This window comes from Methanocaldococcus vulcanius M7, assembly GCF_000024625.1.
Lineage (GTDB): Archaea > AGJL01 > Methanococci > Methanococcales > Methanocaldococcaceae > Methanocaldococcus > Methanocaldococcus vulcanius.
Window position 1 is genome coordinate 1 of record NC_013407.1, and the last position, 461373, is coordinate 461373.

Sequence of the window (461373 nt, forward strand, 5' to 3'; positions counted from 1 at the left end):
CTATTAAAATCAGCACGGATCGTGATGGAAACTATTGAGATAACAGTTTTAAAATCAATTTATCTTTAATTAAAATCAGCACGGATCGTGATGGAAACATATACTCCCTTGTGTTATTCAAATTAAAAGGTTTAATTAAAATCAGCACGGATCGTGATGGAAACGTATTCTAATATCTTATTTATTATCTCTTTATTACATTAAATTAAAATCAGCACGGATCGTGATGGAAACGCATTTAACGCAAAAGGAGTGCAGCTATATTGCAAATTAAAATCAGCACGGATCGTGATGGAAACATGCTATCATCTAAAAATGTTTCTAATATTTCTCTAATTAAAATCAGCACGGATCGTGATGGAAACTTAATGAGATTATCAATATTAATCTCTGATTTTTTAATTAAAATCAGCACGGGTCGTGATGGAAACAGTGTTGATATCCAATTTAAGTTTAAGCCTCCAAAATATTAAAATCAGCACGGGTCGTGATGGAAACCTAACTGGCTTCAAAACCAAAATATTCTCTTTATTAGCTAATTAAAATCAGCACGGGTCGTGATGGAAACTGAATAACTTCTGCTGTTTCATACAAATTTTATAATAATTAAAATCAGACATCTTCGAGGATGGAAACAATATATCTCTTAAATTATTTACAGACGTTCTATTTTTTCCACAAGAAACAGAATAAATATATATTCAATTACTACAAATTAAGTTTTTAGAAATTCATCAGATGGGACTATGTATGTTATTATCGTTTATGATGTGAATGTTGCGAGAGTGAATAAAGTAAAAAGCTTTTTGAGGAAGCATTTAAATTGGGTTCAAAATAGCGTTTTCGAAGGGGAAATAACAAAAGCAGAGTTTGAAAGAATAAAAGATGGAATCTTGAGAATTATTGATGAAGATGAGGACTCAGTGATTATCTATAAATTTCCATTGGATTTTATGCCAAAAAGAGAGATTTTGGGTTTAGAAAAGAACCCAATTGATGATATTATCTAAAATTAACTAAAATAAATTAAAATAAAAATAATTATTAAAACCATGCAACTAACGGCTCATATTTCTTCTGCCCAACTAAGTGTTTAACCAACTTATATGCCTCTAATCTTATCAATCTTCTCTTTGAAACATTCTTTTTTAATTTTGGATGTTGAACGGTTTTATCCATCTCTCTGTTTAGGTGTTCTAAAACCAACTTCATTCCATCTTCATTTAGTAAAACACCATTTAACTCCTCCCTAAAATGCTTTTTCTGGATAATTCCTTGCTTAACTAATCTGTTAGCCAACCTATCGGCAATCATTGGTTTAAATATCTCACTTAAATCTAATGCCAAGGAAAACCTCCTCTCATGTGGCTCGTGTAAATAACTAACAGTTGGCGTTAGTTGAGTATTATAGAGTTCAGTTATTATAGCAGGATACAAACGGGAGTTTAAAAAGCTTATTAATGCATTCATTTCATTTTTTGGTGGCTTTCTTGTTCTTTTAATTATTTTAAATCCATCTGGCAAGGTTTCATCCCATAGATTATAATACTCTGCCCTAACTCTCCCCTCTACGTTCATAACTTCTGTTATTTTATTGCAGTTGTTTAACTCTTCAATATAATTTTTAAATTTTGTCTTATTTTTGAATTTTAATAAATTCCACTCCATATTTTTTATTCCTCCAATGACAAACAACTTTGCCAACTCTAATCTCTTATTCTTATCTAAATAATGTTCAACCTGATTGACTACTAAATAACCAGAGTGTAATGACTCCCTTGGATAAAAACTTCCATCATAATAGCCATAGTGGTTAAAGAAATGCACAGCAATGCCTTTCTGAGCTAAATAATGGAGAGCTTGGGAGCTGATGCTAACCTTTCCATATATGTAAATATCATAAATTCCCTCAATAGCTAAGGGCTTTTTACCTCTTGCATTTTCAAAGTAGATTGTATTTTCTTTTCTAAATAAGTAGCCGTCTGATAATAAAGTTAAGGATTTTTTCCTCATAATTTCACCTTAAATAAAACATAATTCATAATAAGCACAATTTTTGCAAATTTTCTGATACCATAGGGCTTCGCCCTATTGGCACAGGGTTTTCACAGCTTTTATATTATATTGTAAGGAATTTTGATGCCAAAGGCATCCTTATAACCATAAAAAGTTTTATTCCTGTGAAAGCCCTGTGATACTCAGGATGCACTGCCTCGCTTTGCTCGGCAGTGCCTCTTAGATTACTTCATAACAATCGCTTAAATAAAACATAATTCATAATACGCACAATTCTTACAGATTTTCTGATAAATTGGCTCTGGAGGTTCTTTTAGTGATTTTATATGCTCAATTTCTCTTATTGCTCTATTTATCTCTTCTTTATCACTTTCTTTTAACTCAATCTCTTTAATTTCTTTAAGTTTTGGATAATGCAAGATTGCTTTTGCTTTTATTCCCAAATTGTTTAAATAATAGATGTAATACAATGCCTGCATGATATGGGCTTTCTCCATCTGTTTGCCTCTCTTTACTTCATGAACCTCAATAATATCGCTCTTTTTGATAAAATCAATCTTTATACTGCCTATCTGAATTTCTTTCTCCTCTCCAAAATAACTTTTTTCATGTAAAAACTTCCCCAAATCAACAAAATCACTCTCTTGCTCCATAGTTATGCCTCTTACAAAATACCAAAGCTTTGTCTTGCATACATAGAGGTAGTTTATCTCAATGCCTTTGATTAAAAGTTCTTTTTCAAGGTATTCTTCACCCATATTAAACACCAATTAAAAAACTTTAAAGAATGTCATCACACCAAACTTCACCATAATCTACAACTAAATCAAAGATTTCAATTCTCTTTTTTGAGTATATTGGAGCAAGTAATTCAATATCTTTAACAAGCTCTTCAAAGAGAGTTTCATCTTCAAAGTATTTTTCTTTGTATATCTTCCAACTCTCAAATTTTTGCAGAAATATGTCTCCAATGTAATCAGAATATAAAAATTTGAACCATTCTCCTTTGTCGATTCCTCCAATGGTTGAAGGGTAATCTTTATCGAGTAAAGAAAACGTTATAATCCCCCTAACAACACATTCTCTCTTCTCCCTAAAATCCCTAATAATAACAGTTCTATTCTCTTTATTAACTTCAACAAAGGCATTATCTAAAATCCACAATAAGTCATATTCTGTTTCTTTTCCATCTTCATAGATAACTTTCCAAATAACGCTATCTCCTCTAAACCTTATAAATGAATTTTTAAAACTTCTCCACCACTTTAGCAGTTCTTCCCTAACATCCTCATCAACAATTTCTTCATCCTCATCTTCTTCAATTCTCTTTATTTTTTCGTTTAGATGGTAGAAAACCCAATAATATGGAAATTTATCTCTCAAAGTTTCGAGTTTTTCTTTTCTCTGATATGTTAATTTTTTATCGTATTCTTCCATTGAGTTAAGAACACTCCAAAGAACTGCACCGCAAAATTTAGGAACTTTATCTTTTTTGAATTCTCTATCCTCAAATGCCTTTTTCATTAAATCTACAAATTCGTAATAGTTTAATTTTTCTTTTTTGATTTTGTTAAAATGTTTCTCCAAGTTATTGAAGATTTTTGTTATTACTGTGCAGTATATTTTGCATTTTTCCATTCCCCTTCCAACTCTTCCAATTCTTTGCATAAAATTCCTCAAATACAATCCTGAATCCATAAAACATAAAGAAACCGGATAATTAACCCCCACTTCTGCTTTTGATGTTGTTATTATGATATCTGTTTTGCTTAGAATTTCATCTAAATTGTTGTTATTTTCTTCTCGTGTCTGCAACCCTGTATTAACCCAAACCTCTGCATCAATCTCATTCTCAATAATATATTTCATTCTCATAGCATCTCTCAAAGAATTAAAAATAATTAAAATCTTCTCATTGTTAGAGATTGCTTTCTCTATAATATCCTTAATATTTTCCTTTAATCTTCCATCCTCAATCAAATGACCAAATAAACTCCTTTCTATACGTTTTGAGATTTTTATAAACTCAATTTCCATTTCTCCTTGAATAACCCTTCCTTCATTACTTAATGGTTGCTCAATGATTTCTGGAGTAATTCCATTCTCATTTAAGAACTCAATTAAATTCTCTTCTGGTGTTGCAGAAACAAAAAACCATTTTATCTTCCCAAATAACTCTTTTGTCATTAAAAACCAAATTAAAATGTTTGCTATTTGCTCTTCATCATACAAATGATATTCATCGAAAATAACATAATCCAACGCATTAAAGAAGGCAGACCAATCTGGAAAACCTTTTAAATGTCTAAATTTCTCATTTTTTCTTGGTAAATGATAACCGCTGTTTATCATATAATTTAGAATATCTGGATTTGTTACTGCAATTTCACAGTTTTTTAATTTTTCTATTAGCTCTTCTCCTCTTTCTTTTCCCTTTTTTGTTAATGTTTTTCCAGTTATTGTCTCAACCTTAATTCCCTGCTCTTTTAATGTTTTTTCAATATCTTCTGCTAATGCATTTGTTGGAACTACAATCAACCCTCTTCTGGAAGTTAGATAATTGTTATCTTTTGCATATAGGATAGGAAATGCAAAAGAAAATGTCTTCCCTGCACCAGTTGGAGCGACAATAAAATAAACATCCTTCTCCAACTCAGCAACATCTGAATAAAATATCTCTTGAAATTTATGCAACCTAAATCCTTGTTTAATAACCTTATCTCCAAAAGGTAAACATTTCTTTGAAACCCTAAATTTTAAAGATTCCATAAGAATCCCCTCAAAAAAAAAGAATTAGTTAGAGAAAATCTTTTCCAAATCCTCAACTTTGAATCCCGTTCCAATAATGTAGTGAGATAGAACAAATCTTAACATCTGAGATTCCTTTAACTTCACATCTTTACCAAATATCTTCTTAATTGTGTAGAGATTTAGCCAGATTTCCTCTGGTTTTTCCTCTTTTTCTTCAAATAATAAGAGGCACTCCCTACCAACTCCTATCCTCAAAGTAAATGTTTTTGGAAGCTTGATGTCTTCAAATGTCAATAAAGATGCCTCAAAAACCGAACCTTCCTTTATTCCCTGAATGTGGAAATAATTTTTAAACAGCCCTTTTCCCATTTGCTCAATTATATCTCTTCTAACCATATAATCAGAAATTTCCGATGTTTTTCTCGCAAATATTGGAGTTTTTTCATAGTATATTGGTCTTCCAATAGTCCAAACAAATCCAAACTCCTTAATCTCTTCATAGTTAGGTTTATCTTTTATTTGATAAGTGTATTCTCTCTTCTTTGCCAATACAAAATTTAATGCATAATCCAATGCAATATCACCAATAAATGGCTCTGTTGATGCAACCCCTCCCTCTGTTTTATTATAACAAAATAAAGGAGAGAGAAGAGTTATTTTATAATACCTGAGCATATTAGACACCCATTTCTTCTAATAATTTTTTAATAACATCTTCTTTTTTGATGATTTTACATTCAACTAAGTAATTTATACAATCATTTAAATGCTTCAAATAAAGTTGTCTCAATTTTTCTTCATCTTTCAGATATTCATCAATTAACTTTAAGAGTCCCTTTAACTCTTCATTTTCAATTAATTTGGATGAATTTTCTCTTAGTTTATTTTTAACAAACTCTTTTACGTTCTCAAAATTTACTTCTTCATTAAACTCTTTTGAAATTAGATAGGATGACACTGGTGGTTCAAAGGTATCCAATGCTATTGCTATAATCTCATTTTTCATATTTGCATCCATAACATTTGATTGAGATCCATATCTTGTTGTTTTTAAATGAGATATTAGAGCATGGATAAACCCTTCTGGTGTTATGTCATAGAACGTTATAAACTGTGGGAAATAAACTCCTGGTTTGATATATTGAATTCCATACAAACTCTGCCTTTGGGAACCTTCTTCTTTATCCCACATTGTTCCTTCTTCACTTAATGCGTTATGAGTTAGTTCCTCTGTTATCTCATCTTTATCTCTAATTGAATATGCCCATTCATAAATAACTCTTGAAGGCAATCCAATAGCATCATTTGATTGTGTTACACTATCTCCAAACACTATGGAGTTTGGATTTGCTAAATGTTCTTGCTTATCAATAAAGTTATATTCAATCTCTGGATGAACTACTTTAAATTTTCTACATAAAACTAATCCTGTTAATTTTTCCCTTGATTTCAATTTTCTTGATGGGATGACAACCACATCTTTATTACCAATTGTTGTGCTTATAACTTCATCTGGCTCTGTTGAACGATTAATTAAATAACCAGTTGTAGTTCTTATTGTTGCTACTTTTATCACATTTGGAGTTCTTTTTGTGTATGTCTCTTGGAAATATTCTTTTGGGATTATTGAATAGAGTTTTTCTCTAAACTCCTTAACAACATTCTCATCATACTCAACATATTTTTTGTATCCAGTTTCAACTAACTTCTTTTGCTTTGCCATTGTCATCACCTCATTTATTGAGTTTCTTCTTGATTAGTTCTTGCACTTCTTTTTTCTCTTGATTTTGCATCATAATGGAATGCAAATGCGTATATCCAATATCTAAGCTCTTTTTTTGATGGTAATTTGTCGTTCCACAACCCTTTAAACAATTCATCATACACTACTTTACAAAATTCCTCGATTTTCTCTTTCTTGCTTGGATATGGATACTTCCTATAAAGCATTCCAGCCATCATGGATTTTATCTCTTCATCACCATATCCCCTCTTTACCCCAGTTTTTAAAACCTCCAAAGATTCTCTAATCATTGATGTCTTTGATGATGCACTACCCTTAGCCCACTCTATATCTGAAGCAATATCTGCCAATTTTTCAATAATGTTCATTTTTTCCACCCCAATTCTTTGATTTATAAGATTTAAGTTGTATTTTTCAGCAAATGAGTGTGGGTAGTCCAATTTAAACAAATAGAAGTAAAATGCCATAGGATTATCAGCATAATCATTGAATAATGAAATCATATAATTGTCTGATTTTGAACCTCCTTTTAATGTATAACCCAATCTCCAAAGCAATTCAAACTCATCTCTAATTTTTTCAATTTCATCTATCCTAACTTTATCCCATTCTAATTTTTTGAATGATTTTGGAGCATAATCAAATATTATTGTCTCTCTTTTTGCCTTGTCTGGATTAAATGGATATGTTAGATAAATCTTAAAACCTGTTTCATAGACAAAATCCAAAATTCTCTTATAGAATCGTATAAACTCGATTTGTTTAGATATATCCACAAAACCCATTAGGAATGGGGATAATTGTTCTTCTTTTTTCACATTAAACCCATAAACTGCACTTATAAACGATTTAGCATCATTCATTAGATTCCCTAATTTTTCTCCAACACTTTCAACATATTTTGTTAAATTTTCTTCCATCAATGGGACAAAGTAGTCATAAGCATCAATATAAACTGCCTGAACATTTTCTTTTTTACCAAAAATTAGTTTTCTAAATGTTATTTCAGTTAAACATACTGAGCAGATATTCTTTTGAGTATTACCTAAAGATACAACGGTTCTATTTGTGAATCCTCTTGGTTTAAATCCAAAGCATAAGTTTGCTATTGCAACTGTTTTTGTTTCCCTCCCGCACAATGAACACATATTCTTTTTTGAACCAATATCCTCAAATTTTATATCTTTAATCTTTTTTCCGTTTAAATAGGCATATCCAAGTAATTCATTAATAATTTCTTTCAAATTAGCCCTCTCAGAACCGCCATAATTCTCATTTAACAATGTTATTAAATCAGCCAGCATTTCTTTTTCATCAAATCCTTTTTTTGTAGCAATGTAAAGATGTAAATACTTTTTTAATGCGTTATCTTTGCTACTGTTTATTTTTTCAACTATTTTCCTGTCTAAACCAAATGTTTCATCGTTTGTTTTGAAGTATTTATCGTTAAACTTTGATTTTAGTTTATTAACTTCCTTTTTTCTACTTTCATTTCCTGTAAGTTTGTATAGAAAGGTTAATATTGCAAATCTTTTCTTCTCTTCATCATCAAAACCTTCAAACTCTTTGGTTAAAGCATCTCTTATTTCCTCATCAGAACTAATTCCTCTATAAAAATATTCAAATCCAAAATTACTGATAATCTTTTCAATTAACTTTAAAACATTTTCTTCACTAATGTCGATAAACCTAAATATATCCAGTTGTGCTTTGTCCCTATTAACTTCGACCATTTTTTCAATGTTTCTGTATAAGAACTCTTCAAATGATTTTATCAAATAATCTTCATCTATTTCCAAATTTCCTTCGTAAATAAATCCTCTTGGAGAAATAACATGGCAATCTACACTTTCTCTTAATCTTTCAACAATAAACCTTGCTAAAACCTCATAAGGAATTTCATCAAAGTAGAATACATTTACATCCACATAATTTCTCAATTTTCTCCAAATTTTTAATAAATCATTATACTCTCCAATCGGAATAGAAATACTATCAGCTAAATGAATAATTTCAATTAAATCATCTTTTATTAATCTGTTAAGCCCTCTCCTTGTTGGTAATTTGTCATCTGGAATAATAAATCTTGTTCTCTCCTCTGTTGCCAATACAAGATACTTCACAATCTCTTTTTCTTCTTCATTTAGTTCAATTTCTAAATCTTTCAAATCTTCCTCAAAATATTTTTCAACAGATGTTTTTAAATCAATTTCATTGTGCAGTTTATTTATATCATGAAATGTAAATGCGATTAATAGACATTTTAAGAGCATTTTTATGTCTTCATCTTCGTTATTTTCATTTATTAAACCTTTATTTAGCCATTTGTTCTCTAAAACTTTTAAAGAAGGAATTATTCCATTTAAAATATGCATTGGATAACTCATGTCTGGTAAATCCTCCCCTCTAATTTCCCCGCTTCTAACCTTTTCTTCAAATATTCTGCCCCCTTTTGCTGGCTTTAATCGATATTTTTTAAATAAATTAATAAATGCTTTACTAAAATATACTTTTGTTTCATTTTGAAATAGTTTAGTTTTAAATATCTTTTTTGGTTTCACTTTTATTTCCATAATGCCACCATTTTTTGCATCCTCAGTGGTTTAAAATATAAAGTTTGAGATATATAAGTTTAACTATTAACTTTTTTGGTTAAGTTTTTATACGCAACTATAATAAGACATAACTTAACAGGCACTATTAGAACAGATATTTTGGGATACCCATGAAAACACATATAATAAACATAGGATTCCATATAGAGCATATTTACAAACCAATAGCAGAGTATGGAGCGAAAAAAGTAATTCTTGTATATTCAAAGGATAAAGAAGAATATGTAAAAGAAGACGACTTAAAAAAAGTTGATGAATCATTAAAAAAGGCAGAAGAGTTATGTAGTATGTTGGGAATTGAATGTGAGAAAGTTAAAATAAAAGGTATTGAGTTTGAAAAAAATGTTGAAGTTTTGAGAGAAATTATAAAAAAAGAAGATAAAGTAATTGTAAATATCACTGGTGGAAGGAAAATTACATCTCTTGCTCTTCTATATGCTTCACTCTACGAATTTGATAAAGTTTATAAAATTGTTTATGTACATAAAAAGAGAATTATTGAGTTTCCGAAAATAGCTCATCCATTTAAATTAACAAATTTTGAAAGAAAAATTTTAGTATCATTAAATGAAAGAGAAAAAACAATCTCTGAATTGGCAGAAGAATTTAATGTTTCTTTACCAGCAATAATTAAATATGTAAATTCTTTAGAAAATAAAAATCTAATAAAAACGGAAAAAATTGGCAGAAAGCGAATAGTAAGGTTAAATTAATTAGAATGTATTTTAAGCCAACTAAATTTTTGTTTTGAGTTTTTTGTTTTTTAAATTTTTATCTTCAATATTTACAACCATTCCAAATCCCATACTGTTTTTTTCTCCGAAACCGCACTCATAACCGAATTTTATTAAATCATAGTCCCCCCAGATCTTAAATACCATTTCAGAGCACCTACAATAGACCCCCTCTTTAAGCTTCATTCTTTTTGGCTTGTATTTCAAAATTTCGAATTCGAAATCAAGATCACATTTATTGTTGTGGAATAACTCATATTTCTTTTTTAGATTGTTCTTTAAGTTTTCATAAAATTTAGAGTTGTTGGGTAATAAATCATAAGTTTTTAGACCCTCTTCTGTTTCTAACATTGTTTTTAAGTAAATGGGAGATATGGTCTTTAATATATCAAATTTTTTAGGGGGAGAGAGTATTTTTGCTTTGTTTATCAAAAATTCGATAGTTCCGACTCTTAATTTTCCATCTTCCAATAAACCCTCAACAAAATTTTCGATAAACTCACTATTTGGAGATGAAACATATAAATAAGCTTTTCCATCGATGGTCTCTATACCCTCAGGTCTTATAACTCTCCTTTTAACTTGTAATAAAGAGAATGTAAAAAATTTGAAGTTTTGGAAATTGTGTAATCGGTTTGCATAGGTTGGATTTACTGATCTGATTTTATCATATATTGCCGAAGCTAAATAATACTGGTGGTTGTAGGGAATTACTTTAAAGTTTTCAGTTTTTAATTCCAATTCAATCCTCATAATGCCCCTCTATTCCTTTTTAATTTTTTAATTTTTTTAGATTTATTTTTTAGATTTTAGATATTTATTCATGCTATCATGATCCATACTTAACATTTTATCGTAGAGATTTTTTTAACATATTTTTAAATATATTTTTAACAATTTTTATAGTTAAATTCTATAAATAACCATTGGGAAAAATTTTAAATACAGTTTAAATATATATGTTTTGAAATTTTTTAAGTTTTTATCAGTTTTTAATTTTAGGACTTAAACTCTGTTAAGGGATAAATTCCCTTTTTCATAATTCCTATTTCTTTCCATTATTTAGGATCTAAAACATGTTTGGTGTTAAAGATGACAACAGTAATGAAATTTGGTGGAACTTCCGTTGGATCTGGAGAAAGGATTAGAAACGTGGCAAAAATTGTAAAAAATCGAAAGAAAGATGATGAAAATGTGGTAGTGGTTGTTTCAGCGATGAGTGAAGTAACCAACGCACTGGTAAATATATCTCAACAGGCATTAGATGTTAGAGATATTGCAAAAGTAAACACATTTATAAAATTTATAAAAGAGAAACACTTTGAAGCAATAGAAAACGCAATAAAATCAGAAAAAATTAGAGAAGAAGTCAAAAAAATAATAAATGGAAGGATAGACGAGTTAGAAAAGGTTTTGATAGGAGTTGCTTACTTAGGAGAGTTAACCCCAAAATCAAGAGATTATATTTTGTCGTTTGGAGAGCGGTTATCTGCTCCAATATTAAGCGGAGCATTGATAGATTTAGGGGAAAAATCCATTTCGTTAGAAGGAGGAGAAGCAGGTATCATAACTGATAATAATTTTGGAAACGCGCGAGTTAAAAGATTGGAGGTTAAAGAAAGATTATCTCCATTATTAAAAGAAGGAATCATCCCAGTGATAACAGGGTTTATTGGAAATACTGAAGAGGGATATATAACAACATTAGGTAGAGGAGGAAGTGATTACTCCGCCTCTTTAATTGGTTATGGACTTGATGCGGATATTATAGAGATATGGACAGATGTTAGTGGAGTTTACACAACTGATCCAAGATTGGTTCCAACTGCTAAGAGGATTCCAAAAATAAGTTATATTGAAGCAATGGAGTTGGCATACTTTGGGGCAAAAGTTTTACATCCAAGAACAATTGAGCCAGCGATGGAGAAAAATATCCCAATATTGGTAAAAAATACATTTGATCCAGAGAATGAAGGGACATTGATAACGAACGATATGGAGATGAGCGATAGCATAGTTAAGGCAGTATCTGCAATAAAAAATGTTGCTTTAATAAATATTTTCGGAGCAGGAATGGTCGGAGTTAGTGGAACAGCAGCAAGAATATTTAAGGCATTGGGAGAGGAAGATGTTAACGTTATATTAATAAGCCAGGGATCTTCTGAAACAAACATTTCACTTGTGGTTGGAGAAGATGACGTTGAAAAAGCATTAAAAGCATTAAAAAGAGAGTTTGGGGATTTTGGTAAAAAAACATTTTTGAATAATAATCTCATAAGAGATGTAAGCGTCGATAAGGATGTTTGTGTTATTTCAGTTGTAGGGGCAGGAATGAGAGGAGCAAAGGGCATAGCAGGGAAGATATTTACTACGGTCTCAGAGAGTGGAGCAAATATAAAGATGATCGCTCAGGGATCTTCGGAAGTGAACATATCGTTTGTTATAGATGAAGAAAACTTATTAAACTGTGTTAAAAAGTTGCATGAAAAATTTATTGACAACCAATAAAAAACTTGGGATTAAATTTGTTTTGATTAATTAACAGGGTGAAGATATTGAACAACAAAGAAAAGGCAAGAGAGATCTACAAGAAAGGCGTAGAAATTGGAAACGCTGGAGATGTCGAAAAGGCCTTGGAGTATTTTAGCAAAGCAATTGAGTTAGATCCTCTCTACAAAGATGCATACTTTAACAAGGCATTAGCACTTAGAATGTTAGGTAGGTTGGATGAAGCAAGGGACTGGTTTCTTAAAGGATTAGCAATTCAAGAAAAATTAGATTTAAAAAGTTTAAAAAAAGAAAAAAGTAATCATCTTAAATGAAAACAAATTCCAGAAGGAATTTTTTCAACACCTCTTTCAGTTCCCAAGATTATTCCATCAAGATCTATATCATAAACTTTTCCAGACACGTATCTGTTATTTGGGAGCATTATCTTAACAAATTTTCCAATTGTTAAAGAATAACGCCTATAAATAGAAAGAATTTCATTTTCATCTAAATCTCTATTTTTAATTTTTGAGATATAATCTTCTAAAAGTTTTAAAATTTCATTGAGAAGTTCCATTTTGTCAATTTCTTTACCACAAATATCCTTTAAAGAAACTGCAATTTCTTCGATCTCCTTTCTTATTGTGTTGTTGACATCTACGCCAACTCCAACGATCACTCTATCTCCACATCTTTCAGTTAGAATTCCACAGATCTTTTTATATTTTCCATTTACACAAACCATTATATCGTTTGGAAATTTTATTCCGATCTTATCTTTGTTATTATTTGGAAGATATTTTTTTAGAGTTTCTAATACACAAATTGGTGCTAAAATGTTAATAATCTTTGGATCGCAGGTTTTTACATCCAATATTAAAGAAAAATACAGCCCCCCTTCGTCAGAATACCAAACTCTACCCCATCTCCCTCTACCGCTACTCTGCCTCTCGGCCACTATAACTACTCCACTTTCCCCTTCTTTTGCAAGTTTTTTAGCATAATTGTTTGTTGAGTCAAGTTCTTTAAATGAAACAACCTTCATATCTCTCACTTGATTGATAATTCTTTTACTTTGTTTTTTATATCTTCACTTTCCATTATTGAAGATCCTATTAAAACGGCATCAGTAAATTTTAGAATGTAATTTAATTGATCTTTTGTGTAAACTCCACTTTCCCCAATTTTTAATTTATTTTTTGGGATAAGAGGGGAGAGTTTTTCAGTTGTCGAGAGATCTATCTTTAATGTTTTTAAATTTCTATTATTTATCCCTATAATCTCAGCTCCTGCTTCCAAGGCAGTATCTAATTCCTCCTCATTGTGTATCTCAACCAAGCATTCAAGGTCATTTTCTTTTGCATAATCTAAAAACTCTCCAAGTCGATCTTTTAGTGTAGAAACAATTAACAAAACCGCATTTGCCCCTATCTCTCTCGCTACTTCTATCTGGTAGAAATCAATAATAAAATCCTTCATTAAAATTGGCACATTAACCTTTCTTGCAATAATTAAATTCTTATAACTTCCTTTAAAGTATTTTGGCTCAGTAAGAACTGAAAGGGCTGTTGCTCCTCCTTCTACCATCTCATTGGCTATTTTTTCAACATCTTCATGTGATATTTCTCTAATATCTCCCTTAGATGGAGATGATGGTTTTATTTCGGTAATTAATGGGTTTTTATATTTTTTTGCATTTTTTATTTCCTTTGACAATTTCAATTTACGCTTTTCTTCCAACTCTAAATTTAATTCATTAATAAAATCTTTTAAAATCCTGATTGTGTTATTTCTCTTCTCAATTTCGACTATTTTTTTTCTATTTTCTACGATTTCATCCAATACTGACATAACTCTCAACCACTTTTATTATTTAAGTCAATAAGGTAAAAAATAGCAAAATCGGGAATACCAAATTTAGAATCGAAAAATTAATAAAAAATAAATAAATAAAACAAATTATTCCTCTGGTTTTTCTTCTTTTTCTTCCTCTTTTTCTGTCAACATGCTTTTAAGTGGAGGAGTTTTAGTTTCTTTCTTCTCCTTTATAAGTTTCTCAATAATAACATTTTTTGGAGTTATTAAAAGATGCTCATCTCCCAAAGCCAAAAGCATTCCTCCAAACTTAGCGACTTCATTTCTCATCTTTCTTATTATTTCCACAAATTCATCGTCTATCTCTTTTTCTAAGTTTGGAGTTTTAGCTATAACAATGTAGCCAGCTTCTGCTAAAACTATCGCGTTTATTGCATCTTTTTCATCCTCTATACTACATACCTTTATCGTGATTTTTTCCTCTTCCACAGTAGATATTGGAATCTCTTCTATCTCTTCTAAATAGTCATCTATTGATACAGGGCTTGGTGTTGATATATTTTCTCCTCTTCCCTTATTTAATAACTGCTTTAATTTTTTTAACATTGATCCTCACCTTTTTAAGTATTTAACTATTGCATTTATGAGATCTGGAATTCCTTCGAGAGTTTTTGCAGATACAAATATTGGCGAGTTGTTTAATCTCCTCTCAACATACTCTCTCAACTGTTCTTTCTCCTCTGCATTTAATAAATCACATTTATTAATTACAACTATAATAGGTTTTTGGTATCTGAATTTTAAGATGTGGTGTAATTTCTCAGAACTTCTCAGCAACCCAACCGTACCATCAATTATATGCAAGATCATATCTGCTTCATTTATCTCTTTAAAGGTCTTTTCTAATATTTTAGGAGTCATAATTGGAGATTGGCTATCACTTTTTGCATAGAGCCCTCCAAGATCTACAAAAATTAATTTCGCGAATTCTGGCTCTTCCTTTACTCTACCAATTTTAAACTTTCCCCAATATTTTTTTATAGGCATTTTAGTAGTCCCTGCAACTTCGGAAACCATAGAAACATGTTTTCCAAACAGAGCATTCATTATGGATGATTTTCCTACATTTTCCGCCCCTACAATTGCTATTTTAAACTCTTGCATAGTCCCACAAGATTTTTATACCTATTAATTAACCTAATTAATTAATATCAATATTCTCTAATTTTTCATAATTTTTTACATAATTTAAGATATTTTCCAACTTTAAGCTTTTTAATAATAAGTATTTGATACGTTAGGTAAAAACCCAAAACAAAATTTAAAGAATATCAATGTCCTCACACAATTTTGGAGCCAATGAATGATGCTCTGCCAACCCCAATGCCGAAACTGCACCGATAATTCCCCCTTCTCCCTTAACTGGGACTATTTTAATATTATTTCTTAGAGCTATTGATTTTGCCTCTTCCAATTTTACCATTTCCTTTTTTGCCTTTAACGCAAAGAGTTTCATGCTCTTAGATGGAAATAATCCATAATAAACTGCCATTGCTGTTTCATCAGATAAACTCTTTTTTTCCAATATTTTTTTAATAAACCTATCTAACTTATATTTGTATTCCGGATAAACAGCAAAACTTAAAGCAATAGAGACACAATTTTGTGTTTTATTTGGATTTCCAGGATATAATTGGACGATAGTATGATCTAAATAGTATCCGAGATTTTTTCTCTCAACCTCCAGCCCAATTTCATGAGCCAAAACCCAGGTTGCTCCTTCTTCTTTTGTATCAGTATCATCAATTCCAACAATGACCTTTTCCATCTTTGGCGTTATTACCTCAGCCCTTCCTAATTTTGATCCTCCACCCCTTTCAAGCACTTTAACTTCAAGAACATTTTCAGCCCCTTTTCTCAGTTCAGTGCCAACACCGCCCCCTGCCAACCCAGCATAAACAATATGAACCTTATTATCTTCAACATACACCTCCTCTATTCCAGCCGCTGACAGTGAAGGGACTAAATTTAACTTTTCTTTTCCTATCTTACTTACAAAATGATGCTTATTCCCCTCTCTCCAAGCTGATAAAATTAGTGGAGAGGTTCTTTTATATTGATAAATAACCCATTCGCTTCCATTGGGACAAGGATGTTCTTCAACCAACTCCACGAGATTTAAGGCATCATCTACCATTGCAATGATCCTTTTATAGTGTATTGACATATGATCACCAAAAAGTTTTTTATTAACTCTCTTAAATAACTAATTTGGCCTATAAACAAAATTATGACAGAATCCACATTATTACAACAATAATTTTATAATCTTTATCAAATTATTTCATAAAACTAATTATGTAAGCAGTATATATAACTTAAGGATAATTAAACTTTTCACAATAAACAAAATCAAAATCATGAAAAAGTGTGGAAATATGAACATTCTAAGACGAGGAAGATTAGGAAATTCAATAAAAGAAGATGTAGCAAGATATACAACAAGTTTAAGCTTTGATAAAGAAATTTTTGAGGCAGACATTTTGTGTGATATAGCCCACGTGATAATGCTCTATGAACAGGGGATAATAAAAAAAGAAGACGCAAAAAAGATTATTGATGGTTTAAAAGAAATCTATAAAAAAGGAATGGAAAATCTAAACTTAGATCCCTCTCTGGACGATATACACATGGTTATTGAAAGTGAGTTAATTAAAAAACTTGGAGAAGATGTAGCTGGAAGAATGCATACTGGAAGAAGTAGGAACGATGAAGTAGCAACAGATCTACGGCTTGCTTTGAGAGAGAAGGTTCTAATAATTACTAAATCATTAATAGATATGTTAAAGAATATTTTAAATTTAGCTGAGGAACATAAAGAGACATTAACAATTGGATACACACATTTACAGCACGCTCAGCCAACAACTTTCGCTCATCATCTATTAAGCTATATTTCAGCAATTGAAAGGGATATTTTAAGGTTGTTAGATACCTACAAAAGAATAAATATCTCTCCATTAGGTTGTGGGGCAATGGCAACGACTGGATTTAAAATAGATAGAGAGAGAACTAAGGACTTGTTGGGCTTTGATGCTTTAATAGAAAACTCAATGGACGGTGTTTCAGCAAGGGACTTTATATTGGAAGTTATGGCTGACTTATCAATATTAGGAACAAACTTATCAAAAATTTGTGAGGAGTTAGTTCTCTTCTCAACTTACGAGTTTGGAACTATTGAAATTGCTAATGAGTTCTGTTCAACCTCTTCCATAATGCCTCAAAAGAAAAACCCTGATGTGGCAGAGATAGCAAGGGCTAAGCTATCCACGTTAAATGGGAATTTGATAACTGCTCTGACCATTTTAAAAGCCCTTCCTAACACTTACAACAGAGATCTGCAAGAGATAAGTCCACATTTATGGAATAGTGTTTATACAACAATAGACACAATAAAAATGATAAACGGGATGATAAAAACAATAAAAGTTAATGAGGAGAGAATGAAAGAATTATCTAACGCAAATTACTCAACAGCAACAGAGTTAGCTGATACATTAGTTAGAGAAACAGGAATTCCATTTAGAACAGCACACGGCATCGTTGGAGAAGTTGTTAGAAGAAGTATAGAAGAAAAAAAGGATATGATTGAAGTTATCTATGATGTTTTAGAGAAATATAATTTAAAAGTTGATGAGGAAAAAATAAGAAAGGCATTAGATCCTTATGAAAACGTTAAAATGAGGGATGTTGTTGGAGGACCTGCTCCGAAGGAAGTAGAGAAAAGGATAAAGGCATTTAAAGAGAGGTTAGACAGATATGAAAAAGAGGTTGATGAGAAATTGCAGAAAATAAATAAGGTTAAAGAAACACTCTTAAATTATGAGATCTAATTTAACTAACCTAATTTTTATTTTCTGCCCATTGAATATACAACAATAATCAATATTGTTAACAACACTGCAATCACAATCCCCCCATATTCTATAACAATCTTTTCTTCTCCATTATCTCGCATTTCAGGAGAGAAATTTTCTATACATTTTTGATTATCAAATAGATAGAGCTTTTTATAAGATAAAGCAACAACATACCTTCCATCAGAAGATATTTCTACCTCCCCACTAAAATATTTAGATGGATACTCCCATAAAACCTTTCCATTGCTACCATTTATCATATAAAGTCCTACTTTTTCAGATATGTAGGAACAACTCGTATCGTCATCATAAAAAGCAATATACTTGCCATCAGGAGTTATTGCAATATCCATTCCTTCGTATGCATCAATTTCATATCTCCACAGAGGAGTTAAATTTTTATTCAAACAAAGCAAAATCTCCCCACATTCAACGATTACATTACCACTATTCGTTAATTTCACATATAGGGGGATATATTTTAAATGTTTCTTTTTTATTAAATTTCCTGAGTAATTTAATAAATATAATTCCCAATCATCCCCTCCAGCACATATAAATCCCATGTTTGAGTTTATCGACACCGATTCAACACATCCATCTGTTTGATACTTCCACAGCAAACCAGATCTATTGAAAAAGTAAATATTTCCATCTCTACTACCAACAACAAAATATCTTCCATTTTTTGCAGTATCAACAGAACTTATAGTGTCCTCTGCTTCATAGTTCCATAAAACGCCTTTATTTCTATCTAATAAACATGCATGCCTTCCAACGCCAACAAGGATGTATTTTCCACCAGAAGATATAGAGAGTTTTGCATTTCCTATATCAATTCTATATTTTTTCAAAAGATCTCCTTTATTATTGAAAACACAAACATATTCTCTCCTTATCCCAAATTTATATGTGGATTTAACTGCTGTAATGATATATTTTCCATCACTCGATATTTTTAGATCGTCAATATGTCCAAAATTGGAAAAATTATAATACCCCATCAATGTTCCATTTCTGTTATAAAAGTAGATTCCCCAACAATCAGAAATCCCCTCATTTGAACCGACAACAATACAACTCAAATCAGGAGTTGCAGATAAAACTCCTCCATAGTAATTACAATCAACCAACCATTCAGGCGTTATTTTTGCAGAAACAACCAACAATACTAACAAAATTAAAAAAATTTTTATAGAATTCTTGAAAATAAACTCCATGATCTCACATATTGCTTTATTAACAAAATATTTAAGTTATTTAACAAATTTAAATAATAGATAAAATCATCCCCCTCCAAAAATACAACACAGCCAAAATCCAAAGGATTAAAATTAAATAACCCTCTTTCTTTTTCATTTTGTAATTCGATACTGGATAAAAAGCCCTGACTCCTGCAGGTGTCATGGTATCTCCAAATATATGAGATAAATATCCAAAAGCAACAGGTAAAATATAGTGATAAAGTCCAGAAACTCCAAGTTTTAAGTTTAAAATATCTAAAACAGCCCAAGCAAAAATTGCATACATCATAATCCTTCCAAGAAGTGCTTCATTTGTAACCATCAATAAAGAAATAAGTCCAGCAAAAACTGATGAGATAAATGAGAGTTTGTAAGATAAATATCCTAAAATAGATGATACAAATATCAGAGACCAAAACGTATGAGTTAAACCCCTATGCTCCGAAAAATATGGAATTAGATATATCAAAAAAACTGAAACTCCTAAAATAAACAATTCTATATTAAACAACTTTTTATCAAAAAAATAAAGTAAAATGTTTATAAAAACAATTCCTCCAGATATTAAAAGCCCTCTTTTAACAATATCCTCTTTAACATCATGATCTAAATCAGGATACAAAGCTCCAGCTAAAACTAAAAATATCTGTTCTGGAGAAGAGATGAACGGCAATCCGAATATTATCCCTAAGATTGTATGTCCCTTCCAATTCATAAAAATCCCTTATAATTTTATCCTATTACAACCTCTCCCTCTTTTAATCCAATGGTATTTAATCCTTAATAACTGATTCTCTAATAATTTCTTTTTTCTTTCTCAATAGACATAGTTTTATGTTTAAAGTTATCAAATCCTTAGTAATTTTAACAACTGCCTCAAATTTAATAAGATTTTTAAGCAAATCATACTTATCAACGTTAAATAGTTTCGAAGCATTAAGAATTTCAATTCCTACAACATCTTCATTTTCATCAAAATCAATTAAAATATCATCCAAATCCAAATTCCTTATAAACTAACATATTATCATTTTCATAATCGTAATCTATTTTAACTTTCATATTTTCATTCCTTTCAACCAAACTTTTAAAAATAAAATTTTAAATTAAAAGCTCAACCTTACCATCTCTAAGCTTATTTAATATTTTCAAAGCAATGTTTGGAATAAAGGTTGTTATATAAGCCTTATCTGCTTCTAATGCCTTTCTATCATCTCCGTTGCATGGATATGCATTGATATCAGCATCATTTAAAATCTTAATAGTGGCTTTTTCTACCCAGCTATCAGCATCTGAAATATAAACCTCCTCCGCCTTTTCAGCAATTGCCCAACTTATATACCTTCCTCCAATCAATCCAACCTTTTCAGCTGAAATATCATCAATTGTCTTATTTACTTTTAATTTTCTACATAGATTACTCTCCTTTATAGCTGCCCAGTGTGCATCTCCCAAATAAAACCCTCCAACGTTATGAGGATAAATATTTCCTTTTAAAAACTTGTTTCCTAAGGCAATTGCTTTAATTATATCCTTATCTACAAAACTTGCATTAACATTTCCTGCTCTTATTTCCTCTTTAATTATTCTCATAACTCTTCTTAAACCAAAGTTTCCCCTCTTTGCAGTTTTTGGAGAGTAGCCACACATATACCCATGATGATTCAATGGAAAGCCCGTTAGTATTGTATTTAGCCCACTCCTTAAACCAACTCTACATTCATCCTCATAAGCTCCGTTTGTTGCCACAACCCCTCCATTAACTAAAATCCTTGAGACAGCTATTGATTTAGCAAATGCCTTCAACCTATCCTTAGCCCTATTAAATGGAGCCCCTTCAACAACGAACACATCAACATCTAAGTCAATGCATGCTTTAATGCCTGATATTAAGTCATCATGTCCATCTCCAATATGAAAAATTCCTTCTAAACCCTTGCCATATTTTTTGGCTGTCTCTGCAACAATCTTCATCTCCTCTAATGGAGCTGCATGCTCCTCTCCACCCTGCTCTTCAACAACATTTACACAGACAGTTGAAGCCAATTTTATCCAGTCCTCAAATTCATCTTCATGTTCTTTCTCCTTCTCTATCAACCTTTTATGAATCCTATCTCTTGGACAGCCCTTAAACGGTGGTCCTTTAAAATAACAATCCCCATAGCAGTGAGTTATTTCCTTTGGAAACCTCATAGCCCCATACATACCAAAGTGGTCTATATCTATCGGAACATCTACCTCATTTAAAACCATCTTTAAAACTTCTATTGGCTTTAATCCCTCTCTTTCAGCAATATCTGCCACTGCATAACTGCATATATGAATTGGAAATCCCATATAATCGGTTAATATACAGTTTTCAATAAACTGAGTTAAAGTTAAAGATGATGAACACGGCCCCACAGCAATCTCAACCAAATCACAGCCCATTGGGAATGTTCTTAAATTACTTCCCAACTTTTGAATTTCTTCCAAGGGTAAATCATCAACTGCATCAACAACCTCGATTATATCGCTCTCTTTTAATTTCCCTTCATTTAATTTTTTTATAATCAGTTTTCTTAATTCTAATGCTGAATCTAAGCTATTAACCGCCTCTTTTATCAAATCCCTCATAATTTCACCAAATTTAAATTATGGCAATTCCCTCCCTAATTCCCTTTCCAACTATACTTATCTCATCCTTTCTTCTCCCATATTCTTCTTTTGTTAGGGGAATTATATCAACATTAACATCCAAATCATATAGCTCATAAATCTCCTTAGACCTTTAAAAATGGCATACCTTTGAAGTAATCACTAACTATAATCAAATCATAATCACTTTCTTCTAAATAATCTCCTCTTGCTCTTGAACCAAATAAAATTATTTTATATGGTTTAAATTTCTCTTTTAATCTATTGATGAACTCTCTAATTTTTTCATCTCCTCTAAAATCCAATTTATCACCTTTTTTGCATTTCCAATTTATTTATAATCTGTAAATACCTATCCTCAATCCTCTCAACCAATCCTAAATCATAGTTGTGTGTTTTTAGGATTATAACGTTTTCTATATTTTTCCCATCAAATAAATAATCTGGAATTATTAAAATGCCATCCTTTGAGATTTTTAAGCCCAAATCTTCAACAACTTTTTTAATAAATTCGGTCTTTGGATTAATCTTTATATTTAACTTTTTAATATTTTCAGATAATTTTTTTATCTCTATCCCTTTATGTTTTAAAAATTCAATTGAGTTATTTATTTTTTCTTCATCTCCAATGCCTAATTTTTTTAATTCTTCTAAACTCTTAATTAAGTCAGTAAAAGTTGCTGATTTAACTTCAAAAATCTCTGCCTCTGGATTTAACTTTTTTACTCTCTCTTTATATCCCTTAGATATAATTAAAAAATCACAATCAACCTTGCTGTTGTAAGGATCAACTATTTTAAAATCCTTTAAACCAATTAAATCAGCAATCTCCTTATACATCTTTGTTATTCCAATCTTCATAGTTCCACTTATTAGATGTTTTATCTAAAACTATCTCTTTTGGAATGCCTTTTATTTTTAATATTGGTTTGTTATCTGTCTCCTCTTTCTTAACATCTCTCCAATCATAAAATGCAAATCCATCAACAACAACAACTCCATTCTCATAAACAGAGATGTTGTGAGTTTGTTTAAGATTTGAAATTATAAAACCTAAGAATAGTATAAAAGATGTCAAAATATGAATTAAAATAAAATCATTAATAAAATAACAAACATAATAATAAACAATATACGCCCCTACGGCTATAAAAACCAATCCTGAAAGTGTATAAATCCAACTACCTATCTTTGCTTTTGTTCTGAAAATAAATCTTCCTTTATCTATTTTTTTGGTTTTTTTATAGGAGTAATATACAGGAACGGTATAAAGTATAAAAATCCCAGTAATAATTCCCAATAAACAGGCAAAATTTAACTTCTCAATAAATCCTAAAAGACAGTATATAACCGCAAATATTATGCTATTTCCAAGTATGTATGCATAATAGGGATTCAACTTCATAAAAATCACTAAAATGACTTTTACTCTATAACGTCCCTTATGGCATACCACTTCTTTATAGAAGTTGGTTTAATAATCCCATTAACAACATCATAAAACAGTATCTCATTTTTTATCAAAAACTTAACCTCTTCAAAAATCTCATCTTCAAAATCATCAATACCTACTCTTATCTTATCTTCAAATTTGCTTAAAACTTTTAATAAACTCTCTTTCCTATCTTTATTTGATTTTAATAGATAAATTAACCTATCTTTCTCAATATTTATCCACTGTCTTATAGTTTGTTCGACAGACAAGCCAAGTTTTTTATTATTTATTAATTGAGAAATTTCATAAGATGACGGCTCTCCGCCCTAAAGGGCGGAGTTTCGGGAGAGCAGAGGTTTAAACCTCACCCTCCCTGGCTCCGCCAAAGCCACTACCCCTATCCCTTAACGGGACTCGGGGCTACCTCCTCTCAACCGTTAGCCCCCAGCGGTGGGATTTTCGATACCGAAGCGAAGCTTCGGGTAGCAAAATCGAAGATTTTGCCTGAATCCCACCCATAATAACGTGGACTGGGGGCAATAATTATTATATCAAATCGGATATATAAGATTTCCCCGCCCGCCTCCCCTATCTCCGAGCGTAGCGAGGAGAGTAATGAAATCCGAAGGATTTCATCTGAATTCATCACCGCCCTAAGCAGAGTTTCTTAGCGACAACTAATGGTAAATATTTTTCAACTTTTGCAACTCATCTATAATCAAAATTGGTTTCTTCCCATCTTTTATAACCTCACCAAAATGATTATACTCTATAACTTCCTTTATAGCCCATTATTTCTTTAATTTATAAACCTCTAAATATCTTTTATACCTTTCCCAGTCCAACTTTGGATTTAAGCCCAAATCAGTAATCATCTTAACAACTTCCTCTAAATTTCCTGTCTTTGGATTTCCTACTCCTTTTATATTCAAAGGATGATTTTTAGGAATAACCGTTGCTACATTACTCGCTCCTCCCAACAAAGCAAACTGCATCAACTCAGCTCCAATCGTTGGTGTTGGTGATGTAATCCGTATATTTGGAAATATTAGTCGAGTTATAGCGATTGTTTTTGCCTGCTCTAAGGCAGAGCATTTTGGATGATCTCCCATTGGTGTTCCTTTGTAAGGATTAAATCCCATTATTGGAATTTCCCCAACATTTAGCTCATTTTTTAAATAAAATAGGTGATTAACTCTATCCTCATAACTCTCTCCAATACCAATCAATAAGCCAGTAGATAACTCAATATCATATTTATTAACCAACTTACAGACATTTATTCTATCTTCCAACTCCTCTCCCGGCTTAACTTTTTTAAAAAGATTTTCATTTATTGTTTCTAAATTACAGCATATTGTATCAATTCCATATTTTTTAAGCTCTTTTATTGAGTCCTCTGTTAAATCAGCCCCGGCATTAACTAAAACTTCCAAGTTTGTGTATTTTTTAACTATCTTTAAAGCTCTTATCACTTCTTTTCCTTGATAACCATGTGCAGAAGAGCAACTAACTCTTTTTATCCCACTCTCTTCAATGGCTATTGCTGATTTTTTTATCGCTTCATCTGTTAATCTAAACGGCTCATAATAACCTTCTTTTGAAGTTCCAGCAGCAAAACCACAATATAAGCATTTAGGATTTACATGGCAGATGTTGGTTATGTGAATTGTTGATGTGATCTCAATCTCTCTTTTAAAATAATCCCTAACTTTTGAGGCAATGTCAAATAATTTTAAATAGTCCCTCCAATTATCTATTTTAAATAATCTTAATGCTTCATCCTCATCTATAAGTCCATTTTTTATAAATTCATTATATTTTCTTCTATTTTCTAAAAATTCTTTAAACTCTTCTTCAATTTTTCCAAATACCATTAAATCACCAAATATTTTTATTTCCTTATTTTATAAACATGTTTCACACTTTTATATTTTTATTTCACATTGACATTAATAATCTTTAATATTTTTCTCGACTTTAATATTTGTGATGTATTTTTTGCAAAAAAGAAGCAATTTTCCTGTAAATTTTTAATGAATCTTTTAATAGAAAAAATGAAAAATTACCCTATAAAAAATAAAACTAAAAAATTAGAAATAAATTGAATGGGTTATGATTTACTTTGATTTATTCCTTTTGAGACATTACTTCACATTTTGTTTTTCCTTCTTCTTCAACTACTTTGTGTTTTTCTAAGACCTTTAAAGCGGTTGGTAAGATCTCTGCCAATGGACCGAAGCACATACTATCAGCAGTTCCTAATAAAGCAGCTGGATCTAATGCTTCTTCCATATTTGCAATTCCTTTCTCCTTCATTAAGTTGTGTATCTGAGTTAATGCCTCATCAGCCATCATTTGAGCGAAGTCAGCTGGAGCTCCTAAGATCTTTGTAACTGCATCTCTGTAAGCTAATAAACCAGCATAGACAGTTGCTGTAACAGCTGAACACATATCACAGACAGGACCAATCAAGTTAGCTGGCATTTTAAATGCTTTTCCTCTTGCCATTTTTCCAATTTCATATAATTTATTAACTGCCTCTTCACTTGCATAACCTTCTGCAATATAAACCTGCCCCTTCATCTCTGGAACGCATCCTGGGTGGTAGGAGGTTATGTTTAAGTCATCTCTTCCTAAGTCCTTAAAGATCTTAGCGAATTTTGTTGTTGGAATTGTGCATGCGTGTGTAACAATAGCCCCTTCTGGAATTGCATCTGCAAATTTCTTAATAATGTCTGGCTGTTTGTTTCCTTTTGGTAACCATGTTATAACAATATCTGCCCCCTCAACTGCCTCTTTATCGTCAGCAGTTATCTTTAATCCAACATCTTCTGGATGAACTAAGTGTATGTTTGCTTTTGGTGGTTTTGGCAACTCTTTTGCTTTTGCTTTAACAACTTCTCTGATTTTTGGCATTATACTTTCTGGGTTTCCACTTAAATGAGCTTCCATAACTTCTTTTGGATCAAATTCATCGATAACAACTAATCCCGGCTCCTCAGCAAAGCATGGATCTGCAACTACAACCTCTTTAACTTCTGGAACTAAGTGTAAAAGCTCTGCTCCATAGGTTATGGAGGAGTGTGTTAAAGCAATTTCTGGCTTTCCTACTTCTTTAGCAACTTCACATGCTCTCATAAAGTTGGTTATTCCTGCTGCTGCGTGAGTTCTATAACATCCTGCACCTAATATTGCTATTTTCACTCTATCACCTTTTTAATTTTGAGAACGATATGTAATATTATTGTTATCTTTGGTAATATATAAAATTATCTATTTGACTTCAAATCTTAAATAGCCATAAAAAAGTATTATTGACGGTATTAATTTTTCTAATGATAAATATAAAAAATCAAGATTAAGATTAAAAACAAAAATATGCTAATCAAAACACTTAAATCAGGTTTATATGTGTTAGAAACGTAATAAAAAAACTAAATAAAAAACTAAGTTTAAATTCGATTATTTCATTACCTCTTATATTCCCTATCTTCTTAATTTTTATAGAATAGCAACACACCTTATTGGAGATGCATCAATATCATAAATTTTTAAAGGCAATCCTAAAAAATAAAACCTCTTTCCAACTAAATTTTCCAAATTTTCATTTAGATTTTCGATGATCAAAATATTATTCGATAAAAGTTTTTTATGCTCCTCAAATCCACCAATTGTGCATGCATCTATGCCAACACATTTTATATTACTTTTTATAATGTTATTTAAAAATGGTATCTCTGGAATCTTTTTGAAATATTCCTCTTTTCCCCAGTATTTAGAAGCTCCCGTATATATAAGTAAAATATCGCAATTTTTTGGAATTTTTTCTTCAAAGTTGTTTAAAGATATACAACAACAACTTCCTTTAATAATTCCATCTTTAAAAATATTGAGAATATTCTTATTTTCCAATCCTACGTGTTTTGGATAGTCCACATGAGTAGAGAGATGAGATCCTATCCTTATTTCAGATACGATAAATCCATTCATCTCCTTTTCATTAATTCTCAGTTCTGGATCTCCAGGATACGGAAAATTTGTTAGAGTTTGAGTTAGATCTAAAATCTTCACGATCTCACGCATGGTTATTTTTAATTTTGATTTTTTATATATTTTTATGTTTAATCACTTTTAAACATAGCATTCGTAGTATTATTTATGAGAATATATATGTCTATGACGATTAATTATAAATAACCCAAATAACCACATATATATAAAGTTTTCGAAAATTATATATAGAAGTTATAGGTAAAGGTATATCAGCATATATAGAGGGAGTAATTTGAAAGCAAAGATTCTACACAAAACTCCAAAAGGATTCCTTATAGGAAGAGGATGTAGAGACGTAAAAATTGGATCAGTTGTTGTTTTTAAAAATAAAGATATTGGGAAAGTTATTGACATTTTTGGACCTGTCAATTCACCATATATAAAGATCTTGCCATTCAGAAAGAACGATGAAATATATGGAACAGTTGAAATCCAATATCGTCCTCAGAAAAATAGGAAAAATAAAATTAAAAAACATCTAAAAGCAAAAAAAGAAAGTAAAAGATAAAAATTGATTACATTATTTGTCATTAACAACTTTAACAACAAAACAACCTAATACTTATCTAATTAATATTTCTACTTATATTTCTAATTGATTTACCTCTCATTGCATTAAAATCAACCTCAAAATGGTGTGATACATGGAAGCTCTCAAAACAAAAGAAGTTGATAAAAAAGAGAAAAAAATTATAACCAAAGAGCCGGAAAAAAAAGATGAAAATATAAAAGATGAAGAAATCGTTTGTCCAATCTGTGGAAGTAGAGAAGTTGTTAAAGATTATGAAAGGGCTGAAATTGTTTGTGCAAAATGTGGATGTGTTATTAAAGAAAAATTATTTGATATTGGGCCAGAGTGGAGAGCATTTGACCATGAGCAGAAGATTAAAAGGTGTAGAGTCGGAGCCCCAATGACTTACAGTGTTGATTATAGCGAACCCATCATTATTAAAGAAAAAGGAGAAATAAAGGTTGTTAAAATTGGAGAACTTATAGATGAAATTATTAAAAACTCAAAAAACGTTAGGAAAGATGGTATTTTAGAGATAGCAAGATGTAAAGACGTTGAAGTTATTGCCTTTGATAGTAATTATAAATTTAAATTTATGCCTGTTTCAGAGGTCTCAAGGCATCCAGTCAGTGAGATGTTTGAGATCGTTGTTGAGGGAAATAAGAAGGTTAGAGTTACTGGAAGCCATAGCGTTTTCACTGTAAAAGATAATGAAGTAGTTCCAATAAGAGTCGATGATCTAAGGGTTGGAGATATACTGGTTTTAGCAAAAGAATTGCCGAATATTGAAGAAGAGAATGCAATAGATAAAAAATTCGCTAAAATACTGGCTTATATAGTTTCTGAGGGTTATTATAATGAAGAAAAACTTATATTTTCATTTAATTGCAATAAAAGAGAGGTTATAGATGAAGTAATCTCCTATTTTAAATCATTAAAGTCCGAAATAAGTATCTATAATAAAAACTCAGATATACAAATTGAAGTGAAAGATAAAGAAATTATCAATATATTGAAAAAATTAGGAATTGAGAATAAAAGAGTTCCTTCTATAATCTTTAAATCTCCTTATGGGATAAAAAAATCATTCATAGATGGATTATTCAACGGTAAGGATACGAAAATATTTACATCAAAAGAGTTAGCCGAAGATGCAATATTTTTACTTTTACAGATAAAAGAAAACGCCATCCTTAATAAAAAAATCATAAAAGGCATTAGCGTTTATGAAGTAAAGAGAATACCCAATATATATAACAATAGAAAACTCGAAAAACTTATCAACTCTGATTTCATATTCTTAAAAATTAAAAAAATTAATAAGGTAGAGCCAACCAATGGATATGCTTATGATTTAACCGTTCCAAATGCAGAAAACTTCATTGCTGGATTTGGAGGATTTGTTTTACACAACACCATCCACGATAAAGGTTTATCAACAGTTATTGATTGGAGAAACAAAGATAGTTATGGAAAAGATCTGTCTGCAAATAAAAGAGCTCAACTCTATCGACTAAGAAAATGGCAGAGGAGAATTAGAGTTAGTGATGCTGCTGAGAGGAATTTGGCATTTGCTTTATCAGAATTGGATAGAATCACATCAAAACTCGGACTCCCAAGACATGTTAGGGAAAATGCAGCAATAATTTACAGAAATGCAGTGGAAAAAGGATTGATAAGGGGAAGAAGTATTGAAGGTGTTGTTGCAGCTGCTATTTACGCCGCTTGTAGAAGATGTAGAGTTCCGAGAACATTAGATGAGATTGCAGAGGCATCAAGAGTTGATAGGAAAGAAATCGGTAGAACTTACAGATTTTTAGCAAGAGAGTTAAATATTAAATTAACTCCAACAAATCCAATTGATTACGTGCCAAGATTTGCTTCGGAACTTGGATTGCCCGGAGAGGTTGAATCAAAGGCAATACAGATATTACAACAAGCCACTGAAAAAGGGTTAACAAGTGGAAGAGGCCCTACAGGAGTAGCTGCTGCTGCAATATATATTGCAAGTGTTCTTTTAGGTTGCAGAAGAACCCAACGAGAGGTTGCAGAAGTTGCTGGAGTAACTGAGGTAACGATAAGAAACAGATACAAAGAGTTGACAGAACACTTAGATATTGACGTAACCTTATAATCAAATCTATCAAATTTTTTAACAATAAATCTTTTTAATAATTTTAAGATCAGCACATATAAATGAGATAAAAACATAATATTAATTACATAGGTAAATAACTTTACATCATCACTTAATTTACAATTTTGTCTATTTGGATTTATAAATCATACTATAAAATATAAAAACCCATAAATAAAACTTTTAAGAATATTAATTAAATAATGTAATGAAAAAACAGCAATATAAAAATAAAAAATTAAAAGGTTCTGAACAATATTTCCAGCAAGGTGGTATGTTGTGGGACTATTTGACAAAATTCAGAAAAAAAGTGAAAGAAGCATAAAAGAAACAACCACTCTTCCAAAAAAAGAAAACTTTGCAAGTGTAATATCTTCAAAAGAAACATCTCCTTCTCTAATTCCAAAAACCGAGACATCATATAGTGGAGGAATATTAGACAGATATTCAGTTAACGTTGATGAAATAAGTTTGGAAGTTGTAATAAAAAAAGATGAAGGGTATACTTACTATCTAATTCCAGAAATAGAGAAGATAAATACTGCATTATCTAAATTATCTAAAGAAAATATAAATCTTATAAAAATGCAAATAGGAGACCTTGGAATAATGGAATATGACCAAATAAAAAACTACTTAGTTGATTTTTCTACAAGGTATAATTTAAACATCCCATATATTGACTCTCTTGCTAAATTCTTTTACCTAATTTCTGGACGACTTGGACTATTAGAAGTGCCGATAAACGACGATAGGTTAGAAGAAGTGATGGTAAACGGATACAACCTTCCTGCTTTTGTGTTTCATCGAAAGTATCAAATGTGTGAAACAAATATTGTTTTAGATAGAAATGAAGTTGACAGAATCATCGAGAGTATTGCAAACTTAGTTAACAGGCCGATCGATTCCAGGGTTCCAATGCTTGATGCCTTCCTCCCAGATGGAAGTAGAGTTAACGCAACAACGGCAGATATAACTATGAATGGAGCCACTTTAACAATAAGAAAATTCTCAAAAAATCCTCTAACTGTTATCGATTTAATACACTTCGGAACATTAGACATAGATACTGCATCATTTTTATGGCAGGCAGTTGAGGGCTATTTTGGAGCTAAGCCAGCAAACACGCTTATTGTTGGAGGAACAGGATCTGGAAAAACAACCTTGCTGAATGTTCTATCACTATTCTCTATGTATAATGAAAGAATAATAACAATAGAAGATACGCCAGAACTACAAATTCCACATAAACATGTTATAAAAATGGTTACAAGGCCTGCAAGGCCGGGAATGCCCGACTATGAAGTTACCATGGATGATCTAATTAAAAACGCTCTAAGAATGAGACCTGATAGAATCTTTGTAGGAGAGGTTAGAGGGGAAGAGGCACACTCTCTATTAGTGGCTATGAACACAGGACACGATGGAGCTTTAACTTATGATGAACCAATATACCTATCCAGTGAAGATAATATAGAGATTGGAAAATTTGTAGATGAAGTTTTTAAAAACTTTAAAGAAGATGTTGTTGTAGAAAGAAACGGATTTTTTAGAATTGACATATCCAATAAGGATAACTATAATGACATCTTTATAAAAAGTTTTAATAAAAATACTCTAAAAATAGAAAATAAAAGAATCTCAATGGTTTGGAGGAAAGAATATATTGGAAAATTAATAAAAATAGAGACAGAAGAGGGAAGAGAGATAACATTAACTCATGACCATCCTATTTATATATGTAAAGGCAAAAATATATTTGAGATCAATGCAGAACTCGCACAGCAAGGAGACAACATCTATGTTCCAAAAAACTCAAATATATGTTTAGATAAAATAACAAAAATAGACATAGTTGAATATAAAGGATACATATACGATCTTACCGTTGAAGATAATCACACATATCTTGCTGGAAAGAACGGTGGCTTTGCTGTTTCTAACTGCTCAGGAACCTTACACGCAAACAGTGCGGATGAAGCAATACTCAGATTAACAAGCCCTCCAATGAACGTGCCGAAGATCATGTTAACTGCACTGGACTTTATTATAAACCAGCAAAGGATAAGAAGAGGAGGAAAAACTTTAAGAAGAATATTGGGAATCGTAGAACTGGTAAAAGGAGGAGGTGAAGGCCACGAATTTGCAAAAACTACACTTTATGAATATAACGGTTTAAAAGATCAACTTGAAAGAAGAGGAATCTGCATGTGGGAAGAAGAGGTCTGCGAAATCGCTGGAATAACCAGAGAAGAGTTGATAAGGGACAGAGAAAATAGAAAAAAGGTATTAACATACCTCTATAACAAAAACATAAGAAAATTAGAAGATGTCGCAAAATATATAATGTCATATCAAACAAATCCTGAAAAACTTCTGAAAAACATCTCATAAAACAAATATCACGAAGTTTACATTTTTATATTTTAAACAAACTCCTATTCGGGGATTTAAATGAGCGAAGATTTCAAAGAAAAACTGAAAAAACTAAAAATAAAAATAGACATCCTCCTTTACAAATGGGGTCTAAAAGCATTTGATGCTAAACTGATGGTAGAACTCAGAAAAATGGGAGAAGACCTTGGAATGAAGCCATCTGAGTTTTATGATGTATATATTGAGCCAGAACTTATAATGGGGCTTGAAAAATACAAACAATATGAATTTCTACTATATGAAGAAGAGTTCATTAAAAAACCAGCTGAATCTTTATTCAATCTCTTAAAAAACGTAAAAATACTATCAAAAAACCAACTAAAATATTTAGGATTTGAAAACGAAATTGACTACTTCAAAAAAGTAGTAATTTATATGTTTATTGCATTTATCGCACTGTTCTTCTTTAACGTGCTTAGTGGAGACGTAATCGGTGGAATAATAAACGGAATAATAGGATCTATCGTTATTCTTATACTCTCTATCTTTTATCCAAAAATAAAATTAGTTCTGTTTAGAGGAGAAGTAAAACTGCAAGTTTTGTTTGCACTGTTGTATATGGTATCGATATTAAGAGCGGGAGCATCTCTCCCCGAAGTTCTCGAGAGTATTTCAAAAAGCGAAGAGTATGGAATCGTATCTTTTGAAGTAAGATCTATCATTAGAGATGTAAATATAGCGGGGTATAGTTTAGTGGAGGCATTGGAAAGAGCAAAACTAAGAACCGAAATTCCTTTACTAAAAAAACTTTACGATCAGATGATAATCGGATACAACAAAGGAAATCTCCCAATGTTATTGGAAAAACTCTATGAAGATATTGTTAGGCAATCAATGATGAAATTAGACACCTCAAAATTCCTAATACAAAACTTAGGAAACTTAGCGTTTGGAGTAGGGTTGATACTACCATTCAGCGGAATGATCCTCTCAACAATGATTGCAAATCAGGGTTTTCCTGGAATCTTAAATACATTAAATTTATTACTAACAAAAATAGGCCCATTGCTAACCCTCATCTTTGGAATATTTGTTAAAATGAAGATAGAATAAAAAAATTTTAGAATAAAACATGCACAAACCAGTCAGATGTGATGGTTATGAACAGATATTTGGAGTTAATATACTACCACACGATAAAGAAAAATGTCATAGTTCTAAAAAAACTCGGACGAAATATTGACGAAAAAAAATTTCTTGCATTTATAGGTGTGTTAATTATACTATCTATGATAATATTCCACGTAATAAACTTAACAATAAAAGGAATGATCATTGCAATTGCTCTATATGTTGGAGCTTTAATATCTCTTCCCTCAATTCTCTATGAAAATAAAATGGAAACACTCGAAAATAACATTCCTCAAGCCCTATACATTATGATACTAACATTAGAATCTGGAAGATCGATAAACGAAGCCCTCGAAGAAGTTGTTAAAAATAACATAAAAGAGGTTAGTAATGTATTTAAGAAAGTTCTCTACTTAATGGAAAAGCAAAAGATAAGTTTTGAAGAAGCGATGACGATAGTTTCAAATCTATACGATTCAAAAGTTCTAAAAATGCTTGCAAGGATAATGATCGAAAACAGAAAATACGGAGGAAACTTAGCAGATTCCCTCAGAGTTTTAGCAAAAACTTTGGAGGACTTTCGTCTATACAAAAGACAGTTATTGAGTGTTACTGCAAGTGGATTGGCTGTTGGATTTATCATATTATGTGGAGTTATTCCCGCTGTTGCTGCACTTTTAGGGGCTTATCTTATAACAATATCCAAAATGATGGGAGGAGTAGCTCCTGTTCCTCCTGTAAAACCATCAGAAATATCAAAAGGTCTGGAGATAATTCAAATAGGAACTGCAATGGTTGGAGCTTTGTTTTCTATTCCAATATTTGGAATAAAAATAGGTAGAATGTTTCTTATCTCATCGATAACAATGACAGTAGGTGTCTTTGCATATTATGTAATCCTAAAAATCGCTCCAACAATGTTTACATAAGACATTCCTAAAAATAAAAACCCAAAAATAAAAAACGCCAAAGACAATAAGAAATTATTTCCTTCATCCATTTCTTTTATTTTTATCGTTTATTTTTAATATTTTAAATTTTTATCTTTTTAAAAGAGCATTTATCTCATCATTTAACTGCAAAATCCTTATAACAGAAGGATGACCTCTACCCAACCTTCTCTCAAACTTTTTTATAACATCATCTATCTCAACCCTCTTAGTTCCAAATATCAAATTGTCAGCATGAGCCACGATCTTCTCCTCCAATGATACCGGAAGATAATCCTTTGGAGGTAGGCCAAGTTCAATCGCCTCCTCTTTTGTTATCCCCGCTCCAATGTGCCTCTCAGCAATTAAAGCAAGTTTTTCATCAAATCCCAGTGTTCTTAAGATCTCAGCCCCTACAACACCATGCTCTATTCCATGTGTTTTACTCCTTCCAATATCGTGTAGTAATCCACCCAACTTCACAAGTTCTACATCGACATCATAACCTCTATTTTTTATAGCCAAAGATAACTCATAAGCATACCTTGAAACTGCTAAACAATGTTCTACAACATCAGGAGAGCAGATCCTCTTTAAAAGAGTTAAACCCGTCTCGTAGTCCATGATATCACTTAAAAAAGTTATTTTAAAAAGGGATTGTTTTTTAATTCTTCTTTTAAAAATTTCAACTGCTCTTCCAGATCCTTAATTAGTTCAGAGTTGTCAAACTCTTTTAACATACCTCCACAACCAGGACATGCGAACCCATAATCCATCGCCTCTTCAAACGTAAACCTTACATTACATCTTGGACAGAAGAAAAACATATTATTTTTTTCAAATTCCAACTTTTCCTCAAGATCTTTAACAAGTTCTTTTATCTTCTTTTTTACAACATATGGAAGTTTTTCAAGAGTTGGTAGCCAAGTATAGGAATACCAATTTGTTTCCTCATCTTTCCATCTCTTATAATCAACTAATCTTGCATCATATAACTTATACAATAATTTTCTGACTACATTAAGCTTCAATCCCAATTCTTTGGCAATTTCTTCCTCTGTCGTTTCTCCTTTCTCTAAAAGCACTTCTATAACTTCAAAGCCCTTTTCATCTCCCTCAAATATATTAAAAAGGACTTCTTGAACCAACGGATCGTTCAACATCTCATATATCATCTCTACGTTCTTTTCTCCCATACTCTGCACACTCCTTATAAACACTGTTTATTATTGATCTAATGTTTTTCTTTGCAATTACTGTGGCAATTGGTTCTCCTTTTTCAATTATTGCATTCTTTCTTGGAATGTCGTATAAAAAGCTTCTTTTTGAAATATTAGCGATTATTTTATTTTTTGCAAAGATTATTCTTTTTATATATCTTTCTTTTAGCTTAAACTCAATATTTTTTGTTAATAAAGCACGAGCCAAATTTTTAGACGCACTCATCTCTATGGTCTCATAAGTCCCTAAAATACGAGGATTTATATCGACAATATATTCCTTTCCATCTTTAACTAAAAAATCAATACCATTCATTCCTTCCAATTCAAAAACTTCGATAACTTCACTAAAAACTTTAATAAACTTATCTGGTAAATTGTTATAGGGAGTTAGATTTCCAGCATATGTTCCCTTAACTATAATTTGTTTGTTAAAGGTTATAAAAGTATTGCCTACGAAGTTAGCACTAAAACTCTTCCCACCAATATATTCCTGTGCAAGAACTGGAAATTTAAGATTTTTGATATTATCATTCTTTTTTATTTTTAAAATACGTCCTCCACTTCCATAATTAGATTTTAAAACGCAAACCTTAAATTCATCTAAAAATTTAATTAGTTGATTTTTGTTTTTTATTTTTTTTGATTCAGGAATATTAAATCCTAAATTTTTTAATTTTTTATATGTTTTATACTTATTACTCATCTCATTTATCTTTTTTGGAGGGTTTCCTACAACGTTATCCCACTTAGGGATTTTCGAATTTTCGGATTCAAAAACCCCTGAAGTTATAAATATATGATCAACATCATCAACCAACTCCTCAGCCCTCTCAACCAACTTTTTTTCATCATAGTTGTCTCTTAACCTACCATGATTAAGAGGATCTATTTGGCAATATTTTTCATCTGCTTTCAGATCCTCAGGAGCATAATAAGAGACAGAATAAACATAAAATCCTAAATTTTTAAGAGAATTTACTACTGGACGGGTATTAACTCCTAAAACTAAGGCCCTCAAACTCATCCCTCCCTGATCTCTTAACAAAAATAGACAGACAATTGAAAAATGAAAATCAACATTTCCAAATAAAAAAATAATTCTACAATTCTTCAAGTTTTATTTTAACATTAAAAGCTCTTCTCTCAACTCTCCCAAAGTAGCAACCTTCTCAGCATACGCATCATGCCTATGAATACTCTCCATATTTATCTGTCTAATTAAAACTCTCGTTTCATCTGGAAGATGTTTAAACTTCTCTACGATATTTTTAGCCATCTCTCTAACACAGTCCTCAACAAACATCGGTTTTTTGTGGCTCTGCTCAACAACATACGCCTCATCTGCCCTCTTCAAAATACCATAGATCTCTGCACTCATCGACTTTTTAATGATCTCTATAATATCCATTATCTCAATCTCATACCCAGTAGGAACTTCTAATATAATTCTACCAATCCCTCTCTGATTGTGTGTTGCAAAAATTACCGATCTTGTTATTTTTTCTATTTCTTCATCTGAAAAACCTTCTTCCTTTAATTTTTTTATAGACATCTCTTTTATTAAGTTTTGAGCACATGGGCATGCAGTAATACCAACAACCTCAGCCCCAACGATCTTGGTTATCTCTACCTTATTATCCTTTTTAACACCCTTCGCTCCTCCCATAATCTTATGTATCTCCTGAGAGTACTTTCCAGATATTGGACTCTTTTCCTTTGTCATAAAATCACTAACCATAAAAACCTCTGCCTCTGTTGCATATTCATGCTTTTTAAATAATCTCTTCACGATCTCTTCACATATCGTCTCCATTTCATAACTCTCAATTTCTAACGCCTCATCTATAATTCCCTCAATAACCTCAGGATTTCTTGACATGTGAATTCCTTTCTGTGAGCTTGGCAGATTAACAAAGACCTCAAATGTAGAAAGCAATATAATAGGACGCTTATTTGCTCTTTTTAATCGAACAAGTTTTTTTAAATTCGTAACTCCAACTCTTGTTAGTGAAATCTTAACATCTGGCTCAAAATTTTGAACATCACATCTCCAATTCATCTTCTTCACCTATCAAAACATCTCTAAGTTCTTTTGATAAACGGTAGTATACATTATTACCATCTCTCTCCTTATTAATATACCCCATCTCGTAAATATCTGAAAGATGTGTTCCGATCGTGCTTGGTGATTTTTTTAAATATTCTGCCAACTGTGTTACAGTTGCAGATCCTCCAAGTTCTGACATTGCTCTAACGATCTCCGACTGAGCGGGCGTTAGGTGGTTTAAAATCTGATGCCCTACACTAATACCAAGAGAATGCATTGCCTCTTTTACAACTTTTTCATCGATCTTTGTTAAACCATTTCTTATAGCAATTGATATTGACTCAGAGCATGTCATTATTATCTTCCTTGGAATTCCATCACACTCCTCAACGATCTTATGTATAGCAGTTTCAGTAAATGGCTCAAACTCCTCAGCTCCATCAATGTGAGCATCTTCAAGCCGTCTTCTAATCAGATCGTAGGATTCATCCTTTGACAAAGGAGGCATGTTTATTATTTTTGGTATTCTATCCTTTATTGGTGGAGATATTTTTGTTAAATCATCCATTAAGGTTGGAGAACCTGCCATAAAGGTTAATATTCCTTCTTCATATAAGAAAGAGTGGAAAAATTGTAATAAAGATAAACAACTCTTTTTTGCAAACTGATCGGCTTCATCAATCAATATTATGCAAAGTTTATCATGACTTTTAACCTCATTTATAAGATACTCTAAATCCCTCTCGATCCTCTCTCTTGGATAATGAATAGGAACTTTATCTCCGTAGTTGTTTAATTTTCTATACATATCCAAGATTCTGTTAGAATGTTCCATATAATCAGATTTTATAGTTCCACTTACTGTGATAAGATTCTCAGTTAAGATGTTATATAGTAGTTGAATTAGAAACTGTCTCGGCGTTACTTGAGAGGCAGTCATCTCAACAACCCAATGTCCCTGCTTTTTTGTTGCATAATAAATGATATTTAACATTGAACTTTTTCCAATACCTTTAGTTCCAACGATTGCGGCGTTAACCACACTACCATGTTGTGCAGATCCTAATATTTCCCCAATCTCCCTTAACTCACTAACCCTTCCAACAAAAAATTTTGTATTTCCCCTTATTGGTTTTTCAGAGAATGGATTATATTTTAGTTTTAATTTGTGCATTGTGCTTGCTATTGAGTTGGCAGATTTTTGAATAAACTCTATGGGATCCATGTTTCCACCTGCATATAATATCTATTCCTATTATTAATTTGAATTTATTATCACCAATTGATCTCTATTCGAAGTTTGTTTTTTATACATATATAGATTTCGAAAGATCGAAAGTGAGTTTTCTAATCGATTAACTTAAATAAATCGTTAATAAAAAAATAAATTAAAAAAACGTGAATTTAATATTATTTCTTACAAAATATCATGAACCTAAGTATATTTATGATTAAAGAAGGCACCAAGATCCCCAGAAACAAACTTTAATAAAAATTAAAATTATATATATACTATTTCTATGAAATAAAGTTAATTTTAATTCTTCTCTTGAGAATACTCAAAAACTCCCAAAATCAAAAAACCGTGAATTTAAAGAAAAAAGATATAAAAAACTATGAATCAAAAGATATTATATATTTAACAAAAACACACAGTAGAAACATATATATAGAAAAAACATAAAATTAACCCAATATTGAAAAAATCATAATACATACTCGCTCTTAGAAAATAAACATTAAATAATGCTTAAAATATTAGTAATACTTTCACGTAGAATCGAGGCGAAAATCCGAGTCGTGAATCATAAAATATATAAATGTAAAATAACATAACAATTGAGTAATTATAGTCAACTGAATACAAAATCAACATACACTATTAAAAAGGTGAAAATCATGGAAAAACTTCCATATGAAATCACATCAACGATTTTCAGAAAAGCAATTTTACATTATGTGTTAATACGTGGCACAACCTATCCTCAATCACTGGCAAAAAATTTAAATATATCGAAAGGTCTTGCTTGCTCTTTTTTGAGGTTATGCTCAGCTCTCAACGTAATGAAGAGGGAAAGGGCAGGTCATAAGGTTATATACTCGTTTACCTCCAAGGGTCTTGCAGTTTTAAAAAGATTGGCACCAGAAATATTCGATTTGAGTTTTTCGAGTGTTTTCGAAAAATTACCAAAAAAGAAAATATCTACTAAGCACTACCCACTTACAAAGATCGGGTTTGAAATCAAGTGGAAGGAGGATAAATTCGGAGGAATCGTGTTTTCGTTCTTTGATGCTGATGGGGAGCATTTAGGAGACGTTTTTAGAAGTAATATTGGCAGATGGTGGTGCGTTATCTGTCAGAGTGATTCATGTAAACATATCGATTACTTGAAACGGCTTTACAAGACATTGAAAAATCAAGATTAATAAATTTCGAACTTTCGAGTCGCATGTATGTATATGACCTAAAGGGTGAGCAATTTTTTTGACATAATGAATTATCGCAAAATATTGTTAGAGTGGGATCTATCTTTTTTTAATGAACAAATCAGTTAAATGTAGTGTTTTTCAGTAATAGTAAATCTCCAACAATGTTTTTTTATAATATTAACATTTTAATGATATTTTTTTGTTATATAGTATATTATATTTATAGTAGATACAATAATAAAATATATTTTTGTTTTTTCTTTATATAGTGAAAAAAAGTATAATAATATAATAGTTGTGTTTGTGATAATCACAACCATTTTTTTAGGGGTATACCCTTCTTTTCCCTATACATACATGCAACTCGAAAACTCGAAAATCTTTTAAGAAATGTATTTTTAAATTTGATTTCTTATTTTATAATTTCGAAGTCAAAAAAGATAAAATGTTAGTGTTTATTTATGACCTAACATATCACAACCAAAGATTTGATATAGTTTTTCATGTTTTGAATTTTTAATTTTTAAAAGAAGATTATCCTCCATCGAAATTACGTTTTAATAGTATAGATGCTGGGATATTGTCTACTAAAAATATTGTTATCCAATGTTTATAATTCTCTCGGTAGTTTTTTAATAAATGTAGTAAGTTATTTCTGTTAAGTTTTATTTTAAACCTTATTTTATTTCTATGCTTTATTTTTACAAGTATTCCAAGGTCTACTAATTCATCTAAGTATCTATACAGCGTTGGGAGTTTGTAGTTGACTTTATATTCTATGTCTTCGATTTTAAATTTTTTTAGTTCAATGATCTTTTCAACTAACTTTCGATATTTCGAGTTAACTATGTAGGGAAGGATTTTGAGCCATGGGATTTTAAGTTCCCTTAGGGTTTTTATCTCTCTTTTTGAGTGTTTTAGGATGAGATATATCGTTTCTAAGTTTCCGTTGGTTAATTTTAGTAGATGTTCTGCAACTTTATCACTTAATAGATAGTTGTGAACTTTTGCAAAGTATTTTATGGATGCTTTTACATTTAAGATTCCTTCTGGAAAGAGGAGTTTCATTTCATCGTAGCATTCATGTGGAAATCTGATTACAACACTTATTTTATTTTTTCTTAGTTCTTTAATAAATCTAACAAAGCTTTTTTTGTAATGCCATTTTCTAATATCGTGAATATCAAAAACAATTATTGGATTTAATATTTTTAGTAGGGTTATGGTTTTCCCAATTGCTTTTTCGAAATTCCATGTTTTTATGTCGTAAAATAGGTCTTTTATTCCCCTATACCATGCTTTTTTTGCTCGATAGTATTTATCAAAGTATATTTTTTCATTTATATATTTTAATAAGTTTTTTAACCATTTGGCATTTTCGTAATTTTTAAAGAGGACATATTTATCTTTTATAAGGTAGATTATTCTTCCAATTGTTTTTTTTAGATTTGGGGTAGCTAGTACTCTGATTATTGGTATTTTATTGACTATTTCAAACTCTCCTTTTTCATCTAATTCTAAGATGTTTCCTCTAAATGTGGGGATAAAATACAATCCGTTGAGGAAATCCTCTGGAGTTGTTTTTATTAGGTTCATTTTATCCTCTTAATTATTGCTAATGAGAGATAATCGCTGAATTCATCGAAATTTATCTCTTCAAATCTTCCAAATGCTGTTTTTTCATCTTTAAATGTGGCTTTTTTTACTAATCCGATCATATAGTTATCTTTATCTTTTATTTTTTCAAGTTTTTCTTTTAAATTTTTGGTTTTCATAATTATTATGGTGTCAAATTCATTTATATATTTTTCAATGTCTTTTCCTTGTGGTAGTATGCAAAGTTTTTCGTCCCCTTCTACTAATGGAATGCCAAGGGCTGATGCTGATGCGAATATTGAGGATATTCCATTGACTATTTCTACATCTATATTTTTTTCTTTTAAAATTTTCCAAAGATAGGAGAATGTGCTATATAGCGTTGGATCTCCGATTGTTATTACTGCCACTTCTCCTTTTTCGTTTATTACTTTATTTACAGCGGTCTCCCAGTATTTTTTTAGTTTTTCTTTGTCTTTTATCATTGGAAACAACAACTCTTCAACATCTTTCTCGTCTATATGGTTTTTGATAATTTCATAAGCAATGGATCTTTTTCCTTTTTTCGATATTGGAATGAAAATTTTATCAACTTTTTTTAAAACTTCTAACGCTTTTAGTGTAATCAGTTTTTCATCACCAACTCCAACTCCTACTCCGTAAACCTTTTTTACCAAGGTTGACACCTTTTATATTTTTTATTTCTTTTTCCTTTTTTCTTTATTTATTTTTATATTTATTTATATTTTGTTCATTATTTGTTTACTACTTTTTCTACGTATTGATATGCTTCCTCTATTATTTTATCAACGTCATCTTTTGATAATCCATAAGTTTCTTGGATATATCTTGCTCTCTCTTTTAGTGAGGGATGAGTCATTAAAACATTTAAGATACCTTCTTTTGGCATGTAGGATGAGAAGTGTATTTTTGCAAGGGCTTTTATGTAGGTTTTTGGATCTATGATTTTTGTAGCGAGGAGATCTGCATCTTTTTCGATCTTTCGAGATATATATCTACACAATAAATAATCGATTATGTATGCTGTGAAGAATACTGCTGTAAACACCCACTCTCCCTCAATATTTATATATTTCAGTATATATATTGCTATCGAATATATGATTGCACCAATAATTATAAAACTTATAAATCCTAATTTTATGTGTAGTTTTTTTCTATGTGCTAATTCGTGAGCAATAATTGCTTTTAATTCTTCTTCAGATAAAATATCTAATAGTTTAGACGTTATTACTAATTTTTCTTTGAATAATCCTTCTACCATTGCGTTTGCTACATCACTTTTTATGATTTCTATTTTTTTAAATGGTTTAACGTTTAATTTTTTAGAAATATCGTTTACAATGTTTTTTATCTTGTTTATCGTTTCCTCGTCGTTTATTCTCTTCATAATCTTTGTGTATTTTAAAAGTTGTGTTGAGGTTTTTGAAAATAAAACTGCAATGGAGTAATAGAATGTGATCCAGAATGCAGTTCGCAATGGGAGGGGGAGGTCATAAAATTGTGTTTTTATTGGGGAGATGAGCATGTTCGGAATGCCATATATGATGATAAGAAACATAATCCCGAGTGGTGCAAATAATAATATAAATGAAAGAGCAACCATTAGGGGAGATTTTTTTATTTCATTTTCATTTCTATCTTTGGATTTTTGAGATGAGAAACATCTAACCATGTCTTTTGCTGCAAGAACTGGGGGTAGGAGCATAAATACAAATAGCATTAGCATCCAGATGATTATTGCTGTATCTAATCCAACATTGAAGGTGTATGATATGAGATCTGGTAGATCGAAGATGAGTAATTGGGTTATTAAGATCACAGTTATAGATATGGCATATAATGTAAAATGAATAGTATATTTTTTCAATACTTCTGATTTTTCTCTTATTGTGGCGGATTTTTTTCTAAACAACTTTTTTAAGTGATGAGTGAAGTATAGTGTAAGGATGAATATAAATAAGTATTCGAGGAGAAGTATTGCAATAGTGGTAAAGTTATAGGAGTAATTTACGATTATTTCTCCGTTTTCTACTTTATAATCATTTATTTTAAAGAATTTCTCAGTGCTAACTTTGTTTATATGGAATTTTCCTATAGGTGAGAGGTTATATATAAGTTGAGATTTATTTTTATTTAGTGGAACTTTTAATTGGAAAATATATATGTTTCCATTTTTAGAGCTCCATAATTGAAGATATTTTAAATTTTCAAGATTTTTTGAAATGTTTTTCTCAGATGTGATCGTGATCCATCCATAACTGTCTATATCAACACTTACATTTACTCCAAATGACAGTTGAAAAAGTGTGAGGAGGATAAGGATTATAACAAATTTTTTCATAATAACTCACCTTTGGGTATTTTAAGGATTCCTTCAATATTTAATTTTATATTAACTGGTATTAGATAAATTAAAATTAAATGGATGGGTTATTTATAGGTTATGCAAATATTGGAAACGGTAATAATTAATAAAATAAAAAATAGAAAGTAAAAGATTATACATTAAAAACAAAAAATAAAGGGGGAAAAGGGTTAAAAACGCTAAAAAGAGTTGATGTTATTTTTGTTGAGTAAGTGGTTATAATGTATTACTTATAAATGTATTTGAAAACTATAAAGAAAAATTAGACATAATTTAGATATAATTAAACAAATTCTCTAAAAATAAAATAAAAACAACAAATTTAATGACAAATTTTTAGCATTTGTGGGATAATGAGGGCGTTAATTGTTGACTGTTTAGCATATGGAGATGGTAAAAAACTGTTAACGAGGGATGTGATCGGAGCGGGACCAAGAACTGTTAAGGGTATTTTACAGAACGAGGGTGTTGATGCTAAAATAATTCCAGTGGAGAATTTTTCTAAAATAGGAGATTATGATGTAATATTTATAAGTGGAATGTCATCTGACTTTAAGTGTGTTAAACGTTTAGTGGAGAGGGTAAAATTAAAGTGTGATAGCAAAATAGTGATAGGTGGGCCAATATCTAACGATCTCTACTTACTTGAAAAGATAGAGGCGGATATAAGTGTTGTTGGAGAAGGGGAGATAACGATAAGAGAACTGCTAAAAAAGGACTTTAATGCTGAAAATGTTAAAGGAACGACATATTGGGATTATGATAATGATAAGTTGGTTATAAATCCTTTGAGAGAGATTTTAACTAATCTAAAATTAATAACGCCCTCAACTGAAATAAAGGACTATAAAAACTACTTCTCTGCAAGGGTTTATGTTGAGGTTGTTAGGGGTTGTAGTAATTTTAAAAGACCTCTTCTCTTATGCTCTAATAAAAAATGCAACTTATGTAAAAATGGAACATTAAAATGTCCTTTAAATATAAATCCGGGTTGTGGTTTCTGCTCTGTCCCTTCTGTCTTTGGATATGCGAGGAGTAGGAATGAAGAAGATGTATTAAAAGAGATTGAGGCATTATTAGAGGAGGGTGTTAAAAGGATTGTTCTATCTGCTCCGGACTTTTTAGATTATAAAAGAGGAGAGAAATTAATAAATCCTTATTTTCCAGAACCAAATTATGAAGTAATAGAGACGTTATTGTCAAATTGCAGAGATTTAGCTGATAAATATAACGCAAACATATTGATTGAAAATATAAAGGCAAATTTGTTTAATGAGAAAGTGGCAGAGATTTTTAGTAAATATTTAAGGACGCCGATATATATTGGTTGTGAGAGTGGAGATGAAAATCACTGTAAACTTTTAGGTAGGCCCACATCTCCAAGTGATGTTTTAAGAGCGGTTAAGATAGCAAAAAAATACAATTTAAAAGCACAGGTTTATTTTATCTATGGACTGCCAGGAGAAACTGAGGAAACAGCAAAAAATACGGTAAGATTTATGCATAAAATTAAAAATTATATTGATAAAATAACTGTTTATAAATTTAGGCCTCTCCCAATGTCCGCATTTCAAAACTTTAAACCGAATATTACCAAATATTCTTTATTAATTAGAGAAACAGCCAATAAGATAAATTTGGAGATAAAAAAGAGGTATATTGGGAGAGTTTTAGAGGTTATAATATCTGAGAGGCATTTTAGAAATAGGAGAGATGCTATTGGTTATCTTCCGGATAGTGGGTTGATGATTGTTGTCAAGGATGGAGCCAAATTTATTGGAAAAACAAAGAAAGTTAAAATAGTTAAGGCATATGAAAAGTATTTGGAAGGAAAACTTTTGGAGAATTAACATTATCATTATTTCTTTAAGTATATTTTCTAAAATAATTTTCTTATCTGGGAGTTGTTTAAAAATAGAATGGGAAAGATCTAAAACCTTCCAAAATGCTACAAATTCGGTTATTGTATCTTATCTGTTGTTGTGATAATATTGAATATCTCATCCAATATTTTTGATGCAATCGTTTTATCTTTTTCAATAATAACGCAATAACTTATTATCAATTCTCTTAAACGTTCAACTTTTTTATTAAATTCTCATCATTAGCAATTACTTTATCCAATATGTAGTATTTATCCACAACTGGCTCAGGATGTTTTAGAGAGATATTCCAGTAATATAAGTTGTCTTTTAGAGCCATTGTTCCAAACCTCTACTATTCTTCTTTTTTACAAATTCAATTAGGTCATCGACTTTTTTGCTATTAACTAACTCTTTTAATTTTTGAAGGTCTTCGTTTTTTAGATCTAATAATGGAAAAGTATGGATTAGTTTTTTTACTTGTGTTAATCCCAAATATTTCCTTACATATTCACTATTTGAATACTTATAAGTAGTTAGAAATTCACTATCGGTTATTTCTCTAAAATGCTCAAGGATTAAATTAAAATAATCTTTTAATAAAGTTTGATCTTCTTCTGAGAGTTTTGGCTCTATAAATATTTGAATTGGGTGTGTTCTGTATTTTTTATTAGTAACTAAGATTCCATCAACTCCAAAAACATCTTTTATAGTATATAAACCTACCCTTCCTTCCATTTTTCCAGTATCTACTGTTCTAACAAATAGTATGTTTGATTTGATTTTGTTATACATTTTCTCATTTACATAAATTTTCTTTTTTTCATATTCTTTTCCATTAAAAGCATTTGCATCTATCACCGTTATTTCAAAATTTCCTGAATTCTTTTTAACATCATCAATAGTTAGATAAAACTTTATATTTAATGGATTTTTCGCTTTAGAGTTATCTACGAATTCGTCAAACTCGCTACCTGCTCTATGACACTCTCCGCCCTAAAGGGTGGAGTTTCTTTAGGAGAGCAGAGCTTTAAAGCTCACCCTCCTTGGGTTGCCAAGCCCACTATCCCTACCCCTTTCGGGGTTCGGGACTACCTTAAACAAAATATTCCTTGCACCATTAACGTCAGCATTAATTACAGCTCCACAATTTGAACAAATATAAAGCCCTCTATACTTCCTATTCGACTTCTTTATCACTCCACAAACACTACACTTCTGAGAAGTATAACTCTCATCGATTTGCTCTACTTTAATTCCCAATTCTTCTGCTTTATACTCTATCATTTTTACTAACTTTCCATAAGGAATCCTATGCAATTGCTGATTAACCCTATCCCCAATATCGATTTTAGTTATATTCTTGTTTAACTCTCCGATAATAATCCTCGAAACTCCCTTTCTCTTTGCTAAATCGATAATCCAACTGCTAATCTTATGAACATAGTCCTTAACATAATTCCTTTCTTTAACCGTTAATCTTGCCAATCGCTTACAGGTTTTTAAGCCCTGCTCTGCAATTATCGATTTAATTCTCGCTGTCTCCTTAGCAAACCATCTCAACTTAGAAACTAATATTTTCCCATCGAATATTAACGGCTGTTTTTCTCCCTCGATAACAACAGTTGCTAAATTCCTTACTCCTAAATCGATTGCCATTATTACTTTATCTTCCTTTGACATCTCTGGATTAACTTCTTTTTTATAAATCAAATGCAGAACATAAAACCTCTCTCCATAAATATCGTGTGGAACTATTTCAACCTCTTTAACCTGCATGGCATCGAGCGGTAGAGCTTTCGATAACTCTACCCATAGGAACTTGGACTCGATGCCATGCCTCTCTTTTAAATACTGTCTCGTCTGCTTTGATAAAGATAATCTCAACTTATTGGCGATGATTTTGAAACCGTCCTTCTTCCATTTAACTGGAAAGTGTCCATCTTTTGGTTGGAATCTTGGACGTTTAGTGTGTTGTTTGAAAAAATTATCCCATGCGACTTTTAGCTTTTGTAGAACTGCTTGTGCTGATTGCGAATGAAGATTTTTATACCAGAAGTTGTCCTTTAACTTCTTTTCTAATTCGGATAATTTGATATTATCTTGTATAATTTCGTAGTTAGCAACATTCCATAATTTCGATGCGGAGTAGGTTAAATGGTTGAGGATAATCCTTTGTTCGTCAGTTAATTTCCTCGTTAGGTTTATTGTTAGGACTCTCGTTACCTCCAACTTAGACACCTTTTTGACTGTCTATGTATTGTCTAATAACATCGAGAGTTACTGTTCCGACAGTTGATATAAATCTACCCCGAGTCCATAACGTTAGAAGCTTTCTTCTAAGCTCTGGGAATTCTTTTCTTAACCTATTTGAAGTGTATCCTTTTAATCTGTACAACGATTTTGTTAATTCCAATTGTGGGGTCTGCATCTAACAACAAATGAACGTGGTCTGGAGCTATAACCATGTCTAAAACTTCGGTATAAGTTCTTTGCATTTTTCGATGATTAATTCTTCCAGCCGTTCTTTTATTTTTCCTGTTAAAACTGGTCTTCGATATTTCGGGCAGAATACTACTGGGAGGTTTGATTCCAATAAAAATTTTGGATAGTTTTTTTAGGGTATCTCTTTTTATAATATTATTTTTTGCAATATTTTTGGGAATTCCGTATTTCTCAGCGTTTTTTATTGCTTCATATATCATTTTTTCCTGAATATCAAAAAGGAATATGTGTTCTTTAAAAAAATCTATTCTTTCTTCTTGTGGAATTAATTCTAAAATAGGCAGTATTAAATTCCCTTTGCCAGCAAATAAGTCCACCCAGATAAAATTATATAATTTATCTTTAATTTCGGGTAGTATAAATTCTTTAAATATTTCAGTTGATGTTAAATGCTCTCCATATACTCGTGTTTTATTTATCATGTTTTTTCACCATCCTATCAAAAATCATTAATTTTTTACGTCTTTTGAGTATCTTTATCAACGATTTTAAAATAGGATATTGTCAATTTATGTGTATATAATTATTTCTAAGTATGATTATAACTTAATATAAAAAATAAATCGAAAAGTATATATATTAGAAGTGTGGATATTTGTTCATAGATAAAACACAACCACGAAGTTCTGATCACAATTCAACTAATCTTGTCTAAGTGGCCCTTTATCTTTAAGATCTTGCAAGTTTATAAAATTTTATGTGCACGTTTGTGTATAAAAATGACACAGGTGGTAATATGGTAAGAAAGTTTTCTGTAAAGGGATTGAGAAGTCCGTCTTTACTTATAGATATGATATTAAGCGATGCAAAAGATGATATTTTGATAGTGGAGACAGATGGAGAAGAGCAGATAAAAGATATTGAAAATTTATTGAAAAAATACAATCTAAAATATGAAGTTGAAGGAAATGTGGTGAAAATACACGTTGGAGAGATAAAAGCAGACAAGAGTATAAATGTTGTTGGTGCCACATGTCCTGGGCCGATAATGATGGTTTCTGACATGCTTTCAAAAATGAAAAATGGAGAGATTTTAGAGATAATTTGTGGAAAAAATGCTCTAACTGATTTAACTGAAGGATTAAAAGGGATGGGTAATGAAATTATAAGTGTAGAAGAAAAGGAAGATGGAACTTATAGGATACTGGTTAAAAAGGGAGAGAAAAAAGAGGAAGAAAAAGCAACTGTTAAGATAGATGAGTTATTTATTATAAATACCACTGGAACTGGAAATGCTGAAAAGGCCTATTCAACGTTTATGATGGCAGATGTTGCTTTAAAGATGAATTTAAAGCCAACGATATTTTTAATGATGGACGGAGCAAGTTTGGCTTTAAAAGGAGAGTGTGATAAGGTTAAACATCCTGCATTTCCAAAGTTGGGAGATCTTGTTAGGGATATTCTAAAAAAAGGTGTTAAGGTTTATGTGTGTGAGTTAAGTGCAGAATTTAGGGGAATAAATGAGAAAAACTTAGAAGAGGGGTTTGAGATTGCAGGAGCACCAACATTTTTAAATTACCTTTCAAAACCCAATGTTAGACCAGTATGGCTTTAAATAGGAGGTGAAAAAATGGGACAAGTAATTACATTAGTATCTCTCTCAGTTATATTTGGAGCAATGCTTTCCGGCTTTGCTACATTTAGATTGACTGGAATGAGATTAATGCCTCATTTTATTTCTTTAATATTGGCATTTTTATTAACTCTTGCGTCTTTAATCATTCCTAATAGTATAGTTTTCTATTTGGCAGTAATTTTCCAAATATTAAGTGCATTAACTATTTGTCCGACGATATGCAACATTTTAAAAACCCAATTTCAAAATACAGGGATTTATTCTGCACACTTGGCTTTAATGGGAATGTTGCTTGTTCTTGCCATTGGAAACGCTTTGGGAATTAGGTAAATTTCTAATTATTTAATTTTTTCATTTATTTTGGTTTTAAGCTTTTTTAGATTTATTATAATTAATCTTATTTTAATTTAATTTTTAATTTAATCTTAATTATAACTGAAATATATTTTCTGTTAATTTTTAACTTGCCTTTTCTTCTTGGATCTTATGTTTCCATCTCCATAATCCTTTTTTTATCCAATCTTCTCCCAATCCATGTTTTTCTGCATATTCTCTTAAAACACTTTCCCACTTATCCCATAAATCCTTAAATTCTTTTTTTATTTTATTTATCTCCCCCATCTCCATAGCTGGACATATAAAACATCCTATCCTATCAAAGCCCTTCTCATAGAGTTTGTTGTAGGGAGCTTTTTCTCTAAGTAGATAGATCCAAACGTGTAGCGAACTCCAATGGAATATCGGGAGAGCATTTATCTGCCTCTTTATGTACGTGTTTCTATAAACAACTTTTTTATGTGCTCGGTTAAAGCTTTCATACTTTCTAATTCCAACAAACGATAGAACATCTTCTTTATATTTTTCTTCAATAAATGTTTTTAAGGGATTTAACTTGCACACATCAGAACACCACCTGTAATCTCTTGCTGGAATTCCATATTCTTTAATTTTTTCCCAGAAGTTTTCTCCTTTTAATCTTGTTATTTTTATACCATACTCCTTTTCCACTTCTTCAACATTTTTTAATGTTTCTTCAAATTCTAAGCCAGTATCAACAAATACTACGTCAAAATTTTTTTCTAACGCTTTAATAGCTAATATTAATGTTGTTAAACTATCTTTTCCTCCGGAGAATGCTACTATGACGGGTTTATTTAACTTTTGAGAAATATTTCTTATAAATCCAATGGAATTCCTCTCATATGTTGAAATAACACCCTCATTGGCCTCTACCATTACTTTAAATGCTTCATTTAAACTTTTGTATGATCTTTTTGGAGAAAATATTTTATTATCTTTTCCAATAAATGATCTTACTTTAATCACTTTCCCTTTACTGATTTCATCGATTTTTTTAGAAGAAATTATTGCTAATCCAACTCCAACAACATTTTCGTTTTCATCAACTATTATCACATCGTCTTTTTCATTTATATCGTCAGTATACTCTATAATACCTGGTCTTAATATACATCCTTTCTTATTTTTTAAAATATCTACAACATCTTGTTTTATTTTTATAATTTTTTTTCTTGCTCCTTTTTCCATTAGATCAAATGCTCCACTTAATTTTAGTTTTGGTTTCCATTTTTCTTCGTTTTCATCAAAGTATATTATGTATTTAACTTCTCCATCTAAAATAACCTCATAACTCTCTTCATTTCCTGGAAGTTTATTAAGTAGGATGATTTTTCCGCCAATAATGTTTTTTACTCCAAAGGTCTCTTCTAATATGCTGTTTACAAATTTTATGTCATATTCAAATCCCAATCTCGGATCTCCGGGGGGTGTTATTTTCACTTTCTCTGCCTTTGAACCACAAACTTCGCATTTATTTCCCAATAATGGAACATTGCAATTTTTGCACCATTTTAAGTGGATCTTTCCTAAGTATGTTTTCATAATCTCCCTTAGAAAGTTTTATATATAATAATTAAGGAAAATAATATTAACTTTTGCCTAAAATTTGTTTAAAAAACCAAGGTTATTTAAATTATTTAAAACTTTTTAGTAAATTAATATGATAATTGATATGATTAATAGAATTTCAAAAATAAAATAAACTTAAAAATTAAAAACTCTTGATTAAAGATGGTGATAAATATCCTAATAATGCATGAAATTTACTTTTGAGGTGATTTTTATGGATTTTACACAGTTTATACCTGACATTGGTAGTGGATTTGTTATAGGGTTTGTTATTGGGTGGGCTGCAAAAAAAGCCATTAAAATAGTTGCCTTTTTGATAGGAATCTATATATTGTCCTTGCTATATTTGGCTAAAATAGGAGTTATTAGTATAAATAAAGAGGCATTTTCAGCATTACTTGGAAATCTTGAGAACTCACTATTGGTTTTTGGAGATAAAATTGTTGGACTTGTCCATTCGCTTTCATTTGGAACATCTTTCCTTGTTGGTTTTGGGTTGGGATTCAAAAAAGGATAGTTTTGTTAAAATATGGTCTTTTACTATTAAAAAAATTTATTTTGATAATTTATTCTTTTTATTAATTGTAATATTAATAAACTTCTTGGTAGTTTATTCTTCTTCTAATTCAACGACATCTACGGGTTCTAATGGAATGTTTCTTAGGACTTTTCCAACAGTGGCTTTTGCTATTCTAATGGCATGTTCTGGACTTTCTGCATTAAACACCTTCATAGATAGTAGAACACCAACCAAGGCCGTTCTTGCCACAACTAAAACGCAATCTACAAGTTCTCCACATTTCGGACATATCGTAAGCCCTATATCAATGTCAACGTAATTTAACCCCTCTTTATTAAGCATTTTTCCAATTTGAGAGATCGTTACGCTTATTGCATCTTCTACATCGTCAACATTTCTCACAATATATGCTGCTTGCAATGTCACATGATAATTTGGCATTTCTTCTCACCAACAACTAAAATCTCGTTATTTTTATATAATTTTGCTTTAAGATTATTTTAAATTAATGATTTTTTATTTACTTTACTTTTAACTATTTAGTTTTTTATTTAATTGTTTATTTAATTTTTGCTCATTTATTGGATTATCCTCTTTTTTATGCTTTTTTAATATTATTTCTGCTTTATTATCTTATGGGCTATTACCAAATGTATAAATTCTTTTCTTAATATTATTTAAACTTATTGTTTAAAGTTTTATTACTTTATGGATTATAAATAATTTTTGAGATAACCTGATTAGGAATATAAGAAACAAAAAAATAAACTGACTATAAAAGTATAATAATTTTCTATTAAATATTTTTATAACATTTAACGATATAATCTTAATGGAGGAGATTTACATGATTAAAAGAATAGAAAAAGCGGAAGTTTTGATGGAGGCCTTGCCATTTATTCAAAAATTCCATGGAAAAGTATTTGTAGTAAAGTATGGTGGACATGCAATGATAGATGAAAAAGCGAAGAATTGGACAGCTCAGGATGTGGTTCTCTTAAAGTATGTTGGTATAAACCCAGTGGTAGTTCATGGAGGAGGACCTGAGATAAATAAAGCAATGGAAAAAATGGGAAAAAAACCAGAGTTTGTTCATGGGTTAAGGATCACTGATGAGGAGACATTGGATATTGTTGAAATGGTATTAGCCGGGAAAATAAATGGAGATATTGTATCAAAACTATCCAAATTCGGAGGAAAAGCAGTTGGGTTATCTGGAAAATCTGGAAGAATAATTTTGGCTAAGAAAAAACTAAAAAAAATAAAAACTGATAAAGGGGAGGAGATAGAAGTTGATCTTGGAAGAGTGGGAGAGACAGTTGAAGTAAATACAGATCTACTTGAAATATTGATAAATAATAACTACATCCCTGTTGTTTCTCCAATAGGGCTGGATGAAAGGGGGGAGGCATATAATTTAAATGCCGATACAGTGGCAGGAGATATAGCTGGAGCTTTGAAGGCGGAAAAATTGATATTGATAACCGATGTTGATGGAATAATGGATGATATAAACGATCCAAATACAATTCATAAAAGATTAACCGTATCAGAAGTAAAAAAGATGATTGAGGATGGAAGAATAAAGGGAGGTATGATCCCAAAAGTAGAAAGTGCGTTATATGCGTTAGATCATGGAGTTAAAAGTGTCCATATTATAAATGGAAAGATACCTCATGCCTTGTTGTTGGAGATATTTACAGAAGAGGGAATTGGGACTATGATAACAAAGGATTAAAAAATGTAATATTAATGACATGCAAAGTTTATTATAATATGATATATTTAATATCAAAAATAATGCAATAATTCTAAAGAGGGATCAGCAATGAAAAAGTATTTCGAGGAAAGTGCAAATGTGAAACTAAAATTCATCGAAGAAAATGAGGAAAAGTTAAAAAAAGCTATTGAAGTTATATATAATGCATTAAAAAATGGAAATAAAATTTTAATTTGTGGAAATGGGGGGAGTGCAGCTGACTCTCAGCATTTTGCCGCTGAGATTGTAGGAAGGTTTAAGTTAGAAAGGAAGGGGCTACCTGCAATTGCATTAACAACTGATACCTCGATTTTAACAGCTATAGGAAATGATTATGGTTTTGATAAGATTTTTGAGAGGCAAGTTGAGGCATTAGGAAAAGAAGGAGATGTTTTGGTCGGTATATCAACAAGTGGGAACTCAGAGAATGTTATAAAGGCAGTTAATAAAGCAAAGGAAATGGGGATTTATACAATTGGCTTATTAGGGAAAGGTGGAGGAAAGTTAAAGGATATTGTTGATTTGGCCTTAATAGTTCCTTCTAATAACACAGCAAGGATACAAGAGTGTCATCTAACAATTTATCATGTAATATGTGAGGAGGTTGAGAAGAGGTTATTTGGTTAATATATGGTGAGATTATATACATATGCTACTGAAATCGTTGGAAAACTTGCTATTTAAATAAAACATAACATTTTTAGAAATATGGGGAACTATGATAATTGAGGATAGAAAATTATTGGAAAATATAGTTAAAGAACTAAAAAACCAGAATTTAAAGATTGTCTTTACTAACGGATGTTTTGATATAATCCATAGAGGGCATGTAGAGTATTTAAATAAGGCAAAAAAGCTGGGGGATATTTTAATAGTTGGGATAAATTCAGATAAATCCATAAAAAAGATAAAAGGGAATAAAAGACCTATAATTCCTCTATATTCAAGGGTTTATGTTTTAGATAACTTAAAGGCAGTTGATTTTGTAGTTCCTTTTGATGAAGAGACACCAATAAACTTGATAAAAATTATCAAACCAGATGTTCATGTAAAAGGAGGGGATTATAGAGAGGAGGATTTACCAGAAGCAGAGATTGTTAAAAGTTATGGTGGAGAAATAAAAATAATTCCTTTAATTGAAGGGTTCTCAACAACAAAAATAATTAACTGGATTTTAGAAAAATACAAATAAGAGGGGGAAGAATGATAATTGTTTTAGGAGAAGTTATGCTTGACAAATACACATATGGAAAAGTTGAGAGGATAAATCCTGAAGCTCCAGTTCCGATATTAAACGTGGTTGAGGAAAGATATACATTAGGAGGAGCTGGAAACGTTGCAAACAATATTGCCTCTTTAAAGCATGATGTATTTTTGATAAGTATTTCTAACAACGATGAATTTGGAAAATGTATTGAAGAGTTATGCAATGAAAATAATATCAGATACTGCTTTGTTTCTGATGGAAGACCAACGATAGTAAAGCATAGATTTGTTGCTATGGGTTATAATCAGCAATTGCTCAGGGTTGATTATGAAAAAATTTGTCCAATAGATAATAACTTAGCTAAAAAAATTTTGGAAGTTGTTAAAAATCTCAATGGAAAATCAGATATATTAATAATCTCTGATTATGCGAAAGGATTAATTACAAAAGAGCTTATTGATGGCATAAAAAAAGAATTTAATGGAAAAATATTGGTTGATCCAAAACCAAAAAACATCGGCTTTTATAAGGATGTTTATTTAATAAAACCAAATCTAAAAGAGGCATCTCAAATTTTAGGAAGGGAAATAGAAAATAGAGACGATGAGTTGGAAAAAGCTGGATTGGAATTGGTCGATAAATACAATTCAAACTTTGTTATAACAAGGAGTGAAAAAGGAGCTACCTTAATAACTCTTAATGGAGAAATCTTCCATATTCCGACAGAAGTCAAAGAGGTTCATGATGTTTCTGGAGCTGGGGATACATTTATTGCTGTCTTGGGATATGCATTAGAGAAGGGTTATGATTTAGTTGATGCGGTTAAATTGGCAAATAAGGCAAGTTCAATTGTTGTTGGAAAAGTTGGAACTGCAACAGTTAGTTTGGAAGAGTTGTTTGATTAAATTTAAAATTTTTAGAGGGAGATAAATGTTAAATGACCATATACTAAGAGAAGAGATTAAATATCAAATTCCCATTATGAAAAATGAAGTTAGAGATGAATTAAGGAAAGAATTGGCTACAAAAGAAGATATTTTATTAGTAGAAGAAAGATTAGAAAAAAATTGAATTATTAAATCAAAAAATTGATTTTTGGATAAAGATTTTATATAATATTAATCATAATATCTCCGTTCATACCAGAAGTGTTAAGGAGTATTGGATTAATATTAAAATAATTTTTGTTGGGATATTATGAATATCAGACAAAATCCTTCGGATTTTGTAACTCAAAGCTCCGCTTCGAGAGCAATTTTTTTGGATAGAGATGGAGTTATCAATAAACGACTAATTGATGACTATGTTAAAAAAATAGAGGAATTTGAATTACTGCCAAAAGTTAGAGAGGCGTTAATTGAATTTAAAAAAATGGGTTATTTATTGATAGTTGTAACCAATCAGCAGGGAATTGCCAAAGGAATTATGACAGAAGAAGATTTAAAGGTTATTCATGACTATATGCTTAAATTATTGCCTGAGATTGACGATATTTTTTACTGCCCACATTTGGAGGGAACATGTAATTGTAGAAAGCCAAGAAATGGTATGCTTTTAAAAGCAAAGGAAAAGTGGAATATCGATTTTAAAAAAAGTTGGATGATTGGAGATAGTGAGAGAGATATAATTTGTGGAAAGAGTGTTGGTTGTAAGACAATAAGAATTCTCTATGATGATGAAGAAACAACAGAAGCAGATTTTATTGCTAAAAGTTTATATGATTGTGTTGAAATTATAAAAAAGAAGATTTCAAGACTTTAGAAATTTATAAAAGAGATTAAATTATCTGAAGAAGAATTATCTTCTGCATATCTACTTTTTGAAAACAGAGATATAGTTGTTGATGCTTCAACAAAGATATGGAAAATATTTATTGAAGGCATATGAATTAAGAACTTTTGTCTAATTTTGTCTAATGATGTATTTTATTCTCCAAAAAAGAAAACATTATAAATGCTTTAAAATTGTTTAAAGATAATTATAAGGTTAGTAAAAAAGAGATTTCGGTATCAGTTTATCTCTATTTAGTTAGGAAGAATATTTTATTTATATCAGCAAAGTATGATTTTAAAACCACAATCATTTTTAGTTTGTAAGGATATAAAGAGAGTGTTATAAAATAAATGGTGAATAAAGTTGAGTTATAAAGAGAGGGCAATAAAAGGAATTGGCTGGAATTTTTTACTTTTAATCTTAGCAGCTCCAATTGGATATTTGGTTAGAATGCTCTATGCCAACGAAATTCCAAAGTTAGAGGTTGGTCTATTCTATGCTGTTTTGGACTTTTGTTGTATGGTTGCTATTTTTAAGGATTTGGGGCTAAGTGCTGCATTAGTGAGGTTTATTCCAAAATTTTTACATGAGAATAAGAGAAATTTAGTTAAATCAGCAATAATTAGCGTAGGGATTTTACAAAGTTCTGTTTCTTTAATTATAACAATTTTAATAGTTTTATTAGCTCCGTTTATTGCCGAATTTTATATAAATAATAAAGGGCAATTTACTGGACATCTGAGCTTAGTTATTGATGTTTTGATTATTTTGAGTATTGGATATTGGTTTCAGAGTATTATGGACGTTATCTCCAATTCTATACAAGGTTTTCAAAATCAAAAGTATTATGGAACAATAAATTTTGTTAGAATTTTTTTAATTTTGATATTATCACTCATATTTATTTACGTTTTTGGAATGCATAGTGTTTTTGCTCCAACTTATGCTTATACATTAGTTCCAATTTTAATGATTTTTATATATGGCTACATATTTATTAAAAAGATTTTTCCAGAATTTTTTAAAGAGGAATTTTTATTTTCAAAGAAATTAATTAAGGAGTTATTTTCCTATGGGTTGCCTGTTATGATAGGCGGTGCTGGAAGTTTAGTTTTAGGGTATGTTGATGGAATTTGTTTAACTTATTTTACTGGCTTAAATGCTGTTGCTGATTATAGAAATGTTGCTATGCCGACTGTCTCTATATTAGGTTATTTTGCCTCTGCTGTTGGTGCTGTTCTATTTCCTATGAGTTCTGAGTTGTGGGAGAAGGGCTATAAAGAGGCGTTAGGTTATGGAGTTGAGAGAATTTGTCTATATTCTTTTGTTTTAGTTCTACCAATGGCAATATTGATGGCTTACTTTCCAGAGGTTATTATAAATTTGTTCTTTAATCCGCAATATTTATCAGCTGTTCCAGCTATAAGAATTTTAAGTTTGGGAACAATTTTTATGACACTAAATAGGATTGGATTCACAGTTTTGAATGGTATTGGAAAGCCAAATTTTTCAACTAAGATTTTATATTTTGGAGCTACTTTTAATTTAATATTTAATATTTTATTGATCCCCAAGTTAGGAATTGTTGGGGCGTCCATAACTACTGTTTTTGGATATTTTTTAATGTGGATTTTACAGACGTGGTATTTAAGTAAATTTTTAAATTATTCATTTTTAACTAAAAAGTGGATTTTGGTCGTTTTAGTTGGGATTTTTAGTTTGATTCCTTTGGTGTTAATGACGAAAATTATAAATAATGTTGTTTTACAATTGATTGTTGGTAGTGTTGTGTATTTTGGAATTTATTTAATTGGGATTTTAGGGTTAAGAATAATTGATTTGAAAGAAATCTATAATATAATATACAAAATAATAAATAAACTTAGGGGATTTAAATGAAAAAGATTTCAGTTATTGGAACGGGTTATGTGGGTTTAATACAGGCGGTTGGTTTGGCTGAGTTTGGTTTTGATGTTGTTGGAATTGATATTGATGAATCAAAAGTTAGAGCGTTAAATAGGGGAGAGTGTCCGTTATTTGAAGAGGGCTTAGAAGAGTTATTAAAAAAGCATGTAAATAAAAAATTAACTTTTACCACTTCCTATGAACCGATAAAAGATTCAGATGTTATTTTTTTGTGTGTTGGAACTCCGCAAGATAAAGATGGAAATGCCGATTTAAGGTTTTTATTTTCAGCAGTAGAAAAAATAAAAGAAACAATTGATAAAGATGACTATAAAGTTATTGTTATAAAATCAACTGTTCCAGTGGGGACAAATAGGAAAGTTAAAGAGCTTTTAAAGGAGTATAATGTTGATGTTGTCTCAAATCCTGAATTTTTGAGAGAGGGGATTGCTGTCTATGATTTCTTTAATCCAGAAAGGATTGTTTTAGGATTTGAAAATTTAGAGAATAAAAAGCCAATAAGGACTATGGAGGATGTTTATAAATACTTTAAAGAGAAAAATATTCCATTTGTTATAACCAATTGGGAAACAGCAGAGTTGATAAAATATGCTTCAAACGCTTTCTTAGCCACAAAAATATCATTTGTTAATGAGTTGGCAAAGTTAGCTGATAAGGTTAAAGCTAATATAAAAACAATAAGCTATGCTATGGGATTAGATCCAAGAATTGGGAATAAGTTCTTAAATGCTGGAATTGGTTATGGAGGGAGTTGCTTCCACCCAGATGAAGTTTTATTTATAGATAGAGGTAGAGGTTTAGAATGCATAACATTCAAAGAATTATTTGAATTAGAGGATAAAGATGATATAAAGGTTCTATCCTTTGATGGAGAAAAATTATCTTTAAAAAAGCTAAAATTAGCATCAAAAAGATATTATAACGATGATTTAATTACTTTGAGATTCAATTTAGGTAGAGAAATAAAGATAACAAAAGATCATCCAGTTGTGATTTTAGAAGATAGAAACTTAAAAGTTAAATTAGCAGAGGATGTTAAAGAAGGGGATAAGGTAATTTTACCTTATGGAAACTTTGGAGAAGAACAGGAAATAGAGATAGATATCTTAGAAGAACTCAGTAAGACAGACCTTATTGAAAAAGTTTGGATACACAATAAGGATTTGGTAATTAATGAATTTAACATTATAAAACTATACTTATCAAACAAATATCCTCATGATGTTAAAAGAAATGGAACAATAAGATCTAAGGATATACTACTAATAAAAGAAATCTTAGATAAATATGGTTCAAAAAATAGGTTATTCACTGCAAGAAGCAAATCAACAACAATTCCATATAAAATAAAAATAGATAAAGATTTTGCACGACTGATGGGTTATTATCTATCAGAAGGTTGGATATCTAAGGATTATGGAAGAAATGGAGTCGTAAGGAAGAGAATTGGATTATGTTTTGGTATTCATGAAGAGGAATATATCAACGATGTTAAAAACATATTAAACAAATTAGGTATAAAATACATAGAAAAAATAAAAGACGGTTCTCATTCAATCATCATCTCCTCAAAAATATTGGCTTATGTGTTTGAAAATATCTTAAACTGCGGAATTAACTGTTATAATAAAAATATTCCTCCACAGATATTTAATTCAAAGGAAGAAATAAAATGGGAGTTCTTAAAAGGTCTTTTTAGAGGAGATGGCGGAATTGTAAGGTTAAATAATGACAAAAATCTAAATATTGAATTTGCAACTGTCAGTAAAAAAATGGCTCATTCCTTGTTGATATTACTGCAATCGTTGGGTATTGTAGCATCCGTGAAAAAATGCTATAACAACAAATCAACAACTATGGCTTATATTATAAGAATTAATGGATTAGAACAAGTCAAGAAAATCGGAGAGTTATTTGGTAGAAAATGGGAGAATTATAAAGATATCGTAGAGAACTACAAAAGAAACATAAAACCATTAGGTTATAGTAAATCAGATAACTTCGCTATATTAGAGGTTAAAGAAATTATAAAAGAGCATTATAGCGGTTATGTGTATAGCGTAGAAACAGAAAATTCTCTACTCATAACATCTTATGGAATATTAATCCATAATTGCTTCCCAAAAGATGTCAAAGCATTGATAAAACAATTTGAAAATAACAACATAGAGCCGATATTAATAAAAGCTACCGATATAGTTAATGAAGAGCAAATAAAATGGTTCTTTGAAAAGATTAAGAATTATTATGGAAATTTAAATGGAAAAACCTTTGCTGTATTGGGCTTGGCATTTAAACCAAATACTGATGATTTGAGGGAAAGTAGAGCAATAAAATTGATTGATATGCTTTTAGAGAGTGGGGCTATTGTTAAGGGCTTTGATTATGTTGAAAAGGCAAGAGAAAACACTGCTAACATGTATAAGTTAGATAAATCAAAAGGATTTTATGGCTACAACTTGTATGTATTGGATGATTTATATGAGACAGTTAAAGATGTGGATGGAATAATAATAACTGTTGAATATAACAAGTTCAATGAAGAGGATTGGAAAAAGATTGGAAATTTAGTTAAAGAAAAAATCATATTTGATGGAAGAAATATCTTAGATGTTGAAAAAGTTAAAAAACTTGGATTTAAATATTATGGAGTTGGTTATGATATTTAACAATTTTTATTTATTTTGATTTTTAAAATTCAATAGGTATCTAACAATTTAAACAAAAAAGATATGGGGTAAAGATTATGGTATCAAAACCGCATGGAGGGAAATTAATAAAGAGATTGTTATCTGAAAGAGATAAAAAAAGAATTTTAGAAGAAAAGGAGGAATATCCAAAAGTTCGAATTAGAGAAGGGCTGGCAGTAGATTTAGAAAATATCGCTCATGGAGTTTATTCTCCTCTTGAAGGATTTTTGATCGAAGAAGAATTTCAGTCAGTTTTAAATAATATGAGATTGCTGAATGATTTACCGTGGAGTGTTCCTATTGTTTTAGATGTTAATAAAAAAGAGCTTAATTTCGGAGTGGATGATACGATTTTACTCTTTTACAAAGATATGCCAATAGCAGAAATGCATGTTGATGACATCTACAAATACGATAAAAAAGAATTTGCTCAAAAGGTTTTTAAAACAACTGATTTAAACCATCCTGGTGTTGCTAAACTTATGAATATGGGGGAATATTTAATCGGAGGAGAGATTTATCTTTTAAATGAACTACCAAATCCCTTTAAAAAATATACTTTAAGACCAACAGAAACAAGGTCTTTATTTAAAGAAAGAAAATTTGAGACCATTGTTGCATTTCAAACAAGAAATGTCCCTCATTTGGGGCATGAGTATTTACAAAAATTTGCTTTAACTTTTGTTGATGGGCTGTTTATAAATCCAGTTCTTGGAAAGAAAAAGAAAGGTGACTATAAAGATGAAGTTATTTTAAAAGCTTATGAGACATTATTTGAACATTACTACCCAAAAGATTCAGCAGTTTTAGCAACAGTTAGGTATGAAATGAGATACGCAGGGCCAAGAGAAGCTATTCATCACGCAATCATGAGGAAGAATTTTGGATGCACACACTTCATTGTTGGAAGAGACCATGCTGGAGTTGGGAATTATTATGGACCTTATGAGGCACAAGAAATATTCAAAAACTTCCCTGATTTGGGAATAACTCCAATGTTCTTTAAAGAATTTTTCTATTGCAGAAAATGTAAGGGTATTGTTAATGAAAAGATCTGTCCTCATCCATTAGAAGATAGAAAATATTTCAGTGGAACAAAAATCAGGAATATGATTGTTAAGGGTGAAGTTCCTCCTGAATATTTTATGAGAAAAGAGGTCTATGAGGTTATAAAAAGTTTTGAAAATCCTTTTGTAGGTGATTAAATGCTAATTATTCATCACTGGGACACTGATGGGATTGTCTCAGCAGTTTTAGCTATTAAAGCTTTAAATTTGGAGGATTTTATAAATATTACTCCACCAATTGGAGAGTTTAGATTTGATAATAGGATTTGGAAAGAGATTGAAAAAGCAGAAAAAATTTATGTTTTGGATTTAAATCTTCCTCAGGAAGTCGAAAATATAGAGAAAGAAACAATATTTATCGATCATCACATACAAAAAAGGATTAAAAACCCTTATGTTAAGCAGATAAATCCAGTTTTAGATGGGAGAGATTTTCCTTCAGCATCTTTTGTAGTTTCAGAATACTTTTCCTTATGGAATTATTTATCAGCACTTGGAGCAGTTGGAGATATTGGAGAAAGAGCATTTAGCATTAAAAAAGTTTTAGAGCTTTTAAATGAAAAAGATATTAGCAAAGAGGAAGCTTTAAAATTAGTTCAGTTAATTGATTCCAACTACATTGTTATGGAAAGAGAGTCAGTAGAGAAATCTGTAAATGTTATTTTAGAATTAGAACCAAAAGAACTCTTAGAATATGAAAAATGGAATAAAAACGTGGAAATGATAAATAATGCAATTGAAGATGCAATATCAAATATTAAAGTAAAAGATAACATTGCCTTTATTGAATTTGAGAGTAAATTTAACATTATCTCAAAAGTTGCAAGGAAGGTTGTCTGGGAAATGAGTTATGATGGAGCAATAGTTGTAAATAAAAACTTTAATGGAAAAGGTCAGATATACTTTAGAATTTCATCTAATTTAGTGGATAAAATAAAAATGAATGAGATCATCAACACATTAAAATCTAAGGGCTTTAATGCTGGGGGAAAGAAGGATGTTTTAGGATGCATCTGTGATAAAAAAGAGATTGATGAGGTTTTAAATGTCATTAAAAAATATAAATGCTAAAAAATAAATATTGGAAAATAGGAGATAATATGGTAGGATTTACAATATGGCTTACTGGTCCAAGTGGAGCGGGAAAGACAACACTCGCAAGGGCATTAAAAAATAGATTTAAAGAGATGGGATATAATGTTGAAATTTTAGATGGGGATGAAATTAGAAACACTTTGTATCCTAATTTAGGATTTAGTAAAGAGGCAAGAGAAATGCATAATAAGATTGTAATACATATGGCTAAATTGCTATCAAGGAATGGAGTAATTGCTATTGTTTCTTTAATTTCCCCTTACAAATCTGTTAGGGACTATGCAAGAAAAGAAATTGAAAGATTTATGGAAGTTTATGTTTATGCTCCTCTTGAAGTTAGAATTAAAAGAGATCCTAAAGGACTTTATGCCAAAGCATTAAAAGGAGAGATTAAAGGACTTACTGGATATGATGGTACATATGAAGAACCAGAAAATCCAGAAGTTAAAGTTGATAGTTCTAAGATGAATGTAGATGAGGAAGTTGAGTTGATAATAAAAAAGGCAAAAGATCTTGGATATTTGTAAAGGTGATTTTTTGCATGAGATAATTTTTGTTATTTTAGGATTTGTGGTTGGGGTTGTTGTGGGGATTACAGGTATTGGAGGAGGCGTTTTAATGGCTCCCTCTTTAATACTTTTAGGTGTTGAGCCAATAATTGCCATAGGAACTGATTTACTTTATGCTGCAATAACCAAGGGATTAGGTGCCTATTTTCATAATAAAAAAGGTAATGTAGATAAAAATATTGCTTTAAAATTATTTTTTGGTAGTTTTCCAGCTATTATTCTTGGTGCTATAATATTAAGAGTTGTCAATAGAGATGAAATAAACAGTTTATTAACTATAATGCTAAGTATTATACTGATCCTTACATCAATCATAAATTTAAAAAAGGAATTTTTTTACTCTTACAGAAAGAAATGCTCGTCAAAAATCTTACTATTTTTTGGATTTATAGTGGGGTTGGTGGTTCAATTTACATCCATCGGTAGTGGGGTCTTAATTACATTTGCATTGATGAATTTTACAGACCTATCTTCAAGGGAAATTATTGGGACAAGTTTATTTTATGGACTTTTATTGACTTTTTTTAGTAGTTTAAATTATATGAGCTTAGGAAATGTGGATTATATGCTTGCCCTATTACTAATTCTTGGAACTGTACCTGGAGTATATCTCGGATCTATAATTAATTCAAAAATAAAGCCAAAAAATTTAAGAAAGATAATTTCCATTATGATCTTAATTGTTGGGATAATCATTTTAGTTAAACAAATTGTACGCCAACTATAATTATTCAAAAAATGAAAAAACGTATTGGTGAAATCATGAGAACTATTTTAGTTACTGGTGGTGCTGGTTTTATTGGCACTAATTTGATAAAAAGATTATTAGAAGATAATAACAAAGTTATTTGTATTGATAATAATTATACTGGAAGGTTAGAAAATATAAAACAGTTTTTAGACAATCCAAATTTTAAGTTTATTAAGCATGATATAACAAAACCAATTAAAATTGAGGGGGAATTGGATGAAATTTACAACTTAGCCTGTCCTGCTTCTCCTCCACACTATCAAAAAAACCCAATTTTCACATTAAATACATCTATCTTTGGTATAATTAATATCTTAGAGTTGGCAAAAAAACATAATGCAAAAATTTTACATGCTTCAACCTCAGAGGTTTATGGAAATCCATTAGAACATCCACAAAAAGAGAGCTACTGGGGGAATGTTAATCCTATCGGTCCGAGAGCATGTTATGATGAGGGAAAGAGAGTAGCAGAGACATACTGTTATGAATACTGGAAAAACTTTGGATTGGATGTTAGGATTGTTAGGATTTTCAACACTTATGGGCCGTATATGGACCCAAATGATGGAAGGGTTGTAAGTAATTTTATAATTCAAGCGTTAAAAAATGAACCATTAACTGTCTATGGGGACGGGAAACAGACAAGAAGTTTCCAATACATTGATGATTTAATTGAAGGAATGTTGAAATATATGGAGATGGATAAAGAAGGATTAGAAAATAAATTAAAAAGCAAATTTAATTGGGATACCATTCCAGTGCTAAATATGGGCAATCCAGAAGAATTTACCATCTTAGAATTGGCTAATAAGGTTTTAGAACTAATTCCTGAAAGTAAAAGTGAAATTGTATTTAAACCACTGCCAAAAGATGACCCTGTTAGGAGAAGACCAGACATAACAATGGCTAAGGAAGTTTTAAGTTGGAAGCCAAAGATTAGGTTGGAGGAAGGGTTAAAGAAAACTATTGAGTATTTTAGGGAGATTGTTTAATTAACATTTGAAATATTTAATTATATTTATATTATAAGATTACATCATTTTTTAAATTTTTAAAAATTTCTTTATAATTTAAAGAATAATATTTAAAAGGTGAGTAAATACATGGAAAAGACCATAAATTTTATAGGCATTGGAACACCAAAAAGTGGAACTACATGGTTGGCAAAATGTCTTTCTGAACATCCAGAAATATTTATTCCTGAGAAGAAAGAGATACACTTTTTCAACAAATATGATTATTGTGAAAAATTTGAATTTGAAGAAAATTATAAAAAAGGGATAGAATGGTATTTATCTCATTTTAATTCTGAAAAGCCAATTAAGGGGGAGTTTTCACCATCTTACTTTTCTGATCCATTGGCATATAAAAGAATAAAAGAACATTTTCCAAACATTAAGTTAATTGTAATTTTTAGAAATCCCATTGAAAGGTTATATTCAAGCTACTTTTATGTATTGCCTTCATCATTTGTATTAAGAAAGTATTTTGAAGAACTAAAAAATTTAAAATACATAACCTTTGAAGATTATCTAAAAGTGGCTAAGTGGGATATAGATATTGGATTTTATTATAAACATCTTCAAAAATGGCTGTCCGTGTTTGATAGAGAGCAAATTTTTATATGTTTTCATGACGATATTGTAAATAATCCAGAGAAATTATTAAAAGATCTCTATGAATTTTTAGGTGTTAATGAAACAAGCTATATTCCAGAATCATTAAAAAGAAAGGAAAATGTAGGAGTTCTTCCAGATACTTCTTCTAAATGGTATAAATTATTCAATAAATTTGAAATAATGTTCTCAAAAAGTTTATACAAATATCCACAAGTTTATAATGTAGTTAGAAAACTGAACTTGGGAAAAATTTATCAAAATATGTATAAAAAATTAGCATATAAAAGAGACAAAAAGCCAGAAATGAGAAAAGAAACAAAAGAATACTTAATAAATTTATATAGAGATGATATACTCTCACTAAGCGAATTTACGGGAAGGGACTTAAGCCATTGGTTAAAAATTTAGGTGAAAATATGAAGATTTTGTTTTTAAATACTCTTCATTCACATTATCTTAAAAATACACTCTATATTGGATTAAAAAAAATATTGGGAGAAGACCTTGATATTTTCCCATATCCTAATATTGATAACGATTCTTTTACAGTGAAATATGATGAGAAAAGTTTTTTAGATTGGAAAGGAATTAAAGAAAAAATAGATAGCGATTATTATGATTATATAATTTTAGAATGTATAAACCAACATACTGCTAAATATGTTAAATATGTGTTAAAAAATAATCATAAGAGAAAAAATATAATTGTTGTAGATTTTGGAGATTTTCCCTATATCAAAAAAATTATACTAAATAAAAAAGTCATTGCATATTTTAAGAGAGAAAAACTTATGGATAATTTGAAAGCCCACATTTATCTCAAAAAACATTTGCCAGGGATTTTGCATTATAATTGTAATATATTATCTAAATGCTTATCAGAACCATTTATTTTAAATGAGTTATATATTTCTCCATCCAATATTTTTAAAAGCAAAAAACTACGACCTATTCCATTAGGTGTTATAAATTTAGAAGAATATTGCCCTTGGTTAAGAAATATTAAAAAGAAAGAAAAAGAATACGATGTCTCTTTTATTGCAACTCCAAACACTAAGGAAAGAAAGATTATTTTTGACGTATTAAAAGAATTAGAAAAAGAATATGATGTAAAATGCTACACAAATAAGGGAAGTTTAAAGTTTGAGGAGTATTTAAAAATAATATCTCTATCAAAAATTTCCATAAACACATACGGCTATGGTGTAGATACTTTTAGATATTATGAAGTACCCTACTTAAATACGATGTTATTAACAAAGAAGCCAATAATTGAAATTCCCAACAATTTTATTGATAGAAAATCGGCTGTTTTTTATAACAATGTTAGTGAAGTTAAGAATTTAATTCTTCACTATTTGGAAAACGACAAATGGAAAAAGATAGCAAAAGAAGGAAATACTCATGTAAATAAATATTTTGTAGATGAAAAATTAGCCAAATATCTTTTAAATATAGTTGAGGGTGAATTAAATGAATAATATCCTGTTATCTCTTGTGGTGGTAACAAACAATAGAAAGGAGGATTTAGAAAATTTATTGGACAGTATTTTAAATCAAAAAGACGTTGAGAGGAGTTTGTTTGAAATAGTTATTGTAAATAACGGAGAAGATATAGGAGATTTAATAAAAAAATACGAAAAAAAGTTAAATATAAAATATATAAAAAATAATGGAAATCTTGGGGCTTCAAAAGGTAGAAATATCGGAGTTAAAAATTCAAAGGGCAAATATATTCTATTTTTAGATGATGATAACTACTTACAAGATGAATATATTTTAAAAAATATCATAGAAAAAGACATCGAATTGTTAGAAAAAGATAATAAAATCGGTGCTATAAGGTATGCGACTGAATATCCAATATACAAAAATGGAAAAAGGATAGGTTATGAATATACAGTTTGTGAATTAGATACAAAAACTAAAAAATCATTTGATATTCCAAATAATATAAAACTATTAAAAGAAAATTCAATATATTTTTATTTAAATCATTTTGCAACATGTGGTGTTTTAGTTAGAAAAGAAGCTTTTGAAAAAATAAATGGCTTTGATGAAAATATGTTTGTATATGCAGAAGATATTGATTTGTCCATTAGGCTTTGGATCAATAATTATAAAGTACTTTTAAACCCATGGATAATAATAAGGCATAACGAAACTCCCAAAAAAAGAAATAACTTATGGAGAGAATATCAAATGACGAAAAATCAGATTTTAATGTTGTATAAAAATTTTCCTATGTTTTTATTTTTATTCTATACAATAAATTGGCTAACTATTCAAAGTATTTTATCGTATAAAAATTTAAAACAAAAAGAACCAGATATTACTTTTTTACAAATGTATAGGGAATTTTTAAAAGGGACGAAGGAAGCTTTTAAATTAATATTTATACAAAGAAAAGTAAAAAGAAAACCAATGTCATTTAAAATGTGGAAATATATAAGATTTGGAATTCCAAAGGAAAATATAAAAATATTAAAGGAAAAAGGATTATTATAAAATTGACTTATAAAAATCTACATGTTCTTTTGCTTTCTTTTCAGCATCAAAGTTTAGTGCCCATTTCCTTGCTTTTTTTCCAAATTCATTTCTCAAATCTTCATTTTCTATAAATTCTTTTATTTTACAATATATTTCATAAGAATCTCTTGGTTTTACTAAAAGTCCTGTTTCTCCATTTTTAACAACATTTGGAATCTCCCCCGTTAAGGAAGAAATTACTGGCAAGCCACACATTTGGGACTCAACATAAACAAATCCATACTGCTCAAGCCAGTGGATATTTGGGTTTGGTGTTAAAACAAAAATATCTGCCAAATTATAATAATCAGGAAGGTTAAAATAATCAAGGAATCCCAAAAATTTTATATTTTTCTTAATTCCAAAAGTTTCAGACAATTCTATTAATTTAATTTTTAAGTTTCCAGAACCTAATATTAACCAATAGATATCAATTTTATTGCTATACTCTTCAATTAATTTTTTTACAGCCCAAAACATATCAATATATCCTTTTTCATATTCAATCCTACCAATAGATAATATAAAAAATTTTTTATTATTGTTGTTTATACCTACTTTTTTAGCATATTTTTCTTTTAATTGTTCTTTTTCTTCATCAGAATATGGTTTGAATATCTCTGAATCAACTCCATAATATATAGTTTTAATTTTATTTTTATCCCAACCTTCCAAAATTAACGCATTTTCAACAGTTTTTGATTTTGATAGTATCTTATCACAATTTGCTAATGAATATCTTTTATTTTTTTTGTGGTAGATTCTCTCTATCTTAAATAAAGAAAAAGGAGTTCCAAGGTATGAGAAATATTCCCAATTATATGGCAAATTTTCCCATGTCTCTACAATTGTTTTATAACCATATTTCTTAGAACATCTAACAATATCAACTGTATATGGAGTAAATGGTTCTAAGGTATGGACGATATCAAAATCTCCTTTTTTTAATATTTCTTCAAAATTCATAACTTTATTTCCAATAGAAAAAAAGTAATTTAAAAAATCCAGTGCAAGAGGTATATTAGCAATATCTTTTATTCTTTTAGCATCATAGTGCTTTATTTTATATTTTTCTAAAAAATTTTTTCCTTCTATTGGTAAAACATAAAAATCAATTCCGAATTTATCATAATATTTAAAATTTTGATATAGCCATGGTGCATAATTGCCCACATACAGCACTTTAATTTTTTCCATAATATCCCCACTCATTTTCATTTGTTGCTATGTAAAATGTTTTTATCTTTTTCTTTAATGCTGAAGCTACATGAACCACAAATGTATCAACACTATATATGAAATCTACCAAGTTTATAAAATGAATATACTCTAACAAGTTGAAAAATCCTGCAATATTAAAAACCCTCTTATTATCTATTAAATGTCCTAAATTTTTATCAATTATTGGTTTTTCATTTTTTGCTCCACCAATAAAAATTAAAGTATCTTTTTCTGCTAATAAATTTTTTATTATGGTTTCCCATTCTTCCCAACTAATGTTTTTTTCTTCTCTTCCACTTATCGGATGAATTAACACAATTTTTGTATTATCTCTTTTGTCAGATGTATCTATATTAAAATCTAAATTAAATTCTTCTTTTAATTTTCTTTTTACATTACTAATAATTCTTTCATCTAATTTAATTTCAAGTTCTTTTTTTTCAATATTTAATCCAAGCTCTTCAAGAATATTTAAATATCTATCAACTATATGTTCAACCTTTCCAAAATCCCAAAAAATTTCTTTATCAATTAAAAATCTAAACCCTTTAATACCGTAAGCAATAGTATATTTTCCAACGAATCTTGCAATAACTAAATTTCTTGGGTCAGGATGCAAATCAAAGACCAAATCATATTTTTTATAATTGTTTATTATGAATTTTAAAACATTAAAATATCCTTTAGAATCATTTCTACTTAACCATGGTGTATTTAGAACAAGAACTTCATCAATCCATGGAATCATCTTAAACAAGTTTTTTGTCAATTCCCTACATAATACTGTTATTTTTGCATTAGGATAGTTTCTCTTTAATTCTCTAAAAAATGAAGTGGTTAATATAACATCACCAATATGTTCAAGACGGATTATCAATATATTTCTAACTTCTTTAGGAAATATTCTTTTTTTAAATATTGAGTTTAAAAAAATGTCTAAAAAATAAAATAACAATGCCAAATTTTTATTTACAACTCTATAATAATATTTATTGTTAATTATCCATCCTGCAATATATCTATGTCTAATTTTTTCTATTTTAATCACATAATCACCATTAATTAAGTATTTAGAAGATGGCTTAAATATATTTATTCTCTTTCAACCACTCCATATAATCCTCAACTGCTTCTTCAAAACCCCATTTTGGTTTATAGTCTAAATATTTCTCTGCTTTACTTAAATCTGCCTCAGTGTGTTCTTGATAAAATTCTTTATATGGATTGTCAATATACTCTGGCTCATAGTCAAATCCTAAAACCTTATTCAAAACCTCTATTATATAATTAAAGCTTACAGCCCTTCCACTACCAACATTTACGATACAGCTTTTTTTAGCATCAACCGCTAATAAATTAGCCCCAACAACATCTTTAATATATACTTGGTCTCTCTTTTGCTCACCCCATTTAAAAATCCTTGGTCTTTTTCCATCAACCATTTGCTTTGCTAACTGCCAAATCATTGAAGCCATCTTTCCCTTATACTGTTCTCTCGGTCCAAAGACATTAAAGTACCTCAATCCAACTATATGAGCATCTGGATATTTTTCTATATATTTCTTTGCTATACAGTCACAAATCCACTTTGAAAAACCATAAATATTGTTTGGTTTTCCTGCATCTTCCTCTTTTTGAGGAGCAGGAGCGTTTCCATAAGTTGCAGCTGATGAAGCATAAACAAACTTTATATTATTCTCAACTGCAAAATCTAAAAATCTCCTAAACCCTTCTGTGTTAATCTGCACCATCAACTTCTGGTCTTGAACGGTTGTGTCTGTTATCGCTGCCTGATGAAAAATAACATCCACATCCCTAAACCTACTCAAATCAACATCTAAGATACTCTCAGCTACAACATCACCCTCAAAACCAAGGAGATTCTTAAAATGTCCGGATGAAAAATCATCTAAAACTACAACATCATAACCTTTGTTTTGTAACTCTAATGCCAAATTAGAGCCGATAAAGCCAGCTCCTCCAGTAACCAAAACCTTCATAATCTCACCAAAACTATTTTGTGTTTTTATATCATTTCATTGAACAATAATTAAATATCGTCAGCATTTATGTCTTTCATATATTCCTGTCCTAGATTTAATTGAAATCTATATATTAATTTTGATGAACTTTATACACTTTCTCAATTTCTTCAACAACCCTATCCCATACAAACATTCTTTCAACTTTTTTTCTTCCACATTTTCCCATTTCTTTTGCAATATTTTTATTTTTCAGCAAAAATTTTATTTTTTCACTTAGTTCATAAATATTTCTCTCCTCCATCAAAAAACCATTACAATTATTGTCAATAACTTCAATAACACCTCCTGATTTATATGCAATTACTGGTTTGTAGCAAGCATTAGCTTCCACTAAAACCATACCAAATCCTTCTCGTGTAGATGGAAGAACCAAAACCTCAGATTTTTTTATTTCCCTAATTACATCCTTATAATCGTCTAATTTTCCAAAAAATTTGACATTATTTTCTAATTTTAATTCTTTAACTAAAGTTTCCAATTCACCCCTAACGATACCATCACCTATTATCTTTAATTTTACCTCTGGAATATCTTTAACTATTAAAGATACAGCCTTGATTAAATCATCAACATGTTTATGTGGAATTAATCTTCCAACAAAAATTATTGAATTTGTATCAACGTCCTCAACTTTTATAGAATCTATTAAGTTTAAATCAACACCATTATAAACTACATAGATCTTATTATTTGGAATACCATACTGTTCATTTAGAATATTCTTTATAATATTACTAACAGTAATTATCTTTTTAAATGGTAGTTTATATAAAAATTTTTCAATGAAATATGCAATATTCCCATAATACAACCACTGACTTTTATCTTTTTTCTGACTTACATCATGTATTGTCCCAATAACATTTTTCTGAATTCTAAAAATATAACATAAAGATGCAGGAACTAATGGAATAAATGCTTGAGCATCAACAACATCATATCTATTTTTCATTAACCATTTAAACACTGCTATAATAAATTTCAAAAAATCTAATGGAGACCTATAAGGAGGATTTTTTATTGTTGGGCCTATATGGTAAACATTTATTCCATCAATATTTTCATAATCTGGAACATTCTTAATTTTCATGCACAAAACATCTACATCATGACCTTTTTTAACCATTCTTTTTGCTATTTCATAAAGTCTCCTTTCACCCCCACCCTGATAATGAGGAACGAAAAAATCAATGATATAGCAAATTCTCATTTTCCCACCAAATTTATAATGGCACTATAAACATCCTCTACTTCAATCAAATCCATACACTTCCCATTTAATTTACATTCTTTAAACTCTCCTTTATGAACATTTATACATGGAGAGCAATCTAAACTATCTGCTTTATAAATAGCAATATTTCCCCTACCAAAAGGAGCAAATCTCTCTGGTAAATTCGGACCAAACAAGCCAATCGTCTTAGTTTCCATAGCAGCACTTAGATGCATAGGTCCTGTGTCATTAGAAATAAAAACTTCAAATTTCGTCAATAAATAAGCAAACTCTCTTAAATTTGTCTTACCTGCAAAGTTAAATACTTTATCATTAAATCTATCATCAACTAAATTTAAAACTTTCTCATTTACTTTATAATCTCCCTTACTTCCAGTTAAAATAACATAAAAGCCATCTTCAACTAATTTCTCAATCAATTTAGCAAACTTTTCTTTTTTCCAACTTCTCCATGGGGCTGTTTCAGCAGTTCCACAATGAATGCCAATTAATTTTTTATCTTCTAAGCTATATTCTTTTAACAATTTATCAACATTCTCTCTGTCTTTTTCAGTATATTTTAAAGGAATCAACTTTTCTGGTTTATAATCAATTCCAAACGGCCTTAACATATTACAAAAATTATAGACAGCATGAGTTTTATCGATATATTCAATTTTGAGATCATACAATTTGTCTCTAAAAAGTCCTTTAAATCCTACAACCTTTTTTCCTAAAAACCATCCTAATATGGCAGATATATTAAGATACGGCTCCGTATCAATAACAACATCGTATTTTTTAAATTTTTTAATTATTTTAAAAAAATCTCCCAAATCAATAATTTCATCAACAAAATCAACATTTTCAAAAACTCCTTTACTTCTCTTTGTTACTAAAACAGAAATATCATACCCGTTTTCTTTTAGTTTCTTTATCATTGGAAGAGTTAATAAACTCTCCCCCAAAGTCCATAATCTAATAATTAGTATTTTTGAAGTATTGAGGTTAATTTCACTTCTGGGTTTTTTGGAAGTAGTGGGAGTTAATATTAAAATTATAAAATTACCTAAATACTTGTCTAATTTCCTTAGTATTGAGATTGCCATTTTTTCACCGACTATATCAATATCTTATAAATTATAAATTTAGATGTTATATTCTTCTTGATTTATAAAAGCCGATGATACACATACTCATTAAGATCAAAATGCATAGTTCTAATTTAGTGCTTATTGGTGTTTTGGTTGGTTCATTTATGTAAACATTATTCAAGACGTAGTAATTATGGTTGTTTAGATTTAGAGCATATATTTCCAATATATTTTTTCCATTTTTTAGAGTGTGGGCTATATCTATTGAGATTGTAGGATAGGGTTTGTTATTTATATTTACTTTGTTATTTTTATCTATTTTGTATATTATTTTTCCATTTAGGAGGATGTAAATTACCCCACTTTTGTTCATGATTCCGTAGTGTGTGAATGTAAGCTTGTATGTGAAGTTTTCTACTTTTTTTAATGTAAATTCGTTTGTATAGGTTGGATTCTTTTTAGTTAGAGTTATTTTTCCAATATTATAACAGTGTCCGATATTTATAAAGAGAAATAGCAGGAGGATTAATACATAAGTGTGTTTTTTCATAATGATCCCTTTTCAATTATTTTCCAAAATTTGTCTCTTTCCCAATTTCCAAAATATGTGGTTTTTCCTTTTAATTCTAAATAATTCAGGGATAACCCATGTTTTAGATAGAGAAGTTTTGGAACTCTTGCATAAACTGAGATGTTTTTGTCAATGTCGATAAATATAAAAAATGGCTTTAAGAAATCAATTTTTTTATTAGAGTAGGCGATATTGACTAATGTTGGGTAATATTTAAGTTCAATTCCTTCTCCAAATAAACCCAGGATTTTATCCCACACAGTTTGTTTTATATAAATATATTGGCATTTAAAGTTTTTTCCATTAAAGTTTATGTTAAAGTTTCTTATTTCATAATCGTCCAATTTTTTATTAAAGAGATTTATTCTCTTTGCCAGTATCTTTCTGTATTTTATAACATCCTTTTCTTCTGGAATTTTTCTGTTTATGATTAATTCCATTACTTTTCTTTTATTCCCTATTTTGTAAATCCCATTTAAGGTAGAAACATATTCTTTTAGACAAACGTCTTTAAAATAATGCTCTTTACCAAAAATTAGCTTTGGAACGTGGATAAAATATTCCCTTGGGATTATAGTTTTACTTATGTTTAAAAATTCATTTCTAAGTTTGATTTTTTCTTCATAGGTGAGAGAGTTTAAGGTTTTTGATGGGGGTATTCCAATATCCTTTAGGAATAAGATACTATCTTCTTCTTTCCTAAATACGGGAATTTCATTAAAAAAAGTTAAAGATTTGAAAATGGGGCGGTTTTTTCCATAAAAAAGTAAATCATCTTTTTCTGTTATGTTGTATTTTTTTATGTCCTCCTCTTTAAGATGTTCAAAGTGCCCTAAATAAACGGATTTTAATATTCTGGCAAAATCATCATTAAATCTGTGGATAATTTCATTGCATAGTGTTTCAAATGTCATAGTATGCTCTCTAATTTTAATGTTTATAGCAACACTTTAACAACATTTAATATAAACATTATAATATATTTACAATTTATATTTGATATATTTATACTCTTTTTATATTTTATTTTTTATTTTTTGGTTAACTTAATTTATTAATAGTTAATATTAAAGTTAATATTAATGGTTAATAAGTGTAGTTAAATAGTTAAGGATAATTTAAAAGGTATTTTCACTTTAATCCTAAGCATCTATCTAATTTATCATAGAAACTTTTTCCTTTTACAAAATAGGCATAATCGTCAGATTTCTCGAATATTAAGCAGTCATCTTTTCCGATTTCATATTCTACACTTCCATCTATAACTAATAAGGCGGGTTTTTCTAATTTTAACCTTAATTTTATTTTATTGGATGCAGAAACAACCAAAGGTCTTGAAGATAGTTTAAACGGGCAAATTGGAGATATTATAAAGCAATCAACGCTTGGTTCTACTATTGGCCCTCCTGCACTTAGAGAATAGGCAGTGGATCCTGTTGGGGTAGAGATGATTATTCCATCCGCTCTTACGTTTTCAACAAGTGTATCATTGATGTATACATCAAATTCTAATATTTTAGCTGGATTTTTGGTAATGACTACCATTTCATTTAAAGCAGATGGGGTTTTTATTGTTTCATGGGTTTTATTTGGATTGTATTGACTATTCTTTATTATTTTACATGATAATTTACTTCTTTTTTCAATTTCGTAATTTCCAGATATAACTTGATCTATTACTTTAAAAATCTCATCCTCGTAAAATTCTGCTAAAAATCCGACTTTTCCCATATTTACGGCAATTATTGGTATTGTTTCTCCATCAACGAGTTTGGAAGCTTTTAATATAGTTCCATCTCCTCCGATGGCTATTATGTGAGATATTTCCGAAATGTTTAGTGGATTTCCTCCAACTTTTGCTCTTAGGAAGGGTTCAACATAGTAGGGAATCCCTCTTTTATCCAAGTATTTGCATACTTCAATTGATAAATTGACGGCTTCTTTTTTATCCTCCCTAACGATAATTCCAAATTTTGTGGGCTTTATTGCCCATCTATTTCCAAATAAGGCGATTAATTTTCTGTTTAAATGTTTATTACTGACAATTAGTGATGTTTTTTCCATTAGGTTTAATTTCATATTTAGTGGTTTTCCGTTTTTATTTGTTATCACTGCATTTCCTTCTTTACAAATAACGTATGCTCCTGCAATATCACAGAGCCGAGAGTTTTCATTTATATTTATATAAGCATCTAAGGATCCGCTAACAACATAACACATTTCCAAAGCCATAGATCCAAATAATCTAACTCTTCTTACTTTTCTTTCTTTTAAAAACTCCAATAAATCATTTGATAATCCATAAACAAACAATCCAACAGAGGCCTCTTTTAAGTCATTCTTATTTTCAACTTTAATTTTTATTTTTTCCCCGTCTTTTTCTAAAAAGCTTCCTTCTCCTTTAACGCCGTAGTATAAATCTCCCGTAGCTAAATTTTTCACGACACCAATGTTTAGATCATTTATTGTATAATTACTGGCGATAAAATTTTTTATCCATTCTATATTTTCTAAATGCTCTCTTATTACTTTTTTATCCTTCCCTTTTATCTCTGCAAGTGCTATGGAGGTTGAATATATGGGAATAGATTTTAAAGCGTTGTATGTCCCGTCTATTGGGTCTAATATTACAATATAATCTAAGTTCCTACCAAAAGTCCTTATTCCGATCTCTTCACTTATTAAGATCCCACCACTAAACTTCTCTAATATGTTGATGGCAATGTTTTCAGCAATTAAGTCGATTCTTTTTGTTGGGGTTCCATCTGCACCGATTTTAATTATTTCATCTGCCTTTTCCCACCCAATCAGTGGTTTTATTTTTCTGTCGATTTCATTAACGACTTTTGTAGCAATTTTGAGACCTTCCATATCAACCACACAAAAAGATTTAAATAAACATTAATTGTAAATAAGATTTTTAATTAAAAGTATAAATTAAAAGTTATAAAAAGGTTGCAATAAACTCATTAAAAAGTTATTAAAAATTCAATAAAAGATCTTTAAGGTGAGGTTAATGGCAATTAGGGTTAGTGATATTTTAGATAAGCCGATATATACAACAACCGCAGTTTACGTTGGAAAGGTGTATGATGTGATGCTGGATTTGAATAAAGGCGTTATTGCGGGTTTGATCGTTTCAGATGTTCAAAATGGATGTTTAAAGGACTATGTTGCAGATCCATCAAAAAAGGTAGTTTTGCCATTCAACTTAATAACTGCTATTGGAAACATAATATTGGTAAAACCACCGGCTGAAACAGGATACGGCTTTCTAAAAAAATAAACGATAAATTAACATGAAATTTTTATATAATGATAATTAAACTGCAAAATAGTTATAGATAAAATAAACAACAAAGGAAGATTGCAAATGAGTGCAGTAAAAATAAATATTTGATAAAATCCAATAAACAAAAAATTTAGTATAGGCATGAATGTTGTTATTGTAGGTAATATGTCATTCAACATTTAAATTGGATAATTAAATTAGATAATATTATTTTATTCTTATTTTTACATAAATTGTAATACAAAGTTTTAATTTCATAATTTTAAAGGATGGGTTTTTATTAAGTTTTTAGTAGTTAAGGAGTAGATAATTAGATACTTAATGATTTACGTTTTATTAATAAATTTGGCAAAGTAATAAATTTAATTTATTTTTAGTTATTTTTAAGAGGTGGGTAAAAAATGCTTAAAATTGGAATAGTTGGCTGTGGTGCAATTGGCACTTTTATTTCAAAAAAAGTGGCGGATGGAACTATAAAAAATACGAAAATAGTTGCTCTTTATGATAGAAACATAGAAAAAGCAATATCTCTTTCAAACATCGTTAAAGCAAAAATATGTAGGGATGTTGATGAATTGGTTAGGGGGGATTTAGATCTTGTGATTGAATCCGCTTCCGTTCATGCTGTTGAAGAGGTTGCTGAAAAATCTTTAAAAAATGGAAAAGATGTGTTAATAATGAGTGTAGGTGCCTTAGCAGATAAAGAGTTATTTTTAAAACTTAAAAAATTGGCTAAAAGTGAAAATAGAAAAATTTATCTTCCATCAGGCGCTATTGGAGGATTAGATGCAATAAAAGCGCTAAAATTAGGAGAAATTAAAGAGGTAGTGTTAAAAACTACTAAACCTGTATGTGCATTAAAAGATGCGTTAAAAAATCTCGGATATGAGCCAGAAAAAATAAAAGAAGAAGTTATGGTTTATGAAGGGGATGTTTTTGAGGCAATAAAAAATTTTCCAGCAAACATAAACGTTGCCGTAGTTCTTTCGATAGCAACTGAATATTCTGCAAAGGTGGTTATTGTAGCAGATCCAAAAATAAAATTAAACAGACATGAGATATTTGTAAAAAGCTCTATTGGAACATTAAAAGTTTGTGTAGAGAATGTTCCATTTGAAGAAAACCCAAAAACCTCTGCACTTGCCGCCTACTCTGCTGTTAGGTTGATCATGGATCTGGCAGAGCCCATAAAAGTCGGAACGTAATAAAAATGGGTGGTTAAGTGTGATTCTGTTCTTTGAATATGCATTGGCTGTGGGATTTAAAGACAGATGTATTTTAAAAGAAGGAAAAATGATGTTTAACACCCTAATCTCACAATTTTTAAACGTCGATGATGTTCTCTGCCTAATTAACAAAGAATTTTCACAACTTTTTACTGAAACCGATATTATGCATAAAAATAATGATAAAACTAAAAAAAATAAAAACAATCTAAATATCTTAGAAATCAATAACAATTTAGAGAAACAATTAGAAAATGCCTTGAATAATGAGAATATTGATTATGCATTAATAATCGCTCCAGAAGAAGAGGGAATTTTGAAAAATTTGACTAAAATTTTAGAAAGATATAACAATGTTAAAAACCTTGGATCGTCATCAAAGGCCATTGAAATTGCAGGAAATAAGTATTTAACTTATAAAAAAATAAAAAATTATGTAAAAACTCCAAAGACCTTTCCCCCAAGGAGATATGTTATAAAAAAAATAGACGGATGTGGAGGGAAATATGAACTTGTTAATGAAGGATCTATAATTCAAGAATATATAGAAGGAGAAACATTATCCGTCTCTTTAATAGTTGGAAAGAATATATATCCAATCTCTTTAAATAGGCAATATATTAATGAAAAGGGATTTGTTGGGGCAGATGTTAATATAGAACATGAGTTAAAAGAAGAGATCTTTTCAGAATCAATTAAAGCAGTTAACTGCATAGATGGACTTAATGGATATGTCGGAGTTGATATTATAGTAAATGAAGATGAAGTTTATGTTGTGGAGATAAATCCAAGAATAACCACGAGTATATGTGGAATAGATACAGATCCAAGTTTAGCAGAGTTATTAATAAAAAATGCAAATGGAGAGGAATTAAATTTTAAAGTCCGAGGTAGATGTTTTAAAGTGGAAAAATAAAAAAGGTGATCTTTATGTCAAACCCTAAAGATATAGTTCTAAAAGAGAGTGAGGATATAGGGGGTTTAGAGATCGAGGGGCCGTGGTTAGAGGATGATATAACCTTAGATAAAATTATAAAAAACTACTATCTAAAAATTGGGTTTCAAGCATCACATATTGGAAAAGCAATTGAAATATGGAAAAAAATTGAAGAAAAGAGGAAAAAAGGAGAAGAAATAACAGTATTTTTTGGATACACATCAAATATTGTATCCTCTGGTCTTAGAGAGATTATTGCCTATCTTGCAAAATATAAAAAGATAGATGTTATAGTTACAACAGCAGGAGGCGTTGAAGAGGACTTTATAAAATGTTTAAAACCGTTTATATTGGGGGATTGGAAAGCAAACGGAAAGTTATTAAGGGAAAAGGGAATAAATAGAATAGGGAATATTTTTGTTCCAAACGATAGATATATAGCGTTTGAAGAGTATATGATGGAATTCTTCGAAAGTTTATTAAAATCCCAACGTGAAAGTGGAGAAATTATAACTACAAGTGAATTTTGCTATAAATTAGGAGAATTTTTAGATAAAAAATTAAACACCAAAGAAAAAGAGAAATCAATCCTATACTGGGCATATAAAAACAATATTCCAATATTCTGTCCAGCAATAACTGACGGTTCAATTGGGGATATGCTCTACTTTTTTAAAAAGTATAATAAAGATAAGGAGTTGAAAATCGATATTGCCAACGATATAGTAAAGTTAAACGATCTTGCTATAAACTCCAAAGAGACAGCGTGTATAGTTTTAGGTGGTTCTCTTCCAAAGCATAGTATTATAAATGCAAACCTATTTAGAGAAGGGACGGATTATGCAATATATATAACCACAGCTCTTCCTTGGGATGGTTCTTTAAGCGGAGCTCCTCCAGAAGAGGGAGTATCTTGGGGAAAAATTGGAGCTGAGGCGGATTATGTAGAAATTTGGGCAGATGCAACGATCGTATTTCCATTATTAGTTTACTGTGTAATGAAGTGATATTATGCTGTATGTTGTAGGTATAGGAAGCGGTAATGAAAAGCATTTCACAAAAGAGGCAGAGGAGCTTTTAAATAGAGTGGATTTAATTGTGTGCTATAAAAATTATAAGAAATTCGTTGAAAGATTTAACAAGCCAATATACACAACTGGAATGACGAAAGAGATTGATAGGGTTGATTATGCTTTAAAAGAGGCAAAAGATAAAGATGTTGCATTAGTTTCAAGTGGAGATGCGACAATTTACGGTTTAGCTTCATTAGCTTATGAAATAAATGCTGTTAAAAATTATGGGATAGAGATAAAAGTTATTCCTGGAATAACTGCATGTTCCTTGGCTTCTGCAATTTTAGGAAGTCCATTAAATCACGACTTTGTGGTTATTAGTTTTAGCGATCTATTAACTCCGTTGGAGATCATATTAAAAAGATTTAGATATGCGTTAGAAGGGGACTTTGTTATATGCATATACAACCCTTTAAGCAAAAGGAGAAAAGAGCCCTTCTTAAAAGCCATGGAGATTTTGTCTGAATTTGCAAAAGATAATAACTATGTAGTCGGAATAGTTAAAAACGCCGGTAGAGACAACGAAAAATACTTAATAACAACTTTTAAAGAACTTTATAAAGACATAGAAAGATATTTGGAGTTTATAGATATGAATACAATATTAATCATTGGAAATTCTTCAACAAAAATTGTCAATGGCAAGATGATAACGCCAAGGGGCTATTTAAACAAATATAAAATTTAGGTGAAAATCATGCTTGAAAAAATTAGATGGGAGTTGAATTCTTATTTTTTGGAGAGGAGGGAGGAGGTTGATGTTGCTTTGACTTCGATTTTGGCTAATGAGCATGTTGTGTTTTTGGGAAATCCGGGGGTTGCTAAATCTCAGTTGATTAGGGCGGTTGCTTCTCATGTTAATGCTGATTATTTTGAGAAGCTTATAACAAGATTTACTACAGAGGATGAGTTGTTTGGGCCTTTAAGCATTAAGGAGTTGAAGGATAATGATAGGTTTGTTAGAAAAACCTCTGGATATTTGCCAACTGCTGAGATTGCCTTTTTGGATGAGGTTTTTAAGGCAAACAGTTCAATATTAAATGCTTTATTATCAATAATTAACGAGCGACTTTATCACAATGGAGACAGGATTGAAAAAGTTCCATTAATAAGCTTATTTGGAGCATCAAACGAACTCCCAGAAGAAAACGAATTACTCGCCTTCTACGACAGATTCCTATTCAGAAAAACAATAAAAGGAATAAAAAACTACGAAAATCTTTCAAAATTAATCGATTTAGATGAAGAGTATAAACCTAAGACCATAATCAATATTGAAGACGTTAAAGAAATGCAAAAAGAAGCGTTAAAAGTAGATATTTCAGATATAAAAGAGGATTTAATTAAAATAAAGCTATCTTTGGAAAGTGAAGGAATAAATATCTCGGACAGGAGATTTAAAAAGTCAGTTAAAGCAGTTAAATGCTTTGCCTATTTAAACGGCAAGGAAAAAGCAGATATTAATGATTTAGACATATTAAGGCACGTTTACTGGAATGAGCCAGATGAGTTCTTTAAGGTCTCAGTGGAGATTTTTAAAATATCAAATCATTTTGCTGGCTTTGCATTAGAGCAAAGAGAAATTTTAGAGAGTTTGATGAACGAGATAAAGAAACTAAACAAGGATAAAATACCATTTGGAGGAATAGAGTATAGAAAATGTCTTGAAATTTTGGGTAAGTTAAATAGCATGTCAATAACTTTAAAAGACGTTAAAAATAAAGCAATCGAGGCAAATAAACCTTACGAGCTTGTTGAAGATGTTTTGAGGGAAGTTGAGGGATTTAAAAAGTATGTTGAAGGGTTGTTAAAGAGTAGATAGTGTATAATTTAAATCAGTGGGATTATGAAAAACGTTATAAAGCACGATGCATATGACAAAAAGGCATATGAAAAATTTTTGAGAAATAGTAGATATTTACAAAAGCTTCTTAACTACTACTCTCAGTTCAGCCCTATCCATGAAAAATTAGCAGAGGATATTTTTTATGCATTTTTTAAGTATGTTGTTGAATTTAACGACGTTATTGAAGAGAAATTCGAAATAAATAAAAAGATCTTAGAAGGTGCTATAAAAAATATTGAGTATGAGAAGAGCAAACTTTTAACTGAGCTTGATGAAGTGAATGCTGGAACTGCTACAATAATGTTCTGTGAGAAGTTCTTTGAAAACCTAAAACTTGCAAAGTTAAATAAGGAGTTAAAAAAGTTTGCAATCGATGGGAAGAAAAATAAAGATCTTGAAGAAAAACTTAAAGAAATTGGAAAAAATGCAATGAAAGAAGTATCAGATGAGATCTCAGAAATTGTCCAAGGATTTAATGCAATTAATGGTCTTGGGAAAGGGCAGGGAGATAAAAAGAGATTATCTTCTGATGAAAGGATAAAGTTAGCAGACAAGATTTTAAGCAATGGTAAAGTCAGATCTATCGTAAAAAAACTTGGAAGATTAAGATTACTCGCTATAAGTGAGTATAGATCTAAAATAAAGCATTATTCTGGGGAAATATACTCTATAAAGGTGGGTAGGGACTTAAAATACCTTTTAACAAGGGAAATTGTAAATTTCTCGGATGAAATTTTATATTATGATTTTTTAAGAAGATTTATGGATAAAAAACTTTTAGTTTATGATATAAATGAAAAGTTAGATAAGCAGAAAGGTCCAATAGTTGTTCTACTGGATCACAGTGGTTCTATGTATGGAGAAAGGGAAATATGGGGAAAAGCCGTGGCTTTATCTATTTTAGAAATTGCAAAAAGAGAAAAGAGAGATATATATTATATTGCCTTTGATGATGGAGTTAGATTTGAAAAGCGAATAGATCCTAAAAATATAACTGTTGAGGAGATTATTGAGATTGCATCACTCTACTTTGGAGGAGGAACTAACTTTATTTTACCATTAAATAGGGCAATGGAAGTTATAAAAACCAGTGAGTTTAAAAATGCGGATATTTTACTTATAACGGATGGATACGCTGAGATAAATGATGAATTTTTAAAAAGATTTGATAAGTTTATAAAAGAAAATTCTGTTCGCGTGATCTCGGTATTTGTTGAGACATTTCCAACTGAAACATTAAAAAAGATTTCAACTGAGATAATAAAGGTTTATGATTTGGCAGATGAAGAGACAAGGAAAATATATAGGTCAATATCTTAATCTTCAATATTTTAATATATATGTTAATGTTAAACAAGCTTTTTCTCAATAACCTCTCCTCTTGGCTCAACTTCCTCAAATATCTGTGCTTCAAACCTATAAATTTTAACTCCCTCAGCCAGCCACATATCTGGGGGCAAACCAGCTTTTAAGCATAAGTGTGCTAAATACTCTTCAACATCCCATCCATACTCCACTGGCACCTGTGGCAATAAAAGCCCTCTATAAAATCCATATTCGATAATTAACCCATCTCTACCAATTTTTATTTTTTCTAAATACTCTCTTGGATGTTTAACTCTTATGAGTTCTGGAGGGGTTAGGATACTAACTTCTATTACAATACTATCCATTTCTTCCAACGTTACTGGAGGAAATCTTGGATCTTTTGTTGCAGCACTTATCGCTGCTTCTTCCAAGGCCTTTATAAGCGGCATTATCGGTTCTGGAATCCCTATACAGCCCCTAAGTTCTTTATCTGGATATGTGTGGAGAGTGCAAAAGCATCCTCTCTTCTCGTTGAACACTTCAGGGTAGTTTTCTACTATAACTTCTCTTCCTTCTAAATAGTTTTCAATAACTGCTCTTGCATATTTAACTGCAAAGGTTCCTTCTTCCAATGTTAACAATCTCATAATTCCACCAAATTTTTAATTTTAAATATTTTTAATTTCAACTAATAATAAATGATGTAAAAATAATTGAGATATTTAAATAAATGATAACGCTCAGATGTCCCAGGTTTCATCATAGTTCAGCGAAGTCGGCACTCATCATCGCGTTGAATTTCAATCGATAAAAGTTTATCTTTAATTTCCCATTTCTGTAAATATTGTTATTATCTTTCTCAGACCCTTATTTTCCACTAATTGCTATTTTTTTATTTTTAAGTTTTAATAATCATCATTGTTTACAATAAATTATTTTTATGTTGATTATAGTTATATTTTTTGGTTGATTTATTTCAGGAACCTATCTAACGTTAATTGAGTTCCTTCTTTCTTTAACTCGTTTTTTGAAACCCCAACTGCCTCCATGATCCTCAAAACGGGAGGAAGGATCTGGTTATCAATATAGTAGTTAACATCGATCTCCTCAATACTAACTTCTTCTGGTAGTTTTGCTCTTTCACTTATTGATTTAGAACCTTTAACTATTATATATCCGATAACATCTCCAATTTTTATTTTTTTTCCCTCTCTCATCATCTTTTTTGCAATTTCTACGTGAGGGGCTGTGGTTTTATATTCGTTTGGGTTTTTAGTAAGTTGGGTGTAAATAATAAGGTCCTCTTTTTTTATTTTTTTCTCTCTTAGATCTTTTATAACGTCTTGTATAGCTTTTTTAGCTTTATTTATATCTCCTTCTAATAATAATGCCTCTAACACTCTTCTTTGTGTAATTCTTGCAAGATTTGACCAATCTCTTCTAACGAATTCTAATCCTTTAACTATAACTCTTCCATTTTCATCGATCAACGCATATCTTTTTTTGGTGATAAAGATTCCTCTTTTGAAATAACCTTCAAATTCTAACTCCATCGTTCCGGGAAGTTTTGAATTTATATACTTTACAAACTCCAATGCTTTTTTTATTAAATCATCTTTGCTAATCTTTTCTTTCCAAACTGCATAAAATCCATCAGTATTATGAACTAAAATTCCGTTTGCAAAAAATCTGTGCGTGTTTTCGACCTCAATATCGTAAACATAATCAGAATATTTTATACAGTTTATTTCCTCAACACTCGCAAAATTATATGATTTTAGATCTTTATTTAAAATTATTAATTTAGTTTCATCATCTTTTATCTCAGTTGGTTTCAATTCAACCAATTTATTATTTTTAACTCCAATGATTGAATGATCTTCTGTAATATCAACATATCTATCTTTTACTTTAACTCTATAAATCTTTTTATTTGTTCTGTGCCTCATTATGTAAGGAACTTTCCTCCACACCAACTTAGTATCCTCAATGGTTAATGTCTCCACATTATTTAAAATGCAGTATTCTTTATCTCCTATCGTATAATCAACTTTTTTAAACAGATCCTCGATTTTTATCTCTTTTATTTTACCGTCTTCTTTAATAATAACTTTGGCATCTTTAACAACACTATCTGCATAAATTACTTTAAATCCGAATTTTTCTGCCTCTTCTATCGTCTCTAAAATATATTTTCTTCCTAAATATGTAATAACTTCTGCACATTCTCGGCTGTAAAATCTTGCTCTTGGAAATGCTAAATAACCATATACACTATTATGGGCGTAGATATTATTTACTAAGAAGTTTTCATTATCCTCAACACTTAAATCATAAACATAGCCATTGTAATTAAATTCCTCAATTTCTTTAACTTCATCAAGCATTAGATCGTTGATCAGTTTATAATTTGGATTTAGAGTTAGTTTGTATCCTTTATTTTTAACCGGTGTGAATCTTGTTGGAATTCCCACTAAATTAAATAGTATCATTAACTGGTTTAGATAGTCCTCATCCTTGGCCATAAATGTCGTAGTTCCCTTATGAGAGTTTTTCTTTGCCTTTAAGAATCCGTCTAAGAAACTTTTTATAACTTTCTCATCTGCTAAAAATATCTCTTCTGGAATATGCTTTTTATTTTTATTTCCACACTTAAAGATGTATTTTAGTATCAAATATACAATCTTATTATCCATTATAACTTTATCCTTAGAAATACAACCTGCTCCAAAAGTTTTTTTGAATATCTTAACGATCTCTTTTTGATAGTCAGGTAGGGACTTGAAGATAGCAACTTCATGGGTTGTGCCCTCTTTTGCTTTATATTTATTTAGTCCACCTCTTGTTACGAAGTATCCTAAAAATTTGGCCAAATTTTCATCTAATTTTAAAAGAGCGTTTATTTTCCCACATAATGCTCCTATTTCACAATCCTCGAACTCTTCATCTGGAATATCATTTATAAGATCCTTAATTTTCAAGTATTGAATATTAGATCGACCTCTTGCAAAATTGCCATGTTCTATGATTGTATCTATATATTTTTTGTATATCTTAAACTTCTTTTTATCTAATATCTTTATCTCTACCTTATTTATTGCTTTGATGATGTTATAATCAATTAATCCAAGTTTTTTCAAATATAAAATGCAATCATCAAAAATAACGTTAAATTTATTTCTCTCAATATCTTCAAGCGTCTTTTTTAATTTAATGAAGTGTATCTTATCTTTATGTTTTGTAATCACAAGGTTTTTTATGTCCTCTTCATCAGCATCAACTAACCTCTTCGGAATATTTATGACAATTTTTTTATTAATATGGGCGATCTTTCGTGGGACGACTATTAAGTCGTTAATTTTTATTTCATTTCCTTTAACTTCTACAATTTCTCCATTTTCATACTTGAATAAACTATGTCCCTCTGTTACTCTTATTGTCCTTCCAGATCTTAGTTTTATTTTATATGCTTTACCTTCATACTTATGCCTAATTAATCCCTTAACTTTTTTTATCTCACATTTTTTGGTTAGTTTATTAAATGAGAATGTCTTCAAATTTTTAACTTCCAATACTTCACTGAGTTTAATTTTATTAGGATATTTTTCCATTAATCTGTTAATATATTCCCCAATTTTTACTATTTTTACCCCATCATCTTCAATAACTGTTAAATATTCATCAGGTAAAATACTATTGGCTAAAATCTTTAATGATCTCTGTTCGTAATCTAAGAGGTTGTATTCCTCATTTATTTCTTTTTCACTTTCCATTTTTTTCATCTTATTTTTAATGTTTATTCTTCTTTCTATAAGTCCTCTTAACGTTTTTGGAATTAACCCTTCCCGTTTTTTACAGAACCAATGTCCGAGTATCTTTTCACTAATGTCTTTACAACACTCGCAATCCAACGTCTCTGGACTGATGTTGTAGGCAATAATTATGGAAGGATAAAGAGAGTTATGCGTTAAAATTCCATTTGCGAAATAATAAGGTCTCCCTTCAAGAGTTAGATCATAAACATATCCTTCGTATTCTTCAATTGAGATTTTTATGTCTTCTAATTCTTTAAATTCAAGAAAACTCTTTTCTTTTATTATTTCTTTTATTTTTTCTTCATTTTTATCGTTAAATCCTATTGTTACTATATATTTTAGAAGTCCATCTATCGAGTCGATTATTATCGTTTTTTCATCTACCTGTTTGTAGAGTATGTTTAATTCTTTGAGAATGGGTATAACTGTCTTAAATATATCCTCCTTTTCATTTTTAACTTTAATTACAAGCCCTTCTCTTGGATCTATATAAGCAATCTTTTCTAATAGTCCTTTTACTTTTTTTATTTTGGTGTCTTTTTTGAATATTTTCCCAAACATTCCAATACTTTCAAAATTTTTGATCTTCAATATTTTACAACCTTTTAAGTTTAAAAGGTAAATACTACTTACATCGATTACTCTATCTTTCCCATTTTCTTTTTTTATTACAGGGATCTTGTGATTAGGTGTAGATTTTAACCCATTTACATTTACTAAAAAGCCATTATATGGATATTTCCAAACCCTTTTTACTTTCTGCCAGCCATCTATTCCTAAAACATAGTCCCCCACTTTTACGTTTTCAATATCTGTTAAGCCGTTATTCTTTACAATAACTTTCGTTCCTCTTGGATGACATCGAAAGTCCATGCTTATTATATCTTCAAACATTCCTTTTTCTGGTTCTTTAACATAACCCCCTTCATAACTCGTTAGTAATCTTTTTCTGTATTCTTTTTCATCTGGTTTGTTTGGAACTATCATGTTTTCTTTGAAGGCGTTTTTCATTAGCAAGTATTCAACCATCTGTCCAGAACTCATTCTTGTAATTTCAAAAGGTGTCTGATTAACAATTCTTGAGAACATTACTTCCAATGGAAAGAAGTATTTTCCGATTTTGTGTGTGTATTTTGCATCTTGTAATGAATACTCTATCAAAATCTTATCATTATTTGCCCAGTAATCTACGATCTTTGTATGCGGAATTTTTAATTTTTCAATTCCAAATAGATTATAAACAACATCTTCCAACGTATATTTTGTTAGTTTTAGTAATCTTCTTGATATTGGGTATAGATCTATATGCACTCTTCCGGGAATGTAGCTTCTAAATTCCATTCCTCCTCTTTTTATTTTTAATTCTTCTCCGTCTCTTCCTAATTTTATATCAATTCCGTAAATTTTTGCTCTTGCTTTTAAGTAAGGAAAGTCGAAGTTATCTCCGTTATAGGTGAATATGACATCATACTGCCTTAACATCTCTACGATTTTCTTGATCAGGTCTTTTTCACTATTTACAACTTCTATATTTGAATGATCAAAGTGTTTATAGGTTATTACCTTCCCTCCATTATCGTCCCAAAAACTTGCCATTAAAATTGGATCTTTTTCAGGATCTGGTTCTGTATCTCTATTATAAACTTCCATATCAAATGAAACTGTTTTTAATTTTGGGATCTCTATACTAACTTGTTTTCTGTTTTCAAAATCCCAGTATGTCATTGGAACTATATCGCTGTCTATTAAGTATCTCTTTGCAAATGGAATGTCATGTTCGTATATCTCTTTGACAATATCGCATTCTTTAATTTTTCTTAGTTTTGGCACTCTTTGAGGGTGTGTGGCGATAATTTTAACAATTTCTTTCTCTTTTTTTAGTATTGTTTTATTGACAACTTCTAAATTTTCAACAAATTTTAGTAGATCTTCTTTTAATAGAAATTCCTTTATTTTATCGATGTCTTCTTTTTCTATTCTATCTTTTAACATTTCTACATAAAAATAAGGGGAAAATTCACGGTCTTTTAAAATATTTTCTAAAAGGTAGAGGTAGATAACTGCTCTATTATCTTCTGTTTTGTAGGTGCAATCGATTAGTGCATCTATTTTTGGAGCTTTTTCTTTCATAGTAATCACATTAAAATTTTTGTTGTCAAAAGATGTAAAAAAGTATAAATGTTGAGGGATAACTTATTCAATGATTATTTTATATCTAATTATTTTCTTCTATATTTTAATTTTTATTTTATTTTTTAATTTTTACCCTATTTTGATTATTTTCGATTAAATATGTTAACCTTCCCAAATAACCTCTCCACAATCTTTTGGCTTTTTAAATGGAAGTTTTACAATTTTTAGAGTTTTAATGAATGTTTGGACATCTTCATCATTAAATCTATCTTTTCTAATCAAAAAATCGTAGTATTCATCTGCCAATGGAATAAATCCTAATCCATATTGATCCGCTACTGTTTTAATTCCTAATCCAATATCTGCCTTTTTCATTACTATTGCAGTTGCAACTGCTGAGTGTGTCTTTGCTTCTATTGTATATCCTTTTATTTTGCTTGGAGATAATTTATAATCTTTCAAAAATTTGTCAAACAGTATTCTTGTTCCTGAACCACGATTTCTATTTATAAATTCTAAATTATATATGTTTTCCAGTATATCTTTAATGGTCTTAAATCCAAGTTCTTTTCTGAAAATAAATCCCTGCTCTCTTATATACCCTCTAACTAACACTGCATCCTCGACTTTATACCTCTCTAAAAATGGAATGTTATATGTTCCAGTTTTCTCATCTAAAAGATGAGTTCCTGCAATATCTGCTTCTCCTCTTTTTATAGAAATTAAACCCCCTAAAGAACCAACATTTATGGTTTTTGCAAATAAACCTCCCTCTTTTAGAATTATATCTACCCCTATGCAATGGCTTCCAATAATATTTAGTCCTATTTTAACATCACCAAAAACATGCACATTAACTTCTTCATCTTCTAATATCTCTTTATTTTCATCTATAACAATATACCCATCCGCCTCTGATAAAGAGGTTATTGCTCCGCTTCCCTTTGTTATTGGGTAGGCAGAAAATCCGTCTTTATACTTAACCAATATCACGGGAAGGTATTCTGTTCTTCCTCTTGCTGAAATATACCTCTGTGGAAATCTTGCTTTTATAACGTTTTTTTCATTTCCAAATAGCACATCAAATATTGTTAGGCATGATGTTGGATAGCCAGGAAGCCCTACTATTAATTTTTCTTCAATTTTTCCAATTATGGTGGGTTTTCCGGGCTTTATTTTTATACCATGGACTAATATTTCTCCTCCAAGCTCTTTTATTTCTGTTTCAGTTAGATCTCCAACTCCTGCTGATGTTCCTCCACTTAATAGGATAATATCACATTTTAATGCCTTTTTGATTTTTTCTTTGAGATCCTCTTTATCATCTTTCGCTATTCCAAAAAATTCAAAATCATATCCAAGCTCTTTTATGTAAGAGGCAAGTGTATATGAATTTATATCGTATATCTTTCCAAAGTCCAATTTTTCTTCAGGACTTGTAAGTTCGTTGCCTGTCGATATAATTCCAAATTTTAGTTTTTTGTAGACCTTGATTTTTTTTCTACCAATGGCTGATAAGACCCCAATATCTCTCGGAGTTAAAGGGGTGTTTTTTCTTAGAATAAGTTCTCCTGCCATTATATCCGATCCAGCAAATTGTATATTTTCCATTGGAGGCACTGCTCTATATATCTTCACTTTTCCATTTTCTTTCTTTTCTGTGTATTCTACCATAACCACGGCATTAGCTCCTTTTGGAATCACTGCTCCTGTGGCTATTTCTACACATTCTCCACTATTTATTTTTAAATCTTTTAATTCTCCCGCTTTTAAAGATCCAATAACTTTTAATTCCACTGGATTATCTTCCTCTGCCTCATAGGTATCTTCTGCTTTAACTGCATAACCGTCCATCTTTGCTCGATCATAGGGGGGAACATCTATATTTGAAATTATATCTTCTGCAAGTGTTCTTCCAACTGCATTAAAGAGATCTACTTCTTCAATATCTTTTAATGTCTCTAAAAATTCTTTTACAAGATTTTTTGCCATTTCTATACTACAAAGGGTTAAATATCTCATCATCAATCCCTCCTTTTAACTACAAACCTTCCAGCCGATGAGTGCTTTGGCTCAACATAAATTCCTAAACTTTTTAAGTATTCTTTTGTATGAGTTTTTTCTCCGTGAATGAATATCTCTCCGAGGTCTTCTGGGGTGTTTATGTCCACAGAGACCAGAAAGGAATCATATATATAGTATTTTAAATTTTTATTTTCTGCTTCTTTCAGATGCTTTAAAAAACTAAATCCTTCATATTTCAAATCTATTAAGTTTTTCGACTTTAAATATAGCAAATTTGTTCCTCCTCCTCTTGATGGAGCGATTATCATATCATAATGATTTGAAAGATTGATAATATCTTCAATATGATGTTTTTTTATTAAAGGAATATCCGCGGGAATTATTAATATTTCCTCTTGATTTATTTCTTCGAATGCCTGTTTTATTGCGTTGTTTAATCCCTTTTCCCTTTCTTTTATTGTCTTTGCGTTTAGTTCTTTTTTTGCAAAGTTCAGAATCTCTTCATCCCTACTTACAACCACAGTATCAAGGTTGATTAAAGCTGATTTAATATCTTTTAGCATATTTAATAAAAGATACTTTCTCTCTTCTTCACTTAAAAATTCGGATAATCTGGTTTTTAAAGAGTTTATTGGAGATACTGGAATTATTACTATCATCCTATCACTTAATTTTCGATTTTTCGATGTCAAAATAAAGTAGCGATTAATAATAAAAAATTAAAAATATATTAAAAATTTTTATAAAAACAACTTTGCGTAATTAAAGGCCATCTTATCTCCGATCTCTCCATGTCCGGGGTATATTTTATTTATATTTCTTTCATTGGCAACGTTCTCTAACAATGATATTGATTTTCTTAAATCTATCAAACTTCCAGTTGGCAGATCCCATCGTCCAACACCATAAGCGAATAGTGTATCTCCCGTTATTAATCCATCTTCATAGATTATAGATATGGAGCCGTAAGTGTGTCCGGGCGTTCTTAAAATCTCTAAACCGTAATTTTTTAGTTCTTCTTCAATTTCTGATAAAGGGATTATTTCTTCTGGAGGAATGAGGTTTGCCCCAAATAATGATGATACAGTAACTTTATCCCCACTTTTTAGATGTTTAACTTCTTTATCCTCAATAATTGTGGGGCAATTAAATTCTTCCTCGATTAAATGATCTGCCGATGAATGATCAAAATGACAGTGTGTATTTATTATAAAATCAATATTTTTTATTCCATTCTTTTTTAACTCTTCTAAAATTAAGTGATTAGCTCCAGGATCGACTAAAATTGTCTTTTTTCCAACTAATAAATAAGAATTTGAACTATAACCGTATCCATTGAGTTTTATTATCACACTTTCACCATTTGTATTGGTTATTTATTTTTATTTATGTTTGTCTATATTACCTTATTGCGTCTATTACTCTATTGATCAAGGGATTAGTTTTATTCTGACTTTTATTTTTTGTTTTTGATTAAGACCCTTATGGATAAATTGGCGGTTATGAGACGCTAACAATAAAATATAATAAATAAATAAAAATAAATAAGATAACAACAAATAAGATAAATCAAAAAATTAAATAAAAGCAAATTAATAAATGTAGAAAATAAAATAAATATTGAATAATTTTTGGTGGGTTTTATGATTGCCCTTTCTATTTCCAGCGGATATTTGATAGATAATAATTATAGCGAACACTCACATTATATTTTAGATAGTGAAGAAAATTTTCTTGTTTTTATTATATGTGATGAGACAGAGGATAGTTCTTTTAGTGTTGCTGAAATAGTGTCAAGAGAGTTTTGTAAATCAGTATATAACAACAGATATATTACAAATCTAAAAAATTTAATCGAAGTTGGAATACATGATGCAGTTGGGGCTGTTGAGAAATTCATTAATCATAAAAACATTGATAAAGAGAAAGTCAATCTCTCAATCTCCGGGGGTGTATTTAGAAATGGATCGTTAATGCTATTCTCTATAGGAAACTCTCCAGTTTTTGTTATTGATAATGAGTATAAGTTATCTTGTCCGTTTGAATTATCAGAAAAATTTTCTTTATTTAATTGGAGATCTTCAATAAAATTCAAAGAGGTTAAAAATCCAATAAGTGCAATTGCTTGTAGTTGTAAATTAAATGGGAAATTATTTAAATTTAAGAATAAAAATGGAAAATTAATTGCTGAGCCGTTTAAGTATAGAATTGTCAAATTGTTAAATATGATCATCCAAAATAAAGACAAACTTAACGAAATAAAAGAAGAAATAAAGGAACAATTAAACTTAAATGATAAAATACCTCTTTTTGTGTCGTGTTTTAAAGAGGAACCAATAGAAGAAGACCTTGTTAAGGTTGGGTTATCATCAACATCAGTAGATAAAAAAACCGATCTAACTTTAAACACTGGGAAAAATCCCTCTAATAACAATTTAAGCCGAACATATTTAAATTATATAAATCATATAAACAATAAGAGCATGTTAGTCGTTATATTATTAATTGTTTTGCTATTTGGAGCGGGATTACTTATCTTTGAAACGCTTCATAATGGAGATAAAGGAGATCTAACACCTCACACAGCTAATTTAAGTAATATTTCTCAAAATGATTGTGGATTCAATAATAGTGGAGATGAAGGGAACTTTTCAGAAGTAGATGCCTTAAAAGATGGATGTACTGAGGTTAATAAAAATAACAATAAAAACAATGAAAATAATGAAAATGAAAATAACGAAGGAAATAAAGCAGATGAAACAAAAGACCTCCCTCGTATTACAATTTATGCAAAATTTGACATTAAAGAACTTAAAAAAGGAAGGAATATTCTTCCAATCTCTATATCGTTCCCAGAAAGAGGAGTTTACTATATTGCTATAAACTCAAAAACCAGAAAAATAAATCTCCTCAATGTAGATGGTGGAAATGTAATATTTAAAAACGATTCCTCGATAATATTGTTAGAAGAAATCACAAATCTTAAAAGTACCTATAATTTAATAGTAAACAGTGATTTAACCGCATCTCCAAATGATGTTTTAACTATAACCATCTCAGAAATAAAAATAGACGAGAAATAGAGTCAAGATCGATCAAACCTAAAAAATGAAAAATAAAATAAAAAATGAACTGGCCATTAATTTTTTGAATTTGAGAGTTTTTCTTTTATTTTAATTAAAACAGATAGGGCTTCTGCTATTTCTTTTATCCTAATAACTTCCTCTTCGTCCTCTAACTTTTTAGATAAATAGGATATTTTAGAGATAATTACCTTATCCAAGTTCAGCTCATCTTTAAAGTGCAGATTTTCTTCATTTTTGTTTTCTTTTTTATATCTTTTAGTATTTAATGATTTTTCACATATTGGGCAGTAGATTTTACCGTTTTTTTCTAATAGTGGAGATCCACATTTTGAACAATGGGTTGATAGCATTTTAGCCCCTTTTAGCAACTCAACTGAGAGCGTTTTTATTATTTCATCATTGTCCATAACATCACCTAATGCTAACATACATTTATATATAATTATATTTACAAATAACTCTTATAATCTTAGTTAAATATATAATATTACATATTAACATATTTCGTTATAACTATAATAAATCTACATATATATACTTCCATATTCGCATATATGCTTATTTTGTGTCGGATAAAATTTATACAAATGACGAATTTTTTACAAATTTTACGTTAATTGTCTATTTAAGGTTCGTTTATCCCCCACCTACACAAACCGCTACACATACACCGATAAAATTGGCTACCAAACGAATTACGCAAAAAGAATATATTTTAAAAGAATTACAGTATATACTGAACTGGATTGAGGGAAGTAAGGGGAAATTGTGTGGGGGAGGATACGTGAATACATTTTTTAGGTAAGGTAAGATGAGATGATAAGGTGATAGGGAATGAGAGTTTTTGAGTTTTTGAGGGGTAAGAAGGGGGCTATGGGTATTGGAACCCTGATAATATTCATAGCCATGGTGTTAGTGGCTGCGGTTGCAGCAGCTGTCTTAATTAACACAAGCGGATTCTTACAACAGAAAGCAATGGCAACAGGTAAAGAAAGCACAGAACAAGTAGCAAGCGGATTAATGTGTTTGGGGGTTACAGGACACAATAATGGATCTGGAATAGACCAACTTGCAATCTATATAACTCCAAACGCTGGAAGTGCACCAATCGACTTAAAGAATACAAAGTTGTTCTTAACTTATGATGGTCAATCTCATGTATTAACTTATGGAGGCTACACTGAAAATACATCAAATGCAACAAATATATTCGACTACTCTGTTGGTTGGAGTGCTGCAAACAGTAAGAGCTATGTTGTGGGGATCATCCAAGATGCAGATACTTCTTTAAAGAATGGAGTTATTAACAAAGGAGATATTGCTGTCTTACTCGTAAATGCAAGTGCAGTATTCAACACCACAATCCCAACAAGAGCTGAGGTTTCAGGAGAAGTTCAGCCAGAGTTCGGAGCTCCTGCAGTTATTGACTTTACAACACCACCAGCATTCACTCAAACTATAATAGAGCTACAATAAATTGTCCTAACCTAATTCCTAACTAATATATCTTGTGATATTTAAAACTATCTGTAAGGTGATAGGGAATGAGAGTTTTTGAGTTTTTGAGGGGTAAGAAGGGGGCTATGGGTATTGGAACCCTGATAATATTCATAGCCATGGTGTTAGTGGCTGCGGTTGCAGCAGCTGTCTTAATTAACACAAGCGGATTCTTACAACAGAAAGCAATGGCAACAGGTAAAGAAAGCACAGAACAAGTAGCAAGCGGATTATCAGCCCTTAGAGTCATCGGAATCCACGATGGATCACAAATAAACTATCTTGCAATCTACATTTCTCCAAACGCTGGAAGTGCACCAATCGACTTAAACCAAACCAAGATATTAATAACTGACGGTAAAGAAAAGGCAGTATTGAAATATGGAGGATCAGATAAGTATTATAATTTATCCGCTGGAGGAGAAGTTACTAACCTCTCACTTGCAGCATGGAATTTAAGTGCAGGACAGTTCGGAATCATTGTATTGCAAGATGCAGATCACTCATGTCAGCCATCAACCCCAGTTATTGACAAGGGAGACATCGTTGCTTTAACAATAAACGCATCAGCAGTTGGACTCGACTTAGCTCCAAGAACCACAGTAACTGGTTCAGTAATCCCAGAGTTCGGAGCTCCTGCAGTTATTGAATTCACAACACCAGCTTCCTACTTAGATACTCAGAAGATAATACAACTACAATAAGCCCCTAACTTAATTTTTTTTATCGAACAATTTGACAAAGTATGTTGTTCTATAAATATTTACTTTAGAAATATTTTCACAATTCTGAGGTGGCAGAATATGCTAATGAAATACGTTGGAAGTCGCCGAGGGGCAATTGGAATAGGGACTTTAATAATATTCATTGCATTGGTTTTAGTAGCTGCCGTGGCAGCTGCTGTAATTATAAATACCGCAGCCAACCTTCAGCACAAAGCTGCAAGGGTTGGTGAGGAGAGTACAAAACAGGTAGCAAGTGGAATACAGGTTTTGAAAATTACAGGTTATGCACCAAATAGCAATAATATAACAAAACTTGCAATACTTGTATCTCCAAATATTGGGGATGAGATCGATCTATCTTCAACAATAATTACCATATCGAATGGTCAACAGAAAGCTTCTCTGGTTTATGGAGGTGTCTTAAATCATGCTGAAACAAATGGAACCAAAGATATATTTAATGAATCATGGCCAAAGGTAAATGATACCTCCACAGAATTTGGAATTATCGTATTGCAAGATGCAGATGGCTCAATGAACAATACAGAACATCCAACCATGAACTTTGGAGATAAAGTTTTACTTACCGTAGACGTGGGGGATGTATTTGGAGGAATTGCTCCAAGAGAGAAGGTTTATGGAGAAGTTATTCCAGAATTTGGATCACCCGGAATTATAGAGTTCATAGCACCATCTACATTTACTCAACACGTGGTTCCATTACAATAAGAATTTAGGATATGGGAGGGTTTTAACCTAATAAATTTATTTTTTGAAAGGTGGGTCCTTATGGGGGTAAAAGATATAATTGAATCTATAAAAAATAAACTATCTAATTTAAAATTAAAAAAAAACAAGTAGATACTGATGAACTTTCTATTGATGAAGAGGCCCTTGAAGATTTTGAGGATGTGGATAGATATGAGGAGCTTGAGAGAACTGTTAAGGACTTAATGGAAACAACAGAGGGGTTAATGGCTAAGGTTAGTGATATTGAGTCAAAATTACCAAGATTTGAGTCATCCTTAAATAATCTGAGAAAAGAAAATGAAATGTTAAGGATAGAACTCAATAAAATTAATGAGAACTTACAGGATATAATGGCTCTTTATGAAGTGGTTTCAAATCAGATAAACCCGTTCATTGGGGTCTCAAAAATAACAGCAACAAGTTTGGAAAAACTTGAAAGATTGGAAACAAGTTATAAACGACTTAAAAAAACAGTTGAAGAGCTAACAAACGATTTGATAATACTTGGATCACTTTATCTATCACAACTTGACATCGATCTCAATGAGATAATTGAAGATGTATTGGAGGAAGAGATTATAAAGTCAGTGTCCGGGGAGGATACCCATGATACAAAAAACAATGAATGAGATGTCATCACTGTCTATACTTTCTGATGAAGAAATATTAACTGAAGATGAAATTGAAGAATATCTGGAAAATTTAAAGTCCAAACTGCCGTCCTTTGTTATAATCCTCTTAAAGAATAATCTAAGAGGAAAAAGAGTTACTAAACGTCAGTTGGATAAAATTATAGAGAGAATTAGCGAGGTCTTATCTAAGGGGAGGGGCGACAAAACGGAGGAACTTAATAAAAAGCTTCATACACTTGAACAAAAACTTGACACTATTATGAAGCTTACTACAATGGCAGCATCAACCAAACTTTCAGAAGAATTAGAAAAAGAAAAACCTCCTAATATAACAATAGAAAACACGGAAGAAAAAGAAGATCATAAACAGAAAGGTATCGATACTTTGAAAAAGGAAAATGTAGAAGATATAAAATTTGAAGAAGATAAAGATAAAGAAGACAACAAAAAAATTGAAGAGGAACGTGAAAATGTAGGAGGGGTTAAGAGTGAGGAATCTCCAGAGGAGGGAAGTATTATGAAACCTGTTGAAGAAGAAACCCAGTATCGGTTAAGTGATATTCCTGAAGATGCTGTTTCCATGACATTGGTGTTTAAATGGCTGGAATTTTTGGTTAGTAGGGTTGGAGTGTCTAATCTTCCAGACATACTGGACTACTACAATAAAATTGGATGGATTTCAAATAAAGTAATACTAAAAGTTTTGAGATTTGCCAAAAATATGAAAATTGCGTTTGATGATGAAGCTTTAAGGCCAAGAGATAAACTTTCTCCAAGTGATCATATTGTATCACTTCTGTATATTGAAAAACTTGCAGGTAGGCCAGTCGATCCTGAAGTGCTCGAAATGCTTGAAATCGAAATTAGAAGAATAAAAAAATGGGCATTAGAGTTGCAAATGCTTTAAAGTCCCTATATTACAATTAAGAAACAGAATAAAAGAATAAAGATTATAGAAAGATATATCAATTCAAAATTAACACAGTTAAAATTGACTAAAAAACTTATAAAGACCTTATAGTTAAGGGGGGAGGTGCTTAAAATGGATGCACTCGCTTCGACAATATTAGAAGTTCATAAACCTGCGAAATTAGATAACATTCCTGACGATCCTATTGCAGTAATTTTAGCTTTAAAATGGCTTGAATATCTATGTGAGAGAGTGGGACCTGAAAACGTCCCGGATGTTTTAGAGTTTTATTACATGCTCGGATGGTTAGGAGATAAAGCACTTGCAAAATTATTAAAGTTCTTAAAAGGAATAAAAGTTGATGAGGAAAATGTAGTAGAAGGTTCAGGAAAACTTAACATCACAGATCATATAATTTCACTACTGTTCATAGAAAGATTAAACGGAAAAAAGATCTCTCCAGAATTACTGGATAAGATAGAATGGGAACTTAGAAAAATAAAGAAGGGGGCTGAACAGTTCTATGGGATTTAGTTCAGTTGTGGGAACGACGGTTATGGTAGTTGCATTGCTCATATGTGGAGCTTACCTCTACACTACAATGGATAACTACTATGAGGATGTTAATCATGCTTACTCCGTATATTATGAACACATGCATAACAAATTAGATGAAAAACTAATAATAACAAACGTAATTGCTACTGCAACTCAGACCAATATAACGATCTATAATAACGGTTCAGTAGTGGTAGAGCCAGATAAATTTACAATACTGTTTGATGGAACAGTGGTTCCTGAAGAGAACATATCATACTACCCACAAAAAAAGTATCTTGTTCCGTTAGATAGTATTACAATAGTGGTTAATTGGACAAGACCATTTAGAATATGTGTTGTTTCAGATAATGGAAACAAATACTTCTACTCAGTTCCATAAACTTGGCGACCCCTGCATGATTTATTATAAAAAATAAAAAATGATGCTGGAATATTGAAATATTAAAATGATGTATTGTAGGATATTGGGATAGATATATGGCATAGATATTCATGTATTTGAGATATGAACTGGAAATCTTTACGAACGCTCCTCTATTAAAATTTATACAAATTTTAAAGATTTTAGAGGGCTTTGATTTAAGTTTTAGAGAAGGTGATGTGTTTTGGCATCAAGTGCAATGTCTGAGATAATTATGTTCGTTGCGGTATTGTTGATTGCTGCATTTGTAGCAGGGATCTTAACAACATCAACGTATAAAATTTCCCTAAATATCGATAAGAAAAGTGATGCATTATCTACAAAACTATCTCAGGACTTTGAGATCATAAACGATCCCGGAGAGATAATCAGAAATCCCTCCGCAGGGGTTATATACCTCTATATAAAAAACACTGGAAAAGATCCTATTGTCTTTACAAACACATCCTTTACAGTTATAGTGGACGGTAATATAGTGGGGATTAATAACACTTACGATTTGACAGATCCGGGAGATAATGTTCTCTCTCCGGGAGATGTGGGGGAGATAGTGGCAAAATATAATGAGACAGGATACCATAGAATAAGGGTTGTTTCTGAATCAGGAATATCTCGAACCATTAAAGGATATATTTCCTAATCTCATTGTAGGTGGGGGTTATGGAATTAGCAAAAATCGAACTTAGTAGAGATGATCTGGATAAAAGAATTGGGGGAGGTGTTCCACATGGGAGTTTGATAGTAATTGAGGGAGAGGAGAGTACAGGAAAATCGGTCTTGTGTCAAAGATTGGCTTATGGGTTTCTGCAAAATAGACATTCTGTAACTTATGTTTCTACCCAACTTACTACTTTGGAATTTATAAAGCAGATGAACTCTTTAAATTACACAATTAATAAGAAATTGTTGTCTGGGGCTTTGTTATACATTCCTGTTTATCCTCTGATTGCTGATAATAAAAAAAAGGATGGGTTTTTAAAAAAAGTTATGGAAACACGAGCTTTTTATGAGAAAGATGTTATTATCTTTGATTCTCTATCCGCATTGATAGCTAATGATGCGAGTGAAGTTAATGTTAATGATTTAATGGCTTTTTTTAAGAGAATAACTGCTTTAAAGAAGATTATAATTTGCACCATAAATCCAAAGGAGTTATCTGAGCCAACACTCACTATTATAAGGACTTCTGCGACTATGTTGATTAGAACAGAACTCTTTACGTTTGGGGGAGATCTGAAAAACTTGGCTAAAATATTGAAATATAATATGGCTCCGGGACCATATCAAAAGAACATTGTCTTCAGAGTAGAGCCAAAAATTGGAATCGCTGTTGAGATTGCTTCCGTTGCATAATTTGATCTTGGTGATAATATGAGTGAAGCGGAACTAAAAGAAGCAATGAATAGAAATCCGCATTTACGAAAATATATTGAGAACTTTAAAAGGGCATACATGCGACTTCCTGATTTTATGGCGGCACTATCCCGAGAATTAAAAGAACTTAAATATCCAAATATACTATATCCAATTGGAGATCCAATCTTCATTCACATCTTTGGAACTCCAGAGACAAGAACTAAATACATCGTTATAGAGCCAAAATTAGAAACACCCGAAGAAAAAATGAAATATAAAATTATATTAAATAGAATATTGGAATTAGCTCCCTACGAGGAGACACCAAAAAGCGTGGAAGAATTTGAAGAGGTCTTAACAAGATTATTCAATGCTTGCACGAGAGTTACTGAGGATACAAAAAATGAAGGATTTTTACAAAGAATCTTTAAATTTGCAGACAATAAAGTGAACATTACACCCGAAGAGAAAAATAAATTTTTATATCTATTAAAGAGGGACTTAATTGGATTGGGAAATTTAGAACCTATCGCAAGAGATCCATATTTAGAAGATATACACGTTATAGGCCCAAAAAACTGCCATATTGTTCATAAAATATTTGGAATGTTGCCAACGAACATAACTTGGGAAGATGAATTAGAACTTGCAGATTATTTAAAAAATATTGGAGAACGAATGGGAAGACCTGTTTCAGACGCTAACCCCATAGTTGACGGTGCACTACCAGACGGATCAAGGATCAACATTGTCTACTCAACAGATGTTTCTCCAAAAGGGCCATCATTTACTATAAGGAAATTTACAGATGTTCCAATAAGTGTAACTCAACTTATCAGCTGGGGAACCTTTTCAACACAGGTGGCAGCATACTTGTGGTTATGTTTAGAGTATGGTATGAGTATCTTCATCTGTGGAGAGACAGCATCAGGTAAAACAACAACATTAAACGCAATTCTTCCATTTATAAAGCCAGAATCGAAAATATTTTCATGTGAAGACACTCCAGAGGTCAAACCCCCACATCCTGTTTGGCAGCAATTGATTACAAGAGAAAGGGGGCCAGAAGAGAGTAGAGTTACATTGTTTGATCTGTTAAGGGCAGCACTGAGATCAAGACCTAACTATATTATTGTTGGAGAGATTAGGAGTGTTGAAGCAGCAGTTGCATTCCAAGCTATGCAGACAGGACACCCTGTTCTCTCAACATTCCACGCAGCTAATGTTAGAAAGATGATACAGAGATTAAATGGAGATCCAATCAACGTCCCTTTAACATTCATGGATAACTTAAACGTTGCTCTCTTCCAGCTGGCTGTCTATCAAAGAGGTAAGGTGTTAAGGAGGGTAGTTTCGATAGAAGAAATCGAGGGGTATTATAAAGAGGTTGATGGGGTTGTTACAAGGGCAGTTTTCCAATGGGAGCCAGATAAAGATAGACATGTGTTTACTGGAAGAAATAATAGTTATGTTTTGGAAGAGAAGATTGCAAAAGCAGCAGGTTATGAAGATCCAAGAGACATTTATAACGAGTTAGAGTTAAGAGCAAGAATTTTGGAGGAGATGATTGCAAGGGAAATTTTCGACTATTATCAAGTTAGGGATATTATATGGTCATTTTACGAAAAAGGTTTGGAGGGGCTTCCATTCCCGATCTGAGGTGGTTATTGTGGTATTTAATTTACTGCTTAGAATTGGTTTAAAACCAAGGGACTATTTCTTAAAAATTGTATTGCCTGCATTTATTGTGTCGATTTTATTAATGATAGTGGGATCTATCTTATTTAAAGGAATAGTTCTTTATATCTTCCTACTTCTACCCATTGTAATAATAGTTAGTGCGATCTGCTATCCCTACATAGTTTTGGATTCTCAGAAAAATAAGATAAATGAGCGACTGCATATTTTTATAACAAAATTTGGAACACTATCCATCACAGATTTAAACAGAAAAGATCTGTTAAAGATTCTCTCAGAAGAAAGGGAAGAACTTGGAGAGTTGGCAAAACAGGCAGAGAAGTTGTATGTTTTAACAGACAAGTGGGGAAGATCGTTAGCAGAAGCATGTAGATTTTTAGCTCAGAGAACACCAAGTAGTGAGTTTGCAGATTTTTTAGATAGATTGGCTTATGCATTAGATAGTGGAGAGGAACTTAAAGAATTTTTAATGAAAGAGCAAGATATTGTAATGGATGACTATGCTGCGTTTTATAAGAGGATGCTATATTCTCTTGATCTATATAAAGAGTTATATGTCAGTGCAATGACTTCTGTTGCGTTTTTCTTAGCGTTTTCCATATTGGTGCCATTCTTACTACCTTTCAACTTCGTATTTATGGCAACAATAGCATTGTTTGCATTTTTTGCAATAGAAATTTTGATAGTTATTGTTATAAGAAATCGATTGCCTTTTGATAGATTATGGCATACTGGTAAAAATCCAACTGAAACCGATAAAAAACTGAAAAAATGGACGATAATCTCTTTTATTCTTACAGCAATTTTACTGGCCTTTTTACTTGTAGCTAAGTATGTTTTAAGTATATCTCCATTTGCAGATATTCCCTATATGATACTAATAGCCATAGGTTTCAGTCCTCTCGCCATTGGAGGATTGATTTCATTAAGAGAAGAAGAGAGAGTTAAAAGAAAGGAATTTGTATTTCCAGAGTTTTTAAGATCTCTTGGGGACTCTGTCAGTGCCAAAGGGGGAGGAATGGTTAGTTCGTTGGAATATTTATCAAATCATGATTTTGGTCCACTAACTAATGATATTAAACGACTCTATAAAAGATTAGCATTGGGGATAGATTCAAATAAATCTTGGAGATTTTTTGGATTTGATTCTTGTAGTTATCTGATACAGTTATTCTCAGATATATTTTCAAGATGCATATACTTTGGAGGAGATCCAAAAACAGCAGCTGAGATCATTAGTAAAAACTTTCGTAAGATAGTTCAACTAAGAAAATCAAAATATCAAAATATACAACAATTTGTTGGTGTGGTTTATGGCCTTGGAGGGGGTTTAAGTTTGGCATTATTTGCTTCACTTGGAGTTGCTAAGATGATAAACGATCTCTACTCTTCTTTAAATATTCCAGAGACAGTTATACACATCTTGAATATTGCTCCAATCACAAACGTGGATGTTGTGGAATATATTATCTTTGGATCGCTGATTGTTTATTCTGCAATTTCAGCTGTCTTAATAAAAATTATGGATGGGGGACATAAGTTTGTTTCCTTGTTTCACTTTGTAGTTATACTGTGGATCTGCTCAATAGTTGCATATGCAACAAAACTTCTCGTATCCCAGATACTTGGGCTTTCAGTTCCTTTATACTAAAAATTATTTCAAAATTAGAATCAAGTAAAAGGGGTTAAACAATGGAGATAAACTATTTAATCGGATTAGTGGGGCTTATAATTGCATCAATCTGCGATCTGAAAGATAGAGAGATTAATGATTGTATCTGGATCTTTATAACAATCTTCGGTTTTTTGTATTGGGGGTATTTTTCCTTTTTAATGCATAATTTTATCTATATTGGTTATTCAGTAGTAGGTTTTTTAATATGTTTTGCAATAGGATATATAATGTTTTTATTTGGTGTAGGAGGAGGAGATGGAAAGCTTTTGATGGGATTGGGAGCTTTAATCCCTAAATATAAAATGCCAATATTTACACCATTTGGGAATTTGTTAAATATCTCCCTTATTCCATCTTTTCCATTAATGGTTTTGATAAATGCGATATTCTTATCAATATTTTTACCAATAATCATATTTCTAAAAAATGTAGCAAAGGGTGTTAAACCAGAAACAAAAAAAGAATTTATATGCATGTTTATTGGAGAGAAAATGAAAGTTGCTACTGCAAAAGAAAAGGAGCGGTTAATTATGGGAACTCAAGATAATATAAACTTTCTACCCAGTGCAGAAGATGCATGCAATTTTTTAAAGTTTGATGATAATGAAGAGGTCTGGGCAACGCCTGCAATACCTTTTGCAATTCCTCTTCTCGTCTCTTATATTTTAACACCATATATTGGTGATAAAATTATATATATGTTTCTATCGATGTTAGGATTATCTCTTTAAAAAAGCGTTTCGATAACTGTTGAAATTATTTCGGGCTGAATATTTTATATAATGAGAAAATAAACCTTAATTATTGATCATAATCTTTAAAATAGATGTGGGTATAAAAGATCATAATTGGGTCTTACTGCCATCACAAATCCAAAATTACAAATCATAACAACAACTTATAATCAGGGGGGAGGGTTTTAATGAAAAAGATCACAATAATTATCTTAATGATGATGCTATCCATAGCAGTTGGGGAGGGCGTTAGTGTATACAAAATATGGTCTCCATATGATAGCCCAAACTCTCCAATCATGCACGTTGATTTAAGTGAACAAGTTCTCTACATCGGAATTGTAAATAAAGACAGTTATGAACATGATGTTATTGTAGAAGCGAATTGTGATGGAAAAACATGGAAAACGGGAGTAATATCTCTACCACCCAATAGCCATATAGAGAAGATAGTAGAAGTTAGAGTTCCAATAAGTGATGATAAAGAACATGACGTAAAAATATCATTAATAGAAAATGGAAAAACAATCGCCTCAACAACAGTTAAAGTTAGGCAGTATTTTCCAATAGATGTGAAAAATATAACATGCGAAACATCCTACAAAACAGGAGATTCAGAAGTATGTTATTCAAACTGGTTTGATATAACTTTAAAAAGCAATCCAACAGCAAAAAGCGATTATATTGCCAACGTTTGGATAGTTGCAAAAGATGGAAATAACATTTTATACGATGGAAAAAACGATAACAAGACAGTTTATATTCCATTAGGGGGAGAAGTAAAGATTCCATTTAAAATTCCAAAGATCGTTTTAGATAAAGATCGATTTACGATAGAGACCCACGTTGAAGTGATGAACGTTAGTCATTCCGTTGAGGGGATTGAAGAAACAACACAAAAACGAGATAATAATGGAGAGATCTATTACGAATACAAGAGTAGCCCAAAATACTACTATCTTCCAGTCATCGTAAAGAACGTCGAACTCTACAATAAAATCGATGAAAATACATCAAAAATGATAAGGGACTTTTATAGATCTGCTCAAATAGAAGATGAAGACATAGAAACTGCACTTTCAGACCCATATTTTCAAAAAACTACATCTTTCCCAAGATATTACGTAAAAGATGATCCGATTTTGGCAGTTTTAAAAATAACACTTGAAAACAAATACAACAGAGATGTTAATGCAGATCTAACAGTGAAATATAAAAACACCACAATCAGACGAGTGGTTGGGATAGATAAAGAGGATGAAAAAGTTATATACCTCCCAATATACGTGAAAAAAGGATCCTATCCTATAAACGTTAGTGTTTACCCATCCGACTTAACAACATTGGAGTTTAACAAAATCTATACCGTGAATGTTGATCCTCAGCCGATCTCTCCGATAACTGTTAAAAAAATAATTCTTCCAAAAGATAAAAACATTGAAAGTTTAAATAAACTTGGAGGATGTGTGATAATTGGAAAAACTTATAACATGACCATATGTCTTAAAAATATTTACAACAAAACACTCCTTGGAGAGGTTATATTAAGCGATAAATTCGGAAAAGGAGTGGTAAACTATACAAGAAAAGTTTCATTTACTGCACCACCTCACAAGATCGTCAATATAACCCTCCCAATAACCTTCCACAAAGAGGTAAATGGAGATATAAAAATTGAAGTAAAATCTAATAATGCAGTTAAGGATTATATAACCTCAGTCCACTTTTATGCAGTGTCTCCGATAAGCATTGTTCGAGTTTACTATAATAACACACTCCTTCTTGGAAGAGTAAATATAATAAATGGAAGTGGAGGGGTTTATACAAACAAACCCGTAGCTGGATTTAACAACACTTGCATTGTGATCTTAAGAAATGATTTAAATTCAAATATAACATGTCAAGTTTGGGTAGAGGTTATAGATAAACATGGAAAAGTTAGGGCTAAAAGTTGTGTTAAGACCATAACATTAAAAAAAGATTCTGAAGGGGAGGTATCATTTCCGATATTCTTTAATGAGGGGTTTGAAGGATATACCATAGTCCACGTTATCCCTTCATACGATCAACATATCGATCTTCTATACACAGAAGGTTACGGAATTCATCCCGTAGAAATTCCTCAGTATTATGAAGTAGGAAGATACTCAGCAGTAGATATTTTAGGAAATGAAATTCCAACAGGCACACATGTAGTTACTGAGGTAATCGCTCCAATAACAATAACTCATTTAACTTATGATAAGGAGAGAAGTGCAATTTTAGCAGAACTTAAAAATGAGAAATTTCCGGTTAATTTGACTGTTTATTATTGGATAATTACTAAAAATAGGAGTAGCCCAATGTATTGCGTAAATTTATATCCAAAAAGCGGTAAAGAAGTTTCGATTCCAATAAATTTGAGTAGTGGAGAGTATAATATAACCCTCTATGCAAAGGTTGATAACTTTGCCCTATACAACAACACACCGATCCCAGTAGTATTAAAAAAGTCAATTGTTGTGAATATAAGTTCTAAAAATATAAATAAAAATAATGAAAATAACACTAAAATAGGAACTACTAAGAGGACTGTGGAGGTAAAAAGTGTAAAACTTGAGAATAATATTAACGAAAAACAAACCAAAAAGGAAGAAAAAAATAACACAATCCTCGAAAAACCAAATACTGAAAGTAAAAAAGAGGGATCAATATTTGACACGATAGGGGATTTCTTTAAAGGAATTGTATCAATAATTACGGGGTTTTTCTAAATTATCATAAAATTAGTCCCTAAATGGGGGGAGGGATTATCATGAGTTTAGCATTTATAGATCCAATGATCATTCGATCGTTAAATAAAAGCAAACTGAGAAAAAAGATTCTCTATCTTCTCTATAAAATGTATCCCCACGGGATCTACCTATCGGAGATCTCGAGAAGGGTAAAATCAGATCCAAGTAACGTTCTCGGATGTTTAAAAGGGATGAACGGGAGATACAATGGGCACTTTTCACTTATAGAACTTGGATTAGTAGAATGTGTTGAAAAAGGGGGAATAAAAATATATAAACTAACAGATTATGGAAAGAAAATTGTCGAAATATTAAAAGATCAAGATAGTGATTTCATCGACTCATTAAGGTGGTAATATGAAGTTTGATTCAACAAACATAGATGTTATTGGGGGAGGGGCGTTTGATATTGGAGATAATGACTCAAAAGTGTTAGAAGAGATAATAAGTGAAGTTATAAACGAGATCATTCCTTCAGAAATCAAATTAAAGAAAAAAATTGAAATGATAGATAATACGATAGAGTATCTAAGTTATGATTTATTATCTAACTTTATAAAGCAAGGAGTAGAGTTTGGTATATTTCCAATCATTGCCAAATATTCTCCAAGAATAGAAGACATACCTGCCCTCGTTAGATACCCTAACAAAAAATTTATTTACGAATATATAAAAACAGCATTAAAGTTGAAGATACTAAAATACGAAGATGAAAAGGTTAAAATAAATGAAGAATTCGAGTTAAACATAAAAATGCCAAAATTTGACAAAATTATCAGCGACTATGTTATGAAATACAACTTTATAACTCACATATCAAGATACGCGTTAATAAGCTACAACCATCCAAAAATTGCAATAAGTTTCAAAAAAGATCCTGACATATGGGACATGATCCTCAGCAGTCCATACTACTCACTATGTAGAGAGATCGCTAACGACTGCTTAAAAATCGATAAAGGAAATTATCTCCTCGACGTTGGATGTGGTTCAAGATCACCAAAATACTTTTTAGAGAAAGTGTTTCCAAAAGGTTATTATATGGGAGTGGATATTTCAAAGGGATTATTACAGATAGCCGAGTGTAGAGTAAAAAAATCCTACTGCGATTCTTACGAGTTAAAAAATATGGATTTCTCAGATATAATTCCAAAAGAAAAATACGATTACGTTATTTGCTCCCATACATTAAAATATGCCCCATCTTTAAAACACTTTCTTGGTAAGATGATGTCGTCCATATACAAAGGAGGAAAGATATTTATAGCCGAGGAGTTCATCTTAGGAAAAAATAAAAACATATGTAAAGAGGTATTTGAATTTTATAACAAACTAAATAAAAGATTTAGAGGATATTATTCAGAAGAAGATGTAAAAAATGCATTAGAGTTATTAGGATATGACTTTAAAATAGAAGGTATCGGAAATGGCATCCTCGTTATAGAGAAATTATAAAAATAATTATCTCTTTTTTATTCTATCACTTTTATTCCACATTGACATTAAAAACTCCCTTGCATAGCATTTATTACACTCAATCTTCGGTAATTTTATCTCCTCACTTACATTACCAACGTAAAAGAAACCCTCTAATGTAGGACATGGATAAATATCCCCATATTCATTGACAAATAACATATCTCCAAAATTTAAATAGCAGTATCCTCTATTAGGTCTTTTTTGTAGATTTTTTATAAATATAGGGTAGTTTTTTAATTCATCTAATATTTTTTTAAATTCTCCAAGATTTGGTAATAATTTTAAGTGATCCTCTTTTTTTGGTTTTAATAGATCGAAACTTACGCTTCTTACACCAACCGCTAATAAATATTCAACAAAATCCTTCAAATAAGGTAAATTATAGGATGTAATTACAGACGTGATTCCAAATTTTATATTATAAGAGTTTAACAAATATATCCCCTTTAAAGTATCTAAGGTTGAAGATTTTCCATCTTTATAAGGCCTTAAATGATCATTTACCTCTAAACCGTCAATGCTTACTCCAACATTTAAATTTAGATCTTTAATCCTTTCAACCAACTTTTTATCCAAAAGTGTTGCATTGGTTTGTATTGCATATGTTATTGTTTTGTTGGGATATGTTTTATTGCAATATTTAACTACCTTCTCTATAAGTTTAAAATTTAATAACGGCTCCCCTCCTGTGAACTGTATTTTTAACTTATCATCTAAATTTAAAAGATAATCAATACTTCTTTTGGCTGTTTTAAAATCCATATCTTTATCATTTTTGTTATTTGCATAGCAGTAAATACAGTTTAAATTACACCTATTGGTTATTTTTAATATTAAATACTTCATAAAATCCCCATGATCTTGCTGTTATCTTTTATTATTTATTCTAAACGTTTTTATTTAGTTATTGCGATCACGTAAATAAAAATAAAAAGCAAGATTTTTATACTTTGGAAATAAAGTTATTATTCATAAAGGTATGTTAAAATAAACTAAAATTAAGTTAAATAATATCAAATACACTGCCCATTTAAATAAATATTTTTCCCCATGCTAATTTTACATATATTCTAATACTTATTATAATAAATCTATGATAATATCATGAGGCAACAACGTACTAAAATTCAATTATTTAAATTAACCGTTTAAGGATTACCGATAATAAACTCTTGAATATATATCTGATGGTGATAAAATGGTAAAGATTGGCTTTGTTTCAACAATAGACAATGATGATTTGGTCTTTGAGGAGGCATATAAAGAAGTTAAAAAATATGGAATAGAATTTAAAATATTGGATTATAAATGCTCTAAAAAGGAGTTTGAGGAGTTTTTAAAATATATTAAAGATGCAAATATTGTCTTCACAAAACTCATGGGAGGAAAGGATGCATTTAAATATTATGATGAGTTGGCAAAATTTTGTAAAGAACATGATATTCCCTTCCTACCTCTTCCAACATTAAACGAATTTCATCCAGATTTAGAGAAAGATAGAACAGTAGAGGATAATATAAAAGAAAAAGTCGTAAAATATTTGGGATATGAGGGAGTTTATAATTATAAAAACCTCCTTATATATTTGGCAAATAAATTTGGAAACTTAGATGTAAGTTATGAAGAACCAAAGCCAATGCCATGGCAAGGAATTTATTACAGAGGAAGATACTTTGAAACTCTCGAAGATTACCTTAAATATTTAAAAAAATTAAATAAAGATTTAAACAAACCAATAATAGGGATTTTATTTTATAGAAACTGGTTTATAGCAAATAATATTGACTATATAAACGATTTAATTGATATGATTGAAAAAAAAGGAGCAATTCCAATAGCTGTTTTTTGCTCTCATCTAAAAAATGAACTTGGTTCAATAGGAACAGTTGAAACATTTAAAAGATTTTTTTATAAAGATGGAAAACCAATCATATCTGCTTTAATAAACACCACAATGTTTACTTTAACAATGGGGACAAAACCAGAACTCTTAAAAGATGAACCTGAGTTTTTAAAACATCTAAATACACCACTTCTTCAGGGAATCATTTCCACAGGATTTATAGAAGAGTGGAAAAACTCAATTGCTGGCTTAAATCCAATTGATTTAATTATCGGAATGGCAATGCCAGAGTTTGATGGGGCTATAATTCACTTTCCAATAGGAGGAAAGGAAAAGGTTAAGGATGGAGAAATAGGCGTTCCAATAATTAAGTATAGAGCAATAAAGGATAGGGCTGAAAAGATCGTCGATTTGTCTATAAAATATGCTAACTTAAAGCTTAAAGAAAATAAAGACAAAAAAATAGCCATAATTTTCCACAACTATCCACCAAGAAACGATAAGATAGCGAGTGCATTTGGTTTGGATAGCCCAGAAAGTGTTATCAACATTTTAAAAGAGATGAAAAAAAGGGGATTTATAGTTGATGAAATCCCAAAGAATGGGACTGAATTAATAAAGAAGATGTTAAATTACGCTACGAACGATAAAAGATTTTTAACAGAAGAGATGATCAAAAAGGCAGTTGGGAAGATAAAAAAAGAGGATTATGAGAAGTGGTTTAACTCTCTGCCCGAAAAAGTTAAAAAAAAGCTGATAAAAAACTGGGGAGAAATTCCAGGAGAGGTTATGAACTTTGATAATAACTTGATCATTCCCGGAATAATCAATGGGAATATATTCATCTCAGTTCAGCCACCAAGGGGCTTCGGAGAAAATCCCTCAGCAATTTATCACTCTCCAGATCTTCCTCCAACTCATTATTACATTGCCTTTTATAAATGGATTAAGGAGGTTTTCAAAGCAGATGTAGTTATGCATATAGGAAAGCATGGAAACTTAGAATGGCTTCCCGGAAAGTGTGTTGGTTTATCTAATGAATGCTATCCAGATGTATGTATGGAATTGCCGAATATCTATCCCTACATAGTAAATAATCCAGGAGAGGGGACACAGGCAAAGAGGAGAAGTTATGCAACAATTATAAGCCATTTAATCCCACCAATGACAACATCCGATCTTTATGGAGAACTTGCAGAATTGGAGAAGGAGATAGATGACTACTATGAAACAGACAACAAGGAAAAGAAAGAGTTTCTAAAAAATGAGATAATTAAAAAAATTAAGGACTTAAAATTAGATGAAGACCTGTTAGATGGAAAAACAGTTGATGAAGGGATAACAAAAGACAACTTTGAAAAACTTCTGAATAAAATTCATGACTACTTAGAAACGTTAAAAAATAGGCAGATAAATGAAGGACTGCATATAATGGGCGTTTCTTTGGAAGGAGAGAAGTTGATAAATATGATTTTTATGATAATAAGATACCAATTTGAATATTTGGAAAACTTGGCTAATGCATTAAACTACAACTGGAAAGAATTAAACGAAGACAAAGGCAAAAACCATAAGATAATAGACGAAATTTATAAAATCGGGTTAGAATTATTGAAGGAGTATATGGAACACAACTTTGATGAGAAAGAAATCAACAACCTAAAAACCATCGATTTAACAAAAAATGAAAAATTGAAAGAAATTTTAAAAATTGTCTCAACAATCTATAAAAATCTTATGAGAGTTGATGAGGAAATAATAAATGCAGTTAATGCCTTAGAGGGCTCTTACATTCCTCCAAGAGTTGCAGGAGCTCCAACTAAGGATATAAATTGCCTTCCAACTGGAAGAAATTTTTACTCGTGTAATCCACAAGAGATTCCAACGAAATCTGCCTATGAGATGGGTAAAAAATTGGCTGAGGACTTAATTAGCAAATATCTAAAAGAAGAAGGGAAATATCCTGAATATATAGGCGTTATCGTCTGGGGATCTCCAACTATGAGAACAAAAGGAGATGATATAGGAGAGATTTTGTATTTATTGGGAGTTAAGCCAGTTTGGAATAAGATGGGAAGAGTGGTTGGTTTAGAAGTTATTCCATTGGAAGAGTTAGGGAGACCAAGGATCGATGTAACTTTGAGAATCTCCGGGCTATTTAGAGACACTTTTCCAAACGTTGTTGAACTTATAGATGAAGCAATAAGAATGGTTGCTAATTTAGATGAGCCAGACGAGATGAATTATATAAAAAAGCACTATAAAAAAGAAATAGAAGAAAAAATAAAAAATGGAATAGATGAAGAAACAGCTAAAAGAACCTCTCTATATAGAATATTCAGCGACAAACCGGGCTGTTATGGAGCTGGTGTTTCTCATTTAATAGATGAGAAGAATTGGAAATCAATAGAGGACTTTGCAAAGGTTTATGTTGAGTGGGGGGGCTATGCCTATGGAAAGGGCTATTATGGAGTTGAAGCAAAAGAAGAGTTTATAAATCGTCTATCAAAGATTGAATTAACGGTTAAAAATGAAGATAGCCAAGAATGGGATATATTTGAGGGAGATGACTTTAACAGTTATCATGGTGGTTTAATTGCCTCTGTAACCTATTACTCTGGCAAAAAACCAGTAAGTTATGTAGGGGATACATCAAATCCAAATGATATAAGAACAAAACATCTAAAAGAAGAAGGAAAAGAAATATTTAGAACAAAAATCATGAATCCAAAATGGATCGAGGGATTAAAAAAACATGGATATAAAGGAGCCGCTGACTTTTCAAAGTATGTTGATCATATGTTTGCATGGGATGCAACCTCTGGCATAATAGATGATTGGATGTATGAGAAGATTGCTGAGAAGTATGTGTTTGATAAAGATATGGAAGAGTTTTTTAAAGAAAATAATCCTTATGCTCTGCTAAATATAACTGAAAGGTTGTTGGAGGCAATAGAGAGAGGAATGTGGAAGGCAGATGAAGAGATGAAAGAGAAGCTGAGAAAGAAGTATTTAGAGATAGAGGGAATGATTGAAGAAAAACTATAAGTTTTTTATATTTTTATTTTGTCAAATAACATTAGTCAAAATTTTGGTGGTTTAAATGTCAGAAATTATTGAGGTTATTTATGAGGATGGTGTTTTAAAGCCATTAAAACCATTAAAAATAAAGGATAAAAAGAGATTAAAAATTAAAATTGTTGATGAGAGTGTTGAAGAGTTCTTAAAATCCATGATAATAAAAAGTGTAAATTATAAAAAATCAAAAGAGGCATGCTACATTAGAAGGTAATTTCTAAGCCCTTACAAATATCTAAGATTTTATCTTTACTCAACTCCTCTATTTTATAATACTTAAATCCAAATCTATTAGCAATCTCTCTCCCAATCCCAATTTTTATAAATGATTGTGGCTCTGTATCAATTAATATAACGTTAATTCCCTTCTCAGCTATCTTCTCACATGCATCGAAAACCTCTTTAACATAATCCTCTTTAACAGCCACATTTGGTTTGAAATCACTAATTACAATCATTATTGGGATAATATTTGGATTTTTTCTAATCTCTCTGTCAAAGACCTCATAACTCTTAATAAAAGCATCAGCTAATGGAGTTTTTCCTCCTGTTGGTAAATCTTTTAATAGTTTTTCTCCAAGCTCTACTGAGGATGTGAATGGCAAGATTAACTCTGCCTTATCCTTTCTAAATGCAATCATTCCAATTTTATTCCTCTTTTGATATGCATCTAAGAGTAGAGAGATTATTGCTCCCTTAGCTGCCTCCATCCTTCTCATTGCTCCCATTGAACCACTTGCATCAACAACAAATAATATATGGGAGGATATCTTCCTCTGTCTAACTTTCTCAACAATATCCTCTTTTTCTAAATATATGGCTAATTTTTTATCTGCCTTTTCTCTTCTCTTTTTTTGATGAATAGCAGATCTTCTAAATGTTGCGTCAAAGGCAATATCGTTGGTTTTATCCTTTGGTAATCTAAATTTTACATATCTTCCTCTTCTACTAAAACTTTTAATATGCCTTCCAGAACTATATCTATGGATATTATCTTTAAGTTTAAACTGTATAAAGTTGGGATTTACTTTAAAACTCTCATCTATACCAAAGGTTTGCTCAAAATCTCCATTTTTATCGTTTTTATTTTGATCATCATTATGATCATTTTGATCATTTGAGTTATTGTCTGATTCTTCCTCAGATCTATTATTTATTTCATCATGTTTTTTTTTACGTCATCATCTTTTTGATCTTCTTTTTCTTTATTCTCATTTTCATTTTTATCATTTTCCTGTTTAAATTCATTAATCATCTGCTCCAACTTCTCCTTATTTAATTGTGGTGGTTCAAACGGCTTTCTTCTCATTCTATGTGGGAGAGCCAACTCCATTGCCTCTTTAACATCCTCTAAAATAACTTCTGTTCTTCCATTATAAGCAGATAACGCCTTAGCTGTTCTAACAACAGTTATATCTGCCCTATTTGTCTGAATTCCTAACTCAATACAAACCTTTGATATAAATTCTAAGAGATCATCACTTATCTCAACATCTTTTAAAAGTTCTCTTGCTTTAATTATTCTATCTCTTAATTTGTTCTGCTCTTCCTCAAATTTCTTATAAAATGCCTCTGGATTTTCGTTGAATTCCTCAACTCTCTTTATAACCTCTACTCTTTCCTTAACATCATTCAGCCCTTCAACATCGACCATTAAACCAAATCTATCTAAGATTTGGGGTCTCAACTCCCCTTCCTCTGGGTTCATAGTCCCTACTAATATAAATCTTGAAGGATGCTTTATCTTAACTCCTTCCCTCTCAATGATATTCCAGCCCATCGCTGCAGCATCCAACAACACATCAATTATATGGTCATCCAGTAAATTAACTTCATCAATGTATAGGATATTTCTATTTGCCTCTGCTAAAATTCCTGGCTCTAATGCTTTAATTCCTTCTTTTATTGCCTTCTCTATATCCAATGTTCCGATAACCCTATCTTCCGTAGCTCCAATTGGGAGATTAACAACTTTCATCTTCTTTTTTATAGTTCTTAGTTCTCCTCTCTCTTTCTTTTCTTTGCAAATATCGCATAGGTCTCCATTTGGATCGCAGTTGAATGGACAGTTTTCAACAACCTCAATCTCTGGCAACAGATCAGCCAAAGCTCTAACAGCGGTGGATTTCGCAGTCCCTTTCTCTCCTCTAATTAAGACACCGCCGATCTTAGGATTTATTGCATTTAAGATTAATGCCTTCTTCATCTTTTCCTGTCCAACTATTGCTGTAAATGGATAAATATACTGCATAATCATCACACTTTTTAATATTAATTTTTTATTTTTATGAGTAGTATAATACTTTTTATGTTATCTTAGGTAGGCATTAACTTATATTTAAAAGTTAATGTTGCTGAGATAAAATTAATTTTAATAATGGTTGAGATGGAAAGATAAATACCTAAAGGTTTGTTAATAAAATTATGTGTCAAATTTATGGTGGAGATAATGATCGCTATAATAAGTGATATACATTCTAATTTAGAGGCATTAAATGCAGTTTTGAATGATATAAAAAATAGAGGCATTAAAAAAATCTTTTGTTTGGGAGATATTGTTGGTTATGGAGCTAATCCAAATGAATGCGTAGAATTAATAAGAGAGATTAACTGCAAAAGTGTAGTTGGAAATCACGATTATGGTGTCTTAGGAAAGGAAAGTTTGGATTACTTTAATAAATATGGAGTTATAGCAATACTATGGACTAAGAAGGTAATAAAAAATGAAAATTTAAAATTCTTAGAGTCCCTTCCTTTAATTATTGAGGAAAAGATAAAAGATAAAAAGGTTATCTTCTCTCATGCAAATCCTAAATCTCCTGAGTTATGGGAATATCTATTTCCAGATTATGTTGATGATGCCTTTGATTGTGGAGATATAATATTTGTTGGACACTCCCACATACCATTTGTAAAGTCCGAAGAAGGCAATTTATTGCTTCATGAAGGTAGGATATACTTAGATGAGGATAAAAAACATCTAATAAATCCGGGAAGTGTGGGACAGCCAAGAGATGGAATAAATAAAGCAAGTTATTGTATATTTGATGAAAAAGATTTTAAAATAGAGATTGTTAGAGTTGAATATGACATTAAAAAGGCATATGAAAAGATCATTAAAAATGGATTACCAGAATGGTTGGGAGAAAGGTTATTTTTAGGAAGATAAGTTAAAAGAATCTTCCATAAGTTAAAATTGCTTCAATAATAATAAACGCAGTTGTAATTCCAATAACATGCTCTGGCTTAACTTTAACTTTTGAGAATGTCTCATCCATATATCTTATTAAACCAGCACTTGTTGCCAAACCTGTCTCTTCTCTTTTACTCATAATTTCACCTAAAATTCTCTAAAAACTTCCTTAATTCATTAAGTTCTTCTGATTCAAAATTCCAATAACCTTTTTCCGCCCCAATTCCAACAGAATTAACGATTTCTGGCATTATGGATAAATAAGCTAATGCTCTTGCCTTTGCGATATTTTTAATTTTACCATTAGAATTTAAAAAATTATTCCTATAAAACCTTCTACTTTTAAAGTAATCATACTTTCCAAAAAATTCTTTTACCTTTCCTTCTTTATATAGTTTGTTAGCACATTCAATTAAATCATCTACACAACTAATTAAGGGATTATCTTTAACCGTTTTTAAACATAAATCTTCTAACATTCCTTCTTTGAAATTACCGGGCATAACATAAATACCAATTTTTGGAATTCCTTCTGAAAAAATATACATCTCTTGTGGTGAGTTTAGCCCTACATTTTTTAAAATATCACAAACACTTTGAAAAGTTGTATAAGGATTATTATCAGCATCAATAATGATTCCAAAAGCAATAATGTTTTTAAAATTAGAATCTCTAATCCAAACTTTCAATTTATTTTTAAGATTGTTTTTTCCATCATATTTTAAAATTTGGACATCATATATGCCTAAAAAAATCAGAAATTCTTTAAAAAATCTTTTTTCATCTTCGCCCTCTACAATTAGTATTTTGTTTTTTGTTAAGGTTTCCATTTACCTCATCTCCCATTCCATATTAATAGCTTCTTTTAATGTTTCTTTATCATAATCAATGGCTTTAAATTCATTGTTGTATCGTTCAATCCTATATAGCATAATATCAATATCTTTACTCTTCATATTTTCATAAACATCTATATATGCTTTTATACATTCCCATGAATGTGTTGTTGCGAATAATTGGACATTAAATTTCTTTGATGCTTCAAAAATTCCTCTCCACAAAATTTCTAATGATGTGTAATGCAAACCATTCTCAATTTCATCTATAAAAACAAATCCATCTTTTGCATTGTATATTGCTGACAAAATAATTAATAATTTTAAAATTCCATCTCCCATAACGTTTATCGGTATGAGTTTTTCAGCTTCTATATCACAATATATAATTCCCTCCGCCCCAATTCTCAGATCTTTTATAGAAGGTTCTATTTTTTGCAATATTTCTATTATTTTGTCAATTTCTTTTGAAATTTGAAGTTTATTTATCCATTCTACCATATTACTTATATCTATCTTTGGTGATAAATATATTGATTTTTGTTCTTTTGCTAACCCCATTATTCGAGAAATTCTAACTCCAGTAGGTAGGGGAACAACAGATTTTATATTGTTATTCTCTTTAATTACAACTTTTTTTAATCTTCCTTCCCATATAGATATTTCATAAACTTTTACATTTTTTATATCTGAAACTTTAAAGGTTGTATAGTTTAAACGCAATCCTCCAATTGGAAATCCCCCAATATTTTCATCATACTTAATCTCACTTCCATCCATGTAATTTATAATAAGTTCTTTCATCTCATGTGAATTTATATAACCGCTAATTTTAATTGGAATGTTGGTATTTATTTTATTAAAAATAGTTAATAATGCGTTATTAAAAACTTCTGAATCTTTATATATTTCCTTAAAGTTTTCAAAATTTCTAATATCAATTAAATTTAAAATAGTAAGTGGATTGCTTAGTAAATAGATTCCTTCAAGAACAGATGTCTTACCACAATTATTTTTTCCAACAAATAAATTAATTCTTTTTAAATCATCAATTTCAAGATTATTTATGCCTCTAAATGAATTAATTATAACTTTTTTAAACATGGCATTTCACCAACTCTTTAACTTTTTCCACGATCTTTTCAGCAACATATTTCTTAGATCCAGAGATTTTCTCAATATCATTTTTTGTTATAATATAAACCTCAATATAATCATCTCCGAAGTAGTGCTCACTTAAATCATTGGCTATAATCATATTTAAATTGTATTTATTTAGTCGCTCCTTAGCCCTATTTATAAGTTCCTTTTCATCTAAATTGTATTCTGCTTTAAATCCAATAATTATCTTGTCCTTATAAATCCTTCTTAACTCTTCTAAAACCTTAGGATTTCTCTTTAACTTTAATATTAGCTCTTCTTCAGAACTCAACTTTCCTTCAAACCTCTCAACTGTAAAATCAGATATAGCTGCTGATGAAATAATTATATCAAAATCCTTAGCCAACTCAATAGCTTTATTTAACATCTCCTTAGCTGTTAAAACCTTATGATTCTTTATATAATAAGGTGGCTCTAATCCCATGGCTGTTATAACCTCGACATAAAAGCCCTCTTTGCAAAAAGCTTCTGCTAAGGCAACTCCCATTTTTCCAGATGATAAATTAGATATAACTCTAACTTTATCTATAAACTCAATAGTCCCTCCGTTTAATATTAAAACTCTATTACCTTCTTTTTTTAAGTTATTTCCTATTTTTTCAATAACTACTTTAACAACATCCTCAATACTTGCAACTTTTGCCTTCCCTTCTTCAAACTTTGGAGATATGATATAAATGTTATCTTTCTCTTTAAGCTCATCTATATGTCTTTTAATTGCCTTAAACATATTTTCATGCATTGCTGGGACAATAAATATTGGTTTATTTCCAATAAACATTAAAGCAGTGGTATTTATAATATTATCTGCAATTCCTAAGTTTATCTTTGAGATTATATTGGCAGTTGCTGGATATATTAAAAGGCAGTCGCATTCATTGTATAAAAGGATATGCTCTATATCTCCAGTTATCTCTTCATAAACCTCATTTCCACATCCAAATTTTAATGCCTCTTTGCCTATAATCTTTTTGGTTTCTTCTGTAATGATGCAATAAACCTCTGCTCCATGCCTTATTAACTCTCTCATCAATTTAGGAGTTTCAATAGCCGCTATTGATGAAGTTACAGCAACTAAAATTTTTTTACCTTCTAAGAGTTTTGATTTTGTTCCTTTTAATAGTTTAGTTGGATGCATAATCTCACTATTTTTCCTTTAAATTTATAATTATTTTACATTTTGGGCAGATAACTCTATCTCCAACACATTTAAATTCATATGAACAATTTGGGCATCTAACTACTTTTATAAAATTATCTAAGCTATTTAAGTCAATAATTGTAAATTTTTCTATCTCTTCCAAGTTTTCACCATTGATAAGATCTCCTCAGTGGCGTCAGTTGGCTCTTTGAATCCAACATACACTTCTTCAACAATCTTTTTTATAAATCTCTCAGAATTTTGTCTAAATTTACAACTTTGAATGCACAGTGGGCAGTAGTTTAGGTATTTCTCATCCTTTCTCATTTTTAGAGGAAATAATTTAAAGAAATTTATTAGTATTCCCTTTTTATGTTTAAAGATTCTACAATTTAAACAACTTGTAAATATGACTCCCTCAAAATCGTCTATTATCTTATCTTTTAAAAATCCATATGGAAAATTTTTTATAATATCAGTAAGTTCTTCTTTAGAAATATTAAGGGATATGAACTCATGATCTATGTTGTTCTCATTTATAAAGGTTGTTATTTTATTTTTTGTCCTCTTTGGAACGAGAGCTGGAAAATCATAGGTTATAGCTTTAACATTAAAGATTTTTGATAATATGGAAAGAGAATAGAGATCGTATTGACATTGAACTATACAAACAACTTTATTATCTGTTTTTAAAACATTATCGGATAAGAAATAATCACAAATTATCTGTATTTCCTTATCACTAAAAAAAGATTTTATAAGTTTAACCCTCTCTCTGAATAATAATATATCGCTATAATCTTCAACCCTTATTATATTAAATTTATCTTTTAACTTTTCTCTTAGTTTACCAACCACCCAACCTCCCGGGCCAATGATTATGGATTTATCGGTTCTATTTTTTGTATATATTGTTAAAATTTTCCCATCAATATTAATATCTACAATCTCAAATTGTGTGGGAGTTAAACCAATCTCCTCCCGAATTTTTAAAATGTCTTTTTTAAGATTGTTAATTATTTTCTCCTTTTTTGATTGCAACAATGCTTTCTCCGGCATATAACTTCTCTCCTACTTTAACTTTTAGATTATAATCTGATGGAATTATTAAAGCAGTTTGAGATCCAAGTTTTATCATGCCTATTCTTTCTCCCATGTCGACATGTTCTCCTTCATGTATTTTAAGCCAACATCTTCTTGCTACAAATCCAGCAATTTGAACAACCCCGACATATTCACTACCGTTCTTTATAATCACAATATTTCTCTCATTTATTTTTTGAACTCCACTTAGAAATGCAGGATAAAATGCCCCATTTATATGTTTTATGTAAACAACATCTCCTCCAATTGGTGCTCTATTTACATGAACATCCAGTGGAGACATAAATATTCCGATAACATAGCATCCATTTGGGAAGTATTTGGATACATTTACAACATAGCAATTTCCATCTTTAAAGACCTCAGGATTTCCTGATTTATAAAAATTTATATACTCAATAGTCCCATCCGCGGGAGATAATATTATATTATTCCCTTTTGTTATTGGTCTGTCGGGATCTCTATAAAAGTAAACAGTAAACAACAATAGAGAGCATACCGTTATCGCAAAAAACTTCTTATGCTTCATATCCATCACCATCTATTAAAGAGAAAATTCAATATTTTCAGAACTTTTTTGATTTTATGTTATAATGGTTATATATTATTTTCCCACTTTAAAAACTTTTTCTTTTTAATTTTCATGTTCTTTGCACCATTTACATTTTTCATAACCAAGTGCTTTCGCATCTTCCTCTGAGTAGAAGTATATAATATTTTCCTTTTTTAATCTTTTCCCATATGGGCAATTATCGAGGGTGTGATACTTTTTACCATAGATAGAGGCGTAAATGCTCGTTGGAGTTGGAGATAAGAAAATATCTCTATCGAAGTTATTCTTTTTAAGTAGTTTAAAATCATCTGCTTTATCTAAAATCACTTCATACAGCCCCCTATAAACGGACACCTTACCTCTGACTTCAACATAGTCCCCTTCCTTTATCATTGGAGTATATTGCAGTATGTAATTTAAAAGTTCTGTTTTTGTTTTACCAAAGGCAACAACGTCTATATTTCCAGTTCCATCGTTTATAACAAGTCGTGAGAGTCCAATAACATGGCGATACTTATCTCTTTTAACATCCATCTCTTGGATGTATCCCTTTATAATAACGTAATCCCCTTCCTTAACATCAGAAACATGCTTTTCTATTGGTTGAATAGGGTTTAAAAATAACCAAACAGTAGAAACAACGATAAAACACGTTAACGCAAATAACATAACATTTTTTTCATTTAGTTTCATTTTAACACCATATTAAATCAATCAAATTTACAAATTAATTTATCTAAAAAAAGAAAAAATAAAAGGATTTTGGGGAATTTATAGGTTTTTGATTAATTCTAAAGCTGCCTCTCTTGTTTTCTCTCTATCTCCACCAGCTACGACTATAACATCGTGTCCGTTTGCTACTCCTGGAATTAATGCAATTGTTGGTGGGCTTGTATTGTTTAATTCTAATTTGCCTTCTTCAACTAATTCTTTTGTTAATTTGTTTGCAACAGGTCCTCCAACTAAGACCAAGTTCTTGTCAGCAGTGTCTAAGCTAACTTCACTGTCTAACTTAGCGATTGGAGCTGTTAATGAGCATGGCTCAACTGCAGTACCTTCTATGTTATTTAGTGTTATTTTTGCATTTAATATTGAAGCGGTTTCTCCTGTTTGAAGCTCCAACGGCTCCTCTTTATCCATTGAGAAATAAACATATAATCTATCCTGCTTATTTTCATCATCAAATTTGAATGAAACGTAATCTGCAATGTTAAGACTATCTCCATCTTCTAAAGAAGTTAGATCATCTCCTTCATACCTTAAAGCAATACCTACTATATTGTCACTGTCTTTTATATCGGATTCTAAGTTTAAGACATCTGAAAATGGATTTCTAACAACGGCGTATGCTTTATAATCTCCAATATATTTCTTACCAAGATCTATTTCCTTAGTGTTTTTTGTGATTAAAAGTTCAGCATATCCCTGGGTTTCACCAATATTCATCCAAGCAGTATGTACGACGACACCAATACCTCCATATACAAACTTCATTGTTTGTCCTGTACTAGTATCTACAGTGTCCGATTTCTCAGCTACTACAGTTCCGTCCTTAATAATGTCTACGGTTACTTTATACTCTCCTGGATTAGTTGATTTTAAAACCTGCTTTACTTTTACAGAATATCCATTTCCGACATCTATTTCGGAACCTTCTTTCATTACCCCTTCGTAGACGGGATCTCCTAAATAAATTGCATCTTTATCAGAATCTATTTTAACTACAGCTTCTTCTTTTCCTAAAAATGGTATTCTATCTCCTGGTTTTATAGGAACAGTATCTTCGATATTACTATCTCCATCTTTATATGCTAAGGACATATATAGTGCTTCTCTTTTCTTAATTGTTATACCGTCGTCAGAATCGTTTTTTACAGAAACTACAAATATCTCTCCGGCATCATCGTCTTTAGTTTCAGTGTACCAATCATCTGGATCTATGTCATCAATTTTCAATGCGGTAGGCAATACTCCCAATGATTTTACTCTTACATCAGTTCCTGAAATTATGTCTGACAAATGATCTCCTGAGAATGCATCTTCAGCTTCTTTCGCTAAGCTATCTGCATAATCGCTATCCGAAGCTGAAATAAATACTATTTTCCCATTTTCAGGTAATGCAGCTTCATTTGTAACCTTTATTTTTTCTATTTCATCACCTACAGCATTGTATATTTTATAACTATCATAAACTACCCCAATACCTACAATTTCAGATACATTTATCAAATCATTTATAGTTTTTGGAACAAACGTACCATTTTCATATGTAATTGCAACGAATTGTTTTCCACCTTGGGGGACTTCAAAAGAAGATAACATTTCACCAAATGTCCTAACTCCAGGATTCTTAATAATGCAAACGATATTTCCTTTTTTGTTAAATATTAGACCAGTGTTACTAGACTCATTATATATATAGTACACGTCAGTTCCTAATGCTTGAAGGTTGGATACTGTAGCATTGATGTAAACTGCACCAGTGCTCTCATCTTTTAAGATAATATTATCTGAGGTCTGGTTATATTCTACATAATAATTATCAATGGTTGTATTATACACACTCGGAACTGTAGTAGGTTCTAGAATACTTTGGCCGATATATTCGTAATAATTGATACCTGCATTATTAATATCGGTAATTATGATTTTTGATCCAGTATATGGATCTTCTATAATATCACCAACATTTAATGTATTAAAACCGGAAGAAGATCCAACTAAAGACATATCAATAATTCTTTTATATTCGGTAGTTATTCCTTCTTTTGTTATATTAATATAGCTAGAAATTGATGTAGGAACATTCACTTCGGAAGATAATGTCACTAAGTTATTGAAAGTACTAATATTGTTATTATTATATGAAATATCATTTGAAGGGATCGAATTGATATTTTTATCTTTAAATGATATTAGATCGATTATTGAGTTATTATTGAAGTATTTTTCATAATTGTCCGATATATTAACTGTGACTTTTGCATTATATTCTCCTAATGTATATGTTGAAGATGTTGAGATTAATGGAATTGCAGTATCCCAATCTCTAGTTAGATCAAAATCGTCTGATTCAGATTTTGCATATACATCTAATAATGCTTTTCCATCTGTAACTGTTCCTTCTTTGTAGCATAAGCTTCCTATTTTTGCAGCGATGTCAGCAGCTGAAACAACGTCCATTGTTGATGGTGCGTTAGCTCCAACAACAACATAACAGTTTGGCTGTCCATCTTTAACTAAGTCAGCTTTTAAGTCCTTGTAATCGCTGAATCCTATTGTTGTAACTTCAGCAGCAACTCCGCTTGCTAAGGCAGTAGCTACCATTGCCCCTCCTATTGCTAAGGTACCTATTTTCTTTAAGCTCATTGCCATATTTTATCACCATATAATTTTTTGTAATATTTTTTGTGTTGTTATTTGATTGACGGTATATACCTTCGACGAACTACTATATAAATCTTACTATATGAAACGGTTGTAACAATAGTTTCATCCTAAGAATGGTTGTAAATATGAATATAATTTTAATCTATTATGTCATTTGTGTTATTTTATTAATAAAAAAGGTTGTAAATGTTTGCAACTTTTTTAAACGATTAAGAATTTATTTTAATTTACTTTAATATTTATATACGTCTCATAAGGATCTCTCAAAAATATTAGAAGGTTTTAATGAGCAGATAGGAAAATTCATATTAGTATAAAAAATTTGGGAGAAAAGATTATTAATATCTTAAAAGTATCCAATACAAATAATAGCGGTTAAACTGATTTGATAAGTTAAGGGCTGAATAAGAAAAATCGAACAAATAAAAATAACGTGATAAAAATGAAAATAGCAATAACTGGAAAAGGAGGAGTAGGAAAAACGTTTATCTCATCAACATTAATGAGATTATTTGAAAAAAATGGATTTAAGGTTATTGGAGTTGACTGTGATCCAAACCCTACGTTAGCGTTAGCATTTGGAATTGAGGAAGATATAGTTCCTTTATCAAAGAGAAATGATATTATAGAAGAAAGAACTGGGGCTAAACCAGGGACTTATGGGAATATTTTTAAGATAAATCCAAAAGTTGATGATTTGGTAGATAAGGTGGGGTATAAAGTAGGAGATAACATAACTCTTCTGGTTATGGGCACTATTGAAGAAGGAGGGGAAGGTTGTGTCTGCCCTGCATCTGTTTTATTAAGAAGATTATTAAGGCATTTAATTTTAAAGAGGGATGAGGTTGTTATTTTAGATATGGAGGCAGGGATTGAGCACTTTGGAAGAAAAACAATAGATACAGTTGATTTAATGCTTATCGTTGTAGAACCAACAAAAAAATCACTGATAACTGCAAAAAGAATGAAAAAATTAGCTAACGATTTAGGAATAAAAAATGTTGGAGTTGTTGTTAACAAAGTAAGAGAAGATGATAAAGAGAGTTTGAAAGAGATTATTAAAGAAGAACTTGGTTTGGAAGTTTTTGGAGTTGTTTCTTATGATGAGGAAGTTATTAAATGTGAATTTTCAGGAAAGCTTATCAACTTAGATTCAAAAGTTGTAAAGGAAATAGAGGAGATATTTAATAACATTTTGAATTTAAATACCTCTGCTTAATTTAAAATACGGCTCTCTTCTCTTTATACATTCGATAAAATATTTTTCTAAATCGTCTCCTTTCCTCAAAGGGGTTAAAATATCGACTAAATTGTCATCTCTTAATAAACATGGTTTTAAATATCCATCATAAGTTAACCTTATTCTTGTGCAGTGTAAACAAAACTCTGTGTTATCCATGGGTCTAACAAATTCTATTTCTAAGCCATCAATAATGTATTTTTTTCTATTTTGCATGAATTTTCTTGTAATTATTTTATCTGCTTTTTCTTTGATTTCGTTCTCTATTGGTGTTATATCAACATAATATTTTTTTAGATCTTTGTTTAATGGAATAAATTCGATTATCTGCAAAATTGCCCCAACATCTTTACAAAATTCCATTATATTTTTTAGATCAGAGATATTTATGCTTGTTGCTAAGAAATTTATTTTTATTGGTGTTAGATCTACATCTACTGCCTTTTTTATTCCACTTATCACACGATTTACATCTCCAAATCTCGTAATTTTTTTATATAAAAAAGGATTTAATGTGTCTAAACTGACGTTTACTCTATCCAATCCAGAATTTTTGAGATTTTCAGCAAGATTTTCCAATAAAATTCCATTAGTTGTTAAAGATATATCTTTTATTCTTTCATCTTTGATATTTTTAATAATATCACAAACGTCTTTTCGTAATAGTGGCTCTCCTCCAGAAATTTTTACTTTTTTTACTCCAAATTTTGTGGATGTTCTTACTATCTTTCCGATCTCTTCAGCAGTCATAGATCGGTTGTTGTTTGATAGATGGCCTTCTTGATGGCAGTAAAAGCATTTTAAATTGCATTTGTTTGTTATTGACACTCTGAGCGATCTTATCTCTCTTCCAAATCTGTCTTTCATATTTTCCACTTATTTTTAATTTTATGATTTAAGTGTGAATATTAACACTTTGTTAATATTTAACATTAAAATATTGAGTTTAATGAAGTTTAACCGCTCTTATATTTAATCTTTTAATTCTCAATGATAAAAATTTCAATGCTAAAAAAGAATTAGTATTGATTAATTATAAAAATAGTTGGTTAATTAGATCTGATTACTAACACTTTATTCTTCTGTCTTTTTTCTTTCAAATGTCTCAACGAAGCTAACTTTCTCAACGTCTTGTAATCTTTTTAGTATTTCATTGGCAATAGCCATTTTAGCCGTTTGGATATTTGGAATAAATGGAGCAAATTCTGGAAGTTCAATTTTAACTGTCCCGTTTCTTATACTCACTTTTACGTTATCTAATCTTGGAACATACATTTTTATTATTTCTTTAACAATATCCTTCTTGTCATCGATAACTTCTTCAATTTTTATTTTATATTTGACTTCCCTACCTGCCAATTCATGGTTAAAGTCAACCAACACTCTCCCGCTGTTAATGCTTACAACCTTTCCAGGAACTCCATCAATCGTTATAACCATGCCCTTAAATGGTTTGATTCCTCTCTTTTTAAACTCAGACATTGGAATTAGTTTTATCTTAGATGGATCCCTTTTACCAAATGCTTTTTCTGGTGGAAGAACAACTTCTCTCTCTTCTCCAACATCCATTTCTAACAATAACTCATCTAATCCGGGAAGAACTTGCCCTTCTCCTACAAATATTGTTGCAGGCCCATATACCATATTAGGACTGTAAATTCCTTCTTTCTTAGCAAGTTCTTCATTTGTTGTATCAAATAATTTCCCATCTACGTATCCTTCATAACTTATTTTTACCATTTTTCCTTTTTCTACCATATTGCTCACCTCGATTAATCGTTTCTTTTTATATTTTTTATAATACTATAATACTTTTTATTAGCTAACGTCGCATTGTTAGTGTTGTGTTATTTTTAATTTCTGTATTGTTAAATCTTATATTTTTCCTCTTTCTCACTTGTTTTATTGAATTTAATGTCTTGGTTATGATGGTAAGTTCGTCAAGATATTTGAATAGGTTATAGTTAAAGCGTTTGATTTTATTTGAGACATTTATTTAACACCTACCACTTATATAAATATAGCGAATAAAACACTATAAAATAGGAAATTTTAAATATAGGGATAAAACTAATTATTATTGACAAATTTTTTAATCAAAATTTTGGACGGGAGGGAGGAATGGAAATTGGCTATGTGTTTATATTGTCAGGATTTTTGATAATCGCATTAGAGGTGGTTATTCCAGGTCTGTATTTTCCTGCCTGGGGTATAGCTTTGGTTGTATATGGTGTTTTCTTATTGTTATTTCCACAGTATGCATTTGTATCTGCAATAGTTGCAGGTTTTTTGACAGTTATATGCCTATATAAGTTTGTATATTCCTCTGGAAAGGATATAAAAGTTGGTGCCGAGCGTTTTATTGGAATGATTGGAAGAGCAATTGAAGATTTTAAAGAGAATGGCTATGGGAGAATAGAAGTGGAGAACCAAGTATGGCAAGCAAAATCAAAGGATAAAATAAAGCGAGGAGATAAAGTTAAGATTGTTGGAGTTGAAGGGGTTTCTTTAATTGTTCAAAAAGTTAGTGAGGGATGATCATGTCTTGGTTTTGGATTATTTTGGGAATAATTGCCCTTTTTATAATAGTAAAAGCTGTCGTTATTGTTAAGCAGTATGAAGGAGGTCTTATATTTAGATTAGGTAAAGTTATAGGAAAGTTAAAGCCAGGAATTAATATTATAATCCCATTTTTAGATGTTCCTGTTAAAGTAGATATGAGAACAAGGGTTACAGATATTCCTCCGCAAGAGATGATTACAAAAGATAATGCAGTGGTTAAGGTAGATGCAGTAGTTTATTATAGGGTTATAGATGTCGAAAAAGCACTTTTGGAGGTCGAAGATTACGAATATGCAATAATAAATTTAGCACAAACAACATTGAGGGCAATAATTGGAAGTATGGAGTTAGATGAAGTTTTAAACAAAAGAGAGTATATAAATTCAAAATTATTGGAGATATTAGATAGAGAGACGGATTCATGGGGAGTTAGGATTGAGAAAGTTGAAGTTAAAGAAATAGATCCTCCGGAGGATATTAAAAATGCAATGGCTCAACAGATGAAAGCAGAAAGATTGAAAAGAGCGGCAATATTGGAAGCAGAGGGAGAAAAGCAAAGTAGGATTTTAAAGGCACAAGGAATCGCTGAGAGTTTGAAAATTGAGGCAGAGGGTCAGGCAAAGGCAATACAGATAGTTGCAGAAGCAGCAAGGCAATACTTTAAAGATGAAGCTCAATTGTATAAAGCATTAGAAGTGGCAAATAATGTTTTAAAAGATAATTCTAAGTATGTAATCTCTGAGAATATTTTGGATGTTGTTAAAAACCTTATTAAAAAAGATAAATAATGATAAACAAAACTGGCAAAATTATATATAAATCATCAATTTAATATCTCTTTTAACAATTTTTTGCGAAAAACAATAAACACAATATTTAATTTTACGATTTTATAAATTTTATAAATAGAACTAAAATTTAAATTAAAATTTAAATCAACAAAACAAAAATATTAGGTGCAAAAATGGTGAGAAACTATGGCATCAAGCGATTCAAAACAGACATATTTATTTAAAAAGATGATAAAAGAATTAAAAACTAAAAAAGGTAAAGGGACTGAACTTATTAGTTTATATATTCCCGCAGGTAGGAGAATATCTGACGTAGCCCAACATTTAAGAGAGGAGATGTCTCAGGCCTCAAATATTAAAAGTAAAAGCACAAGAAAAAATGTCCAATCGGCAATAGAAGCGATATTGCAGAGATTAAAACTATTGAAGGAGCCACTCGAAAAAGGTGTGGTGATCTTTGCAGGAATGATCCCAAGAGGAGGTCCTGGAACTGAAAAAATGGAGACGTATGTTATAGAGCCACCAGAACCAATAAAGACATATGTTTATAGATGTGATTCTGAATTTTATTTAGAGCCATTAGAAAGCTTTTTAGAAGATAAAGATGTTTATGGAATAATATTAGTTGATAGAAATGAAGCAACAATTGCATTAGTTAAAGGAAGAAACATAAACGTATTAAAAAAGTTGACAAGTGGAGTTCCAGGAAAGTTTAAAGCAGGAGGGCAATCAGCGAGAAGATTAGAACGACTTATTGACTTAGCAGCACATGAGTTCCTGCAAAGAGTTGGAGAAAAAGCTAATGAACAGTTTCTTCCTTTATTGCAGGAAAAAAAACTTAGGGGAATTTTAGTTGGAGGCCCGGGTCATACTAAAAACGAGTTTGTTGAAGGGGACTATCTCCATCATGAACTAAAAAAACTTGTTTTAGACACTTACGATCTCTGCTACACTGAGGAATTTGGAATTAGGGAATTACTCGAAAAGGCAGCCCCACTTTTAAAGGATGTAGAGTTGATGAAAGAGAGAGAAGTTGTCCAAAGATTTTTAAAAGAGCTTATAAAAGAGGATGGAGGATTAGCTTGTTATGGGGAAAAAGAGGTGTTAGAAGCGTTAATGATGGGAGCTGTTGATACTTTGATAGTTTCCGAAGAGTTAGAGAAGTATAAAGTAAAAATAGCATGCAACAATTGCGATTATTTAGAAGAAAAAACAGTGGATAAAATTGAGCTTATGAAATTAGAGGAAGAAATAAAAAATGCTCAATGTCCAAAATGTGGAGGGGCTTTAAGTATTGTTGAAGAAAAGGACTATATAGAATACCTCTCAGAGTTGTGTGAGCAGAGTGGGACTAAACTTTTAACTGTTTCTTCAGAGACCGAAGAGGGGGCTATGATTTTAAATGCATTTAAGGGAATAGCTGCTATATTGAGATATAAAATCCATCAATAACTTTTATAACCCTCTAAATTTATACATACTTTTTTAAACCTATAACTTTTAAATTTTCTAATAATTTCTTCTTTTTTATTAATTATATCGTTTAAATCATCTTCAATCTCAATAATAGCCAAATTTTTATAGTCCCTAACTCTTATAGCTCCCTTTACATAATTTCTTAAAAATTCTTCTAATTCCTCAATCTTTTTTAGATCGCTAATTGATATTTTTCTATTATATTCAAATCTTGTTAGCAGACATGTCTCTTTTGGAGGTATGGATATATTTAACTCGTTGGCAATCTTTAAAATCTCTTTTTTTCTTATTTTTAATTCTGCAAATGGAGATCTAATTTTGAATTCATTTTTAGCTTTCAATCCTGGTCTATTGTCAAAGAGATCATCATAATTAGTTCCATCAACAATTAGATCATATTCATTAACATCTTTTTCCCTACTCAATATATTATAAAACATCTTTTTACAATAATAACACCTCTCCTCCCTGTTTTCAACCATCTTATTAACATTTATAATTTTAAGTTTTAAATTAAATTGATTTGCATTTTTAATTGCATTTTTTAAAGCCCAGTTTGAGATGTATGGCGTTTTTATAAAAATACATAATACTTCTGCAACTTCAGATAGAAGAATAGAAAGGAGTAAACTGTCTATCCCTCCAGAATAAGAAATAATAACTCGTTTTTTAAAAAAATGATCTTTTAAATATTTTCTTATCTTTTCAAGGTTTTTTGACATGATCTCCCATGATAATTTTTAATAAAAAATTTAGAGAAAATGAGTATTTATTTCTATTAAAATCCTTCTATATAAAATTCTATGCATCTTACTATGATTGTGATGTAAGAAATAAAAGTATAAAGTATAAAAGATTAGTTGAACATTTATGATAAATCAAGATGTTTAAGGTGGGATGTTATGGTAATGGAGAAACTTAAAGAGATGGAAGAAGTTGTTAAAGCCATAAAGGAGAAAATATTAAACCATAATGGTTATATCAGAGTTATAACTCATCACGATACAGATGGATTAAGTAGTGGGGGAATATTGGTTAAAATGTTATTAAGGACGAACAAATTATTTCATTTAACTGTTGTTGAACATCTATCAAAAGAGGTTATTGAAAAATTGGCTAAGGAAAATGAAGTAAATAAGCCCCTTTTTATATTTGCAGATATGGGAAGTGGACAGATAGAAGAGATAATGAAGAATAATTTTAATGCTATAATTTTGGATCATCATCCTCCAAAGATAAAAGAGAGTTTTTTAGGAGATATTATCCAACTAAATCCTCACATTTTTGGAATTGATGGAGCCAAGGAGATAACTGCAAGCGGGGTCTGTTATTTAGTAGCGAGGGAATTTGGTTATTATGACCTAAGTGTTTTAGCAATAGTTGGGATTATTGGAGATATGCAATACTCTCCTCTTTTAGGTTTAAATAAATTTATAGTGAATGAGGCAAGAGAGTATAGATTTGTAAAGATCGTTAATGATATAGTTTATAATATATATGATGTTGAGATGTATAAAGCGATTGCATATTGCACAAAGCCATATATTCCAGATCTTGCATCAGAAAGCAAAGCATTTAAATTCTTGAAAGAAATTGGAATAGACCCCAATAAGAAGTATTTGGACGAATCTGAAAGAAAAAAATTATTATCTTCAATTCTATTTAGATACCCAAAAATTGATAATTTAACTGTTAATAGGTTTATAATTGAACATAAAGTAAAAGATGCATTTTTAATGTCAGAGATGTTAAATGCCGTTGGTAGAAATGGGCTTTTTGCAGTTGGAATAGGTATTTGTTTGGAAGATGAAGAATGCATAAATATCGGTAAAAATATCTTATGGAAATATAAGAAAAACTTAATTAATGAGTTAAAAAGTGTTAAATTAGAGAGTTTAAAGAACATACTCTATTTTGAAGGAAAAAAGGGAATGATTGGAATAATCGCCTCAATACTGGCAGATGAAAAACCAGTTATTGGTTATCATATCGAGGGAGATATTGCCAAATTTTCTGCAAGAGGGAATAGGGATTTGGTAAATAGAGGTTTAAATCTAAGTGTTGCGATGGCAGTAGCTGAGGAATTTGGCGGAACCGGAGGAGGACATAATGTTGCATCAGGAGCTGTTGTTCCAAAAGATAAAATTATGGATTTTTTGAAAAGAGTAGATGAAATTATAGGAGAGCAATTAAATTCTAAGAAAAATCAATAGTTCTTTTTTTATCCATTTTAAATACTTTCATATTTAAACGTTTTTTGTTCAATATATGTGAAATACTTAATGTAAAGTAATAAATCAATATAAACGACCCTTTAATTTAATAAAGCAATTTTTTAGTATTTATATACCTTATTAAAAGGTTATCGCACCTATTTAAAGTATTTAAGCAGAAATTCATTCCGTTAGGTATATATGCCACTTACGAAATAACTACATAACACTCCGACATGAAAATTAGATTACTAATTAAATAAAATTGAATAAAAATTCAGCGAGATTTTTCTGTATACACGGTGTTTAGGTGGTTGGATGATAAGTGTTAAGAATTTTTCCGAAGAAAAATTAAAACTTCAAATAATAAAAAGAGATGGGCGAGAAGAGAAATTTAATATAAACAAATTAGTGAAATCTCTAATAAACAGCGGAGTAAATTATGGAGATCTGGAAAATATACTATCTGAAATATATACAAAAGTTTACAATGGAATGTCTACTGAAGAGCTAAAAAATATTGTTTATGACATATTAAAAAGAACAGATCCGAAAATAGCTGAAAACTATAAAAATAAAGTAATTTTAAAAGTTAGAACTTCAGAAAAGGAGTTTGAGCCATTTGATAAAGAGAAGATAGTTAAGGCATTAGTAAAAGAGGCAGGAGCAGATAAAAAAATAGCTCAAAAAATAGCTGATGAAGTTGAGTTAGAGTTGAAAAAACTTAATGTGAAATATTTAACTGCTCCAATGATTAGAGAGATTGTTAATGCGAAACTGTTAGAGTATGGGTTTGAAGAGTTAAGGCATAAACACACAAGATTAGGAATGCCTATTTATGATATAACAAAACTGTTAAAAATGGGTTCGAGAGAGAATGCTAACTTAATGTATAATCCAGAATCAATTCATAAGTGGGTTGCTGATGAAACAATGAAGCAATATGCTTTATTAGCAATCTTTCCGAAACATATTGCTGATGCTCATATAAAGGGAGATATACACCTGCATGATTTAGAGTATGCTGCAACAAGGCCTGTTTGTTTGCAACATGATTTAAGACCCTTCTTTATGCATGGGTTGAAAGTGGATGGGACTGGATTGCATACTTGTGTTTCAAAACCAGCTAAGCATCCTGAAGTTGCTATACAGCATGCTGCAAAAGTTATGATGGCAGCACAAACCAACATGAGTGGGGGGCAGAGTATTGATGAGTTTAATGTTTGGTTAGCTCCTTATGTCAGGGGATTGAGTTATGAGAGGATAAAGCAGTTAATGCAGATGTTTATTTATGAGATGAATCAGATGTATGTTAGTAGGGGAGGGCAGTGTGTTTTTAGTAGTATAAACTTGGAGTTGGAAATTCCAGAGTTTTTGAGGGATAAGCCAGCAGTAATAGCTGGAACAACGAGAGGAACTTATGGGGATTATGAGGAGGAGGCAAAGTTGATTTTGGAAGCGTTGGTTGATGTGATGATGGAAGGGGATGCGATGGGTAAACCGTTTATCTTTCCGAATTTTATAATTAAGTTGAGGGATAATGCTTTTAGTAATGAGAATGAGGAGTTAATGGTTAAGATTCATGAGTTGTCTGCTAAGTTTGGTATTCCTTATTTTATAAATATGCTTCCTGATTGGCAGGTTGTTAATACTAACAGTATGGGTTGCAGAACTCGTTTAAGTGGGAATTGGACTGGGGATGCTGAGATAGACACTTTAAGAACTGGAAATATGCAGTGGTATTCTCTAAATTTACCAAGGATCGCTTATGAGGCGAGTGGGGATGATGATAGGTTGTTTGAAATTTTACATGAGAGGTTGGAGTTGGTTAAGGAGGCGTTATTAATAAAGCATGAGGTTACTTTGGAGAGGTTGTATGTTGATAAGATGCTTTCATTCTTAACGCAGGAGTTTGATGATGGGCAGTATTATAGGTATGAGAATACAACCAAAACGTTTGGGTTTGTTGGGTTGAATGAGATGCTTAAATTTCACTTGGGGGAGGAGTTGCATGATTCAAAAGAGGCGGTTAAGTTTGGTGAAAAGGTTATTGGCTACATGAGGGATTATGCTGATAGGTTGAAGGAAGAAACTGGCCTGAGGTGGACTGTCACACAAACACCAGCTGAGAGTTTAGCAGGAAGAATGGCGAAATTGGATTATAAATACTTTAGAGATCAAGCTAAGACCGTTGTTAGGGGAGATTTAAACGATGTAAATACTTTGTATTATACAAACTCATCTCATGTTAGGGTTGATGCTCCAATAACGTTGGGAGAGAAGGTTAGGATTGAGGAGAAGTTTCATCCTTTATGTAATGGTGGGCATATAATGCATGTGTGGAATATGGAGGCGGCGGCAGATCCAGAAGTGTTAATGGACATAACTAAGAAAATAACAAGAACTAACATTGGTTATTGGACGTATACAAAGAATTTGAGTGTTTGTAATAAGTGTGGGTTGAGTGTTGGTGGTTTGAGAGACAAGTGTGTAAACTGCGGTTCTGAAAATGTGGCTAAATTTAGTAGGATTACTGGCTATTTACAAAACGTAGCCAACTGGAACAAAGCAAAACAGAAAGAATTAATCGATAGAAAAATGCTAAGAATTTAACTTCCCTTATTTTTTTATTTCTTATTTATTCAATAAATAAAGGTTAAAAAAAGTTAAAAATAAAAAATAAAATAAAGCCCCAGTTTAAGATATTGTAATATTAACTTGTGAAGAATTTACTTTTTTAACTTCAACAGTTATTATTTTTGCATATGGCACGGTTGCATTTCCAAGAATCTTTAAGTTTATATTACATTTAGCAGTTATATTGTATTTTATTCCACCACTATCCCTATAAAGATAAAGAATATTTCCATTAGCACCCCAAGTTCCAGGAGGAGATTTTATGTAAACTGTCCTTACAGTGCCTTCATCGGCTATCTCTACGAGATCAATGGTCTGTTTCATCTTAGAAACGGCAGCATGTGCTAAACTCATAGATGAAATTTCTACGGTCTTTTTTAAACCGAACATTCCTGGATAACCAACAGCAACTATAAGAGCAACTAACACTCCTAAAAACAGAAGTGAAAATTCTAAGGAAATTTGTCCTCTTTTTCTAAATCTAAACATAAAGATCCCCTAAAAAATGTTATAAAAATTAATGTGTTGCTATTGTTCGTTTCCATCGCTTTCATATTTATAAACGATATAGTAGAAATCTATTGGATGGAATGAAGATGTAGTAAAGGCCATTGCAGGAACATCAAAGATCTTAAAATTGTCTGGGGGTTCGAGCACACCATTGTCTTGTGGAATTAAAGGGTTATCATTATTTGGATTGATCCCCTTTCTTTCTAACTGCTTCTCATACCAACTATTATATGAGGAAATCCAAACATCTGCATCTCCATTTCCAACTATCTTATAGAACTCATCGTAGTTTTTGATAATTATTGGAGCAGGGATTATAATACTTATTGAGTCGGTATCCTCTTTCACAACATATCCATCAACGTACATCTTAAATTTTCCGATCTTAATTCCCTTATCTTCTGCATCTTTAAATAAAGTATTTAGATCTAAAACTTTCACTTTGTCAACGACAGCAGGGCCTACTACATCATAATCGCTTTGACTATTATCTATATTTATATCGTATGTTGTTTTATTATAATTATAGATTCTTATCTTTACAGTTGTAAATGGAGGTATCCAAAATCCCTTTTTTCCATTGAATATATCTGAATAATAAACAACTCCGGATGTCTGATTCACTAAATCAAGAGTTGCTGATAAACAATCTTTTGGTTTTGGAAGTGTTTTCTCTTCAAAACTTATATTGGAGGGGACAGCGACAAATATTGAGTATGGATTGGTGTTTGTTATTTCTCCTGTGATTGTATAGGAGTATCCCATCTTGGCAATAGTTCTTTCTCCAAAATTTAAAGATAGAAGAATTGCACTTATTATAAAGATGATAATTATCTTTTTTATTATGGTTTTTGAAGTTAATTTCACATTCATCACCGTTGAACGGTATTTAACTTTTTATTTCTTTCTTTTATCAAGATCTATAAAAGTTAGGTCTGTTTTTCTATTATTATTCAAAGTTTAGTAAAAAATTAAAGTTAATAATTAAATTTAACTATTCACTTGATTTTATAGCAATAATTATATCTTTTGAGTTAAGTTTTACTAAATCAGGAACTTTGTCGTTTGGAACTGAAATTATTAAAAAGTAGTTTACATTTCCATCAAATATTTGAGTGCTATCTTCGATTCTGTTAAGTTTTATCCCATAATCTCCAAACATCTTTTCTATTTTACTATAATCAAGCTTATCAATAACTGTTGCGTGGAGTATACCTGGAATATTGTTTAAGGAGTAGGAAACACTTGAAGATGATGAGGAGGAGTAGGTTTCTCCAAGTTTATTTACATTATCTGATGTTGATTTACTTTCACTATAACTTATAGATGAGACAATAACGTAGGATGACTCAACGATTCCATACGATACAAAAGATCCGTTTTTATTGTAGATCGATATAATATCTCCCTTGTGAGGTAATTTACCGCACTGTTTTGCAGATATTTCAATAGCCAACTTGTTTAATTCTGAGACGGGTGTAATTTTTAGAGATTTAAGTTCAGGTAGAGTCCATATATTTCTATATTTTAAAATATCTGATCTTGTCATAAACATAGATTTTCCGTTTATCTCTACATAATAATATTTATCTCCAGAAGCGAGAGCATAATCAATCTGCTTTTCAATAATGTTTCTTATATCATTCTGAATATCAGCATTTTTTAATATATTTTCTATTTCTTGAGGAGATTGAGCCATACTTATTTTATGAACAAGTTCCTGAGCATACAAACTTAAAGAGTAATAACTTCCATATATGCTTTTTATTTGGTTAATTGCTTCATTTTTGTAATCTTTAAATGCAATATATCTTTTTGCATCTTCTAATATTTTGTTTATCTCATCTATGCTCTTAGCATTTTGAATTTCGTTGATATATATCAACTTCTGCGGATCGTTTGGATACTTAGAAAACATTTGGTTTATTGATTGGATAGCAAGTTTTTTCTGATTTTCAAGTTCAGCATTTTTTTGAAGAGTTATCTTGCTTAGTTCATTGTAGGTTATAAATGCCAACGCTCCCACGGTCATTATGATCAATACAATCAATACAAACTTTAATGAACCTGATCTTGTCGTTTTTTTACTCTTTTCTTTTAACGCTTTAATTTTTGAGGTATCTACCATATAACCACCCGCACCATATAACTCTACACCTAAATATTAAAACATATATATAATCATTTATTGTCTTATTTATCATCACTCATTTTTATAGTTTTGTCTCACAATAGTTTAGGGATCTACAATTATGACATATTTACTTCTGTTTATGTCTGTTGAGTTATATATATAATCAACAATAAAGTTTCTTATATTTGGAGTAATATATTCTTTTGGAGAGATGTAGATGTATAACTCTCTCTTGTCATCAGACCAAGAAATTCCACCATATATCAAAGTAGCATTAGGATTAATTCCATTATATCCAGAGTTTATCAAAATTACAGCAGTTTTTGCTGAGTTTTCAACTTCATTTATTACCCTATCTTCCTCAGTAAAGTTTTGAGAAAGAAAATGGCTTATACTAATAATACACACCAACATTATTACAAGAAATAAAAATGAGAATTCAAGTGATATTTGTGCTCTTCCAATACTAAATAATGTCCAATTTTTAATTTTTTTAAGTGGCATACACATTCCCCTTGTAATATCCCTTGTGTGATGTGGAAAATTATATTATCGAGAGTTTCATTAGAATTAAAACTACTAAATACCCAAACACCACAAACGGAACAAACGGATATGTCTTTATAACATTTAGTTTGTCGGGAATTTTTCCTTCCATATAGAGTTTTTTTATTTTTTCAATATCCTCATTTGAAAGTCCCTCTCCATCAGTTAATATTATTTCTCTATTTTCACTTCCTTTGATTTCATGTTCCAATAGAAATTTTATTCTTTTCATTATATTTAAGTTTTTTACCTCAACATTATTTCCATCAATTATTATAATGTCTCTAAGAATATCTCCTTCTTTTAATTGCTCAATATGCTTTTTATCTGATATTTCTACACCTGTTAAGGCATAAATAACTATTGAAATTAGGATAATTTCTCCAAGATAAACCAGGGATGTTATTAAAAGGTTATACTTGATAAAATAATTTTTATCAAAAATATAAAATAAAATCAGGTAAATTGGAAATAAATAACCCAGCTTTTTTGTGTATTCTTTATATTTTGGGAGTTTTCTTGATAAGAACACTGAAATAACGATATATGCCCAAATAATAAGAGAAGCATAAGGAATTTCGTAGATATTTATAAAATAATACAATATACCAAGTATCATAGTTAGATAACAGGCAGAAGGGATAATATCTTTCCAATATCTCACTAAAATTTTATACATAGGAAAAACCGCAGCAATAAACATACTGATGGCTATTAAATAAAGTATATACTTTGGAACATAAAATATAAATGAATCGGGATATGCAAAAATTGGAGCTAAGGCAGTAAATAATTTAACATCTCCTCCTCCCATTCCAATGCTCAAAATAAGACACAGTATAAAAGTTGTGAAAAACGCAATAACTGCATTGATACCAAAGTAATGGTATCCAACGATCAAATTCAACACTGCCATGATTATAACATACTTATGAGGAATAATTCTCTCCTTTATATCAGTTATTGATGCTAAAATAAGTAAAATGAAGTTAATGATATAAACTGCATCCAATAAATCCACAATTTCACCTATTTGGGTACTTGGCTTTAATTTTATCTTTTATTTTTAACATCAACTCTCTATCATCCAATAATTGTAATCCCTCATCTATACTGTTATTTTTTGTTAAAGACAGGATCTCTTTTAATATTTCTGTCGCAACTTCTTCTCTATGAACCCAATGGCATTTAACACAACTCCAAATTTTTGTTCCATCTCTTCTCTTTATATACTCCCCTAACTCCTCATCTTCGCATGGATAGAAAGGGCAAAAACACCACAAACAAACTTGTCCATCAAAATGGCAGGGATAGTATTCACAGTTTCTATTAGCTCCACACAACTCTAAGACCTTTTTTAAATGACTTTTAGCAAGCTCGATCATTTATAACACCTTTTTTTAAACTAACTAAAAAATTACTATTCTCAACGCCATATTTAAAACTTTATTTAAAACTTCACGAACTCGCAATATGGGGGTTTTATAGAAATAGAAATGGTAAGAGCAACATCTAATTGTTTATTTCTTCTTTTTTCTTTTTTGCTTTATTTATTCTGTTTATGATGTTAATCTTATCTCATTAATCTATCTCATTATTATGACATTATATATTGATCATTTATATGTTTATATATTTCTCAATTTTTATATTAAAATTATAGGTTATATATTGATTTTATAAATATATAAATTATATATAAACTATGTTCAATATCATTCTTAACGATTAAAGCAATAAAAATTGATGATCAAAACAAACAAAAACGTCAAGGGGGATTTTATGGAAAGATTAATAAAATTAGCGGAGCAAATAAAAGATGAAAAACTGAGAAAAAAGGTTATTGAGTTTTTGAAAAATCCAAAAGCAACACATCCGGAAGTTGTAGATACTGGGATAAGTGTTGAAGAATCCCCAGCAAGCATAAATTGGCACCATAGATATAAGGGAGGGTTGATAGAGCACACTCTATCTGTGGCAAAACTTGCATTAAAAATGGCGGATGTTTTTGAGGATGTTTATGGGGTTAAGATAAATAGGGACTATTTACTTGCAGGGGCACTTTTACACGACATAATGAAACCCTATAACTATGTAAAGAATGAGGATGGAAGTTTTGATCATTATGATATGTTTAACTTAGATCACTTAACTTTGGCAGTTGCTGAACTCTATAAAAGAGATTTTCCAATGGAGGTAATTAAAATCATTGCTTCTCATCATGGGGATCACTCCCCAACAAGGCCTAATTCGATAGAGGCGTATATAGTTCACTATGCAGATGAAGCAGATTCAAAAATTAATGATGTTGCAGTTAGAGTTTGTCAGGCAAGAAGTAGAGACCTTGGAATCTCTGAGCAGGATATTTATAAAGCAATTAATCCATTGAGGGTTTATGAGATAAGGAGTAAGGAAGGAAAATTAAAAACAATAGAATTTTTAAGAGCCATTTTGAGTTCTATTGAAGAGGACTAAGTTCTATTTTTTATTTTCTATCATTTTTTATTATTTCTTTAATTTTTAATACTTTTTATTTAGTTTTATTTTAAACAATTATATGTATTTATATATTTAATATAACCAATTAATAGATCTAATATAAAAAATGATAGCCCGGCGCGGATTCGAACCGCGGTCCCGGGGTCCAAAGCCCCGGATGATAGGCCACTACACCACCGGGCTACAAGCAATTTAGTAAATATCATAAAGGGGTATATATACTTTTCGGCGTAATATTTATATATAAGTGGTAGTAATTTATCTATGCTTATAGTGCCTCGGTAGCTCAGCCTGGCGGAGCGCCTGCTTGGTAAGCAGGAGGTCGCGGGTTCAAACCCCGCCCGAGGCTCTATTTTTTAATATTTTTTAATCTTTTATTTTTTATTTTAAGTTTTATAAGTTTTAATTGTTTGTGATGGTTTATTAATTTATTATGATACGATTTATTTTTATTAATTTTTCTTAATAATTAATTTTTTATCCCATTTTTTCTATTAACCTCTGGTGAAACTGTGAAAATTGCTATACTAACAGATGGGGCATATGGAGATCGAGCACATGAAACAATAAAGAAAAAGTTTCCATGTGATATTATAAAAGTGAAATACTATGGAGATTTTGATGAAATTGTAATTGACAAGGAAATATTAAACAAATTAAATGACTACGATCTCTTTATAACCTATACATTAAATCCAGATCTAACGTATGAGATAGTAAAATCCATTAATCGTAAATCGTTTGTTTTAGTCGGGGCTTGGAAAGGAGAGGGGTTTAAAAAACAACTCGAAAGTTTTGGAAATGTATTCTGCCCAAATCTTATGTGTGAAATTGATGAAGAGAAATTAGATAAATACGTAAATAAATACCCTCAACTAAAAGAGTTTTTAGAGTATTTTGGAAGACCAAAGATTAATGTAATTCTTGATAACAATAAAATTATAAGAAAAATTGAAATTTTGAGAGAAGCTCCCTGTGGCTCTACATCAAAGACCTTAGAAGAATTTATTGGAAAAAAATTTGATGACAATCTTTTATTAAATATCGGTTTAAGAGTTCAGCATTTTTGTAGAGCAGGAAAGATAAGAATATTTGTAGAAAAAGAAGGGAAGAAAACAAAAGCAGGAAAGTTGCTTGTTGAAGGTATTACTCCTCTAATCTGACCTCCTCTCCGCCCTAAAGGGCGGAGGTTCCCACTGGGAACACCCTCTCATCCTCGTCGCCGAGGGGTCATTGGGCAGATTCAGCTCATTGGGCGGGGTCAGACCGCCTCGATAAATAATAAGGCAATTTGAATATATAAACCTTATCTCCGCCCGCCTCCCCTATCTTCGAGCGTAGCGAGGAGAGTAATGAAAACCGTTAGGTTTTCATCTGAATTCCTCTCCACTCTAAAGAGCGGAGCTTCCTTAGCGACAACTAATGGTGAATTTAATATTATGTCCGAATAAGTATAATAAAGCAGATCCGCTAACTTTTCTACTTTTATGATGATATTTTTTCCCTCCAATTTGAATTTCGAATTTTCTATCGTCAAATATATCCACTCGATATTCTATCTCCTCAAAATATTTGAATATTGCATCCTTTAGAGGGTTAAATTTTTTTAATTCATTTAAGTTATTCAACGGCTTAACAATAAATCCCGTATATCCATGTAGGGAATTTATAACCCTCAGTAGTCGAATATCATCTTCCATAACCTTTTCATCCAATTCAATTTTATTCTTAGATTTATCAATTATATTATAAATTTTTTCTTTATTTTTTCTCTTTTCGATGATTTTTTTCCAGTTCTTTTCTTTTTCAAATTGCCTTGTTCCAATATTGTTCTTTTTAAATTCTTTTATTAACCTTCTCCTCCATCCACTACCAATATTATGCAAGTTTAAATTTTTTCCAAGAATATAGTCCATTAAAAATCTTCTATCTTCTTTTGAGTAGTTTTCAATGATCTCAAGAATATCTTTATTTTTTGGTTTTATGTATATATGATAACCCCTATTTCCGCTAAAAACTATTTTTAAATCATCCTCATTTAAACCAAAATCAGGAATTAAAAATTCTTCAATTAAATAAATTGCCTGATTTTTTGCCTCTTCTAAACAATACTTGCATATCCAATCATCTTCATGATTACACTTCCCTGTTTTATGAACATCAATATCAAAAGCCAATTCTCTTCTAAATATTCCCTTATTAGATGCTCCACCAACATTACTCGGATACCTCATATAAGCTAATGATTTGTAGAGATGCATTGGAGCATTTTTTAATATCCAAGATTTATACTCTCTCTCATTTTTAAAAGATAAATTTCTATTATCAACTTTTTTTAAATAGCCATATCCAAATTCCCTATACTCAATACAATCCGGAATTTCTAAGAGATTATTTTTTATTGCAAAGCTGTAATACTCCCTATATAGTTTTTGAACCTCTGCAAATGTGTTCATTTATCTTCACCAGAGATTAACTAATTATTGTTTCTATTGCTTTTTCTTTGATTTTAACATACTATTTACTTTTGATTGGATTATTTTTTCAGTAGTTGGAGATACCTCAACTCCCTCAGCACCTAAGAATTCACGTATATCTACTAATCTAACTTTGTCAAATCCATATTCTAATGCTTTTTTATAGCACAATTTCACATAGTTTGGAATGTTTTCTTTTTCCATTCTATTTTCTTCTGTTTAACCTTTTCTCTTTCTTCATTAACTTTAATTTCTAAAAGTATTTCAGATTTTTTATTTTACTTTTTAGATCACTTGGTAATAGTTCCTTTTGATTCCCAGAATAAGTCAATTACTCGATAAAAGCCAATAATTTTATCTGGACTTTTAAATTCATTAATGAGATATCCGTAGAGATCATTACATATTTCTTCTACTGATTTTGATTTCAATTCTTTTAGTATTTCTTCTTGATTAGCCGTATTATCTGATACTTTAACAACCTGGTTTAAATCTTCTTCATTTTTAGTAATTCCAGTTTTTTCATATAAACCTTTCAAAAACAATAATTGGATAAAACATTTATTGAGTCAATACAATCCACTAATTTACAAGTTTTTATTAGATTTCCATTTTCATCCTCATACTCCTCCCACATTACGCATTCTTTTTTTACAGTTTCCTTTTATTAATGGACAATAAGGTATAATTTTCACGAGGTCAATGTTCTTTATAAATTTATAAGATATAATATCAAAAGGGTTTATGATTATTTAATTTTTGGAATGGTAGTAAAAATTTTTAAAATAAAAATTGGGTGATACTTTGATTTTAGGAATAGATATTGGAGGGGCAAATACAAAAATAACAGAAATTGAAGGAGATAACTATAAAACCCATCATATTTATTTTCCAATGTGGAAGAAAAAAGATGAATTAGAGAAATTACTAAAAAATTACAGTGATAATGTTGATTATGTTGCCTTAGTTATGACCGCAGAATTAGCTGATTGCTACAAAACAAAGAAAGAGGGAGTTGAAGATATAATAAATAAAGTTGAAAATGCTTTTAATTGTCCAATATATATATTTGATGTTAATGGAAACTTTTTAACCCCAGAACAAGCTAAAAAAAATTATTTAGACGTTTCAGCATCAAATTGGAATGCAACTGCTAAATTTGTTTCAGAATTTATAAAAGATAGTTGTATTTTGGTTGATATGGGATCTACTACCACAGACATAATTCCAATAAAAGATAAAAACATTTTGGCTGAAAAAACGGACTTGGATAGGTTGATGAGCAATCAGTTGATCTACGTTGGGACTTTAAGAACTCCTGTGAGTTTCTTAACTAATAAAATAGAGTTTAGAGGAAAATTAACTAATTTATCTTCGGAATATTTTGCCATTACCGCAGATATGGCTGTAATATTGAATAAAATTACAGAAAAGGATTACACTTGTGATACGCCAGATGGATCAGGAAAGGACTATGAAAGTTGTTTAACAAGGTTAGCAAGGGTTTTATGTGCCGATAGAGAATTGATTAACGATGATGAGATAGTAGATATTGCAAATAAATTATATAATAAGCTTTTAGAGTTAATCAGAGAAAATATTAATAATGTTGCAAAAAAATACAACTTAAAAGACGTTGTTATAACCGGTTTAGGAGAGAGTATTTTAAAAGATGCTTTAAATGATCATTATAACCTAATATCTATAAAAGAGATTTATGGTAAGGATGTTTCACTATCAACCCCAAGTTTTGCAGTGGCTAAACTACTACAAAAACAACTAAAATACTAAAATAACTTTAATCATATTAAGTTTATTTGTTAATAGTTTATTTGATATTTATTTTATGATTATCTCTTCTTCATTCCAAAAAAGTTGATCATCCCTATCAGTTCTTCAAATGCCTCAATTTCAAATTTTAACGCTTCTTCTTTTGTATACACTCCACTAACCTCCCCATCTAAGGTTAACTGCTCAACTCCTCGAACAACCATCCGCTCTACCCCATCCCTCCTTAGAAGTTCTTCTGCAACCAAATCATGAACAAACGCTTTCGGAGGAATAAAAACTGTTTCTTTAACATCCTTTAAGTTCAATCTCTCCAAGTCCTTTGCGGTAATTAAGTCCGCAATATCTTTATTTACTTTAACAACATTTACAGATGTCTCATCAAAGATCTTTTTTAAAAATGGATAAGCAATATTTCCTGTTATTATCGTTGCTTCTCCTTCAATCTTATTTTTTAATCGTTCTAAAGTAGATCTGTTTTCCTCCTTGGCCAATGCAAATGGTGTTCCAGTGATTGGATCATGTAAAGGAGTTCCACTAACACGAATTTCTTTACCAAACTCTTTATACATTTTATCTACAATTTTTTTAAACTCATCTATTGAGTGAGGGTTAATTCCTTCAATTATTGGAGCATTTTCTAATATTAAACCCTGCTCTTCTTTGTTAGCAAATCTCATTAATATAACTGCCTTAGCTCCCCAATCAACTAAATCAGAGATTGTTTTTTTTAATTCATCTCCATCATTAACTCCAGGAATAACGATTATTGCACAGTGAACTTCGCAATTTTCACAAAAATATTTTAAACACTTTAAAGCTGTTTCAGCATTCTTGTCGTTCATCCATTCTTTTCTAATCTTCGGATCTGTTGAGAAGACGGAAAATGTTACTTCATCAACTCCAAACTCGACTAAACTTTTAGCCAGATCTAAATTATCAAAACCCTTTCCAGAAGTGTATCCTAAATGAATACGCAATCCAAAATTACTTATTGCCCTACAAAGCTCTCTTAATTGAGGATAACAGCTAACATCTCCGCCTGCTGTTAAATTAACCTTTTTATACCTTTTAAACATTAAACCACTCTGTAATTCCATCAATGCGAAAGGTAATGGAACAAAGTCCCCGTTCATCTCTCTAACTGAATATGTGCAGTAATCACATCCAATCGTAAATTGGCAGTATCTACACCCCAACGGTTTTGGGTTTTTTTTATCAACCTTTCTAAAATAGCAAAATTTACAAAATCCATTACAATTAATTCCTGGCTCTCCTTTAAGATCTACTAATAAACTAACATCCTCCATACTTTCACACTATAACTACAATTTTTATTAAAAAATTTCAAAAAGAAACTTTTATATAGAGACCGTTTCACCACAAATATATTAGGGAGATCTGCTCCTCCACATTTAAAACTTTGTTTGTGAATTTCAAATCCAAGTAGTATATATGTTTTACGATTTTGTTCAAATGAAAAAGTGGATATATATAAAGTGCGAATATTCTATAACGAACCAATATGTGGGAGTGATTCCTATGGTAAAGTATAAAGACACAATAAACCTATACGACGAAAAAGGAAACTTGGTAGAGGAGAACGTTCCATTAGAGGCAGTAAGTCCATTATATAACCCAACAATTCAAAAGTTGGTAAAAGACGTTAAGAGGACAGTAGCAGTTAACTTAGCAGGTATCGAGAACGCTTTAAGAACAGGAGCTGTTGGCGGAAAAGGTTGCATGATCAGAGGAAGAGAGTTGGATTTACCAATCGTAGAGAATGCTGAAACAGTCGCTGAGTATGTTGAAAAAGTTATCAAAGTTTCTGATGATGACGATACATCAATTAAATTAATCAACGATGGAAAACAGATGGCAGTTCAAATTCCATCAAAAAGATTAGATGTTGCAGCAGAATACTCTGTTTCTGTTTTAGTTACAGCTCAGGCATTAAAAGAAGCAATAATAAGAACATTTGACGTTGATTTATTTGACGCTCCAATGGTTCACGCAGCTATTATCGGAGGTTATCCACACGAAGTAGCAATGAAAGGATCAAACATCGCTGCTTTATTAGGTAATCCATTATCATTGGAAGGACCAGGTTATGCATTAAGAAACATTATGGCAAACCACTTCGTTGCTTGTACAAAGAAAAATGTTATGAACGCTGTTGCATTCGCTTCAATTATGGAACAAACAGCAATGTTTGAAATGGGAGATGCTGTCGGATTATTTGAAAGAATGCACTTATTGGGCTTAGCATACCAAGGTTTAAATGCAGACAACTTAGTAATTGACTTAGTTAAAGCAAACGGTAAAAATGGAACAGTAGGGACCGTTGTTGCTTCAACAGTTGAAAGAGCATTAGAAGATGGAGTAATTAAAGAAGATAAAACACTACCATCCGGATTTACCTTATATAAGCCAGTTGACGTTGCTAAGTGGAACGCTTATGCAGCAGCTGGTTTAGTTGCAGCAGCAATTGTAAACTGTGGGGCTGCAAGAGCAGCACAGAACATTGCATCAACAATCTTATACTACAACGACATCTTAGAATACGAAACTGGACTGCCAGGAGTTGACTTCGGTAGATGTGAAGGTACAGCAGTTGGGTTCTCATTCTTCTCACACTCAATCTACGGAGGAGGAGGGCCAGGTATCTTCAACGGAAACCACATCGTTACAAGGCACTCAAAAGGATTCGCTATCCCACCAGTTGCAGCAGCAATGTGTTTAGACGCTGGAACACAGATGTTCTCACCTGAAAAAACATCAGCATTAGTCGGAACCGTTTTCAGTGCAATTGATGAGTTTAGAGAACCATTGAAATATGTTATAAAAGGAGCATTAGAAGTTAAAGATAAAATCTAAAATAATTAAGTGATTACTTATGATTGAAGTTGAGATCTTCCCTCACAGATATTTAAAAGCATCCACAACTGAAAAATTTCTTAATAAAATCTACGATTTAAAGACCGTGGAGAGAGTTGTGATCCACGGTCAACCTCTTCCCAAAGTTGTGAATTACGGGCCTGCAAGAGGAACACCAGTAAATCACACTGAAAGAAAAATAATAAACGTCAAAGGAGTTCCAGTAGAATTAACAGTGATGGCAGGAAGATTTTGGATTACACTAAGTGATGACAGTGAACTGGACAAATTAGATGAAATATGTAAAGAACTCTTCCCATTTGGATACAATCTAAGAGTTGGAAAATTCTTGAAGGATAGACCAACAGTTACTGATTATATAAAATATGGAGAAGATGGGGTATTCCTAATAAATGAAATGGATAGACGATTAATAGGAATGGTTGATCCAAGAAGTAGAATGGCAACCTCAGTTACAGTAGTAGAAAAAGAGGATAAAGAGGAATAATATGCCAGTAGGAAGAAGAGAACAAATCGTGGATTGTAGATCAGTGATGGGTTTAGGAGAGGGAGGAGGATTGGCACAGAGAGGGACATTTGCAGAGGCGTTAAGAAATGATGTCGTGGTTGTAGCAATGTCTCCAGGTAGGAGGCATATAACAAAACCTGTCTGTGAAATAACTTATGGTATAAGAGAAGCAGGAATTCAAACCAGTGTCTTGGTCTTAAATGCAGGATCTGGAATACCACATGATGCTCCAAGAGGAGCTTTAGGTTCAACATTTGGGATCAAGCCAGAAGAAGCAGAGCAGATAAACAGGCACAAACTCTGTGTCGTTCACTTCGGAAACGTTATCAGCCACATCGTCTACAAGGCAGGACTCCTACTTAAATACGTGGAAATTCCTACCATTATTGTCTGTCAAGCCCCCGTAGATATGGAAGATCTCGCAAAGTATGGTGTGAAAACAAGAGATGTCATGCCATTAGAACCAAAAACCAAAGGAACAGTTGTGGATATAGTAACCGGAGTAGTAAGGGGCGAATCATGCCCTCAGACGAAAATAGATGAAGTTATTAAAAAAATAAAACTCCACTTAAACTTAAATTGAGGTGATTATATGGCATACGAGCCACAGTTTTACCCTGGGCAAACAAAAATAGCTCAAAATAGAAGAGATCACATGAATCCAGACGTTCAGTTAGAAAAGTTAAGAGATATTCCAGATGATGATATTGTTAAGATAATGGGACACAGACAACCAGGAGAGGACTATAAAACAGTTCACCCACCATTGGATGAGATGGATTTACCAGAGGACTATGTAAGGGACTTAGTTGAGCCAATAAATGGGGCTAAGGAAGGACACAGAATTAGATACATCCAGTTCGCTGATTCAATGTATTTCGCTCCAGCTCAGCCATACGATAGAGCAAGAACATATATGTGGAGATTTAGAGGAGTAGATACTGGAACATTATCAGGAAGACAAGTTATTGAAATGAGAGAAAGTGATTTAGAAGCATTATCTAAAAACTTCTTAATTGATACTGCTTTCTACGATCCTGCAAGAATTGGTATCAGAGGAGCTACTGTCCACGGACACTCGTTAAGGTTAGATGAAAACGGTTTAATGTTCGATGCTCTCCAAAGATACGTTTATGATGAAAAGACAGGACACGTTTTATATGTTAAAGATCAAGTTGGAAGACCTTTGGATGAACCAGTAGATGTCGGAGAACCATTACCAGAAGAAAAATTAAAAGAAATTACAACCATCTATAGAATTGATGGAGTTCCAATGAGAGATGATGAAGAGTTATTGATAGTTGTTAAGAGAATCCACAGAGCAAGAACCTTAGGAGGATTCATTCCAGTAGAAGATGTCTTTGAAAAACTCTAAAAACTCTTCCTCTATACATAATAACTTTTAACCTTTTAAACTAAATCAAAAAAACTTAATTACAAAAATTATTACAAACAGATTAAAATATTAAAAATTCCTCGCAGAGGTGAGTTAGATGGATGCTGAGAAAAGATTATTCTTAAAGGCATTAAAAGAAAAATTCGAAGAAGATCCAAGAGAAAAATACACTAAATTCTATGTCTTTGGTGGATGGAGACAGTCAGCAAGAAAAAGAGAATTCGTTGAAGCAGCACAAAAATTAATTGAGAAAAGAGGAGGAATTCCATTCTACAACCCAGATATTGGGGTTCCATTAGGGCAGAGAAAATTAATGCCTTACAAGGTCTCAAACACAGATGCAATTGTTGAAGGAGATGATCTACACTTCATGAACAACGCTGCAATGCAGCAGTTCTGGGACGATATAAGAAGAACAGTTATTGTTGGGATGGATACAGCTCACGCTGTTCTTGAAAAGAGGTTGGGAGTAGAGGTTACTCCAGAGACAATTAACGAATACATGGAAACAATAAACCACGCTCTCCCAGGAGGGGCAGTTGTTCAGGAGCACATGGTTGAGGTTCACCCAGCATTGGTTTGGGACTGTTATGCTAAGATCTTTACAGGAGACGATGAGTTAGCTGATGAAATTGACAAGAGATTCTTAATTGACATAAACAAGTTGTTCCCAGAAGAGCAAGCAGAACAAATTAAAAAAGCAATTGGTAAGAGGACATACCAAGTTTCAAGAGTTCCAACATTAGTCGGAAGAGTTTGTGATGGGGGAACAATAGCAAGATGGAGTGCTATGCAGATTGGGATGAGTTTCATTACCGCTTATAAGTTGTGTGCAGGAGAGGCAGCAATTGCTGACTTCTCATACGCTGCAAAACACGCAGATGTCATTCAAATGGCTTCATTCTTACCTGCAAGAAGAGCAAGAGGGCCAAATGAACCAGGAGGAATGTTCTTTGGTATATTGGCAGATGTCGTTCAAACAACAAGGGTCTCAGATGATCCAGTTGAGCAATCATTAGAGGTTGTTGCTTCAGGGGCTATGCTCTATGACCAAATCTGGTTAGGAAGTTATATGTCTGGAGGGGTTGGATTCACTCAGTATGCAACTGCTTCATACACCGATGACATATTGGATGATTTCTCCTACTATGGTTATGACTACATAACTAAAAAATACGGAGGATGCAACAGCGTAAAACCAACAATGGATGTTGTTGAGGATATAGCAACCGAGGTAACACTCTACGCATTAGAGCAGTACGATACCTTCCCTGCATTGTTAGAGGATCACTTTGGAGGGTCTCAAAGAGCTGCGGTTACAGCAGCAGCATCTGGTATCTCAGTAGCATTGGCAACAGGAAACTCAAACGCTGGAGTTAACGGATGGTATTTAAGCCAAATATTACACAAAGAATACCACAGCAGATTAGGATTCTATGGTTATGATTTACAGGATCAGTGTGGAGCTGCAAACTCGCTCTCATTTAGAAACGATGAAGGTTCACCGTTGGAGTTAAGAGGGCCAAACTATCCAAACTATGCAATGAACGTCGGTCACCAAGGAGAGTATGCAGGAATTACACAGGCAGCACACTCAGCAAGAGGAGATGCTTTCGCACTTAACCCATTAATTAAGGTTGCATTTGCAGATCCTTCATTGATCTTTGATTTCAGATACCCAAGAAAAGAGTTTGCAAGAGGTGCTTTAAGAGAGTTCGAGCCAGCTGGAGAAAGAGATCCAATTATTCCTGCACACTAAACTCATAACAATATTATATATTTTTCAAACGTTAATTTTTAATTTTTTATTATAATGTCATTGTTAAGCATATTGAAACATTAACGTTTAACTCAAAAATGGTAATAAAAAGTAGATCAACAAAATTAAGAAAAAAATTAGCGTTATTTTTTATGTCTTTATAGATATCCAATAACTAAAAAAAAGTTAAATAGAAATTAAGTGAATTTTAACAAAATCAAATAGAAAACCTTATATATCTACCTAATAGAAAAGTAAATCTTATGTAGTATGAGGTGATATGATGGACACAACATTAATAGCTCTGGGAGCACTCGCTTTAAGTGGAGCATTGGCAACAGTTGCAGGTTGTGCCGAGGATGCAGAATCAGATGTAGGTTCTCAATCAAACCCAAACTCACAGGTTCAGTTAGCACCGCAGATGGGTAATATCCACAGATACTATAACAAGGCAATATCCGGAGAGCCCGTTTCATATGGATTGTTTGTTGCGGTAGCAGGATCTATTGCATACGCTTTAATACAGGCAGGCATAAACCCAATACTGGCTATAATACTGGGAGCAGGAGCTGCGGCTTTTGTTCATGGTGCATATGCGGTTTCAGCATACTTGGGAAGAATTGTTGGTCAATCAAAAAACTTCGGTCAGCCAGTTTACTGGGACGTTGTAATGAGCCATTTGGGCCCAATTGTTGGACATGGTTTTATTGCTGTTTTTTGTATGGTTTTAATGGCATACTTAGCAAATACATTATTAGGAGATCCGTTCCCGTTACCATTGATAGCATTTATATTTGGTATTACTGTTGGGGCAATTGGTTCCTCAACAGGAGACGTTCACTATGGTGCTGAAAGAGAGTATCAAAAGTATCCATTTGGAGGAGGAGTTCCAGTTGCTAACCATGGAGATATTGATGTTGAAGCGGATTATGGTATAAGAAATAGCATGGATTCTTCATACTTCTGTGTAAGAGTAGGTAGCGTTTTGACAGGATTATGTTTTGGTTTGATCGTTTTCTTAGACGGATGGAGAGGTGTCTTGGGTAATATATTAGGAGGATTAAGCGGAGGAAGTGCAATAAATGCTTCAATAATATCCATAGTTATAGGTTTGATAATCGTTGCTGCAATGGCTATAATAAACAGAAAGATTGAGGTATTTGCAAGAAACAAGTTTGGACCATACACAAAATAAAAAATTAACTCATTTAAAAGTTTGTAAAAAGGTGATGATATGGATGCAATTAGTGCGATTATTCCATTGATTGAAATAACAGCGGCAGGAGCAATAATTAACGCAAGCGTTCACTTCATCCCTGTCGGAGGAGCTCCAGCGGCTATGGCTACATCAACAGGGGTCGGGACAGGAACAACTCAGTTAGCAGCAGGAGCAGGTTTTACTGGATTGTTAGGAGCTGCGGTAATGTCTGCTACTGTTGGTCTTTCTCCGATTGGGATGACGTTAATCATGATCTCTGGAGCAATTAGTTCTATGATCATGCTTGGAGTTACTATGTTGATAGGTCAGTTGATCTATGTGTTTGGAGTTGGAGTAGTTCCTGCAGCAGATAAGTGTGAAATCGATCCAATAACCAAAGATCCACAGAAGCCATATGTTACTCCAGGAACCACTGGGCATGGGATCCCAACTGTTTGTTTTATTAGTGGATTGATAGGAGCTGCATTAGGAGGAATTGGAGGGGCTTTGGCATACATTGCTTTGAGAAAACTTGGTTTAGAACCAGGAGTTGCAGGAATGTTAGCGGTTGGATTTTTCTTTATAAATGCGGTTATTGCATCATATAACATCGGAGGAACTATTGAAGGATTCCACGATCCAAAGTTCAAAAAACTTCCAAATGGAGTTATTGCATCAACAATAGCATCTATATTGTTTGGAATAATATCTGTCTTGATGGTATTATAAAAATAAAAAATTAAAAAATAAAAAATTTGATTCAAGTTTGGAAGGTGATTAATCATGTCACATGGCGGAGGAGGACATGCATCTGAACTTTATCCTGAAGAGCAGATCTTTGCCGTAGGTATTGCATTAGCATTTATTGGTTGTTATTTAGCAAACTTTTTAGCCCCATATGGTTTGGGTATGTTGTTAGGTGGATTATTTGCTTCTGCTGCATGTGTTGCAGGGGCAAACACGGTTAGAAAGGTAGCTGCTTATGGTTTAGGGACAGGGGTTCCATCTATTGGTATGGTCAGTTTAGGTATGGGGACATTAGCAGCGGTTGCTGGAATTTTAATCCCTGACTACTTTAACTTGCCTTATTTAGTAGCTCCTGTAATAACACTCATTGTTTCAGCAGTTATTGGATATGTCGTTGGAAAATTAACTGTAAATCCTGTAGGTATGAAGATTCCAATTATGGTTAGGAGTATGACATTCCTTTCGATAGCAGGAGCAATGGCATTATTGGGCTTCACAATTGCATATGTTGGAAGTATGGAGCCAAGAGCGTATATTGATGGAGCATTGAATAACGGATTAATGGCTTTGGCATTTATTGCAGCAGGTATGGCTATATTACACCCATTTAACGCATGTTTAGGGCCTAATGAAAGCCATAAAAGAACATTAACACTTGCAGTTGCATGTGGTTTATTGACATGGTTTATCTTTTCAGCAGTAAGATTGGATCTCATATCAATGATCGTTTCAATAGTGTTATGGGCAATTGTCTATGTGAAATTCGTTAAGATGTCGTTGAAGGATGCATGTGCAGTTTTACATGTTCCAGAAATTCCTAAGAAGGAAGAAGAATAAGGTGAGAACACATGGCAACTTATGTATTTATTGATCTAAACATACCTCTGGTTTATAATGTTGAGACGGGGGTTATAACGAAAGGATTTGGAGATATTCTTTATGTAGATGTTGCTCCAATTGAGGAACAGATTAAAAAGTTAGAAACACTCGTTGATGCATATGAACACTCGTTAGATCCAAGATACCCTCCATTAAAGTCATTCCCGAATAGAGATGGTGTTTATGCAATGGCAGGGTATTTCAAGAGTGCATTCTTTGGATTTTGGATTGGTCTTGGAATAATGGCATTATTGGCAATAATATTGGGAGTTAAAATATTATTTAAAACTTTGAGTTAAAATATCATTTAAAACTTTTTAGGTGGTTATTATGGTTGAAAAAAGAGAACCAGCACCAGGATGGCCAATTGTCTCTGGAGAGTATGTTGTTGGAAATCCTGAAAGTTGTGTGGGAGTTGTAACATTAGGTTCCCACGGTTTGGAGCAGGCATGTATTGATGCAGGAGCAGCTATTGCAGGACCTTGCCACACTGAAAATTTAGGTATTGAAAAGGTTGTGGCAAACTATATCTCAAATCCAAACATCAGATTTATGATTCTCTGTGGATCAGAGGTTCAGGGACATATAACTGGACAGTGTTTTAAAGCACTGTGGGAGAATGGTATTGGAGATGATGGAGGAATTATCGGAGCTAAGGGAGCAATTCCTTTCCTTGAAAACGTGGGTAAAGATGCGGTTGAGAGATTCCAAAGACAAATTGTTGAGGTTGTTGATCTAATTGATTGTGAGGATGTTGGAAAAATAACACAGGCAATAAAGGAATGTTTAAGCAAAGATCCTGGAGCTATTGATGAAGATCCATTTATTATTCAACTTGAAGGTGGAAAAGGAGGAGAAGAGGAAGAAGAGGGAGTTATAAAACCAATAACCCCAGAGATGGCAATTGTTGAGAGTAGAATAAGATTGATAGGAAATGAGATGGCATATAATGGTCTTTTAGCTAAATGGCAGGCAGGTTATTACAACGGGAAGATTCAGGGAATTGCTACTGGATTGTTTCTAATGCTGTTGATAATGGGAATACTAATGTTCTAATAAAAAATTAAAAATAAAATGGGATGAAATTATATTAATTTTATTTAAAAAGGTGAGAAAATGGGTGTTGAGGTCTCTAACAAGCCAAACATCTCTTCAATACAGAGTTATATAGATGATTTAGAGTATAAAGTTGGATTAATAACAAGAAACAGGGGTCTTGAAAGCGGAGTAGAGTCGGCTGGAACTAAGGGGCTGATAATAGGAGCAGTTTCAGCAGTGGTTATGATGGGAATTCCACTTGCTTTATACTTCTTAATGAAATAAACCAAGATAATAAAACGAAAAGTGAAAAATAAAATGACTCATGTCTTGAGGTGAATTTAAATGGCAGATGATGAAAAATTGCCACAGGTAATAATGGATCCTGCTGATTACGAAGCATTAAAAAAGAGATTAGATGAATTAGAAAGAAAGGTTGAAAACACAAATGCTGAACTCTTCCAGATGGCGGGGAAGAAAGTTGGAAGAGATGTCGGTATCTTGTATGGTTTGGTTATTGGGATCATTTTATCGTCTATCCTTCCAGCATTGGTAAAGATAATTCAAATACTCACTTTAAAAATAACTATTCAGCACTAAATACCAAAACAATAAAAACCGAAACTTAAAAAACAAAAAATCAAATAAAAATAAAAAATAAAAAATTATAAATGCTGAGGTGAGAAGTTATGTTTAAATTTGACAGAGAGCAGCACGTATTCGAAATTGCAGGAAGAAAAATTGGAGGTCAGCCAGGAGAGTATCCAACAGCTTTAGCAGGAACTATATTCTATGCAAGACACAAGATCGTTGAGGATGAAAGGAAGGGAATTTTCGATAAGGCAGCTGCTGAGGATCTAATAAACAAGCAGGCAGAGATGGAAGATATAACTGGAAACCCTGCATTGGTTCAGGTATTTGGGGGAACCCCAGAGGCTTTAGTTAATTATATTGACTTTGTTGCTGAAGTTTGGGATGGGCCAATGTTATTGGACTCTACATCAGGAGAAGCAAGGATGGCTGCTGCAAAGAGAGCAACTGAAGCAGGGTATGCTAATCAATGCATTTACAATTCTATTAACGTTTCCATTGATGAGCAAGAATATCAGGTTTTAGTTGAGAGCGATTTAGAAGCATCAATCGTTTTATGTTTCGATCCAATGGATCCAACTGTTGAAGGTAAGATAAACGTTTTGACAAATGGTGGAAAGACAGCAGATAAGGGAATGTTGGAATTAGCTGAAAAAGCAGGTATTAAATATCCTTTAATCGATACTGCGGTTACTCCATTAGGTAATGGTGCAGGAGCCGCTGTCAGGGCATCATTTGCCGTTAAAGCGTTATTTGGATATCCAGTAGGTAGCGGTATTCATAATATCCCCTCAGCTTGGGATTGGTTAAGGGAGTTTAGAAAGCAGTTAAGAGAAGCAGGAGAGAAACAAAAGGCAAAAGATATTCACCACGTTTGTGATATTGGAGCAAACTTGGTTCAAGTTATGGCTTCAGGAGACTTTGTCCTTTATGGACCAATTGACAATTCATATATGACATTTCCAGCAGTTGCAATGGTTGATGCAATTATTGCAGAGGCAGCGAAAGAATTAGGAATCGAGCCAATTGACGAACATCCATTCAAGAAGTTAGTATAAATTATTTTTCTTTTTTCTTTTTTATTTTTTTCTGGTTCTATATATGTAAATATTGGTATAATATACCTTCAAAAATAATATATATTTATGAATTTGATAAACATAATAAATATAAATAATATGAAAATAAAAACTTGTGGTTTTTATGAGGGTTGCTTACTCTCGAATAAACAGCCCTATTATTGTGGGATCTATTTTAATGATAGAAGGAGTTATATTTTTAATTGTTTCATTGGTTGTTTGTAATTTCTATTTAGATTATGGTCTAATTTCTATTAAAAGAGATTTTTAATATTTTGCTTGTTTTATTTGGTGTTGGAGTATTATTTGGAATTTATTTGTCTAAACGTTTATTAGAAAAAGGAGAGATTAATGATTATGTAATATTTGAAAAAAAGTGTTTGGAAAATTTTTTGAAGTATTTTTTATTCTCTTTTCCTTTAATAATTATGCTTTCAGCAGTATTGATTAAATATGTTATTGTGTCCTCTACATCTTACACTGAGATAGAGAGCATATTTTTACTATCTATATGGAGTTATGGAGGAGGAGTTTGTTTTTCGTTGGGTTGGAGGATATTGAAGGAAAAAAATAAAAAATAGTTATTCACTGTTTGAAAGTGGAATATCATAAACTATATCTTCGATTTTGAAGTCCAATCTCAAATTACTTATATTATTTGGTGGATTAAATAACCAGTATCCATTAATTTCTTGATATATGCCAAGATCTACATCATCTAAACCGCCGATTTTCCAATATTTGGTGTTGTTGTGGATTAAACACACTGCCATAGGGGAGAATTCATAGTCATCTTGATTTAAGTTTTTAACTATAAAATCTACCCTAAACGCTTTTTTTATTTTTCCTGTGGTGTTATCATAAATTCTACAATAACCATACTCTTTTACAGTAAATTTGATTCCTGTTTCGTTTCTATACTGCTCTATATTTGTTTTAATAGAATGTTCGTGATATTCATTTTCAAGAATATGCTGTATCTCTTCGGGAGAGTATTTTTCGATAGTTCCATAGATTGTTTTAGAGATTGAAATGTTTCCTGATTTGAATGTTAAGACAAACTTTGCAGTGTCGTAGAAACCCTTAATTTGTGGTAGTTTAATTTCATAGAATTTGGAAGTTGTTTGAAGTTCGTTTATGTTGTATGTTCTGTTATACAATAAACCGCTGTCATCATATATTGTTAATATAACTTCTCCATTTTTGGGTTTTGCGATACTTCCATTTTCATAAATTAAATTAAACTGAATTTTTGTAGCATTTCCCTCCCTAACTAAATACATGCAGTTTATTTCTTTTATTTTTGGAGTTTGAATTTCTACGGGTTTGGACATCTGTTCATTTTTTACAACATTTTTATTTTCAGAGATGTTTGTGTTGTTCATTTGGTTTTGGCTTGTTGTGCATCCACAAAATACAAGGGAGAAGGTAATAACTGCCAAAATAAAAAGTATCTTTTTCATATTCTCACCTATCTTTAAGTGTAGTATTTTGTATTAACATTAATTTTTTGTGTTGCTATATTTTTATATTTTGTTGTCCTTAGATATATTAACAAGAATAACAGTGAATAATAATGAATGAATAATGAAGAATAAAAAGGACGATGAGGTTATGAAATTAAATAAAAAAATTAAATAAAATAGTAATCAATTTAATAATAGTAATAAATATATTGATAAACAAAATTAATAAACAAAAGCAAAAAATAAGAAAAAAAGAAAAAAATGGTTGTATTTTAATCACTTTTATTCTTTTAAGGCAGGAATAACTTTCTTACCTATTAATTTGATTGCTGTTTCCTTGTTTGGTCCAATTGGAGAACCAGCAACGATTTGAGTAACTCCCATTTCAGCTAATTTTTTACATTTTTCAACAACTTCTTCAGGAGTTCCATAGATTGAAAATGCCTCTAACATCTTGTCATCAACGTTCTTGAATGCTTCTGGGAAGTTTCCTGATTTTAAAGCATTTCTTATTGCTTCAACTTTCTCCATGTCAATTCCATGTCTCTCTAAGACAACTGGAGGAGAACCAGCTGCAATGAAAGCAACAACTGGAATTGCTGCCTGTTTTGCTTTATCTGCCTTTTTATCTACTGACATACATGCGTAGGCAGCAACATCGATCTCATCCATACTTCTTCCAGCTGCCTCAGCTCCCTTCTTAATTAATGGAATTGCAACTTCGAAGTCCTTTGGATTTGATGCGTTGATTAAGACCCCATCAGCAATCATTCCAGCTGTTTCTAACATCTTTGGTCCTTGAGCACCCATGTAGATTGGAACTTTTTCTTGGATTGGTTTTACAGCTAAGGAAGCTCCAGCTATTTTAACAACTTTTCCTTCGAAAGAGACCCTTTCTCCTGCCAATAATTTTCTCATAACTTCTATTGATTCTTTTAAGGTTGTAACTGGTTTAACCCATTCAATTCCTAAAGCGTCAAATGTTGCTTTATCTCCAGGACCAATTCCTAAGACGGCTCTTCCTCCTGATAGTTCATCTAAGGTTGCAATTGCTGAAGCAGTTATTGCTGGACTTCTAACGTATGGGTTGGTAACTCCTGGACCTAATTTTATTTTGTTAGTGTTCATTGAAATTGCAGTTAAAGCCATGTAAACGTTTCTGTTGTTGTAGTGATCTGTTATCCAACAGTATTCAAATCCATTGTCCTCTGCTAACTTAACATAATAACAGAGTTTTTGTATTGGTTCATTTGGAACAAATTCAATACCGAATTTCACGATCTCACCTTTTGTTTTTTGTTATTAACCACAATTATTATATTATCGTTTTATGGTAGTAATTAAGTTTTCTATTTACCGCAAATCGAAAAATATTTATAGGGGTAAAAATTTTTGATTGGGGCATTAACTTATCTAAACAAAATCAAATAAAATTAAAAATTTAAAAATATCCATCAACAAGGTAAGTGATAAAGTAAATAAAACAAATAATAAAACAAATCATTAGAATTATTAAAAATAAAAAATAATACTAAAATAAACAGGTAATAAAATGATAACAATTACGAGGTGGTTAGAAATTGAGGAAATGATATTCAAAAAAATTCCGAAGTGTATAGTTAATAAAAAAATACTTGAAAAATTGAAAGATAGGGGGGTTGAAATAACAGATGTTTTAGGTAAGGGGCATAGGGGAATTGTATTTAAAGGTAGATTTAAAGATAAAGATGTAGCAATAAAAATTCCAAGAGTCGATAGTCCAAAAAATACTATAATTCACGAAGCAGAAGTTTTAAGAAGGATTGAGAGTTATCAAATTTCTCCACAGGTGTATGATTATGATAGCGACTACTTGATAATGGATTATATAGATGGAGAGGAGTTAAAGTCCGCAATTTCCAAATTAGATGATAAAAGTTTATTAAAAGTGGTCGAAGATATTTTAAAGATCTCTATAAAACTTGATACTCTTGGGATTGAACATGGAGAAATACAAGGCGGTAGGCATTTTTTAATAGAAGGAAAAAGAACATATATAATTGATTTTGACAAAGCACGAATTAAAAAAACGACAAAAAACTTTACTGAGGCAGTTTCTCTGTTATTTGGAGGAGGGAGGATTGCTTCTATTGTTAGGGAGAAGTTAAACTTGACATCTGAGGATATTGAGTTTTTGATGTCTATTGCAAAAATATATAAAAAGTATAGATAACATTTTAAATATTAATAAAGGAGGGATATTCATGATCAAGATTATCACAAGAACATTAAAGGAGATTGAGCCATTGGATAATGCCCTTCTAATTGAAGGATTGCCTGGAATTGGCCATGTTGGAAGGTTGGCAGCTGAACATTTGGTTCACGAGTTTAAAGGAGAGAAGTTTTTAGAACTTTTTTGTTATGATTTTCCACCGCAAGTGCTGGTAAAGGATGATGGGACTATTGAATATATGTCTGCTGAGTTTTATGTTATTGAAGATCCAAAACCAATGATTGTAGTTTTAGGTAATACTCAGGCCTTATCTCCAGTTGGACAGTATTATCTTTCTGAAAATATTGTAGATATAGGAATTAAATATGGGGCCAATTTTGTTTATACGTTGGGAGGTTTTGGTGTAGGAAAGTTATGTGAAGAAGTAAAGGTTTATGGAGCAACTACATCAAAGAAGTTAGCTGAAAAATTAAAGGAGAATGGAATACTTTTCAGGACTGATGGTGGTGGAATTGTAGGAGCTGCTGGATTAATGCTAATGTTTGCAGATTTGAGGGGAATTGATGGAGTATGCTTGATGGGAGAAACTCCGGGGTATTTAATTGATCCAAATGCTGCAAAAGCGGTTTTAGAAAAGTTCTGTAAGCTTGAAAATATAGAGATTAATATGGAAGAGTTGGAGAAAAGAGCTAAGGGAATGGAGCAATTCATTGAGAAAATAAAGAAATTTGAAGAAGAAATGATGAAGGCCGCTCAGGCAAAGCCACCAAATGAGGAGGATTTAAGATATATAGGTTAAAATTTTCTAATTTCTAAACTCTTTATACTATACATATTTTACCATATTTTACTAATGGCATAATTTACCTATTCTAATAATATCAAATTGCAAATGTATATGTAAATATACAATTACAACAATTGAGGAATTTAAGATATAAAATCATTTTCAGTAGATAAGAGATATTTTTAAATAATTTTATTGGGTTTTTATATATTTTAGTTTCGTATTTTTTAGTATATCGGCAAATTAATCTGTGATGGTGAAAGAATGTGTAAAAATGCTGAGTTGATAAAAATGCTAAAAGAGGTTGGATGTATAAAATTTGGGGATTTTGTTTTATCTTCTGGTAAGAGAAGTGATTATTATATTGATATTAAGAAGGCAACAACAAATCCAAAGGTTTTAAAATTAGTTGGAGAGATGATAGCGGATAGGATTAAAGATGAAAATGTTAAAGTTGCAGGTGTTGAACTTGGGTCTGTTCCAATAGCAACTGCTGTTTCTATAATATCCCAAAAACCTCTATTAATTGTAAGAAAAAAAGCGAAAGATTACGGAACTAAAAATAAGATTGAGGGAGAATTAAATAAAGGAGATAGAGTTGTTATTGTTGAAGATGTCACTACAACAGGAGGAAGTGTTTTAAAGGCAGTAAAAGAAATTAGAGAGAATGGCGGAATTGTTGATAGGGTTTTTGTAGTTGTTGACAGAATGGAAGGGGCAAGAGAAAATCTGAAAAAAGAGGGCGTGGAGTTGATACCTCTTGTAAGTGTTAAGGAGTTAAGAGAAAATCTTTAATTCATATCTTATTTCAATTCATTTTAATTTATTATTTTATTTTTTAAAAGATCTAAAAACTCGTTAATTTTCTTTTTTGAATATCCAAATTTTTTGGCAACTTTGTATACAATCTTCTCCCCTCCACTTCCATACTGAGCAGCTTTTTTGGGTCTAAATGCGATATAGTCAGGAAGATATTTGGAAGCAACATCTCTTAAGATCTTCTTTCTTAGTTCTGAGATTTTATATTCCACTGGAATAGATAACGCAATCTCTACAACTTCTTCATCTAAAAACGGAACTCTTAACTCAACACCGTTTGCCATTGTGCAGTGATCGTCTCTCTCTAAATTTACTGAGTGAAGGTTTTTTATATCTTTTAGTAATTCTTCTTTTAACATTTCAGCTCCTTTCTCTCTAAAAATTCGTTCATACCTTGCATATCCACCAAATAACTCATCAGCTCCCTGACCCGATAACACAACTTTCAATCCGTCTTCACTTGCCATTTCGGAAGCTACATATATTGGAATTCCAACACCTATTTTCATTAGATCGACTTCGTCTATTGCCTTGGCTACTTTAAACACGTATTTTTCATATTCATCTTCGGATATTATTTTTTTTCTTATTGGGAGGTTTAAGTCCTTGGCTAATCTTTCCGCATAAATTATATCCTCGCTATTTTCAATTCCAACTGCGTAAAGTATGACATCACAATATAATGATGATAATTTAGCAATTAATGAGCTATCGACCCCTCCGGAGCATATAATCCCTACTCTATCTAAACCTCTAACTCTTTTTAAAACTGCTCTTTTTAATGCTTTATCTAAGTATTCTTTTGCTGTGCTATAATCATGCTGAGACATATAATTAGATTTTATTTTTTTAAACTCTTCTATAATCTCAAACCTATCATCATCAAGGTAGTATATTAATTGAGAATTTGGTTTTATTCGTTTTATTTCTTTATTTAGCAGATCTAAGTCCTTATCTAATCCATCAATGTTTATAAGCAAATGCCACAGTGCTTTTCTTTCAGAAGCAAATGCAAAGTATTCCTTCCTATCTACATAGAAGAGGGGTTTAACTCCAAATGTATCTCTTGCCAATATAACAATATTTTTAGATTTGTCATACAGGGCAAATGCATAGTCCCCATCAATCTCATTTAGTTTTTCTTCTTCATATAAGTGAATGATAACTTCATTATCACTGTCAGTCCTAAATTCATGATTTTGTTTTAGATAGTCCCTTAATTCGATATAATTATATATTTCTCCATTACACACTATCCATGCACTTTCATCTTCGTTCGGTATTGGCTGAACTCCATATCTACCTACGATTGCTAATCTATTGTGCCCTAAGGTTATGTTTTTTATCTCTTCTTTTTCTATATCTTTAATATCATCGAATTTTTCAAAATATATAACGTCTTCATCAATTAGTAGGCCTGAATTATCTCTCCCCCTATGTTTTAAAATTCTCATCATGTCTATTGAGTATTTGCTTGATATTGGATTTTCTTTTACAATTATTCCACTTATGGAACACATGATTCCCACATTGCCTTATTTTCATTGTTTATTAATTTTGCCGGTTAATGTTTTGTCTTGTAGATTTTTTGATTTTTTTGTTAGGATGTATTTTAAGATTACTACGGTTTATAAAATTTCAGTAAAAGTAAAATAAAAAGATTTAAATAGTGCATCTTAGATCAATATTAATATGGGCAGATATTAATTGATTTGGTAAATATAGGAGGTGATAGGAATGATTCCATTGATACCAACATCAAGGACAGAGATTGATAAGTTGGAGCATATTTTGATACTTGGAACATTGTTTAGACCAGAGATTTTGGAATTAATAAAGGATCCGATAGAGAAGGTTACGTGGGTGGATTCGTTAGCCATAGCAGCGGGAGCTTTGGCAAGGGAAAAGGCGGGTTATACAATTAGAGAGATTGCTGAAGAACTTGGAAGGACAGAACAAACTATAAGAAAACATTTGAAAGGGGAAACAAAGGCAGGAAAGTTGGTTAGGGAGACGTATGAGATGCTGAAAAGAGGAGAATTGAATATTGAGGAAGTTGAGAAATTCTTAGAAGCGGTTGTTAGAAAAGAGGAATTAGAGAAACTATCTGATTTAAAGAAATTGGAAGAAGAAATAGAAAGATTAAAGAAAGAAAGAGATGAATTACTTAAAAAAATACAAAGAACTAAGGAGTTGCTAAAAACTGCCTTGGAAGCGTTGGAGTAGGTTAGATAATTTCTCCTTTTTATCGTAATTTATTTTTATAATTAAGTATTTTTTAATTATTTTGGCTTTAATATTCATTTTATCTTTTAACTTTTTGTTCTAACTCTAAAATTTTTAATATTAAATTTTTAACGTTCTTGGAGGAGATACTATGAGAAAAGTTGTGGCTGAGGTATCAATAATTCCAATGGGTAAAGGAGCGAGCGTTTCAAGATATATAAAAAAGGCAATTGAGGTTTTTAAGAAATATGATCTTAAGGTAGAATCAGGAGCAATGAGCACTGTTTTGGAAGGGGATTTAGATGAGATATTAAAAGCGTTTAAAGAGGCGCATTCAGCTGTTTTAGAGGATGTAGATAGAGTAGTTAGTAGTTTGAAAATAGATGAGAGGAAAGATAAGGAAAACTCAATAGAAAGGAAGTTAAAAGCGATTGGAGAGTTGTAGTATTATAATTTGATTTTAATCTTTTATTCTATTTTTTTAATGTTTTCACTCCTCTTTTTGTTCCCACTAAAACCTTATCAACTTTCGTAAATATTCCGTTCTCCACAACACCTGGGATGTTATTTATCTCTTTTTCAAGTTCTACGGCATCTTCTATATTCATAAATGTATCTAAGATCATATTGCCGTTGTCGGTTATAACGGGCCCCCTCTTTCTTTCTCCTAACCTTATAACTGCATCTCCTCCCATTTCTGATAATGCCCTCATAACAACTCTATAGGAGAGAGGAATCACCTCTACTGGAATCGGAAATTTCTCTCCTAATTTTTTTACAAGTTTTCCTTCATCAACTAATACAACGAACTCTCCTGCATTATAGTCAACGATCTTTTCCTGAGTGTGGCATCCTCCTCCGCCCTTTATTAAGAATAGCGTTTTTTCTTCCACTTCATCAGCTCCATCGAAAGCAATATCAATATCATACTCGTCTAAGCTAACAAGAGGTATTTCATATTGCATTGCCAACATTTTAGCTTCGAAAGACGTTGGAATACCAAAGACCGTTAATTCTTCTTCTTTTATCCTATTTCCAAGTTCTCGAATAAATAGAGCGGATGTTGAACCGGTTCCTAAACCTATAACCATTCCATCTTTAACTAATTTTACCGCTTCTTTCGCTACTTTCAGTTTTAGATCTTCGCTTGACACGTTTATCCCTCATGGTCTTTAATATGATTTCAAATAAAAATTCAGATGAGTTGTAAGATCACAGTGTATCTTAAACACATAGACAAATACAAATATAAAAATGTAATTAGTAAATATAGAAAATATATTTGGAGTATATTCACTTGATATGATAAGTATAAAAAGTTTTTGATGATTATGAGATGATCCTATCTATCATATTTAACTGCAAGGCCATTTTAATTTCCCTTGCTATCCTTTGTCCCATACTCAATGGCTCACCATTGTATAGGAAGGAGTAAGCACTACCATTCATAAAGCTGTTTGTTCCTCCGTCAACTCTTGCACTCATCTCAAATACAACTAATTCAAGGTTTTCATTACATAAACTCTGCAAACAGAAAGGTCCAATCATTCCCGGTGGGATGAGTTCTTTTGCCTTGGCAACTAACTTATCTCCCATTTCAAAGACCTGAGGCAGTAAACTTTCCCTAATAACCACAGGAATGTTTCCAGTAATAACGTAGCTCGGGTTTATATTCATTTCTAACTGATCTTTTGCAGGAATTCTAACCAAACCATCTATATTACTTTCATATCTTCTATCCATTCCTAATAATTCAACTTCATCCTTTAATGGAGAGTAGAAGTAATGTATACAGAAGTTGGTTCCAACAACATACTCCTCGATATGAGCGTTCTTTATATCTTCATCATCTAATATACCTCTATTTTTTAAATCTTCCGCTTTTTTATAAAATTCCTCTGTTGACGAGGCAATGAAATATCCTCTCCCTCCTCTTGCTCCTGGGAATTTAACTATAACTGTTCCATCAATATCCTCGGGACTTTTATATTTTTTAGGGACTCTTAGTCCTGCTTCTCGTAATAATTTACCTTCTAAATTTCTTTCTGACTCCCATCTTAATATTTTTCTATTTCCAAACATCGGAACTAAAAAATTGTTTTCTACGTTGTCTAAACCACAGTAGGCAATAAAAGAGCCATGTGGGACTACAATAGCATTTAATTCTCTCAACTTTTCCTGAATTTCTTCATTTTTTATATCAGAAAAGTTATCCACATATATAAATTTATCCGCAACTTTAAACCTTTTGTATGGAACATCCCTACCTTTCATAGTTATGCAAACAGTTGAAAATCCTTCTAACTTTGCTCCTTTTAAAATATGTAAAGAGGTATGGCTTCCCAATGTTGCTATTGTAATCTCATCTTTATTATATCTTTTAAATATCTCTAAAATTTCCTCTTTTTTTATCATTAACTTTCACCCATCGATTTTTTTATCACTTTCATATTTTTAAAAAAGCGTATATAAAACGCTTACTTCTAAGAGTAAGTAGAAACTAATAAATATGAGGAGCTATCGTGCTTCACTTTAAAGGTGATGTGTTTGATAATTGTAGGAGTCGATGAAGCAGGAAGGGGGCCTGTTCTTGGGCCTATGGTTGTTTGTGCTTTTGCAATCGAGAAAGATAGAGAGGATTTACTAAGAGATCTTGGAGTTAAAGATAGTAAGTTGTTGAGTAAAAGTAAGAGATCTCAATTGAAAAAACAACTTGAACGTATTGGATATGTTAAGAAAAAAATACTGACGGCAAATGAGATAAATACCTTAATGAATAAAATAAATTTAAATGAAATAGAGATCAATGCATTTTCAGAGGTTATTATGGGATTAATAAATGATCTAAATTTAAAGGACGAATATTTAGAAATATATGTGGATGCATGTAGCACAAATGCAAAAAAATTTGAAAATGAACTTAAAAACAGAATAAAAGATATAGAAAATCAGAAAAATTTAAAAATAAAAGTTATTGCTGAACATAAAGCTGACTTAAAGTATCCTATTGTTTCTTCCGCTTCTATAATTGCAAAGGCGGATAGGGATGAGATAATAGAGCAGTATAAGAAAAAATACGGAGAAATTGGAAGTGGTTATCCCTCAGATCCAAAAACAATAAAATTTCTTGAAAAATATTTTGAAGAGTATGGATCTCTCCCAAATATTGCAAGAGTTCACTGGAAAACGTGTAAAAGAATCTTAGATAGATCGAAACAAACAACTCTTAAATTGGACTTGTGAGAGGAATATATTTTTATTAAATTATTTTTAATATCCCAAATATTTAATAAAAAGGTTGAGGAGATAGGAATGTTTGCTTATAAATTATTAGTTGATGAGCGAGGAAAGAGATACTTATTAAAACGAAATGTTGAAAAATTCGGAACGGATCTTGGAGTAGTAGATATGAAAGGCGTTGAAGAGGGCGTTGAATTAATATCTCACAAAGGCCATAAATTCTACTTAGTTGAGCCAACAATGTTTGATATATTAAAAAGGATGAAAAGAACAGTTACGACATTATTACCTAAGGATATAGGATTTATAATTGCAAGAGCAGGAATTCGAGAAGGAGAAACCGTAGTTGAAGCAGGAACGGGCTCGGGAGCTTTAACTATGTATTTGTCCAATGCTGTTGGAAAAACTGGAAAGGTTATAACCTATGATATAAGACCTGAATTTGCCAAGGTTGCGAGAAAAAATCTCCTTAAAGTTGGGGCAATTAAGAAAGGACAGAGAATTATAGGTTTAGATGAGGAATTTGACGATGAAGGAGAAATTGAAATAGAGAATGGATTATTTAATGTCATTCAAAAAATTGGAGATGTTAGAGAGAAAATAGACGAGGAAAATGTGGATGTTATTGTCCTTGATTTGCCTGATCCTTGGAATGTTGTTGAGAATGCAAAAAAAGCTTTGAATAGTAAAAGAGGCCGAATAGTTACTTATCTCCCATATATTGAACAAGTAAAAAAAACCGTTGAAAAACTTAAAGAAGAAGGGTTTTGGGACATCCATACATATGAATTGATAGAAAGAGAAATCGAGATCTCAGAGAAAGGAGTCCGCCCATCTACACGAATGATTGGACACACTGGATACATAACCGTTGCAAGAGTTCCTCCTAAACAAATTTAACTTGTTGTTTGTTTTTATTTTTTTGTGTTTTGAGTTTTTAGTTTAGATTTTTGTTTTTTATTTGTTTTTAGTTGGTTTCTGAGGGTTGGTTTGTTTAATTGTTTCTTATATTTAGATGTGTTTGATTATGGAGTTTTTTTAGAGTTTTTAATTGTTTATAGTTGTTTTTAGAAATCCACGGTTAATTAAGTGTGTTTTTTGTTTTTGTTAATTATTTATTGTTGTTTTTTAAATAAAAGTTTGAATTGTTTTGTTAAAAGGTTTATAAAGAAAAGGGGTTATCTATGGGTAGAAATCTTATAGTGTAGAAAAATATAAATATTAGTAAAAACATTATAATGAAATAAGAAAGATTGTCCTATTAAAATCAGCACGGATCGTGATGGAAACTGGAAAATCGGAGTAGTTTAGTGCGGTTAAGTAATATATTAAAATCAGCACGGATCGTGATGGAAACACAATTTTAGTTGCTGTTTAATACTATGTTTTTATAATAATTAAAATCAGCACGGATCGTGATGGAAACTGGAAAATCGGAGTAGTTTAGTGCGGTTAAGTAATATATTAAAATCAGCACGGATCGTGATGGAAACACAATTTTAGTTGCTGTTTAATACTATGTTTTTATAATAATTAAAATCAGCACGGATCGTGATGGAAACTGTTTTAGAAATGCTTCTTTTGCTTCTAACCTACACATTAAAATCAGCACGGATCGTGATGGAAACATATTTGTTCTATTTTTTCTAAATAATCTTCTGTTATTGTATTAAAATCAGCACGATTCGTGATGGAAATTTCTTCTTTTCTTCTAATATTTTATCTGCTTCTTCTTTATTAATTAAAATAAGCACGATTCGTGATGAAAACTCATCTCTTTTTGTATCTCCTACTATGTAATATTTATATTAAAATCAGGATGTAAAAAGATATTAAAATCATTTTTTATTGAGCAGTAATCGATCATAAAAGAGCCCTAACTTACTAAGTTGACATAAATAGGACGATCTCTATATATGGTCCTTTTTTGATGTGTGTTTTATCAATAATAGTTTTTTAGACATGCATACTATTCATTGGCAATAGTATATATTTGCATAAATAAAACAATAGAAAATTAATAAAAAATTTAAAAGAGTAATGTCAATAGGAAATAGATATTGGCTAAAATCAACAGAGGTGAAATTTTGGATTTTTCAGAGTGGTATTCTGATATTTTAGAAAAGGCAGGAATTTATGATGTAAGATACCCAATAAAAGGGTGTGGTGTTTATCTTCCATACGGGTTTAAAATCAGAAGATATGCGTTTGAACTAATAAGGAAATTGTTAGATGAAACAGGGCACGATGAAACATTATTTCCAATGTTAATTCCAGAAGATCTATTGGCAAAAGAGGCAGAACATATAAAGGGATTTGAAGATGAAGTTTACTGGGTGACTCACGGTGGAAAAACCCCGTTAGATGTTAAATTGGCACTAAGACCAACATCAGAAACACCAATATATTATATGATGAGATTATGGGTTAAAGTCCATACAGATCTTCCGATAAAAGTATATCAAATAGTTAATACGTTTAGATATGAAACGAAACACACCAGACCTTTAATTAGATTAAGAGAGATAATGACATTTAAAGAGGCACACACAGCACATTCAACAAAAGAAGAAGCGGAAAAACAAGTTGAAGAGGCAATATCTATTTATAAAAAATTCTTTGATGTATTGGGAATCCCCCATTTAGTGTCAAAAAGACCAGAATGGGATAAATTTCCAGGAGCAGAGTATACGATGGCATTTGATACAATATTTCCAGATGGAAGGGTTATGCAAATAGCAACTGTCCATAATTTAGGTCAGAATTTCTCTAAAACATTTGAAATTATATTTGAGACCCCAACAGGAGATAAAGATTTTGCATATCAAACATGTTATGGAATATCGGATAGAGTTATTGCTTCAATTATCGCAATTCATGGAGATGAAAAAGGATTAATTCTCCCTCCAGTAGTTGCTCCTCTGCAAATAGTTATTGTTCCACTGATCTTTAAAGGGAAGAAAGAAATAGTTATGGAGAAATCAAAAGAGATATATGAACGATTAAAAGATAAATACAGAGTTTATATTGATGATAGAGATATAAGGCCTGGAAAGAAGTTTTACGATTGGGAAATAAAAGGAGTTCCTTTAAGAATCGAAGTAGGGCCGAAAGATATAGAAAGTGGAAAGATAACAATATTTAGAAGAGACACCATGGAAAAATTTCAAGTTGAGGATGAGCAATTAGAGGATGAGATAGAAAAAACTTTAAATAATATTATGGAAAATATAAAAAATAAAGCTTACAGAAAATTTGAAGAATATATAACAATGCTTGAAGATGTAGATTTAGAAAAAATTAGAAAGATTTTATCTGAAAAAAGAGGAGTTGTGTTAATTCCATATAAAAAAGAGATATACAATGAGGATCTTGAGGAGAAAGTGGATGCAACTATTTTGGGAGAGACGAACTATAAAGGAAAAAAATATATTGCAATAGCAAAAACATATTAAGTAATTTTTAATTTTTTTCAATATTAATCACAAAAAAATAATTCGTATCAGATAACCTTATTAGACAAATTCAATTTTAAATATCTTAAATTAAAACAAACTAACGTAAATAATCAATAACTAAAATGTAAGTTTAATGTAATTTAGGGTTTAATGCAGGATGATGATATAAAAAATAAGCAATAGCATAATAATCCCAAATACGTTCATATAATAAAATCAAAACTATCTATTGACGCTACCACTTATAAAAGATAGGTAAAATAGTTTAGGAAGGTCATAAGTAAAACATAAAACAAAAAATAACTAAAAGATAACTATCAAATATTTAAATGTGATAATCTTATAGTCAAGGTGAAAAAATGGATACAATGAAAGGAACAACCACTGTCGGTTTAATTTGTGATGATGCGGTAATCTTAGCAACAGATAAGAGAGCATCAATGGGAAACTTGATAGCAGATAAGGAAGCAAAAAAATTATATAAGATAGATGATTACATTGCAATGACTATTGCAGGAAGTGTGGGTGATGCCCAGGCAATAGTTAGGGCATTAATCGCAGAGGCAAGATTGTATAAAATGAGAACTGGTAAAAACATCTCTCCAAGAGCTTGTGCTACTTTATTAAGTAATATCCTACATTCAAGCAGGATGTTTCCTTTTTTAACTCAGATAATTATAGGGGGCTATGATCTTACAGATGGGCCTAAATTATTTTCCTTAGATCCACTTGGAGGAATGAATGAAGAAAAAACCTTTACATCGACAGGTTCTGGTTCTCCAATTGCCTACGGGGTTTTAGAGGCAGAGTATGATAGGGACATGTCAATAGAAGAAGGACTAAAATTAGCGTTAAAGGCATTAAAATCAGCAATGGAAAGAGATACGTATTCTGGAAATGGAGTTTCTGTAGCAGTTATTACAAAGGAGGGGGTTAAATTATTAAGTGATGAAGAGATAACTAAGTTATTAGGAAATGATAAATCAAAAACTAAGAAAAAATCTACAAGAAGAAGAAAGAAAAGTAAATAATTCAAATAAATGAAGATCAATCAATAAAAATTTTGATAAAATGAAAAAATATAAAAATGAGTATGAATAATTATTTAAGTATTTTTTAGAACTACTATTTATGTTTATAAATATAAATGGGATCATATAAAAACAATATTAACTAATATGAATAATAAAATAAATTATTACATCCTTTAAAATAATAAAAAGTTCGTAATTCCGTTTAATAAATCATTAATTAAAAATTATTAATCAGACATTAAATAAAATAATTAAAAAATTAAAATTTCAGAAGGGTTTCTATTTTAACATTCAAACTACACAATTTTCATTTTTTAACTTAACAATGTGTGTAATTTTCAATTTAAAACCATCTAAAAAGCACGGAGGAGGATTATTTTGTCAGCAGAAGAGGTTTTAGAAAATATAAGAAAAGAGATAATAAAAAAATCACCAAAAGAGGCAAAAATTGTAGATGTTCAATTTGAGGGGCCCGAAGTGGTTGTCTATGTTAAAAACCCGGAAATATTTACAAACGAAATAATAAAAAATCTTGCAAAAGACCTCAGAAAAAGAATATCCATAAGACCAGATCCGTCTGTTTTAGTAGAGCCAGAAATAGCAAAAAAGAAGATATTTGAAATTGTTCCAGAAGAGGCAGAGATAACAAACTTTGTTTTTGATGCAAACACGGGAGAGGTTATAATAGAATCAAAAAAACCAGGTCTCGTTATTGGGAAAGAAGGGAAAACACTGGAAATGATAAAAAAAGCAATAAGATGGGCACCTAAACCAGTAAGATCTCCTCCAATACAATCTGAAACAATAAAAGCAATTAGGGCAACACTTTATAGGGAGCGAGATGAAGTTAAAGAGATTCTTAGGAGAATAGGTAGAAGAATACACCGAGATATTGTTGTTAGAGGGGATTATTGGATAAGGGTCTCTTTTTTAGGAGGGGCGAGAGAAGTCGGTAGATCTTGCCTATACGTGCAAACACCAGATACAAGAGTTTTAATCGATTGTGGAATTAACGTTGCCTGCGAAGATAAGGCATTTCCACACTTCGATGCCCCAGAATTTTCAATTGAGGACTTAGATGCAGTGATTATAACTCATGCTCACTTAGATCACTGTGGTTTTGTTCCCGGGTTGTTTAGATATGGTTATGATGGGCCTGTCTATTGCACAAGACCCACAAGAGATCTTATGACATTATTACAAAAAGATTATTTGGAAATCGCTAAAAAAGAAGGAAAAGAAGTTCCTTATTCTTCAAAAGACATAAAAACGTGCGTTAAACATACAATACCAATTGACTACGGAGTTACGACCGATATAAGCCCAACAATAAAACTAACCCTACATAATGCAGGGCACGTGCTTGGATCAGCCATTGCTCACCTCCACATTGGAGAGGGGTTGTATAATTTAGCTTACACAGGAGACATAAAATTTGAAACTTCTCGACTTTTAGAGCCAGCTGTTTGCCAGTTTCCAAGATTGGAAACATTAATCATAGAATCAACTTACGGAGCTTATGATGATGTTCTACCAGAGAGAGAAGAAGCAGAGAGGGAGCTTTTGAAGGTAGTTAGTGAAACAACAGATAAGGGAGGAAAGGTTTTAATTCCTGTCTTTGGTGTTGGAAGAGCTCAGGAATTGATGCTCGTGTTAGAGGAGGGATATAATCAAGGTATATTTAATGCTCCCGTTTACTTGGATGGAATGATCTGGGAAGCAACTGCAATACACACTGCATATCCAGAATATCTATCAAAAGAGATGAGGCAGAAGATATTCCACGAAGGGGATAATCCTTTCCTATCGGAGGTATTTAAAAGAGTTGGAAGCACGAATGAGAGAAGAAAAGTTATTGATAGCGATGAACCGTGTGTTATTTTAGCAACATCTGGAATGTTAACAGGAGGACCAAGTGTTGAATATTTAAAACACTTAGCTCCTGATGAGAAAAATGCCATAATATTTGTAGGTTATCAGGCGGAGGGAACGTTGGGAAGAAAAGTGCAAAGAGGTTGGAAAGAGATTCCAATAGTTACAAGAAATGGAAAAACCAAGTCCATACCGATAAATTTACAGGTTTATACAATTGAAGGATTCTCTGGACATAGTGATAGAAAGCAATTAATTAAATATGTTAGAAGGTTAAAACCGTCTCCTGAAAAGATAATAATGGTTCATGGAGAGGAGAGTAAGTGTTTGGATTTTGCAGATACGGTTAGAAGGTTATTTAAAAAACAAACCTGTGTTCCTATGAATTTAGATGCAGTTAGGATAAAATAATAAAATAATTAAAATATAATTAAATTAAAATATTAGAATAGTATTGATAAATGCAATATTACACAATTATGTATGCTAATATTCTATATTACGATTACAAGTGAGATTTTTTAATTTTTTAAATTTTTTATGTGATTAGATTTAAGGTTTTTATATAACAGAATAAATCATGCCAAAATAGTATATAAAATAAAAAATAAAATTAAAATTTATCATTAATTATTAAATTCAAAATCTAAAAAATTGTCAATCCAAACAGATCCACAGCATTTTTATGGCTAACTTTATAGATCACTTCTCGATCTATATTTGAGAGTTTCATTTTTAAGACAGTCCTTGGAACTGCTAAAACATCTGAGGCATTAGAGGAAGAATCACTATTTAAAAGTATCTTATTTGAAAAATCCTTGTATTCTTTAATTATTTCAACCGCCTCTTGAGGTGTTAACTTCCCTGGCTGAACCGTCAATCCAACGTAAAGCTCTTCATCAATAACCATTTTTGTCGTTTGTTTATTGCAGTGTTCTATCACAATATCTTTATTTTTTAAGTTCAGAGTTGAGATCTCTTCTAAGATCTCCTTGGTTATTTCCTCCTTATTCCTTCTTGGTGTATGTATCACAACTGGCAAATTCAACTCCTCAGCTAAGGTTAACTGCTTAATAAATGCATTTTTTTCTTCTTTTGTTGCTTTTTCTAAGCCAATCTCCCCAATTCCAACAACCTTATTGTGGGTTATATATTCCTTTATTTTTAAAATTGCCTCATCGAGATCTGGTGGAATTGCTCTTGGATGAACCCCTACGCAGATAAATAGATTTAATCCCACCTTGTTAGCCCTATCTACTTCTGATTTTAAAAGTTTTTCAACGTGCGATTCCCAGACCTCTAAACTCTTCATTTCATAAGGGTCATGGGCTAATGTTATAACTCCATCTAAACACATTGCCATTAACTCGAGGTCTTCAAGTCCTCTTGTATCAGAATGTATGTGGGTATCTATCATCTTATACCACCTCTCTTCTTCCAATAGGCATTATTAACAGAGGATCTTCTTTAATATTTAGTAAATTTTTAATTTCTTCATCTAAAAAGGCCCCTACTGAAACAGTTCCAAGACCCAGTGATGTTGCAGTTAGGTAGATATTCTGAGCAACATGCCCTACTTCCATATGGACATACCTAACGCCTCTTTCTCCATAAACGCCCGTGGTTCTTTGATATTCTGCGGTTATTATTAAAACTATCGGAGCTTCCGCAATGAACATCTGATTTAATGAATAGAGAGCAAGTTCATAACCTATTTCTTCTTCAAGAATTTTTATTATTGAATGCCTTTCAGGATTATATTTATAAACTCCACTTTCAATATCTATAACATCTTTAACACTAACATATATCTCTAAGGGATACGTCGCTCCTGCGGAGGGAACGGTTCTAAAACCCAACTCGTTAGTTATCCCATAGGCAGAAAATAGGATATGTGAGAGTTCTTCTACTGTTAAGGGAGATGGGGAATATCTTCGAATAGACCTTCTTTTTATTAAAATATTTTCTAAATTAGTGGGCTTTATTGTCGGTAGAATAATTTCCATATATATCCTCTCGTTTAATTTATTTTTATAGTTTTAATTTTTGTAATATTTTACGTTTTCGTTTCTAATAATTCTTTTCGTGTTTTATCAATTTGTTATTATTTGTTTATTATCACTGTTTTTTTGTCATTTGAAGGAACTATTTTTATTTTTGCATCTTTAAAGTCCCTATATAGTGTTTTTCCCTCAAATAGTCGATCCAAAAATATTGCCAACGCTGCAACTTCTGAGTGTGGCTGGTTTCCTATTGATATGTTATAATCCGCGAGTTCATAAATATCTTTTGGAACTTTTTCAGCTCCAATAACAACCAAAATGTCCTTTCCATTCTTTAATTCATCTTTTATTTCATTTATTGATTCGTTTACATTTGCACCATACATTGTTAAATGCACTACTACACCTCTCTCCTTAAAATTTTTTACATACTGCCTCCATTTTTTCTCAACAGAAAATTCAAAATTTCCTCCCCAATTATTAACAATTTTTTCCACACTATTTTTAACGTGCTCATCTTCGGTTGTAAATATGATCTTATCTGCCCCAAGTGCTCTCGCAGTTAAAGCCACGTGAGTGGATATTCTTTTATCTCTTTCTCCTCTATGTCCTAATCTTAAAACTTCAACAGTCATCATTTCCCTCATTTACAATTATTGATTATTTATAATTCTAACAATTTAAAATAATAATGAAAAATAAATAAACTAAATATTATTAAAATTATTTAGAATTTAATTTTATAATAAAATAATAAAATTATAATCATAAGATATATGAGGTAGTATCGAACAATCCACTAAAATCTTTACATAACGTTATATAATTACGTTCGCTTTTTGAGGGAGAAAATGAACGATGGAGGTCATTTAATAAAGAAAATTAAAAGACGAATAATTAGTGGATTTACCATTTTAGGACTTGGTATTGGAATGATCTTTGGAAAACCAGTTGCAGGTTGTTTAATTGGATTAGGAATAGGGTTGTTGGTAAGTTCTTTTGTATATTGCATAGATATTAAGTTAAATAAATCTCTATCGTAAGTTTGAAATGCTGTTAGAAGGTTTTTAATTTTAATTTTATTTTTATATTGATATTTCCTTATAGTTCAGATGTATTCCATTTAATAATTAATATTAATAAGTTAATAATTCTTATATTATAACATTATTAATGTGGTTATATGTCTATTAATCGGACTTCATATCCTTTCCTATTCCTCCTCTCACTTTAACAGCCAGTCCATAATTAAATTCCATTAATTCGATCCCATTTAACAGTGTAGTTCCGTATGCTAAGAGTTCATCATCCTCATTGACAACTAAGACCTCCTCATAAGGTCTTAACTCCTCATCACAATCTATGACAAACTTTGCAAATACATTTCTTCCCTCTTTTGCAAAGTTCTCAACTTCTCTATCAACTACAACTCTATACTTTGGAAATGGGATCCTTTCCCATAGCAGTTTAGCACCTTTTTCAGATGGAATTAAAATGTTATCATTACTTCTAATTGAAAATAATAGATCTCCATTTTTATCCAATACTTGCCTCAATCTTCCTGTGTTTTTACTTCTAACTACTTTAACGTCTTCATCTTCTAACACATCATATCCGTATTGATATTGTAGCATTTTTCTTACCCTTAAACTATCGGGATCTATTTTTCTCTTTTTAGAGAAGTAGTTTATATAGTAGTTATAAGTTAAAATGTCTAAAATGTTGTCTTCTCCAATTTTCCTTTTTAACCATTGAATAAATTCATTTTGAAATTTTTTATTTACTTCTTTTTCATATTCATATAGTTCTGGAACTTCATTTTGAGATAGAGGATAGACAGTGTCAATATAGTAAGGAATGAATCCAAAAACAGGATCTTTTATTAAAATATCAACATCTGTCTCTAAAACATTTAAATTTTCATGATATGGCTTTTGTATTGTGTTTGATACGTTTGTTATATAGACCTTTTCGTATTTTATTCTTTTTAATCTTTTTTTATGTCTGAAAACCTCTGGTCTGAACATGGATTCTATTCCACTATAAAAAAATGCGGTTTTTTTAGATATTGGATCGAATTTTTCAATATATGGGAGGTATTTTTCCACAATTCGGTATCCTTCTAAAAGTTTGGGATGGCATCTAACTCTCTCTTCCACCAATTCCCACAAACTACCTTCTTTTATGGCATGTTTTATCCTACTGATCTCTTCAAATGTGATGTATAGGTTATGCTCAGCCAGTAATTTTTCTCTATCTTTTTTATCTAAACTTGCCAGTTCTTTTGGTGTATATCTTGAACATACTGGGCATGAACAAGGAAATGTCTTTAAATCTTTTAACTCAGATAAATGCAAGGTTCCTCTTTCTGTTAAGTATCTGTCATCCTTTGCATATAAAGCATAGGCAGCTGAGTCAAACAGATCACAGCCCAAGGCAACGGCCAAAGCAAAGAACATGGGATGTCCACACCCAAAGAGATGAACTGGCTTGTTTGTTGGGAGGTTCATTTTGGAGTTTATAATTATCTCAACAACATCCTTGTATCGATACTGCTCCATAAGGGGAACAACAGCCCCAATCGGATAGATGTCAAAGTTTAATTTTGCCATCTCTCTTGCTGATTTCTGTCTAAGATCCAGATAAGTGGATCCTTGAATAGTTCCATTTAATAGCAGTTTAAAATTCTTTTCTTCTTTTAAGTTCATTGAACGTTTGGCTCGGTTTATTGTTTCTTCAAGGTCTTTTTCGGCTTTTTCTCTATCTACGTCTGGCGGTGTTGGAATATCTAAAATCGTTCCAACGTCTACGCCAATTTTTTCTTGAAATTCAATGATCTCTAAGGGATCTATATCTATATCGCCGTAAACTCCAAGTTGGAACGAACCACTATCCGTTACTACAACCTTGTCAAATCCAATTAATTTATGAATTCCCTCTTTCTCAGCAATCTCTTTTAAATTAGGGGTTTTATAGGTTATATATGAGTTTGTTATTACAACATCTGCCAATTTTTTTATTAGATCCATTGGAACAGTTTGTTTTTTTGGATTAGGATGAACTACTGGCATTATTGTTGGTGTTTCTATTTTTTTCCCATTTATGTTTAAAATCCCTATTCTTCCCATTGCATCTCTGTGTTTTATTTCAAAAGTCATCATCTTATTACCTCCTAAGTTAAAAATTAAATATTAATCTTTTAAATATTTTGACTTGTTATTCTCTGTTAACAATAATAATCTAAAATAGATTTTATAAAGTTTTATAAGACATATAAGATGATTTTTATAATTATGGCAATGTGATTTTATAATTTTGTAATATTTAATGTTTAATACCTCTCAAGAGATATGAGGAAGATAAAAGGAAAAGAGAATGATTAATATCAAAAGGTAAAAGTAATTATTCATCTATCCTCTGAGTTCTTCTAACAGTAAATGCGAATAGTGCTGGTAAAACTGCCCCTCCAAGTATTGCTTCTGTTAACGCAACATCAGGGGCTAATAGTGCATAATAAAGATATGCCATACATAAACCTGCAAAACCTGATAGTATGATGCATTTAATCAGATCTTTTTGAAGTAGAGAAGCTAAACTTGATAGTAGTGCCATTATTATAACCATATAATGAATTATCTCCATTAATGATCACCCACACAACTATTTAACTATTTTACTCTATCTAATCTTTATTAATTATTTTAAATCATAATTTTAATTTAATAACTAATTTAATAACACCTTATATTAAAATGTTTTTAAAATGTTGTTATGCTAAAAATATTAAGAATTATATTGAGGGATTTTTATGGATTACTATTCAACGTTGTCTCCAGGGCTTGAAAAGGTATCTCAACGGGAAATAGAAACTTTGGGAGGAAAAATTAGAGAGATAAGAAATAATAAAGGTAGAATATTTTTTAAAGGAGATTTAGAAGTAATTCCTAAAATTAATTACTTATCAAGAACTATTGAAAGGTTGAATATCTTACTACATAGAGAAGAAATTCCTAACATTTCATTAGAGGATATATATGAGAGGGTTTATAGTATTGATTGGTCTGAGTGGATAAAAGAGGATCAGGCCTTTGCTATTAGGCCTTTAAGAGTTGGCACTCATAATTTCACATCCATTGATATTGGAAGAGTGGCTGGTGAAGCATTAATAAACTCCTATAAGCGAGATAAAAATGTTAGATTGAAAGTTAACTTAAATGAGCCCGATATAATTGTTAGAGTGGAAGTTATATTTGATGAAGTTATTGTTGGATTAGACACTACCGGAGATATTGCTCTTGACAAAAGAGGATACAGGGTTTTTAATCATCCTGCTCATCTAAATGCAACTATTGCATCATCTTTAATCTATTTAAGTGATTGGAAGGATGAAGAAACCTTGCTTGACCCCATGTGCGGATCTGGAACTATTCCAATAGAGGGGGCTTTAATTAAAAGAAATATTCCTCCAGGCAAGTTTAGGGAGAAAAAATATGGATTTAAGTTTGTAAATATATTTGGATATGGCCTTTTAGAAGAAATAAAAAAGAGTATTTTAGAAAATGAGGAGTTGTATAGTATATACGGAATTGATAAAAATGAGAAATATATTTTAGGAGCAGTTGAAAACGCGAGAAGTGCAGGAGTTTTTGATACTATTAGTTTATCTATCGGAGATGCTACAAAAATGGAGGAGAACTTTAAAGATATTGATGTTATTATTGCAAATCCACCGTATGGGATAAGGATGGGTAGTAAAAGAGGAGTTAAAAAACTGTATGAAAAATTTCTGCTGTCTGCAAAGAAGATAATGCATGATTCATCGCGAATGGTTGTTATAACTGCTGAAGATAAACTATTTAGAGAGGCGGTTGTAAGACAAAACTTTAACATAATGGATGAGTTCGCGGTAATGTTTGGAGGATTGTTAACAAAAGTGTTTATCATCTCACTTTAACATACGAATATAAGATGAGTATATAAAAGAGACAATTAAAGGTTGAAATAAGATAAAATTAAAATTTAAAATTAAGCATATCCACATCAATATCATATTTGTGGACTACATTGGTTTATCAATTAACCGAGGGAAAAAATGATACAAGAAATAAAGGATGTGATTTATGAATTCATATATAAATACTACATTGAACCCGCCAAATTGGGGACTGGGTATAATATTATTCAGGAAATCACTTATGGAACTATCTTAGCTGTTTTTTTATACTTATTTTATAAAGCGCTAAGAAAATTGAATATAAAAATAGATGAAAAATTTGCAATTCCTGGAATTGTGTTTTCGGTTTTAATTGCATTGATAAGAGCATTAGTTGATCTTGGATATATTGAAAGAAGTTTTCTAACCATAACTCCAGGAATAATATTTCTAATTGGAGGATTTTTTATATTGACTATTTTAACATCTGCAATAATATTCAAAGAAAACTACTACAAAGTTTCTGCAATAATCGGAGCAATCCCTCTACTTTATTTTTTAAGCATATTCTTTAAACACATACATCATCCAGAAGCGTTATTGTATGTTGGAATTTTGGTTGGGGGTGTGTATTTTGTTATTAGGTTTTTAGATGAAAAACTCAATCTAAATATTTTAAGTTCAAAAATAGATCACTATGTTATTATTGGTCAGTTAATCGATGCTTCCTCTACAACAGTGGGAATTGGAATATATGGCTATTGGGAACAACACCCTATTCCAAGGTTTTTAATGGAGCACTTTGGTGTTTATGCGTTTATTCCCTTTAAGATTTTGGTTATACTTTTAGCACTCTATATTCTAAATAGAGAAGTGGAGGATGAAAATATTAGAAATATTATAAAACTTTGTATAATGGCACTTGGATTAGCTCCGGGACTTAGAGATCTGTTTAGAACGGTTATGGGAGTTTAATATAGGGTATGTAATACCCAAGGTTATTAATTTTAATTATTAATTTTCATTAAATTTTATTAAATTAAATCAAAAATAACTAAAAACAGTAGAACAAACGTTTAATAATATGTTTAATAAATATTTTCGTAAATATTGATCACCACATCAGAGAGTTGCTTAGATTATGATAAACTATTTGGTGGACTTGATGAATTTTTTATTATTTGTTCCGATTTTAGTGATAATAGGATTTATTATAGGAATTTTTGGAAGCTTGCTTGGAATTGGTGGAGGTTTTTTAGTAGCTCCTGTTTTAACATTTATCTTTGATTATTTTGGAATTCCTGATGGTATAAAGTTCGCAGTTGGAACATCTTTGTTAGTAGTTTTTATAAATTCTATAATATCAATATTCAGGCATTCGAGAATTAGAAATATAAATTGGAAAGCATCTTTAATCGTTGGATTAACAAGTTTGATATTTTCATATTTAAGTGGTATGTTAGTTGTTCATTTTATTGCATCTAATATTTTAAAAAAGATATTTGGGGTTTTTTTAATAGTAAACTCGATATATTTAGCAAAATCCCAACATATTGATAAAATTAAAGAGAGAGAAGAAAAAATAGTTCATTTTATTTTTTGTGGAGTTGTAGCAGGGTTCTTATCTGGGCTTTTTGGTATTGGTGGAGGTATTGTGATAATTCCTTTATTAACATTAATCAAGTATCCAATAAAAAGAGCCACTTTAATATCAATAAGTGCAGTTCCTATAACATCCCTTGGAGGGCTCATCTCCTATTTAACTGCAAATACGAATGAGTATATATATAATATTGGATATGTTTCTGTTCCAATAGCTTTGATAATAGCGGTTCCTATCCTCTATTCCTCAAAGTTAGGAATAAAAATAAGCCAAGTTATTGAACCAAAGCATTTAAGATCAGTTTTAAGTGCAATACTTGGAGTTATTGGGGTTGTGATGCTTCTTTAATGCTCTTTTCAATAAAGTCCAAGACCTCATCAAATCCCTCCATCGTTTTTAAACTTAGTAAAACAACCTTTGCATTAGGATTTATCTTTTTAGCATCTTCTTTCATTTTATTTACATCAGCTCCAACTGCCTCAGCCAGATCAACTTTATTTATGATAATTAGATCTGCCGTTCTCATTATTTCAGGATGTTTTTCTATTGTATCATCCCCCTCGGTTGTTGAAACTACAACAATTCTTTTATGAGTTCCTAAGTCAAAATCAGCAGGACAGATTAAATTCCCAACATTCTCAATGAATAAAAGATCTATTTCATCCAAATTTAGATCCTCTAACGCATGCCCTACTAAGTGAGCATCTAAGTGGCATTCTTTTCCAGTGTTTAGGGGAATCACTTTTGCCCCATGTTTTTCCATTCTCTCAGCATCAAACTTTGCTATAACATCTCCAGCAATGCAGGCAATTTTATACTTATCTTTTAAGTTATCGATTAATTTTTCAATCAACAAGGTTTTTCCGCTACCGATAGCTCCCATAAAGTCGAAGGCAACTACTCCATGTTTATTTAAAAGTTTTCTGTTTTTATCTGCCAATCTTTTATTTGCCTTTAATATGTCTTTTGCAACTTCTAAAACACCAACTAAATGCATTTTATCACCCTAAAACTTAATTTTCTTCTTCATTTTCCATATCATCATAATTTGGGTTCATCTTCTCATATAACTCATCAACTTCATTCTTTTTCTTCCAAAGCTCAAAATTGGCTCTTTTAATTTTTTGTCGCTCTCTTTCTAAGAATTTGTATGTTTTTGCATGAGAAGCCCCTCTTAGAAGCATTTCTACCGCTTCTTTGGCCACTTGAACCGGTTCATGCTCCCCAACTATTGCGACGGTTTTTCCATAAACCGAAACATTTGCTCCGGTTAAACCTTCAATATACCTTCTTGATTTTCCCTCTTTACCGATAACTCTCCCTTTTAATCTTCTTAAACTATTTTCAGAGCTCGCATAGTCCTCAATGTCTATAATTTCTAAAACATAATCATCGCTAACTAATCTTAAAGCGATTTCTGGATTAAATCCCCTTCCAATAGCTCTAACTATATCCTTCGCTTTCCAAACTGCCAGTTGGTCTTTCTGCTTATCTGTTCCATATATGGTTACAGTTCCATCTTCGTCAATTTCCAATTTAACACCTAACTCTTCCTCAATAGCTTTTTTAACACTTCCTTTTTTACCAATTAGAACTCCTATTCTATCTTTTGGAATTTTTAAAATCTCTATATTTTTGTCCTGTCCAACGTTTCCAAAGACCATAATTATCACCGAAGATTTAATTTTTAATATATGTCAATATAAATTTAAGATTTAAGGAGATTATTTAAATTTTAATTTTAATTTTTAATTTGATTTCTGGATTTTAATGTTAATTTAAAGATTTTAAATTATAGTTGTTTAATCATTGCCTCATCTATTGGATTTATGTCTTTTCCGGTTATATAGGTGTATAAATTTTTATAATTGCAATTAACTTTCTTTCTTTTAAAGAAATTACACACATTTATACAGTCCCTAATTAGTAGCGGTTGGGATAGAGGATGTTGAGTTATAACACTTTGAGAAAAATCTATAAAGATCGGCTCGTTGTCTTTAATTAATATATTATATTCGCTTAAATCTCCATGGATCAGCTCTCCTTCTTCGTAGAGTTTTTTCATACTTTCTTTAATTGTTTTAAAGCATTTTTCCCAATCTAAATTCTGCACATCTTTAAGTTTTGGAGCAGGAACTCCTCTATGCCCCACAAAATCCATAACTAATATATTTTCTCTTCTTAATCTTGCCTTTGGAGCGTTTATTATCTCAGACGCTCTTTTTAGATTTCTAAATTCTTTTTCAACCCACGCGTGGATGATCTGTCTTCTACTGCTCTTTCTTAAATGGAATCTTGGGTCTCCTTGTATATACTTGCTCATTGTTTTGAAATCACATGTAGCAACTCTGTAAACTTTAACTGCTCTGTAAAATTTTCCTTTTCTTGCTTTAAAAACAACTGCTTCTTTCCCAGAGTTAACTATTCCTACAAATTCAGTTATATGCTTTCCTACAAGTAATCTAAACAAGTTCATCAATGTTCTTTTATCAAAAACCTCATTAGCTGTTTTCAATTCCTCTAAAAATTTTTTTTCTTTTTCCAAAATTTCTTTTTGATACTGTTTGTCAAGTTTTATCTCTTCTTCCTCGCTGATCAATTCGTAAAATTCATTATTAGATGATTTAGCTATGACAATCACCCAGATTTTAATTTTACTGGATTTTTGTTTACGACCTATTACTTTAAAATAACATGAAAATTTAAAAATTTAATTTAATATTTTTATATGCCTAATTAGGCATATTTAATATTATGACGACAAATATTAACTAAATAATTAACCAATTAACTGACATTAAGTAATCATTCAAATATATTGTAATATATTGTAATTCATACTTAAAATTATTATATTAAAAATTATATTTATAATTAAATATTAACAGATATTTAAAGATCTTAAAAGACCTTATTAAAAGGCCTTAAAGTATATCATTTAAGAATCCTTTTCTTTTGAGCCATTCAACTTGTGTTTTCGTGTATCTCCAAATAATATCGCACTTCTGGTCTCCTTGCACATCCCATGGCTTTACAATAACGACATCTCCTTCTCTTATCCAGATCCTATTTTTCAACCTTCCTGGAATTCTGCCCATTCTTGTTTTTCCATCTAAACATCTAACTCTAACCCTACTTGCTCCTAACATTTGCTCTATTATTCCTAAAATCTCATTTTCATCTTTTCTTGGAATTCTTACCCTAACCTGTTGTTCTTGTTGTTGTCCTACCATTTTTTCACCGATAAATAAGTGTTTTTATTATTTTTATTTTAATATTTATTTTATAATTGCAAATGTTTTGATCATCTGTTTTTGACAGTTAGTTATACCTCAAATTGTGTTTCGATCGATAAATGTTTCTAACGTTTCTTCAACATTTATTTTATATTTTCCTTTCTATATATTCTTTGTGTTAAAGGTTTTTGAATATTTTTTAGGGTGAGAGTATGATAACTAAAAAAGAAGCGGTAGATTTTCTAAACTCATCATCAACTGAGAATATCTTGGATATGTTGTCTAAAATAAGCAAAAAAGGAACACATGAAAAAGATAGAAGGAGATGCATAACCTATTCAAAAAATGTATTTATTCCTCTTTCAAAATGGTGTAGAAATAAGTGTGGCTATTGTATTTTTAGAGAGGATAAACCAAAATTGATGAAACCATCTGAGGTTAAAGAGATCATTTTGAGAGGAGATAAACTTGGATGTAGGGAAGCGTTATTTACATTTGGAGAAAATGTGGATGAAAACGAAAAAATTAAAGAACAATTAAGATCTATGGGTTTTGATAACATTTTAGAGTATCTATACTACTTAGAGGATTGGACGTTAAATAACTCCTCCCTATTACCACATACGAATTGTGGAATTTTAAGTTATGAAGAGTTAAAGATGTTAAAAGAGGTTAACGCGTCTATGGGTTTAATGTTAGAAAATGTTTCGGAGAGGTTGATGAATACAATAGCTCACAAATACAGTCCAGGAAAAGATCCAAGATTAAGAATAGAGATGATAGAAAATGCAGGGAAGTTAAAGATCCCTTTCACAACTGGATTGTTGATTGGAATAGGGGAGACAAATGAGGAGATCGTTGAGTCGTTATTTGCGATAAGAAAAATATATAAAAAGTATGGCCATATCCAAGAAGTGATAATTCAGAATTTTAGGGCTAAGAAAGGCATTCCAATGGAAAATTTTAAGGAACCATCTCCTGTAAAGATGTTAAAGGTCATTATTTTGGCAAAACTTATACTTGATGATATTTCCATTCAAATTCCTCCAAACTTAAATAGGGAAACGGGACAGTTATTTTTATTGGCAGGAGTTGATGATTGGGGAGGGATTTCTCCACTAACAAAGGACTATGTAAATCCAGAGGCAGAGTGGCCAGAAGTTGAAGAATTGAGAAGATGGACTGAGGAGTTGGGTTTAGAGTTGAAGATGCGACTTCCAGTTTATGATAAGTATATAAGTAGAGAATGGCTCAGTGAAAAAGTTTATGAAAAGATTAAAATAGACATTTTAAAAGATCAGAGATAGATGTAGTTCCACACTGCAATAACAATAAACGAAAGCACTGTTGTAATGAATATGGAAGAGGCGATCATTTTAATATCCAACTCATAGAGCGTCCCTAAAACAAGAGTCATCATGGCTGAGGGCATTGAACTCTCAACTAAAACAACGTTTCTGTCTAATCCATACACATTAAGTATGTTTGAAAGTGTAAACGCAATACTTGGAGAAACAAGAAAACGGAATATTGAAGCCACAATACCCCAAAAAACTCCGAATTTTAATGCTCTTGGGGATAAAGATAGTCCAAGGGACATCATAATAAGAGGAACTGTTGCAGATGATAAATAATTTAATGATTTTAATATGAAATTTGGGAGATAACTCAATTTAAATCCAAGAAATACTAATATTACAGTAGATATTCCAGTTATAAGTGGAGGGAACTTTATCATCTCTTTTAATACGTTTTTTCCCTTTCCTTTTCCAAATTTTATCCCAATATAGGTTCCCAATAACATGGTTGCAAAAACCCCTCCTAAATCGCAAAATATTGCTCTTGCTAAGCCAGTATAGCCAAACATTCCTAAGATCACAGGATAACCTAAAAAACCAGTATTTCCAAGCATAGACACCAATATCAAAGATCCGAGTTTATTGTTTTCTAATTTAAAAATGTATTTTCCAGTTATAAATGCCAAGATTCCTACAATAAAACAGCAGACAAAAATTATAATCGGTAATTTTAAAAATTCAAATATTTGTGAAGGAGCAACGTTCTTTAAAATTGTTAAAAAGATAGTTGAAGGCATAGTTGCGTAGATAACGATATTATTTAAGATTTTTGCATCCTCTTCTTTTAAAATATTAAAAATTTTTAAAATATATCCAGTTAGAATCAAAACTAAAACGATCAAAACCACATCCATACTAACCACTTAACGTTCTCTTTAAATTTCCTTCTTCATCAATCTCTCCCGACCTTATTCTCGTAGTTGAAATTGGTTTTCCATTTTTTGCCAACACCCTATTGAATACTACTATATCAATTGGTTTTAAACCTTTTTTTATCCTTAATTTATTTATTTTTTCTGCATTTTTTACTGTCTCTTCTGTAACAACTATAATATCATAATCCTCCTCTACGGCATCACCATATGCATTATCTATTATTTTTATTTCATAATCTGCATTGACCTCATCTAAAAACTTTTTTAAATTGCTTATCCTTGTTTTTAGATCGTTTATTTGATGTTTTTTATATTTTTTTGCAAATTCATCGCTTGTTATTCCAACAGTGAGCTTTCCTAATGATGATGAAAACTTTAACAACTCCTTATGCCCTCTATGCAGTATATCAAACGTTCCTCCGACCACAACTTTTAATTTTTTCTTTTTCATAGAAAGCATCTCTCATTTTATTTTTTTATTCTCTACTTATCATTTATCATCATGTAAATGCAGAAATCGGTAGAGTTCATTTGACAGAAATACAAACTCTCCAACAGATAGTTTAAAAACTTTATTTTCAATTAAAGAACCAATTTTTTCTTTTTCAGAAAATTTTATTAATATCTTTTTCATCTCTTCCTTTGAATAGCCAAGTTCTTTCGAAGAATCGATCAGTGCCTTTCTAACAGATTTATTCCTATGTTGAAATACAGCCCTTAAAAAATTATCGAAGAAGATTTCATTTTCTATTTGATATTTATTCTTATTGAGTTTTATTTTTATAAGGGCAGAGTGAATCTTTGGTTTTGGATGAAAAGCAGTTGGGGGGACTTTTGTTATAAATTCAACATCTGCTCTTGATTGCACCGCCACACTTAACCTTCCATAATCCTTCGTTCCTTCCTTAGCTACCATTCTCTTAGCAAACTCATACTGATACATCAAAACAGCCAAATCAAAGCCCTTTTTTATTAGTTTAAAAGTTATAGGAGAAGATATTTGATATGGAAGATTAGCAATAACCTTATTGAAATCTAACGTGTTTAAATCAACTTTCAATGCATCATTCCAGATAATTTCTATATTGTTATAGTTTTCTTTTAATTTGTTAGCATAGGACTCTAAACTCTTATCTATCTCAATAACATAAACCTTTTTAGCATGTTTAGCTAACTCCTCTGTTAAAATTCCTTTTCCTAAGCCAATCTCTAAGACAATATCATCCTTTGTTAAATTTGCGGATTCCACTGCCTTATTAACAAAATTTTTGTCTATTAAAAAACACTGCCCTAATTTTTTCTTTGGTTTAAACATTATTTCACTCTGCAAATCAATATACAAAAATTAAATAGATATTATTCAAAATTATTTAAATTTATAAATAAGATCCTCTTAGCACAATCTTAAAAACTCTTTTATAGCGTTTCTCATAACCTCAACATTTGGCTCCACTCCCGTCCATATCTTAAAAGCTACTGCACCTTGATGAATTAGCATTCCCAACCCGTTTATGGCCTTTGCATTTGCTTTTTTTGCTTCTTTTAATAAAACGGTCTCTAAAGGGTTATATACCAGATCCATAACTACCATATCCTCTCTTAACTTATCTGCTTTAACTATTGGTTCAACATCCACATTTGGATACATCCCTATTGGTGTAGCGTTAATAACTATATCAACATCACTCAGATCTACATTTAAGTCGCTAAATTTTACCTCCTCACCAAATTTTTTATTTAATTTTTCTGCAATTTCCTTTGCTAAATTTTTAGCTTTTTCTATGGTTCTGTTTGCGATTATTATCCTGTTGTTTTTTGCTAATTCAAACGCCACGGCTCTTCCAGCCCCTCCTGCACCATAAACTACAATATTTTTTCCTTTAACCTCTCCGATCTCTTCCTCAAGTGCCCTTCTTGCTCCTATACCATCAGTATTATATCCAATTGCTTTACCATTATCTATCTTTACTGTATTTACTGCTCCGATTAATTTTGCATCTTTATCAATTTCATCTAAATATTTCATAACTTCAATCTTATGCGGAATTGTTATATTAAATCCAACAATTCCAAGAGATTTGGCTCCTTTTATTGCATCTCCTAAGTGCTCGGGAAGAACATCAAACGCAACATAAACATAATTTAGTTTTTTGTCTTTAAAAGCAGTATTATGCATTATTGGAGAGAAAGAATGTTCAACCGGATGACCTATCAACCCTACAACTTTTGTTTTAGCATTTATCATACTTTCCCTCGCAAAACTTTTTTATGTTTTTTCTTTTTTATTATCTATCTTTTCAATAGTTTACCTCTGTTGTAATTAAAAAGTGAAATTATCAAAAATTAGAATTAATTAATTCTGATAAAGGTAATATTATATTCATAAAATAAACACTATAAATGTGGCAAATAAGATAAAACAAAAAGTTGAGATTTTTCTACCAATATATTTTTATATTTTATTTTCATTATTTTTTATTGATCAACTTCACAACCTCAGCAACCTTTTTACCTAAATTTCTTGCAGTTTCTAATCCAATTGTATCGTTTTTACAGTCCTCTGGGGACTTTCCAACGCCAGTTCCTCCATAGTGAGCTGTTGGATCGCTGTCTCCAACAACTATACTTGCATGTATTAAGAAAAAGTTATGTATCTGTTGAATAGTTGTTTCTTGACCTCCATTTCTACTGGCTCCGACTGCTATTGCTCCACCAACTTTATTTTTTAGTTGGAATCCGATCCTTAAAGGTCTTGATCTATCCATTAGCATTTTTAACTGAGCGGAGACACCCCCAAAGTAAACGGGGGATCCTAATATGATTCCATCTGCTTCTTTCATTTTTTCCAATATTTCTTCAACATCATCGATTATTGGACATTTTCCTTCTTCTTTACATAGATTACATCCGATACATGGATTTAGTTCTTTATTTGCGAGGGAGATGAACTCAACATCAATTCCTTCATTTTCAATTACTTTTAGAGCTTCCTTGACGAGTAAGGTGGTATTTCCTTCTGGTCTTGGACTTCCGCTTATTCCAATTACTTTCATAATCCTCACCACGAATTGTTCATATTATAAATTTTCCGATTTTTAAGGTGTTCAATTTGCAACTAATTTTTGTATTTTTATATTATTTTGATATTATTTTAACGTTAACATTCCCATAGTATTATTGTAATTTTTTATGTATTAAGTGTAATTTTATTCCAATAACAATATAACGCTTCATATTTGACTATTATTGCACCTATTCTCTTTGAAATAATTTAACCATTTTTTAACATTACTATACCACTCATCCAGCAGTTCTTCCATAATCTCTCCTACTTTATCTAACTCAACCGCACTATATATATATTTATAACCAACTGTCTCAGTTATTTTTTTTCTGTTTACTAATCCACAGTTCATTAAACTCCTCAAAGCTTTTTGAACAGTGGTTCTATCCCTATTAACTCTCTCAGCAACATCTAACACACTACCTTCTCCATTTTCCAGTAGGTCGAAATATATCCTTATTTCAATTTCTTGTAATCCTAAAATACACCTCATCAAATCTTCAATAGTAAACTTCTTTAATCTATCAAGAATAAACTCATTCATTATACCACAATTTCTCTTTATTTTATTATTTTAAATATTGCAATACATAATATCATAAAAATTACAAAAGTGTTAATGTAGAGACGCTAATTATTAACTGTTTATTAATTACATATTACTTATCTTCCAAAATTTTTATATAAATAGTTCTATTTCTTGGACCGTCAAATTCTGCAAAGAATATGCCCTGCCAAGTGCCTAATAAAGGTTTTCCATCTTCAATAATAACTGTTTCTGAACAGCCAATTAGTGAACTTTTTATATGTGCATCGGAATTTCCCTCTAAGTGCGTAAAATCCCAATTTCTTGGAATTTTTGATGATAAGAATTTAATCATATCATATTTTACCGAAGGATCTGCATTTTCGTTGATGGTTATTCCCGCAGTTGTGTGAGGAGTGTAGATAACCGCTATTCCACTTTTGACTCCTGATTTTGAAATTGCGGAGATCACAACCTCAGTTATATCTACGAACTCTTCTCTATTTTTTGTTATTATTTTTTGGACAAATAACATGATCATCACCACAAAAGGTTTTAAATGTTTTTAAAATTACTTAAATGTTTTTTGAAATAGTTTTTAAAATTTACGCGTTTGATAAATTAACGAAAAATAGAGGGTAAAAAACAACCTAATTGATATTCAATAACCTAATATTTATATTAATTATAAATGATTGTATTATATAATCATTATATTATATATTTTTATATTTTGAATAAAAGAAAGATAACGCAAAAGATATTTATAGAATGCACTAAAATTTTAACAAATGAATAAATAACAAAATATAAGATTACACGATTAATAGGAAACTAAGGGAAATACAAAAAACTAAAAATGAGAGGGAAATTATGAAATTAGATTATAGATTACCCTTATTACTGCTTGCAATATATATAATTCTTGGTGCATTTATTCAATATAGTGGAATCTCCGACTTCAAATCTCTTCCATCTCCACTTTATGGAGGAGATTACTACTACCAAATGGGAGAAATATGGCACATAAGAGATGGTGGAAATCCATTAGATAGTTCTTCAATGCTTGGAGGAGTTCCTGGCTATCTTCCAGTTTATGGTTACCTCTGTGCTAAGTTTTGTGATCTATTTAATTTAGATACAATGAAAGGAATGCTATATTTTTCAATAGTGTTATTTGTTGTAGCAAGTGTTATATGGTTCTGTCTATTTAGAGTTCTATTTAAAGATGATTGGATTGCATTAATTGGGGTTATCTTAGCGAATGGGATAAATGTCTATCCAATATTGAAATATACAAACTTTACTCATCAAGTTATGATTCCACTGTTTATATTATTCCTTTATCTCTCATTCAAAGAGAGAAGATCCATATATTACGCATTATTGGGATTGATCTATGGTTTATTAACATTATCACACATGATTGCGTTTGTTGGAGCGACTTTGATAATAGCAACTTTTGTTATTTATGAGATTTATAAAAATAAAAATAACATTTTGGAATATTTAAAAGAAAATATAAAAAATTGGGTAGTTTTTGGAATTGTTGCATTTCCTGTATTAATGCTCTATTGGTATAAGCCGATATTTGTTTACCACCTACATAGACCCTATGACAGATTTCACATGGATATTATGGATTTTGGAAGATTAGACGTGCAAATAAAGTTTTTATTCAACACAATAAAAAGTTATTTATTTAATTTTAGTTCAATTGGTGGAGCGATAACAACACTGTTACTATGGATCGGAATTTATGGGTATTTTAAACTGGAGAAAAATGATTTAAAAGAATTTTTAAAGGTCTTTGCTATTGGATCTCTTATCTCTACTTTTAGCTACTTCATAACTGAACCCCTATTTCACATAAACTTCATTCCGAACTATATGTCCTACTTTTATCTCTGGGCAACGACAATATTATTCGCTACATTTGGATTAAACTATTTAAAAATAAACTTACAACTAACTGAAACTCTGAACAAAAAAATTGCCGTGTTTGGGATTGTATTTGTGATATTATTTGCAAACTCTGCATATGCATTTATCAATTATATAGAAAATGACAAATGGGCTAATGTTGGAAAAGAGCCAATGCCTGAGATGTATATATCTTTACAACACTATCTTCTGACTCATACAAGTGTAAACGATGTTATACTCTCAACCAAAGAGTTAAGTTTTGTAATAAACGCGATAAGTGGAAGAAAAGTTATGGTTGACAGATGGGCTCAACAGAACGATCCATATATAAACCTTCCTCAGCGAGACATGGATGCTGCGGTAATACTATACGGCAATGACACAAAGAAAAAATTGGAACTAATAAAAAAATATCATATAAAATATTTGTATTGGGATTATAACTGGATAAATACCGAGTTCCAAATAGATAAATATGGAAGGATAGTTGGTATATTTGATCCACTAATGACTTATGATACAGAAAAAAATAGGGAATATCTGAATGAATATGATGTTAAATACATTCCAATGTATTTCTGGATCGATCCTTCTTGTAGAAGTAAAGATATTAGAAAGTTCCATCTCCTTATAATATCTCCTCAAAACTACTATAACTTTACAAATCCATGGAAGCCCGACTTAAACAAATATTTGGTTGAGGTCTGGAATTATACAAAAGATGGGAAGACATTAGCAGTGTTGTATAAGATTAAGGTGAATTAAAATGAGCCATGAGATAAAAAAAGTGTCAATTGTGATCCCTGCATATAACGAGGAGAAAGCAATTGGAAAAACTCTCGAATTAATAAAAAATACTATAGAAAAAATTAAAGGGTATGATTTCGAAATAATAGTGGTAGACAATAATTCCTCGGATAGTACTGGAAAAATCGCTAAGAGCTTAGGAGCGAAAGTTGTATTTGAGCGTAATAAAGGATATGGCAACGCATATAAAAAAGGTTTGAAAGAAGCAGGAGGAGATATAATAATTACAGGAGATGCAGATGGAACTTATCCTTTTGAGGATATTCCAAAATTTTTACAAATTATTGAAAAAAATAATGTTGATTTTATAAATACGGATAGATTTGCAAATTTAGAAAAAAATTCAATGCCTTTTATAAATTATATCGGGAACAAGGTCTTAACCTTTTTGATAAATATGATCTATAATGTAAATATAAAAGATTCCCAATCCGGAATGTGGATATTTAAAAGAGAGGTTATTGAAAAAATGAATTTTGATATTATGAGTGAAGGAATGCCATTTTCCCAAGAAATAAAGTTATATGCCATATATTTGGGATTCAAATTTTTAGAAATTCCAATTACTTATAGAAAAAGGATAGGTAAGAAAAAACTAGATCCCGTAAAAGATGGTATTGATAATTTTATTAACTTATTAAAGTTTAGAAAAAAACTTAAATCAGTAAAACAGTAATAAAAAACATTATCACTTTTTATTTTAATTTTAATATGGTGATAAAATATATAGATTCAAAATGAGAAACATAACGCACAAGTTATAATCAAAATTAGCAAAATATGGTTTATTTTTAAATTAACTCTTTGAATTTTTAGAGCTCCCAAGCGAAAAATTATTTCTTTATTTTTATTTTTTGTAAATTCCACAATTATCTTTAAAATTAATATAGCAATTAAAGGAAAAAGATAATATATTTTATACATTGGAAATCCTATAAACGATAATATATAAGAAAAACTAATGATATAAAATACTGAGAGAAAAGGACTCATAATAATTTTTTCCTCACTACTATTTATTGGATTTATTAAATACATTAACATTAAGATAGTTAAAAACAATAAAATACTCATAACTATCCCATAAACTAAATTTCGGTGAAATTGTGAATTTTATATATAAGATCCCCTATCTATCCTTAGGAATAATATGTGGAACTATAACTGGTTTGTTTCCTGGTATTCATCCAAATAATATCGTTGCTTTATCTTTTTTAATTTTACCATATTTTGGGGTGGACAATTATATACTATTTTTAATCGGATTGGTTATTACCCACTACTTTATAAATTTTATTCCTTCCGCTTTTTTAGGAGTTCCAGATGATGAGACCGCTGTCTCTGCTCTACCAATGCACAAATTAACTTTAAATGGAAGAGGATATGAGGCAATTGTATTAGCTGGATTTGGAAGTTATTTGGGTGTTGTTTTTTCAATACTTATTAGTTTATTTGTTATTTCAATTTTACATTTTGATGTAAAAGTGTTTTATCATCATATAAAGATATTTATTCCTTTTATTCTAATTGCTTTTATCCTCTATCAAATTTTTACAGCAAAATCTATCTGGGAAATTTTAGTTATATTCTTATCAGGAATTTTTGGAATTGCGGTTTTGTATTGTAGTGAAGCATTTAGCATAACATTAACAGCCATATTTACTGGAATGTTTGGAATTCCACTGTTAATAAACAACTTAAAAACCTATAAAATAAAAAATCAGATAATAACATTTCCAAATTTTGATTTAAAATTTTTAAAATCATCACTTTTTGCTTCAATATTTGGATTTTTTAGAATATTTTTGCCAGGAATTAGCGGATCTCAGTTGAACTATATTTTAAGTAAAATATTAAAAGAAAAGGATTTAAAAAACTTTATCGTTTCTCAGGGGAGTATTATTTTATCCAACGAGATTTTTTCTATATTAGCAGTTATCTTTATTGGAATTGGGAGAAGTGGTGTTGCAAGAGCAATACAACTTTTAAACGTGGATCTTAGTATGAATACTGCAATTTTTTCAATATTAATAACTGCCACAGTAGCAGTAATTATATTATTAAATCTATCGAAATATATTTTATTGTTTATCCAAAAAGTGAACTTTAAAATTTTATCCCTGTTTTTTATTGCTTTTTGCTCACTTGTAGTGGTTGTTGGAAGTTATAATCTCTACTTAATACATCATATTGTTGTCTACCTAACTGCTGTTTGTATTGGCCTTTTAGCAGTAAAAAGCAACTCAAAATTATCCAATATGATGAATGTGTTAATATTTCCAACGATAATTATGTTTTTGAGGGGTTAGGATGGATTTAAAAAAGCAGATATTAAATAAAAGGACAGTTGCTTCCTTTGTATTGTCTTTTATCATAATATTATACATTATCTCCAAAATCGACCTTGATAAAGTATTGATTATTTTAAAAAATTTGAATATTATTTATTATCTCCTTGCAATAGCAATGTTCTATTTATCAATAGTGATTAAAAGCTATCGTTGGAAACTCTTCTTAAAAAATGCAAAAATTGATCTGAATTTGAAAGATGCATTTTTGATCTATTATCTTTCAATGTTTGTAAATTCATTGGTTCCTGCTAAGTTGGGAGATGTTTATAGAGGGTATTTACTAAAAAAGAAGACAGAGAAATCAATATCTTTAGGATTTGGAACTGTCTTTATTGAGAGAATTTTTGACCTTGTGGCAATGATTTCGATTTTATTTATTTCTGCTTATTTATCTTTTGAGGCAAATATTCCAAATGAAATTTTATATTCAATAAAATGGGGAGTTATTATCATACTTTTACTAATTTTGTTTATTATTGGATTTTTAGTAATAAATAGCAGATTAAATTTAAAAAATAGGAGGATAGAAGGAATTTTAATGAATTTTGAAAAGGGTCTAAAAGCCGTGAAATTGGAAACATTACCTATTATAACGACTTTATCTTTTCTCGGATGGCTAATTGAAGGATTGACTATTTATTTTATATTTTTAGCACTAAACCTTAAATTGAGCATAATCTTTGGAATTTTTTCAGATCTTGCATCTTCTCTACTAACTGCGATTCCATTAACTCCTTCAGGTTTGGGAATTGTGGACTATGCATTAATATATATATTAAAATTAAAAAATTTAGGATATAGTGAAAGTTTCGCAGTCCTTATACTCTATCGGTTAATATCTTATTTTTCTATTGTGTTTTTTGGAGCGATCTTATTTTCTATCAATGATATGAAAAAATAAATAAAATAAATTACTGAATTTAATAAATAATAAAATTTTAAGAATAAAAATATAAGATAAAAACTATTAATATTGAAATTAATCATTCGGATATTATGATTTTTTATGTGGGTATTTATTTAAGGAACAGTTTATTAATCAATATATATACAAATCTATTGATTTCGATTGTTAAACCACAACTGGTTTAAAATTTTCTTAAATAAACTTTAAATAAATTAAAATTATTTTAATTATGTAAGAGGATGCACAACCTTTAAATATTCTGAGGATACATCTTTTTTATGAGAAATGGTGATAATAATGAGAGTAATTGGTATCATTGGCTACAAAGATTCAGGCAAAACAACACTGATTGAAAATATTTTAAAGAACTCTGACAAAAAGATAGCAGTGATAAAACATAGCAGTGATAGAGTAGAGGTAGATAAAGAAGGAAGCGACACACATCGACTCTCAAATGCTGGGGCAGAGGTTACAATCTTAGCGACTGATGAGAGAACGGTTTTCTTCACCGACAGGATGGATTTAGAGACAATATTATCGCTTTTAATAAACTATGACATTGATTTTGTAATCATTGAAGGATTTAAAGAGGCATTAAAGCGACTAAATATTCCAAAGATCGTGATGTTGAAAAATAAAGAAGGAAGCGAGTTAATAGATGACCACACTGCCCTTATAATTGAGGACTACAATTACAACATTGAAGAAATTTTAAATGTTATTTACGAAAAGGCAGTAGTTCCAACAATGAACCTAAACTGTGGACACTGTGGATACAATTGTAAATCTTTTGTAAAGGCGGTTGTGGAAGATGAGGCAAAGTGGAGTGATTGTGTCTTAGCGAAAGGTATAAAAATAATTGTTGATGGTAAAATAATTCCTGCCGTTCCTTTTGTATCGAAGATCGTCGGCAACACAATAAAAGCGATGATTGAAACACTCAAGGGAGTCGAAAATCCGAAAAATATTAAAGTGGAAATCGACATATCAAAATTAAAGTGATTTGGTATAAACGAATCAATATAAATAAATAGTCAAAACCAAAATATTTAAATAATAGTAGTATATTATAGTAAAGTTGTGGCGTAATTTAAACATCAATATGGAAAAATATGCCTTCGAAAATATACTCAAACATTTTACGGAAAAATCAAAAAAATTCGAGGGGGATAGAAATGGAAAAGTACGAAAAAGCAGCAGAAATATTTAAGGCATTTGGAGATCCAACAAGATTAATGATATTAAAGCTGTTGGCGGAGAATGGAAGCATGTGCGTCTGCAAAATCATAGACGAGCTGAAAAAGCCACAGCCAACAATCTCACACCACTTAAACATACTAAAAAAAGCAGGAATAGTCAAAGCAAGAAAAGAAGGAACTTGGAACTTCTATTACATAGTAGATGATAGAGTTAAAGAGATCATAAAGTTAGTCGATGAATTATAAACATCTAAATATTAAAATTAAATTATAGACGTTTGAAGAAACCTTAAAAAGGTTTAAAGTTTAAGTGAAAAAAGAAAATGAGGATATGGTGACAAAGAAATTCCTAAAATTTTTATATTAAATTTTATATTAAAAGTTTTAAAACGAAATAGAAAGATTTACAGCATAACTTTCATAATTTTTACTTTTTAGATTTAAATTTTTAAACTATATAGAATTACTTTTTTATTATTTTTATTATTTTAAAAAATTTTTTCAGTAAATTTAAAGTATAAGTGCTTTTATACAAATACACCTATTTTCGCAATTAAAAACAATGAAAAATAAAAAAATAATAAAAAAATAAATAGATATGCAAATTCTATATATCTCATATAACCTAAATAAAAAATAAACTAAAACAACAATTATTTTCGGTGATCTCGGTGGGAATTGAAGAAGAAATTAAGAGAATAGAAGAAGAACTCAAAAATACCCCCTACAACAAAGCAACTCAAAAACACATAGGAAGATTAAAAGCAAAATTAGCCAGGTTGAGAGAACAGTCCCAAAGTAGAGGAGGGGGTGGTGGAAAAGGATATGCAGTTAAAAAAAGTGGAGATGCCACTGCTGCATTTGTTGGATTCCCATCAGTTGGAAAATCCACACTCTTAAACAAACTTACAAATGCAAACTCAGAAGTAGGAGCATATGCATTCACAACACTAACAATAGTTCCAGGAGTTTTAAATTACAAAGGTGCAAAAATACAACTTTTAGACGCTCCGGGTATTATTGTAGGAGCTTCTTCTGGAAAGGGAAGAGGGACAGAGGTACTATCAGCAGTAAGAAGTGCAGATCTAATACTATTGACAGTAGATATTTACACACTTGATCACCTCCCTGTCTTGGAAAAAGAACTATACAATGTAGGAATTAGGTTAGACCAGAAGCCACCAGATGTTAAAATAAAAGTTAAAGAAAGAGGCGGGATAAATGTTAGCTCAACAGTTCCTTTAACCCATATTGACGAAGATACCGTAGAGGCAATCTTAAACGAATATAGAATACATAATGCAGATGTAGTTATAAGAGAGGATATAACATTAGAGCAGTTTATAGACGTTGTCTCTGGAAATAGGGTTTATATTCCTTCTCTTGTTGTGGTTAACAAGATCGACCTGGCAGATGAGAACTATTTAAAATATATAAAGCAGAAGTTAGAAGAATTTGGAAAGGATTATATTCTTGTATCTGGAAATAAAAACATAAATTTAGATCTTTTAAAAGAAAAAATTTATGAAAAATTAGGATTTATAAAGATATACTTAAAACCGCAAGGTAAAAAACCTGATTTTGATGAGCCGTTAATAATGAGAAAAGGATCTACTGTAAAAGATGTATGTGAAAAACTTCACAAGGACTTTGTTAAGAATTTCAGATATGCACAGGTCTGGGGAAAATCAGCAAAACATCCGGGGCAGAGAGTTGGATTAGATCATAGGTTAGAAGATGAGGATATATTAACTATCGTGATAAAGAGGTAAGGTGAAGTATTTGTTTGATTTAGAAACAGAACGAGTTATAAAAACCATAGAAGAAATATTAAATAAAAAGAAAACAGAAAAAAATAATGAGTCAGTAAAAGTAGTATTTCAAGCACCTGAGGGTTTAAAACTCGCGGTTGAAAAAGAGATTGAAAAGATGGAAGAATATTTTAAAGGAGAGGATGTTGAGTTCTATCTGTGGGGCAATTCATGCTTTGGAGCATGTGATTTAATAGACGATCATGTAGAGAAATTAAATATTGATCTTATAGTTCACTATGGCCATGAGAGATTAAGTTATGCAATACCAAAACTAAAAACGCTTTTTATTCCAGCATATCATATATTTAGCAGAGAAGAGAAAAAAGATATATTAGACAAACTAAATGAATTTATAAAAAATTTAGAAAAAGAAGGAAGACATGTCTCAATAGCCACAACCATACAATATAAAGAACTACTAAAAGACCTCAATCCAAGTATAATTTTAGGATGCAGAGGAAATATTAAAGAGGGAACAGTAATTTTATACGTAGGAACTGGAAGATTTCATCCTTTAATGCTTTCATACAAGTATCAAAAAGAGGTTTTTATATTCAACCCAGTATCAAAATGTTTTGATAAAATTGTAGAGGAGGAAATAAAAAGATTTATAAAAAAGAGGATTGCTTCAATATCCAAACTAATGCTTAAACATCCAAAAAAAGTGGGAGTTGTTCTCTCCACGAAAAAAGGACAGTGTAGAAAAAAAGTGTTTAAAGAAATCATAACCCTACTTAAAGATAACAATATTCCTTATTTACCGATACTCATGGACAATATCTCTCCTGAATTATTGTTTTATGATGTTGACTGCTATATAATCGTTGCATGTCCGAGAATCGTTTTAGATGATCATATATTATATAAAAAGCCAATTTACACCCCAGAAGAGTTTAAACTATTTCTCCAAAATCGATTAGAATATCAATTTGATGAGATTAAAGAGAGCGATTTTTATTAACAAAATGTCCTGTTCGTTGCGGGAAGAGCCAGTATCTTACCACAGTGAGGACAGTTAATAACTACCTCCTCATTTTTATAGTATGCTTTAAATGGTTTTTCACAGTAAGGGCAGAGATATATCCTCCCCCCGGTTTCTTTACACTCTCCAACTTCTCCAACAGTAGGATACCTTTCAAAGGTAATCTCACTATCTTTATTTTGATATTTAAAAAATTTCTTTACCATTCTTAAATACATATTCACTGCTTCTTCGTTTATACAATCCTTTCCGCAGTAGGGACAAGAGTGCATATGATCACCTCTCAGTGGGCATATATTTTATACTATCAAAACCAAACTATTAAATTACTACGCTTTGCTATTATAAATATATTCTGTTTCGAAGAGTAGTGTTTGTTAATTATTTTCCATTAATAGTGTTTGGTGAAATTATGTGGAAAAAATTGGAGAATTTAACAAGTAAAATTTATGAAAAGGCGGTTAGGAGGAAGGGGGAACATAGGATTGCACTGTTAATAGATGGACCTAATATGCTAAGAAAAGAGTTTAATATTGATTTGGATAAAATAAGAGAAGTGTTAAATGAATTTGGAGATATTGTAATTGGAAGAGTTTATTTAAATCAATATGCCTCAGACAAGTTGATAGAGGCAGTGATTAATCAAGGTTTTGAGCCGAAAATATCTGCTGGAGATGTGGATGTTGAGATGGCTGTCGATGCAACAGAGTTGGTTTTTAACCCCAATATTGATACCATTGCCTACGTAACGAGAGATGCTGATTTTCTACCTGCAATAAGGAAGGCAAAAGAAAGGGGAAAGAAGGTTATAGTTATTGGGGCTGAGCCGGGATTTTCAACCGCTCTACAAAATATTGCCGACTATGTTATAAAAATAGGAGAAGAATTCCAATTAGACAAGGAAAAATTAGAAAAAAAGAAAAAGAACAAATTTTTAAAAGTAGAGGAGAAGCATAAAGATAACAATGGAAAAAATGAAAAAGAAAATGAAAATAATAAAGAAAGAACTAATACAACTTAATAAACCCTATAATAGCACAAAAAATTAAAGATATTAAAGATAAAAGAATACACAAAAATTTACTAAAACTACTTTGACATGATATATGATATATTATATGATGTTCGTTTATTTTTATCTTTTATGTTCTTTTATATTTTTATATTATATTTTTATTTTTTATTATTTTATACCCAAAACCTTTCTAAGCACTGTTGATGTTGCAAATGAACAGAGAATATACCAACCAAGCCATCCCAGTGCAGAATTTGAGACAATTTTGAATCCTCCTTTGTATATAAGAGATCCAAGCCAATGCCAGAAGTTTATAAACAGGATTTTTGAGAGTATCGTCGGTAAATACACCACTACTCCATTCCATCCGGGATTTAACTCCTGATAGATACCTCCAAATCCATAAACATGTCTCAAATAAATGAATATCAATATTATCGGCACCCATGTATAGACCATAGGTTTTAAACTCATTTTCATCAATTCTGCATTCAACTGCATCATTTTTTGCTGTTCCTCTTGGAGTTTTTGCATCATTTCTGGATTTTTAGACATTTTTTTGAATTTTACCTGATACTCTTGAATCTCTCTTTTTAATTCAGCAACCCTTTCCTGATCAACAAGTAATTTTGTAGCAAGGTTTATGATCAATGAGACGATTATTGCAATAACTAAAATCGCTAACGCAGGATGCATAACCTTAATGATCGGCATAAAAATTGCATCAAGCGTTTTGTAATACAGATCAAAGATCGAGCCAAACATCTACTCACCTTTAAATAAAAATTTTTAAATTTGCATAAACGCTAATTATAAAAGTTTATAGATATTAAAAGGTTATTAAACTTAATTTAATAAAAATTAATATTTATTAATGTTTTATTAGTTATTTTATAATTTTTACTTTAAAACTTCTACGAGTTCCTTCACTGCCTTATCAAGTAAGAAGTCATTGTTTTTAATGATCTTTACTGTTGCACCAGTTAAGACAGCATAAGTCATTGCAGCACATCTATTCATAAACATATGTTCTGCAATATCCTCCGTTGATTCAAAGTCCCTCTGTCTTGTTTCATCTTTTAACCTTCTCATTAATATTTCATCATTATCTGCTTCAACTAAGACAATAATATCCGGCTTTAATTCCTCCAATACCCATGCAGGAAGTCCAGGAAGATAACCTTTTGGTGTTTTTATCGTACTGTGTGTATCAACAACAATATTGGAAGTTTTTGCCATTTCAGCAATTCTTCTTCCAGCTAATCTCTGTATTCTCTTCTGCTCTTCTGGAGGTAGTTTTCTCAACTGATCTCTATGCTCTACTAAACCCTCCTCCTTAGCGATCTCAAACATTACTGTTCCAAAATTTACTATTTCATAATTTATTCCTTCTTTTTTTAATTCCTCAATGGCCTTGTTTGTCACTGTTGTAGATCCAACACCCGGAACTCCTACAATGACTACAACCTTGTTTTTCATATATCATCACCCCAAAATCTTTGATTCTCTTTTTAAATAAAATTTTTAATACTTTTTTAACCTTGTTTAATCATTCTTAAACTATTTCTATCTTAATTATTTTTATTTTTTTTATATTCTTTTTACTTATTTAATAGTTTTGCTATGGTTGGGTGCAACTCACTTACTTTTTCTTTTAATAGTTGCTCATACATTCTATAAACGATAGAAACCGTTAATAAGACCCCAGTTCCTCCTCCTAATGCACCTATAAAGTTCGCGATGGTTGCCAAGAAACCGACGAAGGCAGAGCTCATTACAGTTAAAGGAGGGATGTATCTTTTTAATCTATGCTCTATTGCTTTTTCACTTTTTCTAAATCCTTTAATTGCCATATTTAAAGATCCTATCCTCTTAGCCATACTCTTTGGATCCAGCCCCGTTGTTTCTACCCAGAACATCCCAAACACTACACACGTAATAATCATTGCAATCATGTAAATGATCGCATGTATTGGATCTGAGACAATACTTGACAACCCATACGGTGTGGAGAGATAGTATGCGATCCCGTCTATTGGTCTCCCACCTTCATAGTGTCCCAGTATTGGAACTCCTGCCCTATAAAGGGCTAATCCCCAAAGTTGAACGTTAGCAAATAATGCAGATGCCAATATAACAGGGATGTTTGATGTGTAAACAAATTTTATAGGATATTTTCCTACCGCTCCCTTAATCCTTCCATGGGCTAATGGAATTTCAACTCTCATACACTCTGCATATACAACCATTAGGAAGACAATTATTGTTCCGATTATAGGGGCGATGTACTCTATATTAGGTGCTCCTTCAATTAGAGATCCTAAGAACTTCCATAGATAACCTTCTGGACCAAAAGCCCCCACGAATATGGTTTGAGAGACACCTGCGGCAATAAACAATCCAATTCCTGAACCAATTCCATATTTTGAAACAATTTCATCCAAGTAGATCAGTATTATAGATCCAAATGCTATTTGTAGAACTACTAAAAGTGCTAACAGTGGTGTTAATGCTCCAAAGGCACCTGCTCCAACGAATAGAACTGCTTCTACAAAACACATTATTATTGAGAGGAGTTTTTGACATCCTTGGAACAGTGCCCTATTTTCAGGAATGGAAAGATCCATCTGTATTAATCCAGATCCCACCAACAACTGCATTATTATTCCAGCAGTGACTATTGGCCCAATACCGAGCGTTATCAGTGTTCCGATTCTTGATGCGGTTATTGTTTGCCAAAATTCGAATATTGCAGGAATTTGCGCCCCTGCTGTATATACATCAATACATCCCATAATAAAATAAAGGATCAGAACTATACCCGTCCATTTTAGTCGCTCTTTGAATGGGATCTCTCTAACAGGCAACTCAACTTCCGGAATTTTTTCCAGTATTGGAATTAATTTTCTCATAAAATTTTCCAAGGTATCACCTTTTTATGTTTGGGCATTTGATCGGGATAATTTTTTAAGTTAGTAGTTTGTAGTATAAATTTTTAGTGAATTAAGATCACAAAATAAAAACAACATATTTACAAATTTGACATTTATAAATTTGAGAGTATTGTATAAAAAATATGATTGTAAATTGTTCTTTAAATTCTCTATATTTAGATAATCTAATAAAATAGTTCTTTCTATATTTTCATAAAACGTGCCAAGATCAAATTCAAAAATTAAAAATAAAAAAAGAATAATTAATAAATTAGAGCTCAACAACCTCTCCACCTACTTCCTCGATCTTCATTCTGGCTTTTTCTGAAACTTCAACTGCTTTAACGATCATTGGGATGGTTATTTTACCTTTTCCTAAGACCTTTTCATAACCTAACTCTACCACATCGACCACAAACTTGTCTCCTTCTTTTTCGAACATCTCTGGGTTTTTCAATATCATCTCTTCAAGATCTCCTACGTTTATTGTTTCTAACTCTTTTACTAACTTTGGATGTCTCTTAAACCCATATTTTCCAAAGTAGTCGGGGCAATTTTTAATAATCCATGTCCATTTATGTTTTAATCCACCAGCCATTCCTCTTCCTCCCTTATTTCCAGCTCCTCTCCTTTTTTTATGACTTCCTCCTCCGCAAGTTCTTGATCCTCTAATCTTTTTTACTTTTCTTTTCTTTCTAATCATATTTGATCACCTTCCTTACATCATTTTTTCTAATAATTCGTTGATTTTTTCTCCTCTATATCCTAAAGCTCCTCCTATACTAAATGGTTTTTTAATACCTCCTCTTTCGAATCCTTTCTTAGGAGGATGTAATCTAAACACTGGCTTTAATGGTGTTTCTTTTAATTTTATTTCTCCATTTATAATTTTTTCAGCTAAGTCCTCAACGTTCATTCCTGTTAACTCTTTTATTAATTCTTCATTTACTCTTTTGTTTCCTGGTAATCTTCCTCTCTTTAAAATAAGTTTGATTAGAGTATCTTTATCAATTTCTCCATAGGTTACGTAGTCCTTAACTTTTTGTATCATTCCTTTAAATGTTTCTGTTTCGGGGACAATTACACAGTGATTTACTTTATTTAATCTTAGCATTTTTAATGTGTCTGCAATATCTCTCCTTACTCCGATTCTCCCTCTTATCCTAACAACAGCATACGCCATGTTGATCACCTTAAATATTATAATACGTATATAATGTTAAAATAACATTCAACGAAAAATCCTCTTTTTCATGAAAAACAAAATATTAATTGTAGAATTATAAAACCCTTCCTTCAAGAACCCCTAATTTCTCCTTGTGTTTTTCCATAACTCTCGTAAAGTTCAAACTCTTTAATGCCTCAAATGTAGCCATTGCGAAGTTGTAAGTGGTTCTTGTTTCTCCAAATGTTTTCGTCCACACATCTTTAATTCCAGCTAAACTAAGAACCGCCTTAGCGACATCTCCAGCAACTAAACCAACTCCCTTAGGAGCGGGTAGTATCTCTATTGCAGTACTTCCACACTTTCCATAACCCTTATATGGAATTGAGTGGGGTGTTCCACAACCACACTCCCAAGAACCACAACCTCTTTTAACTCTTATAATATTTTTCTTTGCTTGGGCTATTGCCTTTCTTATTGCTGGCCCAACTTCTTTCGCTTTACCTTTTCCAACTCCAACGTATCCGTTCTTGTTTCCAACAACAACAGTAGCTCTAAATCTTGCTCTTCTACCTGATTTGTGCATTCTTTGGACTAATTTAACGTCTAAAACTTTCTCTTCTAAGTCGGGTAATAAAGCATCTACTATTTCCGGTTCTAAAATTGGCAAGTTGTTATCTAATATATAATCAATATCTGTTATTTGCCCTTCTTTAACCATTCTTCCAACGGTAGTTTTTGGTTCCCACTCTTCTATGTTGAATCTCATTGTCTCACCTTAAAACATACTATCAATTTTTGCCTTTATTTCATCGAAGTGTTCTGGCAATTTTTCTGGCTCTAATCCTTTTTCTAAATACTTTGAAAATTGTTTTTTGTATCTTTCTTCATCTTCCTCTTTTAACATTTCAGCATAGGCCTTTATGTGTTCTCCTCTTATCCTATCTTCTGGTGGTAGGGATTCATCTCCATGAGGAATTTCTAATCCTGCATCTATGGCTCCTTTTAATATTGCAAAGATTGCATTTCCTTTCGTAGCCCTATGTAATCCAATATCTAAAACTGCCTCAGTGTATCCATTTGCTAATGCCTTTTTTCCAAGTAAGTACCCGGTTAGATAAGCAGAAGGTAAGTTTCCAGTGTGTCCTTTGTATCCGAGTTTTATAAGTTCTCTTGAGTGGGCGGAGACAACAGTTTTATCTCCTTTTTCATCATACAATACAATTTGAGCTATACAGTGATTTAATGATTTTCTCGCCACTAATCTTGGTTTTTTTGATAGGAGTAATCTTAATCTTCTTCTATAATCGGTTTTTGCTTCTCTTCTTCTCCTAAATTTGACCCTATATATTGGACCTTTTGCCATGTTTCCTCACCTTTTAATAAAATTTTGATAATTTAAATCAATTTTATTTAAAATTTATTTTAAAAGTTCGTGTTCTTTCATGTATAGGAAGAGGTGGCCTCTGCTTCTGAATGCTCCTCCTTTTGCCATTCTGTAAAGTTTTCTATAAACACTTCTATCAATCTTTCCTTCATCTCTTAATTGTTTTAATGTTTTTCTTAATGCCCTAATTGTTGACATCCATTTTTCTTTTGGTGGAGTTCTTGCACCAGCAGCTCCTCTTCTTGAACCTGGTCCTCTTCTTCTACCTTTTTTCCTTTGCTCTTTCAATTTTTTAACTCTCGCACTACTAATTCCTTTCTTTTGTTTCTTCTTAATAACGCCCTCTTTTATTAAGACCCTTATATCGTCCTTTGACATGGCCATTTTTACTCTATCCAACTGTTCAGGATCAATCCATACTCTCTCAATTCCACATTTTAGGAGTTCAGATGCCATTCTCCTCTGAACAGATACATCCATAATATCACCTTGTTATTGTAAAAACTGATTAAGGATTTAAGCTCATCTCAAATAAAATGTGTTATTCTTCCTTTTCTAATGATTTTAAAAGTTCTTCCTGTTTTTCTTGTGAGATGTTTAATATTTTTATCCCGAGTTCTCTTGCTCTTTTAATTATCTCAATTTTCTTCCTTTTACCAACAGTTGAAGCAATTCTTGCCCCCTGTGTTTCAGGATTTAATTTTTCTATATCTTTTACATTGTAAACTAATACATCCTCTAAACCGCAAGGGTGTAAGCCCCTAACTGCCTTTGGACTTCTGTATCCAACCTCTACAATAGCAGGTTTTTCCTTCCACTTTAATCTCATCTTGCTGTGTCTTCCTTTTGGTTTTCTCCATTTTTCCCCTAATCTTTTATGTCTGTGTGCCTCTTGTCTTATGAAGTCAGGTTTTTTCATTTTTAATTTGAACCTTAACCTTAACAATCTGTTCATGGTTCTCCCTCAGCATTTTTTCTATTTATTTATCAATTTTCTAATTTTAAATGTTTAAATTATTTTTCCTGCTTTCTCTACAATGTAAATTCCGTCTTGGAAGACCCTTGGATCTCTTCCTTTGATTCTTGTTGCCTGTTCTATGTTAGCAGCGGTCTGTCCAACTTTTTCTTTGTCTATTCCGCTAACAATAACATCTTCTCCACTAACTTTAACTTTAACTCCTTCCATTATTTTTGCTCTTCTTGGGTGTTTTTCTCCTAAGAAGTTCTCAATAATAACTTCGTTTCCTTTAACACTAACTTTCATTGGGAAGTGGGCATATCTAATTTTTAATTTATAGGTAAAGCCCTCTGTAACTCCTTTTATCATATTGTTAATGTGTGCCCTTATTGTTCCAATCATTGCTTTGTCTTTTCTTCTTGGGTATTCACAGAAGATAATTACTTCATCCCCTTCTTTTTTAATTTTCACATTGGAATGTTCAAATCTTCTTCTTAATTCATTTCCTCCGCTTTTTACTATAACTTCATTATTGTCGTTTACTTCGATTTGAACATTTTCGGGGATCTTTATTCTTTCTTCAATATAGGCGGCAACTGGCATAAACTCACCTCAAAGATTTAAGTTTTCTAACCGTGTTTTGGTTTATATTTATTATTGTCTATGTTTGGATTTAAGTAAGTAGTTTAGGATTAATAAGTCGGATCGACCAGATTAGTACACGTAAGCTAATAATCTTCCTCCTAATCCCTTCTTTTTTGCATCTTCATGACTCATAACTCCTTGTGTTGTAGAAACAATCAATAAACCAAAATCTCTCGCTGGTAGGTATCTTTTTTCAAACTTCTCATAACCAAATTTTTTAACTGGAAATCTTGGTTTTATAGCTCCACACTTGTTTATCTTTCCTACTAATTCAACTTTAAAAATTCCTGCTCTTCCGTCTTCTATAAATTCAAACTCTCCTATGTAGCCGTTATCTTGCATAACTTTTAAAACTCTTCCGATTAATTTAGAGGCAGGTTTTATATAAACAACTTTCTTACCCACTCTCTCACAGTTAGAGATATGGTTTAACGCGTTTGCCAGTGGGTCCATTAAACTCATGTTTTCCCTCCATTAAGAATTTTTAATACTTTAATATTTGCATTGGTGTTTAGTTTATAGATTGAATAAAAGTTTTTAGTGTTTAGTCCAATTTTTTAAATCCTAACTTGTGAGCTATTTCTCTAAAACACTGTCTACACAAGTTTAATCCATATTTTCTAATTAATCCTGGCCCAACATGTCCGCATCTCTGACATGGCCTAATCCCATACCCATACTTCTTTTTCCAAGGTTTTTTTGCCATCATATCACCTTTTTTATTGTGTTTCTTCCTCTTCCTCTAATAGTAATCTTTCAACTTTGATTCCATAGTTCTTCTCTATAAATTCAATTGCCTCTTCTCTTGTTAATCGATGTCTTCTTGGAATCTTTGACCTACATCTTTTCTTTCTGAAAACTCTAAATCCTGGCCTTTCTAAGGTAACACAAACGTCCATACCAAAAATACCGATCATAGGATCATACTTTTGTCCTGGGAAGTCAATATGCTCGTGGATTCCAAATGAAAAGTTCCCATAGTCGTCAAATGAATAATCATAAAGTGTTTTACCTTCTTTTTGAAATGCCTCAAATGCTTTTTTCAAAAAGTCCTCTGCTTTTTTTCCTCTTAGAGTAACTTTCAACCCTATTGGTAATTTTTTTCTAATTCCAAATGATGGATTTGTTTGTTTAGCCCTTGTTCTTATTGGCTTTTGCCCTGTCAGCTCTTCAATAACCTGGGCTCCTTTTGTTAATCGATCTCCACTTTCTCCAACTCCAAAATTAACAACAACTTTTCCAATTCTCGGCTTTAACATTGGATTTTTCTCCCACATTTCTTCAAAGCTCATGTTTCTCCCTCATAAATTTGATGATTTTAATTATAATTTAATTATTGGTTCTTCATCTCCAACAACGAAGACGTAGTCCTTAACTGTTTTGAATTTCTCTCCTTCCATGTTTTCTAAGGTAACTATATCTGGGTATATTCCTCTTCTCTCAATCTCAACGATTTTAGCAAAATCACCGACGTGTTTTCCTCCAGTGATATAAGCTAATTTACCCACTTCAAATGGGATATGTGCTTTAATTTCTTGTTCTGGAATTGAAATCAGCAAGGTATCTCCTGTTTTATAAACATCCTCTTCTGCCTTTGTAGGATCTGAAACTTTAATAACAACATTCCTCCCATCGTGTAAATTGAGTTGGATATGTCCTCCTTTAACAACTGTTTTGTTTTTAATTTTACATAATTTTACATCTGGATTTTCTGTTGGTTTTAACTTAACTCTTCCCTTTCTATCAAACAAAACTCTATAATTCTCATCTGCCTCAGGTAAAGAAACAACGTCCATCAATCCAACTGGAAGCTTTTCTTCTTTTCTAACTCTTCCATCAACAAAGACCTTTCCCATTTTAATGATTTTCTTTGCTTCTCTTCCGTTATCAGCGTATTTTAACAGATCTCTTACAACTATTAGAAGTGGTAGTGATTCACTCATTGGGTGTGCTCCGGGTAAAGGTCTAACTGTAAATTTATGAACCTTTCTTGGTAATTCCCATCTAACTGGAGCTGCTAATCTTTTTAGATGTCTTTTTGGACCTTTTTTTGCCATCCTTTCACCTTACTCGTTTTTGATGTGTTTAAATCTTTTTTCATCTTTGTCATATAATTTGATGATCATGACGTTTGAAGGGTGTATTGGGTATGGGACTTCTTTTCCGTCCTGTTTTTTATTATTTGCACCTTCTACATGGATTCTGTATCTTTTTAAGTCAACTTTCACAACTTCCCCTTCTAAACCTTTGAAGTTTCCTCTCATTATTCTAACAACATCTCCCTTTCTAACTGGAATAGCGTTTTTACCTAACTTTTCTTTCAACTCTTTTGATAACATTGCTGACATTACTTTTTTTCTTAAATGTAGTGGAGCGTTAAATAACGCTTTTCTCTGCTTTCTTGGTTGTTTTGACTTGGTAAAGGCCATTATTTCACCTATTAACGTTTTTCTTATAATTCGTAATTATATTTTATATAAAGATTATACGATGATTTTAGCTATTCTTGCAATACCTGGCCATCTCTCAGCTGCTTCTTTTGCCACTGGCCCTTTAATATCTGAACCTTTTGGGTTTCCATCTGGGGTTACTATAACAACTGCATTATCTGCAAACTTAACTCTTGTTCCGTCAGGTCTTTTGATTTCTTTTCTCTGTCTAATAACAACTGCTGGTAGAACTTGCTTTCTCATTTCTGGAGTTCCTTTTTTAACTGTTACTATAACCATATCTCCAACTCTTGCTGTTGGTAATCTTCTTGCAACTCCCTTGTAGTTTCTTACTGCGATGATTTCAACTTCCTTAGCTCCTGTGTTATCGGCACAGATACATCTTGCTCCAACAGGTAAAGCCCTAACTGGTTTTGAACTAATTGCTTTCATTGTTTTTCACCTTTTGGATTATTTTTCATTTACTCTTCTCCTTTAACTTCATCTGCTCTTCCTAATTTCTCAACTACAACAAATGCCTTTGTTTTACTTATTGGTCTACATTCCATGACCCTTACAATATCTCCAACTCTTGCGTGTATACATGGTGGGTTATGAGCTGCTAATTTTGCACTTCTTCTTTCGTATCTTTCATATTTTTTTAGGTATTTTACAACTTCTCTTTTTATAATGACTGTGTTGTGTGGTTTGTCGCTAACTACTACTCCAACGAAACTTTGCCCTCTTACTGGCAAGTTTCCGTGAAATGGACAGTTTTTGTCGTTGCATTCCACTTCTGGAGTTTTAACTTTTATTCCTATGTTTTTTGCAACCATGTTTTTACCTCCGGATTAATTTTATTGTCTTAGAGTGGCTTCAATATTTAGCAAAACATGTATTTATATTTTACATGTTTTAGTGATTGTTGATTAATGACTGTCTTTTCGGTTGGGGCAAAAATAGAGACAAGATTTTAAAGGTTAATATGGATAAAGGATTTTTATCTTTTTCTTTTTTAGACGATCTTCAGGCCTTCCAACCAATAATCTACCATCAACTTTAACTTTACAGTTTTTTAAGAGGAATACAAATATTGCAATGTCTTTTGGAATTATAACCTCTCTTCCATCTTTTTTTTCAATTTTTAATGTATTTCGCGTTTCATCAATGACTTTCCCTTTGATCCCTATCATTGATTTATTTTTAGCATCAATGATCTCTACATCTAAACCAATTAGTTCATGTCTTAGAATGTTATTAGGAGTTATCATACTGCCCCAACCGATTTAAGCGGGGACGGGGTGTGCCGATTTAAGGCATCCGCGTCCCCTTTTTCTAAGATTAAAATAAGAAGTTATTTTTATTATTTTTTGTTTTTTGTGAGATTTATTTTAAAAATGCCAGTATTCCTGATCTACCTTATTTCGATAGAATCTCGCGAGAATCCCATTTTAACAAGCTCTTCTGCAACTCTCTTTCTGTGATCTCCCTGAAGTTCTATCGTATCTCCTTTAACAGTTCCTCCACAGGCACAGATGTCCTTTAATTTTTTAGCGAGTTCCTTTAAATCAATAACACTTGTGTCGAATCCTTCTACTATCGTCATTAATTTACCAAATCTTCTTTTTGTAACGTATATTTTTATCTTCTGTTCTTCTTTTGCAATTTCTTCACAAACGCATAGTTCTTTTGGTAATCCACATCTTGGACAGATTTCTGGCATTACTGCACCTCTGTATTTTATGTGCCTTTCGTGTAATTATTTAGTATTTAGACAAGGTATTTAAATTTTTCTTTTAGGCAGTGTTTCTTTTCTTTTCATTCATTATTGTCAATATTCTTGCTATTGTTCTTTTTATTTCTCTAACTCTTCCAGGGTTGGAAGGAGCTCCTGCAACGGCTTTACTTGCTCTTTCTTTCAATAATTCTCTTTTTAAATCAGCCATCTTTTCTCTCAATTCTTCAATTGACATTCCTCTAAGTTCGTCAGCTCTTAGTATTGCCATTGTTTTCACCTGCTATTTTAACTGTTTTAGTTTTAAATATTTTGGAGAGATCTACTCTTCTTCCACAACGTGTTCAACTTCCGTATCTTTAATTATGATTTCATCTGGTAAGAGGACGTCTGGTCTCATGATCTTTACTGTAACTCCAATGACTCCCGGCTTGGTTTTTGCTATTGCACTACCTTTATCAACGAGTTCTTCTGCTGGTTCTCCACAGTGTTTCATATATCCTGCCATAAATTTCTCGGTTCTTGCTCTTTCTCCCGTTAACTTTCCGGAAATAATAACAATAACCCCTTTTGCTCCTGCGTTCATTACTCTTCTTACAGCAGTGTGCCCTACTCTTCTAAAATGCATTCCTCTTTCTAATGACTGAGCAACCTTTTGAGCAACAACTTGGGCATCTAAGTCGGGGTTTTCAACTGGTTTAACATCGATTTGTGGTTTTTCAACACCAAATTCTTTCGCAAGTGTTTCTGTTAATTCTCTAATTCTACTTCCTCTTCTTCCGATAACGAATCCTGGTTTTTCAGCATAGATGATTATTTTAGTTCCAATTGGTGTTTTTCTTATATAGCAGTGGCTATATCCTGCTCTACTTAACTCTTTTTTAAAGTATTCGTCTATTAAAAACTCTTTTATGTGTTCTTTAACGAAGGTTCTTTCGATCATGCTATCCACCTTTTTTATATTTTTGAATTTGCTTTATTATTAATTATTTTTATTGTTTTTTATTATTTTATATTGTTCTTATTTATTTTAGTGGAATTCTTCTAAGATAACTTGTATGTGAACAGTTTCTTGGAATTTGGGTGTTGCTCTTCCGAATGCTCTTGGCATGTATCTTTTTATTGTTATACCTTTATTTGTGGATATGTGTTTTATTCTTAACTTTTCAGTGTTTAATCCTTTATATTCAGCATTTGCTCTTGCATAGTTTAATATTTTTAATATTTCTCTTGATGCTTTTATTGGGTATCTTCCTGCATGCCATCCGAGTTTTCCTTTTCTATGTCCTACTTTCTTACAGTGTCTTTTAAATAGAACAGGTCTTTTCATTTCTATTACATCTTCTAAGAATTTTATTGCTTCATCTAACTTCATTCCATTTATTGCTCTACATATTTCCCTTGCATGTTTTCTTGAGATTGGAACGTTTCTACCCATCGCTCTTGCAGTTTTTTCTGGATTTGTTTGAATTTTATATTTTAGTTTGGCCATTTATATCACCTTTTAAAATTGAAGGTTTTTGCTAAATCTTTCTTGTTATGCTATATATTTGTGTTAATCATCATTTTATTATACATGTTATTATGTTTATTTGGAGAGTAATTTTAAATGTTGGTGGTTCTGAATTTTGTTTTTAATTTTTTACTGTTTCATGAACGATTTATAATTGGTAAGATTATAAAATTTTAAAAGTGTTATATATAATTTACTAATTAATTGTGCTATAATCGCTGTTAAAAAGGTGTGTATTCAAAAGAGAAGGTTTGCAATTTATGCCAGAGATACTTCAACGGTTTCAACGCTCTCAACCTCGTCAATTTCGGATAGGGCATTTTCTATTGGTTCAGTTCCTCCTTCTCTTTCTTCCATTTCGATAACTGCATAAACAGCATACAATCCGAATGCTAATGGTTCATCAAATAACCCTCTAACTGCAACGTTTTCTTTTTCTAAAACCTCTTTAACTTTTTCTTTTAGTTTTTCTTTATCAACTTCTGGACTTGTAGGCATGATTTTTATTTTTGCTAATACTGATGCCATTTTATTCACCTCATTTTTAATTATGGTCCCTCAAATCCACATTTTGGACACTTGTAAGGGTTATTTAACTTTCTACATTTTTCGCATCTTACAATCTCTACTTCTCCGCAGTTTGGACATGGAAATTTTGTTGATTTTTCTCTTGGAGCTATTTCAGCATTGCAACTTATGCAAACATACTTCATTTTCCCACCAATTCATTTTTTTAAGATTTTTCATTGTTTTTAATTTTTATTGTTATCTGTATTCGATTATTATAGCAGTATTGTCATAATATAATAATATTGTATATCCTATACATAAAGATGTGATAAATTGCTGGAGGATATTTATTTTAAATTATTTTGGTGCAAATGGTGTTTTTCCTTTCAAAAATATCAATAACACGTTCTGGGAATTTACCATTAACAACGTATGCTTTCATTTTAAACTGTTTTAAAAGAATGGGAAACTTTTCATCAACGGATGTTAAACCTTTAATGTCATTTGCATTAATTGTATTTAATAGTTTCCCTCCTGGGAACTTGTCGTAGATGCCATCTACATCAGTGGCTATTATAATCTCCTTAACATCTAATAACTTTCCTATATATAAACTTAATGAGTCAGAGGTTATTGACCAACTATGCTCTGCCATATCGGTTGATAATAATATTGTTGAAGGGAGTAATATTGCAATGTTTTCTTTTCTTATCTCTTTTTTTAAATCAAAAAGGTTGTCATATTTTTTTATTCCGCCAATTTCAGAAAACACCTCTCCAACAAGATCCATTGACTTTATTGCCAATTTGTGAGATAGAGAGTTAGATATATGTAATTTTTTGTCTATTTTCCTTATAACATTAGCAAATTCTCCCCCTCCGGGAATAATTACAATATTTTTATCTTTTTCTTTTGCATAGGTTTTGAGGGTAGTTAGCAGTGGTTTTACATGATATGTTAGGGATCCTCCTATTTTTATCAAATACATAATTTTCACCGAGATTTATGAGGATTAGAAATTCATAAAAATAAATAGAATAAATAAATAGAACATTTTAAAATATAAACTTCAAAACAGCCGATTAGACACCCAATAATCTACACACTTGATAATACGATAATTTTTAATAATTTTTATAATTTCCATATTTTCCTTTTTTCTTTTAGAAGATCTTTTGTGTTATTAACTTAAAAAGTATTTTAAACCCAGTTATTACATTAGTTCCCCTACTCATTGAGTATTCAGTATATATTGTTTTTATTGGGACTTCTTTCAATTTTAATTGATGTTTTTTAGCTATTATTATAAATTCGGAAGAGACCTCATATCTATCACTTTTTAAAGCATTTATCACTTTTTTAGCAGATTCGTAAGAAAATGCCCTAAGACCACTTTGACTATCTGTTACAAAATAACCTCCCATGAGATATGTTATTAAATTTAAGCCAAAATTTCCAACTCTTTTAACCAATGGCATATTCTTTAATTCTTTTTTATCCATCATTCTACTTCCAATAACAAAGTCAAAATTTTGCTCAATTATTGGTTTTGCAACTTTTTCTACATCCCTTGGATGATGTTGTCCGTCAGCATCGAAGGTTACTATAACTTTGGGATTATAAATTAAAGCACATTTAATCCCCGTTCCCAAAGCTCCCCCTAACCCTCTATTTAATATATGCCTACAAACAATTACATTCTCTTTTTTAGCGATCTCATATGTCCTGTCAGAAGAGCCATCATCTACAACAATAATGTTTTTATAACCTTCTCTTTTTAAATTTTTTAAAGTTTCTCCAATCATCTTCTCTTCGTTAAATGCAGGTATCACTATAAAAATATCTTCCTTGTTTAATTTATTTGATTTATCTAATTTAATTCGGCTGTTTTGCCTTTGACTTCTCATTGTCTCCACCTATCACCTTACAGAAAGCAAATGCTCCTACTATTCCACATATAAACATTGCCAGAGCTATTGTATTAGCAAATGCAATATTGTATTTTTGAGAGATAACCACGATCAGTGTTCCTGCAACTACGGTAATTATCGATTCCCCTACTAAAACATTTGCAGTTCCTTTTTTGAATGATAATCTTAAACCAACAAGAGCAGAAAATCCTAATGCAACAATTGCAAACAACCAAACATAAAAATTCATGGTTTCACCGTCGGAATTTGCTTCATCTACTCTCCATATAACTATTACTTTCTGTTCTTCAATATTATTTTAATTTAACTTCTTTAATTTTCATTACATTTCTTTAATTAAATCAAAGTATTTTAAGGTTTTGGATCCATTGAAAATTTAACAGAACTAAACGAAAATGCATAAATATGTGCAGAAATTAAAACTCTTTTTGGTGAGATGTATGGAGATAGGTACTCCTCTTTTAAAGGATAGTGTAAAGTTTTTACTACTTGGGAGTGGAGAACTCGGAAAAGAGGTTATTATAGAAGCTCAAAGATTAGGAATAGAATGTATCGCAGTAGATAGGTATCAAAATGCCCCCGCCATGCAGGTTGCCCATAGAAGTTATGTTATTGATATGAAGGACTATGATGCATTGATGGCGATTATTAAGAGAGAGGAGCCAAATTATATAGTTCCTGAAATTGAAGCAATAAACACTGATGCTTTAATAGATGCTGAAAAAATGGGGTATAACGTTGTTCCCACTGCCAATGCAACAAAAATAACTATGAATAGGGAATTAATAAGACGATTAGCTGCTGAAAAATTGAAGTTAAAAACTGCAAGATATGCATTTGCCAACTCGCTGGAAGAGTTAAAAGAGGCGGTTGCAAAAGTAGGAATTCCATGTGTAGTTAAGCCAATAATGTCATCTTCTGGAAAGGGGCAGAGTATAATTAAAAAAGAAGATGATATAGAAAAAGCTTGGAATATTGCAAGAGAAGGAGCGAGAGGGATTGGAAATAGGGTTATAGTTGAAGAATTTATAAATTTTGATTATGAAATAACATTATTAACTGCAAGAACTGCCAATGGAACCAAATTTTGTGAACCAATTGGTCATATTCAGATTGATGGGGACTATCACGAGAGTTGGCAACCACAAGATATGTCCCAAAGTTTGAAAGAGCAAGCAAAAGAAATATCAAAAGAGATAACTGATGCGTTGGGAGGTTATGGAATCTTCGGTGTAGAGTTGTTTGTTAAAGGAGATGAGGTAATATTTAGCGAAGTTTCTCCAAGACCTCACGATACTGGAATGGTTACGATGATAACACAAGATATGAGCGAGTTTGAGATACACGTTAGAGCAATACTCGGTTTTGATGTTTCCACTAAACTGCTCAGATGTGGAGCCAGCCATGTTATTAAGGCAGAGATAAACAAATATGCTCCAAAATATGACATAAAAGAAGCAGTTAAAGTGCCAAACTCTAAATTGAGATTATTTGGAAAGCCAAATGCAAAAGTTGGAAGAAGGATGGGAGTTGCTTTGTCTTATGCTGAATCCATTAAAAAAGCGAGAGAACTTGCAGAAAAATGTGCTCATTCTGTTAAAATATATTAAAAAATATAACTAATAAGATATATTAATTTGGTAGTATGAATATGGAATATATGGGCTCTGCGATTTTACACCATACACATCTATTTTTAACGTTAATTATTTTTTATTAGTTCTGTTCTGGTTTTATATGTATTTCCTATTTATTTTTAACACTAAATATTTCAACATTATTGATTACATTTTTAACTGTTTAATTATAAATATCACGACTTACAAAAATACTTTTGAATAAAATTTTTTGGTGAAATTATGGAGATAATTTTTAGAGGGGCAGCATTAGAAGTTGGAAGGAGTTGTATTGAAGTAAAAACTGATAAAAGCAAAATATTATTAGATTGTGGAGTTAAACTTGGAAAAGACATAGAATATCCTCTATTAGACAATTCCATAAAAGATATAGACAAGGTTTTTGTTTCACATGCTCACTTGGATCATTCTGGATCATTACCAATACTTTTTAGTAAGAGAATAGATGTGCCGATAATTACCACTGAATTAACTAAAAAATTAGTTAAAGTTTTATTAAAAGACATGATAAGAATATCTGAGACCGAAAACAGAAAAATTCCTTACAATTATCACGATATAAAAGAAACAATGAGATACACAATCCCTTTAGGTTATAAAGAAAAAAAATATTACAAAGATTTCTCATACGAGTTGTTTAGTGCAGGACATATTCCCGGAAGTGCTTCCATACTCTTAAATTACGAAAACGGAAAAAATATTCTTTATACAGGAGACATAAAACTTAGAAATACTCGATTAACGAAAGGAGCAGATCTAAGTTATACAAAAGATGATATAAACGTTCTAATTATAGAATCAACTTATGGAAACAGTATTCATCCAGATAGGAAGGCAGTTGAATTGAGTTTTATTCAAAAAATTAAGGAAGTTCTATTTAGAGGAGGTGTAGTATTAATTCCAGTGTTTGCAGTTGATCGAGCACAGGAGATCGCTTTAATACTAAATGACTATGATATTGATGCCCCAATATACATGGATGGGATGGCTGTTGAAGTTACAAAACTCATGCTTAAATACAGAGATATGTTAAATGAAGCTAATCAATTAGAAAAAGCCATAGAAAAAATTAAATTAATAGAAAAATCAGAGGATAGAGTTAAAGCAGTGGAAAATTTATCAAAAAATGGAGGGGTGGTTATAACAACTGCTGGAATGTTAGATGGAGGACCAATTCTCTACTACCTAAAACTGTTTATGCATGATCCAAAAAATGCACTATTGTTAACTGGTTATCAAGTTAGAGATTCAAATGGAAGACATTTAATTGAAACAGGAAAATTATTTATAGAAAAAGAGGAAATTAAACCAAACTTGGAAGTTTGTTTATACAACTTCTCATGCCATGCCGGAATGGACGAATTGCACGAAATAATTAAAAAGGTTAATCCAGAACTACTTATAATACAGCATGGAGAGGAAGTTCAAGCAACAATCTTGAGAAATTGGGCATTAGAACATGGATTTGATGCAATAACTCCAAAATTGGGAGACAAGATAAGAATATAAATTGATGATATAAAAATAGGGTGGTAAAAATCCATGATTGGACTAAAAATCGAAGAAGCAGTTAAACATAACGAAAGATTGAAAAAATATGTGTATAAAAAAGGAAATAAACTTAGAATTGACTTTAAAAATAAAGAGGCATTGATAGAGTATAATAGGACAATTTTAAAGGTTTTATTTAACTTAGATGTTGAATTTCACGATAAAGGTCTCATTCCAACGCCAATAAACAGATATTTATTTATAAAATCGACATTTAAAACCTTAGAAAACCTCAATATAAAAAAACCTCTTGTCTTGGAAATTGGGACGGGACATTCTGCGATTATCTCCCTTTTAATAAAAAAACTTTATAATGCAGAGGTTTATGCCACTGAGGTTGATGAAGAGTTTATAAATCTTGCCAAATCCAACATAAAAAGAAATAACTTAAATATTAAGATTATAAATTCTAAAGGGAAAATTATAAGTGGAATTGATGAGATTAAAGATAAAAAATTTGATTTAATCATATCTTATCCTCCTTTTTATTCAGACAACTCCGTAGCGAGTGGAAGAAAATTTGGTGGGGCATTAGCTAAAAATGTTGAGTTAATTGGAGGGGGAAAGTTTGGAGAAACTTTTTCATTCAAAATAATCGAAGAGGGTGTTAATTTCCTAAACAAAAAAGGAGTTATTTCATTAATGCTACCAAAAAAACCAGAGAAAAGGAGAGATCTTATAATTAAAAAAATGAAGGATGTTGGATTAAATGTTGAGATTGATGAGATTAGAACAGGAAATAGATTAAGATACGTAATTAAAGGGTTTAGATGCTGATGTCTTGTTGTTTGTTTCTGTTTTTCTGATTTTTTAGTTTTTAGTTGAGGTTTTTGTTTTTTTAATTGGTTTTAGTTGATTTCTGAGGGTTGATTTGTTTTATTGTTTCTTATATTTGGATGTTTTTGATTATGGAGTTTTTTTAGAGTTTTTAATTTATTGCAGTTGTTTTTAGAAATCCATGGTTGATTAAGTGTGTTTTTTGTTTTTATTTTCTGTTTATTGTTGTTTTTTAAATAAAAGTTTGGATTGTTTTGTTATAGGGTTTATAAAGAAAAGGGGTTATCTATGGGTAGAAATTTTATAGTGTAGAAAAATATAAATATTAGTAAAAATATTATAATGAAATAAGAAAAATTATCCTATTAAAATCAGCACGGATCGTGATGGAAACTCTTAAATCCCCAGTTCCTTTAGGTGTCTTACTAAATTAAAATCAGCACGGATCGTGATGGAAACTTTAGGTTCTGGAGAATTTGGTATCTGGTTTGGGTAATTAAATTAAAATCAGCACGGATCGTGATGGAAACTTGGTTTGGCTTTTGTTTGGCTCTTTTTTTATTTTTTTTATTAAAATCAGCACGGATCGTGATAGAACAACTCGTTCAAATATTAGGTATATTTATTAAAAAATCTTAATTAAATAAAATATATTAATTGATTTATACTTCAAAGGTTTTCTACCAAAAAGGTTGCAATAGAGTAGTCATGGTTTAGAATACCATTTAAAAAAGTTATTTTCTATAAATTCTCTGATACTCATGGGGGGCAATCCTGTAGCGATGCTGTAAACTGATATTCCCCCTGCTCCGACACCTTCTTTTACGGAACCTCTGCAATAGTTTTTTAGACCTTTAATTTTTGCATTTTCGAAATAGAGTTTTGATGCAAATAATGGAACATTTCCGATCTGTTCGACTATTCCTTTTAAATCTCCTTTTTTATCGTTTAACACAAATTCTGTTGTTCCTATTGCAATTAAATTATTTTTTAAGACATCTTTATTTATTTCCTTTATAACTGCTAAAACGGCACTCATTTGAGTTCCTCCTGCTAAAATCACGGGTTTATTTCTCTCAGCAAAACTTAGGGCTAAACCAGCGACAACTGGCATCATTTTATCTCCAACAGCATTTAAAATATCAAAGACAGATGATTTTTCATTTATTTTTGCCTTTTTCAATCCTTCTTTAACGATTTTTATTTTTAATTCATGAGGGTTATTTACTGAACCGGAGCTAACTTTTCCTTCAGCATCGTATCCCAAGCCAAGTAAAACCCCTAATGCAGTTGTTGTTCCTCCGGGAACGCTTTCTCCAATAATCAAAAGTTCTGAGTTTAGATTTTTTCCAAGCAAATAGGACATTTTAAATAGTGATTTTGAGTTATTCATTGCTTTTCCTTCCTCTATTTTCCCAGTCGGCTCTTTATCAATCTCTAAAAATGGAATTTTTGGTTTAACAAATGCTCCTGCATCTATGTGAATATTTTTTATATTTTTCAGTTCAATGCATGCTCTTGTTATCGTTGCAGGGGTTGGGGAACCTGTAGCGTCGATTGGAGGAGTTTTTAAAGTTAGAGATCTTCCTAAAAAAACAAGTTCCACATCTGAGGCGGGGGTGTATTTTATAACATCTCTGTGAACTCCGGATATTGGGATTGAGAGGGTTGTCTCTATTGATGATATGACACAAGTAAACAGAACATTTTTTTTATTAATTTTTTTAATTTCGTCTAAGAACCCGTTTTCATTGATTGTAATTAGAGACATAGTAAATCCTCCTTTTATATTTCAACTTTTTTATAGTAGTTTTTTATAGTAGGTTGTGAATAGTTATTAAGTGTTTGAATAGAAAAAGCATGAAAAAGTTATATATAATGTCAGGTTTATTTTTAAGTATCATGAGAGTTAAATCTATTATGTTTAACACTCTACTTATTTAATATTTAATATCTTAAATAGTTGATATAAGGATCTACTGAGGGAGTTGTTATGAATAAAGATCTGATTAGAAAGGTTATAGAATTAAAGAATAACGGACTCACTATTGGTGAGATTGCCGAAGAATTAAATGTTTCCATGGAAACTGCAAGATATTTGGCTTTAAATGCAGAAAAATTATTGAAGGAAGAAGAAAAAATAACAAAACTTGGAAATATAGATATATTTATCGATTGGAGAAATATCGGAAGTTCAGCAAATCGATTAAAAAGCATAAGTTCTATCATCGTTGATATATTAAAAAATAGAAATATTGAATTTGATACCGTTGTTGGAATCTCAACCAGTGGAGTTCCAATTGCCACTCTTGTTGCCTCAGAACTTGGAAAAGAATTAACCATATACATTCCAAAAAAACACATTTCCGAAGAAGGAAAGAAAATAACTGGTTCAATATCGCATAATTTCTCACCTGTCCATTATAAAAGGGCTGTTATTATAGATGACGTTGTAACAAGCGGAAGTACATTAAAAGAATGCTTAAAACAACTAAAAGAAGTATGTAGTCCTAAATTAGTTGTAGTGTTAATAGATAAAAGTGGATTAGATGAGATTGAAGACGTGCCTCTTATTCCATTAATTAGAATAGGGGCTGTAAATGTTGAACAGCACTAAACATTGGATTAATCTTTTTTATAACTAATTAAAAAATTTTGCCTAATTCAATAATAAACAAGGAGGTAAAATTTATGCTACCAAAAGCAACAATTAAAAGAATTATGAAAGAGCATACTGATTTTAACATATCATCAGAGGCCGTGGATGAACTTTGCAATATGCTTGAGGAGATTATAAAGATAACCACGGAAGTTGCAGAGCAAAATGCAAGAAAAGAGGGAAGAAAAACAATAAAAGCAAGAGATATTAAAAACTGTGATGATGAAAGATTAAAAAGGAGAATAATGGAATTAAGCGAGAGAACAGATAAAATGCCCATCTTGATTAAAGAAATGTTGAATGTAATAACCTCCGAATTGAAATAAAATGGAGGGAAAAAGATGAAAATTGCAGTAGCAAAATTTTTAGGAACTAACTGTGATTTAGATGTTTGTCATGCTATAAAATTAGCAGGGGGTAATCCAGAACTGGTTTTTTTTACCCAGAGGGATTTAGATAACTATTGTGGAGCAGTTATCCCAGGAGGATTTTCTTATGGAGATTATTTAAGAGCGGGAGCTATAAGTGCAAGAACTCCAATTATTGAGGGATTAAAAAAGATGGTTGAAGATGGAAAGCCAGTTTTGGGAATATGTAATGGAGCTCAGATAGGTTTAGAAGCAGGATTCTCAAAGGGAACGTTAACCAATAACATTAATGCAAGATTTATATGTAAATGGGTGTATATTAGAGTAGAGAATAATAAAACTCCATTTACAAAATATTATAAAAAAGGAGAAGTTATAAGAATTCCAATAGCCCATGCAGAAGGCAGATTTTATGCGGATGATGAGACGTTAGATTATATGTATAAAAATAACATGATTGTTTTCAAATACTGCGATGAGAACGGAGAGATAACAGAAGAAGCGAATCCAAATGGATCTGTTGATAATATAGCTGGAGTTTGCAATGAAAATCAAAACTGCGTTTTATTAATGCCTCATCCAGAAAGAGCAAGCGAGAAAATCCTTGGATCTGATGATGGATTGAGAATGTTCAAGGGAATGTTAGGAACTCTTTAAATTTTTAAAAATTTTTAAAATCTAAAAAGTTTATTAAAACCTTAATTAAATCATTAATAATTTTTAATTTTTATTTTATTGTTTATAATATCATCAAAAGAAGTTCTCTTGCAATTTTAGCTGCGGTTATTGCTGTTATGTTTGCCATATCGTATATTGGAGAGACCTCAACAATATCAAATCCAACTATTTTATTTTTAGCATTTTTTAGGAGATAAAGAGAGTTAAAAAGTTCTCTACTTGTAAATCCACAGGGTTCAGGGGTTCCAGTTCCCGGAGCGTAGGCAGGATCTAAAACATCAATATCCAATGTTATATATATTGGAATGTCTAAATCTAAGATGTAATTTATATCATCTTCATTCATTAGATCTGCTTTTAAATAGAGGTTGTTTTCTTTTGCAAATTTCCATTCTTCCCTATCTCCACTCCTAATTCCAAACTGGAATGTCCATGGAGTTGTTTCCCTTATCCTTCTCATAACACACGCGTGAGATAGGTTATTTCCTAAGTATTCATCTCTTAGATCACAGTGGGCATCAAACTGGATAACTGCAACTTCTCCAAAAACATCCTTTACTGCCTTAACAATTGGAAAAGATATAGAATGTTCTCCTCCAAAGGTTATTACCTTCTTCTCATCCTCTAATATCTTTTTTACGATTGAGTGTATTGTCCCAAACATCTCTTTCTGGCTTCCATACAGATCAAGGTCTTTCAAATCACAGTATTTTACATCCATAAGATCTCTATCCAACACTGGACTGTATGTTTCTAATCCCCATGAAGCTGATCTTATTGCAGATCCTCCTTCTCTCGTTCCGGGTTTGAAAGATGTGGTTCCATCGTATGGGATTGAGATCACAACACCATCCGCTTCTTCGTAAGAACTATCCGCCATTATAAATTTTGATAAATCTATGAAGTGTTCTTTCATCTCCTCACCTCGTTTTATAATAAATAACGTTCTTGTAATAAAATCTAATTTTAAATTAAAATTAATTTAAAATGGAGTTATTGTTAAACTATAAAATTTTTTCGCTAACCGATAACAGGAAAAAGGATAAAAGAAATTATAAAAGGTTATATTAAGATGGTAATATAAGATTAGGGATTATTAAAAATTTATAACTAAAAAAGGAAAAAAATAAAATAAAATCAACAGAAGAAAAAAATATAGGAAATAAAAAGTTAGATATTAAAATCCTATTAAAATAATTTTAAATATAAAAGATAAATATAAAAGATTAAACATAAGATAGATGAGACAGATAAATAAAGAAATTAATTTTATCCGTTAACTATCTCATTGTATGTTTTTAGATCAAATATATCGTTCTCGATACCTTCTTCTGAAGCATTTTTAAGTTTTCCATTGATTAAGCCCTGGAGTTTCATTGCTTCAACGAATTTTATAACTTTCGGAATAACTGGTTGTAATCTGTAATCATATTTTATGTGAGGGATTGATGCTTCCTCAACAACTTTCTTAGTTCCGAGCCATCTAACTGATGCATTTACAGCTAACTGCTTATTTTTGTTTATTTCATCTGTTGCATCTTTTAATAATTTAGCAAAAGCGATAACTATATCTTTCTTGTTTTTTAAAGCGGTCTCGGATGCGGTTAAGCAACAGCATGGATGGTTTGCCCATGTTCCTCCTGTTGCACTTGGAAGATCTTCACTGTAAGCAACAACTTTTCCAACACCATCATATTTAATAATTTCTGGCATTGGCTCCCAAGCGATAACTGCATCTAACTGTTTTTGAGATAGCATTTGAGGCATTGTTCCCTGTCCATTACAACTGATTAACAAAACCATTGCACTTTTATTGCTTGGATTCTCTGTGTAGGTTATTCCTTCAGCTTTTAAAGCATCTTCTATCATAACATATTGAATTGATGTAGGCAAAGGATGTCCTATTTTAACTTGTTTTCCTTCTTTATACTGCTCTTTTATCCATTTTACAAATTCATCCCAGTTGTTTGCAGGAATATCTTTTCTAACTACAACTGCAGATCCTTCGGTGTGTAGGTTCATTATAACCTTCGCTTGTGTTCCTTTGTCAATATAGAATATGACTGGTGGATAACCTAACAATGCAACGTCAACTTTACCCTGAGACATTAGGTTCATTATGCTTGCTCCTCCTTTATTCACTCTTATCAACTTTATGTTAGCTATTTTTTTATCTCCCTCGTAGAGTTCGTAATCTTCCTTGTCATTAACTTTCTTTAAGTAGATTCCATATTTATCCTTGAATATATCTGGATAATCACATGCTACAAATAATGATGCATGATGATCTGTTGGAAGATATGCAACTGTTAATGTTGGGACTGAAGAGGATTCATTCTGAACGCATCCTGTAAATGCAACCAAGATCGAGGATATTAAAATTGACAGTAAAATATATTTTTTCACGATACCACCTCAAAGTATGATCATAAGAAAAATGTTAGAAAAATATTATATAAAATTTTTTATTTTATTGCAGTTTGTTTACCTTATAAGAAAAAAGAGATAATTTAAGAAAATATTTTATAATCAAAATAAAGATATTAATCAATTAAATTTAAAATGTTTATATCATCTTACTTCGCTTAACAATGTTTCTAACTATCTTTCTCCAAATAAACCGTATATGTCGGAAATGCCATTTCTATTCCTTCCTTTTCAAATTCCTCTTTTATCTTTAAATTTATCTCAGTGAGAGTGTTTAAATAATAATCGAATCCAAGATTTTTTATAAAATATTCAACTCTCAAATTTAGAGACCAATCCCCATATTCTACAAAATGAACCCTCTTTGGCTCAATTACTGCCTCGTGATTATTTAGAATGTTCTCAATTATCTCAATCGCTCTTCTGACTTTCTCAGCCGAAGTATCATAAGTTAAACCGATAGTCATCAAAACCCTTCTTTTTCTCATTGCTGACATGTTTGTTATTTTTGCATCAACAAGAGAGGAGTTAGGCATTATTATTAAGCTATCTTCCCAAGTCCTTATTCTCGTGCTTCTAATTCCAATCTCTTCCACTATTCCCTCTCCCCCATCAAACACAATCCAATCTTTTAATCTAAATGGCTTATCGAAAATTATTATCAATCCTGCGATTAAATTTTTAGTGGTGTCTTGCATTGCCAAAGCAACTGCTAAACCACCGATCCCCAAACCTGCAAGTAGTGTTGTTATATCATAACCAAGATTTCTTAGAATAAATAAAATTGCAAATGTATATACAACGCCCCTGGCAAATTTTCTTATTGAATTTACCAACTGATCGTCTATTTTTCTTTTCTTTCGTTCAGCGAAAGGAATTAAATAACGCTCTATACTTTTATCTATAAATCTTTCAACAAATACCACTCCACAAAGAGTTAATGCAACACCTATTGCTTTGTGAATAAGATCTGAAATCTGCTCTGGAAGAGATAGGAATTTTACCCCGAAGTATATTCCAATTATTACAATAGATACTAAAAGAGGGTCGTTTAATGAGAAAAAAATATCGTTAATTTTTGTATCGTTCTTAGATGTTAGTTGATTCTTCATTATCCTACTAATGATTTTTGCCAGTATGACACTTAAAATTATGGTAGAGATACAGAGGATATAGTTGGTTATTGAATTTCCATAGATAGTTATATTAGATAACACACTCCCCCCTTTTATTTTGATTTTTCTAACACTAACTCTTTTTCTTATTTAAATAACTTATTGTTTCTTGTTATCTTATTTTTGATGCAGATTTTTACTAAAAAATCAATTAAATAAAACCTAACTTTAAATAAAAAAACAAAAAATAAAACAAAAATAAAGTTTTAGTTAAAATTAGTTAAAAAAGTTAGAATCAAAAATTAAAAATCTAAGATTAAAAAGAAAAGAGATTTTTTCAATTATCAATTATTTTAAGTAGGCAGTTCCATAATCTACTTTATATATCTTGAATCCTGGTTCTATTCCGAAGTTTGTTGGATCAAATGTTGCCTTTACCAACTTTATATGTTTTAGGCCGTATCCATCTAAGAAATGCAATCTCGCATATACGCTATCTTCTAAGTTTCTTGTTGATAACCAAGCCCAACCTTTGCCCTCAGATGTCAATCTAATAAACTCTGAGAGTTGTCCATCTTTGTTTATTATTATCTCTTTAACACCTGTAGGTGTCATTATATACAACTTATGGATTTTAAATGTTCCAACGATCTTCGTTTGTCCGTTTATTTTTTGAACGATTGCTGTGGTTATATTTGTTCTATTTATCAATGTTATATAATCATATCCGTAGAGATTTACCTCTGCCAACATGGTTCCATTTCCTAAATAGTAAGATGTTCCTTTAAAGAATGCTCCTTTTTCCCTCTTACTGTTTGGTGTGTTTGGAGGTAAGGAGAAGTTCCAAAATCCAAACATACTCCAAACAGGGGCAATATCTGTCATTCTGTTATAGGTTATTAAGTAGTCAGGATTTGGATGCTCTGGATGTGTTGCATTTAACACCAATTTTGCTTCTCTATCGCTTAATCCGTATTTTTTAGTTAATATGTTGTATGCTTCACTTCTATCTACTGGAAGTATTTCATTTAATATCTTAACTACCATAGATACGTTGTTATGAGTGAAGTTCATTAAAACACTTCCCTTTTCAAATGCTTCATCTCCACTTGTTGCCAACATTCTAATTATTCCAATTGAAAGATTCTCATTTGAAGTGGCAAATGCTCTTCCAACCCAGTAAGCTCTTGGACTGTTCTGGGATCCTCCATCAAAGGTTACCATTCTTCTTGCTTCATACGTGTAGATGTGCCCGTTATCCCACCAACAAGTTATAACTGAGTTGTTTGGAGTGGTTTCTTTTATCCAGTCCAAACCGGCCTTCCATCCATTGTTAAATGTTGGGGCTGTGGTAAATGGAACAACTGCTGAAAGTGGTGGGATTATCATTCCTATGCAAAGTAGGAGTGTGGCAATTTTTACAATTGATTCCTTTTTATCATTTATGGAGGAGAGAATATCTGCCATCTTATAAATTGCAAGTATTCCAAGAACAACCAACAGGCCATAGGCAATTATTGGAACATAGGTCGTTGGAAGTATTATCTCTGGGAGTTTTGATGAATACTTAGATAGTATTATTAAGCCAAATAGTCCAACAGGTGCTCCAACCCCAAAGACGGCCATGTCATTCTTCGTTCTTATAAATCTATCCAATTGACCTGCAAAAATTCCGAAACCAATTGCTAAAGGAGCAGTTGCTAACGATGCAAATCTAATACCTTTTGTAGCAGCGTATAAAGTTACTGTGAGCCAGATACTCAGCAGTATTGCATATTTAATATCCAATTTTATCTTTTCATATCTTAGAGAGATAAAGGATAATATAATCCCAATAATTCCAATAATTGCTATTGTGTCAGATCCTATGGCATTTATAAAGATCTCACTCCAAGAACTTGGTTTTGCAAGTTCGGAGACAGTTGTATATACGTTAGGCCAACCTGATGACTGGGTGTATGTTGAAAGTATCTGGTTGTAGCTCAATGGAGAGGTTATAGGTGAGAGAGCTGCCCCTACTCCATATATTGCAGTTAATAATATTAGAGAGCCGATTATATAGATGGCTGAGAGGTAAATTATATGTCTTAGATTTCCAATATCAATGTAATCTTTTAATTTAATGTTGGTTTTTAGTATTGCAAGTGCTATAATGTATATAACTAAAAATGCAACTATGACATCAAATCCATACCACCAAGCTCCCCACATTTTTGGAGCAACTGCTGTGGTTATAATTGCCAATATTGCAAATAATTCAAATTCTACTTCTTCCCCTTTTAATCTCTTTAATCCTGCAATTATAAGCCCAATTAGAACTAATGCAAATGATACTGTGTAGAATATTACCGAGGCAATTACCACGATTTCTCCAGAGGTTAGATTTAAAAATGCTCCTGCAAGAAGTTCAAATATAAATGCCAGTGCAACAAATATTGATATTGAGTTTACTTTTTTAGCAAAGATTGCTGTTTTTTGCTGACTGTGGATTGCTTCTAATATAAACCAGACGATAAATAGGATAGGTAGAACTTCGAATATTGGAGTATCTGCAAACCCTGCACATGTTTTATACAGCAATCCAGGAGCAGTTATTAGGGCGATCGCTCCTACAATTCCTCCAATGTTGCTGTTGGTTACCCTTCTTATTGTAAAGTATAGTGGAATTCCCAACAGCATTGAGAGCACTGCTGGAACCCAGAAATCAGCGTTCATAAGTGTTACTGTTGGATCTATCGAGTGCCATAGGATATAAAGTGCAATTGCTGAGAGACATATTATTGGCGGTTCCCATGGAAGCGGATGTCCGGGAGGAGCATATTGGTAGAGATCATATGGCATTGGTTTTCCATTGATTATTTTTATTGTTTCTCCGCAGTATCCATGATCGTATAGGTTTTCAGCCAATCTTAGGTAGTAGTAGGGGTCTATTGCAATGAGATACATTCTTCCATGTTCATCTGAAAACATCTTTTTTAGAAATTCATTGCCTTGAGCAAATTTCATATCCGCTGTTTGAGCTCTTAGTTGAAAACTCATAAACATCAGTAAAAGAACTATTAATGCTATTTTTATCCAGCGTTTTTCTTTAAACAGGTTATTTATTTTTTCTAATGCGTTGGTCATTAAACTCACCCTTTGTATACTTCACATTCAGTTATTGCTATCAATCCATTATTTTTCACAACTTCATATAATTTTGGTAATACTCTATTTATATTTTCTTCAACGTCAATACACTCAATAATTACAGGAAGATTCATAGATAATCGAAATATGTCAAATTCGGCTATTCCTCTAATTCCATAACCGCATATTCCCTTATACACTGTTGCCCCACTCAACCCTTCATTTTTCATAAGTTTTATTAAGTATTTATACATGAGTTCTCCTTCAAATTTATCTCCCTCTCTAAGATATATTTTTAGTAGTTTTGCTTTTATCATATGGATCCACCATTTTTCGATTTATAAATCTCATTTTTATCCATCTGTCTTTATTTTATCTGATTTTGAAGCTTTTATTACTATTTAATTATTTTATATCATTATATTTTTAATATTTTTAATTATATTTTAATAGCCATTAATTAAAGATTTTTTTATTTTTATTCTTTATTTTGTTTGGTTTATCATTTCAATTGTTATTCAACAATTTATCTTCATTATTCGATTGATGTTTATTCATATGAGTTATCTAAATAGTGCAAGAGCCACTACTCTTCCGAAATATACCATGATTAAACATCCAAGCACGTTAATTAATATATTCAACACTGCTTTAAATACTAACCCTTCATCTATTAATGCAAATGTTTCATAAGAGAATGTTGAAAATGTCGTCAACGCACCACAAAAACCTGTTCCAATTAGTAGTTTATATTCAGTAGATATTGGAGCAAACAGTGAGGAGTATAATAAAAATCCTAAAATAAAACTTCCAATCAAGTTTACAGTTAGTGTTCCCGTTGGAAGACCGAACTTTACTGGAATAATCCCGCTTACAACATACCTAAGAACTGCTCCAAAGAACCCACCTACACCTATTAAAAGCAATTCCCTCATCATTGTCCTCATCTCACACAGTCAATAATATCTCATTTTTCAATGACATTAAGTTTCTTCTGCTTTTTCTATCATTTTTTAGTGTTATTAGTTATAAGTTATAGATCACTTCTCACTGCATATTTAACATTTATTTCTAAAATTTTTTTAAACAGGATAAATGCAAACTGTTAAGTATGAGAACTTACTTAAAGATATTTCTTTTAAAGACATTGCTCTTATTCTCTCATTTTCATATGTTAGATTTTCTAACACCCAAATCTTAGTGTTTGGATTTATTCCATTTTCTATTAAAAATCTTGCATCTTCATTTAAATTATTTGGAAGAAATATTACCTTTTCTTGATTATTAAATGCCTCTAAAAGTTTGTATTTATTATCTTCTTTACCATGCAAGGTTATTATATTGTAGTCCTCCCAAGATATTTTTAATTTCGAAGAAGCGATTTGTATTGAGGAGATCCCTGAAATGACCTCTATCTCTTTTTTATCCACTCCAAGTTTCAATAGTGTTTTTAGAAGCCCACTAAAACAGGGATCTCCTGTTGATAAAATTGCGATTTTTTTATCTTTTAGGTCTTCTCTATTTATAATTTCCTTTAACTCCTCAATTAAGTTTTTAGATAAGATCACTTTTTTTCCTTCATCAATATCAAAAAGAGCAAGTGCTCGTTTACTCCCAACGACCAAATCCGAGTTTTTGACTATCTCTATGGCTTTTAGTGTTAGATAATCTTTACTTCCTGGCCCAACTCCAACGATGTAGATCATAATTGCTCAACCTTCAATTCTTTTTCATTTATATTAACTATTAAATCTTTTAAATCTTAATGTAATATTTCTCTTTAAGTTTTTTAGTTATTATTTTCAATGCAAATTTTTAATCATATTATATCATTAAAACTATTATCCTTTAAGATATAAGATTCGTTGAGTTTAATTTAAACTCTGATATGATAAGGATTTCTAAAAATAGGGTAGAGAGATTTAAAATTAAAAACCATATTTGGAACTCTTAAAATAGAAAAAGAAATAAAAACAAACGTATTTGATAAAAAACAGTTATATAATAAAATTTAATTTCCTTGCTCTTTTTTCTTCTTTTCTGTAATCTTATATAATTTCAACAGCTTTTCTAAGCATCTCACAGTTAGACACTTAAGGTTTCTTTTTTAGATTTCTTTTTTAGTAGAATATCTGCCAGTGGTTTAGCCCATGAAGCTTCCAATATGACACTTACGATTATAGTCATGAACGTTGCCACCAGTATGGTTCCTGCCAGTTCAGTTGGAGGCATTAATTTTGCGATACTTTTAGGAACCATTTCGGGATGTTTAATGATCTCAGTGTATACCATTGCGGCAAGTGTTGCAGGCACAACACCTCTCGGCCCCTCTAATGCTAAGTATATCCTTTCAGCAAGTGGTCTGATCGGTGGAATAGCAGTGGCTATTAAAACACCGATAGGTCTTGCGAGGAGGATAGATCCTAATGCACATATAAGGGCAGGAACTGCATACTTCTCCAATAATGGAATTGAGATACTTGCTCCCAACAACACGAAGATCAGTATCCTAATAAATATTGATAATTCATCCATAAATACTGCTACTTTTTCCATATCCTCTTTGTGTTCCTTTTTATGCACAATAACGTTTCCGATGTAGAGACCCATTATAGCCACAGCCATAAATCCACTTATCTCATATCCATTAGAGAGTGAAGGGAAGATTCCTTCTGCAAAATACCAAAAAGCAATAGCCAGTCCAAGTGTGAAAGGAGCGATGTAATCATCAAATTTGATTTTTGATATAATTATCTCATAGAACTTACCTGCAATAACTCCAAGGATTATTCCACCGATGGCTAATGATATAAATTCGAGTATAGGATTTTCTGCCTTGGCAAGACCGAGGGCAGATAAACATATAAGCGTTACTACAATACCAAGAGGATCGTTGAAGACACTTTCTGCTTCCAAGGTTATGGCAACTTCTGGATCTATGTCCATTTTAGAGAATATTGGAATAAGGGTCGCTGGATCTGTAGCAGATACAATGGCTCCAAATAGTAGTCCAATGAGAGAGAGTAGTGGAAGGTGGAATACAAGATTAAACACCAATCCAGAAATAAACCAAACTATTAATAAAGCTAAAATATCAAGTTTAACTATAACATCCAATACTCTTTTCATAACATTCCATTCCATCTCAAAAGATCCAATAAACAACAGTATTATTAATCCAAAGTTTCCAATAAAATCAAAAGAACCTTCAACAATATTCTTAGGAATAACGTTCAGAATAGATAGTATCAGCCCAAAAATTAACAGCAGAGGAATATCAGGTATGCCAATTTTTCTGGCAACTTTTGCAATGATTGCTCCTCCTGCGAAAAGAATCGACAAATAGCCGAGAAATAGGACAATATCCATGGTTTCATCTCCCCAACTCGTTGGTTAGTGAAGTTATACAAACACCAAAACTTTACATATAGAAAGCATATATACTTTTTGGTGGTAATGTGGAGAAGAACGATTACGATGTTGTGATCATTGGAGGGGGCCCAGTTGGATGCATAACAGGAGCAAATATAAAAAATGGAAAGGTTTTGATCGTGGAAGAGCATCAGTCAATTGGTGTTCCCTTACAGTGTGCTGGTTTGATCAGTAAAAAAGGAGTGAAAGAACTTGGAAATCCGGGAGGAAAAGTTAATGAGGTTAGAGGGGCGTATATTTTTTCAAAAAGAAATATGCTTAAAATTGGTAATGAAGAGATTAGAGCGTATGTTTTTGAGCGTAAAGTTATGGACAAAGACATTGCAATAAAAACATCAAGATCTTGTGATTTTTTGTTAAAGGCATATGCCACAATACAACGTAAAGAGGGAAAAAAGAAAGAATATTCCGTGAAAATTTCTCATTTAGGAAAAGATATTGAGTTGCAACCGAAAGTGATCGTTGGAGCCGACGGGGCTAAATCAACCACTGGAAAAACACTTGGTATTGTAAATAATAAAAATAGAGAGATACTGTCAAGTTGTCAGTTAGAAATGGTTAATGCAGATGTTGATGATGATTTTGTCTATGTTTTTTTTGATAAGAGATATTCAGAAAGATTTTTTACGTGGATCATCCCAATGGGAAAGGATAGAGTAAGAGTGGGCTTAATAGATAGGGGAAACTGCTATAATAAACTTTTAAAATTTATTGAGGAGAATAAAATAGCGAGAGAAATTTTAAAAAACTCCACAATTTCTGAGTTCTCTACAGGTTCTCTTCCAATCGGATACTTAGAAAGAACAGTTAAAAATAATGTTTTGTTGGTTGGAGATGCCGCTTGTCATGTAAAGCCACTAAGTGGGGGAGGATTGTATTATGGAGCAATGGGTGGAAAAATAGCTGGAAAAGTTATTGATGAGTATTTAGATGGAGGAAGGAATTTAAAATATTATGAAGAGATGTGGAGAGGGGAGTTTGGTAGGGAAATAAAGATGGGGTTAATGATTAGAAGAGTTCTTTTAAAATTTAATGATGATACTTTGGATAAAATATTTGAAAAAATAAAGAAAAGTGATCTGCTCGATTATATAAATGCCCATGGAGATATGGATAAACAAGCATCCTTAGTTCTAAAGGTCTTAAAATCGATAGATATTGGATTGGGACTTAGAATTTTAAAAAATCTTATCCAATAAAAAAGAAATCAAGAAAAGATTTAATTTATCTCTGTTTTTTCTAATTTTTTCATTTCATTTTTTGACTTATGCTCTTTAAACTGATTCATCTTTTTTTCATTTTTCATGCTTTTTATATTTTTTGCGTTATAATTTTTCGTATTATATTTTTTAATTTTTAATTTCATTGTTCTTTCAATATGTTTGAGTTTTCTATATTCTTTTCTGTTTATTATTGAAATTGCTTTTCCTTTTTTTCCAGCTCGTCCTGTTCTTCCAATTCTATGCATATACGCTTCCGGGGTTTGAGGAAGATGGTAGTTAACAACATGGCTTAGATCGTTAACATCAATACCCCTACTCATCACATCTGTTGCAATCAGTATTTTTATCCTCTTCTGCTTAAACAACCTAACAACTTTTTCTCTTTGATGCTGTTTAAGATCTCCATGAATCGCTCCTGCTTTAAAACCAATATCTCTCAACATATTTGCAAGATCTTTTGTATCCTTTTTGGTTTTACAAAAAACAAGCCCATAAAAGTTTCTATCTCTTAAAATTCTACATAATGTTTCGAATCGCTTATTTTCATCTACCTCAATAAAGGTCTGCTCAATATCGGCATTTCTCTTAGCCCTCACAAATTCATAATCGTTCATGTATTTTTTGGCCAAATTTAATATCTCTACTGGCATTGTTGCAGAGAACAGCAAGATTCTCCTATTTTTATTACATGCATTTAATATTTTCTCAACATCATCTATAAATCCCATATTAAGCATTTCATCTGCTTCATCAAGTATAAAATATTCAACATCTTTCAAATTCAATGTTCCTCTGTTTATATGATCCAATACCCTCCCCGGAGTTCCAACCACTATGTTGGCATTTTTTAGATATTTTATTTGGGGTTGTATTGGAGTTCCTCCATAAACTTTTACTATTTTTAAATTTTTATTCCCTTTTAATGAGTTTATCTCATCAGCCACTTGTATGGCTAACTCTCTTGTTGGAGTTAAGATAATTGCCTTTATCCCCTCCCCTTCGTTGATCAGTTCAATCAGTGGAAGGGCAAAAGAGGCCGTTTTTCCACTCCCAGTTCTTGCCTGAGCAACAATATTCTTTTCTCCATTTAAAAATAAGGGAATAACCTTAGTTTGAATATCTGTTGGTTTTTCAAAGCCCTTGTTTCTTACTGCGTTTAAAGTATTCTCCGATAAATTTAATTCCTCAAAATTCATATATTTCACATCCAATTGTTCATCTTTGAAGACACCAAATAAAGGTATCATCAAAAGAGAGATTAAATAAACAATAAACTAATTAGTATAAAAAGGTTTGCATAGTTTTTAAAAATATTTAAATAAAGTTTAAATAAAAATTTTGAGATTATGATTAACTAACAAAAAGAAGATAGTTAAGAATAGAGAATAATAAACATATAATAAAAAGTAATAAAAAATAAGGAGGTGGTATTATTGGGAAAGATTAAAACACTCTATGGAACAATAAAAACAAAAAGCCCATGTCATAACGCTCTTAAGAAGAAGCCCACTTATGTTAAAAATGTTGAAGTTCCTGTGATTCAGTTTTTTATATTGGAAAAGCAGTTATTAAACGAGTTTAAAAAATGGAATGTTCCTGTTCCAAAAGAGTTATTCAATGGTGTTGATAGGTTAATGTATCCAATGGGAAGAATAATTCCAATATCAAGTGCTTATCCAAAGGAAAGGGAAGATAACTTTACTGAGGATGTGGGAATATCATCATTTAAAAGAAAGATTGGTGTTGAGGGAACTTATCAATTTAAAATTCCGATAAATATTAACGCTCCAACGGAAGAATTGGGACGGCTAATTGGGGCAATAAAGTCATTATCTCATGTTGGAATTGGAGGGGATAGGACATTTGGATGTGGAAAGTGTCAAATTACTCTAAATTCTCTTAGTAAATATCCTCTACAAAAGATTGGAATATTTGCAGAGGTTTGGGATGATGAACTCTTTGATCCCTCTCCTTCATTTTTTGGAAATCTTATGTTAAAGGAGTGGGTAAAATACTCTCATAAGTATGGGTGGAGGGGCGTAGAGGAATGGAAGGATCTAAGTGTCAGATATAATTACTGGGCAGAAAAGGTTAGATTACCAGAAGTTGACGTTAGAATGGTCGTTGAATATTCATTGAAAGAAGAAATACTGGAAAAATATGAAAAAATACACATTTTTGAGCCAATACCTTGGAGAATAAGAAATGATTGTAGAGAATACTGTAAAAAACACGGTTTACCTTATGTAAGATACTTTGGAGGAAGATTTTATATTGGAGAGGATTACATTGCCTATGAATCAATGGCTAAATTTAAACATGATGAGATCGTTATCGAAGGTAAGGAGGAGGATGTTGAAAAGATTTTAGAGATTGTTTCCTCTTCATTAGAAAAATATGGTTATGTTAAGAACATTAAAAAATATGAAAAAAAGCACTACTTTAAACGATGGGCTGATTAATAAAATTTTAGAGTTAAAATTAAATTAGAATGTTAAAAATGAAATAGAATATTTAAATTAAGGGATGCAGTAGGATAATAAAATAATAAACAAAAAATAATCATGAGTAAAATCAACAAAATAGAAAACAATGTTAAATTATTAAATCTTAAAAACGATTTATTTTTAATTTTTTAGCTTTTATTTTTAATTTTTTTGTTATTGAAGTAATGGCGAGGTGTATTTCTAATATATATCAAAAATTATATTTAAAGTTTGCGGTTAGATTATATTAATTATTTAATTATAATAAATCAAAATATTAGAAAAATGTAATCATAAATTTTTGTAATAATTTAAATAATTTAATAATATGTTATACTGATAAAATCTTCGATATGCTTACTTTATGTGTTATTGAACTACACATCACTCCAAATCTAACTCTCCTTACCTTATCAACGATCATCTCTTCTCTAAGTGGGACTATCTTTACAATATATTTTCTCTCTTTTTCATAGTTAAATGTAGTTATTTTTACATAACACTTTGCCATTGATCTCACCTCCTTGAATCTTTGCATATATTACTTTCAAATAAAAGGTATAAAAATATTATGCAAAGGATAGTTTTAAATATGCAAGAAAATTTTTAATATATTTGGTGAAAGGATGGAAGAGGATCAAAAAATATCTGTAAAGGGATTTTTCTTAGGTTTTGCAAGTGTTGAGGAGGGGTATTATTGTAAAGAATGCGGATTTACGTCCAAGGACAAGCGAGAATGTAGGGAGCATGGAGAGATGGAGAAGTGTAAATTGTTTTCTGGTAATTTCATGAGTCAGGAAAATGGAGTTATAACAATACTGGTGCCAGACCGAAAGATCATTCCCGATAACGAGGAATTTCTTCAATATTTAAGAAATAAGAAAGATCGTGAGGCAATAAGTATAATGAATGCTAAAATCCCTTTATTAATGCCGATAATTGTTGACGCAAGTATTGTTATTCCGAGTAAGAGGTTAGATATAACAGATAGTGGTAAAACTCTTGTCTTGTTTTTAAATAATGAAGAGGGAATGTGGTTAAATCCAGATGGTAGAATAGAGGTTATTTCCACAAGTAGGGATGAAATATTGGATGTATGGAACAAATTAAAAGAGAAATTTTGTGAAGACGTTTTATATATTTTAAAAAGCGAAGGAGGATATTATATCCCATCCATTCTTTCCCCAGATAGGTTCTTTTTAACAAGGGCATTCGTGGATAGGAGATTTGAAGGATTTGGTCATAGATTGTATATAAGAAAGTTAGTAAAAGCAGGAAATAAGATAGTTCCTGTTAGGTATTATTTAAAAAGAAACTTTATAGACCCAGAAGTGTTTAATGACCTGGGTGTTAATTTCGATGGAAGTATATACGCAGTAGTGAACAGAAAGTATTATCCTTTAGGATACAGTTCTAAGATTTGGGAAGATATTTTCTGATTTTTTGGATGTGCCTCCCAAAATATGGGTTCGGCACATCCTCTTGACGTTAAGTTTAATCGAATAAATCTGATATGTTTTTGGTTTTATATTTTTAATTTATAGGTTGATACTTTTGATTTTTTATCTTTGTTTCAACTTCCCAGCACCGAATTGTATTTTAAACCTCAACAATTTTGACATCTTTGCTTAAAATTGCTCTACCTTCTCCTTTTTTTACAACTTTTCCTACTTCAAAAGCATAAACTTTATTTTTTCTAAGTTCTTCTATTAAATCATCTTTATAATCATTCTTTGTGGAAATTAACAAACCACCAGCTGTTTCGGCTCCGTATCCATCCAATAACGCATGTCCAAACATTTTACTGAGTTCGGGCGTTCTTTTTATACATGGAAGGAGGTTTATCTCAATTAGCACGTTGCTATTCTTTGCCATTTCATTTGAGTGGCCAAGGAGTCCAAATCCTGTTATGTCGGTAAGAGCGTTTGCTACTTTATCTCCTACTTTTTTTTCTGCATTCCTTAAAGATTTTAACGCATATCTGTTGGAGGTTGTCATCAACTCTATTGCCTTATTTATTATGTAGTTCATTTCCTCTTCATCTATGCCGATCAGTTCTTTGTAATCGTCAGGAATTCTTGAAAGTGCCATTGCTGTCTGAGTTCCTAATGGCTTTGTTAGAATTAAAACATCTCCTTCTTCTGCTCCTGCCTTTGTCAAAACCTCTTCTTCTTTTCCAACTCCGGTTACTGCTCCTCCAATCAGTGGCCATGGATTCATTATTGTATGTCCTCCTACGATCGTGGTGTTGTTCTCTCTGCAAAAGTCCTGAAATCCATTCAGCATTTTTTTGACAATATCTATGGGAAGTTTCTCTGGAATGCCAAGTATTACCAAAACACCGATTATATCTAACAAACCCATTGCGTAAATATCGCTTGTTGAGTTGCATGCAGCTATTTTTCCCTGTATGTAAGGATCGTCAACGATCGGTGTAAAAACATCTACTGTCTTAGCAATAACCAATCCATTCCTTTTTATAACTGATGCATCATCTCCAAGTCCAACAATTATATTTTTTTCAGCGAGATCTTCATCTAAAATGATTCCTTTTACTAAGTATTCCAATTCGGTGCTGGGAAGTTTACAAGCTCATCCATGAAGTTTAACTAAACTTGTTAATTTTATATCTTTTTCTTTTTCAACCATGATTTCACCCATCAAAAATATATATAAATTACAATCTACAATTTTGGATCTATAAAATAAAGCATAATAAAGTATGTGAATATATGAGTTTTATGGTGTCTATCTTACATATTATCAATAAAATTGATGGCAGTATAAAATACTACCAATTAATTTTTTTAATCAGGTTTTTGGTATTTAAAATTTTAATTGATGAAAAGAGTTAATGAAGATTTAAAACTCATATCCGCAAACTTTACAAAAGTTTTTTAATATTTCACTTCCATATTCGGTGTGAGCTACTTCGGGATGAAATTGAACCCCATATATTGATTTAGACATATGTTTCATTGCTTCGACTTTGCATATGTCTGAATGAGCCAAGATTTTAAAATTTTTAGGAATTTTTTTAACTTCATCCTTGTGTGATGCCCATGCTTTAAATTTTTTTGGAACATTTTTAAAAAGATCGTCTTCTTCATCAACATATATCTCTGTTAACGCATACTCCTCTGCCTCTGCTCGTCCTATCTCTCCTCCATACGCCAATGCAATAATTTGATGACCTAAGCATATTCCAAGAATTGGAAGTTTGGCGTTTAATGCAATATCTATACATTGTTTTGCCTTTTCAATGTTAGGTCCTCCACTTAGTATAATTCCTTTTATATCTTCATTACTCTCTATTTCAGTTAAAGGGGTTGTGTTTGGAATTATTTTAGATGGAACTCCAAGATATTTTAAAGATCTATGTATTCTGTGAACGTATTGTCCTCCGTTATCTAAAATTACTATCATCATACTCACCCATTCTTTTTGTTAATCAGACATATACTCTTGTATGTTTTTAAGCTTTTTCTGTATAATGAAAACTGGGAGAAATATTTTCAGTAAAAACAGTAAAAATAAAAAATTAAAAAACACCCATGCTAAAAAATGATAAAACATAAAAAATAAAACATAAAAAAGAAGTTTAATTTTATTTAAAGTTTTTATACTTTTTATACTTTAAACTTACTTGCTGATTTTGCCAAGTTATCTGCTATTTTAGCTACTTTTTCAGCAGCTTTACCGATTTCTTCTATAACTCCGTTTAGTTCTTCTGTTGATGCGGTTAACTCTTCAGCAGTTGCAGCAAACTCTTCAGAGATTGAAGCGACATCTTGCACATCTCTTAACGCTGCTTGTATATTATCTACTGCTTTTTGAGCATCTTCTTTTATTTCCTCTATTTTCTCCATTGCTTTATCAACTGCCTCTTTTATTTTTAAGAATGCGTTGTTAACTTCATCTATTGCAACAACTCCTCTGTCAACTTCGTCTTTTCCAGTTAATCCTAAATCGATTGTTTTATTTATTTTCTCTTGTATCTCGGATATTGTCCTATTTATATCATCTACGGATTTTCCGATCTCTTCGGCTAAACTCTTGATCTCACTTGCAACAACAGCAAAACCCCTTCCTGCCTCTCCAGCTCTTGCCGCTTCAATAGAAGCATTTAAAGCCAAAAGTCCTGTTTGCTCAGCAATATCCTTAATCAAGACGGTTATTTCGTTGATCTTCTTACTTTCTTCTCCAAGTTCTTGAATTGCTTTTCCTAATTCATCAATAACGTTTGCTATCCTTTGCATTGTCTCAATTGCATGCTCTACTTTCTCTAATCCTACTTGTGAGCTTTCTTCAACGTTTGTTATTGCTTCAACTCCTCCTATCGCTGAATCATAAACACCTTTTGCAATTGTTGTAACTTCTTCTAATTCTTGTGTTATATCTTGGAGTTTTGTTGATTGATCAGTCGCGGCGGTAGCTACTTGATTTGTAGCGTCTGCAACTTGATCAGAGATCTCTCTTGCTCTATTTAGCTCTTCTTCAACATTGTGGATTTCTTTATTAACTTCTGATACTTTTTCTTTTAACTCTTTGATCATGTTTGCTAAGTTATCAAGTGCATTGTTTATAAGTTTGTAGATCTCAACTTCCTCTCCGTTTTCCTCTTTTAATCTTACTGATAGATTTCCATTAGCCACTTGCCTCATAACATCAGTTATTGTTTCAAATATCTTTTTAATTTTCTCTTTTTCTTTTATTTGCATTTCCATATCTTCTTTTAAGTTCTGAAGGACTTTTTCTATATTTCTATATATTTTCCCTATTTCATCGTTGCTGAATTTTACTTTTGGTTTTACATCATACTCTCTATTTGCTAATTTGCTTGATATTCTCTCTAATTCTTTTAGAGGAGTTAGTATAGTCCTATTTACCACTATTATCGATAGAATTCCTAAGACAATTCCTAAAATTGTGGATCCTATTGCAAGATCATTAACAAATTGTATCTTATCGTCATATATTTTTTGATATAACATAACTGCATTGTTCATCTCAGTTAGTAGTTCCATGTTATGCTTTTCTAAATAACTAAGTGCCTCTTTAAACTGAGGATCATCTGGATTTTTAGTGCAGATTATCTGAATATTTTTATAGAATGGTTCCCACATCTCCTTTACTTTTAATAATTGCTGTTTTACTTCATCAGGAGCAGGAGGAATTCCAAGTTCCTTATTACCATATATTAGATTATTAAGCGTAGTGTCAAAAAGTTTCGCAGTTTCATTTAACGTTTTTCTATATTTCTCATCACCTGAGGCAACCATAAACGCCTCTTTCGTCATTTTTTGTATTAACATTCTTTGCTTTCCAGCTATATTTATTATCTTTCCATCATTCTTCATCGATTGATGGACATAAACAACCGTTAACGAAAGCCCCACTATTATGATAATTAAAATTGATAGAATGCTTAGGATCTTTGTCCTAACAGAGAGATTTTTCATTAATATCCCCCCTTCTCCCCCGATCCACTCCGGGTTTATCTTATTACATTGTCTTTTATCTTCATATAAACAAGCATCCGAATATATCTACCCACTTATATTACCTTATGTATCTTCTATTTTTTTGACTCTGAATTTTAAAAATTTCGAGAGAAAAATGCTTAGGGGTATATTCATTTATTTTTGGGAATAATCCATATGTATATTTTTTGAGTATGTATTTGTGTAGGTAAACGAAAAAAATGCAAAGATATAAAAATTTTATAAATAAATTTTTTTGTATTGGTAAATACATTATAAGATCGGTGCGTAGATCATTAAAACCAAAAAATTTTTTAATTTTTAATGACATAATTGATCATTCAAAAAGGTGAAATCATGGGGGACTCAGACACGATGAAGATAGTAGTGTTTAGGTTAGGAAGTAATGAATATGGATTAAAAGTTGATGAAGTTAGAGAAGTTCTAAAACTTCATAAATCAGACATAACTCCTCTACCCAACGCTCCAAGTTATGTCGTGGGGGTTACAAACATAAGAGGAGAGATCACTCCAATTATCGATTTGAAAGGAAAATTAGGGGTCTATGAAAACCCAGAAAATGAAAAAGACGAAAAATTAGTTATGGTAATTGAAATAAATCAGCAAACCTTTGGAATACTGGTTGATGGAGTTAACGATGTTATGCAAATTAGCCAAGAGCAGATAACTCCTGTTTCAACTATAAAAAAAGCAACTGCGGGAGGGGATTATATTGATGGAATTATAAAACTGGATAATCGATTAATAATCTTACTAAATATATCAAGTTTGTTGGATGTAGAGTTCTAATCTGTCATAGTTCATTCATAATTAACTCATAACCAGCTAAAATTACAAATAATAATCAAATGCAATATTCAAAATAGAAAATAAATCATAAAATAAAATCAAATTAAGATAAGGGGGAGGGATCATGGCATCAAAAAAGATCAGAGTGTTGGTAGTGGATGATTCCGCATTTATGAGGAAAGTTATCTCCGATATATTAAACTCAGATCCAGAGATTGAAGTTATAGGCACTGCAAAAGATGGGGTAGAAGCTGTCGAACTTGTTCAAAAATTGGAACCTGATGTTATAACGATGGATGTAGAAATGCCAAGAATGAACGGATTAGAGGCCGTGAAAAAAATAATGGAAATAAAACCAACACCAATCGTCATGTTATCTGCTCTAACAAAAGAAGGATCTAAAATAACATTTGAAGCACTCGAAGCAGGAGCAGTGGATTTTATTTCAAAACCATCAGGAAGTATATCGTTAGATATAAGGAAGATAGGGGAAGATATAATTAAAAAGGTTAAACAGGCAGCAAAAGCCAAAGTAGTTAAAAAGATCTCAACAACAAGACATAAACCAACAACAATTAAAGAAGAGAAAGAAGAGAAAAAAACACTACCACAAACATCTGAAGAATTAACAGTTCCAGATAGTAAGTTAAAAGAGATGTGTGTAATAATCGGCTCTTCAACAGGAGGACCACCAGTAGTTACGGAAATTATATCAAAACTTCCAAAGAGAATGCCTCCAATATTTGTGGTTCAACACATGCCTCCTGGATTTACCAAGTTATTCGCTGATAGAATAAATCAGGTCTCAAAACTTAATGTTAAAGAAGCGGAACATGGAGAAAGAGTTATGCCTGGCTATGTTTATATAGCTCCTGGAGATTACCACATGCTCTTAACAAAAAGAGGGGAAAATGTTTACATTTCCCTTGACAATAAAATGCCAAAAGTTAACGGAACAAGACCAGCTGTTGATATAACTGCGGAATCTGTTGCCAATATATACGGTGGAAAGTCGGTGGGGGTTATTTTAACAGGTATTGGGAAAGATGGGGCTTATGGATTTAAAAAAATAAAAGAAAAAGGAGGAAAAATTATAGCCCAAGATGGAAAAACATGTGTTGTTTTTGGAATGCCTAAGGCCGTTATTGAATTAGGGATAGCTGATTTGGTCCTCCCCCCATCAGAAATTCCCGAAGCGATTGTGAAATTCTGCAAAGAGATCTTGGGGGGATAATCTATGGAGGACATGATGGAAGAGTATTTGGAAATATTTGCTGAGGAGGCGGAGGAGCATATTCAAACAATTAACGAATGCCTCCTCGAGCTGGAAAAAGACCCTTCAAATTTAGATCTAATTAACCAGATTTTTAGATCAGCTCATACGATAAAAGGGGGAGCGAGGACAGTTGGTTTATCCCATATATCGGACTTAACCCATCATATGGAGGATATTCTTGATTATGTGAGAAATGGTCAAATTCCCGTAACATCTGAAATTATAGATTTGCTGTTTAAGTGTTTAGATGCGTTAGAGACGATGCTTGAAGAAGTGAAATCTGGGGAAACAGAGACATCTGTTGATGTTGATTCAATAATTAATGAGATAAAGCAAATGAAAGAAAAATATCTAAGCGGGCAGGGAGGAAGTGAGCAAAAGGAAAAAGTAGAAAAAGGAGAGAAGAAAGAAGAGGAACAAAAAAGTGAAGAAAAAACAGAAGAAAAGAAAGAAACGAAAAAGATAAAAAAAGTTAAGATAAAATATAAAAATCCAAAAACCACAGTAAAAATTAAAAAAATAATTAAAGAGAAAGAAGAAGCCGAAAAATCAGGGGAAGAAAGTGTGGAAATAGAGGAGATTATTGGAAGCATAAACAAATCTGTTGAAATATTTTACACATTAACAGATATTGTTAACGATCCAGATTTGAAACCACTCCTCGAAAAGATCAGAGATTTTGTTAATAAAATATCTGAAAAGAAACTAAAAATAAATGAAAACGTCTTAGAAACGTTAAAATATATAACGAAGGTTCTTGAAGATATAGCCAGAGGATTGGAGCAAGGAAAAACAGTCAAAGAAGTTGGAATTAATATTGAAGAAGTTAATAAAAAGATAGAAGAAGCGGAGTCCTCATCTCAGGAAGAAGTGGAGAAAGAGATAGAAATCGAGGTAGAATTAGATCACGAGAAATTCGATTTAAGTGAATTTGTCGATATTATAAGGGAAAAGATAGAACAAGGTTGGAAGTTATTCCACCTAAAAGCAAAGGTTGAAGATAACTGCCCCTTAAAATCAGCAAGATTGTCAATGATCTTAACAAGATTAAAAAATATTGGGGAAATACTTCTTTCAATCCCTACGGAAGGAGAACTAAAAGAGCAATCATACGAGGAACTTGACGTAATGTTCTTATCAGATAAAAATATTGAAGAGATTAAAAAAGAAGTTGAAAATGTTCCAGAAATTGACTATGTTGCAGTGGCAGAGGTTGAAATAGAGTTCGAAGAAGAAGAAATAGAAACTCAGGAGGATGTTGAAGTTGAAGAAGAAGTTGTGCCAGATGCATATAAGATCGTGGTTATACTTGATGATGAATGCCTCTTAAGGGCTGTTAGAGCATACATGGTTATAAAAGAGCTTCAAAATATTGGAGAGATCGTTAAGACAATACCTGACATTGAAGCGATACAGAATGGGGACTTTAACGGTTTAAAATTTACTGTATTCTTAAAACTAAAAGAGGGTTATGAAGTAGACGATATAAAAGAAGTAATAATGAGAGTTCCTGAAATAAAAGATGTCCAAATAACATCTCCAGATGAAAAAGAAGAGAAGAAAGAAGAAGAACAAAAAAGTGAAGAAAAAACAGAAGAAAAGAAAGAAACAAAAGAGCAGAGTAAACCAGCACCAAAAAAACCATCTACTAAAAAAGAAGAGAAAAAGTCATCTCAAACTATTAGAATAAACATTGAAAAACTCGATAAACTTATGAATCTTGTTGGAGAGTTGGTAATTACAAGAGCAAATTTCTCACAGATCGCTAATAAGTATCAATTAAAGGAACTAAACAATGCTATAAACAGATTAAGCATGTTAATAAATGAGCTTCAAGAGGAAGTAATGGCGATGAGGATGATTCCTGTCGCATATGTTTTTAACCGATTCCCAAGGATGGTTAGAGACCTTGCAAAAGCCCTCGGAAAAGAAGTGGAGTTTATAATGGAAGGAACAGATATAGAACTGGATAGGACAGTGCTGGATGAATTGGCAGAGCCGTTAGTCCATCTTATAAGAAACGCATTAGATCATGGAATAGAACCGCCAGAAGAGCGAGAAAAAGTTGGAAAACCAAGAAAAGGAACATTAAAATTAATTGCTCAAAGGGAGAGAGATCACGTCAACATAATTGTGGAAGATGATGGGAGAGGAATAGATCCAGAAGTTATTAGAAGGAAGGCCATAGAAAGGGGGTTAATAACAGAAGAAGAAGCTAAAAAACTTTCAGATCATGAAATAATAAACTTAATATTCATGCCAGGTTTTAGTACAGCAGATAAGGTTTCGGATGTTTCAGGTAGAGGAGTAGGAATGGATGTTGTTAAGACAAAGATAGAATCACTCGGAGGAACAGTTGTTGTTTACTCTGAAAAAGGAAAAGGAACGAGAGTTGTGCTAAAACTTCCACTAACTATGGCGATCATAACCGCATTACTAATGAAATTAGATGAACAAATATATGCAATACCAATAACGAGCGTATTAGATGTAACTATGATAAACAGAAGTGATATTAAGAATATCGAAGGAACAAACGCTATCATATACAGAGATGAAATAATTCCAGTGATCTGGCTCAAGGACTTTTTAGGAATGCCATATTTAGGAGAAGAGGAAGATGAGTTAACGATCGTAGTGATTGAGAGAAGCGGAGGAAAACTTGGAGTTGTGGTTGATGAAGTTATAGGAAGAGAGGATATTGTTGTTAAATCGTTAACTGGAATTTTAAAAAATATTCCGGGACTTGCAGGGGCTACAATTCTCGGAGATGGGAGAGTTGCATTGATATTGGATTTGAGTAGTGCTTAATTGATATTCTTTCCTTTTCATCTGCCTATTCCTCTTTTTTGAATAGTAATTTTAAATGTATTAAAAATGTAAAGTGGGTTGTTATTATGGTAATTAAAGTTAGGATTGGGGGTTTGGAAGTGGCAAGAAGTCCAGAGGTATTGGAAACACTACTCGGCTCCTGTGTGGCAATAATGCTCTATGATACAGGAAAAAGGATCGGAGGAATGGCACACTCAGTCCTTCCAGAAACTCGCGAAGAAAATGTTAGAGACCCGGGAAAGTATGTAAACACAGCCATTCCTGCACTTATAACAAAAATGACGATCGCAGGAGCCAGAACCAATAAACTTATTGCCAAACTTGCTGGAGGAGCAGCAATGTTTAAAACAAATAATAGTAATATGAATATAGGGGCCAAAAATGTAGAAATGGCAAAAAAACTTTTAAAAAAATATGGTATTCCACTTAAAGGAGAAGATACTGGAGGAAATAGAAGCAGAATGGTAAAATTTTATTTGAGAGATGGAAAAGTTGAGGTTAGAAGAGAGGGAAGAATAATAACAATATAAAATAACAATATAACATAATAAAACAATAATAACAATAACAAACGCTATAACAATATAACAATAATAACAATATATCATAAATAACCAATATTTTACTGTATTAATAATTTAGATTAACGGGGAGATAATGAGGTATATGAAGATTATAATACCAAAAAAGTTCTTAAAAGAAGTTGAAGAGATTTTAAAATGCAACAATGCATACTCCATATCAATAATACAGCCACTAAAAACATCCATAGATGATGGGATAATAATAACATGTAATGCTGAGGCAAAAGATGCTGAAAGTATCGTTTTAGAATTAAAAAAACTTGGTTTAGGGGAGAAAGGCCATGGAAGTGTAACAATAATGCCTGCAAACATAACATTCTCCTGCAGAGATGAAGGAATGGCATCAACAACCTTATCTCCTCTTGAATTGTATTACAAAGCAAAAACAATGGTTAAGATAACTAAAAATGTAATAATAAAGGTTATTCTTGCAAGTATAATGGGGGTTATTGGATTGATAGAGCATAATATTCCAACATTAATAGGTGCGATGATCATAGCCCCTCTGGTTGATACGGTTATGGGAAGTGCAATTGGAACCGTCTTAGGGGATAAAAAACTCTTTATAGAAGGAATGAAAAAAGAACTAATATGCTCAGGAGTTGTTATTATTTGTGCTTTAATTCCAAGTTTGTTTTTTGTTTCAAAGGGCTTAGTTATGCAGTATTTATCAGAAACATCAATATTACTAAGTGCAATTGTAGCAATAATTGCAGGCATCTCTGGAGGAATGAGTATTGCCAGTGGAAAGGACTATGAAATTATAGGAGTTACGATAGATGTCTCAATATTAATTCCTGCCTTATTGATGGGAATGGCTCTTGCGACCGGAGATCTGTATTTAATATATATAACTTTTATTTTACTGGCTTTAAACATTATATTACTTGACATTGGAGGGTATATTGGCCTGAGATACAAGTTAGGAAAAAGTAAGTCATTAATTAAATAATTAAAATAATTAATTAAATATCCTCCATTTCTGTTATTATATAGTTTCCATCTTTTCCCTCAAATCCTCTAACTAAAAACGTCTTACCATTTAGTTTTAAGCAGATCTCTCTAATTGTGTCCTCTATTCCATACTCTTCAAGCATATCTAATATTCCGGGCATAAACTGCTCCAACGTATTTGGAGGGATGTAGCATCTTTTAGAAGATGTTCCAAAGTGGATCTTCCCAAACACTTTAATTTTCACATCTACATCTTCTGGCTCGATCTCTCCACAGTTCTTACAGATATAGATTAATCCTCTCGGCTTTATTTTTGTTTCTACTATTCCTCTACATATCTTACAGTAGTAGTTTACAAATATCGTTGATTGTGGAACTTCTAAAATTGCAGGCACTTTTACTTCTAAAACCTCTCCTTTATTGAATAATTCCTCTTTTGGAATTTCTGGAATTTCTCTTGGATATTTAATACCCTTAACCACCTTTTCTATAATTCTAACACTTTTCTCTTCGGTTATTATTCCAAATATCTCATAACATTTGCCTTTTTCTAATGGGATTGTGGTTATAAAGTTTGCAACACCATCCTTATCTACCATAGTTCCAATATAAAATACAGACCCTTCTTCGCTTTCTCTTCTCCTAATATCCACTATCTTAGCTTTTGTAAGTATTTGAGACCTTGGAAGTAGTGATTTTATCTTGCCCAATACCATAAACTATCACCCGAAATTTTAAATAATATTAATATTAAATGTTCATTATTCGATAGTTAAATAGGAAAATTATCTTCCCTTAATGGTTATTCTTCAATAACCCCCTCTTCTTCATTTTCCTCTTCGATCAATTCAGGAGCCACTCTTGGCAAAACAACTTCATCTATAAATTTTTTATGAACGAGATATTCCTTAGGTTGCACTATTACAGGCATATCACTCAACGTTAAGGAAATAGATTTTCTCAATTCCCCTTCTTCATTTCTAAATTCAACTAAACCAAATCTTACAAACCCTCTTATAAACATTCCAGTGAATATTTCTGGATTTGCTTTTATTCCAAATAATCTCAATCTTCCCCATCCATAACCGTCAAATATTCTAAATATTGTGTAATCTTTCCCAGTAGACGTTTTTTTATGCTGAACTCCAACGACAATTCCCACTATAATTCCTTTCTGTATTGGAACGCCGTTAATATCTAAATACGTTATTCTCTCGTCGTCTTCATCTATTCTTTTAATGTATTTAGCCCTACAAATTGAAAGAGGGATTGGAACAGCCGTTCTCATTTCCTGACCTTTAACAACTTTTAGATCATCCAAATTTCCTACAAAGGTTATGTCCTTTTTTGGAAACGGTTCAAATATTCCAGTTATTCTTTCATAATCATCTGCTCTAATTAACAAATACGTTTCTTCTAAATTTTCAACCCCCTCATCTGTATATACCGTAGAATATCTAACAATTTCAACTTTATCATCTTCGATCTTTATTCCATACCTTACCATGATCCCACCTGTAATACTTGATAATAATAATTAATTGTATCATATGAATCATTCTATAAATCGAATTATATATACCTTTCGCATAATTAATAAAACACTTAAAAAATATTAAAAATTAAAAAATCGAAATAAAGTAATTATTTAAAAATCATTTAGATTGGGATTAATTTAGCACTCACTTTTTCATCTAAATACAATTTCATTATTGATCTAATATTACACCTTGGAACTGTTGGAGATCCCGGATTTAACAATAAAATATCTTTACAATCATCAATAAAAGGCGTATGCGTATGTCCTGAGATTAAAACATCAACCCCCATTTCCTTACCAAGCAATCTTAATTTTAACCTATCTCCTCGGGGAAATACTTCATCTCCGTGAATTATCCCAATTTTTATATCATTTACATCCAATATTTCCTGTTTTGGTAAATTTAAATAGTCCATATTTCCTTTAACGGCTATAACATCAGCAATATCTCCCAACCACTCCAAAACATCTTTGTCCGTTATATCTCCACAGTGAATTATTAGATCGACATTAGAAAACTCGTCAAAAACGATCTTTGGCAATTCCATAGCTCTATCATAGATATGGGTATCAGAAATGATTCCAAAAAGCATTAATGATCACCACTGAGAAGTTATGAAAAATCATAATATATATGAACAAAAATTCAATACGTTAAAACCATTACAGAAAATAAAGCCAGAAATAATACGAAATAATAGTTATAGAGCGAAATCATATCGATTAAATAAATTAAAATAACAAAACTAAAACTTCGAAGGAAGAAAAAATTTCGATCATATTAAAGAAAAGTGGTGTGCATGGCTTCCTTGGGGTGGGTATCTCTCCCAGACCTCTCCTTGACCCCAGACCTCTTCTCCGTCCCGCACCCCCGTGAGCGCCGACGTCCTGCCTACCGTTGCTCCCTTCCGGGCCTGGCGGGGTTCGGCAGGTAAAGGGGGTTATCCCTCCCCTACAGGAGGGACTCCCCCTCCGCCGAGCCCCACGGGACGAGACCTCATCGAGAGGCCTGGGAAGGAGAGGACGGGAGAGTATACCGCCCCCAAGTTTTCGGCCCCCGCATAAGGGCGATTTCGGGTTACAGGGGACGCCCAACCCCCCGGCCTAGCCATGCACACCGATTATATATATAGTATGATTATTTATATATAGTTTGTGGTCATCTTTATTCCAGATTTTCTATTAATTCATACTTAATCCACAATGCGTTTGACTTATTTTTTATCGTCTATCAAAAAATCGTTTATTTTTTCACATAGTAGTATAAAATCCTCTTTCTTATGCCCTATGTTTATACTAACTCTTATTCTCTCAGATCCCTTTGGAACTGTTGGGTATCTTATCCCAACACAAAAGATATTATTGTCTATAAGATGTTGAGCAAGAGACATAGTTTTTTCTCCAAAAATAAAAGGAAAGATCGGGGTTATATGTCCACAATTTATATATTTATATTTTTTGAATATTTTATTTGCAATGTTTATTTTATTTTGAAGGTTTTTAACAACTTCCCCTTTTTCTATAATCTCAAACGCTTTAATACACCCTTCTACTACATGAGGAGGAAGTGCAGTTGAGTATATAAAACTTCTTGAAGTGTTTATTAAATAATCAATAACCTCCTCAACTCCACAAACAAATCCACCTAAACCTCCCACCGCCTTTGAAAGGGTTCCAACTTGCACTATATTATCTGAGGGCTTTATGTTGAAGTGTTTTAGTGTTCCTTTTCCATTTCCTAAAACTCCTGTTCCATGGGCATCATCTACGATAAGAACTGCATTAAATTCGTCTGCAATTTTTTTTAATTCTTTTATTGGAGCAACGTCTCCATCCATACTAAAAACTCCATCGGTTATGATAAATAAATTTCCTTCCTCATATTTACGCCAGTTTTCTTCTATTAGGTTTAATAGATGGGAGATGTTGCAGTGCTCATAAATTAATACATCAGCCCTGCTTAACCGACATCCGTCTATTATAGATGCGTGATTTAATTTATCACTTAAAATTAGATCTCCTTTTTTACATAATGCAGATATAACTCCTACGTTTGTGGCATATCCAGAAGAGTAAACCAGTGCCCGTTCTGTTTCTTTAAATTCAGCAATTTTTTCTTCGAGTTTTTCATGATTTATATTGCCGGAGGTTAATCGAGATCCTGTCGAGCCAGAACCATATCTCAACCCATTTTTTACAGCATTTAAGATTTCAGGATGTTTTGATAGGCAAAGATAGTCGTTAGAAGAGAAATCAATAAACTTTCCATCTTTGACTTTTAGAGTTCTATAAAGACCAGAATTCTTTATATTATTTAATTCCTTTTTTAAATGTTCTCGAAACATAGTTCTCACTAAAATCTCTTCATCTTTTTTAACTTCTATTTGATTTCCTGTTTTTTACTTTATTTAGGTTTTAATTTTATTACAATTTATTGTCGTTATCTTATTATACATGGCTTATTTTCTAATTTTTCAATTAATTTTTTTATATTTCTGTCATCTTTTATAAAAAATACTCTACCTCCTGGATCTCCTTCTCTTTTTAGATTAGTTATTCTAAAATACCCCTTTTTAGTTGCAACATATCCCGTAGTGTAATTTTTGTTATCTGATGTACATAACTCGGCTAACACTCCGAGATGAATAACTTTTGAAGCTATTGCGATCGCGTCTACTGTCCTTTCTGTCCCTAAATTTTTAGTTAAAATTTCATTTTTTAAGCTCTCAGAGACATCTATATTCTTCACTCTAACTCCTCGCTCTTTATCAGGATCTAAACGTTCTCCTTTTAAATTTAGCAGAGCTGCACCTCTCATCCCTCCTCGATCTATAATTTCAAACGCCTGTAAAATGATCTCTTTCGGAATTCCTTCATTAATTAATATTTCAATAGCTTTTTTTCGAGCTTCTTTTATGTTTTTACAAGGTATTGTTATTATTGGAAGATGATCGATGTATTCTATCTCCCCAACGATTTTCTCTACTTTTATATTTATAAAGTCAGGCGTTCCATTTTCATGATTTAATGCCCTTTTGGTTAGATCTTTAACAACTTCTTCGATTTTTTCTTTTTCTACTATCCTCTCCGCCCCTGAGATGTGTTTACCATTTTTCGATGCTCGCATTTTTATACTATACATAATACACACCCATTTTGGGCATAATACTAAATATCCTAAACTTAATTATACCATAAAAATTATCATAATTATAGATTATAGTATATTGTATAATTTGTCTTAAACTGTTTTTTGTATAAATGTTGCATATATAGGATGGAAGTAATAACGATTAAAATGATTAAAAATTCTTTTTGTTATTATCTTCCTTATCATCTTTATTAGTTCTATTAATTATTTCTATTGTTCTTCAATAATAACCTGGGTGATTTGGTGTGGAAGAGTTTTTAAAAAGATCTCTAAGGGGAAAGTTAACTCTTGATGATGCCCTCTACCTGTATAAAAATTTTAATGCAATAGATCTCCTTTATTTAGCTTTTAAGGTAAAATTACATTACAACAACAATAAGCAGAAGGGAATTAAATTATGCTCAATAATCAATGCAAAGAGTGGAAAATGTAAAGAAAATTGTATTTTTTGCTCCCAGTCCATTTACAATAACTGTAAAATTCCTGTTTACCCATTAAAATCTAAAACAGAGATTTTAGAGTATGCAAAAAAACTTGTTGAAGAGTGTTGTAAAATTTCTTCAACCATGGAGTATGGAACATTAATTGGATCTGAAAGCTCCAACTTCAAGAAGATAAAGCGTTTTAACATGAGATCTCCTCTACAGATAGAGAGATTCAGCATAGTTTCAAGTGGAAAGAGTGTTAATGATGATGAATTTGTGAAAATTTTAGAGGCAATATACTTAATAAAAGAAGAGACGAATTTGAAGGTTTGTTGCTCTCTTGGGCTTTTAGATGAAGAAAAATTATATGATTTAAAAAAATTAGATGTTAGAGTTCATAACAACTTAGAAACATCAAAAGATTTCTTTAAAAATATCTGTTCTACTCATGGCTATGATGATAAAGTAGATCTAATCAAAAAATGTAAAAAACTTGGATTAGAAGTTTGCAGTGGTGGAATTTTTGGACTTGGAGAAAGTATAGAGGATCGGTTAAGTATGGCTTTTGATCTTAAATGTTTAGGAGTAGATAGTGTTCCAATCAACTTGCTACATCCAATTGAAGGGACAAAAATATATCAAAAAATAAAAAATCGAGAAATAAAACAAATAACGGTATCGGAAGCACTGAAATCTATTGCACTATTTAAGTTGATTCTACCTAATGCAGAGATAAGGTTAGCTGGTGGAAGAATGTTAAATTTAGGAGATTTTCAATCATACGCTTTGCTTGCTATTGATGGATTGATGATTGGAAACTACCTAACTACTAAGGGAAGGTCTTTAAAGGATGATTTAAAAATGATCTTTGATTATATTCAACTGTCAAATAATTTTTATTAACAGATTTAAATTAAAAACTTAAATAATGATTATAACATTATGAGGGGTAGAAAAGCCATGAGATATGATTTTCACACACATACAATTTTTAGCGATGGAGAGTTATTACCTGCCGAACTTGTAAGAAGAGCAAAGGTCTTAAAGCATAGGGCAATAGCAATAACAGATCATGCGGATTTTAGCAATTACAAGGATCTTATTGAGAAAACAATAACTGCTAAGGAGAATTTAGAAAAATATTGGGACATAATTATTGTTGTAGGTGTAGAACTAACTCACGTTCCTCCAAAGGCAATTCCAGATCTTGCTAAAAAGTGTAAAGATCTTGGGGCAGAAATTGTCGTGGTTCATGGAGAGACGGTTGTAGAGCCAGTAGAGGAAAAGACCAATTATTATGCTTCCATTTCTGAGGATGTAGATATTTTGGCTCATCCTGGATTTATCGATAAAGAAGTTGCCGAAAATTTAAAAGAGAATGATATTTTTGTTGAAATAACATCAAGAAAAGGCCATAACATAACTAACGGCCACGTGGTAAATGTTGCGAGAAAGTTTAATTTAAAGACATTAATTAATACCGACACCCATTCCCCAGATGACTTGATAGATTTGGAATTCGCGAAAAAGGTTGGTTTAGGAGCAGGCCTAACAAAAAATGAATTGGAGAAAACCCTTATTCAATACCCAAAAGAACTCTTAAAAAGATTATAAAATCCAATATTAAAATTTTAAAATTTTTTGTTTGATTTATCATTTTACATATTTTTACGGTTAAATACATATTAAAAACATTCCAAAGATATTTATTGTAAAAACTTCAAAGTTTATAATATGGGTAAATAAAATTTTACCCAGATAAAAATATTTATAATCTATTATTGAAGGTGAGCTTATGCCCATTCCTCCAGACGTGGGAACCGCAATTATCTGGCTGCTTTTGATCGGTGCAATACTGTATCTTATTGTAAGATGTCAAAATCATGAAGGAGAAAAGTTAAAAAATGATGAATTATTAGAAGAGATCCGAGCCCTAAAGGAAGAAATTAAAAAACTTAGGGAAGAGTTAAAAGAGTAAATTTAGGAGGAGGATCGTGAGCGAGGAAATTGAACGGAGTTTAAAGATGTTTAAAGCTCTTTCTCATCCTACAAGGTTAAAAATATTGGCAATGTGTTTAGATAAAGAGCTTTCAAGTAAAGAAATAAGAAGATCTCTTAATATTTCTAAACCTCTTTTAATTTCCCATATAAAGAAGTTGGTAGACGCTGAGTTGTTAGAGTGTAGAATTGAATTTGACAGAGAAAGGTCAATACTGAGAAAGTATTATAAAACAAAAGAAGATTTGATGATAGATCTTCCGAATCTCTTATACAAAATAAAAAAACAGTTAAATTAAGTTGATTTGGAATATTTTTCTTTTGCTTCTTTTATTTTTTCCAACAGTATCTTTAAATCTGTCTTTTTTGTGATATCTTTCTCTACTTTTAAAAGTTCCTCAACTTTTCGTTCGAGATCTTCTAAACTTTCCGCTTCTTCAAAAATCTCTTTAATATAGTTTATGTTTGAAATGTAAGGTAGAACATCAAACATCAGCAGTTCAATCTCTCTTTTTTGGTTCATACCTATCCCTTATTGCAATTTCTCTTACGATATGAGTTATTTGCTTTTCTAATGCATCAACTTTTGAGTATAATCTATAAATTAAATAGAATAACACGACCATGGATATATAAATTAATGCATCAGTTCCTCTTCCCACTCCCAAAAAGTTTGCAAGATAACCGAAACATTCTGGAAATAGTAAAAATATAACAACAGAACTCCAAATAAATATCCAGAATATCCCTTCATTCATATTTATATTTCTTTTTTTTATCTGCATGATAACTCTCGAAAGAGCAAATAATGCAAACACTACTCCAAATATTTGAATTGGTTCCATATCTTCTATCCTCCACAAGGTTTATATTTTATCCAAAACCTATTATTATGTTTATATGCTTATTAACTTAACGACGGGTATATATATGCAAAAAATTATATATAATACTTCTAACAAATTAAATCTTTGATTTCCCTTAGTTGACATATTAATTTAGATCATTAAAGTTGGAGCAATTGATTCAATAACAACAAAAAATAGTATTATAATAGTATTAGAATTAAAATAATGATATTATAGTTTTGTTGTTATAGTTTAATAATAAGATGGCATAAAAATAATAACATCACATAATAATAAATAATAAAAGTAAATAATACGTAATATAATATCATATTTGTTTTTAATGTTTAAGAAATTTTGTTTATTTTTATTTATGGGGACGTTGGATATGTAGAGGCAAAACAATGTGTGGTTTAAATGGCTAACGCAATGAAAGTTATTGAGATGTTAAGAATTATTGACAACAGAGCCAAGTTCATGGGGATTAAATTAACTATGATGAAAAACTTATTGGAGAAGTATAAGGATAATAAAGACCTTCTTAAAGAAGTTCTGAAATTAACGGAAGGGACTCGACTTCATGATTTGATATTGGAGGCATATCCTCCATTGGAGGAATTAAAAAGAGAAATAAAAGAAGAAGAACTTGAAGTCAAAAAAGAACCTGAGATCTCCACAAATCTACCTAAAAAGGATTTCTGTGTATTTGAGGGGAGGGTTTCCCTAATTGCCTACATAAAAGAATATTTAAGAAAATATTACCTTGGAAATAATGTAAAAAAGATATTCTATGAGATTGGAAAGGATTATGCTATAAGATTGGGAATAAACAGTTATGAAGAGATGATTAGATTCATGAACGAGGATTTTGGAGAGGTTAGTATAGAACACTGCGAACCGTTGACTATAATTGTAAAAAATAATAAAGAGTGTAAAAATTGTAAGGCATCAGAGCCGATCTGTTATTTAACTGCAGGATTTATTGCTGGATGTTTGGAAAATATGGTAAATAAGTTATATCTGGTTGAAGTAACGGAAGAAAAATGTCAGGCAATTGGCGATCCTTTCTGTGCATTTATTGCAAAAAAATCGATAAAACTGAGTTAAACTATTAAAATTTTATTTTACCACATATGAGTTTATAATTTTAATTAGCGTCCTCTTTCCACATTACTGCAAAATCTTTCAATGCGTTTTTTACTCTATTTATCTCTCCCTCAATGATTACCTTATCCTTTTCATCGCTGTATTCAAATATAACACCATGCCACTCTCCTAAATCGCTTAGTCGCTCAATCTGTATCTCTTTTTGAAGTTTTACCCTTACTGCTTCAACTTTACCTCTCTTTTTAACTTCTTTGTTATAGTTGCTTTTACTTATCGGAAATCTTACATTCAACTCTCCTCTAACTGCCTTCATCATTTTATTTAAATATTTTTCAGTTAACTCTGCATCACACAAACTAAATAGTTGCGATTGCACAAAATTCAACTCTCTTTCGACATCCGCAAGGGTCTTTATCGAGACGTGAGGGTCTAAGAGGTAGTAGGAAAGGAGAGAATTGGCTAACCTAAGTTTATCAAAAACAATTTCAGGCACTTTTACCCCTCTATTGACAAGCTCAGCTGATAACTCAGACAGTACTACCCACTGTTTGTCCAAGTTTCTAACGTCTTTCATTCCTTTAACCTCTCAATATATCTTTTTAAAATTTGCTCACTATCATAGTTAAGTTTTACGTTCATTTTATTAAACTCTTCTTTTATTTTTTCTATATCTGCCTCTTTATCTATAAAGAATACTTGATAACTCATTGTTGATACTATATTAAATATAGCAACTTTGTCCTCATCTCTTAGTTTTCTCTTATCGATAGCAGCTCTAACTTTCACAAAGTTTTCCATTTCACTATTTAGTGCTTCTTTAACTGAGAGAATAGAAATCAGTGTTGCTGTAAATGTATGATCGCATTCTGCCATATTTAACCCCTCAATAAAAAGAACTAATAATTTTGTTTTATTATCCTTATATCCTAATTATATTTTTATTATTTTATTATTTTTTCTTTATACGTATAAAAGGTTTTTTGTCTCGGTTTCTTTCTTTTTTAAGGTGATTTGAATATAATAATATATCAAAAATATAATTAAAATCAAAAATTAAAAAAGATAAGATCAAAAAGAAAAAAAGGTTTATTCTTCTTCAAATCTTATCTCCTTTTCGGGAAGTATGTAAAAAACATAATTCTCTCGTTTTGATGGAACTTCTTTTAAAAATAAGACAATTCCATTAACAGGAGTATTTGCAAACCTAACATCTCCTTTCTTACTTTGTAGAGCAGCAACTCTATGCCCTTCAAGAACTCTACATCCAAAATCCACGATAGGATAAACCTTATAACCCTCAGCAGGGATCTCCAATAACCGAGTTCCTTTTTTAATATAGGTTATTTGCTTAATTCCTCCAACTTCATACTCAATAAGCATATCCCTACTAACGGTTCCCATTAAAATATAGTTATCAAAATCATCGTATATTACTTGATATAATATTTTTCCTTCTCCGCAATACTCTTCTTCCTCATCTAAAAATCTTATAACCTTACCATCCTCCTCTACAACAACTTTCCTATTTTCATGTTTTTCTGCATTTTCTACATACAACCTTGGAATTTTCATACACTCACCCAAAAAAGGTTTTAAAGATTAAGATTTTAATAAATCTATTTTAATGAATTTTTAATGAATTCTACTTATTATAAAATCAGCTAAATCCTCTAACACTTTTCTTCTTTCTTCATCGAAAATCTTTAAATAATTTTTTGCTTCCTCGGTTTTTATTTTCATTAATTCTTTTGCATATTCTATCGAGGGCTTTAATATCTCTATCGCCTCTTTGATCTCTTCTTCTCCAATATTTTTATTCCCTAAAATTTCTAATAATCTTCTCTTTTTTTCTTCATCAAGAGTTTTTAACGCATGAATAACAATGATCGTTTTTTTACCTTCCCTTATATCGCTCCCAACGGGTTTACCTATTTTATTTTTATCTCCTATAAGATCTAATACGTCATCCTGTATTTGAAACGTTAAACCAATTCTTTTCGCATATTCTTTTAATGCAGTTTTTTCCTCTTCGCTACAATCAGCCATTATTGCTCCAATTTCAACAGAGGCCTCTAATAAAGCTCCTGTCTTCTTTCTAATCATTTCTAAATATTCTTCCATAGTTGGATTGTAGTTTTCAAACTTCATATCCATTGCCTGTCCTTCACAAACCTCAACACATGCTTTTGAAAGAATTTTTAAAACATCATGTGCCTTTTTACTATCTTTTATATTTGAAACTGCTTCAAATGCCTTAGCATATAGGAGATCTCCTGCAAGTATAGCAATTGGCTCACCATAAACAACATGAACTGTTGGTTTTCCCCTTCTTTCATCATCGTTATCCATTATATCGTCATGAATTAACGTGTAGTTGTGTATTAGTTCAACAGCAGCAGCTGCAGGAAGTATTTCCTCCATATTATCTTTTTTTAGATTGTAGGTTATAACTGTTAAGTAAGGCCTTAATCGTTTCCCTCCCGCAAATAATAGATGTTTTGAGGCATTATATAGTTCATCGTTTTTATCTACATATTTTTTTAGTTCTTCATCAATTTTTTTTAAAATTTCTACATCGAAAAGCATTTTTTCACCTCACAGTTTTATCAAAGGCGTTATACAGATTATTATAAAAGATTATGTTTAAATTTAATGAAAATCATAATAAAATGTGAAGTATTAAAGATTCAAAGATTCTTAGATTATTCTTTCAAAGCTTAAACACTGCCCGTTTCTCAATAAATGAACATCTTCTCCAAGTCGATAACCTTCTTCTTCTGCTAATTTTGTATATTCAGCAGTTAAGTTAAAGTCCCCATGTGAAGGAATTATATGCTCTGGATTTAACCATCTTAACATATCTCTGTGATCTTCTTTTGATGCGTGCCCAGAGACGTGAGCTCCTTTGAATATCCTAACCCCCAATAACTTTAATCTTGATTCTAACATGTATCTTTGGGCTGCGTTCATTGGATTGGGAATTGGATCTGCTGAAAACACAACACAATCGTATTTTTCAAATTTATAGGGTGTTTTATTAGTAGCCATTCTTGATAATACAGCCCCCTCTTCTCCTTGGTGTCCTGTAGCTATAATTAAATATTTATCTTTTCCTTCTTTAACGATATTCTTTAGAGCCATCTCTATTGAACTTGGATCTCCATAAATCCTTAAATCTTCTGGAAACTTAACTAAACCAATATCTTGGGCTATTCCACAAAATCTCATCATACTCCTTCCTAAAAGGATAGGTGTTCTTCCCATCTTTTCCGCAATATCTGTAATCGATTTTATCCTTGCTATGTGGGATGAGAATGTAGTTACTATAATTCCGTTTTTATCGTTATCCGCTCCAAGTAAGTCATTTTTTAGTAGTCCTGCTGCTATGATTTCTGGAGGAGTTTTGCCTTCATGATTTATTCTTGTTGTTTCAGATATAAAGCAGAGAACTCCATTTTTACCAACTTTTTTTATTGCTCTATAATCAGGCCTCTCACCAACAACTGGAAAGTTATCAAATTTAAAATCATTTCCGTAGACGATAGAGCCGTAAGGAGTATGTAAGACAGGTAAAACAGAGTCCGGAATACTATGTGTAATTCTGATAAATTCTAATGTTATATTTGGGGTTAGATCAATTGAATCCCCAGCATTTAAAACTATAAGAGGATTTCTTACGTCAAATTTTTTCTCACTCAATATTTCCCTTTTAACTAACTCAATTGTATAAGGTGTTCCAATAATTGGAGCGTTGTATCTATGGGCTAATTTTGGAATCGCTCCGATGTGATCTAAATGTCCATGAGATAAGACAATTGCTTTAACTTCTCCTTCAATGTTTTTCATGACTGTATCGTTTGGAATTATACCCTTTTCAATTAACTCTAAGCTATGAAGCTTTGATATATCGGTATCTTCATGAATCAAGACCCTATCTAACCTTATCCCCATATCTAATATTATAATCTCTCCATCTACATTAACTGCCGTCATATTTCTACCAACTTCTTCATATCCACCAATAGCAATAATTTCCAATTTCACGTTATCATCTCCCTATTTTGTTTTATTTTTTTAATTTTGATTATTTTTATTTTTTAGAGTTATTTTCATTTCTTGATTATTGGTTAATCTATTAAACTATATATTCAATTATATTATAAATCTGTAATTTTTAATTTAATCTGTTCAAATGAAATAAACAACATAACAACAAAGGTTAAAACGACAAATTCAACAAGATCACAGCTTAATTTCAACAAGTAATAAACCAATAACCTTACACAAATTATATGCGACTTTTATATAATTTAAACGAATCAACGTGCAATAGTGAACAATAACAAACAATAATAAACCAAAACATTTATAAATTAAATTTTTATTAAACTTTTTTATCTATCTATCCAATCTTTTAACGTTCCTTTAATTATATAAGGTGTTTTTTTAAGCTCAATAATATTTTCAGCACCAACTAAAAACATCGCTATTTTTAACTCTTTTATATAGTTCTCTAAGACATTAACAACCTCTTCCCAACCCTTTAAACTTGCTTTCAGTATAGGCAGAGCAACTGAACAGCAATCACAACCAATTGCTATACACTTGGCTATATCCAATCCGCTTCTTATACCTCCAGAGCCGATAACTACTCTATCATAAACACTTTTTACCTCAAATATTGAAGCAGCAGTAGGAATTCCCCAATCAGAAAACTTTTTAAGTAATTTTTTTGTATTTGCATCTTTAACTCGATAAATCTCAACCTTTGCCCATGAAGTTCCTCCACTTCCTTGAATATCTATTGCATCAAATCCAATCTCTTTTAAGATCAATGCATCTTCTCTTGAAAAACCTTCTCCTACTTGTTTTGCGATGAAGGGTATATTTTTATATTTTCTTTTGTAATTGGTAATTACATTTTTTATCTTTACCATATTTTTAAAGTTTAAATCCCCCTCTGGTTGAATTATTTCCTGCAAAGGATTAAAATGTATTGCCATAGCATCAGCATCTATCATCTCAACTGCTCTATCTACTATTTCCTCATCCCACTTATCAACGATAAAATTAACTGCTCCTAAATTTCCAATAACAAGATTAGATGTGTAATCTCTAACAATGCTATATGTTTCAATTAGATCTTCATTAACAATCGCGGCTCTCTGAGATCCGACACCCATTCCTAAACCAAGTTCTTCAACCGCTTTGGCTATATTTTTATTTATTTCCTTTGCTTTGCTATGCCCCCCCGTCATTCCAGAAACAATAATTGGGGCGGATAATCTTTTTCCAAATAGTTTTATTTCCGTCTCTATATCATTAAAATTAACTCCACATGTTCCTCTGTGGACTAATTCCACATTTTCAAGTAGAGTTGTTTTATCATACTCTACATCACAATAACTACATAAAAATATATGTTCTAACTTCCTAATTTCTATCTCTTTTACACTACTTTCGTTATTATCCATAATTTCACCAATACAGTATATAAATATTTGGTGCCTCGCGAGGTTTTTAATAAGATTAAAAAGAAACACTTTTATAAAAACATTTGGTTTATTTTAAAAAATTGAAGAATAAGCTCTTTACTTAAAAATAAAAAATATATCAAAAGTCAAATTAAAACCTTTTTTCAAGAGATCAGATCAAAAATTATCGAAAATCATAACAAATAAGATAATTTGATCATAAGAACTAAACATAAATAATAAAAATAAAAAATAAAAAGATAAATTAAAGATAAACAATAAATATTAATGTATAAATGATACTTAAAATAATTAAATTAAAATTCAATACTTAATATAAAAATCTAAGGTTAAAAATTAATCAACATATAATAAAATAAAAATATAAAATTTATTCAAGCATTCCTAATTTCTTTAAAACTGGATCAACTGGGATCGCGTGAACGCTAACAGCCAAATCCTCTGGCTTCATTCCAAACGCTAAACCCAATAATTGACTTAAATGTAGAACTGGCAATTTATATTCTTCTCCAAATTTCTCCTTTATCTCTACCTGCCCTCTATCAAACTGTAAGTGGCAGAATGGACAGACATTAACGGTGCAATCAGCCCCTACTTCAAGCATATTTATAATTTTCTCTCTTGTCATATCTAATGCAGTGGTTAAAAATCTTGATCTGACTCCTCCTCCAGCTCCACAACACATTAAGTAATCCTTATAAATTACTGGGTTAGCTCCAGTGGCTGAAACGATCTCTTCCAGTAGTTTTGGTCTCTCTGGAGAGTCAAGGTGTTTAACATCAGCAGGTTTTAAAAAGTGGCATCCGTAGTGAATTGCAACATTTAAAGCATCTAATGGTTTAACCACTTTTTCTTTGATTTTATCAACACCTATATCTTTATATATAAGTTCTGCAAAGTGTCTGACTTTTGTGGTTCCCTTGTATTGTTTTCCTATTTTATCCAGTTTTTCGTTTACAAAGTCCAATGCTTCTTTATTCTCATGCAAAATGTGTGCTGCCTCATACAGTGATCCATAGCAACCATTACACACCGTTACAATATCTAATCCTAACTCTTCAGCAATGCATAGATTTCTTGCTGCTAAGGTTAGCCATGTCTTTTGATCAAAAGAACCAAAAACTCCCGGAGCTGGACAACATGAAGCCCCTGGCATATACTCTAACTCAACTCCTAATTCTTCCATAACTATTTTTGTCGCTTTTTCAACTCCTGGGTATCTGTGGGGCATTATACATCCTAAAAAAAACGCATACTTCATATTATCACCAACTGTTTATTATTTCATTTTATACTCTATAATTATTTTTTCTTTATTTGTTTTATTTTTTTAATTTTGATTATTTTTATTTTTTAAAGTTATTATTCTTTTAAATCCATTTTTTCCCAATCAAAGGCAATCAACTTGTCAAATTCTAATTCTTTAATTAATGTTCTAACTTCTTCTAAATCCTTCTCGCTAAATTGAGCAGTTGGGGACTTTGCTGGTAAACCAAGTTTTCCTCTTAATTCAACAACCTGTTTATTTGCTGGAACAGCATGTCCAAATCTTAAAACATAAGAAGCAGTTTTTCTGTGTGATAAATCCATATTTCCTTTCTTTGCAGCAACATTTCTTAGTGTTTTTATAATTTCTGTTATCTTTACATCTCTTGGACATCTTTCATAACAGGTGTAGCAAGTTGTGCAGTACCAAATATCATCAGTGTCTAAAACATCATCTAAACCTAATAAAACCTTTCTTAATACCTTTCTTGTTCTATAAGCAGTTCTTCTACCGCTTGGACAGCTTCCAGTACAGGTTCCACATTGATAACATGCTTTAATCGAGCTTACAACACTTTCTCCTAAAACTAATTTTCCTGCTTCGATAACTTCATTTATTAGATTTTTGTTCACTTTTTCCATATTTATAACTGCCATAATATCACCCAGTCATATTTTGGAATAAATCTTATATATAATTAGAAACTTCGAATACGAGTATTAGATAAATGTAAAATACATAGTTATCTAACTGTTTAAATGTATTACTGGAGATATTATATGTTTACATATTGTTATATTTTAGTAGATAGCTTATACATGAATTCGAATTAATAAATTATAATGGCAAAAGATAAATAAAAACATAAAATTTAAAAAATTAAGCAAAACTAAATCATTATTGAATCTTTCTATTAACTACAAAATAAATTTAAAAAATCTTTAATAAAAAGAAAGGGGATTTGATGAAAATCACAATTTACAGTCCAGACGTTTATACTTACGGGGCAATGCTTATCGGAGGAATTTTAAAACATGAGAAACACGACGTTAAATTAGTTAAAAAAATTGATAAAACATTATTTTTGAAATCAGACGTTATAATTTTCAGTTTATACTCTACACTTCATATACTAAATGAAAACATAAAAAGAACCATAACATTTATAAAAAAATCAAGAAAAAACAGAACCAAAATTTACATCGCTGGTTGTGTTTCAGCTTATCCCGAGATTATTTTAAATGAATTAAATGTAGATGGAGTTATAGTTGGAGAAGGAGAAATAACAACACCGAGAATAGTTAAAGGAGATAAAGAGGGATTAGCTTATAGGGAGGGAGATGAGATAGTCATAAATTTATCAAAAGAAAAACCCGAATTAGATCATCCCATCCCACTGATACCCAAGGATATAGGACAGCAATCAGTCAGAGGGGCTAATGTTTATATTGAAACACATAGAGGTTGTTTAGGCAACTGCACTTTTTGCCAAGTTCCGAAATTTTTTGGTAAAAACATTAGGAGTAGAGATGTTGAAGATGTTGTTGAGGAAGTTAAAGCATTTAAAAGAGCAGGGGCTAAGAGAATTGCAATTAGTGGAGGAACTGGAAGTTTATATGCTTTCAAAAAATCAGTAAATAGAAATAAGTTTTTTGAACTCTTGGAAAATGTCTCTAAAATTGTTGGGAAGAATAACTTGTCTGTTCCAGATATGAGGGTTGATTATGTTGATGAAGATATATTAACTGCAATAAAAAATTATACAATTGGATGGGTGTTCTATGGAATCGAAAGTGGTAGTGATAAAATTTTGAGAGATATGAAAAAAGGAACCAACAGGGAGAAGAACTTAGATGCAATAAAATTAGCCAAAGATTGTGAGGTTAAGGTAGCTGGGAGCTTTATAGTCGCGTATCCAACAGAGACAGAGATGGATTATCTATTAACAAAGGACTTTATTGTAGATGCTGAGTTGGATGATGTTTTTGTCTCTATCGCTGAGCCAATTCCTACAACAGAGTTGTGCGATTTAGTTTTATCTATGCCTAAGGAAGAGAATTTGTTATATAAAATACATGAAGGAGCATATAAAAAGTTGGGATTAAGTGAAGCAGAGGCACGATGCTTTGATTTGCTGATTCATGCTGAAATGTGGAAGAGTATGCCAAGACCATTAACTCCTCAACTCTATAACCTATATTTAAATGAGGCAAAGATGCAAGGGAAAGATATAAGAGATATAATTGAGTTATTGTTTAAGTATAAGGATTTACTATTAAAATAATCTGCAAAGAGGCACTAATAAGTGTAAGAGAAGTAGTGTATTCTTAGTATTTCATACCTTTGAATTATTAAATAAAAGGTTTAAATTATTAAGAGTTTTATTGGGCTAAACCTGGAGAAGTTCAACTCGTTACTCATCCAAACATGCCTAAAAACGCATATCCAAACCTACTCGTCGTGAATGTTAATAATGATTACCCAACCCCCTTATGATGCTCCAAGTCTTGCGTATTTGAGCACATATCCTAAGTCAATAAGTATTAAAGATACTGAAGCAGCCCTCGTTTATCTCACTGGATTATTCCCAGTACAAAAAATAGATTTTGAGAACATGATTATTGGAAAACAGGATATTTATCTAACTTATCCAACACAGAATTATGTTGTTGTGAAGTTTATCCCTGGTGATACTTACGGAACTGCAAAAATGGAAAGGGTTGGGGTCATAATGTTTGGAAGGTTACCTGCACCAGCCACATGGGCAGAAACTATTGGAGTAGCTTCTCCACTTAGTTTGGGAATTACTAATCCTTTAGGATATTTACTATCTTACGTAAATGGAAAGATAGCTAAACAGCTTCTTGGCTCTCCAAATGTTGTAGGTTGGGCTGGTTATGAGGGCAAGTGGCAAAAACTAAACGACTAAAAATAATTTTCCACATTTTTTAACTTTTAAAAGAGAAAAAGAAAATAGCTTTAATCTGTTTTTAAATCACTCAAATCAATACTCCAAACTCCCAATTTATGCTCTTTAGCGTATTCTTGTGCATCTATACTCTTTTTGAAGTAATTTGCTGTTTCAGTATAATTATTAGTTAGTGCATTTTGATATAATTGTTTTAAGTATTCTTCATTACCAAATCCATAACCTCTTTTTAATACTTCATACTCATAATCCTTTCCATTATCATATATGATATAAATTGCTCCATAGACTCCTGGGTTGGGGTAGTTACTAATATTTTTTACCTTATCGCAATCCAACCAACACATCAACACAACAAGTTCTTTTCCTTCCAACTCTTTTCTTTCCCATGCCAAAGATTCGTTACAAATTTTTAAGTACTCTTTATATTTTTCTTCGTATTTTTGCTTTAAAGTATCATTTGTTAAAACTTTAAAGAGATCAACTCCATTACATTTTAAGAAATCATTAAAATCTCGTTTATCTGGGGATCTTGTATAAATTAACAATTGTTCAGTATATATCATTCCAGGATGTTTATCTATGTTTTTATCATTACTGCCAATAAACTCTGCCTTACAAGTTATTCCATCATCTTCAACTTTTATAATCTTCCAAACATAATATGTATAATTCTTAGCATCTGGTGGCAAATATTGCTTAGCCCACGCTGGCAATCCTTCAGCTTGGGAGTTTTCATTTTCTGCTTTAGTTTCTTCTTTTGTAGTTGTGGTTATTGTTTGAGTTTGAGTTTCTTGACTTGTAGTAGTTGTAGTAGTGGGTGTTCCTCCTGATGTGGTTGGGGTTTTAACCTCAACATTCTCTACTGGCTTGCCACTACTACCTTCACTTGTGCATCCACAGCAGAGGACTAATCCTACAATAGAAAAAATTATAAGAAGAAACTTCAACACTCCCATACTCCCGCCTCCAAAATGTTATTAACAACAACTCCAAACTCTTCTTTAATAGATTTCAAACTTTCTCCCAAACTAACAAATCCTCTCTTAAAGTGCCTGTGGTGGTGCTCATCACCAATACAACCACAACAAACAACTAACCCAACTACACAAAGAAGCAAAAGGAAAACCTCCCCTTGCCCAAACTCCCACCTTGGGATTATTTTTGAATTGCCTCTCCACAAATTTTAACAATTAAAAATTATGAGACAAAACTATTTAAATGTTTGTAATTAAGTATTTATTTAAAAAACTTCAAAAGCTGATTATTACCTATTCAACATTAACTAACACTTTTACTTTAATTGGTAAACTACTCCAGTTCAAAACATGTGGATGAAGATAGTACAACTAAATAACTAATAAAAAATAATTTAGGTGAAAGAATGTGCATATTCTGCAAAATAATCAATGGAGAAATTCCAGCAAAGGTTGTCTATGAAGATGAGCATGTTTTAGCTTTCTTAGATATAAATCCAAGAAATAAAGGCCATACTTTGGTTGTTCCTAAAAAGCACTATGAGAGATTTGATGAAATGCCAGATGATGACCTCTGCAAATTTATAAAAGGAGTTAAAAAGACAGTTGAGGTTTTAAAAAAGCTTGGATTTGATGGTTATAATATAGTTAATAACAACGGTAGAGTTGCTGGACAAGAAGTTAATCATGTCCATTTCCATATCATCCCAAGATATGAGGGAGATGGAGAGGTTGTTAAATTTGGAGAAATTAAAAAAGTTGATTTAGATGAGGTTTTAAGAGAGATCAATAAATAACTGGGCATTGGTTAAGAGGACTTGAGGTTTTTCTTCTTTTCTTTTTTTAAGTATCAATTTAATTATTTAATATTTGTTATTTATATTTTTTAATTTTTATTAATTAAACATTTTTTCATACTTCTTGTCAGCAAAATTAAACTGATTATTGATAATATTGTTAGAAGTATTAACATAAATGCCCCCACATAATTAACATCTTCAACTCCTAAATAATTCAAAAATTGTAAAGAGTTGGGAAGGAGATATGCCAAAATCAGCCAAAAAGATAATAAAATGGCATTGATCATTATTGACCTGTGTTTCATCATGATCTACCTTAAATAATTTTTTATTCGCTATCTTGGATTTTTTCCTTTTTTGATTTTTCTAAGGCCTTTTCTAATTTTTCAGTTGCTATTCTAATTCCTTCTTCTATTTCTTCTGAGAAAATATGTCCTATGTTTATAAGAACTGTAACTGCCCAAAGAACCAATACTATTAATATAATTCCAGCCAATACAGGAGTTATTCCAGAGATTACTGGTAAGAAGAACAGATATGCAATTATTGCAACGATCAAATAAGCAAGTCCTCTTAGTCCTCTTCTATATTTTTTTAATTTTTCTTCGTTTACTCTTTTTCCAGCTAATTTTACTGCGATTATGTCTGCTACTCCGTCCATCAACTCTCCGAAGTCCTTAGTTACTCTGAGTAATACTATAATCAAAGCTATCGCTATTATAGCTGAAATAATTGGCTTTAAAGCTGATAATCCAAAGAGATAAGGATTTCCGAGCATGTCAGCAATTGGAATGAACACCAATATTCCAAACAACCATATTAACCCTGCAACTACTAAGTTTATTATGATTTGAGGTATGTTTTCTTTTAATTTTAATATCCCCTCCTCATATACTTTCTCTTCCATGTCCATTATATCACCTTTGTCCTATTTTTGTTCATTTCTTGTAAATTATATATTAAAAGGGTTATATATAATTTTTTATCATATTTTATTATATATCTATGCTTTTATATTCAAAACTAAATTTAGTGTTAAATAGTAAAAAGTAAAAAATTAAGCAAAAAATTAAAGAACAAATTTATAAACCTGAAAAATCCTCTAAAACCACAAAGTTCTTTTTGGTATTATAAATAAAATAACTTTTTGGGGACGGATTAACTATAATGGTATTTTTTATTTTATCAATGCACCTACTCTCATGGATATGACCACAAGCACAGAACTTAATTTTCTCATTAAATTTTTCGATTATGTCCCTTATTGCTTTACTTCCCACATGGATATTTTCTCTTATATTGACAATATCGGCCATAGTCCCATAAGGTGGAGCGTGAGATATTAAGAAGATATTGCTCAGCCCTTCTATTAAATTTTTAATCTTATTGTAGATCTCTTCTTCGGAATATTCGTTTGGCGTGTTGAATGGGGTCTTATTACTTCCTCCTATCCCAACAAAATTTATATTTTCAATTTTTTTTACTTTTCCGTCAATGTTTAAATGATAATTATTCAACTCATCTATAACTTCATCAGTATCGCAATTTCCCGGGACACAGAGAACGTCAATATAATCCGAAATCTCTGCCAATTTTTCAATAACGTCAATACCTTTCCCAAAGTGGGTTATATCCCCACTAACTATTAAAACATCTGCAAATTCTTTAAATTCATTTATTATTGGAGGAAATCTTCCATGCAAGTCGGTTATTCCCACAATCTTCATAATATCCCTTTGTTTATTTTTTCAATTTTATATTTTATTATTTTTATATTTATTTTTATATTAAGATTATAAGATTAACATTTTAGTATTAACAATATTTATAACATGATTAAATATGTCCACGTTGTATTTGAACATATTCATAGATGGTAGATAAACAATAGAATTATAAACTACTAACTATAATAAAAAAATTAATAAAATAAATAATAAAGATGAATGACAAAAGTAATGATGAGATCGTTGAGTCGATAAAACGTAAATAGGATAATTGCAAATAAATGTAATTATAAATTGATAAATATTGTTAGGTGAGAGTTATGATAACCTGGTATGGACATGCATGCTTTAAAGTAGATAACGTATTAATAGACCCTTTCATTCCAAATCCCTTATGTAATTTGCCTTACGATGAGGTTATGGATGGGGTTGATGTCATAGCAATAACCCATGGACATGCTGATCATCTTGGAAATGCCGAAGAGCTTTCTAAAACTTACGGAGTTCCTGTTGTAGCAAATCATGAAATATCTGTTTATCTATCTGATAGAGGAGTTGAAGCAGAGGGAATGAACATTGGAGGGACTATAAAAATAAATGGGGCTAAATTAACAATGGTCAAAGCAGAGCACTCTTCGGATATATCTCCGACAATAAGTGGAGGAGTAGCTTCAGGGTTTATTATAAATGATAGGGTTTACCATGCTGGAGATACTGGCTTATTTGGAGATATGGAGTTAATTGGGGAGATCTATGCTCCTCAAGTGGCTCTACTTCCTATTGGTGGAAGGTATACAATGGGAATAGACGAGGCATTAGTTGCTATTGAACTGATCTATCCTGAGATTGTTATTCCTATGCACTACAACACCTTCCCGCTTATTGAGGTTGATGTAATGGAGTTCGTAAAAAAGGCAGAGGCCCTTGGAGTTGAGGTAGTAGTTCCTAATATCGGGGAACCGCTGGATTTATAATTAGATTATTAAGTTGTTGTTATATTATTAATTGCTATAAAAAACCTTTTTCTTTTTTACAAATATTTTAAATAACAAAAAATCATAAAATATGTGTAGTTTAAGTTAGTTTGAACAAGTTTTAAACAAGTTCAAGGATATTAAATAAATATAGACCTTAAAAATCTTAATAATATCTTAAAATCGCGAGATTCGTTGAAGCAACATTCCCTCAACTTTTATAGGATACACTATCCTCGCTAATTTAACAGCTGATTTTAATCTTTCTTCTGAATCAGAGTATATTGTATAAAGAACATCCCCTTTTTCTACCTTATTCCCAACTTTTACGTTTAGATAGATGCCTGCTTTTTTATCATTTGGAGCTCCCGCTTCTTTTGCAAGTTTTGTTATCCCAGCATTTGAGATCTTTGTAACATATCCATCTATTGGAGAGTGAATGTCAGCAGAGTATTTTCCCAATTCAATATCATCCGAACTAACTTCTTTTCCTCCCTGGGCTACTATAATCTCCATAAATTTATCATGGGCTTTTCCACTCGCTAAAATTTCCTCCGCAAGATCTTTACCCTCTCCAAACGGTGCGACTCCACCCATTTCTAATAAAATTCCTGCCAAGGATAAAGATTTTTCAATCAAACTTGTTGGGGCTTGTTTATAATCCTCTAATGCCACAAGTGCTTCTCTCGCTTCTAATGCAGGACCTATTGCTCTTCCAATCGGCTGTCCACCGTAAGTTATTGCACATTCGGTAAGTATTCTTAATCTATCACTCAACTCTATAAACTTTCTTGCTAAACTTGACGCCTCTTTTACTGTCTTAACCTTTGCTCCATAACCTGTGGGAATATCTATTAACAACTTGTTAACACCCATTGCCAATTTTTTTGCCATTACACTTGACAGAAGAAGAGGTTCAGGATCTATTCCAAGAGGTCTCTCAACGTTTATTGTAATATCATCCGCAGGAGCTAAATCCAGAGCCCCTCCCCATACCATACAACCGTTTGTCTCTTTAACTACTTTTTTTATTTCTTCAATCGTTAGATCCACTCTTGTTAAAACCTCAACAACATCTGCCGTTCCTGCCGCTGATGTTATTGCTCTTGAAGATGTTTTTGGAATTTTTAGTCCAGTAGATGCAACTATTGGCACTACCAGCAGAGCATATTTATTACCTGGAACACCTCCAATGGAATGCACATCAAAGATATGTCCCTCCCAATTAACCATTTTTCCTGTCTCAGCCATTCTTATTGTCATTGCTTCGATTTCATCCATGTCCATTCCGTTAATGTATAAAGACGTTACAAAAGCAGATATTTCTATATTTGTTAACTTACCCTCTACCATTTCATCTATAATTTCAAAAATCTCTTCTTTTTTTAATTTATTACCATCCATCTTTTTTCTTATATAAGGAAGAGACCTTGGTTTTTCCGCATGTTTTATCGTAACTACATCCCCTTCTTTTACTCCAAGTTCAGAGACAATCTTTTTAGGTAAGCCAATTTCTCCTCTGTTTATTAACGTTGTTGAAGAATGTAAAATCCCTATAACCTCTTTTCCTTTAAACTCCACTACAACTCTATCTTGAGGAAAGTATTGCGAGTTTTTTAGGTCTTCGAAATTTATTAAAACCAGGTTTTCTAAATCAATGTCTAATACTCTAACTTTTAGAAATAGCATGTTATCCCCACATAAATTTTTCATTTTAATGTTCATTATTAATATTTTAGTCATATTGTTAATCTGTTATTTATCTTTTATTTTTTCTTAACTTAATATTTTTTTATACTCTATATTTATAACACTTTAACCTTGATCCATTTGATTTGTTAAAAAATTGGTGTTTAGTTAACTGAGATATTATGTAATTTTTTAGTTTATTTTTTATTTTATCTATATATCGGCCATCCACTTTAAAAATTTAAAATAGCCCTACATCCTCAAAAATATAAAAAATATAATAGAAATATCTTTGATATAAAACTACAAAAATCACAAAAATATTAAAAATACAAAAAAGAAAATAGAAATCAAAAGGGTGAAATAGTGAAACTTTTAAAGGATTTAACCCCTCTCTCATCTGCAAAAAAAATCGTCTATAATTATCTTTCTAATTATTTAAAAGAGATCAACTCAGTTAAGAGCGTCAATATACTAAATGCCTTAAATAAAATATCTGCAAAAGAAATAAAAGCCCCTATTGATCTTCCCTATTTTAACAAGGCCTCAATGGATGGTTATGCAGTTAAAGCAGAAAATACATTTGGTGCCTCTGAAACAAATCCAATAATATTGGATATTGTAGATAGAGATGAAATTTACGAAAATGAAGCAAAAAAAATATTTACTGGAGAAAAACTCCCAAAAAACGCAAATGCCGTTGTTATGGAAGAATTTTGTAATGTAGTTAACGGCTTTTTAGAAGTTTACAGATCTGTTCATCCAAATGAAAATGTTTCAAAGATAGGAGAAGATGTTAAACATGGGGACGTAATATTAAAAAAAGGGGAAATTATAACGCCATATCATTTAAATATGCTTGCCTCTTTGGGAATTAAGGAGGTTGAAGTATATACGTTGAGTTTTGGAATAATAACCACAGGAGATGAACTCGTTGATCTTGATAGTGTAGATATTAATAAGGACTTCGATCATCTAATATCTAAAGGAAAAATTATAAATTCCAACTCATATATGCTGTATGGTCTTGTAAAAAATCTTGGTTTTACTGCGAAGATCTACAATATTGTTGAAGACAAAAAACAGTCCTTAAAGAGAGCTATAAAGTTAGCTTTGAAAGAAAATGATGTTCTGTTAATAACTGGAGGTTCTTCGGTAAGTGATAGGGATATAACAGTTGAAACAGTTGAAGAAATGGGTAAAATTTTAGTTCATGGGGTTAATATACGCCCAGGTAAACCGTTTGGATTTGGAGTAGTTGAAAATAAACCAGTATTTATGCTTTCAGGGTATCCTGTTGCCTCAGCAGTTCAGTTCGAGTTATTTGTTAGCAGATACTTTAAGAAGAGGAAGAAAATAACCCTTCCATTAAAGAGAAATATTGCATCAGAACTTGGACGTGTTGATTTTGTTAGGGTAAAGGTAGATAGAGAAGTTGAACCAATTAGAATAACAGGGAGTGGGGTTGTATCTTCTCTAACGAGATGTGATGGTTACGTTTTGATTCCTGAGAATGTTGAGGGGTATGAAAAGGGAGATCTTGTTGATGTCTATCTTATTTAATCTTAATCATTTATTTATATATGTATAATTTATTATGGTTTATTTAATGTTTATTTAATTTTATTGATGTATCAGAACTAATTTAAGATAAGGTGTTTAAATTTGAAATCGTTTGGTATCAAAATTCCTATGTCTTAAACAAATACTTATAAATGTTTTGAATGTTTTATTAACGTTTTAGTAATTCTGTTAAAATCGTAATTAATATATTTGTAAGATACCGATAAAATTGTTCATTAATTTAATGTATTGGATATTAATTAAATTATTAAATTAACGATTATTTTAATATTAATATTATTTAGTTAAATATTGTTCATTAAACCCCCGATTGCAACTCATAACATAATAATTCGTATAAGGTGGTTATTTTGGATGTATGGATTGATCTAACAAACGCCCCCCATGTTCATTACTTCTCTCAACTTATAAAAAGATTAGAAAAAGAAGGATTAGAATATATTTTAACATTTAGGGACTCAAAGAATTTAAATAAACTTGTAAAAATATATGGATTTTCAGGACATTGTATTGGAAAACATGGTAGATCCTTAAAAGATAAGCTTATATTTTATGCAGAGCGAATAATAGGGCTAACCGAAATGATCTCAAACTTAAAACCAAAAGTAGCAATAGCAAAACATTCAGTAGAGCTTCCAAGGGTTGCCTTTGGGTTAAACATCCCTGTAATTTTTGTTGTAGATAACGAACATGCAGAGGCACAAAATAAACTAACCCTTCCAATAGTGAACGAGATCATAAAACCAATAGCCACGGATGAAAATAAGTTAAGAACTTTTGGAGGAAGAAATTTTATAAATTTTGATGGAACCTGTGAAGTTGCAAATGTGAACTCACGGTTAAAAGGATACTACCCAATAGATCACAACGTTTTAAAAGACCTTGGAATTGAAAACAACAATCCAACATTTGTTATGAGACCATGCCCAAACTCTTCATACTGCAATGGGCATAAAGATGTCATCCCACAGATCATAAAAAAAATTAAAAATAAATTTGACTGCAACATAGTGGTTTTTCCAAGAGATGAACATCAAAAAGAGATATATGAAAAAATTGGGGTTATAGTCCCAAAAGATACAATAGATGCTTTATCACTCCTCTACATGTCTGATTTTATGATAGGAGCAGGAGGAACAATGAATAGAGAAAGTGCAATACTTGGAATTCCTACCGTTTCTTGCTATCCTCAGGAACTTTTGGGAGTTGATAAGTATCTCATTGAAAAAGGCAGGATGATCCACACAACCAATGTTGAAAATATAGTAAAATATGTTGAAGAAAATCTTGGAAAGAGGTTAAGGGTTATTGATTTAGAGGATCCAACTGATTTGATGTTTGAGAGAATTTGTAGTTATCTTTAAAAAGAGGTGGATGTAGTGAGGGAAATATCTGATGAAAAGATTAAAAATTATTTAAAAAGAACTGAGGAAGCCATAGAAATAATTAAAAAAGGACTTCCTCCAAAAAGAAGTTTACTTTATGATGTTGCAGAAGATTTTTTAGTAATGATAGAGAGTTATTTTAAAGATGCAGAAGCATTTTTAAAAATGGGGGACTATGTTAATGCATTTGCCTGTTTAAACTATGCCTACGGATGGATCGATGCAGGAGTTCGATTGGGGTTGTTTGATGTCGGAGACGATGATGTTAGATTTACACTTGCCAAATAATTTTAGAGTTAAGTTTTTATACTACAACTTGTTATGTTATTATTTAACGGACTCGCATGGCTTAGACCCCTTTTTTATCTAATCAATCTTTCCTTTAACTGTAAAACACTCTTAACTTAAAAAAAGAAAAACTTAATAAAAGTTGATAGAGATAAATGCAATAAACTACTAACAAACAATCAGCATAGAATAGCAATAATTGATATTAATTAAGCAAATAATAATTGGATTGTAATTAACAACATGGAATAATAACAAACTAAGTAAAATTAAAAAATAATAAAATATAAAATAAGAAAATCTAAAAAATAAAATTAAAGGGTGTAAATATGAGTGTATGGCAAGGAAAAAGTAGAAGAAAACCAACAGGAGGATTGTATAGATTACCAAGAAAAAAGAGAAAATATGAAATGGGAAGGGAGCCAATAGAAACCCACGTATCAGAGGAAACATTTAAAACAAAAAAGGTTAGAACCAAAGGGGGCAATTTAAAAGTCAAAATAGTTAGAACAGGATTTGCAAACGTTTTGGATCCTGAAACAAATACATGTAAGAAGGTTAAAATTATAACTGTTAAAGAGAACTCCGCTAATATACACTACGTTAGAAGAAATGTTATAACAAAAGGAGCAATTATTGAAACAGAACTTGGATTAGCAAAAGTTACTTCAAGACCAGGGCAAGATGGAACAGTCAATGCTGTTTTAATCAAGGAAGAGCAATAATCTTTTTAAAATTTTTAACTTTTTGAATATTTAATTAATTTTGATTATTTTGGTTATTTATCGGTATCGTTATATACTTTATCTATATCTATTTTAGATTTCTATTTTAGATTAATTTTAGATCAATATCCTTCAAGATACATTTTGAGTTTTTCGAGTTGCTCTTTTGTTCCGAAGGCGTATATTATATCCCCAACATTTATAACCGTATCAGGAGGGGGGCTCGTGATTGTTTTATCTCCTTTTTTAATTGCCAAAATTGTTGCTCCTGTTTTTTCTCTAATTCCAGAGTCCTTTAAAAGTTTGTTATCGAGATCTTTATTTTTTACAACGTATCTTCTAACTTCCATATCCTCCTCTGTTGCAACCAAGGAATGGATAAATTCCACAATATCGGGGTTAACTGCTATTCTCGCTATTTCCATTCCTCCAACTATGTAAGGACAAACAGCTCTGTCCGCTCCTGCTTTTATTAATTTATCCAGTGTAGATGGCTGTTCTGCTTTTGCAACTATGTATATGTTTGGATTCAATTTTTTTGCTGATAGTGTTATAAAAACATTTTCAGCATCGGATGAAACTACTGAGATCAACCCTTTTGCTTTTTCTATTTTTGCTTTCTTTAATATATCATCAGACGTTGCGTCTCCAACAATACATGTAAGGTTGGGATCATGCTCTATCGCATCTCTTAATAATTTTTCATCAGAATCTACAATAACAAAGGGGATATTGCACTTTTTAAACTCTTCTGCAATAACTTTTCCTAATCGTCCATATCCACAAATTATGTAGTGATTATTTAGCCGTTTTATTTTGTCCATCATCTTTCTCAACCTAAAATACTTTTTAAAATGCCCTTCAATAAAAAAACTTGCAATATTTCCCATGGTATAAGCAACAGCTCCAACACCCAGGAATATATATATTATAATCGATAATTTTCCTAAAAATGTTTTTGGAGTAAAGTCCCCATAACCAACTGTTGAAATTGTAACAACCGAGGTATAAAATGCTGTAAAAAAATCCCAATGTTCTGTATTCATAAGAATTAACGATTCAGTTAAGATCAGCAAAAATATAAAAAATATTCCAAGTTCAATTTTCTCGTATGTTTCCATTTAATCTCCCTTTAATGCTTTTTGTAAAGAAGTTAATAAACCAGATATAAATATAAGAACTGAGAAGATTATTATAAGTTTTCCCATGTCAGTTTTTGGAGTTATGTCTCCATATCCCACAGTGGTTATAGAAATGGTAGTGAAATAAAATGCATCAAAGAAATTGTTTATCTTCGGATTAACTCCCGATTCCACAATCCATATTAAACAAGAAGAGATGAAACAGATAGTCAACAAAGTTAAAAAGTTCATAAGGGCTGAGTTTTCTTCCAATTTTCTTAACTTTATTACTCTGAGCAATACTAAAATTCTCAGAAGATTTATTATTCTAAGACCCAAAAAGGCCTTTGAATAGAATATCTGTAAAGAGTAGAGAAGAAAAGCTATCACTACAATAGCATCAATTATATTATATATATCTTTAAAAAATTCTATTTTATCATGAGAATAATAGAAGTTGTAGGCAAACTCAAAGGTAAAAAACATTATTGAGATGTAATCTAATTTAATCAGTATGGGTTGATAAGGAGGATTATATGTTGAAAGAATAAAACTTATAATAATCTCAAACGTAAAGATCAAGCTTAAAATTTCAATTATCTTTCTAAATTTATTATTTTTTAGATTCATTTGGCATCCCAAATATATTAATGCATATGTTTTATTCCTTATTACTATTTCGTTAAATTTTTTGGATAGTGGTGATAACATGGAAATTGGTATTTTGGATATTAAAGGATCTCTTCCACTATTTGAAGATTTCGGAGATCTTCCAACGAAGATTATTGACGAAAAAAATTTTAAGGAAATCAAAGACCTCGACTGTTTAATAATTCCTGGAGGTAGTTTAATTGAGAGTAAATCCCTAACTAACGAATTAAAAAATGAGATTTTAAATTTTGATGGGCATATAATTGGAATATGCAGTGGATTTCAAATTTTATCAAATAAAATAGATATTGGGAGAAAAAGCAACGTTCCAATAATTAAAGAAGGTTTAGGTTTGCTTGATGTTAACTTTTCGCCCTTAGTTTGCACTGACAGGGTTGAATTTAATCTAAAAAAGTCAATTTTTGGAGAAGGGGTTGGATTTGGCTTTCATTGCCACACTTATGGAAATATTGAAATATTCAATAAAAGAACTAAGATATTAACCACTTCAATTGTTAAAAAAATCGATTATAAAGTAGGCCTATCCAAAGAAATTATTTCTGGAGCTTTTAAGGGAAAAATATTTGGAACAATGGTTCATAACTTTTTAGATAATAAATTTGTCAGAGATAATTTTTTAAAACATCTTAAAATTAGCGATGATGAAAAAGAAAAAATATTTGAAAAAAACAGAAAAATAAAGAAGGAACTAAAAATTAGATCCTTAAAAAACCAACTAACCTCTGAAATCAACATATCCAAAAATATAAACAATACTAAAAATAGAAATCTTGAAAGAGGCAAGAATAAATTAAACAATATGAAAGGTATTGTCTTGCTCTCAACATCCTCAAATTCTGGAAAAACTTTTTTGACAACTGCACTCTCAGCAAAGTTAAAAGGAAAAATCTTTGTAGCAAAAATAGGAGGAGATGTTAGAGACATTGTCCCCTCCCTCTACCTCCTAAGAGAGAAGATGACAAAATACAACAGTATAAAGATTGGAAATAGGGGCTGGGTTGATGTAGAGGAATTCTTAAACCATGTAAAAAGAGAAAATTATAATTATGTTATAATAGAAGGAGTTATGGGAGCGTTTACTGCATCATTTAAAAACATGTCCTCTTATCAAATAGTAAAAAAACTTGGATTTCCTGTCTACATAGTAAGTGCATGTAATTTAAGTGGAATGGAAGGAGCTTTTGTAGAAGCAGTTTCTTACTATCACTTATTAAAGAAAATAGGAGGAGTTAAAGTTGAGGGGATCATTTTAAACAAGATCTATGACCTGGAGATATTTAATGCATTAAAAAATCTTGCTAAAAAGTATGGGATAAAACTTTATGGAGTTAAAAAAGTAAATAAAGAGGGGAGAGGATTAATCCCAGAAGTAGAGATTGATTATGAAGAATTTTGCAGAAGTGCATTTGAAATTGATTTAGATATAGAAATTCCAGAAATTGATTTTAATATCAAACAATTAGACAATAAAACCTTTATTGAAGAACTCGACCTTTGGATGAGATCTTTAAATTTTTAATTCTAAATATATCTAAAACTTATTAAAACTATTACAACTTTCCAATATTATTTATGATATTATTATCAAAATTATCGAGAGAGATTATATAAACTAAAATTATTCACAACTATAAAAAATTATAAAGGAAGAGAGAAATTAGATATTTATTAGGCAAATATTAAAATTGTTAAAGTGTTAGTTATGTTTTAAGTTTATTGGTGTGTGATATGATGGGCATATGACCTTATATCAACATATCAAACATACATTAAATTTATACAAATTTATATATTAAAATTATTTCAAGTCAGTTTATTATGTGGAGTTTAGATTTATTTTATGAACGAGGGATTAACAATGCAAAAAGAAAATGTGAAAAATTATCTCGTTCTTATTGTTGATATTGATGACGATGTTGGTAGAAAAGCAGGTCTAAAAACCCCAATATTGGGAAGAGAAGAGAACATAAAAGCACTGATAAAGCTTGGATTAGCAGATCCCGGAGATAGTGATGTTAATGCGATTCTTGGAGGAGTTAAAATATATGATGAGTTAAAAGCAAGTGGAAAGGACGTTGAAATAGCTACGATTTCTGGAGATGTTGATGTTGAATCAGAAAAATGTGCTTTGAGAGTAAAGGAACAGATCGATTTTCTAACATACTTATACAATCCTGATTTCATTTACCTTGTTTCAGATGGAAAAGAAGATGAAATGATCTTAAAATACTTAGAATCAAAAAATATCTTTGTTTGGAAGAAGAGAATAATTGTAAAACAAAGTGAGACATTAGAATCCACATATTATTTAATTCAAGAATTTATTAAAAAGACGATGGAAGAATATATTCCTCTAATTCTAACGTTTATTGGGTTTTCTTTGTTGTTGTATGCTGTGTTTGCAGACATTGGTTGGAGAATAGTTGTTGGATTGATCGGATTGTATATCTTATCAGAAGGCGTTGGAGTTAGAAAAACACTGATGGAAAAAATGAAGAAAAAAGAAGAGTTCAGCGTTGGGAGAGTTTTTCCAATATCTGCAATTATTGCAGTATTTGTTCTAATCATTGGGCTTACATACTCTATCAGTTCTTCTCGGCTTACATCCCCTAACGAATTTATAGGAGAATTTCTACTCCATTTTGTAAATTCACTGGTCCTCTCATTAATAATATTAACAGTTGGAAAGTTTGTTGATACAGTTATTCACTCAGAGGAAGGGATCTTAGAAATCTTTAAAAAGTATTTCTTCTATTTGATATGTATATTCGTTGCTCGTGAATTAATAATCACGGGAGGAAACTACTTACTTGGAAATATTGGCTTTATATCATTCGTTGTCTATATTATAATATATATCTCTATAACTATAATTCTTTCAGTAATACTCTTTACAAAATCAAACAAAAATAACAAAAAAGACACGCAGTAAAAAACAGTAAAAAAGAGTTAAATCATTAAATTTTAAAAATAAATAGATGAAAAGGAGAAAATAACTAAATTAAAGGGCTAATATGATTACAGTAATTGCAATAACAAAAGACAATAGAATTGAAGAACCAAAACTTGATGAATTAAAATTCGAAGATTATAAACTAATTTGGATTGACTGCTATGACCCAAAAGATGAAGAACTATATAAACTATCAAAAAAGATCAACATTCCAACTATGGATTTACAAATTGGTTTAGATGAACAGGAAATTCCAAGGGTAGAGGAGGATGAGGACTTCTATTTAATAATCTATAAAGCACCTCTCTTTGAAGAGGATATAACCACTACATCACTTGGGATATTTATAAAAGAAAACGTTTTATTAACAATTCATACAGATAAAATAAAAGCAATTGGTCGACTACATAAACTCATCTCAACAAAAAAACCAACTACAATATTTGAAAGAGGAATCGGTTTTCTACTCTATCACATCCTAAACGAAATCACAAGAAGTTATTCGAGGATATTAATGAATTTAGAGGATGAGTTAGAGGAATTAGAGGATAGATTACTTGAAGGATACGATAGAGAGGTTATGGAGAAAATACTTGGTTTAAGAAAAACTTTGGTCTACTTTCACAAGTCCTTAATTGCTAATAGGGATGTTTTAGTTTTATTAAAAAGAAAATATTTACCAATAACTACAAAAGAAGACAGAGAGAACTTTGAAGACCTATACTACGACACACTACAACTTATAGACATGTCTGCCACATACAGAGAAGTTTTAACGTCTATGATGGACATTACCCTGTCATTAGAAAATATAAAAATGAATCAAATAATGAAAATATTAACGATGGTTACAACGATATTTGCAGTTCCAATGTGGATAACTGGAATATATGGGATGAATTTTTCATACTTGCCACTGGCAAACAATCCAGAAGGATTCTGGCTGATCCTTGCCCTTATGGTTATAATAATAATGACATTTGTTTACATATTCAGAAGATCCGGATGGTTATGAGGGATAAATATGATCATATGGCCTGCATATATTGACAGAAAGAAGAGTAGAAGAGAAGGTCGAAAAGTGCCAAAGAACTTGGCAATAGAGAACGTGAAATTAAAAGATATTGAAAAAGCATTGAAAAAACTCGGTTTACAACCAAAAACATACAAAACTAAAAAATATCCAAGACAACATTGGGATATGTGTGGATGTGTCGAGGTTGATTATAACGGCAATAAGTTAAAATTATTAAAAGAGATCTGCAAAACAATAAAGGAATAACTACTAAAAAAATAAAAGAATCAGATAATATATATGTGGAATAAAAGATAAAAAGTTAAAATTATGTTAAAATGATAATATAAATAATTAAAAAGATATAAAATAAGATAAGCTTATTAATATATTTGGATTATTCTGGCTTCTCCATTAACGCTTTTTTGTTCAACCTTTTACCTTCTGGATGATGTGGTTTTCTACTAACTGAATCATTGGCTTTTTCTAACTCTCTCGCTTCGTCTACCAACTTAGCAGCATACCTTATCATTTCATGGGCTGAGGCAACAATTGGAATATATTTCTCTGCCTCTTTTGTCATGAAACAGCCCTTAACATCAACATCTCCAACTTTCTCAGCTATAACAAAGGCCGCCATTGCCTTTGCCTTTGCGTAAGGGTTGGTAAATTCCATTGCTTCAACTGCCTTCTGCTCATTGATTACGATTTTTGGCAATTCTATCTCTTTACCCTCTTTAACTGCATCGATCATCTTATCTATTGCTTCCTGAACTACTCTTAAAGCTCCCGTTCCTGCCAAAACTCTTAAAACATCTGAGTTAAATAGAGCCATCTCTACAGGATCTAAAAACTCTCTTCTCGCACCAATCATCGGATCGCACTTAATAATTATGTATCCTAAACCCTGCTGTTCCATCTCATCTTTAACTCTCAAACCAGGAGCATCTCCAATAATAACCGCAGGAATTCCACTCTCACTTAAAATTTCTCTTGCTTTTTTTGGTCCAGGAGCTCCAGGATTTGGACCTATATATATTATAAAGTCCGGCTTAACTTCTTCCACCATTTTTTTAGTAACCTCTTCCACTGACTCTGGATCCATCTTTGCCCCACTACCTAAGACCCTAACCGCAATATCTTTCCTATCTGCTCTCTCATCTAATGCCAAGTCCACAACAGGAGACATTCCTATATTTCCACACTTTATTATACCTATTTTAACTACCAAAGTATCACCCCAAGTTTGGTTAATTGATTATCTAATAGTAGATATTAATTATTTTTTACACTTTTAGAATAAATACTTTACCAACCAATTGGTTGATATATAATGTTATGATTAATCCTCATTAAAAATAATATGTATTGTTTTTATTTACGTATGATATTAGAAAATCTAATATTAACGTTAAATAAAAATCATAAAATCAAATACTGAAATAAAAGGATGAAATCTAATAATTAAAAAATCAAAAATCCAATAATAAACTAAAAACAATTATTAAATAATAATTAAAGGTTTCTAAAATTATTTGACTAATTGGTGAGGAGTATGAACCAAATTCCTTTATTTATTGCTGTATTATGTTTCTTTGTAATGATAATAGGAGAGATATTGGCTTATCGATCAGTTCCAATTAAATACAAGTATGAGTTTGAGGCAATTTCTTTCGGATTTATACTTGGAGTTTCAACCCTAATTCTAATTCCAAAAGCATATTTTAAGATGTATGCAATTTATGTGATTTTTGGATGTATTTTTGTTTACCTTATAGAAAAATACCTTTCTTTTTGCCCAATGTCAAAAAAATATTGCTTAGATTGCAACAACTTGGAATTAAAAAATATTAAGTATATATATCCAATTTCATTTTTTATACATACGTTTATAGATGGCGTAGTTATCGCAGTATCTTATATAAGCAAAATAGGTCTTCCCCTATATCTTGCAATACTAATGCATAAATTTCCAGCAGGATTCGTTTTGATCTCTCCTCTTAAAGGAGTTTATCGAAATCCTCTCTCTATTGGAATCATTATATCATTAGGAACTATTTTCGGAACAATATTTGGATTAGTAGTTCTAAATAGCATAGATCCAAAAATATTACTTGCATTTTCTGGAGGGGTGTTTTTAGGGGCTTTTCTAATGCTTGTTCCACATATTTATGAACATAAAAAAGAAAAAACATTAACTTACCTTCTTTTTGGTTATTCTCTTGCAGGCCTTATTAGTATTTTTAGCTAAACCTATCAAAATATGAAAATAAATGGAACAATTATAAAAAACTAAAAATAAACTATAACAGTTATTTCATCATTTCTAAAAAATTTAAAACCTCTTCCCTATTTGGAAAGATTGGGAAACCAATAATTATATCATTGTTATTTTTTATAGCATCGATATTCTCTTTATCGTTTAGTGATAAAATAAACTTTTCCCAATTACCATGATAGTTTTTTCTTCTCTTTAAATAGCCCTTCATCAATGTTAACACCGAATTATTAATGTCTTTGGCAAAGGGAACATATATTGCCTTTTTTGAAGATAAGGTTAATCCTTGCCCATATATATAATAAGAAACAAGATCGTTATCCTCCACAATATTTTTAACTAACTGTTCAACCCCCTCGGTTCCTACCCAAACGTCAACATCATATTCCAATGCTTTTTCAATAACCTCTAAAATTCGATTATTTTTATACTTTTTCTCTCTCTCACTTAGGTAGTAACTATTTCCTAAAACTATGCATTGTATAAAATTATAAGATCCATATAACTCCACCAATCTAAACGCGTTTTCTCTTTTTGCCTGAATTGTCATAACTACGTTTGAGAGTTTGTCCAACTTTTCAAGTATATCCTCATCAGTTATTATATTGTTTTCCGCATCTATTACGTAATAATCAAAATATTTCCGAACAAATTTTCCAAAATTTAAAATATCTTTTATTTTGCTTGGTTTTACTGCAATTCCCAACATATAACCACCCACTACATTGAAAGAATTTATTTTAATTTTATTTTTAATATATAAAAAATTGATTTCATAACTATTTATCTTGTTGTTTATTTTTATTTTTTTGATTTTTAGGTTTTTGGTTTAGATTTTTGTTTTTTATTTGGTTTTAGTTGGTTTCTAAGGGGTGGTTTGTTTTATTGTTTTGTATATTTGGATGTGTTTGATTATGGAGTTTTTTTGAAGTTTTTAGTTATTTGTAGTTGTTTTTAGAAATCCACGGTTGATTAAGTGTGTTTTATGTTTTTATTTTCTGTTTATTGTTATTTTTTAAATAAAAGTTTGAATTGTTTTGTTAAAAGGTTTATAAAGGAAAGGGGTTATCTATGGGTAGAAATTTTATAGTGTAGAAAAATATAAATATCAGTAAAAATATTATAATGAAATAAGGAAAATTACCCTATTAAAATCAGCACAGATCGTGATGGAAACTATAACTAAAAGTTGGATTATGGTATCCTCTTGCAATTAAAATCAGCACAGATCGTGATGGAAACTTATTATTACCTATTCTAATACAGTATGATGTTTTAGTATCATTAAAATCAGCACAGATCGTGATGGAAACTAATTTACTCCCAGCATTGTTCTGATTGCAAAATGTGTTTTATTAAAATCAGCACAGATCGTGATGGAAACTCACGATGAGATATGGAGCAAAATTTATCTTTTTTATATTTTATTAAAATCAGCACAGATCGTGATGGAAACTTTACTTAATCGTCTTAATGCCTCTTCAACTTCTCTATTAAAATCAGCACAGATCGTGATGGAAACTTCTCTTTTTTATCCAAATAATCTTTTAGCATTATTAAAATCAGCACGGATCGTGATGGAAACAACTATCAACTGAATTATATTGGGTATATAGACGAGTGATTAAAATCAGCACGGATCGTGATGGAAACAAATAACTAAAAGATCGGAAAGAGAAGTTGAAGAGGATTAAAATCAGCACGGATCGTGATGGAAACTCAATAGACGATATTATAAACAACAGCAATCAAACAGCAAATTAAAATCAGCACGGATCGTGATGGAAACTTGATAATGATGATAGGAGTTTGTTAAATGTAGATGATTAAAATCAGCACGGATCGTGATGGAAACTTTATATTGTTTCTTTCACAATACACACAATTATCAGTCGATTAAAATCAGCACGGATCGTGATGGAAACAACAACTGCTGCTTTTATTCCATTTTTTTCAATTACTATTAAAATCAGCACGGATCGTGATGGAAACCGCAGATAGATTTGTATTAATGTCAGCAACAATATCAATTAAAATCAGCACGGATCGTGATGGAAACTCCAATATGTAAAACTCTGTTAAGTTTGTTAAATCATTAAAATCAGCACGGATCGTGATGGAAACCTAAAACAAACTCTTTCCCAACTAACTTTTCAGCAAAATTAAAATCAGCACGGATCGTGATAGAAACCTACCAAAATAAGGATTTACTTTAACAACTTGATTTTAAAATTAAAATGTCCTGTGATGGGAAGATTTCTATTTTATAAGTTCCAACTCTTCACTAAATAACATAATACTCTTTTAACTTTAAATTAATCGATGGGATTTTTCTGATAAAAAGTTTTTAAAAGAGGTTATCTTTAAAATAACAAGAGCTGCTTTTATACCCGTTAAACACAAGATTTATATTATAAACTAAACTTACCTTTACATAAACAAATTATTAAAAGCGGGATTTTTATGATAGTTTTAAGAAATGAAATTTGCGATAAATTGGAAAAAATAGTTAAAAATTTAAAATTTGTAAGGCATTGCATTGGTTGTGAGGGTATAAATTTAGAAATAGAGGATCCTCATCATCACCCCTCCATAGAACTAACTCAAAAGTGCAATCTAAATTGTATATACTGCTATTCACGATTAAAGAGTATAAAAAGCGGAATATATGGAAATCTTGATGAAGCAGAGGCATTAACAATATCTCAGTATGGAGAACCATTATTAGATTTAGAAGGTGTTAAAAAAGCCATAGAGTTTGGAAAAGATTTAGGACTTAGGGTTGATTTACAAACGAACGGAATTTTATTAAATGAAGAAATTATAAAAGAACTCAGAGATTTAGGTTTAGATTTAATAATGATCAGTTTAAGCTCATTTGATAATGAAAAATACAAATTATTGACTGGAAAATATTATTTGGATAGGGTGGTAAATAATATAAAGATTGCTTCAAAGTATTTGCATACAATAGTTAGATCTATATACATTCCAGGATTTAACGATAAAGATCTTTTAAATCTCTCTAAGGAACTCAATAATTACGTTGATGAAATAATGGTGCATCAACTTATTTCATACAAGGAAAATGAAAACCTTTTAAAGAACGTTGGAATAGATCTGAACAATTTGGGAAGAATTAAAGATTTGTTATTAATAGTTGATGAAATGCAAAAAAATGCTCCAAAAATCAAAAATATTACCATTAAAGGATGCTTATTGGCACAATTAAAAGATATGGATGGTTTTATATTGAACAACGTAAATTATGATGTTTTTTCTGAAGTTCCAGATATTAAAAGAGAGTATAAGCCGCTACCTTGGTGATTATATGATTATTAACGTTGATCTACACATACATTCAAGATTCTCAGGTGGAACGTCAAAAGATATGAATGTAGAGAATATCTTAAAATATGGAAGGTTGAAGGGATTAAATATTATTGGGACTGGTGATTGCACACATCCAACTTACTTGGAAGAGATAAAGCAATATAAAGATAGGGAGTTAATTTTAACAACAGAGATTGAAGATAAAAACAGAGTTCATCATCTTATCTTACTACCATCAATAAGCAAGGTTGAAGAGTTAAGAGAAATTTTAAAAAAATACTCTAAGGATATTGATAAAGAGGGAAGACCAAGAGTTCATATTAATGGAGCTGAACTTTTAGAGATTGTTAGAAACGTTAATGGCTTGATAGGACCTGCTCATTGCGTTCCTCCAGATACACTGCTGATATTAGAAAATGGATTTAAAAGAATAGTCGATATAAAAGTTGGAGAGAAAGTATTAACTCATGAAAATAGGTTTAAAAAAGTTGAAAAAGTTTATAAGAGGAGATATATTGGAGACATAATAAAAATTAAAGTTAGATATTTTCCAGAGGAAATAATATTAACTCCTGAACATCCCGTTTATGCAATTAAAACAGAAAAGAGATGTGATGGCTCTCATGGAATTTGTAAATTCAACTGCTTAACTCAATATACAAATCCTTCATGTAAGAAGAAGTATAGAAAATATAAAAGAAAGTGGATTATGGCTAAGGACTTAAAAGTGGGAGATGTAATCGTTTATCCAATACCTAAAAAGGTTAAGGACATTAAGTATTTATCATTAGATAAATATTTAAATAATATTAAGCAGAAATCTTGGAGAAATAGAATTCCAGAAAAAATCGAAGTTTCTGAGGACTTTTGTAGGTTAATTGGATATTTCTTATCTGAAGGTTATTGTTTTAGAGATGGAATTGGATTTGCATTAGGAGAGAATGAGAAAAAAATCATTGATGATATAGAATATTTGATGAAAAAAATATTTAACTTAAAACCAAAAATAAGGAATGATGAAAGACGTGAAGAAATAGAATTAAAATATTATTCAAGAGTTTTAAGAGATTTCTTTGGAGACATGTTTTATTGTGGAGATGAAAAAAGAGCTTGGAATAAAGCTTTGCCTAATGAGTTTTTATACCTTCCTGTGTCTAAACAGCTTCAAATATTTATTGGGTGGTGGAGAGGAGATAAAGGAGTAACTACCTCAGAAATTTTAATGAATCAACTAAGGTTGATTTCTTTAAGATTAGGTTTTATAATAACATTTAGTAAGCATGTTCCAAAAAATCCAAAAATTGGAGACAGAGAAGTTATTAAGTGTCATGCAAGATGGCAGGGAAGAATATCTCCATTAAATGAAAACATCTTAGATGCATTAAGGGATGAAGATATTAAACTTCCAAAAAGGGATGTTAGATATGGATGGATTGAAGGAAATTACCTATATGCTCCAATTATAAGAATAGAAAGAGAGTATTATGATGGTTATGTATATAACTTGGAGATTGAGGATGATTCAAGCTATGTAACTGTTTCTGGAACTTTGCATAATTGCTTTACTCCATGGACATCCCTCTATAAATCTTTTGATTCAATATATGACTGCTACAACAAAAAACCTGACTTTGTAGAGCTTGGTTTGTCAGCAGATACAGATATGGCAGATATGGTTCCAGAGTTGAGGGACTTGCCATTTCTATCAAACTCTGATGCCCACTCCTATCATCCTCATAGATTAGGAAGGGAATTTAACCAGATAGAGGTTGATTATATTGGAGGAGTTGAGGATAACTTTGAGCAAATAAAAAAAGCCATAAAACATAATAAAATTATAGCCAACTATGGATTAGATCCAAAGTTGGGGAAGTATCATTTAACCGCCTGCTCTAAATGCCACACAAGATTTAAGTTAGAGGATGCCAAAAAATATAATTGGAAATGTCCAAAGTGTGGAGGAAGGATAAAAAAAGGAGTTTTGAGTAGAGTTGAAGAGCTGAGTGATGGAAAGATAGAGCATCCAAAGTTTAGACCTCCTTATTATAAGTTAATTCCTTTGGCTGAAATGATTTCTCTAACCATTGGCAAGGGAATATTTACAAAGGCCGTTCAAGGTCTATGGGAGGAGTTTATTAAAAAGTATGGTAATGAGATTGAGGTTTTGATAAATGCTGATATTCAGGAATTGGCTAAAATACATCCAAAAGTGGCAGAGACGATTAATCTGTTTAGAAAAGGGAAAATATATATTTATCCAGGTGGAGGAGGGGAGTATGGTAGAATTTCATTTAAACCTCAAAAGGTTGAATGGTATAGAGAGGAGATAACGTTAGATAGGTGGTTAAAACAGTAAAATTTAATTATTCTGAAAAATCAATTTCTGTTCCTTCAACATCTCCCAATAAAGCTTTATATACATTATTAGCTTTATTCCCATTAAATACAAAACTTTTACATTTATTTTTTTTAATCGTTTCTATTTTATACTTCATCCCACCGGTAATATCTATGCTGTTAGAACCACTTAAATAATCCAAAATTTCATCGATATTATTTTTATCAATCCTCTTTATTGGCTTATTATTTATTAAAACGCCATCAACATCTGTGGCATAGAGAATTAAATCTGCCTTTAACTCATTTGCTAAGTAAGGGACAATATCATCCCCAGAGATTATTCTATATCCGTTTTTATCATCTACTACAATATCTCCATGAATAACTGGAACTAAATTCCTTTTAAGCATCTCTTTTATAGCGGAGATGTCAAAAATTAACTTATCTCCAAAAACTACAAATGAAGAGGGTTGTATAGAAACAGTTGGGATGTCATAACTCTGTAGAGTATCTATAATTATGTTGTTAAATCTTCTCATTGCTTTCTGTATATCCCAAAATCCTTTATCCATGTTTATAAATATTTTTTTTCCGTTTTCAATTTTTAGGTATTTCTTAGCTACTGGATGACCAAAAGCCCCTCCTCCATGAACAAGGATTAATTTTATTTCTATATTTCTATTTTTATAGCAATCTAAGGCATTTTTTATCTCCATAGCTATTCTTTCCAAGTTATCCCACTTTATCGAATAAGGGACATTTTTGTCTGATAAGATACTTCCTCCTAATTTTAATATCACCAACACAGTCCCACCTAAAACTTTTATTTTGCTTTTATTTTGTATTATCTTCTTATAATTAGAACTTTGTTTCCTCCTTTCATAAATTCATAATCTGTCTTTTCAATCTTTGCTTTATAGTCATTTAAAATTTTATCCAAAAATAATGATTTCTCCCCTTTTAAATTTAAGACAGGGAATATTCTAATCTCTTCAGAAACCCTCAGGAGTTCATCAATCGTCTCTTTATGAAACTTATAGTCAAATATGTTATCATATAATAACAAAAAATGCCCTACAACTGACAAATAGAACTCATCATCCTTAAATTGTGTTTTTGGGTATATAGTGTAGATATATCTTCCTTTATTTATTTTATAATCTTCAAGAAATGTTTTATAAGTTCTTTCTCTTGTTTTTTTCCAGTCATCAATACTATTAAACTCATTCCAATTAAAACTATCTTTAAATTTCTCTTTCAGGTGTTTTTCCATAAAATCCAGGTCTTTTTTACACCTTTCTTCAATCTCCTCAGCTTTTAAATTATAAATTTTGTCTGAGGCAGTTATTTTGTATCCCTTTGCATTTCCCTCTGCACAAAAAGAACTAACACCAGAAGCAACATCCAAAATTTTATTACCTAATAAATCTTCATTTAAATTAAACATTCTAACATATTCATTAAAATTTCTTCCAAGAAGAACAGGCCTTAATATCAATCTACCACCAACTTAAATATTAAATATGTTAATTTAGCTTCTTCAGTATATAAAAATAGTCCTTATAAAAAATAATACCTTTAAAATAATCATCATTATAGTAGATACATCTACCAATAGGACTTTTAGAGTTGATAACGCCCAATAAAAAATCTGTTTTTAATGTTTTAGTGATAAAAAATAATAATTAAACGAATTCATTTACGAAATAATTATGTAATATCTTTTCAGAGTTTCTATCCCCTAAGAAGTTTTATTTTACCTAATTTTAAAATTTTTATATCTCCATCCTCGAAGAGGTCTGATTTTAATTTCAGATGCATTATTAAAAAAACTTCCAGTAATTTACAAAGTTTCCATCCTCGAAGAGGTCTGATTTTAATATATTCTTTTATTAATCTCTTCCATTAATTCTATTTTCCATCCTCGAAGAGGTCTGATTTTAATGAGGATGAAGACACTTTGGAAGAATGGTTTAAAAGGGCTAAGAGATTTTCCATCCTCGAAGAGGTCTGATTTTAATGGCTCACAGGCAGTTATAACCGTAACATATACATTTCCATCCTCGAAGAGGTCTGATTTTAATTTAGCTTAGCATCAATAACTTTTAAGATAATTTGTATTTCCATCCTCGAAGAGGTCTGATTTTAATTTGATATTGTTATGCAAATATATAACACAACAGAATTTCCATCCTCGAAGAGGTCTGATTTTAATGGATTAGTTGAACAGTATTTCTACCCAAACTCAATTTATAGATTTCCATCCTCGAAGAGGTCTGATTTTAATCAAGTATTTTTTTAGAACTTAATAAAAAGGAACTAACCCTTTCCATCCTCGAAGAGGTCTGATTTTAATAGGGTAATTTTCCTTATTTCATTATAATGTTTTTACTGATATTTATATTTTTCTACACTATAAAAATTTCTACCCTTAAATAACCCCTTTCCTTTATAAACCTTTTAACAAAACAATTCAAACTTTTATTTAAAAAATAACAATAAACAGAAAATAAAAACATAAAACACACTTAATCAACCGTGGATTTCTAAAAACAACTACAAATAACTAAAAACTTCAAAAAAACTCCATAATCAAACACATCCAAATATACAAAACAATAAAACAAACCACCCCTTAGAAACCAACTAAAACCAAATAAAAAACAAAAATCTAAACCAAAAACCTAAAAATCAAAAAAATAAAAATAAACAACAAGATAAATAAAAAAATATAAATAGATCCTGAAATCTTTTAATAATAGCCAGCAGTGTTCATCGTTTCTAACTTTTCCTTTAATTTTAAGGCCTCTTTTATCTCTTCCTCCTCAAATGGTCTTTCTGAGGCAATGGAGACGATAGCTTTGTCTATATAGGTGTTTTTAACTCTCATCCCTTCTGGAAACACCCTTCCCATGAAGTCCATAACTTTATCTAAAAAATCCTTGCTTGCATCATAAACCTCCATATCTAAATCAATATCTGAATCTGTAATAACTTCAAATCTTGAAGGTTGATCGATAACGTGTATCTTTTTTAGTAGGTAGGGGAGATATGTTTCATCAGTTATTTTAAGTTTGTAGATTGTTTTTCCATTTTCTTTTTTCTGCTCCGCAATTTCAGCAAAGTCCCTCAACTTAATAGCCCTTCTTGTGTGCTTTGGTAGAACCCCTAATATGAAGTATGGAACCTTCTCCTTTGCTATAAATTCAACCCTAATTATTGACTTTCCTAAAATTAAATCCTCTAATGCCGTTTGTATAACCTTTGTATAGATGTTTTTTCCTGCTTCATCTTCACAATGAACAATTATCTCAGCCATACTATCACCATTTGTTGTCGCTAAGGAAGTTCCGCTCTTTAGAGTGGAGAGGAATTCAGATGAAAACCTAACGGTTTTCATTACTCTCCTCGCTACGCTCGAAGATAGGGGAGGCGGGCGGGGATAAGGTTTATATATTCAAATTGGCTTATTATTTATCGAGGCGGTCTGACCCCGCCCAATGAGCTGAATCTGCCCAATGACCCCTCGGCGACGAGGATGAGAGGGTGTTCCCAGTGGGAACCTCCACCCTTTAGGGCGGAGAGGAGGTCAAGAAACTTCTTCTTTAAGCATTAAGTCCAAAATCTCTTTTAGATTTTTATGTTTTAATTTACCCATAACATTTATAATTAGAATTGGCTTTCCCCCAACATAAGAATAAATTATCTCTTTATCTTCATCAGAGAGTTTTTTACCTAAAATCTCTTCAGCTAAAAAATCCATAAACTTTAAAGCTGTCTCTTTATCAAAATCATCCACTAAAATATAATCAGCTCTATCCTCCAACTCTCCAGCATTATAAACATATTCAATGAATAAACTATCTGAACTTAGGCAGAAAACATGACATAGGTGTTGTTCTTTAGTTAAAGAAACTAAAAACTGGAATAACTCTTTTAACAGATACTTTTGTCCGTTGAGGACTACATCTCTAATCATTTGCAGTTCATCAAATATTAAAATTGGCTGTTTCCCACTCTTTTTAACCTCTAATAATAAGCTATTTAAGTATTGAAAAGCATCATTAATCTTCTCCTCAAATAGTTTATCAAATTCAACCTCTGGTATTGGAATCCCAGTTAAAATCTTAGCCCCTTTTGTTATCAGATTTAAAACTTCTGATTTATCTATTATTTTTTCAAAGAAGTCATCTTTTTTAGTGGTAAAAATTGCCTCAATAAACTCCCTCTTTTCTGAGATTAAGTAAGTTCTAAAATTTATATAAAAAACCTTATACTCATCATTTAGTTTGTTTTCAATAATCTGCTTTATTAGAGCAGTTTTTCCAGAGTTTATAGAACCATAGATAAAATAAATTAAATTTGGTTCTCTTTCTAAGATTGATAGAATTTCATTAATCTCCCTCTCCCTATTAAAGAATTTCATAATTCCACCAAAAAAATTAAAAAATTATGCCTTCATCTTCTTGTATCTATAACCAGATGATAGCAAAGCGGCTCCAACAGCACCAATTAATTGAGAGTATTTAGGAACAACAATTTTTCTTCCTAAGACCTCCTCCATAGCAATAACTAAACCCTTCAACAAACTACTTCCTCCAACCAGTATGACTGGATCTCTAACATCAACTTCCTGTAATTGTTGCTCAAAGACCTGCTCAGCGACTGAATGAGCTGCTGCCGCTGCTACATCCTCTGCCTTAGCTCCCTCAGCCAATGCAGTAACCAAATCCTGAATACCAAAGACAATACAATAACTGTTCATGTTTATCTTTCTCCAGTCCCCTTTTGCTGCTAACTCTCCCAACTCTTGGAGAGAGACACCTAATCTTCTTGCAGTAATCTCAAAGAACCTACCGCTTGCCCCAGCACAGATTCCTCCCATTGTAAACCCATCTGGAATGGCATCATACAAGGAGATAGCTTTATTATCCATCCCTCCAATGTCTATGACTGTTGCCTCTCCTTCTTGCTTATCAGCCAAATAAGCAGCTCCTTTTGAATTGACTGTTAGCTCTTCTTGGATTAAATCAGCTTTAAAGTAATTTCCTACTGTGTATCTTCCATATCCAGTGGTTCCAATCGTTTCAACTTGATCTAAACTTATTCCTGCCTCTTTTAAAGCGTTATCAACTGCCTCTTTAGCTGACTCAATAACATCCTTTGTATATATCCATCCAGTTCCTGCAACTTCATCATCTATCATAACAACTGCTTTTGTTGTTGTAGATCCGCTATCAATACCTAAGCTTATTCCTTCCTGCTTCTTCCTTGCCAATAGAGATTTTCTTTCAACAATTGTGGTTAATGCCTCCATTCTTGTTAATAACTCAGATGCTTTTGTTCTCTCTGTGAATGAATACATAACTACTGGCAAGCTTGTGTTTTGTTGTATAAGTTTTCTTACTTCGTTTCTTACTAAGGCACCTTCAGCACATCTGAAACATGTTGCCACAAACACTGCTTCAGCATCGGTGTTTCCTTCCATGATAGACATTGCCCTTGCAAACATCAGTTTTAGGTTGTCAGATCCGACTTTAAATCCTAATCTCTCCTCAACTTCATCAATATATGAGAGATCAACCTCTGGAAAAACAAGTTCTCCTCCAACTTTTTGTGCTGCTTTTTCGATTTCCCTATAAACACCGCTCCACTCTGCTCCACAGGTTAATAAAGCGATCTTTACCATAAACATCACTCTCCAATAACTTTAATGCAGATCATTTACTTATCTTTTATATGCCTTTTATCTTTTTTTATCTTTATTTTTTATTTATTGTTATTGATTTTTATTATTTATCCATTGTCTATTACTTTCTTCATTATTCTTATTATTAAATTCCCATCGGTTTGTATGGAAACCTCTTTATCAATTCAAGCATTTTCTCTTCAGATAGATACTCTTTCGTGCCAATAACCAATTTTGGATCTTCTATTATTCTACCAAACAATACAATGGGGCATTTATTTTTTAATGCAATGTCTAAAATTTTTTCATATTCCTCTTCAGGAACTGCCAATATATAACTTCCTAAGTATCTTGTAGCTCTTGGATAGGGAAGGGACTTTATTTCAGCTCCTTTTTTTGCCTTAATTAACATCTCCAACAAATTTCCCAGCCAGCCACCTCTTGATGCATCTTTACACGCATTTACCTTTATTCCTCTCTTTAAGATCTCTAAGTATGTATCAAATTTTTTCTTTGCCTTATAAACTCTCTCTCCAACATCTCCCTCAACAGGATCTCCGAGCATAATTAATAAATCTCCTTCCTTAGCTCCTCCATCTCTAATGATTAATTCCTCATCAACCAAATCTCCAAAAACAGCAACAGCAATGCAAGATTTCAACTCTTCAACTGTTTGAGTGTTTCCTCCAACTATTGGAATATTTAAGCCAATACTCTGCTTTCTTAAACCATCAACAGCCAATTTTATCTCATCCTCATTTTTTGCTTGAATGGCATTTAACGCAAATTTTGGCTCTGCCCCCATAGCCACAACATCACAAGCGGTGTGAATTAAAGCTGTTTTAGCCCCTAATTTTAAGGGATAGGGACCTTCCATATTCACAACCATGTTTTTTATAACCACTGCATCATCTCCAGCTTTAATTCCACTTTTTAAATCATCAATTAAATCATCAAAGTGCCAAAATGCCTTTCTCGGATAATTGGTTTCTAATATATGCTCTATTGCATTTTTTAGCTCATATTCAAAGTTCTCCATACTTACACCAACTTTTTTAATTTTTTGGCTTTTTCAACATTTTTAACTTCTTTATAAGTTAGGGCAATGATTTTGTATATTTCATCGTGATAAAGGTTTATTTCCTTCAACTTTTCAAAATATTTTATTGCTAAATCTCTTTTATAGATATTTAATAAGGCCTTCATAAAGATCATTAGCAGTTTCTATTATCTCATCGATCTCTTTAATAAGAATCTCTGTAAGTTCTTCTCCAAATATATGGCTGTTTCTAAAACCTTGTTTTTTAGAAGATTTAAAGTTTCTAATGTGAATTTTTCCATTTTAGTCCCAAATGTTTATTTATTCATTTCTCAATGCTTTTATTGGATCCAACCTTGATGCCTTGTATGCAGGATATAATGCGGAGATTAGAGATGTTAAGATTCCAAAGGTAATGCCAATTATCATATAGAAGATTGCATAATAAGATAAAGAGGTTTTTAAGAGATAATGAACGATCAAATAACCGAAGAATAAACTCAAAAACGCTCCGATTAAAGAACCAATAATTCCCAAGATCAATGCTTCATAAAGGAATAAAATTATAATGTCCCTTTTTGATGCTCCAATGCTTCTCATAACTCCAATCTCCTTCGTTCTCTCTACAACACTCATTAACATGACGTTTCCGATTCCAATGCCTGCAACTAATAATGAGATAGCTCCAATTCCCATTAAGAAGTAAGAAACCTTTGTTATAACACCATTGATCGCTTCCAATATAGAGTTTAAAGATATTATTATACATTTTTTCTCTTTTCTGTTTAAAATTTTATCTGTCTCATTTTTTATTTTATTTATATCCTCTATATTTTTAACATAGAGGATTATTCTTGAATAATTATAATTATTTTCTCCATAAAACCTTCTGTATGTTTTTGCCGTTAAAATTAACGAGTTATCTGGAAATAAAAATGTGCTGTTGTATATTCCGCTAATTCTCAGTGAGATGTTTTTAATCTCCAACTGATCTCCTACATTAACATCATTAACATTAGAAAAGAACGTATCAACAGCAACAGAAGTGTCGGAAACCTTCACTTTCAAATTTAAGTATTTTATATCATTTTTATCAATGCCGAAGATGTTTGCGTATGCTTTTCTATTCTTTCCTTTTATATAAACAAAATCAGAGGTTGCATAGACAGGAATAACTTTGCAATTTAAAACTCTTAGTTTTTCAATATCTCTTTTATCAAAAGATGTATAACCATTTTGATAATTTGGAAAAACAATTATATAGTTGGATATACTCCCCAAATTTTCCATAATTCCCTGCTTTAATCCCCCTCCTAATATTCCCAAAGAGGATATTGCTGCAACTCCAATAATTATTCCAAGTAATGCTAAAACGCTCCTCAATAAGTTTCTTTTTAAGTTTCTCTTTGCTAATTCAAAATACATGCTCTCACTTTTATTTTATCCATTATTTTTATTTATATTTAATTTATCCAGCTTTTCAAAGAGATTTAAAAGAAAGAAAAATAATATTAAAGTTGTATAGCCACTCATGCTTATAATATGCTTTTCAAGAAATGTTAAGACCAAAAATAGCCCAATTCCTAATATAAAGGCAATTCCAAAAAATATAACAAAAGATTTTGCAAAGTCCTTAACGATACCTTTTGAAAACATCCATGTTGATATTGATAAAGATAAAAGAAAGCCAATAACATAAACAAAATCATAAAACTTTACAAGGTTGTCTTTATCAACTGGATAAGTTATATAATCCCCAATAAAAGAGGAGATGCTTCCATCTACAACCAAAATTATAAAAATATAAAACAATATCGCTATTGCAACTGCTCTAACTTTATCGAAGTTTGAGATGTTATTTATCATCAAATCCCCTCAATTTTTCTTCCTTCTCAATTTCTCCATCTTTTAAATAAATTATTCTCTCCCCAAATCTTGCAACATTTATATCATGAGTGACAACAACAACGGTCTTTTTATCCTCTTCATTTAATTTTTTTAATAATTGCATTATCCTTTCTCCTGTTTTGCTATCCAACGCTCCAGTTGGCTCATCCGCTAATATAATAGGTGGATCGTTTGCCAAAGCCCTCGCTATTGCAACTCTCTGCTGCTGTCCCCCACTCAACTGATTTGGTTTGTGGTTGGCAAATCTTTCTTCCAACTCAGCCATCTTTAAGCACTTTAAAGCTCTTTCCCTTCTCTCTTCTTCACTCATCGAATTTCTATATTTAAAAATTAATGGGAGTTCAACATTCTCCAAGGCAGTTAATAAAGGAATTAAGTTGAATTGCTGAAAGACAAAACCAATTTTATCTCTCCTAATTTTTGTTAATTCGTCATCATCTAAATCATTGGTCTTTATATTGTCAATATAAACCTCTCCCTCTGTTGGTTTGTCTAAACAACCAATAATATTTAACATTGTTGATTTTCCACTGCCAGAAGGTCCCATTATAGAAACAAACTCCCCCTTCCCTATTTTCAGATTTACATTTTTTAGGGCATAGATAATTTCTCCTCCCATTTTGTAGGTTTTTGTTACATCTTTGAGTTTGATCATGGTTTCCCCTAAAAGCCCTAATATATGTTGATGTAATCAGTCATATTGCTTAGAAAATTCAGTAAAAATATTAAAAATGGTATAACCAAACTTTTTTTGAATGTCAATTTATAGTTGTACTGGATTCCTTTTGCAAACAGTAACATTGCCCATAACGTTACCACTATATCCATTAACTTAATTATATAATCTCCATCAGCATATACTGTATTTGTTAAAATAGAAACAATCTGAATAATTAAAGCAACTGTCATTTCAATTAAATATACAAAAGAAACATATCCAATAATCTCAAGCATTTTTTTAAAATCTCCAATTCCATTAAATAATTTTATTAAAATTATATAAGAAAATCCTGCAATAATCAATAAAATTACTACATTGGATAAAAATGTAGCTATAAACAAAATAATAAATTTTAAAATTAACAACATAACATCTTCAACTCCTTCCAGGTATATAATTGGGGTTAAAATAACAACTGAACTAACTAAAGACCATAATAGAACGATTATTAAAGGAAGTTTTAAGTTCATTGGTTTAGTTACAATCTCTTTGAAAAATTTATCAGGACTTAATATTAAGTCATTCATTATTTCACCATTAAATCATATTTTAAGATTTAAAGAATGATGAAAATAAATTATGAAAATAAATAATATAAAGATACAAATATTCTAATATTTTATATCAAATCCTTGTCTGGGTCTATATCATCAAGTTTTAAGTCCTTTAAATCTATTCCGAGAGATTCTGCTGTCTGTTGGATTATTGATATCACTTCGTTAAATCCCATTAATCTACCAACTGCATAAATATGTTCTTCTTTATCTTTATCTCTATGTTTTTCAGCTTTATCTTTTTCTTTTTTAGCTTCTAAAGCCCTTTCTTTAATAGCTTCGCATATCTCATAAATAAATGCTTGTAGCGTATCTATATCCACATTCTTCATTTTATTCACCTTTTACCTTTTATTATCTTAATTCACCTCTTTCTATTAAGATTCCTTTCATAATATCTGCTAACTCCTGATTTCTTTCCATATCTTTTTTCCATTTATTTAATAGTCCTTTCTGTTCTTTGTCTGATAGTTGATAAAAATTAGGAATATATTTTGTAGGGTTATTAATTTTATCACGATGTATTTCCACCTGTTTTAAGTAACTTTTCATAGCTTTATATATTTCTCTTGTACTCTTTTTTTCATATTTTTCCAATAATCCACTATGTTTTCCACCATTTTTTGCAATCATATACGCTTTTGGTAATTTCTTCTCAACTTTCCCAGCAAGTGCTAAAGCTTTAATTCCTTTAGAAATTTTAACGGCTTTTAACACCTTTGCAAGTGGTATTAGAGTTATTACATCAAATGCTAGACCCCATCCATTATACTTTTGACCAGTAGCAAAATGATACAAATCCTCTCCAACAATAGTATCCACAACAAAATCTTTCCACGTGTAGCTATAGTATGCCCCTTCAGCGAATACACTATTTATCATACAGAGTATAGTTAAGATAGCAAAACCTTTTAATACAAATTTTATTCAAGCTCATCATGTCACCTCTGATATTGTAATTTGTTTTTTGTAGGTTAAGTTAGCTCAGCCCATAAAGGGCATCATCGCCAATTTTAATTATTTCACATCTTTTCTTACAAAGCCTCTATAAATCAAATAAACTACTCCAACACAGAACAATATAGCTATTCCAACAACTAAATAATTAATTCCTCCATTACTTTCATTTTTTGATGGAATTATATTTTTATCAATTTTTACTGTCTTATAAATGGTCATTAAGTTGTTATCTTCATCTCTATAAGTTATTTTAAGAGGAATTTCACTTACATTTCCATTAATTTGGCAGTGGAGTTCAAAACTACCATAATCATCGGGATTTAGAGTTCCAACGAAATAATTTTCATACGGCTTTTTTGGAATGATGTTTTTTGTTTTTTCTATTGATATTAAAACGCTCTTTGCCTTTCCAGTTCCGATATTGTCTATATCTCCAGTTATTTTTATTTCGTTAAATGAGCTTTCTATATCTATACCACTTAAAACCAAATCTGCCTTTCCTACAACATTTATCGTTAGATTTTTCTCAATCTGATTATTATCAAAATATATTAATATAGGAATATCGACCACTCCTTCTTTATCTACTTTTATTTGGAAAGTTAGATTTTTTGCCTCTCCTTTTTTGATGAATATTGATTTTTGATTATCTCCAATGAAATATTTACCTATCTGAACAACAAATAAGGAATCTTTATAATTATTTTTTATTGAAATTGTTAGATTTTCTATCTTTCCAACTGTAATGGTTGGGTTTTTTATATTTATTGAAACCAACTCATTTGGAAATACATTGAAGGTTAAAATTCCTGTCTCTTCAACTGTATTTTTATTTTGATAGGTTAATGTCTCAGATTTTGAATCCTCATTTATCGTCTCTGATTTTTGCGTTAATTCCAATAAATTGTATGGATTTTTATATGATATTTTGTAATTTATAGAATAAACTCCTTCTTTTTTGGCAAAAATTGTTAATGGAATGTAGGTTGATTCTCCAGAGTTGAGAGAGGATAGAGTGAAAGTGTTATCCCCCAAAATTATTAAATTATTTGAGTTTTGAAATTCTATTTTTATATTTTCAGCAGTTCCTGTTCCTTTATTTGTCAATAGGAGGAGAATTTTATTATTTCCAACATTTAACATATTTTTGGTAGTTTCTATTACCAAGTTTGCCTTTCCTCTCACTGGAAGAGTAAAGATCCTATTTTCAGAATACTGCTGATCATCCTTTGTATAGTTGCAATAAACCGTTATTTTATAATCATAATTTGGAGCATTTGGCTTTATTTTTATTATTAAATGGGCTACTCCATACTCATAAGGAAAGAGATGTCCAATCCACTTCTTTCCTTTAATAATTTCTATGTTCTCTTTTGATATTTCATTTGTTGGTTTTATATATATGACTGTATTGTTAATCTCTTTATCTGATTCTATTGTTATATATAAATCATAGGTTTTAGACGGCTCCAAGTATTGGGCTTTATAATCAAAATTTTTAAAGATTATGTAAGCAGAAACCTGAGATAAAAGAAATAGGAAGATAAATATGATAAATAATTTTTTTAAGCCCTTCATCTTTTTCCCTCATCTTATAATAACTTTAATACGCAGTATAGTTGATACAAACCAAATATAACCGTTGGAATTAAGGCAGTGATAAATGCGTTTTTTAACGTTAGGTTTCTTGCATATTTAATTGCATAAGTCCATATATATAAATTCCATATAGTTACAGCAAAGCCAATTATTGCATTTGTATAGATTAAAGTTTTTGGGATTATATGCTTTATAACCTCTTGAACAATTATTGGATTCTGCATCTGAGTTATAGTTAATGGTTGAATATGAATTTGAGATAAGTAGTAATAGGCAATAGGGACTGTTATTAAAGCTCCAACTATATTTGGAAGGAATCCATAGCCAGTAAAGGATAATGTTTTCTTAAAGCTCCCTTCCCCTTTAAATGCCATTGAAATGAGATGCATAACTCCTGCTATAATTAACCATGCAACAATTCCGCCAATAAATGTAGATATTAACGCAATAATTTTAGTAAAAGCCAATACTTGCTGATACTGTGGAGGAAAGATTTTGTATATAATTGAAGTTGATACGTAGGCAGAGATTGCTATCAATATGGAAAATATTAAAACAATTAAAAATGGTTCTTTTAGAGAGATCTCTTTCTGAGAGAGTTTTTTGAAGAACATGTCTGGATTTGTTAAAGCTTCTATTATATTCATTAATACCACCTATTAGATTTTTCAATGATTGTATTTGTTGCTTCAACTATTTAAATCTTACGTTAGTAGATAAGTGGCTATCTTTGGAGTAATATAAACTTCGATAAAAGCGGCTATTATGATTAGAATTATTGAAATTATTGCTAATTTTAAAAAGACCTTTATATCTTCCTCTGTTATTGGTTTTTCTTTTTTATCTAATAAGTAGAGAGTTATCTCATAAGGAATTTTAAAACCAGCTACTGCTGATATTAATATAGCTGGGATTTCGAATATTCCATGTGGTAAAATAAAACCAGCAATAATTTTTAATGGTTCGTTAGTTAAGAATGTAGAGCCAATTAAGGCACCAACATTAAAACCGTTAAATAATAGGTTTATAAAAGTAGATAAACCGAAAGTTATTGCTCCTGCCAACATTAGAAATATAACTTTTAAGTTGTTTGATAGTATTGAAATAAAATTAAACTCTATTTTAGGTTTAAAATTTGATAAATCCTTATCATTAATTTTCGAGAAGTTGTTTATTGATATTAAGCCAAAAATAAAACCTAATGAAAAGATTATTAGAGTTAAGATTATTGGTATTTTCATGGTTTCACAATTAGCTATTTGTCTTAACTCAAAAACCTACATAAGTTTGCTATTAATAACCCAATATATGCCAAGAATAATATTATATAGGTTAATTTCTTTCCAAACATAGCATACATTTTTACATATTTTTTAGTATATACAATAAATCCAAGAGCTAAATAGAACGTAGTAATATTGAATATAGCGAATATGTTTATTTTATTGTAATGGATATATAAAATTATTAAAAATATTCCTGATAACCATATGAATATTGCAATAATCCTATGAAGTGATGTATCTTTCAATAATCTCACCATTTAATTCATAAATAATACAAAAAATTGAATAATAGAATTATGGAATATCATTACTTCTAATTAAGCTATGCTATAGCAGCTAAACCAAGAGCTACTACGGGAGCTCCAGCAATACATAAGCCTGCACCCACCATATACATTATTGATCCTTCTTCAGCTACTTCCATAAGTATGCCTCCTGCAGTAACCGCTGCCCCGCCAGCTTCAGTAGCAGATACTCCATCATTAAATATTTGGTGCCCTTCTTTATTATGTAAAATATAATACATAGTTGCTCCAACATCCCCTACTGCAACTGGCTCAGCCACCAAAGCTCCAATCATGCTTACTAAAACCAGACCTGCAAAAACCTTATATACTCCCTTTTCCAAAAATTTCATATTGCCACCCTTTTATGTGGTGTTAGCAATTCCCGAATTGGCTCCGCCTCTATACTGAGGCATCATCGCCAGTTGGCTCAGCTCCTACACCGGAGCGTCATCGCCGACTATATTTTTGTCTAATATACTTCTTTACCCTACATATCGTTTTACACTTTTTTCATTATCATAATAATACAATCCCCCTATATATATATATTACGATTTAATTCAGATCGTAAAATATTTATACGGAAATAAATGCCCTATTAGAAACTTTAATAAATATAAAAAAGTAAAGTAGTTTAATTTAATGAAATAAACTATTTATTTTAATTTTTTAATTAGATCTTCTTTTGAAATGTTATTCCATTTAGATATGTCATTTAAAATAGCATTTAAGGTTCCTTTTGCGATTTCTTTAATGATAAGGTATAGCTATATTGTAAATCCTAAATTCTGTTTCTTTTTTTAATCTTACATGACTTCCTCTTTGTCTAACTAAACCAAAGGTTATCGCTCCAGCTAACATTAAAAAAATAACTTTTAAGTTGTTTGTTAGGATTATAGGAAAGTTGAATTGTATTTTAGGTTTAAAATTAGATAAATCTTTATCGTTAATCTTTGATAAATTGTTTATTGAAATAAACCCCACAATAAAACCTAATGAGAAGATTATTAGAGTTAAGATTATTGGTAGTTTGTTCATGGTTTCACAGTGCTAAGATTATTAAAACTTTTATAAACAATTCTGCTATGTCTATTAAAGATATTAATAATAATATAATTGCAGCGTATTTGGTAGTTTTATTTAATTTCTCAGACTGGTATTTAATATATAATATTACTCCAAGCCCAAAAAATATTGTTGAGATAAACACGTGGGACAATGTTTTTAGACCGATATTTCCTATAACATAATAACCAAATATACTCAGCAATGCATAAACTCCACAAATAACAAATATGGTTGCAGATTTTTTAAGGTTAATACCAATTTTATGTTTTAATAATACGATAAATGATAAACTAACAATAAACATTGCCCATAAGTTTAATATTACACGCCAATTATTTAAAAAATAAAGAATAATAGATTTAACATTTACCATCCTATCACTCATTAAATATTAACAAATCAATGTAACACCTACAGCTATAAGTCCTGCTCCAGTAAGACCAGCTGCAGCCCATAATGCCACTTCTGCTGCTCCTTCAACACTTTCAACTTCAGATACAGTTAAAAGAAGTTCTGCTCCACAGTCGCCCCATTCACGCCCATCCTCAAGGTACCCCTTATCATCATGATATTTGTAGTAGTATGCTGCTCCTAAATCCCCTACAGCAACTGACTCAGCAACTAACGCTCCTATCATGCTTACTAAAACAACTGCCCCAAAAATCTTATATACTCCCTTTTCTAAAAATTTCATATTGCCCACCTTTTAGTTGGTTGGCAATTCCCGAATTTGGCTCCGCCTCTATACTGAGGCATCATCGCCAGTTGGCTCAGCTCCTACACCGGAGCGTCATCGCCGACTATATTTTTGTCTAATATACTTCTTTACCCTACATATCGTTTTACACTTTTTTCATTATCATAATAATACAATCCCCCTATATATATATATATTACGATTTAATTCAGATCGTAAAATATTTATACGGAAATAAATGCCCTATTAGAAACTTTAATAAATATAAAAAAGTAAAGTAGTTTAAAACTTTGTTTATAACAACCTTTTTATAGCATTCCAAACCAAAAATGATTGTGGTTTTAAAATTCCTTTTTGTGGATTTAAGAATAAAATATTCTCTTTAATTAAAAATATCCTAATTTTCCTTTTTATCTTACTTTTTGGAAGTTCATAGTTGTCTTTAAACAATTTCAATGCCTCTAAGACATCATCATAATTTATTCCCTCATAACCTTCTTCAATCTTCTCTAATAACTCTTCCAAGTGATTCCGCTCCTCTTCAAGTTTTGTCTCTAAGATGTATTTCAAATCTTTAACAGCTTTTAACTTGACAATAACATCATAAATATCCTTTGCCTTTCCACCAACATAAGAATAAATCAACTCCTTATCATCATTAGTTAGATTAATATTTTTTTCTTTAGCTAAAAAATCCATAAACTTTAAAGCTGTCTCTTTATCAAAATCATCAACTAAAATATAATCAACTCTTCCTTTTAATTCAGCTTTTCCGTATATGTATTCAATAAACAAACTATCAGAACTTAGACAAAAGACATGACATAGATGTTGAACTTTGGTTAATGCCACTAAGAACTGGAACAAACTCCATAATAACAACCTATTCCCGTTTAAAGTTATCTCTTTAATCATTTGCAATTCATCAAATATTAAAATTGGTTTTTTACCCTTCTCATTTAATTTAGCAAATAAATATTCTATATATTGATAGACATCTGCTGATTTATCTCTTTTACTAAAAATTTTATCAAAGAATGGTTTTGGCACTTTAATAGGCATGCCCAAGTAGTATTTACTAATCTCTTCAGAACCTCTAACTAATAAATCAGCTAATGATTTAGCATACTCTCTAAAATCATCTATTTTTGATTTCTCATCCACTTCAAATAAACATTCAATAAAATTATCAACGTTTAAAATATTCCTCGTTCTAAAATCAATAAAGAATGTAATGTATTTGGACTTATCTAACCTATTAGTTATAACTTCTCTTATTAGGGTTGATTTCCCACTATTTAAAGGACCATAAATAAAATAAATATTATTTGGTTCTTCTTCTAAGATTAAAAGAATCTCATTAATCTCCTTTTCTCTATTAAAAAATTTCATAATTACACCTTTTTTAGTAGTTATTAAGATCCTTAGATTCTTTTCATTTAAATCTTACGTTATTGAAGGAAAGTTAAAATTTATTTTAGGTTTAAAATTTGATGAATCCTTATCATTAATTTTCGAGAAGTTGTTTATTGATATTAAGCCAAAAATAAAACCTAATGAGAAGATTGTTATTGTTAAAATTATTGGTAGTTTATTCATGGTTTCACATTTGATAGCTTTTTAATACCCAATATTATCTAAATTATCTCTTAGTTTTTTAAAGAGTATTATTATTTCAATGTAAATCCATATAAGTGTTGTTAATAAAGCAAATGCACAATACCACTCAAAATCTTTTGGAAATTGGTTTTTAACCATTTTTTCAATCATATTAAAATCCAATAATAGATTTAATGATGCAATTGTTCCTACAAACAAACTAAATCCAATACCTATTAAACCACTTTTAAATGTAGGTAAATATATACCGGCAAAGACTATCAATGCAATAGATATGATATAGTATAACACAATTCCAAGAGTTGTAAATATAATTACCGCTTTAAATTTATTGGTAACTTTAATAATCTTATATTTGTATATAAAAAGCATGATTAAAAAGATACCAAATGTTACAAATAATGCTTGAGATACTATTCCATCGTAAGATGATTCAAACATGTATGATATTGCCCCAATACATAATCCTTCAACAACCGCATGTATTGGAGACAGATATTTTACAACTTGAGGATGATTAAAATCAAAATAAACCCAAACAAATAAAATCAACATAATAATAACTCCTACAGTACTGGTTAAGATTATAAGTAAGGGTGAGTGAATATAATAAAAAGAAATTATGGATGATGCTAATGTGATTAAAATTAAAATAGCTGATTTATTTACCACTCCATTTAAACTTATAAACTCTTCTTTAGTTGTTTAATGGTATTATTATTCATATCTAATACACGTTTTAACAACATATCGGTCATACTTATCCCTCTAAATATTCTTCAAGAAAGCCATATAAAAAATTATTTTACATTTTTTATTATATTGAAGTATAGTATTAAACTAATAACTGTCAATAGTAGGTATTTACTGATAAGCCATAACATATACGGCTGATTTAGAGCTAACAATAGTACTAAAATCACTATATAGCACAACAAAATTATTAACATAATCTTTGTATTTGAGTTGATTCTTTTTGCTTTTATTGAGTGTAATATTTTATTATAGGTTAGTTTTGACATTTAGATTCACCAAACTTAATTTCATTCAGATTTTTACTACCCTCAAATATTCTCCACAAATATGGCCATTCTTTTTCTTTTCTAATAGCATTAGGAGAAATCCAATAAAATCACCTCTTTTAGCAGGTTTTATCATTTTTTCTTCGCTAATTTTGTTACTATAAATTTATAACAGATATACAATATATTTAATAAAATTGCTAATATTGCCAGTTTCATTGCCAATATCCCATAGGGATGTTTTAAGACATATTCCAATATAGAAAGGGTTAAAATTATAATAATTACAATACTACCATATCTGTCTATTTTTTTATTATTCATACTAATATTACCTCACTTCCCGAATTTTCAAAGTTTTTAATATATACTACAAAATTCTAACATCTTCTCTAATAGTATTTTAACGATATTAATGTAATTCGACTGATTTAATGTTATTAAAGAATTTTGAATATATTTTGCATCTGATTAGGTAAATTACATAGGTATAAATGACTATTGATGCCAATATAAACCAAATATTGAATTTTAAATAATACCCACATATTATAAAGCCAATTGCTAAAATAATATCTGCTAATATAATTATTATCGTGCTTCTAAATCCCAGTATCTTTTCATGCCTATATCTAACAAAATTATATATTGTCATGATAATGTCCTCTTCTTTTAACCCCAAACCATCTTTGAATTTCATATATACAACTACATCCATCAAAAATGGCAATATCACAAACAAAAATGCCAAATATGTTAAAAATATTATACTCTCAAAATCCATATCTTCACCTTTTTTACTTTAATGTGAGATTGTCAAGTTAACAATTTTACCCAATTGTAGCATAATGAAGCTTTTTATCCAACTAATAGAGGGGCATCGAATTTTACTATTATTGGAAAATCTATTATAAAATTATAAAATACTTTTACTTAGATTCAACATCGATAGCAGATCACACGTAAGTATGTTTTTACCTCCAACCTTTGATTATTGCCAATATAGCAACAATATAAAGAATGAGATCAATATTCCTCCTCCAAACCCTATAGAAAATGATAACGGTAAATAGTTGATCGCTTTAAAATAATTCGATATAATTGGTTGAAGTATCCAATCGAAGAGGTATACAATAATAACTATAGCTACCAAATATATCTTAAATAAATTCATATTCCTTAATAGTTTTTTTTCATTATCATAATAATACGATCCCACTGTATACATTTATATATTACGATTTAATTCAGATCGTAAAATATTTATACGGAAATAAATGCCCTATTAGAAACTTTAATAAATATAAAAAAGTAAAGTAGTTTAAAACTTTGTTTATAACAACCTTTTTATAGCATTCCAAACCAGATAACTTTGTGGTTTTAAAATTCCCCTAATAGGATCTAAAAATAAGATGTTCTCTTTAATTAAATAGATATAAACTGGTTCTGGTATTTTATCATCACTTATCTCATAAGTATTTTTAAATAATTTTAACGCTTCAATAATATCCTCTTTTTTAATTTCGATAAGTTCATCTTTAATACTAACTTTTGGTTTTATATAATCCAAGTCATTTAAAAAATACTTTAGCTTTTGCATGTCATCTTTAAGCATTAATTCTAACACATCTTTCAAATCCATAATACCTAACTTATTTATAACCCTAACAATAAGTTTTGGCTTTCCACCCACATAAGAGTATATTAATTCCTTATCTTCATTATTTAGCTCAATATTATTATCTACTGCTAAAAAATCCATAAATTTTAAGGCAGTTTGTTTATCAAAATCATCTACCAAAATATAATCAGCCCTATCCCTTAACTCTCCAGCATTATAAACATACTCAATGAATAAACTATCTGAACTTAGACAAAAAACATGAGCTATATGTCTTTCTTTTGTTAAAGAGACCAAAAATTGGAATAAGCTTTTTAATAATGGCTTTCCTCCATTCATAACAATATCTTTAATCATCTGCAATTCATCTAAAATAAATACTGGCTGAATGCCCTTTTTATGCAAACTCATAAATAAGTCCCTAATAAACTTAAAAACTAACCTTCCTCTTTCTTTCTCCCCAAATAATTTATCTAAAATTGGCTCTGGAACTTTTATGCCATAATATAAGTTTATAATATCATTAACTCCCGTTGTAAAACTCTCTATGTATGATTTTATCTTCTTTTCTTTTGAATTTTCATCTATTTCAAACAATGCCTCGACGAAATTATCCATTGATGAAATATCATACTCTCTGAAATTAACATAAAAGACAGCATATTTTTTACTGCATTTTTTTAATTCATTGTTTATTATGTGGTTTATTAAAGTTGTTTTTCCACTGTTTAAGGGTCCATATATAAAATAAATATCATCTGGCTCTCTATTTAAAATTCGAAGTATTTCATTAATCTCCTTTTCCCTATTAAAAAATTTCATAATTACACCTTTTTTAGTAGTTATTAAGATCCTTAGATTCTTTTCATTTAAATCTTACGTTATTGAAGGAAAGTTAAAATTTATTTTAGGTTTAAAATTTGATGAATCCTTATCATTAATTTTCGAGAAGTTGTTTATTGATATTAAGCCAAAAATAAAACCTAATGAGAAGATTGTTATTGTTAAAATTATTGGTAGTTTATTCATGGTTTCACTTTTTTAATTAATCAATTGCCTTTATTTAAAAATTTTAGAAGAAAGCTTAAACTGATCTCATATATTATAAAAAATAAAGCTAATATTATTGAACCTAAAGCATATGGAATAAAAGATTTAGAGCTAAAACCAATATTTATTATAAAATCAATACTATATTTCATTACTACAAATGATAAAATTATTGGTATCACAAACTTATAAACTACTTCAAAATCATTAAGTTTTACAGAACTTTTATTTAATTTTTTCATTAGAGAATTATATAATAATATGCTTATTAATACTGAAATTGTTAATATAATCATTGTAAATATACTAACCATAACTATCACACCTATTGCCATAATAATATTTTTTTATTATCTATTTTACACTTTTTTGTTATTAATAATCAATAGTAAAGTAGTTTAAATTTAGAAAATAAACTGTTTATTTTTAGTTTTTTAATTACCTCCTCTTTTGGAATGTTATTCCATTTAGAAATATCATTTAAAATAGCATTTAAGGTTCCTTTTGTGATTTCTTTATGATAAGGTATAGTTATATTGGGAATTCCAAATTCTGTTTCTTTTTTAATCTTACATGGCGTCCTCTCTGTTTAACAATCTCATAACTCAATTTTTTTAAAATTTTATCACACTCACAACTGGAAGTTTAGGCAATATTTGACACTTCCATCTCAGAAACAGAGAGGATTTTTATAACTTCTCCTGCCTTTAACTCATCTTCAAAATGCAATTCTACAGCTTCTTTAAGATTTTTCATTAATTCATCTAAACTTTCACCCTGAGTAAAATACTTACGCCAACACCCTCTGCAATCCAATAATTCCCATCATAATAAACTCTAAACTTAATCATTCTCATTATTAATCACCAAAATTTTGTTTTCATCAAATACTCAACAACCTATCAATAAGTCATGATTGTTAATTTATTTAATTTTATGTTAGTAGATAAGTGGCTATCTTTGTAGTTATGTAGATCCCAATAACAATTGAAGAAGGTTTTAAAAGTCCTTAATCGAGAGTTAGTTTTGATAAATTGTTTATTGAGATAAATCCAACAATAAAACCTAATGAGAAGATTAGGATTGTTAAAATTATTGATATTTTCATAGTTTCACATTAATTTATCTAATTTTGGGGATTTTAATAAACAATAACAACTACTTGTTCTCCTTTATCTTCAATACTCTTTACATGTCTTTTTAAATCACTTAAATTAGATATGACTTTGTTATATATGAGTTTCTTGGTAGGATAACACAATATTCGTGCAAATTTGTCGGCGAGGTCTTTTCTCTTAAATACGAATCTTATTATCGCGTCTACTGGTATTAGCAATACTGCAAACAGTGCAGAAACCAGCATTAAAATTATATTCCAATAATTCCATCTCTTTAAACAGTTAGATACTTCCTCATCTTTAATATGGTAATGAATGACGTCTAAACCATGTTTTTTAAGCATATTCTCTATTTCATTAACCTCATCAAATACATGAGAATACATCTGTGGATCGTTAATATAAGCATACGCGCCAAGCTCTACCAAAATCACCTTTGGATGTTTTTTTACTAATTCACTGATAATTTTGTATTTTTTTTCACAAAAATCTGGTAAAGTTATGTATTTAGCCATTTTTACCCCCAAATTAATAAAAAGTAATGAAAAATACTTAAAAATAATTTTGAAAATTTTTGCTATTATAATAATACGATCTCACTGTATATATTTATATATTATGATTTAATTCAGATCGTAAAATATATATACGGAAACAAATGTCCTATTAAAAACTTTAATAAATATAAAAAAGTAGAGTAAGTTAAATTTATGTAATTAGAGATTTTATAAAGAGAGATAGGAGATCTATATCTGATATTATTATAATTATAATTGCAATATGTTTTGTTTTTTGTTTTTGATGCAAGATTATTCCAAGTCCTAAAAATATTGTTGATGTAAAAACTTGAAGAATGTCTTTTAAATCAGTAGGGGTTTTCTTATAGTGTATTAAGCAGAGGACACTTAACAACATATAACCCCCACAGATAAACAGTATTAAATATCTCTTAAATTTAAAATCTATATTATTATGCTTTAAAATTGCAATAGATACTAAAATAATGATAAGCATAGTCCACAAATACAAAATTTCTCTCCAATTATCTAAAAGATAATAAATAATAGATCTTAGCATTAGTATCTCCCATAAATCGTTATAATTTTCTCATATATTGAAAATGAAATCATATTACTGAAATTATAACATCCATGATCTCCCTATTTATTATTGTCGATAGTAGTAATTATTTATGTTTTAAAAGGAAGAGGCATATAATATCTATAATTACGATTAGTATGAAGCTCAAAATATTTAAAAGCGGGCTTTTGAAGTTGTAAGATAATAGAGCAGTTATAATAATCATATTTAGCGTTAAAATTAAAAAATAACTATTTCTATCTTTATTATTTTTTATCATTTTGTTATTTTTAGTTATGGGCATTATTCCACCCAGTATACTAATAAAGGATTTTAAATAAAACAAATATTCCATAGGGTTGCTAAAATGATATGGTAGATTATTATGTATAAATTATTATTTATTATATTATTACGTTGACTAATATGTATATTAAAAAAGATTATATAAGGTTATTGGTTTAGTCGAATTTTTTCATTTTCAACTGATTTAGCCCATTTTATCATCTCATTATATATTTTATCCTGTTTTAAAAGATTTTCATTTCCTATTAAGACCAATTTTCTTTTTGGACGAGTTATTGCAACATTTAATCTTCTCAAATCTTTTAAAAATCCAAACTTCTCTGTTCTAACGAATGAAATAACTATTGTCTCATTTTCCCTACCCTGAAAACCATCTACTGTATTAACTTCCACATCTATGTTGTTTTCTTCAAACATGCTTCTTAGATACCTTACTTGGGCGTCGTAAGGGGTTATAACGCTTATTGGAATTCTATATTTCAAAAGTTTTTTAACAATATCAAAAACCTGTTCTGCTTCTTCTATGTTGTAGTAAGAGTAGGATTCTTTATCTCGTCGCTCTTTTCCTTCTACATTAATAAATTGGACAGGAATCTTATTTACGATGCTTTTATCTGTTTCTTCTATCTCCTCTTCTTTAACCAAGTCCAACAATGTTATGTTTTTTACACTTTCATCTGCTTTTAGTTTGTTGTCATAGAACATTCTATTTGGAAATTCCATTATTTTTTCGTTCATTCTATATTGAATTTCTAATATTGACGAAAAATCTGGATATTTTTTAATTAAACGTTCGAATAGGGTCTTTTTTAATTCTTTATTTTCACTTAAAACTGTTGGGGGTAGTTGTTTATGGTCTCCTGCCATTATTAGCTTATTTCCTTTAACTATTGGGATTAAGCAAGATGGTTCCATTGCTTGGCTTCCTTCATCTATAACAACCACATCAAATTCCCAATCTTTTAACACATCAGAACCGGCCATTGAGTTCGTTGACACAACAACATCCGCTTCTGAGAGTATCTCATTTATAATTTTTTCAGTTAGATCATCTAAATTTCTGATTATTTTCTGTATTTTCTTATTTTTTGTAATCCATTCTGCCATACTTATGATTTTTTCTTTTGGAATTCCTCGATATGATTTTTTCTTTTTCGATATTTTTAAAATCTGCTCATCGCTCATTCCTCTCCTCCATCTTGGAGATGGTTTTAAAAATTTATCTCTTTCTTCTTTAATCTGTTTAATTCTCTCTTTTAGAGATAAAACCTCTTGATATTTTTCATGATTTTCAATTAAATAAGGAAGAGAGTGTTCAATTAAGTCCTTCGAGATTCTTGTTGGATGTCCAACCCTAACGACTTTTAAATCAGGATATTTCTTAACTAAATACTCTAAAATGTTATCAGCTGCGGTATTCGAATCAGCGGTTGCTAAAACTTTATGTTTATTGAAATTAACCTCTTGAACTATTACTTCTGTCAAAGTTCTTGTTTTTCCAGTGCCTGGGGGACCATGAATCAAGTATAAATCTTTACTTAACACTGCTCTTTTTACTGCCAATTTTTGGGAATCATTGAGTTTATCGTCATAAAACTTTATTTTAATATCTTCTCTTAACGGTTTTTCTGGACGTTCAAGTCCTAAAATTATATATATAAGCTTATTTTTTCTTTTTGCGAACTCTCTTAATGCTTCTTTCATTCTTTTAAATGTTATGTCATTGACATAGAGATCAATTCTAACTCTATCTTTGTAGACCCATTTTGGAACATCTTCATCAAAAGCCACATCTATGAAGTTTTTTCCTACTGAGATTACATTTGCATAGAGATCACTTTTTAGAGGATCTTCTCTACTTATTAAAACAACATCTCCAGGGGATATTTCAGTTTTAAATGGCTTTTTTCTACCAAATCTCACCAATGTGCAACCTAAACTTTCTCCCAAAAACTTTCCTTTTAAATTTAAAATTGCTCTTCCTACGTTTTCTCTCTTCTTTCCTAATCGAATAATCTCATTTTTATGGAAGTCCATTTCACATCTTCTTTCAATCTCGATAAGATCTTTGAATTTTTTAACATAAAGATCTATAATGTTCACTATATCACCTTAATTTTGATATTATCCGCTCAATATTGTTTTAAAATATTTAAAATGTCAAATTACAACTATAATGAAATAACTTATATCTAATTCAAATTCTCTCAGCGACAATAATGTTATCTTTATTTCTCAAAATCCTAACCTTGATGACTTTCCCTATTAATTTTCTTTCATTTTGGCAATTAATTATCTGAATAACCCTATTTTTTGCAACTCCCAAAACTTCTCCCTTAACCCTTCCATCTAACTCAACTTTTGCTTTCACAATCTCTCCAACTTTAAAAGGGTAGGGTAATCTTTTCCTTTTATGTGTTCCGAAGTCCTTTGGAGAGGTTATCAACCTAACGTCAATTCCTTTTTTTGCATACTCTAATTCATAGCTTCTTAATAAATTATAAAATCTTTCAAAATCCCAAATTTTCATCTTTTTAGGTCTTCTTCCAAATTGGTAAACTCTGCATAATTGACAACCTAAAATAGGGTCTTTTTTCCCTGTTAGTGGATTTAGTATATTTTGAGGATTTTTCTGCTCCAAATCAATAGCAAAATCAATAACTTTTTTAAATTCATTATCGTTCACGTTTGGTAGTAGAAGAGGGGCTACAAGTAGATGAATCTTAGAGTTTTTTATATATTCTGCTAAATCTAAGATCTTTTCAACATTATAATCTTTCCTACCAGAAAGCATTTTAGCCATTTTTTCATCTAATGCGTTAATTGATAGATTTATTCTATGTAATCCTACTTCTTCTAACTCATCTATTAGTTTATAGCTCAAAACTGTTCCGTTAGTTTGCATAGAAACGATACCATTGCCTTTTTTGTTTATATCTACCAAGTTTTGCACCAAATCAACTAATGGATAATAAAGGGAGGGCTCTCCTTGCCCGTCTAAGTGGGCTTCTAAGTATTTATTTTCTTTAAATTCAGATAGTTTTTTATACTCACTAATTAGGTAATCGAGATCTACATAATAATCGTTTTTTCTTGTTTTTGAAAACTCTCCTTCGTCCACAGAGCAGAATATGCAGTTTAAATTACATCCGCAGTGCCCTCTAACTTGTATGATGTTTCTTCCTCTTTCAATCAAACCAAAGGCAGTGTGTCCAATCAAAGGAATCGGTTCATTTATATATATAGTCCTCCTTTTGGTTATCTTATTTTTTAAATTGTTTGCAATAGTATAGGAGATCAGATTTAATATACCTATTTTTATATTCTCTGCTCTTCTTGGGTGGGTATTAATTTTTATTATTGGAGGAGATACCTCAACTTCTTGATAAGGAATTTCTAAAACAACTTCATAGTTTTTATTTATCTCTAACAATAGTTTGTTATTTTTGCATTTAACATCCGTTATCATTCTGTATTTTGAAAGATCTAACGTTATCATAGTCCCCCTGTTTCAAAAATACTAATTCATAATGAAGCTAAAAAATTAAATAAAATAACGAAATAACGTAAAAACCTCTACTTAACGTAGATAATTAAAGGATAAATTCTTAAAAATGAACTAAATTAAGATAAAATAAAATTATGGCAAAAATAGAGAAATTAATTTATTGAATCAAAAAAGAACTTTTCTCTCAATATTTGGTGCGGGGGACGGGATTTGAACCCGCGAACCCCTACGGGACCAGACCCTCAATCTGGCGCCTTTGACCTGGCTTGGCGACCCCCGCAATCAAAGACAGATTTTATTTATAAACATCCCTATATAAAACTTACGCCGAAAAGTATATATATGTGTTTCTGTTTATTAAGGTATTGCATGCCGAGGTGGCTTAGCGGGTTATAGCGCCCGGCTCATACGGACATCCCAGCTGCAAAGCTGGGTCCTGGGAAACCGGGAGGTCGAGGGTTCGAATCCCTCCCTCGGCACTATTTATACTATTTTATCAAGATATTAACTTCCCTTGTTTATTGAAATATACAAATTAGAATCGCTTTTGATGATCTAACTTTTTAACAAGTAAGCATGATCTTTTTTCTGTTCAATTATCTTATACTAATGTTATAGGGTGGAGAGGTAATAATAACATCAATTGATTTATCTTTTAATTGTTTCATCCCTTCTAAGCAATCCATACAGTAGATTTTGTTTATCTCCATCTTTATTCCTTATTTTTATTGAGTTTCTGTTATTTTCGTCATTCAACCATTTTACATTCAAAAATCTTTACATCTTCTTTATTTAGTTCTTTTAAAAGTTCCTTCTCTTTTTCTTCATTAACTAAGATTATTACACAGCCCCCTCCACCAGCCCCTGTTAATTTTGCCCCAAAACCTAATCTATTACCAATATCTACAATCCTATCAAGTTTTGGTGTTGAGATATTTAGCTTTTTTAACAAATTATGGTTTTTAGCCATCAATTTCCCAAAATCTTCTTTATTATTAGTTTTTAATGCCTCATTAATAACTTTATCTATTTCCTTAAATATCTCATCTTTATTCTCGATCTTGGCAACTTCATTAACTAATTCAGCAGTTTTTTTCTTTCTTTTTTCAGCATAAACAATTAAAAACTTGCAGTTTTTTAAAAAGTCCTCAAACTCTCCTTTAATTTTTTTGAACTTGTTGTTTTTTATTTCTAAAATACCTTTATAGGTTATTGTTGATGTATCAGTAATGCTTGCCTTACCTTGAATTTCTTTCTCAACTAAATATCCAATGTTAGCAATATTTTCATTATCTAACTCTTTTTCATAGAATTTGCTAATTGCTTTTATAGTTCCGATTGTTATTGAGGCAGAACTTCCCAAACCACAACTTACTGGAATTTTTGAGGAAATATTTAATTCGAATCCAAAATTTGGATTAATTTTACAGTAATTTAGTGTATTTTTGATTGCACAGAGGCAGTATTTGAAGTCGTCAAATTTGTTATATGTTGAAGGGTTAAGATTGTAAATACTGTCCAAATCAAAGTTTTGAGCTTTGTTTAAATCTAAAAGGTTTAATCTTACCATGTTTCCTTCTTTTTTTACGATCTCTACTGTTGACATTAAGTTAATTGCAATAGATACTGCTCTATATCCATAAACTACTGCATGTTCCCCAAATAAGATTACTTTTGAAGGAGTTTTTATGATCATAGTAAAAACCTCAGTAAATTACTCAATAAATTCTTTTATTCTTTCTAAACCTTCTTTAATATTTTCGTAGGAGTTTGCATAACTAATTCTTACGTGGTTTTTTCCATTACTTCCGAATCCAATACCTGGGGCTAATGCAACATGTTTTTCTTTTAGGAGTTTGTAGGTAAATTCTTTTCCGTCCTCTCCAATATTTGGAAATACATAGTAAGCTCCGATAGGGTTGTTAACTTTCCATCCAAAATTTTTAACATATTTTAGAACTAATTTCCTTCTTCTATTAAATTCATTTAACATTTTTTTAACTATTTTTTCTGTTTCTTCTTCGAATGCTTTTAGAGCAGAATACTGCGAGATTGTTGGGGCAGATATAAACAAATTTTGTTGTAATTTTAATATTGCATTCATAATTTCGTTGTTTGAAATAACATATCCAAGTCGCCATCCAGTCATTGCGTAAAGTTTTGAGAAACCATTTATTAATATTGTTTTTTCCATGTTTTCATCAAACTCTACTGCTGAATAATTTTTTCCGTCGTAAACTAAGCCATTGTAGATTTCATCTGATATGATGTAAGGTATGTTATCATATGCAAACTCGTATATTTCTTTTTTTACTGTTTCTCCGAGAGGATTAGATGGAGAATTTATAATTATTGCCTTTGTTTTTTTAGATATGGCATTTTCTAAACTCTCAATGGTAAAATCACAAAAAACTGGCTTAGCTCCCAAGAATCTGATAAAGTTTTTGTAGCATGGATAGCATGGATTTTGAATTAGAACCTCATCTCCATCGTCTATTATTGATGATAGAGCGAAGAATAACCCTAATGAACTACCTCCTGTAATAATAACATTATCTGGATTTAAATCTGCTCCATATTTTTTGAGATATAATTCACAGATTTTCTTCCTAAGTTCTATTATCCCCCTGCTATCTGTGTAGTGAGTTTTTCCATCTTTTAATGAATTTATTCCTTCTTCGATTATTGGTTTTGGGGTGTTAAAGTCCGGTTCTCCAATTTCCAAGTGGATTACATGTTTTCCTTCACTTTCTAACTTCTGTGCTATTGTCAAAATATCCATCACTTCAAAGGAATCAAAATTTAACATTCGTTTTGATAGCATATACTTCACCGATCTGATTTTAATTAATTCTCACATTTTTAAAACATTATTTTAAATAATTATTTTTAACTAATTTAGGAATAATATAAACCTAATGAGATTTATTAATAAGGTTTATTTATCTAAAACTACTTTCCATTATGTAAGAACTATTTCTATTTAATTAACTAAGAAATATTTTATTTTTAATTGAACAATGAAATAAAAATCACTAAAAATTATTTATGGTGAAATTAATGATTATTGCAGTGAGCGGAAAAGGGGGCGTTGGAAAGACGGCATTTACAACATTGTTAATTAAAGCCCTATCTAAAAAAACAAACAGCATTTTGGTTGTTGATGCCGATCCTGACTCGAATCTACCAGAGACGTTGGGAGTTGAAGTTGAGAAGACGGTTGGTGATATTAGAGAAGAGTTAAAAAAATTGGTCGAAAAAGATGAAATTCCCGGTGGAATGACAAAGTTGGATTATTTAAGAAGTAAGATTTTTGAAATTTTGGTTGAGACAAAATATTATGACTTGTTAGTTATGGGAAGACCTGAAGGTAGTGGTTGTTATTGTAGTGTAAACAACTGGCTTAGACAAATTATAGATAACTTATCTAAGGATTATGAGTTTGTTATTATAGATACAGAAGCTGGCTTAGAGCATCTCAGCAGAAGAACAACACAAAATGTTGACGTGATGATTGTTATTACGGATGCTTCAAAGAGGGGCTTAGGAACTGCTAAGAGAATTAAAAAGTTAGCTAATGAGTTAGAGGTTAAGTTTAAAGATATTTATGTTGTTGCAAATAAGGTCAAACCAGAGTATGAAGAGGTAATTGATAACTATGCAAAAGAGCTTGGTTTGAATTTGATTGGGAAGCTTCCTTATAATAAGGAAATAGCTGAGTATGATTTAAAAGGTATACCTTTATGGAATCTACCAGAGGATAATGAGGTCTATAAAAAAGTTGAAGAGATTGCTGAGAAAATAATTAAAAATAAAAAATAAAAATTAAGTGAAAATTTAAAATAATAAAAAAATAAAATAAATAGTTTTATACGATCATTGAATTTGCCATTTTTATTAACTCATCTTTATTTAGCGTTCCGGTTATTACAACCTTAACACCACTGTATTCAAACATCATCATATTTACTGTATTTCTGCTCGTTAGAATTGCCTTAACTCCGTTTTTTAGAGTTATTGTGTTATTGTAATTTTCTGGAATGATCAGTGGAGTTTTACTCTTAACTTCGTAGATATTTACTTCTCCTTTCTTTCCATAGGTTAGCACAACGGTCTCTTCTGTTTTATTATCGGTATTTTGTTTTGTAGCCATGGCATTCTGCAATTCAAGCCCAGCAGTGTATTTTGGAACTAAGATTTTAAAGCTAACGTCTTTTTGAACTTCATCTATATTTTTTGATGTTGTCATGGATCCTGAACCCACGAGCTTTGCTCCCTTAGGAGGGACAAAGTTGAATTTATCATTTGGTATATCTACATTGAATTTAACGTTCTTATATTCAATTGTTAGGCCATTCATCTCTATCTTTAAGGGTTGCCAGTATTCTTCATCAACATACATTGTCATCTTTTCTTCGGGGTTTTCTTTAGAGATTAACTCCAAAACATAACATTTTCTTCCATCATAAGTTTTTTCTCCGACATATGAAACATTAAATTTGTCAAGCATTGATTTTATGAACTTTCCATAATCAGGGTTAAATATATTGCTTGTATCTCCATTTACATCCATTTTTGTGTATTGATTCTTTATTTTATCATACATGTAGTAGGTTTTTCCATTAAAGACCATTAACATTTTATTGTTTTCCATGTAAAATTTATTTGGTTTTTCAAACGCATATTCGTATTGCATTGTCTCTGTCTGCCCCATCATGTTTGTTGTGATTACAACATCTGCTTCCATTGACTTCATTGCATCGTACTTCTCTTGCATTTTCTTTGCGATTTCATCTGCGTTCATCTGTTGTGTGCATCCTGCAAAGAAAATCCCAACTATTAAAAATAAGCAAAGCATTATGTATTTGTATTTCATCATGTCCCTCTCATTATTTATTATTTAAGTTTTTAATGAAGTTGATAAAAAATACTTATAACTTTAAGGTTATTTAAATGTTTCTAAAATTTTAAAGATGTGAAAAGATGGATATTGATGCGATTGTTGAATTTATAAAAATTAATGCAGAAAAAAAAGAATGTAGAAGGATTGTGGAGGTTGGAATTGGTTTTAGCTTTGAAATTGCGAAAAGATTAATGAGATATTTTAATGTCACGGTTGTGGATGTTAATGATAATGCGGTTGATAAAGCAAGATCGTTGGGGTTGGATGGTAGAAAAGATGATATATTTAACCCAAATATAGAGATATATAAAAACGTAGGGTTAATATATGCTATACGTCCTCCGAGAGATCTTCAACATCCAATTTTGAATTTAGCTGAAAAAATAGGAGCGGATGTTATAATAAGGCCTCTCTTAAATGAATCTCCCGTAGATGGTTTACAATTAAAAAATTACAAGGGAGAAGTATTCTATATCAAATCGAACGAAAAAATTTGAAAATATTAAAAAAAGTAATAAATAACATAAAAATTAAAAAACTAAATAAGAAAAATTATGCTTTTAATTTTTTTCTCCTCCAGTATCTCATCTTTGGATGGAATCTAACTTCTCCTCTTGTTTTAACAATAACAAATAGAGGAACTCTTCTGTTCTGTTTTAATGCCTTTGCCAATCTCAACTTTTTACCTAATGGTTTGTTGCTTCCCATGCCTTCTCACCTTTTGCATTAAATATATTGAGATTTTACGTATTTTGTTTTTTGTTTTTTATTTAGGTTATTATGTTTTTTATATATTCTTTTTTAGTCCCAATACCCTTGTCTGCTTATGTTCTGGGAAGTATTTTGAAGGATCTTCTCCTCTCTCCTTTAATAGATGCCTAATCTCTGCTTCATAATCAGAACTTAATTTAGTTCCACTTTTTATCTCTTCTAATTCAAAGAACTCAGCAGTTAACTGCCTTAGTGTTTTATAACCGAATCCCATCAGTGGGGTTAGATACTGGATATTTTTTCGCATTTCCAAACTCTGAACTTCTGAATAACTTAACTTTGGAACTTTATCGTCCCTTCTCGTCCCATCTGCTAAGATCTCAAATTCATCAGCCAATATTTCTAAGACGGTTTTATGAACGTATTGTATGGCTGGGGATGGATATTTTTTTTCAATTATCATATCAACAGCTTTTTTAATTATTTTATCATCTAATTTAATTACTTTATGGTCGAATCCTAAAATTTTAGCTGTCTCTTCAGCTAATTTATAGGATGGGATAATATCAAAGTTTATTGTTATTAATTTTGGAGTATAGCCAAGTTTTTTTAATATGATCGCTGAGAGGGAGCTGTCTTTCCCTCCGCTAAAGAGAACATAGGCATCCATATATTTCACTTTCTAATGATTTTAATATCTCTCTTCTTCTTACTCATAGCACTCAATCTTTCAAGTATTGCTTTGAACTCGCTATCTTTTAAAGGGATTGGTAATCTACCAAGTTGTGCTAACTGTATTAGCTGTATTTCCACTGCTTCAGCAAATTCTGGTCTTGCTAATCTTATTCTCTCCAGACGTTCTCTTGCTTCAGGAGTTAAGATTTTTCTAAGTAGTGATCTTTTCTGTAATTCTGCTTCGATTAGGGCTTCTTCCTGTTCCTGCTGTTCTGCAAGCTTTTTTTGAAGTTCGAGAAGTTTTCTTCTCTTTATTTCTTCAGGATCCATTGGTATCCCCTTAATATTTAGCAAGAGCTGGGATTTCATCGACGACCTCGTCCCTAACTTCTTTTGCTATGTTGTCTAAGAAACTTCTTCCTTTTGGTGTGATAACTCTCCCTTCTGGTGTTTTTTCAACAAAACCTAATCTTTCTAATTCTTGTAGGGCTTTTCTGATGATGTTTCCACTACCCTTATAGAAGTGTTCTGGCTCGTGTCCTCTGTTTTTTCGTCCTCCATAAGCAGTTCTTAATCTTGATATTCCTACAGGTCCGTAGATGTAGATCTTTCTTAAAATTGATGCACACCTTACATACCACCAGTCGTCCTGTTCTGGTCTTCTCTCTCTACTAACTCCGGTTTTAACGAAATTTACCCATTCAGGAACATTAATATCTAATTCTTTTAACTTCTCAGCTGTTTTTTGGATTAACTTCTCAGCTGGAACATCGTAAACAGTTACCATTTTTGCACCTCTTTTAATTATCTTTTTGATATTTCTTTTTGATATTTTTAGTTTTTATTTTTTATTTTTATCTGTTTTTTCATACATCAATTAAATGCTTTTTACTAATTGTTGGTATCATATCCTCTTTAATTGGGGTTTATAGTTTAAACCAATAAAACAAGCTTAGTATTAATTTGATTAGGTTATATTTATATCTTATTATTGTGTGATGAGTTAAGATAAAAAAGAGAAATTTTTACCAATGTTGGCGTGAATTATTAAAAAGTAAAATTTCCTGAATTCAAATGGAGCCGGGGGTGGGATTTGAACCCACGTAAAGCGGATCTGCAGTCCGCTGCCTAGCCTCTAGACTACCCCGGCTCTTGCATAGATTAACTAATAGGAAGTAGTATATATAGTTTATGGTTAGTAATGTGGGTTTAATGGTCAATATAAAAATATTTATAAATGCTTATTGGACGATTTTCTATTAAATCAAAATTAAATAAAGGTTTTGTTTGAGTAATATTTCTTCCATAAGATCCTTAAACACTCTAAAACCATAAGTTTGGATATCTCGTTTAAAGAGTATGGGGTTATTGGTTCAAAGTCCCTTATAAACTTTTCAGTTCCAACAACTATATGTCCCTCCTCTTCTAAGTTCAAAAACTTGGCAGGTCCTTTCGCATATTTTGCATCACACACCTTTACTTTTTCGTCTATTCCAAATACTCCATTAGTTCCTATTGTTTTAATTCCTCGATTTTTGCAGTGTTCAATTATCGATCTTGTTGTTGGGATTGTATCTCCTCCAGCAATGCATATAATTGCCACATCTCCTTTAATTAAGTCCAAATTTTCTTTTGTTATATTTTCCCTAACTGCTTCAACCCTATCCTTAAAAAATCTTTTTACGAGGTCTACCTTATAGTCCCCAATTTTTCCACCGAGTTTTCTGTGAATTATATCATTCTCCTCTATTTTTGCATTGTCGAATACATGGATTCTTTTAACTCCTCCTCTATGCACTTCTAATAAGTCAAAAGCAACTCTAATCCCCAATCTTCCACACCCAATTATGGAAACTTCTCCTTTTGGCTTTAATTTATTTTCGATTTCTTCTATATTCATTTAAACCACCAAAGAGACGTATTAAAAAATAAAAGCCCATAATCAAACCATAATTAAATATAACAATTCCTGCCATGTTAAAGTATTTATTTAGGAAAATTTAATGTTGATTATATAAAAGCTTATGGAGGGATCATTTTGATTTATGTCGCGTTTACACCATTTGGGGCATTTGGAGTAAAAGAAAATACAGAGGTCAAAAAATTAGAAGATATATCTTATAAAAAACTTTTTAGTGATGAAGATATTCCCAATATGATGTTTAAAGTGAAGATGCATCCGAATAGTGTGGCAGATGAGCTTAAAAAAGAGTGGAATGATGAGGTTAGGTTAGAAGTTGTTAGCGTTGAACCGTTTAAGATAGGGGACTTTTTAAGAGAAAATATGTTTGAAATTGGGAAACACTTTGGATACTTTGAGGATTATGAAGATTTTAGAGAAAAAATGCATTTTTGGAGTACTGAACTAACAAAAAAAGTCATAAAAAGTTATGCTCAGCAAAAAGATAAGATTATAATTCAAGTGGCTGAGGCAATTTCTGATCTGGATAAAACTTTAAATTTACTATCTGAAAGATTAAGGGAGTGGTATTCTTTATACTTCCCAGAACTTGATCATTTAATAAGTAAACACGAAGTATATGCTGATCTAATAACAAAATTAAAAACTCGAGAAAATTTTACGAAAAGTCAGCTGAAAAAAATACTTCCATCAAAATTGGCAGGAAAAGTTGCTGATGCAGCAAAAAATTCAATGGGAGGGGACTTGGAGGATTATGATTTAAATGCGATAGTTAAATTTGCTGAGGAGATAAATCATCTTTATGAAAAGAGGAAGGAGTTATATAATTATTTGGAAAAGTTAATGAATGAGGAAGTGCCAAATATTACGAAAATTGCTGGTGTTTCTTTGGGAGCAAAGCTTATCGGATTGGCAGGAGGCCTGGAGAGGTTATCAAAAATGCCTGCTTCTACAATACAAGTTTTAGGGGCTGAGAAGGCGTTATTTGCTCATTTGAAGATGGGAGTTGAACCACCAAAACATGGGATTATATTTAATCATCCGTTAATTCAGGGTTCTCCTTACTGGCAGAGGGGAAAGATTGCAAGAGCATTAGCTTGTAAGTTGGCAATTGCTTCGAGAGCTGATTATGCTGGGGATTATATTGCAGATGAACTCTTAGAAAAACTTAATAAGAGGGTTGAGGAAATTAAGAGAAAATATCCAAACCCTCCAAAGAAAAAGAAACAGAAAAAATCTAAAAAATTTGATAAAAAACCAAAAACTAAAAAAGATAAATCAAAACCTAAATCCAAAAAATCTAAGAAAAATAAAGAAAAAAAGAAAGAAAAATCAAAAAAAGAGAGGAAAGTTATTGGAAAGACAAAGAGTAGAAAATAATTAATGATTAATTTTATTTTTTGTGATATTTTTGTAATTTTTGAAAAAAGGGGGAAATTATGGAGTCATATTATGATACAATTCCAAATTTTAGATATTGGGATGTAAATGCATGGAGAAAATATGTTCAAGAGTATATCGTCCCAATGTATGAAACTACAAAATGCCTATTAGATTTTAAGAATGAACTTTCTTTTTATGTAGGTATGTCATTAGAAAACGTAAATCAAAGCAATAATTATCTCATGCCTTTTTTCATTGGGGGAATTGATGAAGAAGGAAATTACAAAGAAAATGCTCTTGCAAAATTAATTTATTTAATGTTTGGAATATATGTTGATGCTAAGGAATTTGTTAATACCATGGAATTAACTGGAGAGGAAGGATTAAAGGACATTAAGGTAGAATCTAAGGATATGGACAACTGGCCATTTATTAAGTTCTTGGAGAAGATAAATAAGCATAGTTTAGAGATTATTAAAAAGTTAAATATTGATGTTCAACCTTCTATTAAAGTTGAGGATATATTAAAAAATCCAGATAAGATTTTAGATGTTCTAAAAGAGCTTTATAAAGCATGTGTTTCTTTTAATGCAAGTTATAATTACTATACATTTTTTATTTTGAGTTCATATGGAATACATTTTAGATATTTGATTTCAGCATATCCAAAATTAAATGAGCATTTTGAGGAGATAAAAGAGTTTTTAGGATTTTGTCCAATGTTTGTTCCAGATGTTGATAATAGCACAATTAAGAAATACTACACCATATTACGTTATGAAAAAGATAGTATTGGAGATAATTTATTTAAGATGCAACTACACTTGTGGAATTCCTTTGAAAAATCTGAAATTCATGAGGTTTTTAAATATATTGTTGAAAAACCAGAAAACTTGAAAGAGAAATACAAAGAACTTGCTAAAAAATCTATTGGGGAAGAGTTTAAAGAGATAAATATTGGTGATGAATGCATACATTTATATGAAGATTATTTTTTAATAGTTAATGGGGTATATGTTAATTCAATATCAAGGTCTAGTTATGACGAATATTGTCAAGCCCGTGAAAACTGGATGAATGGGATGATTCATTGGAGTGAATTAGAGTTTTATAAAAGACCTATTAAACGTTCATTGCAAATAAAAATTTACCTTTTTGACTTTTTAGATAAAATTGCTCCTGTTCTATTTTTAAAACTTGCAACGATCTTACCCAGTAAAGTAGGAAAATTTGATAATTATTATTTAACACATTTAAAAGATATAATTAACGACGTACCAAATCTAATTTACTATGGCAATTTTTTAGAAGATTATCCAAGTTTGAAATTAGGGAGATTAGAATGAATGAAAAAACTTTATTGGAATTAAAGTATGAAGATGAACGTAAAGAAAGAGAAAGAAGAAAAATAACTAATAAAAAACAAAAAGAAAAAGAAAATAAAAGTTCTCAAATTAAATTTTCAAAACAGGAAGAACTTAAAGAAAAAATTATAATCAAGGAAATAAAATTTTCTGAAATTCCAAAAATTGTTTTTGATGATATAAAAATAAACTTTAAACATGTTGGTTTAGAAAAAAATCTACTTATACAAAGAGAAAAACTTAATCTAAAACTACCACACATCGAACTAACTAAACCATCTTGTAAATTTTTAAATAGCTGTGTAGATAAAAACTTTAACATTGCAAAAGCTGAAAATTCTTTTTTAATCCCAAAATTTGGCATAATTCCTTTAAATTATAGATTTCTAAAAACTGAAATTGATAAAGATTTTTATAGTGCAAAAGATAAAAACTGCTTATTCATTCCAAATATCGAGATTTTAGAGTCAGAAATTAAATATCCTCAAAATAAATTAAATAGGGAATATCAACTTCTAAAACTGAATAAAGATATAAAAATGTTTGAGATTCCTAAAATTTCCATTCCAACGAGTCCAATAACTATATCTAATTTTAAGGGGATTGAGATGTCTAAAAACTTAGAAATTAAAGGAATTGCTAAGATTAAAGAAGAAGACAAGGAATATGCAATAACAGAAGAAATTAAAATAGCAAATACATCTATTCCAAATGAAAATGAAACCAATGAAACAGAAATTGAAATGTCCAAAGATCCTATGGAATTTTTATTTGGTAGCAATATTGAAGGGATGAAAAGGGGAGGACCGTTAATTGTTTTATTTAAAGATTATAAAGACGACAGCTACATTCAAACATTTGAAACATTATTATTAAGGATTTGTAGAGAGAAATATGGAGGAATTCCAAAAGTTAAAAAACTAAGTTTAAAGGAAGATTGGAATAAATATGAGATTGAAAGATACCTCGATGAAGGAAACATTTTTATTGTAGAGTTGGACTCTAAAGAGGAAATAAATAAAGACAACCTCTCAGATCGATTATGGGCAATATTTTCAAAAGAAAGAGGAATCGTCATCTTTTACACAAAATCTGAAAATATCTTTGAAAAATACAAAACAATTCTAAACGAAATAAATTGGACTAAATTAAATTTAAAAGCAAAAATCATTGAAATAATCCCAAAAAGGTTATCATTTAAAGAAAAAATTAATGTTGCAAAAGCACTTTTTGGTTTTATAGATATAGAAAAGGATGTTCCACCAATCGCTCCAATGGACGCTGTTCTCAATTTTGCCAAAGAAAAATACAAAGAAAAACTCGAAAAAATCAATAATAAATATTATATAAACTTGGGAATTATAAATGAAGGAGAAAATGAAAGTGAAGAACACATGAATTTAAAATCCTTTGTTGCCCATTATTTAATCAAAAAACTTGAAAAAGAAGGAAAAATCCCAAAAGAAGATAAGGAAAAAGATTGGGACTATATTAAAGAAAATATTATAATCACTGAACATTCAAAAGAAGGAAAGAACAATAATCTAATTGTTGACGTTTATTTTGATGATAAAAATGAAAACTACGAAATTGAAACATTATTTAAAGAAGGTTTTGGAAAAATACATAAAACATTGGAAAAATATAACCCAAATGAGAAAATTAATATTGTTATTGAAAACATAACTGCCTTTTTACATGCAAAGGAATTTTTAAATTTAATAAATCTTATTGAAAAGAAACAAAGATATAAAAACTTAGAAATCAACTTTTACACTCTTGACCTAAAAAATAATAAATTAACTGATCTAAAATATTATTACAAAAAAAATAAAAATTAGATTAAGAAGCGGTGTGTAAGAGGATTGTATTTATATACTGGTTATTTCCTGCCAATAAAAAACTAAAAATATAACAAAAAAGGTGAAATAATGATTACCTATAAGGATGCTGGAGTGGATATATCCCATGAGGATAGAGTGATTAAAGCATTGGTTTCACAGATAACATTTAAAAGAAGTGATATAAAACCTGCTGATCTTGGCTTACATTATGCTGGAGCAGTTGAGTTTGGAGATTATTATCTGGTGTTATCTACTGATGGTGTTGGAAGTAAGATGATTGTTGCAGAGATGGCAAATAAGTTCGATACTGTTGGAATTGACATGATCGCTATGAATGTAAATGATGCAATCTGTATCGGTGCGGAGCCAGTTGCTTTGGTTGATTATTTGGCAGTTGGGCATATAACTGAAGAAATAGCGGAGCAGATTGGAAAAGGACTGAATGAGGGAGCTAAGGAAGCGAATATAAATATTGTTGGTGGAGAGACAGCTACACTACCAGACATGATCAAGGGCATAGATCTGGCTGGAACTGTCTTAGCAATAGTTAAAAAGGATGAAATAATAACTGGGAAGGATGTTAAGCCAGGAGATCTGATCGTTGGTTTGAGAAGCTCTGGAATACATAGTAATGGTTTATCATTGGCAAGGAAGGTGTTTTTTGATATAGCCAAGTTAAACATCAATGATAAACTTTCCTATGGAAAGACCGTTGCTGAAGAGCTTTTAACTCCAACAAGGATATATGTAAAGCCAGTTTTAGAGATGATTAGGGATGAGGAGATATATGTTAAGGGCTTAGCACATATAACAGGAGGAAGTTTTAGAAAGCTTAAACGGCTAAATGATAAAGTTGTATACTATATAAACGATCTTCCTGAGCCCCTTCCAATATTTAAGGAAATTCAGAGATTGGGTAATGTTCCAGATGAAGAGATGTTTAGAACGTTTAATATGGGAGTTGGATTTTGTGTTATTGTTGGTAGTGAGGAGGAAGCTGAGAAAGTTATAAAAATATCTGATAAGTATGGAATCTCTGCGAAGATCGTTGGAGAGGTTGTAGATGAAGTAAATATTAATAATAAAAAAATTAAAAGTGGAGCGGTTGTAGATTATAATGGAAAGCATATCCTCCTAAAATAAAGGATTCAAGAATTGAGTGTAATCTTATAACAAAAATAAAAAAATAAAAAAGAAAATAAAAATCATAAAAGGGAATCAATATGTGTGGGATATTTGGAATCTACTCCTTCGAGAGAATAAATGTTGCTAAGAAAATATACTATGGATTATTCGCACTACAACACAGAGGACAGGAAGGAGCAGGGATTGCCACAAGTGATGGGAGAAACATCCATCATTATAAAAATATTGGTCTCGTTACGGATGTTTTTAGGGATGATGTTCTCCAAAATCTCTTTGGTTATATTGGGATAGGGCATGTAAGATACTCAACAACCGGAGGAAAAGCGGTAGAAAATTGTCAACCCTTTGTAGTAAAAAGCTCCTTTGGAAATATTGCAATAGCACATAATGGAGATCTTGTTAACTCCAATGAACTAAGGATGGACTTAGAAAAAAAAGGACATATATTCACTTCTTCAACCGACTCAGAAGTGATCGCTCAATTATTAGTAAGGGAACTGTTAAAAACATCTGATAAAATTGAGGCAATAAAAAACACTCTAAAAAAATTAATAGGGGCTTATTCTCTCCTAATAATGTTTAACGATTCGTTAATTGCGGTTAGAGATCCTTGGGGTTTTAAACCTTTATGTATTGGGAGAGATGATGAGAACATCTACATCTCTTCTGAGGACTGTGCTTTAACAACCCTTGATGCAGAGTTTGTAAAAGATCTTGAACCAGGAGAAATCATTGAAATAAAGGATGGAGGAGAAATATCTTCCTATAAGTTAGATTTTGATGTTCCTGAGTATATGTCGATAGATGTTGATGTTCCTTCAATTTACAAGGGAGCTACAACATGCATGTTTGAGTATGTATATTTTGCAAGGCCTGATTCAACTATCGACGGCATTAGCGTTTACAAGGTTAGAAAAAGGATAGGAAAGATATTGGCTAAGGAACATCCTGTAGAAGCAGATGTCGTTTCTCCAATTCCTGATTCAGGAGTTGCATTTGCTTTAGGATTTTCAGAGGGTTCAAAAATCCCTTACTATGAGGGATTAATAAAGAACAGATACGTTGGAAGAACATTCATCCTCCCCTCACAAAACGAGAGAGAATTAGCAGTAAGATTAAAATTAAGCCCAGTAAAAAGCGTATTGGAAGGGAAGAGGGTAGTGTTGGTAGATGATAGTGTAGTTAGAGGAACAACTTCTCGAAGGATTGTAAATATGGTTAGAAAAGCAGGAGCGAAGGAAGTGCATTTGAGAATTGGGAGTCCAAAGATCATTTCTCCATGCTATTATGGAATAGATATGGCTACCAAAAAGGAATTAATTGCCTCAAATAAAACAGAGGAAGAGATTGGAAAAAAGATTGGAGTCGAGTCAATTGGCTATTTATCATTAGAGGGATTAATAAAAGCAATTGGTAGAAAAGATTTATGTCTGGCTTGCATCACTGGAAAATATCCAACTGATATAAATTTTGAAAAAATAGCAAAACGATTATAGTGTTTTATTTAGGCGGATGAATTTTTATTTCTATTTTTGGCTCTTTTTAATTATTTATTTTAATTTTTTAATTATTTATGTTTGGGGTGTATTAAATGTCCTACAATTACTACCATAGCTATTATTGTCAAATTTAAGAGCATATTAACGTCTATATAATTATTCCATATCAAATAAGCGTTTATGACAGCAACTACAACTGTAATTGTCCATAAAACCTCTCCAACAATCTTTTTATTTTTCATATTTTCCCATATTACCGATCTATTACTAATTTTAATTAGTTATATATTTATAGTTATTATTTATAAGTTTTTACCTTTCTTAAAACTTCCTTTAAATCTTAAAAATGATTATGAGATAGTTATGGAATGCCATACTGAGGTGGTTGCAAAATGGAAGAAATCATTAAAAGGGCATATTTAGAATCGTTAGATGGGAGAAGATTCGGAGATAAAAAAGAAGAAGTAGAGAAGATTAGAGAAAAGATACTTTCTGCTAAAAAGATTGTAGTTGCCACAAACAACCAAAAGAAATTTAACATAATAAAGGACATTATTTCAAAAATATGTAATGCCACTATAACAATGATAGATATAGATACAAGATTTGCTGATTTAACAAGAGTTCCGGCACTGAATAAAGGATTAATGGCATTAGATACTGAAACGGCAGATTTAGTGATTGCAAGAGGTCGACTTGGAGTTCCTGGTTCAGGATCAATGCTTGTAATATTAGATGGAAAGGGAAGAATTTTAACGGCCTCTCTCTCCCCTTCCTCAATAGTTCATAGAGAGAATATAGAAGATAGGATAAAAAAAGAAATCATAGAAGCACTGAGTAGGATCGGGATAAACTTAGAAAAGTATTAAAACCAAAAAACTATGAAGTTAGAATAAAGAGAATAAATGAAGAAAAATAAAAATGAGTAATATTTAAAAATCTAAAAGGCAATTTAAAAGATAATGAAAAATAAAAATTAAAAAATAAAAGGGGAATAAATGATTAGTATATTTTACAAGAGACGATTTGGAGTGTGAAATTATGAAATATGGAATAACTGAACTGGTTAAAACGATTGATACTAAAACAAGGGTTGTAGATGTTATAAATGAAATAGCCAAGAAAAAATATCACGCAATTAGAGATTTTTTAGAAGGAGAGGAGTTTAAAGAAGTTGTTATATTTGGGGTATATTTATGGGGAAACTACACTGCTCAGATGATTTCCAAATATGCAGATAAAGTTTACTTAGTGGATATTCATGAATTTATGAAAGGATTTGTTCCAAATAACAATAATATTAAATTTTTGAGTTTAAATGACTTTAAATTAAAATGTATGAGAAAAGAGGTAAATCCCGACTTAATAATCGATTTAACAGGATTAGGCGGGTTAGATAAGGATTTCTTATCCAAATTCACGCCAGAGGTTTTTATAATAGAAGATCCAAGGGGAGTTTTTGATGTTGATATTTATGAGGTGGATGATACATATGATAGGATTTCTCCGTTCATTAACAACGCAAAGATTGGTATTTTGAAAACATACAGAAAGGCAAGAGTGTCTAAAACCTCAGGAACGATGACATTAACGATCGATACAATAGTTGACGCTTCGAGGGAAATAACATCGTTAGATGGCGTTTTATATGCAATTCCTAATTTAAGATATTATGAAGGAATATTATTCCACGAAAATGACACCCACAAATTTTTATCTGAAATTTCACAGCCAGCAATTACAATAAGCACATTAAATGATGTTTTAGATAAGGCAGAAAAGATTTTATCCAAAAATATGGATCTCGTTTATTCTTTTATCGAAGAAATTTAAATTTTTCAAATTTTTAAAATAATTCAAAATATAAAAATAAAAAAATAAAACGAATAATTACAGATAAGCATATAAGAATATGTAATTTTACAATCTTTTTTGAGGGGAAATTATGAAAGTTTCGATAATAGGAGCATCAGGTAGAGTCGGCAGTGCAACAGCCCTACTTTTAGCAAAAGAACCATTTATGAAGGACTTAGTTTTAATAGGGAGGAAAAAATCAAAAAATAAATTAGAAGGATTAAAGAGAGATATATACGATGCATTAGCAGGATCGAGAAGCGATGCAAACATCTTCGTTGGAACAGATGATGATTTGAAAATAGTTGATGAGAGCGATGTAGTAATAATAACAAGTGGCGTTCCAAGAACTGAAGGAATGAGCAGAATGGATTTAGCAAAAATAAACGCAAAAATTGTGGGAAATTATGCAAAAAAAATATCCGAAATATGCGATACTAAACTATTTATCATAACAAATCCCGTAGATGTTATGACATACAAAGCACTCATTGATTCAAAATATGAGAGAAATAATGTATTTGGCCTTGGAACTCATCTTGATTCATTAAGATTTAAAGTAGCAATTGCCAAATTTTTTGGAGTCCATATAGATGAAGTTAGAACGAGGATAATAGGAGAACATGGAGACAGCATGGTGCCTCTGCTAAGTGCTACATCGATCGGAGGAATTCCTATCCAAAAATTTGAAAAATTTAAAGATCTTCCAATAAAAGAGATAATTGAAGACGTAAAAACGAAAGGAGAGCAAATAATAAGATTAAAAGGAGGATCAGAATTTGGTCCTGCCGCTGCAATCTTAAATGTAGTAGGGTGCATAGTGAACAATGAAAAAAGATTATTAACATTATCTGCATATGTGAATGGAGAATTTGACGGAATTAGAGATGTATGTATAGGAGTTCCTGTGAAAATAGGAAGAGATGGGATTGAAGAAGTGGTTTCAATAGATCTTGATAAAGATGAGATAGAAGCGTTTAGAAAATCAGCTGAGATTATCAAAAAATACTGTGAAGAGGTAAAATTTATTTAATAGGTGAATGAACATGTGGAAAGCGGATATTGGAAAGTTGATGTATTCATTAAAGGCGTTTAGAGGATCGAAACCTCTATTTGAGACAGATAATCTTTTAATGGTAAAAGGTGTTTGTAGAGATACAACCGTTGAATCGCATAAAAATATAAAGGACTATTTAATTGAAAAGTTAAAACAAGAGGGGTTTGAGATAGTTGAAGATGTAGAGGAAATAGACACATTTGTCAGCAGGATAAATGAAATTTTTAAAGAAAACCCAATATTTCCAGATACATTCGGATTTGAAAAGATGAAAGAGAGTTTTGAGATGATCGGATGTAATTGCGATTATGCCATTGCAAAGAAAGGAAACATAATGGTGGGAATATCAATGTATTTCGATAAAAAAATAAAAAATCCGAAATTTATAGAGGTTTTAGGAGTATTAATACCCAAAAAGGCCTGAACTAAAAATAAAAAAGTAAGAAAACAGAAGAATATCTATCTTGTTCATTTGGAGGTCTCAACATGTTCATTCCAGGGCATATAACTGGATTCTTCGCAGGATACCGCTCAAAAAATATACTAAAAACCGGATCCATCGGTGCAGGGATAACAGTAAATAAGGGAGTGAAGATAGAACTACAAGAAGGAGATGGAAAGATATTTTACAACGGAAAAAAGATAAAGATCTGTCCCGTAGAGAAAGTTATTCAGCAATATAAAAAATTAGGATATATTGGAAATCATGATATAAAATTTTCAGCTGATTTTCCACTTGGAAGTGGATTAGGCATGTCAGGAGGATGTGCCCTCTCATTATCAAAAGAATTATTCAAAAATCAAAATAAAATTCAAAATAATCTAAATCTAAATCCAATAGATTGTGTAAAAATAGCCCACATAAGTGAAGTTGAATGTGGGACAGGACTTGGAGATGTTATTGCTCAACACATCAAAGGTTTTGTGATAAGAAAATCCCCAGGTTTTCCAATAAACGTTAAAAAAATCACGAATATAGGAGATGAATACTACGTGATAGTAGAGATATTTGGACAAAAAGAAACAAAAGAAACCCTCTCAAACCCAGAAGTGATGAAGAGAATTAATGAAATAGGAAAATCCTGCCTTAACTCTCTATTAAAAAATCCAACCCTTGAAAATTTCATGAAATTATCTTTAAAATTTGCAATTGATTCTCAACTGATCAATGACAGGATATTATCAATCTGTGAGGACTTAAAATTTACAGTTGGTGCCTCTCAATCAATGTTAGGAAATACCTTATTCTGCATATCAAAAAAAGAAACACTAAATGATGCACTATCTATTTTAAACAACCCCATCGTTTGTAAAATATACCCATAAACTAAAATTAAAAATTAATATAAAATAATTGGATTAAAGATTGTATTAAAATTTAAAAAATTTAAAATAGATTTAAAGGGTGATGACATGAAACATAACTACAAAGTAAAATTATTTGATGAATTGGGATTTGTAAGAAAAAAATGCAAAAAATGTGGGCAATGGTTTTGGACTTTGGATGAAGAAAGAGAAACCTGCGGAGATGCTCCCTGCGATATTTATTCATTTATAGGAAAGCCAATAACAAAAAAACCTTATGATTATAAAGAGATGGTTAAAGAGTTTATAAACTTCTTTAAAGAGCATGGGCATGAACCAATAAAAAGAGCTCCCGTAACAGCGAGAAGATGGAGAGATGATATTTTATTAACAATCGCTTCAATAGCTGTCTTTCAACCATGGATCACCAAAGGAATAGTAAAACCAAAAGCAAATCCCTTAGTTATAGCACAGCCATGCATTCGACTGAACGATATAGACAACGTTGGAAGAACTGGAAGACATTTAACCTGCTTTACAATGGGAGGACATCATGCCTTTAACAGAGAAGATGATTTCAAATACTGGCAAGATGAGACAGTTGAACTCTGCTTCAACTTCTTTAAAAAATTGGGCATAGATGAGAAATCTATAACATTTATTGAAAGTTGGTGGGAAGGTGGGGGAAATGCAGGACCCTGCTATGAGGTAATAACTCATGGTGTTGAATTAGCAACCCTTGTTTTTATGCAGTATGAGAAGGTTGGAGATAATTATAAAGAGATTCCATTAAAAATCGTTGATACAGGTTATGGGATTGAGAGATTTGTCTGGGCTTCAACTGGAGAGCCAACGATATACGATGCCATATTTAAAAATATCGTCAATAAGTTGAAGGAAGATGCAGGAGTTAAAGATATAGATAAGGAGATATTGGCTAAAATTACAGAAGTTGCTGGATTAATGGATGTTAAGGATGTTGGGGACTTGAGAAAGTTGAGAGAGGAAGTAGCTAAAAAAGTAAATATCCAAGTTGAAGATTTAGATAAGTTAATTTCTCCTTATGAGGATATTTATGCAATAGCAGACCATACGAGAGCTTTGGCATTTATGTTAGGAGATGGGATCGTTCCATCAAACGTTAAAGATGGTTATTTGGTTAGAATGCTGATAAGAAAGACATTGAGGCATATGGATCGGCTAAACCTCTCAACACCAATAACTGAGATTGTTGCAATGCAGTTGAATGAGTTGAAGGATTTATATCCAGAGTTATTAGATATGGAAGATTACATTATGGAAATTTTAGAACTTGAGGAGGATAAATATAGGCAAACAATTGAAAGAGGTAAAGGAATTGTTGAGAGATTATTAAAGAATAAAAAAGACATTGATTTAGAGAACTTAATTGAGTTGTATGATAGCCATGGATTACCTCCAGAGATCGTTAAAGATGTTGCTAAATCGTTAGGGAAAGATGTTAAAATTCCAGACAACTTCTATACAATAGTTGCAGAGAGACACGAAAATAAAAAAGAAGTTAAAGAGAAAATTAAACTTCCAGAAGTTGATGTTGATAAGACAGAACTGTTATTCTATGAATATCCAAAAATGAAAGAGTTTGAGGCAAAAGTTCTAAAAGTTGCTGATGATTATGTAATCTTAGATAAGACAGCATTCTATCCAGAAGGAGGAGGGCAGAAGGCAGATACTGGCTACATAATAAAAGGAGATAAGAAATTTAGAGTTATTGATGTGCAGAAAGAAAATAATATAGTTTATCATAAAATAGAGGGCTTAAATGATGATATAAACGAATTAAAAGAAGGAGACATTGTTAAAGGAGTCATTGATTGGGATAGAAGGTTAAGTTTAATGAGAAATCACACAGCAACACACGTAATAAACGCAGCAGCTCAGAAGGTTTTAGGAAGGCATATTTGGCAGGCAGGTTCAGATGTTGATGTAGATAAAGCGAGATTAGATATAACTCACTATAAGAGAATAAGCAGAGAAGAACTGAAAGAGATTGAGAGAGTAGCTAATGAAATTGTTTTAAATAATTATAACGTAAAGAGTATATTTATGGATAGAAATGAGGCAGAAGAGAAATTTGGATTTAGAATATATCAAGGAGGGGTAGTTCCAGGAAATGTTTTAAGAATAGTGATTATTGAGGATGAAAACGGCAATATCGTTGATGTTCAGGCCTGTGGAGGAACTCACTGCCAAAACACTGGTGAAATAGGATTTATAAAGATAATTAAAACAGAGAGAGTTCAGGATGGTGTTGAAAGGTTGATTTATTCAAGTGGTTTAAGTGCTTTAAAGGCAGTGCAAGAGATGGAAGATATATTAGAGGAGAGTGCAGAGATATTGAGATGTCCAAGTGAAGAACTGCCAAAGGTTATAAAGAGATTCTTTGAGGAGTGGAAGGAGCAAAGAAAGAAGATCGAGGAGTTGGAGAAAAAGATAGGAGAGCTTAAAAAGTTTGAGTTGATGAATAAATTTGAGAGAGTTGGAAATTACAAAGTTTTAGTTGAGAAAGTTGAGGCAAATCCAAAAGAAATGCTAAATATAGCTGATAACTTAGCAACTGAAAATACCATAGTTGTATTATTAAATGATAAAGGTAATATCTTATGCAAAAGAGGAGAAAATGTAGATATAAAGATGAATGAACTTATAAGATATATTGCCAAAGGAGGAGGAAGAGAGCATTTAGCCCAAGGAAAGTATGAAGGAGAGGTAGAGGGGATTAAAAAGAAGGTTATTGAGTTTATTAAAAATAAATAAAATTTTTTTATTTTCCATTTTAAAATTTTAATAGTGTGCGTAAATATGAACAATGAATGGTTGAGCTTTTTATATAAATATTGGCTTAAAGGATGTGAGTTTTATAATAAAAAGGACTACAATAAAGCAATTGAGTATTCTAAGTTAGTAAATAAAGTTTTTAAAGAAAATGTCCAAAAATATGATTACTATGAACTTAGAGAAGAAGCATATAAAGAAATTTTAAAAAATAACGTTGAAGAAGGAATTAAAAAATTTATCTGGTTTGTTGAAGGGATTTTGTCCGATGGGGATTATTACGATTTAAGTAGTGAGTTATCAACTATTGCCTCAATATTTGCAAAAATTGGGAGATGGGATATTGCTAAGAACTTTTTAAATATAAGTGCAGAGTGGATTTATAACGAGGATATTAAAAATGCTAAGCCAGAAGATATTTTAAAGAGTATCTTGACCATTGCATTTAGTGATGAGGAAAGAAAAGAAATTTTAAACAAAGAACCTAATTTAAAAAAGTTATTTGAAGATAAAGCATATTACTTCAATTTAGATTTCTTTAACTTTATGATGAGCTTTTTTATAGAAGCAGGGAATTGGGAGAGGTTTTTAGAGGTCTATGAAGAATTTAAAAATAAAATTAAGAACTATCAAATATCAGAAGAAGATAAAATTATTAAAGAAGTTGAAAAATACTTAAATAAAGAGTTAGCTACTGCTAATCTATTGAAAGGAGATTACGAAAAATGCTTTTACTATATAAAGTTGAATGATCATAATGATGTTGGCATTTTAATAACTGAAATTGCAGATAATTTAAAAAATGGTATCGTTAAAAAAGAAGAATGGCTAAATAAGTTAAATGAAATCTATAAAGATATTTTAAACCAGCCACTACCAAAGACATATAAAGAAGCTTATCATAGTGATTTATGGGAAATATCGGATTATTGTATTCTAAAAGAGTTTATTGAGAAGATATATTAAATTAAACGTGATAGCATGAATGTTATTGATTTATTTTCTGGCTGTGGAGGATTTTCAAAAGGTTTTTTAGATGAAAACTTCAGAATTTTGGGAGCTATAGAGAACTTTAAGCCGGTTGTTAAAACTTACCTCTATAATATAAAAGCCCCCGTCTGGATGGATGACATAAAGAGGATTCCCCCGAAAGCATTTGATGAATTTATAAAAAATGAGAAAGTTGATGTAATTATCGGCTCTCCCCCATGTGAGCCATTTACAAAGGCAAATAAATTAATTAAAGACAATCCATCAGATAGATTGTATAAAGACAAAGTTGGTAGGTTAGTTTTGTATTATATTGACTATGTCAATTACTTTACACAAAAAAATGATGATTTAATATTTGTTATGGAAAATGTTCCACAAATTAAGGAAATTAAGGATGAACTAAAAAAGTTGTTTGGGGATATAGGGCATAGGGTTTATTTTAATATATTAAGGGCAGAGGATTATGGAAATCCTTCTAAAAGAGCGAGAATGTTTATTTCAAATATAAAATTAAAACCAAAGAAGGTCGATAAAATTGTTGTGGTAGAAGAGGCATTAAAAGACATTCCAAAAGACGCAAAAAATCATGAAATTAAAAAACTTTCTAAGGAAAAGGTAGAGATGATTTCAAAATTAAAGTGGGGAGAGGCACTATATAGATATAGAGGAAAGAAAAAGTTAATGTTTAATTGGTATAAGTTGCATCCTAAAAAATTAGCTCCAACTGTTAAAGGGAGGAGTAGGTTTATCCATCCTTATGAAGATCGACTCTTAACTGTAAGGGAACAGGCAAGGTTGATGAGTTATCCTGATGATTTTGTATTCTTTGGGGGAAGAGATGTTCAATATAATCAAATTGGAGAAAGTGTTCCTCCAATATTAAGTAGAGTTATAGCAGGAGAAGTTAAAAAGAGATTATAAGAGGCGTTGAATTATTAGATGGTTATCTCTTCAAAAACTGGTTTTTCTTTTTTAACTTTTGCATATACTGACACATAGTTTTTTATTCCACTCCATTTTATTTTTTCCCCTAAAACTTCTTGAATCTGAAAAATTCCGGCTTCATTTGAGAGAATTACTTCAATGTGAATGGGTTTTTCATCTCCTTCTTTTATCTCTACTTTTTCAACCGAGGCCGCTGAAACAGAGTGTATATCATAACATTTTTTACAGATGGGAACTCTCGATCTGCCTTTTGTCATGTCCGTTCCGTCTGCAACAGCTACTACTCCTGCTTCAATGGTTAGTCCCATTATCCCCTCGCTGTGAGAATAGATTGCATGTAAGATTTCAGTAGTTAGTTGATATGCCTTTTCTTCTTTGTAGTGTCTCTTTAAGATTTCTTCTACAATGCCTAATGCTAAATATGAAGAGTGCAAATGATGAATATCTCTATGTATTGAATTTCCAATATCATGTAGATATGCTCCTAAAAGCGTTATTGTAAGTGAGTCATCAAAAGTTCCCTTGCAATCCCTCATAAAACTTGGTAAAATTCCTTTTTTGTATAGAATTTTTAACATCTTTATTGCATTATTTGCCACTATCTTAGCGTGGGTTTTTCCATGGTCGTTGTATCCTAATCTTCCAACAGCCATTACATTAGACATTTTTAAAAGTGTATTGATTTTTTTATTTTCATCTATTTCTTCGTAAATTTTTTTTGGAATCCCTCTTAGTGATTCTAATTCTTCAAACTCCATGTTTTTTCACCATTCCAAATAAACTTAATATAAAACTATAAAACTCTATAAAATATTTGTCGCATATAAAATTTAAATTAATTTTATCATAAAACTTTAATTGTATATAAAACAGATAAACAAAAAATTGAAAGATTGCTAAATATTTTTATTTTTTATTCTTCTCCATAATATATTTTCAAAGCTTCTTCTAAACTTTTTCCTTCAATTGTTATTGCATATATTGCATTACACATTCTAATTGCCTGATCTAATGGTTTTTGATGGATATTTCTCCCTGTTGCGTTTCCTCGTGCTCCACTTATGTGAATTTGCTCCCAGATCTGCCTTAAAAACTTTTCTGGATCTATGCTCTTCCCTCCTGCACATAAAACTCCCGTTCTTCCAGCGGCTAATATTGCCTCTTTAAATTTTTCTGCTGGATTATCACACTTTGGATAGTTAACTTTAACAAAATCGGCTCCTAAGCATGTAGCAACACCAGCAGCTCCTGCTATTAAATGCGGATCTCTCTCATTTTCTACATTTTTTCCCCTTGGATAACTCCATATTATTGCAATTAATCCATGTTTATGTGCCTCTAATATAACTCTCGATGCCTCTTCAAACATTATATGCTCATATTCGCTTCCTGGATAAATTGTATATCCCACTCCAAGGATGTTTAATCCAGAGTTCTCTTTAAAGTTTACAACGTCTTTTACAGAGACCAATGCCCTGCTTATTGGATCTCTGGTTTTAACTAAGTGGGTTTTTGAGTTGATCTTTACAATATAGGGTATTTTTCCATAATCCATTCCATACCTTGCTATTAATCCGAGTTGTGTTGCAAATGCACAGATCTTTCCTTTACTTGCTATATTGAAGAGATGATCAGGAGATGCGTCATCTTTGGCAATTCCCTCCCCAAAGAAGTCATCATTTAAATGTTCTATTTTTTGATCTCCTGCAAATATCATAACGTTTCCGGTTTTTTTAGTTAGATCTAAGTAATTATTTATGTATTCTTTTTTAACGCTTTCTGGAACTGTTAAAGGAACTTTTATATCTCTTTTTTTAAGTTTTTTTATCATCACGATCCCCGCTTCTAATTTGGTATTGGTAATATTAAAAATACTAATTTCATTAATAATGTTTGCTTAAACCCCTATTAAAAGATTTTGCATTATTTCAAAGTTGAATATTTATTTCTAATGATATGTGCTATTCCAAACAAAAAGAACATTAACATTATTAAAACCAATGCCACTCCATAGGCCATTTGCAATTCCTTCTGAGATGTGTAGTCATAAGAGGATATAATTAAATCTTAATAAATATTAAACTATAAAATCAATTATAAAATCGAATAAAAATAGCTTACATTGAGAGCATGTTGTATATCTTAACTGTTGATATTAAAACTGTTATTCTTATGCTCGATAAGATAATAATAAAATAGTAATAAAATGATAATATATAAATATGTAAATATATATAATATACTCTATTTACACGTTTTCAGCATCGTCAGTAATGCTTGATACATATTTTTCTAACATTACATCATCTCTGTATGCTAAAAGCACGTTTTCAGAGACAAATCCTAATTTATAGTTTAATACATTCATATAGTCCCTAAATTCGTTTATTTCTTTTATTATTGACTCAAAGGGAACTTCTTCAACATTTACAATTACAACGTCAAATTCTGGAATTTTATCTTTTATATTCTCAAAATCTAAGGGATGTTTAATCCTAACTACATAGAGTTTTGGCAATATCTTCTCTACTTTGACAATCTGTTCTACCGATTCGCTCTTCTGTTCGTCTTCAACCGCAATATCTGCCTCTGGCTCTTCTTCTAATATATAGGCAGGTTTTTCTTCTCCAATAACAATATACTCTTCGTCAGGAACATCTACCGGTTTAGGAAGGTCTTTATTTCCTCTGATTTTCTTTATTATCTTTTTTATGACCATAACTCCTCTCCCTCTTTAAAACCTTAAAATGTTATTATGTATTGCTTTTTATTATATAAATTTAATTATATTATTGATTCATTAATATTTCATTAATATTAAATTACTCAACTGTAACACTCTTAGCCAGACCTCTCGGTTTGTCTACATCTCTTCCCAACTCAACGGCTTTATAGTATGCAAGTAATTGAAATGCAGGGGCATAGACAATTGGAGAAATTTCCTCAATTACCTCAGGAACAGTGATATTTTTAACCCCGTCTATGTTAGTGGGAGTTATTGCAATAACTTTTCCATTTCTTGCTTTAACTTCTTCAATATTTGCGATTAGGGAGTTAAATACACGGGAGGATTTTGGAGGAACTATTGCAATAGTATCCATATTCTCATCTATAAGAGAGATCGTTCCATGTTTTAACATCCCTCCACTCATTCCTTCCGCGTGAAGATATGTGATCTCTTTAAATTTTAATGCCCCCTCCAATGCACTCGCAATGTTTATTCCACGAGATATAAAAATATAGTTTTTTACATTTAGATCTTGAGCGATCTTTTTAATCTCTTCTTTGATATTTAAGACCTCTTTTATATATTCGGGAATCATCTCTAACTCTTTCTCATATTTGCTCATATCTCTTCCCAATAATTTACCATATTCAATAAACAACCTATAAAGAATTACAAGTTGTGATGTGTAAGTTTTGGTGGCACAGACAGCTATTTCAATCCCTGCTCCCATCATAACGGTAATGTCTGCCTCTCTCGTAGCTGTACTCCCCAATACATTTACTATAACTCCCGTTTTTGCTCCTTTTTTCTTAGCAAATCTTAACGCTTTTAAGGTATCGTATGTTTCTCCACTTTGGGTTATTCCAATCACAAGGGTATTGTTATCTACAACCGCTTTATCTAAAAATTCTGAAGCATCGCAGGCAATAATCAACTTTCCAAGTTTTGCAAATAGATACTCTGCAACCATGGCAGAGTGTAGGGAAGTCCCCATTGCAACGATGTATACTTTGTCATATTTTTTAATGTTTTTTGCAAGTTCTTTTATCTCTTCTGCTGATATTTTTGCTGAGGTCTTTAAAACTTCTGGCTGTTCCATTATCTCTTTTAGCATAAAATGAGGATACCCCATTTTTTCAGCAGATCTCATATCCCATTCTATTTTTATCATCTTCCTATGCACTTTATTTCCTCTGTTTTCAATCGTTAGATCGAATTCATTTTCTCTTTTTTTTCTTATAATGGCAATATCTCCATCTTCTAATGGAATAGCTCTGTTTGTATAATCCAAAAATGCAGTTATATCGCTTCCTAAAAAGTAGCCATCATCACTTATACCGAGTATTAATGGACTTTCATTTCTTGCTCCGATTAATATGTTTGGAAACTTTTTATTTATTATTGCTAATGCATATGTTCCTTTTATCTTGCTAATCGCATTTTTAACCGCTTTTATATAATTTTCTTCATTAATCTTATCAAACTTCTTTAATTCTTCTTCGATCAAATGAGGAACAACTTCGGTATCTGTTTCTGATGTAAATATATGTCCTTTTTTTATTAACTCTTCTTTTAACTCTTTATAGTTTGAAATTATCCCGTTGTGAACTACTGCAATTTCTCCAGCACAATCTACATGAGGATGAGCGTTTTCTTTACTAACGTTTCCATGTGTTGCCCATCTTGAATTATGGTTTACTATTAAGTTTCCAATAAAGTTTTCAAAATCCTCAACTTCTAAATCGTAAACATATTTTACATCTGAGGGAATTTTTTCTATATCGAACTTAACCCATATAATTTTTTCTTGTTCCGTGTTAATATTCTTATTTTCAAAGAGATCGCTAATTTTATTCTTCTCTATTGTAAGTTTTATAACGTCCTCTGATTTCCCTCCCCAACATCTATTAACTTTAATTTTTGAATATATAGGTAATATTCCAAACCTGAGGAGTAAAAATTGTATATCTCTTGCAAATTCTTCTGATGGTAATATGATCTCTATTTTCTCTGATTTTTCAGTTTTAGCGTCAAAAATTCCTTTTAAATAATATTTTATTGCATTATTATCAAGGTTGAATATAAACTTTGGATTTTTTCTTTCTTTTAGTTTAAGGGATAATTCAGGAATATTTCTTTTAATCCAAGATACTATTTTATTATCCTGTATTTCAAGAGTGTTTTCTTTTATTATGGATTTTTTAACATTAAACACTTCCTCGATCAGTTTTTTATATCTTTTTAGTGTATTGATGTCTTCGCTTTTTAATAGTAATGTCTCATTTAAAATGATCCCTCCCGCCATTATGAAGCCAAGAATTTGCATCATTAGTTGTGCGATATTTTTATCAGACATTGTATACTGGAAAGGGTGTTTAAACTCCTTAATATTTTTTAAAGGAAGTTTTCTAAGCACTCCGATGAGTTCTTTTCCAGTGAGATCTTTAACGCACTTCTCTACAATTCTTCCATTTTCTAAAACAAAGAGTTTATGCTCCCCTGTGGTTATTAGTTCTGAGTATGGGCATTTTATTTTATATAAAATTTCTGGGGCTCTGTGTTTAAACGTTTTAACTTTCTTTTTATATATTTTTAGATCTTCAAAATTCACTGAAAGAACTTCTTCCCCATCTTTCATTTCTGATATTTTTTTAAATGAGCCATCTGCCAATGCCACATAGGTGTCCGGATGTAAACAGTGTCCAATTCCAACATTTCCCTTAACATCTAAAAATCTCTCCTTTTTAGCAACTTCTTCAACCTTTCCAACGTTCTTTTTTATTATTAGTTTTCCATTCTCTAAAACCCCGATTCCGCAACTATCATACCCTCTGTATTCTAACCGTTTTAGTCCATTTAAAAGTATTTCAGATGCATTTTTGTTCCCAATGTAGCCGATAATTCCACACATGACGTTCACCGATAAAACTAAATATCTCCTAAACTAATAAATAGTTAAAGATACTTAAACAATTTTTAACCTTCTCAATTAAATATTTTATTGAATGTTGACATTTTAATTTATAAAGTATATATAGTCGATTGAGATGGCTAAAATTTGGGTAAGATAGAATTTTTGCAGATATTGATTAGGATATAAATTAGAATTAAAAAGGACGATCAAATCAGTAAAAGATTATGATACATAAACCTCAATACGTTTAGATCTGCCAAAACAATTGTAATTTAATATAGAAATATGATAATTAAATAATAATTAAATAAATAGAAACATATAGAAAGAAATAGTGTTGGAGGTGGTGGAGTATGGTATTTGGAAGTTCAGCAAGCGAGAAAACACCAGAGGAGATATTAAAAGGCGTTGCGTTAATGTTGGATGAGATTATTAACGATACAACTGTTCCAAGAAACATAAGGGCAGCAGCAGAAAAGGCCAAAGAGACCGTTCTAAAAGAGGAAGAGGAACCAATAGTAAGAAGTGCAACAGCAATCCATATATTAGATGAGATAAGCAACGATCCAAACATGCCTTTACATACAAGAACACAGATATGGAGTATAGTCAGTGAATTGGAGAGGGTAAAATAATATTAAAAATTAATATAAAAAATAAAAATTGGTTATCTTTCAAAAAGATATTTTAAAAGCGTTAGTTTTGCCTGCTCTTCTAAGACCTCAACTTTTATATATGCGTCAAGCAGATCCTTTCCCAAGCAAACAACACCATGATTTTTTAGTAAAATTACATCTTCGTCTCTTTTTCCTGCCTCTTCTGCTAATTTTAAGCTCCCTGCCTCGAAATAGTCAACATATCCAATCTTTTTTAGGAATATTTTACCCTCGGGAGTTAATAGTTCAATCTCCCTATCCATTGTAGATAAAAATGTGGAAATAATCGAGTGGGTATGGATTATTGCGTTAATATCTTTTCTCTTTTTATATAATGCTAAGTGGAGATTTTTTTCTGATGTGGGATTTCCTTTTATAATATTTCCTCTGAGATCGATTTCTGCAATATCTTCCTCTCTCAGAAAACCTAAAATGGAACCCGTTGGGGTTAGATACACTTTTTCATCTTCTCTAACAGAAACATTTCCTCCACTTCCAACAACATATTTTCTATCGTATAGCATCTTACATATTTTAATAAATAACTTTTTATCCACTATACCACCAACCTCAACGATAAAAATTTTTTTAATTTTTCATTATTTTTTTATAATATTATTTTATTAAGATTAAGATATTAATTTAATTTTTTATAGCCCTTATCAGTTTTAGTTGTCTAAGAATAAACTTTATTAATCATATTAACTATTATTATCTATTTTGCAATTAAATATTTTATACTCCAATTAATCATAACTAAAAACTAAAAAATTTTAATGGTTTGAATTTATATAGTAATAAACATGGATGGGGATGATATGATTAACATATACAATAAATTTGCGGATAGTAAATGCTATGAAGTTGCGATCGTTGTAGATGTATTGAGGGCATCAACTACAATAACAACATTACTCTCCTTTATTGATGAAGTTTATATAACAACATCAACAGAGAGAAGGGAGAAAGGTGTTTATATTGGAGAAAGAAAAGGAAAAAAGATTAAAGGTTTTGATTTTGGAAACTCTCCAACGGAAATCTTGGCAAACAAGGAAACAATAAAAGAAAGATATATGGCTGGAGAAGATGTTATACTATCCACTACAAATGGAACGAGGGTTTTAAAGAATTTGAATGCAGACGAAATATATATTGGAGCCATTATCAATGCAAAATTTGTGGCTGATATTGTTAAAGAACATGAAAATGTGAGTTTAGTTCCTTGCCATAGGGAAAATACGTTTGCGATTGATGATTTTATTGGATGTGGCATTATAGCCAATTATTTAACTCATGAATTCGATGAATTTGTTAAAGTGGCTTTGGAATTAATTAAAGGGGACTGGCGATCGCTCATTTTAAACTCTTCTTCTGCACAAAATTTAAAGAATCTGGGGTATGAAGGAGATGTCACCTTTGCCATGTTGGAAAATAGTTTTAAAGTTGTTGGATCTTATAAAAAAGAAGAAAGTAAAGTTGTTCGTGTTAAATAATTGATGTAATTATAAAACAAAATTAAAGTAAAAAATTTGCGTTCATAATATGATGAGAAACGATTAATAAAGGAGCAGGGATGATGATGAGGATTGATATAAATAGGATAGAGAAAGAAGAGGATATAAAACTTTTAAGCGAATTGAATTGGGATGGGTTTGTGTTTTATCAGTATGATGATGAATTTGATAAGGAGAGGTATAATCACGTTAAAGAAATTGCTAAAAACTATGATCTAAAAATATACTGTGGAGTTAAGATAAGAAGTTGTGAAAATTTAAAGGAGTTAAAGAATAAGGTAAAAAAGTATCGAAACAACTGTCATATAATCTTAGTAGAAGGAGGAGTTTTAAAAGTAAATAGGGCAACTGTGGAGATGCATGAGGTAGATGTGCTCTCAACTCCTGAACGTGGACGAAAGGATAGTGGAATAGATCACACCTTAGCAAGATTGGCCTCGCTTCATAGGGTTGCGTTGGAGATAAATTTTAAAAATCTTTTAAATAAAGAAGGATACGAAAGAGCGAGAACACTGCTATTTTTTAGGAATAATCTAAAATTGGCTAAAAAATTTAAGGTTCCGGTCGTTATATCAACTGACGCAGAGACCAAATATGAAATTAAAAATTCAAATGATCTGAGAGCATTTTTAAACACACTTATTGATTTTGAATATACAAAAGAGATCTTAACTACAACTTATAAGATATGCAGTTTTAGAGAACATCTAATGAAGGATAATGTTATTAGATGGGGAGTAGAGATTTTAGAAGATTAAAAGAAAATAATTAAAATTAATAAGAAATTAAGGAAGATATTAAATTATGAAATTGATTTTATTTGGTTGCTTAAATTATTGGCATTTAAGTTTAAACTGTTTAAGACCGCCTCTTTTGCAATCTCCGAAACATCGATCTCTTGTTTAATGTCTATTGGAATGTTGACTTTGGTTATTAGTAAGTTGATTGATATATTTCCAACAACTTCAACAGGAAGTTTAGTGCTTTTTTGCTTTATTGCAACTTCTACAAGTTTTTTATTTGAAATGATTACTGGAAGGGTGAATGTTGTATTTCCAGAGGTTATTTTTATATTTTCTTGCTCTCCATGTCCTAAAAACACTTTTCCATCGTCGGTTAGTGCGTATATATTAAATGATATTTTGTCAATTGTTATTCCGACAGGGTTGGGGTTGTTTACTAAAACCTCAATCTCCATTTTTGTATTATCTGCATTTAATTTTTGAATTTTTTCTCCAACAACTTCTATCTTTGGTTGCTCTAAACATCCAGAAAGACCAAGGGTTATAACAATCAACCCTAATAATAAAAATTTAATATATCTCATAACATCCCCTCTTTACAGTTTTTATGTGGGATTGTTAAAGGGGGTCTTCCCAACGTGGTCATTCATGGACAATTATAGATTTTGAGATACCTACCATTTAAATCTACTGTATAGACCATCAGAGGAAAACCTTCGGTTTTCCTTACTGGAAGCTTCGCTTCCACGTTGGGATTGGGTGGCATCGGTCTCAACTCTCCTCTGGGTTCATTGGAGAGTAAATCATCGACCTTCACCCCAGTCACGGGAACCCCAACTCCGCCTAAGAGTTTTTTAGCTAATTCAACTCCTCTTTTAAAAATATTATAACAACCAACAAATTGTCTATCAAAAATTCCACACTTATCGCATTTTACAACCTGCCCCTCTTGGGACTTCATTTTACTCCCGCATACGGGGCAGGTTTTTGAAGTATAGTGAGGATTAACGTAAAAAACAACGCTTTTATACTCCAACTTTTTCGCTATTTTTTTCCAGTTAGTTCTATCCAAATCCCTATTAAAATCCGAATTCTTATCATACATGTTGAATTTGTCTAAATCTTCAAAGATGAAAATCGCATCTGGAAAGAGTTTAGATAGTTGGGACGTTAGCTTGTTAATAAAGTCCTCAACTCGATTTTTTCTTCTATTCCAGTATTTTTTCAATAATTTGCCAATCCTCTTTGGAGATTTTTTATAGATTGATTTTAACTTATCAATAATAGCATCATAAACTCTTTTTATTCGATGCAATTCGGACAAATCAACTCTAATCCACCCTTTTTCTGGATGATACAAGTCCAACGATTTTAAATTACTATCAACACCAACAACTTTTTTATCGGATAAATCTAACTGTTTTTTAAAGGTTATTAATGCCTCGTTATCCTTTAAAATAACCTCTCCAATGTCAAAATCTTTAACTCTTTCGAAAAACCATTCATCTTTAATGTTTAAAATTAAATACTCTTTTCTCGGTTTTATTGTAATTCTTATCTCTCCTTTCTCTTTATCGTATTTCATCAAGGTAGTTTTAACTCTAACAAAAGGTCTTTTGAATATCGGTTTATTTCTTTTTCTCTTTCCATTTAAATAATTTGACTTCCAACTCTCTATTGCTGAATAAGCTGTCTTAATAGCTCCATCGACATAGTGAGAGGCAAATTCCCAACCTTTCAATAGATAATTTCTTAACGCTTTTTTGAAATCATTGTCCTTTGGAATTTCTGGAATTAATCGAGTAGTTGTATAATATTTGTATTTCTTCTTTCCTATTTTGTATCGATGTTTAACTATCTTTTCCTTCCAGTCGATATTTTCCCAAATAACATCGACAGCCCTTTGAGAGGTTTTTATAAACTCGTAGGGTAAGTTTTTTAAATCGTGGTTGTGTTTAACCTTATAAGTCAATACTATTTCAGTTGGGAGTTTGTTTTTACTTGACATCCTCCTCCCTTACGATTTCTTTAACTGTTTTTGTAAGCTTTTTATACTTAGGAGAGCGAGTTCCATAAAGTTTCCCAGCAAAGTGGGAAACAATAGTTATCAAGTCATCAACTAACTCTTCCTGTGGAGTTTTATGCTTTTTATTTATGATTACAATCTCAGTTCCATAAGATTTAAAGAATTCCTTTAACGTTTCAAAAGCAAATCTTGTTAATCTATCTGGATAAGCAATTATTACTTTTTCAACCTCACGATTCATAACCATTTTCAAAAGTTTTTTGTAGTTTTTTCTCTTTTCGTTTAAACCACTACCTTATCCCATCGTTGCAACGTTTTAACTGAAACTCTTAAGATTTTTGACGCCTCTTTTAGAGTATAATGTCGCTCCATAACCATCAATATCTATATTTGTCTATCTAATTTATAACAGCTTCGGAAGGCAATATAATTATATGCTTTTAAATATTTATAAGGTTATTTATTAATTACTGAAAAGTTAATTAGGAATTAATTAAAAGGTTAATAAAAACTAATAAACGAAAAAACTTAAAAAAAGAATCTAAGTGATTCAAGATGCTAATAAACAAAAGTAAGATTGAGATTATCGAGCAGTTTATTTATATTTTAGAGATTTTAAGTAGTTATGCAAAAGAAGGAAGTGATGAAAAGGCAGTTATTAAAATAATGCTCGATTATCTTGAAAAAGGACAACTTTTAGATGAAGATGTTTTACCAATAGCTATGAAAATCTCTGAAATTGCAAAAAAAGTGGGAAGTTATGATATGAAACGAGAAATAAATCTCCTTCTATTTGGAGAGAAGAAAAAAAGGTTAACAAAAGCACAAAAAAATAAGATAAAAAAAATAATTGAGATTTTGGAGTATTTAAAAGGTTATATTGAGAAAAAACCTTACAAGTCATATGAAGATATTCATATTTTAAATTTAATAGGGTTAAAAATTTTAAGATTGGATGAGGGGATAGTTATAGATTATAAAGCAGAAGTGAGAAGTTTAACGAACATTGCTTTAAGAATAGGAAGTTATGAATTAAAAAGCGAGATTGAATTGTTATTAACTGGAAGAAAAAGACGAAAGTTAACAGAGGAATTTTTAGAAAAAAGATTGTTGATAATAAAAATCTTAGAGATGATTAAGGACTTTATAGATAAAAAAGAGTTCAAATCACCATTTGATTATGAGGCCATATTTTTAATAAACTTGAAAATTCATAGAATAGAAGAGGGAATATTAAAAAACTATGATGAAGAAGTGGAATCACTACTTGGAATAGCGAGAAAAGTAGGTAATCATCAATTAAGAGATCAGATTGTTTTGTTAAAAGAGAGTATTAAGGAAAAATGACAACAAATAATAAAATAACTATAAAAAATAATTAGTATATTAAAAAGGGAGAATATGAAAGTAGTTATAACAAGGCCAAAAGAAAGAGCAGAAGCATTTTCAACTATTTTAAAAAAAGAAAACTTCGATCCAATAATCTTTCCAACATTAAAGTTAGAATACAATAAAGATCTAAAAATTGATTTAGATGAATATGGTTGGATTATTTTTACATCACCAAGTGGTGTGATTGGACTTAACAACATACTGTCAGAAAAAGAAAAAGAAAATGTTAAAGATAAAAAAATTGCCGCAATAGGAGAAAAAACCGCAAAAATGGTTAAAAAAATATTTGGAAAGTATCCAGATATTGTTCCAAAGCAATATACTGCTGAATGTTTGTTAGAAGAAATAAAAAAACGTGCTGATAAAAACGATAGATTTTTAGTGCCGACAACACCATCAACAAGAGATATTTTAAAAAATAACCTAAATGCAGATTTAGTATTTGTTTATAAATCGGTAGAGCCAGAAAATTTAAAAGAAAATATGGAAGTATTAAAAGAAACATTAAAAAACGAGGAGAGGTTTATTATAACCTTTACAAGTGGCTTAACTGCGAAAAATTTTTTTAAATATGTAGATGATGAATTTTACCAAATGATTAAAAATAACTATATTGTTGCGATAGGGCCAATTACAGCAAAAGTTATTCAAAAATTTGGAATTAATCCAAAAATTCCAGATAAATATACGATTGAAGGAATGTTGGAAGTTATTAAATCAATTAGAAGAGAAAATAACATTTAAAAAGGGGAAACTATGATAAACATCAACGACAAAGATATGATAAAAAAGGCAATAGATAAAATAGAAAAACTATCAGAAAAAGTGGATCAATTGAAAATAATGCACGTATGTGGAAGTCATGAACATACTATCTGTAAATATGGAATCAGAGAAGTTCTTCCAGAAAATATCAAAGTTATTCCTGGCCCTGGATGCCCTGTCTGCGTAACAACGCAAAAAGAGATAGATACTGCAATATACTTGGCAGATAATGGATATGTAATAACAACCCTCGGAGATATGTATAGAGTTCCTGGTAGTGAAAAATCCCTGATGGAAAAACAGTCAGAGGGTTGCGATGTTAGGATTGTTTATAGCATAAGTGAAGCTGTAAAAATGGCTAAAAAAGAAAAAGATAAAAAATTTGTTTTTGTAGCAATAGGGTTTGAAACAACCGCTCCAACCACAGGAGCAGAATTAATAGCTCTAAAAAATAAGGATGTTAACAACTTCTTTATACTGAACTGTCATAGACAAACACCTCCAGTTATGGAGTTTTTATTGAAAGAAGGTGTTTACTTAAACGCTTTTATCTGTCCAGGTCATGTTTCTACAATAACCGGATTAAAGCCATACTATAAACTTTGTAAGGAGTTTAAAACTCCAATGGTTGTGGCTGGTTTTGAACCCATAGATGTTCTGATCTCAATTGTTATGATATTAAAGCAGATTATTAGTGGAGATATAAAGGTGGAGAATGAATATAAAAGAGCAGTGCGAGATGAAGGAAATGTTTTAGCCCAAAAGATAATAAATGAGGTTTTTGAAAGCATAGATGTGCCTTGGAGGGGCTTTCCAGTGGTAGAAAATGGAGGTTTTGGTCTTAGGGATAAATATAGAATTTTTGATATTTATGAACATGAAGATATTCCAGAAATAAAAGAAAAAATTCCAAAAGGTTGCATCTGCGATAAAATTTTAAGAGGAGAAAAACTTCCAACCGACTGCCCATTATTTGGAACCGTCTGCACCCCCCTAAACCCAGTTGGTAGTTGTATGGTTTCGGATGAGGGGACTTGTAGGATATTTTATAAGTATAGGGGAATTTGAATATTCAATTTTGATGAAAATTATTGGTTGTCAAACTTTAAATAAACCGTATACGTTGGAAATGCAAATTCTATTCCTTCTTTATCGAATTCTTCTTTTATTTTTAAATTAATTTCATTTACCGTGTTAATATATCTCCTATAACCATCATACTTAAAATTTTTAACATAATAAACCACTTGGATATTTAAACTCCAATCCCCATATTCTTTAAAGTAAACGGTTATAGGTTCTTCTTCGACATTTGGATGGTTTAATAAAATATTTTTTATTATTTCCTCCGCTTTTTTGATCTTTTCAACAGGTGTAGAATAAGTTATACCTATCGTTGTTATAACCCTCCATTTATTTTTAGATGGAACATTCTGTATAACATCATCTATGAGTTTAGAGTTTGGAACTACGATGATAGAGTTGTCTTGAGATCTTATCTTTGTGCTTCTTATTCCAATATCTTCAACAATACCACTGCCTCCACTAAAAGTTATCCAATTTCCTATTTTAAAGGGCTTATCTGTTATGATTATCAAACCTGCAATTAAATTGGAAACAAGATTTTGAGATGCCAACGCAACTGCTAAACCACCTATCCCCAAACCTGCAAGAAGTGTTTTTATATCATAACCAAGATTACTCAAAATTAACAACAGCCCAATAACCCAAACAATCAATCTAACGAGTTTTTTAGTTAAAACTACAAACTGATCGTCAACATCTTTTTTTGTCTTTTTTGAAATTGTATGGGCTAAATATCTCTCTACGAGTTCTGTGAAAAATCTATCTAAAAATACAATAATACACAAAATAAACGCAGTTAAAATACCCTCATTTGTCGTAGTTTTTAGAGAAAGTGGAAGGTAAAGAAAATTAACTCCAAAATAAAACCCTGCCAATATTATGGCTATCGCTACGGGGAGGGATAAAGCCCTAACAAGGAGTTCATCCAATTCTATTCCGCTTTTTTCATGTAGTTTATCAGCTATTCTTTCAATTAATGCATTAGCATATTTTCCGATAATTATTGACACAAGAATAGAAATGATGGATAGAACATAGTTGGTTAGAGAGTTGTTGGATATTACATATGAGATCATCTGCATGATAGTCATATCTTCACCATCAAATAGAAGGTTTCTTGTTAGATCTATTCCTTATTGCAGTATCGTTTGACTATCTCTTTAACAATATCAAAAGAGCTATGGAATGGACATTTTTTATAATTTTTAAATCTAACAATTTTTGGATGTAGATTGTGTTTTTCAAGTTCTTTTTTTAACGTTTCTTCATCAAATGTCATCTGATCTGGGCCAAGAACTATTATATCGGGTTTTAATTTTAATATTGGCTCTAATTTATTATTTAAGCTACCCAATATTGCTTTATCTACTGGTTTTAATGCCTCTACCATCTCTCTCCTCTGATTTTCTGGGATTATTGGTTTTCTACCTTTTAATCTTTCAACGGTCTTATCTCTTGCTATTATTACTATTAACTCGTCTCCTAAACTTTTAGCAAACTTTAATATCTCATAATGCCCCGGATGAAGAATATCAAACGTTCCTGCCGTTATTACTCTTTTTTTTACATTTCTATCTTTTTCCATAGAGTATACACCACATAATCCACTTGTTATTAATATTTTCTTGCTGTTTTTGTCATATTATTTTGTATTTATTTTTCACTTAATTTATTATTTTGAATTTATTTTAATTTTTATTTTTTAAATCTTCTTATCTCTATATTTAGCCAAATAGAAAGCATTTAACGCTCCAACAACTAAGGGACCTATTGCAAATCCACTTAGACCAAGAGATAAAGGGGCGATTAAAAATGCAACTACAACAAGAACAGGATGTATGTCAACTTCTTTTTTCACGATATATGGCCTTATAACAAAATCAGGAGCAATAGATAAGAATAACTCCCCATATATAAATATAAAAATTGCCTTTGCATAGTTATGTGTTAGGAAGAAGTATATTGCAATTGCAATATAAACCATCCAGCCCCCAAGTATTGGAAGGAGGGCAAAAACACCCGTAATTATTGCAAATAACTCAGCATATTTAACTCCTGCTATTAAGTAGCCAATGTATGAGAGAATTGTAATTATGATCGATAAAGATACGCAACTTATGAATAAATTTTTATAGGAATCGTGAAGATACTGTAAATAGATCCTCATCTTCTCTTTATAGTTTTCTGGAGTGAATGATATAACCACGTCTTTGAACTTATAGCCATCCCTTAAAAAGTAGAATGTTATAAATAATACCAAAATTGTTTTTATAGCCAGATAACCAACATCTATAATTTTTCCAGAAAGCTGGCTTATTGCATATTTTATCAACTCATTAACATATTTTGTTATCATCTCATCGTTGGTTATAATCCTGTCCAGTAGGGGGTTGTTTAGCACACTGAGGAAGTATTGGTTTATGGAATTAGGATCTATCGATAAGACGATATTTAAGAATGTAGAGAATGCATAAATAGTGATTAAGGTTATTGGAATTAAATATATACCTATTGCAAGAGCTGCTGACACTGTTCTATTTAGCTTTTTTACCAGCAAATTATAGATCGGAAGAGCCATATAGGCAAATGCACATGCATAAGCAAACGTATCAATAAATGGAAACACTATATACAACAACACAAGCAACAAACCGATAACAATGGCCTTTCTTATATACTTAAACTCATCAAAATTCATGGTATCACGGGATCTATATGAAAGTTTTAATGCCTACTATATATCACCCTCACATTGGAGGAATTACCTTACATGTAGAGAACTTAGTAAAGAATTTGAGTAATGTCGAGTTCCATATAATTACTTATGATAGATATGAAGAAAACAGATATAAAAATGTAATTGTTCATGAAGTCCCACATTTAAAAAGAATTAGGGGAATAAGTTATCTAATAAACGCATATAAACTTGGAAAAAAAATAATCGAAAAAGAGGAAATCGATCTGATACATTCACACTATGCGTTTCCACAGGGGTGTGTTGGAGCGTTATTAAAAAGAAAATACCACATTCCTCATATATTAACACTTCACGGTAGTGATGCTTTAATCTTAAAGAACTCAATAAAAGGAAAATACTTCTTTGATTATGCAGTATACAACGCAGATACAATAATATGTGTTAGTAAATACATACAATCCCAATTAGCAAAAGAACTTAGAAAAAAATCCGTAGTTGTTTATAATGGAGTAGATGAAAATCTGTTATACAATGAAGGAGATAATGAATTTGGGCTGTTTGTTGGAGCTTTCGTTCCTCAAAAGGGAGTAGATATTTTAATAAACGCAATAAAGGGTATTGATTTCAATTTTAAACTTGTAGGAGATGGAAAATTATTTAAAAAAATCGAACGCTTTGTGTTGGAAAATAAACTAAAAAATGTAGAACTACTTGGAAAAAGGTCATTTAAAGACGTTGCCTCGTTAATGAGAACATGTAGCTTTCTGATAGTTCCTTCTCGAAGTGAGGGCTTTGGAATGGTTGCTGTGGAAGCAATGGCTTGCTCTAAACCAGTAATTGCTTCTAATGTTGGGGGTTTGAGCGAGATTATTGAAGATAGGGTTAATGGACTGTTATTTGAAAAAGAAAATATTAATGATTTAAGAGAAAAAATTACACTTCTTGTTAATAATAGAGAGATGAGAAATAACCTTGGAAAAGAAGGAAAAAAACGTTCTAAAAATTTTTCATGGAAAAAATGTGCTGAGGAGGTTTTAAAACTTTATTACGACAGTGTTGATTAAATACCAAATTAATCATACTCTCTCCACGTATGGCCACACTTTTTACACTTGTAAAATCTTGTTTCCGGTTCATCTGCACATCTTGTTTGTTGCAACCACCAGTATGCCTCCGTATGTCCACACTTTGGACACTCTATCCTCGTTGTTGGTAATGTCTCAAGACCCTCATCTTCTATAACAGTTATTTCCTTTTTCTTAGGTTCTAAATGCTCTTTATATTCATACTCATTACTAACTTCGGCAGTTTCTTCTTCATATCCACAAACAGCACATTTTAATTTTCCATCTTTTGGTAGCATTAGATTTTTACATTTTGGACAAAACTTTACCATCTTTCCACCTCAGATAATCTTTTATTATTCGCTCATGATCAAAAGCCAACTCTGGCAGAGCATTCAGATCAAAAAACTCCGCCTCTTTTGCATCATCTCCTGCTTTCAGCTTTCCTCCAACAACCTTTAAGATATAAGTTATAGATATTACATGTCCTCTTGGATCCCTTGTAGGAGATGAATAAACTCCTAAGAGGTCTATTATCTCTGTAATTAATCCAGTTTCTTCTTTAATTTCTCTAATAACTGCATTTTCAACCGTCTCTCCACACTCGACAAAACCTCCGGGGATTGCAAAATATCCCTTAAAAGGAGGATTTTTTCTTTTTATTAGTAATATTTTATCATCCTGCTCGATTATTCCATCCACAGCCACAGCAGGATGAAGATACAACCCATACTTTTTTAGATCCCTCTTTTTTATAAATTTTTTAGAGAATCTCTTCCCGAAAAGATTTGTGGCAATTATTTTTCCACTTATACAGAAGCACTTTCCTCTCATAAATTCCACGTGATTTTTTGTATTAAAGTTAAAAACGATTTTATATTTTTTGGTAATAAATATTAAAGGAAAATGTTTCACAATATATAAAATTTGTGGTATTCATGAAAAAAGAAATTGAAGTTATAGGATTTGATGATGCTCCATTTAACAGATCAGATAGGGAGTGTATCTTAATAGGAACATACATGAGAGGATCTTGCATAATTGATGGCATTTACTTCCGAAAATTTGAGAAAGATGGAATGGATATAACCAAAAAAATAATTGAGGTAGTTAAAGATCGACACTATCCAAAAATAAAAGCTGTTTTTTTATATGGAATTACCTTTGGTGGGTTTAATATAGCTGATATATATGAAATAAACGAAAAAACAGAAAAGCCAGTTATTGTCGTTATAGATAAAAAGCCAAATATTGAGAAAATGTTTTCCGCGATTGAAAAACACTTTAACGATTCTGAAGAAAGAATATCTCTTATAAAAAGCTTTCCAAAGCCAGAAAAGTTGAATGACATATATGTTCAATACGTTGGAACAGATAAAAATTTTGTTAAAAAAGTTATTGAAATTACAAAACTTAAAAGCAAAATTCCAGAATGTCTGAGAATTTCACACTTGATAGGGAGAGGTTTTTTAGATATTAAAAAGTAGTAGTGTGAGATTTTTCTCATTTTTTATTTAGTTTTTATTCCCTCCTGCTTTACAGGATAAGGCATAAACTCAACGGTTCCTCTCTGTTTTAATGGCTGTTTATACAACTCCATTAACATATAAACCTCTTCTGGAACGTTTGTATCAACATCCAATCCAAGTTCTCGAGCTTCTTCAACAGTTATAGGATAATCATGAGTCCATCTTCCTTCAGTTAAGGTTTTTGATAGTTCTTTTGCCTTTTCTTCTCCATATTTATCCTTTAATAAGCCATATACAAATCTTTGAACTTGATTTATAGCTTTCTGTGCTATATCTGCTAATATAATTGTCTGATCATCAGCTTTTTCTACACCCTTTTCTTTAACTGCTTTGACTATACTTGGAGCAGGATACTGACCAAGTTGTGGATCTACTGGTCCTAAGACAGCATTTTCGTCCATGATTATTTTATCCGCTGCAAGTGCAATTAACGTTCCCCCACTCATTGCATAGTGAGGAACTATAACCCTCGTTTCAGAAGGATGGTTTTTTAATGCCTTTGCAATTTGCGTGGCTGCTAAAACCAATCCTCCTGGCGTGTGTATTATCAAGTCGATCGGTTTGTCTTTTGGAGCAGATCTTATAGCCCTTAAAATTTCCTCGCTGTCTTCAATAGTTATGAATTTATATACTGGAATTCCAAATAAACCAATACTCTCCTGTCTGTGTATCATCGTTATGACTGTTGAATTTCTTTTTCTCGAAAGATCTCTCAAGATTCTTAATCTTGCAAGTTGAAGTTGTCTATACTGTATCTGAGGGGCCATGATCAAATAAAAAAACAACAGCCACCAAATTAATGAGCTTAAAAAACCGCTCAGTGGATCCATACTCTCACACGTTCAATTTTTATTTTTATTTTATTTCGTTTTCGAGATTTTTTGTTTTTAATCATCTCATTAATTAATTTTTGGAGTTCTTATTATAAAATATTTTCCTCGCAAGATCTGGAAACATAACAAAACGATAAAATACTAACTAAAAAATAATAAAAAATAAAAAATAATTAAGACAAAAAAGTGAGGGATAATGAATTAAAATTACTTAAAAGCTTTATTCTTACGTTTTCCTATCAAATTTTCCTAAGTTTTCATTGCTATTATTTTTAATTCTGATTATTTTGTTTTATAATTAATCATTTTTAATTATTTTATTCCCATCGCTTTGTTTGTTTTTTCTATTGATTTAAACTTGTCATCTTCCATTTGAAGCATAGCCCTTATACAATCGATATTTTCTGGAACTACAATACTTTCTTGATGAACGGCCTGCATTAAAAAGATCTCTCTGTCTAATACGTTAACACTCTCCTCCCAAATCACAAGTTCATTTATATCATATCTCAATCTTCCAATATCTCTTCCATATTCGATTATTTTGGCTGTTGAAGTGAATCCGTCCTCTGCTTTAACAGTTATAATCCTTGGAGTTTTTAAAATGGAATCTAAAACATCTTCTCTACTGATATTGTCATCAACCTCCACCATCAATGTGTGTTGATGCATCAATGTTGTTGGAACTATAACCGCAGATGTTAAGATCTTCCCTTCAAGTTCTGGAACAACTGAAACAACATCTGGACCATGATGCGAAGGAACCGTTACTGGATTAGGAGTTATCGCATTTATAGGCCCAGTTTTATCATCGTTTGGATCTGCCGCTCTCCTAACTAACACAACTCTTGCTTTTTTTATGTTGGATACTTCGTTTATTGCATATAAGATCCTACACAACCCGGTTGTGTTGCAAGAAACAACCCTAATATAGTCCTTTCCATAGCATCTATCAAAACTCCACAATGCGTTAAAGCTATCCTCCACATCTTTCGCTTTTTCCCCTCCCTGTAATATGGCTTTAACCTTGTTTGGTTTATATATGTTTTCCAAGTTTTGTTTACCAATTTTTTTGGGGGCTCCATCAACGACAATATCTGCTTCTTCTATAACATCTAAAATAGTTCCCTCTACTGGAATACCTGCCTCTTCAAATAGTTTTATTCTTTCTCTGTCAGGAACTGCTACAAAAAGCTTGTATCCCTTCTCAACAGCCAATCTTGCTTCAAAATCTGGCTTGGTTTTACTGACTCCTATAACTTCCATATCATCCTGAACTGCCACAGCATCAGCTACTCTTTTTCCAATAGATCCATACCCATTTATTAAAACCTTTGCTGACATAACCTCACCACTTTTTTGTTCTTAGGCATACACTAAGATGGTTTTGGTTTTTATACTTTTTATAATTTGCAATTCAAAAAATAGGAAAGTTTATATTATAAAATTAAATAAAATTATAATTATTGAGAACAACAGTTGAGGTGAAAATGTGATAATAGAAGAACTTGTAGAGGTCTCTGGAATCGATAGAAAAAGTTTAAGGAGGATTTTAATTATTTTGGAGTTCTCGCTTAGAAAAAAAGATGGATCACCAACGAGTTTCGCTGAAAAATTCGAAATACAATCATTTGAAGATCTTTATGAATATTTAAAAGAGGTAAAGACAAATCTAAAAAGAGATCATGAAATTGAAGGATTTAATGGTTTAACCGAGATGTGGAAAAGTGTAGCTCCAAGGGCACAGTACTGGATAATGGAGACATTTGGAGAAGAGAACCCAAGAGATGCTTTGTTCTCTGCAAGTGTTTTTACTATGAGGACTTTTGGAATAATGCTTGATAACCTCCGACTATTAAAAAAGATAATTAAAATGTTGGATGAGCGTAGAAAAGAGGTTAGTGAATTTGTTTCTGCTCAAAAGTTTGAAACTGAGGATTTAGAATAACAACGAAAATAGAATCGTCAGTATATCAGAATTAACGAAGTGATTAGAGAAGATTAAAATGTCTTTTTATAACTTCTCTCTCTTTTAGATTTAATTTCTTCATAATTTCGGCAATTAGCAGATCTAAAAATATCATTGCAGTTTGTTCAAATGTCGTTCCCATTGGTAGATAATCCGATTTTTCAACATCCAATCGTATGATCAATTCAGCAAATTCTGCAACACTTCCACATTCACATACTATTGCAACGATATTATTATTTACTTTTTTTGCTTTTTTTGCAACAGTTAGAACACTTTCCGTTTTTCCACTTCCAGATATTAGGATTAAAAGATCATCTTTCTCATATTTTGGAGTTATTGTCTCTCCAACAAAATAGGAATTAAGTCCAAGATGAAACAGTCGCATTGCAAAACATCTTCCAACATAGCCACTTCTCCCTACTCCAAAAATAAATATTTTTTTGGATTTTAGTATTTTTTCAATCAATAGATAAAATTTTTCACTTTCTCTGATTTTTTTCAACATTGATATATTTTTTAATATTATGTCTAATTCATCCAATTTCGACACCTATCGGATTTATTTTCACAAATGTATCCAAATTTATTGATTAAATTTTAAAAACATTGTAAATCTTATAATAATTAAATTAATAAAATTCAAAAAACTAACAACGATTAACTTATGATTATTATAATCTAATAAATAAGTTATATATTAAGTAAACTAAATGGTGGGGGTGCTGGGATTTGAACCCAGGTCCAGGGATTTCTCCTGCCGTGGTCCAGCGCCCTATAGGCAACTGGAGTCCCCGATGATAGACCTGGCTACACCACACCCCCTCTTTAATAAAAATCAACGACACATATAAAAAGTAAAAGGGGTTATATAAATTTTACGGTTCAACAGGAATGTGGAGGGATACGATGATTTTGTTGGATGAGAATACAAGAGCAGTAGTTCAAGGAATCACGGGAAAACAGGGAAGCTTCCATACAAAAAAAATGTTAGAATGCGGAACAAAAATAGTAGGAGGAATCACGCCAGGAAAAGGAGGAAAAGATGTTTATGGAGTTCCAGTATTTGATACAGTTAAAGAAGCAGTTAAAAAAACAGATGCAAACGCTTCAGTTATTTTTGTTCCTGCCCCATTTGCCAAAGATGCTGTTTTTGAAGCAATGGATGCAGGATTAGATCTTATAGTAGTTATTACCGAACATATTCCAGTACACGACACGATGGAATTTGTTAATTATGCAGAAGACCTCGGAATTAAGATAATTGGACCAAACACTCCAGGAATTGCTTCTCCAAAGGTTGGGAAATTGGGGATAATCCCAATGGAAGTTTTAAAGGAAGGAAATATAGGAATGGTCTCAAGAAGCGGAACTCTAACATATGAGATAGCAAATCAAATAAAAAATGCGGGTTTTGGTGTTTCAACATGTGTAGGGATTGGAGGAGACCCAATTGTTGGACTTAGATACGGAGAAATATTAGATCTGTTTGAAAAAGATAAAGAAACAGAAGCAATTGTAATGATCGGAGAGATCGGTGGAGGAGCTGAAGAGGAGGCATCAAAATTTATAAAAAAGATGAAAAAACCAGTAATTGGATATATTGCAGGGCAATCAGCACCCGAAGGGAAAAGAATGGGACATGCAGGAGCAATAGTTGAAAAAGGAAGAGGAACAGCAGAAAGTAAAATGAGAGCATTAGAAGAGGCAGGGGCCTATGTGGCAAAAAATATATCAGATATACCGAAGATCCTAAAAGAGATTTTAAAATAACGAAAATCCAATAATAAATATGAATAAAAATATTGAAACATACTAATGTAATGATAGAAATAAACGACTCAAAACAATTAGATAACCAAAAAGTGGCTAATTAAAATGAAAATGTAATAGTTGGTGAGAAGATGCCAACAATAAATGTAAAAAAAGCTGATTTAGAGAGATTAGTAAACATGCCCTTGGAAGATGAGTTTATTGAAGAAAAATTCCCCATGATGGGTGTTGAAGTTGAAGAGATCTTTGAGGAAGATGGAGAGAAGGTTATTCAATTTTCTATAAATCCAAATAGACCCGATTATTTAAGTGTTGAAGGTTTAGCGAGAGGTTTTAGAGGAATTATGGGAATAGAGATTGGATTAAAGAGATACGATATTGAAAGATCAGATGTAAAATTATATGTTGAAGATGTTAAAACAAGACCTTTTATAGTAATGGCAATGGTTAAAGGAGTTATAATAGATGATTATGTTTTAGAGAGTATAATTAACCTCCAAGAAAAACTTCACTGGGTTATGGGAAGAGACAGGAAAAAAGTAGCGATAGGAATTCACGATGCAGATAAAGTTAAGCCCCCATTCTACTACAAAGAAGTTAGGGGAGATGAGATTAAATTCGTTCCACTAAACTCAGAGGAAGAGATGACTCCAAGAGAGATTTTAGAGAAACATGAAAAAGGAATAAAATACGCTCACTTAATTAGAGATGATAAGTTTCCAATAATATTGGATAGCGAAGGGAATGTTTTATCAATGCCACCAATAATTAACGGAGAACTAACAAGAGTTACAACAGAAACAAGAAATCTAATAATTGATGTCACTGGAACCGATAAATATGCAGTAGAAAAAACACTAAATATAATTATTACAGCATTAGCAGAGAGAAAATATGGAAAAATACACTCTGTTGAAGTAATTAAAAATGAAAATGAAAAAACACTTTACCCAAATTTAAAAGAAGATATTTTAGAAACAACACCTGATTATATAAATAAGGTTTTAGGGACAAATCTAACCCCTGGAGCAATAATAAACTACCTAAGAAGATGTAGATTAGATGCTCAATTTTTAGATAACAAAATAAAGGTTTATGTTCCAGCTTATAGGGTAGATATGTTTGGAGAAGTTGATATTGCAGAAGAAGTGGCTATCGCTTACGGATATAACAAATTCTCTGGGGACTATCCAATCATCGGAACTATTGGAGAACTCAACAAATTAGAAAAGAAATGCGATTTTATAAGAGAAATCATGATTGGATTCGGATTCTATGAAGTTATAAACCTAATGCTCTCAAATGATGATGTTTTATTTAAAAAGATGCGTCTTGAAGACAACAACTACATAGAAGTTTTAAAACCGGCATCAATTGAACACAGAATCGTCAGAAAAAGCATTCTTCCATTATTAATGGAAACCCTACGCTTAAATAAACATAAAGAACTACCACAAAAAATATTTGAGATCGGAGATTGCGTTATAATAGATAAAAACGCTGAAACAAGATCAAGAGTGGTTAAAAAGATAGCGGGGGTTATTATAGACAATGAAACAAACTTTAACGAGATTAAAAGTTATGTTGAAGGTTTATTAAGGGAGATTAAAATTGATTATGAGCTTGACAACTTTGAGCACCATTCATTTATTAATGGAAGATGTGCTAAAATAATAAAAGATGGCAAAATTATTGGCTACTTTGGAGAGATCCATCCAGAAGTTATTATAAACTTTGAATTAGAATTTCCCGTAGTTGGATTTGAATTAGAAATTGAATAACGATAAAAAATAAAGATAAAAGAATTATAATGAAATATTAGTATTAAAATAAGCTTTTATTAATTGATATTTTTATTAACAACCCTCATATAAATTTAATTATTTTTAAGTCATTATCTTAAAGTTTGTGGTGGTATCTGTGGAAAAAATAGAGGAGATTAGAAATATTGCTTTAAATGTGTTTATTATTATCTTGGCTATGTATATAGTTGTATTAATATACACTTATCTTCAAACCTATATTCCATATAACATGTACTATCTTGAGTATCATCTTAAACTTGTTGTGGAGATATTTGGAATAATTGTTGTTCTGTTGTATATTCCAAAATTAAAGGACATAACATACTCTTTCATTAAAGAATTTTACAATATGTTTAAAAAACTATCAACTGGGCAGATTTTTGTAGTGTTGGCAATTTTGTTGCTCATTTATTCGGCAATCTCTTTGGCTTTTAATAGAGAAGATTACGCAAACGCAGTAGCAATTTTAAGTTATTATTTTTTAACATTTGGTGTTTTAAATGAGTTTTTTGATTATATTTTAGAAAAAAGGTTATATTATTTAACGAACACATTAAAAACATTCATTTCTTTGATTCTTATTGCAATAATGATCCATTACACTCCTAATATTAAAGAATATTTCTCACATTTAGATATATTAATTGCTTTTATAGCTGTTTTGTATTTAGCAGTAAAACTTAAAAAATTAATAAAATAGTTAAAAAAAGAAAAAAAAGTTTTTTAATTAGCTATTTTTCTTGTCCATGTAGAAGTATGCTCCAGCAACTATTATTATTAGAATAATTATTCCGACAATTATTAACGTCCATGAACTGCCTCCTGATGTCTCTGTTGCAGTTGTTGTGTTCTCACTGCTTGTGGTTTTTTCACTTGTTGTTGCTGGTTGTTGAGATGTTGCTGCTGTATTTTCATTGCTTGTAGTTGGAGCTGTTGATTCAGTAGTTGTTGTATTTGTTATTATTGTTGTTGTGTTAGTTGTTTCATTTACTGTTGCGTTTTCTTCAGTTGGAACTGCTACTGCAAAGATACTGAATCCTGGAGTGTATGCCTTATAATACACGTTCTCTGAGTCAGATATTGTTTTCTCTGTGTGTAGTTCTTCCCACTTGTAGTGGTATCTCAGCATTACAACCTTATCAGGATCGTATCCATTGCTTTCAAGCCATTTTTTAGATACTACAAATTTGATCCAACCTTTTGGCTCAATAGGTTTTCCTGTAGTTTCGTCTATAACTTTTATTTCAACTATATTGTAGAATTTGAATGAGTTTAGTGGTTCTACATTGCTTGGTAATTTTGAAAGTTTTTCTAATTCTACTTTTACTTTAACTTTTTCGTTGTATTCTAACATTAATCCTAATATTCCTAATTTTTCAGCGTCATCTTCAGGTATTGGTATGTTTGTAACAGCTCCCGGTTGCAGTTGTGTCATTATTGACGATGATGCAACAACTATACTTGATGTTGATTCTGAAGATTTACTACCCCCTCCTGAATAAACGTATGATCCTCCTGAACTTGTTGATGATGATGTTGATGAAACATAAACACTACTTTCCTTTGTGAATGTAACTTTACTTCCATCTGATTTAACAACAACTTATTTGTTTTGTTTCACGGCTAACTCCAATGAAAAGGGTTGAGCATGCAATTAAGGCAATTTATTATGTTAAAAAAGAAATTCCTGATGTAAAGTTATGGATTTTAGGAAGTCCAAAGAAAGAAAGTTATTTAAAGAAGTTAAAAAATTTAGTTAATAAATTAGGATTAAATGATAATGTTAAATTCTTTGGATATGTCTCTTTTGAAAAAAGAAATGAGATAATTAAAAAAAGTCAGGTTTTAGTTATTACTTCTGTTAAAGAAGGATGGGGATTAAATGTTATTGAAGCTAATGCCTTAGGAACCCCAGCTGTGGGTTATAGAGTTTCAGGATTGGTAGATTCCATTAAAGATGGACATAATGGTTTGTTGGTTGAAGAAGGAAATATTGAAGCATTGGCTGAAACTTTGATTGATCTATTAAGAGATGACAACGTAAGGAAGAAGTTAAGTGAAAATGCTATTGAATGGGCTAAGCAGTTTAGTTGGGATAAGAGTGCTGAGGAATTCGAAAGATTTTTAGAGATGGTAGTAAATAATGAATGAAAAAATGTTAAATAAAATCTTAAATGAGTTTTTAGAAAAATGTAGGCAAAAATTTGGAGATGATTTGATCTCAATTATTTTATTTGGTTCTTATGCAAGAGGAACAGCAACAGAATATTCTGATATTGATTTGTTGGTTATTGTTAAAAACCTACCGGAAAGGAGGATTGACAGGCATAAAGTTTTGAGAGATGAGGTATTGTATTTTATTTTTAAATATGGTGTTAATATCTCTCCAATATTGATCAAGCCAACAGATTTATTACCTAAAGAAATAAATCCATCAATATATGGAATTTTAACTGGTTATAAAATAATTTATGATAAAAATGATTTTTGGAAGAATTATATTGAAAAAATAAAGCCAATTGTTAAAAGAATGAGGCCAATATTTGTTGATGGGGAGAAAGAATGGAAAATCGCAGATTTAATATAAAATATGCAAATTTATTTATAAAACGGGCTAAAGAGGATTTAGAAGTGGCAAAAGTTTTATTAGAAACAAATCATTATCCTGATGCTGTTTATCACTCTCAACAATGTGCTGAAAAAGCGATAAAAGCAGAAATTTTTTATCTGAAATGGACATTAGGGGATCATGGAAAAGTAAATTGTTAAATAACAGTAAAAGATCTTTTATTAAAAAATACTAATGGGACAGTAGTTATGTATCCTTCAATTTCTACATATATAATGACTTCATGGGGATACCAAGGGTCTAATGGATTTTATCTGAATTATTTTGAACCTATTAAAGTTGTAGTTCCTGATTATTTTGGAAGTTATTCTCAATATTCTAAAAAATTTAAAATATATACAAACTTAACAATCCCTAAAATTACAATTATCACAAATAACAATAGTAAAATTACAATCTCGGGAAATAATTATAAACATATACAAATTAACTCAATAAATATACAAAATTGCTCGTTTTCCAATGATACAAAAAAATTATATGAAAAATATAATTATAAAATATATTTTATTGGACAAATCTATTATAAATGGTAATCAAACTAAGCTACAATATTATGAAACAATACTAAATCTTTTAGAACAAGAGGGCAAAATAAAAGTAATGTATAATGGAAAATACTTGGAGCTTTATAAAATATTAAAAAATTGATCTTTATATTTTTTTAATTATTTATTGTTATTGATTATAATAAATCATTAAATATGTTATAGTTTAGCAATATCAACAATAACTTTCTTATCATGTATCATTTATCTAATCTATGATTGGAGAAGAGAGAAAGAAGATAAATGGGCAATAAACTTAAACAGGAAACTAAATAATTTATTATCAAAAATAATGAAAGTGAAATTATGAAAACTCTTTCTGAAATAAAAGAAATCCTAAGGAAACATAAAAAAGAATTAAAAGAAAAATATAAAGTTAAGTCAATTGCTATATTTGGTAGTTATGCAAGAAATGAACAGACAGAAAAAAGCGATATTGATATATTAGTAGAATTTTATAAAACTCCTGACTACATCAAATTCTTTGAGTTGGAGGATTATTTATCTGATTTATTGGGAGTTAAAGTTGATTTGGTTATTAAAGGAGCAATAAAAAATCCATACATTAAAAAATCCATTGAGGAGGATTTAATTTATGTCTAAGAAAGATGTTAGGGCATTTTTATATGATATCTTAGAGAATATGAAAGATATTATTGACTTCACCAAAGATATGGATTATGATGAGTTTTTAAAAGATAAAAAGACGCAAAAAGCAGTGATTAGAAGCTTAGAGGTTATTGGAGAGGCAGTTAAAAATCTTCCAGAGGATTTTATAAATAAATATCCGCAAGTTCCATGGAAAGGCATGGCAAGGTTGAGAGATAAGTTAATTCACCATTATTTTGGAATAAATTATGAGATTATTTGGGATATTGTAATTAATAAAGTTCCAAATGATATAAAAGAGTTTGAAAAAATTATAAAAGACATTGAGGGAGAGGATGAAAACACTCTCTGAGATTAAGGAGATATTGAGAAAGCATAAAAAACTTAGAATATATTAAAGTTAAATTATTAAAGAGAGAAAGAAATATGAGAAATTTTCTCAATCATTGAAGGAGAACCAAATTTAATTTATTTCATCTACAGCCCTATAAACTCAGGAAAACTACCCTAAATAATGAATATTTTATAAGAAATAGTTATTAATACATCAAAACTATTTAATTAAAGAAAACTAAGAAATTGAAGATACCATGATAAATAAGATTAGAGAATTTTTAGTTAAGAAAAATATCCTATTCTTAAATCCACAAAAAGGAACTTTAAAGCCACAATCATTTTTGTTTAGAACATTATAAAAAAATAATTTAACAGGGAGAGATATTATGGAGCAAAAATTGGCAAAACATGGCATAATAATGATATTTTTTAGTTTATCAACAGCATTTTTTAACTATCTTTATCAACTTTTCATGGGTAGGTTGTTGATTCCAGAGGAGTATGGAATTTTATTTTCTTTAATAAATATTTTTTATATTTTTAGTGTTTTATCAGCGACAGTTCAAACTACGGTTACAAAATACTCCTCTCAATTAAAGGCAAAAAACCAATTTAGCAAGATCTCTTACTTTTGGAGATACGCTCTAAAGAAATCTTTTATATTTGGATTGATAACAACAATTTTATTTTTTATAATAACCCCTCTCCTGTCAAATTATCTTCACTTTCCTTCACAAATGCCTGCATTGATATTATTCTCCTCTATATTATTTGCATACGCAATGCCCACAAACCAGGGCATACTAAGAGGATTACAAAGATTTATTCCATTGGGAATTACTCAAACACTTTGGTCGTTTTTAAAATTTATATTGGGAGTTTTATTGGTCTATTTTGGTTTTGGTGTTAGTGGAGCGTTAGTTCCATTTTTAATTGCTAATATTATTATTTTTTTGATTTCTTTCTACTTCTTAAAAGATTTAATAAAAATAAACCCAGAACCATTTAGGATCACTAATCTTTACAAATATTCAACTTTAACATTGTTGGCGTTATTAACTTATACTACAAGTTTTTCAATAGATACGATCTTAGCAAAACACTATCTAACTGATTTTTTAGCTGGAATTTATTCATCCGTCTCTGTCTTGGGAAAAATAATTTTGTTTGCCCCTGGTGGCATAGCAGTAGTATTATTCCCAAAAGCATCAGAATTAAAAGAAAAAGGACTTAATCATTTTAATTTATTTATAAAAGCACTAATATTGACTATTGTCTTAACAATACCTGCATTACTATTATTCAAACTATTTCCAGAACTAACTATAAAAATTATATTTGGAGAGAAATACTTAAAAGCAATACCATATTTATTTAGATATAGTTTAGCAATGTTTTTCTTTGCAATTTCTGGGTTAATGATGAATTATCTTTTATCGTTGGGAATAACAAGAGTGGCTTATGCTCTAACTTTTAGTTTAGCAATTGAAATTCTGGGAATTATTATATTTCATCAAAATATAAATCAGATTGTAGATATTGTACTGCTCTCATCAATAATGTCATTAATAGTCCAGGTTCCATTTATTATAGAAGTCAGGGGGAGATTATGCACATAAGTATATTAAAAAAGTATAGAATAGAAGTTATATATCTTATATTATCAATAATAATTCTAATCCCATTTTTTTCAGATAAGTATCTCTTTCTACTAGATACCTTACCAAAGTTAAACGATCAGAGTTTGATTGACCAATTATATGGATTCATATCTCCCTCTTACGGGGGAACCCTGCCACTTAATATAATAAACGTCATAATTCCCGCATATATTTTTCAAAAACTACTGTTGTTATTTATCTTATTTTTCAGTGGGTATTCAGCTTATTCACTGGCAAAAAAATTAACAAACTCAGAAATTGGAAGTTTTTATGCAGGGATTTTATATATGATCAATCCTTACACCTATATAAGAATAATTGTTGGGCATTGGTTTATTTTATTTGCATACAGTTTATTACCATTAGGAGTTAAATATTTCATTGAATTGTTAGAAAACAAAGATAAAAAATCTATTATAAAAGCAACCTTGATAACTTCACTTATAGCTTTTAATGCACATACCTTATTTATGGCATTCATGGTTTATGGGATAATATTGACTTTGAAATTAATAAAGGAAAAATCTATAAGTTTATTAAAGCCAGTTAGTTTATTTGCATTATCATTTTCTATGATAAATGTTTATTGGTTAGTCCCTCTGTTGACTGCAAAGTCATCATCGTTAGTAAATTATATAACAATTCATGATTTATACGTTTTTGCTCCAAAAGTTGATTCTTTCTCAGCATTATTTACATTAGCAAGTATGTATGGGTTTTGGAGACCTGCTTATACTTATGCGAAGGATTATCTTCCATTTTGGGAAGTATTATTTGTTATAATCATATTCCTTTCAGTTCATGGATTTTTATCATACTACAAAAATAGAAAAATTGGAATTTATGTTATATCTTTTGCTTTGATTTGGTTTGTTGGATTATTTTTTGCTACTGGAATAACAGGACCATTTAAAAGTATATTCCAATTTCTCTTTGATCACATATTTATTTTAAAAGGAATGAGAGATACCCAAAAATTCGTTACTTTAATAGTTTTGTCTTACTCGATCTTGGGAGCTTTTGGTCTTAAAGAGATTGTTAAAAGTATAAACTCGAATAAAGCAAAAAAGATTATAGCGATTTTCTTTATTACAATTCCTTTAATCTACTCTTTCACATTCTTTAATGGTTTTGATAATCAAATTAAATCAACTGATTATCCAAAAGATTGGTATCAAGTAAACAACTTTTTAAATAAAGATAAGGATAATTTTAACATCTTGTTTTTCCCATGGCATTTATATATGGATGTTCACTGGGTCCCAAATAAAGATAAAAGAATAGCAAACCCTTCCCAAACATTCTTTGATAAATATGTTATATTTGCTAAAAATTTAGAAGTTCCAGGAATATATACTGAAATTTATACACCTTACCAAAGTTATATCGCATATCTTCTACAAAATCGGGAGAAAATACACAATTTTGGTTCGTTGGTAGCTCCTCTTGGAGTTAAATATATTTTATTAACAAAAGAAGTTGATTATAAAAACTACAACTTTCTATTTAAACAGAAAGACATAAAATTAGTTTTAGAGACAAAACATCTTTATGTATTTAAAAATGAAAGGTATAAAGGAAAGATCTATTCAGTTGAAGGCGTTAAATATGTAAAAAACATTAATGATCTTATAAATTTGAGTAATAAAGAAGATATATCAAAAGAACTAATAATAATTGGAAGTGGAATTAATAAAACCTCAAATAAGTGGAAGCCATTACACTATAAAGAGATAAACCCCACAAAGTATGTTATTGAAGATAAACCTTTAAAATATGTAATATTTACAAATGAATATTCAAAGGATTGGAAATTAGATGGAGAAAGCCCAATGGAAGCTTATGGTGTCGTTAACGCTTATAAAATAAAAGAAAAAAGGGATAAATACGTAATAACCTATGACAGGTTTTATAAGATATGCTTACCTTCTTATATAATTTCCCTAATATCTTTAATAGTATGCATTACCTATTTAATTAAAGAAAAAATTAATTAAAAACTGAAACTTTATTTTCTTTTCCAATCGTCTTCGAATCTTACAATATCGTCCTCTTCTAAATACTCTCCAACTTGGATTTCTATAACTTCCAAAGGAATCTTTCCAGGATTCTCTAATCTATGTTTATAACCACTTCTTACAAAGATACTTTCTCCACTTCTAACAAACTTCTCTTCCCCTTCAATAATAACCCTTGCCATTCCTTTGACAATAACCCAATGCTCACTTCTATGATAATGAAGTTGATAACTCAACTTCTTTCCTGGCAGAACAGTTATTTTTTTGACTTTGTAAAATCTTCCCTCTTCTAAAACCTCATAACATCCCCATGGTCTGTAAACCTTTTTGTGGAATAAAACCCTTTCATCACCTTTTTCTTTTAAGTTTTTAACAACATCTTTAACCTTTTGACTGTCCCCTTTATTGCAGATTAATAGCGTATCTTTCGTATCAACGACAATTAGATCTTTAACTCCAATTAAAGATGCCAATTTTCCACTATGCGTATATATTAGATTATTTTTCGAATTTAATACAACATTTTCTCCATAGATAATATTTCCATTTTCATCCTTGTCAAAAACGTCATATATGGCATCGAAACTTCCCAAATCACTCCATTTTATATTTAGAGGGATAACTGCTACTCTATCTGTCTTTTCCATAATTCCGTAATCGATTGAAATATCTGGAACTTTTTTATAAACTTCATTTATATCCTCTTCTTTAAATGCTTCATAAACCTCTGGGCAGTGTTTTCTAACCTCCTCTTCAAAAATATCTGTTCTGAATAAAAACATCCCGCTATTCCATAAATAACCATTTTTAATATATTTCTTAGCGGTCTCAAAGTCAGGTTTTTCTTTAAATTCCTCAACTTTATAACCAACATCCAACTTTTCTCCCGGCTTAATATAACCATAACCAGTATGGGGCTTATTTGGCTTTATTCCAAAAGTTATTAAATAATTATTGGTTAATTTAACACCTTCTTTAACTGTTTTTGTAAATTTCGCCCCATCTTCGATTAAATGGTCAGAAGGAAAAACAGCGACGGTGTCTTCCCCATCCCTCTCCTTTATAACCTTAACCCCATAATAAATCGCTGGAAGAGTATTTTTTCCTATCGGCTCTATTAATATATTATCCTCATTAAAATTATAACCCAACTCTTCAATCTGTCCCAAAACCAAAAACTTATGCTTTTCATTTGTTATTATGTAAATATCTTTTATATTTGATAACTTTAAAGTTCTTTCAAACGTTAATTGAAACAATGACTTTTCAAATGCTTTAAACTTTATAAACTGTTTTGGATAATACTCCCTACTTAAAGGGAATAACCTACTTCCCACACCACCTGCTAAGATTATGGACTTCACATTGATCACCCTTTTTATGTATTGTATGTTATTTTTATTATTATGATGTTAATTTAAATATGCTTATTCGTTATCTTATATATAATATTTTAATAACAAGAATAAATTAATATTATAAAAAATTATAATAAAATTTAAACCCAAAATAATAAAATTAAATCAGTAATGAAATAAGAATTTCTTTACCCTATATATCTGGATCAATTATGGGGCAGAATAATACGTTATAATATATTGAATTATAATTATAATAGTGAAACTATGCTCAAAAATCTACTGTATAAAATTGAAAAATTAAGAAATGGAGAATTGGAAGGATTTAATGTTTTAAAAGAGCATATTCAAAGTTTGGATGAGTTTCAATATCAACAAATAATAGATAGGTTGAAATTTCAGATTGAGATCGTTGAAAAATACAACCCAAAGGTTAGGCCGGCAATAGATCCTGTTGTATCGACAGAACTCGGAATTTATAGGAGATTGGATGATTTTGAAGTTGGAAAGCTTTTAAATTATCCTGAGTGTTGTATAAAATCGTTTGTTGAGGAGGTTAGAATATCAATAGATAGAGATCATTTAAAAGAAGTCGAAGAAATGAAAGATAATTTAAAAAATAAAGGAATTTATGCAATAGTTCTACCCTCTGGTTTTATTCCTTGCAGTTTAAGATGCGAAGAGGCAATAAAAAGGGGCTATATAGGATATTTAAATAAGGAGGAGTTTGATAAGATATTGAAACTTGAAAAGGAGTTAAAGGAAAAGATCAGGCATTGGCATTTTGGATATGAGGATTACTATGAAAAAATAATATTATAAAATAATTAAAAATAATATTAAATATTATAAGAGAATGTTTTTAACTTCTTTAATTTTTTTACGTTTTTAATTATATATTTTAATCAATTTTCACGACTTTTGTCAAAATCTACACGTTGGTAGAGGTCATATCCATGATATTTCCTAAACTTAATATATAAATTTATTATATATAAATTTATTGTAATTGTGGAATTAGAAAAGACATAAATAACACTGGGAAATAAAGAATGAGCAAAAACTAAAAAGTTGGTTAAGATTTTTGGTGTTGATTATGTATATAATTATAGCAGGAATCGGAAGAGTTGGCTACACTTTGGCCAAATCGCTTTCTGAAAAAGGTCATGACATTGTATTAATAGATTCCGATAGAGAGAAGTGTAAAAAGGCCTCTGCGGATATAGATGCACTTGTGATCAATGGGGACTGCACAAAAATAAAAACATTGGAAGATGCAGGAATAGAGGATGCAGATATGTATATAGCCGTTACTGGAAAGGAAGAGGTTAATTTAATGAGCACACTGTTAGCCAAGAGTTGTGGAGTAAAGAAAACGATAGCAAGGATTTCTGAAATTGATTATAAAGATGTATTTGAACGTTTAGGTGTGGATGTGGTTATCTCTCCTGAACTAATAGCTGCTAATTACATAGAAAAACTAATCGAAAGGCCAGGAATATTGGATCTAACTATTGTAGGAAGAGGAGAAGCAGAGATATTGGAATTTATTATTCCAGAGAAAGCAAAAGTGGTAAATAAAAAAATTAAAGAGCTTGGAAGGCCAAAAGATTATTTGATAATTGCAGTTTATGATGGAGATGAATTAAAAATTCCAAGTGGAGATACAGAACTTAAAGCAGGAGATCGAGTTTTGGTTTTAGTTAAAAAAGATGCTGCTGATGCAATAAGAAAGATGTTTTTAGAGGATTAAGTTAAAAATAATTACAAATTAAGTTTTAGGCAAGATCAAGTTTAGATTAGTTATTGATAAGATGAAACATTGAAGTGAAAAAATAAAATTATAAAATAAATTAAAAAAAGACAAATTTAAGAGAAGAGGGATTTTTATGGAGAGGGTTAGAGTTATTTCACCATGCACATCAGCAAATTTAGGAGTAGGATTTGATGTATTTGGTTTATGTCTAAAAGAGCCGTATGATGTAGTAGATGTTAAAAAGATTGATGAAAAGGAGATAATTATAGAGGTAGATGATAAAAACATTCCAACAGAGCCGAATAAGAATGTTGCTGGAATTGTAGCAAAAAAGATGATGGATGATTTTAACATTGAAGAAGGAATAAAAATAACAATAAAAAAAGGGATTAAGGCAGGAAGTGGATTGGGAAGCTCTGCTGCCTCATCAGCAGGAACGGCTTTTGCGATAAACGAACTGTTTAATCTCAATTTAGATAAATTGAAGTTGGTTGATTATGCTTCTTATGGGGAGTTAGCTTCTTCAGGAGCTAAACATGCAGATAACGTGGCTCCTGCAATATTTGGGGATTTTACAATGATAACCAACTACAATCCATTAGAGGTTTTACATATACCAATTGACTTTAAGATGGATATACTAATAGCAGTTCCAAACATCTCAATAAATACAAAAGAAGCAAGAGAGATTTTACCAAAGAGTGTTAATTTAAAAGATCTTGTGAATAATGTTGGAAAGGCCTGTGGTATGGTTTATGCACTATACAATAGAGATAAAGAATTATTTGGAAAGTATATGATGGAGGATAAAATTATAGAGCCAGTTAGAGGGAAGTTGATTCCAAATTATTTTAAGGTTAAAGAGGAAATTAAGGATAAGGTTTATGGAATTGCTATAAGTGGTTCGGGCCCTTCAATTATCGTATTTCCAAAAGAAGAGTTTATTAAAGAGGTTGAAGATGTTTTAAGAGATTATTATCAAGATGTGATAAAAACAGAGGTTGGTAAAGGAGTAGAAGTAATTTAATTTATAATTTAATTTAAGTAAATTAATGAAATTGAAATAGGAAGATAAAGAGGAGATGATGTATGATCATTACAGAGGGAGAGATAACCTTTGAAATTCCGGATCATTTAACAATAACTAAAAAAGATGAAGTATTTTATAATCCAAAAATGAAAACATGTAGAGATATAAGTTTAGCGGTAATTCAGGCATTTATAAACAAATATTATAAAGATAAAGAGATAAAAATAGCAGATGCCCTTTCTGGAACAGGAATCAGAGGATTAAGGTATGCAAAAGAACTTAACGCAAAAGTTAAAGTTTTTTTAAATGATATAAATCCAAATGCATATAGAAAGATCCTACAAAATGCTAAATTAAATGATATTTCAAATATAGAGGTTTCAAATGAAGATGCAAACACATTTCTCTCTCGACATTTTAGATTTTTTGATATTGTAGATATAGATCCCTTTGGTTCTCCATCTCCATATATAGATCAAGCAATAAGATCTCTAAAAACAAAAAACGCGCTCTTATGTTTAACTGCAACAGACACATCCGCACTGTGTGGTAGGGCTAAAAAATCATGTTTAAGGAAATATCTCGCAGTTCCGTTGAGAAGTAAGGATTGTCATGAGTTTGCTTTGAGAATATTGGCTGGCTATGCTATGAGAATGGCCACAAAGTATGAACTCTTTTTAAAACCAATTTTCTGTCATTCAACGGATCACTATGTTAGAGTTTATCTTATCACAGATAGAGGGGCTAAAAAAGCAGATAAAACATTTAAAATGCTCGGATATGTTAAGGATTATGATGGAATTAAAGAAGTAAGGAATTATGGAGGAGAGGGATTTTCGGGCCCTCTGTATATTGGCAATTTATATGATTCAGATATTGCAAAAGAGGCCTTAGAGATCGCAGAAAAGAGAGGATTTGAGAAAAGGGTCTTAAAGATTCTAAAATTAATATATGATGAATCAAAGTTAGGTCAGATAGGATGTTATGACATTCATCAGATCAGTAAAGTTTTAAAAACGTCTCCTCCACCTATGAATGAGATACTTTCCACATTGGAAAATAACGGATTTTATGCAACTATTGCTCATTACAATCCGAAAGGAATAAAAACTAATGCATCACTAAAAGATGTTATTGAGGTAATTTTGAAATATAATAACAGATTTGAGAGATAGAATATACAGTGATCATAATAATCTGATTTATAAAATTTTTGATATTCACCACAACAGGGGGAGCGGAATGTTTAACGATAAGAGAATAAAAATAAAGGATAAAAATAATAAAAAAGATAATAAAAATAAAAAATATTTAAAGTTGATTTCACTTCTTATTATTCCAATGCTATATGTGGGGATCTGCGGTTGTTTAAATATAGTTCCTAAATCCTTCTATGATGATTTTTCATCCTATCCAATTGGAAAAAAAGCACCATTTGGAGAGTGGAAAGTTAAAGAAGGAGGATTTAAAATTGAAGCTATATTAAGCGAAGATAAGAAAACCCTAAATAAGGTGGCAGTGCCAATAGACAACGGAATAATATATATCGATAAAAATTATACCGACTTTAAATTTTTGGTTGATATAAAAAGAATGGATATTTCTGCATCTCCAAAGATATATTTTAGATTAACAGATCACGCAAATGCAGGATACTTTATCGAGATAGAAGGATATGATAGAGGATATATTCTTTACAAGTTTAATGGAACCCGTGTGATAAAGTTGGCTGAATCATACGACTCAGCCCCAGCAGGAACAGATTTTTATAGATACGAGGTAGTGGCAAAGGGGAATAGAATAGTGTTTCTTGCGGGAGGGGTGGAGTATATCGACTATACAGATAATAACTCCCCTATCCTTAAAGGAGGAATAGGGATCGGTGGAGGAAGAGCTTACTTTGATAATGTGAAAGTTATTCCAATAGATTAGCCAAGTTATCACAATAAATATAAATTATTCGATTACCAAAAACTATATATATGAGCTATTATTATTTAATTTTTGCTTTCGTTCGATAGGTTGAAGGGCGGTGGCTCAGCCTGGTTAGAGTGCTCGGCTGATAACCGAGTGGTCCGGGGTTCGAATCCCCGCCGCCCTATCATAGTTTTCTGTTTTCATATAGAAAATAGTTGGCTGTCAAGTAAAGTGGGACAAGGTATCCTGTTTTGATGAACCTTTTACTAAAAGGTTCGTTTGAATCCCCGCCGCCCTATCATAGTTTTCTAATGTCTATAATCTTTTCTCTATTTTCAAAAACTATATATCGAAGAATTTAAAATTTTAGATTATGTATTTTCAGCAATATCCACATGCACATAAGCCCTCTCAACATTGTTCAATCTTTCTAATCTTTTCTTCACTTCCACTTCCGTATCGTGCATTTCCCTTGCAGATATGTTTGGAGGAACTTCGACATGTAATTCAACATATATTCTCGGCCCAACATACTGAGCCCTTATGTCATGAACTCCAACTACTTTATCAACTTTTAACGCTTCCTCTTTTATAAGATCGAAAAACTCCTTTGGAGGGGACTTTCCAGTTAAGTAATCAATACTTAACTTACATATATCAAAAGCTACTTTTGCAATCATTAACGCCACTATAAGCCCAGCAACCGCATCTCCATAATAAATTCCAAATTTTTGAAGGATCAATCCAATCAATACAACTATACTACTTAAAACATCACTTCTATGATGATAAGCATCTGCAATTAACACTTGATTATTTAATTTTTTCCCGATTAATAGGGAATATCTTGTCATTAACTCCTTAACTATTATGGAAAAAATTGCCACCCCTACCATTATGGCATTTACCTCAATTGTTCCTCCGTTAACTATCCTATCCACTGCGAATTTTCCGATTTCAAACGCTGTAAGAAACAATGCCAATCCGATGAAAAATGAGAATAACGGTTCAAATCTTGAATGTCCGAATGGATGGGACTCATCTGGCGGTTTTGAGGCAATTCTCACACCGATAATTCCTATAACACTTGTTATGACATCAGATAATGAATGAATACCGTCAGAAATTAAAGATATACTTGAATACATATACCCAATTACAATTTTTATAACTCCAAGGAGAATGTTTCCAACAATACTAACAACCATCGGTTTTTCGGCCTCGTTCATGATCTACCTCTTTTCTGTTAGATCCAACTATTAAATGTTTAGAATGCACAAATCATCTAAAAATTAATGACCTTTCCAACATGTCCGTAAACAAAATTTTTCAGTTGAGATAATTTTACACTTGCTTTGAATCCTGTGCAGTGCATTGGCATGATCCAAAACGGTTGGGATTTGAAGTAATTAACTACTTCGTTTAAATATGGTTCAGAAACCCCTCCTAAGTGAAAACCTCCTAAAACACCTTCAATTTCACTTAATTTTTTTCCGTATTCAACTACATTGATAATTCCACTATGTGAACATCCAGTAATTAAAATTCCATTGGCAATTAAGAACATATCATCTTTTAATTCGTCTTCTACTAATTTTCCATTTTTAATGCACATAAATCTTTCCATTTCATATGGAAAAGTCCTCGGAACTTCTCCAGAGACGATTATATTTTTATCGATCTTATATGGTTTAGTTATCATCTCTAAATCAGCTTTTTTTAGAAGATAATTTCTTACTTCATCACTCATTCCAATATACCTTTTCCCAGCATATTTTTCTAAAAACGCATCCTTGTGAACTATAACCTTTCCATTGATCAGTTCGTTATCAATTATGTATTTTAATCCATCACAGTGATCATAATGTCCATGAGATAATACCACATAGTCGAATCCTTCTTTTTCATCAAATAGTTTTAGATTTTCTTCAATAATTTTCGGATGTTGTCCTGCGTCAAATAGTATTCTCTTTCCTTTACTTTCAATAAGTGCTGAGAATCCATGCTGAGCAAAGAATTTCTTATAGGCAGTGTTATCTACCAGTATTTTAATCAAGTTATCACCAAAAAGGTTTTTGAATGTGATAAACATTTTTCCACATATGTGGTAAATTATCTATTGAGGATAAATACTTTTCGCTCCACTTGTATTTGGGTTTTGAGTAGTTTTATTTGTTAATATTTTATTATATTTTTTTCCTGTTTTTTGGTTATCGTTTAGTTGTTTGTTTAAGAAACAATAAAAACACAAAAATAAAGGGTTTATTTCACTATCATATCTGATATAATTAAATTAATCAATTATAGAAAAGTTTTTATAGAACTTTATAAACATAGAAAAAATGAGAACTTTAATTTAATAAATAAGAACAAATATATACTATTTAAGAATTGCATTAAAACATTAGAATAGAAAATAGAAAAAATAGATCAAAAATAAATCCTGTTAAAAAACTGGAGGGATAAAATGGACTTTGCAACGGTTCTTGCAATACTATCTGCCATTGGATTTTTGGTATTTTTTGCAATAGGAGGGCATATCCTTATGGGATATGAATTAATTAGAAAAATAAGTAAAAGTTATGAGAAGGGAGAAGATACAAAGAAATTTGAAGATAAGATCGTTAACAAGAGCTATCTTACAAACGTTTTAGAAAAAATAACAACCTTTACATTAACTTCAATGTTTTTATTTGAGATAGAAAAGCAGAGATACGTCTTAGATGTTGGCTATATGGTTTTGTTTCTTATTACTTTAACGCTATACTTGGTTCCAAACTTAACCTTGCTTGTGTGGTCTACATTTTTCGGAGCAACGGTATTTATGATTATATTGTGGATATTTAGATTTTTAGCTTTAAAATCATTTAAAAAGGCATTTATTAACAATTTGTAATGAAACCAATTAGAATGAATAATACAATATATGGCCCATAATTATATGAAAAAGAGATACGAAAACACAAAAAATTATTCAAAAATTATTTATATGCCTCATACATCAGATATATAGACCAAAGATAAAATAAAAAAAGATAAAAGGTGATACCGTGTTTTTGAAAAAGAGGCATTTGGAAATTTTAAAAAAGATGAAAGAGACAGAAATGCAGAACGAAATTGAGAAATCATATCCAGAAGAGTTTAAAACAAGAGCATTAGAGTTGTTTATTTTAGGGTTTGTAGAGTTAGAAGGCAATTCAATAAAATTCACAGAAGCAGGGAAAAAGCTGATCAATATCATAGATGAATTAGATCTTGAAAAAATACCTGAGGTCTTTGTAGATTCTGAGATAATAAAAATTATGGAATTGTTAGATGAAACTGGGAAGATTCCTGATGAATGGATGGAATTATTAAAGGAAAGATTTTTAGCAGATGAGAACGGGTTAACATCTCTTGGTAAAAATATATTAAGCATATATAAAGAAACACATCCTGTTGTTTATCTAACTCCTGAAATATTGGCTTTCATAAGAGACATGCCGAAGATCGGATTGTATGATGAGTTAATTACCTACAAAAATACCAAACCATATGGGGAAAATATAGTAAATGCCCTTCAAGCCATGAGGTTGTTATTAATTTCTCCAAAAACAGAAAGTAAGGCATTTTCAACCACTAAGGCAGTATCTCATGTCTTAAAAATAAGTTCAATGGTTCCAAAAATAAGTAGGGCGTTAATATTAAGAAAAGAGGACTTTGAAATGCTGAAAAGAGGAGAAACTACCGAAGAAATGACAGAAAGCGGTTTTTATGAAGAGGGAAAGGTTAGTGAATTAGGAAAAGCCATGATTGATACTTATGAAGATATGGGTAAGATAGAGGATAAAACGCTACCTATATATGTATTAGAAGATGAAATAAAAGTTTTGAAGGCAATAGAAGACATTAAAGAGAAGTATGAGACGAATCCAGAGATCATTCCAACGTACGATGAGATAAAAAAGAGAGTTGATATTGAAGATCTTGGGGCAGTTTTACACACCTTGGAATCAAAAGAGCTTATAAAAAGAGAAGTAGTAAAAAATAAAGATACCTACTGGATGACTGAGTTCGGAGAGAAGGTTAAGGACTTGGGAGAGGTTTCAACAGATGGGATGAAGGCAATAACCTATCCAGAAAGCGGGGATGTTCCAATAGCTGAGTGGGTAGTTAGTGGTAAGAACGAAGGAACTGTAAAGAGAGGAATAACTGAAAAAGGTAAATATTTAATAAAGATGTCAAAAACAATTAAAAGAAAGCCATATTTAACAAAATATGACGTTTCTGCGCTGGTAAAGATTCCAAGGAAGGAGTATATACACAGGGACGAACTTGTAGGTTTAATTAAGGATCACGTTGGTGGAGAAGAAAAAGAGATAATTAAAGCACTTGGAGAGGCAGAATCAAAAGGATTTATTAAAGAACTCCAAAATAAAATGGTAAAATTAACAAAATTAGGAGAAGATGTAAAAGAATCCATAGAAATGGCAAAAGTTCAAGAATTACTGTCTACGAAGTTTGCTATAACACCAACAACATTCAATATTTTAAAAGCAATATATGATAATAGAGAAGAGTTCGATAAGGTCTGGAAAGAGAAGAGTGAAGGAAAAGAACATAAGGAGAATGAGATAATACTCCTTGCCAAACTTCTTCCGTTAACTCCTGAGGAGATAAAGAAAAACTTAGTTATACTTAAAAATGTTGGATTTATAGGTAAGAAGGGCCTTACTGATTCAGGAGTTAAATTAGTAGAGGCATATATAAGATTCCATAATGAGAATTAAGTTTAAATACCACTTCTAAATCATTTTTAAGTAGGGAATTTGATTTTATTTTTTAAACCCCTATTCATACTAAATCTATAAATAATAATAAAAAATAATATTCAAATGTAATATTTGGAAATATTATCATATTCAATATTGGCAATATAGTTAATAGAATGGGAGGTGATAATGTATGAATGTGTCATTCGATAGCATATATAACGAGATTATTGAAAATATGCATCATCTCGCATCAGAAGAGAAGGATTTTTCAAAATTGGCAAAATATAAGGATGTTATTAGTAAGACGATAGATGAAGTTGTAGAGGAAGTATTTAATGATATTTTTTCATATGAAAAAACAAAAGACATATTCGATGAAAGTAAAAGGAAAGAGATTGAAGAGGACTTCAAAAACTGGATAAAAGGTTTATTTGAAATATCAAATAATAGTCAATTGGAGGAATTTTATAAAGATACAGTGAAGAGAGGAATTAAGTATGTTGAAAAAGATTTCTTACCCGAGTATTTAACTGCAATAATTATAAAAATTGAGGATAGGTTGAAAAACAAATTAAAAGAGGAATTAAAAGAGGACTCTCAGGAGATAATAAATATTCTCGACGATCTGTTAAAGAGAGTAATCTTGCTTAATGTGGCATCATATATGAACTTTGAAAATAAGGTTTTGGATTACATAGGAATTAATCAAAATCTAAAAAGAAATGCAGTAAAACTTGGAATAAAAAAGATGGGGTTGTAATTACTTTTTATTATTTTTATTATATACTCACTTTTTTATTTATTTTTTCTTTTTCTTCTTTTTTACGAGATTTTCTAAATATTTGAGGTTTTCTTCAGTTCCAAAGGCATAGATTATATCCCCAGGTTTTAATATATATTCAGGATATGGGTTTATGCAGAACTCTTTTCCTCTTCTTATTCCCAAGATTGTAGCTCCTGTTTTTCCTCTTATGTCTGCATCTTTTAAACTTTTATAAGCCAGCTCAGAGTCGTTTTCTATTACAAATTTTTTTAACTCGATATCCTCTTCATATTCGTTCTTTGCTATCTTCATAAACGTGCTTAAAAAGTCCAATATTCCCGGCCTAACAGAAACCTCAGCCATTCTTAAACCGCCAATTAAGTAGGGAGAGACAATTCTATCTGCCCCAGCAATTTTTAATTTTTTTATCGCATCTTTTTCATCTGCCTTTGCAGTTATCAGTATGTTGGGATTTAACTCCCTTGCTGTAAGTGTTAAAAATACATTATCTGCGTCAGTTGGAAGTGTTGCTATAAGACCCTTTGCTTTTTCAATCTTTGCCTTTTTTAAAACCTCATCCTTTTTTGCATCTCCAACTACATATAAAAATTTATCAGGATATTTTTCATACTCCTCTTTAAGAACATCCTCGTTTGTATCGATTGCTACAAATGGAACATTTTCTTCTATAAATTTTTCCCCCACAACCCTTCCTAATCGTCCATAACCACAAATTATATAATGGTCTTTTATTGTTTTTATCTTGTTTTTCATCCTTTTCGACCTCACTAACTCTTCAAACTTACCCTCCACTATAAACTCTGTTATCAAACTAAAAAGATACATTACAATTCCAACACCAACGCATAGATATATTATTGTAAGCAACTTTCCTAAAAATGTTTTTGGAGTAAAGTCCCCATAGCCGGTGGTTGTTATTGTAACAACGCTAAAATATAGTGCTGTAAAATAACTAACACCTTCAATTACGCTTATTAGATAGGCGTAGGTTAGTATTAAAGTGATGGAAAGAACTGCAACCATTATAAGCTTTTTAGATGTTTCCATGCTCCCCCACATTAAAGCGTTTTTATCGTCCCTTAAAATTTGGATTTTCTATCTTTTCTTTCAAAGTTTTAACTTTTTCAGCATATTTTTTGTTAAATATGCTTGATATTCTTTCGATAGCATCTAATAAATTTAATAACTGCTCTAAATAGTAGTAAATATCTCCTGAATATGTCTGTATATTGAGATCTTCATGGAGTATTTTCGAAATCTGTCCTGGTGTTCTTCCCGCAGTTCTTAGATTTATTATCATCTCTAATATTTTTTCTTCGACTTCTACTCCTTCAAACTCCATAATTATAACTGTTAGATCCTCTTTCAATTTTTTGTCCTTTATTTTTTCCATACTCTCTTTTATAATCTCTAATGCATCAAAAAATCTTGAGGGAATGTTTATATTTAGTATTTTTGATAGTTTCGTTTTCAAATTGTTTGATAGATAAACGTTTTCAAAGGGCATGATCTCTGCTATTAACTTTATAATATTTTTATTTTCTATTATTCCTTTTTTAATCTTTTCTGCTATCTTAGGATATAGAAATGAAATCGCCACTGCTTTTCCATAACTTGTTAGTTTTACTTTATTACACTCTCTTTTATAGATCATTCCATACTTCTCCAAGTTTTTTAATATAGTTTGAAGTGAAAACGTTCTTCCAAGATAGGGCACTTTATCAATATCTTTAATATTATCAATTCCAGATGATACTGTTGCTAATATTTGTTCTTCTTCTTCATCTTCGCTGAATTCCACTAAAACATCCTCAGGAACTGCATTCAAGAGTTTAAATGCAATCTCATCTTCCGTGTTTTCCATTTTAGCATGATATTTTCTCCCTATTTCAACCAAGAGGTAAACCTTTCCAATCTCATGCATGCCTTTTCTTCCTGCCCTACCACACATCTGTTGAAACTCTGCAGGATTTAGCCAATCTGCACCCATCGCTAAACTCTCCAAGATAACGGTTGAAGCAGGAAAATCAACACCTGCTGAAAGTGCAGCGGTTGTAACTACGCACTGGATTTTCTGCTTTGCAAAGTCCTCCTCAACTTTTCTTCTTTTTAAATATTCCATTCCTCCATGATAGAACTCAGCTTTAATTCCTTTCGATCTTAATGCTCTTGCCAATCTTTCAGCTCTTTTTCTTGAATATGTAAAGATTAAGCACTGTCCTCGATACCCAAATTTCGAAATGTTCTGCCATTCTCTTCTAACAATGTCTTTTATAATGTTTATTTTAGAAAATTCGTTTTTACAGAAGATAATATGCCTTTCTAACGGAACTGGTCTTCCACTATATAGAACTAACCTTGAATTCAACTCCTTAGCTAAAAATTTCGGATTTCCGATAGTTGCCGATAGATAGATCTTTTGAGCATTTTTATGTAAAAATCGCAATCTTCCAATTAATCCGTCTAATCTTGCTCCTCTTTCTTCCAAGTTTAGAGAGTGGATCTCATCAATAACAACAGTCCCAACATCCTTCAACTTTCCAGTCCTTATTAGGTAATCTATCCCCTCATAGGTTCCAACTATAATATCTGCATCTATTGAAGTGTTTATATCTGGTTTTTTTCCTATTCTTCCTAATCCAACTCTTAAACTAACTTTAAAACCTAATTTTTCATATCTTTCTTTAAATTCGGCATACTTTTGATTTGCTAATGCGACTAATGGAACTAAGAAAATAAATTTTCCTTTACCCTCAATTAGATTTTTGATCCCTGCCAACTCTCCTATAAGGGTTTTCCCTGAGGATGTTGCAGAAACGACAAGTAGATCTCTGTTTTCGAGGAGACCTGCTTTAACAGATAGTGTTTGAACCGGTAGAAGTTCCTTAATTCCTCTGCTTTTTATTATATTTTTTAACTCTTCAGGGATGTTGAGATCATCGACTTTGTAGTTTTCAATGTTATCTTCTTCACTTCCCATAATTATATCGTATCTTGTTAATTCCGGATTATCAAGTGGGTTTTTAATCCTTAACAGCGAAAGGACTTTATCAACATCTTTAAATCTTTTTAAAAATTTTTTTATAAACTCATCATCGATTTTTACTTCCTGTTTTATTTCTTCAATACCGCACTCTAAGCAGATCGTTAGATTTCCATAACGGCATTTGTTATTTTTTGTTAACCTTTTGTATACGCTTTTCAATAAACAGAAAGGACATAGCTCAATATATTTGAATTTAAGGTTATTAGATTTTAAAACATCTTCTATATCTTTACTATCCTTTAATAAGAACAGATCCTCAGATCTTAGAAGATCTAATACCTTTGATGGTTGTATGAGTTTATCTCCTATCCTACATCGATATAATTTGTATTTATCTCCTATTTTCTTGTAGTTTGCATATATCTTTTGATTACTTTTTATAGGAATTCCTTCCTCAATCTCATCACTGATTTTAACAATTTCGATTTCATCCTTTTTCTTTTTTGGTTTTCTAAGTATTAGCACATCGATCACCGGATTTCAAATATTTTTATTAGATTTAATTTATTTTTCTTTTTTGATTTTTAATTTCTTTTAATTCCTTATTTGTGTTTACTCGCTTTTTTCAAGCGTTAAAATTAGATAAGCATAAATATATATAGTTTAAACGATATATAGAAGGTATTATATGTTAAAAAATGTAGAATCAGTGTGAGGGATACTATGAAGAAAGATATTGTTTATAAAGCCATATTAAAATTATCAAAATCTATAAAGTCAGATAAAGGTCAGATCTCTTTAGAATTTTCTTTATTGGCAATGGTTGTAATTGTATCAGCAATTATTGTATCATATTATTTAATAAAGAGTGCAATCTACACTAAGGACACAAATATGGAAGTTATCAACCAGAGCTCTAATGTTGCTGAAAGTGTATTAACTAATGTATCATAACACTCAAAAATTAAAAAAGTAATAAAACTATAAAAACAATTAGGTGCTAAAATATGCTGTTAATTGGGATAACAGGAATGCCCGGAGCGGGAAAGAGTTCTATATATGAGGTCGCTAAAAAATTTAACTTGCCCATAATCTCTATGGGGGATATTGTTAGATATGAAACAAAAAAGAGAGGTTTGGAGCTAACTCCTGAAAATGTAGGAGATACTGCAATAAAATTGAGAGAAAAATTTGGGAATGAGGCAGTTGCAGTCCCCTGTTTAAAATATATTGAAGAAAATTTAAAGGATGAAGATGTTGTTATAATCGAAGGAATAAGAAGTTTATATGAAGTTAACTATTTTAGAAAGCATAAACCCCTTGTTTTGATTGCCATACATTCTTCTCCTTTAACAAGATTCCAGCGACTTAAAAAAAGAGGAAGGGAGGATGATTCAGAAAGTTGGGATATTTTCGTCGAGAGGGACTTGAGAGAGTTAGGTTTTAGTATAGGGCATGCTATCGCCTTGGCTGATTTTGTGGTAGTAAATGAAGGGGAGTTTAACAACTGTTTAAATCAGTTAGAAAATATTTTAAATAGGATTTTAAATAATTTAGATGAATTTAAAAAGTATAATTTTATTTATCAGTTGAAGAAGTAGATTTATCAAAAAAAGATCTTGATATGTAGTATATTATTTTATTTCCTTCCTCTCTTGTTTCTACAATTCCAACGTTCTCCATCTTTTTTAAGTTGTATCTTACTGTCTCAACATTTAAGTTCAAATCTTTGGCGATCTTCCTAAGATGGGCAGGGTTTTTTAAAAGATAATTGAATATCTTTTTTTGTGTCTCATTTCTTAAATAGAGTTTGGGAAGATCTTTTATATCCATCTCTACTGGGAGGTATATTATTTTATTTCCTAATCTCTCGCTTTTTATTAAATTTGCTTTCTCCAATATCCTTAAATGCCAAGTTATCGTTGATGTTGGCTTATTCAGATTTTTAGAAATTTCTCTTAGATGAGACCCTGGGTTTTCTAAGATATAGTTGTAAATCTCCTGTCGTGTTTTGTTAGAAAGAACTTTCTCTTCATCAAAAATATTTACTCTCGCTAAAATTGCAACCTTTAAAGATGCTAAGAAGGATATAACATCTAAAAATTTCTTTTTTAGAGCTTCTTGGAACGTCATCAAAAGTGATATTGTGGCAATTAAAATGACTAATAGAAGATAGTAGAAAGGAACACCCGATCTTCTAATTATTATTAAATAAATTAAATTGGCTAAAACATCTTCATTCGGCTTACATCCGACGTATATTTTGTTATCCACTCTTATGATAGCTGGCTTTCCATCGTCATATACTGCAATAACCTCTCCTGTCTTTGGAAAAGAATAAAAAGCATAAACATTGGACTGTTTAATTTTCAATGGATCAACGACCCAAAAAATAGTAGCAGATCTATTTTCAACATTAGAACCGTTTATTGGCGAAAATATTATCGCTACTTTATTAGAGGGAGGGGTTATATCCTTATAAGTAATTATTATGTTGTAAGTTGAGTTGTTCAATTTAAATCCCAACTTTTTGATCATTGGAGCGATGGTATCATCTGCTTTTATATATGGAGGGATTAGATAATATTCCTGCCGTTCTCCAATGTAAAAATGGGGAGTGTCATTTTTATAGGTTAAATATATTTTTTCATTGCCATAAAGATATTGATCAATGGTATCTAAGCTAAGATCAATTCCATAACTGTGGATCATAAAGATCAAGGTAAAAACAACCAAGATCGACTTAACCACCCACATGTTCTCACTCAATCCACGACTACTGGGGGGAGGTGTATTAACAGATACAACCCAACTGATAAGAAAATCAACGATATAAACAATAAAAGTAAGCCGATAATCTCGTTAATCTCAAAAATACCAACAAATATAAAAACTGCCAACTCAGAAAGAACAATAGATGTAGAAACTAAAAATGATCCGATTATTATTCTCTTTCTTCTTGCCTTTCTAATCTTATCTAATTTCATTAAAAGGTCGTCATTTTCACTCATTATCATTCACCTCACTATAATAAGCTTCAAGACCCACTTTAACCGCGATCTCGCAAGCTTTTTTATTGCTTAGATATAGTTTTCCTCCATATTTAACTCCTATAACAATTGCCTTAGCAGAATTTAGTGGAATTTCATAGATCTCATGTAAATCTCTTGCGATTTCTTTTTCAGATTCAGAAAGTTGGACAATAGTGAGCCCTCCGGGGAGGATGTTTCCTAATTCACAACCTTCTGGAACATAAACAACGCCACATAAAAATTCAAGCTCATCAATGGAAAAAACTCCTTTATCTGCAATAAATGACCTCCTCCTGAATATAGGGGGGATCAACATCAAAGTTATAGATGTGGTTGTGATAGTAGCAACAGTTATAGCAGTTATTTTTGCTTTATCTTTTTTTATATTTTTTACAATTGCAGGATATTTCTTAAGATTGTGGGGAGGGGTTATTTCATTTGGATTTTCGGTTTTTTTATTTTCATTCTCTTTTTTTGGGACATTTTGATTATTTGAATTTTTTATTTCCTTATTTTTATTTTTATTATTTTCGATGATGTTATTGTTTTCCTCTTTATGGACTACAACTTCACTTTCTCCTCCATGATGTTGAGTATAGGGAATATTAAAACTTGCCTCTCCAACTTCTCCAATTCCTACAACATAAGCGTTTCCGACTTTAATTGCTGGCTTTATTTTTATTCTTTCTAAGACATCTCTCCACGCATAAAATTTTAAGTAAAAGGCAGGAACTGTCCCATTGTTTATAATAACAAAAGATTTTGAAATATTTTTTCCCGGTTCAAGAACAAACGAATAATTTCCAAAATTTATTTTTTTATTATCCAAAACAGCCCAATAACTTGCATTTATGTTTAAAGATACATTTTTTGTGTTTCTTATGGTGTAAACAGCAATCCACTCAACAGAACCATTATTTAACACTCTATTTGATTTTGTTATAGAAAATGGTATTGAAACAGAATATCGAAGTAATAACGTTGATGGAACTTCGAAACTGATATTGCTTTTTCCAAAATATAAAAAGTCGGAGTTCTGAATCTTAGAAAGCGTTATTATTTTATACGATCTTGCAGGAACTTCGACAGTGGAATTTTTTATGTTAAATCCGGAAGGGAAGGATATGTTAAATGAAATATTATAGGGATAGTTGTTAACGATCTTGTAGTATATAATATACTTATCAATACTTGCCCTATCTGCTGATATAATAATAGATATATTAAATTTTTCAGGAGGTAGGTTAAATGTGCAATTTTCAGCATAGGGGAGATAAAATGTCTGATTTCTATAAAAGATATAGAGGTTAAACATATCCGAATTTTCATAGTTAAAGGATAATTTAGATATGCTAATATTTTGAGATCCATTGGGATAAAAAACTACTCCTCTATACTCATAGATCTCTCCAAAATTTAAAGATAAGAGCAAAATACACAATACCAAAGACCCAATTAACACACTGATTTTCATCATAACATATCCACATTGTTAGGTTTTACTACTACTTAACGGATCTACACCAACATTCAACCCTTCAATAGTTGTTATATTCGTGTCAATAATTATAACCTTCGTGTCATTTGGATAGAGAATATTAAATTTAAACCAGTAAGTATTTCCATTACTTCCATTTTGATCAAAATCTCCAGATATATTTAAGATCCCAACGTCGTTCGGTTTGATCCAATACACATAAACGTCTTTTGTAGTATTTTGTGAATGAACTGTTATTACATACTTATCTGATAACATTGAAGTTGTTGCAGTTATATTGTAAAACGTTCTGATCAGCAAATAATCTCTTCCAAATTCTGACGTTCCAATTCCAGGCATTGTCGCAGTTGCAGTTAGTAAACAGTTGTTTCCAACACCCTTTCCAGAGACATTTATTGTTCCACTGAAAAATCCATTAGTATTGGCAATTAAACTTCCTAAATAGATCCACCCCTCTCCATAACTGTTATTCAAAACAACACCATTAGAGGAAATATTATTTCCAACTAAATTATCTCCACCGCTTGAATTCTTAACTAAATAAATCTCAACAACCGCGTTTGCAAAGTTTCCACTACCGGTTCCATTTCCAATATATCCACTTACCGTTAAACTATCTCCCAATAAATTCGCTGATGTTATGATAGGATAATCAATACCATAATTTGCTTCATTGTAGTTCAACACTCCATCATTTGGAGTTATATTATCATCATCTAAGTCAATTCCTAACAGAGAGTTGTTATAAATTGAATTTTTGGATATTATTATATTATAAGGAACAAAATCCCAGTTAGGGATAGTTATTCCTTTTTCATTGTTAAAGATCGTGTTGTTAATTATACTGATGTCTTTACTTGCTCCAACTGAGATACCATAAGCGGAATTATTTGCTATAATGTTCTTTGAGATAGTAAAGTTAAGGTTGATCCAACTCTCATTTAACCCATAAATCTCAATTCCTCCAACCTTTCCACCATAATTTTGATTTGGACAGATATTATTATCAACGATCTTGTTTTCCTCAATTAATATTGATCCATTGTCTTGATTATAACCTCCATATGCTCCAACGGTTATTCCCGCTGTTATACTCCCAGTAGGAACAGTTAATCCGTTATATTGGATAGTGTTATTTATAACACTTATATTTGTTCCAATCCAATCCCAAGCGTTCCAGCCATTTGCCTCCTGAATCAAAATTCCCTGAGCATTGCTGTATTGTATTGTGTTATTTACTATGGATAAATTCTCAACCCTTCCTCCAATGTATATTCCATTTCCACTATTATTTTGGATACCATTATTTGAAATGAAGTTGTTATTAACTAATATGTCTTTTAAGATTTTGCTCCAAAGCCCCTCTAACGATATTCCATTTCCTAAATTGTATGAAATATTATTTTGTGAGATTAAAATCCCTCTTGTATAGTTTCCACTTATTTTTATACCACTTCCAGCTGGATCTCCTCCAATCAAACCGTTGTTAATTATTGAGTTGTTTATAATGTTTATTGAATTTACTCCATAGATGAAGATACCATCTCTATAAGAAGAATTTATCAATGAATTGTATATGAATATATTTGAAGCATTTCCTAATGAGTTAATAAACAATCCATAACTTCCACTGTTTAAAATACTAACATTATAGAGTTTTAAATTATCTAAAAATCCACCAGATGGAATATCTATCCTTATACTGCTGTTTATCGAACTGTTTAGTACTGAATTCACTATAACAAGATCTGACAAATTGCCATAAGATAAAACTGAATAATTGTTATTCCACAGCATTGAGTTTTCAACACTTACGTTGTCTCCATTAAATACTGCAATTCCATCCACACTCGAATTAAATATCTTTGATCTGTTTATATTTACATTTGAAGAATTAACAATCTCAATTCCGTAGTTATTATATGAAATGCTGGATTTTTGGATTGATGAGATATTGTTTTCTTTTAAATAGATCCCTATACTATTTTTTGTGAGATTTGCATTAAATATTAAAGATGATGAATTTAACAGAGATAATCCTTCATATCTGTTTTTGAATATGAGAGAATTATTTATCAATAAACTTGAAATATTTGCATAAACCCCCACAGAGTTGTTTATTAGTGATGAATTAATTATTCCAAAGGTTGAGTTTTCAGCATAAATCCCTTCATAAATTGAGTTTTCAACTGTGGAATTCAACAACTTCATACCATTTCCATTCTTATATAGAACTAACCCCTGATCACATGAGGTTATTGTAGAATTATACACAGTTATATTTCCAAAACCACCTGCCCAGTTTGCCCAATAAACTCCAACTCCATTTTTTAAAGATATTTTTGAGGAAGAAATATTTGCCCAAATTTTATTTAGCATTAAAATTCCATAATCTCCAGAGGCGTTTATGGTTAAGTTATGTATCAATGATGGGAATGACTGCAAACTCCAATCATAATCAACTAACTTAATTCCTGCATTTAATATCCTTCCATAAATTCCACAATTCTTTACTGTTAAATTATTTAATCCCGTTTCATTCGCTAATATTCCAACACTTAAATTTTCAAATTCAATATTTCCAATGTATGTATTAGCCCCTAAATTGTCAATAATTGTATTTGGAGATATTTCCTCAAGGTTTAAGAGATCATCTCCACTCTCTACATATATTGGTTTTACATACTGTAAGTTTTTCGCTCCTCCAGTTCCTCCTGTGAATCCGAAGTATGTTATGTTTCCTATAATTTGTGTTATGTCTTTATTCCATGTTAGTGTTAGATTCCCATCGAAATACACTTGGAGTGTTTTTGTTGTTGCATTCCATACGATTTTTACTAAGTGTTCTCTTCCATCTTCGATATTGCCCAAATCGTATGGTAGGGGTGTTAAATAGGTTATGTTGTTGTAGGTGTGATTTACTTCTCCATTAACGTCTATTGCAGTGTGATCGGTTGTTGCTGGATCGTCAAAATCGTTATGCCACGTATCGAACTCAACAGCAACACTTGGAGAGATTCCTTCATAGCCCAAAGCTCCCCCACTTCCTCCCAATTCATTAGTTCCCAATGGCTGTAAGGTAAAGGTTATCCCATCCGCTCCATTTGGATTATCACCCAAATAAGCATAAAACTCAACAACAAAGTCATTTGATAGATTAATTGGTTTGTAATACCAGACACTTCCATGCTGATCATCAAGATCAGGAGTTAATACAAGTGTCAAATTGCTATTTGAGTTATTTATATATGCGTTTCCATTAGTTATCCACTGCAATCCAGACAATACAACAGATCCATTTTCTTGAGTAGAGCCATTTATAACTGTTAAATTATCCAATATTTTGTTTTCATTTGTGTAGATGAAATACCTCTCATCCTTTGCTTCAATACTTGGTATCTTGAAATAACTCTCATCCTCTCCAGAAATTGCATTTGCATTTTTTATAAATTGGGAAAAACTTCCCTGTCCAGTAGATTTTGTATTTGTTATTACATCAAAACTAAATCCAAAAGTTATGTTTTCTCCATGATAGGAGTTTAAATCAACCATACAATAATGCTCATAATCTCCATTATTCCAGTTATCATCTTTGTCAGGATCTCTTCCTCCAAACATCTCAACTACTCCATATGTTGGGGCAATTACATAGTTGTTTCCATTTTTCACATATATTGGTTTTACATACTGTAAGTTTTTCGCTCCTCCAGTTCCTCCTGTGAATCCGAAGTATGTTATGTTTCCTATAATTTGTGTTATGTCTTTATTCCATGTTAGTGTTAGATTCCCATCGAAATACACTTGGAGTGTTTTTGTTGTTGCATTCCATACGATTTTTACTAAGTGTTCTCTTCCATCTTCGATATTGCCCAAATCGTATGGTAGGGGTGTTAAATAGGTTATGTTGTTGTAGGTGTGATTTACTTCTCCATTAACGTCTATTGCAGTGTGATCGGTTGTTGCTGGATCGTCAAAATCGTTATGCCACGTATCGAACTCAACAGCAACACTTGGAGAGATTCCTTCATAGCCCAAAGCTCCCCCACTTCCTCCCAATTCATTAGTTCCCAATGGCTGTAAGGTAAAGGTTATCCCATCCGCTCCATTTGGATTATCACCCAAATAAGCATAAAACTCAACAACAAAGTCATTTGATAGATTAATTGGTTTGTAATACCAGACACTTCCCGCTTCGCTATAATCATCTGTTGTCAGTAGAAGTTTATCTGGGAATATTGAAGCGTTTCCGTTGGCAATCCATTGAGAGGAGTTTATTGGGCTATATTCTGTTTGATACGTTTCCTCAGCCCAAATATCGTTTTTAGTATATCCAGGATTTAACGGTCTTGTAGTCCCCACAGTTTTTGAATTTACCACTACAAAGTAGGTTTTTGAAGTGTTATAAACTAAGAAGGAATATCTTCCAAACACATCTGTTGTTGTTGAATTTATTATTTTATCTCCAATATCTGGAATACCATCATTGTTGCTGTCTTCAAGTAGGGATACATTGACATCATATATTCCTTTATCCTCGCTATCTTCTTTCCCAAGAGTTCCAAAGTCCTCTTTTACATAGCCCTGAATCTCATATCCGCAGTATACTGTGTAATTTTTTTGTGAAATTACGCCATTGGATTCGATTCCTGTTATTGTAATGAGGTATTTTCCTGACTCTGGAAGTGTGAATGAGTAATTATATAGTTTCCAAAGTGATGGGGAGTTGTTATCTATCTCTTGCAATAGCATTGATGAATTTATATATAAGCTACCATTTGGATAATATATGCTTATATTTGCCCCTTTTATATCATAGGAGCCAATAGGATCTGTGATATTTGCAAATATCGTTGCATTTTCATTTGGAAGATAAACGCTCTTATCTGAAAATATATTATGGACTTTGACATAAGTTGTTGTATTTAGCGTTATGTTAGATGGATATGTTATATTATGGTAGATGTTTATCGAGTCGAGAGATATTTGGTTCTCTATTCTTAAAACTAAATAGTAGTTTTTAGGTATTGTAATTATTGAATCTAAGGTTATGTTGAAGGTGTATGGAGTTATTGCATTACTTAACTGCAAATCTTCGGTATCACTTCCCAATGTAAATGAATTAACCCCATCTGTGGCTATTAATGAGACAACAATTCTATGTGTCTCAGTTCCAGATGTAATATCTGGATCGTTCATATAAAGTGAAATTGGGATTTGTCCTAAAACTGTAAAATCATCTGCAAATCTTGGGGATTGTACCCAAGAAGCCAAGGAATTGCTATTAATTGTGGTATAGTTGTTAAGAGTTGTAGGTATTGAGGTGTTTAGTGTTTTTAAAGTATCTCCATGCAGATAAAAGGTTTTTTGAACTGATGGAGGATATGGAGTTGATGTTTTGAATGTTGCCTCTCCGAATATTGAGGGATTATTTGTATTTACAAATTTTAAAGTGGTTGTATCAATCTCTCCTAATGGGGCTGTTGAAGGAATCGTCTTTGAGACGGTTAAGTTTATCTCACCAGTTGGCACATAAATATCTGGAAGATCGTTTGCATTTGTATCATAGTTTGGATTTATATAATCCCAAATTCCATCTCCATTGGTATCTTCAGCTATTAAAATGGAGTTGTTATATATCTTTGTCATCCATCCCTTTGTTGAGTTGGTTATGTTAATATCAAACCTTCCCCCATTTCCAAAGTTATATAAGGTTATGTTGTAAAATATCTCTTCTCCAGCATTTCCTGTTTTTTCCTGATATTTTGGCTGGATTGAGAATGATGTTATATAGATTATAATGCTTTTTTCATCGTTTGATGTATTTTGATCCTTTGGAAGATTTGTCTTTACTGTTATGTTGTATGCCCCATAAGGCATATTTGAAATGTTTATTGGAAATACAACATCTTTCTCTTCATTATAAGGAACTGAGAGATTTATTAACGTTGAGTTTGTATATTTATAGGTTCCATTAATTTGAGTTATGTTGATGGATACATTTAGGTTGTATGCATCTACCAAACCATACAAAGCAATTGTTGAATTTACATATATAATTTGAGTGATATTTGGATTAAAACTATCTCCATTATTTGGACTATTGATACTTTTAACTCCAGCATCGTATAACTGACTTAACCCCATGTTTATTTCATTCATCATGTCTGTGTAGTTATAACCCAATCCCCAAATTATTGGCACTACCCAAATATCATCCTGTTTTATATTAGATGTTCTCCATTCTAAAGCAGTTGCGGCATCTCCTGAGTAGTTTGATAAGTTGTTTAAACTACTTCTGTAAATATCTCCCCACATTCCAGAGGTTATGATACTACCACTTCCTGTTAATCTATCTGTAAAGTAATTAACATCATGGGCAGAACTGTTTAAAATGGACTTAAATCCTCCATATCTTATATTGGTGGTTGTGATCGATGAGTTATCGTGTCCATACACTATGTCATCAGTTTGATTATAGTAACATTCATCATCTGAATAATTTCCATTGAAATTCCAATCACATCCCTGAAAAAATCTTACATTTGAGATATTTCCAGCAACTGGTTTTATATAATAGATTGTAGCAAACCATTTATTATTTCCTCTAATGATTATTTTTTGAGTTATATTTACTTCTCCCCCTTCAGTTTTCATTTTTGTTAATATTGCACTTTCCAAAACACCATCTGGGACCGTATTTAAATAGATGTAGGTTGAATTTATCTGAGTTATGTTTCCATCAGCTCCAAGAGTTGAATATGTTGGTGCATAATTATTTTTTCCTTTATAATAGAAATATTCATTTCCATATTGATAACTAACTCCATTTAAAGTAAAGTTTATAGCAAACTTTGTTCCAGCATCAATATCTATATTATTTCCAAAACCGTTATCTTCTGTCCTCCCCAAATGATCGTTACTTGCGTTATCTGTTCCGTTGTATGGAAATTCAATTGCTGAGATCTGTCCTCCACCTGCATAGGGACCATTATAGGCCACTTCAACAGCAATTGAGTTATTTGGGGCTGGAGGGATCAATGATATATCATATCCATAAATGGGGTCGTCATAGAAGTATAGTGTGTTATTTTCAATATACCATCTTACTTCTCCAATAACCTCTCCTGTTAGTCGATTTATTGAAATATTATTATTTATTACTCTTCCGTCATCCCCAATAATTTCTTTAACCCTGTATCCTTTTGGAATCTTACAACTGAATCTATACCAAACTCCATCTATTTTATTATTAACCTCAACTCTAATCTTGTTGTTGCTTATTTTTTTCACTATCTCTGTCGTATTTAAAATATTTTCAGAGAGGTTGTATTTTTTTAAAGTTTTTTCATCTGCTTTAAGTTTAATTTCTACAACACTAAAATTATGCAGACCCATTATTTTTGAGATTTTATATTTCTTTTTATTTTTATATTTTCTCAGTAGTTTTTTTATCTCCTTCTCATTGCCTTCAAGTTTTATAATTATCTCTTTATTCACTGGATCGTAAGCGATTAACTTTCTGATCTCTTCCGTATTTTTGAGTTTAACTTTTATCTTCTCTTTTGCATTTCCACAAACTAAAATTATTTTTTTAACTTTTTCTGGTTTTGAGATGTTTAATTTTGCTATTAAGTAGTTCAATGGAATCTCAAAGGTTGCATTTATCAGAGAGATGTTTATTTCCTTTTTCTCTACAATGCAGGTTATAAACTTTGGCTCTTTAACATAATATGAAACATTCCCAACGATAACTCTATTGTCTATCACTTCTGCGTTGATCTTATAGTAATCCACTGCAAATTTTTTCTTAATTCCATCAATAACTGCGGTATAATTACCTAAAATTACATCTTTATTTAATTTTTTGTATAATATGTAATATTGTCCTTTTTTCTTGATTTTCAATGTTATTATATTGTTATTTGGGGTCATGATATATGCAGTGTTTGGCTTAAAGTTTGTTTTTATAACTATTTTTTCTGAGGGGAAGTAAATATCGTTCATAATAATGGTTTTATTTGTTTTATTTTCTTTTGTTGTGTAATTTAAAAAGATTGTTTTATTTAGAGTTTCGTTTTTGAATTTTGCATAAATAATGATAGTTTGATTTAAAATTATTGGATATGCAATATATTCTTCTTTTTTTATCTTTTTTATCTTAACTTTAATATTGAGATTTAAGTATTTGGCGTAGGGTTTTCCATTCGTTTTAATGATTAGTTTAAAATCGTTGAATGATATGTTTAGATAATGTTTTTTAGCATTATTATGCTTTGATAATGTTTTATTTCTGTTTTTACTTATATTTAGGGATGTGTTTGAGGAATAGTTTAAAATTATTGTTTTGTTTAACGTTTTATTTTCAAATTTTGCATATATGCTTATCGGAACATTTAGGGGGATGGGGGAGAGGATGTATGTGTCATTCTTAATTTTTATAGGTGCTAATTTGGAATTATTTGCAAAGGCATATACCTTTCCATTACTTTTTATAAAAACTTTATATCCTTTAATAGACACATTTAAATATACAGATTCAGAATGATTTTTGGATTTAGATGAGTTTTCTAAGTTAGAAGAGTTTATAATGGAAGTATTGCTTATATTTACTCCAATTGCAACGTTTGAAAACAATAAAATAACCAAAGTAAATACTGCAAACTTTTTAAAAATGCTCGTCATAGTATCCCACGCAAAAACTTTTAACAATTGAAGATATTACTATCAAAAAGTAAAGTAATATAAAGTAGTATATAAAATTTATAGAACAAATTTTGGACAACTATTTCCGTCATTCTTTGGTGTTATATTTATCGTCCCTATTTTTTCGTCTTAATTCTGTATATACGAATATTAATATGACGATACACAGGAGTGTTAACCAGAATACCATATATCCATGAACTGGGAGTTTTGGTAAAGGTAGTGGGGAAAACTCAGCATTTATAATTAATAGAGTATTTTTTGGAATTTGAAAGTCATTCCCATCTGGATTTTGATACGTTAAATGATAGGGGGAGATGAACTCAATATGAAAGTGTCTTATGGTGAGATCTCCACCTACAGGAATCGATACGGTTTTAAATAGGATTCCATCGTCAACAATATCAGCATCGTATTCAATTATTAAGGTTATATTTTTACCTCCTTCAATAGGATCCCAAATCTGATAAGTTATAACAGAATAGTTTTCCTTATAAGAGACATTTATATCAAGTGGATATTTTTTTCCATTTAATATATAATATCCCTTTAAATTTTCAATTTTTATTGGCTTTTTTTCTTTTGTAAATGGAATCGGGATAAAAAATATTCTTTTTGATTCTTCTTTTTGTAATCTCAATTCTGCAAATCCTGGGATTAAAGGATACTTCACAAGGTTTTTTATTGTAATAACCTCAGTAATGTGGGCAGGATTTTTTGTTAGGTCAACTGTCATATTGTAATTTGAAATTTCTTCAACATCTGCAAAGATTGGGCTTATTAGAGAAAAAAATATAAGAAAAATTGCAATTTTTTTCATCATATCCCCCTAATGGTTTTTTATCACTAACGTTGGTGTCGTTTTTGATCGTAGGATGTTTTATTTTGATCATTTAAATTGGTTTGTCTATAATGCTTTAATTAGTTTTGATTTAATAATTTAATAATATAATTTAAGTTAATCTTCTTATTATTAGTGTTAGTGTTGTTAGTAGGGTTGTTAGTGCGAGTAGTGGTTCTGTGTTGTTGTTTATGTCTCCTGTGACTGTTGTAATTTTTGGGGAGGTTGTTGGTAGGAGTGAGTTTGTAGGGTCGATTCCTACGATGAATGCGTCGCTTGGGTAGAATTCTCCGGTTCCGTTTAGTTTGTAGTGTATTACTACTGTTTGGTTGTTTTGTATTTCGTTCCAGTCAGTGTAGCTTCCATCTCCGTCAGCGCCTGGGTATATGGATTTTAAAGCCCACCACATGCTTAAATTGTATCTTGGATTTGACGTTAAAACTTTGGATCCATTAGCAATCAACATGGTTGATCGATTAACCCACTCATCCGAGACAGTAAAGTTCTTTGGAATCAAATCATAAACATACACATAATTCGGCGTCTTCTCACTACCAATATTCTCCACCACAATATACACATCATAACTTCCATCAGCATTCGGAACAATATGCTTAGTCACCTTAACCAAATAACTACCTACTACGTAGATTTCTTCTACAATAATATAAGAACTACCCATTTGAGAAGTTTCTTGGGTTATCGAGTATCCGTCTTTTGTTATTGAAAATGAGAAATTAGCCCAAACAATTGGAACACCGTTAAATGTGAAGTTGAATGTTGGGGAGTTCCAAACATCTCCTGCTGAGATAATCACATTAGGTTGTAGGGAATAGTTGCTTCCATTTATTAATATCGATGTGTTGAATGGATCATAACATAGATCATAGGCAGATTTGTTAACTGCCCAAATTTTGAAACCTGTTATATTAAAGGAATACGATTTTGCAGTATTTTTAAATGAGGCGTTTTCAGTCCATACGTTGATCTCTCCAGTAATTCCGTGAGACGTTGAAATCATACAATTACCTGATGCATAAACCCCTTCTATTGAAGTGTTTGTATGAGTTCCATTATAATTAAAAATTATTTTTGCAAATCCAAAATCTACTTTTGTTGTGCTTCTGTTGGCATAAGTAAAGTTTCCAGAGATATTGAATATCAAATTTGCAGAGCTTTTGCTCCAATTTAAACTTATGTTGCTCCAATTTAGAGCGGTTGGAATTGAAGTGTTATAATCTTTTTTGAAGTAGTCACCATCAAAGGTGTAAACACTCCCCACACTTGGTTTTGTGGATGTTATTTTAAGATAACTCCAATTTTTATTCCCATAAAAGTTAAAGTTTTTTGAATCAACTTCTAAATCATCAACGTAGTAGATATACCCTCCATGAACAACTACTCTATCAAATTTGTTATAGGTTGTATCAACTGTCGAGACAGTAGCAGCTAATGTGCCGTTTTGGTAGTATGTTGAAAACGTTATCGTTCCGTTTGAATATATCTTTAATTCAAAGTAATACCACTGATCTTCTGGAGGATTCCAAAGGACTTCTTGACTTATTTCAGTAGGGTTTCCATTGGTTCTTCTGTCAATTGATATATAGTTTGAATAGTGGTTAACTTCAAAGGAATAACCATTAAAATTACTATCTTCTAAACCAATTCTATCTATTGGTCCTCCACCCCAATTGCTTGGTCTATAAATCCACCCTTTAACAATAACATCTCTCCCAATAACAGCAGGAAGCTTTTTATATCCTCCATTAGGGTCGTAATTTAAATATTTCTCTAATGAATAGTTTCCAGAATGGGAAACAGTAGATGACTGTTTAACTGCCCCTTTGGAATAGTTCATCCAACCTGTCCAATTTTCAAAGTTATCATAAAACTGTCCATTGCTTAAATACTTTACAATATTGATATTAACGTTTGTTCCGTTCGGAATGATATTTTTGTTCAAGTAAACAGTCAAATTTACACTCCAATTTGATAATCTATTTGCGGGAATCTTGTTTTGATATGTTTCATTTATTAGAACTGGAATAACATCAGAAGCAGATATATCATATGCTAACTCTACATAACTGTTGTTTGGAAGAACTGGAATAAACACATAGGTGTTTGCTTGTGGTAAGTTTGTATATGCAGGGGCTGAACTCTTGATAAAAACTCCTTTTGGAGTTCCGTTGTAAATAACTCTTAAACCACTTGCATTATTTGTTAAGTTAATAGCAATCCAGACATTGTTTAACGTATCCTCAATATATGGGGCAGTGTTTTTAATTATAAAATGCCCAGTTAAGCTTGGATTATAGTTAGTTTTTCCAGATCCGTCAACTGTGGCGTTTATATTATACTCTTCTAAATATTCAACTTTCAAAGGATGTAAATATTCAACTTCTAAATCATCAACATAGTAGATATACCCTCCATGAATAACTACTCTATCAAATTTGTTATAGGTTGTATCAACTGTCGAGACGGTAGCTTCCAGGGCACCGCTTGCATTGTAAACTTCTAATCTTAATGTTCCATTTGACAATACATAGAATTTGAAATAATACCACTGATTTTCAGGAGGATCCCAATTTGCAAGTGCTAAGGTAGAAACTGTTATTCCCCCAACTCTCTTTTCTATTGCAATTTTATTGTAATCGTGCTCAATCCTTATTGAATAACCATCAAAATTGCTGTCTTCGATTCCAATTCGGTCCCATCGTCCACCAGTGTAGGGATAAACTCTATAAATCCATCCGCTGACAACGATGTCTCTACCTACGGGGTTGGAGAGATTTTTATATCCACCACTTGGATCGTTGTTTGATGTGGAATTTCCATATTTTTCTAAGGAATAGTTTCCGGAGTGAGAAACAGTGGATGATTGTTCAACAATACCATACGAATAATTTGCCCAACCTGTCCAATTCTCAAAATTGTCATAAAATACTGTTATATTATCAGCAGAAACATTACTTATCATTAAGAGAAACATTATTAAAACTAAACATAAAGCAATACTCAAATTTACAGATTTAAAATTTACCTCTGCCATCTATGAATCACCTTCTATGAAGAAATATTATCAAAAACAAATATAAAGTGAGAATTTTGAAAAATAAAAAAATAAGAAATTACAAAGGACTCTCTAACTGTTTAGATTTAGTTGTTCATGGCCCTTCTTATTATTAGTGTTAGTGTTGTTAGTAGGGTTGTTAGTGCGAGTAGTGGTTCTGTGTTGTTGTTTATGTCTCCTGTGACTGTTGTGATTTTTGGGGAGGTTGTTGGTAGGAGTGAGTTTGTAGGGTCGATTCCTACGATGAATGCGTCGCTTGGGTAGAATTCTCCGGTTCCGTTTAGTTTGTAGTGTATTACTACTGTTTGGTTGTTTTGTATTTCGTTCCAGTCAGTGTAGCTTCCATCTCCGTCAGCGCCTGGGTATATGGATTTTAAAGCCCACCACATGCTTAAATTATATCTTGGATTTGACGTTAAAACTTTGGATCCATTAGCAATCAACATGGTTGATCGATTAACCCACTCATCCGAGACAGTAAAGTTCTTTGGAATCAAATCATAAACATACACATAATTCGGCGTCTTCTCACTACCAATATTCTCCACCACAATATACACATCATAACTTCCATCAGCATTCGGAACAATATGCTTAGTCACCTTAACCAAATAACTACCCACAACATAAATCTCCTCCACAATAATATAAGAACTACCCATTTGAGAAGTTTCTTGGACACTTCTATTTATTAAGGTTATGTTTTGATCTGCAACTTTGAAGATACCTCCTGCCCAGATAACTGGGACTCCATCAAATGTGAAGTTAAGTTTTGGGGACTGCCAACTTTCTCCTGGAGCTATAATCTGGTTTAAAGTGGTTGAGTAGTTATATATTGGACTAAGTGAGCTTGGATCTAATACTTGTATGTATTGAGTTCCGTTGTATGCTTTTATAGAGACGTTTGTTAAGTTGAAGTAGTATTCTGATGCAGTATTTGAAACATTTGCACTTGTTTGCCATATTTCATACTTACCGCTTGATGCGTTTAAGAATGGCCCTTCTTTGGTTGCACTTGCTCCGCAGTATCCGGTTGCATAAACTCCTTCAACTTTTGTTCCAGATCTTGTTCCATTAAATTCAAAGAAGATTACTGCAAAACCATATTTTTCTAATGTTGCGGTTCTATTTGCATAAGTGTTATTTCCAGTTATGTTAATTGAAATACTTGCGTTTTGAGTTGAGTTTAATATATTGCCTGTCCAAAGTAATGAATCGTTTGCATTTCCAGTAAAGTATGGGCCGTTATATGTTATAACGTTTCCTTGGTTTACTGTAAAGCCAGTTATGTTCAAAAGATTCCACGTATTGCTTCCGTAGTTGTTTGAGTCATTACTTAGATACTTTGCCATGCTAACTAAAACAGGCGTATTTGTTGAAGGTAGAGCTGAAATATTTCTACTTATATTTATATAAACAACCCAGTTAGACGGTTTTCTTGAAGGTATTTTATTTGTGCTGTATGCTTCGCTAACTATTATTGGAATTCCTGTTATTGATTTGTTTATGCTAAAATTGATTATTACATAACTGTTGTTTGGAAGAACTGGAATGTGTATGTAGGTGTTTGCTTGTGGTAAGTTTGTATATGTAGGAGCTGAACTCTCAATAAAGACAGGTTTTGGTGTGTTGTTTACTTGAACTGCTGGGGCGGTTGTGTTGTTAGAGATGTTAACTGCCACCCAAACATCTGAGAGTGTATCATTTATTGTTTTTCCAGTGTTGTTGATAATAATATATCCGGTTATTGAGTTTATTGTTGAATTTACAGTTCCATCTCCAAGAGTCTTTCCAGTTATGTTATATTTTTCATAGTATGATACATATAGGGGGCCGTTTTCTCCGTAAGCAGAAATTGCCCCGAGAAATAGAAACATAGATAAAATTGAAATTAATAGTATGCTTTTTTTCATATCTTCACCTCTAAGCTGGTTGTGTATTTGTGGGGGAGGGGTGGTCTTTACATTAGTTTATTATACGATTGATAATATATATAGATTATAGAACATTTTTTAGACATGGGTTTTTAAATTGGTTTAATAAAATAGGTAATTTACCTATATGGTTATCAAATACTAACAACCAATATATAAACTTTTCGATATTAAGGTTATCAATACCCAATAAGATAAGTTAGTAATCGGATAATAGGGTGTAATATTACTTGATTATTAAAAAAAGAGAAAATATTTTAAAAAGTAGTAAAAATTTTATAAATTGTTATAAAGATTGACCTAAAGATGCTCTTACAAGACCGTCAAACAAGGGGTGGGGCTTGTTAGGTCTTGATTTGAACTCTGGATGTGCTTGTGTAGCTATAAAGTATTTATGATTACTTATTTCAATAAACTCTGCCAATCTTCCATCTGGGGATTTTCCAGAGATTGTTAGCCCACATTTCTCCAATATTTCGTGATACTCAGGATTGACTTCATATCTATGTCTATGTCTCTCAGACACCTCTTTTTTTCCATATAGTTTATAAGTTAAGGTTCCCTCTTTTAATATTGCTGGATAAGCTCCTAATCGCATAGTTCCTCCTTTTGCATCAATCTCCTTCTGCTCTGGCAATAAATCAACAACTGGGTATTTGGTGTTTTCATCAAACTCTGTTGAATTAGCCCCTTCCAAACCACAAACGTTTCTTGCAAACTCTATAACCGCACACTGCATACCCATACAGATTCCTAAAAAAGGAATATTTTTCTCTCTTGCATATTTTATGGCATTTATTTTTCCTTCAACTCCCCTATCTCCAAATCCTCCAGGAATTAAAATTCCATCAAGTTGATTATCTTCTCTATATCTATCCAGTATTTCTTCAAAATCCTCTCCTTCCAATATCTCTGAGTGTATCCAATTTATATTAATTTTTGTATCATTCTTAGCTCCTGCGTGTATTAACGCTTCAATTATACTTAAATAAGCGTCTTTTAACTCCACATACTTCCCAACAATGCCTATGGTTATCTCGTTTAGTGGGTTTATTATTCGATCTACAAACGCCCTCCATTTTGATAGATCTGGTTTTCTATTTGGGAGATTGAGCTTTTTTAGAACTAAATCACCTAATCCTTCTTTTTCTAAGTTTAAAGGAACTTCATATATTGTCCTTGCATCTCTCGCTTCTATAACTGCCTCTTTGTCCACATCACAGAATAGAGATAGTTTCTCTTTTATTTTATCTCCCATTGGCATTTCAGTTCTACAAATTAAAATATCTGGCTGTATTCCTATACTTCTAAGTTCTTTAACGCTATGTTGTGTTGGTTTTGTCTTTAACTCTCCTGCAACTTTTATATATGGAAGAAGTGAAACATGAATGTATAATACGTTTTCTTTACCAATATCTTTTTTAAATTGTCTTATTGCTTCTAAAAATGGTAAACTTTCTATATCTCCAACAGTTCCTCCGATTTCAACAATTGTTATATCGTAATCTTTTCCGAGATCTTTTATCCAGTCCTTTATTTCGTTTGTTATGTGAGGAATAACCTGCACTGTCTTTCCTAAATAGACACCTTTTCTTTCCTTAGTTAATACGCTCCAATAGATCTTTCCTGTTGTTATGTTGTTATGTTTGGTTAAATTTTCATCAATAAATCTCTCATAATGTCCTAAATCTAAATCTGTCTCTCCTCCATCTTCTGTAACAAAAACCTCTCCATGCTCGTAAGGAGACATTGTTCCAGCATCAATTTGAAGATACGGATCTATTTTGATCATATTCACTTTAAAGTTTCTTGACTTTAATAACCTCCCTAAGGAGGCAGCAGTAATTCCTTTACCTAAAGATGATATAACTCCTCCTGTTATGAATATAAACTTCATACTCCCACCGCTAAGTTGTTTTATAAGCTACACGGATGTATAAAGCCCCCTTTAATCATTAAATCGGCTAAGGTTATAGCAACCATTGCCTCAGCTACTGGAATAACTCTTGGAACAATAACTGGATCATGACGGCCTTTGATCTCTATCTCCACATTTTCGAGGGTCTTTAAATTAACTGTTTTTTGCCTCTTTCCAATGGATGGGGTTGGTTTCACAGCAATTCTTAAGACGATTGGGGTTCCACAACTAATTCCTCCTAATATTCCTCCGCAATTGTTTGTCTTAAATCTTATATTTTTATCCTCATCGAAGTATATTTCATCGTTCATTTCACTTCCAAACATCTCAGCTGCTTTAAAACCAACTCCTATTTCAACCCCTTTAACTGCATTTATACTCATTAAAGCCCGTGCTAATTCCCCATTTAATTTATTAAATATTGGATTTCCTACGCCAACAGGAACGTTTAAAGCTACGATTTCAACAACTCCTCCAACACTATCTTTGTTTTTTATTGCCTCTAATACGTATTCTTCCATCTCTTTTTCATTCATGGATGGACATCTTAACGAATTACTTTCAATAATCTCAATTAACCTTTCCAAGGATTTTTCATTTTCAAAAACCTCAGAATTTTTATAATAACTAAAATCTCCACATATTTTTCCGATCTTTATGGTATATCCTATTATTTTTATGTTATAAGTATAAGATAAGAGTTTTTTTGCAACTGCTCCTCCGATGACATGTCCTATTGTTATTCTACCACTTGCTCTTCCCCCTCCTCTATAATCGTAGTTTTTATATTTTAATCGATAGGTTAGATCTGCATGTCCCGGTCGTGGGGTATCTTTTAGATGTGAATAATCCCTCGGCCGCATGTTTTTGTTATATACCATGCCACAAATAGGAGCTCCTGTGGTTTTTCCATCAAAGATCCCAGATAGGAGCTCTACTTTATCTTCCTCTTTCCGAGGAGTTGAAAAAATACTCTGTCCTGGTCTTCTTCTGTTGAGTTCTTTTTGAATATCTTCTTCTGACAGAGGGAGGTTGGCTGGACACCCATCAACAACAGCTCCAACGGCCTTTCCATGGCTTTCTCCAAAGACAGTAACTCTAAACATATCTCCATAGGTGTTCATTAAATCACCAAAAAATTGTTAGTTTGGGATGTTATTTTAATGCTCAAACTATTTAATGTCTGACAGTTTAATAAAATTGTGGACATGTATTTAAATAATCGACTAATTGATAATATGAAATTGATAATATGAATATGAATAAGCAATACACCTAACTAATAAAACCATTAATATTTAATAATATTTATCAAATAAAAATGATCAATCAAAAGAATATCCTAATAAAAATTAATAATTAAAACAAAAATATAAAATATAAAACAAGCATTATTTTTTAATCTCCATTAAAACATTATAAAACCTATTAAGTGTCTTTCTTAAAACTCTTAATCCTTCTTCATCCTCCTCAACTCCTCTCTGTCCCTTATCCTTGGACCAAAATGTAGCTCCTAAATTAGCTCCAAAAGAACCTCCTCCCACAGGAATCATTTCATTTATAATATAAAAATCATGAATCGTTCTTAAAGCAATTTCTTGCCCTCCATTTCTATCTCCTCCAATAGCAATGGCCATTCCAACTTTTCCTTGCAATATTTTTGGATCTTTTGCCAGTATAGCCCTACATCTATCCATCAATGTCTTTAACTGCCCTGTTATATTTCCCTGATAGACGGGAGTGCCAATTATAACTCCATCAGCCCAGATAAGATTTTCATAAACCTCTTCCATATCGTCCTTATGTATGCATCCTTCTTTCTTCTTTACGCAGTAATCACAGTGTAAGCAGAAGTTTATCTTCTTTTTGCTAACTGAAAAGTATCTTACCTCTACCCCTTTCTCTTTCAAATAATTTAAAGCATAATTTACTGCAAAATGAGTCCCTTGCAATCTTGGACTTCCGCTAATCCCAAAAATTTTCATAATTTCACCATTATAAATTTAAACTGTTTATCTTATCTCCCTATAAAAAATAAAAATAAATTTAAAAAGAAATATTTCATTAAATTTCATTTTTTCTATCTTTTTTATATATCTCTTTATATAAACACAATTAAGCAAAATTAAAAATAAAATAAATAATGAAAATTATTAAAAGTCAATATCTGCTAATCTTTTACCAAATTCGCAACACTTTTTAAGATCTTCCTCTTTTGGAGCAAATCTTACTGTTAAACATTCATCCTCAACTACCTTAAAGCCCAAATTTTCAAATATATTTTTAATTTTTTCAGTTGCACACTCCATCCAACCGTAAGAGCCAAAAGCAACGCCGATCTTGTCGAGTGGTCTAATACAATCCATATATGCAAGGAATTTACCAACTTCTGGGTAGATATTTCTATTTACAGTAGGTGAGCCAATTAAAACATACTTTGCATCTAAAATTTCAGTCATTATTCTACTTAGAGAGGTTTCAGAAATTCTATAAATTTTTACTTCAACCCCTTTCTCCATCAATCCCTCAGCAATTGCATGAGCCATCTTTTTGGTTGAGTTATACATTGTGTCATAAACGATAACTGCCTTGTTTTTTGTTTTATTCGTTGCCCAGTTGTTGTATTTTTCAATAATCTCGTTTATATATTCTTTCCAAATTACACCATGAGAAGGGCATATAAGATCAATATCTAAGCTTTTAACGGCTTTTATTGCATCAGGAATAAGCATTTTGTAAGGCATTAGTATGTTAGCAAAGTAATCCTTTGCATGTTCAAAAATTTCCTCTCCTATCTCGTAATCAAATCTCTCAGAACTTGCAAGATGTTGTCCAAATGCATCGTTTGAGAATAGTATCTTGTCCTCTTCACAGTAAGTTAGCATATTATCTGGCCAGTGGAGCATTGGAGTTCTTATGAACTTTAAAGTTCTGTCTCCTATGCTTATCTCATCTCCAGTATCTACAATAACAAAATCCCAATCTTTCGTATCATAGTAGAGAGATAAATGTTCTTTTCCCTTTTCGTTAGTTATTATGGTGGCACTACTGATCTCAACCAATTTATCAACACAACCGCTGTGATCTTTTTCTACGTGATTAACTACAATATAATCGAGGTCTTTGGGATCTATGAGTTTTGATATGCCATAAATAAGTTCATTGAACATGTAATCCTTTGCAGTATCTATTAAAACATTCTTCTTATCTTTTATCAAATAAGAATTATAGGTTGATCCGTAAGGAGTTCCATAACCATGAAAATCCCTAATTTCCCAATCAATCACTCCAACCCAGTATATTCCATTTTTTATTTCTAATACCATTAAGATCACCTTAGTAGTGGTAAATAATGTAAAAATAAATATAGATGGGATAAATATAAAAACAAATTAGTAATTAAAGCTCAATTATCCTATATCCACCATCTAAATATTTCTTTAAGCTTATATGTCCAAATAAATCATTTTCTAATTTTAATTTGTCTTTAATTTCTTCTTTAACATTAAACATACTCGCACAGGCCTCACATACGACAAAATCATCTTTTACTTTTTCAAAGTGGCTTTTTAATGGATGGTTTTCACTTAACAGATCTTTTGCCCACAAAACTGCTTCTCCTTCCAATATAATTTTTACTTCATCTCCCTTTTCTTTTAATTCATTTGCGAATAGCAATGTATGCATCATAACGGGCATATTTGGCTGATTTTTGTGAAAGTAAGAAAATATTAAGAAGGCAACTTTCATAAACCCCCACCTCATTTATAATTTGTATAATTTGTTTAATTGATTAAATTAATTAAATTTAATATTTTTCACATTTAACTTCAAAGTATTTCTTTGGATGACTGCATGAAGGGCATTCTTCTGGTGGTTCTTCTCCTAAATAAACAAAGCCGCATTTTCTACAAACCCATTCCACTGGCGTATCTTTCTTAAATACAGTTCCTTCCTCAACTTCCTTTAACAGTTTTTTAAATCTCTCTTCATGATGTTTTTCAGCAACTGCTATCGCTTTCAGTCGATCTGCTATCTCTTTAAGGCCCTCTTTCTCTGCAATCTCTGCAAATTTTGGATACATCTCTTTATGTTCGAAATGCTCTCCTTCAATCGATGCTTTTAAGTTTTCAGCAGTAGTTCCTAAAACTATTGGAACTTCTATCTCATTAACTTTTATTGAGCTATCATTGATGTTATATTTCTTTTTTAGTTCAGTTATTAAGTAATAAAGCCACTTGGCATGCTCTCTCTCATTTTCAGCAGTTAATAAAAATATCTCAGCTATCTGCTCGTATCCTTCTTGCTTTGCAATTTTTGCATAGCAAGTATATCGATTTCGTGCTAAACTCTCTCCTATATATGCCTTAATTAAATTTTTTAGGGTCTCTTTCATATTTATCACAAAAAGAGTTGTTAATTAAATTAAAATTAAAATATTAGACATGTTAAATATTGAATAGCGTATTTTTATCATTTTTTATTCGTCAAACTCTACCCATTCGTCTAATGGCTCGAATGATTCTTTTCCTACTTTACCTCTACAAACTGGACATATCCATGTATCTGGAAGTTCCTCAAAAGGCGTTTTTGGAGGTATGTTTTGACTTGGATCTCCTTTTAGAGGATCATAAACCCATCCGCATACTTTGCACTTGTATTTTCTATATCTTGGTTTTTCACAACTTCCATCTAATTTGCAGGCGATCTTTAACTCTACCATAGTTCCACCTCAAAGAATTATGATTAATTAAAAGTATTTAAGTATTTATTGAAATATATTAATTCACTAAAAACTTTTACTCTAATTTTTTATAGCAGAACCACCAATCTAAACACTCGATTTCTCCCTTTTCACAGGCCTCTTTTCTTTGCTTTATCTCCTCCACTGATGATGCAGGAGGGATGATAACTTTATCTCCAATTAAATCATTTTCAGGCCAATTCGCTGGCATAGCTACTCCTTTTTCATCTGAAACTTGGAGGGCTTTAACTAATCTAACGATCTCATCCAAGTTTCTACCAACTTCTTGTGGATAGTAGATAATAGCTCTAATTATTCCTTTATTATCCACAACAAAAACTGCTCTAACTGTATTGTCTCCTTTATATGGACTTATCATTCCCAATTTTTCTGCTAACTCTCCTCTATCATCTGCTATAATTGGAAACTCAATCTCCACACCCAATTTTTCTTTTATCCACTCAGTCCATTTTAAGTGGCTGAAAACTTGATCTATACTTAACCCAATTAACTCAGTATTTAGCTTTCTAAACTCATCGTATCTCTTTTGGAATCCAACAAACTCTGTTGTGCAGACAGGTGTGAAATCAGCAGGATGGCTGAATAAAACAAACCACTTTCCTTTCTCTACATAATAATCTGGCAACTTTATAACTCCATGGGTTGTTTTAACCTCTACTTCTGGAAATTTTTCTCCAATAACTGGCATTTTTCCTTCGCACATTTTTATCCCCTTTTTTTATATTTTTTCATTTAATTTTATTTGTTCTTACTCAATAAAATTGTTATATTTAAATATTCACATTTTGCTTTCTTGATTTGGAGTTCTCGCAACTAATTTTGGATCGTATCCTTTAAATCCACATTCTGGGGTGTAGCAAGAAACATCATAGAATGTGCATTTTTCCCCACAATTTGGACATCTTTCTGGAGGTTTCTCTGCTTCAAAAACATAACCGCAATTTGAACATTTCCACCATGGCATATTTCCACCAAAAGTTCAATTGAATCATCAAAATTTATTTAATTTTTAAGTTATTATTGCTTTATTGGACATTTGTTTGCCAATTTCATTGCCAAGTCCTCTGGGTCTTTTATCGGAAAATCATTGTCAGTTAATAATTTAACCAATTCTGCTGCTTCAATTTCCCCACATGGAAGTGAAATTCCACAGGGAAGGGCTTCTGCTAATTCAACTTTATTTTTTATTGGAAAAACATTCTTATCTTTGAAATATTCTACTAATCTTAGTTTAAACTCCTGGATGTCTCTTAATGCTTCATATAATGGATGGTTTGTTGTTATCATAGATAATCACCTTTAATAAATTGATTTTTTAGTTATGGAGAGGTTTAGCAATAAATACGCAGGCATCATAACCCTGTGCTTGGCAATACATCTCTTTAACGAAATATTTTTTATTTTTTATTGATTCTAAGAACCCAGCAATCAATCCTGCTTCAAAATCACACATTGGTTCTTCTGACTTTTGAGTTCTACAAAATATACAGTCCTTTACTTTTATTTCTACTTCCTCATTATCTTTTTCTTTAATCTCAATATAACCGATATTATTGGCCTCAAAAAACTTCTTCACATCCTCATAACTTTTTGGAGACACTAATCTTCCAACTTCATAGCCAATTTCATATAGGGTTGTGTCTGATCCAAGGTCTTTAACCTTCTGCATATACGCGTATATTAAAATCGCAAGTAAATCTGATGGAATTTCTCTACTTTTAAATTTATATTCTTCTGGATTGTAATTTATAACGTCTTTAACTGAGATCATTAATTACACCTTTACATGAACTTATTTGCACATTTACATATAAGTATATATTTTACATTCGCATTTATTTAATTAATCGATTTTTCTGAAAGCGTTTTTTCCTAATCCGCACTGAGGACATCTGAATGTATCTGGAAGATCTTCAAATTTTGTTCCTGGTGGGATGTTTTGTGATGGTTCTCCTTTATCTTCATCATACACCCATCCACACATGCATTGATACCTTGCCATCTCTATCACCTTTGTGCTATTTTTGTCATTATTTATCTTAGTTAGTTAGAAGTATATATCATTAATCACTTAAATTTCGCATAATATTATGATGTTAAAGACGATTATCGCATTTATGTTTTTTATGTATAATTTATTAGTTTTTTGTTAATTTTTAGTTTATTATTTTTTATTTATAAAAATAAGATTTTATTCAAGCAGAATCTCTTTTTCGTATTCCCAGACCCCGTGAAGATTGCATCTCATTAATGCTCTTAATGTAAATTTCTCATGTTCCTTTGACGGGGCTTTTACCATCATCTTAACCTCTGGTTTCATAAATTGGGTAAAATCAACTCTTGCTAAATAAAGATCTCCCATATACAACTCGATCCAATGAATAAAATGGGCATCTTCCATAGGATGTGGAATTCCAGTTGAAATTTTTACTTCAAAATAAGCATTTGCTTTAACTCTGTCTTTACACTCAATAAATGGAGTATGTTTCTTTTCAAAATCAGTTCCTTCTTTCATTCGGTTTATTCCGCAGTAGTGTGTCATATTATCCCCACAATTTCTCTTATAAATAAATAATCAAACTAAAAATGTAATTTAAATAAATAAATTAATAAATAAAAGATTATCTATAAGTTTAGAGTTTTTCTAATATTTTCATTGCTTTTGTGAAAGCAGGCATTCCACTTGTTAATAAAACAACTCTCAAAACATCTGCTATTTCTTCTTTTGTGATTCCAAGTTCTTTCATTGCACTTTTCATCTGTTTTTCTATCGCTACTTCATCACACTTTGAGGCAACGATTCCTATTGCAATCAATTTCTGAGTTTTATAATCCAATGTTTTTCCAGTAAAGACAGTATCATTCAACTTAACTATAACATCATAGAGATCTGGATATTTCTCTTTAACCACCTTCATTCCCTCCCCAAAAAATACTTCGTTCTTCATTTTCTCACCTTTTTATTTTTTAAGTTATTTTTAAAGGACTTTTTGATTATTTTGTCTAATTTCCTTATATTATATTTTTGATATTAGACAGTATATATAACTTTCTAAATTTTTTGAATAGAAATTTTAATGCCCATCTATTTTCTTGATAAACTCATCTGTTGGAATAAAGTGTAAGTCCAAAGCAACATCTTTCGGAGACATTCCCATTGCAAGCCCAAGTAATTGAGAGTAGTGTATCACAGGAATGTTGTATTCTTCTCCAAACCTCTCCTTTATCTCTACCTGCCCCCTATCAAACTGTAAGTGGCAGAATGGACAAACCTCTGTTATACAATCGGCTTTTGCTTCTTTTATATTTTCCAACTTTGTTTTAGTCATTTTTAAGGCAACATCTAAATTTCTTGCTCTAACTCCTCCTCCAGCTCCACAACACATATTTTTATCTTTATAATTGACTGACACTGCTCCAAGTGCTTCTACAAGCTCATCAAAAGATCTCGGCCTTTCTGAACTCTCTAATTTTTTAATATCCGTTGGTTTTAAATAATGACAACCATAATGAACTGCTACATTTACATTTAATGGATTTGTTATCTCTTCTCTGATTCTATCAACTCCTAAATCGTAGTATAAGACCTCTGGCAAGTGTCTAACTCTAACTTTCCCTTTATACTCTAATCCATACTTGGAGAGTATTTCATTCACCATTTTTCTTGCTTTTTCGTTTTCTTTTAGTAAGTGATTTGCTTCATATAGCGAGCCATAGCATCCATTACATATGGTTAAGATGTCCATTTCAACTTCCTCTGCCATGCATAGATTTCTTGCTGCCAAGGTTAGCCAAGTTTTCAGATCAAAAGAACCGAAAACTCCTGGAGCTGGACAACAAGATGCCTTTTCAAAGGGATGTAATTTTATTCCAAGTTTCTCCATTGTTATGTATGTGGCTTTTTCAATGCCTGGGTATCTGTTTGGAGCAATACACCCCAAAAAGAACACAAATTCCATATTAAAACACCTTTCTTTACTTTTTATTTTTATTTTGGTTTATTTTTATTCTGACATGTCTTTCCATTCCATTGGTTTTAATTGCATTGTTTCCGTGCAGATTCCGACCATATCACAAAATTTTAGATCTTTCATAATCCCTCTAACTACCTCTAAGGCATCAGGATACTTGTGAGTCGTTGGAGGAATTTCAGTTAAACCAATTTCTTTTCTTGCTTTTTTTATTTGGTCATTAATTGGGACAGCATGTCCTGTCTTAAAAACATATAAAGCAGTTTTTTTATGTGCCTCAGCCATTTTCCCTTCTCTTGCAGCAATATTTCTTAAAACTTTTATTATATCCGTTATCTTAACTGTTCTTGGGCATCTTTCATAACATTCATAGCAGGTTGTGCACATCCATAGGTCTTCACTGTCTATTATTGCAGATTTCATTCCAAATTGGGCATATCTTATTAATTTTCTTGTTCTAAAAGCAGTTATTCTCCCACTTGGACAGCTTCCTGTGCATGTTCCGCATTGATAACATGCTTTAAAAGAGGAAACATGCCCTTCCCCAAGGATTTCCCCTGCCTTTATAATTTCTTCAATAAAATCATTGCTAATATCTTTTTGAGCATAGATCACCATTTTATTTCACCTGATTGATTATCCAGTTAGGACTATTTTTGTCATTTTTATGTTTTTATTTGAAACTATATATCGTTTTCCATTATACTTTATTACAATATTTTAAATGTAAAGTTCGATAATCGTATTATAGTATTTAAGTAAAATAATAAAATGGAGAGTGAAAAAGAAATAATGAGAAAGAGATATTTTCTCCGAAAATAGAAAGAAAATTTTGTTTATTTTACTACTTCAACTTTAAAATAGCAAGCATCATCTCCTCTTGCCATACATTTTATTTCATCAACAACAACAGGTTTTTTTAAGATACATTCATAAGCTCCTGCTATTAAACCGGCATCAAAATAACATATTGGTTCTTCAAAACTTAGATCTTCACAAAAAGAACAGTTTTCAACTTTTAAAATCAATGGTTTTCTGCTATCCACTTTTAGAGTTCCTAAGTTATTTTCTTTAAAAAATTTTTTTAAATCGCTGTATTTTTTTGGATTTAGGTGTTTTCCAAATTCATAACCAATGTCGTATAAGGTTATCTCGCTGTCTAATTCTTTGATCTTTTTCATCATTATCAGGACAATAGCTTTAAATAAATCTAATGGAATTAATTTTTTCTTTTTTGTATTGTTTTCATATTTTTTCTTTAAATAATTTACTGTTTCATTTATTAATTTACTGTCATCAGTTATTATAAATTCACTTTCGCTGAATATTTTATAAAATTCCTTCATATCTTTTGTTTTAAGCTCAACTCGCATATTTTTCACCTTTTTTCGGCAAATAACAGTTTAAACATAAAATCAACATCCTAAATATGCTGAGTAATAAATAAAACAAATTAAAAAATTAATAGATGCAAAACAATAAAAGTGAGTAATATTTTATATTCAAAATCATCATTTAGTTATAATCTTCAATACAAAATTAAAAAATAAAAACTAAATAAAAAATTTTTTAAGATTTATTTGAAGTATCTGTCTAAAATTCCTTTTAACATTCTTGCATGTCTTGCTTCATCTCTACTTGATTCATCAAAGAAGTCATGAGCGGGGTCTATATCTAACTCTTTTGCTTTTTTAGCAGCTGCTTTTTTCTCTTTGTTTGCCATGCATTCTCCTTTTAACATCATTTCTATATTTTCTTTTAGATTTTCAGAAATTACTCCATTCATTTCAGCAAAGTGTGCAGCGTGTTCTGCTTCTTCCATTGCAATTCTTCTTAAGACCTCTGCAACTTCTGGAAGACCTTCTCTCTGTGCTTGTCTTGCCATTGCTAAGTAGATCCCCACTTCTTTACACTCCCCCTCAAAGTTTGCTTGAACTTCTTTCTCTAAATCTGTTCCTTTTGTAACTCCTATTTTGTGTTCATTTATTAACTCCAATTCCATGATCTCACCTTATTTATTTTTATTGTCTTTCAGTTTGGTTGATGTATTAATGTTTTTGTATTATTTTTTTATATATTGGTTTAGTTATATATACGTTTTGACAGTATTTTTACAAGTATTTGATTTATTTTTATAATTTTAATTCTGTTTTTTTATTGACAGTTAATATAATAACAATTACGGTTATATATTGTTAATGGTTCGAAATTCGATAAATTTAAGATTAATTAATTCAAAATTTAGTCAATTTCAACGGCCTCATCCTCGATACTTATCCCTTTTTCTTTAAACCATTCTCCATACTTTTTGTCTGGCTTTGCTATGTGCATGGTAAGCCATCCGACTAAGAATGATAAAGCACTTCTAAAATCCTCCTCTGAACCTTCTTCTATCTTTGGAAGCAGTTTTTCAATAACTGTTTTTACAAAGATCTCATGAATTTTTTTATGTCTCTCTAAATCAGGATAGCCGTATTTTTCCATTATTTCTTCTTCATGCTTAAAATGTTTTGCAGCATAATTAACAACTCTTCTTTTTAAAAGTTCTTTTGCCTCGTCTCTTTTTCCTTCGTTTAGTAGGTTGTAAATATCGTTGAGTGTTTTAACAAGAAATTTATGTTCATCATCAAATGCTTTAATCCCCGTCTCAAAATCTTTACTCCATTTTATTATCTCCTTCCTCTCCATTTTTATCCCTCTGACGTTTTTATATTTCATGTTTTATTTTTTAATCTTCTGTATGTTTTCATTATATTTTTATTGGAGTATTAGTAATTACTCCTGCGAATATCGCAGTAGGTTATTTAATACCTTCAAAGATTTACTATAAATTATATATATTATTTCGCATCTTTTAATCTTATTAATTGGGCAATAAGAAAAATTATAACTACATATTTACATAATATAATGGATAGTAATGTGATATACATCCAGCAAAAATAGCATATTAAAAATTAAAAATAAGAATTTATAATAGTTCCAAATAAAAAATAAAAATAAATTAAAAAATTTGAAAAATAAATAAAATAATAGGAATGATCTGCCTCCAAAATTATTCTATTTTCATTTCTTTAATTTTTTTGGCTAATTCTTTACCCATGTTGTAGCAGTTTGTTAATTCATCCTCTGTTGGAACGTAGTAGAGTTCATACTGGTTTATAACTTCAAATCCGCAGTTTGCTAAGTCCTCAGCAATTTTAGCCACAGCTCCTCCTTCTCCTCCCATTGAACCAAATGTAACTGCTAATCTCTTAAATCCAGTTCTGTTAAACTTTAATCCTCTTAGGTAGTAGATAATATCTCCAATGGATGGATATGGCTCATCGTAGATCGTTGGAATTCCGAAGAGAACTGCCTTAGCATCTAAAATGTCTTTAACAATCTCACTTCTCTCATCGTAGTGTAAGAAATACATCACAACATCGATTCCCTCACTCATTAAACCCTCTGCAAATGCATGAGCCATCTTTTGTGTTGAGTAGTGCATTGTATCGTAAACGATAACTGCTTTATCCTTAGCTGCTTTACCAGTAGCAAAGTCCTGATAGGATGTTATTGCTTTCATTGGGTCTGTCCATATTTGCCCGTGAGATGGAGCGATCATTTTGATCTTTTCCAATAATCCAAGTTCTATAACTTCTTTGAATTTTTTCAAGACGAGTTTTGAGAGTGGAGTTATTAAGTTTGCGTAGAATTTTTTGTTAGCGTCCATTAAAACATACTCTGGAATATCTGTATCAAATCTCTTGTGTGCTGGGAAGCAGAGATGTTGCCCAAATGCATCGTTTGAGAATAAAATTCCTCCTTCGTTGTAGAAGGTGAACATACTGTCTGGCCAGTGCAATAGAGGAGCTTCTAAGAATGTAAAGGTTTTACCTCCTAAGTCAACGGTATCTCCAGTGTGAACAACTTTAAACGGAGCGTCTTTTAATGATGGGTAGTGCTTTTTAAGTCCTTCAACTGCTACCTCAGTGCAGTATATTGGTGCTTCTGGGAATTTTTTGTGTATTTCAGGTAAAGCTCCAGAGTGATCTTTTTCAACGTGGTTTTGAACGATTACATCAATTTTAAAGTCCCTTCCTTCTTTTTCAAAAGCGTCTTTTATTCTTCCCCACATTTGAGCGGATGTTCCTGGATATGTGTTGTCTATTAAAGCAACTTTTTCATCTCCAAAGACCAAGTAAGCGTTGTATGTAGTTCCTTTTAATGTATATCCGTGATACATTCTTATATCCCAATCTAAGACCCCCACCCAATATACACCATCGGCTATTTTTACTGCATCTGCTTTCATCTTCTCACCTTTTTATCTTTATTTTTACAGATTTATTTAGGATTTTAAGTTTAATTTTTTATCAGTTTTTATTTATTCAAGTAGGATGTTATTAGTTTGACAAATTCGATATTTATCTTATTTTATACCTTGTATAATAACTTAACCATTCGAATTTCAACGTTGTGTATATAAACACCCCTCCCAAATTTGACATCCCCACTACAACATACACCACATTAATTACACTTTGTTTTAACAATATATATAAATTACTTTAATCTGTCAATTTACATATTTATCAATCCATCAATTTGTTTATACTTATTTTTTGAAGATTGGGGTATAAGTTATTGCATTTTTTCTACAAGCACTTTTACATTCGAAGCATCTTATGCATTCTTTTTGGTCGATTTTTTCAGTTATTTTTATTTGCATTGGGCACTTAAACTCACACAACCTACACTTAACACATTTCTCTTCATCAAGTTTTAATCTAAATATGGAAAAGTAAGAGAATATACTTAAAAGTGCCCCCACTGGACAGAAGTATCTACAAAAGAATCTTGGGTATATGAAGCTTAAAATTATAAATATAGTTAAAACTATAACTGCAATAGTTAATGTATGATTTACTTTTATTCCAAGTGAGAATATTAAGATAACCACTAATAGAGAGATATATTTGAGATATATAAGTTTAGAATGTATCTTTTCATCTAATGTTGGAAGTTTTTTTAATTTGGAATATCTGACTCTTAAGCGATAAGAAAGTTCAAATAAATATCCGAATGGACAGATCCATCCACAAAAGACCCTTCCAAATAAAATGGCCAAGATCACCCCTATATATCTTAGCATGTAGTAAGCTCCTTTGCCAACTACAAAATTTAACACGAATGCAAGTATATTCAAATTGCCCAATATTAACGCTCTTATAAAAAAGATTGTTTGAGATATTTTTCTAAATGTTTGCAGTTTGTCCATAAAATCACCGCTGATTTTTTGTTTCAATTTTTTACATACTATAATTTTTTCTGAGAGCGGATGTATAAATATATTTTTAACCAGATATTTAAGAAAGAGAAATATAAAAATTAAATTTCAATATAAGAGAAGTTTACATAATTTTTAATAAAAATTTCATATTTTTTAAGAATTTTTGTTCAAGAATAAATAAAGTAAAAAAGTAAGGATTATTTTAAAGGAATCTTGAAAGAAATTGCATTTTTTCTACAAGCACTTTTACATTCGAAGCATCTTATGCATTCTTTTTGGTCGATTTTTTCAGTTATTTTTATTTGCATTGGGCACTTAAACTCACACAACCTACACTTAACACATTTTTCGTTAGTTTTTAATTGAAATAGAGGTTTTATTGAAAATATGCTCAAAAAAGCTCCTAAAGGGCAAAAATATCTACAAAATGCCATAGGATCAAAGAAAGATATTATTAAAAAAGTTATTAATATCATTAAAGATATTACTGTCCCATAGAGATTGGTTAAAAATCCTATTGGACAAATTTGACAGAATGCATAGGTGGAAAGGTAATAGGTTAAAATTAGAGAAAGCACTAAAACAACGTACTTAAAATAGAGTAATTTATTATGGATCTTTTCATTTATAGTTGGAAGTTTACGTTTTTTAGATATTTTCAGGCGTAATTTGTAAGATAATTCAAATAAAAATCCGAGAGGACACATCCATCCACAAAAGACCCTTCCAAATAGAAGTGTGAGAATTATAAATATTGCCAATTTAATGGCAAGGTCTCCTAAGCTTCCTTTTAATATAAATTTTTCTATTAACCCAAAGAAACATAAGCAAAAACTTGTCAGAAATATAAAATATATAAAAAAGAAGATTTGTGATATTTTTCTTAGTACCTGTATTTTATCCATTACAACCACCCAAACAGCAGATCTCTAACATTTACTGTGGAGAATAGAAATGATATTATTTTATCCAACAACGTTTCAGGTTTTTTTTCATCGTCTATTTTAGAGGAGTTAATATTTTCAGATTTATCAATTTTTATTTTCCCTTCTTCTATCATACACTCCAATATTGCTTCTTTTGCTACTCCCGGTGTGATTCCGTATTTCTCTTTAAGTTCTTCGAATGTGGTATCATCTGGGACATCTACATGAAGTTTTTCCTTTAAACACTCAGGATCTATATTATATTTCTTACAAACTTGTTCTATTGTCAGCGATTTTAGCTCTTTTCCAGATATGTCTATGTATTTGTCTACATCTTCCTCTTCAGTGTTATTTGTTGATGGGATTTCCGTTTCGGTTGTAGGAGGTGGCTCGCTGTGATCACAGATTCCATCGTGATTGGTATCTATGTATCTTCCACATTCTCCAGGGTATGTGCAGTTAACTCTTCCATATGGGCAATCATTCCAAGCGAAAGATGTTGTAATAAGGAAAATAAAAATTAAAGAGAGAAAAAAGCCAGATAAAAATCTATCTCTATTCATATTACCACTTTAATATATTTTATTATTTTGATTTTGTATATCATTTTTTGAGTTATTGTTGATTCATTCCTCTTTCTGTATTGCTGTTTATTATTTGTTCGAATTCTTCTTTACTTATATATTTTGGCGTGTAGTTTGCTCCGTATCTATTTAACATTCTTACGAATGCTCTCATATGGTTTCTTGAACCTTTCATAAGATTTTCATAGACAAATTTTATATCTTCATTGTCAGTTTCGTTTATCCATTTTTGAAGATCGGCAATATCTAAGTCCTCTATTGTAGCCCCCACAATTAGAGCATCAACTACTGATTTGTTTCCTTCTTCAACGAGTTTTTTATAAAGTTCTTCGAATTTTGGATTTGAAAACGCTCCTACACTATCATTTTTTACAGGATCTGGGATGTTATATTTTTCTAAGAGATATTTTATAGCGGTTGTGTGAGTTTCTTCACTTTCAGCAATATTTTTAAAGATAGGAAGTTTCCACTTTTCATATAAAGTTAAGTAAACATCTCTTGCTAATTTTTCTTCTTCTCTCATTTCTATTAATCCTTCTTTTTCTTGTTCGCTTAATGGCTGTTTTGGCATTGATTTTATATATTCAAGCATTAGTGTGTCATTTATATTCCCATTGGAGTTGACTAAGGTTCCTTTAAAATTTCCTTTTCCTGTTTCAGTTGTTATTGTATTTGTATTTGATGTAGTATTTTGACTTGTGCATCCGGATAATAGGACAGATGTTAGGATCAACGTTGCCAATGTTATTGCAATTAGTTTTTTCATTCTAATCACCTTATATGATGGTTGAGACATCTATATGCATAACCCCTCGCATTAAAAAATAATTAAAAATAAAAAGTAAAAAAAAAGTAGAAAGTAAAAAATTTTGCTTTATTGGTTTATTCTTGCCGTAGTTGTATTTATTCTTTGATGATGGCCATTTTCTCCCATCTTACCAACTGGGTTTTCTGAGGAGTTGAGATTTTGGTGAGGACTTCCTCTTCTCATTTCTCCCCAGTTTGGATGCAAGTGTGTTTTAACTTTTACCATCTGTTCTTCTTGGAGCTGGATCATTATTCTATATGCTTCTTGAAGTTTGTTCTGCTCCATTAATTGTTCTGCTTCTTTTAGTTTTTCTTCTAATTCTGTCGTATTAACACCCATTTTCTTTAACATCTCAATTTTTCTTTCCATTAATCTTATCCTATTTTGGAGCATTAATTTGACTCTTTCTTCTGAGATCTGTTCAACTGATATGTTTATTCCATGTCTCTTTAACTGCATCATAACTTTTGAATAATTACAGAATGGACAGATTGGATTTTCTATGATCTCAACTTTGTTTATTCTCAGTTGTAGTTTTTGCGGTTCTACACTTAAATTGGTTCCATTTGTAAGTAGGAGTAAACAACTTCTATTTCTGACTTTTTGCATTGTCTCGTTTAATGCGATATCATCGAATCCATAACATACGCATGCTGTTGCGTTATCTCCAAACATGTGTTTGAACTGATTTTGGAAGGTTAGTGTTGCATTAGCGTTTGTTTCATACCTGTTGGTTCCTCCTATTCTCTCCACTGTTATTCCTGCGTTTTCTAATGCAATTGTGTAGTTTTCAACCACCGCTAATGGCCCTCCAATTATTATAACCTTCTCTGGATTTAGGTTTTCGATCTCACTTACTAAACTTTCGTTATATATTCCCCAGGTTGTTGTGAAAACTGTTGCATTTAGAGCATCTGCCACTTCCAACGCTGTGCATTGATCTGCTGCATTATCACTTACTAAAACCACGTCTGTTGCAGATACAGATCCCACTAAAAATGCAACTGCCATTAGAAATAATAATAGCAGTTTTCTCATCCTATCACCCCATATTTTATTTTTTATCAGTTGGGATATATACTTTTTCCTCTTTCTTAGTATTACCTTTTAATATTAATTTTATAACTGATAATACAATAATGATCGCAGTAAATACTATGATCATCCAGAATATTATCCAAAACATCCAAAAGAAAAATGGTATTGGAAAGAATGTGTAATTACAGCACCACATTGGCATATAGATCACCGAAACGTTAATTTGTTTGATTTGTTTTTTATTGTTGATATTGCCAGCACATTCCACATCCGCAGTAGTGTGGTGTTGGGTGGTTTGTGAATATAAACCCTACTAATTCTCCGTCATAGTATAGAGGATATTTCTCTCCAAATGGGGTTTCGAAGGGTTTTCCAACCTCTACTTTATTTATATCGACATCCTCCCACACTACCCCTACAATTTTTCCATCAACTTCTAACTGTTTAATCTCATATCCCCATGGGGTCGTGTGTTCTATTATTTCTGCATTTTTTAGAATTTCTTCTGGGTTTATTGGTTCATAATTTTGAGTTTGTTGTTCCATCCATGGTGGAAATGCAAATACTGCTCCAATTATTGCCAAGCCCAGTATTGCGATCAAGAGTTTTCTCATTTTTTCACCTGAAGGTAAGTTGTATTATGTGTATCATTTTTACTACATATAATTGTGTTAAAAAACACCTATATAAATTTTGCGGTTTATATTTCCAAACCTATTCAAATATAGGATGTTATGAATATATGAAGTATTTATTAAACCAAAACTAAAAAAACTAAAAAATTAATTAAAAATATAACCTAAAAATAAAATAAAAATAGAAATAAACAAAAAGCAAAAATTAGGTCTTTTTTATCCCGTCTTCAACTGATTTAATGGCAATATATCCTGCTTTATGTAGTATTGTATCTCCCAACTCTTTATCCATTTCCATACTTGCTAAGCATGGATAATTATGATGAGCATTTGCAATCTCTTCTTTAATATCTTTTAAGTTCTTTCCTATTAATCTTTTAGCAATATAAAATGTTTCTCCACATGGGGAGGATATTTTAACCTTAACATCTTCAACTTTGTTATCCCTTACAATTACTTCGAGTTCTGGTTTTCCTATCTTAAAATATTCAATAAACTGTTTTATAAATGGTTTTTCATCTTTTTTCTCAAGGGAGCAGAATGGTTTTGGATTTTCAAATTCTATATTAAATTTTTCACAGAACTTGTTTAGATCTCTTCTTAGTGCTAATGATAAGTCGTGTGGCGTTTCTGAGGGGACAATAAGTGCCTTATAATTTTTTTCTTTTAAAATAAGAGGTAGTTCATATAAAAGATCTTCATGAAGTTGGGCAATGCATACATCTCCTTCAGGCAGATCTGGTAGATACTGATAAGGGTCATCAACGAACTCCTCATAGACGTTATCTATAACGATATTTTTTACTTTATCCTTAAAACTCCAATTTCCCCTACAATTATTACAGTCCTCACAGATCCTACAGAAACTTGGCTCATTAATTAAATGTTTATAGAATTTTTCCATCCTTTGATTGTCTTTATGGTAGATAAACACTGCTTTCATAACTATCCCATGTTTTAAATATGTTAAAATATGCTTTTATGTTTCACATAGGTGTATATTTTCAATGTAGTAATGAAACCGAGGACTTTGTTAAATTTATCTTTATTTAAATTTTTTTAAATACAAGTTTTACCATCTCCTCGCTCTCGGGAATTACATCCGAAAGCATTAGTCGACATCCATTGCTATAACCATATATCTCGGATAGCAAATACATGAACGGACATACGTAGGGTTTTAGGTTCTCTTCCATCAATCTTTTTAAAAACAGGTCTAATGTTGGCTTTATAACATCAAACACTACCATTTTATCGTCTTCATGTATCCCTAATCCCTCAGAAAGACCAAAAACATTAACGAACAAGTCCTCTATTTCTTCATTACTCATGTTTTCTTTTAAGTATCCAAGGTCTTTAAGCATTTTTATCATTTCATAAGAAGACCTCCTTCCTAAAACCTTTCCTCCTTCTCCAATAACATCATAAATTGCCTTGTTAATACTATAATAAAGTGCTGAGACAAAAGTGCTATCAATTCCTTTTTTACATGATTGTTTTTCCATTTCGATCACTCCTCCTTTAAATTTTTTAAATGTAGTGATTTTAATCGCTTTATAGTTATTTTTAAGCCATGGAATATTTTATGCGTTAGATATTTCCGTCTTTTTTATTTTTTATATTTTGCTATTTTGTTTGATTCATTGTTGGTGTAATAATATTCAATGATAAGTTAATAAGTTAGAAGTTAAAAAATTTAAAACAAGGAGAAGTTTTAATGTGTGTGAGCAATTGAAAACTTTCTTTTTGTTATCTTTCTGTAAATCGCTTCAAATACTATAACAAACGCAAAGGTAAGTATTATTCCATAAAACACTATTCTGTGAACTTCCCACTGATAATAAAGAAGGAGCATGAAGACCCCTAAAACTACTAAAAAGCTAAAAATGATTATTTCTTTTCTACCGCCAACTTCATCAACGAGGATGTAATGAGAGAGAATAACAAAAAGATAGATCACCATAAAAACTGCACTGGTTATTGAAGCAACACCCTCCATATTAAAAAGTAGGGCAAACAAAACACCAAGGGCTGAGGTTATATATAACCCCTCAGTAGATTTAAACCACACCTTTCTTTCGAAAAATTTTGGAAGCTCTCCATCTTTTGCCAATGAGTAAGCAACATTAGCTCCTCCATATATTGTGGCATTCATGGCTGATGAAATTGAAAATAACGCTCCGATAGAGATTAATAAAAATCCAAGATCTCCTAAAAATGGTTTTGCCGCAACTGCTAAGGCATTTTCGCTTGCTTTAATTAATTCATCTATTGGAAGGTTTCCAATTGCAGATATTGCTACACCAACGTAAACAAACATAACTAAAAATATGCTTAAATATATTGCTCTCGGAACGTTCTTGTTAGGATCTTTTATATGTTCAGAAGCGTTTGTTATAACTCCAAAACCCATATAGGAGAGAAAGAATATTGCAGAAGCAAATAACATTCCCTCAATTCCTGATATGGATGTGTCTGGAACTAAATATGAGATGTGAAGAGTCAATAATCCAGCGAATATAAACAGTCCAAGGATTGTAAGTTTTGTTAAAACAATAAAGAACTCTGCCTTTCCCACTGCCTTAGAACCAAAGAAATTTAACGCAGTAAAAAATGCAACTATACCAATTTCTGCTAATGCATAGTTAAAAGAGTTGATCTGTGCTCCTATTAACGGTAAAAAGTAGCCAGCAAATCCTTTTGCAAATAACGATATTGAGATAACATAACTAACCCACAGTAAAATACTCAACGCTCCGGTTATTATGTTATCTCCAATTGCTTTATGAATGAACGCAATAGGACCAGCATCAGAGATGATCTTTGATCCGAGTTTTGTATATGAATAAGCGACTAAAAGAGCATACATTCCAGATAATACAAAAGTTTCAGGTAAATCTTTACCAGCAATCTGTGCTCCAACACCAAAAATAGAAAATATACTCGCTCCAATCATTACACCGACAGCCATTGATACAGCTTCCCATAATGTTAATTTTTTATTATCTTCTTCCAGTTCCATAGTATCACATTGAAGGTATTTTTAAGTTTGATATTCTTTTATTATTATAAAACACTACTTAGTTTTTCAACGACCATGTATATATCTTCCTTCTTAACTCCTATTGCTGAATTCACTACAATATAATTATAAGGATACTCTTTCAAGTAGCAAGTTCCAAAATGATCGTTTTTTCTAACTCCACGAGGTCCTGTAATTCTAAGATTGTATAATTTCCCTGCCACATCTAAAGGATCTTTTTTAGTTGTTATACACGAGGATATTGGATTTTCAACTTGTAAAAGTATTTCTCCTTTTTTACCTGCCAGATCTTCAAGAAGGTCGTCTAAAAGTTTTTTACACGTTTTCTGTTCTTTCATTAGGGAGATGTAGTTTCTGCTTCCTATTGCTAACAGAGATATTAATATATTAACTACTGGATTCGAAGAGGCCCTACCAGGGTAGGTTAGAGAAATCTCCTTTAAAAAACTCTCATCTTTTGTGTAAATTATCCCCCCACCGATCGGTGTAAAGAGGTTTTTATCCGATGAGCTAACAATTGCATCTACCCTATATTTTAACGCTTTTTTTAGTTTATCTATATAATAAAAGTTTTGAATTGCATAGGCACCATTTATTATATGGGGAATGTTGTAATCTTCACAAATTTTTGAGATCTCTACAACATCATCACTTTTTCTTGGTGGAAAGAAAGTTAACGTGCTTAAAACGACAGGATTGTTTTTATCTTTTATTTCTCTTTTTATTGCATCTTCAATCTCTCCAACATCGACTTTAACAATATGACCCTCTAATACAGTTTCTACTAACCTCATTCTCATTCCAATAAATGACGTGGCTTTTATTGGACTTTTATGTGATGCGTAGGGGTAGATGACTACGTTAGATCCATATTTTTTCCGAGAGGCAGAGAGGCAGAGGGCCAAACTCATTCCCGTTGCTACAGGAGTTGCTATTGCATTTACCTTCAAACCTAAAAATTTTAAAAAACTTTCTAATATTTTATTGGTTAATTTATACATTGCACTTGCTCCTGGAGCTTTTGGTTGAGGATCTGTCAAGTTTCCACTTCTTCCAACACCATGACAAAAATCGAATACACTATCTCTTTGAAGTTTCGTATAAACTCTCGCTTCTCTTTCTCCTATCTGAATTACATTTGGATCCTTATCAGTATCCATAAAAGATAACAATCTTAAAAGAAGTTTTATATGCTCTTCATCTATCCCAACTTCTGGGATTTTCCTCTGTTCTAAAATATTTTCAACTATTTTTAAATTTTCTTTTAACGTTAACTTTCCTCTGTGCTCCATATGTTCAGGCAACAATCCTTTGGTATTTAAATTCATAAACTTTACACCTTTTATTTAGTTTCTATTGATTTTTATTGATACTTATTAATTGTTTAATTTAATTTTTATACAAAATTATTTAGTAAATGTTTTATAAAAGTTGAGTTCAATAAAACAATAATTCATAAAAGTTAATGTGAAAGTATAAATGGAAAAATAGAAAAACAAATAATAGAAAATCTAATGTCTATAATAAAAATGAATCTCAACGTTTGTGGGGGAGGAAAAGTGATAAATTTTGTTATAATTGGAATATGTGTGGTTATGTTCATATTAAGCAAGATATTTCCACAAATGTATCTTTATTTTGCGCTGTATCCAAATATGGCTTTTTCCATGCCTTGGCAGTTGATAACAAGCATTTTTATGCATGCCACTATAACTCATCTTTTGCTGAATATGTTTGTCCTTTTCTTTTTTGGGACATACTTGGAGAGATTAATTGGAGCGAAAAAATATATACTTGTATTTTTAATATCAGGCATAGTCGGAAATTTAGCATATATACTTTACTGCCATATAACTGGAAGCTATCTTCCATCAGTTGGATCCTCAGGAGCGATCTTTGGAGTTATGGGGGCATTAGCTATTTTACATCCTCGATTAAAAGTTGTGATCTTTCCCATACCAGTGCCTATAAGTATAAGAGTGGCTGTTGGATTGTTTGCATTGATAGATTTGATACTTCTTCCATATACGTTTAAAACTGGAATTGCACACATCTCACACTTAGCTGGTCTTTTAACTGGATTAATATTCGGAGAAGTTCTTAAAAAAGATGTAAGGAACTTGAATAATAAGAGAAGAGGAAAACTTCGTCTCAAAAAATTTAAGTTTAAGAAAAATAGATAAAAAGATAGCTAAGCTTAATCATAAACAACAAAATATTTTGTGGTGAAATAGTATGGGATCGTATAAATTTTCAGAAAAGGAAATCATAGATCTTACTGTGTCTGTGTTAGCGATCGCGTTTATATTCTCTTATCCTAATTTATCTCCTACCATCTTTTTGATTTCCTTAATAGCTGTGGGTAGTGGATTTATATTTCATGAACTGATGCATAGAACAGTAGCAAGAAGATACGGGGCGTGGAGTGAATTTAGAGCATGGTATGAAGGTTTACTTATTGCATTAATATTAAAAATATTTCTTGGATTTACATTCATAGCTCCAGGAGCAGTTTATATCTATAAAGATTACTTAACGGCTGAGGAAAATGGAAAAATTGCCTTAGCAGGACCATTGACAAATGTTGCTCTTGCGTTTATATTTTTTATTCTTATGTTAATATCACCTCCAATCTCGCTTCTGTATTCAATAGGTAGTTATGGATTTTATATAAATTTATTTTTAGCAGGTTTTAATATGCTACCGATTCCTCCCTTTGATGGGGAAAAAGTTTTAAGATGGAATCCGCTAATCTGGGCAATATTTGGAATTCCCTTGATTTGTTATCTAATATATATGATGTTTTGGTAGATGGATGAGAGTATGGGTTTAAAGTATCAAAAAATTGGAGATATTGTAATAGTTAAAAAAGATCTAACATCTGATGAAATTGAAGAAATACTTAAAAAAACTAAATGTAAAGCAATTTTGAGATACACCGCTCAGATAACTGGGGATTTGAGAATTCCGCATGTAAAATTATTGTATGGTAATGAAACAGAAACCATTCACAAAGAACATGGATGTTTATTTAAAATCGATGTATCTAAGATAATGTGGAGTCAAGGTAACATTGGAGAAAGAAAACGAATCGCTATGATAGGAAAACAAGGGGAGGTCGTTGTAGATATGTTTGCAGGCATCGGTTATTTTTCAATTCCCCTTGCTAAATACTCCAAACCAAAAACTATTTACGCTATTGAGAAAAACCCCATATCTTATAAATACTTATGTGAAAATGTCGAAATTAACAATCTTAATAACATAATTCCAATATGCTCTGACAATAGAAATGTAAAACTTGAAAATATTGCAGATAGGGTAATAATGGGTTATGTGCACAAAACGCATAAATTTTTAGATAAGGCATTTGAATTTTTGAAAGAGAAAGGAGTTATTCACTACCATGAAACTGTTGCAGAAAAGATAATGACAAAAAGACCAATTGAGCGATTAAAATACTACGCTGAGAAAAATAACTATTTCTTAACTAAATACTCTATCTATAAAGTAAAAAAATACGCTCCCGGAGTTTGGCACATAGTTGTTGATGCAGAATTTGAAAAGAGAAAATAAATTGGATTTTTATAATTATATGACTCTTTTTTGCTTAGAAATTTTTCAAAATTTAAAATTTGAAAATTTCACTATTTTAAAAGGAACGTTTCTCTCCTAAGGGGTCTTATTTTAATCATAACCACTTTGAAAAAGTCATCAAAACTTGAAATGTTTCTATTTCATTAGTGGATATAATTTTAATTATATAATGTTAGAGTTTATTTTAATTCTACAGAACTTTCCATCACAAGACGTGCTGATTTTAATTGTAGTAGAAATACCAAATTCGGATTTTGTTTTGAGAGTTAAGTTTCCATCACGATCCGTGCTGATTTTAACAGAAAATGACATAGTAATAGTGTCATTATTAGCGTTTCCATCACGACTCGTGCTGATTTTAATTTTTTAGCTTATATTGATTTTTGTAGATAGTAAATTTTATAAGTTTCCATCACGACTCGTGCTGATTTTAATCAACATTTAGAATTGGACGACTACGAATTAAAAATTTCCATCACGACCCGTGCTGATTTTAATATTAAAATATTTGAAAGATTTTTTTAAGACATATGGTTTCCATCACGATCCGTGCTGATTTTAATAAAATCAACTTTTTTCCATAAATCCTACCCAAATTATTGTTTCCATCACGATCCGTGCTGATTTTAATTCGTTAAATCTATCATATTCTCACATTACCTATTTTAGTTTCCATCACGATCCGTGCTGATTTTAATTCTTAATTTGTAAAATCCTTGTGCGGTTATGAAGTAGTTTCCATCACGATCCGTGCTGATTTTAATTATAATTTGCATACATAATCTAATTAATATCTTATTGTTTCCATCACGATCCGTGCTGATTTTAATTCCCTAAATGGACAAGATATTGCTTTTGTATTATGTGTTTCCATCACGATCCGTGCTGATTTTAATCGATCCCCGACTAAATGAATTACGTATTAGAGTAAAGTTTCCATCACGATCCGTGCTGATTTTAATAATAATATATGAATATAGGTTCGATTATTACAACCCCGAGAGGTTTCCATCACGATCCGTGCTGATTTTAATCGAGCCCCGAATGAACGAAATAAATATTAGAGCAAGGTTTCCATCACGATCCGTGCTGATTTTAATGGGAGGTAAATATCTTGAAGAACTTATCAGAAAATAGTTTCCATCACGATCCGTGCTGATTTTAATAGAAAAAATACCCTGTTGATCCAACTGAGTATGTAAGTTTCCATCACGATCCGTGCTGATTTTAATAGGGTAATTTTTCTTATTTCATTATAATATTTTTACTTATATTTATAGTTTTCCACACCATAATTATCCTACCCCCAAATAACCCCTTTTCTTTATAAACCCTATAACAAAATAATTCGAACTTTTATTTAAAAAACAACAATAAATAATTAATAAAAATAAGTAAATCAAGTAATTAATCGTGGATTTCTAAAAACAACTACAAACAATTAAAAACTCTAAAAAAACTCCATAATTAAATACATCCAAATATACAAAATAATAAAACAAACCACTCCTTCAAAATCAACAAAAACCAAATAAAAAACACAAAATATAAACTAAAAACTCAAAAATCAAAAAATAGGAAGAATTTTTAAGTAAGAGGATTTTAATGCTCTACTTCCCAGAGCCATGGGAATTGATCTATACCATTAAAGTTTTTGTTTTTCATTTCTTCGTAGAGTGTTTCAGTATCTTTTCTGAAGTATTTGTTATATCCTATTAGTTGTTCGTTGTTTGCTAATTCATCTAAGGCCATCTTCAAGTATTTTTGAGCGTTATCATAATCGCCTAATTTTGCGTAGGTGCATCCAGTCATAACTGTTCCAAGGAAGTAGTAGTTTTCGTGTGCAATACTTCTGTTTGAAACATTTGGATTATCAACTAAGTATTTGAAGTCCTTTAAAGCGAGTTCGTAGTATGATTTGTTTCCAGTGTATTTTCCAAGGAAGTAGTATGCTAAGCCCCTCTCATAGTGTCCTACTGGAATATCTGCTGGATAGTCATCAGCAGGAGGAACCATCATACTTGAGAATCTTATGTTCTCTTTTAAGTGCTTTATGGCATCGTCTAAATCTCCTTTCTTCATATCTACCATTGCAATGTATCTGTTTGCCTCTCCGTAGTATGGTGAGTAGTCATCTAAATCATCAGATGTTGGGTCTGAATATTTGTTTATGATTAAATTACAGCATTTCATAACTTCATCGTATTTTCCTAATTGGTAAGCAGAAACAGCTGTTGGCATGTATCCTAAATCCATTGTCCAACCTAATTTTGGACCGTAGTTGTCAACGAACATGTGGCATTCTTTGTTTGCAGTTTCATATGTTATTTTTGGATCGTGTAGTTCAGCCAATATAATTGCTGACCAGACAAGGTGCTCAAATGCTGGCCCTTCTGGAATTGCATATTTTGCCATTGGGTTAACTTTTGGATCTGTTAATTGTGAGTAAGCATAGTATTTGTATGAGTCGTTAAATTCTCCCATTGATAAGTAGGTTCTTGCAATGTTTGCTAATAATGAAGCAGTTCCTCCTTTTCCTGAAACTCTGTATATATCATCTATTCCTTCCAATGCTTTGAAGTCAGGAGGTAAGACATACTTAACTTTGTCGTTGTAGGTGTCGTAGTAGAGGTAGTTTGCTGCTCCTATCAATTCATATCCAAGTGCAGCGTCTTGTGGATCTAAATCCATAAACCTGTGAACGCATTTCATTGCTATATCGTAGTATTTCTGTTCATCTGGAAGTCCTGCTTGTATGTATGTTTCGTTTGGATATTTGTCGTAGTGGTAGAAGTGATCTGTATTTGCATAAACGTTTGCTTTGTTGTACCATGCCCATGGGTAGTATGGATCTGCCTGTATTGCTAAGTCGAAGTAGTGGTCTGCTAATTTGTAAGCGGACATGTTTCCATCAGCTATTGCCTCTCTTAATATTGGAATTCCTTCGTTTGTGTATTTTGCTGCTAAATATTCTGCTTTATATGTAGTGTATCCATAAACTGCTAATCCGATCGCTCCGATTATACAGAGTATTCCGATAACGATCTTCGCCGTCTTATTCATTATATCCACCTTTATTAATTTTTATAATAATTAATTTTTATTAGTTGTATTGTTGGTTTTGATGAAGTTAATTAAATATAGGAATACTTATATTTACTGTTTCTGCTCGGTAGCAACAGGAACTGTTTTTTCTAAGTTTATCATGTTCTTTAAATATCTTCCAACGATTCTTCCGATATAGTCCCCAATAAATCCCGAAACTATCGATAGGATGAATGTTATAACTAACGCTGAAACGCTGTATCTTGCAGCGAATACATCTGGGTTAAATGCCCAGAATACTGCCCAGTTTATTATAACTGCAACGGGCAATCCAACTGCTCCATTGTATCTTTCAGTTAGATAACCCATTATGATAAAGGATGTTAACCCAACGATACCGAACCATGGTGGATTTGAGACACCAAACCAAGGACTTGCAATTAAAGCAAAGCAAGCGATTAGTGTTGCAGTTAAAACACCGTAGTATTTTCCACAGACCTCTTTTGCTATAACGATCCAAAGTATGTAATAGAACCCTCCGAATAGAACCATCCCCAAGAATGGGGCTCTTATATGGAACAGATTGTACCATAAACTTTCAATTGAGAATAAACTGCTGAAATACCCTATTAATGCTAAGAAATAAACTATTGCGAATTTTGTTAAGTCAGTATAAAGCTTACCATATACATTGTTTGCAGATGACATTGTTTTTCACCCCTTTTATGAAGAGTATGTGTCTTTTTAACATCTCTTTGTATGTTGAGTTTCTTGCATCTCCAAGTGTGTCATCACTTAAATAGACACATGGAGATTGTAATCCATCGTATCTAACGAACATACATTTTAATAAAACCCTACAGGGTGTTGTATGTTTTAATGGGAAATACAATGGAATTTGTTTTCCATATTTTTCTTTTATTTGGTTGAAGAAGGTTTTTTCTTCTTTTGGGGTTAACCCATATTTTACATCATTATCAACATTGTAAATGTCGAATAACCTGTGGAAGACGATTCCATCGACGCCTAATTCAATAGCTTTTTCTACAATATCCTTTATTTCTTCTAAATTTTCTTTGAATACGGTTATATCAAAAAATGTGGTTATCGGAACTCCTCTCTTTTTCCTCTCTTCAAGTAGGGCCTCAATATTTTTTAAAATCTCTTCCTTTCCATCTAATGTAAATATTCCAAATGCGATTTCATCTAATCCACTTTCCAAGACCTCGTCTAATCTCTCTCCAAGTAGTTTTCCGTTAGTGCATAAACTCGCTTTGACGTTTTGCTGTTTTATGTATTTTACCATTTTAAACAGGTCTGGATGTAAAAAACACTCTCCCCATCCGTGTAAAGCAACTTCGTCGAATTCGCTTATTGGGAGTTTGGTAAAGTCCTCATAACTCATATATCCAACTCCCCTTTTCCAGTGTGTCCTCATACATATCTTGCAGTTGCTATTACAATCATTGGTTGTTTCAACTTGCAGGATCTTTGGTTTTATCATTGATGTTAAAATCGAAAGCACGTCATCCACCGTTATGTCGCTCTATTTTCGATATTACTATTTTCCAAACAATCTTACATATTAATTTTATTTCCATTTCAATTATTAAACACCTGTTAATAAAAAATGAAGATAATAACAGATCCTAATTTAGGATCTGTTTAATACTGCACTTAAAGTGTCTTTGAATGCGAATAAGACAACTCCGATTATTCCTGCAAACCCTATGATCTCAGCGATCATTAAGGCCTGGGAGATCATTGTGGCTCCAACGCTTGTAGTTGCTGAAACTGGTGCACACATCGATTATCACCTCCAAAAAATTGTAATTTTGGATTTTTATCGTCCCAGAAAGAAAAAATTGTAGATTTATTCAGACATTGGGACTTTTGAGATGTTTTCGACTTTTGAGCTAACAAAGCTCCATGCTGAGACCAACATTAATGCAGCTGCTCCTAAGATGTATGGAAGCATCATTCCGACACTTGGTAATGCTCCCATTGCAGTAACTGATATTGGGGTGCACATAGTTTTCACCTCCACAAAGTTTTACAATTTGTAAAGTTGACTTTATGATATATAAAAGTTTTTGTTAACATTTTTGTAGTTTTTTTGGGTTAGTATTACTTTTTGAATACGATTTTTAAAAATAATAATTATATTTATGATATTTTAGTGTATTAGTATGATTAATTAGGTAAAGTTTAAAACATTTGTTGTTTTATGATAAAATTGTTGATTGATGGAAAATCATCTCTAAATAAATTCGAGAGATATTTAAAAAGTAGTAAATAATTGATAATTTAACTTGAAATAATTGCTTACTGTCCAATTAAATTGTGATTTATTTAAGTTTTATTCGTCTTAATGTTATGAACCTAATTGGTTAATAATGTGGTTATGTAGATCACATCTTTATATTTAAAATAATAAAAGTATACGAAAAATTTTTAAACTAAAATTCTACTAAAATAAATATTTAAAACATACAAAAATATAGTAGTTAACTTGAATTAAGCAATAGTTAAATAATAAGAAATAACAAAAATACAATAACTATTGAGAATAATGAGGACGATGATTATAGGTTGAGTAGATATGGAGTATGGGGTATTTATTGTATTATTTTTTATTTCTGGATTGATCGTTTGTAGTTATGTGGTATATTGTGTTGTTGTGGAAGGTAAAGGAGTAAATGAAACATTTAAAGAGATAAGATCTGATATTAAAAACTTGATAATATTAATAGCGGTTTTATATATTGTTATCTTATTAAATATAAAGGGAGTAATATTGGATATATTATGGGGCATTGTGGTATTATTTTACTTTATTTATCTTTGGATTTATAAAAAATATCCTAAATCTGACGTAATAAATTTTTTAAGTATGATGTTTCTCTTATTTTTGTTATTAGTTCTGTATGGAATTATATTTAGGGTCTTGTTATTTTTTAATGTTTCAGAAATGGTTTCCACTTTTTTATCGTCTATTATTTCACTATCTATACTTTTTCTTATATTTCTGATTTTAGATCGAAGGTCTGGGAACAAAAATTTATTTAATAGTTAATTTCTAAGTTTTTTGTATATGCTATATTATTACACTCATTAGAACATTTGGAGGGATGTTTAATGTATGTATGCGATTTTATAAGGTTTATTGAAGAATTTGCTCCGAAGGAATTGGCTATTGAGGGGGATAATGTAGGTCTTCAAGTTGGAGATAATTTAGAAAAGGAATTAAATAGGATTGGAATAGCTCTCGATCCTTCTCTACATGTAATTAAAAAAGCGAAAGATTTTGAAGTGGATGTTCTATTTACGCATCATCCTTTGTTAAAAGACCCAATAAGGAATTTTACTGGTGTAATTTACAAAAAACTTAAAATTTTAATGGAAGATGATATTATACTTTATTCTGCACACACTAACTTAGATGTATGTAAAAATGGATTAAATGATGCGTTATCTTCTTTATATGGGTTGAAAGATGTTGAATATTTATATGATAACGGTCTTGGAAGAGTTGGACTCTTTGAAGGTAGTTTTGAGGATTTTTTGAAAATAACAAAAACCTTTCTGCATAAAAATCCTGTAGTAGTTAAGAGTAGGGATGTTGATGAAAATTTCAAGTTGGCTGTGCTTTCCGGCTATGGATTATCTCAATCCGCAGTGAAGTATGTTTCAGAAAAAGCAGATGTTTATCTCTCTGGAGATCTCACTCATCATTCCAAAATATTGGCTGAGGAACTTGGTTTAGTGGTTATAGATGCTACTCATTACTCAACGGAAGTTTACGGCCTTAAAAAAATTAAAGATATGTTAATCGATAAATTGGGTGTTGAAGTTATAAGTTTAGATTTCTAATATTTGATTTTGGAAAAATAAAATAATATATATACAATTCTTTTAGAACTTCTGCCTCTTTTTAATATAGGAGTATAAATTCAATAGAAAATCAGATTGCTGTTTTTATCCCTTAGAGGGCTGATTTTAATTCTAAAAATTGATTTTAATATCTTTTTATCACGACCCGTGCTGATTTTAATAGAAATAAAAAGTTTATTAAGGGATAATGGATATAAACTAGTTTCCATCACGACCCGTGCTGATTTTAATAAACGTCATCTAACCATAAAGATGCGTTTCTAATCTTGTTTCCATCACGACCCGTGCTGATTTTAATTATTGTCTTTTTTGTATAATTGTATTTTACGAGATCATCTATATCGAGATCTTTGTTTCCATCACGACCCGTGCTGATTTTAATCTCTTTTAGGAACTTCTTTATATGCTCATTTTGATAAGTTTCCATCACGACCCGTGCTGATTTTAATTTAATCATTTTGTTTAACTCTCTCTGTCCATATTTTCAGTGTTTCCATCACGACCCGTGCTGATTTTAATATTTTCACAAAAAAACAAGATGGATACATAACGATGTTTCCATCACGACCCGTGCTGATTTTAATTAATCCAGCAAACCCTAACACTTTGAAGCAACAAGCCAACGTTTCCATCACGACCCGTGCTGATTTTAATATTTATTAATATTTCGCATAATATCCCTCCTACTGTGTTATTAGTTTCCATCACGACCCGTGCTGATTTTAATTACTGACCCCCTCTATGCAGATATGGTAATGGATGAAATAGTTTCCATCACGACCCGTGCTGATTTTAATTTGTTCATCCGTTATATATGTATCCTTTATTACTAGTTTCCATCACGACCCGTGCTGATTTTAATAACAACAACTTGAACAGTTAATTGATGCAGTTAATAATGTTTCCATCACGACCCGTGCTGATTTTAATTAATCCAGCAAACCCTAACACTTTGAAGCAACAAGCCAACGTTTCCATCACGACCCGTGCTGATTTTAATATTTATTAATATTTCGCATAATATCCCTCCTACTGTGTTATTAGTTTCCATCACGACCCGTGCTGATTTTAATTACTGACCCCCTCTATGCAGATATGGTAATGGATGAAATAGTTTCCATCACGACCCGTGCTGATTTTAATTTGTTCATCCGTTATATATGTATCCTTTATTACTAGTTTCCATCACGACCCGTGCTGATTTTAATAACAACAACTTGAACAGTTAATTGATGCAGTTAATAATGTTTCCATCACGACCCGTGCTGATTTTAATTAATCCAGCAAACCCTAACACTTTGAAGCAACAAGCCAACGTTTCCATCACGACCCGTGCTGATTTTAATAGGGCAATCTTTCTTATTTCATTATAATATTTTTACTGGTATTTATATTTTTCTACACTATAAGATTTCTACCCATAGATAACCCCTCTTCTTTATAAACCTTTTAACAAAACAATTCAAACTTTTATTTAAAAAACAACAATAAATAATTAACAAAAACAAAAAACACACTTAATTAACCGTGGATTTCTAAAAACAACTACAAATAATTAAAAACTCTAAAAAATCTCCATAATTAAATACATCCAAATATATAAAATAATAAAACAAACCAACCCTCAGAAACCAACTAAAAAACAAATAAAAAACAAAAATCTAAATTAAAAACCTAAAAATCAAAAAAATAAAAACAAACAACAAGATAAATATCATGCATTATTAAATATATAATATAAAAATAGACGTCAATATTAAATATTTGTAAAATGCTAAATTGTCTGTTGACGATAACAATATATATGAACTGCCACTATATTTCAGAATATTAAGCATTATTGAGGGAAAAATTATGGTAAAAGTCAACTATAAGAGATGTGGTTATTGTGGAGCTTGTGTTGGTGTATGTGAAAATTTGGCAATAAACTTAATAGAGCATATAGTTGTGATAGATGAGAAGAAGTGTAGTAATTGTAATCTTTGTATAATAGTATGTCCATTAAACGCGTTAGAGGGAGAATAATGAGAGAGTTAAAGGATAGTTATGATGTTGTGGTTGTTGGAGCAGGGCCTGGAGGAAGTATGGCGAGTTATGCTACTGCAAAAAATGGAGTAAAAACTCTTTTAATTGAAAAATCTCAGGAAATTGGAGAACCAGTAAGATGTGCCGAGGCAATTCCATCAATTGAGGAATTTGGAATAAAACCAAGTCCTGAGTTTGTTAGAAACATTATTAAAGGAGGGATTCTTTTTTCTCCGTCTGGAAAGAAGGTTGTTGTTACACAGGGTAAAGCACAGGGGTTTGTTGTTGAAAGAAAGATCTTTGATAAGTATTTGGCAGTTAGAGCTGGTAGGGCAGGAGCAAAGATTGCTGTGAAGTCAACTGTTGTAGGTTTGGAGAGAGATGGAGATTATTGGAATGTTATAGTTGAGTTTTTAGGAGAGGAGTATGTTATTAAAACAAAGATTGTGATCGCTGCCGATGGTGTTGAAAGTAATGTGGCAGAATATGCCGGATTAAAAGCAAAAAAGAAACCATTGGATATATGTTCTTGTGCTGAGTATGAGATGACAAATGTTGAGTTGTTTGATAAAAATATGATGGAGTTTTACTTTGGAAATGATGTAGCGAAAGGGGGTTATGCTTGGATATTCCCTAAGGGAGAAACAGCAAATGTTGGATTAGGTGTTAGGGATAAAAAAAAGAAGGCAATTGATTACTTGGAGGAATTTATAGAGAATAGTTTAGCAAGTGATAAACTAAAAAACGCTACTCCTGTGGAATTTAAAGTTGGTGGAGCCCCTGTTTCTGGGCCAATAGAAAAAACCTATGCTGATGGGATTTTGGTTGTTGGAGATGCTGCAGGACAGATAAGCCCTTTAACTGGTGGTGGTATTTATTTAGCGATGGATTGCGGATTGATGGCTGGAGAAGTGGCAAGTAAATCTATAAAGTCAAATAATTGGAGTGAGGATGTTTTAAAAGAATATGAGAGGTTATGGAAAGAGAAGCATTATGAGTATTTGCTTAATCATTTAAAGTATAGGAAAATCTTGGAAAAACTTTCTGATGATGAATTAGATGCTCTTGCGGAAGCGTTAGGGGATAATTTAGATGGTATTGATTTAAAAAAGTTCGTAAAGAGGATAATAACAAAAAAGCCATCTCTTTTAAAGTATTTCAAGGATCTTATTTAAATTTTCTAAAATTCAAATTTTTAATTGAAATAGTAAATATATTTTTGGCATTGTATTTTATGAAAAAGAGATATTTAATATTATGATTTTATAAGTTATTCTTCTTTTTTGGGTTTTTTAACTACTAAAACTGGACAGTGTGCATTTTTAATAACTCTTTCTGCAACACTTCCAAGGAGTATTCTTTCGAGACCTGTTTTTCCAGTAGTTCCCATAACGATCAAATCTGCTTTTTTCTTTTCTGCGAATTCTACAATTTCTGTTGCAGGAACGCCTTCTAACATTTCTGTGTGTATTGTTAACCCTTCTTCTTCTGCAAGTTTTTTTACTTTTTTTAGGGCTTCTTTACCTTCTTCTTTTAAAAGTTCACTTATTAATTCCCAACTTCCCTCTGCAGGAAGTCCCACAAATGGAGAGACATCTACTACATATATGGCATATAACTCAGAATCAAATTCTTTGGCAATTGCAATAGCATGCTTTGCAGCTTCGAGTGAAACGTCTGAGCCATCCGTTGGGACGACTATTTTTTTATACAAGATTTCACCTTTTTTGGATCGATTAAGATCTGGAAACATAAATAGTTGGATCTCAACATCTATATAAACCTTAACCGTAAAATTAAAAGTGGCGATGATGAAAAGAGGGTTAGCTGATATTGTGATGATACTTACCCGATCTGAGCCATTTTTTATTTTTTATTTTATTTTTATTATTTACTTTTTTATTTATCCACGTCTTTTTTGTTATTATCGATTATTACAATCCCTCCCTTTAACTTTTCCACTTCTTCTTCACTCAACTCTTCCTCCTCTACACCCTCTCCAATTATTGCACTATGCCCAAGAGGATCTATAAGAATTAAAGTTGCAGATTCTTTTCCTTCTTTTATATTTTTTATTTTCTCTCTAAGTTCTTCTGCTTTTTTCTTCTGTTCTTCTGTTTCAGCCCATCTTATAAGTGTCTGGAGGATATTATCCACTCTATTTAATACCCCCTCTACGTTGCTAACGAATCCTTCTGCCAGTGGCCCAGGAGTTATCTCAACTCCAAGTTCTGGTATTTCGATATAAGCGGAGGAGCTTCTTACTACTCTTTTATTTAGGTCTTTTTCACTTTTAATTTTTAGTTTATATTTTTTTGGTTCCCTAACCTCTAATGGAAACACATCACTTCTTCTAAAATTACATTTTTCGCATATCATAGTTGTTTCTAACACCGGACCAAAGTATGGGATGTCTATTTGATGAGAGGTTATAACAAATGTTCCTTTTCCTCCACAAACAGGACAATCTAATCTTTGCACGTTTTCCATTGTATCACCCATGGGAACTTTTAATCAATCTAATATATAAAATTTTCGTCTTGGGTTTTGTAGTTAATTTTATATATTTGCCAGAGGATAATGTTATTCCATAGCGATAATGTAATGATTGATTATGAACAATAGCGGAAATTAATTTCCTATAAAGTTAAAGTGGGAACATGTATAAGAAATTAGAAATCATCGAACGAGCAATTCTCTTAAATCCACAATATATTCAAGCATTTAGGGAAAAATTAAAAATAACTCAGTCAAAATTAGCAAAAGAAAGCGGGATAAGTCAGTCCCATCTTAGTATGCTGGAGAAGGGAAAGAGACCTGCAACCAAACTTATCGCAACAGCATTAACGCTTGGATTATTAAAGTGTTTCTCATCAAATAATGTTGAAAATCCAATTATTGAACTTTTAGATGCACTTTCCATGCTAAAATTTGAAGATACATTTGCAGAGTTAGTTTCTGAAATAATAGAAAAGGGTGATAAAAAGTATTTGAGATATATAGAGGCGTATCCGGTGTTAATAATTAGCAAAGAAAATCTCTTAAACGAAATGAGAACAAGATTGGAAGTTATAGATATTGAGAAGATCGAGATGTCAAGGGGAAGGATAAAGGTTATAGGAAGGCATAGGGACAATAAGTGTGTGGAAATATTTTTAGATTGCTCAGATATAAGGAGATTAGAAAAAAAATTTATGAAAAAAACAGGAAAAAAAGTTATTGTCCAGGTCTTCCCAAAGGATGAGGTTCCTCCTATTTATTCAACAAATAAGGACTGTGTGATAATACACTGTTGGTGATCATAATGCAAATACTGGTTCTCTATGCTATATCACTGATAACTTCAATAGTTGTAGCTGCACTGCTAAAAATGCCATTAATTCAAAAAAGTAGGCCAATTAGATTCAGTTTTGAGACATCCATATTGTTTCCAACACCAATTTTAGCGTTGGGAATTGAGGCAATATTTCGAAATTTGTTTGGGGATTATATTACGTTGGCATTTTTTGCTGGATTGTTTGGAGCTTTGTTCTCTAAGTACTCTGATAAGATCTTTGGTGAGCCATAATGGATGAGATAGTTGTGAGTATACTAAAAATGCTTGTCGCCGGGGCAATATGTTGGGTTAATTTTGTTATTATTGACACATACTTTGGACTTCCTGAACAACCCGGCGTTTTAGGAGCTAAAACAATAGGTGAAAAAGTTAGAGATATTGGTGGAAACATCCACGGTGGGTATTTTATGGGAAATATTGTTTGTTCCCCTGATGCATCTGCTGGAACTTTGCTTGCTTCAATAATGAACTACCTTATGGGTGTCGAAGGAGGGTTAATAACGGCCCTTCTTGTTTGGATCGGAAATCGACTCTGTGCAGATCCGGGGTATGCGGGAACCATTGGAGCTTTAGCAATAACTGCAATTATATTCCTTTTAAAGCCAATAATTGAGCCAAAATATTTTGTTGCAGGAATGGTTTTGGCTATATTCACTATTCAGGGTTTAGATCATAAGCATGCATCTTTATTACTTGGAAAAATAGCTAAAAAAATGAATAGAGGGGAATAATGGATATATTAGAAATAGTTATTGGAGCAGTAGCCCTTTTAATGACTTTAAGGATATTTTTAGAGAGAAGTAGGGCAAGGAAGCTATTATATTTGTGCTGTTTAAGTTTTTGTATTTCTGCTCTGATTGCTTTGTATGTAAAGAGTCCAATGGGTGGAATTACAGCGATTGTATACTTTATAACTTCCACTCTATCATCTAACGCGATCGCTTACACAATAGAACAAACAAAACACATTGAATAAAAAATTTAAAATTAAAAATAAAAATTAAAAATGGGTGAAAAATTTGGAAGTTCTTCCACTTATCTCTGGTATTTGTTGTATACTTGGAGGATTAGGGGTTGTTCTTCACACCAATCCTATAAACAAAATAATAATGCTGGCTTTGCTTGAAATTGGGATGATCGGTTTAATTGTCTCATCTTACTATCTTGATATTGCAATAATTTCCTCTATCTGTGAGCCGATATGCACGATAATTTTGCTTTTGGGATATATGAAATATTTAACCACGATTAAGAAGAAGAAAAAGTTTGGAAGGGATCTTCCAGTTTTATCAAAGTAGTTGGAGGGAGTTTTATGGATTTAGTTCAATACATCCTCTACTTGGGTTATGCACTATTGATAATTGGCACTCTTGGTGCAATTCTTGGACCAAAAGTTGAAGATCCATTAATACGATTTCTGAATGTGGAGGTTCCGAGTATAGGTGTGGCGTTGATATTCCTTACGTATGATGAGGATTTAGCATTGATGACGTTTATAGCGGTTAATGCGATATTATCTTTGATATTGATTAGAGCCCTAATTTTAAAGGAGAAATATGAAAGCGAGTGAAACTTGATAATATTAAAGAAATATGAAATAATAAAGATTAGATAAGCTGGATTTAGGTAATTAAGCGATAATAAAATTTTTGGTGGAAAAATGAAGAAGTTGGGAAAAATCTGGAACTATCTTTCCAAACCTGAGGTCGTTCCGAGGATATTCTCCATATTTATAGCTCTGATCTTTGTGTTTGGATTGTTGATGCCTCACTATCTAAACCCAGATCAACTCTATCCAAAACCGGTTCCTCACTCTCAGACATTAAAGACACCCTTAGCCCCTTATGATAGAGGAGGAGTCCCGTTAAAAGTTCCTGCAAAATTAAAATCCCAGTATCCACAATATGAGCCAGATCTTGGAATGATAACTGCTTATTTAACCCCTGTGGCTAATTGGATTAAAGATAAAACCTATTACTTTGGAACAACTATCGTTTCTACACCTGGAGGAATACTTGATGAGATACTCTACTACACGAGGGGGATGGATACAGTGTTGGAAAGTTCTATCCTGCTCATATCCTTTATAATATTCAGCTGGATGTTCTTTAATAAGGATTAGGTGATAAAATGGAAAATATTATCTACTCTATTTACCATCCCACAATGATAATCGGATTTTCAGTTGGAATACTATCTTTACTTGCTATTGGGTTTCAGAAGGATGATTTACACGCTTTAATACTTGCAGATGTTGTGGAATGTGCAATGCTTGTTATAATTGCAGGAGTGGGCACTGATTTAGCTGAGGCGTTGATTCTGCCGGGATTGGTTGTTAGCTTGGCTGAACTTTTAGCCGTTTCAGAGGTTTTAATAACAAGAAAGCATATTCAGACAAAAAACCATGACTCTAAGAAATTTAAACTTTTTGAAGAATTTAAACTACCCTTACATACTGGAGAGTTGAAGTATGATATCGAGATGGAGGTGTTAAAAACCTCTCCAAAATTTTTCGCAATTATTTTAATTGTATATGGAGCGATACTAAGTGGATTTACAGGAGGGGCAGTCATTGCCACAGGATTATTGTTCTATGCATTATCTCAGAGGGTTTTGGGCTTAAATATCTCTGATGAAGTAAAAACCTTATGGGAAGGGATGGCTGGATTATCTGGGGTAGCTTGGGCTTTTTGGATCTTTGGATTTCTTGGATTTTTCCTCTTTCCGAAATACTGGCTTGTCTGTCTTTTGATGTCAGGTTTGGGGCTGGTTATTAAAGTTGGATCCAAACTTGGACTTGTTGGATATATTGGTGAGGTTAAGTGATCTTTCTAAACATAAAATAAGTTATCAATGGGTGAATTACAATGATCAGCTCAATAATAGGACAACTCTTTGGAATTGTTCCATTTGGGGACATTGTATTTGGATTTTCGGAATTTTCTATTATCGGATTTGTTGTTGCGTTAATTTTTACGATTGTAGTGTATTTAACCAAACCAGAAAAACAGTTAGAGGCACAAAAATTTAGAGTTGAAGATAAATTAGAAGTGGTAAGCTTAGAAGAGCTTAAAATCAGAAGAATGATGGCGATTGTATGTGGGATAGCTACTGCGGGGGCTATGTTAACTTATGATTTGTTTGATTATGCTTTATTTTTAACTCTTGTAGGAATTGCGAATATTGGAATTGTTTCGGCTGTAAAAAAGGACTGGGTGTTAAATGCAAGCTATCAGTATGGTCTTATTGCAATGATTGCAACTCTTCCTTTATTTGGTTCTGCAGGAATGATATTAGCAAAAACTGGAACTCTTTCACTGTTTGAGCTTCCAAAAATCCCTACTTCACTGTTATTTGAAAAGATCATATTTGCTGCGGGAATGGCAGGAGAGACAGGTATTGCCCCTTTCTATGCCTCCAAGGCAGAGATGTTTAGGGCTCCCGGCTCTCCATACATCCTTATGATTCATCTTTCATCACTTCTGTTGATAGTGAGAACTGTTGAGATACTTTTAACGATTTAAAGGTGAAAAAATGGATGAAGAAAGAAAATGTGGACTTTATTTGTTGATAATTGGATTGCTATGCACATTTGGAATTGTGATGTTTAAAGGAATGATATGCTACCTACTCTATGTAATTGCTGTTCCCTGCTTACTTTATGGAATTGGATCATACTTAATTCCAAAAACTCGAAGAAAAAACGCAGGTAGATTACCGTTTAGAGGATTCTAAAAGATAATTAAAGATAGCTGTTTAAGACAAATCAAGAAAGATAAGCTATCTAAAAAACGTAAAAAAGAGAATAGATAAAAAATAGTGAAAAATAAACGAAAAAGACGTAAGTTAAGGTGAGGATCATGGATTCATCCATAATAAACGTAGTAAATCTAACAATTCATGCATTTTTGGTTGGATCTCTGTTGCTTGGACTTCACAGAAAGATTATTGCAAGAATTCAAGGAAGGCCAGGTCCTCCTATAATACAATATCTACTTCACACAATTAAATTCTATGTAAAGGAGATAACCTTTCCCATAACTGCTGGAAACCCTCTCTACATATTTGTAGCATTGTTAGATGTTTCTGTTTGGTTAACGGCCTTAATTATTGCGATAGACCTTAAATCCTCATTATTAATAATTATTGGAATTTATGTATTGCAGAAAATAGTGGAACACGGATGTGGGCTATCCTCTGGATCTCCATATGGAAAGATTGGAGGAGTTAGGAGTGTCTTCTCAGCTGCGGCGGAAGTGCCTTTATTTGCAGTAGTTGCAGCAATATATCTAACAACACATTCCGTTCTAATTTCAGATATATTAAATTATCAATCAATACATGGAAGTTTACTCTTCAAAATGCCAATTTGTGCCTTTGCATTCTTTATACTGCTTGTCTCTAAGGCACCAAATAGCCCCTTTGGGATTGTCAAGGGAAAAGATATTGTCAGTGGATACATGACAGAACATTATGGTTTACTGGCTTCTATAATATACATTGCTGAGGCAATTGCCTACTTCGCTCTACTTTGGATCTTTATTGCGGTCTTTATTGGGCCTTGGGTTGTGTCTCATCCATTGATAACACTGGCTGTGATGATCGGGCTAACTGTTATATTAGCGTTTGTTAATGGACTAACTCCTCTCTTAGCTCCTCATCACTCAGTAATGCTTCAAATGACCATTGCAGGATTAGTGTTATGTGATGTGCTATATCGCTTAATAATGGGAGGGTAGATTATAAATTTTACTGAGGGATAGTATGAGCAAAGCAAAAAATTACATCTATTTCTTTGCAATTGCTTGTTTAATAGCTCTTGCATATACTATTTCAATAAATGCAATACAAATGAGTGTAATTCCAGCCATATTAGTATTTCTATTTATATTTGCATTAGAGGTCTCATCTATAAACAAAAGAATAGCTCACAATCTTGAAAAAATAGAGGTTTTATTCATGCTCGCTGTCTTGGTGTTCTTTGCATATGCTCTTTATAAACTGTATATTGTTATTCCCACATAAAAACGGTGAGAGGTTATGGATCTGTTTAATCTTAATTTATCAATAGTCCTATTTATAATAGGGAACTTCGTTGGATTAGAATACAGTTATAGAAGATACACAACCCCTTATGCTGAGAAAAAAATAGATAAAATAGCATTAATTTTGTCAGTAGTGGGAGGTTTGCTGATAAACACGCCTCTTTATGCAGTAGGATGTTTCTTAATTGGGTTTCCATTAGGTATGAGGCCAGGATATGGAAGGATCGAGTTTGTAGTTGGAGGGATTATTGCATTACTAACTTATCTTATACTAAACTCATACTAAATACCCAAATACTTAATAACGTATTTGGGTTGTTGTTGAGGTGAACACAATGTCTGAAATTGTAGATATTGACAAAAGATACGTAGAAAATGCCTTAAAACAAAAAATGAATGTTCTAAGAGATAACAGATATTTGATGGATGATGTATTTATCCCAATAGCTAAGGCGTTAAAAATGGATGTTGAAGAAGTTATAGAGTTATTTGCAAAAAAACTGGATTTTGCCTCTTGCTATGAATTGCACGCTTATGCAGAACAGGCAAGGATGGGATGTTTAGGAAGAAAGGTGGATATTGATTTAGGATTATGTTGGATCTGTGATTTCTTTGGATTAATAACAAAAGAAGAAGCGGATCTTATTAGAAAAAAAGTTGTTGAAAGCCATCTGTTATATAAAAAGCCATACAATGAGGCGTTAGAAGAAGGAAGGCAGATGATTATTAAATTGCTAAAAGAGGAGTAATCTGTTGTATATTTATCTATTAAGTTTATCTATTAATCTGCTTCCTAAAATTTGGCTGGAGGAATAGCTATGATAAAAGAACTATTTAGAAAAAGATCGATCCACGTTTGTGTTGTCAATACCGGAGGTTGCAATGGATGCGATATTGAAATCGTTTCCTGTTTATCTCCAAGATACGATATTGAGCAGTATGGAATATATGTCCACAACAATCCAAGAGAAGCGGATGTTTTACTAATAACTGGGCCAGTTACTTTACAATGGGCTGAGCGATTGAAAG

At 31.1% G+C, this 461373-nt stretch carries 470 protein-coding genes, 7 tRNA genes, 1 other RNA gene, 9 pseudogenes and 6 CRISPR repeat arrays (1 of these 493 only partly in view); of the genes and pseudogenes, 210 read left to right on the top strand and 277 right to left on the bottom strand.

Going from position 1 to position 461373, the window contains the following annotated elements; all coding sequences use genetic code 11:
- The first annotated feature begins 2 nt into the window (after window positions 1–2).
- Window positions 3–568: direct repeats of the CRISPR family, unit length 30 nt; unit sequence ATTAAAATCAGCACGGATCGTGATGGAAAC.
- A gap of 178 nt (window positions 569–746) precedes the next feature.
- Complete coding sequence (gene cas2 / locus METVU_RS00005; RefSeq protein WP_012819420.1) at window positions 747–1010, top strand: CRISPR-associated endonuclease Cas2; 264 nt, start codon at window positions 747–749, stop codon at window positions 1008–1010.
- Between the two features lie 34 nt (window positions 1011–1044).
- Here cas2 and cas1b read toward each other — a convergent pair whose 3' ends face one another.
- The 6 genes from cas1b to METVU_RS00035 all read right to left on the bottom strand — a co-directional run bounded on the left by cas1b (window position 1045) and on the right by METVU_RS00035 (window position 9084).
- Window positions 1045–2013 carry a type I-B CRISPR-associated endonuclease Cas1b gene (cas1b, locus tag METVU_RS00010; protein WP_012819421.1) on the bottom strand — a complete coding sequence of 323 codons (969 nt, stop codon included), beginning with the start codon at window positions 2011–2013 and terminating at the stop codon, window positions 1045–1047.
- A 245-nt stretch (window positions 2014–2258) separates the two neighbouring features.
- Complete coding sequence (cas4, locus tag METVU_RS00015; RefSeq protein ID WP_012819422.1) at window positions 2259–2774, bottom strand: CRISPR-associated protein Cas4; 516 nt, start codon at window positions 2772–2774, stop codon at window positions 2259–2261.
- A gap of 22 nt (window positions 2775–2796) precedes the next feature.
- Complete coding sequence (cas3, locus tag METVU_RS00020) at window positions 2797–4785, bottom strand: type I-D CRISPR-associated helicase Cas3' (protein WP_012819423.1); 1989 nt, start codon at window positions 4783–4785, stop codon at window positions 2797–2799.
- Window positions 4786–4809: 24 nt separating this feature from the next.
- Complete coding sequence (cas5d, locus tag METVU_RS00025) at window positions 4810–5442, bottom strand: type I-D CRISPR-associated protein Cas5/Csc1 (protein WP_012819424.1); 633 nt, start codon at window positions 5440–5442, stop codon at window positions 4810–4812.
- Window position 5443: 1 nt separating this feature from the next.
- Window positions 5444–6490, bottom strand: coding sequence for a type I-D CRISPR-associated protein Cas7/Csc2 (gene cas7d / locus METVU_RS00030; protein ID WP_012819425.1), 1047 nt, complete (start codon window positions 6488–6490; stop codon window positions 5444–5446).
- Window positions 6491–6504: 14 nt separating this feature from the next.
- Window positions 6505–9084: a hypothetical protein gene (locus tag METVU_RS00035; RefSeq protein ID WP_012819426.1), complete on the bottom strand. Its 2580-nt coding sequence runs from the start codon at window positions 9082–9084 to the stop codon at window positions 6505–6507.
- A 152-nt stretch (window positions 9085–9236) separates the two neighbouring features.
- On the opposite strand from METVU_RS00035, the gene csa3 reads away from it, so the two are divergent.
- On the top strand, window positions 9237–9839 hold the full coding sequence (csa3, locus tag METVU_RS00040) for a CRISPR-associated CARF protein Csa3 (protein WP_012819427.1): 603 nt from the start codon (window positions 9237–9239) through the stop codon (window positions 9837–9839).
- Between the two features lie 21 nt (window positions 9840–9860).
- Here csa3 and cas6 read toward each other — a convergent pair whose 3' ends face one another.
- Window positions 9861–10613 (bottom strand): CRISPR-associated endoribonuclease Cas6, encoded by a 753-nt coding sequence (gene cas6 / locus METVU_RS00045; RefSeq protein ID WP_012819428.1) that lies wholly within the window; start codon window positions 10611–10613, stop codon window positions 9861–9863.
- Between the two features lie 339 nt (window positions 10614–10952).
- Here cas6 and METVU_RS00050 point away from each other — a divergent pair, with 339 nt between their 5' ends.
- Both METVU_RS00050 and METVU_RS00055 read left to right on the top strand, forming a co-directional pair.
- Entirely contained in the window at window positions 10953–12368 is a 1416-nt protein-coding gene (locus METVU_RS00050) for an aspartate kinase (protein ID WP_012819429.1), read from the top strand.
- Between the two features lie 47 nt (window positions 12369–12415).
- Window positions 12416–12682 carry a tetratricopeptide repeat protein gene (locus tag METVU_RS00055; RefSeq protein ID WP_245528140.1) on the top strand — a complete coding sequence of 89 codons (267 nt, stop codon included), beginning with the start codon at window positions 12416–12418 and terminating at the stop codon, window positions 12680–12682.
- On the opposite strand, the gene METVU_RS00060 is transcribed toward METVU_RS00055, so the two are convergent.
- From METVU_RS00060 to mmp11, 5 genes are all read right to left on the bottom strand, one after another.
- Window positions 12670–13395 carry a biotin--[acetyl-CoA-carboxylase] ligase gene (locus METVU_RS00060; RefSeq protein WP_012819431.1) on the bottom strand — a complete coding sequence of 242 codons (726 nt, stop codon included), beginning with the start codon at window positions 13393–13395 and terminating at the stop codon, window positions 12670–12672. The two genes, METVU_RS00055 and METVU_RS00060, sit on opposite strands and share 13 nt — an antisense overlap.
- Before the next feature lie 5 nt (window positions 13396–13400).
- Window positions 13401–14201 (bottom strand): indole-3-glycerol phosphate synthase TrpC, encoded by an 801-nt coding sequence (locus tag METVU_RS00065; RefSeq protein ID WP_012819432.1) that lies wholly within the window; start codon window positions 14199–14201, stop codon window positions 13401–13403.
- Window positions 14202–14309: 108 nt separating this feature from the next.
- Window positions 14310–14771 (bottom strand): cell division protein SepF, encoded by a 462-nt coding sequence (sepF, locus tag METVU_RS00070; RefSeq protein ID WP_012819433.1) that lies wholly within the window; start codon window positions 14769–14771, stop codon window positions 14310–14312.
- A 6-nt stretch (window positions 14772–14777) separates the two neighbouring features.
- The gene (locus METVU_RS00075) at window positions 14778–15329 is read right to left on the bottom strand and encodes an Era-like GTP-binding protein (protein WP_012819434.1); all 552 of its coding nucleotides are present in this window, start codon (window positions 15327–15329) and stop codon (window positions 14778–14780) included.
- A 157-nt stretch (window positions 15330–15486) separates the two neighbouring features.
- A complete protein-coding gene (gene mmp11, locus METVU_RS00080) occupies window positions 15487–16392 on the bottom strand; it encodes a methanogenesis marker protein 11 (RefSeq protein WP_012819435.1) in 906 nt (301 codons plus the stop codon).
- 211 nt (window positions 16393–16603) lie between these two features.
- Between mmp11 and argH the strand changes: the two genes are divergently transcribed.
- Window positions 16604–18058 (top strand): argininosuccinate lyase, encoded by a 1455-nt coding sequence (gene argH / locus METVU_RS00085; RefSeq protein WP_048196622.1) that lies wholly within the window; start codon window positions 16604–16606, stop codon window positions 18056–18058.
- Between the two features lie 17 nt (window positions 18059–18075).
- On the opposite strand, the gene METVU_RS00090 is transcribed toward argH, so the two are convergent.
- The 11 genes and pseudogenes from METVU_RS00090 to METVU_RS00140 form a co-directional block, all read right to left on the bottom strand.
- Complete coding sequence (locus tag METVU_RS00090; protein WP_012819437.1) at window positions 18076–19305, bottom strand: PQQ-binding-like beta-propeller repeat protein; 1230 nt, start codon at window positions 19303–19305, stop codon at window positions 18076–18078.
- Window positions 19306–19354: 49 nt separating this feature from the next.
- Window positions 19355–20044, bottom strand: coding sequence for a metal-dependent hydrolase (locus METVU_RS00095; RefSeq protein ID WP_012819438.1), 690 nt, complete (start codon window positions 20042–20044; stop codon window positions 19355–19357).
- A 58-nt stretch (window positions 20045–20102) separates the two neighbouring features.
- On the bottom strand, window positions 20103–20327 hold the full coding sequence (locus METVU_RS00100) for a DUF2283 domain-containing protein (RefSeq protein ID WP_012819439.1): 225 nt from the start codon (window positions 20325–20327) through the stop codon (window positions 20103–20105).
- A gap of 103 nt (window positions 20328–20430) precedes the next feature.
- Complete coding sequence (gene hmdC / locus METVU_RS00105; protein WP_012819440.1) at window positions 20431–21945, bottom strand: 5,10-methenyltetrahydromethanopterin hydrogenase cofactor biosynthesis protein HmdC; 1515 nt, start codon at window positions 21943–21945, stop codon at window positions 20431–20433.
- A 146-nt stretch (window positions 21946–22091) separates the two neighbouring features.
- Entirely contained in the window at window positions 22092–22271 is a 180-nt protein-coding gene (locus tag METVU_RS08800; protein ID WP_012819441.1) for a nucleotidyltransferase domain-containing protein, read from the bottom strand.
- A 4-nt stretch (window positions 22272–22275) separates the two neighbouring features.
- A complete protein-coding gene (locus tag METVU_RS00115) occupies window positions 22276–22827 on the bottom strand; it encodes a hypothetical protein (protein ID WP_012819442.1) in 552 nt (183 codons plus the stop codon).
- Window positions 22799–23371 (bottom strand): hypothetical protein, encoded by a 573-nt coding sequence (locus METVU_RS00120; protein ID WP_012819443.1) that lies wholly within the window; start codon window positions 23369–23371, stop codon window positions 22799–22801. Before METVU_RS00120 ends, METVU_RS00115 begins: the two co-directional genes overlap by 29 nt.
- Before the next feature lie 20 nt (window positions 23372–23391).
- Window positions 23392–23709, bottom strand: a pseudogene (locus METVU_RS00125) (ATP-binding protein); the annotation flags it as partial.
- Window positions 23710–24192: 483 nt separating this feature from the next.
- Complete coding sequence (hmdB, locus tag METVU_RS00130; protein ID WP_012819444.1) at window positions 24193–25278, bottom strand: 5,10-methenyltetrahydromethanopterin hydrogenase cofactor biosynthesis protein HmdB; 1086 nt, start codon at window positions 25276–25278, stop codon at window positions 24193–24195.
- 253 nt (window positions 25279–25531) lie between these two features.
- Window positions 25532–26608: a 5,10-methenyltetrahydromethanopterin hydrogenase gene (hmd, locus tag METVU_RS00135; RefSeq protein WP_012819445.1), complete on the bottom strand. Its 1077-nt coding sequence runs from the start codon at window positions 26606–26608 to the stop codon at window positions 25532–25534.
- A gap of 297 nt (window positions 26609–26905) precedes the next feature.
- On the bottom strand, window positions 26906–27475 hold the full coding sequence (locus METVU_RS00140; protein WP_153232507.1) for a cyclase family protein: 570 nt from the start codon (window positions 27473–27475) through the stop codon (window positions 26906–26908).
- 214 nt (window positions 27476–27689) lie between these two features.
- Here METVU_RS00140 and METVU_RS00145 point away from each other — a divergent pair, with 214 nt between their 5' ends.
- The 6 genes and pseudogenes from METVU_RS00145 (at window position 27690) to METVU_RS00165 (ending at window position 34541) form a co-directional block, all read left to right on the top strand.
- Entirely contained in the window at window positions 27690–27965 is a 276-nt protein-coding gene (locus METVU_RS00145; protein ID WP_012819447.1) for a Gar1/Naf1 family protein, read from the top strand.
- A gap of 136 nt (window positions 27966–28101) precedes the next feature.
- A pseudogene (locus METVU_RS09105) lies at window positions 28102–29376 on the top strand (TFIIB-type zinc ribbon-containing protein); the annotation flags it as partial.
- A 6-nt stretch (window positions 29377–29382) separates the two neighbouring features.
- Window positions 29383–30102, top strand: a pseudogene (locus METVU_RS09110) (transcription initiation factor IIB); the annotation flags it as partial.
- 282 nt (window positions 30103–30384) lie between these two features.
- On the top strand, window positions 30385–32499 hold the full coding sequence (locus tag METVU_RS00155) for an ATPase, T2SS/T4P/T4SS family (RefSeq protein WP_012819449.1): 2115 nt from the start codon (window positions 30385–30387) through the stop codon (window positions 32497–32499).
- Between the two features lie 60 nt (window positions 32500–32559).
- Complete coding sequence (locus METVU_RS00160) at window positions 32560–33594, top strand: type II secretion system F family protein (RefSeq protein WP_012819450.1); 1035 nt, start codon at window positions 32560–32562, stop codon at window positions 33592–33594.
- A gap of 47 nt (window positions 33595–33641) precedes the next feature.
- Entirely contained in the window at window positions 33642–34541 is a 900-nt protein-coding gene (locus METVU_RS00165; RefSeq protein WP_048196629.1) for a type II secretion system F family protein, read from the top strand.
- A gap of 111 nt (window positions 34542–34652) precedes the next feature.
- Here the strand turns inward: METVU_RS00165 and METVU_RS00170 are convergent, their stop codons facing one another.
- The 5 genes from METVU_RS00170 to METVU_RS00190 all read right to left on the bottom strand — a co-directional run bounded on the left by METVU_RS00170 (window position 34653) and on the right by METVU_RS00190 (window position 39036).
- Window positions 34653–35165, bottom strand: a complete 513-nt coding sequence (locus METVU_RS00170; RefSeq protein WP_012819452.1) for a TIGR00295 family protein — start codon at window positions 35163–35165, stop codon at window positions 34653–34655.
- A 17-nt stretch (window positions 35166–35182) separates the two neighbouring features.
- Window positions 35183–35737, bottom strand: coding sequence for a transcription factor E (gene tfe, locus METVU_RS00175; protein WP_012819453.1), 555 nt, complete (start codon window positions 35735–35737; stop codon window positions 35183–35185).
- Complete coding sequence (locus METVU_RS00180; protein WP_012819454.1) at window positions 35706–36788, bottom strand: ATP-grasp domain-containing protein; 1083 nt, start codon at window positions 36786–36788, stop codon at window positions 35706–35708. Before METVU_RS00180 ends, tfe begins: the two co-directional genes overlap by 32 nt.
- Before the next feature lie 93 nt (window positions 36789–36881).
- Window positions 36882–37823, bottom strand: a complete 942-nt coding sequence (mptA, locus tag METVU_RS00185; protein WP_012819455.1) for a GTP cyclohydrolase MptA — start codon at window positions 37821–37823, stop codon at window positions 36882–36884.
- Window positions 37807–39036 carry an ArsR family transcriptional regulator gene (locus METVU_RS00190; protein WP_012819456.1) on the bottom strand — a complete coding sequence of 410 codons (1230 nt, stop codon included), beginning with the start codon at window positions 39034–39036 and terminating at the stop codon, window positions 37807–37809. The genes mptA and METVU_RS00190 overlap by 17 nt, the downstream gene beginning before the upstream one ends.
- A 674-nt stretch (window positions 39037–39710) precedes the next feature.
- On the opposite strand from METVU_RS00190, the gene METVU_RS00195 reads away from it, so the two are divergent.
- On the top strand, window positions 39711–40238 hold the full coding sequence (locus METVU_RS00195; RefSeq protein ID WP_012819457.1) for a hypothetical protein: 528 nt from the start codon (window positions 39711–39713) through the stop codon (window positions 40236–40238).
- Window positions 40239–40775: 537 nt separating this feature from the next.
- Here the strand turns inward: METVU_RS00195 and METVU_RS00200 are convergent.
- The 3 genes from METVU_RS00200 to METVU_RS00210 all read right to left on the bottom strand — a co-directional run bounded on the left by METVU_RS00200 (window position 40776) and on the right by METVU_RS00210 (window position 44202).
- The gene (locus tag METVU_RS00200; protein WP_012819458.1) at window positions 40776–41837 is read right to left on the bottom strand and encodes a Fic family protein; all 1062 of its coding nucleotides are present in this window, start codon (window positions 41835–41837) and stop codon (window positions 40776–40778) included.
- Window positions 41834–42523 carry a precorrin-2 C(20)-methyltransferase gene (gene cobI / locus METVU_RS00205; protein WP_012819459.1) on the bottom strand — a complete coding sequence of 230 codons (690 nt, stop codon included), beginning with the start codon at window positions 42521–42523 and terminating at the stop codon, window positions 41834–41836. The genes METVU_RS00200 and cobI overlap by 4 nt, the downstream gene beginning before the upstream one ends.
- Before the next feature lie 68 nt (window positions 42524–42591).
- Entirely contained in the window at window positions 42592–44202 is a 1611-nt protein-coding gene (locus tag METVU_RS00210) for a M56 family metallopeptidase (RefSeq protein ID WP_012819460.1), read from the bottom strand.
- A 377-nt stretch (window positions 44203–44579) separates the two neighbouring features.
- On the opposite strand from METVU_RS00210, the gene METVU_RS00215 reads away from it, so the two are divergent.
- Complete coding sequence (locus METVU_RS00215) at window positions 44580–46076, top strand: B12-binding domain-containing radical SAM protein (RefSeq protein ID WP_012819461.1); 1497 nt, start codon at window positions 44580–44582, stop codon at window positions 46074–46076.
- Between the two features lie 220 nt (window positions 46077–46296).
- Here the strand turns inward: METVU_RS00215 and METVU_RS09165 are convergent, their stop codons facing one another.
- The 5 genes from METVU_RS09165 to METVU_RS09225 form a co-directional block, all read right to left on the bottom strand.
- Window positions 46297–46428, bottom strand: coding sequence for a hypothetical protein (locus tag METVU_RS09165; protein ID WP_012819462.1), 132 nt, complete (start codon window positions 46426–46428; stop codon window positions 46297–46299).
- The gene (locus METVU_RS00220) at window positions 46419–46949 is read right to left on the bottom strand and encodes a hypothetical protein (protein ID WP_052294213.1); all 531 of its coding nucleotides are present in this window, start codon (window positions 46947–46949) and stop codon (window positions 46419–46421) included. The genes METVU_RS09165 and METVU_RS00220 overlap by 10 nt, the downstream gene beginning before the upstream one ends.
- A 153-nt stretch (window positions 46950–47102) precedes the next feature.
- Window positions 47103–48320 carry an RNA-guided endonuclease InsQ/TnpB family protein gene (locus METVU_RS00225; RefSeq protein WP_048196634.1) on the bottom strand — a complete coding sequence of 406 codons (1218 nt, stop codon included), beginning with the start codon at window positions 48318–48320 and terminating at the stop codon, window positions 47103–47105.
- A gap of 1 nt (window position 48321) precedes the next feature.
- Window positions 48322–48519 (bottom strand): IS200/IS605 family transposase, encoded by a 198-nt coding sequence (locus METVU_RS09220; protein WP_449405454.1) that lies wholly within the window; start codon window positions 48517–48519, stop codon window positions 48322–48324.
- Window positions 48455–49015 (bottom strand): transposase, encoded by a 561-nt coding sequence (locus METVU_RS09225; RefSeq protein WP_245528142.1) that lies wholly within the window; start codon window positions 49013–49015, stop codon window positions 48455–48457. Before METVU_RS09225 ends, METVU_RS09220 begins: the two co-directional genes overlap by 65 nt.
- Before the next feature lie 314 nt (window positions 49016–49329).
- Between METVU_RS09225 and METVU_RS00235 the strand changes: the two genes are divergently transcribed.
- Window positions 49330–50148 (top strand): DsrE family protein, encoded by an 819-nt coding sequence (locus tag METVU_RS00235; RefSeq protein ID WP_012819464.1) that lies wholly within the window; start codon window positions 49330–49332, stop codon window positions 50146–50148.
- Window positions 50149–50163: 15 nt separating this feature from the next.
- Window positions 50164–50499: a DUF5400 domain-containing protein gene (locus METVU_RS00240; protein WP_012819465.1), complete on the top strand. Its 336-nt coding sequence runs from the start codon at window positions 50164–50166 to the stop codon at window positions 50497–50499.
- Between the two features lie 129 nt (window positions 50500–50628).
- Here METVU_RS00240 and METVU_RS00245 read toward each other — a convergent pair whose 3' ends face one another.
- A complete protein-coding gene (locus METVU_RS00245; RefSeq protein WP_012819466.1) occupies window positions 50629–52071 on the bottom strand; it encodes a phosphoadenosine phosphosulfate reductase domain-containing protein in 1443 nt (480 codons plus the stop codon).
- A gap of 232 nt (window positions 52072–52303) precedes the next feature.
- Between METVU_RS00245 and METVU_RS00250 the strand changes: the two genes are divergently transcribed.
- Window positions 52304–52615 (top strand): FUN14 domain-containing protein, encoded by a 312-nt coding sequence (locus METVU_RS00250; RefSeq protein WP_083771304.1) that lies wholly within the window; start codon window positions 52304–52306, stop codon window positions 52613–52615.
- Window positions 52616–52708: 93 nt separating this feature from the next.
- Here the strand turns inward: METVU_RS00250 and METVU_RS00255 are convergent, their stop codons facing one another.
- Window positions 52709–53059, bottom strand: coding sequence for a DUF555 domain-containing protein (locus METVU_RS00255; protein ID WP_012819468.1), 351 nt, complete (start codon window positions 53057–53059; stop codon window positions 52709–52711).
- 406 nt (window positions 53060–53465) lie between these two features.
- On the opposite strand from METVU_RS00255, the gene argB reads away from it, so the two are divergent.
- The 17 genes from argB (at window position 53466) to METVU_RS00330 (ending at window position 69582) form a co-directional block, all read left to right on the top strand.
- The gene (gene argB, locus METVU_RS00260; protein WP_012819469.1) at window positions 53466–54356 is read left to right on the top strand and encodes an acetylglutamate kinase; all 891 of its coding nucleotides are present in this window, start codon (window positions 53466–53468) and stop codon (window positions 54354–54356) included.
- A 90-nt stretch (window positions 54357–54446) separates the two neighbouring features.
- Window positions 54447–55004: a D-sedoheptulose 7-phosphate isomerase gene (gene gmhA, locus METVU_RS00265; RefSeq protein ID WP_012819470.1), complete on the top strand. Its 558-nt coding sequence runs from the start codon at window positions 54447–54449 to the stop codon at window positions 55002–55004.
- 91 nt (window positions 55005–55095) lie between these two features.
- A complete protein-coding gene (rfaE2, locus tag METVU_RS00270) occupies window positions 55096–55569 on the top strand; it encodes a D-glycero-beta-D-manno-heptose 1-phosphate adenylyltransferase (RefSeq protein WP_012819471.1) in 474 nt (157 codons plus the stop codon).
- A gap of 11 nt (window positions 55570–55580) precedes the next feature.
- Window positions 55581–56489 carry a bifunctional heptose 7-phosphate kinase/heptose 1-phosphate adenyltransferase gene (locus METVU_RS00275; protein ID WP_012819472.1) on the top strand — a complete coding sequence of 303 codons (909 nt, stop codon included), beginning with the start codon at window positions 55581–55583 and terminating at the stop codon, window positions 56487–56489.
- A 25-nt stretch (window positions 56490–56514) separates the two neighbouring features.
- Entirely contained in the window at window positions 56515–56655 is a 141-nt protein-coding gene (locus tag METVU_RS08920) for a hypothetical protein (RefSeq protein WP_012819473.1), read from the top strand.
- A 126-nt stretch (window positions 56656–56781) separates the two neighbouring features.
- Window positions 56782–57345, top strand: a complete 564-nt coding sequence (locus METVU_RS00280) for a D-glycero-alpha-D-manno-heptose-1,7-bisphosphate 7-phosphatase (RefSeq protein ID WP_012819474.1) — start codon at window positions 56782–56784, stop codon at window positions 57343–57345.
- 203 nt (window positions 57346–57548) lie between these two features.
- Window positions 57549–57680 (top strand): hypothetical protein, encoded by a 132-nt coding sequence (locus METVU_RS09210; RefSeq protein ID WP_394296111.1) that lies wholly within the window; start codon window positions 57549–57551, stop codon window positions 57678–57680.
- 40 nt (window positions 57681–57720) lie between these two features.
- Window positions 57721–59256, top strand: coding sequence for a flippase (locus METVU_RS00285; protein WP_012819475.1), 1536 nt, complete (start codon window positions 57721–57723; stop codon window positions 59254–59256).
- Window positions 59253–61952 carry a nucleotide sugar dehydrogenase gene (locus tag METVU_RS00290; RefSeq protein ID WP_012819476.1) on the top strand — a complete coding sequence of 900 codons (2700 nt, stop codon included), beginning with the start codon at window positions 59253–59255 and terminating at the stop codon, window positions 61950–61952. Before METVU_RS00285 ends, METVU_RS00290 begins: the two co-directional genes overlap by 4 nt.
- 77 nt (window positions 61953–62029) lie before the next feature.
- Complete coding sequence (gene sat, locus METVU_RS00295; RefSeq protein WP_012819477.1) at window positions 62030–63178, top strand: sulfate adenylyltransferase; 1149 nt, start codon at window positions 62030–62032, stop codon at window positions 63176–63178.
- On the top strand, window positions 63179–64111 hold the full coding sequence (locus METVU_RS00300) for a DHH family phosphoesterase (RefSeq protein WP_012819478.1): 933 nt from the start codon (window positions 63179–63181) through the stop codon (window positions 64109–64111).
- A 29-nt stretch (window positions 64112–64140) separates the two neighbouring features.
- Window positions 64141–64662 (top strand): adenylyl-sulfate kinase, encoded by a 522-nt coding sequence (gene cysC, locus METVU_RS00305; RefSeq protein ID WP_012819479.1) that lies wholly within the window; start codon window positions 64141–64143, stop codon window positions 64660–64662.
- A 10-nt stretch (window positions 64663–64672) separates the two neighbouring features.
- The gene (locus METVU_RS00310) at window positions 64673–65431 is read left to right on the top strand and encodes a sulfite exporter TauE/SafE family protein (protein ID WP_048196638.1); all 759 of its coding nucleotides are present in this window, start codon (window positions 64673–64675) and stop codon (window positions 65429–65431) included.
- Window positions 65432–65466: 35 nt separating this feature from the next.
- Window positions 65467–66447: a UDP-glucuronic acid decarboxylase family protein gene (locus METVU_RS00315; protein ID WP_048196640.1), complete on the top strand. Its 981-nt coding sequence runs from the start codon at window positions 65467–65469 to the stop codon at window positions 66445–66447.
- Window positions 66448–66558: 111 nt separating this feature from the next.
- On the top strand, window positions 66559–67482 hold the full coding sequence (locus METVU_RS00320) for a sulfotransferase family protein (protein ID WP_012819482.1): 924 nt from the start codon (window positions 66559–66561) through the stop codon (window positions 67480–67482).
- A gap of 8 nt (window positions 67483–67490) precedes the next feature.
- A complete protein-coding gene (locus tag METVU_RS00325) occupies window positions 67491–68555 on the top strand; it encodes a glycosyltransferase family protein (RefSeq protein WP_012819483.1) in 1065 nt (354 codons plus the stop codon).
- Window positions 68548–69582 carry a glycosyltransferase family 2 protein gene (locus METVU_RS00330; protein ID WP_012819484.1) on the top strand — a complete coding sequence of 345 codons (1035 nt, stop codon included), beginning with the start codon at window positions 68548–68550 and terminating at the stop codon, window positions 69580–69582. The genes METVU_RS00325 and METVU_RS00330 overlap by 8 nt, the downstream gene beginning before the upstream one ends.
- Here the strand turns inward: METVU_RS00330 and METVU_RS00335 are convergent.
- The 8 genes from METVU_RS00335 to METVU_RS00370 form a co-directional block, all read right to left on the bottom strand.
- On the bottom strand, window positions 69577–70800 hold the full coding sequence (locus METVU_RS00335; protein ID WP_012819485.1) for a glycosyltransferase family 4 protein: 1224 nt from the start codon (window positions 70798–70800) through the stop codon (window positions 69577–69579). The two genes, METVU_RS00330 and METVU_RS00335, sit on opposite strands and share 6 nt — an antisense overlap.
- Window positions 70787–71872, bottom strand: a complete 1086-nt coding sequence (locus tag METVU_RS00340) for a glycosyltransferase family 9 protein (protein WP_012819486.1) — start codon at window positions 71870–71872, stop codon at window positions 70787–70789. The genes METVU_RS00335 and METVU_RS00340 overlap by 14 nt, the downstream gene beginning before the upstream one ends.
- A gap of 34 nt (window positions 71873–71906) precedes the next feature.
- Entirely contained in the window at window positions 71907–72824 is a 918-nt protein-coding gene (gene rfaD, locus METVU_RS00345; RefSeq protein WP_012819487.1) for an ADP-glyceromanno-heptose 6-epimerase, read from the bottom strand.
- A 115-nt stretch (window positions 72825–72939) separates the two neighbouring features.
- Window positions 72940–74079: a glycosyltransferase family 4 protein gene (locus tag METVU_RS00350; protein ID WP_012819488.1), complete on the bottom strand. Its 1140-nt coding sequence runs from the start codon at window positions 74077–74079 to the stop codon at window positions 72940–72942.
- Window positions 74076–75191 (bottom strand): glycosyltransferase family 9 protein, encoded by a 1116-nt coding sequence (locus METVU_RS00355; RefSeq protein ID WP_012819489.1) that lies wholly within the window; start codon window positions 75189–75191, stop codon window positions 74076–74078. The genes METVU_RS00350 and METVU_RS00355 overlap by 4 nt, the downstream gene beginning before the upstream one ends.
- 46 nt (window positions 75192–75237) lie before the next feature.
- Window positions 75238–75726 (bottom strand): hypothetical protein, encoded by a 489-nt coding sequence (locus tag METVU_RS00360; protein WP_012819490.1) that lies wholly within the window; start codon window positions 75724–75726, stop codon window positions 75238–75240.
- Entirely contained in the window at window positions 75723–76661 is a 939-nt protein-coding gene (locus METVU_RS00365) for a hypothetical protein (RefSeq protein ID WP_012819491.1), read from the bottom strand. The genes METVU_RS00360 and METVU_RS00365 overlap by 4 nt, the downstream gene beginning before the upstream one ends.
- 217 nt (window positions 76662–76878) lie before the next feature.
- Entirely contained in the window at window positions 76879–78618 is a 1740-nt protein-coding gene (locus METVU_RS00370) for a bifunctional NADP phosphatase/NAD kinase (protein ID WP_012819492.1), read from the bottom strand.
- Between the two features lie 145 nt (window positions 78619–78763).
- Between METVU_RS00370 and METVU_RS00375 the strand changes: the two genes are divergently transcribed.
- The 7 genes from METVU_RS00375 (at window position 78764) to METVU_RS00405 (ending at window position 85441) form a co-directional block, all read left to right on the top strand.
- Window positions 78764–79033, top strand: a complete 270-nt coding sequence (locus METVU_RS00375; protein WP_012819493.1) for a PRC-barrel domain-containing protein — start codon at window positions 78764–78766, stop codon at window positions 79031–79033.
- Window positions 79034–79440: 407 nt separating this feature from the next.
- Window positions 79441–80244, top strand: coding sequence for an aspartate dehydrogenase (locus tag METVU_RS00380; protein WP_012819494.1), 804 nt, complete (start codon window positions 79441–79443; stop codon window positions 80242–80244).
- A gap of 19 nt (window positions 80245–80263) precedes the next feature.
- Window positions 80264–81181: a tyramine--L-glutamate ligase gene (gene mfnD, locus METVU_RS00385; RefSeq protein WP_012819495.1), complete on the top strand. Its 918-nt coding sequence runs from the start codon at window positions 80264–80266 to the stop codon at window positions 81179–81181.
- A gap of 14 nt (window positions 81182–81195) precedes the next feature.
- Entirely contained in the window at window positions 81196–82209 is a 1014-nt protein-coding gene (locus tag METVU_RS00390) for a deoxyhypusine synthase (protein WP_012819496.1), read from the top strand.
- A 4-nt stretch (window positions 82210–82213) separates the two neighbouring features.
- On the top strand, window positions 82214–82963 hold the full coding sequence (gene cobJ / locus METVU_RS00395; protein ID WP_012819497.1) for a precorrin-3B C(17)-methyltransferase: 750 nt from the start codon (window positions 82214–82216) through the stop codon (window positions 82961–82963).
- A gap of 9 nt (window positions 82964–82972) precedes the next feature.
- Complete coding sequence (locus tag METVU_RS00400; RefSeq protein ID WP_012819498.1) at window positions 82973–84097, top strand: AAA family ATPase; 1125 nt, start codon at window positions 82973–82975, stop codon at window positions 84095–84097.
- Between the two features lie 24 nt (window positions 84098–84121).
- Window positions 84122–85441 (top strand): vWA domain-containing protein, encoded by a 1320-nt coding sequence (locus METVU_RS00405; RefSeq protein ID WP_012819499.1) that lies wholly within the window; start codon window positions 84122–84124, stop codon window positions 85439–85441.
- Window positions 85442–85470: 29 nt separating this feature from the next.
- Here METVU_RS00405 and METVU_RS00410 read toward each other — a convergent pair whose 3' ends face one another.
- The 5 genes from METVU_RS00410 to METVU_RS00430 form a co-directional block, all read right to left on the bottom strand.
- Complete coding sequence (locus METVU_RS00410) at window positions 85471–86076, bottom strand: TIGR00296 family protein (protein WP_012819500.1); 606 nt, start codon at window positions 86074–86076, stop codon at window positions 85471–85473.
- 324 nt (window positions 86077–86400) lie between these two features.
- Window positions 86401–91374, bottom strand: a complete 4974-nt coding sequence (locus METVU_RS00415; RefSeq protein WP_012819501.1) for a DNA polymerase domain-containing protein — start codon at window positions 91372–91374, stop codon at window positions 86401–86403.
- A gap of 165 nt (window positions 91375–91539) precedes the next feature.
- Entirely contained in the window at window positions 91540–93399 is a 1860-nt protein-coding gene (locus tag METVU_RS00420; protein ID WP_048196967.1) for a molybdopterin biosynthesis protein, read from the bottom strand.
- A gap of 2 nt (window positions 93400–93401) precedes the next feature.
- A complete protein-coding gene (gene cofC, locus METVU_RS00425) occupies window positions 93402–94061 on the bottom strand; it encodes a 2-phospho-L-lactate guanylyltransferase (protein WP_012819503.1) in 660 nt (219 codons plus the stop codon).
- Window positions 94062–94142: 81 nt separating this feature from the next.
- Complete coding sequence (locus tag METVU_RS00430; RefSeq protein ID WP_012819504.1) at window positions 94143–94754, bottom strand: MBL fold metallo-hydrolase; 612 nt, start codon at window positions 94752–94754, stop codon at window positions 94143–94145.
- Between the two features lie 291 nt (window positions 94755–95045).
- Here METVU_RS00430 and METVU_RS00435 point away from each other — a divergent pair, with 291 nt between their 5' ends.
- A complete protein-coding gene (locus tag METVU_RS00435; RefSeq protein WP_012819505.1) occupies window positions 95046–96485 on the top strand; it encodes a hypothetical protein in 1440 nt (479 codons plus the stop codon).
- Between the two features lie 56 nt (window positions 96486–96541).
- Here METVU_RS00435 and METVU_RS00440 read toward each other — a convergent pair whose 3' ends face one another.
- Window positions 96542–96895 (bottom strand): Sjogren's syndrome/scleroderma autoantigen 1 family protein, encoded by a 354-nt coding sequence (locus tag METVU_RS00440; RefSeq protein ID WP_048196643.1) that lies wholly within the window; start codon window positions 96893–96895, stop codon window positions 96542–96544.
- A 427-nt stretch (window positions 96896–97322) separates the two neighbouring features.
- On the opposite strand from METVU_RS00440, the gene METVU_RS00445 reads away from it, so the two are divergent.
- The 15 genes from METVU_RS00445 (at window position 97323) to METVU_RS00515 (ending at window position 111676) form a co-directional block, all read left to right on the top strand.
- Window positions 97323–97964: a flagellin gene (locus tag METVU_RS00445; RefSeq protein WP_012819507.1), complete on the top strand. Its 642-nt coding sequence runs from the start codon at window positions 97323–97325 to the stop codon at window positions 97962–97964.
- A 68-nt stretch (window positions 97965–98032) separates the two neighbouring features.
- On the top strand, window positions 98033–98689 hold the full coding sequence (locus tag METVU_RS00450) for a flagellin (protein WP_012819508.1): 657 nt from the start codon (window positions 98033–98035) through the stop codon (window positions 98687–98689).
- 99 nt (window positions 98690–98788) lie between these two features.
- Complete coding sequence (locus METVU_RS00455) at window positions 98789–99439, top strand: flagellin (RefSeq protein WP_012819509.1); 651 nt, start codon at window positions 98789–98791, stop codon at window positions 99437–99439.
- A 224-nt stretch (window positions 99440–99663) separates the two neighbouring features.
- On the top strand, window positions 99664–100089 hold the full coding sequence (locus METVU_RS00460; RefSeq protein WP_048196969.1) for a flagella accessory protein C: 426 nt from the start codon (window positions 99664–99666) through the stop codon (window positions 100087–100089).
- Entirely contained in the window at window positions 100067–100999 is a 933-nt protein-coding gene (locus tag METVU_RS00465) for a FlaD/FlaE family flagellar protein (RefSeq protein WP_012819511.1), read from the top strand. Before METVU_RS00460 ends, METVU_RS00465 begins: the two co-directional genes overlap by 23 nt.
- A 135-nt stretch (window positions 101000–101134) precedes the next feature.
- Window positions 101135–101536: a FlaD/FlaE family flagellar protein gene (locus METVU_RS00470; RefSeq protein WP_012819512.1), complete on the top strand. Its 402-nt coding sequence runs from the start codon at window positions 101135–101137 to the stop codon at window positions 101534–101536.
- On the top strand, window positions 101526–101942 hold the full coding sequence (locus tag METVU_RS00475; RefSeq protein WP_012819513.1) for a flagellar protein F: 417 nt from the start codon (window positions 101526–101528) through the stop codon (window positions 101940–101942). Before METVU_RS00470 ends, METVU_RS00475 begins: the two co-directional genes overlap by 11 nt.
- Before the next feature lie 226 nt (window positions 101943–102168).
- On the top strand, window positions 102169–102624 hold the full coding sequence (locus METVU_RS00480) for a flagellar protein G (RefSeq protein ID WP_048196645.1): 456 nt from the start codon (window positions 102169–102171) through the stop codon (window positions 102622–102624).
- 20 nt (window positions 102625–102644) lie between these two features.
- Window positions 102645–103337: an ATPase domain-containing protein gene (locus METVU_RS00485; RefSeq protein WP_012819515.1), complete on the top strand. Its 693-nt coding sequence runs from the start codon at window positions 102645–102647 to the stop codon at window positions 103335–103337.
- A gap of 18 nt (window positions 103338–103355) precedes the next feature.
- Complete coding sequence (locus METVU_RS00490) at window positions 103356–104999, top strand: type II/IV secretion system ATPase subunit (RefSeq protein ID WP_012819516.1); 1644 nt, start codon at window positions 103356–103358, stop codon at window positions 104997–104999.
- Window positions 105000–105009: 10 nt separating this feature from the next.
- The gene (flaJ, locus tag METVU_RS00495) at window positions 105010–106689 is read left to right on the top strand and encodes an archaellar assembly protein FlaJ (RefSeq protein ID WP_012819517.1); all 1680 of its coding nucleotides are present in this window, start codon (window positions 105010–105012) and stop codon (window positions 106687–106689) included.
- Window positions 106690–106730: 41 nt separating this feature from the next.
- Window positions 106731–107444 (top strand): preflagellin peptidase FlaK, encoded by a 714-nt coding sequence (gene flaK, locus METVU_RS00500; RefSeq protein ID WP_012819518.1) that lies wholly within the window; start codon window positions 106731–106733, stop codon window positions 107442–107444.
- Window positions 107445–107635: 191 nt separating this feature from the next.
- Complete coding sequence (locus tag METVU_RS00505) at window positions 107636–110200, top strand: hypothetical protein (protein WP_012819519.1); 2565 nt, start codon at window positions 107636–107638, stop codon at window positions 110198–110200.
- Between the two features lie 41 nt (window positions 110201–110241).
- The gene (locus METVU_RS00510; protein WP_012819520.1) at window positions 110242–110577 is read left to right on the top strand and encodes a helix-turn-helix domain-containing protein; all 336 of its coding nucleotides are present in this window, start codon (window positions 110242–110244) and stop codon (window positions 110575–110577) included.
- Between the two features lies 1 nt (window position 110578).
- Complete coding sequence (locus METVU_RS00515) at window positions 110579–111676, top strand: methyltransferase domain-containing protein (RefSeq protein ID WP_012819521.1); 1098 nt, start codon at window positions 110579–110581, stop codon at window positions 111674–111676.
- Between the two features lie 6 nt (window positions 111677–111682).
- Here the strand turns inward: METVU_RS00515 and METVU_RS00520 are convergent, their stop codons facing one another.
- Window positions 111683–112546, bottom strand: coding sequence for a radical SAM protein (locus METVU_RS00520; RefSeq protein WP_012819522.1), 864 nt, complete (start codon window positions 112544–112546; stop codon window positions 111683–111685).
- Window positions 112547–112898: 352 nt separating this feature from the next.
- On the opposite strand from METVU_RS00520, the gene cobN reads away from it, so the two are divergent.
- Together cobN and METVU_RS00530 are read left to right on the top strand one after the other, a co-directional pair.
- Window positions 112899–116591 (top strand): cobaltochelatase subunit CobN, encoded by a 3693-nt coding sequence (cobN, locus tag METVU_RS00525; protein ID WP_012819523.1) that lies wholly within the window; start codon window positions 112899–112901, stop codon window positions 116589–116591.
- Between the two features lie 55 nt (window positions 116592–116646).
- Window positions 116647–116835 carry an antitoxin family protein gene (locus METVU_RS00530; RefSeq protein ID WP_012819524.1) on the top strand — a complete coding sequence of 63 codons (189 nt, stop codon included), beginning with the start codon at window positions 116647–116649 and terminating at the stop codon, window positions 116833–116835.
- Here the strand turns inward: METVU_RS00530 and METVU_RS00535 are convergent.
- The gene (locus METVU_RS00535) at window positions 116825–117349 is read right to left on the bottom strand and encodes a VWA domain-containing protein (RefSeq protein WP_342626807.1); all 525 of its coding nucleotides are present in this window, start codon (window positions 117347–117349) and stop codon (window positions 116825–116827) included. The genes METVU_RS00530 and METVU_RS00535 overlap by 11 nt on opposite strands.
- Before the next feature lie 425 nt (window positions 117350–117774).
- Window positions 117775–118872, bottom strand: coding sequence for an ATP-binding protein (locus METVU_RS00540; protein WP_048196649.1), 1098 nt, complete (start codon window positions 118870–118872; stop codon window positions 117775–117777).
- Between the two features lie 198 nt (window positions 118873–119070).
- On the opposite strand from METVU_RS00540, the gene METVU_RS00545 reads away from it, so the two are divergent.
- Window positions 119071–119790, top strand: coding sequence for a metallophosphoesterase family protein (locus METVU_RS00545; RefSeq protein WP_012819526.1), 720 nt, complete (start codon window positions 119071–119073; stop codon window positions 119788–119790).
- Between the two features lies 1 nt (window position 119791).
- Here METVU_RS00545 and METVU_RS00550 read toward each other — a convergent pair whose 3' ends face one another.
- The 9 genes from METVU_RS00550 to METVU_RS09190 all read right to left on the bottom strand — a co-directional run bounded on the left by METVU_RS00550 (window position 119792) and on the right by METVU_RS09190 (window position 127984).
- Window positions 119792–119953 (bottom strand): preprotein translocase subunit Sec61beta, encoded by a 162-nt coding sequence (locus tag METVU_RS00550; protein WP_012819527.1) that lies wholly within the window; start codon window positions 119951–119953, stop codon window positions 119792–119794.
- 4 nt (window positions 119954–119957) lie between these two features.
- Window positions 119958–120644, bottom strand: coding sequence for a DUF3226 domain-containing protein (locus tag METVU_RS00555; protein WP_012819528.1), 687 nt, complete (start codon window positions 120642–120644; stop codon window positions 119958–119960).
- Complete coding sequence (locus METVU_RS00560; RefSeq protein WP_012819529.1) at window positions 120645–121754, bottom strand: AAA family ATPase; 1110 nt, start codon at window positions 121752–121754, stop codon at window positions 120645–120647. It abuts the gene before it with no gap.
- On the bottom strand, window positions 121747–122949 hold the full coding sequence (gene coaBC / locus METVU_RS00565; RefSeq protein ID WP_012819530.1) for a bifunctional phosphopantothenoylcysteine decarboxylase/phosphopantothenate--cysteine ligase CoaBC: 1203 nt from the start codon (window positions 122947–122949) through the stop codon (window positions 121747–121749). Before coaBC ends, METVU_RS00560 begins: the two co-directional genes overlap by 8 nt.
- 7 nt (window positions 122950–122956) lie before the next feature.
- Complete coding sequence (locus METVU_RS09025) at window positions 122957–123115, bottom strand: hypothetical protein (protein ID WP_012819531.1); 159 nt, start codon at window positions 123113–123115, stop codon at window positions 122957–122959.
- Window positions 123103–124011 carry a hypothetical protein gene (locus METVU_RS00570; protein ID WP_048196652.1) on the bottom strand — a complete coding sequence of 303 codons (909 nt, stop codon included), beginning with the start codon at window positions 124009–124011 and terminating at the stop codon, window positions 123103–123105. The genes METVU_RS09025 and METVU_RS00570 overlap by 13 nt, the downstream gene beginning before the upstream one ends.
- Window positions 123965–124591, bottom strand: a complete 627-nt coding sequence (locus METVU_RS00575; RefSeq protein WP_394296112.1) for an archaetidylserine decarboxylase — start codon at window positions 124589–124591, stop codon at window positions 123965–123967. The genes METVU_RS00570 and METVU_RS00575 overlap by 47 nt, the downstream gene beginning before the upstream one ends.
- 99 nt (window positions 124592–124690) lie before the next feature.
- On the bottom strand, window positions 124691–125302 hold the full coding sequence (locus METVU_RS00580) for an OB-fold nucleic acid binding domain-containing protein (RefSeq protein WP_012819534.1): 612 nt from the start codon (window positions 125300–125302) through the stop codon (window positions 124691–124693).
- A gap of 78 nt (window positions 125303–125380) precedes the next feature.
- Complete coding sequence (locus tag METVU_RS09190) at window positions 125381–127984, bottom strand: S-layer protein (RefSeq protein WP_012819535.1); 2604 nt, start codon at window positions 127982–127984, stop codon at window positions 125381–125383.
- Window positions 127985–128441: 457 nt separating this feature from the next.
- Here METVU_RS09190 and METVU_RS00595 point away from each other — a divergent pair, with 457 nt between their 5' ends.
- Complete coding sequence (locus METVU_RS00595) at window positions 128442–129218, top strand: ATP-binding protein (protein WP_012819536.1); 777 nt, start codon at window positions 128442–128444, stop codon at window positions 129216–129218.
- Here the strand turns inward: METVU_RS00595 and moaA are convergent.
- Window positions 129201–130106, bottom strand: a complete 906-nt coding sequence (gene moaA / locus METVU_RS00600; RefSeq protein ID WP_012819537.1) for a GTP 3',8-cyclase MoaA — start codon at window positions 130104–130106, stop codon at window positions 129201–129203. The genes METVU_RS00595 and moaA overlap by 18 nt on opposite strands.
- Before the next feature lie 207 nt (window positions 130107–130313).
- Window positions 130314–130997, bottom strand: a complete 684-nt coding sequence (locus tag METVU_RS00605) for a peptidylprolyl isomerase (RefSeq protein ID WP_012819538.1) — start codon at window positions 130995–130997, stop codon at window positions 130314–130316.
- 363 nt (window positions 130998–131360) lie between these two features.
- Here METVU_RS00605 and METVU_RS00610 point away from each other — a divergent pair, with 363 nt between their 5' ends.
- The 3 genes from METVU_RS00610 (at window position 131361) to prf1 (ending at window position 134044) form a co-directional block, all read left to right on the top strand.
- A complete protein-coding gene (locus tag METVU_RS00610) occupies window positions 131361–131777 on the top strand; it encodes an NfeD family protein (RefSeq protein WP_012819539.1) in 417 nt (138 codons plus the stop codon).
- 2 nt (window positions 131778–131779) lie between these two features.
- On the top strand, window positions 131780–132589 hold the full coding sequence (locus METVU_RS00615) for an SPFH domain-containing protein (protein ID WP_012819540.1): 810 nt from the start codon (window positions 131780–131782) through the stop codon (window positions 132587–132589).
- Between the two features lie 189 nt (window positions 132590–132778).
- Window positions 132779–134044 carry a peptide chain release factor aRF-1 gene (gene prf1, locus METVU_RS00620; RefSeq protein ID WP_012819541.1) on the top strand — a complete coding sequence of 422 codons (1266 nt, stop codon included), beginning with the start codon at window positions 132779–132781 and terminating at the stop codon, window positions 134042–134044.
- On the opposite strand, the gene larE is transcribed toward prf1, so the two are convergent.
- Window positions 134038–134790, bottom strand: coding sequence for an ATP-dependent sacrificial sulfur transferase LarE (larE, locus tag METVU_RS00625; RefSeq protein ID WP_012819542.1), 753 nt, complete (start codon window positions 134788–134790; stop codon window positions 134038–134040). The two genes, prf1 and larE, sit on opposite strands and share 7 nt — an antisense overlap.
- Window positions 134791–134976: 186 nt before the next feature.
- On the opposite strand from larE, the gene METVU_RS00630 reads away from it, so the two are divergent.
- Complete coding sequence (locus METVU_RS00630; RefSeq protein WP_153232550.1) at window positions 134977–136281, top strand: single-stranded-DNA-specific exonuclease RecJ; 1305 nt, start codon at window positions 134977–134979, stop codon at window positions 136279–136281.
- Between the two features lie 318 nt (window positions 136282–136599).
- Window positions 136600–138894 (top strand): anaerobic ribonucleoside-triphosphate reductase, encoded by a 2295-nt coding sequence (nrdD, locus tag METVU_RS00635; protein WP_012819545.1) that lies wholly within the window; start codon window positions 136600–136602, stop codon window positions 138892–138894.
- A gap of 84 nt (window positions 138895–138978) precedes the next feature.
- Here nrdD and METVU_RS00640 read toward each other — a convergent pair whose 3' ends face one another.
- The 6 genes from METVU_RS00640 to METVU_RS00665 form a co-directional block, all read right to left on the bottom strand.
- A complete protein-coding gene (locus METVU_RS00640) occupies window positions 138979–139407 on the bottom strand; it encodes a class III signal peptide-containing protein (RefSeq protein ID WP_012819546.1) in 429 nt (142 codons plus the stop codon).
- A gap of 39 nt (window positions 139408–139446) precedes the next feature.
- Window positions 139447–140301, bottom strand: coding sequence for a hypothetical protein (locus METVU_RS00645; RefSeq protein ID WP_012819547.1), 855 nt, complete (start codon window positions 140299–140301; stop codon window positions 139447–139449).
- A 121-nt stretch (window positions 140302–140422) separates the two neighbouring features.
- Window positions 140423–141556 (bottom strand): DUF515 domain-containing protein, encoded by a 1134-nt coding sequence (locus METVU_RS00650; protein WP_012819548.1) that lies wholly within the window; start codon window positions 141554–141556, stop codon window positions 140423–140425.
- Between the two features lie 108 nt (window positions 141557–141664).
- On the bottom strand, window positions 141665–142066 hold the full coding sequence (locus METVU_RS00655; protein ID WP_012819549.1) for a class III signal peptide-containing protein: 402 nt from the start codon (window positions 142064–142066) through the stop codon (window positions 141665–141667).
- 40 nt (window positions 142067–142106) lie between these two features.
- On the bottom strand, window positions 142107–143129 hold the full coding sequence (locus tag METVU_RS00660; protein WP_012819550.1) for an A24 family peptidase C-terminal domain-containing protein: 1023 nt from the start codon (window positions 143127–143129) through the stop codon (window positions 142107–142109).
- Window positions 143130–143133: 4 nt separating this feature from the next.
- A complete protein-coding gene (locus tag METVU_RS00665; protein ID WP_012819551.1) occupies window positions 143134–143493 on the bottom strand; it encodes a cysteine-rich small domain-containing protein in 360 nt (119 codons plus the stop codon).
- Between the two features lie 397 nt (window positions 143494–143890).
- Here METVU_RS00665 and METVU_RS00670 point away from each other — a divergent pair, with 397 nt between their 5' ends.
- A complete protein-coding gene (locus METVU_RS00670; protein WP_012819552.1) occupies window positions 143891–144583 on the top strand; it encodes an HDIG domain-containing metalloprotein in 693 nt (230 codons plus the stop codon).
- 134 nt (window positions 144584–144717) lie between these two features.
- On the opposite strand, the gene METVU_RS00675 is transcribed toward METVU_RS00670, so the two are convergent.
- Window positions 144718–144790: transfer RNA gene (locus tag METVU_RS00675), tRNA-Gln, on the bottom strand.
- A gap of 92 nt (window positions 144791–144882) precedes the next feature.
- Here METVU_RS00675 and METVU_RS00680 point away from each other — a divergent pair.
- Window positions 144883–144956: transfer RNA gene (locus METVU_RS00680), tRNA-Thr, on the top strand.
- A 163-nt stretch (window positions 144957–145119) separates the two neighbouring features.
- Window positions 145120–145770, top strand: coding sequence for a DUF166 family protein (locus METVU_RS00685; RefSeq protein ID WP_012819553.1), 651 nt, complete (start codon window positions 145120–145122; stop codon window positions 145768–145770).
- A gap of 246 nt (window positions 145771–146016) precedes the next feature.
- Here METVU_RS00685 and priS read toward each other — a convergent pair whose 3' ends face one another.
- The gene (gene priS / locus METVU_RS00690; RefSeq protein ID WP_012819554.1) at window positions 146017–147063 is read right to left on the bottom strand and encodes a DNA primase catalytic subunit PriS; all 1047 of its coding nucleotides are present in this window, start codon (window positions 147061–147063) and stop codon (window positions 146017–146019) included.
- 33 nt (window positions 147064–147096) lie between these two features.
- A complete protein-coding gene (locus METVU_RS00695; protein ID WP_012819555.1) occupies window positions 147097–147288 on the bottom strand; it encodes a hypothetical protein in 192 nt (63 codons plus the stop codon).
- 600 nt (window positions 147289–147888) lie between these two features.
- On the opposite strand from METVU_RS00695, the gene mfnF reads away from it, so the two are divergent.
- Entirely contained in the window at window positions 147889–148875 is a 987-nt protein-coding gene (mfnF, locus tag METVU_RS00705; RefSeq protein ID WP_211204355.1) for a (4-{4-[2-(gamma-L-glutamylamino)ethyl]phenoxymethyl}furan-2-yl)methanamine synthase, read from the top strand.
- A 59-nt stretch (window positions 148876–148934) separates the two neighbouring features.
- Here the strand turns inward: mfnF and mmp10 are convergent, their stop codons facing one another.
- The gene (mmp10, locus tag METVU_RS00710) at window positions 148935–150182 is read right to left on the bottom strand and encodes a methyl coenzyme M reductase-arginine methyltransferase Mmp10 (protein ID WP_012819558.1); all 1248 of its coding nucleotides are present in this window, start codon (window positions 150180–150182) and stop codon (window positions 148935–148937) included.
- Window positions 150183–150414: 232 nt separating this feature from the next.
- On the opposite strand from mmp10, the gene mcrB reads away from it, so the two are divergent.
- From mcrB to METVU_RS00780, 14 genes are all read left to right on the top strand, one after another.
- Window positions 150415–151749 (top strand): coenzyme-B sulfoethylthiotransferase subunit beta, encoded by a 1335-nt coding sequence (gene mcrB / locus METVU_RS00715; protein WP_012819559.1) that lies wholly within the window; start codon window positions 150415–150417, stop codon window positions 151747–151749.
- Between the two features lie 19 nt (window positions 151750–151768).
- The gene (mcrD, locus tag METVU_RS00720; RefSeq protein WP_012819560.1) at window positions 151769–152257 is read left to right on the top strand and encodes a methyl-coenzyme M reductase operon protein D; all 489 of its coding nucleotides are present in this window, start codon (window positions 151769–151771) and stop codon (window positions 152255–152257) included.
- 1 nt (window position 152258) lies between these two features.
- Window positions 152259–152861 carry a methyl-coenzyme M reductase I operon protein C gene (gene mcrC / locus METVU_RS00725; protein ID WP_012819561.1) on the top strand — a complete coding sequence of 201 codons (603 nt, stop codon included), beginning with the start codon at window positions 152259–152261 and terminating at the stop codon, window positions 152859–152861.
- Between the two features lie 9 nt (window positions 152862–152870).
- A complete protein-coding gene (gene mcrG, locus METVU_RS00730; RefSeq protein ID WP_012819562.1) occupies window positions 152871–153653 on the top strand; it encodes a coenzyme-B sulfoethylthiotransferase subunit gamma in 783 nt (260 codons plus the stop codon).
- A gap of 118 nt (window positions 153654–153771) precedes the next feature.
- Window positions 153772–155433, top strand: coding sequence for a coenzyme-B sulfoethylthiotransferase subunit alpha (gene mcrA / locus METVU_RS00735; protein ID WP_012819563.1), 1662 nt, complete (start codon window positions 153772–153774; stop codon window positions 155431–155433).
- A 283-nt stretch (window positions 155434–155716) separates the two neighbouring features.
- Window positions 155717–156628 carry a tetrahydromethanopterin S-methyltransferase subunit E gene (gene mtrE / locus METVU_RS00740; protein ID WP_012819564.1) on the top strand — a complete coding sequence of 304 codons (912 nt, stop codon included), beginning with the start codon at window positions 155717–155719 and terminating at the stop codon, window positions 156626–156628.
- Between the two features lie 39 nt (window positions 156629–156667).
- On the top strand, window positions 156668–157360 hold the full coding sequence (mtrD, locus tag METVU_RS00745; protein ID WP_012819565.1) for a tetrahydromethanopterin S-methyltransferase subunit D: 693 nt from the start codon (window positions 156668–156670) through the stop codon (window positions 157358–157360).
- Window positions 157361–157414: 54 nt separating this feature from the next.
- Window positions 157415–158215, top strand: coding sequence for a tetrahydromethanopterin S-methyltransferase subunit MtrC (mtrC, locus tag METVU_RS00750; RefSeq protein WP_012819566.1), 801 nt, complete (start codon window positions 157415–157417; stop codon window positions 158213–158215).
- Between the two features lie 11 nt (window positions 158216–158226).
- A complete protein-coding gene (locus METVU_RS00755; RefSeq protein WP_012819567.1) occupies window positions 158227–158556 on the top strand; it encodes a tetrahydromethanopterin S-methyltransferase subunit B in 330 nt (109 codons plus the stop codon).
- A 31-nt stretch (window positions 158557–158587) separates the two neighbouring features.
- Window positions 158588–159313, top strand: coding sequence for a tetrahydromethanopterin S-methyltransferase subunit A (gene mtrA, locus METVU_RS00760; RefSeq protein ID WP_012819568.1), 726 nt, complete (start codon window positions 158588–158590; stop codon window positions 159311–159313).
- A gap of 60 nt (window positions 159314–159373) precedes the next feature.
- The gene (locus tag METVU_RS00765) at window positions 159374–159580 is read left to right on the top strand and encodes a tetrahydromethanopterin S-methyltransferase subunit F (protein WP_012819569.1); all 207 of its coding nucleotides are present in this window, start codon (window positions 159374–159376) and stop codon (window positions 159578–159580) included.
- Between the two features lie 60 nt (window positions 159581–159640).
- Window positions 159641–159895, top strand: a complete 255-nt coding sequence (mtrG, locus tag METVU_RS00770; RefSeq protein WP_012819570.1) for a tetrahydromethanopterin S-methyltransferase subunit MtrG — start codon at window positions 159641–159643, stop codon at window positions 159893–159895.
- Between the two features lie 89 nt (window positions 159896–159984).
- On the top strand, window positions 159985–160944 hold the full coding sequence (gene mtrH / locus METVU_RS00775; protein WP_012819571.1) for a tetrahydromethanopterin S-methyltransferase subunit H: 960 nt from the start codon (window positions 159985–159987) through the stop codon (window positions 160942–160944).
- A gap of 296 nt (window positions 160945–161240) precedes the next feature.
- The gene (locus METVU_RS00780; protein ID WP_245528145.1) at window positions 161241–161546 is read left to right on the top strand and encodes a hypothetical protein; all 306 of its coding nucleotides are present in this window, start codon (window positions 161241–161243) and stop codon (window positions 161544–161546) included.
- Here METVU_RS00780 and METVU_RS00785 read toward each other — a convergent pair whose 3' ends face one another.
- Both METVU_RS00785 and mer read right to left on the bottom strand, forming a co-directional pair.
- Window positions 161547–162428 carry a hypothetical protein gene (locus METVU_RS00785; RefSeq protein WP_012819572.1) on the bottom strand — a complete coding sequence of 294 codons (882 nt, stop codon included), beginning with the start codon at window positions 162426–162428 and terminating at the stop codon, window positions 161547–161549.
- Between the two features lie 285 nt (window positions 162429–162713).
- Window positions 162714–163709 (bottom strand): 5,10-methylenetetrahydromethanopterin reductase, encoded by a 996-nt coding sequence (mer, locus tag METVU_RS00790; RefSeq protein ID WP_012819573.1) that lies wholly within the window; start codon window positions 163707–163709, stop codon window positions 162714–162716.
- A gap of 274 nt (window positions 163710–163983) precedes the next feature.
- Here mer and METVU_RS00795 point away from each other — a divergent pair, with 274 nt between their 5' ends.
- The 3 genes from METVU_RS00795 to pyrE all read left to right on the top strand — a co-directional run bounded on the left by METVU_RS00795 (window position 163984) and on the right by pyrE (window position 166225).
- Window positions 163984–164643 carry a protein kinase gene (locus METVU_RS00795; protein ID WP_012819574.1) on the top strand — a complete coding sequence of 220 codons (660 nt, stop codon included), beginning with the start codon at window positions 163984–163986 and terminating at the stop codon, window positions 164641–164643.
- A gap of 31 nt (window positions 164644–164674) precedes the next feature.
- Window positions 164675–165442, top strand: a complete 768-nt coding sequence (locus METVU_RS00800; protein ID WP_012819575.1) for a proteasome assembly chaperone family protein — start codon at window positions 164675–164677, stop codon at window positions 165440–165442.
- 252 nt (window positions 165443–165694) lie between these two features.
- A complete protein-coding gene (gene pyrE, locus METVU_RS00805; protein ID WP_012819576.1) occupies window positions 165695–166225 on the top strand; it encodes an orotate phosphoribosyltransferase in 531 nt (176 codons plus the stop codon).
- A gap of 23 nt (window positions 166226–166248) precedes the next feature.
- On the opposite strand, the gene asnB is transcribed toward pyrE, so the two are convergent.
- Window positions 166249–167769, bottom strand: coding sequence for an asparagine synthase (glutamine-hydrolyzing) (asnB, locus tag METVU_RS00810; protein ID WP_012819577.1), 1521 nt, complete (start codon window positions 167767–167769; stop codon window positions 166249–166251).
- Between the two features lie 217 nt (window positions 167770–167986).
- Here asnB and METVU_RS00815 point away from each other — a divergent pair, with 217 nt between their 5' ends.
- On the top strand, window positions 167987–168475 hold the full coding sequence (locus METVU_RS00815) for a hypothetical protein (RefSeq protein WP_012819578.1): 489 nt from the start codon (window positions 167987–167989) through the stop codon (window positions 168473–168475).
- Window positions 168476–168626: 151 nt separating this feature from the next.
- On the top strand, window positions 168627–168920 hold the full coding sequence (locus METVU_RS00820; RefSeq protein ID WP_012819579.1) for an MTH1187 family thiamine-binding protein: 294 nt from the start codon (window positions 168627–168629) through the stop codon (window positions 168918–168920).
- Between the two features lie 28 nt (window positions 168921–168948).
- On the opposite strand, the gene rpiA is transcribed toward METVU_RS00820, so the two are convergent.
- Window positions 168949–169629, bottom strand: a complete 681-nt coding sequence (gene rpiA / locus METVU_RS00825) for a ribose-5-phosphate isomerase RpiA (RefSeq protein ID WP_012819580.1) — start codon at window positions 169627–169629, stop codon at window positions 168949–168951.
- A gap of 175 nt (window positions 169630–169804) precedes the next feature.
- A complete protein-coding gene (locus METVU_RS00830; protein ID WP_012819581.1) occupies window positions 169805–170890 on the bottom strand; it encodes a formate--phosphoribosylaminoimidazolecarboxamide ligase in 1086 nt (361 codons plus the stop codon).
- 126 nt (window positions 170891–171016) lie between these two features.
- Here METVU_RS00830 and rnhB point away from each other — a divergent pair, with 126 nt between their 5' ends.
- The 5 genes from rnhB (at window position 171017) to METVU_RS00855 (ending at window position 178490) form a co-directional block, all read left to right on the top strand.
- The gene (gene rnhB / locus METVU_RS00835; RefSeq protein ID WP_012819582.1) at window positions 171017–171718 is read left to right on the top strand and encodes a ribonuclease HII; all 702 of its coding nucleotides are present in this window, start codon (window positions 171017–171019) and stop codon (window positions 171716–171718) included.
- Window positions 171719–171787: 69 nt separating this feature from the next.
- The gene (locus METVU_RS00840; RefSeq protein WP_012819583.1) at window positions 171788–172615 is read left to right on the top strand and encodes a tRNA (adenine-N1)-methyltransferase; all 828 of its coding nucleotides are present in this window, start codon (window positions 171788–171790) and stop codon (window positions 172613–172615) included.
- A 360-nt stretch (window positions 172616–172975) separates the two neighbouring features.
- Window positions 172976–173485: direct repeats of the CRISPR family, unit length 30 nt; unit sequence ATTAAAATCAGCACGGATCGTGATGGAAAC.
- Between the two features lie 317 nt (window positions 173486–173802).
- Window positions 173803–175170: a proline--tRNA ligase gene (proS, locus tag METVU_RS00845; protein WP_048196659.1), complete on the top strand. Its 1368-nt coding sequence runs from the start codon at window positions 173803–173805 to the stop codon at window positions 175168–175170.
- Window positions 175171–175532: 362 nt separating this feature from the next.
- Window positions 175533–176204: an archaeal proteasome endopeptidase complex subunit beta gene (gene psmB / locus METVU_RS00850; protein WP_012819585.1), complete on the top strand. Its 672-nt coding sequence runs from the start codon at window positions 175533–175535 to the stop codon at window positions 176202–176204.
- Window positions 176205–176585: 381 nt separating this feature from the next.
- Window positions 176586–178490 (top strand): beta-CASP ribonuclease aCPSF1, encoded by a 1905-nt coding sequence (locus tag METVU_RS00855; RefSeq protein WP_012819586.1) that lies wholly within the window; start codon window positions 176586–176588, stop codon window positions 178488–178490.
- A 235-nt stretch (window positions 178491–178725) separates the two neighbouring features.
- On the opposite strand, the gene METVU_RS00860 is transcribed toward METVU_RS00855, so the two are convergent.
- The 3 genes from METVU_RS00860 to METVU_RS00870 all read right to left on the bottom strand — a co-directional run bounded on the left by METVU_RS00860 (window position 178726) and on the right by METVU_RS00870 (window position 180717).
- A complete protein-coding gene (locus METVU_RS00860; RefSeq protein ID WP_012819587.1) occupies window positions 178726–179496 on the bottom strand; it encodes a TatD family hydrolase in 771 nt (256 codons plus the stop codon).
- Between the two features lies 1 nt (window position 179497).
- Complete coding sequence (locus METVU_RS00865) at window positions 179498–180085, bottom strand: SagB/ThcOx family dehydrogenase (protein WP_012819588.1); 588 nt, start codon at window positions 180083–180085, stop codon at window positions 179498–179500.
- A gap of 98 nt (window positions 180086–180183) precedes the next feature.
- Window positions 180184–180717, bottom strand: coding sequence for a tRNA (cytidine(56)-2'-O)-methyltransferase (locus METVU_RS00870; RefSeq protein WP_012819589.1), 534 nt, complete (start codon window positions 180715–180717; stop codon window positions 180184–180186).
- 216 nt (window positions 180718–180933) lie between these two features.
- On the opposite strand from METVU_RS00870, the gene METVU_RS00875 reads away from it, so the two are divergent.
- Window positions 180934–181125: a hypothetical protein gene (locus tag METVU_RS00875; RefSeq protein WP_012819590.1), complete on the top strand. Its 192-nt coding sequence runs from the start codon at window positions 180934–180936 to the stop codon at window positions 181123–181125.
- 147 nt (window positions 181126–181272) lie between these two features.
- On the opposite strand, the gene tgtA is transcribed toward METVU_RS00875, so the two are convergent.
- Both tgtA and METVU_RS00885 read right to left on the bottom strand, forming a co-directional pair.
- Complete coding sequence (gene tgtA, locus METVU_RS00880; RefSeq protein WP_012819591.1) at window positions 181273–183243, bottom strand: tRNA guanosine(15) transglycosylase TgtA; 1971 nt, start codon at window positions 183241–183243, stop codon at window positions 181273–181275.
- A gap of 241 nt (window positions 183244–183484) precedes the next feature.
- The gene (locus METVU_RS00885) at window positions 183485–183724 is read right to left on the bottom strand and encodes a DUF4040 domain-containing protein (RefSeq protein ID WP_012819592.1); all 240 of its coding nucleotides are present in this window, start codon (window positions 183722–183724) and stop codon (window positions 183485–183487) included.
- 166 nt (window positions 183725–183890) lie between these two features.
- Between METVU_RS00885 and trm14 the strand changes: the two genes are divergently transcribed.
- The 3 genes from trm14 (at window position 183891) to METVU_RS00900 (ending at window position 186966) form a co-directional block, all read left to right on the top strand.
- Window positions 183891–185036 carry a tRNA (guanine(6)-N2)-methyltransferase gene (gene trm14, locus METVU_RS00890; RefSeq protein ID WP_012819593.1) on the top strand — a complete coding sequence of 382 codons (1146 nt, stop codon included), beginning with the start codon at window positions 183891–183893 and terminating at the stop codon, window positions 185034–185036.
- A 138-nt stretch (window positions 185037–185174) separates the two neighbouring features.
- Complete coding sequence (locus METVU_RS00895) at window positions 185175–185990, top strand: DUF63 family protein (protein WP_012819594.1); 816 nt, start codon at window positions 185175–185177, stop codon at window positions 185988–185990.
- Window positions 185991–186180: 190 nt separating this feature from the next.
- Window positions 186181–186966 (top strand): sulfite exporter TauE/SafE family protein, encoded by a 786-nt coding sequence (locus METVU_RS00900; RefSeq protein WP_012819595.1) that lies wholly within the window; start codon window positions 186181–186183, stop codon window positions 186964–186966.
- Here METVU_RS00900 and hypB read toward each other — a convergent pair.
- The 4 genes from hypB to eif1A all read right to left on the bottom strand — a co-directional run bounded on the left by hypB (window position 186941) and on the right by eif1A (window position 189851).
- Entirely contained in the window at window positions 186941–187615 is a 675-nt protein-coding gene (gene hypB, locus METVU_RS00905; protein WP_012819596.1) for a hydrogenase nickel incorporation protein HypB, read from the bottom strand. The genes METVU_RS00900 and hypB overlap by 26 nt on opposite strands.
- 16 nt (window positions 187616–187631) lie before the next feature.
- Window positions 187632–188282, bottom strand: coding sequence for a KH domain-containing protein (locus tag METVU_RS00910; RefSeq protein ID WP_012819597.1), 651 nt, complete (start codon window positions 188280–188282; stop codon window positions 187632–187634).
- A 128-nt stretch (window positions 188283–188410) separates the two neighbouring features.
- A complete protein-coding gene (locus tag METVU_RS00915) occupies window positions 188411–189256 on the bottom strand; it encodes a serine protein kinase RIO (RefSeq protein ID WP_048196981.1) in 846 nt (281 codons plus the stop codon).
- 286 nt (window positions 189257–189542) lie between these two features.
- The gene (eif1A, locus tag METVU_RS00920) at window positions 189543–189851 is read right to left on the bottom strand and encodes a translation initiation factor eIF-1A (protein WP_012819599.1); all 309 of its coding nucleotides are present in this window, start codon (window positions 189849–189851) and stop codon (window positions 189543–189545) included.
- Between the two features lie 215 nt (window positions 189852–190066).
- Here eif1A and cofG point away from each other — a divergent pair, with 215 nt between their 5' ends.
- Window positions 190067–191161 (top strand): 7,8-didemethyl-8-hydroxy-5-deazariboflavin synthase subunit CofG, encoded by a 1095-nt coding sequence (gene cofG / locus METVU_RS00925; protein WP_012819600.1) that lies wholly within the window; start codon window positions 190067–190069, stop codon window positions 191159–191161.
- Here cofG and METVU_RS00930 read toward each other — a convergent pair.
- From METVU_RS00930 to METVU_RS00960, 7 genes are all read right to left on the bottom strand, one after another.
- Window positions 191152–192066 carry an AEC family transporter gene (locus METVU_RS00930; RefSeq protein WP_012819601.1) on the bottom strand — a complete coding sequence of 305 codons (915 nt, stop codon included), beginning with the start codon at window positions 192064–192066 and terminating at the stop codon, window positions 191152–191154. The genes cofG and METVU_RS00930 overlap by 10 nt on opposite strands.
- 1 nt (window position 192067) lies before the next feature.
- Complete coding sequence (locus METVU_RS00935) at window positions 192068–192538, bottom strand: phosphopantetheine adenylyltransferase (protein ID WP_012819602.1); 471 nt, start codon at window positions 192536–192538, stop codon at window positions 192068–192070.
- 39 nt (window positions 192539–192577) lie between these two features.
- Window positions 192578–193402: a 16S rRNA (adenine(1518)-N(6)/adenine(1519)-N(6))-dimethyltransferase RsmA gene (gene rsmA / locus METVU_RS00940; RefSeq protein ID WP_012819603.1), complete on the bottom strand. Its 825-nt coding sequence runs from the start codon at window positions 193400–193402 to the stop codon at window positions 192578–192580.
- A gap of 78 nt (window positions 193403–193480) precedes the next feature.
- On the bottom strand, window positions 193481–194332 hold the full coding sequence (aroE, locus tag METVU_RS00945) for a shikimate dehydrogenase (protein ID WP_012819604.1): 852 nt from the start codon (window positions 194330–194332) through the stop codon (window positions 193481–193483).
- A 223-nt stretch (window positions 194333–194555) separates the two neighbouring features.
- A complete protein-coding gene (locus METVU_RS00950) occupies window positions 194556–195140 on the bottom strand; it encodes a flavodoxin family protein (RefSeq protein WP_012819605.1) in 585 nt (194 codons plus the stop codon).
- 177 nt (window positions 195141–195317) lie between these two features.
- Window positions 195318–195695 (bottom strand): helix-turn-helix domain-containing protein, encoded by a 378-nt coding sequence (locus METVU_RS00955; protein WP_012819606.1) that lies wholly within the window; start codon window positions 195693–195695, stop codon window positions 195318–195320.
- Between the two features lie 115 nt (window positions 195696–195810).
- On the bottom strand, window positions 195811–196212 hold the full coding sequence (locus tag METVU_RS00960) for a secondary thiamine-phosphate synthase enzyme YjbQ (RefSeq protein WP_048196660.1): 402 nt from the start codon (window positions 196210–196212) through the stop codon (window positions 195811–195813).
- Between the two features lie 338 nt (window positions 196213–196550).
- On the opposite strand from METVU_RS00960, the gene METVU_RS00965 reads away from it, so the two are divergent.
- The 8 genes from METVU_RS00965 to dph2 all read left to right on the top strand — a co-directional run bounded on the left by METVU_RS00965 (window position 196551) and on the right by dph2 (window position 205642).
- Window positions 196551–198368: a glycosyltransferase family protein gene (locus tag METVU_RS00965; protein ID WP_012819608.1), complete on the top strand. Its 1818-nt coding sequence runs from the start codon at window positions 196551–196553 to the stop codon at window positions 198366–198368.
- 1 nt (window position 198369) lies between these two features.
- The gene (locus tag METVU_RS00970; protein ID WP_012819609.1) at window positions 198370–199086 is read left to right on the top strand and encodes a glycosyltransferase family 2 protein; all 717 of its coding nucleotides are present in this window, start codon (window positions 198370–198372) and stop codon (window positions 199084–199086) included.
- 439 nt (window positions 199087–199525) lie between these two features.
- A complete protein-coding gene (locus tag METVU_RS00980; protein ID WP_153232552.1) occupies window positions 199526–200719 on the top strand; it encodes a tripartite tricarboxylate transporter permease in 1194 nt (397 codons plus the stop codon).
- A gap of 1 nt (window position 200720) precedes the next feature.
- Window positions 200721–201662 (top strand): flippase-like domain-containing protein, encoded by a 942-nt coding sequence (locus tag METVU_RS00985; RefSeq protein WP_012819612.1) that lies wholly within the window; start codon window positions 200721–200723, stop codon window positions 201660–201662.
- A 303-nt stretch (window positions 201663–201965) separates the two neighbouring features.
- Complete coding sequence (gene mobB / locus METVU_RS00990) at window positions 201966–202670, top strand: molybdopterin-guanine dinucleotide biosynthesis protein B (protein WP_048196661.1); 705 nt, start codon at window positions 201966–201968, stop codon at window positions 202668–202670.
- Between the two features lie 173 nt (window positions 202671–202843).
- The gene (locus METVU_RS00995; protein WP_010870842.1) at window positions 202844–203113 is read left to right on the top strand and encodes an ArsR/SmtB family transcription factor; all 270 of its coding nucleotides are present in this window, start codon (window positions 202844–202846) and stop codon (window positions 203111–203113) included.
- Between the two features lie 425 nt (window positions 203114–203538).
- Window positions 203539–204639, top strand: a complete 1101-nt coding sequence (locus METVU_RS01000) for an OBG GTPase family GTP-binding protein (protein ID WP_012819614.1) — start codon at window positions 203539–203541, stop codon at window positions 204637–204639.
- Window positions 204640–204649: 10 nt separating this feature from the next.
- Window positions 204650–205642, top strand: a complete 993-nt coding sequence (dph2, locus tag METVU_RS01005; protein WP_048196662.1) for a diphthamide biosynthesis enzyme Dph2 — start codon at window positions 204650–204652, stop codon at window positions 205640–205642.
- On the opposite strand, the gene METVU_RS01010 is transcribed toward dph2, so the two are convergent.
- Entirely contained in the window at window positions 205639–205935 is a 297-nt protein-coding gene (locus tag METVU_RS01010; RefSeq protein ID WP_012819616.1) for a hypothetical protein, read from the bottom strand. The genes dph2 and METVU_RS01010 overlap by 4 nt on opposite strands.
- Before the next feature lie 140 nt (window positions 205936–206075).
- On the opposite strand from METVU_RS01010, the gene METVU_RS01015 reads away from it, so the two are divergent.
- The gene (locus tag METVU_RS01015) at window positions 206076–206684 is read left to right on the top strand and encodes a TIGR00288 family NYN domain-containing protein (protein WP_048196663.1); all 609 of its coding nucleotides are present in this window, start codon (window positions 206076–206078) and stop codon (window positions 206682–206684) included.
- Window positions 206685–206846: 162 nt separating this feature from the next.
- Here METVU_RS01015 and METVU_RS01020 read toward each other — a convergent pair whose 3' ends face one another.
- From METVU_RS01020 to METVU_RS01150, 27 genes are all read right to left on the bottom strand, one after another.
- Window positions 206847–207443, bottom strand: a complete 597-nt coding sequence (locus METVU_RS01020; RefSeq protein WP_012819618.1) for an EMC3/TMCO1 family protein — start codon at window positions 207441–207443, stop codon at window positions 206847–206849.
- 135 nt (window positions 207444–207578) lie between these two features.
- On the bottom strand, window positions 207579–208157 hold the full coding sequence (locus METVU_RS01025; protein ID WP_012819619.1) for an adenylate kinase: 579 nt from the start codon (window positions 208155–208157) through the stop codon (window positions 207579–207581).
- Between the two features lie 122 nt (window positions 208158–208279).
- A complete protein-coding gene (gene secY, locus METVU_RS01030; RefSeq protein ID WP_012819620.1) occupies window positions 208280–209590 on the bottom strand; it encodes a preprotein translocase subunit SecY in 1311 nt (436 codons plus the stop codon).
- A gap of 292 nt (window positions 209591–209882) precedes the next feature.
- On the bottom strand, window positions 209883–210314 hold the full coding sequence (locus tag METVU_RS01035; RefSeq protein WP_012819621.1) for an uL15 family ribosomal protein: 432 nt from the start codon (window positions 210312–210314) through the stop codon (window positions 209883–209885).
- Between the two features lie 15 nt (window positions 210315–210329).
- Window positions 210330–210794 (bottom strand): 50S ribosomal protein L30, encoded by a 465-nt coding sequence (rpmD, locus tag METVU_RS01040; RefSeq protein ID WP_012819622.1) that lies wholly within the window; start codon window positions 210792–210794, stop codon window positions 210330–210332.
- Between the two features lie 97 nt (window positions 210795–210891).
- Window positions 210892–211545, bottom strand: a complete 654-nt coding sequence (gene rpsE, locus METVU_RS01045) for a 30S ribosomal protein S5 (protein ID WP_012819623.1) — start codon at window positions 211543–211545, stop codon at window positions 210892–210894.
- Between the two features lie 9 nt (window positions 211546–211554).
- A complete protein-coding gene (locus tag METVU_RS01050; protein WP_012819624.1) occupies window positions 211555–212142 on the bottom strand; it encodes a 50S ribosomal protein L18 in 588 nt (195 codons plus the stop codon).
- Window positions 212143–212196: 54 nt separating this feature from the next.
- Window positions 212197–212643: a 50S ribosomal protein L19e gene (locus METVU_RS01055; RefSeq protein ID WP_012819625.1), complete on the bottom strand. Its 447-nt coding sequence runs from the start codon at window positions 212641–212643 to the stop codon at window positions 212197–212199.
- Window positions 212644–212704: 61 nt separating this feature from the next.
- Window positions 212705–213118: a 50S ribosomal protein L32e gene (locus METVU_RS01060; RefSeq protein ID WP_012819626.1), complete on the bottom strand. Its 414-nt coding sequence runs from the start codon at window positions 213116–213118 to the stop codon at window positions 212705–212707.
- A gap of 54 nt (window positions 213119–213172) precedes the next feature.
- A complete protein-coding gene (locus METVU_RS01065) occupies window positions 213173–213724 on the bottom strand; it encodes a 50S ribosomal protein L6 (protein ID WP_012819627.1) in 552 nt (183 codons plus the stop codon).
- A gap of 111 nt (window positions 213725–213835) precedes the next feature.
- Window positions 213836–214228, bottom strand: coding sequence for a 30S ribosomal protein S8 (locus tag METVU_RS01070; protein ID WP_012819628.1), 393 nt, complete (start codon window positions 214226–214228; stop codon window positions 213836–213838).
- An 82-nt stretch (window positions 214229–214310) separates the two neighbouring features.
- Entirely contained in the window at window positions 214311–214472 is a 162-nt protein-coding gene (locus METVU_RS01075) for a 30S ribosomal protein S14 (protein WP_010869970.1), read from the bottom strand.
- Between the two features lie 13 nt (window positions 214473–214485).
- Window positions 214486–215058, bottom strand: coding sequence for a 50S ribosomal protein L5 (locus METVU_RS01080; protein ID WP_012819629.1), 573 nt, complete (start codon window positions 215056–215058; stop codon window positions 214486–214488).
- A 30-nt stretch (window positions 215059–215088) separates the two neighbouring features.
- Window positions 215089–215823: a 30S ribosomal protein S4e gene (locus tag METVU_RS01085; protein ID WP_012819630.1), complete on the bottom strand. Its 735-nt coding sequence runs from the start codon at window positions 215821–215823 to the stop codon at window positions 215089–215091.
- A 9-nt stretch (window positions 215824–215832) separates the two neighbouring features.
- Complete coding sequence (rplX, locus tag METVU_RS01090; protein WP_012819631.1) at window positions 215833–216195, bottom strand: 50S ribosomal protein L24; 363 nt, start codon at window positions 216193–216195, stop codon at window positions 215833–215835.
- Window positions 216196–216249: 54 nt separating this feature from the next.
- On the bottom strand, window positions 216250–216648 hold the full coding sequence (locus tag METVU_RS01095) for a 50S ribosomal protein L14 (protein ID WP_012819632.1): 399 nt from the start codon (window positions 216646–216648) through the stop codon (window positions 216250–216252).
- 29 nt (window positions 216649–216677) lie between these two features.
- Window positions 216678–217031 (bottom strand): 30S ribosomal protein S17, encoded by a 354-nt coding sequence (locus tag METVU_RS01100; protein ID WP_012819633.1) that lies wholly within the window; start codon window positions 217029–217031, stop codon window positions 216678–216680.
- Between the two features lie 144 nt (window positions 217032–217175).
- Window positions 217176–217466: a ribonuclease P protein component 1 gene (gene rnp1 / locus METVU_RS01105; protein ID WP_012819634.1), complete on the bottom strand. Its 291-nt coding sequence runs from the start codon at window positions 217464–217466 to the stop codon at window positions 217176–217178.
- Between the two features lie 143 nt (window positions 217467–217609).
- Entirely contained in the window at window positions 217610–217918 is a 309-nt protein-coding gene (gene yciH, locus METVU_RS01110; protein WP_012819635.1) for a stress response translation initiation inhibitor YciH, read from the bottom strand.
- A 73-nt stretch (window positions 217919–217991) separates the two neighbouring features.
- Window positions 217992–218201, bottom strand: a complete 210-nt coding sequence (rpmC, locus tag METVU_RS01115) for a 50S ribosomal protein L29 (RefSeq protein ID WP_012819636.1) — start codon at window positions 218199–218201, stop codon at window positions 217992–217994.
- Between the two features lie 51 nt (window positions 218202–218252).
- Window positions 218253–218873, bottom strand: a complete 621-nt coding sequence (locus METVU_RS01120) for a 30S ribosomal protein S3 (protein ID WP_012819637.1) — start codon at window positions 218871–218873, stop codon at window positions 218253–218255.
- 87 nt (window positions 218874–218960) lie between these two features.
- Window positions 218961–219422: a 50S ribosomal protein L22 gene (rplV, locus tag METVU_RS01125; protein WP_012819638.1), complete on the bottom strand. Its 462-nt coding sequence runs from the start codon at window positions 219420–219422 to the stop codon at window positions 218961–218963.
- Window positions 219423–219701: 279 nt separating this feature from the next.
- Window positions 219702–219971: an elongation factor 1-beta gene (locus METVU_RS01130; RefSeq protein ID WP_012819639.1), complete on the bottom strand. Its 270-nt coding sequence runs from the start codon at window positions 219969–219971 to the stop codon at window positions 219702–219704.
- 20 nt (window positions 219972–219991) lie between these two features.
- A complete protein-coding gene (locus METVU_RS01135; protein WP_012819640.1) occupies window positions 219992–220156 on the bottom strand; it encodes a zinc finger domain-containing protein in 165 nt (54 codons plus the stop codon).
- Between the two features lie 149 nt (window positions 220157–220305).
- Window positions 220306–220941 (bottom strand): [5-(aminomethyl)furan-3-yl]methyl phosphate kinase, encoded by a 636-nt coding sequence (gene mfnE, locus METVU_RS01140; protein ID WP_012819641.1) that lies wholly within the window; start codon window positions 220939–220941, stop codon window positions 220306–220308.
- A gap of 175 nt (window positions 220942–221116) precedes the next feature.
- A complete protein-coding gene (locus tag METVU_RS01145) occupies window positions 221117–221860 on the bottom strand; it encodes a glycosyltransferase family 2 protein (RefSeq protein WP_012819642.1) in 744 nt (247 codons plus the stop codon).
- Window positions 221829–222113: a hypothetical protein gene (locus METVU_RS01150; RefSeq protein WP_012819643.1), complete on the bottom strand. Its 285-nt coding sequence runs from the start codon at window positions 222111–222113 to the stop codon at window positions 221829–221831. Before METVU_RS01150 ends, METVU_RS01145 begins: the two co-directional genes overlap by 32 nt.
- A 211-nt stretch (window positions 222114–222324) precedes the next feature.
- On the opposite strand from METVU_RS01150, the gene purT reads away from it, so the two are divergent.
- From purT to METVU_RS01165, 3 genes are all read left to right on the top strand, one after another.
- On the top strand, window positions 222325–223494 hold the full coding sequence (gene purT, locus METVU_RS01155) for a phosphoribosylglycinamide formyltransferase 2 (protein ID WP_012819644.1): 1170 nt from the start codon (window positions 222325–222327) through the stop codon (window positions 223492–223494).
- A 249-nt stretch (window positions 223495–223743) separates the two neighbouring features.
- The gene (locus tag METVU_RS01160; protein ID WP_012819645.1) at window positions 223744–225030 is read left to right on the top strand and encodes an MBL fold metallo-hydrolase; all 1287 of its coding nucleotides are present in this window, start codon (window positions 223744–223746) and stop codon (window positions 225028–225030) included.
- A gap of 33 nt (window positions 225031–225063) precedes the next feature.
- The gene (locus METVU_RS01165; RefSeq protein ID WP_012819646.1) at window positions 225064–225849 is read left to right on the top strand and encodes an RlmF-related methyltransferase; all 786 of its coding nucleotides are present in this window, start codon (window positions 225064–225066) and stop codon (window positions 225847–225849) included.
- A gap of 706 nt (window positions 225850–226555) precedes the next feature.
- Here the strand turns inward: METVU_RS01165 and cobT are convergent.
- Window positions 226556–227620 carry a nicotinate mononucleotide-dependent phosphoribosyltransferase CobT gene (gene cobT / locus METVU_RS01170; protein ID WP_012819647.1) on the bottom strand — a complete coding sequence of 355 codons (1065 nt, stop codon included), beginning with the start codon at window positions 227618–227620 and terminating at the stop codon, window positions 226556–226558.
- Between the two features lie 222 nt (window positions 227621–227842).
- On the opposite strand from cobT, the gene METVU_RS01175 reads away from it, so the two are divergent.
- The 3 genes from METVU_RS01175 to purQ all read left to right on the top strand — a co-directional run bounded on the left by METVU_RS01175 (window position 227843) and on the right by purQ (window position 229533).
- Window positions 227843–228466, top strand: a complete 624-nt coding sequence (locus METVU_RS01175; protein ID WP_012819648.1) for an orotate phosphoribosyltransferase-like protein — start codon at window positions 227843–227845, stop codon at window positions 228464–228466.
- A gap of 74 nt (window positions 228467–228540) precedes the next feature.
- Window positions 228541–228834 carry a DNA-binding protein HmvA gene (gene hmvA, locus METVU_RS01180; RefSeq protein WP_012819649.1) on the top strand — a complete coding sequence of 98 codons (294 nt, stop codon included), beginning with the start codon at window positions 228541–228543 and terminating at the stop codon, window positions 228832–228834.
- 15 nt (window positions 228835–228849) lie between these two features.
- On the top strand, window positions 228850–229533 hold the full coding sequence (gene purQ, locus METVU_RS01185; RefSeq protein ID WP_012819650.1) for a phosphoribosylformylglycinamidine synthase I: 684 nt from the start codon (window positions 228850–228852) through the stop codon (window positions 229531–229533).
- Between the two features lie 82 nt (window positions 229534–229615).
- Here purQ and speB read toward each other — a convergent pair whose 3' ends face one another.
- The 8 genes from speB to METVU_RS01225 all read right to left on the bottom strand — a co-directional run bounded on the left by speB (window position 229616) and on the right by METVU_RS01225 (window position 239594).
- Window positions 229616–230470, bottom strand: a complete 855-nt coding sequence (gene speB, locus METVU_RS01190; RefSeq protein WP_012819651.1) for an agmatinase — start codon at window positions 230468–230470, stop codon at window positions 229616–229618.
- Between the two features lie 353 nt (window positions 230471–230823).
- Window positions 230824–231960 (bottom strand): ABC transporter substrate-binding protein, encoded by a 1137-nt coding sequence (locus METVU_RS01195; protein ID WP_012819652.1) that lies wholly within the window; start codon window positions 231958–231960, stop codon window positions 230824–230826.
- Window positions 231961–232151: 191 nt separating this feature from the next.
- Complete coding sequence (locus METVU_RS01200) at window positions 232152–233198, bottom strand: mechanosensitive ion channel family protein (protein WP_012819653.1); 1047 nt, start codon at window positions 233196–233198, stop codon at window positions 232152–232154.
- A gap of 246 nt (window positions 233199–233444) precedes the next feature.
- Window positions 233445–236222, bottom strand: coding sequence for an STT3 domain-containing protein (locus METVU_RS01205; protein ID WP_012819654.1), 2778 nt, complete (start codon window positions 236220–236222; stop codon window positions 233445–233447).
- A gap of 5 nt (window positions 236223–236227) precedes the next feature.
- The gene (locus METVU_RS01210) at window positions 236228–236542 is read right to left on the bottom strand and encodes a DUF190 domain-containing protein (RefSeq protein ID WP_012819655.1); all 315 of its coding nucleotides are present in this window, start codon (window positions 236540–236542) and stop codon (window positions 236228–236230) included.
- Between the two features lie 246 nt (window positions 236543–236788).
- Window positions 236789–237163 (bottom strand): fluoride efflux transporter CrcB, encoded by a 375-nt coding sequence (gene crcB / locus METVU_RS01215; RefSeq protein ID WP_048196665.1) that lies wholly within the window; start codon window positions 237161–237163, stop codon window positions 236789–236791.
- Between the two features lie 144 nt (window positions 237164–237307).
- The gene (locus METVU_RS01220; RefSeq protein WP_012819657.1) at window positions 237308–237931 is read right to left on the bottom strand and encodes a cobalt-precorrin-7 (C(5))-methyltransferase; all 624 of its coding nucleotides are present in this window, start codon (window positions 237929–237931) and stop codon (window positions 237308–237310) included.
- 379 nt (window positions 237932–238310) lie between these two features.
- Window positions 238311–239594: a cation:proton antiporter gene (locus METVU_RS01225; RefSeq protein ID WP_012819658.1), complete on the bottom strand. Its 1284-nt coding sequence runs from the start codon at window positions 239592–239594 to the stop codon at window positions 238311–238313.
- An 89-nt stretch (window positions 239595–239683) separates the two neighbouring features.
- Between METVU_RS01225 and METVU_RS01230 the strand changes: the two genes are divergently transcribed.
- The gene (locus METVU_RS01230; protein WP_012819659.1) at window positions 239684–240856 is read left to right on the top strand and encodes a geranylgeranyl reductase family protein; all 1173 of its coding nucleotides are present in this window, start codon (window positions 239684–239686) and stop codon (window positions 240854–240856) included.
- Window positions 240857–240876: 20 nt separating this feature from the next.
- On the opposite strand, the gene METVU_RS01235 is transcribed toward METVU_RS01230, so the two are convergent.
- Entirely contained in the window at window positions 240877–242076 is a 1200-nt protein-coding gene (locus METVU_RS01235; RefSeq protein ID WP_048196667.1) for a DEAD/DEAH box helicase, read from the bottom strand.
- Between the two features lie 237 nt (window positions 242077–242313).
- Between METVU_RS01235 and METVU_RS01240 the strand changes: the two genes are divergently transcribed.
- The gene (locus tag METVU_RS01240; protein ID WP_012819661.1) at window positions 242314–243342 is read left to right on the top strand and encodes a DNA polymerase family A protein; all 1029 of its coding nucleotides are present in this window, start codon (window positions 242314–242316) and stop codon (window positions 243340–243342) included.
- Between the two features lie 355 nt (window positions 243343–243697).
- Here the strand turns inward: METVU_RS01240 and METVU_RS01245 are convergent, their stop codons facing one another.
- Window positions 243698–243877, bottom strand: coding sequence for a hypothetical protein (locus METVU_RS01245; RefSeq protein WP_012819662.1), 180 nt, complete (start codon window positions 243875–243877; stop codon window positions 243698–243700).
- A 115-nt stretch (window positions 243878–243992) separates the two neighbouring features.
- Here METVU_RS01245 and METVU_RS01250 point away from each other — a divergent pair, with 115 nt between their 5' ends.
- Window positions 243993–244805, top strand: a complete 813-nt coding sequence (locus tag METVU_RS01250; protein ID WP_012819663.1) for a hypothetical protein — start codon at window positions 243993–243995, stop codon at window positions 244803–244805.
- Window positions 244806–244965: 160 nt separating this feature from the next.
- Here METVU_RS01250 and selD read toward each other — a convergent pair whose 3' ends face one another.
- The 3 genes from selD to METVU_RS01265 all read right to left on the bottom strand — a co-directional run bounded on the left by selD (window position 244966) and on the right by METVU_RS01265 (window position 248828).
- A complete protein-coding gene (gene selD, locus METVU_RS01255) occupies window positions 244966–246015 on the bottom strand; it encodes a selenide, water dikinase SelD (RefSeq protein WP_012819664.1) in 1050 nt (349 codons plus the stop codon).
- 213 nt (window positions 246016–246228) lie between these two features.
- Complete coding sequence (locus tag METVU_RS01260; RefSeq protein WP_012819665.1) at window positions 246229–246792, bottom strand: GMP synthase subunit A; 564 nt, start codon at window positions 246790–246792, stop codon at window positions 246229–246231.
- Between the two features lie 203 nt (window positions 246793–246995).
- The gene (locus METVU_RS01265) at window positions 246996–248828 is read right to left on the bottom strand and encodes a methyl-accepting chemotaxis protein (protein ID WP_012819666.1); all 1833 of its coding nucleotides are present in this window, start codon (window positions 248826–248828) and stop codon (window positions 246996–246998) included.
- Window positions 248829–249206: 378 nt separating this feature from the next.
- Here METVU_RS01265 and METVU_RS01270 point away from each other — a divergent pair, with 378 nt between their 5' ends.
- From METVU_RS01270 to METVU_RS01290, 5 genes are all read left to right on the top strand, one after another.
- Window positions 249207–249659, top strand: coding sequence for a chemotaxis protein CheW (locus tag METVU_RS01270; protein WP_012819667.1), 453 nt, complete (start codon window positions 249207–249209; stop codon window positions 249657–249659).
- Window positions 249660–249783: 124 nt separating this feature from the next.
- Window positions 249784–250893 carry a protein-glutamate methylesterase/protein-glutamine glutaminase gene (locus tag METVU_RS01275; RefSeq protein WP_012819668.1) on the top strand — a complete coding sequence of 370 codons (1110 nt, stop codon included), beginning with the start codon at window positions 249784–249786 and terminating at the stop codon, window positions 250891–250893.
- 3 nt (window positions 250894–250896) lie between these two features.
- The gene (locus METVU_RS01280; protein WP_048196669.1) at window positions 250897–253746 is read left to right on the top strand and encodes a chemotaxis protein CheA; all 2850 of its coding nucleotides are present in this window, start codon (window positions 250897–250899) and stop codon (window positions 253744–253746) included.
- An 86-nt stretch (window positions 253747–253832) separates the two neighbouring features.
- Window positions 253833–254297, top strand: coding sequence for a chemotaxis protein CheD (locus tag METVU_RS01285; protein WP_012819670.1), 465 nt, complete (start codon window positions 253833–253835; stop codon window positions 254295–254297).
- Between the two features lie 127 nt (window positions 254298–254424).
- Entirely contained in the window at window positions 254425–255303 is an 879-nt protein-coding gene (locus tag METVU_RS01290) for a TIGR00341 family protein (RefSeq protein WP_012819671.1), read from the top strand.
- A gap of 13 nt (window positions 255304–255316) precedes the next feature.
- Here the strand turns inward: METVU_RS01290 and METVU_RS01295 are convergent, their stop codons facing one another.
- The 6 genes from METVU_RS01295 to METVU_RS01315 form a co-directional block, all read right to left on the bottom strand.
- Complete coding sequence (locus tag METVU_RS01295) at window positions 255317–256021, bottom strand: hypothetical protein (RefSeq protein WP_012819672.1); 705 nt, start codon at window positions 256019–256021, stop codon at window positions 255317–255319.
- Window positions 256022–256107: 86 nt separating this feature from the next.
- Window positions 256108–256812 (bottom strand): hypothetical protein, encoded by a 705-nt coding sequence (locus METVU_RS01300; protein ID WP_012819673.1) that lies wholly within the window; start codon window positions 256810–256812, stop codon window positions 256108–256110.
- Between the two features lie 152 nt (window positions 256813–256964).
- Window positions 256965–257438: a metallophosphoesterase gene (locus METVU_RS01305; RefSeq protein WP_012819674.1), complete on the bottom strand. Its 474-nt coding sequence runs from the start codon at window positions 257436–257438 to the stop codon at window positions 256965–256967.
- A 204-nt stretch (window positions 257439–257642) separates the two neighbouring features.
- An RNA gene (ffs, locus tag METVU_RS08850) (signal recognition particle sRNA) lies at window positions 257643–257960 on the bottom strand.
- 99 nt (window positions 257961–258059) lie between these two features.
- Complete coding sequence (gene bioF / locus METVU_RS01310; protein WP_012819676.1) at window positions 258060–259190, bottom strand: 8-amino-7-oxononanoate synthase; 1131 nt, start codon at window positions 259188–259190, stop codon at window positions 258060–258062.
- Between the two features lie 95 nt (window positions 259191–259285).
- Entirely contained in the window at window positions 259286–259987 is a 702-nt protein-coding gene (locus tag METVU_RS01315) for a 6-carboxyhexanoate--CoA ligase (protein ID WP_012819677.1), read from the bottom strand.
- A 254-nt stretch (window positions 259988–260241) separates the two neighbouring features.
- Between METVU_RS01315 and bioB the strand changes: the two genes are divergently transcribed.
- The 4 genes from bioB (at window position 260242) to METVU_RS01335 (ending at window position 262718) form a co-directional block, all read left to right on the top strand.
- On the top strand, window positions 260242–261324 hold the full coding sequence (bioB, locus tag METVU_RS01320; protein WP_012819678.1) for a biotin synthase BioB: 1083 nt from the start codon (window positions 260242–260244) through the stop codon (window positions 261322–261324).
- A gap of 57 nt (window positions 261325–261381) precedes the next feature.
- Window positions 261382–262035 (top strand): histidinol phosphate phosphatase domain-containing protein, encoded by a 654-nt coding sequence (locus METVU_RS01325; protein WP_048196671.1) that lies wholly within the window; start codon window positions 261382–261384, stop codon window positions 262033–262035.
- Between the two features lie 181 nt (window positions 262036–262216).
- The gene (locus tag METVU_RS01330) at window positions 262217–262399 is read left to right on the top strand and encodes a hypothetical protein (RefSeq protein WP_012819680.1); all 183 of its coding nucleotides are present in this window, start codon (window positions 262217–262219) and stop codon (window positions 262397–262399) included.
- 16 nt (window positions 262400–262415) lie between these two features.
- Window positions 262416–262718 carry an ArsR/SmtB family transcription factor gene (locus METVU_RS01335; protein WP_012819681.1) on the top strand — a complete coding sequence of 101 codons (303 nt, stop codon included), beginning with the start codon at window positions 262416–262418 and terminating at the stop codon, window positions 262716–262718.
- Here the strand turns inward: METVU_RS01335 and METVU_RS01340 are convergent.
- Window positions 262715–262942, bottom strand: a complete 228-nt coding sequence (locus METVU_RS01340) for a hypothetical protein (RefSeq protein ID WP_012819682.1) — start codon at window positions 262940–262942, stop codon at window positions 262715–262717. The genes METVU_RS01335 and METVU_RS01340 overlap by 4 nt on opposite strands.
- The gene (locus tag METVU_RS01345; protein ID WP_012819683.1) at window positions 262920–263264 is read right to left on the bottom strand and encodes a DUF2304 domain-containing protein; all 345 of its coding nucleotides are present in this window, start codon (window positions 263262–263264) and stop codon (window positions 262920–262922) included. The genes METVU_RS01340 and METVU_RS01345 overlap by 23 nt, the downstream gene beginning before the upstream one ends.
- Before the next feature lie 420 nt (window positions 263265–263684).
- Between METVU_RS01345 and METVU_RS01350 the strand changes: the two genes are divergently transcribed.
- Window positions 263685–264374: a V4R domain-containing protein gene (locus METVU_RS01350; RefSeq protein WP_012819684.1), complete on the top strand. Its 690-nt coding sequence runs from the start codon at window positions 263685–263687 to the stop codon at window positions 264372–264374.
- A 40-nt stretch (window positions 264375–264414) separates the two neighbouring features.
- Here METVU_RS01350 and METVU_RS01355 read toward each other — a convergent pair whose 3' ends face one another.
- The 8 genes from METVU_RS01355 to hdrC (METVU_RS01390) form a co-directional block, all read right to left on the bottom strand.
- Window positions 264415–264948: a DUF2096 domain-containing protein gene (locus METVU_RS01355; RefSeq protein WP_012819685.1), complete on the bottom strand. Its 534-nt coding sequence runs from the start codon at window positions 264946–264948 to the stop codon at window positions 264415–264417.
- On the bottom strand, window positions 264945–265247 hold the full coding sequence (locus METVU_RS01360; RefSeq protein WP_012819686.1) for a DUF749 domain-containing protein: 303 nt from the start codon (window positions 265245–265247) through the stop codon (window positions 264945–264947). The genes METVU_RS01355 and METVU_RS01360 overlap by 4 nt, the downstream gene beginning before the upstream one ends.
- A 213-nt stretch (window positions 265248–265460) precedes the next feature.
- The gene (locus METVU_RS01365; RefSeq protein WP_012819687.1) at window positions 265461–265946 is read right to left on the bottom strand and encodes a DUF2118 family protein; all 486 of its coding nucleotides are present in this window, start codon (window positions 265944–265946) and stop codon (window positions 265461–265463) included.
- A 60-nt stretch (window positions 265947–266006) separates the two neighbouring features.
- Window positions 266007–266960, bottom strand: a complete 954-nt coding sequence (locus METVU_RS01370) for a polyprenyl synthetase family protein (RefSeq protein ID WP_012819688.1) — start codon at window positions 266958–266960, stop codon at window positions 266007–266009.
- A gap of 111 nt (window positions 266961–267071) precedes the next feature.
- The gene (locus METVU_RS01375; RefSeq protein ID WP_012819689.1) at window positions 267072–268418 is read right to left on the bottom strand and encodes an RNase J family beta-CASP ribonuclease; all 1347 of its coding nucleotides are present in this window, start codon (window positions 268416–268418) and stop codon (window positions 267072–267074) included.
- Between the two features lie 350 nt (window positions 268419–268768).
- Window positions 268769–269848, bottom strand: coding sequence for a type 2 isopentenyl-diphosphate Delta-isomerase (gene fni, locus METVU_RS01380; protein ID WP_012819690.1), 1080 nt, complete (start codon window positions 269846–269848; stop codon window positions 268769–268771).
- 391 nt (window positions 269849–270239) lie between these two features.
- Window positions 270240–271130: a CoB--CoM heterodisulfide reductase subunit B gene (hdrB, locus tag METVU_RS01385; protein WP_012819691.1), complete on the bottom strand. Its 891-nt coding sequence runs from the start codon at window positions 271128–271130 to the stop codon at window positions 270240–270242.
- A gap of 101 nt (window positions 271131–271231) precedes the next feature.
- Window positions 271232–271792, bottom strand: coding sequence for a CoB--CoM heterodisulfide reductase subunit C (hdrC, locus tag METVU_RS01390; RefSeq protein WP_012819692.1), 561 nt, complete (start codon window positions 271790–271792; stop codon window positions 271232–271234).
- Window positions 271793–272100: 308 nt separating this feature from the next.
- Between hdrC (METVU_RS01390) and METVU_RS01395 the strand changes: the two genes are divergently transcribed.
- Entirely contained in the window at window positions 272101–273420 is a 1320-nt protein-coding gene (locus tag METVU_RS01395) for a methyl-coenzyme M reductase glutamine C-methyltransferase (protein WP_012819693.1), read from the top strand.
- A gap of 189 nt (window positions 273421–273609) precedes the next feature.
- Window positions 273610–274065, top strand: a complete 456-nt coding sequence (locus METVU_RS01400) for a hypothetical protein (RefSeq protein WP_048196675.1) — start codon at window positions 273610–273612, stop codon at window positions 274063–274065.
- A 50-nt stretch (window positions 274066–274115) separates the two neighbouring features.
- Here the strand turns inward: METVU_RS01400 and METVU_RS01405 are convergent, their stop codons facing one another.
- Window positions 274116–275024: a hypothetical protein gene (locus METVU_RS01405; RefSeq protein ID WP_012819695.1), complete on the bottom strand. Its 909-nt coding sequence runs from the start codon at window positions 275022–275024 to the stop codon at window positions 274116–274118.
- Entirely contained in the window at window positions 275012–275185 is a 174-nt protein-coding gene (locus METVU_RS01410; protein ID WP_012819696.1) for a hypothetical protein, read from the bottom strand. Before METVU_RS01410 ends, METVU_RS01405 begins: the two co-directional genes overlap by 13 nt.
- 264 nt (window positions 275186–275449) lie before the next feature.
- On the opposite strand from METVU_RS01410, the gene METVU_RS01415 reads away from it, so the two are divergent.
- Window positions 275450–275839, top strand: coding sequence for an HIT family protein (locus METVU_RS01415; RefSeq protein WP_012819697.1), 390 nt, complete (start codon window positions 275450–275452; stop codon window positions 275837–275839).
- A 331-nt stretch (window positions 275840–276170) separates the two neighbouring features.
- Here METVU_RS01415 and METVU_RS01420 read toward each other — a convergent pair whose 3' ends face one another.
- Both METVU_RS01420 and METVU_RS01425 read right to left on the bottom strand, forming a co-directional pair.
- Window positions 276171–276755 carry a hypothetical protein gene (locus tag METVU_RS01420; protein WP_012819699.1) on the bottom strand — a complete coding sequence of 195 codons (585 nt, stop codon included), beginning with the start codon at window positions 276753–276755 and terminating at the stop codon, window positions 276171–276173.
- A gap of 169 nt (window positions 276756–276924) precedes the next feature.
- On the bottom strand, window positions 276925–277569 hold the full coding sequence (locus METVU_RS01425; RefSeq protein WP_012819700.1) for a metallophosphoesterase: 645 nt from the start codon (window positions 277567–277569) through the stop codon (window positions 276925–276927).
- Window positions 277570–277889: 320 nt separating this feature from the next.
- On the opposite strand from METVU_RS01425, the gene METVU_RS01430 reads away from it, so the two are divergent.
- A complete protein-coding gene (locus METVU_RS01430) occupies window positions 277890–278543 on the top strand; it encodes a metal-dependent hydrolase (protein ID WP_012819701.1) in 654 nt (217 codons plus the stop codon).
- Window positions 278544–278720: 177 nt separating this feature from the next.
- On the opposite strand, the gene METVU_RS01435 is transcribed toward METVU_RS01430, so the two are convergent.
- Window positions 278721–280232, bottom strand: coding sequence for an AMP phosphorylase (locus METVU_RS01435; RefSeq protein WP_012819702.1), 1512 nt, complete (start codon window positions 280230–280232; stop codon window positions 278721–278723).
- 366 nt (window positions 280233–280598) lie between these two features.
- Here METVU_RS01435 and METVU_RS01440 point away from each other — a divergent pair, with 366 nt between their 5' ends.
- The 4 genes from METVU_RS01440 to METVU_RS01455 all read left to right on the top strand — a co-directional run bounded on the left by METVU_RS01440 (window position 280599) and on the right by METVU_RS01455 (window position 284214).
- Entirely contained in the window at window positions 280599–281795 is a 1197-nt protein-coding gene (locus tag METVU_RS01440) for a molybdopterin molybdotransferase MoeA (protein ID WP_012819703.1), read from the top strand.
- Between the two features lie 371 nt (window positions 281796–282166).
- On the top strand, window positions 282167–283180 hold the full coding sequence (locus tag METVU_RS01445) for a DUF354 domain-containing protein (protein WP_012819704.1): 1014 nt from the start codon (window positions 282167–282169) through the stop codon (window positions 283178–283180).
- A 15-nt stretch (window positions 283181–283195) separates the two neighbouring features.
- Window positions 283196–283489, top strand: a complete 294-nt coding sequence (locus tag METVU_RS01450; protein ID WP_012819705.1) for a DUF357 domain-containing protein — start codon at window positions 283196–283198, stop codon at window positions 283487–283489.
- Between the two features lie 329 nt (window positions 283490–283818).
- Complete coding sequence (locus tag METVU_RS01455; RefSeq protein WP_012819706.1) at window positions 283819–284214, top strand: 30S ribosomal protein S8e; 396 nt, start codon at window positions 283819–283821, stop codon at window positions 284212–284214.
- A gap of 122 nt (window positions 284215–284336) precedes the next feature.
- Here the strand turns inward: METVU_RS01455 and METVU_RS01460 are convergent, their stop codons facing one another.
- Window positions 284337–285335 carry a potassium channel family protein gene (locus METVU_RS01460; protein WP_012819707.1) on the bottom strand — a complete coding sequence of 333 codons (999 nt, stop codon included), beginning with the start codon at window positions 285333–285335 and terminating at the stop codon, window positions 284337–284339.
- Window positions 285336–285965 carry a hyperpolarization-activated voltage-gated potassium channel gene (gene mvp / locus METVU_RS01465; protein WP_012819708.1) on the bottom strand — a complete coding sequence of 210 codons (630 nt, stop codon included), beginning with the start codon at window positions 285963–285965 and terminating at the stop codon, window positions 285336–285338. It lies immediately after the preceding gene.
- 79 nt (window positions 285966–286044) lie between these two features.
- Here mvp and METVU_RS01470 point away from each other — a divergent pair, with 79 nt between their 5' ends.
- The 4 genes from METVU_RS01470 to METVU_RS01485 all read left to right on the top strand — a co-directional run bounded on the left by METVU_RS01470 (window position 286045) and on the right by METVU_RS01485 (window position 290242).
- Window positions 286045–287526 carry an AAA family ATPase gene (locus tag METVU_RS01470; RefSeq protein WP_012819709.1) on the top strand — a complete coding sequence of 494 codons (1482 nt, stop codon included), beginning with the start codon at window positions 286045–286047 and terminating at the stop codon, window positions 287524–287526.
- A 339-nt stretch (window positions 287527–287865) separates the two neighbouring features.
- Window positions 287866–288939, top strand: coding sequence for a DUF373 family protein (locus METVU_RS01475; RefSeq protein WP_012819710.1), 1074 nt, complete (start codon window positions 287866–287868; stop codon window positions 288937–288939).
- Between the two features lie 82 nt (window positions 288940–289021).
- Window positions 289022–289975, top strand: a complete 954-nt coding sequence (corA, locus tag METVU_RS01480; protein ID WP_012819711.1) for a magnesium/cobalt transporter CorA — start codon at window positions 289022–289024, stop codon at window positions 289973–289975.
- A 9-nt stretch (window positions 289976–289984) separates the two neighbouring features.
- Entirely contained in the window at window positions 289985–290242 is a 258-nt protein-coding gene (locus METVU_RS01485; protein ID WP_012819712.1) for a signal recognition particle subunit SRP19/SEC65 family protein, read from the top strand.
- 130 nt (window positions 290243–290372) lie between these two features.
- On the opposite strand, the gene METVU_RS01490 is transcribed toward METVU_RS01485, so the two are convergent.
- Complete coding sequence (locus METVU_RS01490; RefSeq protein WP_012819713.1) at window positions 290373–291206, bottom strand: F420-dependent methylenetetrahydromethanopterin dehydrogenase; 834 nt, start codon at window positions 291204–291206, stop codon at window positions 290373–290375.
- Between the two features lie 324 nt (window positions 291207–291530).
- Here METVU_RS01490 and METVU_RS01495 point away from each other — a divergent pair, with 324 nt between their 5' ends.
- Window positions 291531–292226 carry a ZIP family metal transporter gene (locus METVU_RS01495; protein ID WP_012819714.1) on the top strand — a complete coding sequence of 232 codons (696 nt, stop codon included), beginning with the start codon at window positions 291531–291533 and terminating at the stop codon, window positions 292224–292226.
- A gap of 61 nt (window positions 292227–292287) precedes the next feature.
- Here the strand turns inward: METVU_RS01495 and METVU_RS01500 are convergent, their stop codons facing one another.
- Window positions 292288–292962, bottom strand: coding sequence for a hypothetical protein (locus tag METVU_RS01500; protein WP_012819715.1), 675 nt, complete (start codon window positions 292960–292962; stop codon window positions 292288–292290).
- 438 nt (window positions 292963–293400) lie between these two features.
- Window positions 293401–294444: direct repeats of the CRISPR family, unit length 30 nt; unit sequence ATTAAAATCAGCACGGATCGTGATGGAAAC.
- Window positions 294445–294716: 272 nt separating this feature from the next.
- Between METVU_RS01500 and METVU_RS01505 the strand changes: the two genes are divergently transcribed.
- From METVU_RS01505 to METVU_RS09140, 3 genes and pseudogenes are all read left to right on the top strand, one after another.
- On the top strand, window positions 294717–295580 hold the full coding sequence (locus METVU_RS01505; RefSeq protein ID WP_012819716.1) for a radical SAM protein: 864 nt from the start codon (window positions 294717–294719) through the stop codon (window positions 295578–295580).
- A gap of 4 nt (window positions 295581–295584) precedes the next feature.
- A pseudogene (locus METVU_RS09130) lies at window positions 295585–296163 on the top strand (TIGR00375 family protein); the annotation flags it as partial.
- A gap of 399 nt (window positions 296164–296562) precedes the next feature.
- Window positions 296563–297942: a TIGR00375 family protein gene (locus METVU_RS09140; protein WP_342626809.1), complete on the top strand. Its 1380-nt coding sequence runs from the start codon at window positions 296563–296565 to the stop codon at window positions 297940–297942.
- A gap of 7 nt (window positions 297943–297949) precedes the next feature.
- Here the strand turns inward: METVU_RS09140 and METVU_RS01515 are convergent, their stop codons facing one another.
- The 33 genes and pseudogenes from METVU_RS01515 to METVU_RS01685 all read right to left on the bottom strand — a co-directional run bounded on the left by METVU_RS01515 (window position 297950) and on the right by METVU_RS01685 (window position 325339).
- The gene (locus tag METVU_RS01515; protein ID WP_012819718.1) at window positions 297950–298732 is read right to left on the bottom strand and encodes an isopentenyl phosphate kinase; all 783 of its coding nucleotides are present in this window, start codon (window positions 298730–298732) and stop codon (window positions 297950–297952) included.
- 38 nt (window positions 298733–298770) lie between these two features.
- The gene (locus tag METVU_RS01520; protein ID WP_012819719.1) at window positions 298771–299424 is read right to left on the bottom strand and encodes a hypothetical protein; all 654 of its coding nucleotides are present in this window, start codon (window positions 299422–299424) and stop codon (window positions 298771–298773) included.
- Window positions 299425–299706: 282 nt separating this feature from the next.
- Window positions 299707–300282: direct repeats of the CRISPR family, unit length 30 nt; unit sequence TTTCCATCCTCGAAGAGGTCTGATTTTAAT.
- A 396-nt stretch (window positions 300283–300678) separates the two neighbouring features.
- The gene (locus tag METVU_RS01525) at window positions 300679–301245 is read right to left on the bottom strand and encodes a methanogenesis marker 17 protein (RefSeq protein ID WP_048196679.1); all 567 of its coding nucleotides are present in this window, start codon (window positions 301243–301245) and stop codon (window positions 300679–300681) included.
- A gap of 276 nt (window positions 301246–301521) precedes the next feature.
- Window positions 301522–302352, bottom strand: a pseudogene (locus METVU_RS01530) (ATP-binding protein); the annotation flags it as partial.
- A 24-nt stretch (window positions 302353–302376) separates the two neighbouring features.
- On the bottom strand, window positions 302377–303615 hold the full coding sequence (locus METVU_RS01535) for a methanogenesis marker 15 protein (protein WP_012819722.1): 1239 nt from the start codon (window positions 303613–303615) through the stop codon (window positions 302377–302379).
- Window positions 303616–303760: 145 nt separating this feature from the next.
- Window positions 303761–304654 carry an AIR synthase related protein gene (locus METVU_RS01540; RefSeq protein WP_012819723.1) on the bottom strand — a complete coding sequence of 298 codons (894 nt, stop codon included), beginning with the start codon at window positions 304652–304654 and terminating at the stop codon, window positions 303761–303763.
- Between the two features lie 2 nt (window positions 304655–304656).
- Entirely contained in the window at window positions 304657–304821 is a 165-nt protein-coding gene (locus METVU_RS08930) for a hypothetical protein (RefSeq protein ID WP_153232510.1), read from the bottom strand.
- 154 nt (window positions 304822–304975) lie between these two features.
- Window positions 304976–306079 carry an ABC transporter permease gene (locus METVU_RS01545; RefSeq protein ID WP_012819726.1) on the bottom strand — a complete coding sequence of 368 codons (1104 nt, stop codon included), beginning with the start codon at window positions 306077–306079 and terminating at the stop codon, window positions 304976–304978.
- Between the two features lie 15 nt (window positions 306080–306094).
- The gene (locus METVU_RS01550) at window positions 306095–306520 is read right to left on the bottom strand and encodes a hypothetical protein (protein ID WP_012819727.1); all 426 of its coding nucleotides are present in this window, start codon (window positions 306518–306520) and stop codon (window positions 306095–306097) included.
- Window positions 306510–307217, bottom strand: coding sequence for an ABC transporter ATP-binding protein (locus METVU_RS01555; RefSeq protein WP_012819728.1), 708 nt, complete (start codon window positions 307215–307217; stop codon window positions 306510–306512). The genes METVU_RS01550 and METVU_RS01555 overlap by 11 nt, the downstream gene beginning before the upstream one ends.
- Window positions 307218–307234: 17 nt before the next feature.
- Complete coding sequence (locus tag METVU_RS01560; protein ID WP_012819729.1) at window positions 307235–307810, bottom strand: Yip1 family protein; 576 nt, start codon at window positions 307808–307810, stop codon at window positions 307235–307237.
- Window positions 307811–307902: 92 nt separating this feature from the next.
- Window positions 307903–308169 (bottom strand): hypothetical protein, encoded by a 267-nt coding sequence (locus tag METVU_RS01565; RefSeq protein ID WP_012819730.1) that lies wholly within the window; start codon window positions 308167–308169, stop codon window positions 307903–307905.
- Between the two features lie 22 nt (window positions 308170–308191).
- Window positions 308192–308719 (bottom strand): hypothetical protein, encoded by a 528-nt coding sequence (locus tag METVU_RS01570; protein WP_012819731.1) that lies wholly within the window; start codon window positions 308717–308719, stop codon window positions 308192–308194.
- Window positions 308720–308854: 135 nt separating this feature from the next.
- Entirely contained in the window at window positions 308855–310375 is a 1521-nt protein-coding gene (locus METVU_RS01575; RefSeq protein ID WP_012819732.1) for a COG1361 S-layer family protein, read from the bottom strand.
- Window positions 310376–310389: 14 nt separating this feature from the next.
- A complete protein-coding gene (locus METVU_RS01580) occupies window positions 310390–311043 on the bottom strand; it encodes a Yip1 family protein (protein ID WP_012819733.1) in 654 nt (217 codons plus the stop codon).
- 57 nt (window positions 311044–311100) lie between these two features.
- Window positions 311101–311637, bottom strand: a complete 537-nt coding sequence (locus tag METVU_RS01585; protein WP_012819734.1) for a stage II sporulation protein M — start codon at window positions 311635–311637, stop codon at window positions 311101–311103.
- A 23-nt stretch (window positions 311638–311660) separates the two neighbouring features.
- A complete protein-coding gene (locus METVU_RS01590) occupies window positions 311661–311927 on the bottom strand; it encodes a hypothetical protein (RefSeq protein ID WP_048196682.1) in 267 nt (88 codons plus the stop codon).
- 77 nt (window positions 311928–312004) lie between these two features.
- On the bottom strand, window positions 312005–312319 hold the full coding sequence (locus tag METVU_RS01595) for a hypothetical protein (RefSeq protein ID WP_012819736.1): 315 nt from the start codon (window positions 312317–312319) through the stop codon (window positions 312005–312007).
- A 481-nt stretch (window positions 312320–312800) separates the two neighbouring features.
- A pseudogene (locus tag METVU_RS01600) lies at window positions 312801–313007 on the bottom strand (stage II sporulation protein M); the annotation flags it as partial.
- Between the two features lie 4 nt (window positions 313008–313011).
- Complete coding sequence (locus METVU_RS01605; protein ID WP_012819738.1) at window positions 313012–313410, bottom strand: hypothetical protein; 399 nt, start codon at window positions 313408–313410, stop codon at window positions 313012–313014.
- 18 nt (window positions 313411–313428) lie between these two features.
- Entirely contained in the window at window positions 313429–313731 is a 303-nt protein-coding gene (locus tag METVU_RS01610; RefSeq protein WP_012819739.1) for a hypothetical protein, read from the bottom strand.
- A 297-nt stretch (window positions 313732–314028) separates the two neighbouring features.
- A complete protein-coding gene (locus METVU_RS01615; RefSeq protein WP_012819740.1) occupies window positions 314029–315126 on the bottom strand; it encodes an ATP-binding protein in 1098 nt (365 codons plus the stop codon).
- Between the two features lie 228 nt (window positions 315127–315354).
- Window positions 315355–316026: a Bax inhibitor-1/YccA family protein gene (locus METVU_RS01625; protein ID WP_012819741.1), complete on the bottom strand. Its 672-nt coding sequence runs from the start codon at window positions 316024–316026 to the stop codon at window positions 315355–315357.
- 128 nt (window positions 316027–316154) lie between these two features.
- On the bottom strand, window positions 316155–316376 hold the full coding sequence (locus tag METVU_RS08935; RefSeq protein WP_012819742.1) for a hypothetical protein: 222 nt from the start codon (window positions 316374–316376) through the stop codon (window positions 316155–316157).
- Between the two features lie 132 nt (window positions 316377–316508).
- Entirely contained in the window at window positions 316509–316700 is a 192-nt protein-coding gene (locus tag METVU_RS01630) for a hypothetical protein (protein ID WP_012819743.1), read from the bottom strand.
- Between the two features lie 88 nt (window positions 316701–316788).
- A complete protein-coding gene (locus tag METVU_RS01635) occupies window positions 316789–317160 on the bottom strand; it encodes a hypothetical protein (RefSeq protein WP_012819744.1) in 372 nt (123 codons plus the stop codon).
- Between the two features lie 549 nt (window positions 317161–317709).
- A complete protein-coding gene (locus tag METVU_RS01640; RefSeq protein ID WP_012819745.1) occupies window positions 317710–318819 on the bottom strand; it encodes an ATP-binding protein in 1110 nt (369 codons plus the stop codon).
- A gap of 227 nt (window positions 318820–319046) precedes the next feature.
- Window positions 319047–319361 carry a hypothetical protein gene (locus METVU_RS01650; RefSeq protein ID WP_048196684.1) on the bottom strand — a complete coding sequence of 105 codons (315 nt, stop codon included), beginning with the start codon at window positions 319359–319361 and terminating at the stop codon, window positions 319047–319049.
- 827 nt (window positions 319362–320188) lie between these two features.
- Window positions 320189–320680, bottom strand: coding sequence for a hypothetical protein (locus METVU_RS01660; RefSeq protein ID WP_012819747.1), 492 nt, complete (start codon window positions 320678–320680; stop codon window positions 320189–320191).
- Between the two features lie 193 nt (window positions 320681–320873).
- The gene (locus METVU_RS08860) at window positions 320874–321242 is read right to left on the bottom strand and encodes a hypothetical protein (protein WP_012819748.1); all 369 of its coding nucleotides are present in this window, start codon (window positions 321240–321242) and stop codon (window positions 320874–320876) included.
- Between the two features lie 456 nt (window positions 321243–321698).
- Complete coding sequence (locus METVU_RS01675; RefSeq protein ID WP_012819749.1) at window positions 321699–323654, bottom strand: IGHMBP2 family helicase; 1956 nt, start codon at window positions 323652–323654, stop codon at window positions 321699–321701.
- A 94-nt stretch (window positions 323655–323748) separates the two neighbouring features.
- Complete coding sequence (locus tag METVU_RS01680; RefSeq protein WP_012819750.1) at window positions 323749–325050, bottom strand: radical SAM protein; 1302 nt, start codon at window positions 325048–325050, stop codon at window positions 323749–323751.
- A 201-nt stretch (window positions 325051–325251) separates the two neighbouring features.
- Window positions 325252–325339: transfer RNA gene (locus tag METVU_RS01685), tRNA-Leu, on the bottom strand.
- 91 nt (window positions 325340–325430) lie between these two features.
- Here METVU_RS01685 and METVU_RS01690 point away from each other — a divergent pair.
- Window positions 325431–325538 (top strand) — tRNA-Met (locus tag METVU_RS01690).
- A 120-nt stretch (window positions 325539–325658) separates the two neighbouring features.
- On the opposite strand, the pseudogene METVU_RS08865 reads toward METVU_RS01690, so the two are convergent.
- The 3 genes and pseudogenes from METVU_RS08865 to METVU_RS01700 form a co-directional block, all read right to left on the bottom strand.
- A pseudogene (locus METVU_RS08865) lies at window positions 325659–325769 on the bottom strand (site-specific DNA-methyltransferase); the annotation flags it as partial.
- A gap of 38 nt (window positions 325770–325807) precedes the next feature.
- Window positions 325808–326755, bottom strand: coding sequence for a mevalonate kinase (gene mvk, locus METVU_RS01695; protein ID WP_012819752.1), 948 nt, complete (start codon window positions 326753–326755; stop codon window positions 325808–325810).
- An 18-nt stretch (window positions 326756–326773) separates the two neighbouring features.
- Window positions 326774–327883: a pyridoxal phosphate-dependent aminotransferase gene (locus METVU_RS01700; RefSeq protein WP_012819753.1), complete on the bottom strand. Its 1110-nt coding sequence runs from the start codon at window positions 327881–327883 to the stop codon at window positions 326774–326776.
- Between the two features lie 236 nt (window positions 327884–328119).
- On the opposite strand from METVU_RS01700, the gene METVU_RS01705 reads away from it, so the two are divergent.
- Window positions 328120–328881, top strand: coding sequence for an ATP-binding protein (locus tag METVU_RS01705; protein WP_048196691.1), 762 nt, complete (start codon window positions 328120–328122; stop codon window positions 328879–328881).
- 46 nt (window positions 328882–328927) lie between these two features.
- Here METVU_RS01705 and METVU_RS01710 read toward each other — a convergent pair whose 3' ends face one another.
- Window positions 328928–329935 carry an outer membrane lipoprotein-sorting protein gene (locus METVU_RS01710; protein ID WP_012819755.1) on the bottom strand — a complete coding sequence of 336 codons (1008 nt, stop codon included), beginning with the start codon at window positions 329933–329935 and terminating at the stop codon, window positions 328928–328930.
- Between the two features lie 107 nt (window positions 329936–330042).
- Here METVU_RS01710 and METVU_RS01715 point away from each other — a divergent pair, with 107 nt between their 5' ends.
- The gene (locus tag METVU_RS01715; RefSeq protein ID WP_012819756.1) at window positions 330043–330459 is read left to right on the top strand and encodes a UPF0146 family protein; all 417 of its coding nucleotides are present in this window, start codon (window positions 330043–330045) and stop codon (window positions 330457–330459) included.
- A gap of 55 nt (window positions 330460–330514) precedes the next feature.
- On the opposite strand, the gene METVU_RS01720 is transcribed toward METVU_RS01715, so the two are convergent.
- From METVU_RS01720 to METVU_RS01745, 6 genes are all read right to left on the bottom strand, one after another.
- Window positions 330515–330670, bottom strand: a complete 156-nt coding sequence (locus METVU_RS01720; RefSeq protein ID WP_012819757.1) for a 50S ribosomal protein L39e — start codon at window positions 330668–330670, stop codon at window positions 330515–330517.
- A 79-nt stretch (window positions 330671–330749) separates the two neighbouring features.
- On the bottom strand, window positions 330750–331343 hold the full coding sequence (locus tag METVU_RS01725) for a DUF7411 family protein (protein WP_012819758.1): 594 nt from the start codon (window positions 331341–331343) through the stop codon (window positions 330750–330752).
- Between the two features lie 5 nt (window positions 331344–331348).
- Window positions 331349–331678, bottom strand: a complete 330-nt coding sequence (locus METVU_RS01730) for a DNA-binding protein (RefSeq protein ID WP_048196692.1) — start codon at window positions 331676–331678, stop codon at window positions 331349–331351.
- A 10-nt stretch (window positions 331679–331688) separates the two neighbouring features.
- Window positions 331689–332135 carry a 30S ribosomal protein S19e gene (locus METVU_RS01735; RefSeq protein ID WP_012819760.1) on the bottom strand — a complete coding sequence of 149 codons (447 nt, stop codon included), beginning with the start codon at window positions 332133–332135 and terminating at the stop codon, window positions 331689–331691.
- 288 nt (window positions 332136–332423) lie between these two features.
- Window positions 332424–332498: transfer RNA gene (locus METVU_RS01740), tRNA-Cys, on the bottom strand.
- Between the two features lie 120 nt (window positions 332499–332618).
- Window positions 332619–333248: a ThiF family adenylyltransferase gene (locus METVU_RS01745; protein WP_012819761.1), complete on the bottom strand. Its 630-nt coding sequence runs from the start codon at window positions 333246–333248 to the stop codon at window positions 332619–332621.
- A 138-nt stretch (window positions 333249–333386) separates the two neighbouring features.
- On the opposite strand from METVU_RS01745, the gene METVU_RS01750 reads away from it, so the two are divergent.
- The 5 genes from METVU_RS01750 to purF all read left to right on the top strand — a co-directional run bounded on the left by METVU_RS01750 (window position 333387) and on the right by purF (window position 340502).
- Complete coding sequence (locus METVU_RS01750; RefSeq protein WP_012819762.1) at window positions 333387–334649, top strand: hypothetical protein; 1263 nt, start codon at window positions 333387–333389, stop codon at window positions 334647–334649.
- A gap of 59 nt (window positions 334650–334708) precedes the next feature.
- Window positions 334709–335998 (top strand): hypothetical protein, encoded by a 1290-nt coding sequence (locus tag METVU_RS01755; RefSeq protein WP_012819763.1) that lies wholly within the window; start codon window positions 334709–334711, stop codon window positions 335996–335998.
- Window positions 335995–337857, top strand: coding sequence for a hypothetical protein (locus tag METVU_RS01760; RefSeq protein WP_012819764.1), 1863 nt, complete (start codon window positions 335995–335997; stop codon window positions 337855–337857). The genes METVU_RS01755 and METVU_RS01760 overlap by 4 nt, the downstream gene beginning before the upstream one ends.
- Before the next feature lie 90 nt (window positions 337858–337947).
- Window positions 337948–339003, top strand: coding sequence for a phosphoribosylformylglycinamidine cyclo-ligase (gene purM, locus METVU_RS01765; protein ID WP_012819765.1), 1056 nt, complete (start codon window positions 337948–337950; stop codon window positions 339001–339003).
- Window positions 339004–339083: 80 nt separating this feature from the next.
- A complete protein-coding gene (purF, locus tag METVU_RS01770) occupies window positions 339084–340502 on the top strand; it encodes an amidophosphoribosyltransferase (RefSeq protein WP_012819766.1) in 1419 nt (472 codons plus the stop codon).
- A gap of 71 nt (window positions 340503–340573) precedes the next feature.
- Here purF and METVU_RS08945 read toward each other — a convergent pair whose 3' ends face one another.
- Window positions 340574–340747 carry a hypothetical protein gene (locus METVU_RS08945; RefSeq protein WP_012819767.1) on the bottom strand — a complete coding sequence of 58 codons (174 nt, stop codon included), beginning with the start codon at window positions 340745–340747 and terminating at the stop codon, window positions 340574–340576.
- 150 nt (window positions 340748–340897) lie between these two features.
- On the opposite strand from METVU_RS08945, the gene METVU_RS01775 reads away from it, so the two are divergent.
- From METVU_RS01775 to METVU_RS01810, 8 genes are all read left to right on the top strand, one after another.
- A complete protein-coding gene (locus METVU_RS01775) occupies window positions 340898–341374 on the top strand; it encodes a DUF3236 domain-containing protein (protein ID WP_012819768.1) in 477 nt (158 codons plus the stop codon).
- A gap of 172 nt (window positions 341375–341546) precedes the next feature.
- Window positions 341547–342338, top strand: a complete 792-nt coding sequence (locus METVU_RS01780; RefSeq protein ID WP_012819769.1) for an SAM-dependent methyltransferase HcgC family protein — start codon at window positions 341547–341549, stop codon at window positions 342336–342338.
- 112 nt (window positions 342339–342450) lie between these two features.
- Window positions 342451–343392, top strand: coding sequence for an L-2-hydroxycarboxylate dehydrogenase (mdhB, locus tag METVU_RS01785; RefSeq protein WP_012819770.1), 942 nt, complete (start codon window positions 342451–342453; stop codon window positions 343390–343392).
- 13 nt (window positions 343393–343405) lie between these two features.
- A complete protein-coding gene (locus tag METVU_RS01790) occupies window positions 343406–343840 on the top strand; it encodes a DUF2120 family protein (RefSeq protein ID WP_012819771.1) in 435 nt (144 codons plus the stop codon).
- A gap of 62 nt (window positions 343841–343902) precedes the next feature.
- On the top strand, window positions 343903–344742 hold the full coding sequence (locus METVU_RS01795) for a pantoate kinase (protein WP_012819772.1): 840 nt from the start codon (window positions 343903–343905) through the stop codon (window positions 344740–344742).
- 87 nt (window positions 344743–344829) lie between these two features.
- Complete coding sequence (gene alaS, locus METVU_RS01800) at window positions 344830–347517, top strand: alanine--tRNA ligase (RefSeq protein ID WP_012819773.1); 2688 nt, start codon at window positions 344830–344832, stop codon at window positions 347515–347517.
- A 45-nt stretch (window positions 347518–347562) separates the two neighbouring features.
- Window positions 347563–348501: a tetratricopeptide repeat protein gene (locus tag METVU_RS01805; RefSeq protein ID WP_012819774.1), complete on the top strand. Its 939-nt coding sequence runs from the start codon at window positions 347563–347565 to the stop codon at window positions 348499–348501.
- A gap of 15 nt (window positions 348502–348516) precedes the next feature.
- Window positions 348517–349449: a DNA cytosine methyltransferase gene (locus tag METVU_RS01810; RefSeq protein ID WP_012819775.1), complete on the top strand. Its 933-nt coding sequence runs from the start codon at window positions 348517–348519 to the stop codon at window positions 349447–349449.
- 14 nt (window positions 349450–349463) lie between these two features.
- Here the strand turns inward: METVU_RS01810 and METVU_RS01815 are convergent, their stop codons facing one another.
- The 4 genes from METVU_RS01815 to glmS form a co-directional block, all read right to left on the bottom strand.
- Window positions 349464–350231 carry an HD domain-containing protein gene (locus METVU_RS01815; RefSeq protein WP_012819776.1) on the bottom strand — a complete coding sequence of 256 codons (768 nt, stop codon included), beginning with the start codon at window positions 350229–350231 and terminating at the stop codon, window positions 349464–349466.
- Between the two features lie 155 nt (window positions 350232–350386).
- Window positions 350387–351304 (bottom strand): beta/alpha barrel domain-containing protein, encoded by a 918-nt coding sequence (locus METVU_RS01820; RefSeq protein ID WP_012819777.1) that lies wholly within the window; start codon window positions 351302–351304, stop codon window positions 350387–350389.
- Window positions 351305–351721: 417 nt separating this feature from the next.
- Window positions 351722–352192 carry a hypothetical protein gene (locus METVU_RS01825; RefSeq protein ID WP_012819778.1) on the bottom strand — a complete coding sequence of 157 codons (471 nt, stop codon included), beginning with the start codon at window positions 352190–352192 and terminating at the stop codon, window positions 351722–351724.
- A gap of 103 nt (window positions 352193–352295) precedes the next feature.
- Entirely contained in the window at window positions 352296–355112 is a 2817-nt protein-coding gene (gene glmS, locus METVU_RS01830) for a glutamine--fructose-6-phosphate transaminase (isomerizing) (RefSeq protein WP_012819779.1), read from the bottom strand.
- Between the two features lie 356 nt (window positions 355113–355468).
- Here glmS and METVU_RS01835 point away from each other — a divergent pair, with 356 nt between their 5' ends.
- On the top strand, window positions 355469–355750 hold the full coding sequence (locus METVU_RS01835; RefSeq protein ID WP_012819780.1) for a UPF0147 family protein: 282 nt from the start codon (window positions 355469–355471) through the stop codon (window positions 355748–355750).
- Window positions 355751–355782: 32 nt separating this feature from the next.
- Here the strand turns inward: METVU_RS01835 and fucA are convergent, their stop codons facing one another.
- Window positions 355783–356328: an L-fuculose phosphate aldolase gene (gene fucA / locus METVU_RS01840; RefSeq protein WP_012819781.1), complete on the bottom strand. Its 546-nt coding sequence runs from the start codon at window positions 356326–356328 to the stop codon at window positions 355783–355785.
- Window positions 356329–356589: 261 nt separating this feature from the next.
- On the opposite strand from fucA, the gene comB reads away from it, so the two are divergent.
- Together comB and rnp3 are read left to right on the top strand one after the other, a co-directional pair.
- The gene (gene comB, locus METVU_RS01845) at window positions 356590–357264 is read left to right on the top strand and encodes a 2-phosphosulfolactate phosphatase (RefSeq protein ID WP_012819782.1); all 675 of its coding nucleotides are present in this window, start codon (window positions 356590–356592) and stop codon (window positions 357262–357264) included.
- An 86-nt stretch (window positions 357265–357350) separates the two neighbouring features.
- The gene (rnp3, locus tag METVU_RS01850) at window positions 357351–358043 is read left to right on the top strand and encodes a ribonuclease P protein component 3 (protein ID WP_048196696.1); all 693 of its coding nucleotides are present in this window, start codon (window positions 357351–357353) and stop codon (window positions 358041–358043) included.
- A 44-nt stretch (window positions 358044–358087) separates the two neighbouring features.
- Here the strand turns inward: rnp3 and METVU_RS01855 are convergent, their stop codons facing one another.
- The 3 genes and pseudogenes from METVU_RS01855 to METVU_RS01865 form a co-directional block, all read right to left on the bottom strand.
- Window positions 358088–358612, bottom strand: a complete 525-nt coding sequence (locus METVU_RS01855; protein ID WP_012819784.1) for an LEA type 2 family protein — start codon at window positions 358610–358612, stop codon at window positions 358088–358090.
- A 62-nt stretch (window positions 358613–358674) separates the two neighbouring features.
- Entirely contained in the window at window positions 358675–360036 is a 1362-nt protein-coding gene (locus METVU_RS01860) for an IS200/IS605 family accessory protein TnpB-related protein (protein WP_012819785.1), read from the bottom strand.
- A pseudogene (locus METVU_RS01865) lies at window positions 360026–360349 on the bottom strand (IS607 family transposase); the annotation flags it as partial. The gene METVU_RS01860 and the pseudogene METVU_RS01865, both read right to left, overlap by 11 nt.
- Before the next feature lie 260 nt (window positions 360350–360609).
- On the opposite strand from METVU_RS01865, the gene METVU_RS01870 reads away from it, so the two are divergent.
- The 3 genes from METVU_RS01870 to hypD are packed head-to-tail and all read left to right on the top strand — an operon-like array spanning window position 360610 to window position 363279.
- Window positions 360610–361401 (top strand): hypothetical protein, encoded by a 792-nt coding sequence (locus METVU_RS01870; protein WP_012819786.1) that lies wholly within the window; start codon window positions 360610–360612, stop codon window positions 361399–361401.
- Between the two features lie 54 nt (window positions 361402–361455).
- Complete coding sequence (locus tag METVU_RS01875; protein ID WP_012819787.1) at window positions 361456–362190, top strand: uroporphyrinogen-III synthase; 735 nt, start codon at window positions 361456–361458, stop codon at window positions 362188–362190.
- 12 nt (window positions 362191–362202) lie between these two features.
- A complete protein-coding gene (gene hypD / locus METVU_RS01880; RefSeq protein ID WP_012819788.1) occupies window positions 362203–363279 on the top strand; it encodes a hydrogenase formation protein HypD in 1077 nt (358 codons plus the stop codon).
- A 20-nt stretch (window positions 363280–363299) separates the two neighbouring features.
- Here hypD and METVU_RS01885 read toward each other — a convergent pair whose 3' ends face one another.
- The 3 genes from METVU_RS01885 to METVU_RS01895 form a co-directional block, all read right to left on the bottom strand.
- Window positions 363300–364388 (bottom strand): mechanosensitive ion channel family protein, encoded by a 1089-nt coding sequence (locus METVU_RS01885; RefSeq protein ID WP_012819789.1) that lies wholly within the window; start codon window positions 364386–364388, stop codon window positions 363300–363302.
- Window positions 364389–364423: 35 nt separating this feature from the next.
- On the bottom strand, window positions 364424–364882 hold the full coding sequence (locus METVU_RS01890) for an adenylyltransferase/cytidyltransferase family protein (protein WP_012819790.1): 459 nt from the start codon (window positions 364880–364882) through the stop codon (window positions 364424–364426).
- Window positions 364883–364999: 117 nt separating this feature from the next.
- Entirely contained in the window at window positions 365000–365995 is a 996-nt protein-coding gene (locus tag METVU_RS01895; RefSeq protein WP_012819791.1) for an AI-2E family transporter, read from the bottom strand.
- Window positions 365996–366012: 17 nt separating this feature from the next.
- Here METVU_RS01895 and METVU_RS01900 point away from each other — a divergent pair, with 17 nt between their 5' ends.
- Window positions 366013–367059: a glycosyltransferase family 4 protein gene (locus METVU_RS01900; protein WP_012819792.1), complete on the top strand. Its 1047-nt coding sequence runs from the start codon at window positions 366013–366015 to the stop codon at window positions 367057–367059.
- An 8-nt stretch (window positions 367060–367067) separates the two neighbouring features.
- On the opposite strand, the gene METVU_RS01905 is transcribed toward METVU_RS01900, so the two are convergent.
- Both METVU_RS01905 and METVU_RS01910 read right to left on the bottom strand, forming a co-directional pair.
- The gene (locus METVU_RS01905; RefSeq protein WP_012819793.1) at window positions 367068–367391 is read right to left on the bottom strand and encodes a transcription factor S; all 324 of its coding nucleotides are present in this window, start codon (window positions 367389–367391) and stop codon (window positions 367068–367070) included.
- Window positions 367366–367893, bottom strand: a complete 528-nt coding sequence (locus METVU_RS01910; RefSeq protein WP_012819794.1) for an NUDIX domain-containing protein — start codon at window positions 367891–367893, stop codon at window positions 367366–367368. The genes METVU_RS01905 and METVU_RS01910 overlap by 26 nt, the downstream gene beginning before the upstream one ends.
- Before the next feature lie 104 nt (window positions 367894–367997).
- Between METVU_RS01910 and METVU_RS01915 the strand changes: the two genes are divergently transcribed.
- Entirely contained in the window at window positions 367998–368546 is a 549-nt protein-coding gene (locus METVU_RS01915; protein WP_012819795.1) for an endonuclease dU, read from the top strand.
- A gap of 23 nt (window positions 368547–368569) precedes the next feature.
- Here METVU_RS01915 and METVU_RS01920 read toward each other — a convergent pair whose 3' ends face one another.
- Both METVU_RS01920 and METVU_RS01925 read right to left on the bottom strand, forming a co-directional pair.
- Window positions 368570–369418: an SDH family Clp fold serine proteinase gene (locus METVU_RS01920; protein WP_012819796.1), complete on the bottom strand. Its 849-nt coding sequence runs from the start codon at window positions 369416–369418 to the stop codon at window positions 368570–368572.
- Window positions 369419–369733: 315 nt separating this feature from the next.
- Window positions 369734–370765: a type II glyceraldehyde-3-phosphate dehydrogenase gene (locus METVU_RS01925; protein WP_012819797.1), complete on the bottom strand. Its 1032-nt coding sequence runs from the start codon at window positions 370763–370765 to the stop codon at window positions 369734–369736.
- A gap of 148 nt (window positions 370766–370913) precedes the next feature.
- Here METVU_RS01925 and METVU_RS01930 point away from each other — a divergent pair, with 148 nt between their 5' ends.
- Window positions 370914–371369, top strand: coding sequence for a hypothetical protein (locus METVU_RS01930; protein ID WP_012819798.1), 456 nt, complete (start codon window positions 370914–370916; stop codon window positions 371367–371369).
- Between the two features lie 43 nt (window positions 371370–371412).
- Here the strand turns inward: METVU_RS01930 and hxlB are convergent, their stop codons facing one another.
- Together hxlB and METVU_RS01940 are read right to left on the bottom strand one after the other, a co-directional pair.
- Window positions 371413–371943: a 6-phospho-3-hexuloisomerase gene (gene hxlB / locus METVU_RS01935; RefSeq protein WP_012819799.1), complete on the bottom strand. Its 531-nt coding sequence runs from the start codon at window positions 371941–371943 to the stop codon at window positions 371413–371415.
- Window positions 371944–372104: 161 nt separating this feature from the next.
- Window positions 372105–372215 (bottom strand) — tRNA-Trp (locus METVU_RS01940).
- Between the two features lie 84 nt (window positions 372216–372299).
- Here METVU_RS01940 and sucD point away from each other — a divergent pair.
- From sucD to METVU_RS01955, 3 genes are all read left to right on the top strand, one after another.
- Window positions 372300–373163, top strand: coding sequence for a succinate--CoA ligase subunit alpha (gene sucD / locus METVU_RS01945; protein ID WP_012819800.1), 864 nt, complete (start codon window positions 372300–372302; stop codon window positions 373161–373163).
- Between the two features lie 131 nt (window positions 373164–373294).
- Window positions 373295–374944 (top strand): phenylalanine--tRNA ligase subunit beta, encoded by a 1650-nt coding sequence (gene pheT / locus METVU_RS01950; protein ID WP_012819801.1) that lies wholly within the window; start codon window positions 373295–373297, stop codon window positions 374942–374944.
- Window positions 374945–375083: 139 nt separating this feature from the next.
- Window positions 375084–375668 carry a hypothetical protein gene (locus METVU_RS01955; RefSeq protein WP_012819802.1) on the top strand — a complete coding sequence of 195 codons (585 nt, stop codon included), beginning with the start codon at window positions 375084–375086 and terminating at the stop codon, window positions 375666–375668.
- A 27-nt stretch (window positions 375669–375695) separates the two neighbouring features.
- Here the strand turns inward: METVU_RS01955 and METVU_RS01960 are convergent, their stop codons facing one another.
- Window positions 375696–376403, bottom strand: a complete 708-nt coding sequence (locus METVU_RS01960; RefSeq protein ID WP_048196704.1) for a PGF-pre-PGF domain-containing protein — start codon at window positions 376401–376403, stop codon at window positions 375696–375698.
- A gap of 170 nt (window positions 376404–376573) precedes the next feature.
- Here METVU_RS01960 and METVU_RS01965 point away from each other — a divergent pair, with 170 nt between their 5' ends.
- The 8 genes and pseudogenes from METVU_RS01965 (at window position 376574) to METVU_RS01995 (ending at window position 382748) form a co-directional block, all read left to right on the top strand.
- Window positions 376574–377119: a glycosyltransferase family 4 protein gene (locus METVU_RS01965; RefSeq protein WP_281033862.1), complete on the top strand. Its 546-nt coding sequence runs from the start codon at window positions 376574–376576 to the stop codon at window positions 377117–377119.
- Window positions 377112–377555: a nucleotidyltransferase domain-containing protein gene (locus METVU_RS01970; protein WP_012819803.1), complete on the top strand. Its 444-nt coding sequence runs from the start codon at window positions 377112–377114 to the stop codon at window positions 377553–377555. Before METVU_RS01965 ends, METVU_RS01970 begins: the two co-directional genes overlap by 8 nt.
- Window positions 377531–377737, top strand: coding sequence for a HEPN domain-containing protein (locus METVU_RS01975; RefSeq protein ID WP_012819804.1), 207 nt, complete (start codon window positions 377531–377533; stop codon window positions 377735–377737). Before METVU_RS01970 ends, METVU_RS01975 begins: the two co-directional genes overlap by 25 nt.
- 714 nt (window positions 377738–378451) lie before the next feature.
- Window positions 378452–378748, top strand: coding sequence for a nucleotidyltransferase family protein (locus METVU_RS01980; RefSeq protein ID WP_012819806.1), 297 nt, complete (start codon window positions 378452–378454; stop codon window positions 378746–378748).
- The gene (locus METVU_RS01985; RefSeq protein WP_012819807.1) at window positions 378741–379106 is read left to right on the top strand and encodes a HepT-like ribonuclease domain-containing protein; all 366 of its coding nucleotides are present in this window, start codon (window positions 378741–378743) and stop codon (window positions 379104–379106) included. Before METVU_RS01980 ends, METVU_RS01985 begins: the two co-directional genes overlap by 8 nt.
- Before the next feature lie 223 nt (window positions 379107–379329).
- A pseudogene (locus METVU_RS09195) lies at window positions 379330–379449 on the top strand (hypothetical protein); the annotation flags it as partial.
- A 27-nt stretch (window positions 379450–379476) separates the two neighbouring features.
- The gene (locus tag METVU_RS01990) at window positions 379477–380709 is read left to right on the top strand and encodes an oligosaccharide flippase family protein (protein WP_012819808.1); all 1233 of its coding nucleotides are present in this window, start codon (window positions 379477–379479) and stop codon (window positions 380707–380709) included.
- Window positions 380700–382748 carry an alpha-(1->3)-arabinofuranosyltransferase domain-containing protein gene (locus tag METVU_RS01995; protein ID WP_012819809.1) on the top strand — a complete coding sequence of 683 codons (2049 nt, stop codon included), beginning with the start codon at window positions 380700–380702 and terminating at the stop codon, window positions 382746–382748. The genes METVU_RS01990 and METVU_RS01995 overlap by 10 nt, the downstream gene beginning before the upstream one ends.
- A gap of 11 nt (window positions 382749–382759) precedes the next feature.
- Here the strand turns inward: METVU_RS01995 and METVU_RS02000 are convergent, their stop codons facing one another.
- Window positions 382760–384133, bottom strand: coding sequence for a mannose-1-phosphate guanylyltransferase/mannose-6-phosphate isomerase (locus METVU_RS02000; protein ID WP_012819810.1), 1374 nt, complete (start codon window positions 384131–384133; stop codon window positions 382760–382762).
- 261 nt (window positions 384134–384394) lie between these two features.
- Here METVU_RS02000 and METVU_RS02005 point away from each other — a divergent pair, with 261 nt between their 5' ends.
- From METVU_RS02005 to METVU_RS02030, 6 genes are all read left to right on the top strand, one after another.
- Window positions 384395–384949 (top strand): DUF483 domain-containing protein, encoded by a 555-nt coding sequence (locus tag METVU_RS02005; RefSeq protein WP_012819811.1) that lies wholly within the window; start codon window positions 384395–384397, stop codon window positions 384947–384949.
- 274 nt (window positions 384950–385223) lie between these two features.
- Window positions 385224–385880: a potassium channel family protein gene (locus METVU_RS02010; protein WP_012819812.1), complete on the top strand. Its 657-nt coding sequence runs from the start codon at window positions 385224–385226 to the stop codon at window positions 385878–385880.
- A 136-nt stretch (window positions 385881–386016) separates the two neighbouring features.
- Window positions 386017–386910 (top strand): homoserine kinase, encoded by an 894-nt coding sequence (locus METVU_RS02015; RefSeq protein WP_012819813.1) that lies wholly within the window; start codon window positions 386017–386019, stop codon window positions 386908–386910.
- A 62-nt stretch (window positions 386911–386972) separates the two neighbouring features.
- Window positions 386973–388088, top strand: a complete 1116-nt coding sequence (locus METVU_RS02020) for a tRNA (guanine(10)-N(2))-dimethyltransferase (protein WP_012819814.1) — start codon at window positions 386973–386975, stop codon at window positions 388086–388088.
- Window positions 388089–388155: 67 nt separating this feature from the next.
- Window positions 388156–388845 (top strand): family 16 glycoside hydrolase, encoded by a 690-nt coding sequence (locus METVU_RS02025; protein WP_012819815.1) that lies wholly within the window; start codon window positions 388156–388158, stop codon window positions 388843–388845.
- A 94-nt stretch (window positions 388846–388939) separates the two neighbouring features.
- Window positions 388940–389014 (top strand) — tRNA-Ile (locus METVU_RS02030).
- A gap of 187 nt (window positions 389015–389201) precedes the next feature.
- On the opposite strand, the gene METVU_RS02035 is transcribed toward METVU_RS02030, so the two are convergent.
- Together METVU_RS02035 and METVU_RS02040 are read right to left on the bottom strand one after the other, a co-directional pair.
- On the bottom strand, window positions 389202–390059 hold the full coding sequence (locus METVU_RS02035) for a cation diffusion facilitator family transporter (protein WP_012819816.1): 858 nt from the start codon (window positions 390057–390059) through the stop codon (window positions 389202–389204).
- Between the two features lie 56 nt (window positions 390060–390115).
- On the bottom strand, window positions 390116–390886 hold the full coding sequence (locus METVU_RS02040; RefSeq protein ID WP_211204356.1) for an MBL fold metallo-hydrolase: 771 nt from the start codon (window positions 390884–390886) through the stop codon (window positions 390116–390118).
- Window positions 390887–391297: 411 nt separating this feature from the next.
- Between METVU_RS02040 and METVU_RS02045 the strand changes: the two genes are divergently transcribed.
- The 3 genes from METVU_RS02045 to METVU_RS02055 all read left to right on the top strand — a co-directional run bounded on the left by METVU_RS02045 (window position 391298) and on the right by METVU_RS02055 (window position 394344).
- Entirely contained in the window at window positions 391298–391726 is a 429-nt protein-coding gene (locus METVU_RS02045; RefSeq protein ID WP_012819818.1) for a hypothetical protein, read from the top strand.
- Window positions 391727–391880: 154 nt separating this feature from the next.
- Window positions 391881–393599, top strand: a complete 1719-nt coding sequence (locus tag METVU_RS02050; RefSeq protein ID WP_012819819.1) for a DUF505 family protein — start codon at window positions 391881–391883, stop codon at window positions 393597–393599.
- A 175-nt stretch (window positions 393600–393774) separates the two neighbouring features.
- Window positions 393775–394344: a protoglobin domain-containing protein gene (locus METVU_RS02055; RefSeq protein WP_012819820.1), complete on the top strand. Its 570-nt coding sequence runs from the start codon at window positions 393775–393777 to the stop codon at window positions 394342–394344.
- A 39-nt stretch (window positions 394345–394383) separates the two neighbouring features.
- On the opposite strand, the gene METVU_RS02060 is transcribed toward METVU_RS02055, so the two are convergent.
- Both METVU_RS02060 and METVU_RS02065 read right to left on the bottom strand, forming a co-directional pair.
- Window positions 394384–395415, bottom strand: coding sequence for a potassium channel family protein (locus METVU_RS02060; RefSeq protein ID WP_048196706.1), 1032 nt, complete (start codon window positions 395413–395415; stop codon window positions 394384–394386).
- Window positions 395416–395437: 22 nt separating this feature from the next.
- Window positions 395438–397879 (bottom strand): DUF5814 domain-containing protein, encoded by a 2442-nt coding sequence (locus METVU_RS02065; RefSeq protein WP_048196709.1) that lies wholly within the window; start codon window positions 397877–397879, stop codon window positions 395438–395440.
- Window positions 397880–398077: 198 nt separating this feature from the next.
- Between METVU_RS02065 and METVU_RS02070 the strand changes: the two genes are divergently transcribed.
- Window positions 398078–398308: a class III signal peptide-containing protein gene (locus tag METVU_RS02070; protein WP_012819823.1), complete on the top strand. Its 231-nt coding sequence runs from the start codon at window positions 398078–398080 to the stop codon at window positions 398306–398308.
- A gap of 53 nt (window positions 398309–398361) precedes the next feature.
- Window positions 398362–398955, top strand: a complete 594-nt coding sequence (locus tag METVU_RS02075; protein ID WP_012819824.1) for an AAA family ATPase — start codon at window positions 398362–398364, stop codon at window positions 398953–398955.
- Here METVU_RS02075 and METVU_RS02080 read toward each other — a convergent pair.
- From METVU_RS02080 to spcS, 38 genes are all read right to left on the bottom strand, one after another.
- Window positions 398933–400111, bottom strand: a complete 1179-nt coding sequence (locus METVU_RS02080) for a winged helix-turn-helix transcriptional regulator (protein WP_012819825.1) — start codon at window positions 400109–400111, stop codon at window positions 398933–398935. The two genes, METVU_RS02075 and METVU_RS02080, sit on opposite strands and share 23 nt — an antisense overlap.
- 8 nt (window positions 400112–400119) lie before the next feature.
- Window positions 400120–400365 carry a hypothetical protein gene (locus METVU_RS02085; RefSeq protein WP_012819826.1) on the bottom strand — a complete coding sequence of 82 codons (246 nt, stop codon included), beginning with the start codon at window positions 400363–400365 and terminating at the stop codon, window positions 400120–400122.
- Entirely contained in the window at window positions 400358–401863 is a 1506-nt protein-coding gene (locus METVU_RS02090) for a hypothetical protein (RefSeq protein ID WP_012819827.1), read from the bottom strand. Before METVU_RS02090 ends, METVU_RS02085 begins: the two co-directional genes overlap by 8 nt.
- Before the next feature lie 15 nt (window positions 401864–401878).
- On the bottom strand, window positions 401879–410566 hold the full coding sequence (locus tag METVU_RS02095; protein WP_012819828.1) for a lectin-like domain-containing protein: 8688 nt from the start codon (window positions 410564–410566) through the stop codon (window positions 401879–401881).
- 109 nt (window positions 410567–410675) lie between these two features.
- Entirely contained in the window at window positions 410676–411407 is a 732-nt protein-coding gene (locus tag METVU_RS02100; protein ID WP_012819829.1) for a hypothetical protein, read from the bottom strand.
- Window positions 411408–411540: 133 nt separating this feature from the next.
- Window positions 411541–414483 (bottom strand): hypothetical protein, encoded by a 2943-nt coding sequence (locus METVU_RS02105; protein WP_012819830.1) that lies wholly within the window; start codon window positions 414481–414483, stop codon window positions 411541–411543.
- Window positions 414484–414590: 107 nt separating this feature from the next.
- A complete protein-coding gene (locus METVU_RS02110) occupies window positions 414591–416417 on the bottom strand; it encodes a hypothetical protein (protein WP_015732510.1) in 1827 nt (608 codons plus the stop codon).
- A 307-nt stretch (window positions 416418–416724) separates the two neighbouring features.
- On the bottom strand, window positions 416725–418335 hold the full coding sequence (pyrG, locus tag METVU_RS02115; RefSeq protein ID WP_015732511.1) for a glutamine hydrolyzing CTP synthase: 1611 nt from the start codon (window positions 418333–418335) through the stop codon (window positions 416725–416727).
- A gap of 20 nt (window positions 418336–418355) precedes the next feature.
- Window positions 418356–419480, bottom strand: coding sequence for a chorismate synthase (aroC, locus tag METVU_RS02120; protein WP_015732512.1), 1125 nt, complete (start codon window positions 419478–419480; stop codon window positions 418356–418358).
- A gap of 267 nt (window positions 419481–419747) precedes the next feature.
- On the bottom strand, window positions 419748–420341 hold the full coding sequence (locus METVU_RS02125; RefSeq protein ID WP_015732513.1) for a flavodoxin family protein: 594 nt from the start codon (window positions 420339–420341) through the stop codon (window positions 419748–419750).
- 168 nt (window positions 420342–420509) lie between these two features.
- Entirely contained in the window at window positions 420510–421682 is a 1173-nt protein-coding gene (locus tag METVU_RS02130; protein WP_015732514.1) for an FprA family A-type flavoprotein, read from the bottom strand.
- Between the two features lie 73 nt (window positions 421683–421755).
- The gene (locus METVU_RS02135) at window positions 421756–422106 is read right to left on the bottom strand and encodes a DsrE family protein (RefSeq protein ID WP_015732515.1); all 351 of its coding nucleotides are present in this window, start codon (window positions 422104–422106) and stop codon (window positions 421756–421758) included.
- A gap of 58 nt (window positions 422107–422164) precedes the next feature.
- Entirely contained in the window at window positions 422165–422752 is a 588-nt protein-coding gene (rbr, locus tag METVU_RS02140) for a rubrerythrin (protein ID WP_015732516.1), read from the bottom strand.
- A gap of 84 nt (window positions 422753–422836) precedes the next feature.
- Window positions 422837–423079 (bottom strand): rubredoxin, encoded by a 243-nt coding sequence (locus METVU_RS02145; RefSeq protein ID WP_010870240.1) that lies wholly within the window; start codon window positions 423077–423079, stop codon window positions 422837–422839.
- A gap of 76 nt (window positions 423080–423155) precedes the next feature.
- Window positions 423156–423824 (bottom strand): peroxiredoxin, encoded by a 669-nt coding sequence (locus METVU_RS02150; protein ID WP_015732517.1) that lies wholly within the window; start codon window positions 423822–423824, stop codon window positions 423156–423158.
- Window positions 423825–423899: 75 nt separating this feature from the next.
- Window positions 423900–424085: a rubredoxin-like domain-containing protein gene (locus METVU_RS02155; RefSeq protein ID WP_010870242.1), complete on the bottom strand. Its 186-nt coding sequence runs from the start codon at window positions 424083–424085 to the stop codon at window positions 423900–423902.
- Window positions 424086–424138: 53 nt separating this feature from the next.
- Entirely contained in the window at window positions 424139–424408 is a 270-nt protein-coding gene (locus METVU_RS02160; protein ID WP_015732518.1) for an MTH865 family protein, read from the bottom strand.
- Between the two features lie 28 nt (window positions 424409–424436).
- Window positions 424437–424892, bottom strand: a complete 456-nt coding sequence (locus METVU_RS02165; RefSeq protein ID WP_015732519.1) for a DUF2507 domain-containing protein — start codon at window positions 424890–424892, stop codon at window positions 424437–424439.
- A gap of 72 nt (window positions 424893–424964) precedes the next feature.
- A complete protein-coding gene (locus tag METVU_RS02170; protein ID WP_048196713.1) occupies window positions 424965–425123 on the bottom strand; it encodes a rubredoxin in 159 nt (52 codons plus the stop codon).
- 189 nt (window positions 425124–425312) lie between these two features.
- A complete protein-coding gene (locus METVU_RS02175; RefSeq protein ID WP_015732520.1) occupies window positions 425313–425663 on the bottom strand; it encodes a desulfoferrodoxin family protein in 351 nt (116 codons plus the stop codon).
- Window positions 425664–425754: 91 nt separating this feature from the next.
- Window positions 425755–426069, bottom strand: a complete 315-nt coding sequence (locus METVU_RS02180) for a carboxymuconolactone decarboxylase family protein (RefSeq protein WP_015732521.1) — start codon at window positions 426067–426069, stop codon at window positions 425755–425757.
- A 126-nt stretch (window positions 426070–426195) separates the two neighbouring features.
- A complete protein-coding gene (hdrB, locus tag METVU_RS02185) occupies window positions 426196–427080 on the bottom strand; it encodes a CoB--CoM heterodisulfide reductase subunit B (RefSeq protein WP_015732522.1) in 885 nt (294 codons plus the stop codon).
- 45 nt (window positions 427081–427125) lie between these two features.
- Window positions 427126–427710, bottom strand: a complete 585-nt coding sequence (gene hdrC, locus METVU_RS02190; protein WP_015732523.1) for a CoB--CoM heterodisulfide reductase subunit C — start codon at window positions 427708–427710, stop codon at window positions 427126–427128.
- 218 nt (window positions 427711–427928) lie between these two features.
- Window positions 427929–428465, bottom strand: a complete 537-nt coding sequence (locus METVU_RS02195; protein ID WP_015732524.1) for a V4R domain-containing protein — start codon at window positions 428463–428465, stop codon at window positions 427929–427931.
- A gap of 203 nt (window positions 428466–428668) precedes the next feature.
- Complete coding sequence (locus tag METVU_RS02200; RefSeq protein WP_015732525.1) at window positions 428669–429094, bottom strand: ferritin-like domain-containing protein; 426 nt, start codon at window positions 429092–429094, stop codon at window positions 428669–428671.
- A 239-nt stretch (window positions 429095–429333) separates the two neighbouring features.
- Window positions 429334–429780 (bottom strand): bacteriohemerythrin, encoded by a 447-nt coding sequence (locus METVU_RS02205; protein WP_015732526.1) that lies wholly within the window; start codon window positions 429778–429780, stop codon window positions 429334–429336.
- Window positions 429781–430147: 367 nt separating this feature from the next.
- The gene (locus tag METVU_RS02210; RefSeq protein WP_015732527.1) at window positions 430148–431389 is read right to left on the bottom strand and encodes an FprA family A-type flavoprotein; all 1242 of its coding nucleotides are present in this window, start codon (window positions 431387–431389) and stop codon (window positions 430148–430150) included.
- A 303-nt stretch (window positions 431390–431692) separates the two neighbouring features.
- Complete coding sequence (locus METVU_RS02215; RefSeq protein ID WP_015732528.1) at window positions 431693–432355, bottom strand: 4Fe-4S binding protein; 663 nt, start codon at window positions 432353–432355, stop codon at window positions 431693–431695.
- 209 nt (window positions 432356–432564) lie between these two features.
- Window positions 432565–433272: a 4Fe-4S binding protein gene (locus METVU_RS02220; protein ID WP_015732529.1), complete on the bottom strand. Its 708-nt coding sequence runs from the start codon at window positions 433270–433272 to the stop codon at window positions 432565–432567.
- Complete coding sequence (locus METVU_RS02225) at window positions 433272–433856, bottom strand: hypothetical protein (protein ID WP_015732530.1); 585 nt, start codon at window positions 433854–433856, stop codon at window positions 433272–433274. The genes METVU_RS02220 and METVU_RS02225 overlap by 1 nt, the downstream gene beginning before the upstream one ends.
- A 52-nt stretch (window positions 433857–433908) precedes the next feature.
- Window positions 433909–434643 carry a DUF2202 domain-containing protein gene (locus tag METVU_RS02230; protein WP_015732531.1) on the bottom strand — a complete coding sequence of 245 codons (735 nt, stop codon included), beginning with the start codon at window positions 434641–434643 and terminating at the stop codon, window positions 433909–433911.
- A 108-nt stretch (window positions 434644–434751) separates the two neighbouring features.
- Window positions 434752–435723 carry a cell wall-binding repeat-containing protein gene (locus METVU_RS02235; RefSeq protein WP_048196717.1) on the bottom strand — a complete coding sequence of 324 codons (972 nt, stop codon included), beginning with the start codon at window positions 435721–435723 and terminating at the stop codon, window positions 434752–434754.
- A 16-nt stretch (window positions 435724–435739) separates the two neighbouring features.
- Window positions 435740–435925 (bottom strand): hypothetical protein, encoded by a 186-nt coding sequence (locus tag METVU_RS02240; RefSeq protein ID WP_048196719.1) that lies wholly within the window; start codon window positions 435923–435925, stop codon window positions 435740–435742.
- A 37-nt stretch (window positions 435926–435962) separates the two neighbouring features.
- On the bottom strand, window positions 435963–436337 hold the full coding sequence (locus METVU_RS02245; RefSeq protein WP_015732534.1) for a hypothetical protein: 375 nt from the start codon (window positions 436335–436337) through the stop codon (window positions 435963–435965).
- 226 nt (window positions 436338–436563) lie between these two features.
- Window positions 436564–437301: a DUF166 domain-containing protein gene (locus METVU_RS02250; RefSeq protein ID WP_015732535.1), complete on the bottom strand. Its 738-nt coding sequence runs from the start codon at window positions 437299–437301 to the stop codon at window positions 436564–436566.
- Window positions 437302–437407: 106 nt separating this feature from the next.
- Window positions 437408–437863, bottom strand: a complete 456-nt coding sequence (locus METVU_RS02255) for a hypothetical protein (protein ID WP_015732536.1) — start codon at window positions 437861–437863, stop codon at window positions 437408–437410.
- Between the two features lie 209 nt (window positions 437864–438072).
- Window positions 438073–439380: an APC family permease gene (locus METVU_RS02260; protein ID WP_015732537.1), complete on the bottom strand. Its 1308-nt coding sequence runs from the start codon at window positions 439378–439380 to the stop codon at window positions 438073–438075.
- A 44-nt stretch (window positions 439381–439424) separates the two neighbouring features.
- Window positions 439425–440729, bottom strand: coding sequence for an O-phosphoseryl-tRNA(Sec) selenium transferase (gene spcS / locus METVU_RS02265; protein ID WP_015732538.1), 1305 nt, complete (start codon window positions 440727–440729; stop codon window positions 439425–439427).
- Between the two features lie 231 nt (window positions 440730–440960).
- Here spcS and METVU_RS02270 point away from each other — a divergent pair, with 231 nt between their 5' ends.
- From METVU_RS02270 to taw2, 3 genes are read left to right on the top strand one after another with little or no spacing between them, the layout of a single operon-like run.
- On the top strand, window positions 440961–441584 hold the full coding sequence (locus METVU_RS02270) for a rhomboid family intramembrane serine protease (protein WP_153232518.1): 624 nt from the start codon (window positions 440961–440963) through the stop codon (window positions 441582–441584).
- 52 nt (window positions 441585–441636) lie between these two features.
- Entirely contained in the window at window positions 441637–442212 is a 576-nt protein-coding gene (locus METVU_RS02275) for a site-2 protease family protein (RefSeq protein ID WP_015732540.1), read from the top strand.
- Between the two features lie 12 nt (window positions 442213–442224).
- Entirely contained in the window at window positions 442225–442977 is a 753-nt protein-coding gene (gene taw2 / locus METVU_RS02280) for a tRNA(Phe) (4-demethylwyosine(37)-C(7)) aminocarboxypropyltransferase Taw2 (RefSeq protein WP_015732541.1), read from the top strand.
- 219 nt (window positions 442978–443196) lie between these two features.
- Window positions 443197–444230: a CRISPR direct-repeat array (repeat unit 30 nt; unit sequence GTTTCCATCACGATCCGTGCTGATTTTAAT).
- Between the two features lie 370 nt (window positions 444231–444600).
- Here taw2 and METVU_RS02285 read toward each other — a convergent pair.
- From METVU_RS02285 to METVU_RS09035, 5 genes are all read right to left on the bottom strand, one after another.
- Window positions 444601–446061, bottom strand: coding sequence for a tetratricopeptide repeat protein (locus METVU_RS02285; protein WP_015732542.1), 1461 nt, complete (start codon window positions 446059–446061; stop codon window positions 444601–444603).
- Between the two features lie 93 nt (window positions 446062–446154).
- Complete coding sequence (locus tag METVU_RS02290; protein WP_015732543.1) at window positions 446155–446751, bottom strand: hypothetical protein; 597 nt, start codon at window positions 446749–446751, stop codon at window positions 446155–446157.
- Window positions 446723–447568, bottom strand: a complete 846-nt coding sequence (locus METVU_RS02295) for a radical SAM protein (protein WP_015732544.1) — start codon at window positions 447566–447568, stop codon at window positions 446723–446725. Before METVU_RS02295 ends, METVU_RS02290 begins: the two co-directional genes overlap by 29 nt.
- Window positions 447569–447697: 129 nt before the next feature.
- Window positions 447698–447850: a hypothetical protein gene (locus METVU_RS09030; protein WP_015732545.1), complete on the bottom strand. Its 153-nt coding sequence runs from the start codon at window positions 447848–447850 to the stop codon at window positions 447698–447700.
- A 66-nt stretch (window positions 447851–447916) separates the two neighbouring features.
- Complete coding sequence (locus tag METVU_RS09035) at window positions 447917–448075, bottom strand: hypothetical protein (protein ID WP_015732546.1); 159 nt, start codon at window positions 448073–448075, stop codon at window positions 447917–447919.
- 1106 nt (window positions 448076–449181) lie between these two features.
- On the opposite strand from METVU_RS09035, the gene METVU_RS02305 reads away from it, so the two are divergent.
- The 3 genes from METVU_RS02305 to METVU_RS02315 all read left to right on the top strand — a co-directional run bounded on the left by METVU_RS02305 (window position 449182) and on the right by METVU_RS02315 (window position 453137).
- A complete protein-coding gene (locus METVU_RS02305; protein WP_015732548.1) occupies window positions 449182–449916 on the top strand; it encodes a Nif3-like dinuclear metal center hexameric protein in 735 nt (244 codons plus the stop codon).
- Window positions 449917–450068: 152 nt separating this feature from the next.
- Window positions 450069–451283: direct repeats of the CRISPR family, unit length 30 nt; unit sequence GTTTCCATCACGACCCGTGCTGATTTTAAT.
- 508 nt (window positions 451284–451791) lie between these two features.
- Window positions 451792–451962 (top strand): 4Fe-4S binding protein, encoded by a 171-nt coding sequence (locus METVU_RS02310; RefSeq protein WP_015732549.1) that lies wholly within the window; start codon window positions 451792–451794, stop codon window positions 451960–451962.
- Window positions 451962–453137 carry an NAD(P)/FAD-dependent oxidoreductase gene (locus tag METVU_RS02315; RefSeq protein WP_015732550.1) on the top strand — a complete coding sequence of 392 codons (1176 nt, stop codon included), beginning with the start codon at window positions 451962–451964 and terminating at the stop codon, window positions 453135–453137. Before METVU_RS02310 ends, METVU_RS02315 begins: the two co-directional genes overlap by 1 nt.
- A gap of 95 nt (window positions 453138–453232) precedes the next feature.
- Here METVU_RS02315 and METVU_RS02320 read toward each other — a convergent pair whose 3' ends face one another.
- Window positions 453233–453679: a universal stress protein gene (locus tag METVU_RS02320; RefSeq protein ID WP_211204360.1), complete on the bottom strand. Its 447-nt coding sequence runs from the start codon at window positions 453677–453679 to the stop codon at window positions 453233–453235.
- A gap of 182 nt (window positions 453680–453861) precedes the next feature.
- The gene (locus tag METVU_RS02325; protein WP_048196724.1) at window positions 453862–454452 is read right to left on the bottom strand and encodes a ZPR1 zinc finger domain-containing protein; all 591 of its coding nucleotides are present in this window, start codon (window positions 454450–454452) and stop codon (window positions 453862–453864) included.
- A gap of 170 nt (window positions 454453–454622) precedes the next feature.
- On the opposite strand from METVU_RS02325, the gene METVU_RS02330 reads away from it, so the two are divergent.
- The 15 genes from METVU_RS02330 to METVU_RS02400 form a co-directional block, all read left to right on the top strand.
- Window positions 454623–455261, top strand: a complete 639-nt coding sequence (locus METVU_RS02330) for a helix-turn-helix domain-containing protein (RefSeq protein WP_015732553.1) — start codon at window positions 454623–454625, stop codon at window positions 455259–455261.
- 5 nt (window positions 455262–455266) lie between these two features.
- On the top strand, window positions 455267–455530 hold the full coding sequence (gene ehaA, locus METVU_RS02335) for an energy-converting NiFe hydrogenase A subunit EhaA (protein WP_015732554.1): 264 nt from the start codon (window positions 455267–455269) through the stop codon (window positions 455528–455530).
- Window positions 455530–456030 carry a hypothetical protein gene (locus tag METVU_RS02340; RefSeq protein ID WP_015732555.1) on the top strand — a complete coding sequence of 167 codons (501 nt, stop codon included), beginning with the start codon at window positions 455530–455532 and terminating at the stop codon, window positions 456028–456030. Before ehaA ends, METVU_RS02340 begins: the two co-directional genes overlap by 1 nt.
- Window positions 456030–456275 carry a DUF2109 family protein gene (locus tag METVU_RS02345; RefSeq protein ID WP_015732556.1) on the top strand — a complete coding sequence of 82 codons (246 nt, stop codon included), beginning with the start codon at window positions 456030–456032 and terminating at the stop codon, window positions 456273–456275. The genes METVU_RS02340 and METVU_RS02345 overlap by 1 nt, the downstream gene beginning before the upstream one ends.
- Before the next feature lie 43 nt (window positions 456276–456318).
- Entirely contained in the window at window positions 456319–456597 is a 279-nt protein-coding gene (locus tag METVU_RS02350) for a DUF2108 domain-containing protein (RefSeq protein WP_048196725.1), read from the top strand.
- Window positions 456598–456611: 14 nt separating this feature from the next.
- Window positions 456612–456869: an EhaE family protein gene (locus METVU_RS02355; protein WP_015732558.1), complete on the top strand. Its 258-nt coding sequence runs from the start codon at window positions 456612–456614 to the stop codon at window positions 456867–456869.
- 90 nt (window positions 456870–456959) lie between these two features.
- Entirely contained in the window at window positions 456960–457421 is a 462-nt protein-coding gene (locus tag METVU_RS02360) for a DUF2106 family protein (protein WP_015732559.1), read from the top strand.
- An 8-nt stretch (window positions 457422–457429) separates the two neighbouring features.
- Window positions 457430–458125, top strand: coding sequence for an EhaG family protein (locus METVU_RS02365; RefSeq protein WP_015732560.1), 696 nt, complete (start codon window positions 457430–457432; stop codon window positions 458123–458125).
- A 41-nt stretch (window positions 458126–458166) separates the two neighbouring features.
- On the top strand, window positions 458167–458823 hold the full coding sequence (locus METVU_RS02370) for a membrane protein (RefSeq protein WP_015732561.1): 657 nt from the start codon (window positions 458167–458169) through the stop codon (window positions 458821–458823).
- 10 nt (window positions 458824–458833) lie between these two features.
- Window positions 458834–459034, top strand: coding sequence for a hypothetical protein (locus tag METVU_RS02375; protein ID WP_015732562.1), 201 nt, complete (start codon window positions 458834–458836; stop codon window positions 459032–459034).
- 125 nt (window positions 459035–459159) lie between these two features.
- The gene (locus METVU_RS02380) at window positions 459160–460038 is read left to right on the top strand and encodes a respiratory chain complex I subunit 1 family protein (protein ID WP_015732563.1); all 879 of its coding nucleotides are present in this window, start codon (window positions 459160–459162) and stop codon (window positions 460036–460038) included.
- 25 nt (window positions 460039–460063) lie between these two features.
- Window positions 460064–460324 (top strand): hypothetical protein, encoded by a 261-nt coding sequence (locus tag METVU_RS02385; RefSeq protein WP_015732564.1) that lies wholly within the window; start codon window positions 460064–460066, stop codon window positions 460322–460324.
- 15 nt (window positions 460325–460339) lie between these two features.
- A complete protein-coding gene (locus METVU_RS02390) occupies window positions 460340–460630 on the top strand; it encodes a DUF2104 domain-containing protein (protein WP_015732565.1) in 291 nt (96 codons plus the stop codon).
- Between the two features lie 49 nt (window positions 460631–460679).
- Window positions 460680–461093 carry a DUF1959 domain-containing protein gene (locus METVU_RS02395; RefSeq protein WP_015732566.1) on the top strand — a complete coding sequence of 138 codons (414 nt, stop codon included), beginning with the start codon at window positions 460680–460682 and terminating at the stop codon, window positions 461091–461093.
- Window positions 461094–461162: 69 nt separating this feature from the next.
- A protein-coding gene (locus tag METVU_RS02400) for an NADH-quinone oxidoreductase subunit B family protein (protein ID WP_015732567.1) crosses the window boundary here: on the top strand, window positions 461163–461373 show its 5' portion. 248 nt of this gene lie beyond the right edge of the window; 211 of the gene's 459 nt are visible here — the first part of the coding sequence; the start codon lies at window positions 461163–461165; its stop codon lies beyond the right edge, outside the window.

Excerpts from the sequence above, each read along its gene's own strand:
- cas2 (WP_012819420.1), top strand. The coding sequence starts at position 747 with ATGTATGTTATTATCGTTTATGATGTGAATGTTGCGAGAGTGAATAAA.
- cas1b (WP_012819421.1), bottom strand. The coding sequence starts at position 2,013 with ATGAGGAAAAAATCCTTAACTTTATTATCAGACGGCTACTTATTTAGA.
- cas4 (WP_012819422.1), bottom strand. The coding sequence starts at position 2,774 with ATGGGTGAAGAATACCTTGAAAAAGAACTTTTAATCAAAGGCATTGAG.
- cas3 (WP_012819423.1), bottom strand. The coding sequence starts at position 4,785 with ATGGAATCTTTAAAATTTAGGGTTTCAAAGAAATGTTTACCTTTTGGA.
- cas5d (WP_012819424.1), bottom strand. The coding sequence starts at position 5,442 with ATGCTCAGGTATTATAAAATAACTCTTCTCTCTCCTTTATTTTGTTAT.
- cas7d (WP_012819425.1), bottom strand. The coding sequence starts at position 6,490 with ATGGCAAAGCAAAAGAAGTTAGTTGAAACTGGATACAAAAAATATGTT.
- METVU_RS00035 (WP_012819426.1), bottom strand. The coding sequence starts at position 9,084 with ATGGAAATAAAAGTGAAACCAAAAAAGATATTTAAAACTAAACTATTT.
- csa3 (WP_012819427.1), top strand. The coding sequence starts at position 9,237 with ATGAAAACACATATAATAAACATAGGATTCCATATAGAGCATATTTAC.
- cas6 (WP_012819428.1), bottom strand. The coding sequence starts at position 10,613 with ATGAGGATTGAATTGGAATTAAAAACTGAAAACTTTAAAGTAATTCCC.
- METVU_RS00050 (WP_012819429.1), top strand. The coding sequence starts at position 10,953 with ATGACAACAGTAATGAAATTTGGTGGAACTTCCGTTGGATCTGGAGAA.
- METVU_RS00060 (WP_012819431.1), bottom strand. The coding sequence starts at position 13,395 with ATGAAGGTTGTTTCATTTAAAGAACTTGACTCAACAAACAATTATGCT.
- METVU_RS00065 (WP_012819432.1), bottom strand. The coding sequence starts at position 14,201 with ATGTCAGTATTGGATGAAATCGTAGAAAATAGAAAAAAAATAGTCGAA.
- sepF (WP_012819433.1), bottom strand. The coding sequence starts at position 14,771 with ATGTTAAAAAAATTAAAGCAGTTATTAAATAAGGGAAGAGGAGAAAAT.
- METVU_RS00075 (WP_012819434.1), bottom strand. The coding sequence starts at position 15,329 with ATGCAAGAGTTTAAAATAGCAATTGTAGGGGCGGAAAATGTAGGAAAA.
- mmp11 (WP_012819435.1), bottom strand. The coding sequence starts at position 16,392 with ATGTCAATACACTATAAAAGGATCATTGCAATGGTAGATGATGCCTTA.
- argH (WP_048196622.1), top strand. The coding sequence starts at position 16,604 with ATGAACATTCTAAGACGAGGAAGATTAGGAAATTCAATAAAAGAAGAT.
- METVU_RS00090 (WP_012819437.1), bottom strand. The coding sequence starts at position 19,305 with ATGGAGTTTATTTTCAAGAATTCTATAAAAATTTTTTTAATTTTGTTA.
- METVU_RS00095 (WP_012819438.1), bottom strand. The coding sequence starts at position 20,044 with ATGAATTGGAAGGGACATACAATCTTAGGGATAATATTCGGATTGCCG.
- hmdC (WP_012819440.1), bottom strand. The coding sequence starts at position 21,945 with ATGAGGGATTTGATAAAAGAGGCGGTTAATAGCTTAGATTCAGCATTA.
- METVU_RS00115 (WP_012819442.1), bottom strand. The coding sequence starts at position 22,827 with ATGAAGATTGGAATAACAAAGATGTATAAGGAGATTGCTGATTTAATT.
- METVU_RS00120 (WP_012819443.1), bottom strand. The coding sequence starts at position 23,371 with ATGAAGTTGAATCCCTATTATGCATACATACTTGGAAATAGCATAATA.
- hmdB (WP_012819444.1), bottom strand. The coding sequence starts at position 25,278 with ATGGTATTTGGAAAAATTGAAGAAGAGTTTAAAGAATTTTTAGAAAAT.
- METVU_RS00160 (WP_012819450.1), top strand. The coding sequence starts at position 32,560 with ATGAGCGAAGATTTCAAAGAAAAACTGAAAAAACTAAAAATAAAAATA.
- METVU_RS00165 (WP_048196629.1), top strand. The coding sequence starts at position 33,642 with ATGAACAGATATTTGGAGTTAATATACTACCACACGATAAAGAAAAAT.
- METVU_RS00170 (WP_012819452.1), bottom strand. The coding sequence starts at position 35,165 with ATGGACTACGAGACGGGTTTAACTCTTTTAAAGAGGATCTGCTCTCCT.
- tfe (WP_012819453.1), bottom strand. The coding sequence starts at position 35,737 with ATGGGAGAAAAGAACGTAGAGATGATATATGAGATGTTGAACGATCCG.
- METVU_RS00180 (WP_012819454.1), bottom strand. The coding sequence starts at position 36,788 with ATGAGTTTGAGGGCCTTAGTTTTAGGAGTTAATACCCGTCCAGTAGTA.
- mptA (WP_012819455.1), bottom strand. The coding sequence starts at position 37,823 with ATGAATTGGAGATGTGATGTTCAAAATTTTGAGCCAGATGTTAAGATT.
- METVU_RS00190 (WP_012819456.1), bottom strand. The coding sequence starts at position 39,036 with ATGGATCCCATAGAGTTTATTCAAAAATCTGCCAACTCAATAGCAAGC.
- METVU_RS00195 (WP_012819457.1), top strand. The coding sequence starts at position 39,711 with ATGGAAAAACTTCCATATGAAATCACATCAACGATTTTCAGAAAAGCA.
- METVU_RS00200 (WP_012819458.1), bottom strand. The coding sequence starts at position 41,837 with ATGAACCTAATAAAAACAACTCCAGAGGATTTCCTCAACGGATTGTAT.
- METVU_RS00210 (WP_012819460.1), bottom strand. The coding sequence starts at position 44,202 with ATGAAAAAATTTGTTATAATCCTTATCCTCCTCACACTTTTTCAACTG.
- METVU_RS00215 (WP_012819461.1), top strand. The coding sequence starts at position 44,580 with ATGAGGGCGTTAATTGTTGACTGTTTAGCATATGGAGATGGTAAAAAA.
- METVU_RS09165 (WP_012819462.1), bottom strand. The coding sequence starts at position 46,428 with ATGGCTCTAAAAGACAACTTATATTACTGGAATATCTCTCTAAAACAT.
- METVU_RS09220 (WP_449405454.1), bottom strand. The coding sequence starts at position 48,519 with ATGCAGACCCCACAATTGGAATTAACAAAATCGTTGTACAGATTAAAA.
- METVU_RS09225 (WP_245528142.1), bottom strand. The coding sequence starts at position 49,015 with ATGATAAATAAAACACGAGTATATGGAGAGCATTTAACATCAACTGAA.
- METVU_RS00235 (WP_012819464.1), top strand. The coding sequence starts at position 49,330 with ATGGTAAGAAAGTTTTCTGTAAAGGGATTGAGAAGTCCGTCTTTACTT.
- METVU_RS00240 (WP_012819465.1), top strand. The coding sequence starts at position 50,164 with ATGGGACAAGTAATTACATTAGTATCTCTCTCAGTTATATTTGGAGCA.
- METVU_RS00245 (WP_012819466.1), bottom strand. The coding sequence starts at position 52,071 with ATGAAAACATACTTAGGAAAGATCCACTTAAAATGGTGCAAAAATTGC.
- METVU_RS00255 (WP_012819468.1), bottom strand. The coding sequence starts at position 53,059 with ATGCCAAATTATCATGTGACATTGCAAGCAGCATATATTGTGAGAAAT.
- argB (WP_012819469.1), top strand. The coding sequence starts at position 53,466 with ATGATTAAAAGAATAGAAAAAGCGGAAGTTTTGATGGAGGCCTTGCCA.
- gmhA (WP_012819470.1), top strand. The coding sequence starts at position 54,447 with ATGAAAAAGTATTTCGAGGAAAGTGCAAATGTGAAACTAAAATTCATC.
- rfaE2 (WP_012819471.1), top strand. The coding sequence starts at position 55,096 with ATGATAATTGAGGATAGAAAATTATTGGAAAATATAGTTAAAGAACTA.
- METVU_RS00275 (WP_012819472.1), top strand. The coding sequence starts at position 55,581 with ATGATAATTGTTTTAGGAGAAGTTATGCTTGACAAATACACATATGGA.
- METVU_RS08920 (WP_012819473.1), top strand. The coding sequence starts at position 56,515 with ATGTTAAATGACCATATACTAAGAGAAGAGATTAAATATCAAATTCCC.
- METVU_RS00280 (WP_012819474.1), top strand. The coding sequence starts at position 56,782 with ATGAATATCAGACAAAATCCTTCGGATTTTGTAACTCAAAGCTCCGCT.
- METVU_RS00290 (WP_012819476.1), top strand. The coding sequence starts at position 59,253 with ATGAAAAAGATTTCAGTTATTGGAACGGGTTATGTGGGTTTAATACAG.
- sat (WP_012819477.1), top strand. The coding sequence starts at position 62,030 with ATGGTATCAAAACCGCATGGAGGGAAATTAATAAAGAGATTGTTATCT.
- METVU_RS00300 (WP_012819478.1), top strand. The coding sequence starts at position 63,179 with ATGCTAATTATTCATCACTGGGACACTGATGGGATTGTCTCAGCAGTT.
- cysC (WP_012819479.1), top strand. The coding sequence starts at position 64,141 with ATGGTAGGATTTACAATATGGCTTACTGGTCCAAGTGGAGCGGGAAAG.
- METVU_RS00315 (WP_048196640.1), top strand. The coding sequence starts at position 65,467 with ATGAGAACTATTTTAGTTACTGGTGGTGCTGGTTTTATTGGCACTAAT.
- METVU_RS00320 (WP_012819482.1), top strand. The coding sequence starts at position 66,559 with ATGGAAAAGACCATAAATTTTATAGGCATTGGAACACCAAAAAGTGGA.
- METVU_RS00325 (WP_012819483.1), top strand. The coding sequence starts at position 67,491 with ATGAAGATTTTGTTTTTAAATACTCTTCATTCACATTATCTTAAAAAT.
- METVU_RS00330 (WP_012819484.1), top strand. The coding sequence starts at position 68,548 with ATGAATAATATCCTGTTATCTCTTGTGGTGGTAACAAACAATAGAAAG.
- METVU_RS00335 (WP_012819485.1), bottom strand. The coding sequence starts at position 70,800 with ATGGAAAAAATTAAAGTGCTGTATGTGGGCAATTATGCACCATGGCTA.
- rfaD (WP_012819487.1), bottom strand. The coding sequence starts at position 72,824 with ATGAAGGTTTTGGTTACTGGAGGAGCTGGCTTTATCGGCTCTAATTTG.
- METVU_RS00350 (WP_012819488.1), bottom strand. The coding sequence starts at position 74,079 with ATGAGAATTTGCTATATCATTGATTTTTTCGTTCCTCATTATCAGGGT.
- METVU_RS00355 (WP_012819489.1), bottom strand. The coding sequence starts at position 75,191 with ATGGCAATCTCAATACTAAGGAAATTAGACAAGTATTTAGGTAATTTT.
- METVU_RS00360 (WP_012819490.1), bottom strand. The coding sequence starts at position 75,726 with ATGAAAAAACACACTTATGTATTAATCCTCCTGCTATTTCTCTTTATA.
- METVU_RS00365 (WP_012819491.1), bottom strand. The coding sequence starts at position 76,661 with ATGACATTTGAAACACTATGCAATGAAATTATCCACAGATTTAATGAT.
- METVU_RS00370 (WP_012819492.1), bottom strand. The coding sequence starts at position 78,618 with ATGGAAGGTCTCAAAATTGCTACAAAAGTCGTTAATGAAATCGACAGA.
- METVU_RS00375 (WP_012819493.1), top strand. The coding sequence starts at position 78,764 with ATGGCAATTAGGGTTAGTGATATTTTAGATAAGCCGATATATACAACA.
- METVU_RS00380 (WP_012819494.1), top strand. The coding sequence starts at position 79,441 with ATGCTTAAAATTGGAATAGTTGGCTGTGGTGCAATTGGCACTTTTATT.
- METVU_RS00390 (WP_012819496.1), top strand. The coding sequence starts at position 81,196 with ATGTCAAACCCTAAAGATATAGTTCTAAAAGAGAGTGAGGATATAGGG.
- cobJ (WP_012819497.1), top strand. The coding sequence starts at position 82,214 with ATGCTGTATGTTGTAGGTATAGGAAGCGGTAATGAAAAGCATTTCACA.
- METVU_RS00400 (WP_012819498.1), top strand. The coding sequence starts at position 82,973 with ATGCTTGAAAAAATTAGATGGGAGTTGAATTCTTATTTTTTGGAGAGG.
- METVU_RS00405 (WP_012819499.1), top strand. The coding sequence starts at position 84,122 with ATGAAAAACGTTATAAAGCACGATGCATATGACAAAAAGGCATATGAA.
- METVU_RS00410 (WP_012819500.1), bottom strand. The coding sequence starts at position 86,076 with ATGAGATTGTTAACATTGGAAGAAGGAACCTTTGCAGTTAAATATGCA.
- METVU_RS00415 (WP_012819501.1), bottom strand. The coding sequence starts at position 91,374 with ATGAAAGAAAAAGCTCCAAAAATAGATGCACTAATCGATTGCACCTAC.
- METVU_RS00420 (WP_048196967.1), bottom strand. The coding sequence starts at position 93,399 with ATGAGATATTTAACCCTTTGTAGTATAGAAATGGCAAAAAATCTTGTA.
- cofC (WP_012819503.1), bottom strand. The coding sequence starts at position 94,061 with ATGATAGTAATAATTCCAGTATCTCCAATAAACTCTTTAAAAACCAGA.
- METVU_RS00435 (WP_012819505.1), top strand. The coding sequence starts at position 95,046 with ATGATTGCCCTTTCTATTTCCAGCGGATATTTGATAGATAATAATTAT.
- METVU_RS00440 (WP_048196643.1), bottom strand. The coding sequence starts at position 96,895 with ATGGACAATGATGAAATAATAAAAACGCTCTCAGTTGAGTTGCTAAAA.
- METVU_RS00445 (WP_012819507.1), top strand. The coding sequence starts at position 97,323 with ATGAGAGTTTTTGAGTTTTTGAGGGGTAAGAAGGGGGCTATGGGTATT.
- METVU_RS00450 (WP_012819508.1), top strand. The coding sequence starts at position 98,033 with ATGAGAGTTTTTGAGTTTTTGAGGGGTAAGAAGGGGGCTATGGGTATT.
- METVU_RS00455 (WP_012819509.1), top strand. The coding sequence starts at position 98,789 with ATGCTAATGAAATACGTTGGAAGTCGCCGAGGGGCAATTGGAATAGGG.
- METVU_RS00460 (WP_048196969.1), top strand. The coding sequence starts at position 99,664 with ATGGAAACAACAGAGGGGTTAATGGCTAAGGTTAGTGATATTGAGTCA.
- METVU_RS00465 (WP_012819511.1), top strand. The coding sequence starts at position 100,067 with ATGATACAAAAAACAATGAATGAGATGTCATCACTGTCTATACTTTCT.
- METVU_RS00470 (WP_012819512.1), top strand. The coding sequence starts at position 101,135 with ATGGATGCACTCGCTTCGACAATATTAGAAGTTCATAAACCTGCGAAA.
- METVU_RS00475 (WP_012819513.1), top strand. The coding sequence starts at position 101,526 with ATGGGATTTAGTTCAGTTGTGGGAACGACGGTTATGGTAGTTGCATTG.
- METVU_RS00485 (WP_012819515.1), top strand. The coding sequence starts at position 102,645 with ATGGAATTAGCAAAAATCGAACTTAGTAGAGATGATCTGGATAAAAGA.
- METVU_RS00490 (WP_012819516.1), top strand. The coding sequence starts at position 103,356 with ATGAGTGAAGCGGAACTAAAAGAAGCAATGAATAGAAATCCGCATTTA.
- flaK (WP_012819518.1), top strand. The coding sequence starts at position 106,731 with ATGGAGATAAACTATTTAATCGGATTAGTGGGGCTTATAATTGCATCA.
- METVU_RS00505 (WP_012819519.1), top strand. The coding sequence starts at position 107,636 with ATGAAAAAGATCACAATAATTATCTTAATGATGATGCTATCCATAGCA.
- METVU_RS00510 (WP_012819520.1), top strand. The coding sequence starts at position 110,242 with ATGAGTTTAGCATTTATAGATCCAATGATCATTCGATCGTTAAATAAA.
- METVU_RS00515 (WP_012819521.1), top strand. The coding sequence starts at position 110,579 with ATGAAGTTTGATTCAACAAACATAGATGTTATTGGGGGAGGGGCGTTT.
- METVU_RS00520 (WP_012819522.1), bottom strand. The coding sequence starts at position 112,546 with ATGAAGTATTTAATATTAAAAATAACCAATAGGTGTAATTTAAACTGT.
- cobN (WP_012819523.1), top strand. The coding sequence starts at position 112,899 with ATGGTAAAGATTGGCTTTGTTTCAACAATAGACAATGATGATTTGGTC.
- METVU_RS00530 (WP_012819524.1), top strand. The coding sequence starts at position 116,647 with ATGTCAGAAATTATTGAGGTTATTTATGAGGATGGTGTTTTAAAGCCA.
- METVU_RS00535 (WP_342626807.1), bottom strand. The coding sequence starts at position 117,349 with ATGGGAGCAATGAGAAGGATGGAGGCAGCTAAGGGAGCAATAATCTCT.
- METVU_RS00540 (WP_048196649.1), bottom strand. The coding sequence starts at position 118,872 with ATGCAGTATATTTATCCATTTACAGCAATAGTTGGACAGGAAAAGATG.
- METVU_RS00545 (WP_012819526.1), top strand. The coding sequence starts at position 119,071 with ATGATCGCTATAATAAGTGATATACATTCTAATTTAGAGGCATTAAAT.
- METVU_RS00550 (WP_012819527.1), bottom strand. The coding sequence starts at position 119,953 with ATGAGTAAAAGAGAAGAGACAGGTTTGGCAACAAGTGCTGGTTTAATA.
- METVU_RS00555 (WP_012819528.1), bottom strand. The coding sequence starts at position 120,644 with ATGGAAACCTTAACAAAAAACAAAATACTAATTGTAGAGGGCGAAGAT.
- METVU_RS00560 (WP_012819529.1), bottom strand. The coding sequence starts at position 121,754 with ATGTTTAAAAAAGTTATAATTAATTCATTTAGAGGCATAAATAATCTT.
- coaBC (WP_012819530.1), bottom strand. The coding sequence starts at position 122,949 with ATGCATCCAACTAAACTATTAAAAGGAACAAAATCAAAACTCTTAGAA.
- METVU_RS00570 (WP_048196652.1), bottom strand. The coding sequence starts at position 124,011 with ATGCCGGAGAAAGCATTGTTGCAATCAAAAAAGGAGAAAATAATTAAC.
- METVU_RS00575 (WP_394296112.1), bottom strand. The coding sequence starts at position 124,591 with ATGGATATGAAGCATAAGAAGTTTTTTGCGATAACGGTATGCTCTCTA.
- METVU_RS00580 (WP_012819534.1), bottom strand. The coding sequence starts at position 125,302 with ATGAAACTAAATGAAAAAAATGTTATGTTATTTGCGTTAACGTGTTTT.
- METVU_RS09190 (WP_012819535.1), bottom strand. The coding sequence starts at position 127,984 with ATGGCAATGAGCTTAAAGAAAATAGGTACCTTAGCAATAGGAGGGGCA.
- METVU_RS00595 (WP_012819536.1), top strand. The coding sequence starts at position 128,442 with ATGAAAATAGCAATAACTGGAAAAGGAGGAGTAGGAAAAACGTTTATC.
- moaA (WP_012819537.1), bottom strand. The coding sequence starts at position 130,106 with ATGAAAGACAGATTTGGAAGAGAGATAAGATCGCTCAGAGTGTCAATA.
- METVU_RS00605 (WP_012819538.1), bottom strand. The coding sequence starts at position 130,997 with ATGGTAGAAAAAGGAAAAATGGTAAAAATAAGTTATGAAGGATACGTA.
- METVU_RS00610 (WP_012819539.1), top strand. The coding sequence starts at position 131,361 with ATGGAAATTGGCTATGTGTTTATATTGTCAGGATTTTTGATAATCGCA.
- METVU_RS00615 (WP_012819540.1), top strand. The coding sequence starts at position 131,780 with ATGTCTTGGTTTTGGATTATTTTGGGAATAATTGCCCTTTTTATAATA.
- prf1 (WP_012819541.1), top strand. The coding sequence starts at position 132,779 with ATGGCATCAAGCGATTCAAAACAGACATATTTATTTAAAAAGATGATA.
- larE (WP_012819542.1), bottom strand. The coding sequence starts at position 134,790 with ATGTCAAAAAACCTTGAAAAGATAAGAAAATATTTAAAAGATCATTTT.
- METVU_RS00630 (WP_153232550.1), top strand. The coding sequence starts at position 134,977 with ATGGAGAAACTTAAAGAGATGGAAGAAGTTGTTAAAGCCATAAAGGAG.
- nrdD (WP_012819545.1), top strand. The coding sequence starts at position 136,600 with ATGATAAGTGTTAAGAATTTTTCCGAAGAAAAATTAAAACTTCAAATA.
- METVU_RS00640 (WP_012819546.1), bottom strand. The coding sequence starts at position 139,407 with ATGTTTAGATTTAGAAAAAGAGGACAAATTTCCTTAGAATTTTCACTT.
- METVU_RS00645 (WP_012819547.1), bottom strand. The coding sequence starts at position 140,301 with ATGAATGTGAAATTAACTTCAAAAACCATAATAAAAAAGATAATTATC.
- METVU_RS00650 (WP_012819548.1), bottom strand. The coding sequence starts at position 141,556 with ATGGTAGATACCTCAAAAATTAAAGCGTTAAAAGAAAAGAGTAAAAAA.
- METVU_RS00655 (WP_012819549.1), bottom strand. The coding sequence starts at position 142,066 with ATGCCACTTAAAAAAATTAAAAATTGGACATTATTTAGTATTGGAAGA.
- METVU_RS00665 (WP_012819551.1), bottom strand. The coding sequence starts at position 143,493 with ATGATCGAGCTTGCTAAAAGTCATTTAAAAAAGGTCTTAGAGTTGTGT.
- METVU_RS00670 (WP_012819552.1), top strand. The coding sequence starts at position 143,891 with ATGGAAAGATTAATAAAATTAGCGGAGCAAATAAAAGATGAAAAACTG.
- priS (WP_012819554.1), bottom strand. The coding sequence starts at position 147,063 with ATGAACACATTTGCAGAGGTTCAAAAACTATATAGGGAGTATTACAGC.
- METVU_RS00695 (WP_012819555.1), bottom strand. The coding sequence starts at position 147,288 with ATGGAAAAAGAAAACATTCCAAACTATGTGAAATTGTGCTATAAAAAA.
- mmp10 (WP_012819558.1), bottom strand. The coding sequence starts at position 150,182 with ATGGAGGATGTTAGTTTATTAGTAGATCTTAAAGGAGAGCCAGGAATT.
- mcrB (WP_012819559.1), top strand. The coding sequence starts at position 150,415 with ATGGTAAAGTATAAAGACACAATAAACCTATACGACGAAAAAGGAAAC.
- mcrD (WP_012819560.1), top strand. The coding sequence starts at position 151,769 with ATGATTGAAGTTGAGATCTTCCCTCACAGATATTTAAAAGCATCCACA.
- mcrC (WP_012819561.1), top strand. The coding sequence starts at position 152,259 with ATGCCAGTAGGAAGAAGAGAACAAATCGTGGATTGTAGATCAGTGATG.
- mcrG (WP_012819562.1), top strand. The coding sequence starts at position 152,871 with ATGGCATACGAGCCACAGTTTTACCCTGGGCAAACAAAAATAGCTCAA.
- mcrA (WP_012819563.1), top strand. The coding sequence starts at position 153,772 with ATGGATGCTGAGAAAAGATTATTCTTAAAGGCATTAAAAGAAAAATTC.
- mtrE (WP_012819564.1), top strand. The coding sequence starts at position 155,717 with ATGGACACAACATTAATAGCTCTGGGAGCACTCGCTTTAAGTGGAGCA.
- mtrD (WP_012819565.1), top strand. The coding sequence starts at position 156,668 with ATGGATGCAATTAGTGCGATTATTCCATTGATTGAAATAACAGCGGCA.
- mtrC (WP_012819566.1), top strand. The coding sequence starts at position 157,415 with ATGTCACATGGCGGAGGAGGACATGCATCTGAACTTTATCCTGAAGAG.
- METVU_RS00755 (WP_012819567.1), top strand. The coding sequence starts at position 158,227 with ATGGCAACTTATGTATTTATTGATCTAAACATACCTCTGGTTTATAAT.
- mtrA (WP_012819568.1), top strand. The coding sequence starts at position 158,588 with ATGGTTGAAAAAAGAGAACCAGCACCAGGATGGCCAATTGTCTCTGGA.
- METVU_RS00765 (WP_012819569.1), top strand. The coding sequence starts at position 159,374 with ATGGGTGTTGAGGTCTCTAACAAGCCAAACATCTCTTCAATACAGAGT.
- mtrG (WP_012819570.1), top strand. The coding sequence starts at position 159,641 with ATGGCAGATGATGAAAAATTGCCACAGGTAATAATGGATCCTGCTGAT.
- mtrH (WP_012819571.1), top strand. The coding sequence starts at position 159,985 with ATGTTTAAATTTGACAGAGAGCAGCACGTATTCGAAATTGCAGGAAGA.
- METVU_RS00785 (WP_012819572.1), bottom strand. The coding sequence starts at position 162,428 with ATGAAAAAGATACTTTTTATTTTGGCAGTTATTACCTTCTCCCTTGTA.
- METVU_RS00795 (WP_012819574.1), top strand. The coding sequence starts at position 163,984 with ATGATAACAATTACGAGGTGGTTAGAAATTGAGGAAATGATATTCAAA.
- METVU_RS00800 (WP_012819575.1), top strand. The coding sequence starts at position 164,675 with ATGATCAAGATTATCACAAGAACATTAAAGGAGATTGAGCCATTGGAT.
- pyrE (WP_012819576.1), top strand. The coding sequence starts at position 165,695 with ATGTGTAAAAATGCTGAGTTGATAAAAATGCTAAAAGAGGTTGGATGT.
- asnB (WP_012819577.1), bottom strand. The coding sequence starts at position 167,769 with ATGTGTTCCATAAGTGGAATAATTGTAAAAGAAAATCCAATATCAAGC.
- METVU_RS00815 (WP_012819578.1), top strand. The coding sequence starts at position 167,987 with ATGATTCCATTGATACCAACATCAAGGACAGAGATTGATAAGTTGGAG.
- METVU_RS00820 (WP_012819579.1), top strand. The coding sequence starts at position 168,627 with ATGAGAAAAGTTGTGGCTGAGGTATCAATAATTCCAATGGGTAAAGGA.
- METVU_RS00830 (WP_012819581.1), bottom strand. The coding sequence starts at position 170,890 with ATGATAAAAAAAGAGGAAATTTTAGAGATATTTAAAAGATATAATAAA.
- rnhB (WP_012819582.1), top strand. The coding sequence starts at position 171,017 with ATGTGTTTGATAATTGTAGGAGTCGATGAAGCAGGAAGGGGGCCTGTT.
- METVU_RS00840 (WP_012819583.1), top strand. The coding sequence starts at position 171,788 with ATGTTTGCTTATAAATTATTAGTTGATGAGCGAGGAAAGAGATACTTA.
- psmB (WP_012819585.1), top strand. The coding sequence starts at position 175,533 with ATGGATACAATGAAAGGAACAACCACTGTCGGTTTAATTTGTGATGAT.
- METVU_RS00860 (WP_012819587.1), bottom strand. The coding sequence starts at position 179,496 with ATGATAGATACCCACATACATTCTGATACAAGAGGACTTGAAGACCTC.
- METVU_RS00865 (WP_012819588.1), bottom strand. The coding sequence starts at position 180,085 with ATGGAAATTATTCTACCGACAATAAAGCCCACTAATTTAGAAAATATT.
- METVU_RS00870 (WP_012819589.1), bottom strand. The coding sequence starts at position 180,717 with ATGACTGTTGAAGTTTTAAGATTAGGACATAGAGGAGAAAGAGATAAA.
- METVU_RS00875 (WP_012819590.1), top strand. The coding sequence starts at position 180,934 with ATGAACGATGGAGGTCATTTAATAAAGAAAATTAAAAGACGAATAATT.
- tgtA (WP_012819591.1), bottom strand. The coding sequence starts at position 183,243 with ATGATGACTTTTGAAATAAAACACAGAGATGCAATGGGAAGAATAGGG.
- METVU_RS00885 (WP_012819592.1), bottom strand. The coding sequence starts at position 183,724 with ATGGAGATAATTCATTATATGGTTATAATAATGGCACTACTATCAAGT.
- trm14 (WP_012819593.1), top strand. The coding sequence starts at position 183,891 with ATGGATTACTATTCAACGTTGTCTCCAGGGCTTGAAAAGGTATCTCAA.
- METVU_RS00895 (WP_012819594.1), top strand. The coding sequence starts at position 185,175 with ATGATACAAGAAATAAAGGATGTGATTTATGAATTCATATATAAATAC.
- METVU_RS00900 (WP_012819595.1), top strand. The coding sequence starts at position 186,181 with ATGAATTTTTTATTATTTGTTCCGATTTTAGTGATAATAGGATTTATT.
- hypB (WP_012819596.1), bottom strand. The coding sequence starts at position 187,615 with ATGCATTTAGTTGGTGTTTTAGAAGTTGCAAAAGACATATTAAAGGCA.
- METVU_RS00910 (WP_012819597.1), bottom strand. The coding sequence starts at position 188,282 with ATGGTCTTTGGAAACGTTGGACAGGACAAAAATATAGAGATTTTAAAA.
- eif1A (WP_012819599.1), bottom strand. The coding sequence starts at position 189,851 with ATGGTAGGACAACAACAAGAACAACAGGTTAGGGTAAGAATTCCAAGA.
- cofG (WP_012819600.1), top strand. The coding sequence starts at position 190,067 with ATGATAACTAAAAAAGAAGCGGTAGATTTTCTAAACTCATCATCAACT.
- METVU_RS00930 (WP_012819601.1), bottom strand. The coding sequence starts at position 192,066 with ATGGATGTGGTTTTGATCGTTTTAGTTTTGATTCTAACTGGATATATT.
- METVU_RS00935 (WP_012819602.1), bottom strand. The coding sequence starts at position 192,538 with ATGAAAAAGAAAAAATTAAAAGTTGTGGTCGGAGGAACGTTTGATATA.
- rsmA (WP_012819603.1), bottom strand. The coding sequence starts at position 193,402 with ATGTTTAAACCAAAGAAAAAATTAGGGCAGTGTTTTTTAATAGACAAA.
- aroE (WP_012819604.1), bottom strand. The coding sequence starts at position 194,332 with ATGATAAATGCTAAAACAAAAGTTGTAGGGTTGATAGGTCATCCGGTT.
- METVU_RS00950 (WP_012819605.1), bottom strand. The coding sequence starts at position 195,140 with ATGAAAGTAATTGGAATAAGCGGAAGTCCAAGACCAGAAGGAAATACC.
- METVU_RS00955 (WP_012819606.1), bottom strand. The coding sequence starts at position 195,695 with ATGAATGAGTTTATTCTTGATAGATTAAAGAAGTTTACTATTGAAGAT.
- METVU_RS00960 (WP_048196660.1), bottom strand. The coding sequence starts at position 196,212 with ATGTTATTTGTCCAAAAAATAATAACAAAAAATAGAGAAGAGTTCGTA.
- METVU_RS00965 (WP_012819608.1), top strand. The coding sequence starts at position 196,551 with ATGAAATTAGATTATAGATTACCCTTATTACTGCTTGCAATATATATA.
- METVU_RS00970 (WP_012819609.1), top strand. The coding sequence starts at position 198,370 with ATGAGCCATGAGATAAAAAAAGTGTCAATTGTGATCCCTGCATATAAC.
- METVU_RS00985 (WP_012819612.1), top strand. The coding sequence starts at position 200,721 with ATGGATTTAAAAAAGCAGATATTAAATAAAAGGACAGTTGCTTCCTTT.
- mobB (WP_048196661.1), top strand. The coding sequence starts at position 201,966 with ATGAGAGTAATTGGTATCATTGGCTACAAAGATTCAGGCAAAACAACA.
- METVU_RS00995 (WP_010870842.1), top strand. The coding sequence starts at position 202,844 with ATGGAAAAGTACGAAAAAGCAGCAGAAATATTTAAGGCATTTGGAGAT.
- METVU_RS01010 (WP_012819616.1), bottom strand. The coding sequence starts at position 205,935 with ATGCACTCTTGTCCCTACTGCGGAAAGGATTGTATAAACGAAGAAGCA.
- METVU_RS01015 (WP_048196663.1), top strand. The coding sequence starts at position 206,076 with ATGTGGAAAAAATTGGAGAATTTAACAAGTAAAATTTATGAAAAGGCG.
- METVU_RS01020 (WP_012819618.1), bottom strand. The coding sequence starts at position 207,443 with ATGTTTGGCTCGATCTTTGATCTGTATTACAAAACGCTTGATGCAATT.
- METVU_RS01025 (WP_012819619.1), bottom strand. The coding sequence starts at position 208,157 with ATGAAAAACAAGGTTGTAGTCATTGTAGGAGTTCCGGGTGTTGGATCT.
- secY (WP_012819620.1), bottom strand. The coding sequence starts at position 209,590 with ATGAGAAAATTAATTCCAATACTGGAAAAAATTCCGGAAGTTGAGTTG.
- METVU_RS01035 (WP_012819621.1), bottom strand. The coding sequence starts at position 210,314 with ATGATTAGAAAGAAAAGAAAAGTAAAAAAGATTAGAGGATCAAGAACT.
- rpmD (WP_012819622.1), bottom strand. The coding sequence starts at position 210,794 with ATGGCGTATGCTGTTGTTAGGATAAGAGGGAGAATCGGAGTAAGGAGA.
- rpsE (WP_012819623.1), bottom strand. The coding sequence starts at position 211,545 with ATGAGATTCAACATAGAAGAGTGGGAACCAAAAACTACCGTTGGAAGA.
- METVU_RS01050 (WP_012819624.1), bottom strand. The coding sequence starts at position 212,142 with ATGGCAAAAGGTCCAATATATAGGGTCAAATTTAGGAGAAGAAGAGAA.
- METVU_RS01055 (WP_012819625.1), bottom strand. The coding sequence starts at position 212,643 with ATGGATGTATCTGTTCAGAGGAGAATGGCATCTGAACTCCTAAAATGT.
- METVU_RS01060 (WP_012819626.1), bottom strand. The coding sequence starts at position 213,118 with ATGAACAGATTGTTAAGGTTAAGGTTCAAATTAAAAATGAAAAAACCT.
- METVU_RS01065 (WP_012819627.1), bottom strand. The coding sequence starts at position 213,724 with ATGCCAGTTGCCGCCTATATTGAAGAAAGAATAAAGATCCCCGAAAAT.
- METVU_RS01070 (WP_012819628.1), bottom strand. The coding sequence starts at position 214,228 with ATGAGTTTAATGGACCCACTGGCAAACGCGTTAAACCATATCTCTAAC.
- METVU_RS01075 (WP_010869970.1), bottom strand. The coding sequence starts at position 214,472 with ATGGCAAAAAAACCTTGGAAAAAGAAGTATGGGTATGGGATTAGGCCA.
- METVU_RS01080 (WP_012819629.1), bottom strand. The coding sequence starts at position 215,058 with ATGAGCTTTGAAGAAATGTGGGAGAAAAATCCAATGTTAAAGCCGAGA.
- METVU_RS01085 (WP_012819630.1), bottom strand. The coding sequence starts at position 215,823 with ATGGCAAAAAAAGGTCCAAAAAGACATCTAAAAAGATTAGCAGCTCCA.
- rplX (WP_012819631.1), bottom strand. The coding sequence starts at position 216,195 with ATGGCCTTTACCAAGTCAAAACAACCAAGAAAGCAGAGAAAAGCGTTA.
- METVU_RS01095 (WP_012819632.1), bottom strand. The coding sequence starts at position 216,648 with ATGAAAGCAATTAGTTCAAAACCAGTTAGGGCTTTACCTGTTGGAGCA.
- METVU_RS01100 (WP_012819633.1), bottom strand. The coding sequence starts at position 217,031 with ATGGTTGCAAAAAACATAGGAATAAAAGTTAAAACTCCAGAAGTGGAA.
- rnp1 (WP_012819634.1), bottom strand. The coding sequence starts at position 217,466 with ATGATAACTCCTAATAACATTCTAAGACATGAACTAATTGGTTTAGAT.
- yciH (WP_012819635.1), bottom strand. The coding sequence starts at position 217,918 with ATGCCAGAAATCTGTCCAAGATGTGGATTACCAAAAGAACTATGCGTT.
- rpmC (WP_012819636.1), bottom strand. The coding sequence starts at position 218,201 with ATGGCAATACTAAGAGCTGACGAACTTAGAGGAATGTCAATTGAAGAA.
- METVU_RS01120 (WP_012819637.1), bottom strand. The coding sequence starts at position 218,873 with ATGATCGAAAGAACCTTCGTTAAAGAACACATAAAAGAGTTTTTAATA.
- rplV (WP_012819638.1), bottom strand. The coding sequence starts at position 219,422 with ATGGCCAAACTAAAATATAAAATTCAAACAAATCCAGAAAAAACTGCA.
- METVU_RS01130 (WP_012819639.1), bottom strand. The coding sequence starts at position 219,971 with ATGGCATCAGTATTAGCAAAAATAAAAATCATGCCTACAAGTCCAGAA.
- METVU_RS01135 (WP_012819640.1), bottom strand. The coding sequence starts at position 220,156 with ATGAAGTATGTTTGCATAAGTTGCAATGCTGAAATAGCTCCAAGAGAA.
- mfnE (WP_012819641.1), bottom strand. The coding sequence starts at position 220,941 with ATGTATTTGATAAAAATAGGAGGATCCCTAACATATCATGTAAAACCA.
- METVU_RS01145 (WP_012819642.1), bottom strand. The coding sequence starts at position 221,860 with ATGAGAAGTCAAAGGCAAAACAGCCGAATTAAATTAGATAAATCAAAT.
- METVU_RS01150 (WP_012819643.1), bottom strand. The coding sequence starts at position 222,113 with ATGAATTTTTATGTTTGGTTGTTTGCAATTGTTGCATTAGGATTTTCT.
- purT (WP_012819644.1), top strand. The coding sequence starts at position 222,325 with ATGGAGATAGGTACTCCTCTTTTAAAGGATAGTGTAAAGTTTTTACTA.
- METVU_RS01160 (WP_012819645.1), top strand. The coding sequence starts at position 223,744 with ATGGAGATAATTTTTAGAGGGGCAGCATTAGAAGTTGGAAGGAGTTGT.
- METVU_RS01165 (WP_012819646.1), top strand. The coding sequence starts at position 225,064 with ATGATTGGACTAAAAATCGAAGAAGCAGTTAAACATAACGAAAGATTG.
- cobT (WP_012819647.1), bottom strand. The coding sequence starts at position 227,620 with ATGTCTCTAATTACAATCAATGAAAACGGGTTCTTAGACGAAATTAAA.
- METVU_RS01175 (WP_012819648.1), top strand. The coding sequence starts at position 227,843 with ATGAATAAAGATCTGATTAGAAAGGTTATAGAATTAAAGAATAACGGA.
- hmvA (WP_012819649.1), top strand. The coding sequence starts at position 228,541 with ATGCTACCAAAAGCAACAATTAAAAGAATTATGAAAGAGCATACTGAT.
- purQ (WP_012819650.1), top strand. The coding sequence starts at position 228,850 with ATGAAAATTGCAGTAGCAAAATTTTTAGGAACTAACTGTGATTTAGAT.
- speB (WP_012819651.1), bottom strand. The coding sequence starts at position 230,470 with ATGAAAGAACACTTCATAGATTTATCAAAATTTATAATGGCGGATAGT.
- METVU_RS01205 (WP_012819654.1), bottom strand. The coding sequence starts at position 236,222 with ATGACCAACGCATTAGAAAAAATAAATAACCTGTTTAAAGAAAAACGC.
- METVU_RS01210 (WP_012819655.1), bottom strand. The coding sequence starts at position 236,542 with ATGATAAAAGCAAAACTACTAAAAATATATCTTAGAGAGGGAGATAAA.
- crcB (WP_048196665.1), bottom strand. The coding sequence starts at position 237,163 with ATGATGAGGGAATTGCTTTTAATAGGTGTAGGTGGGTTCTTTGGAGCA.
- METVU_RS01220 (WP_012819657.1), bottom strand. The coding sequence starts at position 237,931 with ATGATCTACATCGTTGGAGTTGGGCCAGGAAGTAAAGATTATCTAACA.
- METVU_RS01225 (WP_012819658.1), bottom strand. The coding sequence starts at position 239,594 with ATGGATATTGTCCTATTTCTCGGCTATTTGTCGATTCTTTTCGCAGGA.
- METVU_RS01235 (WP_048196667.1), bottom strand. The coding sequence starts at position 242,076 with ATGAATTTTGAGGAATTAAATTTATCGGAGAATACTTTAAACGCAGTA.
- METVU_RS01245 (WP_012819662.1), bottom strand. The coding sequence starts at position 243,877 with ATGGCAAAGTGTTATGTAAAAATAACTACATTTAACTATGAAAAAGAG.
- METVU_RS01250 (WP_012819663.1), top strand. The coding sequence starts at position 243,993 with ATGGAAGAGGATCAAAAAATATCTGTAAAGGGATTTTTCTTAGGTTTT.
- METVU_RS01260 (WP_012819665.1), bottom strand. The coding sequence starts at position 246,792 with ATGATAGTAATTTTAGATAACGGAGGACAATACGTTCACAGAATACAT.
- METVU_RS01265 (WP_012819666.1), bottom strand. The coding sequence starts at position 248,828 with ATGAAAAATCTCTCTGTTAGGACAAAGATCCTAAGCATTCTATCAATT.
- METVU_RS01270 (WP_012819667.1), top strand. The coding sequence starts at position 249,207 with ATGGGGGACTCAGACACGATGAAGATAGTAGTGTTTAGGTTAGGAAGT.
- METVU_RS01275 (WP_012819668.1), top strand. The coding sequence starts at position 249,784 with ATGGCATCAAAAAAGATCAGAGTGTTGGTAGTGGATGATTCCGCATTT.
- METVU_RS01280 (WP_048196669.1), top strand. The coding sequence starts at position 250,897 with ATGGAGGACATGATGGAAGAGTATTTGGAAATATTTGCTGAGGAGGCG.
- METVU_RS01285 (WP_012819670.1), top strand. The coding sequence starts at position 253,833 with ATGGTAATTAAAGTTAGGATTGGGGGTTTGGAAGTGGCAAGAAGTCCA.
- METVU_RS01290 (WP_012819671.1), top strand. The coding sequence starts at position 254,425 with ATGAGGTATATGAAGATTATAATACCAAAAAAGTTCTTAAAAGAAGTT.
- METVU_RS01295 (WP_012819672.1), bottom strand. The coding sequence starts at position 256,021 with ATGGTATTGGGCAAGATAAAATCACTACTTCCAAGGTCTCAAATACTT.
- METVU_RS01300 (WP_012819673.1), bottom strand. The coding sequence starts at position 256,812 with ATGGTAAGGTATGGAATAAAGATCGAAGATGATAAAGTTGAAATTGTT.
- METVU_RS01305 (WP_012819674.1), bottom strand. The coding sequence starts at position 257,438 with ATGCTTTTTGGAATCATTTCTGATACCCATATCTATGATAGAGCTATG.
- bioF (WP_012819676.1), bottom strand. The coding sequence starts at position 259,190 with ATGTTTCGAGAACATTTAAAAAAGGAATTAAATAATATAAAGAATTCT.
- METVU_RS01315 (WP_012819677.1), bottom strand. The coding sequence starts at position 259,987 with ATGTATAGTATAAAAATGCGAGCATCGAAAAATGGTAAACACATCTCA.
- METVU_RS01325 (WP_048196671.1), top strand. The coding sequence starts at position 261,382 with ATGAGATATGATTTTCACACACATACAATTTTTAGCGATGGAGAGTTA.
- METVU_RS01330 (WP_012819680.1), top strand. The coding sequence starts at position 262,217 with ATGCCCATTCCTCCAGACGTGGGAACCGCAATTATCTGGCTGCTTTTG.
- METVU_RS01340 (WP_012819682.1), bottom strand. The coding sequence starts at position 262,942 with ATGAACCAAAAAAGAGAGATTGAACTGCTGATGTTTGATGTTCTACCT.
- METVU_RS01345 (WP_012819683.1), bottom strand. The coding sequence starts at position 263,264 with ATGGAACCAATTCAAATATTTGGAGTAGTGTTTGCATTATTTGCTCTT.
- METVU_RS01350 (WP_012819684.1), top strand. The coding sequence starts at position 263,685 with ATGGCTAACGCAATGAAAGTTATTGAGATGTTAAGAATTATTGACAAC.
- METVU_RS01355 (WP_012819685.1), bottom strand. The coding sequence starts at position 264,948 with ATGAAAGACGTTAGAAACTTGGACAAACAGTGGGTAGTACTGTCTGAG.
- METVU_RS01360 (WP_012819686.1), bottom strand. The coding sequence starts at position 265,247 with ATGGCAGAATGCGATCATACATTTACAGCAACACTGATTTCTATTCTC.
- METVU_RS01365 (WP_012819687.1), bottom strand. The coding sequence starts at position 265,946 with ATGAAAATTCCAAGGTTGTATGTAGAAAATGCAGAAAAACATGAAAAT.
- METVU_RS01370 (WP_012819688.1), bottom strand. The coding sequence starts at position 266,960 with ATGCTTTTCGATGTAGAAATTTTAAAAAAAATTGATGAAGAACTAAAA.
- fni (WP_012819690.1), bottom strand. The coding sequence starts at position 269,848 with ATGGATAATAACGAAAGTAGTGTAAAAGAGATAGAAATTAGGAAGTTA.
- hdrB (WP_012819691.1), bottom strand. The coding sequence starts at position 271,130 with ATGAAGTATGCGTTTTTTTTAGGATGTATAATGCCCCACAGATACCCA.
- hdrC (WP_012819692.1), bottom strand. The coding sequence starts at position 271,792 with ATGGCAGTTATAAATATGGAAAAAGTGAACAAAAATCTAATAAATGAA.
- METVU_RS01395 (WP_012819693.1), top strand. The coding sequence starts at position 272,101 with ATGAAAATCACAATTTACAGTCCAGACGTTTATACTTACGGGGCAATG.
- METVU_RS01400 (WP_048196675.1), top strand. The coding sequence starts at position 273,610 with ATGATTACCCAACCCCCTTATGATGCTCCAAGTCTTGCGTATTTGAGC.
- METVU_RS01405 (WP_012819695.1), bottom strand. The coding sequence starts at position 275,024 with ATGGGAGTGTTGAAGTTTCTTCTTATAATTTTTTCTATTGTAGGATTA.
- METVU_RS01415 (WP_012819697.1), top strand. The coding sequence starts at position 275,450 with ATGTGCATATTCTGCAAAATAATCAATGGAGAAATTCCAGCAAAGGTT.
- METVU_RS01420 (WP_012819699.1), bottom strand. The coding sequence starts at position 276,755 with ATGGACATGGAAGAGAAAGTATATGAGGAGGGGATATTAAAATTAAAA.
- METVU_RS01425 (WP_012819700.1), bottom strand. The coding sequence starts at position 277,569 with ATGAAGATTGTGGGAATAACCGACTTGCATGGAAGATTTCCTCCAATA.
- METVU_RS01430 (WP_012819701.1), top strand. The coding sequence starts at position 277,890 with ATGATAACCTGGTATGGACATGCATGCTTTAAAGTAGATAACGTATTA.
- METVU_RS01435 (WP_012819702.1), bottom strand. The coding sequence starts at position 280,232 with ATGCTATTTCTAAAAGTTAGAGTATTAGACATTGATTTAGAAAACCTG.
- METVU_RS01455 (WP_012819706.1), top strand. The coding sequence starts at position 283,819 with ATGAGTGTATGGCAAGGAAAAAGTAGAAGAAAACCAACAGGAGGATTG.
- METVU_RS01460 (WP_012819707.1), bottom strand. The coding sequence starts at position 285,335 with ATGGAAACATACGAGAAAATTGAACTTGGAATATTTTTTATATTTTTG.
- mvp (WP_012819708.1), bottom strand. The coding sequence starts at position 285,965 with ATGAATCTAAAAAATAATAAATTTAGAAAGATAATTGAAATTTTAAGC.
- METVU_RS01470 (WP_012819709.1), top strand. The coding sequence starts at position 286,045 with ATGGAAATTGGTATTTTGGATATTAAAGGATCTCTTCCACTATTTGAA.
- METVU_RS01475 (WP_012819710.1), top strand. The coding sequence starts at position 287,866 with ATGCAAAAAGAAAATGTGAAAAATTATCTCGTTCTTATTGTTGATATT.
- corA (WP_012819711.1), top strand. The coding sequence starts at position 289,022 with ATGATTACAGTAATTGCAATAACAAAAGACAATAGAATTGAAGAACCA.
- METVU_RS01485 (WP_012819712.1), top strand. The coding sequence starts at position 289,985 with ATGATCATATGGCCTGCATATATTGACAGAAAGAAGAGTAGAAGAGAA.
- METVU_RS01495 (WP_012819714.1), top strand. The coding sequence starts at position 291,531 with ATGAACCAAATTCCTTTATTTATTGCTGTATTATGTTTCTTTGTAATG.
- METVU_RS01500 (WP_012819715.1), bottom strand. The coding sequence starts at position 292,962 with ATGTTGGGAATTGCAGTAAAACCAAGCAAAATAAAAGATATTTTAAAT.
- METVU_RS01505 (WP_012819716.1), top strand. The coding sequence starts at position 294,717 with ATGATAGTTTTAAGAAATGAAATTTGCGATAAATTGGAAAAAATAGTT.
- METVU_RS09140 (WP_342626809.1), top strand. The coding sequence starts at position 296,563 with ATGAAAAAAATATTTAACTTAAAACCAAAAATAAGGAATGATGAAAGA.
- METVU_RS01525 (WP_048196679.1), bottom strand. The coding sequence starts at position 301,245 with ATGGCTGAGATAATTGTTCATTGTGAAGATGAAGCAGGAAAAAACATC.
- METVU_RS01535 (WP_012819722.1), bottom strand. The coding sequence starts at position 303,615 with ATGGTAAAGATCGCTTTATTAACCTGTGGAGCAGAGTGGAGCGGTGTT.
- METVU_RS01540 (WP_012819723.1), bottom strand. The coding sequence starts at position 304,654 with ATGGAGAACTTTGAATATGAGCTAAAAAATGCAATAGAGCATATATTA.
- METVU_RS08930 (WP_153232510.1), bottom strand. The coding sequence starts at position 304,821 with ATGAAGGCCTTATTAAATATCTATAAAAGAGATTTAGCAATAAAATAT.
- METVU_RS01545 (WP_012819726.1), bottom strand. The coding sequence starts at position 306,079 with ATGTATTTTGAATTAGCAAAGAGAAACTTAAAAAGAAACTTATTGAGG.
- METVU_RS01550 (WP_012819727.1), bottom strand. The coding sequence starts at position 306,520 with ATGATAAATAACATCTCAAACTTCGATAAAGTTAGAGCAGTTGCAATA.
- METVU_RS01555 (WP_012819728.1), bottom strand. The coding sequence starts at position 307,217 with ATGATCAAACTCAAAGATGTAACAAAAACCTACAAAATGGGAGGAGAA.
- METVU_RS01560 (WP_012819729.1), bottom strand. The coding sequence starts at position 307,810 with ATGAATGACTTAATATTAAGTCCTGATAAATTTTTCAAAGAGATTGTA.
- METVU_RS01565 (WP_012819730.1), bottom strand. The coding sequence starts at position 308,169 with ATGAAGAATGTGGATATAGATACGCTACAAGCATTTATTTATGAGATA.
- METVU_RS01570 (WP_012819731.1), bottom strand. The coding sequence starts at position 308,719 with ATGATAAATAGTGTATTCGCTGAAGGGGCATACTATAGCTACACGTGG.
- METVU_RS01575 (WP_012819732.1), bottom strand. The coding sequence starts at position 310,375 with ATGAAGGGCTTAAAAAAATTATTTATCATATTTATCTTCCTATTTCTT.
- METVU_RS01580 (WP_012819733.1), bottom strand. The coding sequence starts at position 311,043 with ATGAATATAATAGAAGCTTTAACAAATCCAGACATGTTCTTCAAAAAA.
- METVU_RS01585 (WP_012819734.1), bottom strand. The coding sequence starts at position 311,637 with ATGAAAATACCAATAATCTTAACTCTAATAATCTTTTCATTAGGTTTT.
- METVU_RS01595 (WP_012819736.1), bottom strand. The coding sequence starts at position 312,319 with ATGAAATTTTTGGAAAAGGGAGTATATAAGGTTTTTGCAGGTCTGGTT.
- METVU_RS01605 (WP_012819738.1), bottom strand. The coding sequence starts at position 313,410 with ATGGTAAATGTTAAATCTATTATTCTTTATTTTTTAAATAATTGGCGT.
- METVU_RS01610 (WP_012819739.1), bottom strand. The coding sequence starts at position 313,731 with ATGAAATTTTTAGAAAAGGGAGTATATAAGATTTTTGGGGCAGTTGTT.
- METVU_RS01615 (WP_012819740.1), bottom strand. The coding sequence starts at position 315,126 with ATGAAATTTTTTAATAGAGAAAAGGAGATTAATGAGATTCTTTTAATC.
- METVU_RS08935 (WP_012819742.1), bottom strand. The coding sequence starts at position 316,376 with ATGTCAAAACTAACCTATAATAAAATATTACACTCAATAAAAGCAAAA.
- METVU_RS01630 (WP_012819743.1), bottom strand. The coding sequence starts at position 316,700 with ATGAATAATAAAAAAATAGACAGATATGGTAGTATTGTAATTATTATA.
- METVU_RS01635 (WP_012819744.1), bottom strand. The coding sequence starts at position 317,160 with ATGGATTTTGAGAGTATAATATTTTTAACATATTTGGCATTTTTGTTT.
- METVU_RS01640 (WP_012819745.1), bottom strand. The coding sequence starts at position 318,819 with ATGAAATTTTTTAATAGGGAAAAGGAGATTAATGAAATACTTCGAATT.
- METVU_RS01650 (WP_048196684.1), bottom strand. The coding sequence starts at position 319,361 with ATGGTTAGTATATTTACAATGATTATATTAACAATTTCAGTATTAATA.
- METVU_RS01660 (WP_012819747.1), bottom strand. The coding sequence starts at position 320,680 with ATGGCTAAATACATAACTTTACCAGATTTTTGTGAAAAAAAATACAAA.
- METVU_RS08860 (WP_012819748.1), bottom strand. The coding sequence starts at position 321,242 with ATGCTAAGATCTATTATTTATTATCTTTTAGATAATTGGAGAGAAATT.
- METVU_RS01680 (WP_012819750.1), bottom strand. The coding sequence starts at position 325,050 with ATGATAACGTTAGATCTTTCAAAATACAGAATGATAACGGATGTTAAA.
- mvk (WP_012819752.1), bottom strand. The coding sequence starts at position 326,755 with ATGATCATAAAAACTCCTTCAAAAGTAATCTTATTTGGGGAACATGCA.
- METVU_RS01700 (WP_012819753.1), bottom strand. The coding sequence starts at position 327,883 with ATGCTATCAAAACGAATGTTAAATTTTGATTCCTTTGAAGTGATGGAT.
- METVU_RS01705 (WP_048196691.1), top strand. The coding sequence starts at position 328,120 with ATGATTATTGCAGTGAGCGGAAAAGGGGGCGTTGGAAAGACGGCATTT.
- METVU_RS01710 (WP_012819755.1), bottom strand. The coding sequence starts at position 329,935 with ATGAAATACAAATACATAATGCTTTGCTTATTTTTAATAGTTGGGATT.
- METVU_RS01715 (WP_012819756.1), top strand. The coding sequence starts at position 330,043 with ATGGATATTGATGCGATTGTTGAATTTATAAAAATTAATGCAGAAAAA.
- METVU_RS01720 (WP_012819757.1), bottom strand. The coding sequence starts at position 330,670 with ATGGGAAGCAACAAACCATTAGGTAAAAAGTTGAGATTGGCAAAGGCA.
- METVU_RS01725 (WP_012819758.1), bottom strand. The coding sequence starts at position 331,343 with ATGGATGCCTATGTTCTCTTTAGCGGAGGGAAAGACAGCTCCCTCTCA.
- METVU_RS01730 (WP_048196692.1), bottom strand. The coding sequence starts at position 331,678 with ATGGATCCTGAAGAAATAAAGAGAAGAAAACTTCTCGAACTTCAAAAA.
- METVU_RS01735 (WP_012819760.1), bottom strand. The coding sequence starts at position 332,135 with ATGGTAACTGTTTACGATGTTCCAGCTGAGAAGTTAATCCAAAAAACA.
- METVU_RS01745 (WP_012819761.1), bottom strand. The coding sequence starts at position 333,248 with ATGAATATAGAAGAAATCGAAAATAAATTAAAGCCAAAAGGAGAAGTT.
- METVU_RS01755 (WP_012819763.1), top strand. The coding sequence starts at position 334,709 with ATGGAGTCATATTATGATACAATTCCAAATTTTAGATATTGGGATGTA.
- METVU_RS01760 (WP_012819764.1), top strand. The coding sequence starts at position 335,995 with ATGAATGAAAAAACTTTATTGGAATTAAAGTATGAAGATGAACGTAAA.
- purM (WP_012819765.1), top strand. The coding sequence starts at position 337,948 with ATGATTACCTATAAGGATGCTGGAGTGGATATATCCCATGAGGATAGA.
- purF (WP_012819766.1), top strand. The coding sequence starts at position 339,084 with ATGTGTGGGATATTTGGAATCTACTCCTTCGAGAGAATAAATGTTGCT.
- METVU_RS08945 (WP_012819767.1), bottom strand. The coding sequence starts at position 340,747 with ATGAAAAATAAAAAGATTGTTGGAGAGGTTTTATGGACAATTACAGTT.
- METVU_RS01775 (WP_012819768.1), top strand. The coding sequence starts at position 340,898 with ATGGAAGAAATCATTAAAAGGGCATATTTAGAATCGTTAGATGGGAGA.
- METVU_RS01780 (WP_012819769.1), top strand. The coding sequence starts at position 341,547 with ATGAAATATGGAATAACTGAACTGGTTAAAACGATTGATACTAAAACA.
- mdhB (WP_012819770.1), top strand. The coding sequence starts at position 342,451 with ATGAAAGTTTCGATAATAGGAGCATCAGGTAGAGTCGGCAGTGCAACA.
- METVU_RS01790 (WP_012819771.1), top strand. The coding sequence starts at position 343,406 with ATGTGGAAAGCGGATATTGGAAAGTTGATGTATTCATTAAAGGCGTTT.
- METVU_RS01795 (WP_012819772.1), top strand. The coding sequence starts at position 343,903 with ATGTTCATTCCAGGGCATATAACTGGATTCTTCGCAGGATACCGCTCA.
- alaS (WP_012819773.1), top strand. The coding sequence starts at position 344,830 with ATGAAACATAACTACAAAGTAAAATTATTTGATGAATTGGGATTTGTA.
- METVU_RS01805 (WP_012819774.1), top strand. The coding sequence starts at position 347,563 with ATGAACAATGAATGGTTGAGCTTTTTATATAAATATTGGCTTAAAGGA.
- METVU_RS01810 (WP_012819775.1), top strand. The coding sequence starts at position 348,517 with ATGAATGTTATTGATTTATTTTCTGGCTGTGGAGGATTTTCAAAAGGT.
- METVU_RS01815 (WP_012819776.1), bottom strand. The coding sequence starts at position 350,231 with ATGGAGTTTGAAGAATTAGAATCACTAAGAGGGATTCCAAAAAAAATT.
- METVU_RS01820 (WP_012819777.1), bottom strand. The coding sequence starts at position 351,304 with ATGATAAAAAAACTTAAAAAAAGAGATATAAAAGTTCCTTTAACAGTT.
- METVU_RS01825 (WP_012819778.1), bottom strand. The coding sequence starts at position 352,192 with ATGGTCATAAAAAAGATAATAAAGAAAATCAGAGGAAATAAAGACCTT.
- glmS (WP_012819779.1), bottom strand. The coding sequence starts at position 355,112 with ATGTGTGGAATTATCGGCTACATTGGGAACAAAAATGCATCTGAAATA.
- METVU_RS01835 (WP_012819780.1), top strand. The coding sequence starts at position 355,469 with ATGGTATTTGGAAGTTCAGCAAGCGAGAAAACACCAGAGGAGATATTA.
- comB (WP_012819782.1), top strand. The coding sequence starts at position 356,590 with ATGATTAACATATACAATAAATTTGCGGATAGTAAATGCTATGAAGTT.
- rnp3 (WP_048196696.1), top strand. The coding sequence starts at position 357,351 with ATGAGGATTGATATAAATAGGATAGAGAAAGAAGAGGATATAAAACTT.
- METVU_RS01855 (WP_012819784.1), bottom strand. The coding sequence starts at position 358,612 with ATGAGATATATTAAATTTTTATTATTAGGGTTGATTGTTATAACCCTT.
- METVU_RS01860 (WP_012819785.1), bottom strand. The coding sequence starts at position 360,036 with ATGTCAAGTAAAAACAAACTCCCAACTGAAATAGTATTGACTTATAAG.
- METVU_RS01870 (WP_012819786.1), top strand. The coding sequence starts at position 360,610 with ATGCTAATAAACAAAAGTAAGATTGAGATTATCGAGCAGTTTATTTAT.
- METVU_RS01875 (WP_012819787.1), top strand. The coding sequence starts at position 361,456 with ATGAAAGTAGTTATAACAAGGCCAAAAGAAAGAGCAGAAGCATTTTCA.
- hypD (WP_012819788.1), top strand. The coding sequence starts at position 362,203 with ATGATAAACATCAACGACAAAGATATGATAAAAAAGGCAATAGATAAA.
- METVU_RS01885 (WP_012819789.1), bottom strand. The coding sequence starts at position 364,388 with ATGACTATCATGCAGATGATCTCATATGTAATATCCAACAACTCTCTA.
- METVU_RS01890 (WP_012819790.1), bottom strand. The coding sequence starts at position 364,882 with ATGGAAAAAGATAGAAATGTAAAAAAAAGAGTAATAACGGCAGGAACG.
- METVU_RS01895 (WP_012819791.1), bottom strand. The coding sequence starts at position 365,995 with ATGAATTTTGATGAGTTTAAGTATATAAGAAAGGCCATTGTTATCGGT.
- METVU_RS01900 (WP_012819792.1), top strand. The coding sequence starts at position 366,013 with ATGAAAGTTTTAATGCCTACTATATATCACCCTCACATTGGAGGAATT.
- METVU_RS01905 (WP_012819793.1), bottom strand. The coding sequence starts at position 367,391 with ATGGTAAAGTTTTGTCCAAAATGTAAAAATCTAATGCTACCAAAAGAT.
- METVU_RS01910 (WP_012819794.1), bottom strand. The coding sequence starts at position 367,893 with ATGAGAGGAAAGTGCTTCTGTATAAGTGGAAAAATAATTGCCACAAAT.
- METVU_RS01915 (WP_012819795.1), top strand. The coding sequence starts at position 367,998 with ATGAAAAAAGAAATTGAAGTTATAGGATTTGATGATGCTCCATTTAAC.
- METVU_RS01920 (WP_012819796.1), bottom strand. The coding sequence starts at position 369,418 with ATGGATCCACTGAGCGGTTTTTTAAGCTCATTAATTTGGTGGCTGTTG.
- METVU_RS01925 (WP_012819797.1), bottom strand. The coding sequence starts at position 370,765 with ATGTCAGCAAAGGTTTTAATAAATGGGTATGGATCTATTGGAAAAAGA.
- sucD (WP_012819800.1), top strand. The coding sequence starts at position 372,300 with ATGATTTTGTTGGATGAGAATACAAGAGCAGTAGTTCAAGGAATCACG.
- pheT (WP_012819801.1), top strand. The coding sequence starts at position 373,295 with ATGCCAACAATAAATGTAAAAAAAGCTGATTTAGAGAGATTAGTAAAC.
- METVU_RS01960 (WP_048196704.1), bottom strand. The coding sequence starts at position 376,403 with ATGACACAACTGCAACCGGGAGCTGTTACAAACATACCAATACCTGAA.
- METVU_RS01970 (WP_012819803.1), top strand. The coding sequence starts at position 377,112 with ATGAATGAAAAAATGTTAAATAAAATCTTAAATGAGTTTTTAGAAAAA.
- METVU_RS01975 (WP_012819804.1), top strand. The coding sequence starts at position 377,531 with ATGGAAAATCGCAGATTTAATATAAAATATGCAAATTTATTTATAAAA.
- METVU_RS01980 (WP_012819806.1), top strand. The coding sequence starts at position 378,452 with ATGAAAACTCTTTCTGAAATAAAAGAAATCCTAAGGAAACATAAAAAA.
- METVU_RS01985 (WP_012819807.1), top strand. The coding sequence starts at position 378,741 with ATGTCTAAGAAAGATGTTAGGGCATTTTTATATGATATCTTAGAGAAT.
- METVU_RS01990 (WP_012819808.1), top strand. The coding sequence starts at position 379,477 with ATGGAGCAAAAATTGGCAAAACATGGCATAATAATGATATTTTTTAGT.
- METVU_RS01995 (WP_012819809.1), top strand. The coding sequence starts at position 380,700 with ATGCACATAAGTATATTAAAAAAGTATAGAATAGAAGTTATATATCTT.
- METVU_RS02005 (WP_012819811.1), top strand. The coding sequence starts at position 384,395 with ATGCTCAAAAATCTACTGTATAAAATTGAAAAATTAAGAAATGGAGAA.
- METVU_RS02010 (WP_012819812.1), top strand. The coding sequence starts at position 385,224 with ATGTATATAATTATAGCAGGAATCGGAAGAGTTGGCTACACTTTGGCC.
- METVU_RS02015 (WP_012819813.1), top strand. The coding sequence starts at position 386,017 with ATGGAGAGGGTTAGAGTTATTTCACCATGCACATCAGCAAATTTAGGA.
- METVU_RS02020 (WP_012819814.1), top strand. The coding sequence starts at position 386,973 with ATGATCATTACAGAGGGAGAGATAACCTTTGAAATTCCGGATCATTTA.
- METVU_RS02025 (WP_012819815.1), top strand. The coding sequence starts at position 388,156 with ATGTTTAACGATAAGAGAATAAAAATAAAGGATAAAAATAATAAAAAA.
- METVU_RS02035 (WP_012819816.1), bottom strand. The coding sequence starts at position 390,059 with ATGAACGAGGCCGAAAAACCGATGGTTGTTAGTATTGTTGGAAACATT.
- METVU_RS02045 (WP_012819818.1), top strand. The coding sequence starts at position 391,298 with ATGGACTTTGCAACGGTTCTTGCAATACTATCTGCCATTGGATTTTTG.
- METVU_RS02055 (WP_012819820.1), top strand. The coding sequence starts at position 393,775 with ATGAATGTGTCATTCGATAGCATATATAACGAGATTATTGAAAATATG.
- METVU_RS02060 (WP_048196706.1), bottom strand. The coding sequence starts at position 395,415 with ATGGAAACATCTAAAAAGCTTATAATGGTTGCAGTTCTTTCCATCACT.
- METVU_RS02070 (WP_012819823.1), top strand. The coding sequence starts at position 398,078 with ATGAAGAAAGATATTGTTTATAAAGCCATATTAAAATTATCAAAATCT.
- METVU_RS02075 (WP_012819824.1), top strand. The coding sequence starts at position 398,362 with ATGCTGTTAATTGGGATAACAGGAATGCCCGGAGCGGGAAAGAGTTCT.
- METVU_RS02080 (WP_012819825.1), bottom strand. The coding sequence starts at position 400,111 with ATGTGGGTGGTTAAGTCGATCTTGGTTGTTTTTACCTTGATCTTTATG.
- METVU_RS02085 (WP_012819826.1), bottom strand. The coding sequence starts at position 400,365 with ATGAGTGAAAATGACGACCTTTTAATGAAATTAGATAAGATTAGAAAG.
- METVU_RS02090 (WP_012819827.1), bottom strand. The coding sequence starts at position 401,863 with ATGATGAAAATCAGTGTGTTAATTGGGTCTTTGGTATTGTGTATTTTG.
- METVU_RS02095 (WP_012819828.1), bottom strand. The coding sequence starts at position 410,566 with ATGACGAGCATTTTTAAAAAGTTTGCAGTATTTACTTTGGTTATTTTA.
- METVU_RS02100 (WP_012819829.1), bottom strand. The coding sequence starts at position 411,407 with ATGAAAAAAATTGCAATTTTTCTTATATTTTTTTCTCTAATAAGCCCA.
- METVU_RS02105 (WP_012819830.1), bottom strand. The coding sequence starts at position 414,483 with ATGGCAGAGGTAAATTTTAAATCTGTAAATTTGAGTATTGCTTTATGT.
- METVU_RS02110 (WP_015732510.1), bottom strand. The coding sequence starts at position 416,417 with ATGAAAAAAAGCATACTATTAATTTCAATTTTATCTATGTTTCTATTT.
- pyrG (WP_015732511.1), bottom strand. The coding sequence starts at position 418,335 with ATGAAGTTTATATTCATAACAGGAGGAGTTATATCATCTTTAGGTAAA.
- aroC (WP_015732512.1), bottom strand. The coding sequence starts at position 419,480 with ATGAACACCTATGGAGATATGTTTAGAGTTACTGTCTTTGGAGAAAGC.
- METVU_RS02125 (WP_015732513.1), bottom strand. The coding sequence starts at position 420,341 with ATGAAAATTTTTGGGATTAGCGGAAGTCCAAGATTGCAAGGGACTCAT.
- METVU_RS02130 (WP_015732514.1), bottom strand. The coding sequence starts at position 421,682 with ATGGTATTAGAAATAAAAAATGGAATATACTGGGTTGGAGTGATTGAT.
- METVU_RS02135 (WP_015732515.1), bottom strand. The coding sequence starts at position 422,106 with ATGAAAGTTGCCTTCTTAATATTTTCTTACTTTCACAAAAATCAGCCA.
- rbr (WP_015732516.1), bottom strand. The coding sequence starts at position 422,752 with ATGAAAGAGACCCTAAAAAATTTAATTAAGGCATATATAGGAGAGAGT.
- METVU_RS02145 (WP_010870240.1), bottom strand. The coding sequence starts at position 423,079 with ATGGTAGAGTTAAAGATCGCCTGCAAATTAGATGGAAGTTGTGAAAAA.
- METVU_RS02150 (WP_015732517.1), bottom strand. The coding sequence starts at position 423,824 with ATGTGCGAAGGAAAAATGCCAGTTATTGGAGAAAAATTTCCAGAAGTA.
- METVU_RS02155 (WP_010870242.1), bottom strand. The coding sequence starts at position 424,085 with ATGCCATGGTGGAAATGTTCAAATTGCGGTTATGTTTTTGAAGCAGAG.
- METVU_RS02160 (WP_015732518.1), bottom strand. The coding sequence starts at position 424,408 with ATGATAACAACAAACCATCCATTATATGAAGCATTAAGAGACATCCAG.
- METVU_RS02165 (WP_015732519.1), bottom strand. The coding sequence starts at position 424,892 with ATGATCTCAGTTAAAGACGTTATAAATTACAATCCAGAAGAATATAAA.
- METVU_RS02170 (WP_048196713.1), bottom strand. The coding sequence starts at position 425,123 with ATGGCAAGGTATCAATGCATGTGTGGATGGGTGTATGATGAAGATAAA.
- METVU_RS02175 (WP_015732520.1), bottom strand. The coding sequence starts at position 425,663 with ATGACACACTACTGCGGAATAAACCGAATGAAAGAAGGAACTGATTTT.
- METVU_RS02180 (WP_015732521.1), bottom strand. The coding sequence starts at position 426,069 with ATGAAGAACGAAGTATTTTTTGGGGAGGGAATGAAGGTGGTTAAAGAG.
- hdrB (WP_015732522.1), bottom strand. The coding sequence starts at position 427,080 with ATGGAATTTGTGTTCTTTTTGGGGTGTATTGCTCCAAACAGATACCCA.
- hdrC (WP_015732523.1), bottom strand. The coding sequence starts at position 427,710 with ATGGTGATCTATGCTCAAAAAGATATTAGCAATGATTTTATTGAAGAA.
- METVU_RS02195 (WP_015732524.1), bottom strand. The coding sequence starts at position 428,465 with ATGCGAGTTGAGCTTAAAACAAAAGATATGAAGGAATTTTATAAAATA.
- METVU_RS02200 (WP_015732525.1), bottom strand. The coding sequence starts at position 429,094 with ATGGAATTGGAGTTAATAAATGAACACAAAATAGGAGTTACAAAAGGA.
- METVU_RS02205 (WP_015732526.1), bottom strand. The coding sequence starts at position 429,780 with ATGGAGAGGAAGGAGATAATAAAATGGAGTAAAGATTTTGAGACGGGG.
- METVU_RS02210 (WP_015732527.1), bottom strand. The coding sequence starts at position 431,389 with ATGAAAGCAGATGCAGTAAAAATAGCCGATGGTGTATATTGGGTGGGG.
- METVU_RS02215 (WP_015732528.1), bottom strand. The coding sequence starts at position 432,355 with ATGGACAAACTGCAAACATTTAGAAAAATATCTCAAACAATCTTTTTT.
- METVU_RS02220 (WP_015732529.1), bottom strand. The coding sequence starts at position 433,272 with ATGGATAAAATACAGGTACTAAGAAAAATATCACAAATCTTCTTTTTT.
- METVU_RS02225 (WP_015732530.1), bottom strand. The coding sequence starts at position 433,856 with ATGAATAGAGATAGATTTTTATCTGGCTTTTTTCTCTCTTTAATTTTT.
- METVU_RS02230 (WP_015732531.1), bottom strand. The coding sequence starts at position 434,643 with ATGAAAAAACTAATTGCAATAACATTGGCAACGTTGATCCTAACATCT.
- METVU_RS02235 (WP_048196717.1), bottom strand. The coding sequence starts at position 435,723 with ATGAGAAAACTGCTATTATTATTTCTAATGGCAGTTGCATTTTTAGTG.
- METVU_RS02240 (WP_048196719.1), bottom strand. The coding sequence starts at position 435,925 with ATGCCAATGTGGTGCTGTAATTACACATTCTTTCCAATACCATTTTTC.
- METVU_RS02245 (WP_015732534.1), bottom strand. The coding sequence starts at position 436,337 with ATGAGAAAACTCTTGATCGCAATACTGGGCTTGGCAATAATTGGAGCA.
- METVU_RS02250 (WP_015732535.1), bottom strand. The coding sequence starts at position 437,301 with ATGAAAGCAGTGTTTATCTACCATAAAGACAATCAAAGGATGGAAAAA.
- METVU_RS02255 (WP_015732536.1), bottom strand. The coding sequence starts at position 437,863 with ATGGAAAAACAATCATGTAAAAAAGGAATTGATAGCACTTTTGTCTCA.
- METVU_RS02260 (WP_015732537.1), bottom strand. The coding sequence starts at position 439,380 with ATGGAACTGGAAGAAGATAATAAAAAATTAACATTATGGGAAGCTGTA.
- spcS (WP_015732538.1), bottom strand. The coding sequence starts at position 440,729 with ATGAATTTAAATACCAAAGGATTGTTGCCTGAACATATGGAGCACAGA.
- METVU_RS02275 (WP_015732540.1), top strand. The coding sequence starts at position 441,637 with ATGGGATCGTATAAATTTTCAGAAAAGGAAATCATAGATCTTACTGTG.
- taw2 (WP_015732541.1), top strand. The coding sequence starts at position 442,225 with ATGGGTTTAAAGTATCAAAAAATTGGAGATATTGTAATAGTTAAAAAA.
- METVU_RS02285 (WP_015732542.1), bottom strand. The coding sequence starts at position 446,061 with ATGAATAAGACGGCGAAGATCGTTATCGGAATACTCTGTATAATCGGA.
- METVU_RS02290 (WP_015732543.1), bottom strand. The coding sequence starts at position 446,751 with ATGTCATCTGCAAACAATGTATATGGTAAGCTTTATACTGACTTAACA.
- METVU_RS09030 (WP_015732545.1), bottom strand. The coding sequence starts at position 447,850 with ATGTGTGCACCAGTTTCAGCAACTACAAGCGTTGGAGCCACAATGATC.
- METVU_RS09035 (WP_015732546.1), bottom strand. The coding sequence starts at position 448,075 with ATGTGCACCCCAATATCAGTTACTGCAATGGGAGCATTACCAAGTGTC.
- METVU_RS02305 (WP_015732548.1), top strand. The coding sequence starts at position 449,182 with ATGTATGTATGCGATTTTATAAGGTTTATTGAAGAATTTGCTCCGAAG.
- METVU_RS02310 (WP_015732549.1), top strand. The coding sequence starts at position 451,792 with ATGGTAAAAGTCAACTATAAGAGATGTGGTTATTGTGGAGCTTGTGTT.
- METVU_RS02315 (WP_015732550.1), top strand. The coding sequence starts at position 451,962 with ATGAGAGAGTTAAAGGATAGTTATGATGTTGTGGTTGTTGGAGCAGGG.
- METVU_RS02325 (WP_048196724.1), bottom strand. The coding sequence starts at position 454,452 with ATGGAAAACGTGCAAAGATTAGATTGTCCTGTTTGTGGAGGAAAAGGA.
- METVU_RS02330 (WP_015732553.1), top strand. The coding sequence starts at position 454,623 with ATGTATAAGAAATTAGAAATCATCGAACGAGCAATTCTCTTAAATCCA.
- ehaA (WP_015732554.1), top strand. The coding sequence starts at position 455,267 with ATGCAAATACTGGTTCTCTATGCTATATCACTGATAACTTCAATAGTT.
- METVU_RS02340 (WP_015732555.1), top strand. The coding sequence starts at position 455,530 with ATGGATGAGATAGTTGTGAGTATACTAAAAATGCTTGTCGCCGGGGCA.
- METVU_RS02345 (WP_015732556.1), top strand. The coding sequence starts at position 456,030 with ATGGATATATTAGAAATAGTTATTGGAGCAGTAGCCCTTTTAATGACT.
- METVU_RS02355 (WP_015732558.1), top strand. The coding sequence starts at position 456,612 with ATGGATTTAGTTCAATACATCCTCTACTTGGGTTATGCACTATTGATA.
- METVU_RS02360 (WP_015732559.1), top strand. The coding sequence starts at position 456,960 with ATGAAGAAGTTGGGAAAAATCTGGAACTATCTTTCCAAACCTGAGGTC.
- METVU_RS02365 (WP_015732560.1), top strand. The coding sequence starts at position 457,430 with ATGGAAAATATTATCTACTCTATTTACCATCCCACAATGATAATCGGA.
- METVU_RS02370 (WP_015732561.1), top strand. The coding sequence starts at position 458,167 with ATGATCAGCTCAATAATAGGACAACTCTTTGGAATTGTTCCATTTGGG.
- METVU_RS02375 (WP_015732562.1), top strand. The coding sequence starts at position 458,834 with ATGGATGAAGAAAGAAAATGTGGACTTTATTTGTTGATAATTGGATTG.
- METVU_RS02380 (WP_015732563.1), top strand. The coding sequence starts at position 459,160 with ATGGATTCATCCATAATAAACGTAGTAAATCTAACAATTCATGCATTT.
- METVU_RS02385 (WP_015732564.1), top strand. The coding sequence starts at position 460,064 with ATGAGCAAAGCAAAAAATTACATCTATTTCTTTGCAATTGCTTGTTTA.
- METVU_RS02390 (WP_015732565.1), top strand. The coding sequence starts at position 460,340 with ATGGATCTGTTTAATCTTAATTTATCAATAGTCCTATTTATAATAGGG.
- METVU_RS02395 (WP_015732566.1), top strand. The coding sequence starts at position 460,680 with ATGTCTGAAATTGTAGATATTGACAAAAGATACGTAGAAAATGCCTTA.